The sequence below is a fragment of the Arthrobacter sp. SLBN-122 genome (assembly GCF_006715165.1).
Classification (GTDB): domain Bacteria; phylum Actinomycetota; class Actinomycetes; order Actinomycetales; family Micrococcaceae; genus Arthrobacter.
In genome coordinates, this window is sequence record NZ_VFMS01000001.1 from 629,371 (window position 1) to 1,077,160 (window position 447,790).

440 protein-coding genes, 3 tRNA genes, 6 pseudogenes and 1 riboswitch (2 of these 450 running past the window's edge) are annotated in these 447,790 nt (G+C 66.0%); of the genes and pseudogenes, 229 read left to right on the forward strand and 220 right to left on the reverse strand.

The window, feature by feature from the left end; translation table 11 throughout:
- The 11 genes from FBY36_RS02890 to asd form a co-directional block, all read left to right on the forward strand.
- On the forward strand, positions 1-2,173 hold the 3' portion of the coding sequence (locus FBY36_RS02890) for an RNA degradosome polyphosphate kinase (RefSeq protein ID WP_142117258.1). It extends 77 nt beyond the left edge of the window; the window shows 2,173 of its 2,250 coding nt (coding positions 78-2,250); the start codon falls outside the window, past its left edge; its stop codon occupies positions 2,171-2,173.
- Between the two features lie 9 nt (positions 2,174-2,182).
- The gene (locus FBY36_RS02895) at positions 2,183-3,151 is read left to right on the forward strand and encodes an NUDIX hydrolase (protein WP_142117259.1); all 969 of its coding nucleotides are present in this window, start codon (positions 2,183-2,185) and stop codon (positions 3,149-3,151) included.
- A 593-nt stretch (positions 3,152-3,744) separates the two neighbouring features.
- Complete coding sequence (locus tag FBY36_RS02900; protein ID WP_142117260.1) at positions 3,745-4,143, forward strand: hypothetical protein; 399 nt, start codon at positions 3,745-3,747, stop codon at positions 4,141-4,143.
- Positions 4,144-4,210: 67 nt separating this feature from the next.
- Positions 4,211-5,014 (forward strand): thymidylate synthase, encoded by an 804-nt coding sequence (locus FBY36_RS02905; protein ID WP_142117261.1) that lies wholly within the window; start codon positions 4,211-4,213, stop codon positions 5,012-5,014.
- Positions 5,011-5,595: a dihydrofolate reductase gene (locus FBY36_RS02910; protein ID WP_142117262.1), complete on the forward strand. Its 585-nt coding sequence runs from the start codon at positions 5,011-5,013 to the stop codon at positions 5,593-5,595. The genes FBY36_RS02905 and FBY36_RS02910 overlap by 4 nt, the downstream gene beginning before the upstream one ends.
- A gap of 4 nt (positions 5,596-5,599) precedes the next feature.
- The gene (locus tag FBY36_RS02915; protein WP_142117263.1) at positions 5,600-5,818 is read left to right on the forward strand and encodes an NF038396 family protein; all 219 of its coding nucleotides are present in this window, start codon (positions 5,600-5,602) and stop codon (positions 5,816-5,818) included.
- A 159-nt stretch (positions 5,819-5,977) separates the two neighbouring features.
- Positions 5,978-6,460, forward strand: coding sequence for a hypothetical protein (locus FBY36_RS02920; protein WP_142117264.1), 483 nt, complete (start codon positions 5,978-5,980; stop codon positions 6,458-6,460).
- Positions 6,460-6,891, forward strand: a complete 432-nt coding sequence (locus FBY36_RS02925; protein WP_142117265.1) for a hypothetical protein — start codon at positions 6,460-6,462, stop codon at positions 6,889-6,891. The genes FBY36_RS02920 and FBY36_RS02925 overlap by 1 nt, the downstream gene beginning before the upstream one ends.
- Positions 6,878-7,294 carry a hypothetical protein gene (locus FBY36_RS02930; RefSeq protein ID WP_142117266.1) on the forward strand — a complete coding sequence of 139 codons (417 nt, stop codon included), beginning with the start codon at positions 6,878-6,880 and terminating at the stop codon, positions 7,292-7,294. The genes FBY36_RS02925 and FBY36_RS02930 overlap by 14 nt, the downstream gene beginning before the upstream one ends.
- Positions 7,281-7,682, forward strand: a complete 402-nt coding sequence (locus FBY36_RS02935; protein ID WP_142117267.1) for a hypothetical protein — start codon at positions 7,281-7,283, stop codon at positions 7,680-7,682. Before FBY36_RS02930 ends, FBY36_RS02935 begins: the two co-directional genes overlap by 14 nt.
- 94 nt (positions 7,683-7,776) lie before the next feature.
- The gene (gene asd, locus FBY36_RS02940; protein WP_142117268.1) at positions 7,777-8,907 is read left to right on the forward strand and encodes an aspartate-semialdehyde dehydrogenase; all 1,131 of its coding nucleotides are present in this window, start codon (positions 7,777-7,779) and stop codon (positions 8,905-8,907) included.
- Positions 8,908-8,973: 66 nt separating this feature from the next.
- Here asd and FBY36_RS02945 read toward each other — a convergent pair whose 3' ends face one another.
- The 5 genes from FBY36_RS02945 to FBY36_RS02965 are packed head-to-tail and all read right to left on the reverse strand — an operon-like array spanning position 8,974 to position 13,389.
- Positions 8,974-10,077, reverse strand: a complete 1,104-nt coding sequence (locus tag FBY36_RS02945) for a winged helix DNA-binding domain-containing protein (protein ID WP_142117269.1) — start codon at positions 10,075-10,077, stop codon at positions 8,974-8,976.
- 38 nt (positions 10,078-10,115) lie between these two features.
- Positions 10,116-11,183 carry a UDP-N-acetylmuramate dehydrogenase gene (locus FBY36_RS02950; RefSeq protein ID WP_142117270.1) on the reverse strand — a complete coding sequence of 356 codons (1,068 nt, stop codon included), beginning with the start codon at positions 11,181-11,183 and terminating at the stop codon, positions 10,116-10,118.
- A gap of 22 nt (positions 11,184-11,205) precedes the next feature.
- Entirely contained in the window at positions 11,206-12,477 is a 1,272-nt protein-coding gene (locus tag FBY36_RS02955; RefSeq protein ID WP_235008693.1) for an MFS transporter, read from the reverse strand.
- Positions 12,478-12,487: 10 nt separating this feature from the next.
- Positions 12,488-12,925 carry a MaoC family dehydratase gene (locus tag FBY36_RS02960; protein WP_142117271.1) on the reverse strand — a complete coding sequence of 146 codons (438 nt, stop codon included), beginning with the start codon at positions 12,923-12,925 and terminating at the stop codon, positions 12,488-12,490.
- A 2-nt stretch (positions 12,926-12,927) separates the two neighbouring features.
- Positions 12,928-13,389, reverse strand: a complete 462-nt coding sequence (locus FBY36_RS02965; protein ID WP_142117272.1) for an FAS1-like dehydratase domain-containing protein — start codon at positions 13,387-13,389, stop codon at positions 12,928-12,930.
- A 94-nt stretch (positions 13,390-13,483) separates the two neighbouring features.
- On the opposite strand from FBY36_RS02965, the gene FBY36_RS02970 reads away from it, so the two are divergent.
- Positions 13,484-13,864 (forward strand): ArsR/SmtB family transcription factor, encoded by a 381-nt coding sequence (locus FBY36_RS02970; protein WP_160141866.1) that lies wholly within the window; start codon positions 13,484-13,486, stop codon positions 13,862-13,864.
- A complete protein-coding gene (locus tag FBY36_RS02975; RefSeq protein ID WP_142117273.1) occupies positions 13,861-15,552 on the forward strand; it encodes a SulP family inorganic anion transporter in 1,692 nt (563 codons plus the stop codon). Before FBY36_RS02970 ends, FBY36_RS02975 begins: the two co-directional genes overlap by 4 nt.
- On the opposite strand, the gene FBY36_RS02980 is transcribed toward FBY36_RS02975, so the two are convergent.
- The 5 genes from FBY36_RS02980 to FBY36_RS03000 all read right to left on the reverse strand — a co-directional run bounded on the left by FBY36_RS02980 (position 15,542) and on the right by FBY36_RS03000 (position 20,555).
- The gene (locus tag FBY36_RS02980; protein ID WP_142117274.1) at positions 15,542-15,766 is read right to left on the reverse strand and encodes a DUF3188 domain-containing protein; all 225 of its coding nucleotides are present in this window, start codon (positions 15,764-15,766) and stop codon (positions 15,542-15,544) included. The two genes, FBY36_RS02975 and FBY36_RS02980, sit on opposite strands and share 11 nt — an antisense overlap.
- Before the next feature lie 35 nt (positions 15,767-15,801).
- Positions 15,802-16,782: a DUF2797 domain-containing protein gene (locus FBY36_RS02985; RefSeq protein WP_142117275.1), complete on the reverse strand. Its 981-nt coding sequence runs from the start codon at positions 16,780-16,782 to the stop codon at positions 15,802-15,804.
- A 28-nt stretch (positions 16,783-16,810) separates the two neighbouring features.
- Entirely contained in the window at positions 16,811-17,674 is an 864-nt protein-coding gene (locus FBY36_RS02990; protein ID WP_056334094.1) for an HpcH/HpaI aldolase/citrate lyase family protein, read from the reverse strand.
- A gap of 169 nt (positions 17,675-17,843) precedes the next feature.
- Positions 17,844-18,785, reverse strand: coding sequence for an aldo/keto reductase (locus FBY36_RS02995; protein WP_142117276.1), 942 nt, complete (start codon positions 18,783-18,785; stop codon positions 17,844-17,846).
- A gap of 57 nt (positions 18,786-18,842) precedes the next feature.
- Entirely contained in the window at positions 18,843-20,555 is a 1,713-nt protein-coding gene (locus tag FBY36_RS03000; protein WP_142117277.1) for a glycoside hydrolase family 13 protein, read from the reverse strand.
- A gap of 97 nt (positions 20,556-20,652) precedes the next feature.
- Between FBY36_RS03000 and FBY36_RS03005 the strand changes: the two genes are divergently transcribed.
- On the forward strand, positions 20,653-21,864 hold the full coding sequence (locus FBY36_RS03005) for an ROK family transcriptional regulator (RefSeq protein ID WP_142117278.1): 1,212 nt from the start codon (positions 20,653-20,655) through the stop codon (positions 21,862-21,864).
- Positions 21,865-21,869: 5 nt separating this feature from the next.
- On the opposite strand, the gene FBY36_RS03010 is transcribed toward FBY36_RS03005, so the two are convergent.
- Together FBY36_RS03010 and FBY36_RS03015 are read right to left on the reverse strand one after the other, a co-directional pair.
- Complete coding sequence (locus FBY36_RS03010) at positions 21,870-23,441, reverse strand: Na+/H+ antiporter (RefSeq protein ID WP_142117279.1); 1,572 nt, start codon at positions 23,439-23,441, stop codon at positions 21,870-21,872.
- Positions 23,442-23,459: 18 nt separating this feature from the next.
- The gene (locus tag FBY36_RS03015; RefSeq protein ID WP_142117280.1) at positions 23,460-24,116 is read right to left on the reverse strand and encodes an NAD(P)H-binding protein; all 657 of its coding nucleotides are present in this window, start codon (positions 24,114-24,116) and stop codon (positions 23,460-23,462) included.
- A gap of 102 nt (positions 24,117-24,218) precedes the next feature.
- Between FBY36_RS03015 and FBY36_RS03020 the strand changes: the two genes are divergently transcribed.
- Genes FBY36_RS03020 through FBY36_RS03040 form a run of 5 tightly spaced genes read left to right on the forward strand, consistent with a single transcriptional unit; the run spans position 24,219 to position 32,299 of the window.
- Positions 24,219-27,929 (forward strand): nitrate reductase subunit alpha, encoded by a 3,711-nt coding sequence (locus FBY36_RS03020; protein ID WP_142117281.1) that lies wholly within the window; start codon positions 24,219-24,221, stop codon positions 27,927-27,929.
- Positions 27,929-29,623: a nitrate reductase subunit beta gene (narH, locus tag FBY36_RS03025; RefSeq protein WP_142117282.1), complete on the forward strand. Its 1,695-nt coding sequence runs from the start codon at positions 27,929-27,931 to the stop codon at positions 29,621-29,623. Before FBY36_RS03020 ends, narH begins: the two co-directional genes overlap by 1 nt.
- The gene (gene narJ, locus FBY36_RS03030; RefSeq protein ID WP_142117283.1) at positions 29,620-30,240 is read left to right on the forward strand and encodes a nitrate reductase molybdenum cofactor assembly chaperone; all 621 of its coding nucleotides are present in this window, start codon (positions 29,620-29,622) and stop codon (positions 30,238-30,240) included. The genes narH and narJ overlap by 4 nt, the downstream gene beginning before the upstream one ends.
- 2 nt (positions 30,241-30,242) lie before the next feature.
- Positions 30,243-31,040 (forward strand): respiratory nitrate reductase subunit gamma, encoded by a 798-nt coding sequence (narI, locus tag FBY36_RS03035; protein WP_142122452.1) that lies wholly within the window; start codon positions 30,243-30,245, stop codon positions 31,038-31,040.
- Between the two features lie 38 nt (positions 31,041-31,078).
- On the forward strand, positions 31,079-32,299 hold the full coding sequence (locus FBY36_RS03040) for an MFS transporter (protein WP_142117284.1): 1,221 nt from the start codon (positions 31,079-31,081) through the stop codon (positions 32,297-32,299).
- Here FBY36_RS03040 and FBY36_RS03045 read toward each other — a convergent pair.
- Together FBY36_RS03045 and FBY36_RS03050 are read right to left on the reverse strand one after the other, a co-directional pair.
- Complete coding sequence (locus FBY36_RS03045) at positions 32,284-32,838, reverse strand: dihydrofolate reductase family protein (RefSeq protein ID WP_142117285.1); 555 nt, start codon at positions 32,836-32,838, stop codon at positions 32,284-32,286. The genes FBY36_RS03040 and FBY36_RS03045 overlap by 16 nt on opposite strands.
- Before the next feature lie 67 nt (positions 32,839-32,905).
- Entirely contained in the window at positions 32,906-33,565 is a 660-nt protein-coding gene (locus FBY36_RS03050) for a TetR/AcrR family transcriptional regulator (protein ID WP_142117286.1), read from the reverse strand.
- Between the two features lie 91 nt (positions 33,566-33,656).
- On the opposite strand from FBY36_RS03050, the gene FBY36_RS03055 reads away from it, so the two are divergent.
- Together FBY36_RS03055 and FBY36_RS03060 are read left to right on the forward strand one after the other, a co-directional pair.
- Positions 33,657-34,109: a nuclear transport factor 2 family protein gene (locus FBY36_RS03055; RefSeq protein ID WP_142117287.1), complete on the forward strand. Its 453-nt coding sequence runs from the start codon at positions 33,657-33,659 to the stop codon at positions 34,107-34,109.
- Positions 34,106-35,005, forward strand: coding sequence for an SDR family oxidoreductase (locus tag FBY36_RS03060; protein WP_142117288.1), 900 nt, complete (start codon positions 34,106-34,108; stop codon positions 35,003-35,005). Before FBY36_RS03055 ends, FBY36_RS03060 begins: the two co-directional genes overlap by 4 nt.
- Positions 35,006-35,013: 8 nt before the next feature.
- Here the strand turns inward: FBY36_RS03060 and yidC are convergent, their stop codons facing one another.
- The 5 genes from yidC to FBY36_RS03085 form a co-directional block, all read right to left on the reverse strand.
- A complete protein-coding gene (gene yidC / locus FBY36_RS03065; protein WP_142117289.1) occupies positions 35,014-35,802 on the reverse strand; it encodes a membrane protein insertase YidC in 789 nt (262 codons plus the stop codon).
- 223 nt (positions 35,803-36,025) lie between these two features.
- Positions 36,026-36,099: transfer RNA gene (locus FBY36_RS03070), tRNA-Met, on the reverse strand.
- 60 nt (positions 36,100-36,159) lie between these two features.
- Positions 36,160-36,231: transfer RNA gene (locus FBY36_RS03075), tRNA-Thr, on the reverse strand.
- 298 nt (positions 36,232-36,529) lie between these two features.
- On the reverse strand, positions 36,530-38,632 hold the full coding sequence (locus FBY36_RS03080; RefSeq protein WP_142117290.1) for a DEAD/DEAH box helicase: 2,103 nt from the start codon (positions 38,630-38,632) through the stop codon (positions 36,530-36,532).
- Positions 38,633-39,027: 395 nt separating this feature from the next.
- Positions 39,028-39,681 carry an MOSC domain-containing protein gene (locus FBY36_RS03085; protein ID WP_142117291.1) on the reverse strand — a complete coding sequence of 218 codons (654 nt, stop codon included), beginning with the start codon at positions 39,679-39,681 and terminating at the stop codon, positions 39,028-39,030.
- Between the two features lie 193 nt (positions 39,682-39,874).
- Between FBY36_RS03085 and FBY36_RS03090 the strand changes: the two genes are divergently transcribed.
- From FBY36_RS03090 to FBY36_RS03105, 4 genes are read left to right on the forward strand one after another with little or no spacing between them, the layout of a single operon-like run.
- Positions 39,875-40,495, forward strand: coding sequence for a Tat pathway signal protein (locus tag FBY36_RS03090; protein ID WP_200830556.1), 621 nt, complete (start codon positions 39,875-39,877; stop codon positions 40,493-40,495).
- Positions 40,496-40,498: 3 nt separating this feature from the next.
- Entirely contained in the window at positions 40,499-41,710 is a 1,212-nt protein-coding gene (locus FBY36_RS03095; RefSeq protein WP_142117293.1) for a glutathionylspermidine synthase family protein, read from the forward strand.
- A gap of 13 nt (positions 41,711-41,723) precedes the next feature.
- Positions 41,724-43,220 (forward strand): APC family permease, encoded by a 1,497-nt coding sequence (locus FBY36_RS03100; RefSeq protein WP_142117294.1) that lies wholly within the window; start codon positions 41,724-41,726, stop codon positions 43,218-43,220.
- Positions 43,217-44,392: an acyl-CoA dehydrogenase family protein gene (locus tag FBY36_RS03105; RefSeq protein WP_142117295.1), complete on the forward strand. Its 1,176-nt coding sequence runs from the start codon at positions 43,217-43,219 to the stop codon at positions 44,390-44,392. Before FBY36_RS03100 ends, FBY36_RS03105 begins: the two co-directional genes overlap by 4 nt.
- 7 nt (positions 44,393-44,399) lie before the next feature.
- Here FBY36_RS03105 and FBY36_RS03110 read toward each other — a convergent pair whose 3' ends face one another.
- The 6 genes from FBY36_RS03110 to FBY36_RS03140 all read right to left on the reverse strand — a co-directional run bounded on the left by FBY36_RS03110 (position 44,400) and on the right by FBY36_RS03140 (position 50,296).
- Positions 44,400-45,170: an SDR family oxidoreductase gene (locus tag FBY36_RS03110; protein WP_142117296.1), complete on the reverse strand. Its 771-nt coding sequence runs from the start codon at positions 45,168-45,170 to the stop codon at positions 44,400-44,402.
- A gap of 25 nt (positions 45,171-45,195) precedes the next feature.
- Positions 45,196-46,551 (reverse strand): MFS transporter, encoded by a 1,356-nt coding sequence (locus tag FBY36_RS03115; protein WP_142117297.1) that lies wholly within the window; start codon positions 46,549-46,551, stop codon positions 45,196-45,198.
- The gene (locus tag FBY36_RS03120; RefSeq protein ID WP_142117298.1) at positions 46,548-47,054 is read right to left on the reverse strand and encodes a winged helix-turn-helix transcriptional regulator; all 507 of its coding nucleotides are present in this window, start codon (positions 47,052-47,054) and stop codon (positions 46,548-46,550) included. Before FBY36_RS03120 ends, FBY36_RS03115 begins: the two co-directional genes overlap by 4 nt.
- 51 nt (positions 47,055-47,105) lie before the next feature.
- The gene (locus tag FBY36_RS03125) at positions 47,106-48,269 is read right to left on the reverse strand and encodes a cystathionine gamma-synthase (RefSeq protein WP_142117299.1); all 1,164 of its coding nucleotides are present in this window, start codon (positions 48,267-48,269) and stop codon (positions 47,106-47,108) included.
- A 20-nt stretch (positions 48,270-48,289) separates the two neighbouring features.
- Complete coding sequence (locus FBY36_RS03130) at positions 48,290-49,675, reverse strand: cystathionine beta-synthase (protein WP_142117300.1); 1,386 nt, start codon at positions 49,673-49,675, stop codon at positions 48,290-48,292.
- Positions 49,676-49,891: 216 nt separating this feature from the next.
- A complete protein-coding gene (locus FBY36_RS03140) occupies positions 49,892-50,296 on the reverse strand; it encodes a VOC family protein (protein ID WP_142122453.1) in 405 nt (134 codons plus the stop codon).
- A gap of 188 nt (positions 50,297-50,484) precedes the next feature.
- Between FBY36_RS03140 and FBY36_RS03145 the strand changes: the two genes are divergently transcribed.
- From FBY36_RS03145 to FBY36_RS03160, 4 genes are all read left to right on the forward strand, one after another.
- On the forward strand, positions 50,485-51,468 hold the full coding sequence (locus tag FBY36_RS03145; protein WP_142117302.1) for a DNA-3-methyladenine glycosylase family protein: 984 nt from the start codon (positions 50,485-50,487) through the stop codon (positions 51,466-51,468).
- Between the two features lie 143 nt (positions 51,469-51,611).
- A complete protein-coding gene (locus FBY36_RS03150; RefSeq protein ID WP_142117303.1) occupies positions 51,612-52,223 on the forward strand; it encodes a hypothetical protein in 612 nt (203 codons plus the stop codon).
- A gap of 74 nt (positions 52,224-52,297) precedes the next feature.
- Positions 52,298-53,791: a C2 family cysteine protease gene (locus FBY36_RS03155; RefSeq protein WP_142117304.1), complete on the forward strand. Its 1,494-nt coding sequence runs from the start codon at positions 52,298-52,300 to the stop codon at positions 53,789-53,791.
- A gap of 119 nt (positions 53,792-53,910) precedes the next feature.
- Positions 53,911-54,228, forward strand: coding sequence for a hypothetical protein (locus FBY36_RS03160; RefSeq protein WP_142117305.1), 318 nt, complete (start codon positions 53,911-53,913; stop codon positions 54,226-54,228).
- Between the two features lie 126 nt (positions 54,229-54,354).
- Here the strand turns inward: FBY36_RS03160 and FBY36_RS03165 are convergent, their stop codons facing one another.
- Positions 54,355-56,031 (reverse strand): AMP-binding protein, encoded by a 1,677-nt coding sequence (locus FBY36_RS03165; protein WP_142117306.1) that lies wholly within the window; start codon positions 56,029-56,031, stop codon positions 54,355-54,357.
- A 103-nt stretch (positions 56,032-56,134) separates the two neighbouring features.
- Here FBY36_RS03165 and FBY36_RS03170 point away from each other — a divergent pair, with 103 nt between their 5' ends.
- A complete protein-coding gene (locus tag FBY36_RS03170) occupies positions 56,135-56,413 on the forward strand; it encodes a putative quinol monooxygenase (RefSeq protein WP_142117307.1) in 279 nt (92 codons plus the stop codon).
- A 67-nt stretch (positions 56,414-56,480) separates the two neighbouring features.
- Here the strand turns inward: FBY36_RS03170 and FBY36_RS03175 are convergent, their stop codons facing one another.
- Positions 56,481-56,918: a thioredoxin family protein gene (locus tag FBY36_RS03175; RefSeq protein ID WP_142117308.1), complete on the reverse strand. Its 438-nt coding sequence runs from the start codon at positions 56,916-56,918 to the stop codon at positions 56,481-56,483.
- A gap of 93 nt (positions 56,919-57,011) precedes the next feature.
- Positions 57,012-57,566, reverse strand: a complete 555-nt coding sequence (locus FBY36_RS03180; RefSeq protein WP_142117309.1) for an acyl-CoA thioesterase — start codon at positions 57,564-57,566, stop codon at positions 57,012-57,014.
- A gap of 457 nt (positions 57,567-58,023) precedes the next feature.
- Between FBY36_RS03180 and FBY36_RS03185 the strand changes: the two genes are divergently transcribed.
- Positions 58,024-59,028 (forward strand): LysM peptidoglycan-binding domain-containing protein, encoded by a 1,005-nt coding sequence (locus tag FBY36_RS03185; RefSeq protein WP_142117310.1) that lies wholly within the window; start codon positions 58,024-58,026, stop codon positions 59,026-59,028.
- Between the two features lie 90 nt (positions 59,029-59,118).
- Here the strand turns inward: FBY36_RS03185 and FBY36_RS03190 are convergent, their stop codons facing one another.
- From FBY36_RS03190 to FBY36_RS03200, 3 genes are all read right to left on the reverse strand, one after another.
- On the reverse strand, positions 59,119-59,544 hold the full coding sequence (locus FBY36_RS03190) for a CBS domain-containing protein (RefSeq protein ID WP_142117311.1): 426 nt from the start codon (positions 59,542-59,544) through the stop codon (positions 59,119-59,121).
- A gap of 619 nt (positions 59,545-60,163) precedes the next feature.
- Positions 60,164-60,245 (reverse strand) — tRNA-Tyr (locus tag FBY36_RS03195).
- A 167-nt stretch (positions 60,246-60,412) separates the two neighbouring features.
- Entirely contained in the window at positions 60,413-60,667 is a 255-nt protein-coding gene (locus tag FBY36_RS03200) for a hypothetical protein (RefSeq protein WP_142117312.1), read from the reverse strand.
- 186 nt (positions 60,668-60,853) lie between these two features.
- Here FBY36_RS03200 and FBY36_RS03205 point away from each other — a divergent pair, with 186 nt between their 5' ends.
- The 4 genes from FBY36_RS03205 (at position 60,854) to efeB (ending at position 65,039) form a co-directional block, all read left to right on the forward strand.
- Positions 60,854-61,345, forward strand: a complete 492-nt coding sequence (locus FBY36_RS03205) for a YajQ family cyclic di-GMP-binding protein (protein WP_142032167.1) — start codon at positions 60,854-60,856, stop codon at positions 61,343-61,345.
- Positions 61,346-61,571: 226 nt separating this feature from the next.
- On the forward strand, positions 61,572-62,432 hold the full coding sequence (gene efeU / locus FBY36_RS03210; protein WP_142117313.1) for an iron uptake transporter permease EfeU: 861 nt from the start codon (positions 61,572-61,574) through the stop codon (positions 62,430-62,432).
- A gap of 37 nt (positions 62,433-62,469) precedes the next feature.
- Complete coding sequence (gene efeO, locus FBY36_RS03215) at positions 62,470-63,666, forward strand: iron uptake system protein EfeO (protein WP_142117314.1); 1,197 nt, start codon at positions 62,470-62,472, stop codon at positions 63,664-63,666.
- A complete protein-coding gene (gene efeB, locus FBY36_RS03220; RefSeq protein ID WP_142117315.1) occupies positions 63,663-65,039 on the forward strand; it encodes an iron uptake transporter deferrochelatase/peroxidase subunit in 1,377 nt (458 codons plus the stop codon). The genes efeO and efeB overlap by 4 nt, the downstream gene beginning before the upstream one ends.
- A 17-nt stretch (positions 65,040-65,056) precedes the next feature.
- Here efeB and htpX read toward each other — a convergent pair whose 3' ends face one another.
- Both htpX and FBY36_RS03230 read right to left on the reverse strand, forming a co-directional pair.
- Complete coding sequence (gene htpX / locus FBY36_RS03225) at positions 65,057-65,923, reverse strand: zinc metalloprotease HtpX (RefSeq protein WP_142117316.1); 867 nt, start codon at positions 65,921-65,923, stop codon at positions 65,057-65,059.
- A 28-nt stretch (positions 65,924-65,951) separates the two neighbouring features.
- Positions 65,952-67,223, reverse strand: a complete 1,272-nt coding sequence (locus FBY36_RS03230; RefSeq protein ID WP_142117317.1) for an MFS transporter — start codon at positions 67,221-67,223, stop codon at positions 65,952-65,954.
- A gap of 80 nt (positions 67,224-67,303) precedes the next feature.
- Here FBY36_RS03230 and FBY36_RS03235 point away from each other — a divergent pair, with 80 nt between their 5' ends.
- The 3 genes from FBY36_RS03235 to FBY36_RS03245 all read left to right on the forward strand — a co-directional run bounded on the left by FBY36_RS03235 (position 67,304) and on the right by FBY36_RS03245 (position 70,076).
- On the forward strand, positions 67,304-67,789 hold the full coding sequence (locus FBY36_RS03235) for a Fur family transcriptional regulator (protein ID WP_142032178.1): 486 nt from the start codon (positions 67,304-67,306) through the stop codon (positions 67,787-67,789).
- 7 nt (positions 67,790-67,796) lie between these two features.
- Positions 67,797-69,293, forward strand: a complete 1,497-nt coding sequence (locus FBY36_RS03240) for a catalase (protein ID WP_142117318.1) — start codon at positions 67,797-67,799, stop codon at positions 69,291-69,293.
- A gap of 147 nt (positions 69,294-69,440) precedes the next feature.
- Positions 69,441-70,076, forward strand: a complete 636-nt coding sequence (locus FBY36_RS03245; protein ID WP_142117319.1) for a DUF2461 domain-containing protein — start codon at positions 69,441-69,443, stop codon at positions 70,074-70,076.
- Between the two features lie 118 nt (positions 70,077-70,194).
- On the opposite strand, the gene FBY36_RS03250 is transcribed toward FBY36_RS03245, so the two are convergent.
- The 5 genes from FBY36_RS03250 to FBY36_RS03270 form a co-directional block, all read right to left on the reverse strand.
- On the reverse strand, positions 70,195-71,760 hold the full coding sequence (locus FBY36_RS03250) for an amino acid permease (protein ID WP_142117320.1): 1,566 nt from the start codon (positions 71,758-71,760) through the stop codon (positions 70,195-70,197).
- A gap of 174 nt (positions 71,761-71,934) precedes the next feature.
- Positions 71,935-72,342, reverse strand: a complete 408-nt coding sequence (locus FBY36_RS03255; protein ID WP_142117321.1) for a DUF779 domain-containing protein — start codon at positions 72,340-72,342, stop codon at positions 71,935-71,937.
- Complete coding sequence (gene adhP / locus FBY36_RS03260) at positions 72,342-73,364, reverse strand: alcohol dehydrogenase AdhP (protein WP_200830421.1); 1,023 nt, start codon at positions 73,362-73,364, stop codon at positions 72,342-72,344. The genes FBY36_RS03255 and adhP overlap by 1 nt, the downstream gene beginning before the upstream one ends.
- Positions 73,365-73,416: 52 nt before the next feature.
- A complete protein-coding gene (exaC, locus tag FBY36_RS03265) occupies positions 73,417-74,940 on the reverse strand; it encodes an acetaldehyde dehydrogenase ExaC (RefSeq protein WP_142117322.1) in 1,524 nt (507 codons plus the stop codon).
- A 174-nt stretch (positions 74,941-75,114) separates the two neighbouring features.
- Complete coding sequence (locus FBY36_RS03270) at positions 75,115-76,461, reverse strand: GAF domain-containing protein (protein WP_142117323.1); 1,347 nt, start codon at positions 76,459-76,461, stop codon at positions 75,115-75,117.
- 185 nt (positions 76,462-76,646) lie between these two features.
- On the opposite strand from FBY36_RS03270, the gene FBY36_RS20765 reads away from it, so the two are divergent.
- The gene (locus tag FBY36_RS20765; protein WP_235008694.1) at positions 76,647-76,919 is read left to right on the forward strand and encodes a hypothetical protein; all 273 of its coding nucleotides are present in this window, start codon (positions 76,647-76,649) and stop codon (positions 76,917-76,919) included.
- Positions 76,920-76,963: 44 nt separating this feature from the next.
- Here FBY36_RS20765 and FBY36_RS21120 read toward each other — a convergent pair.
- The 3 genes and pseudogenes from FBY36_RS21120 to FBY36_RS03285 all read right to left on the reverse strand — a co-directional run.
- A pseudogene (locus tag FBY36_RS21120) lies at positions 76,964-77,146 on the reverse strand (DUF4304 domain-containing protein); the annotation flags it as partial.
- 43 nt (positions 77,147-77,189) lie between these two features.
- On the reverse strand, positions 77,190-78,620 hold the full coding sequence (locus FBY36_RS03280; RefSeq protein WP_142117325.1) for an FAD-dependent oxidoreductase: 1,431 nt from the start codon (positions 78,618-78,620) through the stop codon (positions 77,190-77,192).
- Between the two features lie 75 nt (positions 78,621-78,695).
- Positions 78,696-79,691 (reverse strand): DNA topoisomerase IB, encoded by a 996-nt coding sequence (locus FBY36_RS03285; RefSeq protein ID WP_142122455.1) that lies wholly within the window; start codon positions 79,689-79,691, stop codon positions 78,696-78,698.
- 120 nt (positions 79,692-79,811) lie between these two features.
- Here FBY36_RS03285 and rarD point away from each other — a divergent pair, with 120 nt between their 5' ends.
- Positions 79,812-80,837 (forward strand): EamA family transporter RarD, encoded by a 1,026-nt coding sequence (gene rarD, locus FBY36_RS03290; RefSeq protein WP_142117326.1) that lies wholly within the window; start codon positions 79,812-79,814, stop codon positions 80,835-80,837.
- A 99-nt stretch (positions 80,838-80,936) separates the two neighbouring features.
- Here the strand turns inward: rarD and gabT are convergent, their stop codons facing one another.
- Complete coding sequence (gene gabT, locus FBY36_RS03295) at positions 80,937-82,307, reverse strand: 4-aminobutyrate--2-oxoglutarate transaminase (protein WP_142117327.1); 1,371 nt, start codon at positions 82,305-82,307, stop codon at positions 80,937-80,939.
- Positions 82,308-82,340: 33 nt separating this feature from the next.
- On the reverse strand, positions 82,341-83,771 hold the full coding sequence (locus FBY36_RS03300; RefSeq protein ID WP_142117328.1) for an aminobutyraldehyde dehydrogenase: 1,431 nt from the start codon (positions 83,769-83,771) through the stop codon (positions 82,341-82,343).
- Positions 83,772-83,939: 168 nt separating this feature from the next.
- On the opposite strand from FBY36_RS03300, the gene FBY36_RS03305 reads away from it, so the two are divergent.
- Positions 83,940-85,376, forward strand: a complete 1,437-nt coding sequence (locus FBY36_RS03305) for a PucR family transcriptional regulator (RefSeq protein ID WP_142117329.1) — start codon at positions 83,940-83,942, stop codon at positions 85,374-85,376.
- A 19-nt stretch (positions 85,377-85,395) separates the two neighbouring features.
- Here the strand turns inward: FBY36_RS03305 and FBY36_RS03310 are convergent, their stop codons facing one another.
- On the reverse strand, positions 85,396-87,021 hold the full coding sequence (locus FBY36_RS03310; protein ID WP_142117330.1) for a CYTH and CHAD domain-containing protein: 1,626 nt from the start codon (positions 87,019-87,021) through the stop codon (positions 85,396-85,398).
- A gap of 136 nt (positions 87,022-87,157) precedes the next feature.
- Between FBY36_RS03310 and FBY36_RS03315 the strand changes: the two genes are divergently transcribed.
- The 3 genes from FBY36_RS03315 (at position 87,158) to FBY36_RS03325 (ending at position 90,579) form a co-directional block, all read left to right on the forward strand.
- On the forward strand, positions 87,158-88,471 hold the full coding sequence (locus FBY36_RS03315; protein WP_142117331.1) for an MFS transporter: 1,314 nt from the start codon (positions 87,158-87,160) through the stop codon (positions 88,469-88,471).
- A gap of 3 nt (positions 88,472-88,474) precedes the next feature.
- Entirely contained in the window at positions 88,475-89,155 is a 681-nt protein-coding gene (locus tag FBY36_RS03320) for a FadR/GntR family transcriptional regulator (RefSeq protein ID WP_142117332.1), read from the forward strand.
- A 146-nt stretch (positions 89,156-89,301) separates the two neighbouring features.
- The gene (locus tag FBY36_RS03325; protein ID WP_142117333.1) at positions 89,302-90,579 is read left to right on the forward strand and encodes an AI-2E family transporter; all 1,278 of its coding nucleotides are present in this window, start codon (positions 89,302-89,304) and stop codon (positions 90,577-90,579) included.
- An 81-nt stretch (positions 90,580-90,660) separates the two neighbouring features.
- Here the strand turns inward: FBY36_RS03325 and FBY36_RS03330 are convergent, their stop codons facing one another.
- Complete coding sequence (locus tag FBY36_RS03330; protein WP_142032222.1) at positions 90,661-91,200, reverse strand: hypothetical protein; 540 nt, start codon at positions 91,198-91,200, stop codon at positions 90,661-90,663.
- A gap of 161 nt (positions 91,201-91,361) precedes the next feature.
- On the opposite strand from FBY36_RS03330, the gene FBY36_RS03335 reads away from it, so the two are divergent.
- The 4 genes from FBY36_RS03335 to FBY36_RS03350 are packed head-to-tail and all read left to right on the forward strand — an operon-like array spanning position 91,362 to position 93,789.
- Positions 91,362-91,652, forward strand: coding sequence for a hypothetical protein (locus FBY36_RS03335; protein WP_142117334.1), 291 nt, complete (start codon positions 91,362-91,364; stop codon positions 91,650-91,652).
- 3 nt (positions 91,653-91,655) lie between these two features.
- Positions 91,656-92,483, forward strand: a complete 828-nt coding sequence (locus tag FBY36_RS03340) for a DUF1206 domain-containing protein (protein ID WP_142117335.1) — start codon at positions 91,656-91,658, stop codon at positions 92,481-92,483.
- Positions 92,484-92,511: 28 nt separating this feature from the next.
- Positions 92,512-93,297 (forward strand): hypothetical protein, encoded by a 786-nt coding sequence (locus tag FBY36_RS03345; RefSeq protein ID WP_235008695.1) that lies wholly within the window; start codon positions 92,512-92,514, stop codon positions 93,295-93,297.
- 51 nt (positions 93,298-93,348) lie between these two features.
- Complete coding sequence (locus tag FBY36_RS03350) at positions 93,349-93,789, forward strand: SRPBCC family protein (protein ID WP_142117336.1); 441 nt, start codon at positions 93,349-93,351, stop codon at positions 93,787-93,789.
- Positions 93,790-93,880: 91 nt separating this feature from the next.
- On the opposite strand, the gene FBY36_RS03355 is transcribed toward FBY36_RS03350, so the two are convergent.
- From FBY36_RS03355 to FBY36_RS03365, 3 genes are all read right to left on the reverse strand, one after another.
- The gene (locus FBY36_RS03355) at positions 93,881-95,347 is read right to left on the reverse strand and encodes an FAD-dependent oxidoreductase (RefSeq protein ID WP_142117337.1); all 1,467 of its coding nucleotides are present in this window, start codon (positions 95,345-95,347) and stop codon (positions 93,881-93,883) included.
- 87 nt (positions 95,348-95,434) lie between these two features.
- Positions 95,435-96,697: a uroporphyrinogen-III C-methyltransferase gene (gene cobA / locus FBY36_RS03360; RefSeq protein WP_142117338.1), complete on the reverse strand. Its 1,263-nt coding sequence runs from the start codon at positions 96,695-96,697 to the stop codon at positions 95,435-95,437.
- A gap of 94 nt (positions 96,698-96,791) precedes the next feature.
- The gene (locus FBY36_RS03365) at positions 96,792-97,409 is read right to left on the reverse strand and encodes a TetR/AcrR family transcriptional regulator (RefSeq protein ID WP_142117339.1); all 618 of its coding nucleotides are present in this window, start codon (positions 97,407-97,409) and stop codon (positions 96,792-96,794) included.
- 65 nt (positions 97,410-97,474) lie between these two features.
- Here FBY36_RS03365 and FBY36_RS03370 point away from each other — a divergent pair, with 65 nt between their 5' ends.
- Positions 97,475-97,972, forward strand: a complete 498-nt coding sequence (locus FBY36_RS03370) for a cupin domain-containing protein (protein ID WP_142117340.1) — start codon at positions 97,475-97,477, stop codon at positions 97,970-97,972.
- Between the two features lie 9 nt (positions 97,973-97,981).
- On the opposite strand, the gene FBY36_RS03375 is transcribed toward FBY36_RS03370, so the two are convergent.
- From FBY36_RS03375 to FBY36_RS03395, 5 genes are all read right to left on the reverse strand, one after another.
- A complete protein-coding gene (locus FBY36_RS03375) occupies positions 97,982-98,443 on the reverse strand; it encodes an SRPBCC family protein (protein ID WP_142117341.1) in 462 nt (153 codons plus the stop codon).
- A 198-nt stretch (positions 98,444-98,641) separates the two neighbouring features.
- Positions 98,642-99,586 carry an ABC transporter permease gene (locus FBY36_RS03380; RefSeq protein WP_142117342.1) on the reverse strand — a complete coding sequence of 315 codons (945 nt, stop codon included), beginning with the start codon at positions 99,584-99,586 and terminating at the stop codon, positions 98,642-98,644.
- Positions 99,576-100,301: an ABC transporter ATP-binding protein gene (locus FBY36_RS03385; protein WP_141942926.1), complete on the reverse strand. Its 726-nt coding sequence runs from the start codon at positions 100,299-100,301 to the stop codon at positions 99,576-99,578. Before FBY36_RS03385 ends, FBY36_RS03380 begins: the two co-directional genes overlap by 11 nt.
- A 27-nt stretch (positions 100,302-100,328) precedes the next feature.
- Positions 100,329-101,459 (reverse strand): ABC transporter substrate-binding protein, encoded by a 1,131-nt coding sequence (locus FBY36_RS03390; protein WP_142122457.1) that lies wholly within the window; start codon positions 101,457-101,459, stop codon positions 100,329-100,331.
- Between the two features lie 130 nt (positions 101,460-101,589).
- Positions 101,590-102,756 (reverse strand): RtcB family protein, encoded by a 1,167-nt coding sequence (locus FBY36_RS03395; protein WP_142117343.1) that lies wholly within the window; start codon positions 102,754-102,756, stop codon positions 101,590-101,592.
- Positions 102,757-102,825: 69 nt separating this feature from the next.
- Between FBY36_RS03395 and FBY36_RS03400 the strand changes: the two genes are divergently transcribed.
- Positions 102,826-103,263, forward strand: a complete 438-nt coding sequence (locus tag FBY36_RS03400) for an SRPBCC family protein (protein ID WP_142117344.1) — start codon at positions 102,826-102,828, stop codon at positions 103,261-103,263.
- A 93-nt stretch (positions 103,264-103,356) separates the two neighbouring features.
- On the opposite strand, the gene FBY36_RS03405 is transcribed toward FBY36_RS03400, so the two are convergent.
- From FBY36_RS03405 to FBY36_RS03425, 5 genes are read right to left on the reverse strand one after another with little or no spacing between them, the layout of a single operon-like run.
- Positions 103,357-104,763, reverse strand: a complete 1,407-nt coding sequence (locus FBY36_RS03405) for a sulfate adenylyltransferase subunit 1 (protein ID WP_142117345.1) — start codon at positions 104,761-104,763, stop codon at positions 103,357-103,359.
- Positions 104,763-105,707, reverse strand: a complete 945-nt coding sequence (gene cysD, locus FBY36_RS03410; RefSeq protein WP_142117346.1) for a sulfate adenylyltransferase subunit CysD — start codon at positions 105,705-105,707, stop codon at positions 104,763-104,765. The genes FBY36_RS03405 and cysD overlap by 1 nt, the downstream gene beginning before the upstream one ends.
- Positions 105,704-106,432 carry a phosphoadenylyl-sulfate reductase gene (locus tag FBY36_RS03415; protein WP_142117347.1) on the reverse strand — a complete coding sequence of 243 codons (729 nt, stop codon included), beginning with the start codon at positions 106,430-106,432 and terminating at the stop codon, positions 105,704-105,706. The genes cysD and FBY36_RS03415 overlap by 4 nt, the downstream gene beginning before the upstream one ends.
- Positions 106,432-108,177: a nitrite/sulfite reductase gene (locus FBY36_RS03420; RefSeq protein WP_142117348.1), complete on the reverse strand. Its 1,746-nt coding sequence runs from the start codon at positions 108,175-108,177 to the stop codon at positions 106,432-106,434. Before FBY36_RS03420 ends, FBY36_RS03415 begins: the two co-directional genes overlap by 1 nt.
- A gap of 54 nt (positions 108,178-108,231) precedes the next feature.
- On the reverse strand, positions 108,232-109,089 hold the full coding sequence (locus FBY36_RS03425; protein ID WP_142117349.1) for a sirohydrochlorin chelatase: 858 nt from the start codon (positions 109,087-109,089) through the stop codon (positions 108,232-108,234).
- A gap of 60 nt (positions 109,090-109,149) precedes the next feature.
- On the opposite strand from FBY36_RS03425, the gene FBY36_RS03430 reads away from it, so the two are divergent.
- Together FBY36_RS03430 and FBY36_RS03435 are read left to right on the forward strand one after the other, a co-directional pair.
- A complete protein-coding gene (locus FBY36_RS03430) occupies positions 109,150-109,803 on the forward strand; it encodes a trimeric intracellular cation channel family protein (protein ID WP_142117350.1) in 654 nt (217 codons plus the stop codon).
- Positions 109,804-109,854: 51 nt separating this feature from the next.
- On the forward strand, positions 109,855-110,283 hold the full coding sequence (locus FBY36_RS03435; protein WP_142117351.1) for a hypothetical protein: 429 nt from the start codon (positions 109,855-109,857) through the stop codon (positions 110,281-110,283).
- 120 nt (positions 110,284-110,403) lie between these two features.
- On the opposite strand, the gene FBY36_RS03440 is transcribed toward FBY36_RS03435, so the two are convergent.
- From FBY36_RS03440 to FBY36_RS03455, 4 genes are all read right to left on the reverse strand, one after another.
- Positions 110,404-111,243: an endonuclease domain-containing protein gene (locus tag FBY36_RS03440; protein WP_142117352.1), complete on the reverse strand. Its 840-nt coding sequence runs from the start codon at positions 111,241-111,243 to the stop codon at positions 110,404-110,406.
- Between the two features lie 464 nt (positions 111,244-111,707).
- Complete coding sequence (locus tag FBY36_RS03445) at positions 111,708-112,808, reverse strand: polyprenyl synthetase family protein (protein ID WP_142117353.1); 1,101 nt, start codon at positions 112,806-112,808, stop codon at positions 111,708-111,710.
- On the reverse strand, positions 112,805-114,145 hold the full coding sequence (locus tag FBY36_RS03450; RefSeq protein ID WP_142117354.1) for a geranylgeranyl reductase family protein: 1,341 nt from the start codon (positions 114,143-114,145) through the stop codon (positions 112,805-112,807). Before FBY36_RS03450 ends, FBY36_RS03445 begins: the two co-directional genes overlap by 4 nt.
- Before the next feature lie 3 nt (positions 114,146-114,148).
- A complete protein-coding gene (locus FBY36_RS03455) occupies positions 114,149-114,925 on the reverse strand; it encodes a demethylmenaquinone methyltransferase (RefSeq protein ID WP_235008696.1) in 777 nt (258 codons plus the stop codon).
- A 147-nt stretch (positions 114,926-115,072) separates the two neighbouring features.
- Here FBY36_RS03455 and FBY36_RS03460 point away from each other — a divergent pair, with 147 nt between their 5' ends.
- From FBY36_RS03460 to FBY36_RS03475, 4 genes are all read left to right on the forward strand, one after another.
- Positions 115,073-116,506, forward strand: coding sequence for an isochorismate synthase (locus tag FBY36_RS03460; protein ID WP_142117356.1), 1,434 nt, complete (start codon positions 115,073-115,075; stop codon positions 116,504-116,506).
- 178 nt (positions 116,507-116,684) lie between these two features.
- Positions 116,685-117,638: an ABC transporter substrate-binding protein gene (locus FBY36_RS03465; RefSeq protein ID WP_142117357.1), complete on the forward strand. Its 954-nt coding sequence runs from the start codon at positions 116,685-116,687 to the stop codon at positions 117,636-117,638.
- A gap of 35 nt (positions 117,639-117,673) precedes the next feature.
- Positions 117,674-118,639, forward strand: coding sequence for an amino acid ABC transporter permease (locus FBY36_RS03470; protein WP_142117358.1), 966 nt, complete (start codon positions 117,674-117,676; stop codon positions 118,637-118,639).
- The gene (locus FBY36_RS03475; protein WP_142117359.1) at positions 118,636-119,412 is read left to right on the forward strand and encodes an amino acid ABC transporter ATP-binding protein; all 777 of its coding nucleotides are present in this window, start codon (positions 118,636-118,638) and stop codon (positions 119,410-119,412) included. The genes FBY36_RS03470 and FBY36_RS03475 overlap by 4 nt, the downstream gene beginning before the upstream one ends.
- Before the next feature lie 69 nt (positions 119,413-119,481).
- Here the strand turns inward: FBY36_RS03475 and menD are convergent, their stop codons facing one another.
- The 7 genes from menD to FBY36_RS03515 all read right to left on the reverse strand — a co-directional run bounded on the left by menD (position 119,482) and on the right by FBY36_RS03515 (position 129,216).
- Positions 119,482-121,230 (reverse strand): 2-succinyl-5-enolpyruvyl-6-hydroxy-3-cyclohexene-1-carboxylic-acid synthase, encoded by a 1,749-nt coding sequence (gene menD, locus FBY36_RS03480; protein ID WP_142117360.1) that lies wholly within the window; start codon positions 121,228-121,230, stop codon positions 119,482-119,484.
- A 109-nt stretch (positions 121,231-121,339) separates the two neighbouring features.
- A complete protein-coding gene (locus tag FBY36_RS03485) occupies positions 121,340-123,406 on the reverse strand; it encodes a PhoX family protein (protein ID WP_142117361.1) in 2,067 nt (688 codons plus the stop codon).
- A 479-nt stretch (positions 123,407-123,885) separates the two neighbouring features.
- Entirely contained in the window at positions 123,886-124,914 is a 1,029-nt protein-coding gene (locus tag FBY36_RS03495; protein ID WP_142117362.1) for an o-succinylbenzoate synthase, read from the reverse strand.
- Between the two features lie 61 nt (positions 124,915-124,975).
- Entirely contained in the window at positions 124,976-125,992 is a 1,017-nt protein-coding gene (gene corA, locus FBY36_RS03500) for a magnesium/cobalt transporter CorA (RefSeq protein ID WP_142117363.1), read from the reverse strand.
- Positions 125,989-126,618: a GbsR/MarR family transcriptional regulator gene (locus tag FBY36_RS20980; protein ID WP_268815547.1), complete on the reverse strand. Its 630-nt coding sequence runs from the start codon at positions 126,616-126,618 to the stop codon at positions 125,989-125,991. Before FBY36_RS20980 ends, corA begins: the two co-directional genes overlap by 4 nt.
- Entirely contained in the window at positions 126,615-128,234 is a 1,620-nt protein-coding gene (locus FBY36_RS03510) for an ABC transporter permease (protein WP_235008697.1), read from the reverse strand. Before FBY36_RS03510 ends, FBY36_RS20980 begins: the two co-directional genes overlap by 4 nt.
- Before the next feature lies 1 nt (position 128,235).
- Positions 128,236-129,216: an ABC transporter ATP-binding protein gene (locus tag FBY36_RS03515; RefSeq protein ID WP_142117365.1), complete on the reverse strand. Its 981-nt coding sequence runs from the start codon at positions 129,214-129,216 to the stop codon at positions 128,236-128,238.
- Between the two features lie 53 nt (positions 129,217-129,269).
- On the opposite strand from FBY36_RS03515, the gene FBY36_RS03520 reads away from it, so the two are divergent.
- Both FBY36_RS03520 and FBY36_RS03525 read left to right on the forward strand, forming a co-directional pair.
- Positions 129,270-130,460, forward strand: coding sequence for an MFS transporter (locus FBY36_RS03520; RefSeq protein WP_142117366.1), 1,191 nt, complete (start codon positions 129,270-129,272; stop codon positions 130,458-130,460).
- A 36-nt stretch (positions 130,461-130,496) separates the two neighbouring features.
- Entirely contained in the window at positions 130,497-131,402 is a 906-nt protein-coding gene (locus FBY36_RS03525; RefSeq protein WP_142117367.1) for a phosphatase PAP2 family protein, read from the forward strand.
- A gap of 28 nt (positions 131,403-131,430) precedes the next feature.
- Here the strand turns inward: FBY36_RS03525 and FBY36_RS03530 are convergent, their stop codons facing one another.
- The 8 genes from FBY36_RS03530 to FBY36_RS03565 all read right to left on the reverse strand — a co-directional run bounded on the left by FBY36_RS03530 (position 131,431) and on the right by FBY36_RS03565 (position 141,112).
- Positions 131,431-132,825, reverse strand: a complete 1,395-nt coding sequence (locus tag FBY36_RS03530; protein ID WP_142117368.1) for a dipeptidase — start codon at positions 132,823-132,825, stop codon at positions 131,431-131,433.
- Between the two features lie 3 nt (positions 132,826-132,828).
- Positions 132,829-134,610 carry an N-acetylglutaminylglutamine amidotransferase gene (locus FBY36_RS03535; protein ID WP_142117369.1) on the reverse strand — a complete coding sequence of 594 codons (1,782 nt, stop codon included), beginning with the start codon at positions 134,608-134,610 and terminating at the stop codon, positions 132,829-132,831.
- A 36-nt stretch (positions 134,611-134,646) separates the two neighbouring features.
- Positions 134,647-136,143 (reverse strand): aminotransferase class I/II-fold pyridoxal phosphate-dependent enzyme, encoded by a 1,497-nt coding sequence (locus tag FBY36_RS03540; RefSeq protein ID WP_235008698.1) that lies wholly within the window; start codon positions 136,141-136,143, stop codon positions 134,647-134,649.
- 22 nt (positions 136,144-136,165) lie between these two features.
- On the reverse strand, positions 136,166-137,368 hold the full coding sequence (locus tag FBY36_RS03545; protein ID WP_142117370.1) for a carboxylate-amine ligase: 1,203 nt from the start codon (positions 137,366-137,368) through the stop codon (positions 136,166-136,168).
- A gap of 223 nt (positions 137,369-137,591) precedes the next feature.
- On the reverse strand, positions 137,592-138,431 hold the full coding sequence (locus FBY36_RS03550) for a gamma-glutamyl-gamma-aminobutyrate hydrolase family protein (RefSeq protein WP_142117371.1): 840 nt from the start codon (positions 138,429-138,431) through the stop codon (positions 137,592-137,594).
- Positions 138,432-138,558: 127 nt separating this feature from the next.
- Positions 138,559-139,554 carry an aldo/keto reductase gene (locus FBY36_RS03555; RefSeq protein ID WP_142117372.1) on the reverse strand — a complete coding sequence of 332 codons (996 nt, stop codon included), beginning with the start codon at positions 139,552-139,554 and terminating at the stop codon, positions 138,559-138,561.
- Positions 139,555-139,750: 196 nt separating this feature from the next.
- Positions 139,751-140,134, reverse strand: a complete 384-nt coding sequence (locus tag FBY36_RS03560; RefSeq protein ID WP_142117373.1) for a VOC family protein — start codon at positions 140,132-140,134, stop codon at positions 139,751-139,753.
- Positions 140,135-140,557: 423 nt separating this feature from the next.
- Positions 140,558-141,112: a recombinase family protein gene (locus FBY36_RS03565; RefSeq protein WP_142117374.1), complete on the reverse strand. Its 555-nt coding sequence runs from the start codon at positions 141,110-141,112 to the stop codon at positions 140,558-140,560.
- Between the two features lie 331 nt (positions 141,113-141,443).
- Here FBY36_RS03565 and FBY36_RS03570 point away from each other — a divergent pair, with 331 nt between their 5' ends.
- The 3 genes from FBY36_RS03570 (at position 141,444) to FBY36_RS03580 (ending at position 143,423) form a co-directional block, all read left to right on the forward strand.
- Positions 141,444-142,172, forward strand: coding sequence for a hypothetical protein (locus tag FBY36_RS03570; protein WP_142117375.1), 729 nt, complete (start codon positions 141,444-141,446; stop codon positions 142,170-142,172).
- Positions 142,172-142,909, forward strand: a complete 738-nt coding sequence (locus FBY36_RS03575) for a hypothetical protein (protein WP_142117376.1) — start codon at positions 142,172-142,174, stop codon at positions 142,907-142,909. The genes FBY36_RS03570 and FBY36_RS03575 overlap by 1 nt, the downstream gene beginning before the upstream one ends.
- 319 nt (positions 142,910-143,228) lie before the next feature.
- Positions 143,229-143,423, forward strand: a complete 195-nt coding sequence (locus FBY36_RS03580) for a hypothetical protein (protein WP_142117377.1) — start codon at positions 143,229-143,231, stop codon at positions 143,421-143,423.
- Between the two features lie 207 nt (positions 143,424-143,630).
- Here FBY36_RS03580 and FBY36_RS03585 read toward each other — a convergent pair whose 3' ends face one another.
- The 5 genes from FBY36_RS03585 to FBY36_RS03605 all read right to left on the reverse strand — a co-directional run bounded on the left by FBY36_RS03585 (position 143,631) and on the right by FBY36_RS03605 (position 147,188).
- A complete protein-coding gene (locus tag FBY36_RS03585; RefSeq protein ID WP_235008699.1) occupies positions 143,631-143,807 on the reverse strand; it encodes a hypothetical protein in 177 nt (58 codons plus the stop codon).
- A 96-nt stretch (positions 143,808-143,903) separates the two neighbouring features.
- Positions 143,904-144,605: an esterase/lipase family protein gene (locus tag FBY36_RS03590; protein WP_142117378.1), complete on the reverse strand. Its 702-nt coding sequence runs from the start codon at positions 144,603-144,605 to the stop codon at positions 143,904-143,906.
- 117 nt (positions 144,606-144,722) lie between these two features.
- Complete coding sequence (locus tag FBY36_RS03595; RefSeq protein WP_142117379.1) at positions 144,723-145,940, reverse strand: MFS transporter; 1,218 nt, start codon at positions 145,938-145,940, stop codon at positions 144,723-144,725.
- A gap of 57 nt (positions 145,941-145,997) precedes the next feature.
- Positions 145,998-146,429, reverse strand: coding sequence for a hypothetical protein (locus FBY36_RS03600; protein ID WP_142117380.1), 432 nt, complete (start codon positions 146,427-146,429; stop codon positions 145,998-146,000).
- A gap of 144 nt (positions 146,430-146,573) precedes the next feature.
- On the reverse strand, positions 146,574-147,188 hold the full coding sequence (locus tag FBY36_RS03605) for a PAS and ANTAR domain-containing protein (protein ID WP_142117381.1): 615 nt from the start codon (positions 147,186-147,188) through the stop codon (positions 146,574-146,576).
- A gap of 188 nt (positions 147,189-147,376) precedes the next feature.
- On the opposite strand from FBY36_RS03605, the gene FBY36_RS03610 reads away from it, so the two are divergent.
- Positions 147,377-147,718, forward strand: coding sequence for a hypothetical protein (locus tag FBY36_RS03610; RefSeq protein ID WP_142117382.1), 342 nt, complete (start codon positions 147,377-147,379; stop codon positions 147,716-147,718).
- A gap of 49 nt (positions 147,719-147,767) precedes the next feature.
- Here the strand turns inward: FBY36_RS03610 and trxB are convergent, their stop codons facing one another.
- Positions 147,768-148,745, reverse strand: coding sequence for a thioredoxin-disulfide reductase (gene trxB, locus FBY36_RS03615; protein WP_142117383.1), 978 nt, complete (start codon positions 148,743-148,745; stop codon positions 147,768-147,770).
- 22 nt (positions 148,746-148,767) lie between these two features.
- On the reverse strand, positions 148,768-149,202 hold the full coding sequence (locus FBY36_RS03620) for an arsenate reductase ArsC (protein ID WP_142117384.1): 435 nt from the start codon (positions 149,200-149,202) through the stop codon (positions 148,768-148,770).
- Positions 149,203-149,359: 157 nt separating this feature from the next.
- On the opposite strand from FBY36_RS03620, the gene FBY36_RS03625 reads away from it, so the two are divergent.
- The gene (locus tag FBY36_RS03625; protein WP_142117385.1) at positions 149,360-149,683 is read left to right on the forward strand and encodes a hypothetical protein; all 324 of its coding nucleotides are present in this window, start codon (positions 149,360-149,362) and stop codon (positions 149,681-149,683) included.
- Positions 149,684-149,822: 139 nt separating this feature from the next.
- Here the strand turns inward: FBY36_RS03625 and FBY36_RS03630 are convergent, their stop codons facing one another.
- Entirely contained in the window at positions 149,823-150,029 is a 207-nt protein-coding gene (locus tag FBY36_RS03630; RefSeq protein WP_200830423.1) for a hypothetical protein, read from the reverse strand.
- 31 nt (positions 150,030-150,060) lie between these two features.
- Positions 150,061-150,579: a MarR family winged helix-turn-helix transcriptional regulator gene (locus FBY36_RS03635; RefSeq protein ID WP_142117386.1), complete on the reverse strand. Its 519-nt coding sequence runs from the start codon at positions 150,577-150,579 to the stop codon at positions 150,061-150,063.
- Between the two features lie 251 nt (positions 150,580-150,830).
- Here FBY36_RS03635 and FBY36_RS03640 point away from each other — a divergent pair, with 251 nt between their 5' ends.
- Positions 150,831-151,556, forward strand: a complete 726-nt coding sequence (locus FBY36_RS03640) for an ANTAR domain-containing protein (RefSeq protein WP_235008700.1) — start codon at positions 150,831-150,833, stop codon at positions 151,554-151,556.
- Positions 151,557-151,892: 336 nt separating this feature from the next.
- On the forward strand, positions 151,893-152,039 hold the full coding sequence (locus tag FBY36_RS20515) for a hypothetical protein (RefSeq protein WP_160141867.1): 147 nt from the start codon (positions 151,893-151,895) through the stop codon (positions 152,037-152,039).
- Here the strand turns inward: FBY36_RS20515 and ftsW are convergent.
- Complete coding sequence (ftsW, locus tag FBY36_RS03645; protein WP_235008701.1) at positions 152,036-153,274, reverse strand: putative lipid II flippase FtsW; 1,239 nt, start codon at positions 153,272-153,274, stop codon at positions 152,036-152,038. The two genes, FBY36_RS20515 and ftsW, sit on opposite strands and share 4 nt — an antisense overlap.
- A gap of 202 nt (positions 153,275-153,476) precedes the next feature.
- Between ftsW and FBY36_RS03650 the strand changes: the two genes are divergently transcribed.
- Positions 153,477-155,009, forward strand: a complete 1,533-nt coding sequence (locus FBY36_RS03650) for an LCP family protein (protein WP_200830424.1) — start codon at positions 153,477-153,479, stop codon at positions 155,007-155,009.
- A gap of 4 nt (positions 155,010-155,013) precedes the next feature.
- Here FBY36_RS03650 and FBY36_RS03655 read toward each other — a convergent pair whose 3' ends face one another.
- Positions 155,014-156,570, reverse strand: coding sequence for an HNH endonuclease signature motif containing protein (locus FBY36_RS03655; RefSeq protein WP_142117388.1), 1,557 nt, complete (start codon positions 156,568-156,570; stop codon positions 155,014-155,016).
- Between the two features lie 390 nt (positions 156,571-156,960).
- Between FBY36_RS03655 and FBY36_RS03660 the strand changes: the two genes are divergently transcribed.
- From FBY36_RS03660 to FBY36_RS03675, 4 genes are all read left to right on the forward strand, one after another.
- Positions 156,961-157,206 carry a hypothetical protein gene (locus tag FBY36_RS03660; RefSeq protein WP_142117389.1) on the forward strand — a complete coding sequence of 82 codons (246 nt, stop codon included), beginning with the start codon at positions 156,961-156,963 and terminating at the stop codon, positions 157,204-157,206.
- 97 nt (positions 157,207-157,303) lie between these two features.
- Positions 157,304-157,633, forward strand: a complete 330-nt coding sequence (locus FBY36_RS03665) for a hypothetical protein (RefSeq protein WP_142117390.1) — start codon at positions 157,304-157,306, stop codon at positions 157,631-157,633.
- Between the two features lie 101 nt (positions 157,634-157,734).
- A complete protein-coding gene (locus FBY36_RS03670; protein WP_142117391.1) occupies positions 157,735-158,061 on the forward strand; it encodes an ArsR/SmtB family transcription factor in 327 nt (108 codons plus the stop codon).
- On the forward strand, positions 158,058-158,786 hold the full coding sequence (locus FBY36_RS03675; protein ID WP_142117392.1) for a cation diffusion facilitator family transporter: 729 nt from the start codon (positions 158,058-158,060) through the stop codon (positions 158,784-158,786). The genes FBY36_RS03670 and FBY36_RS03675 overlap by 4 nt, the downstream gene beginning before the upstream one ends.
- 19 nt (positions 158,787-158,805) lie before the next feature.
- Here FBY36_RS03675 and FBY36_RS03680 read toward each other — a convergent pair whose 3' ends face one another.
- Positions 158,806-160,068 carry an acyltransferase family protein gene (locus tag FBY36_RS03680; RefSeq protein ID WP_142117393.1) on the reverse strand — a complete coding sequence of 421 codons (1,263 nt, stop codon included), beginning with the start codon at positions 160,066-160,068 and terminating at the stop codon, positions 158,806-158,808.
- 144 nt (positions 160,069-160,212) lie between these two features.
- Here FBY36_RS03680 and FBY36_RS03685 point away from each other — a divergent pair, with 144 nt between their 5' ends.
- Together FBY36_RS03685 and FBY36_RS03690 are read left to right on the forward strand one after the other, a co-directional pair.
- Positions 160,213-160,950, forward strand: a complete 738-nt coding sequence (locus tag FBY36_RS03685; protein ID WP_142117394.1) for a GAF and ANTAR domain-containing protein — start codon at positions 160,213-160,215, stop codon at positions 160,948-160,950.
- A 99-nt stretch (positions 160,951-161,049) separates the two neighbouring features.
- Complete coding sequence (locus FBY36_RS03690; protein ID WP_142117395.1) at positions 161,050-161,466, forward strand: VOC family protein; 417 nt, start codon at positions 161,050-161,052, stop codon at positions 161,464-161,466.
- 17 nt (positions 161,467-161,483) lie between these two features.
- On the opposite strand, the gene FBY36_RS03695 is transcribed toward FBY36_RS03690, so the two are convergent.
- The gene (locus tag FBY36_RS03695) at positions 161,484-162,926 is read right to left on the reverse strand and encodes an FAD-dependent monooxygenase (RefSeq protein ID WP_142117396.1); all 1,443 of its coding nucleotides are present in this window, start codon (positions 162,924-162,926) and stop codon (positions 161,484-161,486) included.
- Positions 162,927-163,123: 197 nt separating this feature from the next.
- Between FBY36_RS03695 and FBY36_RS03700 the strand changes: the two genes are divergently transcribed.
- Both FBY36_RS03700 and FBY36_RS03705 read left to right on the forward strand, forming a co-directional pair.
- Positions 163,124-163,459 (forward strand): YciI family protein, encoded by a 336-nt coding sequence (locus FBY36_RS03700; protein ID WP_142117397.1) that lies wholly within the window; start codon positions 163,124-163,126, stop codon positions 163,457-163,459.
- Entirely contained in the window at positions 163,459-164,706 is a 1,248-nt protein-coding gene (locus FBY36_RS03705) for an RNA polymerase sigma factor (protein ID WP_142117398.1), read from the forward strand. The genes FBY36_RS03700 and FBY36_RS03705 overlap by 1 nt, the downstream gene beginning before the upstream one ends.
- A 270-nt stretch (positions 164,707-164,976) precedes the next feature.
- On the opposite strand, the gene FBY36_RS03710 is transcribed toward FBY36_RS03705, so the two are convergent.
- From FBY36_RS03710 to pdhA (FBY36_RS03730), 5 genes are all read right to left on the reverse strand, one after another.
- The gene (locus FBY36_RS03710) at positions 164,977-166,008 is read right to left on the reverse strand and encodes a glycoside hydrolase family 16 protein (RefSeq protein WP_235008702.1); all 1,032 of its coding nucleotides are present in this window, start codon (positions 166,006-166,008) and stop codon (positions 164,977-164,979) included.
- A gap of 162 nt (positions 166,009-166,170) precedes the next feature.
- Positions 166,171-166,476, reverse strand: a complete 306-nt coding sequence (locus FBY36_RS20645) for a hypothetical protein (protein WP_200830425.1) — start codon at positions 166,474-166,476, stop codon at positions 166,171-166,173.
- A gap of 110 nt (positions 166,477-166,586) precedes the next feature.
- Positions 166,587-168,101, reverse strand: coding sequence for a dihydrolipoamide acetyltransferase family protein (locus FBY36_RS03720; RefSeq protein WP_142117399.1), 1,515 nt, complete (start codon positions 168,099-168,101; stop codon positions 166,587-166,589).
- A 2-nt stretch (positions 168,102-168,103) separates the two neighbouring features.
- On the reverse strand, positions 168,104-169,225 hold the full coding sequence (locus FBY36_RS03725; RefSeq protein ID WP_142117400.1) for an alpha-ketoacid dehydrogenase subunit beta: 1,122 nt from the start codon (positions 169,223-169,225) through the stop codon (positions 168,104-168,106).
- Positions 169,222-170,439, reverse strand: coding sequence for a pyruvate dehydrogenase (acetyl-transferring) E1 component subunit alpha (gene pdhA, locus FBY36_RS03730; protein ID WP_142117401.1), 1,218 nt, complete (start codon positions 170,437-170,439; stop codon positions 169,222-169,224). The genes FBY36_RS03725 and pdhA (FBY36_RS03730) overlap by 4 nt, the downstream gene beginning before the upstream one ends.
- Before the next feature lie 274 nt (positions 170,440-170,713).
- Here pdhA (FBY36_RS03730) and FBY36_RS03735 point away from each other — a divergent pair, with 274 nt between their 5' ends.
- The 10 genes from FBY36_RS03735 to FBY36_RS20520 all read left to right on the forward strand — a co-directional run bounded on the left by FBY36_RS03735 (position 170,714) and on the right by FBY36_RS20520 (position 179,953).
- The gene (locus FBY36_RS03735; protein WP_142117402.1) at positions 170,714-171,328 is read left to right on the forward strand and encodes an ArsR/SmtB family transcription factor; all 615 of its coding nucleotides are present in this window, start codon (positions 170,714-170,716) and stop codon (positions 171,326-171,328) included.
- An 815-nt stretch (positions 171,329-172,143) separates the two neighbouring features.
- The gene (locus FBY36_RS03745; RefSeq protein WP_142117404.1) at positions 172,144-172,608 is read left to right on the forward strand and encodes an Lrp/AsnC family transcriptional regulator; all 465 of its coding nucleotides are present in this window, start codon (positions 172,144-172,146) and stop codon (positions 172,606-172,608) included.
- Positions 172,609-172,733: 125 nt separating this feature from the next.
- Positions 172,734-173,033: a hypothetical protein gene (locus tag FBY36_RS03750; protein ID WP_235008703.1), complete on the forward strand. Its 300-nt coding sequence runs from the start codon at positions 172,734-172,736 to the stop codon at positions 173,031-173,033.
- A gap of 521 nt (positions 173,034-173,554) precedes the next feature.
- Positions 173,555-174,013, forward strand: a complete 459-nt coding sequence (locus FBY36_RS03755) for a hypothetical protein (protein WP_142117405.1) — start codon at positions 173,555-173,557, stop codon at positions 174,011-174,013.
- A 78-nt stretch (positions 174,014-174,091) separates the two neighbouring features.
- Entirely contained in the window at positions 174,092-175,228 is a 1,137-nt protein-coding gene (locus tag FBY36_RS03760; RefSeq protein ID WP_142117406.1) for a COG1470 family protein, read from the forward strand.
- A 1-nt stretch (position 175,229) separates the two neighbouring features.
- Entirely contained in the window at positions 175,230-175,733 is a 504-nt protein-coding gene (locus FBY36_RS03765) for a hypothetical protein (RefSeq protein ID WP_142117407.1), read from the forward strand.
- Entirely contained in the window at positions 175,730-177,892 is a 2,163-nt protein-coding gene (locus FBY36_RS03770; protein WP_142117408.1) for an OmpL47-type beta-barrel domain-containing protein, read from the forward strand. Before FBY36_RS03765 ends, FBY36_RS03770 begins: the two co-directional genes overlap by 4 nt.
- A 35-nt stretch (positions 177,893-177,927) precedes the next feature.
- Entirely contained in the window at positions 177,928-178,371 is a 444-nt protein-coding gene (locus FBY36_RS03775) for a YdeI/OmpD-associated family protein (RefSeq protein ID WP_142122461.1), read from the forward strand.
- Positions 178,372-178,667: 296 nt separating this feature from the next.
- Positions 178,668-179,795, forward strand: coding sequence for a glycosyltransferase family 2 protein (locus FBY36_RS03780; protein ID WP_142117409.1), 1,128 nt, complete (start codon positions 178,668-178,670; stop codon positions 179,793-179,795).
- Positions 179,796-179,806: 11 nt separating this feature from the next.
- Positions 179,807-179,953 carry a hypothetical protein gene (locus tag FBY36_RS20520; protein WP_160141868.1) on the forward strand — a complete coding sequence of 49 codons (147 nt, stop codon included), beginning with the start codon at positions 179,807-179,809 and terminating at the stop codon, positions 179,951-179,953.
- Positions 179,954-180,018: 65 nt separating this feature from the next.
- Here the strand turns inward: FBY36_RS20520 and FBY36_RS03785 are convergent, their stop codons facing one another.
- Together FBY36_RS03785 and FBY36_RS03790 are read right to left on the reverse strand one after the other, a co-directional pair.
- Entirely contained in the window at positions 180,019-181,329 is a 1,311-nt protein-coding gene (locus FBY36_RS03785) for a glycosyl hydrolase (RefSeq protein WP_142117410.1), read from the reverse strand.
- Positions 181,330-181,669: 340 nt separating this feature from the next.
- Complete coding sequence (locus FBY36_RS03790) at positions 181,670-183,019, reverse strand: MFS transporter (RefSeq protein WP_142117411.1); 1,350 nt, start codon at positions 183,017-183,019, stop codon at positions 181,670-181,672.
- Positions 183,020-183,342: 323 nt separating this feature from the next.
- Between FBY36_RS03790 and FBY36_RS03795 the strand changes: the two genes are divergently transcribed.
- A complete protein-coding gene (locus tag FBY36_RS03795) occupies positions 183,343-183,537 on the forward strand; it encodes a hypothetical protein (protein ID WP_142117412.1) in 195 nt (64 codons plus the stop codon).
- Positions 183,538-183,554: 17 nt separating this feature from the next.
- Here FBY36_RS03795 and FBY36_RS03800 read toward each other — a convergent pair whose 3' ends face one another.
- The 3 genes from FBY36_RS03800 to FBY36_RS03810 all read right to left on the reverse strand — a co-directional run bounded on the left by FBY36_RS03800 (position 183,555) and on the right by FBY36_RS03810 (position 186,491).
- Positions 183,555-184,760 (reverse strand): CynX/NimT family MFS transporter, encoded by a 1,206-nt coding sequence (locus tag FBY36_RS03800; RefSeq protein ID WP_142117413.1) that lies wholly within the window; start codon positions 184,758-184,760, stop codon positions 183,555-183,557.
- A 75-nt stretch (positions 184,761-184,835) separates the two neighbouring features.
- Entirely contained in the window at positions 184,836-185,900 is a 1,065-nt protein-coding gene (locus FBY36_RS03805) for a S1C family serine protease (protein WP_235008704.1), read from the reverse strand.
- A 21-nt stretch (positions 185,901-185,921) separates the two neighbouring features.
- Complete coding sequence (locus tag FBY36_RS03810; protein WP_142117414.1) at positions 185,922-186,491, reverse strand: hypothetical protein; 570 nt, start codon at positions 186,489-186,491, stop codon at positions 185,922-185,924.
- A gap of 151 nt (positions 186,492-186,642) precedes the next feature.
- Here FBY36_RS03810 and FBY36_RS03815 point away from each other — a divergent pair, with 151 nt between their 5' ends.
- From FBY36_RS03815 to FBY36_RS03835, 5 genes and pseudogenes are all read left to right on the forward strand, one after another.
- Positions 186,643-188,748, forward strand: coding sequence for a transglycosylase domain-containing protein (locus FBY36_RS03815; RefSeq protein ID WP_235008705.1), 2,106 nt, complete (start codon positions 186,643-186,645; stop codon positions 188,746-188,748).
- Between the two features lie 128 nt (positions 188,749-188,876).
- The gene (locus tag FBY36_RS03820) at positions 188,877-189,176 is read left to right on the forward strand and encodes a DUF4193 domain-containing protein (protein ID WP_142117415.1); all 300 of its coding nucleotides are present in this window, start codon (positions 188,877-188,879) and stop codon (positions 189,174-189,176) included.
- A 273-nt stretch (positions 189,177-189,449) separates the two neighbouring features.
- Complete coding sequence (locus FBY36_RS03825) at positions 189,450-190,076, forward strand: phosphatase PAP2 family protein (RefSeq protein WP_235008706.1); 627 nt, start codon at positions 189,450-189,452, stop codon at positions 190,074-190,076.
- Positions 190,077-190,087: 11 nt separating this feature from the next.
- Positions 190,088-191,161, forward strand: a complete 1,074-nt coding sequence (locus FBY36_RS03830) for a glucose 1-dehydrogenase (protein ID WP_142117416.1) — start codon at positions 190,088-190,090, stop codon at positions 191,159-191,161.
- A pseudogene (locus FBY36_RS03835) lies at positions 191,158-192,131 on the forward strand (aldose 1-epimerase family protein). Before FBY36_RS03830 ends, FBY36_RS03835 begins: the two are co-directional and overlap by 4 nt.
- 123 nt (positions 192,132-192,254) lie before the next feature.
- On the opposite strand, the gene FBY36_RS03840 reads toward FBY36_RS03835, so the two are convergent.
- Complete coding sequence (locus tag FBY36_RS03840) at positions 192,255-192,761, reverse strand: MarR family transcriptional regulator (protein ID WP_235008707.1); 507 nt, start codon at positions 192,759-192,761, stop codon at positions 192,255-192,257.
- A gap of 78 nt (positions 192,762-192,839) precedes the next feature.
- On the opposite strand from FBY36_RS03840, the gene FBY36_RS03845 reads away from it, so the two are divergent.
- From FBY36_RS03845 to FBY36_RS03880, 8 genes are all read left to right on the forward strand, one after another.
- Positions 192,840-193,307: a hypothetical protein gene (locus FBY36_RS03845; RefSeq protein ID WP_142117417.1), complete on the forward strand. Its 468-nt coding sequence runs from the start codon at positions 192,840-192,842 to the stop codon at positions 193,305-193,307.
- The gene (locus FBY36_RS03850; protein WP_142117418.1) at positions 193,304-193,945 is read left to right on the forward strand and encodes a gluconate 2-dehydrogenase subunit 3 family protein; all 642 of its coding nucleotides are present in this window, start codon (positions 193,304-193,306) and stop codon (positions 193,943-193,945) included. The genes FBY36_RS03845 and FBY36_RS03850 overlap by 4 nt, the downstream gene beginning before the upstream one ends.
- On the forward strand, positions 193,942-195,597 hold the full coding sequence (locus FBY36_RS03855; protein WP_142117419.1) for a GMC family oxidoreductase: 1,656 nt from the start codon (positions 193,942-193,944) through the stop codon (positions 195,595-195,597). Before FBY36_RS03850 ends, FBY36_RS03855 begins: the two co-directional genes overlap by 4 nt.
- 2 nt (positions 195,598-195,599) lie before the next feature.
- Complete coding sequence (locus FBY36_RS03860) at positions 195,600-197,390, forward strand: thiamine pyrophosphate-requiring protein (protein WP_142117420.1); 1,791 nt, start codon at positions 195,600-195,602, stop codon at positions 197,388-197,390.
- Between the two features lie 3 nt (positions 197,391-197,393).
- Positions 197,394-198,497, forward strand: coding sequence for an enolase C-terminal domain-like protein (locus FBY36_RS03865; RefSeq protein ID WP_142117421.1), 1,104 nt, complete (start codon positions 197,394-197,396; stop codon positions 198,495-198,497).
- Between the two features lie 29 nt (positions 198,498-198,526).
- On the forward strand, positions 198,527-199,144 hold the full coding sequence (locus tag FBY36_RS03870) for a hypothetical protein (protein ID WP_142117422.1): 618 nt from the start codon (positions 198,527-198,529) through the stop codon (positions 199,142-199,144).
- Positions 199,144-199,899, forward strand: coding sequence for a ZIP family metal transporter (locus FBY36_RS03875; protein WP_142117423.1), 756 nt, complete (start codon positions 199,144-199,146; stop codon positions 199,897-199,899). The genes FBY36_RS03870 and FBY36_RS03875 overlap by 1 nt, the downstream gene beginning before the upstream one ends.
- A gap of 76 nt (positions 199,900-199,975) precedes the next feature.
- Positions 199,976-201,781, forward strand: a complete 1,806-nt coding sequence (locus tag FBY36_RS03880; RefSeq protein ID WP_142117424.1) for a glycoside hydrolase family 15 protein — start codon at positions 199,976-199,978, stop codon at positions 201,779-201,781.
- Positions 201,782-202,002: 221 nt separating this feature from the next.
- Here the strand turns inward: FBY36_RS03880 and FBY36_RS03885 are convergent, their stop codons facing one another.
- The 4 genes from FBY36_RS03885 to FBY36_RS03900 form a co-directional block, all read right to left on the reverse strand.
- Positions 202,003-202,212 (reverse strand): hypothetical protein, encoded by a 210-nt coding sequence (locus FBY36_RS03885; RefSeq protein WP_142117425.1) that lies wholly within the window; start codon positions 202,210-202,212, stop codon positions 202,003-202,005.
- A gap of 258 nt (positions 202,213-202,470) precedes the next feature.
- On the reverse strand, positions 202,471-203,010 hold the full coding sequence (locus FBY36_RS20655; RefSeq protein ID WP_200830428.1) for a hypothetical protein: 540 nt from the start codon (positions 203,008-203,010) through the stop codon (positions 202,471-202,473).
- A 147-nt stretch (positions 203,011-203,157) separates the two neighbouring features.
- On the reverse strand, positions 203,158-205,620 hold the full coding sequence (locus FBY36_RS03895; RefSeq protein WP_142117426.1) for a hypothetical protein: 2,463 nt from the start codon (positions 205,618-205,620) through the stop codon (positions 203,158-203,160).
- A 5-nt stretch (positions 205,621-205,625) separates the two neighbouring features.
- Positions 205,626-206,297 (reverse strand): peptidoglycan-binding protein, encoded by a 672-nt coding sequence (locus FBY36_RS03900; protein ID WP_142117427.1) that lies wholly within the window; start codon positions 206,295-206,297, stop codon positions 205,626-205,628.
- Between the two features lie 121 nt (positions 206,298-206,418).
- Here FBY36_RS03900 and FBY36_RS03905 point away from each other — a divergent pair, with 121 nt between their 5' ends.
- The 4 genes from FBY36_RS03905 to FBY36_RS03920 all read left to right on the forward strand — a co-directional run bounded on the left by FBY36_RS03905 (position 206,419) and on the right by FBY36_RS03920 (position 208,845).
- The gene (locus tag FBY36_RS03905; protein WP_142117428.1) at positions 206,419-206,604 is read left to right on the forward strand and encodes a hypothetical protein; all 186 of its coding nucleotides are present in this window, start codon (positions 206,419-206,421) and stop codon (positions 206,602-206,604) included.
- Between the two features lie 129 nt (positions 206,605-206,733).
- Positions 206,734-207,309, forward strand: a complete 576-nt coding sequence (locus FBY36_RS03910) for an SRPBCC family protein (protein ID WP_142117429.1) — start codon at positions 206,734-206,736, stop codon at positions 207,307-207,309.
- 83 nt (positions 207,310-207,392) lie between these two features.
- Entirely contained in the window at positions 207,393-207,896 is a 504-nt protein-coding gene (locus FBY36_RS03915; RefSeq protein WP_142117430.1) for a DUF1772 domain-containing protein, read from the forward strand.
- Positions 207,897-207,939: 43 nt separating this feature from the next.
- Complete coding sequence (locus FBY36_RS03920; protein WP_235008708.1) at positions 207,940-208,845, forward strand: multidrug DMT transporter permease; 906 nt, start codon at positions 207,940-207,942, stop codon at positions 208,843-208,845.
- Here FBY36_RS03920 and FBY36_RS03925 read toward each other — a convergent pair.
- Both FBY36_RS03925 and FBY36_RS03930 read right to left on the reverse strand, forming a co-directional pair.
- The gene (locus FBY36_RS03925; RefSeq protein ID WP_142117432.1) at positions 208,842-209,228 is read right to left on the reverse strand and encodes a hypothetical protein; all 387 of its coding nucleotides are present in this window, start codon (positions 209,226-209,228) and stop codon (positions 208,842-208,844) included. The genes FBY36_RS03920 and FBY36_RS03925 overlap by 4 nt on opposite strands.
- A 210-nt stretch (positions 209,229-209,438) precedes the next feature.
- Complete coding sequence (locus FBY36_RS03930; RefSeq protein WP_142117433.1) at positions 209,439-210,140, reverse strand: GntR family transcriptional regulator; 702 nt, start codon at positions 210,138-210,140, stop codon at positions 209,439-209,441.
- A gap of 200 nt (positions 210,141-210,340) precedes the next feature.
- On the opposite strand from FBY36_RS03930, the gene FBY36_RS03935 reads away from it, so the two are divergent.
- The 6 genes from FBY36_RS03935 (at position 210,341) to FBY36_RS03960 (ending at position 217,025) form a co-directional block, all read left to right on the forward strand.
- Positions 210,341-211,255, forward strand: a complete 915-nt coding sequence (locus tag FBY36_RS03935; RefSeq protein ID WP_142117434.1) for an ABC transporter substrate-binding protein — start codon at positions 210,341-210,343, stop codon at positions 211,253-211,255.
- Between the two features lie 4 nt (positions 211,256-211,259).
- Positions 211,260-212,222, forward strand: coding sequence for an amino acid ABC transporter permease (locus FBY36_RS03940; RefSeq protein WP_142117435.1), 963 nt, complete (start codon positions 211,260-211,262; stop codon positions 212,220-212,222).
- Positions 212,219-212,983, forward strand: a complete 765-nt coding sequence (locus FBY36_RS03945) for an amino acid ABC transporter ATP-binding protein (protein ID WP_142117436.1) — start codon at positions 212,219-212,221, stop codon at positions 212,981-212,983. The genes FBY36_RS03940 and FBY36_RS03945 overlap by 4 nt, the downstream gene beginning before the upstream one ends.
- A gap of 23 nt (positions 212,984-213,006) precedes the next feature.
- Complete coding sequence (locus FBY36_RS03950) at positions 213,007-214,182, forward strand: alpha-hydroxy acid oxidase (RefSeq protein ID WP_142117437.1); 1,176 nt, start codon at positions 213,007-213,009, stop codon at positions 214,180-214,182.
- 242 nt (positions 214,183-214,424) lie between these two features.
- Positions 214,425-214,529, forward strand: a riboswitch (glycine riboswitch).
- A 55-nt stretch (positions 214,530-214,584) separates the two neighbouring features.
- Positions 214,585-216,015 (forward strand): APC family permease, encoded by a 1,431-nt coding sequence (locus tag FBY36_RS03955; RefSeq protein ID WP_142117438.1) that lies wholly within the window; start codon positions 214,585-214,587, stop codon positions 216,013-216,015.
- A gap of 2 nt (positions 216,016-216,017) precedes the next feature.
- On the forward strand, positions 216,018-217,025 hold the full coding sequence (locus FBY36_RS03960) for an acetamidase/formamidase family protein (protein ID WP_142117439.1): 1,008 nt from the start codon (positions 216,018-216,020) through the stop codon (positions 217,023-217,025).
- A gap of 402 nt (positions 217,026-217,427) precedes the next feature.
- Here the strand turns inward: FBY36_RS03960 and idi are convergent, their stop codons facing one another.
- A complete protein-coding gene (idi, locus tag FBY36_RS03965; protein WP_142117440.1) occupies positions 217,428-217,964 on the reverse strand; it encodes an isopentenyl-diphosphate Delta-isomerase in 537 nt (178 codons plus the stop codon).
- Between the two features lie 35 nt (positions 217,965-217,999).
- Between idi and FBY36_RS20525 the strand changes: the two genes are divergently transcribed.
- The gene (locus FBY36_RS20525; RefSeq protein WP_160141869.1) at positions 218,000-218,137 is read left to right on the forward strand and encodes a hypothetical protein; all 138 of its coding nucleotides are present in this window, start codon (positions 218,000-218,002) and stop codon (positions 218,135-218,137) included.
- Between the two features lie 154 nt (positions 218,138-218,291).
- Here the strand turns inward: FBY36_RS20525 and FBY36_RS03970 are convergent, their stop codons facing one another.
- From FBY36_RS03970 to FBY36_RS20530, 3 genes are all read right to left on the reverse strand, one after another.
- Positions 218,292-218,498, reverse strand: coding sequence for a hypothetical protein (locus FBY36_RS03970; RefSeq protein ID WP_235008709.1), 207 nt, complete (start codon positions 218,496-218,498; stop codon positions 218,292-218,294).
- A 141-nt stretch (positions 218,499-218,639) separates the two neighbouring features.
- Positions 218,640-219,932, reverse strand: a complete 1,293-nt coding sequence (locus FBY36_RS03975) for a MinD/ParA family ATP-binding protein (protein ID WP_235008710.1) — start codon at positions 219,930-219,932, stop codon at positions 218,640-218,642.
- 345 nt (positions 219,933-220,277) lie between these two features.
- Complete coding sequence (locus FBY36_RS20530) at positions 220,278-220,424, reverse strand: hypothetical protein (RefSeq protein ID WP_160141870.1); 147 nt, start codon at positions 220,422-220,424, stop codon at positions 220,278-220,280.
- A 579-nt stretch (positions 220,425-221,003) separates the two neighbouring features.
- Here FBY36_RS20530 and FBY36_RS20660 point away from each other — a divergent pair.
- Positions 221,004-221,849: pseudogene (locus tag FBY36_RS20660) on the forward strand (right-handed parallel beta-helix repeat-containing protein); the annotation flags it as partial.
- The gene (locus FBY36_RS20665) at positions 221,834-222,352 is read left to right on the forward strand and encodes a DUF4990 domain-containing protein (protein ID WP_200830430.1); all 519 of its coding nucleotides are present in this window, start codon (positions 221,834-221,836) and stop codon (positions 222,350-222,352) included. The pseudogene FBY36_RS20660 and the gene FBY36_RS20665, both read left to right, overlap by 16 nt.
- Before the next feature lie 362 nt (positions 222,353-222,714).
- On the opposite strand, the gene FBY36_RS03990 is transcribed toward FBY36_RS20665, so the two are convergent.
- Positions 222,715-224,925 carry an acyltransferase family protein gene (locus FBY36_RS03990; RefSeq protein ID WP_160141871.1) on the reverse strand — a complete coding sequence of 737 codons (2,211 nt, stop codon included), beginning with the start codon at positions 224,923-224,925 and terminating at the stop codon, positions 222,715-222,717.
- A gap of 700 nt (positions 224,926-225,625) precedes the next feature.
- On the opposite strand from FBY36_RS03990, the gene FBY36_RS03995 reads away from it, so the two are divergent.
- Positions 225,626-227,092: an O-antigen ligase family protein gene (locus FBY36_RS03995; RefSeq protein ID WP_142117443.1), complete on the forward strand. Its 1,467-nt coding sequence runs from the start codon at positions 225,626-225,628 to the stop codon at positions 227,090-227,092.
- Positions 227,093-227,343: 251 nt separating this feature from the next.
- Here FBY36_RS03995 and FBY36_RS21125 read toward each other — a convergent pair.
- Positions 227,344-227,571: pseudogene (locus FBY36_RS21125) on the reverse strand (DapH/DapD/GlmU-related protein); the annotation flags it as partial.
- Positions 227,572-228,084: 513 nt separating this feature from the next.
- Between FBY36_RS21125 and FBY36_RS04005 the strand changes: the two are divergent.
- Positions 228,085-228,309, forward strand: a complete 225-nt coding sequence (locus FBY36_RS04005) for a hypothetical protein (protein ID WP_142117444.1) — start codon at positions 228,085-228,087, stop codon at positions 228,307-228,309.
- Positions 228,310-228,649: 340 nt separating this feature from the next.
- On the opposite strand, the gene FBY36_RS04010 is transcribed toward FBY36_RS04005, so the two are convergent.
- The gene (locus FBY36_RS04010; RefSeq protein WP_142117445.1) at positions 228,650-229,477 is read right to left on the reverse strand and encodes an MBL fold metallo-hydrolase; all 828 of its coding nucleotides are present in this window, start codon (positions 229,475-229,477) and stop codon (positions 228,650-228,652) included.
- A 674-nt stretch (positions 229,478-230,151) separates the two neighbouring features.
- On the opposite strand from FBY36_RS04010, the gene FBY36_RS04015 reads away from it, so the two are divergent.
- From FBY36_RS04015 to FBY36_RS04030, 4 genes are all read left to right on the forward strand, one after another.
- On the forward strand, positions 230,152-231,639 hold the full coding sequence (locus FBY36_RS04015) for a polysaccharide biosynthesis tyrosine autokinase (RefSeq protein WP_142117446.1): 1,488 nt from the start codon (positions 230,152-230,154) through the stop codon (positions 231,637-231,639).
- Positions 231,640-231,783: 144 nt separating this feature from the next.
- The gene (locus tag FBY36_RS04020; RefSeq protein WP_142117447.1) at positions 231,784-233,301 is read left to right on the forward strand and encodes a lipopolysaccharide biosynthesis protein; all 1,518 of its coding nucleotides are present in this window, start codon (positions 231,784-231,786) and stop codon (positions 233,299-233,301) included.
- Positions 233,302-233,339: 38 nt separating this feature from the next.
- Positions 233,340-234,371: a polysaccharide pyruvyl transferase family protein gene (locus FBY36_RS04025; RefSeq protein ID WP_235008933.1), complete on the forward strand. Its 1,032-nt coding sequence runs from the start codon at positions 233,340-233,342 to the stop codon at positions 234,369-234,371.
- Positions 234,368-235,381 carry a glycosyltransferase family 4 protein gene (locus FBY36_RS04030; RefSeq protein WP_142117449.1) on the forward strand — a complete coding sequence of 338 codons (1,014 nt, stop codon included), beginning with the start codon at positions 234,368-234,370 and terminating at the stop codon, positions 235,379-235,381. Before FBY36_RS04025 ends, FBY36_RS04030 begins: the two co-directional genes overlap by 4 nt.
- 77 nt (positions 235,382-235,458) lie before the next feature.
- Here FBY36_RS04030 and FBY36_RS04035 read toward each other — a convergent pair whose 3' ends face one another.
- Together FBY36_RS04035 and FBY36_RS04040 are read right to left on the reverse strand one after the other, a co-directional pair.
- Positions 235,459-237,294, reverse strand: a complete 1,836-nt coding sequence (locus FBY36_RS04035) for a hypothetical protein (protein ID WP_142117450.1) — start codon at positions 237,292-237,294, stop codon at positions 235,459-235,461.
- Positions 237,295-237,390: 96 nt separating this feature from the next.
- A complete protein-coding gene (locus FBY36_RS04040; protein ID WP_142117451.1) occupies positions 237,391-238,536 on the reverse strand; it encodes a DUF1972 domain-containing protein in 1,146 nt (381 codons plus the stop codon).
- 365 nt (positions 238,537-238,901) lie between these two features.
- On the opposite strand from FBY36_RS04040, the gene FBY36_RS04045 reads away from it, so the two are divergent.
- The 5 genes from FBY36_RS04045 (at position 238,902) to rfbA (ending at position 244,684) form a co-directional block, all read left to right on the forward strand.
- Positions 238,902-240,338 carry a sugar transferase gene (locus tag FBY36_RS04045; RefSeq protein WP_142117452.1) on the forward strand — a complete coding sequence of 479 codons (1,437 nt, stop codon included), beginning with the start codon at positions 238,902-238,904 and terminating at the stop codon, positions 240,336-240,338.
- A gap of 203 nt (positions 240,339-240,541) precedes the next feature.
- Positions 240,542-242,245 (forward strand): DUF4012 domain-containing protein, encoded by a 1,704-nt coding sequence (locus FBY36_RS04050; RefSeq protein ID WP_327436687.1) that lies wholly within the window; start codon positions 240,542-240,544, stop codon positions 242,243-242,245.
- Positions 242,246-242,416: 171 nt separating this feature from the next.
- Positions 242,417-243,031 carry an LPXTG cell wall anchor domain-containing protein gene (locus FBY36_RS04055; protein WP_142117454.1) on the forward strand — a complete coding sequence of 205 codons (615 nt, stop codon included), beginning with the start codon at positions 242,417-242,419 and terminating at the stop codon, positions 243,029-243,031.
- Positions 243,032-243,324: 293 nt separating this feature from the next.
- A complete protein-coding gene (locus tag FBY36_RS04060) occupies positions 243,325-243,732 on the forward strand; it encodes a VanZ family protein (RefSeq protein ID WP_142117455.1) in 408 nt (135 codons plus the stop codon).
- A 46-nt stretch (positions 243,733-243,778) separates the two neighbouring features.
- Positions 243,779-244,684 carry a glucose-1-phosphate thymidylyltransferase RfbA gene (gene rfbA / locus FBY36_RS04065; RefSeq protein ID WP_142117456.1) on the forward strand — a complete coding sequence of 302 codons (906 nt, stop codon included), beginning with the start codon at positions 243,779-243,781 and terminating at the stop codon, positions 244,682-244,684.
- Between the two features lie 74 nt (positions 244,685-244,758).
- On the opposite strand, the gene galU is transcribed toward rfbA, so the two are convergent.
- The 11 genes from galU to paaA form a co-directional block, all read right to left on the reverse strand.
- Positions 244,759-245,649 (reverse strand): UTP--glucose-1-phosphate uridylyltransferase GalU, encoded by an 891-nt coding sequence (gene galU / locus FBY36_RS04070; RefSeq protein ID WP_142117457.1) that lies wholly within the window; start codon positions 245,647-245,649, stop codon positions 244,759-244,761.
- A gap of 979 nt (positions 245,650-246,628) precedes the next feature.
- A complete protein-coding gene (locus FBY36_RS04080; RefSeq protein WP_142117459.1) occupies positions 246,629-248,200 on the reverse strand; it encodes a polysaccharide biosynthesis tyrosine autokinase in 1,572 nt (523 codons plus the stop codon).
- Positions 248,201-248,245: 45 nt separating this feature from the next.
- Positions 248,246-249,466 carry a PqqD family protein gene (locus FBY36_RS04085; RefSeq protein ID WP_235008711.1) on the reverse strand — a complete coding sequence of 407 codons (1,221 nt, stop codon included), beginning with the start codon at positions 249,464-249,466 and terminating at the stop codon, positions 248,246-248,248.
- A 4-nt stretch (positions 249,467-249,470) separates the two neighbouring features.
- Positions 249,471-249,752: a PqqD family protein gene (locus FBY36_RS04090; RefSeq protein ID WP_142117460.1), complete on the reverse strand. Its 282-nt coding sequence runs from the start codon at positions 249,750-249,752 to the stop codon at positions 249,471-249,473.
- Between the two features lie 2 nt (positions 249,753-249,754).
- Positions 249,755-250,342, reverse strand: coding sequence for a hypothetical protein (locus tag FBY36_RS04095; protein WP_142117461.1), 588 nt, complete (start codon positions 250,340-250,342; stop codon positions 249,755-249,757).
- Positions 250,343-250,524: 182 nt separating this feature from the next.
- Entirely contained in the window at positions 250,525-251,310 is a 786-nt protein-coding gene (locus tag FBY36_RS04100) for an enoyl-CoA hydratase/isomerase family protein (RefSeq protein ID WP_142117462.1), read from the reverse strand.
- A 35-nt stretch (positions 251,311-251,345) separates the two neighbouring features.
- Entirely contained in the window at positions 251,346-252,572 is a 1,227-nt protein-coding gene (paaE, locus tag FBY36_RS04105) for a 1,2-phenylacetyl-CoA epoxidase subunit PaaE (protein WP_142117463.1), read from the reverse strand.
- A gap of 9 nt (positions 252,573-252,581) precedes the next feature.
- Positions 252,582-253,103 (reverse strand): 1,2-phenylacetyl-CoA epoxidase subunit PaaD, encoded by a 522-nt coding sequence (gene paaD, locus FBY36_RS04110; protein ID WP_142122469.1) that lies wholly within the window; start codon positions 253,101-253,103, stop codon positions 252,582-252,584.
- 5 nt (positions 253,104-253,108) lie between these two features.
- Positions 253,109-254,032: a 1,2-phenylacetyl-CoA epoxidase subunit PaaC gene (gene paaC, locus FBY36_RS04115; RefSeq protein ID WP_142117464.1), complete on the reverse strand. Its 924-nt coding sequence runs from the start codon at positions 254,030-254,032 to the stop codon at positions 253,109-253,111.
- Positions 254,029-254,409 carry a 1,2-phenylacetyl-CoA epoxidase subunit PaaB gene (gene paaB / locus FBY36_RS04120; protein ID WP_142117465.1) on the reverse strand — a complete coding sequence of 127 codons (381 nt, stop codon included), beginning with the start codon at positions 254,407-254,409 and terminating at the stop codon, positions 254,029-254,031. Before paaB ends, paaC begins: the two co-directional genes overlap by 4 nt.
- Entirely contained in the window at positions 254,406-255,410 is a 1,005-nt protein-coding gene (gene paaA / locus FBY36_RS04125; protein WP_142117466.1) for a 1,2-phenylacetyl-CoA epoxidase subunit PaaA, read from the reverse strand. The genes paaB and paaA overlap by 4 nt, the downstream gene beginning before the upstream one ends.
- 522 nt (positions 255,411-255,932) lie before the next feature.
- Between paaA and FBY36_RS04130 the strand changes: the two genes are divergently transcribed.
- The 8 genes from FBY36_RS04130 (at position 255,933) to FBY36_RS04165 (ending at position 262,414) form a co-directional block, all read left to right on the forward strand.
- Positions 255,933-256,955, forward strand: a complete 1,023-nt coding sequence (locus FBY36_RS04130; RefSeq protein ID WP_142117467.1) for a hypothetical protein — start codon at positions 255,933-255,935, stop codon at positions 256,953-256,955.
- Positions 256,956-257,022: 67 nt separating this feature from the next.
- A complete protein-coding gene (locus FBY36_RS20985) occupies positions 257,023-257,430 on the forward strand; it encodes an alpha/beta hydrolase (RefSeq protein ID WP_142117468.1) in 408 nt (135 codons plus the stop codon).
- Positions 257,431-257,562: 132 nt separating this feature from the next.
- A complete protein-coding gene (locus FBY36_RS04140) occupies positions 257,563-257,955 on the forward strand; it encodes a hypothetical protein (protein ID WP_142117469.1) in 393 nt (130 codons plus the stop codon).
- 104 nt (positions 257,956-258,059) lie between these two features.
- Positions 258,060-258,899 (forward strand): phosphatase PAP2 family protein, encoded by an 840-nt coding sequence (locus FBY36_RS04145; protein WP_235008713.1) that lies wholly within the window; start codon positions 258,060-258,062, stop codon positions 258,897-258,899.
- A 151-nt stretch (positions 258,900-259,050) separates the two neighbouring features.
- Positions 259,051-259,425: a DUF7793 family protein gene (locus FBY36_RS04150; RefSeq protein ID WP_142122471.1), complete on the forward strand. Its 375-nt coding sequence runs from the start codon at positions 259,051-259,053 to the stop codon at positions 259,423-259,425.
- Positions 259,426-259,630: 205 nt separating this feature from the next.
- Positions 259,631-260,842, forward strand: a complete 1,212-nt coding sequence (locus FBY36_RS04155) for an alcohol dehydrogenase catalytic domain-containing protein (protein WP_142117470.1) — start codon at positions 259,631-259,633, stop codon at positions 260,840-260,842.
- 111 nt (positions 260,843-260,953) lie between these two features.
- Complete coding sequence (locus FBY36_RS04160; protein ID WP_142117471.1) at positions 260,954-261,358, forward strand: DUF7793 family protein; 405 nt, start codon at positions 260,954-260,956, stop codon at positions 261,356-261,358.
- Between the two features lie 588 nt (positions 261,359-261,946).
- The gene (locus FBY36_RS04165) at positions 261,947-262,414 is read left to right on the forward strand and encodes a hypothetical protein (RefSeq protein ID WP_142117472.1); all 468 of its coding nucleotides are present in this window, start codon (positions 261,947-261,949) and stop codon (positions 262,412-262,414) included.
- 24 nt (positions 262,415-262,438) lie between these two features.
- Here the strand turns inward: FBY36_RS04165 and FBY36_RS04170 are convergent, their stop codons facing one another.
- Positions 262,439-263,506 carry a tartrate dehydrogenase gene (locus FBY36_RS04170; protein WP_142117473.1) on the reverse strand — a complete coding sequence of 356 codons (1,068 nt, stop codon included), beginning with the start codon at positions 263,504-263,506 and terminating at the stop codon, positions 262,439-262,441.
- Between the two features lie 464 nt (positions 263,507-263,970).
- Here FBY36_RS04170 and FBY36_RS20780 point away from each other — a divergent pair, with 464 nt between their 5' ends.
- Both FBY36_RS20780 and FBY36_RS04180 read left to right on the forward strand, forming a co-directional pair.
- Complete coding sequence (locus FBY36_RS20780) at positions 263,971-264,486, forward strand: hypothetical protein (RefSeq protein WP_235008714.1); 516 nt, start codon at positions 263,971-263,973, stop codon at positions 264,484-264,486.
- A 205-nt stretch (positions 264,487-264,691) separates the two neighbouring features.
- Positions 264,692-265,273: a hypothetical protein gene (locus FBY36_RS04180; RefSeq protein WP_142117474.1), complete on the forward strand. Its 582-nt coding sequence runs from the start codon at positions 264,692-264,694 to the stop codon at positions 265,271-265,273.
- Between the two features lie 163 nt (positions 265,274-265,436).
- Here the strand turns inward: FBY36_RS04180 and FBY36_RS04185 are convergent.
- Positions 265,437-265,872 (reverse strand): annotated as a pseudogene (locus FBY36_RS04185) (MmyB family transcriptional regulator).
- A 106-nt stretch (positions 265,873-265,978) separates the two neighbouring features.
- Between FBY36_RS04185 and FBY36_RS04190 the strand changes: the two are divergent.
- From FBY36_RS04190 to FBY36_RS04200, 3 genes are all read left to right on the forward strand, one after another.
- Entirely contained in the window at positions 265,979-266,860 is an 882-nt protein-coding gene (locus FBY36_RS04190) for an aldo/keto reductase (protein ID WP_142122472.1), read from the forward strand.
- A 28-nt stretch (positions 266,861-266,888) separates the two neighbouring features.
- Positions 266,889-267,719: an oxidoreductase gene (locus FBY36_RS04195; protein WP_142117475.1), complete on the forward strand. Its 831-nt coding sequence runs from the start codon at positions 266,889-266,891 to the stop codon at positions 267,717-267,719.
- A gap of 98 nt (positions 267,720-267,817) precedes the next feature.
- Positions 267,818-268,252: a hypothetical protein gene (locus FBY36_RS04200; protein ID WP_142117476.1), complete on the forward strand. Its 435-nt coding sequence runs from the start codon at positions 267,818-267,820 to the stop codon at positions 268,250-268,252.
- Positions 268,253-268,412: 160 nt separating this feature from the next.
- Here FBY36_RS04200 and FBY36_RS04205 read toward each other — a convergent pair whose 3' ends face one another.
- The gene (locus FBY36_RS04205; protein ID WP_160141872.1) at positions 268,413-268,946 is read right to left on the reverse strand and encodes a DinB family protein; all 534 of its coding nucleotides are present in this window, start codon (positions 268,944-268,946) and stop codon (positions 268,413-268,415) included.
- 100 nt (positions 268,947-269,046) lie between these two features.
- On the opposite strand from FBY36_RS04205, the gene arsA reads away from it, so the two are divergent.
- The gene (gene arsA, locus FBY36_RS04210; protein ID WP_142117478.1) at positions 269,047-270,810 is read left to right on the forward strand and encodes an arsenical pump-driving ATPase; all 1,764 of its coding nucleotides are present in this window, start codon (positions 269,047-269,049) and stop codon (positions 270,808-270,810) included.
- A gap of 13 nt (positions 270,811-270,823) precedes the next feature.
- On the opposite strand, the gene FBY36_RS04215 is transcribed toward arsA, so the two are convergent.
- A complete protein-coding gene (locus FBY36_RS04215) occupies positions 270,824-271,174 on the reverse strand; it encodes an ArsR/SmtB family transcription factor (RefSeq protein ID WP_142117479.1) in 351 nt (116 codons plus the stop codon).
- Positions 271,175-271,285: 111 nt separating this feature from the next.
- Here FBY36_RS04215 and arsB point away from each other — a divergent pair, with 111 nt between their 5' ends.
- From arsB to map, 5 genes are all read left to right on the forward strand, one after another.
- Positions 271,286-272,383, forward strand: coding sequence for an ACR3 family arsenite efflux transporter (arsB, locus tag FBY36_RS04220; protein ID WP_142117480.1), 1,098 nt, complete (start codon positions 271,286-271,288; stop codon positions 272,381-272,383).
- A 13-nt stretch (positions 272,384-272,396) separates the two neighbouring features.
- Positions 272,397-273,782 carry an FAD-dependent oxidoreductase gene (locus tag FBY36_RS04225; RefSeq protein WP_142117481.1) on the forward strand — a complete coding sequence of 462 codons (1,386 nt, stop codon included), beginning with the start codon at positions 272,397-272,399 and terminating at the stop codon, positions 273,780-273,782.
- Positions 273,779-274,201, forward strand: coding sequence for an arsenate-mycothiol transferase ArsC (locus FBY36_RS04230; protein ID WP_142117482.1), 423 nt, complete (start codon positions 273,779-273,781; stop codon positions 274,199-274,201). The genes FBY36_RS04225 and FBY36_RS04230 overlap by 4 nt, the downstream gene beginning before the upstream one ends.
- A 3-nt stretch (positions 274,202-274,204) precedes the next feature.
- Entirely contained in the window at positions 274,205-274,501 is a 297-nt protein-coding gene (locus FBY36_RS04235) for a hypothetical protein (protein WP_200830432.1), read from the forward strand.
- A 133-nt stretch (positions 274,502-274,634) separates the two neighbouring features.
- The gene (map, locus tag FBY36_RS04240; protein ID WP_142117483.1) at positions 274,635-275,411 is read left to right on the forward strand and encodes a type I methionyl aminopeptidase; all 777 of its coding nucleotides are present in this window, start codon (positions 274,635-274,637) and stop codon (positions 275,409-275,411) included.
- 11 nt (positions 275,412-275,422) lie between these two features.
- Here map and FBY36_RS04245 read toward each other — a convergent pair whose 3' ends face one another.
- The 4 genes from FBY36_RS04245 to FBY36_RS04260 all read right to left on the reverse strand — a co-directional run bounded on the left by FBY36_RS04245 (position 275,423) and on the right by FBY36_RS04260 (position 278,767).
- On the reverse strand, positions 275,423-275,713 hold the full coding sequence (locus tag FBY36_RS04245) for a hypothetical protein (protein WP_142117484.1): 291 nt from the start codon (positions 275,711-275,713) through the stop codon (positions 275,423-275,425).
- Positions 275,714-275,795: 82 nt separating this feature from the next.
- Positions 275,796-276,437: an RraA family protein gene (locus FBY36_RS04250; RefSeq protein ID WP_142117485.1), complete on the reverse strand. Its 642-nt coding sequence runs from the start codon at positions 276,435-276,437 to the stop codon at positions 275,796-275,798.
- A 17-nt stretch (positions 276,438-276,454) separates the two neighbouring features.
- Entirely contained in the window at positions 276,455-277,444 is a 990-nt protein-coding gene (locus FBY36_RS04255) for a hydroxyacid dehydrogenase (protein WP_142117486.1), read from the reverse strand.
- Positions 277,445-277,453: 9 nt separating this feature from the next.
- Entirely contained in the window at positions 277,454-278,767 is a 1,314-nt protein-coding gene (locus tag FBY36_RS04260; protein WP_142117487.1) for an MFS transporter, read from the reverse strand.
- A 157-nt stretch (positions 278,768-278,924) separates the two neighbouring features.
- Between FBY36_RS04260 and FBY36_RS04265 the strand changes: the two genes are divergently transcribed.
- Positions 278,925-280,517: an IclR family transcriptional regulator gene (locus FBY36_RS04265; RefSeq protein ID WP_142117488.1), complete on the forward strand. Its 1,593-nt coding sequence runs from the start codon at positions 278,925-278,927 to the stop codon at positions 280,515-280,517.
- 63 nt (positions 280,518-280,580) lie between these two features.
- On the opposite strand, the gene FBY36_RS04270 is transcribed toward FBY36_RS04265, so the two are convergent.
- Positions 280,581-281,075, reverse strand: a complete 495-nt coding sequence (locus tag FBY36_RS04270; protein WP_142122473.1) for a peptidase — start codon at positions 281,073-281,075, stop codon at positions 280,581-280,583.
- A 58-nt stretch (positions 281,076-281,133) separates the two neighbouring features.
- Here FBY36_RS04270 and FBY36_RS04275 point away from each other — a divergent pair, with 58 nt between their 5' ends.
- The 5 genes from FBY36_RS04275 (at position 281,134) to FBY36_RS04295 (ending at position 284,551) form a co-directional block, all read left to right on the forward strand.
- Positions 281,134-282,423 carry an MFS transporter gene (locus FBY36_RS04275; RefSeq protein WP_142117489.1) on the forward strand — a complete coding sequence of 430 codons (1,290 nt, stop codon included), beginning with the start codon at positions 281,134-281,136 and terminating at the stop codon, positions 282,421-282,423.
- Entirely contained in the window at positions 282,383-282,760 is a 378-nt protein-coding gene (locus tag FBY36_RS04280) for an ArsR/SmtB family transcription factor (RefSeq protein ID WP_056329065.1), read from the forward strand. The genes FBY36_RS04275 and FBY36_RS04280 overlap by 41 nt, the downstream gene beginning before the upstream one ends.
- A gap of 41 nt (positions 282,761-282,801) precedes the next feature.
- A complete protein-coding gene (locus FBY36_RS04285; RefSeq protein WP_142117490.1) occupies positions 282,802-283,437 on the forward strand; it encodes a hypothetical protein in 636 nt (211 codons plus the stop codon).
- Between the two features lie 94 nt (positions 283,438-283,531).
- Positions 283,532-284,182 carry a copper resistance CopC family protein gene (locus FBY36_RS04290; protein ID WP_142117491.1) on the forward strand — a complete coding sequence of 217 codons (651 nt, stop codon included), beginning with the start codon at positions 283,532-283,534 and terminating at the stop codon, positions 284,180-284,182.
- Between the two features lie 138 nt (positions 284,183-284,320).
- Positions 284,321-284,551 carry a hypothetical protein gene (locus FBY36_RS04295; RefSeq protein ID WP_142117492.1) on the forward strand — a complete coding sequence of 77 codons (231 nt, stop codon included), beginning with the start codon at positions 284,321-284,323 and terminating at the stop codon, positions 284,549-284,551.
- A 38-nt stretch (positions 284,552-284,589) separates the two neighbouring features.
- On the opposite strand, the gene FBY36_RS04300 is transcribed toward FBY36_RS04295, so the two are convergent.
- Positions 284,590-285,108 carry a GNAT family N-acetyltransferase gene (locus FBY36_RS04300; protein ID WP_142117493.1) on the reverse strand — a complete coding sequence of 173 codons (519 nt, stop codon included), beginning with the start codon at positions 285,106-285,108 and terminating at the stop codon, positions 284,590-284,592.
- A 155-nt stretch (positions 285,109-285,263) separates the two neighbouring features.
- Here FBY36_RS04300 and FBY36_RS04305 point away from each other — a divergent pair, with 155 nt between their 5' ends.
- A complete protein-coding gene (locus tag FBY36_RS04305) occupies positions 285,264-285,743 on the forward strand; it encodes a hypothetical protein (protein WP_235008715.1) in 480 nt (159 codons plus the stop codon).
- Here the strand turns inward: FBY36_RS04305 and FBY36_RS04310 are convergent.
- From FBY36_RS04310 to FBY36_RS04320, 3 genes are all read right to left on the reverse strand, one after another.
- Positions 285,712-287,688, reverse strand: a complete 1,977-nt coding sequence (locus FBY36_RS04310) for an amino acid transporter (RefSeq protein ID WP_142117494.1) — start codon at positions 287,686-287,688, stop codon at positions 285,712-285,714. The two genes, FBY36_RS04305 and FBY36_RS04310, sit on opposite strands and share 32 nt — an antisense overlap.
- Before the next feature lie 141 nt (positions 287,689-287,829).
- Positions 287,830-288,513 (reverse strand): response regulator, encoded by a 684-nt coding sequence (locus FBY36_RS04315; RefSeq protein ID WP_142117495.1) that lies wholly within the window; start codon positions 288,511-288,513, stop codon positions 287,830-287,832.
- Positions 288,510-291,083 (reverse strand): DUF4118 domain-containing protein, encoded by a 2,574-nt coding sequence (locus tag FBY36_RS04320; protein ID WP_142117496.1) that lies wholly within the window; start codon positions 291,081-291,083, stop codon positions 288,510-288,512. The genes FBY36_RS04315 and FBY36_RS04320 overlap by 4 nt, the downstream gene beginning before the upstream one ends.
- 143 nt (positions 291,084-291,226) lie before the next feature.
- Here FBY36_RS04320 and FBY36_RS04325 point away from each other — a divergent pair, with 143 nt between their 5' ends.
- The 10 genes from FBY36_RS04325 to FBY36_RS04370 all read left to right on the forward strand — a co-directional run bounded on the left by FBY36_RS04325 (position 291,227) and on the right by FBY36_RS04370 (position 301,480).
- The gene (locus tag FBY36_RS04325) at positions 291,227-291,427 is read left to right on the forward strand and encodes a DUF2795 domain-containing protein (protein WP_142117497.1); all 201 of its coding nucleotides are present in this window, start codon (positions 291,227-291,229) and stop codon (positions 291,425-291,427) included.
- Between the two features lie 37 nt (positions 291,428-291,464).
- Positions 291,465-292,211, forward strand: a complete 747-nt coding sequence (locus FBY36_RS04330) for an ABC transporter permease (RefSeq protein ID WP_142117498.1) — start codon at positions 291,465-291,467, stop codon at positions 292,209-292,211.
- Positions 292,212-292,304: 93 nt separating this feature from the next.
- On the forward strand, positions 292,305-293,618 hold the full coding sequence (locus FBY36_RS04335; protein ID WP_235008716.1) for an alpha/beta hydrolase: 1,314 nt from the start codon (positions 292,305-292,307) through the stop codon (positions 293,616-293,618).
- Positions 293,619-293,684: 66 nt separating this feature from the next.
- The gene (locus tag FBY36_RS04340; RefSeq protein ID WP_142117499.1) at positions 293,685-295,145 is read left to right on the forward strand and encodes a TrkH family potassium uptake protein; all 1,461 of its coding nucleotides are present in this window, start codon (positions 293,685-293,687) and stop codon (positions 295,143-295,145) included.
- A gap of 4 nt (positions 295,146-295,149) precedes the next feature.
- Positions 295,150-295,830 (forward strand): potassium channel family protein, encoded by a 681-nt coding sequence (locus tag FBY36_RS04345; protein WP_442858229.1) that lies wholly within the window; start codon positions 295,150-295,152, stop codon positions 295,828-295,830.
- 67 nt (positions 295,831-295,897) lie between these two features.
- The gene (locus FBY36_RS04350; RefSeq protein ID WP_142117500.1) at positions 295,898-297,010 is read left to right on the forward strand and encodes an FAD-dependent monooxygenase; all 1,113 of its coding nucleotides are present in this window, start codon (positions 295,898-295,900) and stop codon (positions 297,008-297,010) included.
- Positions 297,011-297,018: 8 nt separating this feature from the next.
- Complete coding sequence (locus FBY36_RS04355; protein WP_142117501.1) at positions 297,019-298,215, forward strand: cation:proton antiporter domain-containing protein; 1,197 nt, start codon at positions 297,019-297,021, stop codon at positions 298,213-298,215.
- 123 nt (positions 298,216-298,338) lie between these two features.
- A complete protein-coding gene (locus FBY36_RS04360) occupies positions 298,339-298,818 on the forward strand; it encodes a hypothetical protein (protein ID WP_160141873.1) in 480 nt (159 codons plus the stop codon).
- Positions 298,815-300,107, forward strand: a complete 1,293-nt coding sequence (locus FBY36_RS04365) for an ArsB/NhaD family transporter (RefSeq protein ID WP_235008717.1) — start codon at positions 298,815-298,817, stop codon at positions 300,105-300,107. Before FBY36_RS04360 ends, FBY36_RS04365 begins: the two co-directional genes overlap by 4 nt.
- A gap of 158 nt (positions 300,108-300,265) precedes the next feature.
- Positions 300,266-301,480, forward strand: a complete 1,215-nt coding sequence (locus FBY36_RS04370; RefSeq protein WP_142117503.1) for a sensor histidine kinase — start codon at positions 300,266-300,268, stop codon at positions 301,478-301,480.
- A 9-nt stretch (positions 301,481-301,489) separates the two neighbouring features.
- On the opposite strand, the gene FBY36_RS04375 is transcribed toward FBY36_RS04370, so the two are convergent.
- Both FBY36_RS04375 and FBY36_RS04380 read right to left on the reverse strand, forming a co-directional pair.
- Positions 301,490-302,851: a phenylacetate--CoA ligase family protein gene (locus tag FBY36_RS04375; protein WP_142117504.1), complete on the reverse strand. Its 1,362-nt coding sequence runs from the start codon at positions 302,849-302,851 to the stop codon at positions 301,490-301,492.
- A 27-nt stretch (positions 302,852-302,878) separates the two neighbouring features.
- Entirely contained in the window at positions 302,879-303,424 is a 546-nt protein-coding gene (locus FBY36_RS04380; RefSeq protein WP_142117505.1) for a YceI family protein, read from the reverse strand.
- A 145-nt stretch (positions 303,425-303,569) separates the two neighbouring features.
- On the opposite strand from FBY36_RS04380, the gene FBY36_RS04385 reads away from it, so the two are divergent.
- Both FBY36_RS04385 and FBY36_RS04390 read left to right on the forward strand, forming a co-directional pair.
- Entirely contained in the window at positions 303,570-303,998 is a 429-nt protein-coding gene (locus FBY36_RS04385) for a hypothetical protein (protein WP_235008718.1), read from the forward strand.
- A gap of 42 nt (positions 303,999-304,040) precedes the next feature.
- Positions 304,041-304,784, forward strand: coding sequence for a CDP-alcohol phosphatidyltransferase family protein (locus tag FBY36_RS04390; RefSeq protein WP_142117506.1), 744 nt, complete (start codon positions 304,041-304,043; stop codon positions 304,782-304,784).
- Here FBY36_RS04390 and FBY36_RS04395 read toward each other — a convergent pair.
- Genes FBY36_RS04395 through FBY36_RS04405 form a run of 3 tightly spaced genes read right to left on the reverse strand, consistent with a single transcriptional unit; the run spans position 304,771 to position 306,963 of the window.
- Entirely contained in the window at positions 304,771-305,598 is an 828-nt protein-coding gene (locus FBY36_RS04395) for an alpha/beta fold hydrolase (RefSeq protein WP_142117507.1), read from the reverse strand. The genes FBY36_RS04390 and FBY36_RS04395 overlap by 14 nt on opposite strands.
- 45 nt (positions 305,599-305,643) lie before the next feature.
- Entirely contained in the window at positions 305,644-306,318 is a 675-nt protein-coding gene (locus FBY36_RS04400; RefSeq protein ID WP_142117508.1) for a haloacid dehalogenase type II, read from the reverse strand.
- A 36-nt stretch (positions 306,319-306,354) separates the two neighbouring features.
- The gene (locus tag FBY36_RS04405) at positions 306,355-306,963 is read right to left on the reverse strand and encodes a flavodoxin family protein (protein WP_142117509.1); all 609 of its coding nucleotides are present in this window, start codon (positions 306,961-306,963) and stop codon (positions 306,355-306,357) included.
- Positions 306,964-307,125: 162 nt separating this feature from the next.
- Here FBY36_RS04405 and FBY36_RS04410 point away from each other — a divergent pair, with 162 nt between their 5' ends.
- From FBY36_RS04410 to FBY36_RS04420, 3 genes are all read left to right on the forward strand, one after another.
- Entirely contained in the window at positions 307,126-307,497 is a 372-nt protein-coding gene (locus FBY36_RS04410) for a hypothetical protein (protein WP_142117510.1), read from the forward strand.
- A gap of 52 nt (positions 307,498-307,549) precedes the next feature.
- Positions 307,550-307,957: a four-helix bundle copper-binding protein gene (locus FBY36_RS04415; protein ID WP_142117511.1), complete on the forward strand. Its 408-nt coding sequence runs from the start codon at positions 307,550-307,552 to the stop codon at positions 307,955-307,957.
- A 166-nt stretch (positions 307,958-308,123) separates the two neighbouring features.
- Positions 308,124-308,675: a DUF305 domain-containing protein gene (locus FBY36_RS04420; protein WP_235008719.1), complete on the forward strand. Its 552-nt coding sequence runs from the start codon at positions 308,124-308,126 to the stop codon at positions 308,673-308,675.
- Here FBY36_RS04420 and FBY36_RS04425 read toward each other — a convergent pair.
- Complete coding sequence (locus tag FBY36_RS04425; protein ID WP_142117512.1) at positions 308,641-309,255, reverse strand: TetR/AcrR family transcriptional regulator; 615 nt, start codon at positions 309,253-309,255, stop codon at positions 308,641-308,643. The genes FBY36_RS04420 and FBY36_RS04425 overlap by 35 nt on opposite strands.
- A 96-nt stretch (positions 309,256-309,351) precedes the next feature.
- Here FBY36_RS04425 and FBY36_RS04430 point away from each other — a divergent pair, with 96 nt between their 5' ends.
- Positions 309,352-310,500 carry an MFS transporter gene (locus FBY36_RS04430; protein WP_235008935.1) on the forward strand — a complete coding sequence of 383 codons (1,149 nt, stop codon included), beginning with the start codon at positions 309,352-309,354 and terminating at the stop codon, positions 310,498-310,500.
- A gap of 29 nt (positions 310,501-310,529) precedes the next feature.
- On the opposite strand, the gene FBY36_RS04435 is transcribed toward FBY36_RS04430, so the two are convergent.
- Both FBY36_RS04435 and FBY36_RS04440 read right to left on the reverse strand, forming a co-directional pair.
- Entirely contained in the window at positions 310,530-310,949 is a 420-nt protein-coding gene (locus FBY36_RS04435) for a DUF302 domain-containing protein (RefSeq protein ID WP_142117513.1), read from the reverse strand.
- Between the two features lie 40 nt (positions 310,950-310,989).
- A complete protein-coding gene (locus tag FBY36_RS04440) occupies positions 310,990-311,247 on the reverse strand; it encodes a metal-sensitive transcriptional regulator (RefSeq protein ID WP_142117514.1) in 258 nt (85 codons plus the stop codon).
- A gap of 127 nt (positions 311,248-311,374) precedes the next feature.
- Between FBY36_RS04440 and FBY36_RS04445 the strand changes: the two genes are divergently transcribed.
- The 7 genes from FBY36_RS04445 to FBY36_RS04475 all read left to right on the forward strand — a co-directional run bounded on the left by FBY36_RS04445 (position 311,375) and on the right by FBY36_RS04475 (position 316,785).
- The gene (locus tag FBY36_RS04445) at positions 311,375-311,992 is read left to right on the forward strand and encodes a rhodanese-like domain-containing protein (protein ID WP_142117515.1); all 618 of its coding nucleotides are present in this window, start codon (positions 311,375-311,377) and stop codon (positions 311,990-311,992) included.
- Positions 311,989-312,747 carry a sulfite exporter TauE/SafE family protein gene (locus FBY36_RS04450; RefSeq protein WP_142117516.1) on the forward strand — a complete coding sequence of 253 codons (759 nt, stop codon included), beginning with the start codon at positions 311,989-311,991 and terminating at the stop codon, positions 312,745-312,747. The genes FBY36_RS04445 and FBY36_RS04450 overlap by 4 nt, the downstream gene beginning before the upstream one ends.
- A 22-nt stretch (positions 312,748-312,769) precedes the next feature.
- The gene (locus FBY36_RS04455; protein ID WP_142117517.1) at positions 312,770-313,111 is read left to right on the forward strand and encodes a rhodanese-like domain-containing protein; all 342 of its coding nucleotides are present in this window, start codon (positions 312,770-312,772) and stop codon (positions 313,109-313,111) included.
- A 49-nt stretch (positions 313,112-313,160) separates the two neighbouring features.
- A complete protein-coding gene (locus FBY36_RS04460) occupies positions 313,161-313,457 on the forward strand; it encodes a rhodanese-like domain-containing protein (protein WP_142117518.1) in 297 nt (98 codons plus the stop codon).
- Between the two features lie 56 nt (positions 313,458-313,513).
- The gene (gene trxA / locus FBY36_RS04465; protein ID WP_142117519.1) at positions 313,514-313,876 is read left to right on the forward strand and encodes a thioredoxin; all 363 of its coding nucleotides are present in this window, start codon (positions 313,514-313,516) and stop codon (positions 313,874-313,876) included.
- 115 nt (positions 313,877-313,991) lie between these two features.
- Positions 313,992-315,392, forward strand: coding sequence for an MBL fold metallo-hydrolase (locus FBY36_RS04470; RefSeq protein ID WP_142117520.1), 1,401 nt, complete (start codon positions 313,992-313,994; stop codon positions 315,390-315,392).
- A 115-nt stretch (positions 315,393-315,507) separates the two neighbouring features.
- Positions 315,508-316,785: an MFS transporter gene (locus FBY36_RS04475; protein ID WP_142117521.1), complete on the forward strand. Its 1,278-nt coding sequence runs from the start codon at positions 315,508-315,510 to the stop codon at positions 316,783-316,785.
- Between the two features lie 9 nt (positions 316,786-316,794).
- Here FBY36_RS04475 and FBY36_RS04480 read toward each other — a convergent pair whose 3' ends face one another.
- The 8 genes from FBY36_RS04480 to FBY36_RS04510 are packed head-to-tail and all read right to left on the reverse strand — an operon-like array spanning position 316,795 to position 324,282.
- A complete protein-coding gene (locus FBY36_RS04480) occupies positions 316,795-317,037 on the reverse strand; it encodes an acyl carrier protein (RefSeq protein ID WP_142117522.1) in 243 nt (80 codons plus the stop codon).
- Between the two features lie 13 nt (positions 317,038-317,050).
- Entirely contained in the window at positions 317,051-318,544 is a 1,494-nt protein-coding gene (locus tag FBY36_RS04485; protein ID WP_142117523.1) for a 2-oxo acid dehydrogenase subunit E2, read from the reverse strand.
- Complete coding sequence (locus tag FBY36_RS04490; protein WP_142117524.1) at positions 318,537-319,538, reverse strand: alpha-ketoacid dehydrogenase subunit beta; 1,002 nt, start codon at positions 319,536-319,538, stop codon at positions 318,537-318,539. Before FBY36_RS04490 ends, FBY36_RS04485 begins: the two co-directional genes overlap by 8 nt.
- On the reverse strand, positions 319,535-320,590 hold the full coding sequence (gene pdhA / locus FBY36_RS04495; RefSeq protein ID WP_142117525.1) for a pyruvate dehydrogenase (acetyl-transferring) E1 component subunit alpha: 1,056 nt from the start codon (positions 320,588-320,590) through the stop codon (positions 319,535-319,537). Before pdhA (FBY36_RS04495) ends, FBY36_RS04490 begins: the two co-directional genes overlap by 4 nt.
- Positions 320,587-322,437 (reverse strand): acetate--CoA ligase, encoded by a 1,851-nt coding sequence (gene acsA, locus FBY36_RS04500; protein WP_142117526.1) that lies wholly within the window; start codon positions 322,435-322,437, stop codon positions 320,587-320,589. Before acsA ends, pdhA (FBY36_RS04495) begins: the two co-directional genes overlap by 4 nt.
- The gene (locus FBY36_RS04505; protein ID WP_142117527.1) at positions 322,434-323,774 is read right to left on the reverse strand and encodes a phosphoribosyltransferase family protein; all 1,341 of its coding nucleotides are present in this window, start codon (positions 323,772-323,774) and stop codon (positions 322,434-322,436) included. The genes acsA and FBY36_RS04505 overlap by 4 nt, the downstream gene beginning before the upstream one ends.
- Positions 323,774-323,911, reverse strand: coding sequence for a hypothetical protein (locus FBY36_RS20535; protein ID WP_160141874.1), 138 nt, complete (start codon positions 323,909-323,911; stop codon positions 323,774-323,776). The genes FBY36_RS04505 and FBY36_RS20535 overlap by 1 nt, the downstream gene beginning before the upstream one ends.
- Positions 323,912-323,925: 14 nt before the next feature.
- Complete coding sequence (locus FBY36_RS04510) at positions 323,926-324,282, reverse strand: SPW repeat domain-containing protein (RefSeq protein ID WP_142117528.1); 357 nt, start codon at positions 324,280-324,282, stop codon at positions 323,926-323,928.
- A 306-nt stretch (positions 324,283-324,588) separates the two neighbouring features.
- Between FBY36_RS04510 and FBY36_RS04515 the strand changes: the two genes are divergently transcribed.
- A complete protein-coding gene (locus tag FBY36_RS04515) occupies positions 324,589-325,731 on the forward strand; it encodes an alkaline phosphatase family protein (RefSeq protein WP_142117529.1) in 1,143 nt (380 codons plus the stop codon).
- A gap of 1 nt (position 325,732) precedes the next feature.
- A complete protein-coding gene (locus tag FBY36_RS04520) occupies positions 325,733-327,376 on the forward strand; it encodes a phospholipase C (RefSeq protein ID WP_142117530.1) in 1,644 nt (547 codons plus the stop codon).
- A 34-nt stretch (positions 327,377-327,410) separates the two neighbouring features.
- Here the strand turns inward: FBY36_RS04520 and FBY36_RS04525 are convergent, their stop codons facing one another.
- Genes FBY36_RS04525 through FBY36_RS04535 form a run of 3 tightly spaced genes read right to left on the reverse strand, consistent with a single transcriptional unit; the run spans position 327,411 to position 330,344 of the window.
- Positions 327,411-328,550 (reverse strand): carboxylate-amine ligase, encoded by a 1,140-nt coding sequence (locus FBY36_RS04525; RefSeq protein WP_142117531.1) that lies wholly within the window; start codon positions 328,548-328,550, stop codon positions 327,411-327,413.
- Positions 328,531-329,964, reverse strand: coding sequence for a M20/M25/M40 family metallo-hydrolase (locus tag FBY36_RS04530; protein ID WP_142117532.1), 1,434 nt, complete (start codon positions 329,962-329,964; stop codon positions 328,531-328,533). Before FBY36_RS04530 ends, FBY36_RS04525 begins: the two co-directional genes overlap by 20 nt.
- Positions 329,965-329,990: 26 nt before the next feature.
- Positions 329,991-330,344: a hypothetical protein gene (locus tag FBY36_RS04535; protein ID WP_142117533.1), complete on the reverse strand. Its 354-nt coding sequence runs from the start codon at positions 330,342-330,344 to the stop codon at positions 329,991-329,993.
- 252 nt (positions 330,345-330,596) lie between these two features.
- On the opposite strand from FBY36_RS04535, the gene FBY36_RS04540 reads away from it, so the two are divergent.
- The 7 genes from FBY36_RS04540 (at position 330,597) to FBY36_RS04570 (ending at position 334,870) form a co-directional block, all read left to right on the forward strand.
- Positions 330,597-330,854: a hypothetical protein gene (locus FBY36_RS04540; protein WP_142117534.1), complete on the forward strand. Its 258-nt coding sequence runs from the start codon at positions 330,597-330,599 to the stop codon at positions 330,852-330,854.
- Positions 330,854-331,072, forward strand: a complete 219-nt coding sequence (locus FBY36_RS04545) for a hypothetical protein (RefSeq protein WP_142117535.1) — start codon at positions 330,854-330,856, stop codon at positions 331,070-331,072. The genes FBY36_RS04540 and FBY36_RS04545 overlap by 1 nt, the downstream gene beginning before the upstream one ends.
- Positions 331,069-331,785: a GAF and ANTAR domain-containing protein gene (locus FBY36_RS04550; protein WP_142117536.1), complete on the forward strand. Its 717-nt coding sequence runs from the start codon at positions 331,069-331,071 to the stop codon at positions 331,783-331,785. Before FBY36_RS04545 ends, FBY36_RS04550 begins: the two co-directional genes overlap by 4 nt.
- Positions 331,786-331,794: 9 nt before the next feature.
- Positions 331,795-332,085, forward strand: coding sequence for a hypothetical protein (locus FBY36_RS04555; protein WP_142117537.1), 291 nt, complete (start codon positions 331,795-331,797; stop codon positions 332,083-332,085).
- 105 nt (positions 332,086-332,190) lie between these two features.
- Entirely contained in the window at positions 332,191-333,516 is a 1,326-nt protein-coding gene (locus tag FBY36_RS04560) for a cytochrome P450 (RefSeq protein WP_142117538.1), read from the forward strand.
- Between the two features lie 106 nt (positions 333,517-333,622).
- Positions 333,623-334,345 carry a VIT1/CCC1 transporter family protein gene (locus tag FBY36_RS04565; protein WP_142117539.1) on the forward strand — a complete coding sequence of 241 codons (723 nt, stop codon included), beginning with the start codon at positions 333,623-333,625 and terminating at the stop codon, positions 334,343-334,345.
- Positions 334,346-334,381: 36 nt separating this feature from the next.
- Positions 334,382-334,870: a hypothetical protein gene (locus FBY36_RS04570; protein WP_142117540.1), complete on the forward strand. Its 489-nt coding sequence runs from the start codon at positions 334,382-334,384 to the stop codon at positions 334,868-334,870.
- A gap of 16 nt (positions 334,871-334,886) precedes the next feature.
- Here the strand turns inward: FBY36_RS04570 and FBY36_RS04575 are convergent, their stop codons facing one another.
- The gene (locus tag FBY36_RS04575; protein WP_235008720.1) at positions 334,887-335,726 is read right to left on the reverse strand and encodes a carbon-nitrogen hydrolase family protein; all 840 of its coding nucleotides are present in this window, start codon (positions 335,724-335,726) and stop codon (positions 334,887-334,889) included.
- Positions 335,727-335,924: 198 nt separating this feature from the next.
- Between FBY36_RS04575 and ctaC the strand changes: the two genes are divergently transcribed.
- Together ctaC and ctaD are read left to right on the forward strand one after the other, a co-directional pair.
- Positions 335,925-336,782, forward strand: coding sequence for an aa3-type cytochrome oxidase subunit II (ctaC, locus tag FBY36_RS04580; RefSeq protein WP_200830434.1), 858 nt, complete (start codon positions 335,925-335,927; stop codon positions 336,780-336,782).
- 14 nt (positions 336,783-336,796) lie between these two features.
- Complete coding sequence (gene ctaD / locus FBY36_RS04585) at positions 336,797-338,551, forward strand: aa3-type cytochrome oxidase subunit I (RefSeq protein ID WP_235008721.1); 1,755 nt, start codon at positions 336,797-336,799, stop codon at positions 338,549-338,551.
- A 96-nt stretch (positions 338,552-338,647) separates the two neighbouring features.
- Here ctaD and FBY36_RS21130 read toward each other — a convergent pair.
- Positions 338,648-338,734, reverse strand: a pseudogene (locus tag FBY36_RS21130) (hypothetical protein); the annotation flags it as partial.
- A 40-nt stretch (positions 338,735-338,774) separates the two neighbouring features.
- Complete coding sequence (locus tag FBY36_RS04595) at positions 338,775-339,293, reverse strand: DUF2243 domain-containing protein (protein ID WP_142117542.1); 519 nt, start codon at positions 339,291-339,293, stop codon at positions 338,775-338,777.
- Between the two features lie 196 nt (positions 339,294-339,489).
- Between FBY36_RS04595 and FBY36_RS04600 the strand changes: the two genes are divergently transcribed.
- The 7 genes from FBY36_RS04600 (at position 339,490) to FBY36_RS04630 (ending at position 345,952) form a co-directional block, all read left to right on the forward strand.
- Entirely contained in the window at positions 339,490-340,638 is a 1,149-nt protein-coding gene (locus FBY36_RS04600) for a zinc-dependent alcohol dehydrogenase (protein WP_142117543.1), read from the forward strand.
- Between the two features lie 13 nt (positions 340,639-340,651).
- Entirely contained in the window at positions 340,652-341,230 is a 579-nt protein-coding gene (locus FBY36_RS04605; protein ID WP_142117544.1) for a hypothetical protein, read from the forward strand.
- A 181-nt stretch (positions 341,231-341,411) separates the two neighbouring features.
- Positions 341,412-342,470, forward strand: coding sequence for an iron ABC transporter substrate-binding protein (locus tag FBY36_RS04610; RefSeq protein WP_142117545.1), 1,059 nt, complete (start codon positions 341,412-341,414; stop codon positions 342,468-342,470).
- A gap of 4 nt (positions 342,471-342,474) precedes the next feature.
- The gene (locus tag FBY36_RS04615) at positions 342,475-344,064 is read left to right on the forward strand and encodes an ABC transporter permease (RefSeq protein ID WP_200830435.1); all 1,590 of its coding nucleotides are present in this window, start codon (positions 342,475-342,477) and stop codon (positions 344,062-344,064) included.
- Positions 344,061-345,218, forward strand: a complete 1,158-nt coding sequence (locus tag FBY36_RS04620) for an ABC transporter ATP-binding protein (protein WP_200830436.1) — start codon at positions 344,061-344,063, stop codon at positions 345,216-345,218. Before FBY36_RS04615 ends, FBY36_RS04620 begins: the two co-directional genes overlap by 4 nt.
- A gap of 115 nt (positions 345,219-345,333) precedes the next feature.
- Entirely contained in the window at positions 345,334-345,564 is a 231-nt protein-coding gene (locus tag FBY36_RS04625) for a hypothetical protein (protein ID WP_142117546.1), read from the forward strand.
- 127 nt (positions 345,565-345,691) lie between these two features.
- On the forward strand, positions 345,692-345,952 hold the full coding sequence (locus FBY36_RS04630) for a GlsB/YeaQ/YmgE family stress response membrane protein (RefSeq protein WP_056328938.1): 261 nt from the start codon (positions 345,692-345,694) through the stop codon (positions 345,950-345,952).
- Positions 345,953-345,958: 6 nt separating this feature from the next.
- Here the strand turns inward: FBY36_RS04630 and nhaA are convergent, their stop codons facing one another.
- Both nhaA and FBY36_RS04640 read right to left on the reverse strand, forming a co-directional pair.
- Positions 345,959-347,326 carry a Na+/H+ antiporter NhaA gene (gene nhaA, locus FBY36_RS04635; RefSeq protein WP_142117547.1) on the reverse strand — a complete coding sequence of 456 codons (1,368 nt, stop codon included), beginning with the start codon at positions 347,324-347,326 and terminating at the stop codon, positions 345,959-345,961.
- Between the two features lie 94 nt (positions 347,327-347,420).
- Positions 347,421-348,101, reverse strand: coding sequence for a PAS and ANTAR domain-containing protein (locus FBY36_RS04640; RefSeq protein WP_142117548.1), 681 nt, complete (start codon positions 348,099-348,101; stop codon positions 347,421-347,423).
- A 268-nt stretch (positions 348,102-348,369) separates the two neighbouring features.
- Between FBY36_RS04640 and FBY36_RS04645 the strand changes: the two genes are divergently transcribed.
- The 8 genes from FBY36_RS04645 to FBY36_RS04680 all read left to right on the forward strand — a co-directional run bounded on the left by FBY36_RS04645 (position 348,370) and on the right by FBY36_RS04680 (position 356,199).
- On the forward strand, positions 348,370-348,726 hold the full coding sequence (locus FBY36_RS04645) for a heavy-metal-associated domain-containing protein (RefSeq protein ID WP_142117549.1): 357 nt from the start codon (positions 348,370-348,372) through the stop codon (positions 348,724-348,726).
- Between the two features lie 80 nt (positions 348,727-348,806).
- A complete protein-coding gene (locus FBY36_RS04650; RefSeq protein WP_142117550.1) occupies positions 348,807-350,966 on the forward strand; it encodes a copper-translocating P-type ATPase in 2,160 nt (719 codons plus the stop codon).
- A 32-nt stretch (positions 350,967-350,998) separates the two neighbouring features.
- Positions 350,999-351,448 carry a hypothetical protein gene (locus FBY36_RS04655; RefSeq protein WP_142117551.1) on the forward strand — a complete coding sequence of 150 codons (450 nt, stop codon included), beginning with the start codon at positions 350,999-351,001 and terminating at the stop codon, positions 351,446-351,448.
- A 54-nt stretch (positions 351,449-351,502) separates the two neighbouring features.
- The gene (locus FBY36_RS04660; RefSeq protein ID WP_142117552.1) at positions 351,503-352,153 is read left to right on the forward strand and encodes a DUF305 domain-containing protein; all 651 of its coding nucleotides are present in this window, start codon (positions 351,503-351,505) and stop codon (positions 352,151-352,153) included.
- A 141-nt stretch (positions 352,154-352,294) separates the two neighbouring features.
- Positions 352,295-352,990, forward strand: coding sequence for an arsenate reductase/protein-tyrosine-phosphatase family protein (locus tag FBY36_RS04665; protein ID WP_142117553.1), 696 nt, complete (start codon positions 352,295-352,297; stop codon positions 352,988-352,990).
- A 132-nt stretch (positions 352,991-353,122) separates the two neighbouring features.
- A complete protein-coding gene (locus tag FBY36_RS04670) occupies positions 353,123-354,247 on the forward strand; it encodes an LCP family protein (RefSeq protein ID WP_142117554.1) in 1,125 nt (374 codons plus the stop codon).
- Between the two features lie 244 nt (positions 354,248-354,491).
- Complete coding sequence (locus FBY36_RS04675) at positions 354,492-355,283, forward strand: histidine phosphatase family protein (protein ID WP_142117555.1); 792 nt, start codon at positions 354,492-354,494, stop codon at positions 355,281-355,283.
- Positions 355,267-356,199: an NAD(P)H-hydrate dehydratase gene (locus FBY36_RS04680; protein ID WP_200830437.1), complete on the forward strand. Its 933-nt coding sequence runs from the start codon at positions 355,267-355,269 to the stop codon at positions 356,197-356,199. The genes FBY36_RS04675 and FBY36_RS04680 overlap by 17 nt, the downstream gene beginning before the upstream one ends.
- Before the next feature lie 164 nt (positions 356,200-356,363).
- On the opposite strand, the gene FBY36_RS04685 is transcribed toward FBY36_RS04680, so the two are convergent.
- Positions 356,364-356,786 (reverse strand): Hsp20/alpha crystallin family protein, encoded by a 423-nt coding sequence (locus FBY36_RS04685; RefSeq protein WP_142117556.1) that lies wholly within the window; start codon positions 356,784-356,786, stop codon positions 356,364-356,366.
- 195 nt (positions 356,787-356,981) lie between these two features.
- On the opposite strand from FBY36_RS04685, the gene FBY36_RS04690 reads away from it, so the two are divergent.
- Both FBY36_RS04690 and FBY36_RS04695 read left to right on the forward strand, forming a co-directional pair.
- A complete protein-coding gene (locus tag FBY36_RS04690; protein WP_142117557.1) occupies positions 356,982-357,680 on the forward strand; it encodes a helix-turn-helix transcriptional regulator in 699 nt (232 codons plus the stop codon).
- A gap of 88 nt (positions 357,681-357,768) precedes the next feature.
- The gene (locus tag FBY36_RS04695; protein WP_142117558.1) at positions 357,769-358,143 is read left to right on the forward strand and encodes a VOC family protein; all 375 of its coding nucleotides are present in this window, start codon (positions 357,769-357,771) and stop codon (positions 358,141-358,143) included.
- 472 nt (positions 358,144-358,615) lie between these two features.
- Here the strand turns inward: FBY36_RS04695 and FBY36_RS04705 are convergent, their stop codons facing one another.
- Positions 358,616-360,256 carry an FAD-dependent monooxygenase gene (locus FBY36_RS04705; protein WP_142117560.1) on the reverse strand — a complete coding sequence of 547 codons (1,641 nt, stop codon included), beginning with the start codon at positions 360,254-360,256 and terminating at the stop codon, positions 358,616-358,618.
- Between the two features lie 12 nt (positions 360,257-360,268).
- Entirely contained in the window at positions 360,269-360,697 is a 429-nt protein-coding gene (locus FBY36_RS04710; RefSeq protein WP_235008722.1) for a hypothetical protein, read from the reverse strand.
- A gap of 283 nt (positions 360,698-360,980) precedes the next feature.
- On the opposite strand from FBY36_RS04710, the gene FBY36_RS04715 reads away from it, so the two are divergent.
- Positions 360,981-363,212 carry a S9 family peptidase gene (locus FBY36_RS04715; RefSeq protein WP_142117561.1) on the forward strand — a complete coding sequence of 744 codons (2,232 nt, stop codon included), beginning with the start codon at positions 360,981-360,983 and terminating at the stop codon, positions 363,210-363,212.
- Between the two features lie 74 nt (positions 363,213-363,286).
- On the opposite strand, the gene FBY36_RS04720 is transcribed toward FBY36_RS04715, so the two are convergent.
- The gene (locus FBY36_RS04720) at positions 363,287-363,739 is read right to left on the reverse strand and encodes an SRPBCC family protein (protein ID WP_142117562.1); all 453 of its coding nucleotides are present in this window, start codon (positions 363,737-363,739) and stop codon (positions 363,287-363,289) included.
- Positions 363,740-363,898: 159 nt separating this feature from the next.
- On the opposite strand from FBY36_RS04720, the gene FBY36_RS04725 reads away from it, so the two are divergent.
- Positions 363,899-364,105 carry a DUF2945 domain-containing protein gene (locus tag FBY36_RS04725; RefSeq protein WP_142117563.1) on the forward strand — a complete coding sequence of 69 codons (207 nt, stop codon included), beginning with the start codon at positions 363,899-363,901 and terminating at the stop codon, positions 364,103-364,105.
- 4 nt (positions 364,106-364,109) lie between these two features.
- Positions 364,110-365,306 carry an NAD(P)/FAD-dependent oxidoreductase gene (locus FBY36_RS04730; RefSeq protein ID WP_142117564.1) on the forward strand — a complete coding sequence of 399 codons (1,197 nt, stop codon included), beginning with the start codon at positions 364,110-364,112 and terminating at the stop codon, positions 365,304-365,306.
- Between the two features lie 3 nt (positions 365,307-365,309).
- Here the strand turns inward: FBY36_RS04730 and FBY36_RS04735 are convergent, their stop codons facing one another.
- Positions 365,310-365,870 carry a GNAT family N-acetyltransferase gene (locus FBY36_RS04735; RefSeq protein ID WP_142117565.1) on the reverse strand — a complete coding sequence of 187 codons (561 nt, stop codon included), beginning with the start codon at positions 365,868-365,870 and terminating at the stop codon, positions 365,310-365,312.
- 67 nt (positions 365,871-365,937) lie between these two features.
- Entirely contained in the window at positions 365,938-367,104 is a 1,167-nt protein-coding gene (locus FBY36_RS04740) for an acetate kinase (RefSeq protein ID WP_142117566.1), read from the reverse strand.
- 138 nt (positions 367,105-367,242) lie between these two features.
- Between FBY36_RS04740 and FBY36_RS04745 the strand changes: the two genes are divergently transcribed.
- Complete coding sequence (locus FBY36_RS04745; RefSeq protein ID WP_142117567.1) at positions 367,243-367,533, forward strand: hypothetical protein; 291 nt, start codon at positions 367,243-367,245, stop codon at positions 367,531-367,533.
- Positions 367,534-367,605: 72 nt separating this feature from the next.
- On the opposite strand, the gene FBY36_RS04750 is transcribed toward FBY36_RS04745, so the two are convergent.
- The 4 genes from FBY36_RS04750 to FBY36_RS04765 all read right to left on the reverse strand — a co-directional run bounded on the left by FBY36_RS04750 (position 367,606) and on the right by FBY36_RS04765 (position 372,579).
- Positions 367,606-368,805 carry a fumarylacetoacetate hydrolase family protein gene (locus tag FBY36_RS04750; RefSeq protein WP_142117568.1) on the reverse strand — a complete coding sequence of 400 codons (1,200 nt, stop codon included), beginning with the start codon at positions 368,803-368,805 and terminating at the stop codon, positions 367,606-367,608.
- Positions 368,802-370,331: an aldehyde dehydrogenase (NADP(+)) gene (locus tag FBY36_RS04755; protein ID WP_142117569.1), complete on the reverse strand. Its 1,530-nt coding sequence runs from the start codon at positions 370,329-370,331 to the stop codon at positions 368,802-368,804. The genes FBY36_RS04750 and FBY36_RS04755 overlap by 4 nt, the downstream gene beginning before the upstream one ends.
- Positions 370,328-371,677 (reverse strand): enolase C-terminal domain-like protein, encoded by a 1,350-nt coding sequence (locus tag FBY36_RS04760; protein WP_142117570.1) that lies wholly within the window; start codon positions 371,675-371,677, stop codon positions 370,328-370,330. Before FBY36_RS04760 ends, FBY36_RS04755 begins: the two co-directional genes overlap by 4 nt.
- Before the next feature lie 176 nt (positions 371,678-371,853).
- Positions 371,854-372,579: a GntR family transcriptional regulator gene (locus FBY36_RS04765; protein ID WP_268815548.1), complete on the reverse strand. Its 726-nt coding sequence runs from the start codon at positions 372,577-372,579 to the stop codon at positions 371,854-371,856.
- Between the two features lie 272 nt (positions 372,580-372,851).
- Between FBY36_RS04765 and FBY36_RS04770 the strand changes: the two genes are divergently transcribed.
- Positions 372,852-374,183, forward strand: coding sequence for an MFS transporter (locus FBY36_RS04770; RefSeq protein WP_142117571.1), 1,332 nt, complete (start codon positions 372,852-372,854; stop codon positions 374,181-374,183).
- Between the two features lie 75 nt (positions 374,184-374,258).
- On the opposite strand, the gene pta is transcribed toward FBY36_RS04770, so the two are convergent.
- Positions 374,259-376,388, reverse strand: coding sequence for a phosphate acetyltransferase (gene pta / locus FBY36_RS04775; protein WP_142117572.1), 2,130 nt, complete (start codon positions 376,386-376,388; stop codon positions 374,259-374,261).
- 280 nt (positions 376,389-376,668) lie between these two features.
- On the opposite strand from pta, the gene FBY36_RS04780 reads away from it, so the two are divergent.
- The 5 genes from FBY36_RS04780 to FBY36_RS04800 all read left to right on the forward strand — a co-directional run bounded on the left by FBY36_RS04780 (position 376,669) and on the right by FBY36_RS04800 (position 380,743).
- Positions 376,669-377,139: a hotdog fold thioesterase gene (locus tag FBY36_RS04780; protein ID WP_056328864.1), complete on the forward strand. Its 471-nt coding sequence runs from the start codon at positions 376,669-376,671 to the stop codon at positions 377,137-377,139.
- Between the two features lie 7 nt (positions 377,140-377,146).
- The gene (gene paaK / locus FBY36_RS04785) at positions 377,147-378,496 is read left to right on the forward strand and encodes a phenylacetate--CoA ligase PaaK (RefSeq protein WP_142117573.1); all 1,350 of its coding nucleotides are present in this window, start codon (positions 377,147-377,149) and stop codon (positions 378,494-378,496) included.
- Between the two features lie 46 nt (positions 378,497-378,542).
- Positions 378,543-379,181, forward strand: coding sequence for a TetR/AcrR family transcriptional regulator (locus FBY36_RS04790; protein ID WP_142117574.1), 639 nt, complete (start codon positions 378,543-378,545; stop codon positions 379,179-379,181).
- Between the two features lie 103 nt (positions 379,182-379,284).
- Positions 379,285-380,424 (forward strand): S1C family serine protease, encoded by a 1,140-nt coding sequence (locus FBY36_RS04795; protein ID WP_142117575.1) that lies wholly within the window; start codon positions 379,285-379,287, stop codon positions 380,422-380,424.
- 13 nt (positions 380,425-380,437) lie between these two features.
- The gene (locus tag FBY36_RS04800; protein ID WP_142117576.1) at positions 380,438-380,743 is read left to right on the forward strand and encodes a hypothetical protein; all 306 of its coding nucleotides are present in this window, start codon (positions 380,438-380,440) and stop codon (positions 380,741-380,743) included.
- A gap of 87 nt (positions 380,744-380,830) precedes the next feature.
- Here FBY36_RS04800 and FBY36_RS04805 read toward each other — a convergent pair whose 3' ends face one another.
- Together FBY36_RS04805 and paaZ are read right to left on the reverse strand one after the other, a co-directional pair.
- Entirely contained in the window at positions 380,831-381,238 is a 408-nt protein-coding gene (locus tag FBY36_RS04805; RefSeq protein ID WP_142117577.1) for a VOC family protein, read from the reverse strand.
- A gap of 146 nt (positions 381,239-381,384) precedes the next feature.
- Positions 381,385-383,496: a phenylacetic acid degradation bifunctional protein PaaZ gene (paaZ, locus tag FBY36_RS04810; protein ID WP_142117578.1), complete on the reverse strand. Its 2,112-nt coding sequence runs from the start codon at positions 383,494-383,496 to the stop codon at positions 381,385-381,387.
- Positions 383,497-383,640: 144 nt separating this feature from the next.
- On the opposite strand from paaZ, the gene FBY36_RS04815 reads away from it, so the two are divergent.
- Both FBY36_RS04815 and FBY36_RS04820 read left to right on the forward strand, forming a co-directional pair.
- Positions 383,641-384,084, forward strand: coding sequence for a PaaI family thioesterase (locus FBY36_RS04815; RefSeq protein WP_235008723.1), 444 nt, complete (start codon positions 383,641-383,643; stop codon positions 384,082-384,084).
- Between the two features lie 103 nt (positions 384,085-384,187).
- Positions 384,188-384,895: a DUF4397 domain-containing protein gene (locus FBY36_RS04820; protein WP_142117579.1), complete on the forward strand. Its 708-nt coding sequence runs from the start codon at positions 384,188-384,190 to the stop codon at positions 384,893-384,895.
- 75 nt (positions 384,896-384,970) lie between these two features.
- Here FBY36_RS04820 and FBY36_RS04825 read toward each other — a convergent pair whose 3' ends face one another.
- A complete protein-coding gene (locus FBY36_RS04825; RefSeq protein ID WP_200830438.1) occupies positions 384,971-387,583 on the reverse strand; it encodes a S1 family peptidase in 2,613 nt (870 codons plus the stop codon).
- Positions 387,580-388,287 (reverse strand): tyrosine-protein phosphatase, encoded by a 708-nt coding sequence (locus FBY36_RS04830; protein ID WP_142117580.1) that lies wholly within the window; start codon positions 388,285-388,287, stop codon positions 387,580-387,582. The genes FBY36_RS04825 and FBY36_RS04830 overlap by 4 nt, the downstream gene beginning before the upstream one ends.
- Positions 388,288-388,455: 168 nt before the next feature.
- On the opposite strand from FBY36_RS04830, the gene FBY36_RS04835 reads away from it, so the two are divergent.
- Positions 388,456-389,364, forward strand: a complete 909-nt coding sequence (locus FBY36_RS04835) for an SGNH/GDSL hydrolase family protein (RefSeq protein WP_142117581.1) — start codon at positions 388,456-388,458, stop codon at positions 389,362-389,364.
- Between the two features lie 14 nt (positions 389,365-389,378).
- Here the strand turns inward: FBY36_RS04835 and FBY36_RS04840 are convergent, their stop codons facing one another.
- Positions 389,379-389,987, reverse strand: a complete 609-nt coding sequence (locus FBY36_RS04840; RefSeq protein WP_142117582.1) for a GNAT family N-acetyltransferase — start codon at positions 389,985-389,987, stop codon at positions 389,379-389,381.
- Between the two features lie 73 nt (positions 389,988-390,060).
- Between FBY36_RS04840 and FBY36_RS04845 the strand changes: the two genes are divergently transcribed.
- On the forward strand, positions 390,061-390,294 hold the full coding sequence (locus FBY36_RS04845) for a DUF6480 family protein (protein ID WP_056328827.1): 234 nt from the start codon (positions 390,061-390,063) through the stop codon (positions 390,292-390,294).
- A gap of 9 nt (positions 390,295-390,303) precedes the next feature.
- Here FBY36_RS04845 and FBY36_RS04850 read toward each other — a convergent pair whose 3' ends face one another.
- The 4 genes from FBY36_RS04850 to FBY36_RS04865 all read right to left on the reverse strand — a co-directional run bounded on the left by FBY36_RS04850 (position 390,304) and on the right by FBY36_RS04865 (position 394,008).
- Positions 390,304-391,176: a 3-hydroxyacyl-CoA dehydrogenase family protein gene (locus tag FBY36_RS04850; RefSeq protein WP_142117583.1), complete on the reverse strand. Its 873-nt coding sequence runs from the start codon at positions 391,174-391,176 to the stop codon at positions 390,304-390,306.
- Between the two features lie 3 nt (positions 391,177-391,179).
- Entirely contained in the window at positions 391,180-391,989 is an 810-nt protein-coding gene (locus FBY36_RS04855; RefSeq protein WP_200830439.1) for an enoyl-CoA hydratase/isomerase family protein, read from the reverse strand.
- Positions 391,989-393,215, reverse strand: coding sequence for a thiolase family protein (locus tag FBY36_RS04860; RefSeq protein WP_142117584.1), 1,227 nt, complete (start codon positions 393,213-393,215; stop codon positions 391,989-391,991). The genes FBY36_RS04855 and FBY36_RS04860 overlap by 1 nt, the downstream gene beginning before the upstream one ends.
- 118 nt (positions 393,216-393,333) lie before the next feature.
- A complete protein-coding gene (locus tag FBY36_RS04865; RefSeq protein ID WP_142117585.1) occupies positions 393,334-394,008 on the reverse strand; it encodes a pentapeptide repeat-containing protein in 675 nt (224 codons plus the stop codon).
- Between the two features lie 130 nt (positions 394,009-394,138).
- On the opposite strand from FBY36_RS04865, the gene FBY36_RS04870 reads away from it, so the two are divergent.
- Positions 394,139-394,315: a CsbD family protein gene (locus FBY36_RS04870; protein WP_056328815.1), complete on the forward strand. Its 177-nt coding sequence runs from the start codon at positions 394,139-394,141 to the stop codon at positions 394,313-394,315.
- A gap of 159 nt (positions 394,316-394,474) precedes the next feature.
- On the opposite strand, the gene FBY36_RS04875 is transcribed toward FBY36_RS04870, so the two are convergent.
- Positions 394,475-395,545, reverse strand: coding sequence for a DNA polymerase IV (locus FBY36_RS04875; protein ID WP_442858230.1), 1,071 nt, complete (start codon positions 395,543-395,545; stop codon positions 394,475-394,477).
- Between the two features lie 107 nt (positions 395,546-395,652).
- Here FBY36_RS04875 and FBY36_RS04880 point away from each other — a divergent pair, with 107 nt between their 5' ends.
- Positions 395,653-396,390, forward strand: coding sequence for a dienelactone hydrolase family protein (locus FBY36_RS04880; RefSeq protein WP_142117586.1), 738 nt, complete (start codon positions 395,653-395,655; stop codon positions 396,388-396,390).
- Positions 396,391-396,525: 135 nt separating this feature from the next.
- On the opposite strand, the gene FBY36_RS04885 is transcribed toward FBY36_RS04880, so the two are convergent.
- Positions 396,526-397,989, reverse strand: a complete 1,464-nt coding sequence (locus FBY36_RS04885; protein ID WP_142117587.1) for an amino acid permease — start codon at positions 397,987-397,989, stop codon at positions 396,526-396,528.
- A gap of 207 nt (positions 397,990-398,196) precedes the next feature.
- Between FBY36_RS04885 and FBY36_RS04890 the strand changes: the two genes are divergently transcribed.
- On the forward strand, positions 398,197-398,958 hold the full coding sequence (locus FBY36_RS04890) for a CPBP family intramembrane glutamic endopeptidase (RefSeq protein ID WP_142117588.1): 762 nt from the start codon (positions 398,197-398,199) through the stop codon (positions 398,956-398,958).
- Between the two features lie 41 nt (positions 398,959-398,999).
- On the opposite strand, the gene FBY36_RS04895 is transcribed toward FBY36_RS04890, so the two are convergent.
- From FBY36_RS04895 to FBY36_RS04910, 4 genes are read right to left on the reverse strand one after another with little or no spacing between them, the layout of a single operon-like run.
- Positions 399,000-400,739, reverse strand: coding sequence for a hypothetical protein (locus tag FBY36_RS04895; RefSeq protein WP_142117589.1), 1,740 nt, complete (start codon positions 400,737-400,739; stop codon positions 399,000-399,002).
- A 15-nt stretch (positions 400,740-400,754) separates the two neighbouring features.
- Positions 400,755-401,690, reverse strand: coding sequence for a carbohydrate ABC transporter permease (locus FBY36_RS04900; protein WP_200830440.1), 936 nt, complete (start codon positions 401,688-401,690; stop codon positions 400,755-400,757).
- A gap of 3 nt (positions 401,691-401,693) precedes the next feature.
- Positions 401,694-402,638: a carbohydrate ABC transporter permease gene (locus tag FBY36_RS04905; protein WP_200830441.1), complete on the reverse strand. Its 945-nt coding sequence runs from the start codon at positions 402,636-402,638 to the stop codon at positions 401,694-401,696.
- A 4-nt stretch (positions 402,639-402,642) separates the two neighbouring features.
- The gene (locus FBY36_RS04910; RefSeq protein WP_142117590.1) at positions 402,643-403,914 is read right to left on the reverse strand and encodes an ABC transporter substrate-binding protein; all 1,272 of its coding nucleotides are present in this window, start codon (positions 403,912-403,914) and stop codon (positions 402,643-402,645) included.
- Positions 403,915-404,074: 160 nt separating this feature from the next.
- On the opposite strand from FBY36_RS04910, the gene FBY36_RS04915 reads away from it, so the two are divergent.
- The 4 genes from FBY36_RS04915 (at position 404,075) to FBY36_RS04930 (ending at position 407,655) form a co-directional block, all read left to right on the forward strand.
- Positions 404,075-404,515 carry a VOC family protein gene (locus FBY36_RS04915; RefSeq protein ID WP_142117591.1) on the forward strand — a complete coding sequence of 147 codons (441 nt, stop codon included), beginning with the start codon at positions 404,075-404,077 and terminating at the stop codon, positions 404,513-404,515.
- A 22-nt stretch (positions 404,516-404,537) separates the two neighbouring features.
- Positions 404,538-405,491: a 1,4-dihydroxy-2-naphthoyl-CoA synthase gene (locus tag FBY36_RS04920; protein WP_142117592.1), complete on the forward strand. Its 954-nt coding sequence runs from the start codon at positions 404,538-404,540 to the stop codon at positions 405,489-405,491.
- A gap of 12 nt (positions 405,492-405,503) precedes the next feature.
- Positions 405,504-406,697: an AMP-binding protein gene (locus tag FBY36_RS04925; RefSeq protein WP_200830442.1), complete on the forward strand. Its 1,194-nt coding sequence runs from the start codon at positions 405,504-405,506 to the stop codon at positions 406,695-406,697.
- Positions 406,698-406,773: 76 nt separating this feature from the next.
- Positions 406,774-407,655 carry a 1,4-dihydroxy-2-naphthoate polyprenyltransferase gene (locus tag FBY36_RS04930; RefSeq protein WP_142117593.1) on the forward strand — a complete coding sequence of 294 codons (882 nt, stop codon included), beginning with the start codon at positions 406,774-406,776 and terminating at the stop codon, positions 407,653-407,655.
- Here the strand turns inward: FBY36_RS04930 and FBY36_RS04935 are convergent.
- Complete coding sequence (locus FBY36_RS04935) at positions 407,652-407,963, reverse strand: DUF4229 domain-containing protein (RefSeq protein WP_200830443.1); 312 nt, start codon at positions 407,961-407,963, stop codon at positions 407,652-407,654. The genes FBY36_RS04930 and FBY36_RS04935 overlap by 4 nt on opposite strands.
- 61 nt (positions 407,964-408,024) lie before the next feature.
- On the opposite strand from FBY36_RS04935, the gene FBY36_RS04940 reads away from it, so the two are divergent.
- Complete coding sequence (locus tag FBY36_RS04940) at positions 408,025-408,414, forward strand: PLD nuclease N-terminal domain-containing protein (RefSeq protein ID WP_142117595.1); 390 nt, start codon at positions 408,025-408,027, stop codon at positions 408,412-408,414.
- A 5-nt stretch (positions 408,415-408,419) separates the two neighbouring features.
- On the forward strand, positions 408,420-408,983 hold the full coding sequence (locus FBY36_RS04945; RefSeq protein WP_235008724.1) for a hypothetical protein: 564 nt from the start codon (positions 408,420-408,422) through the stop codon (positions 408,981-408,983).
- A gap of 64 nt (positions 408,984-409,047) precedes the next feature.
- On the opposite strand, the gene FBY36_RS04950 is transcribed toward FBY36_RS04945, so the two are convergent.
- The 10 genes from FBY36_RS04950 to FBY36_RS04995 form a co-directional block, all read right to left on the reverse strand.
- The gene (locus FBY36_RS04950; RefSeq protein WP_142117596.1) at positions 409,048-410,541 is read right to left on the reverse strand and encodes a dynamin family protein; all 1,494 of its coding nucleotides are present in this window, start codon (positions 410,539-410,541) and stop codon (positions 409,048-409,050) included.
- Positions 410,538-412,406, reverse strand: coding sequence for a dynamin family protein (locus FBY36_RS04955; protein WP_142122494.1), 1,869 nt, complete (start codon positions 412,404-412,406; stop codon positions 410,538-410,540). The genes FBY36_RS04950 and FBY36_RS04955 overlap by 4 nt, the downstream gene beginning before the upstream one ends.
- A gap of 147 nt (positions 412,407-412,553) precedes the next feature.
- Positions 412,554-413,657 carry an IniB N-terminal domain-containing protein gene (locus tag FBY36_RS04960; protein WP_142117597.1) on the reverse strand — a complete coding sequence of 368 codons (1,104 nt, stop codon included), beginning with the start codon at positions 413,655-413,657 and terminating at the stop codon, positions 412,554-412,556.
- Positions 413,658-413,822: 165 nt separating this feature from the next.
- The gene (locus FBY36_RS04965) at positions 413,823-415,931 is read right to left on the reverse strand and encodes a LuxR C-terminal-related transcriptional regulator (protein ID WP_142117598.1); all 2,109 of its coding nucleotides are present in this window, start codon (positions 415,929-415,931) and stop codon (positions 413,823-413,825) included.
- A gap of 37 nt (positions 415,932-415,968) precedes the next feature.
- Positions 415,969-418,140, reverse strand: coding sequence for an Hsp70 family protein (locus tag FBY36_RS04970; RefSeq protein ID WP_142122495.1), 2,172 nt, complete (start codon positions 418,138-418,140; stop codon positions 415,969-415,971).
- A 216-nt stretch (positions 418,141-418,356) separates the two neighbouring features.
- Entirely contained in the window at positions 418,357-419,466 is a 1,110-nt protein-coding gene (gene ccsB / locus FBY36_RS04975) for a c-type cytochrome biogenesis protein CcsB (protein WP_142117599.1), read from the reverse strand.
- Positions 419,466-421,274 (reverse strand): cytochrome c biogenesis protein ResB, encoded by a 1,809-nt coding sequence (gene resB / locus FBY36_RS04980; protein WP_142117600.1) that lies wholly within the window; start codon positions 421,272-421,274, stop codon positions 419,466-419,468. The genes ccsB and resB overlap by 1 nt, the downstream gene beginning before the upstream one ends.
- Positions 421,274-422,029, reverse strand: a complete 756-nt coding sequence (locus tag FBY36_RS04985) for a cytochrome c biogenesis CcdA family protein (RefSeq protein ID WP_142028950.1) — start codon at positions 422,027-422,029, stop codon at positions 421,274-421,276. Before FBY36_RS04985 ends, resB begins: the two co-directional genes overlap by 1 nt.
- Positions 422,030-422,038: 9 nt before the next feature.
- Positions 422,039-422,617: a TlpA family protein disulfide reductase gene (locus tag FBY36_RS04990; protein ID WP_142122496.1), complete on the reverse strand. Its 579-nt coding sequence runs from the start codon at positions 422,615-422,617 to the stop codon at positions 422,039-422,041.
- Between the two features lie 35 nt (positions 422,618-422,652).
- Positions 422,653-423,333: a histidine phosphatase family protein gene (locus FBY36_RS04995; protein ID WP_142117601.1), complete on the reverse strand. Its 681-nt coding sequence runs from the start codon at positions 423,331-423,333 to the stop codon at positions 422,653-422,655.
- A 218-nt stretch (positions 423,334-423,551) separates the two neighbouring features.
- Between FBY36_RS04995 and FBY36_RS05000 the strand changes: the two genes are divergently transcribed.
- A complete protein-coding gene (locus FBY36_RS05000) occupies positions 423,552-424,100 on the forward strand; it encodes a YceI family protein (protein ID WP_142117602.1) in 549 nt (182 codons plus the stop codon).
- Positions 424,101-424,323: 223 nt separating this feature from the next.
- Positions 424,324-425,157, forward strand: coding sequence for a hypothetical protein (locus tag FBY36_RS05005; RefSeq protein ID WP_142117603.1), 834 nt, complete (start codon positions 424,324-424,326; stop codon positions 425,155-425,157).
- Positions 425,158-425,222: 65 nt separating this feature from the next.
- Here the strand turns inward: FBY36_RS05005 and FBY36_RS05010 are convergent, their stop codons facing one another.
- A complete protein-coding gene (locus tag FBY36_RS05010; protein ID WP_142117604.1) occupies positions 425,223-425,927 on the reverse strand; it encodes a redox-sensing transcriptional repressor Rex in 705 nt (234 codons plus the stop codon).
- 117 nt (positions 425,928-426,044) lie between these two features.
- The gene (locus tag FBY36_RS05015) at positions 426,045-426,299 is read right to left on the reverse strand and encodes a glutaredoxin family protein (RefSeq protein ID WP_142117605.1); all 255 of its coding nucleotides are present in this window, start codon (positions 426,297-426,299) and stop codon (positions 426,045-426,047) included.
- Positions 426,300-426,377: 78 nt separating this feature from the next.
- Here FBY36_RS05015 and FBY36_RS05020 point away from each other — a divergent pair, with 78 nt between their 5' ends.
- The gene (locus FBY36_RS05020) at positions 426,378-427,196 is read left to right on the forward strand and encodes an HAD family hydrolase (RefSeq protein WP_142117606.1); all 819 of its coding nucleotides are present in this window, start codon (positions 426,378-426,380) and stop codon (positions 427,194-427,196) included.
- Positions 427,197-427,225: 29 nt separating this feature from the next.
- Here FBY36_RS05020 and FBY36_RS05025 read toward each other — a convergent pair whose 3' ends face one another.
- The 10 genes from FBY36_RS05025 to FBY36_RS05070 form a co-directional block, all read right to left on the reverse strand.
- A complete protein-coding gene (locus tag FBY36_RS05025) occupies positions 427,226-428,296 on the reverse strand; it encodes an IS110 family transposase (RefSeq protein ID WP_142117607.1) in 1,071 nt (356 codons plus the stop codon).
- 416 nt (positions 428,297-428,712) lie between these two features.
- Entirely contained in the window at positions 428,713-428,811 is a 99-nt protein-coding gene (locus FBY36_RS05030) for a 30S ribosomal protein bS22 (protein ID WP_003792170.1), read from the reverse strand.
- 151 nt (positions 428,812-428,962) lie between these two features.
- Positions 428,963-429,175, reverse strand: a complete 213-nt coding sequence (locus FBY36_RS05035) for a helix-turn-helix domain-containing protein (protein ID WP_043452394.1) — start codon at positions 429,173-429,175, stop codon at positions 428,963-428,965.
- Between the two features lie 154 nt (positions 429,176-429,329).
- A complete protein-coding gene (locus tag FBY36_RS05040) occupies positions 429,330-430,451 on the reverse strand; it encodes a 3-deoxy-7-phosphoheptulonate synthase (protein WP_142117608.1) in 1,122 nt (373 codons plus the stop codon).
- Positions 430,452-430,686: 235 nt separating this feature from the next.
- Entirely contained in the window at positions 430,687-432,012 is a 1,326-nt protein-coding gene (locus FBY36_RS05045) for a glycoside-pentoside-hexuronide (GPH):cation symporter (RefSeq protein WP_142117609.1), read from the reverse strand.
- Positions 432,013-432,060: 48 nt separating this feature from the next.
- Positions 432,061-433,080: an acetylxylan esterase gene (locus FBY36_RS05050; protein WP_142117610.1), complete on the reverse strand. Its 1,020-nt coding sequence runs from the start codon at positions 433,078-433,080 to the stop codon at positions 432,061-432,063.
- A gap of 54 nt (positions 433,081-433,134) precedes the next feature.
- Positions 433,135-434,595, reverse strand: a complete 1,461-nt coding sequence (locus tag FBY36_RS05055; RefSeq protein ID WP_142117611.1) for a rhamnulokinase — start codon at positions 434,593-434,595, stop codon at positions 433,135-433,137.
- On the reverse strand, positions 434,592-436,628 hold the full coding sequence (locus FBY36_RS05060) for a bifunctional aldolase/short-chain dehydrogenase (RefSeq protein WP_142117612.1): 2,037 nt from the start codon (positions 436,626-436,628) through the stop codon (positions 434,592-434,594). Before FBY36_RS05060 ends, FBY36_RS05055 begins: the two co-directional genes overlap by 4 nt.
- A 6-nt stretch (positions 436,629-436,634) precedes the next feature.
- Positions 436,635-437,801, reverse strand: coding sequence for an L-rhamnose isomerase (gene rhaI / locus FBY36_RS05065; protein ID WP_142117613.1), 1,167 nt, complete (start codon positions 437,799-437,801; stop codon positions 436,635-436,637).
- 88 nt (positions 437,802-437,889) lie between these two features.
- Positions 437,890-438,234, reverse strand: coding sequence for an L-rhamnose mutarotase (locus FBY36_RS05070; protein ID WP_142117614.1), 345 nt, complete (start codon positions 438,232-438,234; stop codon positions 437,890-437,892).
- 151 nt (positions 438,235-438,385) lie between these two features.
- On the opposite strand from FBY36_RS05070, the gene FBY36_RS05075 reads away from it, so the two are divergent.
- A complete protein-coding gene (locus FBY36_RS05075; RefSeq protein ID WP_142117615.1) occupies positions 438,386-439,408 on the forward strand; it encodes a LacI family DNA-binding transcriptional regulator in 1,023 nt (340 codons plus the stop codon).
- 14 nt (positions 439,409-439,422) lie between these two features.
- Here the strand turns inward: FBY36_RS05075 and FBY36_RS05080 are convergent, their stop codons facing one another.
- Positions 439,423-439,800, reverse strand: coding sequence for a DUF7793 family protein (locus FBY36_RS05080; protein WP_142117616.1), 378 nt, complete (start codon positions 439,798-439,800; stop codon positions 439,423-439,425).
- 318 nt (positions 439,801-440,118) lie between these two features.
- On the opposite strand from FBY36_RS05080, the gene FBY36_RS05085 reads away from it, so the two are divergent.
- Complete coding sequence (locus FBY36_RS05085; protein ID WP_142117617.1) at positions 440,119-440,682, forward strand: ABC transporter substrate-binding protein; 564 nt, start codon at positions 440,119-440,121, stop codon at positions 440,680-440,682.
- A gap of 87 nt (positions 440,683-440,769) precedes the next feature.
- Here the strand turns inward: FBY36_RS05085 and FBY36_RS05090 are convergent, their stop codons facing one another.
- The 6 genes from FBY36_RS05090 to FBY36_RS05115 all read right to left on the reverse strand — a co-directional run bounded on the left by FBY36_RS05090 (position 440,770) and on the right by FBY36_RS05115 (position 446,314).
- A complete protein-coding gene (locus tag FBY36_RS05090; RefSeq protein ID WP_142117618.1) occupies positions 440,770-441,441 on the reverse strand; it encodes a DUF1961 family protein in 672 nt (223 codons plus the stop codon).
- Positions 441,442-442,167 (reverse strand): rhamnogalacturonan acetylesterase, encoded by a 726-nt coding sequence (locus FBY36_RS05095; RefSeq protein WP_142117619.1) that lies wholly within the window; start codon positions 442,165-442,167, stop codon positions 441,442-441,444.
- 2 nt (positions 442,168-442,169) lie between these two features.
- Positions 442,170-443,042: a carbohydrate ABC transporter permease gene (locus FBY36_RS05100; RefSeq protein WP_142117620.1), complete on the reverse strand. Its 873-nt coding sequence runs from the start codon at positions 443,040-443,042 to the stop codon at positions 442,170-442,172.
- Entirely contained in the window at positions 443,042-444,016 is a 975-nt protein-coding gene (locus FBY36_RS05105; RefSeq protein WP_142117621.1) for an ABC transporter permease, read from the reverse strand. Before FBY36_RS05105 ends, FBY36_RS05100 begins: the two co-directional genes overlap by 1 nt.
- Entirely contained in the window at positions 444,017-445,546 is a 1,530-nt protein-coding gene (locus tag FBY36_RS05110) for an extracellular solute-binding protein (protein WP_142117622.1), read from the reverse strand.
- Between the two features lie 102 nt (positions 445,547-445,648).
- Complete coding sequence (locus tag FBY36_RS05115; protein WP_142117623.1) at positions 445,649-446,314, reverse strand: YesL family protein; 666 nt, start codon at positions 446,312-446,314, stop codon at positions 445,649-445,651.
- Positions 446,315-446,565: 251 nt separating this feature from the next.
- Between FBY36_RS05115 and FBY36_RS05120 the strand changes: the two genes are divergently transcribed.
- Positions 446,566-447,777, forward strand: coding sequence for a Gfo/Idh/MocA family protein (locus tag FBY36_RS05120; RefSeq protein ID WP_142117624.1), 1,212 nt, complete (start codon positions 446,566-446,568; stop codon positions 447,775-447,777).
- A protein-coding gene (locus tag FBY36_RS05125) for a family 78 glycoside hydrolase catalytic domain (protein ID WP_142117625.1) crosses the window boundary here: on the forward strand, positions 447,777-447,790 show its 5' end (the start). Its footprint extends 3,253 nt past the window's final position; the window shows 14 of its 3,267 coding nt (coding positions 1-14); its start codon is at positions 447,777-447,779; the stop codon falls past the right edge of the window. The genes FBY36_RS05120 and FBY36_RS05125 overlap by 1 nt, the downstream gene beginning before the upstream one ends.

The window sequence follows — 447,790 nt, forward strand, 5'->3', positions numbered from 1 at the left end:
GGTACCGGCGTCCAGGGCCACCCAGGACCGCATCGACATTCCCGAGTTCGCCCCGAACCTGCAGCCGGAAGGCGACATCCGGCCGGACCGGTTCCTGGACCGTGAGCTGAGCTGGCTCGCCTTCAATTCCCGCGTGCTGGAGCTGGCCGAGGACCCCACCCTGCACCTGCTGGAACGCGTCAGCTTCCTCTCCATCTTCGCCTCCAACCTGGACGAGTTCTTCATGGTCCGCGTCGCCGGCCTCAAGCGCCGCATCGCCACCGGACTCGCCGTCCCCTCGCCCGCCGGCCTGAGCCCCGTCGAGGTGCTGGAACGGATCAGCGAGGAAGCCCACCGGCTCCAGGAGCGGCACGCCCAGGTCTACGCCGACCAGATCCGTCCCGCCCTGGCCTACGAGCACATCCACCTCATGCACTGGGACGAACTGGACGACGCCGCCAAGCAGCAGCTCAGCGTGATGTTCGCGGAAAAAGTCTTCCCCATCCTCACCCCGTTGGCCGTTGACCCGGCCCACCCCTTCCCCTATATCTCGGGCCTGTCGCTTAACCTTGCCGTGGTGGTCCGGAACCCTGTCAGCGACAAGGAGCTCTTCGCCCGCGTCAAGGTCCCGGACCAGCTGCCGCGCCTGATCTCCATTGACGGTCCGCGCGCCGGCGCGATCCCCGGCCGCGTGGCCCGGTTCATTGCGCTTGAGGAAGTCATCGCCGTCCACCTGGACAAGCTGTTCCCGGGCATGGAGGTCCTGGAGCACCACACCTTCCGCGTCACGCGCAACGAGGACGTGGAAGTGGAGGAGGACGACGCTGAGAACCTCCTGCAGGCCCTGGAGAAGGAACTGCTGCGCCGCCGCTTCGGCCCGCCCGTGAGGCTTGAGGTCACCCATGACATCAACCCCAACATCCGTGCGCTGCTGATCCGCGAGCTGGGCGTGGAGGAGTCCGAGGTGTACTCGGTGCCGGCACCGCTGGACCTCAGGGGCCTGTCCGTCATCGCAGCGATCGACCGGGCGGACCTGCACTACCCCAAGCATGTCCCGCACACCTCGCGGTACCTGAACGAGTCCGAAACCTCCAAGGCGGCGAACGTGTTTGCCGCGATGCGCCGCCGAGACATCCTGCTGCACCACCCGTACGATTCGTTCTCGACGTCCGTTCAGGCGTTTTTGGAGCAGGCAGCGGCGGACCCCAAGGTGCAGGCCATCAAGCAGACCCTGTACCGCACCTCGGGCGACTCCCCCATTGTCGACGCCCTGATCGACGCTGCCGAGGCCGGCAAGCAGGTCCTGGCCCTGGTGGAGATCAAGGCACGGTTCGATGAGCAGGCCAACATCTCCTGGGCCCGCAAACTTGAACAGGCCGGCGTGCACGTGGTCTACGGGATCGTCGGCCTGAAGACGCACTGCAAGCTTTCCCTGGTGGTCCGGCAGGAAGTGGACGGCCTTCGCCGCTACTGCCACATCGGCACCGGCAACTACCACCCGCGGACGGCCCGCTACTACGAGGACCTGGGCCTGCTGACGGCGAACGAGCAGGTGGGCGAGGACCTGTCCAAGCTGTTCAACCAGCTTTCCGGCTACGCCCCCAAGTCCACCTTCAAGCGGCTCCTGGTGGCGCCGCGTTCCGTCCGGTCCGGGCTGATCGACCGGATCGAGACGGAGATCCGCAACGCCCGGGCGGGTGTGCCCGGGCAGGTGCAGATCAAGGTGAACTCCATGGTGGATGAGGCCATCATTGATTCGCTGTACCGCGCCTCGCAGGCAGGGGTCAAAGTGGACGTGGTGGTCCGTGGGATCTGTTCGCTGCGCCCCGGCGTTCCCGGTCTGAGCGACAACATCACCGTCCGCTCCATCCTGGGCCGGTTCCTGGAGCACTCGCGGGTGTTCGCCTTCGCCAACGGCGGGGACCCCGTGGTGTACATCGGCTCGGCAGACATGATGCACCGCAACCTGGACCGCAGGGTGGAGGCACTGGTTCAGCTGACCAGCGCGGATGACATCAACTACGTCCTTGACCTCCTGAAGCGGTACATGGCACCGGAAACGTCCAGCTGGCACCTCGACAACGAGGGCCGCTGGACCCGGCACCACCTGTCCGAGGACGGGAAGCCGCTGGAAGACGTCCAGTCCTGGCTGTTGGCTTCCCGGCCGCGCCAACGCAGCCTGAGCCGGCGATAGGCAGCCGCGTTGTCGAGCGATGCACTCGTAGCTGACCAGACTGACCACCCGGGAGAACCCGTAGCCGTCACCGCGGCGGGTGCCATCCCGTGGCGGGTCAACAAGGACGGCCTGGAAGTGGCGTTGATCCACCGTCCGCGCTATGACGACTGGTCCTGGCCCAAGGGGAAAATTGACGACGGCGAGACCGTCCCGGAGTGCGCGGTGCGTGAGGTGTGGGAGGAAATCGGCCTCCGGGCGCCGCTGGGGATACCCCTGCCGCCCATCCATTACCACGTATCATCCGGCCTCAAGGTGGTCTACTACTGGGCGGTCAAGGTCAACGGCAACACCCTGGTCCCGGACGGCAAGGAGGTGGACAGCGTCATGTGGTGCGCCCCCGAAAAGGCGGCCCGCCTGCTGTCCAACCCCTCCGACGTCGTCCCTCTTGAATTCCTGCGCGACGCGCACGACCGGGGCACGCTGGACACCTGGCCGCTGCTGGTGCTCCGCCACGCCAAAGCCAAACCGCGCTCATCCTGGAGCAAGGCGGAGGGCGAACGTCCGCTCGCGGCCACCGGCACCCGGCAGGCGCAGGCGGTGGGCCGGCTCCTGCAGGCGTGGAAGCCGATGCGGGTGGTCACCAGCCCGTGGCTGCGCTGCGTTGCCACCGTGGCCCCCTATGCGCGCGCAACGGGAGCCAAGGTGAAGCTGGCGGAAGGCCTGACAGAGCACAAGCACCAGCGCAGTCCGAAGAAGACGGCCGCCGTCATCGAGTCCCTTTTCGACAAGCAGCGGCCCGTGGTTGTCTGCACGCACCGGCCCGCGCTGCCCACCGTCCTCAAACAGCTGGCGGAGCACATGCCCTCCCACCTGACGAGGCTGCTGCCGGCCAAGGAACCCTGGTTGTCCCCCGGCGAAGTGGTGGTGTGCCACGTGGCCAACGGCGGGAGGAAACGGGTTGTGGCGGTGGAGCAGTTCAAGCCCTTCGACGATTAGGCGCGGACCAGCAGCTTGACCCAAGGCCCTTGCCGGCATTGACTTAGAGGCACGACGCACCGTTCTGGGGGGATTACGTGCAGGCTGCCACAATCGCTGTTGTCACCGATGTTCCACCAATGGTTCTCCTGTGGCCGTTCCTGCTTGCCAGCGGCGTGTATTTCCTGCTCCGGTCCCTTATGCGGGGAGGCAGTGGGAGTGACCGGGTGGCAATCGCGTCCCGGCATGCCTTCTGGGTGGGCCTGGTCGGGTGGCTGGCAAGTTCGTTGTTGCCCGCCGCCAATGCCGGGATCCTCCCGATGTCCCCCACTGGCACTGCGCCTGCGAACATCCCCACTGCCCTTGCGTGGCCCGTCCTTGGCTGCCTGGCCGTTCATGCGCTGGGGCAGCTCAGCTACCCCAGAGGCGCCCTAACGCTTCAACAATCCGAAAACCGGCCACGGGTCCGGGATTTTCTCCCGCGCAGGCTCGGTTGGACCGTCCTAGCCGTCTTCGTGGGGTCCGCCGCGCAGATTCTGTGGACCTCCACCTTGCCTGGCTTCGCCCCACTCCCCTATGAATCTCGGCCCGACGACGGAGGCGGCTAGTCAACCGTGGCCGGAGATGGTCGCATTCCCGGCGCGGCGCTGGCAGGTTATCTCGGCGCCGCCCTGCTGGTGCTGGCGGCTGGAACCCTGGTTGTCCTGGTCCTGATAACCCGCCGCCGCGCGTTGGCCGGACTCACTTCTATCCAAGATGGACTTCTCCGGACCATCACCATGAACCGTCTGCTCCGGACCGTCGCCACCGTCGCCGCCGGCCTGGCGGCCATTGCGGGCAACCATGCGGCACGGCCTGATCCAGCGTTCGGAGCCACCAGCTGGCTGAACCCTGCGGGCGCGCTCAACCTGGCCGTCCTGCTGTTGATGCTGGTCTGGCCCCCGCCCAGGCTGCCAGGCTCACGCGGGCTGCACCCTGGCGCCCCCACCGCGGCCCAGCCGGCCACGCCGTGATCCCTGTAGGGACGTCCGGCCGCGGGGCGCCCGGCCTCTCCCAACGGCCAGCCAGTAGACTTGGGGCGTGAGCATCCCTACGCCTTATGAAGACCTCCTGCGCGATGTCCTGGTCTCCGGCACCCATAAATCGGACCGCACGGGAACCGGAACCACCAGCGTTTTCGGCCGCCAGATGCGGTTTGACCTGGCCAAGAGCTTCCCGCTGATCACCACCAAGCGTGTCCACTTCAAGTCCGTGGCGGTGGAACTCCTGTGGTTCCTGCGCGGCGAAACCAACATCAAGTGGATGACGGACCAGGGCGTCACCATCTGGAACGAATGGGCGGATGAGGACGGCGACCTGGGCCCGGTCTACGGCGTGCAGTGGCGCAGCTGGCCCACACCGGATGGCGGCCACATTGACCAGATCGCCGAACTCATCGAGAACCTGAAGTCCAACCCGGACTCCCGGCGCCATATCGTCTCTGCCTGGAACGTCTCCGAGCTCAACGACATGGCGCTGCCGCCGTGCCACGCGTTCTTCCAGTTCTACGTGGCCAACGGCAAGCTCTCCTGCCAGCTGTACCAGCGATCCGCGGACATGTTCCTGGGCGTGCCGTTCAACATCGCCTCCTACGCGCTGCTCACCTGCATGGTGGCCCAGCAGGTGGGGCTTGAGCCCGGCGAGTTCGTCTGGACCGGCGGTGACGTCCACATCTACGAGAACCACATGGACCAGGTCCTCAAGCAGCTGGAACGCGAGCCGTACGAGTACCCGCAGCTGAAGATCACCCGCAAGCCGGCGTCGATCTTCGACTACACGCTGGAGGACTTCGAAGTGGTGGGCTACCAGCACCACCCCACCATCAAGGCTCCGATCGCAGTATGAGCACCGAAAACTTCACCGATCCCCAGTCCTTCACTGAGGAACTGGCCGCCTCCATCACGGGCGTCGGCCTGGTCTGGGCGCAAACCTCCGACGGCGTCATCGGCAAGGACGGGGACATGCCCTGGCACCTGCCCGAGGACCTGAAACACTTTACCCGGCTCACCACCGGGCACCCGGTCATCATGGGCCGCAAAACCTGGCTGTCCTTCCCGGAGAAGTACCGTCCCCTGCCCGGCCGGACAAACATCGTCATCACCCGGCAGAAGAGCTGGGCCAGCACGCCTGAGGCGGAGGGCGCCGTCGTGGTTCCCTCCCTGGATGACGCGCTGCTTGAGTCGCAGTTTGTCGACGGCGGCGAGACCGTGTGGATCCTGGGCGGCGGGGAGGTCTTCCGCCAGTCCACGGACCTCGCGAACGTCGCGGTGGTCACCACCATCGACGTGACGGCCGACGGCGACACGTTCGCCCCGGAGCTTGGCCCCAGTTGGGAGGCCTCCGCCTCCGTCCCGCCGGACGGCTGGCTGACCGCCGCCAACGGCACGCGCTACCGATTCACCAAATGGTCACGGACCGAGGGTTAGGAACATGCTGAAGAAACCCGAAACCCTGTTCGTGCTGGGCTACATGCTGCTGCCGCTGCTGGCGCTGCTCTCCGCGATCGTGGGGCTGACCATGATCCTGGGCGGCAACAAGATCGCCGGTGCCATCGTGCTGGTCATTGTTACCCAGATCTTCGCCTTCGGCGCGTTCTTCGCGCTGCGGGCGCGGAAGGCTGCCGTCCTGGAGGAGTCAGACCGGCGTTAGCGTATTTTGCCGCGCATGGGCAGGACAACCCATCGCGGCAGCTGTGATCCTGCCTTAGGCTGGGCCTGCAGCAGTCTGAACTGCTGCGGGATGAATATTGGGGGAATTCCTGGTGGCAGGAACTTTATGGGGTGCCGACGTCGAATCCGGGGACCACTGATGGCTCTGGATCCCGCGGTACAAAAGTTGCTGGTAGAGCGACCGTACTTCTATGCCACGGGCATGAAACGAACCGTATATGCCTACACGAAGGAAGAGTGGGGCATCGGTGGATCCCAGCCAACCGGTAACTACTCGGTCCATACGACCACCGGGCTATTCGTGGTGACAGCTCTCATGACCGTCCCTGCCCTGTGGGCACCTCTTATGCTCATCATCGCCCTGGCCAGCCTTAATCTGATTGTGGTTGTCTTTGGGTTGCTGGCCACCGTCCTCTTTACCGGCGGCTGGCTGCTGGGCATCAAGAATCTTCGCCACGAATGGCGCGCTTCCAGGCTGCGGAGGCTGAAGGGGCTGCCCAAGCCTCGTTTCGCCCTTACCGACGACCAAGCCCGTGCCTGGTTTGAAGCTAATCCTTCAGGTATCGACATCACCCGCAATAACTTCCCCGACAGCACCCGCCCATTTCCCGGGGAGGCCTAATGCGACGAAGAATTGATCAGTACAACGACGACCGGGAGCGGCGCAACGACGACGCGTATGCCGAGCACAAGGCGGCGCTTGCCCGGGGTGAGAAGCGGGTGCTGCGAAAGACCAACACCGGCGAACTGCACAGCTATCCCGCCGATGAAATTGGCTTTTCTCCGGGCCGTGGACACGTGCAAGTCCAGACGTGGTGGGGCATGGGAATCCTCACCGCCGTCATGGTGGTCCTGGCAGTACTGTCCCTCGTAATACTCCTGACGCCCGTACCCGCCGGTGGCCAGCCGTTCTGGGGCGCCCTTGTTCTGACCGCGTTCGGCGTTTCTGGAGCCTGGTACACGTTCGGCATGGCCAGGGATGAGTACCGGGCCAAAAAGCTGCGCAGGGAACGGCATGCCCCCGAACCAGGAGCAGGACATGTCTCCCAGTAACCCGAAGGACCGACACGAGATGCGCGCTGCAAAGAATAACGAGCGGATCCTCCACCCCACGGTGACCGGGGAACTGCACAGCTACTCAAGGGAAGAACTCGGAATAGTCACCGCCAGTTCGCATGCCCAAGTGCGGTCTGCCACTGGCTTTCTGGTTATGGCTGTCTTCCTCGCCGCCGTCGCAGCCTTCTCCATCCTGCTGGTGGCAGGACCTGCCAGCAGGGGTCAAGGCCCGATGTGGAGTGCCCTGTTCCTGACCGTGTTGGGATCGGCCGGCACCGTCTACGCCGTTCGGATGGCGAGGATTGCCTCGAGGGCCAAACGCCTTCGCGCGGAGCGGGGACTCCCCGAGCCCAGCGCCCGCCAGCTGGACTGGAACCAGGACCAGCATGGCCAGGCGTAGCCGGCGCGTCCCGCAGGAACCGGGCTATGTTCCCTACCGGCCGCCCGAAAAGCGGACACTGCACCGGCTCTCCGAAACCGGCGAGATAGTTGCCTACACAGACGAGGAGTACGGGGTCCGCAAGGACGACGGGCTTGGCATCGTTAAACCCGTGAACTCCTCGGGTGGTCTGCTGTTCCTTTCGCTCCTGATGACGGCCATGTTCGGCCTGATGCTTTACGGCATCGTCCAGATGGCAGTGACTGACCAGTGGGACATCCTCGGCCGGACGTGGTGGATGTACCTATTGGTCCTCTACCCGCTGTTCGCAGGCTGGGCCGGTTTCTTCAAAGAGCGCAAAGCTGAAAAGCTGCGCAGGTCCAAGAACCTCCCGCCGCCCGTGGAATAGCGCCTAAGGCGCGGAGCGCCGTCGTGCGCCTATCCCTGCCGGGACGTGACGTAACCGACTGCGCCCTGCCGGTCGCGCCGTCTAAAATAGTCCAATGACTACAGCAGCTACCCCCTCCGTCGGCCTGGTCGGATGGCGCGGCATGGTCGGTTCCGTCCTCATACAGCGCATGCAGGACGAGGGCGACTTCGCCAACATCAACCCGGTGTTCTTCTCCACCTCCAACGCGGGAGGTGCCGCGCCTTCCTTCGCTGAAGGCGCCGGCAAGCTCGAAGACGCGTTCGACGTCGACACCCTGGCGAAGCTGCCGATTATCGTCACCGCCCAGGGCGGCGACTACACCAAGCAGGTCCACGGCGAGCTGCGCAGCCGCGGCTGGGACGGCCTCTGGATCGACGCCGCCTCCACCCTGCGCATGAGCGACGACTCCATCATCGTTCTGGACCCCATCAACCGCGACGTTATCGACAAGGGCCTGGTCAACGGCACCAAGGACTTCATCGGCGGCAACTGCACCGTCTCCTGCATGCTCATGGGCCTCGGCGGCCTGTTCAAGAACGGCCTGGTGGAATGGGGCACCTCCATGACGTACCAGGCTGCCTCCGGCGGTGGCGCCCGGCACATGCGCGAGCTCCTCAGCCAGTTCGGGACGCTCAACGCTGAGGTCAGCACCGAACTGGACGATCCGGCGTCGGCCATCCTGGACATCGACCGCAAGGTCCTGGCCCACCAGCGCACGGAGATCGACGCCACCCAGTTCGGCGTGCCGCTGGCCGGTTCCCTGATCCCCTGGATCGACGCGGACCTTGGCAACGGGCAGTCCAAGGAAGAGTGGAAGGCCGGGGTGGAGACCAACAAGATCCTGGGCACTTCCGAGGAAAACCGCGTGATCATGGACGGCCTCTGCGTCCGCATCGGTGCCATGCGTTCCCACTCCCAGGCCCTCACGCTCAAGCTCCGCGAGGACCTGTCCGTGGCCGAGATCGAGAAGCTCCTCGACGAGGACAACCAGTGGGCCAAGGTGGTGCCGAACACCAAGGAAGCCTCCATGGCCGAACTGACCCCCGTGGCCGCGTCGGGCACCCTGGACATTCCGGTTGGCCGCATTCGCAAGATGGAGATGGGCCCGCAGTACATCAGCGCCTTCACCGTGGGCGACCAGCTCCTCTGGGGTGCCGCCGAGCCGCTGCGCCGCATGCTCAACATCGCCACCGGCAACCTGTAGCCCTTACAGCTGCCCCACGAGCGGCCCTTGCCTACCAGGCAGGGGCCGCTTTTGCGTGGAAGGGGGTCAGGTGGCCAGGAACGTCGTGTAACGCCCCGCTGCCTTGGCAAAGGCTGCCTGGGCTGCCGGGCCCAGCGGCTTGGTCCCATCGAAGAGTTCGGGGACGACGGCGGCACCCCGGCCCGTGCCCTGGAGTGCCCAGGTGCCCACCACCTTCCCCGCCGCTAGTACCGTCTTCTTGAAGACGCCGTTGCCGCCGGGCACGATCAGGTCGAAATGCTCCGGCGCCAGGACTGGGGTCCGGTCCGTGTAGCCGAGGACGAACTCATCGAATCCGGGCAGCAGGTGGACGGAGCGGCCGCCCGGGACTCCGGAATCCAGGAGGGCGGCCACGTCAGGTGAGAGCCAGTAGCCGGTGCCATCGATTTCCAACTCCACCAGCTGGCCCTGGACCTGCTGGAACGCGGCGCGCACCTCGGTCAGCGGCAGCTGCGTCCACCAGGCAAAGTCGCGGATGGTGGCCGGACCGTGGCTCCGGAAGTAGCGCAGCGCAAACTCGGCAATGGCTTCCTGGCGCTCCATCCGGCGGGACGCTGGAATCCACTCGTCGAAGGCCGCGATCAGCTGCTGGTTGCCGGAGAGCGGCCCCGGCACCAACCAACGGTGGCGGCAGAGCGTCCCCAGGAGATGGATGCCGCGCTGCCCCTGCGTGGGCTGGCCGCCGGCGTCGAACACCTTGAACAGCTCGGGACGGCTGACGGGACCATCAGCGAGAATCCGGTCCAGGGCCAGGTCGCGCGCCTTCTCAACATCAGCCCAGGTGATTTCCAGCTGCCGGTGCCTGCCGGCGATGCTTTTGGTGAGTCGCTCGGCCGTGAGGGCCAGCATCCAGCCCAGGTCCTCGGGGGCAACGAGATGAAGTGTTCCCCGCATCGGCCAGGACCGGACCACAGTCCCGGAATCGATGGCAGCACGCACGTCCGAGATCCCCGCACCGGGCACCCGCACCCCGACTGCCCACAGCGCTGCCGGCAGGTCCTGCGCTTGCATAGCGGTCATCCACCGCACCAGCCCCGGCACTGACATGGCGCCGTCCCCGGCGAGCTGCTGGGATGCCAGCCGGAGCCTGCCAATCATCCTGCGGTCACGCGGGGAACCAGATGCAGCCATGCGCCCATCCTAGGCCGGGCACTGCCCTGGCGGGACTCCTACAGGTCCAGTCCGATGAGCAGCGGCTCCGGATGCAGCTGGATGCCAAAGCGGCGTTCGACGCCGGCCTGCACTTCCCGTGCCACGGCCACCATGTCGGCGGCGCTGGCGGAGCCGCGGTTGGTGATAGCCAGCGTGTGCTTGGTGGACAGGGATGCGCGGCCGCCGGCCACACCCTCCGGTTCCAGGCCAAAGCCCTTGCCGAACCCTGCCTGGTCGATCAGCCATGCCGCGGAAAGTTTCACCTGTCCGTCCTGGCCTGCGGGATAGCGCGGCGCCGATTCCGGCAGCCTGTCCGCCACATCCGCCGAGACGATGGGGTTCGTGAAGAACGAGCCGGTGGAGTAGGTATCGCGGTCACTGCCATCCCACACCATGCCCTTGGAGCCCCGCAGCCGGAGCACTTCCCGCCGGACGTCATTGGCGTAGGCGCGCTTGCCCACCTCCACGCCCAGGGAGCGGGCCAGCTCGGCGTAACGGATGGGGGCACTCATCCGCCCCAGCGGCAGCTGGAACTCGACCGTGAGGACCACATACCGGGGCGAGCCGTTGACGGTGGTGCGCTTGAGGATGGAGTCCCGGTAGCCGAACTGCAACTCGGAATTGGTGAAGGTCTGGACTGCATTGCGTTCGCGGTCCCACGTGCGGACGGCCGCGATGGTCTGGGACACTTCGGCGCCGTAAGCCCCCACATTCTGGACCGGGGTGGCACCCGTGGAGCCGGGGATGCCGGACAAGGCCTCGATCCCGGACCAGGCGTGGCGGACGGCGTGCTCCACGAGCTTGTCCCAGTTATGGCCGGCCTGCACCACTACTGCCACTCCCCCGCAGGAGTCCTCCGCGTTGACCGTGAACCCCTCCGAGGCGATTTTGACGACGGTCCCGGGGTACCCGTCGTCGGACACCAGGAGGTTTGACCCGCCGCTGATGATGAGGACCTGCTCGCCGGCCGCATCCGCGGCCCGCACGGCATCGATGATCTCTGCCTCGGTCCGGGCCTCGATGAACTTGCCGGCGGGGCCGCCGACGGCGGAGGTGGTCAGGGAGGAAAGCAGGGTGGGAGTCACCCGTCAACAATACTAGGGAAAGCTAGCCGGCCTTCCGTGCCACCGGGGACAACACGAAGCTCACGGCGAGCATTACCATCACCGCAAGGAGTGAGTGCAGGATCCCCACATGTTCGGCCAGCAGGCCGAGCAGCGGGGGTCCGCACAGGAACGCGCCGTAGCCGATGGTGGACACCACTGACACGCGGGCCGCGGCCTTGGCAGGATCGTCGGCCGCGGCGGACATGCCCACCGGGAAGCCCAGGGATGCGCCCAGACCCCAGGCGGCGAGGCCCACGTACGCGAGCCACGGCGCGGGGGCGAAGACGAACACTGCCAGACCCAGGACCGCCAGGGCGGCACACCAGCGCATGACGGGAACACGGCCGAAGCGGTCCAGCACCACTGTCCCGGCGAACCGGCCGATGGTCATGAACGTGACAAAAAGCCCATAGCCGGCAGCACCGGCGGCATCGCTCTGCCCGTGGCCGTCCGCCAGCGCAAGGGCCACCCAGTCCCCGGCGGCACCTTCGGCCAGGGCGAGGCCGAGCACCAGGACGCCGAGAAGCAGCGTCCGGCGGTCCCGCCACGCCTGGGCGATCTTCCGTTTGTTGTCCAGGGGCGGGTCAGCCGGGCTTGCGGCGGGGATCACGGGAATGGGGCCCGTGGTGGGGTCTTCAAAGTTGTCCGGGGTGTAGGTCCGCTCCCCTGCCGTGGTGATGTCGGCCCGGAACCAGGACGCCGCCGTCGCCACCGATACGGCCACCACCGTTCCTGCCGCCGCAAGGTGCCAGAACACGGGCACAGACGCAGCAGCCGCAGCGGCGCCCAGTCCCGCGCCGGCCACGGTTCCCAGGCTGAAGGCGCCGTGGAGCCGCGGCATGATGTGCCGCCCCACCGCACGCTCCACTGCCGCGCCCTCCACATTGGAAGCAGTGTTCCAGCTCCCCGTTCCCAGGCCGATGATGCCCAGGCCGACAGCGGTAGCCACAGGGCTTGACAGCACTGTTGTGCCAAAACCCGCCGTCAGCAGACCGACGCCGGCCATGATGCTGCCGGTGCGGATGGTCCTCGTGGACCCCAGCCGCAGAACGATGAGGCCGGAGGCCGAAACGGAGGCGAAGGAGCCAAGCGTCATGCAGAGCAGGATGACCCCGACGGTGCCCGGGCTGAGATCCAACGCGTCCCGGATGGCGGGCAGCCGGGACACCCAGGAGGCGAAGGCCAGGCCACTTGCCGTGTAGGCCACCACCACGGCGTTCCGCCAGTGCCTGACCTGGAGGGACGTCGCCTCGATTCCTGTACCTGCCCTCAATGGTACGGGCTCAGGACAGCTTGACGACGGCCTGGGCCTTCATCAGGACTTTTTGCCCGGCCGAGACAACTGTGAGGTCGACGCGGGCGGTGCCCGCATCGGCGTCGAGCTTTCCGATGGTGCCGCTGACCTCGATGGTGGCGCCGGGCTCCTGGGTTCCGGTGGTGTCGGTGACCAGGACGGGCTTGGTGAAGCGGGTCTGGAAATCCACGACGGCGGCGGGGTCACCCGCCCAGTCGGTCACCAGCTGCACGGCTGAGCCCATGGTGAACATGCCGTGCGCGATGACGCCCGGCAGCTCCACGCCTGTGGCGAAGGCCTCGTTCCAGTGAATGGGGTTGAAGTCGCCGGAAGCTCCGGCGTACTTGACCAGGTCGGTGCGGGTGACCTCGATGGTACGGCTGCCGATTTCCTGGCCGGCGCTCAGTTCGTTGAAAGTGGGGCTCATGGTTACTGTCCCTCTCCGCGGACCAGGATGGATGACGTGGTGGTGGTGACCGGTTCCCGGGAGTCGCCGGAACTGAGGGCGAAAATTTCTGAGCGGGTGGTGATCATGGCCCCGCCGCCCATGGCCCGGACGCCGTCGACGTGCAGTTCCGCGACGAGGCGGTCGCCGGCAACGATGGGCCGGTGGTGGGTGAAGCGCTGGTCCGCGTGGACCACGCGGGAGAAGTCGATGCCGGCGTCCGGATCCTCGATGAGCTGGGCATCGGCACGCTGGGCGATGATGATGGCGAAGGTCGGGGGTGCCACCAAGTCACTGTGGCCCAGGGCCGTGGCTGCATCGACGTCGAAGTGCGCGGGGTGGGTGGCCTTCACGGCGCGGGCGAACTCGCGGATTTTCTCACGGCCAACGTCGTACACCTCTGCGGCAGGGTAGCTTCGGCCCTGCAGATCCGGATTGATAGTCATGGATTCCAGCCTATCCCCGGCGCACCCGGGACAGGTTCCGCAACCCACTGGTATGATGGATTCATCATTCCATCAAGCCGCAGGAGCCCCTCCCTTGCTGTCTTCCGCCCAAGCGCCGCTGTACGAGATCAAGGCCAACCTGTTCAAGGGCCTGGCGCACCCGGCACGTATCCGGATCCTTGAACTGCTGGCCGCAGCTCCGCAGGAAACTGCGGCGGTCAGTTACCTTCTGGCAGAGACCGGGCTTGAAGCCTCGCACCTCTCCCAGCACCTGGCCACCCTGCGCAGGCATAGGGTGGTGACCTCCGTACGCACCGCCAACGCCGTGACTTACCAACTGGCGCACCCAGGGGTTTCGCAACTGCTCGCCATCGCCCGGACCTTCCTCCTGGACAGCCTGTCCGAATCGAACGAACAGCTCCGGCTGGCGCAGCAGCTGCCGGCGGAGCACCTGTCCCGCGGATCAGCCTCGTGACGGCCACCGCCGCCACCGGCCGCGCCACTGCCAGGGCCGCGCAGAGGCTTACCAGGTTCCTCCCGTCCCGGCAGGATTACGCCGGTCTGCGCTCATCGTGGCGCACAGACCTGCTGGCCGGCATCACCGTGGGCATTGTCGCCCTGCCGCTGGCCCTCGCATTCGGGGTGAGCTCCGGGGTGGGCGCCGAGGCCGGACTTATCACCGCCATCGTGGCCGGCATGGTGGCAGCCCTTATGGGCGGGTCATCCGTGCAGGTTTCGGGCCCCACCGGCGCCATGGTGGTGGTCCTGGCACCCGTCGTAGCCGTCCACGGCCCCGGCAGCGTAGCCCCGCTCTCACTGATGGCAGGGCTACTGGTCTGCATTATGGGATTCAGCGGCCTGGGCCGGGCCGTCGCCTTCATCCCCTGGCCCGTGGTGGAGGGCTTCACCTTGGGGATTGCGGCCATTATCTTGCTCCAGCAGGTTCCGCTCGCAACGGGCACGTCCGGCGTCCCGGGACACAACACCGTGATCGCCGCCGTCGAAGCTGCCTCAGCCGCGCAGGCTCCCACTGTCCTGCTGACGCTGGCACTCGTAGTGCTGGTCGCCGTCGTGATGGTCCTGCTGCAGAAGCTGTTCCGGGCCCTTCCGGCGAGCCTGGTGGCGGTCCTCCTGGCCACCGCGTCGGCCGAACTCCTGCAGCTGGATGTCCCACGGATCGGCCCCCTGCCCCACTCCCTTCCCGCGCCGGCAATGCCCGCCGTGGACGTGGCCACCTTGGGCAGCCTTGCCATGCCCGCGGTAGCCATCGCCGTCCTGGCCGCCATCGAATCACTGCTCTCAGCCAGGGTGGCCGCCGGGATGGCCGGCCCGGACGGCAGACCCACCGGACCCTACAGCCCGGACCGTGAGCTGACCGGCCAGGGCCTGGCTTCCATCGCCGCCGGACTGTTTGGCGGCATGCCGGCCACCGGAGCCATCGCCAGGACCGCGGTCAATGTACGTTCAGGGGCCCGAACCCGGCTGGCCGCAGCCGTTCACGCCGTCGTGTTGCTGGCCATCACCTACTTGGCATCCGGAATGGTGAGCCGCATCCCGCTGGCAGCTCTGGGCGGGATCCTGATGGTCACGGCAACACGGATGGTTTCCCGGCGCACCGTTGCCGCGATCCTGCGTTCCACCCGGGCAGACGCAGCAGTCTTTGTCATCACTGCGATCATTACCGTGGCCTTCGACCTGATCGTTGCCATCCAGATCGGACTCGCCGCGGCGGCGCTCTTCGCGCTGCGGAAATTCGCCTCCTTGAGCGGCGTCCAGCGCGAGCCGGTCCCCGGGCCTTCCGCCGACGGCGATGAGCACATAGCGGTCCTTCGGCTGGACGGAGCCATGTTCTTCGGCGCCGCCGAGCGCATCCTCCAGGAAATCAGCCAGGTCAAGGATATCCAGGTGGCCATCATCAGGCTCTCGCAGCTGCGGATGCTTGACGCCACCGGCGCCCACGCCCTGGTGGAGGTCATCGCTGCGCTGGAACTGCGCGGAATTACCGTGCTGCTCAAGGGTGTGCGGCCGGACCACCTGGACCTGGTGACCAACGTGGGCGTGATCCGTTCGCTCCGGCACCACAAACACCTGTTCCAGCATCTTCCGGATGCCGTGGAGCACGCCCGCAGCCACGTCCTGCGGAACGCAGCAGCTAGCGCCTGAGGTTTTTGCGGATCGACTGGCCGCGGACCACGATGCCCACCACGTGCAGGACAAGGCCCAGTCCGATCAGCGGCAGGGAGGCCATGGCCAGGGTTTGGTTGCCGCCGGTGTTGCCGATGATGTTCAGGATGATGCCGACGGCGATCAGTCCCATCGCGCTGAAGACGAGGACTTTGTAACGGGTTGGCGCGGTGGCCCAGAATTCGTTCAGCACCGTGCAAGTCTACCGTCCAGGCCTTGCGGGCCCTGCTAGAACAGAGACTCCTGCACTGCCGGGACCTCCGAAGCGTAGTCACCCAGGGTGATGGTGCGGGCGGCCAGTTGGGACAGGTTCACCACGAACACGGCGTCCGTGCCGTCGAGCCGGGCCAGCACGTTGGCCCCGCTCAGCGCCGTGATCCGGAAGCCGTGCTGCCCCTGGTCCAGGGCATGCGGGTAGGGATGGCGTTGGCCTGGCCCGTGCAGGGCGTCAGCCTGCGCCGGCCGCACCCACTGCTCCGCCACAGTTTCAAAGCCGTCGACGGCGGTGCGCGCCAGCAGCGCGCGTACCTCGGCGGCCGCGCGGGCATTCGTGGCCAGCAGGTCCGCCGCCGGGAGCGGCTGCAGCAGGGCGTCCGCCTTGGCTGCGGACCGCACTTGCTGCGTGAGGCCGACCTCGGCCGTCACCAGGTCCTCCAGGATCCGCACCACGCGGCCGTCCTGCGCCCTGGCAACATACGCCGCCGTGGCTGCCCCCTGCTCCGCGAGCCTGCTCCACTTCCGCGGACCGGAGGCTGTACCCACCTTGGTGGCACCGCCGGCGAACGTGGCAATGTACAGCCAGTGTTCCTGCATCAGGTAGTCGCGCAGGCCCGGGGTGACCCGGCCGCCCCGGTGGAAGTCATGCATCAGCCGGGACTCGTCCAGCACGAAGCACCGCTCGCACTGCTTTCCCCTAGCGGCCGGGACGCGGGAGCCGCAGAGGATGTGGCTGCGCGAGCCGGCCGACTGGACCTGGACGTGGCCCAGGCAGAACCTGCCCGGCTGTGCCACCCGGAAGCCGAGGCGTGCGCCGGAATGGAGGCCCAGCTCCCGGAAGTCTCCCTCCGGCGACTGGAGGCGCAGAACCGGGCCGCCGGCGTCGTCCATTGCCTTGGCAGGGTCAGCTGCCTTTGAACCCGCCGCTGGGCTGGAGCCCGGTGGCGGCCCATCCCAAAAGACCCCGTGGACCAGATAGCGGGTATCGGTCACGGGGTCTCCTGAAAGGTGATTGGTGGGGCTACAGCGCGGGCTGCACCCCGAAGGCTACGGCGAGCTTCATGATCTTCTCGGCGCGGCCCAGGCGGGGCAGGTCGGAGCCGTCGCGGATGACGCGGCCGTTGGCTTCGAAGTCGTTCATGAAGTCGGTGGCCCAGGCGACGTCCGACGGCGTGGGGCTGATGACCTCGTTGATGACCGGCGTCTGGTCGATGGCCAGGCACAGCTTGCCCGTCATGCCCATCATTACGGTGATGCCGGTCTGCTCGCGCAGGATGGGGTGGTTGGTGCCGACGGTGGGGCCGTCGATGGGGCCGGGCAGGTTGCCCACCCGGCTGGCGACCACGAGCTTGGCGCGCGGGTAGGCCATGGCTTCCGGGGTGGCGGCCATGCCCGTGTCGCGGCGGAAGTCGCCGGAACCGAAGGCCAGGCGGAACGCGCCCTGGGCCTTGGCGATGTGGTTGGCTTCCTCGATGCCGAGGGCGGATTCCACCAGGGGGATCACCGGGGTCTTGCCGTCCATGCGGTGGAAGCTCTCGGTGACCTGGTCCGCGGATTCGGTCTTGGCGAGCATGACGCCCAGCAGGCCCGGGGTGCCGCGCAGCCCGGCGAGGTCATCGGCCCAGAACGGGCTGGTGGCGTCATTGATCCGGACCCAGGCCTTGCCGCCGGCGGTCAGCCAGTCAATCACGTTGCCGCGGGCCTGGTCCTTCTGGGACGGGTCCACCGCATCTTCAATATCCAGGATGATCGAGTCGGCACGGGAGACGGCCGACTGGTCGAAAAGCTCCGGCTTCATGGCATTGACCAGCAACCAGGAACGGGCGATCTCTGCGGGGATATTGCGTTCCGGCCTAACGGTTTCGGCGGCGATGGTAGACGTCATGCTTTCTACAGTATCCGCCCCGCAACCGGCACGGCGAAGAAAAGGGCCAGCTTGTGAGGTTCAATACGAACTAAACGGGATATGACTGATGCCTCTGGGACATGTAGGTAGCAGCAGGTGCCGTTATGAGGCTCCATAACGACACCTGCTGCTACCCAGTTGGGAGGGGTCAGGGGATGTTGCTCCCGCGCGCCGTGACCCAGAGTTTGTACCAGTCGGCGCGGCTGAGGGCCTGCGCCACCCGGGCCGCGTCAGCGCAGGCCCGGATCCGGTCCAGGTTAACCGTTCCGATCACCGGTGCGATCCCGGCTGGATGCTTCATCAGCCAGCCGAGCAGGACAGCCTCACCGGAGGTGCCGTACTGTGCCGCAAGCTCCGCCACGAGTTCGGCAGTTGCCGCGTCGGCTGAGGTGGGGCTGTCGGGTTCCGCCCCTGTATAGACGCCGCGGGCCAGGGAGCCGTACGCCTGCAGGGTGATGTTGTTGCGGACGCAGTACTCCACCGTCCCATGCGGGAAGCTGTAGTCCAGGTGTTCCGGGTGGTTGACCAGGACCTGGCTTTCCAGCCATGCCCGCTTGAGCAGGCTCATCTCCAGCTGATTGGCCACCACCGGGGTTTCCAGCCGGTCCTGCAGCACCTCAATCTGCGCTGCGGACATGTTGGACACACCCAGTTGCCGGACCTTGCCTTCGTCCATGAGCTGCCCGACGGCCGATGCCACCTCCGCGGGGTCCGCCAGGGGGTCGGGGCGGTGCAGCAGGAGGATATCCACGTAGCCGGTCCGGAGCCGTTCCAGGCTGCCGTTGACCCGTTCCAGGATGGCCTCCCGGCTCAGGTCGTAGTGGGTCTGCAGGCCACGTTCGTTCAGCCGGATGCCGCACTTGGTCTGCAGCCGGATCCGCTCCCGCAGGCCCGGAGTGGCGGCCAGGACCTCGCCGAACACAGCTTCGGACTTGCCGCTGCGGTAGATGTCCGCATGGTCGAACAGGGTGATCCCGGCGTCCAGGGCCGCCTGGACGGCCGCAGCGGCCTGGTCCACATGGTGGCTTCCATGTGGCTCGTCAGACCAGCTGCCGCCCAGTCCCATGCATCCGTAGATGACTTCCTGCATCAGGCCCGCTCCCCCATCAGGACAGCCGGCCTTCCCAGGACTCCAACCAGGCCCAACTCAACGCAGCCAGGCGGTGGTGTTGGCCGGCAGCTTGCCGTCCTCCAGCGGGCCGCTGCTGACCAGCACCTCGCCGGCCGGAAGCTCGACGGCGGTGTTCCCGAAGTTGGTCACGGACTGCCAGCCGTTGGGCCGCTTGAAGTGCAGGACATCCGGGTTCCCGTTTTCGGCCCACTCGAGCGCCTCGTCCGTCATCAGTTCGCGGCGGAGCTTCAGGGCCTTGCGGTAGAGCTCCAGGGTGGAGCCATCGGTCCCGTCCTGGGCCTCAACCGCGTACTTGCTGAACCAGTCCGGCTGCGGCAGGTGGGAGCCGCCCTCGCCAAAGCCGAAGGACGTGCCCTCCACCTTCCAGGGCAGTGGGACGCGGCAGCCGTCGCGGCCGATTTCCACGCCCTTGTTGCGGAAGAAGGACGGATCCTGCCGTTCCGATTCGGGAATCTCGGCCACTTCCTGAAGGCCCAGTTCCTCGCCCTGGTAGAGGTAGGCGGATCCGGGAACGGCGAGCATCAGGAGGGTGGCGGCCCGTGCACGGCGCTCGCCCAGTTCAACGTCCAGCTGGTCCTTGGGGCCGCCGGCCAGCAGCCAATCCTTGCCGTCCTGGCCCTTGGCGCCGGCCTTTTCCTTGGCCACCTGGGGCAGCCCGTAGCGGGTGGCGTGCCGCACGACGTCGTGGTTGGAGAACACCCACGTGGAGGAGGCGCCGGTGGCGGCGGCCTCGGCCAGGTTGCGGGTGATGATCTCCTTGTATTCGGCGGCGTCGAAGTCGGCCTGGAGCAGGTCGAAGTTGAACGCCTGGCCGAGGCCCTGGGGGCTGGCGTAGCGGGCACGCCGGGTGGCGTGCACCCAGGCTTCGGCGACGGCGGTGCGCGGCGGGTTGTACTCGTTGAACACTTCGCGCCATTCGGCGTAGATCTCGTGGACCTCGTCGCGGTCCCAGAACGGGTGCGTTCCGTCGTCGAATCCGTCCACGCCGGTGTTGGCGGCGCTCAGTTCCAGCTTGGAGAGCAGCGGCTCGGTGAGGTCCTTGGTGAGGGCGTGGGCCACGTCGACGCGGAAACCGTCAACGCCGCGGTCGGACCAGAAGCGCAGGGTCTTCAGAAAGTCATCCCGGATCTCGCGGTTGGACCAGTTCAGGTCCGGCTGTTCCTTGGCAAAGATGTGCATGTACCACTGGCCGGGGGTGCCGTCCGGTTCGGTGATGCGCTCCCAGGCGGGCCCGCCGAACACCGAGTCCCAGTCCGACGGCGGGAACTCACCGTTGTGGCCTTTGCCGTCACGGAAGATGTAGCGGTCGCGTGCCGGGGATCCCTTTGGCGAGGCAAGTGCCTCCTGGAACCACTTGTGCCGGTTGGAGGAGTGGTTGGGGACGATGTCCGCAATCAGCTTGATGCCGGCCTCGTGCAGCGCGGCGGCCATTTCGTCGAAGTCGTCCAGCGTGCCCAGCTTGGGGTCCACGTCGCGGTAGTCGTCCACGTCATAGCCGCCGTCCGCCAGCGCGGAGGGGTAGAACGGGCTCAGCCAGACGGCGTCGATGCCCAGCGACTTCAGGTACGGGACCTTGGCGGTGATGCCCTTCAGGTCACCGATGCCATCGCCGTTGGAGTCCGCAAAGCTGCGCGGATAGATCTGGTAGACGGAGGCCTGGCGCCACCAGTTGGCGTCGGCCGGGCGGTCGGAGTCGGACAGGGTTGCCAGCGTGGCAGTGGTGGACAAGGGGTGATCCTTTTCTGTGCAGCAGGGTACATTTATATTGAATCTAAATTTACTTTCCCAAGTATTATCTGGTGCTTTGTACAGGAAGGTCAACAGCATGCCTGAACTGGTTCCGGCGACTCCCCAGCTGCTGCGGCGGGTCAGTGCCGGCGCAGTCCTGGAGTTCCTGCGCGCCTCGGCCGCTGTGACCGTCACGGACGTCATGGCAGCAACCGGCCTGACCCGCGCCACCACCATCGCCGTCTGCGAGGACCTGGTCCGCCGAGGCTGGGTCCTGGAGCGGGAGAACCAGCGCGAATTCGGCGGGTACCAGAAGGGCCGTCCGGCACGCCGCTTCGAACTCAACGAGCGCGCAGGCGTGGTCCTGGGCATGGACATCGGCTACGCCAAGGTCACCGCGGTGGTATCGGATCTCCGGGGCAAGACCCTGGGACGGTCCAGCCGCCCCTTCCAGGCCGGCGAGGTGGGCTCCCGGGAACGCATCGCCTTTATCGACGGCGTGGCCATGGCCGCCCTGGGCTCCGCAGGAGCGGAACCAGGACAGGTGCTGGCCGTGTGCGCGGGGGTTGCCGCGCCGGTGGACCGGCACGGCGACGTGGTTGCCACGCAGACATTCTGGGGGCTGTTCGACCTGGGACTGCGGGCGGCCCTCAAGGAAACCCGCGGCTGGACCGTGCTGCTGGAAAACGACGCCAACCTCGCAGCCCTGGGTGACCGCTGGCAGGGTGCGGCCGCGGCGATTGACGACGTGGTGGTGATCCTGGCCAGCGAACGGCTGGGTTCAGGCATCGTTGAGGGCGGCCGGCTGGTCCACGGAACACGCGGCAGCGCCGGGGAACTCGCGTACCTGGATCTGGTGGAAGGGGTGGGTGACACCTACGGCATAGCGCACCTTGCCCGTACCTGGGCGGCCGAAGCCCTGGCCACGGACAGCCCCACAGCCCTCCGCAACGTCCAGCTCGGGCGGGTGGAGGCAGAGCAGGTCTTCGCCGCTGCGGAACAGGGTGACGCTGTGGCGCTGGGCATCCTGGACCGGCTGGCGGACAGGATGGCGAGGGTGATAGGGACCGTGGCCACCCTGCTCAACCCCGAGCTGGTGGTAATCGGCGGCGGTGTGGCAGATTCCGCCCACGTGCTCCTTGACCCCATCAGCGAGCGCCTGGCTGAATACACAGCCACCCCCGCCCGCGTGGCAGTATCCCCGCTGGGCGATTCCATCGTGACGGTGGGCGCGGTGCGCCGCGCCCTGGACTACGTGGAGGGGAACTCGCTGGACCTCGTACTGGCGGGGCCCGTTACTCCGGGCTGAACCCGTTACTCCGGCATGACCATGGTCCGCAGGTCCAGCTGACGGAGCACCCGGTCCGCCACCTCCGGGTCCATGTCCGGCTCGTTGCGGGCCGCCACCACTTTCTGCCGCGCCGCGTCAAGCGCGATGGTCTGCACGGCGATGGCCAGCTCACGACCCCGCTGGCGCTTTTCCGCCAGCGGTTCGTTCCGCAGGCTCCCGTCCGTCAGATCCGCGTGCAGGCGCCGCATCCGGTCCCTGACCAGCGCCACTTTCTCCGGCGGCAGGTCCGTCATCAGATCGTGCTGCTTCAGGGCCGCGACCGCTGCTGCCTGCGCACGTGTGGCCAGCAGCCGGACGGCGTCGCGCTCTGCCGTACCGTCCTCGGAGGCCTTGAGGACCCGCATCAGCCACGGCAGCGACAGCCCGGGAAGGACCAGCGTGGCAAGCAGCACCGCGCAGGCAATCACCAGCAGGTAGTCCCGGCCCGGGAAAGGCGTCCCATCAGCCAGGGTGAGCGGCAGGGCCAGGGCCAATGCCAGGGTGGCCAGCCCGCGCATGCCGCACCAGGTCAGGATGAGGACTTCCTTCAGGGACGTGGGCTGCAGAAGGTTCCGGCGGTTTCGGGCGCCAAGGGCCAGGACACCCAGCCACAGGAAGCGGACCGCGAAGACCAGGACGCAGACCACGACGGCCACCCCGATCATGCCGAAGATTTCCGTCCCCTCATCGCGGACCACATGGCGGATTTCCAGCCCCACCAGGCCGAAGGCCAGCCCGGTGACCAGCAGTTCCACCACATCCCAAAAAGCAGTCCGCGTGACGCGTTCGGCCGCGTCCTGCGGGCGGGCGTGGCGCTGCATTTCAAGGGCGGTTACCACCACGGCAATGACGCCTGAGGCGTGCATCTCCTCGGCGAGGATGTAGGCGGCGAAAGGCACCACCAAGGTCACAGCGCTACGGGCCACCATTGATGTGACCAGCCGGGTGACCAGGGCGATCAGCCAGCCCATGGCGATGCCCACCAGGACGGCAAGCGCCGCGCCCACCAGGAACTTCGGGACGACGTCAGCCTGCACCCTGGTTCCGCCCACGGCGGCGGCCACGGCCGCCTGGAAGATCACGATGGCGGCGGCGTCGTTGAATAATCCTTCGCTTTGAAGGACCGTGATCAGGCGGCGCGGCATGTGCACCCGGCCCGCCACCGACTCCACGGCCACAGGATCCGGGGGCGCCACCATGGCCCCGAGGGCGATGGCCGCGGGAACCCCTATGCCGGGAATCATCAGCCATGCCGCGCCGGCCACAACCGCCGTGCTGATGACCACCAGGGCCACGGCCATCAGGATCAGCGTGCGCCACCGGACCCGGAACACCGCCCACGAACTCCGCTGGGCGGTGGCAAACAACAATGGCGGCAGGAAGATGGGCAGGATGAGCTCTGGGGCAATCTCCAGGTCAGGAAAGCCCGGGATGAAGGTCAGCGCCACTGCCAGGAGGAGCATCAGGACCGGGTACGGCAGCTTCAGCCGGTCCCCCAGGCCCACAGCCACCACCGTGGCCAGCAGCAGTCCGATGATGAGGGCGAGCTGGTCCATGAGCCGCTTCCCCGGCCGTTAGGCGCCCGGCTCCAGCGCGGCCGCCACGGGCAGCGTGCCGTCGCAGAACTCGATGGTCCGCCCCGCCGTCTGGGGCAGGTCAAGTACTGCGGCTGCGACGATCGCCGCATTGACCCGTGAGGTTTCCTGCTCGTCCTCCGGGGAGGGATCAACGGCGATCCGTCCGGCACCGGGTTTGTTGGTCAGGGCACTGGGCCCAAGGATGGTCCACGCCAGCCCGGTGCCGCGCAGATACTCGTCCGCGGCCGCCTTGGCTTCCGCGTAGGCAAAGAAGCTGCTGTCTTCCGGCACCCCGTGGTCCTTGCCGGCGCCGAAGTAGGACACCATGACATACCGGTTCACGCCGGCCTGGGCAGCAGCATCCATCGAGCGGATGGCGGCATCCCGATCCACTGCATAGGTGCGCTCGGGACTGCCGCCGCCGGCACCGGCGGACCAGACCACGGCGTCGTGGCCAGCCAGCGCGTCGGCGATTTCCGCCGTCGTGGCATTCTCCACGTCCAGGACTGACGGCGAGGCGCCGGTGTCGGCGACGTCCCCGGCATGGTCCGGATTCCGGATGAACGATGTAACCGAGTGGCCTTCGCCGGTGAGGAGCTGGGACAGGAGGAGGGCCACTTTGCCGTGGCCGCCAATAATGGCGATGCGTGTCATGGACCCATTCTGCCTGCAGGCACCTGGATGCAGAAGCTGCGTGAGCCTGAACAGGGCCGTTATGCCCTATCCCGACTGAAGGCACCTGCCTAGCTTGGGGGCATGGCTGCCGGACCCCATGCGGGGTTAGATGGACCCGCATCAGAAGCAATGTTGAAGCTGGGCCGTTTTTTCACACGGTGGGACCAGACCGACGACGGCAGGGCGGTCTTCCGGGAGGGCGGCCGCAAGGGGGACGTCTTCTACCGCGACCGGTGGAGCCACGACAAGGTGGTCCGCTCCACCCACGGCGTGAACTGCACCGGCTCCTGCTCCTGGAAGGTGTACGTCAAGGACGGCATCATCACCTGGGAATCCCAGCAGACCGACTACCCCTCGGTGGGCCCGGACAGCCCTGAATACGAACCCAGGGGCTGCCCGCGCGGGGCGGCCTTCTCCTGGTACACCTACTCCCCCACCCGGGTCCGCTTTCCGTATGCCCGCGGCGTCCTGGTGGAGATGTACCGCGAGGCCAAGGCCCGGTTGGGGGACCCGGTGCTCGCCTTCGCGGAGATAGCGGCGGATCCGGAACGTCGCCGCCGCTACCAGCAGGCCCGCGGCAAGGGCGGCCTGGTGCGGGTTTCGTGGCAGGAAGCGGTCGAAATCGCGGCTGCCGCGCACGTGAACACCATCAAGACCTATGGCCCGGACCGCTGCGCCGGCTTCTCGCCCATTCCCGCCATGTCCATGGTCTCGCACGCCGTGGGTACCCGCTTCATCCAGCTTATTGGCGGGGTGATGACCTCCTTCTACGACTGGTACGCGGACCTTCCGGTGGCCAGCCCGCAGGTGTTCGGGGACCAGACTGACGTCCCTGAATCCGGGGACTGGTGGGACGCACGCTACCTCATGATGTGGGGCTCCAACGTCCCCGTCACCCGCACGCCGGACGCACACTGGATGGCTGAGGTGCGCTACCGAGGCACCAAGGTGGTCACCGTCAGCCCGGACTATGCGGACAACACCAAGTTCGCGGACGAGTGGCTCCCAGCCCAGGCCGGCACCGATGCCGCGCTGGCCATGGCCATGGGCCACGTCATGCTCAAGGAGTTCTTCGTGGACCGGCAGGTCCCTTTCTTCACCGACTACGTGAAGCAGTACACCGACCTGCCCTTCCTGGTCAGACTGGAAAGGCGCGACGACGGCGTCCTCACGCCGTCGAAATTCCTCGCCGCCAGGGACATCCCGGCGGAGTCCGGGGCTGAGGATGCGGCGTTCCGCACCGTCCTGTTCGACAAAAAGGCCGGCCGGCCGGCCGTCCCGAACGGTTCCATGGGCTTCCGCTACTCGGGCAGCGGCGAGGGAAAATGGAACCTGGACCTCGAGGGGATCGAGCCGGCGCTGTCCCTGCGGGAGGTCTCGGGTGAGAGCGCCGAGATCCTGCTTCCATGCTTCGAGCAGGCGGACGGCACCGGCAGCGTGCTCCGGCGCGGGGTGCCCGTGATCGAGGTGGAGGGCCAGCTGGCCACCACCGTGTTCGACCTGATGCTCGCCCAGTACGGGGTGGGCCGCGAGGGCCTGCCCGGGGACTGGGCCGCCGGCTATGACGACGCCGCCACACCCTACACGCCCGGGTGGCAGGAGGAAATCACCTCCGTTCCGGCCCAGGCCTGCATCCGCGTGGCCCGCGAATTCGCGCGGAACGCCGAGGAATCCAAGGGCCGCTCCATGATCATCATGGGAGCGGGCATCTGCCAGTGGTTCCACGGCGACACCACGTACCGGGCAATCCTTGCACTGGTGATGCTCACCGGCTGCATGGGCCGGAACGGCGGCGGCTGGGCGCATTACGTGGGGCAGGAGAAGACGCGGCCGGTCACCGGCTGGGTGTCCCTGGCCAACGCGCTGGACTGGTCGCGGCCGCCGCGCACCATGATCGGCACCGGCTACTGGTACATGCACACGGACCAGTGGCGGCAGGACGGCTACTCCGCCGACGCCCTGAAATCACCCCTCTCCACCGGCGCCATGGACGGCCTGCACACCGCGGACGCCATCGCACAGTCCGCGCGGCTCGGCTGGATGCCGTTCTATCCCCAGTTCGACCGCAACCCCCTGGACCTCGCGGACGAGGCGGAGGCCGCCGTCGCCGCCGGAACCGCCAAGGACACGCCCAGCTACATTGCGGATGCGCTCAAGAACCGCACGCTGAACCCGGCCATCGAGGACGTGGACGCCCCGGAAAACTGGCCCCGCACCCTGGTGCTGTGGCGCTCCAACCTCTTCGGTTCCTCGGCAAAAGGCAACGAGTACTTCCTGCGGAACCTGCTGGGCACGCACAACAACGTGCTGGGCCAGGACCACGCCGAAGGCCTCAAACCCACGCACGTGAAGTGGCACGAAAAGGCACCGGAAGGAAAGCTGGACCTCCTGGTCTCTGCAGACTTCCGGATGACTTCCACCACGCTGCTCTCCGACGTCGTCTTCCCCGCCGCCACCTGGTACGAGAAGCATGATCTCTCCTCCACGGACATGCACCCGTTCGTGCACGCGTTCACCCCGGCCATCGACCCGCCCTGGGAAACCAAGACCGACTTTGACACCTTCCACCTGCTGGCCCGCGAATTCTCCCGGCTGGCCCGGACCCACCTGGGCGTCCGGAAGGACCTGGTGAGCGTGCCGCTGCAGCACGACACCCCCGGCCAGCTGGCCCAGCCCGGCGGGATCGTGCGGGACTGGCGGGGAACGGACATCCCCGCTGTTCCCGGCCAGAACATGCCCGTCTTCTCGGTGGTGGAGCGGGACTATACGGCCATCGCGGACAAGCTCGCCGCCGTCGGACCCCTGGCGGACAGGCTCGGCTTCACCGTCAAGAACGTCACCTACAAACTCGACGGCGCGCTGAACCGGCTCAGCCACGCCAACGGCGTGATGCTGGGCGGCGCCGCGGACGGCCGCCCGGCGATGGACACTGACGCGAAAATGGCGGAAGCAATCCTGGCCTTCTCCGGCACCACGAACGGCCAGCTGTCAGTGCAGGGCTTCAAGGACCTGGAAGTCCGGACGGGGCGGAAACTGGCGGACCTGTCCGAGGGCTCGGAGGAAAAGTTCATCACCTTCAGCCAAACGCAGGCAGCGCCGGTCCCGGTGATCACTTCGCCGGAATGGTCCGGTTCGGAGACAGGCGGCCGCCGCTACGCCCCGTTCACCATCAACATCGAACGGCTCAAACCCTTCCACACCCTGACCGGCCGGATGCACTTCTTCCTGGACCACGACTGGATCACGGACATCGGCGAGGGGCTCCCCATCTACCGGCCGCCGCTGGACATGCACCGGCTCTTCGGCGAACCCAAACTCGGCCGGAACGGGGAACTGGAAGTGGTGGTCCGGTACCTGACGCCGCACTCCAAGTGGTCCATCCACTCCGAATACCAGGACAACCTGCTGATGCTCTCGCTCTCCCGCGGCGGGCCCACGGTCTGGATGAGCCCGGCCGACGCCGACTCCATCCAGGTCAAGGACAACGACTGGGTGGAGTGCCTGAACATCAACGGCGTCCTGGTGGCCAGGGCCATCGTCAGCCACCGGATGCTTGCCGGCGTCGTCTACGTTCACCACGCCCAGGAACGCACCATTGACGTGCCGAAGTCCGAAGCCACCGGCCGGCGCGGCGGCATCCACAACTCGGTGACCAGGCTGCTGGTGAAACCCTCGCACCTGATCGGCGGCTACGCCCAGCTGGCCTACGCCTTCAACTACCTCGGCCCCACCGGAAACCAGCGCGACATGGTGGCCACGGTCCGCCGCCGCTCACAGGAGGTGCAGTACTGATGCGAGTCATGGCTCAGATGGGCATGGTGATGAACCTGGACAAGTGCATCGGCTGCCACACGTGTTCGGTCACCTGCAAGCAGGCCTGGACCAACCGTGCGGGCACCGAGTACGTCTGGTTCAACAACGTGGAGACGCGTCCCGGGCAGGGCTACCCGCGCCGGTACGAGGACCAGGACAAGTGGCGGGGCGGCTGGGACCTCAACAAGCGCGGCAAGCTGGTCCTCAAAGCCGGCGGCAGGGTGAAAAAGATGTTCGGGCTCTTCGCCAGCCCGGTCCAGCCCGAGCTCAAGGACTACTACGAGCCGTGGACCTACGACTACAAAACCCTGGTGGACGCACCCCTCGGCGACGACTTCCCGGTGGCCCGGCCCAAGTCCCTGATCACCGGCGAGGACACCAAGGTCACCTGGTCCGCAAACTGGGATGACAACCTGGGCGGCTCCGCGGAGCACGGCCACCTGGACCCGATGGTGGAGAAGGTCCGGCGGGAGTCCGAGGACAAGATCAAGTTCGCCTACGAGCAGACGTTCATGTTCTACCTGCCGCGGATCTGCGAGCACTGCCTGAACCCGTCCTGCATGGCCTCGTGCCCCTCCGGCGCGATCTACAAGCGGGTGGAGGACGGGATTGTCCTGGTGGACCAGGACAAGTGCCGCGGTTGGCGGCAGTGTGTCACCGGGTGCCCGTACAAGAAGATCTACTTCAACCACAAGACCGGCAAGGCGGAGAAGTGCACCTTCTGCTACCCCCGGGTAGAGGTGGGGATTCCCACCGTGTGTTCAGAGACGTGCGTGGGCAGGCTGCGGTACCTGGGGCTGTTCCTGTACGACGCCGACGCCGTCACCGCGGCGGCGTCCGTCACCGATCCGCAGGAACTCTACGACGCCCAGATGGACGTGCTGCTGGACCCCCACGATCCCGAGGTCCAGGCGGCCGCCCGGGCGCAGGATATCCCGGAGGACTGGATCGACGCCGCCCGGCGCTCGCCGGTGTACGCCCTGGCCAAGGTCTACAAGGTGGCGCTGCCGCTGCACCCCGAATACCGGACCATGCCGATGGTCTGGTACGTGCCGCCGCTGTCCCCCGTGGTGGACCTGCTACGGGACCAGGGGCACGACGGCGAGGACCACGGCAACCTGTTCGGCGCCATCGACGCGCTGCGCATCCCGGTGGAGTACCTTGCAGAACTCTTCACGGCCGGGGACGCGGACCGGGTCACTCTAGTGCTGCGGAAGCTCGCGGCCATGCGGTCCTTCATGCGCGGGATCAGCATGGGCAACGATCCGGACGAGTCCATCCCCGAGTCCGTGGGCATGGACGGACAGACGATGTACGAGATGTACCGGCTGATGGCCATCGCCAAGTACGACGAACGGTATGTCATCCCCAAGGCGCACGTGGAGCAGGCGCACGACCTGGAGGAGATGGGCTGCTCGCTGGATTTCGACGGCGGCCCGGGCATGCAGGATTCCTCGCCGTTCGGTGAGGCGAGCGGCAGGCCTGTCCCGGTTGCCGTGGACACCTTCAACGCGCTCAAGGACCGGCAGACCACCGACGAGATCGCGGCCGGCACCAGCCTTAAGGGACGGGTGAACCTGCTGAACTGGGACGGCCGCGGGGCGCCGCCCGGGCTCTTCCCGGATAAGGGGCCTGAACCGGGCACCTTGGCTGCTGCCGAGGACCAGCCGTGAGCCGCCGCGACCAGGTGCTTTACATGGCGGGTGCTTGGTGCCTGTCCTATCCGGACCAGGACCTCCTGGGCAAGGTGCCGCTGATGCGCGCCGCGCTCGCAGAGTTCGCTGGCGCCGTCGAACATTTCCGGGAGGTGCTGGACGCGTTGGAGTCCATGCCGCTGATGGAGAGCCAGGCGCACTACGTGCGCGAGTTCGACCTGGGCCGGCGGCACGCCCTGCACCTGAGCTACTGGACGGACGGGGACACCCGGCGCCGGGGTGAGGTGCTGGGCCTGTTCAAGGAGGCCTACCGGCACAGCGGCGTCCTGGTGGACCTGGACGGGGAGCTGCCCGACTACCTGCCCATGGTGCTGGAATTCGCCGCCCGGGTGGATCCCGCCGCCGGACGGACATTGTTGCAGCGCTACCGGGCCAGCCTGGAAATGCTCCGGCTCGGGCTGCTGCGGGACAACCTGCCGCACGCCGCGATCCTGGCTGCCATCTGCGCCACTTTGCCCGGGAAGTCACCCCAGGACGAGCAGGAAGTGATGCGCATGGCTGGGTACGGTCCACCCACCGAACGCGTGGGACTGGATCCCTACGACCCACGGCTGCTGCCGGTCAGGGGGTCATGACCATGCCGGCACTCAACGGGACGTTCCCGACCGGGCCAGGCGCCGCCGTCGTCCTTAACTCCTGGGACACCGTCCTGTGGGGCGTCCTGCCCTACGTCATGGCGGTGGTGCTGGTGGGCGGGCTTATCTGGCGGTACAAGTACGACCAGTTCGGCTGGACCACCAGGTCCTCCCAGCTCTACGAGTCCAGGCTCCTGCGGATCGCCTCGCCGCTGTTCCACTTCGGGCTGCTGGCCGTCATCGCCGGGCACTTCTTCGGACTGGTGATCCCGATGGCGTGGACCCAGGCGGTGGGCATGAGCCAGGAGTTCTACCACTTCAACGCCCTGCTGGTGGGCGGCATCGCCGGGGTGGCAACGCTGGGCGGCATTGCCCTGCTGATCTACCGGCGCCGCACCACCGGGCCGGTATTCATGGCCACCACCAAGAACGACAAGACCATGTACGTGGTGCTGACCGCTGCCATCGTCTTCGGTTTGTGGACCACGCTGGCCAGCATCTTCGAGGGCGAACACGGGCACAACTACCGGGAGACAGTGGCACCGTGGTTCCGCTCGCTGTTCATCTTCCAGCCGGACATCGCGGCTATGGCCGCTGCGCCGTTCTCCTTCCACCTGCACACCCTGGTGGGAATGGCGCTGTTCGTCATCTGGCCGTTTACGCGGCTGGTGCACGCCTTCACCGCGCCCCTGCACTACCTCTTCCGCCCGTACATCGTCTACCGCTCGCGGGACAGGGAAACGAAGGGCCGGGGCTGGTCCGCCGTGGGCACGCCGGACCGGGACACCCGCAACCGCTGACCGGCGGATTGCTTTTGACGATGCAGTGAGGAGCAGCAGTGGCCGGAACAACATCAACGCCGGGCAGCGGCAGGGCGCTGAACCTGGCGCTTGCGACGGCGGCGTCCGTGGCAGGTTTCTGGGCATGGAACTCCGTAGCCACGCTCGGCGCGTTCTACACCAAAAACCTGGAGCTTACGCCGGCCACCACCGGGATCCTGGTGGCCATGCCGGTGTTTGTCGGTTCACTGGGCAGGATCGTGGTGGGCGCCCTGACCGACAAATACGGCGGCCGGGCAATGTTCACCGTGGTGCTGCTGGCCGCCATCCCTCCCCTGCTCCTGGTGTCGGTCGGCGGGCTCCTGAGCTCCTTCGCGCTGGTACTGGGCGCCGGGCTGCTGCTTGGCGTGGCAGGCACCGTGTTCGCCGTCGGGATCCCCTTCGTCAGCGCCTGGTATGAACCGGCCCGCCGCGGCTTCGCCACTGGTGTTTTCGGCGCGGGAATGGGCGGGACCGCGCTGGCGGCCTTCCTGAATCCCCGGCTCGTTGCCGGGATCGGATACTTTCCCACGCACCTGCTGATCGCCGGTGTCCTGGCCGCGATGGCCGTGCTCGTCTGGTTCCTCATGAAGGAATCCCCGGACTGGGCACCTAACCACGCTCCGGTGCTGCCCAAGCTCCTTGATGCCGCCAGGACGCCGGTGACCTGGAAGATGTGCTTCCTCTACGCGGTGGTCTTCGGCGGTTTCGTGTCCTTTGCCACCTACCTGCCCACATACCTGCGGGACGTCTACAGTTTCGATCCCGCCGGTGCGGGCGCCCGGACCGCCGGTTTTGCCCTGGCCGCTGTCCTTGCCCGTCCGGTGGGCGGTGTCCTCGCGGACAAGCTCGGCCCCAAGCCGGTGGTGATCGCAGCCCTTGCCGCCGTCGCGGTCCTGGGCTGGGTGGTAAACATGCGGCCCGACGGCGAGGTCCCCGCCGGTGCCACGTTCGTTGCCATGGCGGCCGCACTGGGTTTAGGGACGGGAGGCGTCTTCGCCTGGGTCGGCGTCCTGTCGCCGGCCGGAAAAGTGGGCAGCATCAGCGGCATCGTGAGCGCAGCCGGCGGACTGGGCGGCTACTTTCCACCGCTGGTCATGGGCGCGACCTATGACGCTGCAACCCGCAGCTATTCAATCGGGCTGCTCCTGCTGGTGGGCACAGCCCTGGCGGCCCTGTTGTTCACCCTCTTCGCAGTACAGCCCCGGGCGGGCGCGCCGGCGGTTCAGCGGGCTCCGTAGCGCAGGTAGACCACACCGTTTCCGAACCGCTGCTCGTCCAGCAGCTGGAACTTTGCCTCCAGCCCCTCCGGGAAGAAACGCAGGCCGCCGCCCACGGCAACCGGATTGATGAAGAACTGGCACTCGTCCACGAGGCCGGCCTTGAGGGCGTGGGCCGCGAGAGTGGGGCCGCCGATGCTGATGCTCCGGTCTGCGGCGGCCTTCAGGTCCTCCACCGCCGCCGGGCGGAACTGCCGCTCCAGCCGGGTCCGGGGTGCAGCGGCGCTGTCCAGCGACGTGGAGTACACCACCTTGTCCGCCCCCTGCCAGATGCGCGCGTAGTCCTGGATGACCGGCGGGTCCTCAGCAGTGCCCATGGTTTCCCAGACGGACATCACCTGGTACATCCGCCGCCCCAGAAGGTAGGTGCCCACATCCCGCTCCAGGTCGTTGATGAAGGCGTGCACTTCCTCATCGGGCGCGGACCAGTTGAAGTTGCCGTCCCTGTCTGCCGTGTAACCGTCGATGGACATGATTGCGGAGTAGATCAGGTTCGACATGGGCCCATTCTGCCGGTGGAATCCCGCAGGGAACAGGGCCACCCGGGAAGTTTGGCGGCCGGTTGGGTCAGAGCAGGTTCGCTGAGAGGGTCCGGGCGATGAACGTGCCATAGCGTTCGGCGGACCATCCCCGCTTGATCACCAGGGTCTCGTAAAGTTCCGCCGTGGTGGACGTGAACATGACGTCGGCGGCCTCGGCGGTGCCGAGGCCCGGCCTAAGGAGCCCCCTGCCCACCAGCTGCCGCGCATTGTGCAGCATCCGGCGGTAACGGGCCTCGTCGACATCACGCAGCAGCGCCGCCATGGAAGCGTCCCCGCTGGCCGACGCATCCCTGATGAGGAGGTAGATTGGGGCGCCGATGGGACTGATCTCCGTGGTGAACCGGCCGAATTGCTCCATGAGGACCACAGGATCCGTTTCCGTCATCTGGGCAAGATCGGACCTCTGCTCGGCCGGCGGTCCACCCGCACCGAGGAGGCTCTCCTCGTAGATGGCGCGGACCAGCCCCGCCTTGCTGCCGAAGTTTTTGTAGACCGACTCGGCTGACACCCCTGCTGCACGCGCAATCTCCGCAATGGTCGTCGCGCCAAATCCCTGTGTGAGGAACAGCTCCCTCGCGTGCGTCCGGACGCTGTGCAGCGACTCCGCGGCGAGCTGCCGCCGCCGCCGTGCGTCATAACCGCGCGTGACAGTGCGTTTCCCGGAGGCATTGACGGGGCTCTGCATACGGTCTTAAACTCCAATCAATACAGCTAACTGTATTTAAATTAATCTAACAGGTCATGGCCTCGCCCAGCGAGGCACCAAGGAGCTTTCCATGGACACGCCAGACGGCGTGGACCGCCTCCCCGACGGCCCTGTGCGCCGAATGTTTTCCGCAACACAGCGGCGCGACCTCGATGCCATGATGGCCGAGTTCGCAGACGACTACGTCAACATCACCCCCAACCACCCCGGCCGCCGCTTCACCGGAAGCATGCAGGTCCGGAAGAACTGGTCCGCTCTGTTTGCAGGGGTCCCCGACATGACCGTGACAGTGCTGGACTCGGCAACCGGCACCGGCGGCAAGGTATGGATCGAATGGGGATCGCACGGCACCCGCCTGGACGGCAGCGCTGTCGAGCAGGCCGGCGTGGCAATCTTCAGCATCCGCGCCGACCGGATCTCTGCCGTCAGGTTCTACCTGGAGCCTGTCGAAAGGGACTCGGCGGATGTGAATGCCGCGGTCCGGGCCGTAGCAGGTGCCGACCCGGACGGAGCACGGCCATGATCCTCCTGGTCGGGGCCACGGGTGACCTGGGTGGCCGGGTGGCCCGGCTGCTGCGTGAATCCAGACAGGATGTCCGCTGCCTGGTCCGGCCCAGCACCGACGATTCATCGCTCCGTGCGATCGGCGCGGAAGTTGTGCGCGGAGATCTCACTGAACCTGCCACACTTCCGCCCGCATGCGAGGGCGTCGAAACGGTGATTGCCACGGCAACAGCAATCACCCGCCGGTTTGCGGGGACCAGCTCCGCCACCATTCGGGACGTCGACCAGGTGGGCATGGGCCATCTTGTCGATGCCGCGGAGGCCGCCGGCGTGCAACGCTTTGTCTACCTGTCCTTCCCGATCGGCAGCGCGAGCCTCCGGACCCCGCTGGAACAGGCCAAGCTCGCCATTGAGCGGCGCCTGGCCAACTCGCCCATGCGGGCCGTGGTGGTCCGCTCCGACGGCTTGCAGGAGATCCAACTCAGCCGCGCCGCACGGTTCGACCTCGCAGCGGGAAAGGCAGCCGTCATCGGCAGGGGCGATAACCCCCGTCGGCTGGTGTCCACTGAGGATATTGCCGCCCTCCTCTCCGCTGTGGCGGTGGAGCCGGATCCGCCGGCTGAGATCGACGTGGGCGGACCTGAGCCGTTGACCAAGAAAGAGATCATTGGGCTGGCAGGAGAACTGGCCCACCACCGCATGAAAGTGCAGCGCATGCCGCGCCCCGTGGCGCGGCTGGCCACCCTCATGTTGAAAAGCAGAAACGACGCCATGGCTTCTGCGCTGGGGGCCGGGCTGTCCTCAGATATCGAGGAGGCCACCTGGGACGACAAGCCCCTCCGCCAGCGGGGGATCAAGCCAAAGTCCGTCAGCGACTTCCTGAAGGAGCAGGCGCAGGCATTGGCCGGCCGCTGACGGCGCGCTCACGCCCGACGGGACACCAGGGACTGCTGCCCCAGGGTCCAGAGGTTCGAGACCGCCCAGTAGACCAGGACGCCGATGGGGAAGAAGATCCCGCCCACGCCGAAAATCAACGGCAGCACATAGAGGAGGATCCGCTGCTGGCGCATCAGCGGGCTGTCAGGATCCTGCCCGGCCATGGTCCGCGCCGCCACAAGTTTCTGGGTCAGTAACTGGCTGGCGATCATCACCAGGATCATGACGACGGCGAGCACGGCCACTGCGGCCGGCTCGCCGCCGCCGTGCAGCAGGGAAGCTGACAGCGGCGCCCCGAAGATGCTGGACGAGTCGAACTGGACCACCTGGTCGTGGCCCATCACCCCGATGCCTTCACCCTGGCGGGATGCATTGGAAATTCCTGACAGCACCTGGAAAAGCGCCAGGAAAAACGGCGCCTGGATCAACAGTGGCAGGCACGCCGAGAACGGGTTGGTGCCGTGTTTTTTGTACAGGGCCATCTGCTCCTGGGCCATGGCCTGCCGCGATGCCTGGTCCGTCCTGCCCTTGTACCTGTCCTGGAGTTCCTTGAGGTCCGGCTGCAGGAGCCGCATCCTGCGCTGGGCCCGCACCTGGGCCAGGAACACCGGGATCAGCGCCGCGCGGATGACCAGCACCAGCCCGATGATGGACAGCGTCCACGTCCATCCGCCCGCAGCCGGCATGCCCAGGGCACTCATCCCGTCGTGGAAAGCCACCATGATGGCGGACACCAGCCACCGGAACGGCTCCATTACCGCCGTGAAAAAGTCCACCGATCCCCCATCCGCACGTTGCTGCCAAGCTACTGCGCAATGGAGCACCCTGTCACGACTCACGTGTTCCTTTTCGCCCCCCGAATTACATTAGGACCCCCATATGTGCGCCGCGCAGGTGAATATCTGCAGCGAAGATGCTTTAGAGAGTCGATTCGGGCTCCCCCGGATCCGGGAAACAGGAAAGCCCCCGGATCCTTGCGGAATCCGGGGGCTTAGCCTGTAGCGGTGGGGAGGCTCGATCTCCCGACCTCACGATTATGAGTCGTGCGCTCTAACCAACTGAGCTACACCGCCACGAATGAGAAAAACCTGCGTCAAGCCGGTCAAACCGCCTTGACGCAGGCCCTCATTCAGAGCCCCCCACCGGAATCGATCCGGTGACCTCGTTCTTACCAAGAACGCGCTCTACCACTGAGCTAGGGGGGCAACGAGTAAATACTCTACCGGAAGATTTCCGCACCAACAAATCGACGCCAAGAGCCCTTCCGGGGCCATCGCGATCGCGCTTTTGCGCGCCCCGGGAGGGCCTTTTTCCTCGGAATTCCGCGGCTGGAGGGGCCGGTGCCAGCAGAGTGGACGACGGCGGCAAGCACCTTCCAAGGTCCCTTAGGCGCCGCGTCGGGGCAGGAATGTGGCCAGTCCCACACCTCTGCCGTTAAACGCCGATGGGCCGGCTCGAAAGCCGGCCCATCGCCGTCGTCAATTCCTCAACGCGAGGGGTGGTTTACCACTTGCCCTTGCGGTTGAAGTCGCGGTGTCCGCTGTCGCCGCCGCTGCGGGGCTTGCGGGAGCCATCGCCGTGCCCGCCGAAGCGGGAGTCGCTGGCCTGGCCGCGGTCGCTGAAGGAACGCTCGCTGTACGAACGACCACCACGGTCAGCGGAGGACCGCTCGCCATCGTTCTTGCGGAATTCCTTCTTGAACCCGCCGTTGCCCTTGAAGTTGCCGCCACGCTCGCCGCCGCGGTTGCCCTGGTAGGCGCCACGGTCACCGGAGGGCTTGCGGCCGTTGTCCAGCTCGAGGTGGATCAGCTCGCCGCCGATCCGGGTGCGGGACAGTGCACGCAGCTGCTCGGGGCTCAGGTCGGCCGGAAGCTCCACGAGGGAGTGGTCCGAGCGGATGTCGATGCCGCCGATCTGCGCGGAGGAGATGCCGCCCTCGTTGGCAATGGCACCAACGATGGAGCCGGGCATGACGCGCTGGCGGCGGCCCACCGCGATGCGGTAGGTGGCGTTGCCCTCGGTCAGCGCACGGGTGGGTCCACGGGAGCCGAAGCCGTCCTTGGAGCGTTCGCGCTTCTGGAACTCGGGAGCAGCGGGCAGTTCCTTGACCAGCAGCGGCTGCCCGCCCTGGGCCATGACGGCCAGTGCCGCAGCGATTTCTGCTGCCGGCACCTTGTGCTCTTCCTCGTAGGAAGAGATCAGGTCGCGGAACATCGAGACGTCCTCGGACTCGAGGGTCTCGGTGATGCGCTCGGCGAACTTGCCCAGGCGCAGCGAGTTCACGGTCTCGGCGGTGGGCAGGTGCATCTGCTCCACCGGCTGGCGGGTGGCCTTTTCGATGGCGCGCAGCAGGTACTTCTCCCGCGGCGTCATGAACAGGATCGCCTCACCGCTGCGGCCCGCGCGGCCCGTGCGGCCGATACGGTGCACGTAGGACTCGGTGTCGTGCGGGATGTCGTAGTTGACCACGTGGCTGATGCGCTCCACGTCCAGGCCACGGGCGGCGACGTCGGTGGCCACAAGGATGTCGATCCGGCCTTCCTTCAGCGCGTCCACAGTGCGCTCACGCTGCTGCTGCGGGATGTCGCCGTTGATGGCGGCAGCCTGAAAACCGCGTGCCTTCAGCTTGTCAGCCAGGTCCTCGGTGGCCATCTTGGTGCGCACGAAGGCGATGACGCCGTCGAACTCTTCCACCTCGAGGATGCGGGTCATGGCGTCGAGCTTGTGCGGGCCCATGACCTGCAGGTACCGCTGGCGGGTGTTGGCGCCGGTGGTGGTCTTGGACTTGACGGAGATCTCGGCCGGGTTGTTCAGGTACTGCTTGGACATGCGGCGGATCTGGCTCGGCATGGTGGCCGAGAACAGCGCAACCTGGCGGTCCGACGGGGTCTGCTGGAAGATCTGCTCCACGTCTTCGGCGAAGCCCATGCGCAGCATTTCGTCAGCCTCGTCCAGCACCAGGTACTGGAGCTCTGACAGGTCCAGGGAACCCTTGGAGATGTGGTCGATCACGCGGCCGGGGGTACCGACAACCACCTGGGCGCCGCGGCGCAGGCCGGCGAGCTGGGGGCCGTAGGCGGAGCCGCCGTAGACGGGCAGCACGGTGAAGTCGTCGATGTGCTTGGCGTAGGAAGTGAATGCTTCCGCCACCTGGAGGGCAAGCTCACGGGTGGGGGCCAGGACCAGGGCCTGGGTCTTGCGGGACGGGCCGTTGAGGTCGTGGAGCTCGGCCAGGCGGGACAGTGCCGGTACTGCGAATGCTGCAGTCTTACCGGTTCCGGTCTGGGCCAGGCCCACAACGTCGCGGCCTTCGAGCAGCAGCGGGATGGTGGCTGCCTGGATGGGGGACGGCTTTTCGTAGCCGACATCCTGCAGGGCAGCCAGGACACGGCCGTCGATGCCGAGATCGGCGAAGCGCACGCCGTCTTCTTCGTCCTCGTCAGCCTTGAGTGCCGGGGCTTCTTCGGCCTTCGCTGCGGCATCGGCCGGAGCGGCTTCGGGAGCTTCAGCGGTTACGCCGTCGGCCTCTGCTGCGGGGGCAGCGGGCTCGGTGAATTCGATGCCGGCGGTTGCTTCGGTGGTGGTTTCGTTCTGATTTTCGGGCATAGGGAGATATTCCTCATCCATAGGGGGCCAGGCGGCACTACCCGAGGTGAGCGGAGCCGCAGTACGCGTGCCGATGATGCCGGGCAAACGTTGACCGGCCGGTCACAGAAGTCCGGCGCTTTCGCAATCCCGTGGCAGGACTTCGCGCTGCATCTCTTGGCTGCTATCCCAGCAGTCTGTACAGCGTTTTCTTTAGCCGGCTCTCCCTATGAAAATGCCCGCATCGCTTGCGCGGGCCCCAACACTTGCCAGTCCTGCCTCAAAAATTGGGCAGGAATAAGGGATTTCCGGAGTGGGGGATGTTTCAAGTGTAAGGGATGGACGCCAGTGACCGCCAATTCAGGGTCCGACGGCGGCGGTGAGCTTGCGCACACAACCCGCCCAGGGCGGGGGTGCTACTGCCCCAGCCGACGCAGCAGCACCTCGAACTTGGTGTGGTATTCGTCCTGGAGCCTGATCTCGCCGTCGGCCTCTGCACGGCGGAGGGCCTCGATGACCTCCGCGTCCGGCGCGCTGAACCATCTGCCGATGGTGACGCCGTGCCGCGGCACGAACGTCCGTTCGATGGTGTCGCCGGCCCCGATGCTGCCGGTGCGGATGACGCGCAGGTACGTCCCCACCCGCCCCTCGTCGGTGAACCGCTTCACCCACTGCGGCTCCTTCATGCGGCGCTGGAACGTGGCGCAGGGGGTGCGTGGGGAGGTGACTTCGAGTTCGACGCCGGTCCCCACCTTCCAGCGTTCCCCGATGACGGCGTGGGTGGCTTCGATGCCGGACACCCGCAAGTTCTCGCCGAAGGAGCCCGGCGGCAGTTCCCGTCCCAGGGTCCCGGCCCAGAAGTCGGCGTCGGCCTGGGAGTAGGCGTAGACGGCCTGGTCCTCCCCGCCGTGGTGCGCCCTGTTTGCCTGGATGTCGCCGCGCAGGCCCAGCTTGTGGACCTTCACGGGCCCCTTTGCCGGGCGCTTGTCGATGGCCGTGACGCCAACGTTCCCCTGGTCCCCGATCAATTGGTGGACACGGCAGACGGCGAGGACAGAACCTGATTCCATGGCATCAGTCTAGGGTTCTCTCCTGCCGCCGCCCGGTGATGCTGCCATGGGCACTTCTCCCCCGCCTTCGAGCGCGGTTCTACTCGCAGCCGGCCGGCGCAGGGATTACGCTGATCCGAGGATTGCAATGGGGGTGCAGCGCTGTGCCCAATTCACGTGGACAACTGAAGGGGACGCTGTGGATTCAAACACCATGGACCCGAACGAGGACCCCAACAAAGCGCAGGACAAAGGGCCGGGCGGAGCCTCCGGGCAGGAGCCTCCGGAATCCGGCGCGGGCACCACCGCCAAGCCTCCGCCCTGGCAGGTCCCCAAGCCGGACCTGCGCCCCGAGCTTCTCAATGAACCCGTCACCCCTGTGGACCCGTTCGCACGGGAGCGGGAAAAACAGCTGAACGAGGCGGCCGCCCGGAAGAAGCGTTCCCAGCGGCGCACGGTGGTGGTGGGCCTGGGCGTGACGGCACTCCTGGCCGGAACCATCACGGCGGTGGTGGCCAGCAATGAGGACGACCCCGAATACGCACAGGTGTGCTTCAACGACGAAACCGGCGAGCGCGTGGAGGACAGGAACTGCGACAGTTCGGCAGGGAGGGGTGGCGGGATCTACGCCTGGTATTTCTTCTCCCGTGGCGCCTATGTCCCGCCGATAGGGCAGAACCGGTCAACCGCGCCCAATTTCACCAGGACTGTTCCCAGCGGGGCCAAGGCCTCCACCGGCTACAGCAGCCAGGGCGGCACTGTCAGCCGCGGAGGTTTCGGCTCCAGCGCCAAGAGCGGCTCAAGTGGTGGCGGCGGCAAGGTTTCGGGAGGCTGACGGATGAAGAGGATGTTGTCCGAGCCCCGTCCCGGCTGGAAGCAGAAGATCGAAGAGCAGGGCCTGGTATTTTCCACCACCACCATGGATGACGGGCGCCGGATCGAGTACTGGAACGAATCCGCGTACTACGAATTCACCATGGACGAGGTGGAGACCCTTGAGGTGGTGGCCGAAGACATGCACCGGATGTGCCTGGAGGCCGCGAAATTCCTGGCCACCGGCGCCATGGGCAGCATCGGCATTGGCCCGCAGGCCCTGGAACTGGCGGCTGACTCGCTGCAGGCCGGCGACGTGGATGTGTACGGCCGGTTCGACTTCATCTATGACGGCCGGGGCGGTCCGGCCAAGATGCTCGAATACAACGCCGACACCCCCACCGGACTCATCGAGGCCGCCGTCGCCCAATGGTTCTGGCTGCAGGACGTCCACCCGGAGAAGGATCAATGGAACGGCATCCATGAAGCCCTGATCCGGCAGTGGAAGAAGTTCCAGTACCGCACCGGCATGAGCACCCTCCACGTTGCCCATTCGGAGGTGGAGGAATCAGGCGAGGACTGGATGACCGCGGCCTACATGCGCGACGTCGCCAGCCAGGCCGGGTGGACCACCATTGGGATCAATATGTCCGATATCGGCTGGGACCCCAACCTGAACCGCTTCGTGGACCTGGATAACTTTCTGATCAGCACCATCTTCAAGCTCTACCCTTGGGAGCTGATGATGAGGGAGGAATTCGGGCCCCGCCTCCTGGAGCGGGCGCACAACCCCCGCTGGGTGGAGCCTGCCTGGAAGATGCTGCTCTCCAACAAGGCCCTGCTCGCCGCCCTGTGGCACCTCTACCCCAACCATCCCAACCTGCTGCCTGCCTACCTCACCGATCCGGGGCCGCTGAAGGAATGGGTGGCCAAGCCCCTCCACGGCCGCGAAGGCGACAACATCCGGATCCATGCGGGTGGAATCAGCTTGGAACAGCCCGGCGGCTATGGCCGTGAGGGCTGGTGCTACCAGCAGTACCACCCACTGCCGGACTTCGACGGCAACCACCCCGTCCTGGGCCTGTGGGTGGTGGACGGCGAGTCCGTGGGCTGCGGCATCCGGGAATCGGACGGGCCGGTCACCGACTACTTCTGCCGCTTCGTCCCCAACACCATTGACGCGCCGGCGCCGCTTTCCGCGGTGACCGATACCACCAAGGCAGGAATCGTTCTATGAAACCGGTGACAGCATGAGCACGGACATGACGACGACGGGCGGCCCCGGGCGCGGGACCGGCACCCCGGTGCCCGCCAAGGGGTTGCGGGCCGGCATCCTGGACCTGGGCGACTCGGTGATGCTGGGCCTGGCCTCCACCGCTCCGGTCTATTCGCTGGCCGCCACCCTGGGCCTCATCGTGGCAGTCAACGGCAACTACACTCCCCTGATCCTGCTGCTGGGCTTCATTCCGGTCCTGTTCATCGCCTACGCCTTCCGCGAGCTCAACAGCGCCATCCCGGACTGCGGCACCACCTTCACCTGGTCCCGCCGGGCCTTCGGCCCCTGGGCGGGCTGGCTGGGCGGCTGGGGCGTGGCACTTGCCGGCATCGTGGTCCTGGCCAACCTGGCACAGGTGGCAGGACAGTATCTGTGGCTGCTGGTTGGCGACGGGTCCCTGGCGGAGAACAAAGTACTGGTCACCGGCACAGGGCTGGCGTTCATCATCCTCATGACCCTGGTGAACTACCGCGGGATCCGGCTCGGCGAGCACGTCCAGCGGGTGCTGACCTACGTTCAGTACATTGCCCTGGGCATCTTCGCGCTTGCCATTGTGGTGCGGATCGTGGGCGGGGCGCCCGAGGGGCAAGCCTTCGACCTCGAGTGGTTCAACCCCGCAGCCGCCTTCGCCGATCCCGGTGCCGTGGTGCACGGGGCGCTGCTTGCCCTGTTCATCTACTGGGGCTGGGACACCTGCCTTGCCGTGAACGAGGAGACCGAGAACCCGTCCACCACCCCCGGCCGCGGCGCCGTGATTTCGGCGTTCGTCCTGGTGGCAATCTACGTATCCGTGGCCCTGCTGGTGATGATGTACGCCACCGTGGGCTCCGAGGGGATCGGCCTGGGCAACGAGGCCAACCAGGACGACGTGTTCCTGGCCATGAAGGACGTGGTGCTGGGCCCATGGGGCTGGCTGATCGTCGTCGCGGTTCTGGCGTCTGTCCTGTCCTCCACCCAGACCACCATCCTGCCCACGGCCCGCGGAACGCTCTCCATGGGTGTCCACGGGGCGCTGCCGGCAAAGTTCGCGGAGGTGCACCCGCGAAACCAGACGCCGGGTTTTTCCACCCGGGTGATGGGCGGCGCGGCGGCGGCCTACTACGTGGCCATGAGCTTCCTGAGCGAAAACCTGCTGGCTGACTCCATCAGTGCCATCAGCCTGTTCATCGCGTTCTACTACGCGCTGACCGGCTTCGCCTGCTTCTGGTACTTCCGTGGAACGCTTCGGGAATCGGCGCGCAACCTCTGGTTCCGCGGCGTCCTGCCCCTGGCCGGGGCGCTGCTGCTGACCGCGGCGTTCTTTATCTCGGCGGTGCAGATGTGGGACCCGGCCTACGGTGACACCCGGATCTTCGGCGTCGGCGGTGCCTTTGTGAGCGGTGTGCTGCTGCTGGCGCTGGGCGTGGTCCTCGCCGTCGTCTGCCGTTTCCTGCCGTCCACCCGCGGCTACTTCGTAGGGAAACAGTCATGACGGCCGGCCCGTCCGACGTCCTGGACCTGGATTCCCTGCTCTCGGCCGGGGAACTGGAACTCCGGCAGAAGGTCCGTGACTTTACCAACCAGCGGATCAAGCCGGAGATCGCCCGCTGGTATGACGACGCCTTCTTTCCCCTGGACCTGGCCCCGGAGCTCGGTGAACTCGGGGTCCTCGGCATGCACCTGGAGGGCTACGGCTGCCCCGGCCGGTCCGCCGTCGAATACGGCCTCGCGGCGATGGAACTGGAGGCCGGCGATTCCGGCATCCGCACCTTCGTGTCCGTCCAGGGCTCGCTGGCCATGACGGCCATCCACACCTGGGGGTCCGAAGAGCAGAAGCAGGAGTGGCTGCCGCGGATGGCCGCCGGGGAGGTGATCGGGTGCTTTGCCCTGACTGAGCCCACCGCCGGTTCGGATCCCGCCGCCATGGCCACCTTTGCTGAGCGGGACGGCACTGGCGAGGACGCCGGCTGGGTGCTCAACGGCGCCAAGCGCTGGATCGGGTTGGCCTCCGTGGCCGGTGTGATGGTGGTGTGGGCCATGACGGACGACGGCGTGCACGGCTTCCTGGTGCCGGCCGGTACTCCCGGGGTGACCGCCACGCCCATCCAGCAGAAGCTGTCGATGCGCGCCTCCATCCAGTGCGATGTGGTGTTCGACGGCGTCCGGCTGGGTCCCGAGGCCCTGCTCCCGGGTGCGCGCGGGCTGCGTGGCCCATTCACCTGCCTGAACGAGGCCCGGTACGGGATCGCCTGGGGGGCCTTGGGCGCGGCCCGGGACTCCTACGAGGCTGCGCTGGCGTACTCGCAGGAGCGGCTGCAGTTCGGCAAGCCGCTGGCCGGCTACCAGCTCACGCAGGAAAAGCTGGTGAACATGCTGGTGGAAATCCAGAAGGGCACCCTGCTGGCGCTGCACCTGGGCCGGCTCAAGGATGCGGGAAGCATCCGGCCGGAGCAGATTTCGCTTGGCAAGCTGAACAACGTCCGGGAAGCGATTGCTGTGGCGCGGGAGGCGCGGTCCATCCTGGGCGGCAATGGCATCACCACGGATTACTCACCGCTGCGGCATGCCGCGAACCTGGAGTCGGTCCGGACGTATGAGGGCACGGACGAGGTGCACACCCTGATCCTCGGCCGGCACATCACCGGCCTGGACGCCTTCCACTGATCTTCGGTTAGGCCGAGAAGCCGCCGTCGGCCTTGATCAGCTGCCCGGACACCCACCGGCCGGCCGGGGACAGAAGGAACGCCACGGTCCCGGCGACGTCGGCCGGGGTGCCCAGCCTGCCGGTGGGCTGGCGCGCGGTGAGCTCCGCGCGGATCTCCGGGGTCATCCAGCCGGTATCCACCGGCCCCGGGTTGAGCACGTTCGCCGAGATCCCCTGCGGACCCAGCTCGCGGGCCGCGGCAATCACGATCCTGTCCAGGGCCCCCTTCGAGGCACCGTAGGGAAGGTTGAACGCCGTGTGGTCACTGGTCAGCGCAACGATCGCACCGCCGTCGTCCGTTGTCTGCCGTGCAAAGGCAGCAATCAACTGCCAGCTGGCGCGGGTGTTAACCGCGAAGTGCCGGTCAAAGGACTCCACGCTGGTGTCCAGCACGCCTGAATCCACCGACTCCGCGTGGCTGAGCACCAGGCCCTGCAGCGGGCCGGCCAGCTGCGCGGCCTCCGCCACGAGCCGGTCCGGGACGCCGGGGTCCTGGAGATCGGCTGACAGGACATGGACCTTGGCGCCGATGGCCTCCAGCTCGGCGGTGAGGCGGACCACGTCCTCGGGTTCGCTCCCCCAGGGCATGCGGGCGTCGTAGTCGGCCCAGTAGGACAGCGCCAGGTCCCAGCCGTCTGCCGCGAGCTGCCGGGCAATGCCGGCGCCGATGCCGGCCAGCCGCCCTACACCGGTGACCATGGCAACGGGGCGGGCAGGGACGGGTGTGACGGGTTCCATCGGACCAGCCTAACGGGGGCCTGCTTCAGGCCGCTGCCGGCTCCGCTTCCCGCGAACTGCGGTTCCGGCGGATGGTGGCACTGATGACCGCGGCAATGGTGCACATGGCGGCTGCCCCGAACCAGGCGTAGGTGTAGTGGCCGGTGGCGTCCCGCAGGGCGCCGGCGGCGATGGCTGCCGCGGCGGCGCCCAGTTGGTGGGCCGCGAAGACCCAGCCGAAGACCACGCTGCCGTCAGCGCCGAACGTTTCGCGGCAGATGGCGGCCGTGGGGGGAACGGTGGCCACCCAGTCCAGGCCGTAGATCACGACGAACACGATGATGCTGGGCTGCACCTCGGCGTTGAGCAGCAGCGGGAGCACCAGCAGGCCGATGCCGCGGAACTGGTAGTAGACGGCCAGCAGGATGCGGGGGTTGAAGCGGTCGGTCAGCCAGCCTGAGGCGATGGTTCCGATGATGTCGAAAATTCCGACGACGGCGAGCAGCCCCGCGGCGGTGGTTTCGGGCATGCCGTGGTCATGGGCGGAGGGGATGAAGTGGGTGCCGATCAGGCCGTTGGTGGTGGCGCCGCAGATGGCGAATCCGGCCGCGAGCGCCCAGAATGTGCGTACCCTGCTGGCCCGCTTGAGGACCTGGAGGGCCCGGACGGCGGCGTTGCTGCGCCGGCCATCTTCCGGAGCTTTTGTGGAGCCTGCCGGGTCTTCAACGGTCATCACTTCCGCGCCATACGGCAGCACTCCGGCGTCGGCGGGTGAGTTCTTGAGGAACTTCAGCACCAGCGGGACCACGGCGAGCGCACCGGCGGCGATCAGCAGGGAAGCCTGGCGCCACCCCGGATCCTGCGCGAGGAGGGCGATGAAGGGCAGGAAGACCAACTGGCCGGCGGCGCTGCCGGCTGTCAGGATGCCGATAACCAGTCCCCGGCTTTTCGCAAACCAGTTGTTGGCGATGGTGGCGGCGAAGACCAGGGCCATGGAGCCGGTCCCGAGCCCGATCAGCAGGCCCCACGTCAGCAGGATCTGCCAGGACTGGTTGACCAGCACCGTCAGGGCGCTGCCGGCACCGATCAGCACCAGGGCCGTTGCGGTGACAGCCCGGATGCCGAACCGTTCCATCAGGGCAGCGGCGAACGGGGCCGTGAGGCCGAAGAGCACCAGGTTGATGCTGACGGCTGCCGAGAGGACCGTGGTGGACCAGCCGAACTCCTGCTGGAGCGGAACCATGAGGACGCCGGGGGCCGCCCGGAATCCGGCTGCTCCCACCAGGGCAAGGAAGGCCACGCCGGCGACGGTCCAGGCCGGGTGCAGGCGCCGGCGCGGGCCGTTCGGCTGAAGGGCGACCGCCGCTGGAATGTCGGCTGTTTCTTTAGGCAGAGTGCTCACGAAACCGCTCCCGTCCCCGATGCGGTGGATAACGGGATGGGCTGGTCGGACCTGGACCGGCTGTGCCAGCTGGTGTTGGCGGCCGTCAGCCGTTCGCCACACCGGGTGCAGGTGTCCGCCGAGGTGGTGGGTTCCCCGCAGCCGGTGTGGATCACGTACAGGTGCGCCTGGTCCGAGGGCGCGGGCAAGTGCTTTTCGGCCCAGATGGTGACCGCGTTCAGGACCGGGAGCGCGTCCTCACCCTTGGGAGTGAGCACGTACTCGTGGCGTGTGCGGCCGCCGTCGTCGTATGCCTTCCTGGCCAGCAGCCCGGACTCAACCAGGCCTGCCAGGCGTTTGGTGAGCACCGAGTCCGCCACCTCCAGCCGGTTCTTCATGGCGTCGAAGCGGCCGTTTCCGAAGAACACCTCGCGCAGCACCAGGATGGACCAGGGGTCGCCGAGGATGTCCAGGCCGCGGGCCATGCTGCAGCTGCGTTGGGACCAGTCGGAGCGAAGAGGCATAGGGAAAACCCTAGCTGGCTTCTTTCAAGAAAGCCATACCCCAGCAACGCGTTACGGGATGGCGGAGAAGGCCTGGTCCAGGTCGGCGATCAGGTCCTCCACGTCCTCGATGCCGCAGGACAGCCGGAGCAGGTTGACCGGGACGGCCAGCTCGGTGCCCTTGACTGACGCGTGGGTCATTTCGGAGGGGTAGTTCATGAGGGACTCGATGCCGCCCAGGGACTCCGCGAGGGTGAACACCGAGGTGGATTCCGCCACCTTCCGGGCCGCCGCCTCACCGCCCTTGAACTGCACGGAGACCATCCCGCCGAACTTCCGCATCTGCTTCTTGGCGAGCTCGTGGCCGGGGTGGGTGGGCAGGCCCGGATACAGGACGGCCTCCACCTCCGGGCGTTCCAGCAGCCATTCGGCCACGGCCTGGCCGTTCTCGCTGTGCCGGTCCATGCGGACGCCCAGGGTCTTCAGGCCGCGCGTGGTCAGGAACGCGTCCATGGGCCCGGACACGGCACCGACGGCGAACTGCACGAAGCCGATCTTCTCCGCCAGCTCCGCGTCCTTCACCACCACGGCACCGCCCACCACGTCAGAGTGGCCGCCGATGTACTTGGTGGTGGAATGGACCACGACGTCGGCGCCCAGGGCGAGCGGGGTCTGCAGGTAGGGGGACGCGAAGGTGTTGTCCACCACCAGGAGGGCCCCGGCGTCGTGCGCGATGTCCGCGAGCGCCGCGATGTCGGTGATCTTCATCAGCGGGTTGGAGGGCGTCTCCACCCACAGGAAGCGGGTCTTGTGGGAGGCCACGGCGTCGCGGACCATGTCCAGGTTGGCCATGTCCACGGGGGTGTTGCCGATCCCCCAGTCGCCGAGCACCCGGCTGATCAGCCGGTAGGTGCCGCCGTAGGCGTCGTTACCCAGCACGATGTGGTCCCCGGGGCGCGTGAGAGCGCGGATGAGGGCGTCCTCCGCGGCCAGGCCGGAGCTGAAGCTGTAGGCGTGGGTGCCCAGTTCCAGCGCCGCGAGCTGTTCCTGCAGCGCGTCCCTGGTGGGGTTCCCGCCGCGCCCGTATTCGTAGCCGCTGCGCAGACCGCCAATCCCGTCCTGGGCGTAGGTGGAGCTGAAGTGCAGCGGCGGCACCACGGCCCCGGTGCGGGGCTCAAACTCCTGGCCGGCGTGGACGGCGCGGGTATTGAAACCTTGGTTTTCAGAGGCAGGCATGGGTGCTCCTTTATGCAGAATCAGTTGCTGAGGTAGGCCAGCAGGTCGTGCCGGGTGAGGATGCCAACGGGTGCACCCACGAACGTGACCATCAGGGTGTCCGTGTCGGACAGCAGTTCCCTGGCAGCGGAGATGGTTTCCAGCGATCCGATGACGGGCAGCTTGGGGCCCATGTGCTCGGAGATCTTGTCCGTCAGCTTGGCTTCGCCGCGGAACAGCTTGGCGGTCAGCGTACGCTCGTCCACCGCGCCGAGGACCTCGCCCATGACCACCGGCGGTTCCTGCGACAGCACCGGGATGTGGCTGACACCGAACTCGTTCATGATGTTGATGACGTCGCGGACCGACTCGTTGGGGTGGATGTGGACCAGGTCGGGCAGTTCGCCGTTCTTGGACTTTATGACCTCCCCCACCGAGGTTTCCTCGCCGCCGGAGAGGAAACCGTAGGAGCGCATCCACTGGTCGTTGAAGATCTTGGCCAGGTAACCGCGTCCGGAGTCGGGGAGGATGACCACGACGACGGCGCTTTCCGGCAGGTCCCGCGCCGCCTGGAGTGCGGCTACTACGGCCATTCCGGAGGAACCGCCCACCAGCAGCCCCTCTTCCCGGGCCAGCCGGCGGGTCATGGCAAAGGAATCGGCGTCGCTGACGGCGATCACGTCGTCCGGGATGGTCTTGTCGTAGTTCGCCGGCCACATGTCCTCGCCGACGCCCTCCACGAAGTAGGGCCGCCCGGTGCCGCCTGAGTAGACCGAGCCCGCGGGGTCCGCGCCGATGATATGGACCACGCCGCCGTCGGACTCCGGCCGGTCCGCCGAGACCTCCTTGAGGTACCGCCCGGTGCCGGTGATGGTGCCGCCCGTGCCGGCGCCGATGACGCAGTGCGTGACCAAGCCGTCGGTGTCGCGCCAGATTTCCGGGCCTGTGGTCTTGTAGTGGCTGCCAGGTGCGGCCGGGTTGGAGAACTGGTCAGGCTTGTAGGCGCCCGGGGTCTCCCGGGTGATCCGGTCCGAGACGCCGTAGTAGCTTTGCGGGCTGTCCGGCGGGACGGACGTGGGCGTGACCACCACTTCCGCGCCGTACGCCTGCAGCACGGCACGCTTGTCCTCGCCCACCTTGTCCGGGACCACGAAGATGCACTTGTAGCCCTTCTGCTGGGCCACCAGTGCCAGGCCCACCCCGGTGTTGCCGGAGGTGGGCTCAACGATGGTGCCGCCGGGCTTCAGCTTGCCCTCGCGTTCGGCGTCCTCAATCATCTGCGCCGCGATGCGGTCCTTGATGGATCCGCCCGGGTTCAGGTACTCAAGTTTGACCAGGACAGTGGCTTTGATGCCTTCGGTCACATGGTTGAGTTTGATGAGCGGGGTATTGCCGATGAGGTCCAGGATGGACTGGGCGTACTTCATAGGTACAAAGCTACCGCTTCCTGCGCGGCGCTCCCTGCCCGGGGTGCGAGGATAGGCCGGTGAAGCAGTTCGCATGGCTCAAAGCCGCCCGGAGCTACCTGCTGCCCGGCGCCGCCGTGGCGGCAGGGCCTGGTGGCCATAACGCTGACGGTGCCCCTGGCCGTCCTGGCGCTGTGGCTGGTCTCCGGGATGCCGCGAACGGCCCAGCAGCCGAAGTCAGGTGTCCCGGCGTGGTTCCCCTTCGGCGGGCAGATTCTCCCAGAGCCCCATCACGTTGCCCTCGGAATCCTTGAAGTAGGCCGTGTAGCCCATGCCGGGAATCTCGTTTTTGGGCATGACCACCGACCCGCCCAGCTGCTCAACCCTCTTCAGCGTCGCGTTGATGTCCGGGACGTCCACGGTGATGACCGGGTGGGTGATCTGCCCCTCCCTGGCCATCATTCCGCCGTTGATGGCACCGGCCGCCACCGGCTGGCCGTTGTCATCCATATCCGCGGTGATGACCATGCTGTAGTCCATCCCCGGCACCGGTTCTATCCGCCAGTCCAGCGCTTCCTGGTAAAACTTCCTGGCCCGCTCCCGGTCATCCGCCGGGATCTCGAAATGCACTACTCCGCCCATCGTGGCCCTCCTGCCGCGTCCGATGCGGCCCAATTGGTTCCGCACCACGGAGTGGATTCTAGGGTTTGCGCGCCCGCGGAATTAGGGCCGTTCTGCCTTTGCTTCCGGCCGCATTCCTGCCCTGGGTTTACTGCCAGGTCCGCCCGGATGTCCCGCTGCTGTCAGTGGTCCGTGGGACGATGGAAGACATGACGATTGCAGAGGCACCTCCCCGGCTGGCAGCCGCGGCGGACGTGTCCCTGCGGTGGTATCCGGAGGCCCCCTACAGCCTTTCCCGCACCCTTGGGCCGCTCCTGCGCGGCAACAGCGATCCTTCCTTCTGCGTGCAGGGTGACGTCATCTGGAATGCGTTGACGACGCCGGCCGGCCCGGCAACCATGCGGCTCGCCCCGGCGGGCGGCGAAGCAGGCGGGCCCCTGGTGGACATCCAGGCGTGGGGCCCCGGCGCCGCTTCGGCGGTGAAGGCAGCGCCCCGGCTCCTGGGGGCCGACGACGACTGGCGGGGTTTCGATGAACCGTCCTTCCATGCCACGCTGCCGCGCATTGTGCGGGAAGCCCGGCTCCGGAGCCGGGCGGTCCGGCTGCCTTCAAGCGGCCGCATGGTGGACCAGCTGGTCCCGATCATCCTGGAACAGAAGGTGACGGTGATCGAGGCCCGGCGTGCCTACCGCTACCTGGTGCACCGCTACGGGACTCCGGCGCCCCCGGCCGGGACGTCCACGCCGCCCACCCTGGTCGTGGCACCGACGGCCACCCAGTGGCTGCAGGTTCCCAGCTGGGAGTGGCACAAGGCCGGGGTGGGACCGCAGCGCTCCGCCACCGTCATGCGCGCCCTGCGTTCCGCCGCCGCGCTTGAACGCCTCGCGGCGCTGCCGGCGCTGGAGGCAGCGGAGAAGATGCAGGTCATCCCGGGGATTGGGGCGTGGACCGCGGCCGAGGTGGTGCAGCGCACCCACGGCTGCCCAGACTCGATCTCGGTGGGCGACTACCACCTCGCGGCCTACGTGGGGGCCGCACTGACCGGACGCCGGACCGACGACGCCGGGATGCTCCGCCTTTTGGAGCCCTGGCGGGGGCACCGCCAGCGCGTGGTCCGGATGATCCAGGCCACGGGCTTCCGCAAGCCCGCCTTCGGCCCGCGGATGACCATCCAGGACCACCGGGGGCACTGACCTGCACGGCACTTCCGGCCGCCTGGAAACGCTTGATCTCCGTGCCAGAGGGTACGGAACCGGTATAGGGCGCTCCGCGGGGTGCCACACCCGTCCGGTTGGACGGCACCAGGCTGGCAGGCAACGTCGACCGAAAGGATCCCATGAGCTCCGAAACAGGCAGCACCGACCCAAACTCCGAGGCTGTGCCCGGAACGTCGCAGGATCCCGCCGTCCTGGATCCGGACGCCCAGGATCCGGACGCAGAGGAGAAGCTTAGGCTGCAGCTGGCCATCTTCGACGTGTCGCGCGACGCCGGAGGCAGGGGCTTGCAGGAGATCCGGGAAATGCTGCTGTCAGCCTTTGCCGCCCGGGGCGTTGCGGCACCGCCTGCAACTTGGGTGGAGTCCGTGGCGTCCTCGGCGTTTTACGGTGAGCCCTACATCATCGACTACCCCACGGCCATAGCAGCCGACGATCTGGAACCGGCCCCGAACCCGGAGGTCCGCGAGCGGCTCGCCGCCCGGCGGGAACTGCGCGAGGTGCAGCTCCCACCCGGAATCTTTCCCTCCCAAGAGGAGTGGAATATCCGTGCCAACGAGGTCACCAGCGCGGACCGGGGACGCGGCGGGCGAGCTGCCCTCCGAGCCCTGAAGGCACCTGAAGGCCTCTCCCGGCAGCTCTTGGCAGCGGTAGGGCTGGCAGGAGTCGTCCTGGCTGCCCTTGCGATTATCCAGTTATCACGCCGCACCTCCAGGGTCTCCCTGGAGGGCTAGGGGCAGTTCTCCCCATCCCGCCTTTGTCCGCCGCCGCATAAGCTGTTGGAGGCTGGGACTGATTTGGGGGAACAATGGCAGGCATTTATGGGGCGGACGTCGCCCAACTTCGCGCCCTGGGAAAGGCCCTGACGGCCTCCTCGGCGCGCCTGGCGTCCACCGGGACGGCGCTTTCGAGGGACGTGCGCGACCCGGGCCAGTGGAAAGGGGCCGACGCCGAGGCGTTCCGGAACGACTGGGCCGGTACCCACAGCCTCCTGCTGGGCAAAGTCGTCGAGGCGCTTGCGGAAGCCGGGAAAGCGGCCGGGCGGCACGCGGATGAGCAGGAACTCGCCAGCGGCGCCGGTGGCACGGCAAGCCGGACCAGCGCTGCTGGAGGCCCCGCCAGCAAGGACCGCGGGGATTCGACAGCCGAGTATCTGACCGGCGGGGAGCATTCTGTGGCTCGCCACCCCGACCGGGGCGAAGCCAACCTGGCCGCGCCGGAATTGGACAGGCTCCGGGGCCTGGTCAGGGCCGCTGCGTCGAGCAGCAACTTCTTTGTGGGCAACGATACGGACGTCAACGAACTCCGTGATGCCCTGGCCGGGCTCAAGCCGGCCCAGCTGAACCAGCTGCTGGAGTCGTTGACCGACGATGAGATCCGCAGCCTGGGCAGCGGCGCCGCAACCGACGGCAAGGGCCTGTTCAACGGCGAGGGAACTACTCCCTTCGAACGGCAGCAACTGCTCGACCAGCTCTTGTCCAAGGCGTCAAGGGAGCACGTGCGCCGGCTGAAAGACCTCATCCCGTGGGCACAGCCGGATGGAACAGCAATGGGAGACGCTGCCAGGCCCGGCGGCCCAGACCCCAGCGGCCCCGACCAGTGGGTGGAGCCCAAGTGGCCAGTAATCGGGCAACGCCCGAGCACTGACGACATCAAGCAGGGCCAGTACGGGGACTGCGTGGTTCTGGCAGCCGCCGGGGCCATGATCAATGCGGATCCCGGCTGGGCCCGCGAGCACGTGACAGACAACGGCAACGGAACCGTTTCTGTCCTGTTGTTTGACAAGAACGGGCAAGAGCAGTGGGTGAGCGTCACCTCCGACCTGCCGGCGAACAGCAAGGGCACACAGATGGGCGCCAAGGCGGGTTTCGGCGGCAACTGGCCGGCCTACGTGGAGAAAGCACTGGCACAGGTATACACCGAAGACGACAACAATGATGGCGCTAAGGAAGGCACGCCCCCGGATCAGGCGTACCCGCCGGGTAACTACCGCGCCATCGAAGGCAACTGGGGACCGGATGCATTCCAGTACCTGGCGGGACCAAACATAGCGCGCACATCTGCTGCCGATGATGTGTGGGAGGCGGTCAGACAGGGGCGCCCCGCTTTGGTGACCACCCTCGCCGACCTGCCCCAAGGTGCCCCAGAGGGTTATCACACCAGCCACGCCTACTTCGTTACCGGTTTGGATGCGGAAGGAAATATTCTCCTGCGGAACCCCTGGGGTTCGCAGTACCCGGTCCTGGCCGTGACGCCACAGGACTTCAAAGACAAGTACCAAGACGCATCGGTGGTGCGCTGATGGGACTTCTGCATCGGTTTCACCGTCTGGGAGCTGTCGCCCTCCTGACCGTGGGCACAGGAGCGTGCTCCCCCAGTCCATCCACAGATCCCACGCCCGTTTCCACTGAGGAGCCCACAATGACTGACAGCTGCACTGGATCAGGCGCCTACCGTATCGTCCCTTCAATTCCCGGGTCATGGCCGCTGCTTCCCGATTCCAGCAAGGGCGACAAGTTCACGCCGACTGTGGGGCTGGCTGGCACGAAGGCCTCTGCCTCCCCTGCAACGGCCGACCTCTCACTGGCTGCCGACGCCCCGGATCCCACTCCGGTCTACTTCCATGACCTCAGGCTGGGCTCCGAAGCAGCGATGAACGGCTACACGATCAGGATCACCTCGATCTGCGACGGCGAAGTCCGCTTCGACCTGGTGCAGCAGCCCGATGGACAATCCTGAGGCCGGTCGGCTCATGGCGCGAACTTCGGAGGCGTGGGGCTGGCTCCTTGTCCTGGCTACACCATCAAAATCACCTCAATCTGCGACGGCGAAGTCCTGTTCGACCTGGTGGCGCAGCCCGGATAGTCAGAGCCCCAGCCGGGCCACTGCTTCCTCGCGCATCTGGACCTTGCGGATCTTTCCCGAGACCGTCATGGGGAAACTCTCGCGGACTTCCACGTAGCGCGGGATCTTATAGTGAGCCAGCCGCCCCCGGCAGTACTCGGCGAGCGTCCCGGCGTCCAGCGGCCCGGCCCCCGGCTTGAGGATGATGCAGGCCATCAGCTCCTCGCCGAACCTGGCATCCGGGACCCCGATCACCTGCACGTCCTGGATGTCGGGGTGTGTGTACAGGAACTCCTCGATTTCGCGCGGGTAGATGTTTTCGCCGCCCCGGATCACCATGTCCTTGATCCGGCCCTCCACCACCACGTATCCGTCGTCGTCCATCCGGGCAAGGTCGCCGGTGTGCATCCACCCGTCGGCGTCGATCGCCTCGGCCGTCTTGTCCGGCTGGTTCCAGTACCCTGCCATCACGGCATAACCGCGGGTGCAGAGCTCGCCGATCTGCCCGCGCTCCAGTTCCTCCCCGGTGGCAGGGTCCACGATCCGGCTCTCCAGTTGCGGCATAGTCCTGCCCACGGTCTCCGTGCGCTGCTGGAGCGTGTCCCCCTTGCGGGTCATGGTGGAGACGGGCGAGGTCTCGGTCATGCCGTAGCAGATGGCCACATCCACCATGTGCATCTCCGAAATCACCCGGTTCATCACCTCGATGGGGCACAGCGAGCCCGCCATCACCCCGGTGCGGAGCGTGGACAGGTCATAGGAGCCGAAGTCCGGCAACGCGAGCTCGGCAATGAACATGGTGGGAACCCCGTAAAGGGAGGTCCCGGCGAAGTCCTGCACTGCCTCCAGCGCGGCCGCCGGCGAGAAGCCCCGCCCCGGGATGATGGTGGCGGCGCCGTGGCTGAGCGCATTGAGGTTGCCGATGACCATGCCGAAGCAGTGGTAGAACGGCACGGGGATGACCACGCGGTCCCGCTCGGTGTACCCCAGCAGCTCGCCGATGGCGTAACCGTTGTTCAGGATGTTGTGGTGCGTGAGCGTGGCACCTTTGGGGAATCCGGTGGTCCCGGACGTGTACTGCAGGTTGATGGGATCGTGCGGGTGGAGGTCGGCCATGCGGGCCTTCAGGGCAGCGTGGCCGACGTCGTCCGCGCGCCTGAGCAGCTCGGCGTACGTGAGTTCGGCGTCGCTTTGGGGGTTGCCTGCTGCCAGCCCGTCCAGGCCGTGGTCCGGGAGGAAGACGAGTTCCCGCAGGTCCGGGCAGGTCAGCAGGGCCTGCCGTGCCATGGCCACGTAGTCGCTGTTGGTGTCCGACGGCGCCGTGAACAGCATGCGCATGCCGTTCTGCTTGACCACGAATTCCAGTTCGTGGCTGCGGTAGGCCGGGTTGACGTTGACCAGGATGGCGCCCGCCTTGGCGGTGGCGTACTGCAGCAGGGTCCATTCGGCGCAGTTGGGGCTCCAGATGCCCACCCGCTCCCCCTTGGCGATGCCCAGGGCGAGGAGCGCACGCGCCAGCCGGTCGACGTCGTCGTTCATCTTGGTGTAGCTCCAGCGGCGGGCATCGGCGCCCGGCACCGGCGCGGCCTCAATCAGGGCATCATGGAGGGGGAACTGCGCGGCCACGCGCTCAAAGTTCGCACCAATGGTTTCCTCCAGGAGCGGGACGTCAGTGTCCCCGGCTGTATAAGCACGCATGATGGCACGCTACCAACAGGATCCCGGCAGGAGAAGGAGGACAGGCGGGGGAAACGGCCGCAACAGAACGGGGCGACTCCGCAGCCCCGGTATTGTGAAATCCATGAGTGCACCCATTGACCTGATAGCAACGTTCATCCCCAACGAAGGCGAGTTCTTCCGCGTCAAGCTGGCCCTGGAAATCGCGATCGATGAGGTGGTGAACGAGCAAGGCTGCATCCGTTACGAGTTGACCGAAGCCACGGAGGAAAAGCTGGTCCTCACCGAACAGTGGGCGTCCGAGGAGGACCTGGACAAGCATTCCAAGGGCACCGCCGTACAGGACCTGAACGAGTCGCTCAGCGCGCTGCTGGCCGAACCGGTCAAGGTGGAACGCGTCTGACGCGGCCTTAACGCAGGAATGCGGGACCTCCTGAGGGAGGTCCCGCATTCCTGTTTAATACCGGGTCTTAGAAATCGGGGATCTGGGTGCCGTCCTGAGTGGTGTCGCGGGGGCCGGATGGCTGGCTGGCCGCGGTGGCCGCTTCCTCACGCTGGCGGGCCACATGGGCGTGGACCTCGTCCATGTCCAGTGCCTTCACCGCGTCCACCACCTGTTCCAGCTGCTGGGCGTTCAGCGCGCCGGGCTGCGAGAACACCAGCACCTTTTCGCGGAAAGCCATCAGTGTGGGGATGGAGGTGATGCCTGCCTCCGCCGCGAGCTGCTGCTGGGCTTCGGTGTCCACCTTGGTGAAGAGGACGTCGGGGTGCTTCTCCGAGACTGCTGAGTATGTGGGGCCGAACTGCTTGCAGGGACCGCACCATTCTGCCCAGAAATCGACCAGGACAATATCGTTGCCTTCGATCGTGGATGCGAACTGTTCACCTGTGATGTCGAGGGTAGCCATGTGTCTACGCTACGCGCCACGGCCGCGGCTGTCGCCCGTGTTCGCTCCCCGCGTCATCGGGAATAGGGGAAAGTACGACGCCGGCACGCGGGTTCAGCGGCTGGCGTTCCACAGGTGCGGGGCCGGGGTGCGGCTGCCGGGGAGGGCGCTGGAGGCGCGCCATTCGTGGATCCATTCGGGGAGCACCAGGTCCGCGGGCGGGGCCCCGAACTCCGCCATGATCTCCTCCTGGCTGACCGGTCCGGCCTTGGTGACCAGCCGGGTGGCGATGTAGGCACGTGCGTAAATCTCGCCGTCGGCCACCATGCGCTGCTCAAAGAAGATCGCCTTGGTGTCCAGCCCGATGATCCTGGTCTCGATCGTGTAGTCCTGCCACAACTGGAGGGATTTGCGGAAGGAGATGGTTTCCGCGGACACCACCGGGGTCCAGCCGCGGCGGCGCATCCGCTTCCAGACGCCGCTGCGCACCATGAGGTCGAACCGGCCCAGGTCCATCAGGGACAAGTACATGCCGTTGTTGACGTGCATGGCGACGTCGATGTCCGTGGGCAGGACACGCAGCGGCAGGGATGACGGGTCCCATACGGTCAGCGGTGGACGCCGGGCGGAACGGACGAGCATGAGCAGTGTTCTCAGGAGCAGGTGCATGCCCCCATGTTACCCGCCGGTAACTTGGTCCCCGCCTACCCTGCCCCTGCCGTCACTCCGGGCACATGCCTGGTAGTGGGCCTGCCTGTTCCGGGCCCGACAATGGCAGGCAGCTGGCAAGTATTGGCCCTCCGGCGGCTGAGTAGCTTCGCTGCCACAGGGCGGGTACCGGCCCCGGAAACTCGGGTATTTCCTACTGGTGCCCCGGCCTTGGGGCAGTTCCTAGACTCGAAATTCCTAGGACCAACACGCACTGGCAGGTCCCCCGGGTGGCTTCCGGAAGTTCCTGCCTTCACGCGGAGTTCCGCATTTTCTGGGTATGCGGATGCCTCCAACCTGTGCCGCCTGCGGCTCCGGCAACTGCCGGGGCCGGCGGTGCAATGACTTCTCCATCCGTCCGGCACACCGGCGTGCAGCAGCACAGCCGGGCTGGACCGAACCCAGATGGGCCAATTCCATGAGCCAGCCTTTCCACCCCTCCCCCGACGGCACCAGCAGAAGCTTCGCCACCGACGAACCGCGGACCGACCTCAACACCGGCCGGCCGGTCATCAGCAACAGGCTGTGGGCCGGAATGGCCACGGCGGCCGTTGTGGCGGCGGTGGGCGTGGGCGCACTGGCCGCACCCACGACTTTCAGCGGAGGTACGACGGCGGCTGCACAGGTGGCAGAGGCCGCCTCACCGGCGTCGCCAAGCGCCGCAGCCGAACCAGCCACGGAGGCCGGGTCATCCGCCGATCCGGGTGCGGTATCGGCGGTGGCGGCACAGGCTGCTGCGCCGGCAGCTGAGGCTGCCCCCGCCCCGGCTCCAGCCGAACCAGCACCGGCGGCACCGGCGCCGGAACCAGCACCCGCCCCCGAACCTGCCGGTGACCCCAACCTGTACACGGTGGCGCCCGGTGACACGGTGGGTGTGATCGCCGCCAGCCATGGCGTGGACATGAACGCCATGCTCGCCGCAAACGGGCTCAGCGCCTACAGCACCATCTACCCTGGCCAGACGCTCCTGCTGAACGGCCCACCCGTGGCAGTGGCTGCGCCGGCTCCGGCTGCGGCGCCTGCCCCTGCCGCCGCGGCACCCCCTCCCGCCGCGGCACCAGCACCGGCGCCGGTTTTCGTGCCCGCAGCACCTGCAATCCGGACCATTTACGTTGCAGGCTCCGGCGGCCAGTCCATGGTTGACGCGTGCATCGGGCCCATCCACTACACGCCCAACGACGGCTACTCACTCTTCATCACGGAGCATGACTTCTGCGGCGGGTGGGCCAGGTTCTCCGGAATCGGCGTGGGTGAGACGGTCAGCATCCCCGGCTATGGAACCTTTACCGTCACGGGGCGCGGGACAGTCCCCAATCCCGGAACCACCAACGACGTCATTTCAGTGTTCGGCGGTTTCCCCCGGGCGATCCTGCAGACTTGCATCCCCGGCACCAGCCAGATGCTCCTGATCGCCCTGAACTGAATGCAGTGAACTGATATTTCCAAAGCTTGTCCGCGGGTCCGAACCTTCAAGGGGTGGATCCGCGGACAAGGCCATGCTGCGCTGCCGCCGCTACACCCCGTGGCGCTCCGAGATGTGTTCCAACAGTTCCCCCACGCGCTGTTCGGAGTAGTTGCGTGCAATGTCGCCCTGGCTGATGATGCCAACGAGCTTGTGGTCGGAGATCACCGGGAGCCGGCGGATCTGGTGCTTTTCCATCATGTCGATGGCTGCATCCACATTGGCGTCGGCGTCGACGCAGTACGGCTTGCCGGAGGCGAGGTCGCGGGCCATCATCTGGCCCGGGTCACGGCCGGCGGCGACGCACTTGAGCACAATGTCGCGGTCGGTGATCATGCCTTTCAACTTGCCGTCATCCCCGCAGATGGGAAGGGCGCCGCAGTCGAGGTCCATCATCATCCGGGCGGCGTCCACAAGGGACTCGCTTTCACGGATACATCTCGCATCCGTGGTCATGAATTCGCGTACAGCACTCATTGAATCCTCCTTCATCGATGGAAATATCGACGCAGGGCATCGAGGCAGGTGCGCCGATTCTGCCAGACTACGCCCGCACCCACACGGTGTCGACGGCGGATTGGCAACGTCTGCAGGCGGCCTCCACAGCCTGCCCGGAGACAAGAAAAGGGGCTCGAAAAAGCCTCCGGAACCTGGTGGTTCCGGAGGCTTGATCGGACTCTGGCCAGCGCCCCCTTCCCAGCCATGCGAGAGGCCCCGTGGCATTGGGGGTCGCCGCGGGGCCTCTCTGGGACGTCCTCCCAAATGGGGGAAAATGGGAAGCCGCCTCCACAAAGTTACTGGCGTGAACCAACACCAGCAACATGCAATTTCGCAGGTCGGGCCTGCATCCGTACAGATCCATATCTGTCCGCCGAAGCTACTTTGCCTTGGGAGACTTTACCGGCCGAACTACCTCCAGGAGGATCCGCCTTCCGCATCTCTTCTACTGTCAGATCAGGCGTGGCTTCCTGTTCGCTTCACTAAAACGTGGGAGCGCAGCGGTGTGCTTACAACCGTGCCCACGAAGCAATAAAAAGACCCGCCCGGACCTCCGAAGAGATCCGAACGGGTCTATGTTCCCGGAAATCCGGGAGGGTGGCAGATGAGGGATTCGAACCCCCGTAGGCGTTGCCAGCTGATTTACAGTCAGCCCCCTTTGGCCGCTCGGGTAATCTGCCGAACTTCAAAAGAAGTACCCGCTGATGCAGTGTTCGGAAGGGTCCGTTTCCGGTCCGTTCCGCTTCAGTAACCGCGGGCAAGACAACTTTACAGAACTTCCGCCGAAGAATCGAATCGGGGCATGGTCGGCCGCAAAAACCTTGCAACGGCGCGGAAAATCGGCGGTTTAGGCCTCGCCCAGGATGCGACCGGCCAGCTTGGCCTCGAAGCTCAAGGCCTGCTCCTCGGTGATCTGATTCAGCTGCACAGCCCGCTGCAGGTCCGCCCGCACCCCGTCCATGCGGGAGGACGCATCTGCCACCGGGCTGAAGATGATGGAAGCGGCCACTGCTGCCGCCGCCACCGAGGTTGCCGCCGTGGCTACCGCCCCGGCTGCTGCTGCGGTGGTCCGGGTGACGTAACGGGCGGCTTTGCGGTGCATGGCGTTCCCTTCAGACTGGGGTACAACTGCTCCAACTCTCACCGACGCTCCTTCGTTCCGCCGATGCGTCCGCTGAGAGGGAACTGTGAATGCGCGGCCCCCATCCCCCGGGGCATCCGTATTAGGCTGGATGGCAGTGATCCAGGCCCTGTCCCCGCGCAGGGCTCCCATCAACAAAGGAGAGTCATGGCAGGCGAGTCAACGTTCGACGTCGTAAGCAAAGTGGACAAGCAGGAAGTGGCCAACGCGCTCAACCAGGCCCAGAAGGAACTCGCCCAGCGCTACGACTTCAAGGGCGTCGGCGCCGAGGTGGACTTCAGCGGCGAGAAGATCCTCATGAAGGCCAACTCCGAGGAGCGCGTCCTGGCGGTCCTGGACGTACTGCAGTCCAAACTGATCCGCCGCGGAATTTCGCTGAAGTCCCTGGACGCCGGCGAGCCCTACGCCTCGGGCAAGGAGTTCCGCCTGGAGGCATCCATTAAGGAAGGCATCGCCCAGGACCTGGCCAAGAAGATCAACAAGCTGATCCGCGACGAGGGCCCCAAGTCCGTGAAGTCCCAAATCCAGGGCGATGAACTGCGGGTTTCCTCCAAGTCCCGTGATGACCTGCAGGCTGTGATGGCGCTGCTGAAGGACTTCGACGAGGCCGACCTGCAGTTCGTGAACTTCCGCAGCTAGCCCTCCCCGCCGTCATATCCGGCACACCATTCACGCTGCGCTTTAAGGCCGGCGCGCCCGAAGCAGGTGCGCCGGCCTTTTGCGTGCCAGGAGGTACTTCACGCGCGCGTGCTGCCAAAGTAACCTGCGCGCAATTACCGCACGTTTAGTTTGCGTAATAGCGCGCGCCGGGTAACCTCTTCCTTAGGCCTGCCTAAGTAAGGCTTACCTGAGTGAAAGAATATCCATGACTGCCAACTTCCTGATCGGCCTGCGCGAAGGACTCGAAGCCACCCTGGTGATAGTCCTCCTCATGGCCTACCTGGCCAAGACGGACCGCCGCCACCTCATCCCCCGGCTCTGGGCCGGCGTTGCCGCGGCTGTGGCCGTTTCGGTTGGATTCGGGGCCCTCCTGACCTTCGGTCCGAAGGGGCTCACCTTTGAGGCGCAGGAGGCGATCGGCGGTGGACTCTCCATCCTCGCCGTCGGCCTGGTGACGTGGATGGTCTTCTGGATGGCACGCACCGCCCGGACGCTCGGAAGTGACCTGAAATCACGCGTTGACAGGTCCACGGGCGGAGCCGGCTGGGGCCTGGCCGTGGTGGCCGCCATTGCCGTGGGACGTGAAGGACTTGAAACGGCGCTCTTCCTCTGGGCCGCGGCCAAAGCCACCGGCGAATCCACCCAGCCGCTGGTCGGCGCCCTGCTGGGCCTGGCAGTTGCCGCCGGCCTCGGTTATCTGCTGCACCGTGGCGTCCTCAAGGTCAACCTCTCCCGGTTCTTCACCTGGACGGGCGCGGCCCTGATCGTCATCGCCGGCGGCGTCCTGTCCTACGGCATCCACGACCTCCAGGAGGCCCGCCTCCTTCCGGGGCTGCACTCCCTGGCGTTCGATATCAGCGGCGCAGTCCCGCCGTCGTCCTGGTACGGCACCCTGCTCAAGGGCACCCTGAATTTCTCCCCGGCCACCACCTGGCTGGAAGCTGCCGCGTGGCTCCTGTACGTGGTGCCCGTACTGTTCCTCTACCTGTGCATCAACCGCAAAGCCCAGGCCGGCCCCGCCGCTTCCGGCACCAACGCTGCCGTCAAGGCCGCAGCAGCCGTCTGACCCTTCATCCCCGCCCCCGCACTCAAAGGACTTCCCCATGCCCGGCTTTTCCCTGCCCCAGAATCCCCGCCACGCTTTCCGGAACAGGCCCGCAGGCCTCGCTGCCGCCGTCGTGGCCGTCCCGTTGCTCCTAACCGGCTGCACGGACAACACCAAGGCGGCAGACCCCTCGGGCGGCGCCATCGAGGTGGTCAGCTCCAACACCGAGTGCAAGGTGTCCACCGGCCGCGTGCCCAGCGGCAACCTCAACTTCTCGGTAAAGAATGAAGGCACCGAAGTCACCGAGTTCTACCTCCTGGCCTCGGACGGCCTGCGCATCCTGGGCGAGGTGGAGAACGTCGGCCCGGGCCTGACCCGCAACCTGGTGGTCACCGCCCCGGCCGGCACCTACACCACGGCGTGCAAGCCCGGCATGGAGGGCGACGGCATCAGGGGCGCCCTGGAGGTCACCCAGTCCGGAAACCAGCCCACGGCGGACGCGGACTTCCAGCACCTCCTGGACACTGCCACCGCACAGTACTCGTCCTATGTAAAGGACCAGAGCGAACAGCTGCTCACCGGCACAGAACAGTTTGCCGCGGCTTTCGCAGCGGGCAACACCGCGCAGGCCCGTGACCTGTATGCCGCGACGCGCCAGCACTGGGAACGGATTGAACCCGTGGCGGAGTCCTTCGGGGACCTCGACCCCCAGCTCGACGCCCGCGAGGCCGACCTTGAACCGGGCCAGGAGTGGACCGGCTGGCACCGCGCCGAAAAGGACCTCTTCCCGCCGGCGGAGTACACCGCAATGACTGCGGCCGAACGGTCCGCCATCGCCGACCGCATGGTGGCCGATACCAAGGACCTGGTGGAGCGCACCAAGACCCTGGACTTCACGGCGGATGCGCTGGGCAACGGCGCCAAGGAACTGCTGGATGAGGTAGCCACCGGAAAGGTGACCGGGGAAGAAGAAATTTGGTCGCACACCGACCTCTGGGACTTCCAGGCGAACGTGGACGGCGCCCGCATCGCCTTTGAGAACCTCAAGCCCGCCCTCCAGCAGAAGGACGCAGCCCTGGCCGCCTCCCTGGATGAGAAGTTCGCTGCCCTGCAGGCCGAACTTGCCACCCATGCCCAAGGCTCCGGTTTCACCTCCTATGACAAGCTGGCCCCCGAACAGGTCCAGCGGCTCGCCTCACTGGTGGACGCGCTCGGGGAACCGTTGTCCCGGCTGACAGCGGCCGTGGTCCTGTGACCGGGTGCCCGTTTGGCGGCCGGCCGCCGGAGGCCTCCGGGCCGGACGGATCCGCCGTTTCCGCTGACCCGCCGCGTGATGGCAGGGACAGGGAACAGCCGACGGCGGGAACGCGCCTAAGCAGGCGCGGCCTGTTTGGCATCGCCGGGCTGGGCGGTGCAGCCGCCGGCCTGGCCGCCGGCTTCCTCGGTCACGACGCCGTAGCCGCCTCCGCCGCGCCGCCGGCTGCAGACAGCCTGGTGGTCCCCTTCCACGGCGACCATCAGGCGGGCATCACCACCGCCGCCCAGGACCGGCTGCACATGGCAGCGTTCGACGTCACCACCACCAAGCGGGATGAACTGATCCAGCTGCTCAAGGACTGGACCGAGGCTGCGGAGGCCCTGACGCAGGGCCGTCCGGCCGGGGCAACAGGTGCCGTGGACGGACCGTACGGTGCCCCGCCCCAGGACACCGGCGAAGCACTGGACCTGAACGCCGGAAAGTTGACCCTGACCTTCGGATTCGGGGCGGGCCTGTTCGAAAAGGACGGTGGGGCCCGTTTCGGCCTGGACGGCCGCCGGCCCGAGGCCCTGATCGACCTGCCGCATTTTCCCGGCGATGACCTGGACCCCGGGCGCAGCGGCGGTGACCTGGTGGTCCAGGCCTGCGCGGATGATCCGCAGGTGGCGGTGCACGCCATCCGGAACCTGGCAAGGATCGGATTCGGGAAGGTCCGGGTCCGCTGGTCCCAGCTGGGATTCGGCCGGACATCATCCACGTCCCGCGCACAGCAGACCCCGCGGAACCTGTTCGGGTTCAAGGACGGCACCAACAACCTCAAGGTCGAGGATGAGCAGTTGCTGGACCAGCACGTGTGGGCCCGGGCCGCGCGGCCCCAGGATGCCTGGATGGCCGGCGGCAGCTACCTGGTGGCCCGCCGGATCCGGATGCACATCGAAATCTGGGACCGCACGTCACTGGGCGAGCAGGAGGCCCTGGTCGGCAGGACCAAGGGCACGGGTGCGCCGCTGTCCGGCGGCGAGGAGTTCACCAACCCGGACTTCGACCGGCAGGGCAAGGGCGGCAAACCCCTCATTCCGTTGGATTCGCATGTCCGGATGGCCCACCCCAGCCACAACAACGGTGTGCAGATGCTGCGCCGGGGCTACAACTACACGGACGGTTCCGACGGCGTTGGCCATCTCGACGCCGGGCTGTTCTTCATCGCTTTCGTCACCGATCCCCGGACGCACTACGTCCCCATGCAGATGGCCATGGCGAAAGGCGACACGCTGGCCGTCGAGTACCTGAAGCACACGGGCTCGGGACTCTTCGCCGTCCCCGGCGGCGTGAAGCCGGGCGGCTACATCGGCGAAGGACTCTTCACCTAGAAGTGTGCCCTGGATAGCTAGGGCTGCCGGCCCGCCATCCGCTCCAGGCGGGCGATCCGGTCCCGCATGGGCGGGTGCGTGGCGAACAGTTTGTTCATGGCACCGCCGCGGAACGGGTTGGCGATCATCAGGTGTGAGGCGTTGACCAGCCGCTGGTCGTGCGGCAGCGGCGCGATGGTGACGCCGCGCTCGATCTTGGCCAGGGCTGAGGCGAGCGCCAGCGGATCGCCGGTGAGCTGCGAACCGTCCTCGTCGGCGTCGTACTCCCTGGTGCGGGAGATGGCCATCTGGATCAGCGACGCCGCGAACGGCGCCAGCAGGGCCATGGCGATCATGGCCAGGGGGTTGGCGTTGCGCCGGTCACCGCCACCGAAGAACAGCAGCATCTGCCCCACCGAGGTGATGACACCGGCGACGGCGGCGGCCACGGATGAGGTGAGGATGTCCCGGTTGTAGACGTGCATCAGTTCGTGCCCCAGGACGCCGCGGAGCTCGCGGGCGTCCAGGAGCTGCAGGATGCCCTCGGTGCAGCAGACGGCGGCATTCTGGGGGTTGCGGCCGGTGGCGAACGCATTGGGGTTCATGGTGGGCGAAACATAGATGCGCGGCATGGGCTGATTGGCGCGCATGGAAAGCTCACGGACGATCTGGTAAAGCTGCGGTGCCTGCGCTTCGGATACCGGGAACGCCTGCATGGACCGGATGGCAATCTTGTCGCTGTTCCAGTAGCCGTAGAACGTGGTGCCGACGCCGATCAGGGCCATGATCCAGATAGGGGCCGAGCTGCGCGTCCCCACCCCGATGAGCCCGCCCAGGCCCAGGAGCACCGCCCACAGCACCCCGAAAAGCGCCGCGGTCTTCAGGCCGTTGTGATGGTTGTGCACGTTTCCTCCTTGCTTAAGGAACGGCTTGCTAGGGCACCGGGTTCCGGGCATCATACTGCCGGAAGCCGGGCTGGAGTTTCGCCGCGAGCCATGCCCCCGCGATGCAGAGCACTCCACCCATCAGCAGGACCCAGCCCTCATTCAGGATCCTGGTGGCGCCGCCGGCCAGCAGGTCCCCGATCCGGGGTCCGCCGGCCACCACCACAATGAAGACGCCCTGCAGCCGTCCGCGCAGGTGGTCGGGGGCCGCAGCCTGCAGGATGGTGTTGCGGAAGACGCTGCTGATGGAGTCGGCGATGCCGGCCAGGCCACAGCAGACGGCAGCGGGCAGGAGCCACAGGGTCACTGCGCCGCCCGGCGCGGGGCCGGCCAGCAGCACCACCAGGCCGAACGCCCCGATGGAGGCGCCCCAGCCCATCACGGAGACGACGACCGCGGTGCCCTGCCGGCGCACGCTGCCCAGCGGCCCGGAGAACAGGCCGGCCAGGAAGGCCCCGACGGCGGTGCAGGCCAGCAGGATGCCCACGGTTGCCTCGCCACCGCCGATCATGAGGGCCGTGACGGCTGGCAGCAGCGCCCGCGGCTGGGCGAGGATCATGGCCACGAGGTCGATGATGAAGGTCATGCGCAGGTTGGGCCGCGTGCCGAGGAACCGGAACCCCTCGATGACGGAGCGGATCCCCGCCTTGCTGTGGCCCCCCGTGGGTGCCATGGGTGGCAGCCGGTAGACCGCCCACAGGACAAAGGCAAAGCTCACGAAGTCGATGGTGTAGGTCCAGCCGAATCCGAGCCACGCCACCAGCAGGCCGGCCAGCAGCGGCCCCGCGGTCATGGCAAGGCCCATGGACAGCATGCTCAGCGCATTGGCGGCCGCCAGGAGTTCCTTGCGGATGAGCATGGGGATGATGGCGCTGCGGGCCGGCTGGTTAATGGCCTGGGCCCCGCTTTGCAGCGCCACCAGCAGGTACAGCACCCACACGTTGCCCAGCTGCACCCAGGCCTGCAGCGCGATCAGGCCGGTGGTCAGCCACAGCACGGTGGTGGCCAGCAGGGCAATCCGCCTCCGGTCATGGGCATCCGCGATGGAGCCCCCCATCAGTCCACCGACAACCAGGGGAACCAGCGCAAAGATGCCCAGCAGGCCCACATAGAAGCTGTCCTGCGTCAGGCGGTATACCTCGAGGCTTACGGCCACCAGGGTGAGTTGGCTGCCGACGGCGGACACTGCCGATCCGAGCCACAGCCGGCGGAAGGCGGGGCTTTCCCTGAGCGGCGTGACATCGGCAAGTAATTTCCCCACCCCGTAACAGTAGTGGGCGACACGATCAGGTTAACCGCGCCTTATTGTGAGTTGCTCAAAATAAGTGTTTCAATGGAGCCATGACAGAGCACTTTGACGGCCAGGACGCATGGGCTGCAGCCCTGCGCGCCCACGGACGCAGGGTGACCAAGCAGCGGCTGGCTGTTCTGGCCGCCGTCGAACGCCACCCGCATTCCCCTGCCGAAAGCATCCTTGCCGCCGCCCGGGCCGAACTGCCGGAACTGACGGCCCAGTCCGTCTACGTTGTCCTCGGCGACCTGACGGACCTGCACATGCTGCGCCGCTTCGAGCCGCCGCACTCCCCCGCCCTGTATGAAACACGCGTGGGCGACAACCACCACCACGCCATCTGCATCAGCTGCGGCCGCGTGGAGGACGTGGACTGCGCCGTCGGCCATGCCCCCTGCCTCACGCCCCACTGGAACCCGGACGCCAAGCCCATGACCATCCAGATTGCGGATGTCATGTACCAGGGCATCTGCCAGGAGTGCCAGCAGGCCCAGCAACTTCCTTCCCACAGTCCCTCGCAAGAAAAAGAGAAATAGGAGAACAATGACTGCCGTTTCCACAACCCAGTCAGGTGCGCCGGTTACGTCCGACGCTCACTCGAAGTCAGTTGGTGCCGATGGTGCCATCATCCTGACCGACCACTACCTCATTGAGAAGCTCGCCCAGTTCAACCGCGAGCGGGTTCCGGAGCGCGTAGTGCACGCCAAGGGCGGCGGTGCATTCGGCACGTTCAAGACCACCGAGGACATCTCCAAGTACACCAAGGCCGCGTTCCTGCAGCCAGGCGTCGAAACCGACATGCTGATCCGCTTCTCCTCGGTCGCCGGCGAGAACGGCTCCCCGGACACCTGGCGCGATCCCCGCGGTTTCGCCGTGAAGTTCTACACCACCGAGGGCAACTACGACCTCGTGGGCAACAACACCCCCGTCTTCTTCATCCGCGACGGCATCAAGTTCCCGGACTTCATCCACTCCCAGAAGCGCCTGCCGGGCACCCACCTGCGCGACGCCGACATGCAGTGGGACTTCTGGACCCTGTCCCCCGAGTCCGCCCACCAGGTCACCTGGCTCATGGGTGACCGCGGCCTGCCCGCCTCCTGGCGCGAGATGCAGGGCTACGGCTCGCACACCTACCAGTGGATCAACGCCGAGGGCGAGCGGTTCTGGGTGAAGTACCACTTCAAGTCCAACCAGGGCGTGAACTCCATGAGCTCCGAGCAGGCGGAACAGCTTGCCGGTTCAGACGCGGACTTCTACATCCGCGACCTGTCCGAGAACATCGAAGCCGGCAACTTCCCGTCCTGGGACCTGCACGTGCAGGTCATGCCGTACGAGGACGCCAAGACCTACCGCTTCAACCCGTTCGACCTGACCAAGGTCTGGCCGCACTCGGACTACCCGCTGATCAAGGTGGGCACGATGGAGCTGAACAAGAACCCGGAGAACTACTTCGCTCAGATCGAGCAGGCCACCTTCGCGCCGTCGAACTTCGTGCCCGGCATCGCCGCCTCCCCGGACAAGATGCTGCAGGCCCGCATCTTCTCCTACGCGGACGCGCACCGCTACCGCGTGGGCACCAACCACGCCCAGATCCCGGTGAACCAGCCCAGGAATCAGGTCAACAACTACAGCCAGGACGGCCAGGGACGTTTCCTCTTCAACGCCCCCTCGGTTCCGGTCTACGCCCCCAACACCTTTGGCGGCCCGGCTGCACTTGAGCCGCAGAACCCGGCCGGCGGCTGGGAGAACGACGGCGAGCTCACCCTCGCCGCGCACTCCCTCCACGCCGAGGACGGCGACTTCGTCCAGGCCGGCGCGCTGTACCGCGAGGTCTACAACGAAGGTGAAAAGGCCCGCTTCCTGGAGACGATCACCGGCGCCGTGGGCGGCGTGAAGCGCTCCGACATCAAGGAACGTGCCATCCAGTACTGGACCAACGTCGACGCCGAACTGGGCGCCAAGCTGCGCGCCAACCTCGGTGCCGGTGCAGCCCCGTCGGCACCCACCTCGGATGCAGAGTCCGCCAACAAGATCGGCTGACCCTGCCGGTTGAACTGAAAGACCACCCCGCCACGGATTCGTGGCGGGGTGGTCTTTTCGGTCCCGGCACTTTTGCACATAACGTCTTTTTGCACATACGGCCCAGGACCCCTGTCCCGCTCCCGGCACCCGTCCTAGGCTCCGTTCATGGACACATTTTCAGGCATTCCCCCGGAGGCCTTCCGGTTCTATGAGGAACTGGAGGACAACAACAACCGCGAGTGGTGGCTTGCGCACAAGGACACCTACCACAGGGCCGTGAGGGAACCTATCGCCGGGCTCCTCGGGCAGCTTGAGCCCGAGTTTGGCCCTGCCAGGCTGTTCCGCCCCTACCGTGACGTGCGGTTCTCGCAGGACAAGTCACCCTACAAAACGGCACAGGGCGCGTTCGCCACCCGGCAGGAAGGCGTGGGCTACTACCTGCAGGTCGGTGCGGACGGGCTGTTAGTAGGAGGCGGTTACCGTTCCCATACGCCGGCTCAACTGGCCAGGTTCCGGGCCGCGGCCGATGCCTCCGGAAGCGGCGCCGCACTGCAGGAGATCGTGGATGCTATTGCGGCGGCCGGGTTCAGTATTGACGGGGAGAAACTCAAGACCGTTCCCCGCGGTTTCGGCAGGGACCATCCACGGGCGGAACTCCTCAAGTACAAGACCCTGTACAGCGGGTGCCACCTGGGCCGGGCGGAGTGGATTTCCACGGAAGCAGCCGCGGAGGAAATCGCAGGCAGGTGGCGGCAGCTCCGTCCGCTCATTGAATGGGTGGGCCGGTTTGCGGCACCCTGAACCACCGGGATGCAGAGCCGCTGAAAGCAGGGACCGCAGAAACCCACGTTGCTTTTAGACGCGGCTGCCCGCCCGGCAGAGGCCGGGCGGGCAGTTCAACAGCGGGAGTGGCGGGCCGTCAGGTGCGGCTCAGCTCGTCCTCGTCGTCGCGCTCACTGGCTGCTTCGGTCCCGGCTGCAGCGGGTGCGCCGTTGACGGACATGCTGGCTTCGGCGAAGCGCTCGTTGAGCCGGGAGTGCCGCTGTCCGTAGGCGAAGTAGATCGCCAGGCCGATGACCAGCCAGATGGCAAAGAAGATCCAGGTCTCCACGGCCAGGTTGGTCATCAGGTACAGGCACAGCACTGCGGAAACGATGGGCAGCACCTTGCCGAACGGGACGCGGAAAGCGGGCTTCAGGTCCGGGCGCTTCCTGCGGAGCACCAGGATGCCCAGGCTGACCACCACGAACGCGGACAGCGTACCGATGTTGATCATTTCCTCGAGCAGGTCCACATTCGTGAGGCCTGCCACCAGGGCAACCGCGGCACCGCAGATGATCTGGAGGCGCACCGGCGTGGAGCGCTTGTCGCTGGTCTTGGACAGCGACCGGGGCAGCAGGCCGTCGCGGCTCATGGCCAGGACCACACGGGACAGGCCCATGAGGAGCACCATGATCACGGTGGTGAGTCCCACCAGGGAGCCGAAGGCGATGACCTTGGCGGCGGACGTGTCACCCACGGCCTCGAAGGCGGTGGTGAGGGTGGGGCTCTTGGCCTCGGCAAGCTGGGTGTAGGACACCATGCCGGTCAGGGCCAGGGAAACCAGGATGTAGAGCAGCGTGACCAGGGCCAGGCCGCCAAAGATGCCGCGGGGCAGGGTCTTCTGCGGGTTCTTGACTTCCTCGGCGGAGGTGGCCACCACGTCAAAGCCGATGAAGGCGAAGAACACGAGTGCGGCGCCGGCGAAGATGCCCATGGTGCCGTACTGGGCGGGCGCGGCGCCGGTCAGGAAGCCGAAGAAGGACTGCTTCAGGACGTCCGCGGCGCCGGTGCCTGCCGTGGGCTCGGCGGCGGGAACGAACGGGCTGTAGTTCTCCACCTTCACGTAGGTGAAGCCCACCACGATCACGAACAGCACCACGCCGATCTTGATCAGGGTGAAGATGTTGCCCACTCGGGCGGACAGCTTGGTGCCCAGCACGAGCAGCACGGTGAAGATGGCCACGATCAGGAAGGCGCCCCAGTAGAGGTCCACGCCGCCCAGCGAAATGGCCGGCGGGACGTCCAGGCCCGTCAGGGCAAACACCTTGCTGAGGTAGATGCCCCAGTACTTGGCAATGACGGCGGCTGCTGTGAACAGTTCCAGGATCAGGTTCCAGCCGATGATCCAGGCAAGGAGTTCACCCATGGTGGCGTAGGTGAAGACATAGGCCGAGCCGGCCACGGGGATGGCAGTGGCGAACTCGGCGTAGCACATGATGGCCAGCGCGCACGTGACGGCGGCGATGGCGAAGGAGACGGTAACGGCGGGGCCCGCAAAGTTGGCAGCGGCCTTGGCGCCTACGGAGAAGATACCGGCGCCGACAGCAACGGCGACGCCCATGATCATGAGGTCCCAGGTGCTGAGGGAGCGCTTGAGCTTTCGTCCGGGCTCATCGGCGTCGGCGATCGACTGCTCGATGGATTTTGTCCGCAGAAGATTCATAAGGGGTCACAATCCTGGTTTGTGAGGGAAACAGACCTATCAACGATAGTGTCCATCCACTGGACGGCCCCAATCGTCCCGAATAGTGAGACGGGCTGCTGGCCGAATATTCTTCTGCCAACGCACTCGGGGCCCTCCGATTGGAGAGCCCCGAGTGCATATAAGTCGAACTTGCTAGGCGGGCCATTCCATCAGCGTGGACCGGATCAGGAAGCGTTTGCCCTCCGGTGCCTCCACCGAAAATCCACTCCCCCGGCCCGGCACCACATCGATGGTCAGATGGGTGTGGCTCCAGTAGCTGAACTGCTCCCGGGACATCCAGAACTCCAGCGGCAGCGGCTGCAGCCCGTCGGACAGGTCGAACAGCCCCAGCAGGACGTCCGAATCCCCCGTGATGAATTCCCCTGCCGGGTAACACATGGGCGAGGACCCATCGCAGCAGCCCCCGGACTGGTGGAACATGAGCTGTCCGTGCCGGTCCCAGAGCAGCCGCAGCAGGTCCACGGCCGCCGGCGTGAGCGCCACCCGGGAAAAGTCTTCCCCGGGCAGCGTCACGGCGGCATCGATCCCATGGGCGGGCATCAGAACCTCAGCACCACGCGGCCGTCGATCTTGGCGTGCTTCATCTCATCGAAGACGGCGTTGACCTCGGAGAGCTCCCGGACGGAGACGGTGGGGTGGATCTTGCCCTGCGCGTAGAAGTCCAGGGCCTCCTCCATATCCTGCCGGGTGCCCACGATGGAGCCACGGACGGTCAGTCCCTTGAGCACAATCTCGAAGATCGGTGCCGGAAAGTCCCCCGGCGGCAGGCCGTTGAAAACGATGGTGCCGCCACGGCGGACCATGCCGATGGCCTGCCCGAATGCTGACGGATGCACCGCGGTAACCAGCACTCCATGGCACCCTCCTGTCTCACGCTGGATGACCTCCACTTGGTTTTCGTGCAGGGCGTTGACGGTCACTTCGGCTCCATGGGCCCTGGCCAGGGCCAGCTTGTCGTCGGCAACGTCAACGGCGGCCACCCGCAGGCCCATCGCGACGGCGTACTGGACGGCGATGTGCCCCAGTCCGCCGATGCCGGAGATGGTGACCCACTGGCCTGGCCGGGCCTCGGTCATTTTCAGGCCCTTGTAGACGGTGACGCCGGCACAGAGTACCGGTGCCACTTCGACGGGGTCGGATCCCGCCGGTATGCGGGCCGCGAATCGGGAGTCCACCAGCATGTACTCCCCGAAGGAGCCGTCAACGCTGTAGCCGCCGTTCTGTTGGGCTTCGCAGAGAGTCTCCCAGCCGGTGCGGCAGTACTGGCAGTCACCACAGGCGGACCAGAGCCAGGCGTTGCCCACCAGGTCTCCAACCTGGAGGTCGGTGACGCCCTCGCCCAGTGCCACCACTTCCCCCACGCCCTCGTGGCCGGGAACGAACGGCGGGGTGGGCTTGACCGGCCAGTCCCCCGCGGCTGCGTGGAGGTCGGTGTGGCAAACGCCGGTGGTCAGCACCTTAACCAGCGCCTGTCCGGGTCCGGGTGTGGGGACGTTGAGGGTCTGGACCTGCAGGTCCTTGCCGAATTCGGTTACTACGGCTGCTTGCATTGTCGTCATCATTGGCGATCCTTGCTTCGTTGTAGCTGGGTTGGGGTGGGTCCTGGGGCGGGGTTTAGAAGAAGCCGAGCTTGTTTTCGTCGTAGCTGACCAGCAGGTTCTTGGTCTGCTGGTAGTGGTCCAGCATCATGGCGTGGTTTTCACGGCCAATGCCGGATGACTTGTAGCCGCCGAAGGCAGCGCCGGCCGGGTAGGCGTGGTAGTTGTTGACCCAGACACGGCCGGCCTGGATTTCCCGGCCGGCCCGGTAGGCCACGTTGCCGTTGCGGGACCAGACCCCGGCGCCCAGCCCGTAGAGGGTGTCGTTGGCGATGCCCATGGCGTCGTTGTAGTCGCTGAACTTCGTCACCGCCACCACGGGCCCGAAGATCTCCTCCTGGAAGATCCGCATCCTGTTGTGGCCCTCGAACACGGTGGGCTGGACGTAGAAGCCGCCTGCGAGGTCGCCCGGGAGTTCTGCGCGGGCGCCGCCGGTGAGGACCTTGGCGCCTTCCTGCTTTCCAATGTCGATGTAGGACAGGATCTTCTCCAGCTGGTCGTTGGAGGCCTGTGCACCCACCTGGGTATCGGTGTCCAGCGGGTTGCCCTGGACCATCTTTTCCACCCGGGCCACGGCGTCCGCCAGAAAGGAGTCGTAAATGTCCTCCTGGATCAGCGCGCGGGACGGGCAGGTGCAGACTTCGCCCTGGTTGAAGGCGAACAGCGCGAACCCCTCCTGGGCCTTGTCGTAGAACGCGTCGTTGTCCTGGGCCACATCGTTGAAGAAGATGTTGGGGCTCTTGCCGCCCAGTTCCAGGGTGACGGGGATGAGGTTCTGGCTGGCGTACTGGCTGATGAGCCGGCCGGTGGTGGTCTCACCGGTGAAGGCGATCTTCCGGATCCGGGAGCTGGACGCCAGTGGCTTGCCGGCCTCCACACCGAAGCCGTTGACCACGTTCAGCACGCCGGCGGGCAGCAGGTCGCCAACGAGTTCCACCAGCACCAGGATGGAGCTTGGGGTCTGCTCGGCGGGTTTGAGCACCACCGTGTTTCCGGCCGCCAGCGCGGGCGCAAGCTTCCAGACGGCCATGAGGATGGGAAAGTTCCACGGGATAATCTGGCCCACCACGCCCAGGGGTTCGTGGAAGTGGTAGGCGGTGGTGTTCTCGTCCAGCTGGGACAGGCTGCCTTCCTGGGCACGGACTGCCGAGGCGAAGTAGCGGAAGTGGTCCGCGGCCAGCGGAAGGTCGGCATTGAGGGTTTCCCGGACCGGCTTGCCGTTGTCCCAGGTTTCGGCGACGGCCAGCATTTCCAGGTTCTCGTCAATGCGGTCGGCGATCTTGTTCAGAATCGCGGCGCGCTCTGCGGCGGAGGTCTTGCCCCAGGAAGGGGCCGCCTTGTGCGCAGCGTCCAACGCCAGTTCGATGTCTTCCGCCGTGCCGCGGGCCACCTGGCAGAACGCCTTGCCGGTCACCGGGGTGATGTTCTCGAAATACTGCCCCTTCACGGGGGCCACCCATTCGCCGCCGATCCAGTTTTCGTACCGGTCCTTGAAAGTGACCTTCGACCCGTCGGTTCCCGGCTGTGCATAAACGGTCATGTGCTTAGCTCCTTTGCTGTGCAGGAGGCGGGCCACAGGGGCGTCCGCCGTTGAAGACAGCGTAGGAGCCGGGAGGTTGCAGCAAGGTTGCGCCCCACCTGCCCCCCCTAACCTCGCAAGCTCGGCCAGGGAACCCTGCAGGCGTGGGCCCATCCTCGGAACCCAAGATACAAATTAGGCGCGCAATTCGGCTTCCAGCCGTTCCAGGTCGGCCACGACGGCGGCCCGCTTGGGTGAGCGCGGCGGCAGGAGGCGGAGCGCGGCGCGGCGGATTTCGACGTCGTCACTTGCCTCGGGAAGCGTGGCGTACTTGAGCAGGGACTCGGCACTGCCATCGGTGAGGACCGCTTCCCGCAGCAGGGATGAAACCCTGTTCCTCAAGTCCACGATGCCCGGTGCCTCGGAGCGCGGAAGCACCCCGCCGCGGTAAATCTCCAGGGCAATCCGGTGTGCACCGCGCTGCAGGCAACTGAGCACCTGGCCCGTGTCCGGCACCAGGTCGATGGGCAGGCGGTAGGGGCGCGAGCCGGGAACAGCCTCCGGGGAGAGCTGCTGGAGGACTTTGCGCAGGCGGACCATCTCGGCGCGCAGTGTCATGGTGGAGCCGTCCCCTGGATACAGCAGCGAGCTCAGTTCCTCCGCTGTGAGCCCGTCCGGGTGCATGCTGAGCAGGGCAAGGATCTCGCTGTGCCGGGCGGACAGGGAAACGGTCTTGCCATCCAGGCTGAGCAGTGCCTGGTCGCGGCCCAGCAGCTGCAGGCTGTTCCGGTAGAGGCTGCCTTCCTTGGCACCCTGGCCCTGCCTTCCTGCAGCAGCCGGGGACCGTCGTCGTACCGGCTTCCTGGCCAGCTCCGCCGCATGCTGCAGGCGCTCCACCCGCAGTTGCGCCTGGGCGGCCGCCACCGTTGCCTCAACCAGGGACAGGGTGTGCGGCGCCACCGCCGTGGCCGTTCCGGTGATGTCCACGACGCCGAGCACGGCGCCCGAATCGGGGTCATGGAAGGGGACGGCGGTGCAGCTCCAGGGATGGACGGTGCGCTGGTAATGCTCGGCGCCGGCGATCTGGATACCCCTGCCCAGGGCCAGGGCGGTGCCCGGGGCGCTGGTGCCAACACTGGCTTCGGACCAGTCGGCGCCGGGGACGAACATCATCCCTTCGGCCCGGCGTTGCAGCGTGGGGTCCCCGTCCACCCACAGGAGCCTGCCCACTTCATCCCCCACGGCCACCAGGAGTCCGCTGTCGTGGCTGGGCTGGACCAGGAGCTTGTTGATGACCGGCATGATCGCGGCCAGGGGGTGCTGCCGGCGGTACTCCTCCAGCTCCTCGAAGTCCAGGGCCAGAGGCGCGGCCGTGTTGTCCGGGTTTGCCTTGAAGCTGGCGGACCGCAGCCAGGATTCCCTGATGAGTTTGCGCAGGCCGGGGATTTCGGGAGTGGCGGCGCCGGCCAGGGCGTGATCCAGGCGCTCGTGTCCGGCCAGGGCGGCACGCTGGCGCGGTTCAGGCTGGAGCAGGTTCGTCATCGAACTCCCGGGAAGTGCAAGCGTGCGGCACTGTCATTTCAAGCCCGCGCACTCCTGCGCGCCGGACTCAGCTTCAGCTGTGCATGGCTGGATACCCAAGCCAGCATAGCCCGGTAAGAACTCCCTGTCATGGGTGTACCCCAACAAGCTCTTCCAGAGCATCCGCGCCCGCTGCGGCTCCCCCGGTGGCTGTTCCCTTCCGGATCCGCGTCGGATCAAACCGGCGGACCCTGAACGGCTACCAGCTTTTGCGCTGCACCTCTGACCAAGGATGCGGCAACCACCTTCTGGCCTGGGTCTTCGCGCAAACTCTTGATGCTCGCTACCGCCTCCAGCACTGGCCCCAAGTGGACAGTGAGGAAAGACGTGAGATCCTCGGCCCGTTGATCTTCAGGCATCGGGACGTCAAGATCCAGCAGAGCTGCGAGCTGGTCCTCTTCGCCTCCAACAAGCTGTGAGAGGCGGGTCCGGACGTGGCACACCTGCTCCTTCGGGTCCTGGTTTCGCCAAGAGGCCGCAGCCACAGGGCAATGTTCACGTAGTACTGCAATCCGTACTGCGACTTTTGCAGTTCGACCACGGTGATCACGTCGTCGGTGATGCGGTACCAGGATCCGCTGGTCTTCGAGAATCCGGCACTCTCCATTAAGCCGTCAAAGGTAGTTTGAATGACATTCCTGCTCATGGCCCTCCGTAGGACATGACCTGCCGCCGGGGTAAGTAAAGGGTCAGCCGCGGGAGATGCGGATCATGTCCTCCCGCGGCACCACCTTGATCCGTTCGCGCACCACGTGGTCCAGCCCCTCGGGACCGGTCCAGGCGGCGCCCAGGCCTGCCTCGTGGGCGTCGAGCCTGTTCCACCCTTCCCACGTGGTGTATTCGATGCCGCGTTCCTCAAGCAGGTCGATGATGGCCTGCGGATCCGGGTTTTGTGCTGCGGGGAGGTTCAGCCGGTCCTCCAGCAGGAAGCCGATGGTCTCCAGCGCATCACCCTTGGTGTGGCCGATCAGCCCGACGGGGCCGCGCTTGATCCAGCCCGTGGTGTAGATGCCCGGGACGGGGTTGCCTCCGGCGTCCAGGACGCGGCCGCCTTCGTTGGGGATGACGCCGCGCTTGGCGTCGTACTCCAGTTCGTCCAGGGCGGAGCCGTGGTAGCCGATGGCCCGGTAGACCGCCTGGACGGGGTACTCGACGTACTCCCCCGTGCCCTTGGCGTTGCCGGCCCCGTCCAGCTGCATGCGCTCGAACTTGATGCCGCCCACCTTGCCGGTGCCGTCGTCGAGCACTTCAACGGGGCTGTGCAGGAAGTGCAGGTGCAGCCTGCGTGAGGAGGGGTTCTCCGACTCCGCGTGCTCCTCCACCAGCCAGTTGGTGAGTGTGTTCACCATGGTCTTGACCTGGTTGTTGCTCCGGATCGCTTCGTCCGACGCCTCGTCGAATTCGAAGTCCTCCGGGTACAGGACAATGTCCACATCGTTCATGTGGCTGAGTTCGCGCAGTTCCAGCGGGGTGAACTTCACCTGGGCCGGGCCGCGGCGGCCGAAGACGTGCACGTCCGTCACGGGCGAGGTCTTCAGGCCCTGGTAGACGTTGTCTGGAATCTCGGTGGTCAGCAGCTCCTCCGGGTGCTTGACCAGCATGCGCGCCACGTCCAGGGCCACGTTGCCGTTGCCGATGACGGCGATTTCCCGGGCCTCCAGCGGCCACTCGCGGGGAACATCCGGGTGGCCGTCGTACCAGGAGACAAAGTCGGCGCCGCCGAACGAGCCCTGCAGGTTGATCCCTGGAATCTCCAGGTCCGCGTCCTTCACGGCGCCGGTGGAGAAGATCACGGCGTCGTAGAAGGCCCGGAAATCGTGCAGCGTGAGGTCCCGGCCGTAGGTCACATTGCCCAGGAACCGGATGTCGCCGCGGTCCAGGACCTTGTGGAGGGCGTTCACGATGCCCTTGATGCGGGGGTGGTCCGGGGCCACGCCGTAACGGATCAGGCCGTAGGGCGCCGGGTAGGCCTCGAAAAGGTCGATGCTGACCTGGAAGTCGCCGTCCTTCACCCCGCTGGACTTGGTGAGGATGTCCGCAGCATAGACTCCTGCCGGTCCCGCGCCGACGATGGCGACGCGGAGGGGACGGTTGGCGGCGGTTTCGCTCTGATTGGACACCGGGAGCCCTTCTGAACTGGTCCTGCTCACGTTTCATGAGACTGCGCCGCGTCATGCAGCACACAGTCGCCCATTCTAGTTGGCGGCCAGGGCCACCACCTTGCCCTCGCGGTACAGGAGCGCCCGCAGCTCGGACTCGGCCGAGTCCAGACGCTTAGGGTCGATGGTTTCGCCCGCGTGGTAGTGGTCCAGGACGCGGGGGTCCACGTAGCTCTTGCGGGCGATTGAGGGTGTGTTTCCCAGCGTCTCCGCGGCATCGTGCATGGCCCGGCTGATGGCCCGCTTCCGTTTGGCCGCCGTTCGTTGGGCGCCCGTGCGGGCCAGGCTTGCCGCCGCCGCCACCGTGCCGCGCAGGGTGCGGAAGTCCTTGGCCGTAAAGTCCGAGCCCGTCCGTTCCTTCACGTAGGCATTGATGTCCGCGCTGGTTACCGGACGCCAGGTCCTGCCCTCCTTGTAGGCCAGGAGCCGGGCATTGGGCCCGCGGCGCTTGAGCAGGCGCAGCAGGACGGCGAGATCGGGGTCGCGGATTTCCGATTCCCAGTCCTTGCCGCTCTTGGCGGGGAAGCGCAGCAGGATCCGGTCCTTGCGCACCTGGACGTGGGCGCACAGCAGCGTGGCCAGGCCCCGGCTGCCGTTCTCGTTGGTGTACCGTTCAGACCCCACCCGCAGGGATCCGCTGTCCAGCATCCGGAACGCCCCCGCCAGGACCCGCTCCCTTGTGAAGCCCTCGCTGCGCAAGTCCATGGTGACCCGGCGGCGGGCGGCAGGCAGCGATTCGGCGAGCTGGAGGGACCGGTCGAACTTCAGCCGGTCCTTTCGCTCCCGCCACTCGGGATGGTAGATGTACTGGCGCCGGCCTACCCCGTCCACGCCCGTGGCCTGGATGTGGCCGTTCTCAAACGGGGCAATCCAGACGTCCGTCCATGCCGGCGGGATGCCGATGCTTTCCAGCCGGTCGCGGATGGGACCGGGCGGCAAGGTGGAGCCGTCCAGGTCACGGTAACTGAAGCCTTTGCCGGCCGGCACCCTGCGGTAGCCGCGGCCCGAGGCGTTGCTGCGCCGGAGCCTCATGGGGCCGGCTGCGGGGTACGGGCACATTTCATGAAAGCAAGCCTACTGACTATTTTCCGGATTTCCCCGCCCGCCTGCTGGAATACCTGCCAGGGGGATGCTGTTATGGACAGCGTGCCCATGCCAGACAGAACCCCCACAGCCACTTCCTCCCCCGCCCGGTCCGGAATAGGAACGACGGGGCCCGCGGGCCCCAAGCCTCTGGGTGCGGGCCCCAAGCCTCTGGCCAAGGACACGACGGCGGGAATGCTGTTCGGCATCGGCGCGTACGTTCTGTGGGGGCTGCTCCCCCTGTACTTCTTCATCCTGATGCCGGCCGGCGCCGTCGAAATCGTGGCCAACCGCGTGGTGTGGTCGCTCCTGTTCTGCGCCCTCCTGATCACGGTCACCAGGGCCTGGGGCGCGCTGGTGACCGCGCTGAAGGACCGGAGGGTGTTTGGCTCCCTGGCGCTGGCCGCTTTCCTGATCGCCATCAACTGGCTGACCTACACCTACGGCGTGACCACCGGACAGGCGGTGGAAACGTCCCTTGGCTACTTCATCAACCCGCTCGTCTCGGTGCTCCTCGGCGTGCTGGTCCTGAAGGAGAAGCTGCGGCCGCTCCAGTGGACCGCCGTGGGCGTCGGCTTCGTGGCCGTAGGCGTCCTCACCTACTCCTACGGCAAGCTGCCGTGGATCGCCCTGACCCTGGCCTTCAGCTTCGGCCTGTACGGCTTCGTCAAGAACCGGGTGGGATCGCGGGTGGACGCCATCACCAGCCTCAGCGTGGAGACCATGGTGCTGGCCCCGCTGGCCGCCGTGGCCATGGTGGTCCTGGCCGCGAACGGCAGCGCCACACTGACCTCACAGGGCGCCGGGCACTTCTGGCTGCTGCTGGCCTCCGGCGTGATCACCGCCGTCCCGCTGCTCTTCTTCGGCGCTTCCGCGCGGCGGCTGCCCATGACCACCATCGGGCTGCTCCAGTATTTTGCGCCCGTGCTGCAGTTCCTGGTGGCCCTGCTGGTGTTCCGGGAAGCCATGACCGTGGAGCGCTGGATCGGGTTCGGCGTGGTGTGGCTCGCGCTGCTCATGCTGACCCTTGACATGCTCAGGACGGCGCGCAGGAACTCGGTGGCCCGCAGGGCAGCGCTCAGCCGGGCCGCCTGACGCAACACCGGGCGCAAGCCGCCGCACCGTACCAACACAGAAGGCGGGCTCCCCATCGGGAGCCCGCCTTCTGTGCGTTGCCGGAGGGAGTCGTTCCGGTTAAGCGTTGGCCTTGATGGCGGCCGCCAGGACATCCAGGCCGTCGTTCAGCAGTTCGTCGGTAATGACCAGCGGCGGCAGCAGGCGGATGACGTTGCCGTAGGTGCCGCAGGTGAGGATGATGACACCTTCCTTGAGGCAGGCGGCGGCAACAGCCTTGGTCAGTTCCGGGTTGGGCTCCTTGGAGCCGGCCTGGACAAGTTCGACGGCGAGCATGGCGCCGCGGCCGCGGACGTCACCGATCACGGCGGTGCCGGCAGCGGCGAGTTCGGCCTGCAGGTCGCGGAGCCGGCCCAGTGCGAGTTCCTCGATGTGGCGGGCGCGGCCGTTCAGGTTGTACTCCTCCATGGATCCGATGGAGGCAAGGGCTGCGGCGCAGGCCACCGGGTTTCCGCCGTAGGTGCCGCCGAGTCCGCCCGGGTGCACGGCGTCCAGCAGGTCCGCGCGGCCAGTGATGGCGGACAGCGGCATGCCGCCGGCAATGCCCTTGGCCATGGTCAAGATGTCCGGGACAACGCCCTCGTGGTTCACGGCGAACCATTCACCCGTGCGGCAGAAACCGGACTGGACCTCGTCCGCGATGAAGACGATGCCCTTGTCCTTGGCCCAGGCGGCCAGCGCCGGGAGGAAACCCTCGGCCGGGACGATGAAGCCGCCCTCACCCTGGATGGGCTCGATGATGATGGCGGCCACCTGGTCGCCGCCGATCTGCTTCTCGATCATGGTGATGGCGCGCTTGGCAGCTTCGGCACCCGTGATGGCGGGGTTTTCCTCGCGGTACGGGTAGCTCATGGGCATCCGGTACACCTCGGGCGCGAACGGTCCGAAGTTGGTCTTGTACGGCATGGCCTTGGCGGTCAGCGCCATGGTCAGGTTGGTGCGGCCGTGGTATGCGTGGTCGAAGGCCACGACGGCGTCCCGTCCGGTGGCCAGGCGGGCCACCTTGACGGCGTTCTCCACGGCTTCGGCGCCCGAGTTGAAGAGGACGGTGCGCTTCTCATGGTCGCCCGGGGTGAGGCGGTTCAGCTGCTCGGCGACCGCCACGTAGCCTTCGTAGGGGGTGACCATGAAGCAGGTGTGGGTGAAGTGCTCCACGGCTTCCTTGACGGCACCGACGACGGCGGGATCGGACGCTCCCACGCTGGTCACGGCAATGCCGGAGCCGAGGTCGATGAAGGAGTTGCCGTCGACGTCGTGGATGATCCCGCCGTCGGCGTCTGCAACGTAGACCGGGACGCTGGAGGCGACGCCGGCAGCCACCACGGACTTGCGGCGTTCGGTCAGTGCCACGGACTTGGGGCCCGGGAAGTCGGCCTGGACGTTGCGCTTCTGCTCGAGGCGGTAGGTGATGTCTGATGCGGTGGTGGTCATGATGTCGTGCCTTTCTTGAAAACCGGGGAAATGTCAGGCGTCGAGGGCGGACATCACGTGCTTGATGCGCGTGTAGTCCTCCACGCCGTACATGGAGAGGTCCTTGCCGTAGCCGGACTGCTTGAAGCCGCCGTGCGGCATTTCGGCGGTGAGCAGGATGTGGGTGTTGATCCAGACGGCGCCGAAGTCCAGGTCGCGGCTCAGCCTCATGGCGGTGCCGTGGTTGCTGGTCCAGACGCTCGATGCCAGGGCGTAGTCCACGTCGTTGGCCAGGGCCACCGCTTCTTCTTCGGTACTGAACTTCTGCACCGTGATGACCGGGCCGAAGGTCTCCTTCTGCACCACGTCGTCGGTCTGCTTGGCTCCGGTGATGATGGTGGGTTCGAAGAAGTAGCCCTTCTCCCCCGCCCGGTGGCCGCCGGTCTCGATCCGGCAGTTGGCCGGCAGGTTCTCCACCACGGAGGTGACGGCGTTGAAGTGGTCCACGTTGTTCAGCGGGCCGAAGTAGTTGTCTTCGTCGTTTTGGGAGCCGGTGTGCAGGGTCCTGGTGTGCTCCACCATGGCGGCCACGACGTCGTCGTGCACGGAGTCCTCCACCAGCACGCGGGTGATGGCGGTGCAGTCCTGGCCGGCGTTGAAGAAGGCGAACTCGGCGATGGCCGCGGCGCTCTTCTTGATGTCGGCGTCCTTGAACACGATGGCCGGGGCCTTGCCGCCCAGTTCCAGGTGCGCGCGCTTGAGGCTCTTGGCGGCCCCGGAGGCAACAGCGATGCCGGCGCGGACCGAACCGGTGATGGACACGAGGCCTGGGACCTTGTGCTCCACCATCATGGCGCCGGTTTCGCCGGTGCCGAGCACCACGTTCAGGACGCCGGCCGGGAAGATGTCGCCGGCAAGCCGGGCCAGGACCAGGGTGGATTCGGGGGTGGTGTCGGACGGCTTCAGGACCACCGTGTTGCCGGCCGCGAGCGCGGGACCAATCTTCCAGATGGCCATCAGGAACGGGTAGTTCCAGGGGGCCACCTGGGCCACGACGCCGATGGGTTCGCGGCGGACGTAGGAGGTGTGGCCCTCGAAGTATTCACCCGCGGACTTGCCTTCAAGGATGCGGGCGGCGCCGGCGAAGAAGCGCAGCTGGTCGGCACCGGCGGCAACTTCCTCGGAGGCGATCAGGGAGCGGACCTGGCCGGTGTTGCGGTGCTGGGCTTCGACGAGTTCGTCGCTGTTGGCCTCGATGGCGTCGGCGAGCTTGAGCAGCATCAGCTGCCGCTGGCCCGGGGTGACATGCTTCCAGGTCCTGAAGGCGTCCTTGGCAGCCGCCATGGCGGCATCGACGTCCGCCTGCACGGAGACGGGGGCGTGCGCCACTACTTCGCCGTTGGTGGGGTTGACCACGTCCAGCAGGGTGGTGCCGGCGGGGGTGACGAACTTCCCGTTGATGAAGTTCTGCAAGGTTTGGACCACGGTGTGCAACCTCTTTCGTAAGGGCCATCGGCGGCCGGGCGGAGACCAGGACGGATGGATGGAACTGCCTTGAGCCTATGCCAGCGCCCAAGTCGGGTGAATAGCCACCTGCACACCCTTGTCAAAGAGGTTTAGTGCGGTTGCCCAGCTCACGTTTATCCTTGCTTCATGGCCATTTCCCTTGCTGCCCTGGTGGGCGTATCGTCCCTGAAGCTGTCAAAAGCGGGCGTGGCGGAGACTACCTGGTACCAGGACATCAACTGGGTCGCTGTCACCGAACTGGAGGATCCGCAGCGGTTCCTCAACGGCGGGGAGCTGGTCCTCACCACCGGCCTGCGCCTGCGCTCCGCCCCCGAGCAGCGCCGCTTTGTCCGCCAGGTGCAGCGGGCCGGCGCGGTGGGCATCGGATTCGGCGTGGGCCTCTCGCATGAAGCGGTGCCGCCAGCCCTGCTCGCGGAGGCCAACCGCTGGGGCCTGCCCGTGGTGGAAGTGCCGTACGAGACCCCTTTCATCGCCATCACCAAGCTTGTGGCCGACGCGCAGTCCGCGGACCACTACGCCAAGCTGGAACGGCTGATCGCCGGCCATCAGGTCCTGGCGCGGGCACTGCTGACCGGCGGCGGGGTGGCCGAACTGTTGAAGAACCTGGGCGGCATGCTCCGCACGGATGTTGCCCTCACGCAGTTCACCGCGCAGCTGTACAACAGCAGCACCGCCAGCCCGTCAGCGGACACCTGGTCCAGCTATCCCGTCCCCACCGGCCGCCGTGATGCCTGCACGCTGTGGGTGCGCCAGCCGTTCGAGGACACGGGCATCATCGGCTACGCGCAGAACCTGATCAGCGTGGAGTTGAACAACATGGTCAAGCAGCGGCAGGCCCAGCGCGCCCTCTGCGGCCAGGTGCTGGAGGACGTGATCCACGGGGCGCTCGAGACCAGCGAGGCCCAACGCCGCCTGGCCGGTGTGGGCGTAAACAGCACCCGCAAGAATGTGGTGCTGCTGGCCGTGTCGGCTGCCCACGGCAAGGCCCTGGGCAGCACCTCCGTGCCGCTGGAACTGGAGAAGGCGGTTGCCGCCGTGGTGGGCAAGGACCTGGTGCTGGTGGTCAATGACGACGGCGGGACGGCACCGGCGCTGGCACGGAAGCTCAGCGACCACCTCGCCGAGGCTGGGATCCACGCCACGATCGGCATCGGCGGGGCGTACACCAAGCCGAACGGCCTGCGCTGGAGCTACTTCGAGGCCCGGGACGCCGCCAGCCACGGCCTGCCGGTCAACGAACCCGAGCGGCTCAGCCTGACCTCACTGCTGCTGGCCAGCGAGGATGTGCCGCTGGCGGACATGGCCCACGAGTCGCTGAACCCCCTGCGGTCCTTCGACGCCGCGCACGGCTCGGAGCTGATGGCCACACTGGAGAGCTACCTGAACAACAACGGCTCGGTGGCAGCGGTGGCGGAGGAACTCACGCTGCACCGCAACACCGTCCGGTACCGGCTGGCCCAGATCACCGAGCTCACGGGGTACGACCCCGCCGTCACCGCCGACCGGGTGCAGCTGTGGCTCGCCCTGGCGGTGGCCCGGTTGTCGGCGCGCCAGGGCAAGTAACCGGGAAAAGCTGCCGGGGTCAGATGACGCCGTGGCCCAACAGGTCCCGCGACTTCTTCCACGACTTCCGGAACTCGGCCTGGGCCGCCAGCATCCGTTCTTCCTGCTGGTTGAGCAGCTGCGCATAGACGCCTGCCCTGGCCGCCTCGGTGTCATCGGCGGCGATGCCGGCCAGCAGGTCGCGGGCCACGGCGGCGTCCTGGAACCGGCCTAGGATCTTTTGTTGCCTACGGGCCGCCTTGGCCACCTTGCCCGCCCGCTTGCCGTGCACCAGCACAGCCGATTCCGCCACATGGCGCAGCCGCTTGGCGTCCTTGCGGACACGGTGCAGGGCCAGCTCCTGTTCCCTGCCGCGCCGCGCTCGCTTGACCGCCTTGCGGGAACGCCGAAGCCGTTTGGCCGCTTTGTCCACCGCCTTCGCCGCCGCCCGCCGCCCGGGCCTTACCGCTTCGGCGCGCACCGGCGGGCTGTCGCGGAAGTCCTCAAGCTTATCCAAAAGCCGGAAGTAGCGCTCAGTCCCCAAGGCTTCCTGCAGGAGCCGGTATGCGGCATCGTAATCGGTGCTTGTGCGCTCCTCCAGCCGTGTCGTGGCCTCCGCAATGCCTTCCCCGGGCGGCAGGCCGGCCAGCTGTCCGCGGAGCTGCTCCCTCAGGACTTCGGCGTCACGCGGCTGCCCCAGCAGCTGGCCCAGCCACTTCAGCTCATTCCGCAGCTTGCGGACCGGCGATGCCCGGTAGAGCCTGCCGTAAGCACCCAGCACCGAGCGGATCCGGCGTGCTGCCGAGCGCATGGCGTGCACTGCCTCAGGTTCCTCGCCCCGGACGGCGGCATCGCTGGCAAGGATCTGGTCAATCTGCGCGCCCACGTAGACGGTGACGACGGCGGCTGCCGGCGCACGCTTTCCGGCCAGCAGGGCCGGGCTGCTTTCGGGCGTGGCGGTGTCGCCGCCTTGCCCACCTCCGGCCTCTTCATCGGCGCCGCTGCGCTTTGCGGCCGCCTTGCCGGCCTTTTTGTCATCGCCGAGTGCCCGGGCCAGTTTGGAGGCGTGGCCGGCGGGGCGGGCTCCGGCAGCGGCGAGCAGTTCCTCCACGGGCCCAAAAAGGCCGGGATCTCCATGGACCAGTTCCAGTTCCCACTCGCGCCACTGCTGACGGGCGGCTGGGGCCTTGTCCCTGTCCTGGAGCCGTTCGGCGGTCACCTGGTCGTCGGCGAGGTCGGCGAGGTGCACGCCGTCTTCCCCGTACAGGGGGTAGGTGGTGCGCCGGGTTTCCAGGCGGACCACCGGCACCGGGACGGCACCCCGAAGGTAGGCGTGAAGGTGGGTGAGCAGGTTGTCCGGGACGACGTCGGGCCGGCCCAAGGGTGCGTGCAGTTCCGTGCGGTGCTGCGGCCCTTCCCCCTCCGCGGCAGCCTGTGGCGGCAGCTTCAGGTGCCAGCCGGCGTCCTTTCCACCGGTGCGGCGGCGGAGTGTGATGCGCCGGGCGGCGAGGGCATGCTTTGGGGTATCGAAGTACACCGCCTCCAGGAGGTCGGTATGCTGCTTGCCCGTCCGGGCCACCCCGGCCGCCTGCTCCAGTGGGGGCACGGCGGCGCCGGCGTCGACGTCGTACTTCTTCTCGATTTCCAGTCCCCGGGAAGCCTCCACAGCCGTCCTTCCGCACCACCTGGTCCACGCCAGGCCCTCCGACAGTCCGTTGGCAGTCTATTCCAGCGGCTGCAGCCCGGGAGAGGTTGCCCACAAAAGGACAAACATCAAACGTCTAACCTTTACGCTGGAAGGTATGCCCGCCACTCCCCCCTCCTCCCCATCCTTGGCTACCTATGCGCCCGCGGTCACTCCAACCGCCCCGGCAACCGTCACGGCCGCTGCCAAGCCGCGCTCCGCCGTCGTGTTCGGGGTGATCGGCCTGGTGCTGATCGGGCTCAATCTTCGGGCGGGCATTACCGGGGCATCCGCCCTGCTGCACGACCTCCAGGCGGTGCTTGGTTACGGGGCGCTGGTAGCGGCCATCATTCCGTCCATCCCCACGCTCTGCTTCGCAGTGGCGGGCGCCGCCACCTCCTGGCTCACCGGCAGGGTGGGAGTGGAGAAGGCGATCCTGCTGTCCCTGGCCCTGCTGGCCGGCGGCCTGCTGCTGCGCGGGATCCCCGCCACCGGCATGCTCGTGGCCGGCAGCGTGGTGGGCATGTCCGGCCTGGCAATCTGCAACGTGGCCATGCCGTCCTTCATCCGCGAACACTTTGCCTCGCGCACCTCGCTGATGACCGCCGTGTACACGGTGACCATGACCACCGGCGGCACGCTGACCTCCGTCGCGGTGGTGCCGCTGGCCCACGCCCTGGGGTCTCCTTCGGCCGCGGTGGGCGCCGTGGGCATCGCCGCGGTGGCGGCCTTCCTGGGTTTCCTGCCGGTGGCACTGCATGCCCACCGCAACACGGTCAGGAGCACCGCCGGCCACGTTTCCCCCTGGCCCCTGCTGCGGACCCGCAAAGGCCAGCTCCTCACCGCGATCTTTACGCTGCAGGCCCTCCTCGCCTATGCCCTGCTGAGCTGGTTCCCGTACATGCTCACCACCATGGGCCTGAGTGCCTCGGACAGCGGGCTGATGTTCGGGCTCATGCAACTGGTCTCCGTTCCGGCCGGCATGGTGCTGATCGCCATCGGCTCCCGCCCCGGGATGCTGCGTCCGGCGTTCTACCTGGTAAGCATCACCATGGCCGTGGGCATCCTGGCGCTCCTGTTCCTGCCCGTGGGCCTGGCGGCCGTCCCCGCCGTCCTGCTGGGCTTTGGTTTGGGCATCTTCCCGCTGGTGATGGTCATGATCAGCCGCAGCGGCACCAGCACCTCCGAAACCACTGCGCTGTCCACGCTGGCCCAGTCCTCGGGGTACCTGCTGGCCACGGCGGGCCCGTTCGGCATGGGACTGCTGCACAGCGCCACGGGCGGCTGGATCCTGCCGCTGGCCCTGCTGCTGGCGCTGGCCCTGGTCCAGATCGTGGTGTCCCACCTGATTACCGGCCGCGCAATGTCCGGCAAGACCGCAGGCACTGCCCCGGGCACTGTTCCGGCCGGCACTGCGGATGGAAGGAAGTAGCCGGTGTCCCTGAGCCCGTCAGTCCGCCCGCCACTCGCCGCCGAAATCACGGCCAAGCTGCGGGACATGGTCCACACCGGCGAGTGGCCCCTGAACCAGCGCATCCCTTCGGAGCCCGAGCTCATGGCCCGGCTTGGCGTCTCCCGCGGAACCCTCCGGGAAGCAGTCAAGGCCCTGGCCCACGGCGGCATGCTGGAGGTCCGGCGCGGGGACGGCACCTACGTGCGCGCCACCAGCGAGATGTCCGGTGCTGCGCAGCGGATGTACCGGGACCACAGCGAGCAGCACATCCTGGAGGTGCGGCTGGGCCTGGATACGCAGGCTGCACGGCTGGCGGCACGGAATGCAACGGACCAGGACGTCACCGCCCTGCGTGCCCTCCTCACCAGCCGGGACCACGCCTGGAACAATGATGACTTCGAGGCCTGGGCGGACGCCGACTGGCACTTCCACGAGGGCATCGCGAGGGCGTCCGGCAACCCGCTGCTGCACGAGCTCTACGCCAGCTTCGGTACAGTGTTCCACCAGGATCTCCTCAAGCAGCAGCGCCGGCCCGGCTTCAACGGGCTGCCGCGGGACGGCCACGAGACGCTCCTGGATGCGATCGAACGGCGGGACGAAGACGCTGCCGTGGCCACGGTGAACCGGAACCTGAACTCCTGCGCGGAGTGGCTGGCGGAGTAGTCCACCGGCCCTCCAGGAGGTGAACTGTTGGGCCCGGGGTTTCTACCCGACCCCAACCATCAGTAGGCTTACCATCTGACGAAGGATGTTCTGCCCTGCCCTGCACCCCGCGGCGCAGGGCACCCTCCGGACGATGAGGAGTCCCCATGGCGCGATCACCACGCCTCAATGAGCAGGAACTGGACAACGGGTCCCCCCGGGAAGTGCGGGCCGGCGAAGTGCGGACCGGGGCAATGCCGGCTGACGTGGCACCTGCCGACGCAGGGCAGCCCGGCGGCACACCCCGCCAGGGGCAGCGCCTCGGCCCCCTCAGCAAACCGCAGGGGTCCCGGCCGCCGGGCGCATTGTGGTCCGACGGCCTGGGCAGGGCGGGCACCCGTGCGGCCCAGATCCTGCTGGTGGTACTGGTGGTCGCCGTCTCAGTTTTCGCACTGATGCAGATCAAGCTCCTGGTGATCCCCGCCCTGATCGCCCTGATCCTGGCCGCAGCGATCGGCCCGTTCGTGAACATGCTCCGCCGCCGCGGGATACCGGGCGGCCTGGCCACCGGCATGGCCTTCGTGGCGCTGCTGGTGATCCTGGCCGGCGTGTCCACTGTCATCTACTTCTCGGTGCGGAACCAGTGGGGTGAACTGGCGGCGCAGGCTTCGTCCGGCGTGGACGAGCTGGAGCAGTTCCTGCTGACGGGGCCAATCCCCATTGAACAGGAGCAGCTCAACCAGGCACGGGAGTCGGTGGTGCAGTTCGCCACCAGCAGCCAGGTCCGCTCCGGCGCGGTCACCGGACTGTCCGTGGTGACCGAGTTCATTGCCGGGGCCAGCCTTATGGTGGTCATCCTGTTCTTCTTCCTCAAGGACGGCGCCAAAATCTGGGACTTCTTCCTCCGCCCCTTCTCAGGCCAGCGTGAAGCCAAGTTGCGCCGCTCGGGCCGCCGCACCCTTGAGGTACTGGGCGGCTATGTCCGGGGCACCGCAATCGTTGCCCTGGTGGATACCGTGGCCATCGGCGCGGCCCTGCTGATCATGCAGGTGCCGCTGGCCATTCCACTGGCCATCATCGTCTTCATTACCGCCTTCATCCCGCTCGTGGGCGCAACCGTCGCCGGCATCCTTGCCGCCCTGGTGGCGCTCGTGGCGAACGGCCCGGTGGTGGCCCTCATCGTGGTGGCCGTCGTCGTGGCGGTGAACCAGCTGGAGGGCGACCTCCTGCAGCCGATCGTCATGGGCAAGTCCCTCCAGCTTCACGCCCTGGTGATCCTCATGGCCTTGACTGCCGGCACCATCCTGGCCGGGATCGTGGGTGCGGTCCTGTCCGTCCCGCTGGCGGCCGTGGCCTGGGCGATCATCCAGGTGTGGACGGCGGAAGACCCGAACCTGAAGGACATGAACCCGGACCTGCCGCCGCCCAATACCCAACCGGTGTAGCAGCGACCCCAGCAGCAGACAAAGCAGCGGCCCGGCACTTACGTGCCGGGCCGCCGTCGTCCGCTCTGTGCCGGCTGGCTGCTACTCGCCGCGCAGACCCGCAAAGACGTTCTTGGGACGCTGCATCTCGCCGTGCTTGGCGCCCAGGATGATCACCAGGGCTGCGAAGCCGGGGATGGCCCACTGCAGGAGCTTGAGCTGCTGCTGGGCCGCCTTCAGCTCGTCCGAGGCCGCACCGTGCGGCTCCGTTGCGCCTTCGGCGCCTTCACCGGCGAGCTTCTCCACCTTCTTGCCCACGATGCCCGAGTACAGGGTCACCGCAGCGCCCACCACGGTAACGGCGGTCTTGATGACCGTGTCGCGGGCCACGCCCTCCTGCTTGGCGATGCGGCCCTTGTTCTCCCATGCAATGGCGAGGTCGGCCACCAAGTGGGAGGCAAAGGCTGCAGTCTGGAACGGCGCCCACTTCATCCAGCCTGCACTGGAAAGCCGGGTGCGCTCCGAAGGGTCCTTGGCCTGGGCCGCTGCGCCGTTGAGCCCGATGGCGCCCATCAGGGAGCCGCCAAACCATGCTGCTGCCGTCAGGTCGTGAACTGAACGGGCAATGAGATTTCCTGCCATGATGTGCATTCCTAACGTTGTGAACTGGTTTCCAGATTGCCGCTGTGCCGCGGACTTCACTTGCCGTGTCCCATCGGGGTATGGTGCGCCCATGGTAAGCACACTTACTAATATTACGAAAGCCCGCCCCCGGGCTGGGGCAAACGCGTAATATCGTCGCCATGGGAAACACAGGAACATTGTTCGGCTGGGCCTTCGGGGACCCCGCCCGTGAAAGTGACAGCGGCTACGTGGACGGCCTGCAGCGCGAGGCGCTCAGGAATGCGCGGGAAACTGCGGAGGCCAAAGGCGTGGAAGCTGTGACCGGTTCCGAGATGTTCACCGTCCTCAGCGCGGATGATTCCCTGGTGGAGCTGGACAACGCCCCCGGCCAGCTGGTGGTCCGGTGTACCGTTCACGTCGAGGGACCGGGCGCAGAGAAGCTTCGGGCCGAAGGGCCCATGAACGGCTGAACCATGTCCGACGGCGATTCCACCCTCAGCCAGGCAGCGGACGCTGTCGAAGAGGCGTCCAACCACAAGGCCCTGGACGTCCTGGCCCGCACCGGGTTCGCCGTCATGGCACTGCTCCACGTGATCATCGGCGCCATTGCCATTGCCATCGCCTTCGGCCATCCGGGCGACGCCGAACCCACCGGTGCCATCGCCCAGCTCGCCGACAACACGTGGGGACCATTTCTCATGTGGGCCTGCGTGGCAGCGTGTCTCGGCCTTGCCCTGTGGCAGGCCAGCGAGGCAACACTGCGCGCCCGGAGCCTCCCCCGTAAGGAACGGCTGGCCAAGCTGGTCTCCTCGGGGTTCCTGGCCATCGCCTACGGCAGCGTGGGCCTCACCTTCGCGGGCTTCGCCCTGGGCCAGCGCAGCGACTCCGGCGAGAACACCCGGGATTTCAGCGCCAGCCTGATGGCCCACCCGCTGGGGCCGTGGGTCCTCGTAGCTTTGGGCCTGACCGTCCTGGGCATCGGCATCTACTTCATGGTCAAAGGATTCCGCCGCGGCTTCAAGGAGGAGCTGTTCCACTTCGACGGGACCCGGCGCGGCAGGCTCATCGACAGCCTGGGCGTGACCGGCCACATCGCCAAGGGGGTGGCCCTGGTACTCACCGGCCTGCTCTTCGTCATTGCTGCCGCCAAGCACAACCCGGACGAGTCCACCGGCCTGGACGGCAGCCTCAAGGCCCTGCAGGACCACCCGTTCGGGCCCGCCCTGCTGGTGGCCATTGGAGCGGGATTCATCGCCTACGGGATTTTCGCACTTGTCCGCTCGCGGTTCGGTCGCATGTAGAGCCGCCTTTCCGGGGTAGGAAGGAAACATGACCCAGCAACTGCGCGTTGGTTCCGCCGTCACCGGGAGTGCCGGGGAGGCTTTCGCTGCCCTCTTCCGGCTCCTGAAACTGGCACGCCCGGACCGGCCCATCCATCCCCGGGGCCTGGGCCTGGCCGGGGAGCTCACCAGGACCGGCAACCCGTCCGGCCCCAGCGGGATCGACTGGCTCGATTCCCCCGGCACTGACCAGGTGGTGGCCCGATTTTCGCGATCCGTGGGGCTGCCGCAGGCGCTGCCGGACATCCTGGGCCTGGCCCTCCGGATTTCGCCGTCCGGCGATGCCGGCCTGGGTGCCGCTCCGGATGCTGTCCTTGGTGCCGCCCCAACTGCCGGTCTCGGCGCGGCCGCTGGTGCCAACCCCGCCGATGTCCTGTTCGCCTCCACCGGCTGGCGACTGCCCGGCCGGTTCCTGCTGATGCCGCGGCTGGATGTCGCCGGAGCCACCCTGACCACGCTCATGCCGTACCGCGGCCGGCGGGGCCCGGTGCTGCTGGGTCTGCGCACGCGGAACCTTCCCCCGGGTTCACTTGCATCGGGGGAATGGGAGCTGGGACTGTTCTGGGCCAAACCGGGCGGGCCGTGGCGGGAGTGCGGGGAACTGCGGCTGCATGCCGGCACCGATCCAGGGGACATCCCGCTGCGTTTCGACCCCCTGGGGAACCAGCCGCCCGGGGCCCGGACCTACGGCTGGGCCCGGCGTCTCCGGAAGCCGTCCTACCGGGCCGCGCGGCGGCCGGCACCTCCCGCCGTCGTACGTCCTAAGGAACCCTGACGGGCAGCAGCCACACGCTACCAAACCACCACCCGAACCGGAAGGAACTCCATGTCCACCGTCTCGCAGCTGTTCACCTCCCCCGCGGCCGACGTCTGGCGGGTCATCGCCGACGGCTGGCTCTATTCCGGCTGGGTGGTGGGCGCGTCACGGATCAGGGACGTGGACGCCGAATGGCCGCAACAGGACGCCCGGCTGCACCACTCGGTGGGCGCCTGGCCGCTGGTGATCGACGACAGCACGCGCGTTACCGCCGTCGAGCCGGGCCGCTCGCTGGAACTCGTGGCGCGCGGCTGGCCGATGGGTGAGGCGAAGGTGGAGATCACGGTGGAGGACCGCGGCGGCCAGTGCCTGGTGACCATCGCCGAGGACGCCATCCGCGGACCCGGCAAGCTGATGCCGAAGTTCCTGCGGGATCCACTGATTTCGGCGCGGAACCGGGAGACCCTGCGGCGCCTGGAGCTGATGGCCGTTGGCGGCGCCGGCAAATAGAAGCCCTGAACAGCGCAGCCGGGTTAAGGCACTTTAATGCAGGAACCGCGGGACCAATGGACCCGCGGTTCCTGCGTTTGTCGATAGGCGGTTAGACCTGCGCGGCCACGCCGTCGCGGGAGATGTCCACCATGTCCTCGCGCGGCACCACCTTGACGCGCTCACGCTTGACCTCCACGCCGTGCGAGCCGCCCACTTCCGTGGCTGCTGCGCCGAGGGCGAGCTCGTGGGCGTCCAATGCCAGCCAGCCTTCCCAGCTGGTGAACTTCACGCCGCGGGAGTCGAGGAGTTCGACGACGGCGTCCTCCTCAGGTGCCGAAGCGACGGGGAGGTTTTCGCGGTCTTCCAGCAGGTAGGTCACGGTTTCCAGGGCGTCGCCCTTGGTGTGGCCGATGAGGCCGACCGGTCCGCGCTTGATCCAGCCGGTGGCGTAGATGCCCGGCACGTGCTGGCCGTCGACGTCCAGGACGCGGCCGCCGTCGTTCACGACGACGCCCTTCTTGTGGTCGAACTCCACGTCCGGGAGGGCGGAACCAAAGTAGCCGATGGCGCGGTAGACGGCCTGGACCGGGTAGTCCACAAACTCGCCGGTGCCGCGGGCGTTGCCGGTGCCGTCCAGCTCGGTGCGCTCGAACTTGATGCCGGCCACCTTGCCCGGGGTCTCGGCGTCGTCATAGATCTCCACCGGGCTGTGCAGGAAGTGCAGGTGCAGGCGGCGGGAGGCCTTGAGCTCGGAGAGGTCCTCGGGCTGCTCGGCGATCCAATTGGTGAGCGTGCCCACCATGGTCTTGGTCTGGTTGTTCGTCTGGATCTGGCGGTCCGATTCCTCGTCGAACTCGAAGTCCTCCGGGTACAGGATGATGTCCACATCCTTGGAGTGGGACAACTCGCGCAGCTCCAGCGGGGTGAACTTGACCTGGGCAGGCCCGCGGCGGCCAAAGACGTGCACGTCCGTGACGGGCGAGGCCTTCAGGCCGGCGTAGACGTTCTCCGGGATCTCGGTGGTGAGGAGGTCGTCGGCGTGCTTGGACAGCACGCGGGCCACGTCCAGGGCCACGTTGCCGTTGCCGATCACGGCGATTTCCTTGGCCTCCAGCGGCCATTCGCGCGGGACGTCGGGGTGGCCGTCGTACCAGGACACGAAGTCGGCGCCGCCGAACGAGCCCTCCAGCTCGATGCCGGGGATGTTCAGGTCCGCGTCCTTGATGGCGCCGGTGGCGAAGATGACAGCATCGTAGTGCGTGCGCAGGTCCTCGATGGTGAGGTCCGTGCCGTAGTCCACGTTGCCGAAGAAGCGGATGTCGCCGCGGTCCAGCACCTTGTGCAGGGCGTTGACAATGCCCTTGATGCGGGGGTGGTCCGGGGCCACGCCGTAGCGGATCAGGCCGTAGGGTGCCGGGTAGCGGTCAAAGAGGTCGATGCTGACAGTCAGCTCACCGCTTTTGACGGCTTCGCTCTTGGTGAGGATGTCCGCGGCGTAGACGCCGGCCGGGCCGGAGCCCACGACGGCGACGCGCAGCGGACGCGCAGCTGTTCCTACGGGAGTGCTGGATGACACGGCTGTGTTCCTTTTCTTCTGCATCGATTGCTGAGTAACTGCCGTTTTGAACGCTCATAACGGCAGTTACGGAGCAATCGATGGGTTTCAGGTGGTGAGGACGGTCTTGCGGGGGCTGTTCGGGGTGGTGGTGCTGTAGTCAGCGGTTTTGAAGTGCGACGGGGCGAACGGGCTCACGCGCACCACGTCACCGATGACAATCACGGCAGGATTTGCGACTCCGGCCGCCTGAGCCTGGTCGGCGATGGAACCGAGCGTGCCAATCGTGACGCGCTGGTCCGGCAAATAGCCGTTTTCCACGATACCAACAGGGGTGTCCTGCGGCAGGCCGGCTTCGCCCAGCGCGGACGCGGATTCGCGCAGCTGACCCACTCCCATGAGCAGGACGATCGTGTGGTCCGGGCGGGCGGGAACCTCGGAGAGTTCCTCGTGCCCGGTGACCACGCTGAAGCCCTTGGCCAGGCCACGGTGGGTGACGGGAATGCCGGCCGCTGCCGGAACGGAGATCGCGGAGGTGACACCGGAAACCACTTCAACCTCGACGCCGTGCTGCCGGCAATATTCGGCTTCCTCGCCGCCGCGGCCCAGCACGTAGGGGTCGCCGCCCTTGAGCCGGACCACGCGGTGGCCTTTCAGGGCTTCGTCGACGAGGATCCGGTTGATCTCCGCCTGCGGGACGGGGTGGTGGCCGGGGGTCTTCCCGACTTCGATGATCCGAACATCCGGGGCGAGTTCATTCAGGAGTTCGCGCGGGCCCAGGCGGTCCGCCACCACGACGTCGGCCTGGCCCAGGAGCCTGCGGCCGCGGACAGTAATCAAGCCGGTGTCGCCGGGACCGCCGCCGACCAACGCGACGCTGCCCGCGTGGGCGCGGCGCCGGCGCAGTGGAAGGTCGCCGGTTTCAAGGGCGGTGGCCACTGCGTCCCGGACGGCCATGGCGCGGCGGGGATCTCCACCGGCGTTGATGGCAATCTTGACGTCGTCCACCTCTGCCACCGCGGGGGTCCAGGCAGCAGAAGCTTCATGGTTGGAGGCGTTGACGCACCAAACCCGCTGCGCCTCGGCGTCGGCCGATACTTGGGCGTCCACGGCGGAATCGCCGGTGGCGGTCTGGACGAACCATACGCCGTCGACATCGCTGGAAACGTAGGGGCGCGCTGCCCAGGTGAGCAGGCCGGCGTCGGCCATCTCCTGGAGCGCGGGCGAGGCAACCGGAGCCACGACGGTGACCACGGCACCGGCGTCGAGCAGCCCCTTGGCACGGCGGGCAGCAACGGGGCCGCCGCCCACCACCAGCACCGGGCGGCCGAGCAGCCGCAGCGCCGTGGGGTAGATATCCTGAATTGCCATGAATCAACGGTAGGGCCGCGTCACAATGGGCTACAAAGGCCGAGCAACACCAGTTCACGTAAGGTAACGCTGCGTCACAAAGTGCTGCGGTCGGTCAACCCCACAGGCCCTCCGCCTGCGCCTTGACCAGCAAAGCGTTGGCGGTCCACCGCATCGATTCGATGGCCTCCTCCCGGCCCAACCCGCCCACGTCCGTGAGCCAGACCAGGGCTTCAATGCCGATGGCACTGCGGATGGCCAGCACCAGTTTGTGGATCTGCTCATCGGCCAGTTCCCCCTGCAGCGGCATCAGCGCTTCGGTCAGCCAGCCAATGGCGCGTCCCTGGCGCAGCGGCAGGCTCCGGTCCGGGCGGTCTGTGGACTCAAGCGACAAGCGCAGCATGGTCCGCTGCTGCGCCTCGGTTCCCAGGATCATGCGGGTGAACTCCACCACCACCGCATCGAGCCGCCCGGCCGCGTCCTGGGGCGGAGCGTCAGGCAGCATCGAGGTCCGCGCAGTCTCGGGATGCGCCGCGGCGAGCAGTTCCCGCTGGCCGGGGAAATAGCGGTAGGCAGTACTCCGGGCAACTCCGGCCGCCTGCGCTGCCTCGTCCACCGTGGGCGTCCTGCCGGCGGAAACAAGGGTCCTGGCCGCCGCCACGAGCGCATCCATCGTCCGGCGCTTCTGGCTGCTGCGCCCGCTGTCCGCATAGGGTCTTGACACGCTCTTCATGGTACATGAGTCTTGTTATGGGACGTTCGTCCCATAAAGTTTCCCAAGGCATCGAGGCGAGCAGCATGGAAACGAAAAATGCGTCATCATCCCTGGTCCGCCAGCCCGGCGAAGGACCACGACGCTGGTTCTACGGCGGCGGAGTGCACACCTGGAAGGCCAGGGAGGAGGAGACGGCCGGCGCGTTCCTGCTCTTCGAGGACGAGATGGCCTTGAACAAGGTTACCCCGCTCCACACCCACCCGGATTCGGATGAAACCCTCTACGTTCTGGCCGGTGAGATCCTGGTAAACCTGGACGGCACGGAGCACCGCATCGCGGCCGGAGGCCTGGTCATGGCGCCACGGGGCCTTCCCCACGCCTTCAAGGTGCTGCAGGAGGGCACGCGGATCCTTTGCCTGCAGACACCCGGAAGTGCCCAGTCTTTCTATGACGGCGCCAGCGAACCACTGTCCGATTCTGATGCCCCAAACGGTTCCGGCCTGGTGGACTTCGGCCGGATTCGGGCGTCCGGCGAGGCCCACGGCGGGATCGAGATCATTGGGCCGCCGCCCTTCGCATAGCCCTGGAAGCTAGTTGATCCGGCGATCTGCGTCGCCCGCAAGGAAACCGCCGCGTTGGGCGATGAGGCGTTCCAGGTACTGGGCCAGGAACAGCCGTTCGACGGCGCGGCCCAGCACACCCAGCGGGGCGGTGAACTCCACCCGGTCCACCATGATGGTCCCAGAGGGTGTTGCCGCGAACTCATGGACATGCCGGAAGGCCTTGAAGGGTCCCTTGACCTGTTCGTCGGTGAAGCTGCGGGGGAAGTCCAGGCGCGTGATCCGGCTGGTCATGGTCAGCGGGATCCCGAAGTGCCAAGCCCGCCACGTCACCTCCTGGCCTTCCCCGATCAGCCCGCTCGTCACGCCGGACACCGCCCACTCCCCCGACGTCCGCTGGGATTCCACATGCATGTCGATGCTGCGCGCCAGGTCGAAGAGCTGCTCCACCGGAAGCTGCGATTCGGTGCGGCACACAAAGCTGGCTGTCATGGCGCCAGTCTGCCACGGTCTGCCTCCGCAGCTGCCGCCGTCGTGGGGCACTTTGGCGCCCGGGTTGGGGTTCCATGGCCGGGTTGGCGGCGTGTCCGTGTCAAAGTGCCCCTGTTTCGTCAGAGCAGACGGCAGGGAAGCAGAGAGCCCGACGGCGGGACTCGCCGTCGGGCTCTTGGGGATGCCTTGGGGTGTGGGTCAGCGGGTGCTGCCGGCCAGGAGGCCGCGGCGGCGCAGGAGTCGCTTCTCGATGGGGCCGAAGACCAGCAGCTCGATCAGGATGCCGACGGCGAGGATCAGGAGGATGGCCGCCATCACCACGGTCATGTCCGACAGGTCCCGGCCCTGGTCCAGCAGCGAGCCCAGACCGAAGCCGATGGTGCCGCCCACGGCGATGATTTCCGCGGCCATGAGGGAGCGCCAGGAGAAGGCCCAGCCCTGCTTGAGTCCGCCCAGGTAGCCGGGCAGTGCGGCGGGGAGGATCACCTGCAGGGCCATCTGCAGTCGGGAGGCACCTAGCACCGTGCCCACGCGGCGGTACTGCGGCGGGATCTGGTCCACGCCGGAGATGAGCCCGTTGATGATGGACGGGATGGCGCCCATGAACACCACGAAGTACACGGTGGCGTCGGTCAGTCCGAACCAGGTGATCGCGGCCGGAACCCAGGCTACCGAGGGCAGGACCTGCAGGCCCGAAATCAGGGGCCCAAACGCGCGCCGCAGCGGTGCCACCTGTGCCAGCAGCAGGCCTACGGGCGTGGCGATGGCCACCGAAATCAGGAAGCCCACCAGGCCGCGCTGCAGGGATGTCCACACCGATTCCTGGAGCTTGCCGTCACTCCACAGCACGCCCATCTGGGTCACCACGTCCAGCGGCCCGGGCACGAGGTCGCGCCGTTTGACGCCCAGGGACACATAGAACTGCCACACGAGCACCAGGACCACCAGCGCGGCCACGGGCAGCAGGATCCGGCTCCACTCGATCCGGTGTTTGCGGTCGGCGTCGGACTGCAGCGAGTCGAGGCCGGATTCAAGTTCCCGGAGGTCCTCGTGGCCGGTGGACGTCCGGGTCAGAGCGGCGTGGATGTGCCGGGTCTCAGGTTCGGACGGGGCTTCAGCGAGCGGAGTGGGGTTACTTGGCATGGCGGCGAATCTCCTCCCGCAGCCGGGCGGTGATGACCCCGGTCAGCTGGCCGGCGAGCCCGGCGTCGGTTCGGTGTTCCTCGGTGACGGCCCATTCCTGGACCACACGGCCGGGCCGGGAGGACAGCAGCAGCACGCGCTGGCCCAGCCGGACGGCCTCGCGGACGTTGTGGGTGACGAAGACGATGGTCCGCCCGGTTTCCTTCCAGATGCGTTCGAGCTCGTCGTGCAGCAAGTCGCGGGTGATGGCGTCCAGGGCGGCGAACGGCTCGTCCATGAGCAGCAGCTGCCGGTCCTGTGCCAGGGAACGGGCCAGCGAGACGCGCTGGCGCATGCCGCCGGAGAGTTCGTGCGGGCGCTTGTCCCCTGCCGAACCCAGGTGCACCAGCTCCAGGAGTTCCTGCGCCTTGGCCCGCCGCTCGGCTTTGCCCACGCCGCGCAGCTTCAGCGCGAGTTCGATGTTCTCCCGGGCGGTCAGCCACGGGAACAGGGCGGCGTCCTGGAACATGAAGGCGGCGCCGTCGCTGGGGACTTCCAGGGCGCCCGACGTCGGCGCTTCAAGTCCCGCGATGATGTTCAGGAGGGTGGATTTGCCGCAGCCGGAGGCACCAAGGAGGGCAACGAACTCGCCCTGCCTGATGTTGGCGTTGACGTCGTCCAGTACCGGGGCGCCGTCGCCGAAGCGCTTGCCCAGGTGTTCCAGTACGACTGGCATGGTGCCGTCCTTTGATAGTGGGGTGGATTAGTCCTGGCCGAGGCCGGCCGCGGAAATCTTGTGGGTGCCGCCGGTGACCTGGTTGAGGGCGCGGAGGTCGAAGAGGCCGTTGATGTCGGCCTTCTTGGTTGTGCCCGCGTCGACGCCATCTTGGAGGAGCTTGGGGTAGCCGCCGGCCAGGGGGTCGAGGGTGAACGTGATGTTCGCGAGGGACCGGCTGAGGACGTCGCCCGGCAGCGCTGCCCCGGCGGCCTCCTGCAGGGCGGAGTTGATGAGCTCAGCCTTCTGGTCCGCCGGTGCCGAATTGAGCCAGGCCACCGATGCCGCGTTGCCCTTGACGAGGGCCTTGACGGTGTCCGGGTGGTCGGCGGCGAACTTCTGGTTCACGATCAGGATGGTGGTGGGGAACTCGCCGGGCTTGCCGGTGCCGGTTCCATCCCAGAGGTCCTTTTCGTCCACCAGCACCTTGGCGCCGGCCCGGAGCACCAGGCGTGACGCCCACGGCTCAGGCAACCACGCGCCGTCGAGCTTTCCATCCTGGAACAGCTTCAGCGTCTGGGCGTTCTCCGTGGGATTGATGGCCACATCCCCACTGCCGTCCACGTTTGTCTTATAGCCCTGTTTGGCCAGCCAGGAGCGGAGGGCCACATCCTGGGTGCCGCCCAGCTGCGGAGTTGCCAGGGTCTTGCCCCGAAGGTCAGCCGCGGAGGTGATACCCGGCTTGACCACCAGCTGCGCCCCGCCGGCCGCGGCTCCTGCAATCACGCGCACGGACTGGCCCTGGCTCTTGACGAAAGAGTTGATAGCCGGATTGGGGCCGATGTAGGCGGCGTCGATAGCCCCGGCGTTCAGGGCTTCGATGGCGGCCGGGCCGGCGTTGAAGATCTCGGTGCTGAGCCTGGTGCTGCCCAGGGCATCGGCAAGGAAGCCTTTTTTGACGCCCACCAGCGCCGGGGCGTGGGTGATGTTCCCGAAGTAGCCCAGCTTCAGTTCCGCGGCGGGAGTGGGTTCGGCGGCCTGGGCCTCGCTGTTCCGGGAAATGTTCGAGGCCACGATGGCCCCGAGGGCGATCAGCAGGACCAGCCCGATGGCCAGGGCGGCCTCGACGGCGCGCCTGCGCGTGGGGACCGCGTTTTCGCCTGCCACGATGCGGGTCATCCCGGGCTTGGAACTAGTCATTGTTTCACCATAGGGAGTGGCCCAAACCCGTTCAATGAAGCGGAAACGGGGGGTCACGCACGTTCATCCAGCGTCATATTTCGCCGCGCGGCTGCCCTGTTTGGCAGATTCAGTTGCCTTTGACGTTGACCAGCTGCCGGAGTTTGTGCCGCACCGTCACCAGGTCCGCGGCGTCCTGCATGACCTGGTCGATCGGCTTGTACGCGGCCGGGATTTCGTCAATGAAGGCCTCCGAGGCGCGGAACTCGATTCCCCGCATGGCGCGTTTCAGTTCCTCCAGGGTGAACGTCTTCCGGGCGGCGTTCCGGGAGTACTCCCGCCCCGCGCCGTGCGGCGAGGAGTTCAGTGACGCGGGGTTGCCCCGGCCCTCCACCACATACGACGCCGTTCCCATGGACCCCGGGATCAGTCCGGCATCGCCGGGGCCGGCTTTGATGGCCCCCTTGCGGGACACCCACACCGTTTTGCCGTAATGCGTCTCCTGCTCCGTGAAGTTGTGGTGGCAGTTGATCCGCTCGCGTTCCCGGACAGGCCCGCCCACCCAGTGGCTGAACTGGGCGGCCACGCGGTCCATCATCTCCTCCCGGTTCAGCAGGGCGAAGTGCTGGGCCCAGCGCAGCTCGGCGATGTACCGCTCGAACTGCGGGGTTCCTTCGTCCAGGTACGCGAGGTCCGGATCGGGAAGGTAGACCTGGCTATTCCGGCTGACGTGCTGGGCGACGCCGATGTGGTGCTGGGCGATCCTGTTGCCGATGCCCCGCGAGCCTGAATGCAGGAAGAGCCACACGCCGTCGTCCTCGTCTGCGGAGACCTCGATGAAGTGGTTCCCCGAGCCCAGGGACCCCAGCTGCAGCTCCCACTTGGCAACATACTGGGCCGGGTTGAAGCCGGCCTTCGCGGCCCGCTGTTTCAGCTCGGCGATCCGCGGCTCCGCGGTGGCCAGGACCTGCCGGTTGTTGTGCCCCGCAGACAACGGGATGACCCGCTCAATGTCCTCGCGGAGGCGCTTCCGGTCCCTGGGCAGATCCTTCACCGAGTACTGGGTGCGGACCGCGATCATGCCGCAGCCGATGTCCACGCCAACCGCCGCCGGAATGATGGCCCGCAGCGTGGGGATGACCGAGCCCACGGTGGCGCCCTTGCCCAGGTGCGCGTCCGGCATCAGCGCCAGGTGCGGGTAGATGAACGGCAGGCGCGCGGTCATCACCGCCTGCTCGCGGGTCTTGTCATCCAGGATGGACGCCCAGTTCAGGAGCTTGGGGCTGATGGTCTCCATGCTTCGCCTCCCGCAGCGCTGCCCAGGACTAACGTAGGTATTCCCGCACTCTACAGAGGAGAAGCCGCCGTGGTGAACGTCCGGACCGAGGTTGTCATCAACCTGCCACGCACGGAGGTGGCAGAGTACGCGGCCAACCCGGACAACGCGCCCAAGTGGTACGTCAACATCCACAGGTCGCAGCGGCTCACCGACGGTCCCCTTGGTGTGGGCTCGAAGGCCGCCTTCACAGCGAAGTTCCTGGGCCGGGAGCTGAACTACACCTACGAGTTCGTGGAGTACGTCCCGGGCAGGAAGCTGGTGATGCGCACCGCGCAGGGGCCGTTCCCCATGCAGACCACCTACACGTGGACGGACGACGGCGGCGGGACCCGGATGGTTCTCGGCAACAGCGGCAGCCCGTCAGGTTTCTCGCGGCTGGCAGGGCTGGTCATGGAACCGATGATCCGCCGCGAGAACCGGAAGGACCTGCAACGGCTCAAGTCGATCCTGGAAAGCGGCCAGTAAGTCGGACCCCAAAAAGCCAAACAGCGGCTTGTTCGCAAAACCAGTCCTTGAGGGTCAGGTTTTGCTAACAAGCCGCGGTTTCGTGGGCTGAAGCTAGATGCTGTAGCGCTCGTCCTCGTGGTCGCCCGGGTGGTCCTTGACCAGGCCGGCGGCCAGCGTGTTGCCGTCCAGCGGGTCGATCACCAGGAAAGCGCCGGTGCGGCGGTGGTGCAGGTAGTTCTCCAGCGGCAGCGGCGCGGCGAGCCGGAGCTGTGCGTGCCCGATGTCGTTCAGCTCCAGGTTGGAGGCGCCCTCGAGCTTGAAGGTGGCCAGGTCCAGCTTGCCGGAGACGCTGCGGACCATCGCCTGCACCGTGCGGGTGCCGTGCTTGACCAGCACCTTCTGGCCTTCGCGGAGCGGCTTCGGGGACAGCCAGCACAGGGCTGCGTAGAGATCGGCGGAGGCCTCACGGACGGTGCCCGCGGCCGCGATGGTGTCACCGCGTGCCACGTCGAACTCGTCTGCCAGCCTGATCGCCACGGACTGCGGCGCGGCGGCTTCCTGCAGGGCGGCACCGGCAAAGTCGATGCCCACCACTGTGGTGGTCCGCGGCGACTGGCCCGGTGTCAGGACAGACACCTGGTCCCCCACCTTCACGGAGCCTTCGGTGATCTGGCCGGCGTACGCGCGGTAGTCGCGGTAGGCCTCCACATCCAGGCCGGCGGCCACGGCGTCGGGAGCCAGCGCGCCCTGCGGCCGGACGACCAGCTGCACCGGGAAGCGGAAGCTCTCCAGGTGGCTTTCCAGCTCATCGGCGGCCGGGAGGGTTTCGAGGACCTCCAGCAGCGCGGGGCCGGTGTACCAGGGGGTGCGCTCCGAGCGCTCCACCACGTTGTCGCCGTCGAGCGCGGACACCGGGATGACCAGCAGGTCGCTGATTCCGTCGGAACCCAGGCCCAGCTCGCGGCCCACCTGCTGGACGTCGGCTTCGATGTCCCGGAACACGGACTCGCTGAAGTCCACCAGGTCGATCTTGTTCACGGCCACGATCACGTGCGCCACGCGAAGCAGCTGCAACACGGACAGGTGCCGGCGGGTCTGCTCCAGGACACCCTTGCGGGCGTCAATGAGCACGACGACGGCATCCGCGGTGGATGCGCCGGTCACCGTGTTCTTGGTGTACTGCACGTGCCCGGGGCAGTCGGCCAGGATGAAGCTGCGCTGGTCGGTGGCGAAGTAGCGGTAGGCCACGTCGATGGTGATGCCCTGTTCGCGCTCGGCGCGCAGGCCGTCGGTCAGCAGGGCCAGGTCGATGCCGCCCTTTTCCCCGCCGAAGCCGCGGTCCGCGGACGTGCGGGCCACGGCGTCGAGCTGGTCAGCCAGGATGGCCTTGGAATCGTGAAGGAGGCGGCCCACCAAAGTGGACTTGCCGTCGTCGACCGATCCTGCGGTGGCGAACCGGAAGAGCGTGGTGGGCAGGGCCGTTTCCAGGTCTGCCGGGAGAACTGCTTCGGTGGTCATTAGAAGTACCCGTCCTTCTTGCGGTCTTCCATGGCGGCCTCGGAGATGCGGTCATCTGCACGGGTGGCGCCACGTTCGGTGAGGGTGGACGCGGCGACTTCGACCACGACGTCGGACACGGTGTAGGCGTTGGATTCGACGGCGCCGGTGCAGGACATGTCCCCCACGGTGCGGTAGCGGACGGTCTTGGTGATGACGTCCTCGTGCGGCAGCGGCTGGGACACTTCACCCACCGCGCGCCACATGCCGTCGCGGGCAAAGACCTCGCGCTCATGGGCGTAGTACAGGCCGGGCAGCTCGATGTTCTCACGCTCGATGTAGCGCCAGATGTCCAGCTCGGTCCAGTTGCTGATGGGGAACGCACGGACGTGCTGGCCCACGGTGTGGCGGCCGTTGTACAGGTTCCAGAGCTCGGGGCGCTGGTTGCGCGGGTCCCACTGGCCGAACTCGTCCCGCAGGCTCAGGATGCGCTCCTTGGCGCGGGCCTTGTCTTCGTCGCGGCGGCCGCCGCCGAACACGGCGTCGAACTTGTTCTGCTGGATGGCGTCCAGCAGCGGAACGGTCTGCAGCGGGTTGCGGGTGCCGTCGGCGCGCTCGGCCAGTTCGCCGCGGTCGATGAACTCCTGCACGGAGCCCACCACAAGCTTCAGGCCCAGCCGCTCAACGGTCCGGTCGCGGAAGTCGATGACCTCGGGGAAGTTGTGGCCGGTGTCCACGTGCAGCACGGGGAACGGTACCTTGCCCGGCCAAAATGCCTTGGTGGCCAGGTGCAGCATCACCACGGAGTCCTTGCCGCCGGAGAACAGCAGCGCGGGCTTCTCGAACTCGGCTACAACCTCGCGGATGATGTGGATGGCCTCGGACTCGAGGGTGTCCAGGCTGGACAGGCGCGTTGATACGGCGGCATCAGTCACCTGGGTCTCCTCGGTAAGTGAAGTGCTCATACGTGTAGCCCGCATTCTGTCTTGTCGGATCCTGCCCAGCGGCCGGCGCGGGGATCCTCGCCGGGTGCCACTTTGCGTGTGCAGGGCTGGCAGCCGATGGAGGGGTAACCCTGGGAAAGCAGCGGGTTGACGGGCAGGAGGTTGTCGTCGGAGTACTGGACCAGCTGGTCGAACGTCCAGGCGGCCACGGGATTGACCTTGACCAGGCCGTTCTTCTCGTCCCACGTGACCAGCGGCGTGTTGGTCCGGGTGGGGGCTTCGTCGCGGCGGACGCCGGTGAACCAAAGTTCGTAGCCGGCCAGGGTGCGCTGCAGCGGGGCCACCTTGCGGAGGGCGCAGCACTGGGCGGCGTCACGGGCGAAGAGGTCCTTGCCCAGCAGCCGGTCCTGCTGCTCCACCGTGTTCTCGGGGAGCACGTCCACCACGTTGACGCGGAGATTCGCGGCCACCTCGTCGCGCGTGGCATAGGTTTCCGGGAAGTGGTAGCCGGTCTCCAGGAACAGGACGTCGACGCCGGGCAGCTGGTCTGCCACGAGGGCGGGCAGGACGGCGTCGGCCATGGAGCAGGCGACGGCGACGGCGGGCAGTTCGAAGTTGCGCTCCACCCAGGCGATCACGTCGCGGGCGGGGGCGTCCCAGCCGAGTTCGGCAGCGCCGGCTTCGGCCAGGGCCTTGAGCTCGTCCACGGGGCGCTTGGCGGGTGCGGGTGCCAGGTGTTTTGCCATTACTGGAGTGCCTCCTCGTCTGCTGCGTGGGCCCATTCGGCGAAGGTCTGGCCCTCGGCACGGTCGGCCACGAACCGGCGGACAACGCGCTCCACGTAGTCGGGCAGGTCGTCCACGTACACCTTCAGGCCGCGGACGGTGCGTCCCAGCCCTGCTTCCTCGCGGTCACTGGAAGCCAGCCCGCCGCCCAGGTGGACCTGGAAACCCGGGGAGGGGTCGCCGTCGGGCGTTGGCAGCATCATGCCCTTGAGGCCGATGTCCGCCGTCTGGATGCGGGCGCAGGAGTTGGGGCAGCCGTTGATGTGCAGCGACAGTGCCTGCGGCAGCTGGCCCGAGCCGGCGAGGTCTGCCAGGCGGCGTTCCAGCTCAGCGACTGCCGTGGCGGCGGTGTACTTGGTCTCCACGATGGCGAGCTTGCAGTACTCGATGCCGGTGCAGGCGATGGTGCCGCGGCGGAACACGGACGGGCGCGCGGACAGGCCCAAGGTGTCCAGCTCGGCCACGAGCGGCTCCACTTGGTCCTTCTCGACGTCCAGCACAACGATCTTCTGGTGCGGGGTGGTGCGCAGCCGGTACGAGCCGCGGGCCTCAAGGGTGTCCGCGAGCTTGACCAGCTGCGAACCGGACAGCCGCCCGGCAAGCGGGGTGGCACCGATGAAGAACTTGCCGTCCTTCTGTTCGTGCACGCCGATGTGGTCTCCGGGCGTTGTGGGCTTCGGCGCGGCGGGACCGTCAGCCAGCTTGTAGCCGAGGTATTCGTCTTCCAGGATCTGGCGGAACTTCTCCGGACCCCAGTCGGCCAGCAGGAACTTCAAGCGGGCCTTGGTGCGCATGCGCCGGTAACCGTAGTCGCGGAAGATGCTGGTGACACCGAGCCACACGTCAGCGGCCTGCTCAGGACGGACGAAGGCGCCCAGGCGCTTGGCCAGCATCGGGTTGGTGGCCAGAGCGCCGCCCACCCACAGGTCGTAACCGGCACCCAGTTCGGGGTGGACCATTCCCACCAGGCCGAAGTCGTTGATTTCGTGCACCACGTCCTGGCTGGGGTGGCCGGTGATGGCGGTCTTGTACTTGCGCGGCAGGTTGGACAGCAGCGGGTTGCCGATGAACCGCTCCCCCAGCTCCTCGATGAGCGGCGTGGGGTCGATGATCTCGTCCTTGGCGATGCCGGCCACGGGCGAACCCAGGATCACGCGGGGAACGTCGCCGCAGGCCTCGGTGGTGGACAGGCCAACACCTTCCAGGCGGTTCCAGATCTCGGGGATGTCCTCCACCTGGATCCAGTGCAGCTGGATGTTCTGGCGATCGGTGAGATCGGCGGACTCGCGGGCGAAGTCCACGGAAATCTGGCCGATGACGCGCAGCTGCTCGGTGGTGAGGGCACCGCCGTCGATCCTCACGCGGAGCATGAAGTACTTGTCTTCGAGCTCGTGCGGCTCGAGGGTTGCCGTCTTGCCGCCGTCGATCCCCTGCTTGCGCTGGGTGTACAGGCCCCACCAGCGGAACCGGCCGTGCAGGTCCTGTCCGGGGATGGCGTCGAAGCCTTCCTTGGCGTAGATGGACTCGATACGCTCGCGGACGTTCAGGCCGTCGTCTTCCTGCTTCCAGGTTTCGTTGGCGTTCAGCGGCGTCTTGCCGTCCACTTTCCACTGGCCGTGCGGCTTCGCAGCGGGGCGGGACGGGCGTGCGGGGCGCTTGGCGGCAGCCGTGTCCGCAGACGCTCCGGCTAGAGCTGTATCAGTCATGCATCGACTGTAGGTCGCCCCCGAATTACGTCACAAAGGACCGGAAACGCTAAGTCACCTAGGGAAATATTTCGTCACGAAACGCCGGACGGCCTTGTAGAAGCCACCCTCCTGTGCATTTGCCGGCGCTTCCGCGGGGGCCGCCGCAGCCGGTTCCCGGGGTGCTGCTGCGGGCGCTTCGTTCATCTTTGCGACGGCGGCGTCGTACCTGTCCAGCACGATTTCCGCGAGCACCGGGGACGGCAGCAAGGGTTCGGTCACGACGTCGGCTCCGGCCTTCGCCAGCTGGTCGTGGAAGAAGCCCGGTGCCAGGAGGTAAGAGGCAATCACCACACGGCCGCCGACGTCCACAGCCCCTGCGGACTCCCCCGCCCCGGCACCTCCTTCCAGTTCCTCACGAAGCATCGCGACGGCGTCGGGCACTGACGGCTTGGCCGAGGCACCATAGGCGGCCACCATCCGGTTGGACCGCAACTCCCGCAGCTGGCCCAGCAGTTCCTCCACGCTGACGGCGGCATTGGGGTTGGAGGAACCGGCGGCGGCCAGGACGATGACGTCATTGTCCGTGGTTCCGGCCTCATGCAGCCGCTGGTCCAGCAGTTTGGCGAGCCGCGGGTCGGGGCCCAGCGGCGCGGCGGCCGCACTGCCCGGGCGGCTCTTCACGGCCCGGGCGATGTCCACCTTGACGTGGTAGCCGACGCTCAGCAGCAAGGGAACCACGACGGCGGCCTCCCCCTCCGGCAGGCCCGCCACCACATGCACCAGGTCCGGCTGCTGGACGTCCACATAGGCTTCCCGGACATCAAGGCCCGGCCGCAGTTCAGCGATGGCGGCGCGCAGTGCATTGACCTCCGCGGCCCCCTGTGTGTTGGACGTCCCATGGGCACAGGCGATCATGATGGGGCTGTTCATAGGGGCTAGCGTAACGTTGGAGCCGCCCTGTCCGCCCTCTTTGAAATACCGGGACGCCCCATGACATTCGCCTTTGACAACTCCCCGGTGTGGCTGGATCTGCTGGGCGTGTTCTTCTTTGCCGTCTCGGGATCGCTGCTGGCGGCGCGGAAGCAGATCGACATTGTGGGGTCGCTGTTGCTCGCCTCCCTGGTGGGGCTCGGCGGCGGCGTCATCCGGGACATCATCCTGGGCATCGTTCCGGCCGCTTTCACCAACCCCGCATATCTGGCACCACCGCTGCTGGCCACCGTGTTGGTGTTCTTCCTGTTCTCCAGCGTGCAGCGCTACACCTCGCTGCTGACCCTGTTCGACGCCGCCGGCCTGGCCCTGTTCTGCATGACCGGCACGCTCAAGGCACTCGCCACAGGCTTGAACCCGGTGGCGTCCGTGCTGCTTGGGGTGACCACAGCCGTGGGCGGCGGGCTCCTGCGCGACATCACTGCCAATGAGGTTCCCGAGCTGTTCAACCCCAAGGACATCTACGCGCTGCCTGCCTTTGTGGGGGCTGCCATGACTGCGGTGCTGTGGGTCTTCGGCGTGTTCAACGTGCTGACGGCGGCCGGCATTGCGGCTGTGGTTTTCACGTTCCGGGTCCTGGCCTGGCGGCGGTCCTGGCAGGCCCCCCTTGCAGTTCGCGGGTGGCACCGGCGGGTGGGTGGCACCGGGCTGTGAGGGCCGGTTGGGTGTCATTTCGGGGTGCTCCGGATTGGCTAGGATATGAGCATGACTGACATGTTCCTCGAGAAGTTCCGCGCGCTTGTTCCGAAGTATCTCGAGGATGAATGGCAGGAAGAGGACGGCCTGACCCCGGAGGAACTGGATAAGGCCCTCGCGGATCACCAATTCGAGATTCCGCTGGTCCTGCGCGAGTTCTACCTGGCCCTGGGCGGCTGCGAGGACCTGATGGAGGCGTACCACTACTTCTGGGATCCCGAAGAGCTCGAGGTGGATGACGAAGGCTTCCTCATGTTCCTCGAGGATGAAGAGGAAGCGTTTACCTGGGGCTTCCGAGTAGGCGACCTCACCGTCCCCGATCCCATCGTGTACCGCCGCAACAATGCCCGCGGCCAGTGGAAGTCCGAGGAAGGCACCTTCTCCGAGTTCGTCTTCGACATGTTCGAGTGGGCGTTCGAGGACGAAGAGGAAGAGTAGGGGCCTCCCCCGCTTCCCTTGTTGCCTGGCCGCGGTCCTGGGGCACTTTGACACGGACACGCCGTGATCCGCGCCCATTGTGCGGTTGTCGCGGCCCAATGTGCCCCACGACGGCAGGGCTCACCTCACGCTGAATGATCCCCGCCGACTCTGTTCCAGCACTGCCAAGACCTGGGCCACCATCTGCTCGGGATGATGAACGACTTCCGCATAGCCGAACCTTAGGCAGAGACGTCCGCCAACCACCGTTGCGTTGTTGCGGACGCGGTCCTTCTTGACCTGCTTTGCCTCCAAATGGCTGGCCCCGTCGGTTTCCACCACCAGGCAATCCTCGATCAGGAAGTCCACCTCCCCCACGCCCTGGAGCTCAACGTGGCGGCGTACATGAAGGCCAGCCCTCCGGAAGTGGTAGTTGGCCAAAACCTCCAGGACCGAATCGGCCCGGGGAATCACGTAATCCAGGACTGCCCGGGCCCGGGCGTTGCGGTTCCCGGGAAGTTTGCGCCGAAGGAATTCCACTGTCACATCTCCCCGCTGCGCCGCGCACTGAACCATGACTAACGCTTCCAGTTCGGGCAGGCAACGCAGGGCATGGATGAGGACGTCCGCCAGGCCCGCCACCGGCAGCCATGGATGGCCAGGGTGAAGTATCCGGCCGTGTGTTACGGTTCCCGGCACTGTCTTCTTGTGCCCGGGACTTAGGTGGACCACGCAGGCCTTCTCCAAGGTCCACAGCTGATAGGCCGGGGCAGCGGAGAGGCAGGTCACGAACGCATTGTGCTGCAGCGCCAAACCGAGCGCGGCGCCTTCAGTCGGCAGGCCATAGACACCCCGCCGGACCCGGACGACGCGGCCTGCTGCGAGGGCCTTGTCCACACGCGTTCTCGTGAACCCGGCACGGTGTAGTGAAGAAGTTCTGGCCACGCCTCCCCGATGACGGAGAAATCCTTCAATATCCATGGCTCCAGAGTCACCTGAACCCCGCCGCTGGCGACAGTTCCAGGCAGCGCCATGTGGAGAAGGCGCCCTCGTGGGGCACTGTGACACGGACTCGCCGCGAATCGAGTCCTGTCAGCAGGAGATGGGCCTCAACGTGCCCCGCAACGGCAGGAGAGATGCAGCTGAAAAATCTTTGACACCAGTAGTAACAAAAGACTTGCGCATTATGACAAGGTTGTCATAAGCTATTCACGGATCCGCTAAACGCCTCCGGCGGGTCTGATGCGAACGGAGAGATGGCCCCGGTTCACAGCAGCTTCGGTTGTTGAGGACCGGGGCCGTCCCGTTAACGCCCCACCCCATCCATTGCTCCGTACTTGTCGTTATGGCGCGTCAAAACGACAAGTACGGAGCAATCGAGGAAAAGAAGAAGCCCGGCGCCACCTGGGAAAACCAGGGGAACCGGGCTCCTAACGAACTTGTGCTCAGCTCGCGCGGTCCACCACGGCCAGCGCGAAGTTGGACAGCGATTCCTTGACCACGCCCTCGGGCAGCGGAGCCAGGGCGGCGATGGCTTCATCGGCCCACCGGCGTGCCACCACCCAGGACTCGGCCGTGACGGGGTGCTCACGAAGCCCGGCCACGGCGGCGGCCAGGGCTTCGTCCGAAGAAAGGTCACCATCGATCAGCGTCAAAAGGTCGACGGCGGACTGGTCACCCTCGGCGGCAGCCTTGCGCAGGAGCAGCACGGGCAGGGTGGGAACCCCTTCGCGCAGGTCGGTACCGGGTGACTTGCCGGACTTCACCTTGACGCCGGTGACATCGATGACGTCGTCGGCAAGCTGGAAGGCCACGCCCACCTTCTCGCCGTACTCCACCAGGATGTCCTCGAAGGCCTCGTCAGCACCGGAGAAGATGGCACCGAACTGGCCGGAGGCCGCCACCAGTGAACCGGTCTTGTCCGCGATGACTGACAGGTAGTGCTCCACCGGATCCTCGTCCGGGCGGGGGCCCACGGTCTCGTGCAGCTGGCCCAGGCAGAGCCGCTCGAAGGTGCGGGCCTGGATTCCCAGGGCACGCCCGCCAAGTTCGGACACCAGGATGGAGGCGCGGGCAAATATGAGGTCGCCGGTGAGGACGGCCACGGAGTTGCCCCACACCTCGTGGGCGGTGGGTGCGCCGCGGCGGAACGGGGCGGAGTCCATGACGTCGTCGTGGTACAGGGTTGCCAGGTGCGTCAGTTCCACTACGACGGCGGCCTGCACCACCGCGGGCAGCGACGCGTCACCGAGGTGGGCGCAGAGCAGCGTCAGCAGCGGCCGGATGCGCTTGCCACCGGCTTCCACCAGATGGCGCGACGTTGCGTCAGCCAGGGGATCCGAATTGGCGATGGCCTCGCGGAGCTTCTTCTCCACCCTGGCCAGGTTGTTGGTGATGGCAGGGCCCAGTTCAGCGTCCGCCGCGATGGCCGCAAAGCCGGCCGGCAGCTGGAGTCCCGTGGCGATGGCCGTGGTGTTGAGGCTGGGTTCGGAGTCCGGCAGGCCGTGCCCGGCGTGCGTCCAACTGTGGTCTGCGGATTTGGTCACGGGTTAACCCTAACTTTTTGTTGCGGATACCGCTGATTGGATACTGCCGGGGTGGGCGATGTATTCGTTGTGGCCGGAACCAGCGATTCCAAAACGCGGATCACCCGGTCCTCGAAGCCCTTGGCGGAGGGGTCCGTAAGGTTGGCAAGGAGCCGGACCACGAACCGCATCAGCACCGGGATGGGCATGCCGGTCCGCAGCGCCAGTTTCATGACGGCGGGCTTTCCGATCAGCGCGGCGAAGGCCCGGCCAAGGGTGAAGTGCGAGCCCCACTGGTCCCGCACATAGTCCGCGTACCGCGAAAGGTGCGCGTCGGCGTCGTACGTTCCGCCCGCTGCCATCGAGCGCGAGGAAGCGTCGATGATGAACCCTGCGGCGAAACGCGCCGACTCCATAGCGTAGGAGATGCCTTCGCCGTTGAACGGGGAGACCATGCCGCCGGCGTCGCCCAGGAGCAGCAAGCCGGGCGAGTAGTGCGGGGTGCGGTTGAAACCCATGGGCAGCGCGGCGCCGCGGATCTCCCCCACCTGGTTCTCCGGCGTGAAGCCCCAGTCGGCGGGCATGGCGGCGGTCCATTCGCGCAGCACCTGCTTGTAGTCGAGCTTCCCGAATTCCTTGGAGGAGTTCAGGATGCCCAGGCCCACGTTGGAGGTGCCGTCACCCACGCCGAACACCCAGCCGTAGCCGGGCAGTAGCTTGCCGTCGCGGCCGGGAAGCTCCAGCCAGCCTTCCATCCAGTCGTCGTCGGTGCGCGGGGAGGTGAAGTAGGTGCGGACGGCGACGCCGAGCGGGCGGTCGTCGCGCTTCTGGATGCCGAGGGACACGGCGGTGCGGGTGGAGTTTCCGTCCGCGGCGAGCACGACGTCGGCACTAAAGTCACGCGTCTCCCCCGTCTTGCGTCCGGACTCGTCGAGGAGCGCTGCGCGGAGCCCGGTGACGCGGCCGTCGTCGTTCCGTATGGCTTCGGTGACGCTGTGCCGCTCGAGGACGGTGGCGCCGGCGGCCTGCGCGTGCCGGGCCAGTTCCTCGTCAAAGCCCAGGCGGGTACGGATCAGCCCGTACTGCGGGAAGTCGGAGACCTCAGGCCAGGGCAGTTCGATGGTGCGGCCTCCGGCGATCAGGCGCAGGCCCTTGTTCCGGCGCCAGCCGTCGTTCTCCGGATGCGGGAGGCCGAGCTTCTGTATCTCGCGGACGGCGCGGGGGGTGAGCCCGTCGCCGCACACCTTTTCCCGTGGAAAGGACGTCTTTTCCAGGACCGTGACGTCAATGCCGGCCTTGGCGAGGTAGTACGCGGCGGTGGATCCGGCCGGACCCGCGCCGACAATCAGTACCTTCACAGGTCAGCGGACGATGTTGCGGCGCAGCTTGGCCACCGGGCCTTTGTGCGCGGCGATGGCGGCAGCGGCACCGTCCGGTGAGGAATCGGCGGGCTTGAAGGCACGGTGGACGGCCACGATGCCGCCGGTGAGGTTGCGGTAGGTGACGTTCTCCCAGCCGGCTTCCTGCAGCCAGGCGGCGAGGTGGTCCTGGTCCGGCCAGGCGCGGATGGATTCGGCCAGGTACACGTAGGCGTCCGGGTTGGAGGCGACCTTGACGGCGATGGCCGGCAGGGCCCGCATCAGGTATTCGGTGTACATGGTGCGCCACAGCGGAACCACGGGCTGGGAGAACTCGGCGATGACCAGCCGTCCGCCGGGTTTGGTCACGCGGAGCATCTCCTGCAGCGCCTTCTTGGGCTCGTTCACGTTGCGCAGCCCGAAGGAGATGGTGGTGGCGTCGAAAGTGTTGTCAGCGAACGGCAGGTTGGTGGCGTCCCCGGCAATAAAGTTGATGTCCGGGCGGCGGCGCTTCCCCACCTTGAGCATGCCCAGGGAGAAGTCGCAGGCCACCACATCTATGCCCGCATCGGCATACGGTTCGCTGGAGGTACCCGTTCCGGCGGCAAGATCCAGGACCCGCTGGCCCTTGGAGACTTCCATGGCGTCCACCACGATCTTCCGCCAGCGGCGGGTCTGCCCCATGGAGAGGACATCGTTGACGACGTCGTATTTCGGTGCGACGTCGTCAAACATCGTGGCTACTTCGTCCGGACGCTTATCCAAGGATGCTCGGTTCACCATGACATTGTCTCAAATGTTCCCGGGGGTGCTGACCAGCCCCGATTTGCCCATCCCCGCTGCACCCAAGCTGCTCCAAGACTGCACCAAGGCTGCATCAAGGCGCCGGGGAGGCCATGGAGTACGCGGGAGTAGTGTTGTCTCATCATGACGAGCACGTTCCGCACCTTGACAGTCCCCCTGGATAGCAAAGCGTTCCCCGGGGGGCTGCCGTCGTTTCTGGTCCGGGACGATGTCCTGTGCTGGTCCCGCCGCGAGGCCGGCCTGGCGGGATTCGGCGAGATTGCGCGCTTCACCGCCACCGGGCCGGACCGGTTCCTGGAGGCGGACATCTGGTGGCGGCACCTGGTCCTCGAAGCCGAGGTCACGGACTCCGTGGAACTGCCGGGCACCGGCCCCGTCGCGTTTGGCTCCTTTGCCTTCTCCAAAACCTCCGCCCATGAGTCCCGTTTGATCGTGCCCGAGATCCTGGTGGGCGTGCGGGACAACCAGGCGTGGCTCACCCAGTTGAGGTTCGACGACGGCCCCCTCACCGAAGGGACGGCCCTCGCCGCGCTGGACCGGTGGCTCAGCGGTGGTTCCGCCGGCGCGGACGCCCCCGGAGCCTCGGACGCTCCCGGAGCCTCGGACGGTGACAGCACGACGGCGGCAGCGGACTCCGCCGGGAACGCCCCCTTGGGTGCCGTACCCTTGAAAGCCGGCGGCGCCGTCGTGCGGCCCCTCCCCCTGGCTGCCGGAGCAACCCTGCATACCGGCTCCCTCGGCGAGGAAGCGTGGATGGATGCCGTGGCCGCCGGCGTTGCCGAGATCCGCACGGGAGCGCTGGAGAAGCTGGTGCTGGCCCGGGACGTGGTGGCCACTATTCCCTCCGGCGTACATGCCGCGGATGTGCTGCGCGAACTCGCCGCGAGGTACCGCGAATGCTGGACTTATGGCGTGGACGGGCTGGTGGGGGCCACCCCCGAGATGCTGATCCAGGTGGAGGGCCGCACCGCCCAGGCCCGCGTGCTGGCCGGCACCCTTGACCGCCGCGACGCGCACGGCGAGGACGGCCCGCCCATGGATTACGCAACGCGCGTGCTGGCCGGGTCCGAGAAGCAGCGGCACGAGCATGAGATTGCCATCCAGTCCCTGACCAAGCAGCTGGCGCCGTTCTCGGAGGCCATGAATGCCCACGATGAGCCCTTCATCCTGGAGCTGCCCAACGTCTGGCACCTGGCCTCCGACGTCAAGGCGGAACTGACCGAGGTGGAGGGCCATGTGCCCACCTGCCTGGCCCTCATTAACGCACTGCACCCCACGGCGGCCGTCTGCGGGACCCCGACACTGGTGGCGGGCGAACTGATCCGGAAACTCGAGCATCTGGACCGCGGCCCCTACGCGGGCCCCGTGGGCTGGCTGGACGCGGCCGGCAACGGCGAGTGGGGTATTGCGCTGCGGGGCGCCGTTATTGAGTCGCCGGAGACCGTGCGCCTGTATGCCGGCTGCGGCATTGTTGATGGCTCCCAACCGGAAGCCGAGCTCGCGGAGACGTGGGCCAAATTCCGGCCGATGCTGGAGTCCCTGGGCATCAGCAGCTGAGCCTCCGCCGGGGAGGGAGTCTGGGATGACAGACTGCTCTCTTCCTGGAAGGCTTGATTTTGCCCCCGCTACAGTTATCCAATAGTGAAACTTAGTTGCGTGTGACGTACCTCTCTTGTTGAGCGTTACACTATAAGCCGCGTTAGTACCTCATAGCCCCTGCAACAAAAGGTAAGAAATGCAGACTCCCCGTACCCTCCTGGGCACTTCCAAGCTGACCGCTGCAACCATGATCGCCATCAGCGCCCTGGCCCTCTCAGCATGCACGAACGCCTCGGAAACGGGTCCCTCCAGCGCGGCCACCTCTTCGGGCAAGGCCAGCGCCAGCTTTGATCCCTCCACCGTCAAGAAGGACGATGCCCTGGCCGCCATGGTCCCGGACACCATTAAGTCCAAAGGCACCATCACGGTAGGCTCAGACACCAGCTACGCCCCGGCCGAATTCCTCGGTCCGGATGGCCAGACGCCCGTGGGCTACGACGTGGACATCGCCAAGGCCATCGGTGCCACCCTGGGCCTCAAGGTCCAGGTCCAGACCGCAGAGTTCACCGGCATCCTCCCGGCCCTCGGCCCCAAGTACGATCTGGGGATCTCCTCGTTCACCATCAACCCTGAGCGCCTGGGTGCCGTGAACATGGTCAGCTACTTCAACGCAGGCACCGCCTGGGCCGTCCAGAAGGGCAACCCGAAGAAGTTCTCCCTCGACGACGTCTGCGGCAAGTCCATCGGCGTGCAGACCGGTACCGTCCAGGAGGACCCGGATCTCTCGGACCGCAACAAGAAGTGCGTCGCCGACGGCAAGAAACCCATTGACATCATCACCCTCAAGAACCAGACGGATGTCACCACCCGACTGGTGAACGGCAGCATCGACGCCATGACCGCGGACTCCCCCATCATCGGTTACGCGCTGACCCAGACCAACGGCCAGCTGGAGAAGCTGGGCGACGTCTACGACTCCGCTCCGCAGGGCATCGCCGTGGCCAAGGCGGACACCGCCTGGGCCGACGTCATCCAGAAGACGGTCAGCAAGCTGATGGAGGACGGCTCCTACAAGAAGATCCTTGACGGCTGGGGCAACTCCGAAGGCGCCATCACCAAGTCCGAGGTCAACCCGGCGGTTAAGTCTTGAGTTTTCGCGTTACGGACGAGAAGTCAGGTGTGCAGATGGAACACCATCAACACCGGGAAGCACCGGTACTGAACAAATCAGTGCCGGTGCGCCACCCCGGCCGCTGGATCAGCGCCGTCATCATCCTCATATTGGTGGCAGCATTCCTGCAGAGCATGTTCACCAACCCCAACTTCCGGTGGGACGTTGTGGGCACCTACATCCTGGACGTCAAGGTTGTCCAGGGCGTGGGCTGGACCCTCCTGCTGACGGTGGCGTCGATGGTCCTGGCCATCGTCCTGGCCATCCTGCTGGCGGTTATGCGGCAATCCGACAACCCGGTGTTCCGCTGGACCAGCTGGGTGTGGGTGTGGTTCTTCCGAGGAACTCCTGTCTATACACAGCTCGTTTTTTGGGGTCTCGTGACGGTCCTCTATCCCGCCATCACCCTGGGCATCCCGTTTGGGCCAGAGCTCTTCACCTATGCGCTCTCAGACCCCAGCAAGGGTTTGATCCCTGCCATCCTCGGCCTTGGCCTCAACGAGTCCGCCTACCTGGCGGAAATCTTCCGTGCGGGCCTCAAGTCGGTGGATAAGGGCCAGCAGGAGGCCGCGGAGGCGCTCGGTATGTCCAAGGGCAAGATCATGTGGCGGATCATCCTGCCGCAGGCCATGCGAATCATTGTTCCGCCTACGGGCAACGAGACCATCGGCATGCTGAAGACCACCTCCCTGGTCCTTGCGGTTCCGTTCACGCTCGACCTGACGTTCGCCACGAACGCCCTCGCCAACCGCATCTACCTCCCGATTCCGCTCCTGATCGTTGCGGCGTTCTGGTACCTCCTTGTCACCAGCATCCTCATGGTGGGCCAGCACTACATCGAGGCGTACTACGGCAAGGGCGTGGACAACCTGGCCCCGGCAGCAGTCAACCCAGCTGCGGCCAAGGCGGCGGATGCCGGTGCTGGTGCCGGTCCCCAGCACTCAATGAAGACGGACTTCCCCGAGGAGAGTGCACGATGACGATCACAGCAGAAGAGCCGCTGGTTACGATCGAAGGCCTCCACAAGTACTACGGGCACCACCACGTGCTGCGGGGCATCGATATGACGGTCAACCAGGGCGAGGTGTCGGTGGTAATCGGCCCGTCCGGTTCCGGCAAGTCCACGATGCTGCGCTGCGTGAACCTCCTGGAAACCATCAGCGCCGGGCGGATTTCCGTCGGTGGCGAGCTGATTGGTTACCGCGAGGTCAATGGCAGGCTCCACGATCTCAAGACCAAGGAGATCGCCGCCCAGCGCCGCGAAATCGGCATGGTGTTCCAGCGGTTCAACCTGTTCCCGCACAAGACCGCGCTCCAGAACGTCATGGAAGCGCCGGTGCAGGTGAAGGGCCAGTCCAAAGCCGAAGCCAAGAAGCGGGCGCTGGAACTGCTGGAGCGGGTGGGGCTGGGCGACCGTTCCAGCCACTACCCGTCCCAGCTCTCGGGCGGCCAGCAGCAGCGCGTGGCCATCGCCCGGGCCCTGGCCATGGAGCCGGAGCTCATGCTCTTTGACGAGCCGACCTCGGCACTGGACCCGGAACTGGTGGGCGATGTCCTGAACGTGATGAAGGACCTGGCAAAGTCCGGCATGACCATGATTGTGGTGACCCACGAGATTGGCTTCGCCCGCGAAGTGGGCGACACCCTGACCTTCATGGATGGCGGCGTGGTGGTGGAGTCCGGCGATCCCCGCGAGATCATCGCCAACCCCCAGCATGCGCGCACCAAGGAGTTCCTGAGCCGCGTGCTCTAACCCCTGGTTGCTTTCGCGACTTGCCCGGCGGCCGCTGCGTGGATTCACGCGGCGGCCGCTGTTTTGGCATTACTGCCCGGCCAGCACTCCGGTAACGGCGGTGGCCACGGCTTCCTTGATCCGGGCGTGGAGCTGCCGCAGCTGCCGGCGGTCCGTCCGGACCTCCACGATGCTGCGCCCCTGCACAGGCCGGGCCAGCGCTTCGGCGAGTCCCGCCGTCGTACTTACCAGTGAATGCCCGACGCCGTACGCTGCGGCGAGTGCCGCGATGTCCACGGAGTGCGGGGTAGCGAAGAGCCGTTCGACGGCGTCTCCGTAGCGGCCGCCCTCCTCGACTCCCCCGTGTTCCAGGAGCCCGAAGATCGCGCCGCCGGAATCATTCAGGACCACGATCCGCAGGTCCGGCTGTTCTTCCCCCGTGCCGAGGAGGAGCCCGCCGGCGTCGTGCAGGAACGTGACGTCGCCCATCAGCACGGTGGTCTCCTGCCGGCCGCCCAGCGCGATGCCGGTGGCCGTGGAAACGGTGCCGTCGATCCCGGCCAGGCCCCGGTTTGCGTACACCGTGGCGGCGGGATCAGGCGCGGGCAATCCGGCCAGGTCCACGTCTCTGATGCCGTTGGAGGACCCCAGCAGCAGCTGGCCGCGGGCGTGCTTCCAGACCAGTGCGGCGACGGACGGCCCGGTGGCAGCGGCTTCTGCGGAGATTACCTGATCCAGGGCATGCTGCGCAGCGGAGCCGGCGAGGAGCCAAGTGTCCAGCCAGGCGGAGGTCCCGCGGCCGGCGAAACAGGCCAGGTCCGCCAGGTTTTCCAGGGGCAGCTCGGTGCGGCGGCCGGGCTCGTACCAGGCCACCGGAACCGGCTGGTACAGGGCCGCTTCAACATCGGCGCGGGCCAGGAGCGCAGCCACCGGACGGGACAGGGTGGGCCGGCCGAACAGCACCACACGCTCCACGGGCTGTGCGGAACCCGAGCCGAAATGCTCCAGCAGCAGCCGGTACGGGCCCACGGCGTTGGGCCCGAAGCGGGAATTGGAGGATGGCTCGGCCAGCAGCGGCAGGTTGTGGGCGCGGGCGAAGGCCTCGGCGACCGGACCGGCATCGTGCCCTGCCAGCACCACTGTGCGCCGCTCCGGCAGGCTGTCCGGCGCCGGCGGCAGGTTCATGACCAAAGGCTCGGTGCCCACCCGGTAGCGCTGCCGCTCCACCGCCTCCGGGAGCCCTTCGCCCTGCGACGGAACCAGCGGGTCGCGGAACGCGAGGTTCAGCTGGACCGGGCCCGGCGGCAGGTCCGGGAAGGCGCCGGTCGCAGCGGAGAGCCCGGTCTGGACCGCACGCTCGGGGTTGGTCCCCGCGGGAATGTCGACGGCGAAGCGCACCTGCTCACCGAACAGGTCCGGCTGGATGGTGGTCTGGTTGGCGCCGGTTCCGCGCAGCTCGTCGGGCCGGTCCGCGGAGAGGACGATCAGCGGCACGGCGGCATGGTTGGCCTCCATCACCGCCGGCATCAGGTTCCCGACGGCGGTCCCTGACGTGGTGAGCACGGCCACCGGCGAACCGGTGGCCAGGGCCAGGCCCAGGGCCGTGAAGCCGGCGGACCGCTCATCGATCCGCACCATCAGGTCCACGCGGCCGGCAGCGGATGCTTCGGCCAGGGCGTATGCCATGGGTGCCGACCGGGAACCCGGCGACACCACCACGTGCCGCACGCCGCCGTCGAGCAGGACGTCGACGGCGGTCCGCGCGGAGGCCAGCGCGCTCAGCTCATCTTCCTGCAACTCAGCGGGAGTGTCCGGGGCAGGTTCGTTCGGCGAGGTCACCCAACCAGTCTGCCACCCCTCGCGACCAGCCCTAACCCACGATGCTCTATCACTTATGGTCCCTAAAACCGCGGCTTAGGGACCATAAGTGATAGAGCAACGATGGGGGTTAGCCGCGGAACACCTGGACCACTGCGGGACGCGGGGCGCGCGCCTGGCCGGGTGCCGGCGTCGTACCTGCCGGGACGTAGTCCGGGAAGAGGGAGTTGGGCGCCTCGAAGGTGCCGTCCTCGCCCGGGTGCTGCACGGCGACGAACACGCTGCGCTCGTCGTCATGGATGACCGGGCCGCAGGTTTCGGCGTCGCGCGGGACGGACAGGAACTGCTCCACCTTTCCGCGCTCGGCACCGTCCAGGGTGACTCTGAAGAGGCCGTCGTTGTAGCCTATGCCGGAGGGGGCGCCGTCGGTGGAGATCCAGAGGTTGCCCACGGAGTCGAAGGCCACGTTGTCCGGGCAGGAGATGGGCGAGACCTTGTCCACCGGGTACCCCGAGAAGTAGGTGACGTCACCCTGGGCCGGATCACCGCACACCATCAGGAGCGTCCAGTTGAACTTCGTGGAAGTCTGGTCGCCGGTTTCGGTGATTTCCACGATATGCCCGTCGCGGTTCTGCGTGCGCGGGTTGACTTCGGTGGCGCCTTCCTTGGTGCCGGTGCCGCGGTCCGAGTTGTTGGTGCAGACCACGTAGACCTTGCCGGTGTGCAGGCTGGGCTGGACGTCCTCGCAGCGGTCCATCTTGGTGGGGCCCACCTTATCCGCGGCCAGGCGGGTGTACACCAGAACCTCCTCCACGGACATGCCTGGGACGGCGGACTTCCCGCCGACCACCAGGGGCAGCCATTCGCCGGTGCCGTCGAAGGCGCCGTCGGAGGGAAGCGCACCGGTGCCGGTGATTTCCGCGGCAGATGAGTTGCCGGTGAACTTGGCAACGTAGAGGTCTCCCTCGGAGAGCAGGTTCATGTTGTGCCTCCGGTCCCCCTCACGGTATTTATCCGCCGAGATGAACTTGTAGAGGTAGTCGAACTTCTCGTCGTCGCCCATGTAGGCCACCACGTGGCCGGATTCGGCCACGATGACGTTGGCACCCTCGTGCTTGAAGCGGCCCATGGCGGAGCGCTTCTTGGGGGTTGAGGTGGGGTCGAACGGGTCCACTTCAACGATCCAGCCGAACCGATTCGCCTCGTTCTCGTAGCCGGGGTTGCGGGTGTCGAAGCGGGGGTCGTCCAGCTCCCACTTGCGCGCCGTGGGCTTGGTGGTGAGGCCGTAGCGCTTGTCACCGGCAGAGGCGCCGGCGGCGACGAAGTAGCCGTTGAAGTTTTCCTCGCCGGAGAGGATGGTGCCCCAGGGGGTGGTGCCGCCGGAGCAGTTGCCGAACGTGCCCTTGATGGCGCGGCCCGAGGGATCGGCGACGGTCTTGACCAGTGCCGAGCCGGCAACCGGTCCGGTCAGTTCGTACGTGGTGTCGGAGAGGTAGCGGCGATTCAGCGGCGCGCCCTTGACGTAGCTCCACGGTTTGGTGGTGTTCCTGCGCTCGAGCTCGACGACGGCCAGGCCGTGCGCCGCCCGCCCGATCGCCCGCGTTTCCGCGGCGTCGTAACCGGCCGGGACCATGATGCCCTCATTGGTGTATTCGTGGTTGGTGAACAGCACGGCGCGACGGCCCTTGGTGCCCGGAATTTCCAGGATGTCCGTGTAGTCGTTGTTATAGCCGAACTGGCGGGCCTGGGCTGCTGCAGTCTGGTTGTTCAGGTCGAAGTCGGGCGAGTCGGCGAACAGCGGATCGCCCCAGCGGATGATCGGCTGCCAGGTGAAGCCCTCGGGCACGTTGAAGGCGTCTACGGCCTTGTCCACGGGCTTGATGGCGGTGAACTGCAGCTTGGAGTTGCCGAAGCCTTCCTTGGCGGCCTTGGACAGGCCGGCGGCGGAGGCGGGCTCGGCGGACCCCACCGCTGAGCCGAGGACGACGGCGAGGGCACCTGCGGCTCCCATGCCCAGGGCGGCTCGGCGGGACAGGGTGGCAGAGGCGATGTCGCGGAAGTAGCTGTTGGAGCTGGTGTTGCAGACATCGCCGGCGCAGGCGTTGTCACACTTGAGCGCGCAGGTGACGGGACTCCGCTTGCCCTTGGTGTGGCCGAGCATGGGCAGCAGGGTGAACTTGCGGGCAGTTTCAGACATGGGAACCTTCCAAGGAATCTCGCTGGGGTGCCTGATCACCCTTCCAGCCGGTTCCTACGGGAAGCCATCAATTGGATGAAGTTACGGTGAACCGCCCGTGACCTGCAGGAACATCCCCAAACCCCTCATCGATTGCTGAGTATCTGCCGTTCTGAGCGTTGAGAACGACACATACTCAGCAATCGATGGATTGGGCGGGAAGAACGCGCGTACGGGCCGCAGGAGCCCGATTGGCCACAGCGCGATGATGACCACCTGGTGAACGTGGTCATTGCGGGGAGGAAGATTTCCACTGTGGGCGGGAACATGGCAACCACCGGGCCGAACACCGGGATGGTCAAGCTGACGGCCGCGAGGCAGAGCCAGGCTGTCCGTATCGCCGCCTTCGCCCTACGCCACCCTACTGCGCCGTGTCGGTACCCGACCCCGGGTTCAATCGATTGCTGAGTATCTGCCGTTTTGGGACCTGAAAATGACAGTTACGGAGCATTCGATGGTTGGGTGGGTGCTGAATTGAGGAGGGCGTGGACGCGGCGGAGCCGGGCCAGCCACCAGTCGCGGCGTTCGGCGGACGCTGCAAACTGCCCAAGCAGCCCGGCGTCGGCGCTGACGTCGCGGAGGCGGATGGCGCCGTCGTCGGACACAAGGGGGTCCAGCGTGATGTCCGATTCGAACAGCGACACGGTTCCCAGGCCGCAGGCGTAGGGCAGCTCCGGCAGGGCGGCGGCGAGCGCAAGGCCAGCACGGATGCCGACGGAGGTGTCCAGCGCGGAGCTGACGACGGCGGGAAGTCCGGCCTGTGCCACGATGTCCAGGGCGCGCCGCACTCCCCCAAGCGGTGCCACCTTGACGACGAGAAGATCCGCCGCCCCGGCCCGGGCCACCCTGAGCGGATCGGTTTCCTTGCGGACGCTCTCATCCGCGGCGATCAGCACCGGCGTCCCGGCCTCCCGCAACCGGGACCGCACCTTAGCCAGGCCCTCGATGGAAGGCACCGGCTGCTCGGCATACTCCAGCCCAAACGGCGCCAGCCGGGTCAGCGCTTCCACCGCGCCCGGCACGTCCCAGCCGCCGTTGGCATCCACGCGGAGGGCTGCGTCCGGCAAGGCGTTGCGGACGGCACCTACGCGGGCAACGTCGTCGTCCAGGGACTGCCCCTGCTCGGCCACCTTGACCTTGACGGCGTCCACCCGTCCGAACCGGGCCAGCACGTAAGAAACGCGGTCTGCGGAAACGGCGGGCACGGTGGCGTTGACCGGGACGGAGTGCCGCACAGGAGGCGGGAACCCCTGCCAGCCCGCTTCGATGGCGGCGGCCAGCCACCGGGACGCTTCGGCGTCGCCATACTCGGGGAACGGGCAGAACTCGCCCCAGCCCGCTGGCCCGTGCAGCAGCAGCGATTCGCGTTCCATGATGCCGCGGAACTTCACCCGCATGGGCAGGCTGACCACATGGGCGCGTGACAGCAACTCGTCCAGTGCGGGGATCAGGGTATCGCGGGCAGGCATGGCTTCACTGTACCGGCGGCTCCGGGGGCAGCAGCGAGGCGGCAGGGGCTATGTAGACAACTCAGATCCACTTGTTGTGCTTGAACGCCAGGTAAAGGACCAGCCCCATCGCCGCCATCAGGCCCAGGGCGTAGGGGTAGCCATAAGTCCATGCCAGCTCGGGCATATTGGCGAAATTCATGCCGTAGATGGACGCCACCAGCGTGGGAGCGAACAGGATGGCAGCCCAGGAGGAGATGCGCTTGACCTGCTCGCTCTGTTCAAAGCTGGACTCAGTCAACCGCTGCATTTCCTCGTTTTGCCGTTGGGCCACTAGGGCTGCGTTCACGGCGAGCGCGTTCTGGAGCAGGGCCCGGAAAGATGCCACGCGTTCATTGATCCGGATGACGTGGTCCAGGACGTCGCGGTAGTGGTCCCGAAGCTCGGTTGCCTGGTCGCGGTCCGGAGCCCCGGCAATCAGGGCCTGCAGTATTCCCGCCAGCGGGCTGGTGGCCCGCTGGAAGATGATCACCTGGCGGGACAGTTCGTAGATGCGGCGGGAAACGTCCGGATCGGCGCCAAAGAGGTCATCCTCAATCTCATCGATGTCGTTTTCGAGCCCGGCCACCACCGGCTCGTATTCGTCCACCACCTGGTCCAGGATGCCGTAGAGTACGGCGTCCGGACCCAGGGCCAGGAATTCGGGCATTGACTCCATTCGGCGTCGGACTTTGGCCAGGTCCGGGGACTCGGCGTGCCGGACGGTCACCACGTACTCATCCCCGGCAAAGATGTGGATCTCGCCGAAGTCCACTTTTTCCTCGTCGTCCCGGTACCTGGCGGGCCTGAGCACCAGGAACAGGCACTCGCCGTAGTGCTCCAGCTTGGCCCGCTGATGGCCGGCAAGCGCGTCCTCGATGGCCAGGGCGTTGAGGTCGAATTCCTCGCCGACGGACTGCAGCTCCTCACCGTCCGGCCGGTACAGCCCGATCCACGCCATCCCCTCGCGCTGCCGGAGCAGGAAGTAGGTCTCGTCCAGGTCCTCGGGGTCCTCGGTGCGCAGCCCGTTCACGTACACCGCGTTGTCAATGATGGTCACGGCGTACCCTCCCCGGACCGCTCCCGCTCCCAGTCGTCCAGCAGGGCCGGCATCCGCGAATTGAGGAACCGGTAGAAGCGGGCCATATCCGCCACGCGGGCCCGTGCGGCCGATCCCTCCGGGAGGGTATCCGCCGTCGCATCCGTCAGGGAAGCAAGCTTTTCGTAGATGGGGCTGTTCCGCATGGACACGACGTACCACTCGTCCTCGCGCAGGGCGTAGAGGTCGCGGCGGCTGCCGGGCTGGGACACCCGGTGGATAAAGCCCACGGTCTGCAGGTACCGCACTGCCCCGGAGACCGCTGCAGGGCTGGCCCCCAGCCGCTCCCCGAGCTCGGCCGCCGTGAGGCTCCCTGTCTCGGACCACACCAGTGCAAGCAGCGTCCGTGCCGGCATCTTGGGGAAACCGGCGGCGGCGAAGGCAGCAGCGGTTCGTTCGGCAGCGGCGACAGTGGCACCGGCATCGGCATCGGCAGACTCAGCAGGCCCGGAAACCGAGGCGAACCCGGCTGTCCCGGATACGGAACCAGGCCCGGGAACCGAGCCGGGCCCGGATACCGAACCGGCCCCGGGAACCGAACCAGGCCCGGATACGGGACCGGCACCAAGACGGGCGTCGGCGCTCATGCCGACCCCACTTCCCGCCGCCGCATCACCGCAACGGACAGTGCGGCAACCAACGCGGCGACGGCCAGCATCCACCATGCACCGCTCCAGTCCGTGGCGTCACCCTGCGGAACCGGTGTGTGGGTGAACGGGGACAGGTTGCGCAGGTTTTGGTCCAGCCCCAGCATGCCGCCGAAAATGCCCAGCATCACGCCCAGGGCCAGCAGCGCCCAGCTGGCGGCGATGGTCGCGGCGGGCCACAGCACGAACACCAGGACGGGAACGGCCAGGTAGATCAGCGCCGCCGGCAATTGGGCCAGGGCGGTTTCCCACAAAGCATCCGCCGGCATGGAGTCACCGGAGCCGGTGAGCGTGACCCACGCACCCAGGCCGGTCAGCCCTACCACCAGCACCACGGCCGCCGCGCCCAGCAGCAGGTAGCCGGCCAGCCACCGGACCCGCCCCACTGGAGCGGCCAGCAGGAGTTCGGCGGTTCCGGCCGTTTCCTCCTGCCGCAGCCTGATGACCGCTTGCAGCGCACAGGCTGCCGCCAGGACCCCGGCCATCGAGAAGATCACCGAGACCATGAGCTGGGTCAGCGAGACTCCCTGTGCCTGGAGCATGGCGCGCATCACCGCCGTGATACCGGTCCCGGGGGTATCAAGGGCGGCCACCGCTTTGCCCAGCGACCCCGCCAGCAGCCCCAGCGCCAGCCCGCTCAGCGCCCAGCCGATGATCGATCCGCTTTGCAGCCGCAGTGCCAGGGCCACCGGACTCCGGAGCCCCGGCCGGGCAGCTGGGCGTCCCGGCCTGGCACCCCACACGCTGGCCCCGGTGTCCCGTTTTTGAAGGATGAGCCAGGCGGACGTCAGACAGACGACGGCGAGCGCCAACGGCAGCAGCAGCGGCCAGGCGCGGTTCCCTGAGTAGGCATACGTCTGCTGGCCCCAGCCGATCGGTGAGAACCAGCTGGCCGACCCCTCGGTCATGGTGGTTCCGTCGGCGCCGGGCGCTCCGGTGGCGTCTCCGATCCCGCGCAGGAGGTAGGCAAGGACCACCAGCGCGGCAGAGACACCGTTGGCGCCGCGAGAGGTCCCCATGAACTGGGCCACGAGCAGTCCCACGCCCAGGAAAGCGAGGCCGACGGCGCCCGTTGCGGTTCCGGCGGTCAGGGAACCTTGCGGGTCCAGGCCCTGGGCGGCAAAGCCGGCGAACACGGCGAGCGCCACGAGGATGTTCGCGGTGACGCCGTGGAGCAGGGTGGCGATATTGGGCAGCAGGCGGCCGGCAGGCGTGGCGGCCACCAGTTCCGCACCGCCGGTTTCCTCGTCGGCCCGGGTGTGGCGTACTGCCAGGAAGGTGCTCATCAGGCCCGCCAGGAGCGCGAGGAACGCGTAAATCAGAAAGAACGTGAAGGCGCCCTGGTCCGCGCCGCGGGGAAGGCCGCGCAGCATCAGGATGGCGGGCGTGGCGATGGCCACCTGCAAGATCTCGGTCCGTGCCGCTGTACTGCCGTAGGTTTGGGTGACGGCGGCGGCCGCAAACAGTGCGAACATCCCGGTGGCCGCCACCCAGCTCACCAGCTGCCAGCGGTCCCGCCGCAGGCGCTGGCCCCACAGGACAAGGAGGACATCCATGTCAGCTCCGCCCCCGCGCGCTGAGCAGGTGCCGCCGCGAACCATGTCCACCGGCCGGTGCGTCACCCTCCGGAGCGGCCGAGGCATCGCCGTAGTGCCGGAGGAACAGCTCCTCCAGCGACGGCGGAACAATCGTCAGGCCCTGGACGCCCAGGGCGCCCAGCGCGGGAAGGACCTCCGCGATCCGGTCCGAGTCGGCGCTGAACCGGACCCGCCCGGCGTCGAGTGTGAGGTCGTGCACCGCGCCCAGACGCGCCAGGGCTTCCGCGTCCAGTCCGTCCGCGGCAAACGAAACTTCGGACCTGGTCAGGTGCCGCAGCGAGTCAAGCGTGCCGCCGTCCACAATCCTGCCGGCGCGGATGATGCTCACGCGGTGGCAGAGCACCTCCACTTCGGAGAGGATGTGGCTGGAGAGGAGCACGGTGGCTCCGCGGTCGACGGCGGCCAGCAGCTCGCGCCGGAAGACCTCCTCCATGAGCGGGTCAAGGCCGCTGGTGGGCTCATCCAGCAGGTAGACCTCGGCTTCGGTGGCCAGGGCCGCGATCAGCGCCACCTTTTGCCGGTTGCCCTTCGAGTACGCGCGCCCCTTCTTGGCCGGATCGAAATCGAACACCTGGCACAGCCGGTCCTTCCGGCGCCGGTATGCATCACCGTCCGCGGTGCCGCCGCGCAGCCGGGACAGCAGGTCGATGGTCTCGCCGCCGGACAGGTTGGGCCAGAGCCTGACGTCCCCGGGCACGTAGGCCAGGCACCGGTGCAGTTCCACGGCCTGGCTCCAGGGCTCGAAGCCCAGGACGGCCGCGGAGCCGGAGGTGGGCCTGGCCAGCCCCAGGAGGATGCGCAGGGTGGTGGATTTCCCGGCGCCGTTGGGACCCAGGAAACCGTGGATCTCACCGCGCTGGACGTCGAGGTCCAGCCCGTCCAACGCCCTGACATGCCCGAAGTGCTTATGCAGATTCGCTGTGTGGACAACGGTGTTCATGCTTCAAGTCTTCGGAGTTTTCACAATTTTATGAAGGTACTAAAGTCCCCACTATGAGCGCCGGCGACCCCCTGCCCAGCGGCCAGGCCGCCCGCTCTTCCTCGGCACCCCTCTATGCCGCCGGGTTCGTCACCGCGTTCGGGGCCCACAGCATCGCGGCCGGATTGGGTGCGCAGAGCGGAAACATCGGCCTGACCCTGCTGAACCTGGGCATCCTGCTGGCCCTCTACGACGTCGCCGAGGTCTTCCTGAAGCCGGTCTTCGGTGCGCTCAGCGACCGCATCGGCGCCAAACCGGTCGTCGTGGGCGGACTCCTCGCCTTCGCCGCGTTGTCCCTGATCGGCCTGGGTGCTGCGGACCCGTTGATCCTGGCCCTGGCCCGGCTGGGACAGGGCGCGGCGGCGTCGGCCTTCTCGCCGGCGTCGTCCGCCATGGTGGCAAGGATGGCCCGCGGCGGAAAGGCCGGCACCTACTTTGGCCGGTACGGGTCCTGGAAAAGCCTGGGTTACATCATTGGCCCGCCGCTGGGTGCGGGCCTGATCCTGGCCGGCGGCTTCCCGCTGCTGTTCGGCACCCTGGCGGCGCTGGCCGCGGTCACCGCGGTGTGGGTGCTGGTGTCGGTGCCGCACCTGGCGCCGCTGCCGCGGATGCGGTACACGGTGGTGGACCTGGCGCGGCAGGTGGGCGAGAGGCGTTTCCTGGTGCCCACGCTGGTGCTGGCCGCCTCCACGGGAGCGCTGGGTGCCGCCGTCGGCTTCCTTCCGGCGCTGGCCACGCGGCACGGCATGGATGCCCTGGCCGGGACTGCCGCGGTGAGTGTTGTGGCGCTGGGCTCGGTGCTGACCCAGCCATGGATCGGGCGGCGGCGGGACCGCTACGCCGTCACCGACAACAAAGGTACGACGGCGGGCCTGCTGCTGATTGCCGCGGGCGTCGGCCTGGTGGCGGCCGTCCCCGGCGTGGTCACCATTTTCGTTGCCGCGGCGTGCATCGGGGTGGGGATCGGCGCGGTGACGCCGCTCGGTTTCGCGCACCTGGCGGACACCACCCCGCCGGAGAGGATGGGCCGGACCATGGGTTCGGCGGAACTGGGACGCGAACTGGGCGACGCCGGCGGGCCCCTGCTGGTAGGCGGCATCGCCACGCTCACGGCGCTTCCGTTCGGGCTGGGCGCCCTGGCGCTGCTGGTGGCTGCGGCAAGCATCCCCCGGCTGGACCCGGTCCAACCCACCCCCACCCCCTAAGCGGCCTTCCAGCTTTTTGTGTCACCCTTAACGGCGATGACTTTTTCACGGCAACTACCCACCAGGGCCCTGGCCCGGCCTGCCCCGGGCTCGGCGTTCCTGTTCGTGCTGTCCACCCTGGCGTGCATTGCCGGCCTGTTTGCCACCTACTACTTCTTCGTCCAGACCACCACCGGACAGTTCATTGACGAGTCCGCGCTGGTGGAAGCGGTGGAGATCCACGGGCCCGCCGGGAAGGCAGCCACCCGGTTCCTGGACCTGCTGCCCACCATCTCGCTGGTGATGGCCGCCGTCGTGGTCCTGTTCGTGACGGTGATCCGGAGGCACTGGGCGGAGGCGGGGATTGCCGTGGCCGCCTGCATCGGCGCGAACGTGGCCACGCAGGTGCTGAAGGACCTGCTGCCGCAGCGCCCGGACAAAGGGGTGTTGACGCTGGAGCTGAATTCCCTGCCGTCCGGGCACACCACCCTGGCGGCGTCGGCGGCGGCAGCAGTGTTCCTGATGGCGTCCCCGCGCTGGCGGCCCATGGCCGGCTTCATCGGCGGCAGCTTTGCCATCGCGTCCGGAGTGTCCACGCTGATCAACCAGTGGCACCGGCCGGCCGACGTGGTGGCCGCGTTCCTGCTGGTGGGTGCGTTCATGATTCCGGCGGGCTGGCTGATCCTGCGCCGGGGTTCGTGGAACGAGTGGGACGGGTTCGGTGAACATGTCGGCTCGGCCCGGATCTGGCTCACGCTGCCGGTGCTGATCGGGCTGGCCTCGGCGGTGGTGGCGGTGTTTTCGCTGATCCGGATTGCGCCCAGCCCGTGGCAGGAGGCCAGCACCACCAACTACTTCTGGGCAGGCATCGCACTGATCGTGATCGCTGGCTACCTGGCCACCGTGGCCACCACCTCACTGTTCGCGTTCGCGGCACGACGGCGGAGCGCACTGCGCCGCTGACCGGCTGCCTTGGGTGCCACCGTAAGGGTCAGCCGGCGTTGAGGCGGGCCAGCAGCAGGGCTTCGGCCACGATGGCGTTTTCGAAATCGCCCAGGTGGATGGATTCGTTGGCCCCGTGCGCCCGCGAGTCCGGGTCCTCCGCGCCCGTGACCAGGATTTCCGCCTCCGGGTACAGCTTGTTCAGGATGTTGACGGCCGGAATGGAGCCGCCCACGCCCATGGAAACAGCTGGAACACCCCACACGTCACCCATAGCCGCAAGCATTGACCGTGAGGCGGGGGACGACGCATCCCCGGCGAACCCCTCGGTCCGCCCGCCCGGCGTGAAGACCACGCCGGCGCCGAACGGTACGTGGGCTTCCACGTGCCGGCGGACTGCCTCCATGGCGGCAGCGGTGTCAGACGACGGCGCCAGGCTCAGGCTGAACCGCGCCCGGGCCGCCGGCTGCAGCGTGTCGGAGGACAATGCCACGGACGGCGCATCGATCCCGATGATGGCCATGGCCGGCTTGGTCCACAACCGCGACGTCAAGGATCCCGAACCGGCCAGCGGCACTCCCGGCAGGACGCGGGAATCGGCGCGGAACTCAGCCTCGGTAAGGGACGGACCCGGCTCCTCCGAAGCCGGCAGGCCCTCCACCGCCACGCTGCCGTCGTCGTGGTGGAAGGAGGCGATGAGCCGGGACAGCGCCGCAACAGCGTCCACCAGCGGCCCGCCGTAGGTTCCTGAATGCAGGGCGTGCTCCAGCACCCGCACCTCGATGGTTCCCAGGACCAGCCCGCGCAGGCTGGTGGTCAGGGCCGGCACGCCCACCTTCCAGTTCCCGGAGTCGGCCACCACCAGCACATCCGCGCGCAGCAGGTCGGCGTGCTGCTGCAGCAGCAGGGGCAGGGAGGGCGAGCCCGCCTCCTCCTCGCCGTCGATGAACACCGTAATGCCCATGCCCAGGTCATTGCCCAGGACCCGGAGTGCGTTGCGGACGGCGGCCACGTGCAGCAGCACGCCTGCCTTGTTGTCCGCCACTCCCCTGCCCCACAACCGGCCGCCGCGCTCCACCGCTTCGAAGGGCGGGCTCTCCCACAGCTCCAGGTCGCCGGCGGGCTGGACGTCGTAGTGCGCGTACAGCAGGATGGTGGGCTTGCCGGGTTCGGCGGGCCGGCGTCCCACTACTGCGGGGGCACCGGGACTGCCGTCCGGGCGGGGTGCCTGCAGGATGTCGACGTCGGCCAGGCCGGCGTTGCGGAGCAGGCCCGCCACCTGCTGGGCGGCCTGGTCCAGCTGTGAGGGGTCGAAGGAGTCCCAGGCCATGGCGGGGATGCGGACCAGCTCAGAGAGTTCGTCGACGGCGGCACGGAAGTCACCGCGCACGGCTTGCCGGAGGCCGGCCAGGACATCCTGGTCCGCTGTTGACGGCGGCGCCATTCGCTAGCCCACCCCGTGGCGCTGCAGCCACATTTCCAGCAGCGCGAACTGCCACAGGACGTTGCTTTTCACCGGGGTCCGCCGGCTGTTGGGATCCTCCAGCAGCCCGTCGATGTATTCGGGGCGGAACAGCCCGCGCTGCTTGGCCTCGGGTGCGTGGAGGGCATCGCTGACCATGGTGATGAACGGTTCCTCGAGGTGCCGCAGGGCCGGGACCGGGAAGTAGCCCTTGGGCCGGTCGATCACCGCGGCCGGCAGCAGCTGCCGGCCCAGGTCCTTCAGGATGCCCTTGCCGCCCTGGGTTGCCTTGAGTTCCGGCGGACACGAGGCGGCGAGTTCCACCAGTTCATGGTCCAGGAACGGAACGCGGGCTTCCAGGCCCCACGCCATGCTCATGTTGTCCAGCCGCTTCACCGGATCGTCCACCATGAGCAGGTGGGTATCCAGCCGAAGGACGGCGTCCAGGGCAGTGTCCGCCCCCGGCCGGGCCAGGTGGTCGGCGAGGACCTTCCGGCTGACGTCGGTCCCGGGCAGCCACTCGGGCTCCAGGATGCCCAGGAGCTCATCGTGGCTGTGGTCAACGAATGCTGCCGTGAAGGCCGGCAGGGCCTGCTCCCGGGGCAGACCGGCCAGCGGCTGGTGGTAGCCGTACCCGCCGAACACCTCGTCGGCCCCCTGCCCGCACTGGACCACTTTCAGGTGCCGGGACACGGTGTCGGAGAGCAGGTGGAAGGCGGTGACGTCGTGGCTTGCCATGGGCTCGGACATCGCGTCCAGGGCGCCGCCGATGGAAGGCGCAAACTCGGACGTGGGCACGTGCAGCCGTTCGTGCCGGGTGCCGAATTCGCGCGCCACCAGGTCCGAGTACTCGAACTCGTTCCCGGCGTCGCCGCCGGCGCCGTCATCGAACCCGATGCTGAAGGTGGACAGTCCGTGCTGGCCCTCGTCGGCGAGCAAGGCAACCAGGAGGCTGGAATCCAGCCCGCCGGACAAAAGGACACCCACCGGCACGTCCGCAACCATCCGGCGTCGTACTGCCGTCCGCAGCGCATCCTGCACGGCATCCCGCCAGTCAACCGCCGACCAGCCCGCATGCTCCGGCTTCCGGGTGTAGTCCGGCCGCCAGTACTCGCGGTCATGCCAAGTGCCGTCCGGGCGGATGGTGCGGATGGTGGCGGCCGGCAGCTTCTGCACGCCCCGCAGGATGGTGCGCGGCGCCGGAACGATCGAATGCCAGCTCAGGTAGTGGTGCAGGGCCACTTCGTCGATGCCCGTATCGATTCCGCCGGATGCCACCAGCGCGGGCAGGGTGGATGCGAAGCGCAGCTTCCCGGGCAGCTGCGAAACGTACAGCGGCTTGATGCCCAGCCGGTCGCGGACCAGGAGGACCTCTTCCCGCTGCGGATCGTAAATGGCGATCGCGAACATGCCCACCAGGTGATGGACAAAGTCGTCACCCCATTTCCGGTACGCCTTGAGGATTACCTCGGTGTCGCTGGTGGAGCGGAAGCTGAACTCGGGCTCAAGCTCCCGGCGCAGCTCCTGATAGTTGTAGATGCACCCGTTGAAGACAACGGTCAGGCCGCCGTCGTCCTCCATGGGCTGCGCCCCGGCTTCGGAGAGGTCAATGATGCTGAGCCGCCGGTGCCCCAGTGCAACCCAGTCGCCGTTCCAGTGTCCCCTTCCGTCCGGTCCGCGGGAGGCCATGGCCCCCATGATTTTCAGAACTGCTTCCCCCGACGCCGCCCTGCCGTTGAATGCGATCTCGCCGGCTATGCCACACATGTTTCTTCCTTGCTGTTTACTGCGGTTGATGAGGTCCTACTGCTCATGTTCATGAGGTACTTCCCGGACCACACGAATGGTCTTCAGGGTGGGGTCGGCAGGGTCCGGCAGGACCATTCCTGCTTCCACGCCGCTCCTGAGGTAATCGATGGCCGCCTGGTTGATCCGTTCGCCGGGCAGCAGCAGCGGCACGCCGGGCGGGTAGGGGGTGGCCATTTCCGCCGCGATCCTGCCTGGCGATTCCTCAATGGGAATGACTTCCACGGGCCCGAAGAAGGCGTCGCGGGGCAGCATCACGGTTTCCAGGAAGAGGTCCTCTTCCTTGGGAATGACGACGGCGGGTGGCCGGGGCAGGGACGGCGCGGCATCAACCAGCGCGCGCAGGCCGCTGAGCAGCTTGTCCGCTGTTTCGTCATCGTCGGAAACGGAAATGACCGCCTCCGTCCGCCGGTGGTCGTTGGTGCCGAGGTCGATCCGGCAGTTTTCCCGCATCCAGTCCGTGGCCTGGTAGCCGCTGATGCCCAGCTGGGAAACGTCGATCAGGATGTGCAGGATGTCCAGGTCGTGGGAGGCTTCCTCGTGGACCAGTTCATCCTCCAGGACGTGCAGCCCGGGGAGCGCCTCAATCTCCTTCCGGACCCGGCGGGCAAGGTCCAGGGCCCGGTCGATCATGGCCTTGCCCTCCTGCACCATCTGCCGCCGCCACCCGTCCATGGCCCCATAGATCAGGGTGTTGGCGCTGGTGGTGGAGAGAACGTCGGCGCACTGGTTGAGCCGGATTGGGTCCACCAGGTTGCCCTGGAGGTGGAAGATCGACCCCTGTTCAAAACCCAGCCCCATCTTGTGCACGCTGACCACGCAGATGTCCGCACCGGCATCCATCGCCCATGTTGGGGTGTCCGGGTGGAAGGGCAGCTGCGCGCCCCACGCCTCGTCCACGATCAGCGGCTTCCCCCGCTTGTGGCAGATCTCAACAATGGCTTCGAGGTCTGCGCACGTTCCGTACGGGGTGGGGCTCACGATCAGGGCCGCGGAGGCGTCCGGGTAGCGCTGCCACATCTCCTCCACCGTTTCCGGTGCCGGCGGGTGGCTCATCTTCAGCTCGTCGTCCCAGCGCGGCTTGATCCAGCGGGGCTGCAGCCCGGACAGCACCAGGCCGGACACCACCGATTTGTGGGCGTCACGGCTGATCAGCAGGTCCCCCTCACCGCGCGTCACGGCCAGGATGGCCGCCTTGATGGAGAGCGAACTGCCGCAGGTGGAGAAGAAGGCCTTGTCAGCGCCGACGGCGGCCGCCAGCAGTTCTTCAGCCGTGGACAGGTAGCCGTTGGAAGACTTGCGGTCGTCCAGTCCTGAGGAGGCAACGACGTCGGCCTTGAAGCTTTGCTCCCCCAGCACCTCCAGCACGCGCGGGTCCACGCCCCGTCCCTGGCGGTGCGCCGGCGGCGTGAAGCCGTACCGGCCCAGCTTCTGGTGTTCCGCCAGCGCGTCAATCACTGGTGCCTGGTTCTGGTCCAATTCATTCTGGCCCAAGGGGGGTCCTCCTGGTGTCGGTTTACAGAGTCTGGTTGTCCAGCTGCGGTGTGCCACCCTGGGTGGGCCCGGGGGCGTTCCCCTGCAGCAGCTTGGTGGATTGCCTGCGCCGGCGGGCGGGCACAGCCTGCCCCCGGACGGACGTTGCAGGCAGGGCCGTGGTGTCGACGGCCTGGGCGATCATGGCGGGAAGGTTTCCGGACCGGCCGAACCATTCCCGCTGGGCAGCTGCCCCGGTCCCCCTGGCCATCACTTGGAACAGCAGCAACTCCACGGTGGCCAGTTCGTCCTGCTCTTCCAGCACTGGACGGACATGGTCCAGCAGGGCCGCCAGCACATCGGACGCGGGCCGTGGCATCCCCTCAACGGGATCCAGCAGGTCCGTCTCCAGCCCGAACCGGCTGGCCTGCCAGCACGCGAGACGCAACTGGGCGGTGGGCACGGGGGCCGGGGACACGCCGTCGCGCCACTGCCTGGCGGCGGTTTCCGCCAATGCCCGGACCAGCGCGGCCACCAGGACCGCGTCGTCCGCGAACAGGCAGACATCAGCCACCCGGACCTCAACGGTGGGGTGCCGGTCGCTGAGCCGTGCGTCGAAGTAGAGGCTTGCCTTGTCCAGCGGGACGCCGGAGGACAGGATCTGCCTGACGTTTGAGTGGTAGGCAGCGGCGGATCCGAAGATCTCGGTCGGCCCCGTGGTTGGCCACCGGTTCCACGCCTGGGAGCGGTAGCCTGCGTAGCCCGAATCCGTTCCATTCCAGAACGGCGAGTTCGAGGCGAGTGCCTGCAGGACCGGCAGCCAGACCCGGATACGGTCCAGGATGGCCACGCCTTCCTCATCCGATTCAATTTCCACATGCACGTGGCAGCCGCAGGTCAGCTGTTCCACGGCGGTCAGCCCGTACCGCTGCATCAACTGGCCGTACCGTTCACCCGGTGCCACCGTGGAGTCGACGGACAGCGGGGACGTTGCGAGCGCAGCCACCCTGGCTCCGGCCTGCCGCGCCAGGGCATCGGCATTCCTGCGTCCCGCCGTGATGTCGCGGGCGATATCCGCCAAGGTCAGCCGGGGCAGGGTGCAGGTTTCAATCTGTTCCTGCTTCATTTCACTGCTGAGGTTGGGGTATTCCGCGGCGCGCTGCAGAAGGCTGCCCAGCGCAACAGGATGGCCGTCGGCAGGATCGACGACAAGGAATTCTTCTTCAACACCTACCCTGCGCGTCATCGTGCACTTCCCATGCAATATGACGTCGCAACAACAACCCGCCTGACTGCGGATTCCAAGAGGTTTTGGGTCAGGTCCGCCACAACAGCTCCCAAGGTCAGTTAGCCGTAGGGCGGCTGCTTCACCTTACCTCCACATAGTAAGCATGCTTATTTCCTTGCCGCAAGCTGGACCGCCGTGGACCCGGCGTCGGATGACCCTTCGCTTAGGGTGTCAGTGCAGGTCAGAAGGCTTCCGGGTGAACGGACATTGCCGGCGTCGAATCCTGCAGAAATGAAGCCGGCGCAGCTGCAACAGATGACGCCGCTGCCGGGCGCAGGCGGGTCAGGTACTTGGCCCGGGCTGCTTCGACGAACCCCTGGAACAGCGCGTAGTCCTCGGTGAGCTCCTCGGGGTGCCACTGGATGCCAAGGGCGAACGTGGCTGCGGGGTATTCAATCGCTTCCACCACCTGCTCTTCTGTCCAGGCCGAGGCAACCAGGCCGTCTCCGAGCTTGTCCACTGCCTGGTGGTGGGCAACGGGAACCATCTGGACGTCGGCCCCGATGAGCTGTGAGAGCTGCGACTCAGGCCGCACTTCCACCGGGATCCGGTTGTACTGGAAGCCGCCCAGCTGGTGCTGGCCGTGGCCAACCACTTCCGGCAGGTGCTGGTGCAGGGTGCCGCCGAGGGTGACGTTCAGGAGCTGCTCACCGCGGCAGATGCACAGCAGAGGAATGTCCTGGCGGATGGCCTCGCGGATCAGGGCCTGTTCCCAGGCGTCGCGTTCGGGCCGCGGCTGGTCGGTGGCGGGGTGGGGTTCCTGGCCGTACAGTGCAGGATCCACGTCCCAGCCGCCGGGGATCAGCAGTCCGTCAAGCCGGCTTACCAGCACTTCGATTACCCCTGCCGCCACAGGCTGCGGCGGAAGCAGCGCGGGGATGCCGCCGGCGGCGATGATGGGGGCAAGGTAGGTTTCCGGCAGGAACGCGGCGCTGACGCCACCACAGCCGGCAGTACCCGCCTGCTCAAGGTAGGTGCTTAGGCCGATGACGGGCTTTACGACGGCGTCCGTGGTTTCCATGTGCTGCTGCAATCCTTCCGGGAAAATCTCTCAGATAAGCGTATAAGAGCCCGGGCCCCGGAATGTTTCAGGCAGGTCAAAATCACATGTCATTGGCGTCACTGCCGGGCGCCGGAATGGAGTGGACCTAGAGGTTGGTCCGGGCCTCCGCGTCCTCCGCATACCTGGCGCCCTGGACGGAAATCCCGGTGAGCAGGCCGTTCAGCCCGGCCAGCTCCGCGTCTGTAAGGACCAGGTCCGCGGCCGCAATGTTCTCCTCCAATCGGTCCAGTTTGCGGCTGCCAGGAATGGGGACGATCCACGGCTTTTGGGCCAGGAGCCAGGCCAGGGCGATCTGCCCCGGCGTCGCCCCTTTGTCCCGTGCGATGCTGCGCACGGCGTCCACCAAAGCCTGGTTGTGGGCCATGGCGTCCGGCCCGAAACGGGGGATGTTGGCACGTGCGTCATTGCCGCCGTCGAACGTCCTGGATGCGCCCAGCGTCCCGGTCAGGAAACCACGCCCCAGCGGGCTGTAGGGGACGAAACCGATGCCCAGCTCCCCGCAGACAACCAGCACCTCTTCCTCCGGGCGGCGCCACCAGAGGGAGTATTCGCTTTGGACGGCGGTGACGGGCTGGACGGCGTGGGCGCGCTGGATGGTTCCGGCTGCGGCCTCGGACATGCCGAAGTGCTTCACCTTGCCGGCCTCGATGAGTTCCTTGACGGCGCCGGCAACGTCTTCGATGGGAACGTTCGGATCCACCCGGTGTTGGTAGTACAGGTCGATCGCCTCCACGCCGAGCCGCTGCAGGGAGCCCTCCACTGCGGCGCGGATGTGCCCGGGATCACTGGTGACGTTGCCGCGGGGCTTGCGGACCACGGGGTCGATGTCGAAGCCGAACTTCGTGGCGATCACCACCTGGTCCCGGCAGGGGGCCAGGGCCTCCCCCACCAGTTCCTCGTTGGCAAAGGGGCCATAGATTTCGGCAGTATCAAAGAAGGTGACGCCGCGGTCCACCGCCGCCCGGAGCAGGGCCACCATGTCTTTCCGTTCCGGCGTGCTGCCGTAGCCGCCGGTCATGCTCATGCAGCCAAGTCCGATCGCAGAAACTTCCAGGCCGCGGCCGAGTGTGCGCTTGTGCATGTGTGCTCCTGTTCGCTGTGGCAGTTCCGTCCTCCCTTGCCGTAGCACGGAAGGACGCGTGGCGGTGATGTTTTGAGCAAATCTTGAGGAATTGGTGCCCCATAGCTTGAGCCACGCCGTGAATAGTTGCAGGTGCCTGGGCGGCGTCTTGAAGTGGGCGCCGCCCGGTACACTCCACGCTCTCCCGTTGACGGCCTCAGGTTATGGGATCGAGCCGCTTGCGCAGGAGACAGAATTCATTTCCTTCGGGGTCCTGCAGCACGTGCCATTGCTCATCGCCGGCCTGCCCCACGTCGGCCGGCCTCGCGCCGAGGGCCAGCAGGCGTTCCAGCTCCGCGTCCTGGTCCCGGTCCACCGGGTTGACGTCGATATGCAGCGGGAGCCTTCCCACCCGCGGATTGCTGCTGGGGCTCAGGAAGATGGTGGGCTGCAGGCCGCCGAAGCCGGCGTCGGGCGGCCCGATCTCGATCGCTCCGTCCTCCCGGTCGATCTCCACATACCCCAGGACATCGCTCCAGAACCGCGCGAGCAGTTCCGGGTCGGCACAGTTCAGGACCAGTTCGCTGATGCGGCATGACATGGTGCCAGTGTACGGACGGCCGCCACCTGCCTGCAGGCAGACACGGGCGGGAAATTACGACGGCGGCAGGCAGCTTCCGGGGCAAAGCCCAGCTCGGAGGGAGACGGCGCCGCTGCGTTGGGGGGTGTTGCAGCGGCACCTTCTTCCGGCGAGCTGGCGTGCTGTCAGACGCTGGTAGATCTTCTTGTTTCCGGTCCCGATTTCCAGATTCACGTCGTGTGGACCCTCTGGTGGTCTAACTGGGGACAACATTGCAGTGCCAACCTCAGGGAGTGAGGGGTAAAGCGTTAGCAAAAGCTCAAGTTACATGAAATTTCAATCCGAGTTTGACCTGAGCTTCTACTGTGGCTGTTGGCGGTAAATGGCAGTCTTTTTGCGGCGCTAAATGTCGCCCTCCTAATCGGCAAGCGCTCGTGACCGCCTTTAGAACGTCGCTCGGGACATACCGAGATCCCGGGCAACCTGCGCCGCGGGCTCGCCACCTTTGACCAGGCGCACAGCGCTTCTGATGTGACGATCAGTGACCCGGCGAGGCCGGCCGCCAAGGTGCTTGCCAGCTTCCCTTCGCTTGATGATGGAATCCGTAACGCATTCGCGCTTGATCTCGTGTTCCATTTGCGCGAGGGCGGCCATGATCGTGAACAACATAGAGCCCATCGGTGTTGCTGTTTCGACGTCGCCTCCGCCCAGGTTCAGGACGCGCAGGCCGGCACGCCTAGTGCGGAGTTCGTCGGCGAAGGCAAGCATGTTCTCGGTGGATCGCCCTAGCCGGTCCAAAGTCGTGATGACGAGGGTGTCACCCTCCAGGAGCGCATCGAGCGCTCGATCGAACTGGGGTCGCGACGCGCGCGCTCCGGAGACACCTTGGTCGACGTAGAGGTCATCGGGCCGAACGCCGGCGGCGAGAAGATCCGCCCTCTGCCGGTCCGTGGACGGCTGCCGCGTCGAAACCCGTGCATAGCCAATAAGTTTCGTCATCTAGGCCTCGAAGTGTCTCATAACAAACGATTCGTACCTCGATTTCATCAGAAGGTTTCGAGGCATAGTTATGAGAATCGCCGGACGCAGAGAAAGTCGCGAGATCTCACAGAAATCGGGGTGCTGCAGGACAGGGCCGGCGAGACGTCTCGTATCCCAAGGGTTTCGAGACGAAACTCTTGGGAACCAACAGCTCCTCCATTACTTGACGCTTCGGGGAGTGGCCCATACGTGATTGCGTATGGACTCGCCTCTGGCGGCGGGTGTACTTTCAGCTGTGGAAGGTTTCACCCACCCTTCTGACGCTGACCGCGAGCTGAATGAACTACGCGTGAGGGCATACGGTCCGGATCACGACATCGATGGTGATCCTCGGGCTCTCGCGAGGTTGCGCGAACTTGAGGCTGCGCACCTCGCCGACGTCGAACGCCGGGAAGACGCCGCCGCGAGTGAAAGCTCGGCCGCGGAAACGGTGAAAGCGGCGGTTCCCGCCGTCGCCTTAAATGAAGCTCAGGGGTCGCCGGAGCCCGGACGGGCGATCGCGCCGCTGTCGCAGCCAGTAAAGGAAAGCTCGTTGCGGCCGCTCCTGCGACGCGCGATGAGGACGTGGTGGGGTCGCCTCGCGCGGGTGGCTGGCATGCTGGTAGTCGCTGCCGCCATCGTCGTGGCGGCCTTCCTGATATCCGCGCCACGACCCGACGCTACCTTGCGTCTGACGGCGGTCGAGGCTGACGACCAGGTCCGCACCCTGGTGACCTCCGCGGAGCGAGCTGGCAGATACGGAATGGACCCCTCAACGCTCCGCGCATACGGGTCGTACCATGGCTTCAATGTCTGGTCCGGCGTGAATGCTTTCGGCTCTCCGTGTCTCGTGGCAGTGCACCGGGCATTCGACTACCTTTCAAGAGCGCGCTGCGCTCCGTTTCCGGCAGACCTCATTGTGGACGTCTCTTCGTCCGGCGACGGACTCGACATACCCGCCGGCGACGGCATCATTAGGTTCATACGTCGTGGCGACACGGTGGACGCCTACGTCTACCTCTTGCCAGAGGCCGACTGATGGACACATCCTCACAGCCCTCAGACGATAAGCGTGAACTGGATGCGCTCCGCAGGAGGGCTTATGGTCCGAATCCCGATATCCAGACTGACCCCGCTGCGCTGGCAAGGCTGGAGGAACTGGAAGCAGCACGCAAAGCGGTCCCGCCCGACGCCGCGGACACCGGCCTCGGCGAACCTGCTGCAGCCGCGGATGGCGCGCCCAGCCCCGATCCCGCCAGGCCTGCGCCGCGAGAGGGCACGCCGCAGTCGCTTTGGCGTCGTCTTACTGCTACACGTGCCCGCCGCAGCTCGTTAGTGGCCGGCGCGCTGGTGGTCTTTTTGGCCCTCGCGTACACCATGGCGTCCCTCGTCGGACAGCCGCGTCCCGATGCCATACTGCAACCAATTGCAGACGAGGCAGAGAACGCGGTGTTCAAGACGCTGAGCTTCTATTCATCGAACGCCGATGAGTCCACTATTCGCGGCTACCAGCCGTATCGGGGACGCCAGCCGGTGTTCCACATGGACAAGCGGGGCTACCAGTGCTTAAGGATTTTCGGACCAGGTTCCCGGGAGTCTGACCCAAATTGCGTACCTCCTGGGGTGGATCTTTTTGCTGACGTTGTTACCTGGCCGTTGCAGAACCAGGACTTTATTGGAGGTATCCCAGGTCTCCCAGACGGGAGCATCGCCCGGTTCCACTACCGCGGACACTCGGTGGACGTCTTCCTCTACCCGGCGTCAAAAGCCGACTAAGGCGCGGACCCCGGAGCCTTGGTCGCGAGCACAACTGCAATCCCCACGATGTAAAATATCAAAGCATGCGTGTGGGGTCCTGGGGTGATGAGCCAGGCGCAGCTCCCGGGCGAGTTACTGCGCTACTGTCGAAAGTCGCATGTCACCCGGTGACTCGAAACCTTCCCGTCCCGAGTCTCAAGGGTCTCTCGGGCTACTTAGACCCGAGCAGTGAAAAACGCCCACCATCCGGCGTTTCCTCAACACTGCTTCAGCGCGCTCTGTCATTCGGGGGGATTGCATGAGTCGAAACTGATCTTCGTACATTGTCACGGGTTCTGTGCCGGAGGAGACACGAGGCGGCGGCATCCCATCTCAGGCCGCCCACGAGGCCACCCGGCCGCGGGGCCTGCCACAGCACCCTGTGGCTGTGATCGCAGTGGGCCAAATCGACGAATCCATCAATCCGGAGCTGATGAGAGAAGCACGCGCCGTCTTCGACTCGATCATGTTCATGTCCGACAAGACCAGTTGATACCATGGGCGATCCCGCCCTCGGGCGCCGGTTCCTTCTCTGAACCCACCTGCATGTCTCATAACCGAGGCGCCTCGAATCCCTAGCCATATGCGCCAGTTGGTTGCCCGGGCGTGCGACATTTAGCGATCCCAGAACACCGCCATTTACCGTCAAAAGTCACAAGCTTCTACCAAGAGAGGCTCATTTTGATGTGAGCAGCAGCCGTCACCAGGCGTCGGTGAGCCAGCTGGCGAACTGGCCAGGGCTCCAGCGGCGCTGGTCCACCGACAGCACCCAGTATTCGGGCCCGTTCATGCTCCAGACGGCGTCGGCGAGTTCGGCGGCCGGGCGGTCTGTCCGCAGCTCCCCTGTGGCGGCAAGATCCTCAACGAACTTCAGCATGTTCGCCGCACGCCGGTCGGAGATCTCCTGCCAAAGCGCCGCGCAGTCAGGCTCGGTGCCGGCGGCATCGCGCAGCAGCGCAAAGCCCCGCCAAACTCAGGCCGGAAGGTTCAGCTGCTCCACAATGATCCGGGCGGTGGCGGGGTCGCCAAGGATTCGGAAATGCCCCGCCACCGGCAGTTCGATGTTGGTGGCCCCGGGCAGGATGCTCCGTTCGGGTATGTGCGGATCGAATGGCCCATAGATGGAGGTGATGCGGCTGTTGATGCTCAGCTCGCGGGACATCTGGAGCGTCAGGGCGTTCTTTGGCGAGAAGATCCGCAGGCTGGGCAACAGCATGTACCGGGCATAGCGGGAGCCGGAGAAGGGTGCGCACACGGCGATCATCCGGTCGATCCGGTGCTCCGGATCCAGCGACAGCATGGCGTATTTGCCGATCAGGCCGCCCTTGCTGTGCGCCACCAGGATGGCATCGCGCAGCCCCGCCTCCTCCAGGTGCTGGGCCACCAGCTTTGCGGCGTCCGGGACCTTCATCTTGTTGCGCTGGAGCACCGTCACCACGTGGACGGGATGTCCGGCGTCGTGGACGGCCTGGATGAGCGGCATCATGAACTGCCAGTTCTCGTACACTCCGGGAATGATCAGCACGGGCGCGCGGGTGCCGTTGCGGAAGGACTCCGGCTTCACGCGCGACAGGAATCCGCGGACCTGCCAGCCCGCGGCGTAGGCATAGTCCTGGGCCCACCACAAGGCTTTTTGCAGCGGACTGATGCGGGCCTCGGCGCCGGGATCACTCATGTGTCGAGAATATCCTCGCCACCCGCACTACCCAGCAATCCGGCCCGCAAACACGCGTTTGCTCCATCAGATCTGGTCCCTAAAACCCCTGTTTAGGGACCAGAAGTGATGGAGCAACTAGTAGTTGCGGCGGTGCTTCAGGCGGGGAATGACGACGGCGAACACGGCCGCCGCCGCGAACCCCAGCAGGCCCGTGGCTGAGATCCCCGGACCCAGGGAGGCCAGCGCGGTCACCCCGGAGAGGAGGACGGGGCCGCCGGTGGAGCCGGCGTCCGCCATGAACCGCCAGAGCCCCAGGAACTGGCCGCGGCCGCGGTCCGGCGAGAAGTCGGCACCAAGGGTCATCACCAGCCCGGAGCTGATGCCGTTGCCAAAGCCGATCAGCAGTGCCGCCAGCAGCAGCCCCACGAAGGAGCCGGCGAGCGGGATCAGGAGCAGCGCCGTACCCATGAGCAGCGTGGACGGAACCGCCACCCACTGCCGCCCCTTGCGGTCCATCAGTTTCCCGGCGGGATAGAACACCAGCATGTCGATGGCGCCGGAGAGCCCGTAGATAAGGGATGCGGAAGTGGCATCCATGCCCAGATAGTCCGCCCACAGCGGGATCACCACCTGCCGGGAGGACCGCAGCGCACTGAGCAGCAGGACGCCCATGCCCAGCGAAAGGAACACGCCGGCATGCGACACCGCCACGCTCCGAAGCGTGGGCTGGGGGCCCGCGTGCCCGCCCAGGGGGACATCCGGCGTCGCAAGGTCCGGGATGGTGAGGGACAGCAGCGCGGCGGCTGCCATGGCCACCACCCCCACCCAGTAGGCTCCGGCGATGCCGAAGAACTGCATCGCTGCGGCTCCTGCGAAGGGGCCGATGAACACGCCAATGCGGTTCACGCCGCCCAGTGTGGACAGCGCCCGGGCGCGGAACGCCACCGGGACCGCCTCGGTGAGGTACTTCTGCCGGGCAAGGCCAAACACCGCCCCGGACATCCCGACGACGGCCATCGCCACCGCGAGCAGCAACAGTCCGTTCGGGGCCACGGCCGAGGTGGCGGCGGCTGCCAGCGCCAGGCCGGCAGCGACGGCGGCGCCCACGATGGACCAGCGTTCGCCGAAGCGAAGGGTCACCAGGGACGCGGGCAGGTTGAAGAACCAGGAACCCAGCCCGATCAGGGTGACGATCAACGCTGCCACGGCCACCGAGGCGCCCAGGTCGCGGGCAGACAATGCCACCACCGGAAGAATGGCCCCGGTTCCGATCCCGTAGAGCAGCGTGGGTCCGAAAGCGGCCACGGCAATGCTGCGCAGGCTGAAGGGCGGGGAGTCATCCGGGGAAGTCATCAGATTTATCCTATGGCCGCCCCTTCACACGGCAGGACCTGCCTCAACCGGGAACGCTCAGCGGGGCTTGGGCTCGAACCCTGCCAGGGCGCGGAACAGATTGACCACTTCCACCACGGCGCCGATCACGGAGCCCACGATGCCGAGCACCAGGAGCACCCGCACCACTACCGGCCAACCGGACCAGCCGTCGCCGAAGTCGAAGGGAAAGACCTCCCACAGGCGCAGCAGGGCGGCCACCCCGAAGCCCATGACAACAATGTTGCCCAGTGCCAGGAGGGCCCGGGCGCGGATCACCACGCAAACCAGGTTCACGATGATGCCCGCGATCAGGGAGGCGTTGATGAGGTCAAGGACGCGGGCCATGTCCGCCGTCAGGAACGGCAGCACCTGCCACCCCGGCCAGATATTGATCCCGTACAGCAGCAGGGCATTGACGATGGCGGAGCCAAAGTTGCCGCTGGGCCGGGTGGTTGTCCTGTCCGCCATGCCAACAGGCTCCAGCCGAACCGTCCCAACCAGAAGTGCCGAAGGTCCCCCGGCCTCCCGTTGCCCATCCGTCCGGGATACCCAATCCCGAACACTGAATCGGCCGTGCGGTGGGTGAACCAGCAGGTCATGGGTTAGCCGGAATCAGTACCCTTCCAGCACTTCCCTGGCCTTGCCGTTTGCCGCCGCGCTGATCAACTCTTCGGCCACAAGGTGCAGCTTGACGTTGGCGTGCTGGCTTCTGGTGGCCAGGACCTGGAATGCTGCCTCGGCATCCAGGCTGCGCAGGGCCATGACCATGCCTTTCGCCTGCTCGATGACGGCCTTGTGCCCGAATGCGCCCTCGATGGCCTCGGACGCGGCGTGCTGGGACTCGATGCGCAGGCTCTGGGTCACGTCCACCATGAAGCCGCGTGCCTGCTCCACGCGACCGGACGGCGCGGCGACGGCCTGGATGGCCGAAAAAACGCGCCGCTCCCTGCCCCGGGCGTCCATGATCCGGTGCAGCAGTGCGCCCTGGCCGCCGCCCTCAAGCAGGTCCGCCCACAGTGCCCGCACCGGCTCCCGGTCCACCGGGTGCTTGTGGGCCATCAGCACCTCGAACGTGGGCACCACGTCACCCGGCCGCAGCCCGTGAATCCCAAACATGCCCTCGGACCACTGCATGTTTCCGGAAGCGACGTCCAGTTCAAAGGTCCCTGAAGGACAGACCGCGGCAGCGGGCAGCGGGAAGAGGTACGCATCCAACTTCGACCACATCCATGCCTCCCAACAATCGCCCACCCCGGGCGGCCTTCTGGCATAAGAGTAGCTGAACCCGGCGCCCGTAATGTGCCCTGTTCGCTTGCGGCAGGACGCGGATTAGGGGGTCACAAAAGCCGCGTGGAGGAGTAGCGTTCGCCTTATGGGGTGCTGAACCGCGTCCCAATCCAAGGGAAGGTCAATTCATGGGTGAGGCATGGATCCGGACGCTGGGCAACGGGCTGGTCCGGGCAGATCGGGTCACCGAGATTTCATCCACCCGCGGGTCCCTTTATGAGGACCAGGGGTATTCATTGAAGGTCATCGTGGACGGCAAGGGCCACGTGTTGATTGACGACGGCGGGCTGCAGGGGTCCATGCAGGAGCGGCTGGAATACGCCAGGCACATGGAGGACGCCCTGCTGCTGGCCATCGACGAGGCACGCGAGAGCGACGCGTCGATGGTGATCTCCTACGAGCCGGAGCGTGAGCGCTGGTCCGCAGCTCCAGTTTCAGTATTAACCGGGCGGCTTCCCGAAGTCGTCTGACGCTGCAGCGTGCTGCCCGGGCAACCGTGGGTGCCCGGGCAGCAGCAACTCAGCTGTGCGTCGGTTCTTCCACGAGTGCGGTGGCGATGCTGGCCGCGTCATCCAGTGCGGCCAGGAACCGTTCGGCGTCCAGGGCCGCGGCGCAACCGGTGCCCGCGGCGGTGATGGCCTGCCGGTAGCGGTGGTCCACGGCGTCGCCGCAGGCAAAGACGCCGGTCAGGTTGGTGCACGTGGTGGGGGCGTCCACCTTGATGTAGCCTTCCTCGTCCAGGTCCACCTGGCCTGCCACCAGCTCGGTCCTGGGCAGGTGTCCGATGGCCACGAAGATGCCGGTGGCATCCTGGTGTCGGGTCTCGCCGGTGCGGGTGTCGGTGAGGGTGACGCCGGTGACCTTGCCGTCGCCGTGGATGGCGGTGACGGCGGAGTTCCAGGCGAAGCGGATCTTGGGGTTGTCCTTGGCGCGCTGGGCCATGATGCGGGAGGCGCGCAGTTCGCCCTTGCGGACCACCACCGTCACGGTCTTGCCGAAACGGGTCAGGAAGGTGGCTTCCTCCATGGCGGAGTCGCCGCCGCCCACCACGATGATGTCCTGGTCGCGGAAGAAGAACCCGTCGCACGTGGCGCACCAGGAAACGCCGTGGCCGCTGAACTTCTTTTCCTCCGGCAGGCCGAGTTCCTTGTACGCGGAGCCGGTGGCCAGGATGACGGCCGGCGCCTCGTAGGTCTCCCCGGCGCCGGTGACCACGCGCTTGAGGGAACCTTTCAGCTCAACGGACGTGGCGTCGTCGTACTCAATGCGCGCGCCGAACCTCTCCGCCTGCTGCTGCAGCCCGTCCATCAGTTCCGGACCCTGGATGCCGCCGGGGAAGCCCGGGAAGTTTTCCACCTCGGTGGTGTTCATCAGGGCGCCGCCGGCGGTGACGGACCCGGCCAGGACCAGCGGGTTCAGGCCGGCGCGCGCGGCATAGATGGCGGCAGTGTAGCCGGAGGGGCCGGATCCGATGATGATCAGCTGCTCTTTACTCATGAATTGTCCTTCGGTGGCGGTACTACTGGGCGTCCGCGTGCTGCGCGGGCAGGAGTTCGGTGATCAGTTGTTCAACGCGGGCCTTGATCTCGTCACGGATGGGACGGACGGAGTCAACGCCCTTGCCGGCCGGATCCTCCAGCACCCAGTCCTCGTAACGCTTGCCCGGGAAGAACGGGCACTCGTCACCGCAGCCCATGGTGATCACCACGTCCGATTCTTTCACTGCCTCGGTGGTGAGGACCTTCGGGACCTCTGCGGACATGTCGATGCCCACCTCAGCCATGGCCTCGACGGCGGCCGCGTTGACCTTCTCCGCCGGCTGGGACCCGGCGGAACGGACCTCGACGGCGCCCCTGGACAGGGAGGTGAGGAAGGCGGCAGCCATCTGCGACCGGCCGGCGTTGTGGACGCAGACAAAGAGGACGGACGGCTTTCCTGCGGGGTCGGTGCTCATGGGTACTCCTCAAACTGATTGGAAACTGCGTTCGGTGTAATAAACGTCACCCGTGTTGCGTGGATCACATTGATTGCCTAATCTAGTTGAGGCTTAAGCAAACAGGCCATGCAAGAAGCTGCAGCGTCGCAGCCAATGCCGGGGAAGGCTTTACAACTTGAACTCTAAGCTGAACATCGTGGTCCGGGTTGATCTGGACCGTAGCAAGGCCAAGGTGATTGCAACGGGGCATATCACCATTCACAGCATCAACGCCCTCTATGTCGTGGCAAAGCGTGCCAACTCCCTCAAGGGAGGCCTGGACCTGGAGCTGGACATTTCCAGCGCCTGGGTGGACCAGGAAGCGCTGGACATGCTCCGCGCCTGCTCTGAAACAAGGCACCTGCCCGCCAAAATCGATCCGGACCAGGCATCCTGCACCATCAGCGTGCTGGCTGACCGCCGACATCCGCGCCAAACGGCAGGCCGCCTGGCCGCATAAATTTTTCGGTCCCTCGCCGAGCCCAGTTTTCGGGCCAGAGCGGGCCGACCACTTCACTTTTCGCTCCAACGGTCCGAAGTGCAGCTGCATCTGAACAAACGGATGGCTGCACTTCGGGGCCGGCGGGGCTCTTTCCGGATTACAGCAACTCCACGTCCGCGCCGAGGATGTCCTGGAGCTCCTCAACGGTGAGGCCGGCTGCCCTGCTCAGCGCGTCATGCCCGACTCCCAGCTCCGCAGCATTCCGGAGTACGCTCCCGAACCGCTCCTGCGCCGCATCGAGCTCCCACTGCAGGCTCTCCACCCTCGCCGAGGCCAACCGGACCGTCCGATAGTTAACCAACAATGTAGCTAGCTAGCTAAAATTACGATGTTGTCTACCGTGCAGTGACCCCAGGCGCGATATCGACGGAGTCCACGGCTTCCCGCATGCACACCAGAAAGTGCATTACGGCCTTAAGCTCCTCCGGAGACAGCGATTCCGCAGCTTCAAGCATGCGCTGGTGCATCTGGTTGAGGTTGTCCCGGACTTCCTCGTCCGCTCCGGGAGTGGGACGAAGGAGGACGGCCCGCCGGTCTGAAGGATGGGGTACGCGCGTCACGTAGCCGCTGGCAACGAGCCGGTCCACGAGACTGGTCATGGACGCGGAGGTGATCCCCAGGCGGCCGGCAAGTTCGGTAGGGCGGACTCCCACGCCGGCAGCTTCTGCGTCGATGAGGTAACGGAGAGCCAGGAGGTCCGTCTCCCCCATCGCAGCGGAGGAGCGGGTGCGCCGCCGCATCGCGCTTTCTGAAGTCCGGAATTCGCGGAGGGCATTGATGACGTCAACAGCTCGTGGCTGGGCGTCCGCGGTGGGTGGGTACCAGTAGCCTTCGCTTGCACCATACGGTTTCATGCGAATTCCTTCGATATCCTACTTGCTTGCCTGTCTAACAAACATATGTTAGCCCACTTGTTCCACCGCCACCTCCACAATGATGAAGAGCGCAAGCAAGTACCTGCGCAGGTAGCCGGGGGAAAAGTAGAGTACCCACTACTCGTGCCCTCCTCCGGCCGGGCCAATAAGTTTCTATGAAACCCGAGGCACCACCGCCAAGGGGCCTGACAAGACGGGGGTGCAGGGTGGCAGGTGGCCCGGCAAACAACGTGGAGCCCGAGAGGCAGGGGTTCCTGCTGGATCTGGTGACAGGGGCCGACGACGATGCGTCGTCCCTGCAGAAGCTGGCCGATGCCGCCTCCCGCTGGATCAGCACCACGGCCGGCACCGCCATTGAGTGCGCCGCCGTGCTGCACCGTCAGCGGTCCTGTCCTGCCAGCGCCGGGAGCACGCCGGCCGCGGCCTCCCTGGCATTAGACGACGAAACCGGCGACGATCCCGCAGCAATTGCGTCGGCACTGCTTGGAGCGGCAGTGATCAACCCGGGCGGCGCCAGGTGGCAGGCGTACCGGAGGCGGTTGACGGACAGAGGTTTTGGCGCGGCCCTCGCCGTTCCCCTGGAACTGCAGCCCGGCTCTGCCGGCACACTCGTGTTCCTGGGACCGGCGAACTACGTTTTCAATGGCAAGGTGGTTGACGAGGCCGCCTGGTTCGCCGGGGTGGCGTCGCACAGCCTGAAACTTGCCCTTGATGTCCACGGCGTCATCCGCGCAGGTGACAACCTGAAACAGGTTCTGGAGAGCAGGACCAGCATTGACGTTGCCTGCGGCGTGCTGATGGCGCAGAACCGCTGCTCCTATGCGGAGGCGTTCGGCAAGCTCGCCGGCACCTCACGGCACCGCAACCTGAAGGTCCGCAGCGTTGCGGAAAGCCTCCTGAGGTCGCTGCCCAGCGGTGCGCCGTCAACACGGTTCGAGCCCCCGGCCATCGCATAAGAACTGCGGCGGAATGCTGGTGCCGCGCTCTTGTCCCTAAGCCGCGCTCTTGCCCTAACTAGTGCCGCGCCCGGAACCGGATGAGGCCTGCCGCAACCAGCCCTGCACACCCGAGTGAAGCCAGCATGCCGCCGAGAGCCACGAAGTAATCGGTAATGGTCATTTTCCTGCGCTCCTTTCGTACTGCCCGATGAGCCCAAGCTATGCGGCGAAACTCAGCGTTCCCTGAAGGATCGCCAGCAGGTTTGGTCAAGATCCGGTAAAGGAAAACTGCGGTGATCCACATACTTTGGCCCGCGATCTTCTCTTTGTCGGGGCGTTCCGTATTATTCATGCATGTGGACAAAACAAAGCCAGAGCTTCTGCGCCACCTGCGGCAGGACCACCAATCACGTCACGCACTTCCAAAAGGATGACGCCGGCGCCCTGGTTGCTGACGTCCGCTGCGTTGAGTGCCCCGAGATCGCCGGGGCGGTCGCCTAGGTTTTAGAGAGCACCCTGCTTTTGCTGACTGCGCGGTTCTTGCTGGCTGGGCGTGGCAGCGCTCCTCCCGGTCGCGTCACCGCCAGGATCACCCCGATGCCGGCCAGCGACGAAACCATGGCCGATCCGCCGTAGGAGATGAACGGCAGCGGCACGCCGATCACCGGAAGCAGGCCGCTGACCATGGCGATGTTGATCACCGCCTGTCCCAGGATCCAGGTGATCACGCTGCAGGCCACGATCCTGGAGAAGGTGTCCGTGGTGCGGGCGATGGTCTTGAACACGGCGATGGCCAAAATGGCGAACAAGCCCAGCACCAGCAGCGTGCCGGCCAGGCCCAGCTCCTCGCCCAGAATCGAGAAGATGAAGTCGTTGTGGGCTTCCGGTATCCAGTTCCACTTCTGCCGGCTCTGTCCCAGGCCCACGCCGAACCAGCCGCCCGAGGCCAGGGCGTAGGCGCCGTGCTGCGCCTGGTAGCCCACTCCCTGCGCGTCCTCCTCTGATCCCATGCCCAGCCAGGACGAGATCCGGCCCATGCGGTTGCCGCTGGTGGCCGCGAGCAGCAGGGCCGCCACCACACAGATCAGCCCGGCCACCGAGAAGACTTTCATTCGGACCCCGCCGTAAAACATGGTGGCGGCGAGGATCATCATGATGATCATGGTGGTGCCCAGGTCGTGTCCCAGCCCCACGATCAGCATGATCAGTCCGCCCGCGGGACCCAGCGGAACAACGGCATGTTTCCAATTGGCCAGCAGGGCCTGTTTCCGGTCCAGGATGCCGGCGGCCCACACGATCAGCGAGAGCTTGGCGAATTCGGACGGCTGTGCGGTGAAACCACCCACGCTCAGCCAGTTCCGGTTGCCGTTCACGGACATGCCCAGCGGCGTGAACACCAGCACCAGGGCAACCAGGGAGCCGATCAGCAGCGGCCAGCCCAGCCACCGAATCCGACGTACGGGCATCCGCGCCAGCACCAGCATGATCACCACGCCTGCCACGGTCCACATGGCCTGCTTGAGCGGAAGATCGTACGGATTGTTTCCGGCCGCCACGGATTCCACGGACGACGCCGATGCCACCTCCACGAGTCCGATCGCCGAGAGCGTGAGGACTACCGCCAGGATCAGGGGCCGGAGGCGTCCCGGGGAGTCATCCTCCAGCCACACCGCCAGTTTGCCGAGCCCGCGCCGGGCAGGACGGCCCGTCACGCGCTGCTTTTGTCCTCTATTCATCTGTCCGTTCCTCAACCTGCACAGCAGGGCTTCCCCCATGGCCGGGCCCATCACCGGGGCGGATACCGCCGAGAAAAAAGAGTACGCCCTTTGCCGATCTACGCACGCTCCGGCGCGGTGGCGGGGCCGCCGTTCTTGGGGAATTTCCAGCTTGGGCCTGTAGGGTAGCGGAAATCCGTCCCCTCCCGAAGGTTATTTTGCCGTGTTCGGTTCCAGAAAATCCCCCGGCCCGGATCAGGTTGGCTCCCCCGCCGCCTACCCCGGCCAAGGCGACCTGTACGCCGAAAGTCTGCGCCGCCGTCGGCCTGTCCGCCACGTCCCCCGCTTGCTCAAGGCGCTTACCGCCGTGGTGTCCGCGCTGCTCCTGGGCGCCGTAGCCTTCGGCGGCTACTGGGCGTGGCGCCTGCAGTCCAACATCAGCTCTTCTGAGCTGACGGCCGGCGGGCAGCGGACCGAAGGGGCCGTGAATGACAGCACGGACAGGCTGCAGATCCTGGTCCTGGGCTCCGACACCAGGGACGGCAGCAACAGCCAGTACGGCGCAGCGGAGGACTCCTCCGGGTACGGGCAGTCCGATGTGATGATGCTGCTGGACATTTCCGCTGACAACAAGCATGTGAATGTGGTCAGTTTCCCGCGTGACCTGCTGGTGGACGTGCCCAAATGCAAGGACCCCAAAACCAACCAGTCATATCCCGCGCAACAGGACGTGATGATCAACAGCGCCATGGCACAGGCTGGCGTCGGCTGCGCCGTGGACACCGTGAACAAGCTGACCGGCCTGGAAGTGGACCACTTCATGATGGCCGATTTCAACGCCGTGAAGGAACTGTCCAATGCCGTGGGCGGCGTGGAGGTCTGCGTCAGCGACGCCGTGCACGATCCTGACAGCGGACTGAACCTGCCTGCCGGCACTTCGCAGGTGCAAGGCGAACAGGCACTGGCGTTCCTGCGCACCCGGCACGCCTTCGCCAACGGCGGGGACCTGGGGCGCATCCAGGCCCAGCAGGGCTTCCTGGCCTCGCTCAGCCGCAAGCTCAAGTCCGAGGGCACCCTGGGCAACCCGCAGAAGACCCTCACTATCGCCGATACCATCACCAGGAACCTGACGGTCGACTCGGGGCTGTCCTCCGTCCCGTCGCTGCTGACCATCGCCAACCGGCTGAAGAACATCGATCCGGCCAGCATCAACTTCATTACCGCACCCACCATGCCGGCGCCGGAGGACCCCAACCGGCTGGCCCTGGATGAACCGGCGGCCTCCAACTTCTTCACGGCGCTGCGCAACAGCCCTGACCTGAGCCAGCCTGTCCCGACCGCCCCCACCGAGACGCCCGCCACTCCCGCGGCGCCCGCCTACGACAAGTCACTGCAGCCCGTTTCCATTGCCAACGGCACCGGTGTGACAGGCCGGAGCAACGCCATCGCCGGCCTGCTCTCGGATGCAGGCTTCACCAACCTGGCCAAGCTTCAGGCCCAGGCGCAGGACAAGACCATGGTCTACTACTCGGCCGGGTTCGAGGACGTCGCGGCGGACGTGGCGGCCCTGTTCGGCCTGCCGGCAGGCAGCATCCAGCAGGTGGCGAACATCGTGGGCGTGCAACTGTATGCGGGCACTGACTTTGCCACGGGCACCAAACCGGCCGCGCCGCCGTCGTCCCCCGACTCCCCCGGTGGCGTGGTGGCCCAGACGGGCAGCGACCAGACTTGCCAGTCCGCCAACCCGCTGGGGTAGTTGGTCAACCGGGCGGGGCATGAAGGAACCGTGCCAGGCCCTCTTCTGCCGGTGAATGAAGTACGTGGCTAAAATCCGCAGAGCCCGCGACTGATCCCGGCAGTAGCTTGAACGCAGGCCGCATGTGTTGTGGCCAGTTTGGTGGCTCCCAGTCCTGATGTTCGCTGGCGTAGCGGCGACCGGTGGGTGAGGTCCAGCCGGGTGGTTCGGTCTTGCTGGCCGCGGTGGGTTTCCAACGTGTGGTGTGCCGGAGTTTGTGGTGTTTTGGGCAGGGCTGTCCCAGGTTGCTGATCCCGGTGGTGCCGCCTTGGTGCCAGGCGAGGATGTGGTCGGCCTCGTTGTCCAGGGAGTTGTTGCTGCAGCCCGGGAACGGGCACTTGCCGTCCCGCATCCGCAGCCAGGCCCGCATCGCTTTCGTGATTCGGTAGCTGGTCCTGCCGATCTCCAGCGGTGCACCGTCGCGCGGGTCCACCAGGACCCGGTGGAAGGAATCGGCGCCGTCCGCGACGAGCCGCCGTGCCATGGACGCCGGGATGGGCCCGTACCCGTCCAGGACCGCCGGCTCCTCCGTCACCCCCATCAGCGCGAACACCGGGACCGTCACCAGAACCTGCGCCCGGATCGGCGTCGACAGGTGTTCCCGCCCGGCGCCGTCACTCCCGCCGTCGCTCCCATTGGTCCCAACAACGCTGCCCGTCATTCTGGCACCGCTCCCGCTCATGTTGCCACTGGTGTCACCGCCCGTGCCCAGCCCACCACTCAGGATCGCTTCGGCAAAGGTATCGGCACGCAGCTGGGGCATGGTGCGGGACTCGTTAGGGCCATGCATGCCGCGGGAAACAGCGGTGAGCCGGTTCCAGCCCGCCAAGGCCTGGTCCGCGGGCAGGCACGCGCTGAGCCAGGCCATCCCGTCCTTGTCCGGCCGGAACTCCACCCGCCGGTCCGCCACCCCCTTCGCGTGCCGCTTCTCTATGCTTTCGGCGTGGTGGCGTTCCCGCCACAGCCGGGCCTTGGCCTTGAACCGGTGCGCCGGCATCTGCCCCACCGGGCACCCCCGGGCCGCGTCAAGTACGTCAGGGTCCAGGAAATGCGCCTCCAACGCCGCCGCCCCCGCAGGATCAAGGCTGGCCGTCTCATCGGCCATGGCCACGGCGTGCTGCCACGAGATCACCCCGGCCTGCAACCCCGCCAGGGTCAGCGGCAACCTGGCTGTTACGGCCTGGGACGTGGCAAGGAAAGACCCCGCAGCCCGCGGACCCAACGCCAGCACGCACCCGATCTCCGCCGCGACCGCCATCTCCTGCGCCACCACCGGCACATCCGGCCCCGCAACAGCCCAGGCGCTGTCCGCGTACCGCACCGCGGCCTTCGCCTTAAGCCCCGCGATCCCCGCCCCGACCTGCCGGGACCCAGCCAGAATATCCAGGCACCCATCCGCCAACCCCGCCAACGGATCATCGGCCGAAAACGGCTCCAAACCCGCCCCATCAACCTCCGCATGAAGCACGGCGAGGGCAGCCTTGATGTCCTCAAACGCCCTCACCACCGCCGCTTTCCCCATAAACCCATCATGACAAGGGGGTCTGACAATCACTCGAACAGGTATCCAAGGGCGCTATTCCGGGGCAGGATGTCCGGTCAGGGCTGCGTTGTTGTGTCGTTCAGGTGGAGCTGGCCATCCCGGCAGGAAGCGTTGCCCATCGGTCGACAGCCATAGTTTTTCCCGAGACTTTGTTTCGTTTGCACCGTTGACTGGTCAGTATGCTTACCATTACGTTTAAGACACGAAAAGTGGCATATGTCACAAGATATGGATTTGTAAGGTTTTGAAGAATTCGGCCGCTGGCCCAGACTCCCCAGCCGCTAAACGGGGCGGGTGGCTCTTTCAGCGGCCACCCGTCTCGCCATTCGAGGAAGCTCCGTGGACGCCCGCCCTTGGAAAGGTGGAAGCATGAGCACAACGTCATCTGCCGGCCACGAGGGCTGGATTCTGCCTTGGTACGGCTTCATCCTCGGCCTGTGCCTGCTGGTACCAACCCTGCTGCGGTTGCAACAGGAAGGCTGGACAGGGGTCACCATCGTTTTCGTGGCAACAGGCACGGCCCTGGTCATCTTCTGCGTGACCAGGCTGGGGATTGTGCTGAGCCGGACACTGAATTCAATCAAAGCAGAAACTGAAGGGAGCGGCTCTCCCTGACACTCATGCACCAGGGACGCATGATCTGCAACAAGCTCCCACAGTCGATTGAGGAGAAGCGCATCAAGTCTCGGCTTGATGTCATCCGGAGGCCCACATGATCTATTCCGATCCTCGCCCAGCAGCACTGACCTTGATTGAGTCAGGAGACCTGTCCGTTGAATATCTCTGGCACCAGTACCGCGCACGGGGAGGGACAGCGGATGCCTTGGAACTGGATGCATTCATCCACGACGTTCCCCTGCTGCTTGGAGAGCAGGTAGAAATTCTGGAGGTAACCCTGAAACAGCTTCTTCCAACAGAGCCAAAGGCGGGGACTTCCAAGAAGGGGAGCCAAGGGTTCATCGGTCCCATTTCTACTACCCTCAAACGGGTGCTGGGACTCAAGACTACGAGCCACCGAACCACATCCCGAAAGAAGTCTTGACCGTAGCGGGCGTCCGAAGCGACTTGCCCCGAGGGTTGTCGCAGGCACCACCACAACGATTCATCTTCGCCTGAATACATCAGACGCTGTACTTTAGACCCATGCAGACCCTCACCCACGCCCCGGTGCTGGCCCGCTTCGGCTACGCCGTGTCGGACCCCACCCGCGCCCGCGTGCTGCTGGCACTCGCGGAAGCCCCGTCCTATCCCTCCGACCTCGCGGACAGCCTGGGGGTGTCCCGGCAAAGCATGTCCAACCACCTGACCTGCCTGCGTGGCTGTGGGCTGGTGGTGGCGGTTCCGGACGGGCGGCGGAGCCGCTATGAGCTGGCGGATGACCGGATCGGCCACGCCATCAAGGACCTGATCAACGTTGTCCTCGCGGTGGACCCGGCCTGCTGCGCCCCGGACGGGGAGTGCTTCGCATGACCGGCACACTCCACTCCCCCACCACCGAGCGCCGGCAGGTGCTGAGCCGCCGGATCAGGCTCTTCGCGGCAGCCACCATCACCTACAACGTCATCGAGGCCATCGTGGCGCTGTGGGCGGGCGGCGTGGCCGATTCCTCCGCCCTGATCGGTTTCGGCCTGGATTCGGTGATCGAGGTAGCCTCCGCACTGGCGCTGTCCTGGCAGTTCTCGGCCAAGGACCCGAACCGGCGGGAGCACCTGACCCTGCGAATGATAGCCATCTCGTTCTTCGCCTTGGCCGCCTTTGTGGCCGTCGATTCAATTCGCTCCCTGGCGGGCGGCGGGGAAGCACAGCACTCCCTGCCCGGCATCGTCATTGCGGCGCTAAGCCTGGCCGTCATGCCGGTCCTGTCCTGGGCCCAGCGGCGGGCTGGCCGCGAACTTGGATCGCAGACGGCGGTGGCCGATTCCAAGCAGACGCTGCTGTGCACCTACCTCTCCGCGGTGCTGCTGGTGGGCCTGGTCCTGAACGGCACCCTGGGATGGTGGTGGGCCGATGCAGGAGCGGCGCTGGTGATCGCCGGCATTGCCGTGCGTGAAGGCATCAACGCCTGGCGCGGCGACGCCTGCTGCGCTGTTCCGCATGCGCAGGCCAACGAAGCCGAAAACACCGCCTGCTGCTCCGACTGCTCCAGCAACGCGCAGCCGCAGTCCCTGGGTATGCCCGCCCTCCGGAAGGACTAACGCCGCAGCTGGGACTGCGTTAGTTGGTCAGCTGGCCCGCAGGCTGGGGTTCCGTTGCCCGCTGCTTGGCAGCAGCACCTGCCGGGGCGGCGGGCCCCGGCGTCGAACGCCCAGCAGCGGAAGGCCCAGCAGGTGAAGGAGCGGAAGGTGAACGCACGACGGCGGGCTCCAGCCTTTCGTTCGCCCAGCGCCTGAGCGGCCGCTCAACAAAGCGGAAGGACGCGTATGCCAGCAGCACGGTGAGGGCTGCGGTCAGCGCGATGCGGAGCGGCAGAGGCGGGATCAGGGGCATCAGCAGCAGGTAGACCGGCAGGTGCCAGAGGTACATGCCGTAGGACAGGTCGCGCCCGGGTCGGGCAAGCCAGGGATGGCTGAGGATGAGCGAGAGGAAGCCCGCTGGCTGGAGCACCAGGGAGCCGATCAGCACCGCGGACAACAAGGCCAGCGCTGCGGGCCCGAATGTCCAGAAGAGATTGAACCAGTCGCTGGGGGTGTCCGGTTCCTTGAGCAGGAACAGGGCAGCCACCAGGGTGATCCCGGCCAGCGGGGCGCCCCAGCGGGAGACGGATGCCAGGGCCGCGTGCAGCCGGGAACCGTGCCGCACGGCGGTGAACAGGAGGGCCAGCGCGCAGCCGATCAGCAGTTCGTCCGCCCGGGTGTCCGGCCCGTTGTAGATGCGGTCCAGCGGCTCGCCGGCGTTGACCAGCAGGAACCGGTTCAGTACGAAGAAGGCGGCCAGGGCTGCGGTGGCCAGGGCTGCGGTGCGGACCTTCCAGAATCGGAGCATCGCCAGCAGGAGCAGCGGCCACACGAGGTAGAACTGTTCTTCGACGGCGAGGGTCCAGGTGGGGCCCAGGGTTTCACCGGCAATGGAGTCGCCGAACAGGCCAAAGTGCGCCAGGTTCATCACGTAGGCGGCGGCGGGAAGGACGAAGCCCGCCTGGCCGCCCCAACCGGAGGCCGGGAACACGCATCCGACGGCGAGAATCACCGCGCAGAGCGCCAGCAGCGCCGGCCAGAGCCGGGCAAGGCGCTTGGCATAGAAGATGCCAAGGTGCAGTCGGCCGGTGGCGATCCGCTCCTTCATGATCAGCAGCGTGATCACAAAGCCGCTCAGCGTGAAGAACACGTCCACGCCGATGGATCCGCCCGGCATTGAGTCGGTGGCCGTATGGAAGAAGAACACACCCGCCACCGCGATGGTCCGGAGCCCGTCCAGGGCATGCTTGCGTCCGGCGATGAGCCCTGTTCCGGGCCTCGCCGGGCGTTCCTGTGCTGGCAAAATTCCACTGCTTGACCTCAAAACCACTCAGCAATTATATATAACGTTTCCATAACTGCGCTGGACGAATACTGGACGAATGCTGGCAGGCGGTCCAAATATTCGTCCCTTGTGGCCGGTGGCTGCTGCTCCTAGATTGAACAGATGGTGGATCAGGACATGGCAGACGAACTTGAACAGCTGGTGGACCTGATCGCCGGCATGGAGGACATCAAGTCTGTCCTCGATGGCCTGACGGAGGTTGCGGCAGCCGCCATGACCGGCACCACGGGAGTGCCCATCGAATGCGCTGTCACGCTGCACCGGCGCAAGCGTACTGCCACCATTGGCGGCAGCAGCGGCACTGCCATGGTCCTTGACCGGATTGAGCAAACCCTGGGGGATGGTCCTTGCGTGGACGCGTTGGAAAGCGGCGTTCCCGTCCTCCTGGGGGATGTTTCGTCCGACCGGCGCTGGCCGGAGTACCGCAGCGCCCTGTCCGCGGCGGGGATCGCAAGCGCCCTGGGCATCCCTATGAAACTTGATGACGACGCCGGGGCGGTCCTGGATTTTTTCGCTCCGGTCAGCGGGCGCTTTAGTGAGCAGGCGGTGGCCGACGGGGTCCGGTTCGCGGGGATGGCGGGAAAAGCGCTGCGGCTCGCCGTCCGGATCGTGTCAGCGGACCAGCGTGCCGAGCACCTGAAAGCGGCCATGGATACCAGGACGGTCATTGACCTCGCTTGCGGGATCATCATGGCCCAGAGCAACTGCAACAAGGATGCGGCCTTCGAGCTTCTCCGCAACGCTTCCAACACCAGGAACCAGAAGCTCAACGATCTTGCGCAAACGCTGGTGGACCGGTTTGCAGGCCAGGGAGCCGCGGAAGCCTACTTCGACGACTGAGGCTTCCGCTCCGGCCCCTCGATCCCCTTCCCGCTCACGGAGTGCCCTGTTAGCATGGCGCGTGCCGACAATGGTGTCCGCCTTCTAAGGAGTCTCCGCATGCCCACGCAACTCAATCCCTACCTGAGCTTTCGAAACAATGCCCGTGAAGCCATGGAGTTCTACAAGGACGTCTTTGGCGGCGAACTGACCATCGGGACGTTCGCCGAATTCCAGGCCAGCCAGGATCCTTCCGAAGACCAACTGGTCATGCACGCGCAGCTGGACACCCCGACGGGGCTCACGCTGATGGCCTCGGACACACCCCAGCGCATGGACTACACCCCCGGAAACACGTTCAGTGTCTCCCTCAGCGGCGATGACGATGCAGAACTGAGGGGCTACTGGGAGAAGCTGTCCGACGGCGGCACCGTCACCATGCCGCTGCAAACAGCCATCTGGGGCGACACCTTTGGCATGTGCACCGACAAGTTCGGCGTCCAGTGGCTGGTTAACATCGCCGGCCCCAAGCAGTAACCCGGCTGGCCGGCTGCTCAGCACCAGGTCTCAAGCGCCTCGGCAAGTCCGTCCGCTGAACCCTCCCCCACCCAGGCCGCGTACCCGTCCGGCCGGACCAGGACCGCAGTAGGTGCCGGCACGGCGCCCAGCACGGGAAGCTGCCACGCGCCGTCGTACGTTGCCTGGACGTGCCGGACCCTCCCGCTGGAAAGGCCCGCACCCAACTCGCGCCCGTGCCCGCCGAAGTCCAGCAGCACGGGCTCGGCCTGGTGCAGCAACCCGAACACCCGGACCGGCCCGGCAGCGGTGGTGATGTCCAGGTCCGGCATCCGGCGCCCCAGGAGCGGGTGGCCGGCTCCAAGGTCGTAGGCGACGTCGAGTCCGGTCACCAGGGCGGCGATGGGCTCGCCCGCTCCCTCCATGCGGAGCACCTCGCCGAGCAGGTCGCGCAGTGCCTCCTGCCTGGGGTCGGCCTTCTGGAAGAGGGACTGCGCCATGGTGTACTTCAGTGCCCGCTCCCCTGCCGGGTGGCGCTCGGCGTGATAGGTGTCCAGCAGTTCCCCGCCGGAACCGCCCCGCACCACCTGCCCCAGCTTCCAGCCGAGGTTGACGGCGTCCTGCACGCCCAGTCCGATGCCGAGCCCGCCCGTGGGTGAGTGGACATGCGCCGCGTCGCCGGCCAGCAGCACCCGGCCCTTCCGGTAGGACTCCGCCTGGCGGGTGGCGTCGGTGAAGCGCGAGAGCCAGGTGGGGCTGTGGACGCCGAAGTCGGTGGCGAACACGTCGGTCAGCGCCTGCCGCAGGTCCGCGAGGGTGGGTTCGGTGGAGGGCCCGAGCACGGCTTCGGTCACCACCACGCGGACCGTGCCGTCCCCCATCGGGTACAGCCCGTGGATGCCGCGTGCGTCCACTTTTCCCTGCTGGACAGGCTCGCCGGCCACCTTGACCTCGGCGATCAGGCTGCTCCGGGTGGCGTCAGGGCCCACCATCGCGATGCCTGCCGAACGCCGCACCGTGCTGCGCCCGCCGTCGGTCCCCACAACATACCGGGCCCGCACGGGTCCATCGGCGGCGAGCTGGACGTCCACGCCGCCGTCGTCCTCCTGCACGCCGGTGACCTCCACGCCGCGCCGGACCTGCACGCCCAGCCCTTCCACCCATTGAAGCAGCAGCCGCTCAATATGGTTCTGGAACAGCGCCAGCGTGTACGGATGGCGCGTGGGCAGCGCGCTCAGGTCCAGCGGGGTGTTGCCGAACGTGGCGGTGTTCATCGTTTTGCCCTCGGCCAGGAACCTGTCCACGATGCCGCGCTGATCCAGCAGTTCAAGGGTGCGCGCGTGGATGCCGCCGCCGCGTGATCCCGCCAGCTCCTGCGACTCCCGCCGCTCCAGGACAACCGCGTCCACCCCCGCCAGCCGCAGCTCGCCCGCCAGCATCAACCCCGTGGGCCCGCTCCCCACAATCACCACGTCGTGCATGCCGTCCCCCTCCATCGCCGATCAGCCGACCGCCAGTATGCGTCACCCCCCGGGGCTTGCGGCAAGGCCCCCACGGCGGGGTACGTTGGAAATGGAAGGGGATCCCCCGTGCTGCTGTCGATTTTCACTTCCGGTGCGCGTCGTATGGGTAGGGGCTCCACCGAAGAGCCCTTGACCGACAGCAAAGGGAGCACGACATGTCCAAGTATCTGATCCTGATCTTCCAGGATGAGGCAGTGGCACGGCAGGCCGAAGGCGAATCGATCAGCGCCAGCTACCAGGAGTTCATGCAGCGCCGGAGTTCCAACCTCATCAACGGGGCCGCCCTGCATCCGTCCTCGACCGCGACGTCCATCCGGCGGGATGGGTCCGGCGGGTTCCTGGTCTCGGACGGTCCGTTCGCGGAGTCGAAGGAGACCCTGGGCGGCTACTACCTAGTGGAGGTGGCCGACCTGGATGAGGCCCTTGAGATCGCCAAGGAGGTTCCCGCCGGGGTTGGCGTAGAGGTTTGGCCAGTACGAGTGGTCAGCTGATGCCCCGGGCCGCCAGTTCGGAGGTTGCGGCGGCGGTTGCTGACGCGCACCGCCGCGAGTGGGGTTTCGTGCTGGCGGCCACGGTGCGCGTTGCCGGCGACATTGATGCCGCCGAAGAGGCGGTCCAGGACGCCTACGCCAGCGCCTTGTCCACGTGGGGTGTGAAGGGGATCCCCAGGAACCCGGGGGCATGGCTTACGGTGACGGCGCGACGGCGGGCGCTGGACATGCGCCGGCGCGCCGCTACCGCACTTCGGGCCCTGCCCAAGCTGCTGGAGCCCGAAGAGTACAGCGGCGGCTCCCAGGAGGTCGGGGACATTCCGGACGACCGGCTCCGGCTGATTTTCACCTGTTGCCACCCGGCACTGGCGCTTGAAGCCCAGGTTGCCCTGACGCTGCGGCTGCTGTGCGGGTTGTCCACCGCCGACGTTGCGCGGGCGTTCCTCGTTCCGGAGGCAACCATGGCGGCCCGCATCACCCGGGCGAAAAAGAAGATTGCCGCCGCCGGCATCCCCTACCGGGTGCCGCCGGCGTCTGAGTTCCACGAACGCGTGGACGGCGTGCTGTCCGTGGTGTACCTGGTGTACACCACCGGGCACACCGCACCGTCCGGAGCGGACTTGATGCGGCGCGACCTTGCCGAACGCGGACTGGAGCTGGCCCGGACTTTGCGTGCCCTGCTCCCCGCCGACCCCGATGTTGCCGGGTTGCTGGCCCTGATCCTGCTCACGGACGCGCGCAGGGATGCCCGGCTGGATGAGCATCAAGAGCAGGTCCTGCTGGCCCGCCAGGACCGGTCGAAATGGGACCGGCATGCCATCGCGGAAGGGGTGGCACTGCTGCGGGAGGCCCTGGTTACACGGCCGCCGGGCCGGTTCGCCCTGATGGCCGCAATTGCCGCAGTTCACGACGAAAGCGGGACCTGGTCCGACACGGACTGGCAGGAGATTCTGGCCCTGTACGACCTGCTGATGGAAAAGTGGCCGTCCCCCGTGGTCCAGCTGAACAGGGCCATCGCGCTGGGCTTCGCCGTGGGATATGCAGAAGGCCTGGTAGAACTGGATGCGCTCGGTGCCGAACCGCAGCTGGCCCGATACCCCTATCTTGCCGCCGCGAGGGCCGATTTCCTGTCCCGGCTTGGCAGGCTGGAGGAGGCCCGGGTGGCATTCCAGGAAGCGCTGATCCTCACCGACAATGATGCAGAACGCCGTTCCCTCCGGGCCCGGATGGGCGAACTGGCCAACTGAACCCCTGACTAACAGAGGGCGCGGGGCAAAGGGAAGGCCCCTCCTAGGAGGGGCCTTCAACGTAGTGGTCATTTGTCTGTAGGTAACGGTCAGCGGTGATGCACTCCCCCTTCCCGGACGCCCCTCGCGCCCATCCGGACTATGACCCAACTCACTTTAATAACGTCCGGCCGGTGCGTAAAGACCCTCACGGAAAAAACTTAAGAGGCACGACGCCGGCGCGGGGCCGCCGTCGTGCCGTCACTGAAGTGAGCCTGTCCTGGGCCGCGGCTAGGATCTTGTCCAGATGGCCACCCAATCAACCAGGACGTGCCCGCTCGTTTCCGGCTGTGGACACATGGGCGAGCAGGACTCGGTCTGCAGGATGTAGTGCATGGGATTGGTGGGGGTGAACCTCCTGGAAACGCCCAACGACTGTCCATCAAGGAAGAACTCGATGCCGTCAGCACGCCACTCGGTGGTGGCTATGTGCCAGTCCCCGTACGGCACGTTGGGCCGGAGGACCTCATTGTCGTGGATGCCGTTTTCCACTCCGTGCACGGCGGCGTAGATGACCTTTGACAAGTCACCCTCGGGAAAATCGATCTCGCCATCCTCGGGCCACTTCTTGCTGTCCGGCCACAGCAGCCATGCCAGTTTGAAGCCCGGCAGGACGTCAGCCTTGAACCGCACGGAGTAGCGCCCGTACACCAGGCTGTTGTAGGGCCGCTGGTTTGCGCCAAAAAGTTTGGGCGACGGAGCCGCACCCCTGGCCACGCCGTCTTCCGAGTGCAGGAACATGTCCATAAAGCCGTCGTGGACGCTCAGGACCTTCGACGGGTAATAACCGGAGGTCCGCTGGCCCTTGGGTTGCTGCTGGGCTGCCGTATCCGGCGTGCCGTCAAGGTAGTTCTCGCTCCAGCGGGTGCCATAGACGGGGCCGGGGAATGCGCCCAGGCCCACGTCCCCCTCGGTGAAGTCCTCCACAAAGACCTGCGTCCAGCCGGGCAGGTCGCCCACCGGCATGGCTTCGGAGGCGGCTGCAGGGTCTGCAGCCGCGGAAGGCTCGGGGGTCAAGGCCGGCTTGTCCGTCGGCGGCTGTGCGGGTTCGGAGGCTGGGGAGGACTGGTCCGGTTCGGAAGCTGGGGAAGGTTCGTCTGTTGCCGGCTGGGTAGGACTGGAGGCTGTACTCTCCGGGTCCACGGCCTGGGGTGCTGATGCGCCGGGAGCGCCCCTGAGGTCGCCGCATGCCACGGCCGCTAAAAGCGTCATCATCATGACGAGGACGGCGCAGGTCCATGCGCGACGCTGATTCCTCTTCAAGGGTTCCGCTCCTTCCCCAAGGCATTGCACGGGAGCCTTGTCCCCCTATTCGACTCAGCCTACGAAGAAGCCGGGAGGGGGTCACGAGTAGTGGGTACTCATATTTCCGTCCCGGGCCTATAGGGGGACTACGCGTTGGGTAGTTACGGGGGTGGAGGGCTGTCAGCCCGGGGTGGATACCTCGCGCCAGTAGGACGTTGAGGGCTTTACATTTGCCGATTGGTGGCGCCGGGAAAAGGGCCCTGATTCGACGTCGGGCGGCGGAATGCGCACAATCTCGAGTTCGAAGATGTCAACCAGGCACCTGCTTCCCGTCAAAGTATCCAGGATCCAAAACAGGCCGTAATCAGGGGCGGTCTCCGTCACCGGGCCACGATGCATCAAAGTGTCCCCGCAAAAGGCCTCGATTCCGTCGCCCGAGGCGAGTTCCCGGCAGGATCCGACGGTGCGGCGGTCATAACGAGTCATGACTGGTCCTTTCCTAATGGCTTAAGGATCCCCCTGACTCATATGTTTCCTGCGCAAGCTGACTCCCGGGTGTCTGCAGGATGATCATTTCCTGACATTTTCGAATTGGTTCAGATATCCGCCAGCAGCAACGTCGGGTTTTCAATGGCGTCGGCAACGAAGCGGAGGAAGCCGGCCGCTGTGCCGCCGTCGCACACGCGGTGATCGAAGGTGAGGGTCAGCTCCGTGACCTTTCGGACCGCCAGCTCGCCGTTGACCACCCACGGCTTGTCGATGATCCGGCCGACGCCCAGGATGGCCACCTCCGGGTGGTTGATGATTGCCGCGGAGCCGTCAACGCCGAACACGCCGTAGTTGTTCAGTGTGAAAGTGCCGCTGCCCAGTTCCGTGGGGGTCGCCTTGCCCTGGCGTGCGACGTCGGTGAGGCGCCGGATCTCCGCGTCCAGTTCCCGGGCGGTCAGCTTCTCCGCGGCCCGGACCGAGGGCACCACAAGGCCCCGGTCGGTCTGCGCGGCGATGCCGAGATTAATCCCGTCGAACGCGACGATTTCCTGGGACCCGTCCTCCGCCGTTTCGATCCGTGTGTTCAGTTCCGGGTACTTCTTCAGTCCCGCGGTGACGAACCGGGCGATGAATGCCAGCAGACCGGGAACCTCGGTGCCGTTGGCCTTGAGTTCCCCGCGAAGTTCCATCAATGCCGTGGCATCCACGTCCACCCACACGGTTGCTTCGGGAATCTCGGAGCGGCTGCGGGCCATGTTGGCGGCCACGGCCTTGCGGACTCCGCGGACCGGAGTCCGGGCGGCGATGGGCAGCCCGGTGCGGGCATCCACGCCTTGAGTCTCGGCGGTCCGGGTTTCTGCAGACTCAGCCACCGGCGCTTCAACGTTTTTGGTTGGAGTTGGGGCCACGACCGCAGGGTTCCCTGGCCGAGCTTGCGAGGTTAGGGAGCGGTTGGGGAGAAGCGCAGCCTCCACGTCGCGGCGCATGATGAGGCCGCTGTCGCCTGAGCCGGAGATGTCCCCGAGATCGACGCCGTGCTCCCGGGCCATGCGCCGGACCAGCGGCGAGATCACGGCCCCGAGTTTGCCGGGCACACGGGTGCGCAGGAGGGTGAGGTCGTCCTCGCTGGGCTTGGTGTCGGCAGGCTCGGCGAGGGCGACGGCGGCCTTCGGGGCACGGGTGCGCCGGGCTACGCCATGCCCACCAGGGGTCCCATAACCGATCAGGACATTCCCCGACCCGGCCTTCTCCTCTTCCCGATAGGTCTCGGCGGCGGCATCAGCAGGTTTAGCCTCGGCAAGCTCGGTTTCGGTCGGCTTAACCACGGGCTGGGCCGGCGAAGGGGCGGGGGCGGCATCATCCGCGGCAACCCCGGTTCCCAAGGGCGTCACCGAGATCAGTGGCTTCCCCACGTCCAGGGTCTCACCCGGCTGGCCATGCAGTTCAGTGACGATCCCGGCGTACGGGGACGGCACCTCCACGGCAGACTTGGCGGTTTCCACCTCGGCGATGGGCTGGTCAACCGCGATCTCATCGCCAACGGAAACATGCCAGGCCACCAGCTCGGCTTCGGTGAGGCCTTCGCCCAGGTCGGGCAGCAAAAATACGCGTGGTTCGCTCATGGTCAGTTCTCCCACTGAAGGTCGTCAACGGCGTCGAGGATGCGGTCCACGCCGGGCAGGTAGTACTTCTCGAGTTTGGGTGCCGGGTACGGGACGTCGAATCCGGTGACGCGGCGGATGGGGGCGGCCAGATAGTGGAAGCAGCGCTCCTGGACCCGGGCCACGATCTCGGAGGACACGGACGCGAAGCCGTGCGCCTCGGCGATCACCACTGCCCGGCCGGTCTTCCGGACGGACGCGCACACGGTGTCGTCGTCGAACGGGACGATGGTGCGCACGTCGATGACTTCCAGCGAGCGCCCTTCCAAAGCAGCGGCCTCCGCAGCAGCTAAAGCGGTGGGGACGGACGGGCCGTACGCAATCAGCGTGGCGTCCGTGCCGGGACGGGCGACGGCGGCACGCCCCTCAGAGCCAACTCCCGCCGTCGCGCCTTCCCCACGAAGCTCGTGGAGGCGGCGCAGCTCGCCCAGGTCCACCGAGTCCTTGGTCCAGTACATCTTCTTGGGTTCCATGAACACCACGGGATCGTCGGAGTCGATGGCTTCGCGGAGCATCCGGTAGCCGTCCGCCACGGTGGCCGGGGTGTAGACCTTCAGGCCGGCGGTGTGGGCGTAGTAGGACTCGGAGGAGTCGCAGTGGTGCTCCACTCCCCCGATGCCGCCGCCGTAGGGGATGCGGATGACCATGGGGAGCTTGACTGCCCCGCGGGTGCGGTTGTGCATCTTGGCCACGTGGCTGACGATCTGTTCGAACGCGGGGTAGGCGAACGCGTCGAACTGCATCTCGATCACCGGGCGCATCCCGTTGATGGCCATGCCCACGGCCATGCCCACGATGCCCGATTCGGCCAGCGGGGTATCGAAGCAGCGCTGCTCGCCGAACGTGGCGGTGAGGCCGTCGGTGATGCGGAAGACGCCGCCCAGCATGCCCACGTCCTCGCCGAACACCAGGACGGAGGAGTCGGCGTGCATGGCGTCGGCCAGGGCGGTGTTCAGGGCCTTGGCCATGGTGACGGGCTGGGGGCCGGCGGCTTCGGCGGACGCGGCGGCGGAGGCTGCGGCCCGGGCGGTGGCGGCGGAAACGTTGCCGTTGGCCTCGGAAGAGGTGGTGATGGTGGGGCTCACTTGGCGGCCTCCTGTGCTGCGGCGTCGCGGGCGAGCTCGTCGGCGAGCATGGCGGACTGTTCCTTCAACTGCGGGGTGGGGGTCGAGAAGACGTGCCGGAAGAGTTCCTGCGGGTCCACGGGCACATCCTCACTGAGGCCTTCGCGCAGCTGCGCAGCCACGGCCTCGGCGTGGGAAGCGATCCGCTCCTCCGCGGCGTCATCCAGGAGCCCACGCTCCGTCAGGTAGGTGCGCATCCGGTTGACCGGGTCCTTGGCCCGCCACTCCGCAACTTCAGCGCTTTCGCGGTAGCGGGTGTCGTCGTCGGCGTTGGTGTGCGCCTGCATGCGGTAGGTGTTGGCTTCCACCAGCAGCGGGCCTGAGCCTTCGCGGGCGAGTTTCACGGCGCGGTCCAGGACAGCGAGGAGCGCCACCACGTCGTTGCCGTCCACGCGTTCGCCCGCCATGCCGTAGCCCACGGCCTTGTGCGCGAGCGACGGCGCCACGGACTGGTGTGCCAGCGGCACCGAGATGGCGTACTTGTTGTTCTGGACGAAGAAGATGACGGGCAGGTGGAAGACGGCGGCGAAGTTCAGGGCTTCGTGGAAGTCGCCTTCGCTGGTGGCGCCGTCGCCGCACATGGCCAGCACCACGGTGTCCTCGCCGCGGAGCTTGGCGGCGTGGGCCACGCCAACGCCGTGCAGCAGCTGGGTAGTCAGCGGGGTGCACTGGATGCCCACCTTGTATTCGAGGGGGTCGTAGCCGCCGTGCCAGTCGCCGCGGAAAATGGTCATCACCTGCACGGGGTCCACGCCGCGGGTCATCACGGCCACGGCGTCACGGTAGGTGGGGAACATCCAGTCAGCGTCGGAGAGGCACAGGGCGGCGGCCACCTGGCAGGCTTCCTGGCCGTGGCTGGAGGGGTAGACGGCCATGCGTCCCTGCCGGACCAAGGCGGAGTTCTGGTCGTTGACGCGGCGGCCGACGACGAGGCGTTCGTACGCTGCCAGCAGTTCGTCATCGCCGGGCACGGGGTATTCGTGGCCGGGCTGGGTGCCCTGCTCACTTTCCGGGATGAGCCGGCCGTCCGGGTCCACCATCTGGATCTGGTGCCGGGCGGGGAGCATGTAATCCTCCACCGTGATGCCGAACTTCTTCACAGCTTCCGTCAGCGCATTGTCTGCTGCTTCCGGGCTGGTGCTGTGCGGCGCGGTGTGGTCTGCGGAGATCGTCATTGGTCCGTCCTTCGGTAGCCACTATTCGTTCCCAGTATTGTCCTGAAGCAGGTTTCGTATCCAGCACCTGTGGAAATCGTGGAGAAGATGCGCGCAAACGGGTCTATCGGAAGACGACTTGTCGATGTGACGTGGGTTACCGGCAGGGGTTGTGGACGAATCGGCGGGTGGCGATGCGCGACCAGATCCATCGTGGTAATTTTCTGCGGCGGTGGGGGGTCAGCAGCTCCGGGGCGTCGGATAATGGGATGCGTAGCCGAAGGGAGCGCAGGGCATGAACAGCTACGACATTGATATTGAGAGCCGCCAGGCTCGGGGGCATGAGGCCGATGACCGCGGATTGGCCGGAGCGTCAACGTACGCTGCCGCGGAAGTGTTCAAGGCGGTGGCCCATCCAGTCCGGGCAACCATCCTGGAGCTGCTTTCCCAGGGTGAATTGTCCATCCCCGAGGTCTGCGAGCGTACCGGCGTCAAACCCTCGCACCTGTCCCGGCACCTGGCCCAGCTGCGCGCGCAGCAACTGATTGACTGCACCCGCTCCGGCGGCCGCCTGGTCTACCGGCTGGCCTACCCGGAGGCCGCCGAACTGCTCGCCGCCGCCCGGTCCGTCCTTCACGCCCGGACAACCGCCGCCCTCAACTCCCTTGGTTCCCTGCCGGAAGAGGATCCGTTCACGGCGGCATGGGGTGAGCGGATTTCGGCGCCGGAAACAGCACTGGTGTCCCGTTCGGTCATTGCGGACGCCTGCCGGGCCATAGCTGACCGCACCGGCTGCAGCTCGGAAGCGGCAGCCGGACGGCTCATCATGACGGCGCGGACCTGCCACATGACACTGCTGGAGGCCGCCTTGGATGAGCTCCGCGGCGACCAGGACAGCTCCCGCACCTGACGCTTGGCAGGTTGCGCGCACCTACCAGTTCCAGGAGAGCAGCATGGCCGCATCCGGTCATGCCTTCCTCCAGCTGCCCCTAATGTCCCTAATTTCCAAGAATTGCGTTGACCTCTGCCCGTCAAAGGGGGCAGACTCGTGAGCGTGGAAATTGACAAAAATGTCTATCCGTCATATCCATGCTCTTCCGCTCATTCCGCGTAAGAGACTTCGCACCACGTGACCGGGGGTACTTGGGGGTTCATGGTGCGGGGATGGACGCGGAGGGGACAGCGTGGTCCCCTCCGCCTCTCCATTTGGTTCCTCAAGCACGTTCAAACCCGAGTTCAAAAAGTTGGACACGTATGGTCCCGGGGCATCCGCCCCGGCAGCATTTCCTCAACAGCAATGACAAGGGTGGGTGTTAGCTATGGAGATAGCCAAGTTGTGGGATCAGCTCGACCCTGAAACTCGGCAGTGGCTGGTTGACAATCCTGGATGCCAAATCCTCCCACGCACCGTCGCGGCAGCAATTATGAAAGGCACCGGGGAGCAGTTGGAACAGGACCGGCACGGCGAAACTGTCCTCTCCCCCAGCGACTGCGACTTCATCCGCGGAGCGGCGGACCGGCCCGATGCCCCTCACGGCGCATCCCCATTCCCGCGCTCCTAACAGGCACCGGAAACGGCGTCCTACCGCAGGCATTACTCGCCCAAGAGCCCTGCTGCGCCCCTGTTTCGTATCCGCCGCCCGCCCTGAGGCAGAGAGGCTGCTCAAATCTGCCTAGTATGGGAGACGATTTGTAGCGACGCAGGTTACGGCGGGAGTGGGCACAATGGCGGGCAAGGATGCCGGCAGCGACCAGGCGGCGCTGGACGAGATCGACCGGCGGATCATCAGTGAACTCACCCGCGACGGCAGGATGTCCGTGACGCAGGTGGCGGAGAACGTGCACATCTCCCGCGCGCATGCCTACAGCCGAATTGCCCGGCTGACCGGCGACGGGGTCCTGACCCGGTTCACGGCGCTGGTGGATCCCATCAAGGCCGGGTTGAAGTCCTCGGCATACGTGACCCTGAAGCTCAAGCAGGACTCCTGGCGCGAACTGCGGGACCAGCTCGGCGCCATCCCGGAGGTGCACCACATTGCCCTGGTGGGCGGCGACTTCGACGTGATCCTCCTGGTCCGCGCCGTGGACAACATCGACCTCCGCCGGGTCATTTTCGACCAACTGCAGACCATGCCCGGCGTGCTGGACACGCAGACGTTCCTGGTTTTTGAAGACGTGGACACTCGGTAGGAACTGCTTGCTGTCCTTCAAGGTGCGCCAACCGAGAGCTTTTCGACCCGCAAATTCGATTACGCCGCGCAGGTTCCTTCTCGAGACCCGCATATAGTGCGCACCGGGGAATATGCGACTCGCAAATGAGGGCCGGTGTCGAGAACACCCTGAAAGCAGGGCTGGCAGGCCTCGCCCTGGCGGCGGCAATCGGAGGTGGCCCCCTGGCAAGCGCCGCCTTTCCGGCAAACGCCGCCACCACGGACTCCAGCCAATCCAGTACCCAGGTGCCGCGCGACGAATCAAAGGGCGGCCACCAGGCCAACGGGATCACCGAAAGCCTGCTGACCGGCGATAGGGCAACCAAGGTGACGGATGCCCCCAAGGCCGCGAACCCGGGTGCCACCATCCAGCGCGTCGAGAATGACGCAGAGGGTGCCGTGTAAGAGGCGCACATCATCACGTCAGACGGCACGCGTGCCACCGTCTACCTGGATGGGGACTCAAGGTGACGTCCACGAAAACCGGCGGCTCCGGAGGACGCATGAAGGGCTGAGCCCCTGGCCGTCACAGTCCCCCTGCCTACAGCGCGTCCGGTGAATGCCGGGCGCGCTGCTCGCATTTTGACGACATGGATACTTGCTAATCCCCCAAATGTGAACGCTCGCGACCGAGACCAGCGGCGTTACCCGGCTCATTTCCGAGCGCTACTCGTGCGGCGTCCCCTGCCCTGATTTCCAGGGTTTCACGGCAATTTCTTGAGGTCAGGACTACAGCGGAGTTCCGAGTATTGGCCGGTCCATCCAAGTAATGGAAACCACGGGTGCCTGGAAAGACGGGTACCGGTACGTGTTGTTGCGCTTATTTCCGGCCCGCGAGTATTGGGTCATCGATCCACCGAAAGGCACCTGGATGGGGCCGCTCATGGGGGAACGGGTTCTCAATCACACTTACAAGGAGTCTTTCCATGCGCCCAATGACCAAGAAGAAAAAGATCGCCGCTGTGGCCGCTTCCGCTGCTCTCGTGGCCGTCGGCGGCGGCGCTGCCTACGCCTACTGGAGCACCACGGGCTCGGGCAACGGCTCAGCTGCTGCATCCTCAGGCACCTCGCCCATCACTATCAACGTGACGGTGGACCAGGGAGTCGCTCCAGGCGGCCCCGCGAAGACCATCACCTACACGGCCACCAACCCCAACACCAGCAGTACACCGGTGACGTTGGCTGACCCGGTGGTTACCACCAGCAATGCCGAATGCTTGCCCGCATGGTTCTCCGCCACAGCGCCCACGGGCACGACCACCGTAGCGGGCAAGGCAGTTGGCACGGCACTCGGCACCGGAACGCTCACCCTCAATGACAGCGCAACCGTCGACCAGAGCGCCTGCAAGGGCGCCTTGATCACGGTGACCGTCGGTAGCAACTAACAAACGAGCAAGCCGGGGACGGGTGCAAAGCCCGTCCCCGTCTTGCCGTCAATCGCACCAAAGTGGAAGGGGCACGGGGTGCACAAACAGGACGGACATCCGCGGCGCGGCACGCGGACCGGTATCAAGGCTGCGGTGGTGGCGCTGCTGCTTGTACTGGCCAGCGCGGGGGCGTTGATCGCGGCGGCAAACAATCCCAAGCCGGGCATCACGGTGCAGGTCACCCCTGCCAGCCAGTCCGTCCAGCAGGGTCAGGCAGCCACCTACTTGGTGACGCTGACGTCCACTGGAGGTTTCACCGGCGCGGTCAACCTGGCCACCGCGGGACTGCCGGCCGGAGCGGCAGGTGCCTTCACGCCGTCGTCCGTCACCCTTAACTCCGGAAGCACCGCAACCTCAACCCTGAACGTCACCACCGCCACAGCCACGCCGGCGGGCACCAGCTCCCTGACCATCACCGGCACCAGCGGCAAGGTCTCCGGCAGTGTCACCGCCGGCCTCACCGTCAATTACAGAATCTCCTCCACCATTTCCGTCGCCGCTGCCCCGGATTCGCTATCGGTCCCGCCGGGCGCCACCGCGGTGTACACGCTTCAGCTCACCCGGAACAACCTCTCCGGGCCGGTGACGTTCAGCGTCCTGGGCGGACTCCCCTCCGGCGCCACGGCGTCGTTCTCGGCCAATCCGGTGACCGGCACCTCCACCACGTTGCAGGTGGCCACAACCGCCACGTCCCCCACCGGAAGCTACAACCTGTACTTGGTGGGCACGGGCAAGGATTCCAGCGGGAAGTCGCAGTACGCCTACGCGAACGTGCAGCTGGTCCTGGACTCCACCATCAAGCAGTTCGTCCTCTCCGGCAACGTCCCCGGAACGCTGTCCCCCGGCACGTCGGCCGGCCTGGACCTGCAGATCAACAACCCCAACAACAAGGCGTTGGCACTGACCAACATGTCAGTGGCGGTGGCTGGGGTCACCCGCAGCGCGGACGCCGCGGCCAGGAACCTCCCCTGCACCACGGCGGACTTCACCGTCACCCAGTACAGCGGCCCCTACCCACTGACGGTACCGGCCGGCAGCAGTTCCCTTTCCGGCCTCCGCGTCACACAGACTGCATGGCCCAAGGTGGGAATGGTGGACACGTCCGCCAACCAAGACGGCTGCAAGGGCGCCACCCTCCAGCTGGCCTACTCGGGATCAGGACAGGGGAACTGAGATGACCACCACCACCAGGACTGCCAGGGCTGGACGGGCCCTCAAGGCAGCGGCCCTCACGGGAACACTGATCGCCGCAGGCGCGGGAACCTCCTACGCCTTCTGGACGGCGGGCGGAACGGGCACGGGAACCGCTGCTGCGGGCACCATGCAGGCCGTCACCGTGGACGCGCTCGTGGCCGGGGACGGCCCCACGGCGACGCTGGTTCCCGGCGGCACTGCCGACGTCGTACTCCGCTTCTCCAACCCCAATCCCTACTCGGTGCAGGTCTACAGCGTCACCGCCAACGGACCGGCCACGGCGGACAGCGCGCATTCCGGCTGCACCACCACCGGGGTCAGTTTCACCGGAACCGCCACGCCACTGTCACCGGCAACCACCATTCCGGCGAACTCGTCCACCCTGCTCACCCTTCCAGGATCGGCCGCCATGGATACCACCTCTCTCGCAGCCTGCCAGGGCGGCACCTTCCACCTCCCCGTAACGGCGGAGGTGCGGAAATGAGCATCGCCATCCGGAAGACGCCCTTCGGCTTCCGCCTCCCTTCAGGACGGCTGGCGTGGATTGCCACCGCGGTCCTGCTCCTGCTCGGCACGGCCACCGCCGCCTACGGCTTCTGGGCCTCCACCACCAGCAGCAACAATGCCACGGCCGCGGCGGACGCCCTGTCCCCCGGATCCAAGCCCGCCGTCACGGCCAACGGCGCCTCAGTCAGCGTCAGCTGGGCAGCCGGCACCACCGTTAACGAGCATGCAGCCACGGGCTACACGGTAACAAGGTATGCGACGGCGGCGGGTGGCACCGGCACGCCGGCCACGGGCGCATGCGCAGGGACGGTCACCACCTTGACGTGCATCGAACAGAACGTCCCCGGGGGAACCTGGTACTACACCGTCACCCCCACCATCGCGCTCTGGACCGGCGCCGAGAGCCCGCGCAGCACCGGCATCAGCAGTGACTCCACCGCCCCGGTAGCCTCCGTCTCCAGCCTGTCGCCCACCCCGAACGCTGCCGGCTGGAACAACAACAGCCCGGTCACGGTGACCATTACTGCCGACGACGGGCCGGCCGGTTCCGGCGTCGCCTCCATCACCTACGCGGTCGACGGCGGCGCCAAGCGGACAGTGAATGGCGCTATTGCGACCATTCCCGTCACGGGCGACTGGACGCACACCATCTCCTACTTCGCCACCGACAATGCGGGCAACATTGGCTCGGTCCAGACCCAGCCGGTATGGATCGACACGCAGGCCCCGGACGTGCCATCGCTCACCGTTCCGGCCTATGTGAACTCCGGCAACGTCGCCGCCGTACCCGTCACCGGCACCGCTGAAGCCGGCGCCAGAATCACCCTCGTTGCCAGTGACCCGGGTGCCGCTCACTCCGTCAGCAGCACAGCCACTGCCTCCGCCACGGGTGATTGGTCCGCCAGCCCCGATCTGGGCAGCCTGAACCAGGGCACGGTCACCTACACGGCCACCGCCACTGACTCGGCCGGAAACACGGGCGGGGCCAGGAATGCAACAAGCATCAAAGACACCGTGCCGCCTGCAGCGGCCCAGGCCCTGAGCGTCCCGGCGTACGTAAACATCAGCAACGCGTCCGTCCTGCCGGTCTCCGGCACCGCGGAGGCCGGCATAACCGTCACCGTTACCGCCACGGACGCCGGCGCGGCGCACACAGTGACGGAAGCGGCGACGGCATCCGGTACGGGCAGCTGGTCCCTGAACCTCAACCTGTCCGGGCTCAATGACGGGCCTGTCACGTACTCGATAACGGCCAAGGACGCGGCGGGGAACACCGGCACGGCTTACACCACCTCAAGCACGAAGGACACTGTGGCACCAGCCCCGACCATCGCCGCGCCGATGTACGTCAACGGCAGCAGCAACATCAGCGCAGTCCAGGTCAGCGGAACCACCGAGGCAGGGACGATTGTGAACGTCACAGTCAGGAACGGTCTCTCGTCATTCGTTTCCAAGGCGGTCACGACCACCGGCACGACATGGAACACGACAATGGACCTTTCCACCATTCCCGATGGCACCCTGATCTACACTGCGGACTCCACCGACGCGGCAGGCAACAGCGGCACGGCCACCGCCAAGGGCATCACCAACAAGGACACGAAACTGCCAAGCATTAGCGCCGTGAGCCTCCTTGGTGGAGGCACAACGGCAGGCACAGCCGATGCCGGCGACACACTGACAATCCGGTACTCCGAGGCCCTCGACGCCAGCAAGATTTGTTCCATTTGGAACAACACGGGCGCCCAAATCCTCAAAGCCAATAACGATGTCACGGTTACTTTCAACCACAGCACCAGTGGCAGCACTACGAGCAACACCATGACCGTAACCAGCAAGACCTGCACGCTGAACATCGGAACCATCTCATTGGGCTCCAATGCCAACTACGCGTCCACTGCCACTCCAGTGGTCTTCGTGGGTACCAATACCGGCGTGAGCACAGTGACCTGGAATCCGGATACGTTTTCCCTGACAATCCAACTGGGGGCCACCAAGAACAACACCGGCGCCCAGGGGACCAATGTTGGAGCAGACTTCCCCGCCTATGCCCCGGCGTCCGGCCTGACGGATGTGGCAGGAAACCCGCTCGCGACAGCGCCTGCCTTTACATCCACCTCCTCGTCGCGCTTCTGAGTCGATACGCCAAGGAAGGAATGCATACTGTGAGGATGAAATTCACCACCACCATTCAGGGCAGCGGCAACAAGACAGGCATCGAGGTCCCGGAGGAGATCGTTACTGCACTTGACGCCGGACGGCGGCCGCCGGTGGTGGTTACCATCAACGACGAAAGCTACCGCAGCAGCATCGCGGTGATGGGCGGCAAGAACATGGTCGGCGTGAGCGCCGCGAACCGTGAGCTGACCGGAGTGGCCGCCGGGGACACCGTCGAGGTGGGACTGGAAGTGGACACCGAACCACGGGTCAATGAGGTTCCGGATGACCTGGCCAGCGCCCTGGAAGCCGAACCGGAAGCGAAGGCCTTCTACGGGGCCCTGAACTACAGCAGCCAACGCCGCTACGTGGAGCCGATCACCGACGCGAAGACACCGGAAACACGTGTGCGCCGGGTGGCCAAGGCAGTGGAAGACCTCAAGGCAGGCAAGAAGTAGGAACGCAGCGCCGCACTGCTGGACACTACGTCCACTGGTAAGTGTACTTACTATTGCCCTGAATGTACCGGTGCAGGTCGCGGCAAAACTGCATTTCGGTCAATTATCCTGCGCCCGCGGACGGCTGCAGGGCGGACCCGATGGAAGTTTCCGCAGGTCAGACGCGTGCAGCGAGGCATCGAGCAGCAAAAGACTTTATGGAACCTTGAGGGAACGCAGGGGCATAAGTTGAGTGGCCGCTTCAAGAATGGGGTGCGGCCCAATGGGGGGCCACCAACCCAAACCAGGAGCCCTCCATGCCTACCCGTCTGTCCGTTGCCCCGGCCGCCACCTCATCTGCTCCGGCCGGACACCCCTTGCGGCTGGTGGTGCTGATTCCGGCCTACAACGAAGCGGGCTCGATCGGCGACACCCTTGATGGCCTGATGCTGCAGTCACGCCCGGCGGACCTGGTGGTGGTGATCCCAAACGGCTGCACCGACGACACCGCCCGGGAAGCCCGCAAGTATCCCGTCACCGTGATGGAGCTGCCACGGCTGGAGCACCGCAAGTCCGAGGCGCTCAACCGGGCATGGAACGAACACGCGTACGACGCCGACGTGGTGGTCTGCCTGGACGCGGACACCGTCCTTCCACCCAACGCCCTGGCCGCCTGGGAGCGTGAGTTCCTGGGGCGCCGGGCCGCACGGCTGGGCGGATCGTCGTCGAAATTCACCATGCAGGACCCCGGATTCCTCAGCCGGCTGCAAAAAGCCGAGTTCGCCACCTGGACGGACACCGCCCTGCGCCGCCGGCAGACCAGCGTCCTGGCCGGGACGGGCTGCGCCATCAACAACGCGGTGCTGCGGCAGATCGCCGCCCGGGACGACAGGAACGGCCCCTGGGTCTATACCTCCCAGGTGGAGGACTTCGAGCTGACCTACCGGATCCGGGAACTGGGCTTTATCTGCCAGGTGTCCCCCGACGTCCGCGCCTACACGGACTCGATGAAGACCATCAAGGCGTTGTGGGGCCAGCGGATGAAGTGGCAGGTGGGAACCGTGGAGGACCTCCTGGACCTGGGCATCAACCGGCTGACCCTCCGCGACTGGGGGCAACAGGCCATGGGCCTGCTGGGTGTCTTCCTGAAGTTCCTGTGGATCGCCGTCATGGTTCTTTCACTCGCCCTGGGCGTCTTCAGGTTCGTCCTGTTCTGGTGGCTGGTTCCCGTCCTTTTCATCGCGCTGGACATCAAACGCGCGTTGCGGATTCCGCACCGGGACTGGAAGGACATCCTTCTGGCCGCCACCTTCCTCCCCCAGGAATTGTTCATGTGGCTGCGGTCCGGGTGGTTTCTCGCCTCCTGGTGCGCGGTCCTGACCACCAAAATCACCCGACGGCGGATCGACCGTTGGGAAGCCCAATACACCGCAGAGGACATCTGACCATGTACGGAATGACCGCCACTATCCCCGCTACCGGAGCCGCCCTGGCCTACACAGGGCTCAACGTCGGCTCCTCACTTCTGACCGCCCTGGGCACCGCGCTCATCGGCGTGGCCCTGCTGTCGCTGCTGCGCAAGGGCAGCAAGGTCAAGCCCTGATGCCGTCCGCCCTGGCCCGGCCTGGAGCACGGTCCGGGCCAGCGGCGGTTGACCGGAACGACCGGCTAGGACGTGGGCCTGGTCTGAAGCGCGTTCTTGAACGCTGTTGCGGAGGCGGCGCTGCTGTTGATCCGCCAGTCCGTTTCCTTTTGCAGGTGGAACCACACGAAACCCATCACGTCGGGCTGGGCCGCAAGGTAGGACACCAGGCCAGAGTTCCACGCGGCCTTGTCGCCGCCAGCCTCGCTCGACGCCGTTTCGGCAATGAGGATGGGCACCCCGGGAGCCAGGGTTCGAAGCTGGGCGATACCCGGCGCGAAGAGGTCCTGCGCGGAGATCCAGGCACTCCAGGAAGCGGACGTTCCCCAGTTGTAACCGTCCAGGGCCACGATGTCCACATACCCCGCTCCGGGATACAGGCCGGCCAGGTCCGTGGAGCCGTAGTACGGAACGTTGGGGCTCCAGACCCACGACACATTGCTGGCACCCTGTGCCGCGACAACATCATGCACGTGCCGCCAGGCCGCGGCGTAATCCCCTGGCTGGTTGCCGTTGACGCTTTCAGCCCACGGATACCAGTCGCCGTTCATTTCGTGCGCGAACCGCAGCTGGACCGGGTAACCCCAGGAGGCCAGCGCCTGGCCCCACTGAGCAATGTATGGATCGAAATCACCGGCAGTGATCCGGTCCAGGCTGTAGGCCGGCTGGTTCACACCACCGCCCCATAACCAGGGCTCCCAGGTGACCAGGGGAACGGCGCCCCGGGCACGGACCGCGTTCATTTCGGTGATGGGTGCGGGCTGCGCAAAGTCCTCGTAGAACAAGACGCTGGACGGTGCTTCACCAGCCAGGACCGCCACCTGGTCAAGCTCACTGCCGGCCAGGGGGCCTCCCGCCGTCGCCGCCCCGAAGCGGAGTTTGGCGGTACTGACGGGCGGCACGGTCGGGGCCGTCGGGGCCGGCACAGTAACCGTGAACACGGCCGAGCCCTGGACGGAGGACGTCTTGGCAGTCACGGTGATCTTGCCTGTGGCGGTTGCCGGGATGGTGGCCGGGGCGCTGAAGGCGCCGGTCGACGTCGTTTTTAAGGGGAAAGTAGCCGAACCGATGATCACGGTTCCGGTGGTGGAGGCCTTGAAGCCGCTGCCGGTGACGGTGATGGAGGATCCTGCGGCTCCCGTTGCCGGGCTCAAGGCGATCTGTCCCGCAGCTGCCTGCGCGGCCACGGGCTGAACCACCGTCAGGGCCAGGACCACGCCCAGGCCTGCGGCGACGGCCGCGAAGCGTGTCTTTATGGAGTTGAACAAGGCTATCGATCCCCAGAATCGTTCGTGGCAGCCAAGTTTGCTGCCGGCCAGGTGCACCGGACGGCACATGCCTGATCCTAAAGGCCATGTGGTGAAACTGATCAGGCCTTGATGGAATTCTGCGCAAAAACTTGCTGGAAAATGAGGAATACGTGAATCACCGTCATGATCCCGGGCGGCTCCTGGTCGATCCGGCAGTCCTTGCGACGCTGCGCGCCGAGCTCGATGACGATGACGATGAGGGCTGGCTGGCCGGCACCTCGGCCCCATCACGGCATGCGCCGAAGAGACCGCGGTGTCGCTGGCAGGCGGGCCCGTCGCCGCCGGCGCTGCCTAAAGACGACGTTGGGCCATGCCGCACATTGCGGCATGGCCCTGGATCGGCGGCGAGTTACTGCGGTGCCATCGGTCAGGAAGTCTTCTTCATCCTTGGTTCTGCCGCTGCCCCTCCGGACTGGGCTTCCTGCAACCGGTCACGCGAGAGCGGCCTGTCACCGCTGCGCCGGAGGGTCAGCATCACCAGGCCCGCGGCCAACAGGCAGCATGCCAGGAAAATGGACGTGGCCAGGAAACTGCCTTGCGTGACATCCTGCAGAAAACCGCCAACGTAGGGTCCTACGAATCCACCGAGATTGCCCACCGCATTGATCAGTCCCATAGCGGTGCCGGCGACGGCCACTGGCATTGCCCGGGATGCTGAAGCCCAGAAGGGACCGTCGTACGCCAGGGCTCCGGCGACGGCGATGCTGATGAGGGTGACCGCAAGGATGGGCATGTTGTCTCCGGTTGCCACCGAAACCACCAAGGCAACAGCCCCGACTGCCATCGACAGCAGGACGTGCGTGGAGTAGCGGCCCGAACGGTCGGCTGCCTTGGCGTTGTACCAAAGCCCCACCATGGCCAACACGTACGGAATGGCCGTAATCAGCCCCACCTCCATGGAGGATCCGGAGGTGATCGTTTTGATCACGTGCGGGAGCCAGATATTGATGCCATAGAAGCCGATCTGGATGAGGAAGTACACCAGGGTCAGCCGCCACACCACCGAGTTGGACACCACGTGGCGCAGGCCCAGCTTCTCCTGCTGCGGATGTGCCTTTGCATCTTCGGCAAGTCCCCTCTCGATGTACTCACGCTCCTGGACCGAGCACCATGAGGCCTCGCGGGGATGGTCGGCGATCAGGGCCCACCACAGGGGTGCGGCGATGACGAACGGGAAAATGCCCTCGATGATGAACAGCCACCGCCAGTCCGAGAAGGAAAGAATCCAGCCGGAGAGGGGCGCCGTGATGATCGAAGCGATGGCAATGTTCATCATCCAGAACGCGTAGGCCCGCGCCCGCTCCGCGGCGGGGAACCAGTGGCTGATCAGGACAAGAATTGCCGGCCAGATGCCGGCCTCCGCGACGCCCAGGAAGAAGCGCACCACCAGCAGTTGGGTGAAATCCTGGATGAATCCGGACAGAACGGCCAGGACGCCCCAAATGAGCACCATGATTCCGACGAACTTCTTGGCGCTCCAGTGCTCGGCGAGGTGGCCGCCAGGAATTTGCAGGACGAGGTAGCCGATAAAGAAAATGCCTGCAGCCAGGCCCTGCTGGGCGGCGTCGATACCCAGGTCCTTATGGAGTCCGTTCAGGGCGAACCCGATATTCGTCCTGTCCATGAACGAGATGATGTAGACGACGATGGCGACCGGAATCAACCGCTTCCACCGGGCATTGCCCACTGCCGTTGCTGACTTAACGCTCTGTGCCATTGGAAATGCTCCTTCGCGATATGGCAGATCAGACCGCGTCCCCCAGTAAAGCTATTGCTCTCCCGCGGCCCATCGGGTCCGCTTTCCGCCGCCGGGCGGAACGAGCAGGACTTGTTCGGGTGGGGCCGGCATGGCGGTGCATATCCCTGCACCTTCAGCCAGGATCCTTGCCCGGAACCATGCTCTTATTTTTACGCAACTATTGCGTATACGCAAGAGCGCATTCCAAAGACCCGTCCCGGCGCGGGACCGCCCAGTTGGGAACCGCCCTTTCCGGGAATATCCCCCGCGCTCCTGCATACTGCCGGCCTTAGCATTGAGGAGTGGAAGAGGATCGGGAATTCTCGGCGGAAGAGATGCGCAGCTACGCAGCCGACTGTCCGCTTTGCGGTGAAACGGCCTACCCCATGTGGGAGCGGGCGGGCGATGACCAGAACCCGGAATCAGCGGAGAGGTGGAAACTGTCCTCGATTGAGTGCTTCACGCCCGGGTGCCCGAACTCCCGCTACCGCGCGTAGTCCCCTCCTGGCACCAGCTAGCCGCCGATCACGCGGTCGCGTCCTGCAAGTGAGCCAATGAGGGTCAGGACGGCCATGGCCGCGGCGATGGTGATGAGCGGGGCGGTCCAGGAACCGGTGAGGTCATGCAGACCGCCGAATAAGACGGGGCCTATGGCGCTGAGGCCGTAGCCTACGGATTGGGCCATCCCTGACATGGCCGCCGCCTGGGGGTGGTTCCGCGTGCGGAGGCTGAACAGCGACAGGGCGATGACGATGAGGCTCCCGCAGCCGATTGCCCCTAGCAGGACCCAAAGGAGTATAAGGTCAGGAGCAAGGGCCAGTCCCAGGAACGTCATGAAGGTGAAGGCGGCGCTTGCAGAGGCTGTGAGCCGTTGGTCCCGCCCACGGTGAAGGACCGCCCCTGTTCCGAGGCTTGCAAACACGCTGACCAGCAGGAAGACGGATAGATGGATGCCTGCAGTGGTGGCGGGAACTCCTTGGCTTTGCTCAATGGTGGGCAGCCACGCCATCAACACGTAGAAGGCCACCGACTGCAGTCCCATGAACAGTGTCACCTGCCATCCCAGGAACGAAGTCCAGGGGGATTGGTAGGAGTTCGGTGCCCTCCGGGCGGTGGCGTGCGTGCCGGCTGCGGCCGGCCTGCGCAGGAACGGCAGCAGGACGGCTGTGGCGATAATGGCCAGCCCCGCCCAGATGCCAAGGGCAAGCCGCCATCCGGCAGGTGAAGTTTGGGCCACGGGGACCACCACAGCGGCCCCGACGGCGGCGAAGGCTGCCTGGGCCGCCGTGTAGCTGCCGGTGACCTGGCTGACTTTCAGCGGGAAGTCCCGCTTCACCAGGGAAGGCACCAGGACGTTCAGGAAGGCGATGGCCAGGCCAAGCGTGGCTGTGCCTGCCCAGATGAAACCGGGCACAGGCAGTGAGCGAAGCACGATGCCCGAAGCGAGGATCAGCAGGGACAGCCACAGCGCCCGGTCCAGCCCCAGGCGGTCAGCAAAAGCGGGCGCGACGGGTGAGAAGACCGCGAACGAGATGAGCGGAAGGCCGGTGAGAAACCCTGCTGCCGGATTGGACAGTCCCAGATCGCTGCTGATGTTGGCCAGGACGGGACCCACACTGACAAAGGAAACCCGAAGGTTTACGGCAATGAGCAGAACCCCTATGAAGGCAAACCCGAATCTGAGGGTGCGTTGAGGCGCATTCCGGGTGGCGGCAGTCATCGTAGCTTCTTTCCCTCGTCAACCTAGTCCTTCTTGCCAGGGAAAGGTACCCAAAAATGCGGTGATATTCCCAGCTCAGCGCTCTCCGGCCAGGTCTCCAAGGGTGATGTGCAGGTTCTGTGATGTTGAACCCCGCTGCACCACGACGTCCACCTGCTGCCCGGGGTCCTGCTTCCTGAGGGCTACGAGCAGGTCGGTCACACTTCGAATGTCCGTCTGGGCGAACTTGGTGATGATGTCGCCTGGCTTCATGCCGCCTTGTTCCGCCGGGCTTCCTTGGGAAACATCCACGATCAATGCCCCGGCCGTCGTGGGCAGCGAGAAGCGTTGGGCGAGCTGTGGCGTGATGTCGGTGGGGACCACGCCGAGGGCGGCGTGCTTGACCGACCCGCTTGCCAACAGTTGGTCGGCAACGTCGGTAACCGTGGAAGACGGCGTAACGAACCCGATGGCAACGGCTCCCGTGCTGGGTGGAAGGTACGCCTCGGAAAGACCGATCACCTGGCCACTGGAATCCGCTACTGCACCGCCGGAATTGCCAGGGGAAATCGGCGCGTCCGTCTGCAGCAGATCGATGGCGCCGTGAGGTGATTCCTTCGACGGCGGCATGTTCCGGTGCAGGCTTGAAACGATCCCGGCAGTGACGGTCTCCTCCAACCCCAGTGGGCTTCCGATGACCACGGTCATCGAACCCACCTCGGGATCGGATGCGGCGAATTTTGCCGCCGGAAGGCCGGTACGGTCGACCTTAAGGACAGCAAGGTCCGTGACGTCGTCAACGCCGATGACGGTGCCTTGGGACTGGGAGCCGTCCGCGAACTGGACCACGACGTTCTTGAAGGGCTGTTCTTGCTGGTCCTCCACAACGTGCGCGTCCGTGACGATGGATCCATCGCTGCGATAAATGACCCCGCTGCCGAGGCCGATAGCTGTCCGGATGGTGACGACGGAAGGCTCGACTTCCCTGACAACGCCGGGAACCGCAGGCAACCCCGCACCGTCCGCCAACTGTGCTTGCGAAGCTCCCGGGGAAGCGACGGACGACGAGGAACCGGGCGCCGGCGCCTGGGTGCCGGTGCAGCCCGTCAATGTCAGTGCCGCCGCCGCCACTCCGGCCGCGGCGCAGAGTCCAAACCTCATGGGATACCTCCTCTTTAGGCGTCACGGGCTGGCAGAAGGGATATAGGGCTGGTACTGGTCAAAAGTCCCATTCTGGATGGGGACATTAATGATGGTTTCCTGCCCCTTCACACTCACTGTCAGATCAGCCCGCGCCCCCGGAGCTTCCGGGGCGCTGTTGAGTATGACGGGCGATTGGTCAAACTCCCTGTTACCGTTGGCCGGGATCCTGACCGGCACCTGCTCGTCGGAGTCGGCCAGGACCAGCTCGATATCCGTGGCCGTGGTGTTGATGATCGTCCCCAGGACGCGGGCGGGTTCATCCTGCCCTGATGTCACAAGCAGAACGCTTCGCAGCTCCAGCCCGGCAAAGTTCAGGTCGGAGCCGAGCGCAACAGGGTCGCGGTCGCCTTCAGCAGGGTCGGAGCAGCCAGCCATCAGGAGGGCTGCAATGACCAGGACCGGCAGGAAGCGGAAGAATTCGATTGTGCCGTGGGTGGGTTTCATGATGTTCCTTTCCGTGGCCTTGCGATCCCTTCCAATGCGCCCAGCCCGCTCCAGCATCTCCTTCAGTGTTGCGCAGCAGTTGCGAATGCGCAACAGCTTCGGCATTCTCCTCGTCGCATTTCCTGAATTGTTGCCCTCCCGTAACCGAAAACAGAACTACGGGCTCAGAGGGCGGGATAGCGTTGTTTGCACATTGCCAAGTATTCCAAAGAGATGCGGCACTCCCGGCCGGACAACGCGACAAGGAATCTTTTGCATGCTTCTGATGGACACCACGTGGAAAAGGGCTGCAGGCTTCGTTGCGGCCTGCGTCATCGGCGGCTTTCTGGTCGCCGGGCTCCTGGCCCCGGCCGCGGCACTGGGTTCCACCGTAACCGTGGCATCCGGCAGGTTCTTCGATCAACTGCCCTCTGATCTCGATCTGGATCCGCCGGCCAGGAACTCCCAGGTGCTGGCCAAAGATGGATCGGTCATCGCACGGTTCTATTCGCAGAATCGAGAACCCGTGCGCCTGGAGCAGATATCACCATTCATGCGCCAAGGGATCGTGGCCATCGAGGACTCCCGCTTCTATGAGCACGGCGGCATCGACCCGACCGGCATCCTCCGGGCCCTTTATGTGAACGCCCAGGGCGGCCGGCAGGGGGCGTCCACCATTACCCAGCAGTACGTCAAGAATGTGCTCATCCAGTCGCTGATATCCAGCGGCAGGGCGGACGAGGTTAAGCCCAGCGCCGCCAGGACTATCGGCGACAAACTTCGGGAGATGAAGCTCGCCGTCGCACTCGAGGACAAATACTCCAAGGACCAGATCCTTCAGGGCTACCTGAACCTGGTCTATTTCGGCAACGGAGCTTACGGCGTCCAGACGGCAGCCAAAGAGTATTTCGGCGTCCCCGCAAACGCCCTCAGTCTTACCCAGGCCGCCGCCCTGGCAGGAGTAGTCAACAGGCCCGGGTACTACGATCCGCTCACTGAACCGGGCCATGTGGTGGCCCGGCGCAATGAAGTCCTGGACCAAATGCTTCAACAGGGCTACATCTCCACGGTCCAGCACCGCAAGGCTGTTGCCGCTCCCCTTGCCTTGAACGTCCAGCCGTCGGCCCAGGGATGCGCCGCGGCCAACTCACCGTACTTCTGCGACTACATTCAACGCCTGATCCTGAACGATCCCGCCTTTGGTCCCGACGAGGCGGCCCGGCGCAAACTGCTGTACCAAGGCGGGCTGACCATCCGCACCACCCTGGACCCGGAGCTGCAAAAGGTGGCACAGGAACAGGTCAACGCCTCACTTCGCCCCACGGACCCACTGCAGCGCGGGGCCGCCCTTGTCAGCGTGCAGCCCGGGACCGGCAAGATCCTGACCATGGCGCAAAACACCATCTACAGCCCGGCGCCGGGGCCCGGACACTACACCGGCAACCTCACCCTTCCGGAAACGGACAGCCGGGGTAATCCCCTCCATGGCGCCGGTGGCTTCCAGATCGGTTCCACCATGAAACCGTTCATCTTCGCCGAGTGGCTTAATTCCGGGCGTTCCATGGCCACCCGGCTGGACGGCTCAGTCCGCATCTACAAGGCAGGATTCCCTTGGAAAAACAGCTGCGGCACCACCACCGGGTCATACGACCCTGCCCTCGGCCAGACGCCACTGCCCAACGACGACCCCTACCACTACCATCCGATGAGCGTGCTGGAAGGCCTCTACCGCTCCATCAACACCATCACGTTCCAGTCAGCAACACGGCTGGACTTCTGCAACATCCAAAAAATGGCCACGGCGGCCGGAGTCAAGAACGGGCACACCAACAAGCCCTACGACCTGTCCAGTATCGCCAGCCTGATTGGCACCCAGGACGTGGCGCCGCTGGACATGGCTACCGCTTACGCAACCTTCGCCGCGGGCGGAGTCCGTTGCTCCCCCATTGCCCTGGAGACCGTCACCGGGCCCAAGGGACACAACTATCCGGTGCCGGCCGCGGACTGCACCCAGACCATTGATCCTGACGTTGCTGCCGGCGTCACTTTCGCCCTCAAACCGGTCCTGACCAAAGGATCGGGCTACAACATCCCCGTCAACAACGACCACGACATCTTCGCCAAAACCGGCACCACCGACGGGCACACCCAGACCTGGACCGTCGGCGCCACCACCGGCATCGCCACCGCCTCATGGTTTGGAAGCTACAAAGGGTTTGGGCCCGAATGGGCAAACGAGCACATCACCATCAACGGGAAGTACTACGCCGGCCTGGACGGGGCCAACATTGCCGGTACCCAGTGGGCCCGCCTCATGAACGCCGCGGCCGCGGCATATCCAGGCGGCCCCTTTCCCGCACCGCCCCTGTCAATGTTCCTGTAACCGGCTCGTGCTCACAGGCCTCCGGCAGCGGAATACCGTTGCGCACCTATAACTGTTGCGCTACCCTTGCATATCACTTTTCCCTCCAAACCGAAGAGCGGACGTCCACCAGGAGAAATGAGTACGCCGTGGCAAGCGATTACGACGAAGTCCGGCCAGAAGTCAAAGAGTCGCAGGAACGGTCCCTGGAGGCCCTGCGCACTGAGAACACCCCGGACGCCCGCAGCGTGGCCAGGGAACTCGATGAAGCCGAAACGGTGGACGGGATAGGACTGCCAGGGGACTTCATCGCCGAGGAGCTCGTCGTCGAAGTCGTCCCGCAGAAAGAGGACGAATTCACCTGCTCGTCCTGCTTTCTGGTCCGCCACCGTTCCCAGCTGGACCGGGAAAGGGACGGCCACGCCTACTGCATCGAATGTGAGGGATGAGCAGTGGCCGGCCTGCCGCCTGCTCCACGACCCGGACGCGCGCAGCCAAGCAACCCCGCGTCGGCGCCCCGGCCGGACAAGCCGCCCCTGGGGATGGGCACCGGCAGCAGCAGGACTTCCCGGAAGGGCCTGTCAGGGCATTTCCGTTTAGGCGAGGGGTATGCCGTTTCCCCCGGCCGGTACCTCATCCTGCGTGCGGTGGCTCTGATGCTGGCCCTGGCTGGTGCGACCTCCTTCTTATTGACACTCGGGGAAGTACTCCACGGACAGGGCGTGGCAACGGCTGACGGGCCCATGACCGGATGGTTCGTGGATCACCGGACCGCAGCGGCCACAGCCGTCTTGGCAGGACTCGCCTTCGTGTTCGGCCCGGTGGCGCTTCCGGTGATAACGCTGCTCGCCACGACGGGCTGGGCCCTGCGGACCCACCGTCTTTGGCGACCCCTGCTGCTCGCCGGGTCGATGCTTACGGGGGTCATCGTCACGGAAGTTATTGCGCACGCCGTGGGACGCTCCCGGCCCCCAACGGCCCTGATGATGCTGGGCGCCGATGCGACGTCGTCGTTTCCTTCCGGGCACGTCGTCGGCGCCTCCAACTTCCTGCTCATCGGCGCATATCTTCTCTTCTCCCGGTCCTCCCGCACGCTGTCCGTCATACTGGCCTTCACCGCTGCTGCCGGAGGCCTGGCGCTGGAAGCAGCAAGCCGCGTCTACCTTGGCTATCACTGGTTTACCGACACGCTCGCATCCGCCTCAATCTCCGTAGTCCTCCTTGCGGTGGTGATCATGCTGGACATCAGCCGCGGCGACCAGCGGCAGAACAATGAGGGCAGCCACAATTCGAATACCGTTGCGTTCCCGCAAATAAAGCGCGACACTGGCAAAGACAACCACGGCTAAAGGGAGGCATCATGCGTGCGCTGACAGTTACCCCTGGAGTCAAGGACTCCCTTCACCTGCGCGATATTCCCCAACCGGAGACGGGCGGGGGCCAGGTGCTGGTGGAGGCACTGGCCGTGGGCCTGTGCGGCACGGACAGCGAGATCATCGACGCGGAATACGGCGAGGCCCCGCCCGGCCAGGACTATCTGGTGCTGGGGCACGAGAACCTGGGCCGGGTGGTGGAGGCTCCGGAGGATTCCGGGCTCGCGGCGGGAGACCTGGTGGTGGGCATTGTCCGCAGGCCCGATCCCGAGCCGTGCAAGGCCTGCGCCGCCGGTGAATGGGATATGTGCCTGAACGGCAAGTACACCGAGCACGGCATCAAAGGCCTGGACGGATTTGCCCGCGAGCAATGGCGCACGGCCCCGGATGCCGTGGTGAAACTGGACGCCGGGCTCGAGGACGTGGGAGTGCTGCTGGAGCCCACCACCATCGTGGCCAAGGCCTGGGAGCAGATCAACAGGATCGGGCAGCGGGCCTTCTTCGACCCCCATGTCGCAGTGGTGACCGGGGCCGGACCCGTTGGCCTGCTCGCCGCGCTCCTGGGCGTCCAGCAGGGCCTGGAGGTGCACGTGTTCGACATCGTCAAGGACGGGCCCAAGCCGGAGTTGGTCCGCGCCCTTGGCGCCACCTACCACAGCGAGACCCTGCCGGACTCCGGCCTCAAGCCCAATGTCCTGGTGGAATGCACCGGCGTGACCCCCGTGGTGCTGGACGCCCTCCGCTGCCGCGCCCAGGATGCCATCACCTGCCTGACCGGCGTCTCAGGCACCGGGAAGCAAACCGAGGTGGACGTGGGCGCGCTGAACCGCGAGGAAGTACTCATGAACGGCGTGGTCTTCGGCAGCGTCAACGCCAACCGGCGCCACTACGACGCCGGCGCCAAGGCCCTGGCTGCTGCTGACGCGGACTGGCTGCACCGGCTCATCAGCCGCCGGGTGCCCCTGGAAAAATTCGCCGAGGCCTTCGATCACCGCCGGGATGACGTCAAAGTGGTGCTGGACCTCCAGGCGAAGGACGACGGCGGGACCCGTCAGCGATGAGCCCGGCGGCGAAGAGTGATGGCCAGGCAGGACAGGACGCCAACAGCGGCCACCGGCTCCCGTCAGGGCGCCAGTACGGCATCCGGCACGGCCGGCAATCCGCGCACCTCACGGAGGTGGGCGGAGCGTTGCGGGACTACCTGCTGGACGGCCGCCCCCTGGTGGAGGGCTACGGCCCGGAGGAGATGTGCACGGGGGCGCGCGGACAGTCCCTCATCCCGTGGCCCAACCGGGTCAGGGGCGGCAGCTACGAGTGGGGCGGCAGCACGCTGCAGCTTGATCTCAGCGAGCCGGACAAGGGCGGGGCCATCCATGGCTTGACCCGCTGGCGGAACTGGGAGGTGGAGGATCAGCGGGAGGACGGAATCTCCTTCACGCACACCCTTCACGCCTGCCAGGGCTGGCCGTGGGTGCTGGATTGCCGCCTGGACTACGGGCTCGACGACGGCGGGTTGAGGGTGCGGACAACCGTCACCAACCGCAGCCAAGAGCCCTGCCCCTTTGGTACGGGCGCGCATCCGTACCTCAGCCTGGGGCAGTCGGGCCAGGTCATCGACGGGGGTTTGGTCCAGGTGCCGGGGCGGACGTACCTGCCGTGGATGAACGCGGCATCCCCACCGGGCACCAGCGTGTGGATGGCACGGAGTACGACCTGCGCGAGCTCCAGCAACTTGGGGCCCGGCCCATCGATGTGGCCTACACCGACCTGGTCCGTGACGGGGACGGGCGCGCCAGCGTGACACTGCTGCGTCCGGACCGCTCCGGTGGCATTGAGCTGTGGGTGGACGATACCTACCCCTACCTGGAAATCTTCACGGGCGACAGCCTCCCGCAACCGGACCGCCGCCGCACCGGACTGGGCGTGGAGCCCATGACCTGCGCCCCCGACGCCTTCAACTCAGGCGAAGGCCTGATCACCCTGGAGCCCGGGCAATCCCACACCGGACAGTGGGGCATCAGACCGCTCTGAACGGTCCCATGCGCCCCTCCGGACCTACCGGAAAAGCCAGCCGCGATCACTGCCAACTATTGCGCATACGCAAGCATTGGGGTTCAATGAAGGCATGGCTTGCCGCACCAGGATCCGGTTCCTTCAGGCGCCGGATCCCAACGTAAAGCGACCGTCGGAGGTACCCTGGCCACCGGCGGCGGCTGCGAAGGCCTCCAGCGCTGCAGCCAGTGCGGGCCGCCGCCCGGCGGGCATCCTGGCGATTACCTCGGCAATGGCCTGCCGCCGGTGCTGCAGCACGGTATCGACCAGTTCCCTGCCTTCACGGGTTAACTCCAGCCGGATGTACCGGCGGTCAGCGGGATCTTCGCGGCGCTGCAGCAGGTCAGCCGCTACCAGCCGGTCGCAGATGCGGGTGGCGTTGGAGGCGTGCACGCCAAGCTCTGCGGCCACACCGCCCAGGTTTTGGGGTCCGTGGGTGTGGATCAGCACCAGCACCCGCAGTTGCGGGGTATTAACGATGTCCTCAACCTCGGCAACGGAGCGCGCCACTACGCGCATGAGGGTGTCGGCGGCGGCCATCACGGCTTCGACTTCCCGACTCAGAGCTTCCGGGACCGGCCCAGATCCGGCAGATGTTTCCATGGGCATCAGTTTCCTCCAATAGTTGCTGCCCCGCAAAGTTTGCCGGTTCCCCCGCCTGTTGGGTCGCCGGCATGAAGGAGAATCATGAAGACGCAACATCCGGCAGATCCGGTCACCAGCACAGTCAACGGCATTGACCGCCTCATTAGGAACGTCCAGACGGGGCGGTTTGAACGTTCCCTGTCAGGCCTGACAGCAGCCGGGGCCCTGGTCACTGCGGCCGAGATTTACCTTGAACACGACAAGGCCAGCTTCGGCAACGCGTGGATGTGGGTTCCTGTGGCCCTGGGCCCGGTGGGGGCCGCCGCGGGGGTAGCCGGCGTGTTCAGCCGCCGCATGGCAAAGACCGCCCTCCCGCTGGCCAGCGCGGCCATCATCGCCAACGGACTGCAGGGAACCTGGCTGCACCTGCAGGGGATCCGGCAGAAGCCCGGCGGCCTGTCCAACCTGCCCTACAACCTGGAGATGGGTCCGCCGCTGTTCGCGCCGCTGCTGGTCACCCTGGTGGGCGGGATGGGTGTGCTGGCCTCCGTCCTGAGGCGGGAACCATGAGCAGCCTTCCGCTGGAAACGTCCGACGGCGGCGGCCGCTACCCGGGCTTCAACACCCTTGCCCAGGCGGACCATTGGGACCGGGCCACTGCCGCCGTCGTCGAATCCCGCCTGGGCATGCCGCCGGACGTCCGTTTCTTCACCCCCGGGGAGGAGGCTGCGGCGCGTGCCCTCTTTGACCTGCTGCTGGGCCAGCAGGGCGAGCCCCGCGTGCCCGTGGTGAACATGGTGGACGCCCGGCTGGCCGAGGAGCAAACCGATGGCTGGCACTACGACAACATGCCGCGGGACGGTGAAGCGTGGCGGGCAACGCTGGCGGCGCTGGACAGTGAAGCGCGCTCCCGTACCGGCTGCACCTTCGCCCGGCTGGATCCGGAGCAGCAGGCCGGACTCCTGCAGGACATCTGCAACCTTGACCGGAAACTGTGGCACGGACTGCCGGCGGACCGGGTGTGGAGCCTCTGGACCCGGTACGCCTGCACCGCGTTCTACTCGCATCCCCTGGCCTGGGACGAAATCGGCTTCGCCGGACCGGCCTACCCGCGCGGCTACAAGAACCTGGGGGTGGACCGGCTGGAGCCGTTCGAGGTGCGGGACGTCCGCCCCGGTGCGGATCCGACGCATGGGGCAGACCGGTGAACAGGGTCCGCGAGCGCAATGAGTCCGCGTGGCTGCTCCCTGCCGGGCCCGGCAGCAACCTGCGGCTGCGGGAGGACATGCGGCGGTACAGCGAAACCGAAGAGGTGGACATGGTGATCGTGGGCTGCGGAGCCGGCGGGGCCACCCTGCTGCAGCGCCTGGCCCGCGCCGGCTGGCGTGCCGTTGGCCTGGACGCCGGGCCGTTCTGGGAGCCGGAGCGGGACTGGGTCAGCGATGAGGCCGGGTCCCACCATCTCTATTGGACCGAACCACGCGTCATTTCCGGGACGGATCCTGTGCCCCTGGGGTCGAACAACTCGGGCCGTGGAGTGGGCGGATCCATGGTGCACTTCGCCGGCTACACGCCGCGTTTCCACCCCAGCGACTTCCGCACCTTCACCGCAGACGGGGTGGGCGCTGACTGGCCCCTGGACTACGCGAACCTGCGGCCGTACTACGAGGACATCGAAGCGGAGCTGCCGGTGGCCGGCGAGCACTGGCCGTGGGGCGATCCGCATGGCTACCCCCACCGGCCGCATCCGGTGTCCGGCAACGGGGACCTCTTCCTCCGCGGTGCCAGGGCGTGCGGGATCACGGCCAAGGTGGGGCCGGTGGCCATTGCCAACGGCAGGTTCGGCAACCGGCCGCACTGCATTTACCGCGGCTTCTGCCTCCAGGGCTGCAAGGTCAACGCCAAAGCCTCGCCCCTGATCACGCACGTTCCGGACGCGCTGGCGCACGGCGCCGAAATCCGCCCCGACTCGATGGCCACCCGGATTTGTTTCGACGAACAGACCGGCCTGGCCACGGGCGTGGAATACGTCCAGGGCGGCATTACCAGGTTCCAGCGGGCCCGGATGGTGGCGGTGGCCGGCTATTCGATCGAAACCCCGCGGCTGCTGCTGAATTCCACCTCGCCGCGCTTCCCGCAAGGGATGTGCAACGACTTTGACCAGGTGGGCCGGTACCTGATGGTCCAGGGCGCACCGCAAACCGCGGGGCGGTTCCAGGCCGAGGTGCGGATGTGGAAGGCCCCTCCCCCGGAAGTCAGCACCGAGGACTTCTACGAAACGGACCTCTCCAAGCCGTACAAGCGGGGGTTCTCCATCCAGTGCGTGTCCCCGTTGCCCATCACTTGGGCTGAACATGTTGCGGCCCAGGGGCACTGGGGGCCCACCCTTCGCCGTTACATGAGCGACTACCCGCACTGGGCCTGCCTGGGCGCGCTGTGCGAATTCCTCCCCCTGGAGGAGAACCGGGTGACCTTGGCGGAGGAAACGGACCGGCACGGGATCCCCGTGGCCCGCTTCAGCTACAGCCAGTGTGACAACGACCGGCAGCTGATGTCCGCCGCGCAGAAGGTGATGGAGGAAATCCTGACCGCCGCGGGGGCGGAGGAGGTCATCACCATCAACCGTTACGCGCACCTGGTGGGCGGGGCGCGGATGTCAGCCACCCAGGAGGACGGCGTGGTGGACCGGAACTGCCGCAGCTTCGCGGTACCCAATCTCCTGGTCACCGACGGCAGCGTGCTGCCCACCCAGGGCAGCGCCAATCCTGCCCTGACCATCATGGCGCTGGCGGCCCGGGCCGCCCGCGTCCTGGTCCAAGGCGCCCGCCGCGGCGCCCCGATGAGCGCAAAGGAAGACTGATCATGGCAACAACAGTGGCCGACTACCTGCTCTCCCGGCTGGGTGAGTGGGGCGTGGACAAGGTCTTCGGTTTCCCCGGAGACGGCATCAACGGCATCCTCGCCGCCTTTGGCAAGGCGGGCAACCAACCCAAATTCATCCAGGCCAGGCACGAGGAGATGGCGGCGTTCGAGGCCGTGGGCTACGCCAAGTACGGCGGGCGCGTTGCCGTGTGCATGGCCACCTCCGGGCCCGGGGCCATCCATCTGCTCAACGGCCTCTATGACGCCAAGCTGGACCACGTTCCGGTGGTGGCCATCGTGGGGCAGACCGCCCGCAGCGCCATGGGCGGATCCTACCAGCAGGAGGTTGACCTGCTGACCCTGTTCAAGGACGTTGCCTCGGACTATGTCCAGATGGTCACCGTTCCCCAGCAGCTGCCCAATGTCATCGACAGGGCCATCCGGATCGCCGAGGCCCAACAGGCGCCCACCGCGGTGATCATCCCGGCGGACGTGCAGGAACTCGAGTACGCCGCCCCCACGCACGATTTCAAGATGGTGCCCTCGAGCGTTGGGGTGCGCTGGCCGGACCTCCAGCCGGACAGCGAGGCAATCCGCGGCGCCGCCCAGCTCCTGAACGAGGGATCCAAGGTGGCCATCCTGATTGGGCAGGGCGCCCGCGGTGCGGCTGCCGAGGTCCGGGAGGTGGCGGAACTGCTGGGGGCCAGGGTGGCCAAGGCGCTGCTGGGGAAGGACGCGCTGCCCGATGACCTGCCCTACGTCACCGGTTCCATCGGGCTGCTGGGCACCCGGCCCAGCTACGAAATGATGCGGGACTGCGACACCCTGCTCACGGTGGGGTCCAGCTTCCCGTACACCCAGTTCCTGCCGGAACCCGGCCAGGCCCGCGGCGTGCAGATCGACGTGGACCCGAAAATGATCGGGCTGCGCTACACCAACGAATTCAACATCGTGGCCGACGCAGCCACGGCCCTGCGCGCCCTGATCCCGCACCTGGCGCGGAAGCAGGACCGGTCCTGGCGGGAAAACCTGGAGTCAAATATCAGGCGCTGGTGGGAGACCATGCACGACGAAGCCATGGTCAGCGCCAACCCCGTCAACCCGATGCGGCTGTTCGCCGAGCTCTCCACCCGGCTGCCGGCGGACGCGATGCTCAGCGCGGATTCCGGTTCCTCCGCCAACTGGTACGCGCGGCAGCTGAAGTTCCGGGACGGCGTCCGTGGTTCGTTGTCCGGGAACCTGGCCACCATGGGCCCGGGCGTCCCCTACGCCATCGGCGCCAAGTTCGCCTTCCCGGGCCGGCCCGCCATCGCGTTCGCTGGTGACGGCGCTATGCAGATGAACGGGCTGGCGGAGCTCATTACCGTGAAGCACTACTGGCACGAATGGGCTGATCCCCGCCTGGTGGTGGCCGTCCTTCACAACAACGACCTAAACCAGGTCACGTGGGAGATGCGGGCAATGGGCGGCGTGCCGGCCTTCCGCGAATCCCAGGTCCTGCCCGACGTCGACTACGCGGGTTTCGCCGAAAGCCTGGGTTTGCAGGGCCTCCACGTGGAGGATCCCGACGACGTGGGGCCGGCTTGGGAGAAGGCCCTCGCCGCGGACCGGCCCACCGTGCTGGACGTCCGCACCGATCCCGACATTCCGCCGATTCCGCCGCACGCCACCCTTGAGCAGGCGCGGAAGACGGCGGAGGCCATGATCAAGGGCGATGACAGCGCCTGGGGTGTGGTGAAGGAAGGGGTCAAGACCAAGATCCAGGAATTCCTGCCGCACAAGGAGGGCTGAGACATGTCCGCCGCCACCCACGTCACCGCAATCCGGGCCAGCGCCTACACGGTTCCCACCGACGCACCGGAAGCGGACGGCACCTACAGCTGGGACTCCACCACGCTGGTCCTGGTGGAGGCGGACGGCGGCGGGACGACTGGCCTGGGCTGGACCTACGCGCCGGCGGCAGCGGCGGCCCTGGTGGAAGGGCTGCTGGCCCCGGCCGTGGAGGGCCTTGACGTCCTGGACGTGCCGGCGGCGGCCGCGGCGATGGCCCGGGCGGTGCGCAACCCGGGCCGGACGGGCCTGGGCTCCTATGCCGTGTCCGCCGTCGACTGTGCCCTCTGGGACCTGAAGGCGCGGCTGCTGGAGCTGCCGCTGCACAAACTCCTCGGCGCCGTCCAGGACACCGTGGCGGTGTACGGCAGCGGTGGCTTCACCACCTACACCGAGGACCAGCTGCGGGACCAGCTGCAGGGCTGGGCACAGGAGCAGCGCATCCCCCGCGTGAAGATCAAGATCGGCCAGGACAGCGGAACGAACGTCCCACGGGACCTGGAGCGCATCCGCCAGGCGCGTGCCGCCGTCGGCCCCGGTACCGAACTGTTCGTGGACGCCAACGGCGGCTACACCGCCAAGCAGGCGGTCCGGGTGATGCGGGACGCAGCAGAAGAGCGGGTCACGTGGTTCGAAGAACCGGTCTCGAGCGACGACCTGACGGGGCTGCGGGCGGTGCGGGCCGCCGTCGACGCCGACGTGGCAGCCGGGGAATACGGAACGGGACTGCCCTACTTCCAGCGCATGTGCAGCGCGGACGCCGTGGACTGCCTGCAGGCGGACGTCAGCAGGTGCGGCGGGATCAGCGAATGGCTACGGATCGCCGCCGTCGCTGCCGCCCACGGCCTGGAGGTCTCGGGGCACTGCGCACCCCACCTGAGTGCCGCCGTCGCAGCCGCAACACCCAACTTCCGGCATCTGGAATGGTTCCACGACCACGTCCGGATCGAGGACCTGTTCTTCGACGGAACCCTTGACCCCGGCGGCGGGTGCGTCCGGCCATCGGATGCCCCCGGAAACGGGCTGGCCTTCCGCGCCGCCGACGCAGAGCCCTACCGGATTCGCTGAAACAGGATGACAGGACTGAGAGGAAGCCCATGAGCACCAGCCCAGGCAGCGGAAACCCGCCAGACACCACACCGCTGGACCCGGACCCGACAGGCCAGGACCCCAACGCCAAGGACCCTGCCGCGGAGGAGAAAGCCCAGCTCCAGGCGGCGATCTTCGAGGTCACCCAGGCGGCCAGGGGCAGGGGCCTGCACGAGATCCGGGAGATGCTCCAGGCGGAATTCTCGCGCCGGGGCGTGAAGGCTCCCACCACCATCTGGCTGGATTCGGTGGCTTCCGCGGCATTCCATGGCGAGCCCTACCTTATCGACCTTCCCGCAGCCCTGGCGGCCGAGGCCGCGGTGCCCGCCCCGAATGACGGGGTGCGGAAGCACCTGGCCCGGCGCCGGGAACTGCGGCAGGACAAGCTGCCCGCCGGGACTTTCCCTCCGGCCTCGGCCTGGGAGCTGGACAGCAGCGATGTCACCTTCAGCACGCCGGAGCCGCGTCCGGACCCGCGCGCCGTGCTCGAAAGCACCAGCACGCTGCGGCGGCTGCTGGCCCTCGCCGCATCAGGCGTGGCCGCCCTCCTGGCCGTTGCGTCGGTCCGGGCTGCGATGAAGGCGAAGCGCTTGCAGTCAGGGCGTTCGACGGCGGGTGGTGCGTGATGCCGGAATGGTTGCAGGCATGGATGTGGGGCACCATCGCCGGCGGGGCCCTGGTGGTGGGGTGCGCCCTGGCGTGGAAGTGGAAGATCCCGCCAAAAGTTGTGTCCTCCGTGATGTCCTTCGGCGCGGGGGTCCTGATCTCCGCGTTGTCTTTCCAACTCGTGGAGGAAGCCGTCAACGGCGGCGGGCTCTGGCCCACCATCGGCGGGTTCGCCACCGGCGCCCTGGTCTACGTGGCCGCCAATTCCCTGCTGGCAATGAAAGGCGCCAAGCACCGGAAGCGCTCGGGCGGCAGGCAGCCCTCCGAGCAGGAGAAGCCGGGCAGCGGGACGGCCATCGCCATCGGGGCGCTGCTGGACGGCATCCCGGAATCGGTGGTTTTGGGCGTGGGGCTGGTGACGGCCGGGGCCGTGAGCCCGGCGATGCTGGCCGCCGTCTTCATCTCCAATGTCCCGGAGGGGCTTTCCAGCACTGCGGGCATGAAGAAGGCCGGACGCGGTGCCAAGTATGTGTTCGGGGTGTGGGGTGGGATCGCCGTACTCTCCGGGCTGGCCGCCCTGATCGGGTTCGTGCTCCTGCAGGGCGCCCCGGGGGAAGTGGTGGCCTTCATTACCGCCGTGGCGGCCGGAGCCATCTTGGCCATGCTCGCGGACACGATGATTCCCGAAGCCTTCGAGGAGCACCATCTGCTCACCGGGCTGATTGCCGCCGCTGGTTTCCTGGCTGCCTTCACGGTGGACCAGGTGGGCGGGTAGGTCCCTGCGGTAAGGCTGCACCGGCGGCGCCACGCGACACGGAATTTGCTTAAGACACGAGCCCCGGGAGGGACGGATGGCAAGCATCGAAGACTATGCGATCATCGGTGACCTGCATACGGCGGCGTTGGTGGGCCGGAGCGGGTCCGTTGACTGGATGTGCCTGCCGAACTTCGATTCGCCGGCCTGCTTCGCGGCCCTGCTGGACACCCCGGACGCGGGACGGTGGCGGCTGGCCCCCGCCGGGGCCGGAGACTGCACCCGGCGGCGCTACCGGCCCGGCACGCTGATCCTGGAGACGGAATGGGACACCGCGGACGGAAGCGTCAGGGTCACGGACTTCATGCCGGCCAGGGATGATTCCGCGGATATGGTGCGGATTGTGGAAGGCCTGAAAGGGAGCGTCGCCATGCAGGGGGAATTGTGCCTGCGCTTCGACTACGGCCGCATCGCTCCGTGGGTCCGCCGCATGGATCATGGCATCAGCGCCATCGCCGGCCCGGACGCCGCCTACCTCAGCACCCCCGCGCCCCTGGAGGGCCGGGACATGCGGACCGTCAGCGAGTTCACCGTCAAGGCCGGGGACCGCATCCCGTTCGTCCTCCGGTGGGCGCACAGCTACAAGCCGGTTCCGGACCGGACCGATCCGGAGAGCGCGCTGGCCTCCACCCAGGAGTATTGGGAGCAATGGAGCGGCCGGAACTCCATGGACGGGAAGTACAAGGACGCCGTGGAGCGGTCCCTGATCACGCTCAAGGCGCTCACCTACGCGCCCACCGGGGGCATCGTGGCCGCCGCCACCACCTCGCTGCCGGAGGATCCGGGCGGCAGCCGCAACTGGGACTACCGCTTCTGCTGGCTGCGCGATGCCACCCTGACGCTGCAGTCCCTGCTGGCCTGCGGCTATGTGGATGAGGCCGCGGCCTGGCGGGAGTGGCTGCTGCGCGCGGTGGCGGGAAACCCTGCTGACCTGCAGATCATGTACGGGCTGGACGGTACCCGGAGGCTGCCGGAAGCCGAGCTGCCGTGGCTGGCGGGCTTCGAGAAGTCCAAACCGGTGCGCACCGGCAATGCCGCCGCCCCGCAGCTGCAGCTGGACGTGTGGGGAGAGGTCCTGGACGGCCTGGCCCTCACCCGGGCCGCGGACCCCGATACCACGGACGATTCCTGGGACATCCAGGTGGCGTTGATGGAGTTCCTGGAGGGGGCGTGGGACAGGCCGGACAACGGGCTCTGGGAGATGCGCGGACCCCGGCGCCATTTCACCCATTCCAAGGTGATGGCCTGGGTGGCGGCGGACCGGATGGTGAAGGCCGTGCAGGAGTCCGGCCTTCCCGGTCCCGGCGACCGCTGGGCCAGGCTGCGGAAGGAAATCCACGAAGACGTCATGGCCCACGGGTTCGACGAAAAACGCAACACTTTCGTCCAGTCCTACGGCAGCAGGGAACTCGATGCCAGCCTGCTGCTGATCCCCCGTGTGGGGTTCCTTCCCCACGACCATCCCCGCGTGGTGGGCACCGTGGACGCGATCCAGCGGAACCTGACGGAGGACGGGTTTGTCCTCCGGTACCATCCGGGAGCGAGCAATGACGGGTTGCCCGGCACGGAGGGCGTCTTCCTGGCCTGCTCCTTCTGGCTGGCGGACGCGCTGCTGGGCATCGGGCGCCGAGATGAGGCGGTGGAGCTGTTCGAACGCCTGCTGTCCCTGCGCAATGACGTGGGCCTGCTCAGCGAGGAATGGGATCCCCGCCGCGGACGGCAACTGGGCAACACGCCCCAGGCCTTCAGCCACTTCCCGCTGATCCACTGCGCCCTCCAGCTGCACCACGGCCCGCACCACAGCAACGCCCCGATGAAGGGAAAGCACTCCGACCTGAAGTGAGTGGGACAGCCAGGAGCGCACGCACGAGTTACGTTTCCAGCTGGGCCTCGAGCTCGGCGGCGTAAGCCTGCGCCCGGTCAAGCAGGTACCTCCGTTCCTGGGCTGAGTAGCCGGCCGCCGCTATGGCGGTGCGCAGGCGGTCCAGATGGTCCCCTACCGCGTCCCGGTACCGGCCACTCCCGTCGCAGAAGGGTGCCTATGTCAACGCGCTGGGGCAGCTGCTACTTCTGCTCGGGAATCCAGTAGGGCGCATCAACCCCGGTGCCGGTGAGGTTGTCGCAGCGGACCAGTTGGGTGCCGATGCGCTCCAAGGGACAGTCGACGTAAGTATTGAGGTCGTCGTCTGTGTAATTTGCGGCAGGGGCCGGCCCTGCGGAGAGGAACAGAGCTGGGAAAATGGCAGCAATGGCCGGGACAGTTCGTGTGTACACCGCTGGTCTCCTTGGATGCGGCAAGGGGGAGGGAAAAGCGGCCCGGCCCAGGACGAGGGCGGGCGCAACGGGCTCCCAGCCGATGGCCCAGAATGGGAATCCCGCCAGCACGGGACTCTCCGGCAGGAGCTACCGTACCCGGGCCGCCAAGCCGGCCATAAGGGTAACCGCTACCTCTTATGCGCCTCCGCCTACCCAATCAGATCCCCCGGGTCTGCCAGGGAGCCCGGGTATGCCCCCATCGGCCCGCCCAGCAGGTTAAAGCAGGCTCCACGGGCTTGGGTGGATGCCGATAGCCGCCGTCTCGTCCGCGCGTAGTTCGCTGAGCGCCATGCCGAGCACTTGCTGCTGGAGGTCAGGAAGGGCCAGCTCTCCACGCAGCTGGGCGGCGACTGCCTGTTCGGTGGCTTCACCACCCAGGCTGTAGTAGCGCAGCCAGAGTTCCCAAACGGTGCAGCCGGCTTGCTTGAAGCGGGCGCTCAGGGAACGCGCTTCCAGTTCCTGGGTGATGTCACAGTCCACTGGTTTCCGGTATTCCTTCGGGTGGTATGCCCCTTTGTGGGGAATGTCCTCATCGTCCTGATTCAACCGACCGACGGTGAGCATGTGCAGCAGCAAGGCCTTCTCCGGCTGGCCGGGATAGTCGGCCACATGGCGCCTGAGCGACTCCCGGACGCCGGCTTCACCTGGAACCGCGCTGCTGAGGATCTCGTCAATAATCTCCATTGCCTGCAGCTGTAGCGGCAGGATGTAGAGGTCCGCCGAGCCCATGGAGGGCAATTCCTGGCTTCCGGGCATGGGTTCCACCTTCGCCTTCCAACGCGGCAACGATCCCCCAAGAGCTGCGGCCCGGGACTACTGCCCTGCCGCCTAACAATATGGTAAGGGTACTTAGCATCACGTCTGGATAACAAGGGGAAGTGCGGAAATTCCGCAAATCGTCCCTCATTGCGCGGTGACGGCTGTTGGTGCCGGGGTCTCCCCTCCCCCGGAATCCATGGTGGGTTCGGGCGTGGGATAAACAACGGACGACGTCGGCTGCCCGCCTTCCACATACTGTCCCGCCGGGGCTGTGGGCTCCTGGGTCGTGGCCGGGGCGGGTGCACCGGCCGGCTCGGTTGCCTGGGCAGGGGCGGTGGGCTCGGCCTGCGAACCGGACGGGGTGGAGCCCGGGGCGGGGTCAGCGGATGCCGGGGATGTCGGACCGGAGGACGGCCCGGAGGATCTTGTCCCGGAGCTGCCCTTGATGATGGCAGTAATCTGCTCCTTGTACCCGTCCAGCGTGGCCTGGATGTCAGAGAGCGGCACGTCCTGGATGTTCCTGCCGTACTCGGCGATCTGCGCCCACAGCCCTTCCAGCTGCTGCTTACTGTCCCCGTCCAAGGGCCCGTCGAGGGTGAGCACCAGCTGGCTGGCCAGGGCGTAGGCCAGGCAGTCCAGGCAGTTATAGTTGGCCGCCGCGGAGAGGTTTTGCGGCACGATGACATCCGTCTGGCCCACCACCAGGACCACCTGGAACCCGACAGCCACCGCCGCGCAACCGGCGCAGCTGGCAAAGGCGTAGGCCTCGTTGGTGGTGGTGACTGCGTCTCCGTCCTCGGCCCACACCAGCGCGAACGCCACGCTGTACGTCACCGAGCCGTCGGTGGTATTGACGGCGAGCGCCTGGTTCCCGTCGCCCTCCGGCGCAGCCGGCCGGTCGAAGGGGAAGACCCAGGACGGCCCCGCAGCACCGGAACCAACAGTGCCGGAAGAGGCAGCGCCGCCCTTTGATGAGGCACCGGACTCGACCGGCACCAGCACCATGCTCAACTGCGGGTTCTCCCGCGTCGGTTTGCTGGAGCCCGCGGGCCACAACGCGACCGTCCGCCCGGCACTCCCCTGGCGCAACGCACCGCCGTCGCGCTTGGGCAAAACAGCCCGGGTGGCGTCACCCAGGGTCCCGCGTTCGTACGCCTGCACCGGCCGGTACGTCCCGCCGTCGGGCCACCATGCCCAGGCCAGCCCCGCGAGCAGGGCCGCCACGGCACCCATCGCGACAATCCTCTGGCCAAGCTTGTCGCGGGTCTTGTGCCACAGGCCGGTGACCAGCTGCCGCAGCAGCCGCACCACGATGTAGATCAGGCCCAGGACCGGCACCGCCACCACCACAATGGCCAGCGCCCGCACGGCCACGCCCACGAAGTCCCCTGACGACAGGCTCGCCGCCAGCATTTCCTGCTGCTTGCCTACGCTGGCCCAGCCGGTGGCCAAGAGCCGCGGCAGGGACAGCACCATCATCACCATGCTGAACAGCAGCACCGGCACGGTGACCAGGACCCAGGCCGTGACCACGGCGCGCGCCCACGGCTTCAGCACCTTGCTCTCCGGGTTTCCCCACCGCCAGGGCAGGATCCCCAGGAGGGTGGGTTTGATCCGCTGGAACAGGTCGGGCACGCCGGTGGCGTCGGCCAGGATGTGGTAGCCGTCGTACTTCACCAGCGGGATCAGCTGGCGGACCATCTGCAGGATCTGCGTGACCACCACCAGCAGCAGTGCGTCAAAGCCGGTGGCCCACCACAGTCCCATGATGGCCACGGCCACCATGGCGTTGAAGTACAGCCCGCCCAGGTCGGTGCGGATCCTGCCGCCGCGGCCCAGCCGGTAGGAATCGGTCACGTCCGTGAAGAACGCCGGCCACAGCAGGTAGATCCCGGCGCCCATGGCCCCTGGCGTTGCCCCGCCCTTGCGGGTGGCGGCCGCGTGGCCGAACTCGTGGAAACCGGCAGAGAGGATGGTGACGGCGAGGATCAGCAGCAGCAGGGCTGGCTGTTCGAAGGCCTCGTGCGTGGCCGAGCCCAGGCCCTTGACCAGAAGCACCCACCAACAGGCCGCCAGGAACGCGGCCGTCACGGCCACCACGATCAGCGGGTTGAACAGCACGGCGAAGGGTGCGGTGATCCGGCGGGTGCGGTCGGGATCGGACACGATGTAGCGGAACCGCAGGCCCAGCAGCGGGTTGGCCTTCTTCACCTCCGGCTGGGTGCCGTCGGCGAGCCGGAGCAGGCCCATGGGCAGCAGCTGCGAGTCGATCAGCGTACGGACGTTCTCCGCGCTGACCAGCCGCCCAAACCCCTCGCTGGCATGGCGGGCGATGTCCTCCAGGCCGCGCGTCCCATCGGCAGCCTCCAGCACCAGGTACAGCAGCGGGGTCAGCTGGAGGGTCTGGCCGTCGGCACGCCGCACCAGGGCGGGCGGCGTCCGGTAGCCGGACCCCTCGGCCGGGCCGAGCAGCTGCACACCGTCGGCCCGCGCAGGAAGGTGGGCTCCCGCCGTCGTAATGCTGCTGCCCGGCGGATCCTGGGCAAGGGTGGCGCGTGACGACGGCGGGCCCGCCTCAGGAGGCGGCCCGCCGTGGGCGTGGGTCATCTTGGTTACTGCTGCAGGTCGGACTGCTGGCCAGCGGTGGCGTTGGCTTCGCCGTCGACGTGCTGGGTGATGGTGGCGCTTTGGTCCGAGATGGCGTACGCCTGGCTGTCGATGGAGCCGATGTTGGCGGCCACGGCAGCATCGATGGGGGCAGCCACGTTGGCGTTGGCGGCCACGGCACCGTTGATGGGGGCGGCGATGGCGGCGTCGGCGTCCAGGTTGACGTCCACGTTCAGCAGATTGCCGTTCAGGACACCGGCGGTGTCCGTGAGTCCGCCGGTGCTGGTGGGATCTGTTACCGCACCTGCCGTTCCGTCCGTAGTTCCGGCGTCGGTAGTGCCAGCGTCAGCCGTGTCGTCGCCCTGGCCGATGACGCTGTCCTGGGTGGAGTCGGCGTTGGCGTCGGCCGTGATGCCCTGGTCGATCACGGCGTCCTGGCTGGAGAGTGCCTGCGCGTCGGAGCCGAAGGACAGGATGTTGGCCGAGGCGGCGGCATCGATGGGTGCGGCCACGTTGGCGTTGGCGGCGACGGCGAGGTCGATGGGTGCTGCGGCGTTGATGCCCAGGTCCAGGTCCGCGTTCAGGTCCAGGACGGACGCCACTTCCTTGTCCGGCAGGGCGGTGGCGTGCTCCGACATCAGTTCTTCATCGGTGAGGGGACGCATTTCGTTGTCCATGGCTGAGACCTCCGGTGCGGCGCGGGTGCTCTGCCCCCAGCGGGCAGCCCGCGCCACATAATAGTAAGCATGATTAGTTGTTTTACGAAGTGTCGATTGTCCTCCAGAGAGTTCCTTCGCCATGCCGTTCGTCTTCTTGTCTATTTCTGCCGCGGTCTTCGTGGCCTCGATGGTGCTGTTCGACCAATGGCTGACGGCGGACGGGCGGGGCAAGTCCGGGCGGTACAAGAAGGCGACCTGGATCAGCATGTGGGTGGGAATCGCCATGAGTGCGGCCTTAGTCCTTCTATTCCTCACCACAGACTGAAGAATCTTCTAAGAAGCACATGTGGCGATAACGCCGTAGGTCTTTCCTGCCCCTGCATAGGAAAGCGCCCGTTGATTACGTGCCGGACCATGCGTACGGTGAATCAATAATCCGTGCGTGGAGGCGGCAATGGACGGCAATTCCAAAGGCAAAAACGGCTACGAATTCCGGACCGTCTGGCGGGTGGCCGGGACCCCGCACGAGGTTATGGACGTTTTGGGCGATGCGGGTTCACTGGCCCGCTGGTGGCCATCCGTCTACCTGTCAGTCCTGCCTTTGGAGTCAGGCGGCCATGGCGGCGTTGGAAAGGCATTCTTCCTTCACACCAAGGGCTGGCTGCCATACACCCTCAAGTGGAAGCTCACCGTCACCGAGCCCATCACCGAACAAGGGCTTGCCCTCTCCGCCCAGGGCGACCTAAGCGGCACCGGGCGCTGGACCTTCCAGCAGGACGGGCCGGAAACAGTTGTCACCTATGACTGGCGGGTCAGCGCGTCAAAACCACTCCTGCGGCGGCTGGGCTGGCTACTCAAGCCCGTCTTCGCAGCGAATCACCGCTGGGCGATGGCGCGCGGGCAGGAGGCCCTTGCGCTGGAATTACGACGACGGCGTCCCGGCGCCGAGCTCGCCGGCATCCCGCAGCCGGCGGGTCCCACCTTTGTCAGCCAGCGACGGCGGCGGAAGACTGCCCATCTCCCCCTTTGACAGGTCACTTGGCGGGGAGGCGGGTCCGGGCTGGCCTCTAAGCGAGGCTACGGCGCCTTCACGGACGGGAGTACATTGTGGGCATGGGACTGACTTCCTCGCCGCGTCGCGATCTGCTCACCGACCGGCTCCTTGACGTTGCGGAGTTCAGCCACGCGCACTGGTTCTTTGGAAACCTGTACGAGCTGCTGGTCAAAGTGCCGCACCGCGTCGCGGCCTCCCAGGCAAGCAAGGAGCTTCCCCGGTCCCCCTTTGGCGCGGGCAGCCCGGGGCGGTATTACGCACCGCTCGCTCCGATCAATGCCCCGGCCGCCGTCGGCGCCCTCGCGGCCGGATGGCACGATCCGCTCACCAGAACCTGGCTGACGGCAGCCGCCGCCGGTTCCGTCACAGGTGCTGCCGCCACCGTTTACGTCCTCCGCTCGCTCAATCCCAAGTTATTCTTCAGCCCGGAACCGCTGGCCGAAGACCAACGGGAGCCGTTGCTAAGGCGTTGGTATAACGTCCACGCCGTCAGGCTGGCAGCCAGTGCCGTTGCGCTGACCGCCATCCACCGTGCCCGGACCATCCGGCTGAGAAGCCGATGACCACTGCAACCCCGGCTCGTCGCCAGCGGCGCAGGGTCTGATCATGATCCAGGCTGCGGCTGTGTCCGCACTGACGTCCTACCACTGGCTGGGGATTCCGATCGCCGCCGTCGGCGCGGTCCTGCTCGCCCTGGGAACGCTGTTCCAGCACCGGGCCGTGGGCGACCAGCCGGCCGCAGCCGGGCGGGCGGCCGGCAGCATGGGCGGCGGACGCCTGCACGCCCTGATGCGGAAACCGGTATGGCTGGCCGGGACCGCGATGCTGGGTGCCGCGATCCTCCTCCAGCTCACCAGCCTCCGGTTCTCGCCCCTGATCGTGGTGCAGCCCATCGGCGCGATCGCCCTGGTGGTCACCACGTTGGCCACCGCCCGGATGACCCGCAAGTCCCCCGGGGGCCGGGCCCTCACTGCCGTCGCCTTGTGCGTGGGCGGGGTGGGTGTGTTCGTTGCCGTGGCGGCGCTGTCCGCGGAGGACGTGGAGATCAGCGACCGGCACCTGGTCACCATCCTGATCGTCCTCGCCGTGGTCCTGGTCTGCGTGGCCGCGGCCTATCTGTTGTGGCGCCACCGCTCGCACGCGGTGGTCTTCACGGCCGGAGCCGGCATCCTGTTCGGCTTCGTCGCGGCCCTGGCCAAGACCGTCATCGCACGGCTGTTCCAGGGCGACTTCGAGTGGCTGTCCCTGACGTGCCTGGCGGGACTGCTCATTGCCGCCCTGGGCGGCAGCTTCCTGGTCCAGAACGCCCACACCCGTGGCTCCCCCGAGCTGGTGGTCGCCGGCCTGACCGTCATCGATCCGCTGGTGGCCGTGGCTATCGGCATCACCATCCTCGGCGAAGCCGATGCAGCTCCCCCGCTGGCTATCGTCCTGTTCCTGTTGTCAGGTGCCACCGCCGTGGCCGGGGTCATCCTGCTCGCCACGGTCAAGAAACCCGTCACCGCGGGTTAGCTCTGCCGCGCCTGGCCGGCCTTCTCGGAACTGGAGGAGCCGCCGAAAAGCCGGATCCGGACTATGCGGACCACCACTCCCGTCAGGACCAGGCTGATTCCCACGGCCATGAGGATCCAGACAGGTACGGAATCGGCATCGATGGTCCGGTAGCAGGTGGCAGCCGCCCCGACTCCGCCTTGCGCAAAGTCGAGCTGTTCAGCAGCGCGGCTGTTCGGAAACAACGGGCTGCCGCAAAGAGGACCGGATGGCTGCAATCCGATGACGAAACCAAGGATGTACACGTCCAGCCCCGCGGCAACAACCCACATCCACGCCCGCTGCTGCCAAAACCCCAGTTTGCCGGCAGAAAGAGGCTTCGCCGGAGCATCATGCATCTCCATGGTTCGAGCATAATCGGCTCTCCACGCTCCGGTATGACCTGTCGCCGCACTTCCGCCGTTCCCAGCACTCCGCACTATTCATGAGCACGGAGCAAAGGGCATCGGACGCTGCGGTTTGGCGGTGAGAAGTACGACGGCGGCACCTGGGTTGCAACCGCTAGGCACCGGGGGTGCCGCCCGCCAACCGGCATGACGCAGGCGGCGCGGACTTCAGCCCTGCTGGCCGAACTTCGAGAGGCTCAGCGAACGGGATTTGATGCCCTCGATATGGCGGCTCATTGCCGCAGTGGCCGCCTCCGGGTCGCCCGCCTTGATGGCTTCAATGATTGCTTGGTGTTCCTGCACGGTATGGTCGCCGCTCATGTCGTTGTGGACCATGAGCCGGAACCGTTGGATACTTCCCTCGATGGAGGAGTAGGCCCTTAGCAGGAACTCGTTGTCCGTGGCCTCCACGATCCGCCGGTGAAAGTTCTCGTCCGCCTTCCAGTAGGCGCGGTAGCCGGCAAACGTGTCACCGCCCCGACGGGACGCCTCAAGGTCACGGTGGAAGCCTTCCAGGTCCGCCACCAACTCCTCGGTTGAATTACCGGCGGCAATGTTGGTGCAGGCGGGTTCAAGAATCTGCCGGGAGGTCAGCAGCGCGGCGATGTCGCTGGCCGTGGGTTCCGGCGCCACCTTGTATCCCCGCAGGGCTTCGCGCCTGACCATGCCTGTGGTTTCCAGGCGTGCCAGGGCTTCCCTCACGGGGGTTGAAGACACCTTGAAGCGCTTGGCCAGACCGTCAATGCTCAACGGCGACCCGGTGGAGATCTTGTCGTCCAGCAACAGGGACAGGATGGCCTCAAACACCTGGTCCACCAGCATGGGCCGGCCGGGGATCAGGACTTCTTCTTCAGGCGAAGCGGCGTTCATTTCGGAATCCTATGTGAATCTTCGGGCAGTCGAATGCGGCGTCAGCACTGCTTTCACCAGCGCCCCGTCACAAAGCAAACAACGCAGAAAGGGTGTTTGCAGAAGATCGTGCATGATGTACGGTACATGATACCGGACAGCAAAGTGATCTGTAACACAGCTCTCCCATCACCCTCCTCCCCCAATCCGAAGGCGTGTAGATGATTCAGTTTCGATCGATGTTGGTAGCCGTCGCCGCAGTTTCCATGGCAAGCGTCCTTCTCGCCGGCTGCTCCAACCCGGAAATGACCAGCTCGGCCCAGTCTGGCGCTCCTAAATCCACCGGTTCCGCGGAGGCCGTCAAAGTCGACGACGCCGCCGCGGCAGCCCTCCCCAAAGAAGCCAAGGACAAGGGGACCCTGACCGTCACCATGAGCCAGAGCTCCCCGCCGCTGCACTTCATGGCCGCGGACGGAACCACCATTCAAGGTGTGGACCCTGAAATCGCCATGGCCTTGGGGCAGACGCTCGGCCTGAAAACGGAGGTCAAGAGCGGCCCGTTCGACGGCATCATCCCCGGTATTGCTGCCGGCAAGTTCGACATGGCCGTATCCCAGATGTCGCCCTCGACCGAACGCATGAAAGTGCTCGATTTCGTCGACTACTACCAGTCAGGCAGTGGCATTGGCGTGGCTCCCGGCAACCCGCAGCATCTGACGCTGGACTCACTCTGCGGCAAGCGGGTGGGCGTGCTGAAGGGGTCCTTCCAGGACCTCAAGCGCCTCCCCGCCCTGTCCCAGGCCTGCACGGCCGCGGGCAATCCAGCCATTGAGGCCATGACCTACCCGGACATGCAGGCCCCCAACCTCGCGCTGACCGCCGGCCGGATCGATGCCGTCTACATCGACGGACCCACCCTGGGCTACGCCATCAAGCAGGGCGGCCAGATCGAACTGCTGGGCGAGAAGGACGTCTCCCCGGTCAGCATCGGTTTCAAGAAGGGCGCCGGCCTGGAGAAGGCCGTCCAGCTCGGCATGGAGTCCCTTGCCAAGAGCGGGAAGTACAAGGAAATCCTCGACAAGTGGGGCGTGGGCAGCGGTGCAATCTCTGACTTCGCCTTCAACAAGGCGCAGTAGCCACATGGCCAACACAGCCACGCAGACTGACGCCAAGGCATCAGCCGGGGACGGGCTGGACCGCCAGCTTCTCCAGGGCCGTCCCCACCAGCGCCACGGAGGGTTGTGGCTGACGGCGGCGATCGTCCTCTTCGCGATCTTCCTGGTCAGTTACTCCCTGATCACCAATCCGCGCTTCGAGTGGAACGTGGTGTTCGCATGGTTTGCCTCGGAAAGGCTCTTCACCGGCCTCCTCCGGACGCTGGGACTGACGGCGATCTCCATGGCCGTGGGAATCGTCGTCGGCGTCCTGCTGGCGCTGGCCAGACTCGCGCCGAATGTCATCGTCGCCGGAACTGCCGCGTTCCTGGTCTGGCTATTCCGCGGGGTGCCGGTGTTCGTCCAACTCCTCTTCTGGGGTTTCATCGCCGCCATCTACCCACGGATTGCGGTGGGTGTGCCGTTCGGACCCGAGTTCTTCTCGGTGGACGCCAACGTGCTCATCACACCGTTCATGGCGGCGATCCTGGGCTTGGGCCTGAATGAAGGCGCCTACATGTCGGAGATCGTCCGAGCCGGGCTCCTCAGCGTCAACCGCGGGCAGACGGAGGCGGCCACGGCCCTGGGCATGCGGCGGTTCGCCATCCTTTCCCGGATTGTGCTGCCGCAGGCGATGAAGATCATCATCCCGCCTACGGGCAACCAGACCATCTCCATGCTGAAGACCACATCGCTGGTGAGCGTCCTGGCCTTCCCCGAGCTGCTCTACTCTGCGCAGCTGGTCTACAGCGCCAACTTCAAGACCATTCCGCTGCTGATCGCTGCAAGCATGTGGTATCTGCTGGTCACCAGCATCCTGAGCCTGGGGCAGTACTTCATTGAACGGCACTTCAACCGGGGCGGAATCACCTCTGGGCGCAGCACCCGGCGGCCCCGCAAGCCCAAGGCCGTGAACTCCCCCACCCCACCACTGGAGGCCCGGCCATGACCAACGTGATGATCGAAGCACAGGGAGTCACCAAGAGCTTCGGCGACCTGGAGGTCCTCAAAGGCATTGACCTGACTATCCCCAAGGGCAGCGTTACCTGCATCATCGGGCCGTCAGGCTCCGGCAAGTCGACGTTCCTCCGCTGCATCAACCAGCTGGAAACGCTCGACGGCGGGTACATCCTTGTGGAGGGACAGCCGGTTGGCGTGAAGATCAGGAAAGGCCGGCTGCACGCGCAGAACAACGCCGAGGCGGCGAAAATGCGCGAGAACATCGGCATGGTTTTCCAGAGCTTCAACCTTTTCCCGCACATGACGGTGCTGGAGAACATCTGCGAGGCGCCGGTCAGGGTGAGGAAGGAGAACCGCAAGGCCGTGCAGGACCGGGCCCGGATCCTCCTGGAGCGGGTGGGGCTCTCCGAGAAGGTCCACGCCTACCCTGCGTCCCTTTCCGGCGGCCAGCAGCAGCGCGTGGCCATCGCCAGGGCACTGGCCATGGAGCCACGGCTGATGCTGTTCGATGAGCCCACATCGGCCCTGGACCCGGAGCTCGTGGGCGAGGTGCTGGACGTGATGCGCAAGCTCGCGGACGGCGGGATGACCATGATCGTGGTGACCCACGAGATCGGCTTCGCCCGCGAAGTTGGCGACCACCTGATCTTCATGGACGGCGGCGGCATCGTGGAGCAGGGCGACCCACGGACTGTCCTGAGCGACCCCCAGCATGAGCGCACCAAACAATTCCTGGCGAAAGTAATTTAGACCTTCACATTGGAGCAGGACTCTTGAAAAACAAATGGATTGTCAGCGTTGAGGACTACCGCAAGGCCTCCCGCAAGCAGCTTCCGAAAATGATTTCGGACTATTTGGAGGGCGGCGCGCTGGACGAAACCACCATGCGCGCCAATGAAGACCGTTTCGATGCCCTGATGCTTCGCCAGCGGTCCATGGTGGACCTGCGGGGTCTGAACACGTCCACCACCGTGCTGGGCCATTCCCTGGCGATGCCCCTGATGGTGGCACCCATGGGAATGCTCACCATCTTCCACCCGGGTTCGGATCCTGCCGTCGCCAGGGCCGCGGTCAGGGCAGGGTCGATCTTCATCCACAGCGCCTGGGCCGGCTGCTCACTCGAAGAGGTGGCCAAGGTGGCGCCGAACAATCTGTGGGCGCAGATCGCGTTCTGGAAGGATCCGGCGGAAACTGCCAGCTACATCAACCGGGCACGTGCTGTGGGGGTTGAGACGCTGGTGGTGGCAGGCGATGTGGGGTCTTCCAGCAAGCGGGAGCGGGACCTGCACCATGGCCTGTCCATGCCGCCGCGCCCGCCGGTCGCGGACTACTTCAATGCCGCCACCCGCCCCGTCTGGCTGTGGCGGTGGCTAACCGGCCGGAAGATGACGTACGGGAACTACCAGATCAACGGCCGCCCGCTGCGCATGGACGAGATGAACAACTGGATGGCGTCCAACAAGAACCCGGGCGCCAGCTGGGAGGACTTCGCCAGGCTGCGCTCCGAGTGGAAGGGGAACCTGGTGATCAAGGGCATCATGGACGCCGAGGACGCAGCCCGGGCGGTGGATGAGGGGGCGGACGGCATTTTCGTCTCCAACCACGGCGGCCGGCAGTTCGACTCCCAGCCCGCCACCATCGACGTGCTGCCGTCCATTGTTGAGGCAGTGGGCGGACGGGCGGAGATTTATCTCGACGGCGGCGTGCGGCGTGGCCACGACATGGTCAAGGCAGTGGCGCTGGGCGCCAAAGCTGTACTTGCCGGACGTCCGTTCGCCTACGCCCTAGCCACTGGCGGGGAACCGGCGGTGGACCGGGTATTCGGCATCCTCCAGGAGGAGTTCAAGGGGGCCATGGGATTTGTCGGCAAGGCTTCGGTCGCCGACCTGAACAGCAGCATCTTCGCGAAGACGAGCCCAGCCTCCTTACCGGAGAGCCTGCTCGTCTAAAACCGGCACGACAAACTGCCCGTCTCTCACCTGAGGGGCGGGCAGTTCGGCGTCCCGGATCCTTCTGAGGGGGAGTCGGAATCGTATGTTGCCTTAGCGTTTCCTATAGGATATGTTACTCAGGTCACAACGAATTACCGCCCTTGACGCATGGCGGGAGAGCTTTCCGGAACATCAACCCGCGGAAAGCGCCGTAGGAGCAAATCCTCCCCAGGAATCTCTCAGGCCCCGCACCGCCATGGTTAGGCAACTCTGGAAAGAGTCCCAGTTCAGCTGGATGACTCGCCGACGGTGCAACCGGAACCTGTTCCGGGAATCTCTCAGGCCAAAAAAACAGAGCGGGGAGGACACCCAACATATTCCGGCGCTCCCCCGCGCCCTCCACACCCTTGGAGATTCTCTATGTCCACCACACCTGCCGGGACGGCATCACCTGGCATTGAACAGTTTGGGTACACCCAGGAACTGAAAAGGACACTCACCTTCAGTGACCTGATGATCTACGGATTGATCTTCATGGTCCCCATCGCCCCGTTCGCCATTTTCGGCGGCGTCTTCCACGACTCCGGCGGAATGGCCCCGCTTGCCTACATCGTGGCCCTCTTCGCCATGATGTTTTCGGCCAATTCGTATGCCCAGATGGCCCAGGCGTTCCCCATGTCGGGCTCCGTCTACACGTATGTCGGCCGTGGCATCGGAAAGCCGGTCGGCTTCGTGGCCGGCTGGATGATCCTGCTCGATTACCTCCTCATCCCCTGCCTGCTGTACTTAGCTGCAGCCATCGCCATGAACGGCATCATCCCCGACCTGCCCGTGTGGGTATGGCTGGTGGCCTTCGTCGTGCTGAACACGGTGATCAACTACATGGGCATCCAGTTCACCGCCAAGGTCAACAAGATCATGCTGGTCCTGGAACTCGTGGTACTGGCCATCTTCCTGGTCGTCGGCCTTGTGGCTTTGGCCCAGGGCAAGGGCCGCGGTTTCAGCTTTGACGCCTTCTTCAACTCCAGCACCTTCTCGCTCCCGTTGCTCTTTGGCGCGGCGTCGATCGCTGTACTGTCTTTCCTCGGCTTCGACGGGATTTCCACGCTGGCGGAGGAAAACAGCGGCAGCAGCAAGTCCCTGGGCCGGTCCATGATCGCCGCGCTTGCCATGGTGGGTGTGCTGTTCGTGGTCCAGACCTGGGTTGCTTCCATGCTCGTCGAGGACCCCGCAGGCCTCCTCGAGAACGGCGACCCCGCCGGAACCGCCTTCTATGAGGCGGCAGCCAACGCCGGTGGCCCCTTCATGTTCGTCCTCACTGCGGCGGCAACCGCCGTCGCTTGGGGCTTCGCCAACGCACTGGTGGCCCAGGCGGCCACGTCCCGCCTCCTGTTCGCGATGGCCCGGGACCGGCAGCTGCCCCGTTTCCTGAGCAAGATCAGCGCAAAGCACCGCGTCCCTGTCAACGCAACCTTCGTCGTCGCGATCATCTCGCTGGTGCTCGGCATCTACCTCACCATCCTGCCCGACGGGCTGGTGGCCATCTCGGCACTGGTGAACTTCGGAGCGCTCACCGCCTTCCTGGTCCTCAATGTCGCAGTCATCTGGTGGTTCATCTTCAAGCTGAAGTCCCGCCGCTGGTTCGTCCACCTCGTCTTTCCCCTGGCGGGGGTCCTGATCCTGGCGTCGGTGATCTACAACGCGCGTACGGGTGCCCAGCTGCTCGGCCTGTTGTGGCTGGTGGTAGGGATCGCCGTCGCCGCAGTCCTGTACAAGACTGGGCGGATGGGCGGCAGGGAAGTACCGGTTACGACGGCGGCAGGGGAACCTGAAGCAGTGGAGGTCAAGTAGAGATGGTTGTTCACAAACTGGCACCACAGCCGGGCGAATACTCCTACGTGTTCGGCGGCCGGGAGCGGATGGTCAGCATCCGCCCGGGTGACATCGTGGAGGTCAGCACCGAGGATTGCTTCGGCGGCCGGGTCACCTCCCCGGACCAGCTCCCCAGCGACGTGGTGCCCTTCAACGAGATGAACCCGGTCTCCGGTCCCATCGAGGTGGAGGGCGCGGAACCCGGCGACATGCTGGCAGTGCATTTCGTGTCGATCGTGCCGGCCAGGAAGTACGCCGTGTCCTGCGTACTCCCCCGGTTCGGCGCCCTGGCGGCCACCCATGAAACGGCGACGTTGAACGAGCCGCTGGAGGAGCGCGTCTGGTTCTACGACATTGACCTGGAGAGCTGGAGCGCCACGTTCCGGGCACGGAACTCGGACTTCCGGCTGCAACTGCCGCTGGACCCGATGCACGGGACAGTAGGCGTGGCTCCCGCCGGTGGGGAGGTGCGCCTGGTCATGACGCCGTCCACGCACGGCGGGAACATGGACACTCCGGAAGCCCGCGCCGGCACCACGCTGTACCTGCCGGTCAACGTTGCGGGAGCCATGCTGTCCCTCGGCGACGGCCATGCCCGCCAGGGTGAGGGCGAAGTGTGCGGAACCGGCCTGGAATCGGCGATGAACTCGGTGATCGCAGTGGACCTGATCAAGGAGGGCGCCGCTGCCTGGCCGCGGCTGGAGAACGACGAGTACATCATGAGCACGGGGTCCACCCGCCCGCTTGAGGATGCGTACCGGATCAGCCAGAAGGACCTCATTGCGTGGACCTCGGACCTGACCGGCATGGACCTGCTGGACTCCTACCAGCTGGTCAGCCAGATGGGCCTGGCCCCGGCAGCGAATGTCTGCGACCCGAATTACACGATGGTGGCGAAGCTGCCCAAGTGGACGCTGCAGGGCGCCCAGGCGTACGGCGGCGCCCACAGCCGCCTGCGGAAGGCAGCTGAGGACTACAGGTCGCGGTAGCCGGTATTACTGGAGGAGCGCTGCGGGCCTGGATTCAGGCGGGCAGCGCTCCTTTTTCGTCGGGCGGCAACACATATAAGCGCGGCCTGCGAAATCTGCGCCGACCTTGATGCATTCTTGACCGAATCCGGGCACATCCTTGAGGTATTCCCGCCAAAGTGATGCGTGAAGGACGGGAGCGCATCCTTGATGCACCTGGGTACTGGGTCCCAGTCGACCGCGCCTGCGTCGGATCAAACCGATGGTCTCAGACGCCTGGCGGCGCTAAGCAATGGCGCCGCCAGGCAACCAATCCACCTTCCCCAGCAGGCCAGGGGCCTGCGGCGGAGGCACGGATCAGCGTCGATCCGAAAAAGCCGCCGGCCCCTCTAACTGTCGAGTAAGGCAGCGCTTGCGCGCCCGCTACGAGCTGAACCGGTCCGGGTAGAGCAGCGGCAGCTGAAGGGTCAGCCATGGGCTGAAGGCCCAGGGCGTAGCGGCCACGGCGGCGGTGATCAGCGCCGGATCGGTCCACTGCCACTCCACCACCTCGTCGGCACGGGGAGCCAGTGGGGAGGCGGCACGGGCGGTGAAGACCGGACAGATCTCGTTCTCCACCACGCCGGAGGCATCCACCGCCCGGTACCGGAAGTCCGGCACCTTCAGCTCCACATGGTCCAGGCGGAGACCCAGCTCGTACTCGCCGCGGCGCCGAACGGCGTCCTCAAGGTCCTCCCCAAGGCCGGGATGGCCGCAGAAGGAATTGGTCCAGACGCCGGGCCACGTCAGCTTGGACAGCGCACGGCGGGTAAGCAGGATGTGGCCCTCATCGTCATACACGTGGGCCGAGAAGGCCAGGTGCAGCGGTGTGGAGGTCGAGTGCACGGTGGCCTTGTCCTCAACGCCGATAGGTGTTCCGTCATCGGCGGCCAGCACCACCAGCTCTGCCTTACCGTTCAACTGCCCTCCCACGGGTGCCCGTGTTTACTGTACCGATGGATATGGGCAACAGGCTGCCACACACTGGCTACGTCCGCATGGTTGATGATGTCCTGGCATCCTTCTTCACCCGGGCCAAGAAGCGCGCCGGCGCCCTGCACCCCGAATACCCCCACCGGGTGGCAGCACCATGAAGCTCACCAGCGGCGGGATTCCCAATATCGCCGGCCCCTACCGCAACCTCGCCGGGGCCAGGCCGGAAGCCACGACCGGGAGGTAGGCCGAAAGCGGGCCGGGAGCGGCAGGAAACAGAGGCACGACGGCGGCGCGCACCGAACCGGGAGAGCGCTAGTTAATGAGGTAAGAGCCCTCGGGCTCCGGCCGGTGCACCCGGTTCTTGGCCAACGGCAGGGCCGCGGCCAAGGCCTTGAGCCCTATGGCAGGAAGCAACACCGCAGCCGCCGTTACCGACAATGCGGTCAAGCCCACCAGCTCCAGGGTTTCCCGCTTCGGCACGCGGCGGCGACGGCGTCCACCGTCCATGAGTTCCATCATGCTGAAAGGCTAGGAGGCCGCAGGCCGGAACACCCCCGTAGCGGCTACCTGTCTTTCCGGCGGGCACTACTGGGAGCGGAAGGCGCCGGCAGGGCGCGGACCGAGGCCCCGGAACGCACCAAAGCAGAGGGCAAGGAGACGCTACCGGTACCCGTCCACGATCGCGGCAGCGATTTCCTTGTACGCCCGCCGCGTCTCCGGCTTCAGCACATCCAGGGTCACCAGGTCCCCGTCGGCCACGCCACGGTCGTGCGGGACGGCGATCAGTTCGCGGCAGATCCCGGAGAGGTGCTCCTCGATGGCGTCCTTGTCCACGCGGGAGGACACCTCGTCCTTGTCGGTGATCACCACGATTGCGTTGCGGGCCAGGTCCTCGTAGCCGTGGCTGGCCAGCCAGTGCAGGGTGCTCCGGGCCCGCTTGGCACCGGACACGGCGTAGCCGGCGGCGATCACCAAGTTGTCCGCCGACTGCAGGATCCCGCTCATGGCATTGTGCGTCACGCCGGTACCGCAGTCAGTCAAAGCCACGGAGTAATAGCTGGAGATTAGCTTCCGGATCCGCAGGTACTCCTCGGCCGTCAGCGAGTCCGAGACCTCCGGGTCCTGCTCCCCCGCAATCAGGTGCAGCCGGCCGGCGTGGTGCATGTACCGGGCCAGCGCAGTCAGCGAATTGATGGACTCGATGTTTTCCAGCAGGTCCGTGATGGTCCGCGGGCTGGCCTGCTGGTAGATGCCCTCGCCCAGCGCGCGTTCCACCAGGTCCCCGGAGTCCGGGTTGGCGTCGATGGCGCAGGGCGCGTCGCCACGGTATTCGGCCAGCGTCAGGCCCACGCCCACCGTGGTGGAGGTCTTGCCGATCCCGCCCTTGAGGCTGAGGATGGCGGTGTTGTAGCTGCCCTGGAGCTGACGCGAGATTCGACGGCCCAGCTCATCCTCCTGGCGCTGCTTTGGCCCCGGGCCCAGGTTCCAGGCGCCGCCGGTCAGGTTGTACAGGGCGCCGCGGAAGCCGCCCACGGGCCGCGGCTTCTGTTCCTTGACGAACAGGCCGGGCGAGCTGATGAAGTCCGGCATGGGGCTCTCCGCGATGGCGTCGGCCACGGTGGGCCGGCTGCGGCGGAAGGCGGGGGTTTCGGCGGGAGCGTCCGACGCCGGCGCGGCAGCTTCAGGAGCCACCGCACCACGTGCGGAACGCGCCGTGGCGGCGGGCACCGAGGCGATGGGTTCCGGTGCAGAATCGGGAGCCGGCGCCCGGTCGGGCTGTGCAGGGGTGGACTGTGCAGGAGCCGACTCGGCGGGAGCCACTGGGGCAGGGGAAGGTGCGCGGGACGGCTTGGTCGCATCGGCCACAGCGGCTGCCTCCGCCCAGGAGGAGCGGCGCGTCAACGGCTTACCGGCGTCGTTTGAACTGGAAGGGGAAGGGGTTATTGCTGGCATGGTTCCTGTCCAGGCATCCTGAAGTGTGCCGTCGGCACGACGAAGGTCGCGGCGTCGGCGCAGCTGCGGCTGCCCTGCATCCTCTGCTTGGGCGCCTGCATTCTGATCCGCCGGATCTGGCATGTCTGTCCCCCCGGACGTTTCGGCAAACGGGTCTGCGGCACTGGTTCAATCAGTAAGTCTAGGGGGTCCGGCGGGAGCTCCTGCGCCCTTCAGCCGCAGCTCAGTGATGGATGAGCGCAGCTGAAACAACGGCGGCGGTGAGTACCAGGAGGACGGCAAGGATGGTGTAGCCCACCCACTTGGGACGGCCTTTGTGGGGGTTAATGTCAACATAGGGCATGGTCAGCGCTGGTTACCTCGGGGTGCGGGCCGGACGGGGATCCGGAGTGCGCGGCGCTTGAGCCGCAGCATCTGGTAGAGGACGGCGAAGGGAACCAAAAGGGTGCCCAGCAAAGCGGTCAGAGCCAGGGCGTAGTCCGAAATAGCCACAACGGCCTCCATTGGTCAGTAGTGTTACTAATCCAAAACCCAACCATGAGACACCGAAATTGACAAATTGCGTCAAAACCTCAAGGTTTCTGCAAGACGCTGACTTCTCCCCGCACTTCACATGGTTCCCGGCCCTTGTGAAAGCGCATTCCCTATGTTTGAATCGTTCCATCTTCGGGATACGCGACACTTCAGCGGGCTGCGGGGCCACCACCCCTTCCCCCTGCGCACCAAGCCAGAGCCAACATTCCCGGCCATCTTTTGGTGAAGACAGCGCTTTGTCACATCGAAACGGGAAATCCCTGAAGGTTCTACCCGGAGCATTTCGCTAGATGAATCGACATACATACAAGGGAGTCATGTGCGCGTGAAAAACTCGAAGCGGATAGCTGCTGCAGTCGCCGGGGCCTGTGTCGTGGGGGCCCTGTTCGTCGTTGACCCCGCTCACGCGGGTGCGGCGGAACATCCGCAAGGTCCGGACCTGTCAGTGCTCGGTGCGATGGCGCCAGCGCCCTCACCGGATGCGCACGCTTATTTCATCTCGCCGGGCATAAGCGACAGCAACCCTGGAACAAAGGACGCTCCCTTAAGACGCTGATGAAAGCGCAGGCGGCAGCGTCTGCGGGAGATGTGGTCTACATCCGCGGGGGCATCTACAACCAGTTCGATATTCCCGAAACCAACAATCCGTTCGAGGACGTCTATCACTACGTCAACATCAACAAGAGCGGGATCACCTACGCGGCATTCCCAGGGGACGATCGTCCGGTCTTCGATTTCAGCAACGTGCCCACCGATCAACGCGTGGCCGGCTTTCACATCGAAACGTCAGTGACGGGCGCGAACTTCGTTGGCTTCGATGTGACGGGGGTCAAAGTTGGCAACCAAAAGCAGTCGGAGGCCTTCAGGATTGCCGGCGGCGCCAACTTCGTGAACATGGCTGCCCATGACCACGAGGCAATCGGCTTCTACTACACGTTGGACGGAACGGGCGTTGTGCTGAACAGTGACTCGTACAACAATATCGGCCCCACTGCCCTGTCAGCCGGCAATACGGACGGCTTCGGTGCCCACGGCAAGAACGTCTGGTTCATCAATGATCGGGCGTGGCACAACAGTGATGACGGCTACGACAGCATCACCTCAGAAGGGCGGGTGGCCTACATCAACGACTGGTCCTTTGACCACCACGGCAACCAGAACGGTGTAGGTGACCAGAACGGCTTCAAGGTGGGCGGCTACGCGTACCGTACCACCGGGCTCCCTGATCCGATTCCACTGCACACCGTCATCAACTCCCTGTCGGCCGATAACGGCGCCAACAACTTCTACGCCAACCATCAGCCGGGACAATCGGCCTATTGGATCAACAACCGGCCTACAAGCCCGGGTACGGCGCCAATTTCAACATGCTGGAGCGCGTGAGCCCCACAAGTCCAGACAACATTCCCGGATACCGGGAGGTCCTGCACAACAACGTGGCCTACTCCGGCCCATTGACGTCAAACGACAACACTGCGGCACAAAACGAGACGAACGATTCGTGGACGATTGATGGCGGCCTCAGCCTGGCTGCCGGTGACTTCGAGAGCCTCGATATGCAGCAACTGACCGCTCCCTGGAAGCCGGACGGCGCCCTCCCCGACGTGTCGTTCATGAAGCCCGTGGCCGGCAGCGCGCTGCAAAAGTATGGATTGGGCTATCTCGCTGACAAGGACGATCTCTTTGCAACGCTGCAGAAGCTGGTGACCGCCTACAGCGGCTCCGGAGACATTGATAACCAAGGCCTGCGGGACAGCCTTTTGAATAAGCTGCAGGACCATGAGCTGGCCGCCTTTACCCAGCAACTGAAGGCCCAGCGGCAAAAGCACATCAGTGAGTATGCCGTCGATACTCTGGTGCTGGTGGCGAACGCGATGCCATCGTAGGGCTTGCCCCCCTGAAACCGCGGTGAAAGGTTGTCCGGGGCACACAGTACAAATGCCCCCGGATAACGGTCACGTGCTGCCGGGGTAGTCCAGCGAAGTATCGCCTTAGAGAATGCGGCTAACGGGTGCAGCAGGTCGTTGACGACGGCGGCACCGGCCTTCCGGACGGGGGCGACGGCGGGTGCCAGGACGTCCAGCAGCGGTTCCGCGGCTGCCCAGTCACCCCGGCACACGAGCGCCTCCGTGGTCTCGGCCATGGCTGTCAGGTGCAGGGCTCCCACCATGGTGGAAGTGACCTTGCCCACAGCATCTGAAGTTTCCCATGCAGCGAGCTTAACCGGCGTTTGGTCATTCCTCAGAAGTCATGGCTTCAAGGATGCGGCCGGATCACCGTTTAGTGCTTCTGCCACGACAGCAGCCAGGGTATCGGTGTACTCGCCAACCATGTGGATGCCATCGACGCGAACAGGGTGGTTTCCGATGTAGGGCGGGCACACCGCAGTCGGTGTGCAGAACCAGTTGGATACGTCGATGTAGCGTACCGGCACGTTGGCCTTGGCTTCCGCTTCAACGGCAGCCTTTTCGCGTGCAGTGACTTTCCACCAGAAGTCGGAGATTTGCGCCGTACATGTCTGGGGCGTGCTACCAGCTACAGCGCAATCGTTCAGATTAGGGCCACGAGGCGGAACGCTAAGCATGGCGATCTTGCTCGAAGTGCCCAATTTCGACAGGCTGTCTCGGCCGCCAGTTTCCCACTCTGCCATGGCTGCTGCCACGTCCTTGCCGGCAACTGTGTTACCGATGGAGTCAAGATTGGCGACGATTACCAAGGCGGGCCTGTGCTCGGCGACGTAGGCAAATGAAGCGGCTCGGTGCGACCCGCAAGCTTCCTGATCCTTGTTGGCCAGCGTCACGGCAAAGACTGGGCAGGCGGACCTGGTCAACATTTCGATGCGATAGCCCTGCGGTTCAAGGGCCCCGCGAATGGCTGGCATCCAACTAGCGGCCATGCTGTCCCCCAAGACGACTGCAACCTTGGAGGACTTCTTGTCGCCGTACACGCAGTCGGCGCCCCATTTCTCGGCTGGCACTGTGAGGCAGCGATCCGTGTACACCTCCGGCGCCCACGAGGAGTTTCCAAGAGAATCGAGAGAGGGGCTGAGCTCGGGCCACGCGGTGCTGGTCAGGGAAGCAGCAATCTTGTCTTGCACTCCTTGTACAGCCGGACTGAACATTGGCGCAGCAACATTGGCAGCCCCTGAGGGTCTGGGTGCCGCGACGTAAGCAGCCGACGATGGCGTTTCCTGAGGCGTCAGAGCTAACAGTGAGGTACCGCCGGTTATTACAGCAAGTACAGCGAGACCAATATAGGCGGCCTTGCTAGATACTCCAGCCCCAAGCTGCATGCGAGGCAGGCGGAACGGACGGTGCGTGCGGGGACGCCTCTTCCTGCTGGCGTCGAGCCAAGAGGATCGGCGAATCTTGTCCTCCACGAAGTGGTACGACAAGACTGAAAGGCCGACAGACATCGCGAGTGCAAGATAGAAATAGATTGGTTGCGTTGCCGGGACATAGGCCGTCAGGAGGATTATGACCGGCCAGTGCCAAAGGTATAGCGAGTATGAGATGTCGCCGATGTAGCCTGCTACCCGGTTTGTCAGCGGTTTCAGGAAGTCCCGGGAGCTTCCGGTTCCCGAAACGATAACCAGTGCCGTCGCTAAAACCGGGAGTCCTGCCCACGGGGCAGGAAAAGTCGATTCTGGGGTGATGATGAACAAACTGGCTATAATGCCAGCCAGACCAGACCATCCTAGGGCGGGTCGGATCGCTTGGGGTATCCGTGCAAGGAGACCAACCGAGGCGGCGAGAATTGCGCCGACACCGAGTTCCCAAGCCCTGGAGACGGTCGAAAAGTATGCCCAAGAAGGCGATGTTGCGGACTCATGCATGGCCCATATAAAGGAGCCTGCCGTGAGGAGGACAAGAGCGGTAAGGAGAAAAGTCTTCCGTACCCTCTGCTGCCGCACAGACTTGAAGCCGAAACCAAGAATCACGACCATCACTATCGGCCACACCATGTAGTACTGCTCTTCGACAGCGAGGGACCAGTAGTGCTGCAAAGGTGAAACAGGCCCTTGGTTCTGCATGTAGTCGGTGCCCACGAGAGCCAGATGCCAGTTCGCGGCAAAGAATAATGACCAGATAGCGTCAACAGCCACTGCCTGCGCCCTGGTCGCTGTGTAGATCGACCACGATGCAGCCACGGTGACAGCAAGGACCAAGACGGCAACAGGTGTGATGCGCCGAATTCGACGGCGGTAGAAGTCAACGAATGAAATCCGCCCAGACCTGGCATGTTCCTTGATGAGCAATCCAGTGATCAGGAAGCCCGAGATCACGAAGAAGACATCAACACCAACGAAGCCACCCGCCGGAAGCTTGAACAGGTGGTCTGCGATAACAGACAGGACGGCTAAGGCGCGAAGGCCCTGAATATCGAGCCGCTGAAGCGATTTCCCCGGCTCGGCTCTCGCCGCCGTGGCACGCCCGATCGCGGTCGCGGAACTATCCATTGTTTTCCCCCAGAAGAAATAAGACCTACGGGCCATTCTACGGCTTGGACGGCATCAATCACGTCGCTGGTATCCGGGGTGTGGACATTGCCGACAACAGGTTCTACCAGAACGACAACATGCCAGCCGATAACATCTACCGGTGGTTGACACTCTGGCACCTCGGTTTCGTCGCTCAGCATCGATTCAAACCTCAACAACGGGCGAGCATCGAACTTCCGGGACAAGTTCATTCTGAACATTGCTCCGACACTGACCTCCGCCGCTTGGAACAGCATCACTGGCAATGCGGGTCTTCATTTGCCAGTGTTCTTTCGGGCAGCACTCCGCCAAAACCGGATTCATGTATCGAACACGGCCATCAACAACGACACTTCCAATGTGTGGAGTGACAACATCAACTCCGCCGCATTCAATGGCGACTGCACCACGAAGTGGATGGTCATCCCACTTTTCCTCGCGGGCGCTCCGGTGGCTGCCATTGTTACGCAAGCAAGTGCTGACGCGACCAGGCCCTTTTACGGCCCTATACGTTGAGGTGGATGCCTCCAACATCACGGTCAAGCACACTACAGCACCAGCCAGCGGGACCAATAACGTTAAGCTGAACTGGTTTGCGTCGATCTGGACTCGGTACTAGCAGCGGTGGGCGCGGGTCTTCGTGGTGTAGGCTCGCGCTCCCACCTGCTAGCGTGATGGCATGTTCGCGGTAACTATTGGGGGCGCCTTCGCGCTTGTTCTCGGCCTGTTCTTCGCTTTGGGGCCGATCATGGGGGCGGTTGCTGCAGCAGGCGTCATAGCTCTGGCGATGCTGACGATGCGCCCAGCGTGGACCGCGTACGTTGCCATTATTCTGGGGGTGACTGCCTTCCCTGCCTTCATCCCGTATAGCGTCCAGCTCGGCTCAACTACGGTCTTCATGTTCGAGCCGTTCCTGTTCATGGCCGCCGCATGGGCAATCGCCACGCACCCGGCCATCTCCAGAGCGAAGACCAGGGCAACCCTACTCGCGGCCTTACTGGGGTGCGCGGGCGTGGCTGGAATTGCTCTAAAGTACCCAACCATTGAAGTGATCAGCGATGGCCGCGGACTGCTAACCGTGCTCTTGTCCATGGTCGTTGCATCACGAATCTTTGGAACGCCCGAAGCGACGGCCGCCCTTCTCGTCCTTCGTTACTCGCTCTGGACCTCTCTCGGCGTCATCGCACTTTCGATGGTTCTGAAATTCAAGCTGGCTGGCAGGACAGAAGCTGCCGCATTGTTCCTGTCGAGCTCGGGCGCCGGCACGAGTGATTCAACCAGGTTCCTCACCGCCGCTACGGAGATTTCCGTACTCGTCCTGTGTGCCACGCTCGCCCTCGTCGTAGTCGGTCGAGCAACCTTGCGGCAGGTCAACCCCTACCTCGTGCCAGCTCTGCTGATGACATTCCTGGGCTTCTCTCGGAACAGCTTTCTTGCCGTCGGCATGGCCGTCATCTTTGCCGTCGTGGCGGCCCGGACCATCAAGCCCGTGACCGTGGCCGCCCGGCTGTCCATCTTGGTAGGGATCCCAATTTTGATCCTCTGGCTTGCCCACACCGCCATTGGAATTCCAGGAGGGGACTTCGTCGTCACCCAGGTCAACGCCTTCATGTCCCGAGTAGTGGATGGACTGGATACCTCAACCCTCAACGATGACACCTCAGTGCAGGCTCGTATCAACGAAGACGCTTACCTCATGCAAGCCATCGGCCAATCACCAGTGGTTGGCCACGGCTTCGGTTACGCCTATCGACCAGCCGTTGGGCCGGTTGGTAGCTTCTCCGCCACGAAGGGCCAGTACTACGGCCACAACTTCTACCTCTGGATCACCGTCAAGACAGGGCTATTTGGGCTCGGCGCCTTCTTCATCATCGCCATGGCACCGGTCCTGGCCTGCCTTCGTAGCCGGACTTCTGAAACTCTGGCCCTGGGTTCCGCCGGCGCAGGCCTGCTGCTTTCCATTGCATTCGCACCCTTCCCAAACGACGTGAGCAACGGCGGCAGCATAGCAGTAGGGCTCCTGCTTGGCGCGCTCATCACAGCCGTCTACAAGAGCGACAACTCGCTAACGTCCGGCCTTGGACAGAACATCGGGGCACTTGTAGACCAAGGCGATGCCCGCAAACTGGTCAGCCGAGTCCACTGACGCGCCACGGGCGACGAGAAAGCGCTGACTTCATCCGTCGAGCTGCCGCCCTTGTACATTTTGCAGATCTCGTCCCCGGCGACATTGAGTTGGGCGCCTAACTGGCGGGCAGCAGCGGTTGCGCGGCCTCGGTGTAGCTCATCCCAGAACACGAGCGCGCCAACCATGAGCACCTTGACCAGCGGCGTGTCCAGGTTTGTCCCCGTCAATTCTAATCTCTGAAGAACACCCGGTCGAGCCGGGCTCGCCGGTCAGATAAACCAGGGGGCGTGACTGCGGGCATTCGTCCACTCATAGGACAGGTCCGCGGTTCGCTGCCCGATCTTCTTTGCCGGGATGCCCCCAACCACCGTATACGGCGCAACATCTTTCGTGACTACGGAGTTGGCCGCCACAACGGCACCCTGCCCGATGGTCACGCCGGGCAGGACGGTGGCGCGGAAGCTGATCCATGCACGGTCACCGATCACGATGGGGCCACCTGACGTGGCAAAGCTGGGGCTGTTGTAGTCGTGTTGGAGAGTCCAGAGAGCGACCTCGCTGGAGAAGTTCACGTTCTTCCCGATAGTGATCCCCTCACGCCCGTCCAGAGTGGCCCACATGCCGATAATTGAACCGGCGCCGACGCTGATGTTCTGCGCGTCACGGACCTCCCGCCAGCGGTACAGCTTGGCCGTGGGGGCGACCTTCATCCCCATGAGCTTCGCGCCCAGGGTGCGGAGCGCGCCAGAGGGGATGCTGCCCACGACTTCCCCGGCTGCAAAAGCTGCGCCGGATCTTGCACCGCGGAGCTTAGGCCATATAGACGTGGATTTAAGCGCGCTCTTGAGAATCCCCATGCGTGAATTATATGGGGTCAATATGACTGGCATTGTCCATGCTTTCGTCCTCCGGCGGAACGTTGATTATCCCCAAGGGGCAGTACGGTTCCTGTCAGCTCCGAAAACGTTCCAGCCGGTGTCTGGATTACTGGCGAGGGCTATAACTGCTCCATGCAGTCGCCCCTGACCAGCAGGCCCAAACGCGGGACGGTCGTTGCAATCAAATCGCCGGCGTGGATCAGTGAGATGCTGCTCGGTGTTGCGATGTCGCTCTTCGTCCTCTGGCTGGCCCGGCTGCGCCAAGCAGGCAAGCGGAACGTCCTGCACGCCACCCTTGAACCTAAGGCCCTCGCTGGCACCGGCAAATGGTCTTACAGCCTTTTGCCTGATCCATAGCCCAATCCTCGCCTTGGGCAACCTCCTGCTGCTCAATGTGCAGATGCCCACGCTCTCCCGTTTCCGCCTCATGGTTGCCGTTGCCCTGCCCGTTGCGGTGGCCCTGTCATACGTCTTCAACCTACTCGGTGAACGGCACTCCATGACGAGTCAGCAGAAGACTGCAAAGCGTGGGGCAACTACGATTCCTGGCGCCCGTCATGCGGCCGAATCTATGGGCAAATAGGGGCCAATAAGACCGTTTGCTAGCCTGCCCACGGCCTCCAATGGCATGAGCAATATCCGTATCGGTGCCGTTGCCTGGCTGTCGCGTAGGGGCGTCACCAAAAAACCGCAGGCCTTATGACTCACGACTCGATTCCCCATGACTCTCCTGCAAACGCTTGATGAACCACCGAGACTGCTCGGGTCCGTATGGCAAGACAGGAATGGCCTTAGTGGCGTCGTTGGGTGTGTCGCGAATGGACTGGCGGGCTTGGCGGACGGCGGTGCTCATGGTGTTCGCCATGGTTTTGACGAACTGGTCGCTGCAGGGCTTTCCGTGGCCGGGGATCAGGAATTCGTAGCGGTGGCGCAGCGCCGAGATATGCCGGAGGGCGTCGGCCCATTCCTCGGGGTATGAGTCCTCGAACGAGGGGTGGGCTCCCTGCTCCACAAGGTCCCCGACGTAGAGAGTGCTGGGCGTTCCCACCAGGAGATCACCATCGGTGTGACCGCGTCCGAGATAGAACAGGGTTGCCGTAAGGCCGCCGAGGTCCACCAGTACGGGTCGGTCTTTGACGATTACGTTAGGGACCACGAGCTCGACGTTCTCACCTTCACCGGCGGCCATCTCAGGCTCCAGCGCGCCAACGTGCCGGCGCTGCACGTCACCGCGCTGATCGATCTCGGTGGCACAGTTCTGATGGGCCCAGAATTCTGTGACCCCTTCTTCGGCGAAGACGGCGTTGCCGAAGAAGTGGTCGTAGTGGGCGTGGGTGTTGACCACAACGAGGGGCAGGTCTGTCTTCTTCCTGACTTCATCCAGAATTTCGCGTCCCTGGCGAGGACCGCAGCCGGTGTCAACGACCATGGCACGTTCGGAGCCAACGATAAGGCCCGCGTTTAGCAAGGATCCTTCAGTGACCAGTACATAGTTGTTGGTACCGGCTTCCAGCCATTCTGACATTGTTTCTCCGTACCTTCTGCAAGCAGTGTGTGTTCGCCTTGGTGACCGATTCTACGCATTCACGTCTCGGGCGTTTTGCTGCGCGGGCCGACTTTTGACTGCTAATCACGGTGCGGGGCCACTACCTCGGTTGGTACTGGCCCTCACCCGTATTGCCGGTCGCAATGGCCGCCCATGAACCCCGAGTTCCAGGCATCCTGGAATGTCACCGCTGACCCCACGCAGGTGTGCGTTTAAGTGCGAAAGCAACTCTGGAAGTTCAAGAACTGGCTCTAGCCCTGCCGACGACCGATCGTGTGCATCGGTCATACCTTTCGCCAGGCGGATAGGGCATCCACGGCTGCTTCTTAATAGAAAACGTGGTTCAGGACGCCTAGGTCCAAGGCGTCAAAGTACTCGACGAGATCAGCCCGGGTAGAAAGCCGGGTAAAGTTTCGCCCCATCCGAACCTGAACCCCTCGGCTCCGCATTCGGTTGCACCATTTGAAGGGCCCAGGGGAAGCGTGAAGCAGGACCCAGCAAACATGCACGGATTCGACGCAACGTATCCTTTGGGCGACAGCCCCGGACCAGGTCGTCACTCAGTCCAAGGTAGAATTACGGGGACTCACGCATTTTGCCGTTCTGGGGGCGGCTGGTCTGAATGCCCCCGCAATAAACTAAGGGGCCCGAGCTTGGACCTACGCGAGTACTTGCGCATCTTTCGACGTAACTGGTTACTAATAGTGGCTGTCACCCTAACGGGTTTGCTCGCTGGCGGAACCTACTCGATTCTAACGAAGCCTACCTACACTGCAGAAACACAGTTGTTCGTGGCCATTCAGAGCTCCGGTTCCGTACAGGAACTGCAGCAGGGAAATACTTTCAGTCAGGCGCGAGTTCAGTCGTACGTCAAGACCGTCTCGTCCCCCGTGGTACTCCAGCCGGCTATCGACGCCTTGGGCTTGGCAGTCGCCCCCCAAGAACTTGCAAAACGCGTAAAGGCGACCACAGACGCCAATACTGTACTCATTACTATCGCTGTCGAGGACGGCTCCTCCGTACAAGCCGCTGCTACGGCCCAAGCGGTGGCAGATAGCCTCGTCAAGGCCGTCGACACATTGGAGAAACCAAAAACTGGCGGTACGTCACCGGTTAGTCTGTCGGTCATCACGCCGGCCATCGCGCCCACCTCACCGTCAGCACCAAACACCAAAATCAACCTAATCCTTGGGCTGCTCGTTGGTCTTGCAGTTGGTGCCGCTATATCGATACTAAAGTCCACGCTCGACACCAGAATCCGCGGTGAAGCAGACGTGCGACGAGTAAGCGATGCCCCGCTGCTGGGTGGTATTAGTTTTGATCCTTTGGCGACACGAAAACCGCTACTGACACAAGCGGCGGCACAAAGTCCCCGAGCAGAATCCTTCCGCCAGCTCAGAACGAACCTGCAGTTTGCCAACGTAACCGGTCACGCGACGTCTGTCCTTGTAACTTCATCTCTCCCTGGAGAGGGCAAAAGCACCACCGCCACGAACCTAGCCATCGCCTTGGCCCAGGCCGGAAATTCTGTGTGCCTTATCGACGCTGATCTTCGTCGGCCGATGGTTCACGACTACCTGGGCCTGGACAGGAATGCAGGCCTGACAACGGCACTTGTTGGGGCGGCAGATGTGAACGATCTCCTGCAGCCGTGGGGAGAAGATAACCTTCACGTCCTTACATCAGGACAGATCCCTCCCAATCCAAGTGAACTCTTGGGTTCCGACGATATGAGACACCTAATTGAAAGCCTGGAGGAAGCATTCGATTCGGTCGTGATCGACGCTCCACCACTTCTTCCTGTTACAGACGCAGCCGTACTTTCTCGACACGTAGGGGGCGTTGTACTAGTGATCGGATCACAGAAGATTTCCCAACAGGACCTAGAAAAATCCTTGAGCGCTCTCGACCTCGTTGGTGCAAATCTTCTTGGGGTGGTTTTAAACAGGCTACCTGTGAAGGGGCCCGATGCCTACGGCTACAGTTACTACAGCAACGACCAAGGCAGCGACTACCCGGGCGAATCTTCAGGCAGAAATTCATCTGACGCCCCGAAAGTGCGCCGTTCCCGAGACAATACCGGAGAAGGAACGACACAAACTTACCGATCCCCAAGCAAATTTCCGCTGGGCCATAACTGACCCCCAGCACGGATTGGAGCTGAGTCAAGACATCATGAACGCGGAGACCTCGAAAGCCCTGTCGTTACAACTGCCGGTGTGTTTGAGTTTTTTTGATTTATAGCTTGCCCGCCCATCTTCTTTGAGTTGCATAGGAATTCACACATGGCTGCTATGCCCCGCGTCGGCCAGGCCACCGGCCGGCGAGGAAACACGGCGAAGGGGATATCATTTAGTGCTCTTGCCGGGGTCGCCTCTTTAGTTGCAGGCGTAGTATTACTCCCCCTAGTCCTTTCGACTGTTGGGCCCGCGGCATATGGAACTTGGTTGTTTCTCCTAGCGGTCGCATCCTTTCTTTTCTTTCTGGATCTCGGTGTCGGGACAGCGATAGTGCACTTTCTGTCTCGTTCTCGAAGCGGTGACGAAACCACGGACCCCGATAGGGTCACGTCAACGGGACATGCCTGGGCTGCCGTATCTTGCCTGCTCGCCCTCGGCGTTTTCGTTGTTGTAGCGATCAACTATGCCTACGAGGCTCGGCAGAGTGTGGGCGGCACTGAGTTTTCCGTCATGATTATTGCCGGTATCGGCATACTCGCCACCATGGCGGTTCGACCAATGAGCTCCGTACTTTTTGGATCGGGTTTCCTGCACATTGAAAGAACCTATCAAGTAGCCGGAGTTCTTGTTCGGGTGGTTGGAACACTGGCAGCTTGCTGGCTGTCCGGCGGCATTATTGGCGTCGTCTTGGCGGAGGCTGTTGCCCTTATGGTTCCTCCCATCATGGCGACCGTTAAAGTACGTCAATTACAACTCGTCCACTTGCACTGGAACAAAGTATCAACCACCGAACTAAAACGAATGATGGCCTACAGCCTCGGAGCCTTCAGTGTTTCCATGGTCGGCGCGTCCATCTTACAATTCGGAACGGTCATCATCGGAGTCATTGGTAATGCCAATCAGGTCGCCTATTTCAATGCGGCATTCCGAATATACGCAAGTGTACGACAGGTTATTGGCTGGCTTACAGATCCCTTTCGCTCAGTGCTGAGCAGGCTATATGTCAAAGACTCGATCAAAGCGAACGTCGTGCTCTACGATCTTCTATTTGTCGCCTTTGCGGCGTCGGCAATTGGATGTCTTTTCCTCCTTGTCACGCTACCTGTGGTGCTACGGATCTGGCTTGCCGGGTCCGTCCCGACCACAGAAGTTGCGACCGCTGCAAGCGCCCTCCTTGCAGGTCTCATCCTAAATGCACTCCACATACCGCTGATCCCAGCATCTGATGCCGCTGGAAGTCCAGGCGCCTTCCTGCCCCATCAGGTTCTGTGGCTCGTTTCGTACGCCGGACTCTCCCTGCTACTCTTCCCGATCTTGGGCATAACAGGGGTGGCCATCGCCATGACAATGCCGTTGCCCATACTAGAATTCGCATATTTATTGACAGCTGGGCGCACTGTAAATCTTGATTACAAGCGATGGTTTACCCAAGTGGCACGTCCAGTTCTTCCGGTGCTTGTTCTAGGACTGATTGCCGCTTTGTTTACCGCAACATTTTCCCAGCCAGCATCCATAGTCGTGGCTGGATTATTTTTTGTCGGATCGAGCATATTATTCTTGTTTCTGACACGCGTTAGCTGGTCCTACAGTTCCGTACTCGGATCGTTACGCACCGAAGCATAAGTGAAGCGTAGGAATCGAGATAGGAATATGCATTGAGCATGACACTTAAGTCCGTTATTTCGGGTTTCAGATTGGAGACTGAAACAGCTTTAATTGAGGCCCTGGATGGGATCGACCAAGTTGCTTTGCTTGATTTTCCGTCACATATGAATGTCGGCGATGGCATGATCTGGGCCGGCGAGCGGGCGTACCTGGGGTCCTTGGGCATTCGAGTTCGATACACCTGCGACATCGAGCGCTACAGCCCGATCGCCCTCAATAGGATGCTTCCCACAGGTGCAATCCTTCTTCACGGTGGCGGGAATCTTGGGGATGTCTGGCCCAAGTTTCAGGCTTTTCGAGAACGCGTAGTTCAGGATTTTCCCGGGCGAAAGATCATCCAACTTCCACAAACACTCTTCTACGACTCGCCCACTCGAGCGCGAGAAACTGATCGGATTTTTGGTAACCACCCAGACCTAACCGTCATGTTGCGTGACGAGAACTCCATGGAAAGGGCCGAAAAACTCCTCCCGTCAGTTCGAACGGTGTTCGTACGTGACATGGCCCTTGGTTGGAGCCCGGATGTTCCAGCTTCGAATATGAGCCGAAATGTTCTCATCTTGGCTCGTAGGGATACAGAGTCTAAAGGATCAACAGCTAGCCTTGCCAAGGAACTCAGTAACATAGCTGAGGTTGAGGTTGCGGATTGGGGACTAAAGGCTCTGAACCATGCAAAATGGAAGGCCGTAAAAATTCCTGGCCGGGTCGCGCGTCAAAATGAAGTATTGCTAAATTTACCTCTGACCGCCAAGGTCCTTGCGCAATCATACGAGCGAATGCTCAAAATGAATCTCCATGCAGGAATTCACGAATTTTCCAACCGGAAGCTTATCATCACCGATAGGCTGCATGCGCATGTGCTTGCTTCGTTGATGCAAATTCCGCACGTCGTATTGGACAACTCCTACGGCAAAGTGCGATCTATCTACGAGGATTACACTCATCAGTTCCCTTCAGCTCGGTTCGCCACTTCTCAAACAGAAGCGCTGGAACTCGCCAGTGAACTGCTGACGAAGGGAACCGCATGAATAAAGTCGAGGTGCTTTACGCAACTGGCCGCGGCGTACCTGCATGGGAAAAAGCCTATGCCGACGGAATGGTTCCGGACCGATGGCCTTATGGATTGCATCAGGTCAGCGCGGGCCCGGGCAATCCGGCCGGCTATTCTGAGGCGCTGCCCTTGGCCCCGAAGTCTTTGTTGAAGTGGCTGGCCGCCAGCCTTCATCGACGGAACAACAACTACACAGCCATCGCCTGGGACGAAGATACGGCGATTCGGCTCTTCTTCGAAAAGCCTTCGGCAACAAAATATGCCGGGGTCATCTGGGCTACTGACCGCCTACTGCGACAAGAATTCAATGCGAAGGACATAATCCTGCGTAGAATACTTCCAAAGTTTGACGGACTATGGGTGTTGGGTCGCGCTCAAGCGGAAGTCCTCCGGAATTGGTTAGGTCGAGATACGCCCCCCATCTCGTTCTTGCCATTCGGCATCGATGAAGAATTTTTCTCGCCTTACGAGTACCCTGAAAAGCCCCTTGTCCTCAGTGTCGGACGCGACCGGGATAGAGATTCCGCCACACTCTTCGAGGCTCTGGAAGAAGTGAATCGCGTTCGACCCGATGTCAAGTTGGCGGTGCAAACCACGGCATCTGCTGCGGTACCGCGGGGGGTGACGTTGCTGCCGATGATGCCTCACACAGCGCTGCGTAAGCACTACCGGGCCGCGTCTGTAGTGGCGGTAGCAACTCGACCCAACGTTCATGTATCTGGGATGACGGTCGCATTAGAGGCGATGGCGACTAGCCGACCCGTAGTCATAAGTGCTACGGAAGGCATGCCGGATTACGTCGAGGACGGCATTTCAGGCCTTCTCGTTGAACCACAGAACGCCGGCTCTATGGCCTCTGGCATACTTGGACTTTTGCGCGATCCCGTAGAGGCCGCAGAAATGGGAAAGCGAGGACGGCAGAAAGTGGAATTGCATCACACCACGCAGAAGATGGCCCAACTTTTGTCCGGCATTATCCAGCAGTAGCTGGCCGCACTACCTATTTTCGATTAGACACGAGCGGGCCCGGAAGCACACCGCTTCTGGGCCCCGCTTGCGCTCTTCTAGATGCGTTCCTGGCGTTCGGGGTTGCTGACCATACTGCCTCTTTGCATCCAGATGGACCATTCTCGAATGTTGGCTTCGCGCCACCCTTTGGCGGCACGCCAAGCGTCTTCAGAGCCCTGCGCTATTGCATGATCAACAGCCCGCTTCCACGAGCTCCTAGATTCTGTGTCAACCAGGAGGGCGGAATCGTGGCCGACCATTTCGGCCAACACACTATCCTTGGGGCCGACGAAGGGGGTTCCGGCCTCCAGGGCTCGCACGGCGATGCCACTCTGGAAAAACCTCTTGTAAGGAATTAGCACCGCACTACTTTCAGCCAAGAGATCGTCGAGCCTCGCCTCGTCGACAAATCCCTCGACTACTCTCCATCCGTCTACGGCAGGCCAGCCGCGCCCATGAACCTCAAGGGTTACGGTCCCTGAGAGGTCTTCCCCCAGCGCCCGCAGCGCTTGAATATCCCTGTCAGCCTTGTACTGGCCCAAGACTCGCACAATAGGTGTGGTTCGGCGCCCTACAGGCCCCTCGCTAACTGAATCCAGAATCGGGTGCGGCAGCACGTCTACGTTGAAGTGCAAGTCTGCGCTGTCAATGGCTTCCTGTGCCTTGCGGCTGTGGGCAATGATCCTCACACGCTTCCGGAAGATAGAAGCGAACCGCCTTGCCCGATGGGAGTAGCCCACCGATCGCACGAGAGGTACAGGATCATGCAAAACCACCGCAACGTTCCGCAGGCCAAGAAGTCCTAGAAGAGCAACATCCAAGTAGCCGAGCACCGGCCAGACAATAATGATTCTTGGGTTGTGCCCCGGCCCCGAAAAGCGAGCCCGAAGCAGCGTGGACAGATAGTTGGCCAGCCATTTTAGGCGGTGCTGTCTACTGGCCGACGGTTCCAAAAATCGTGTCGAAGAAACCGAATGCCCGGTCTCGCTTAGGACGCTCGAGAGTTCATTCTCGTAATGAAGCAGTGCAGCTCCGAGCGGATTAATAATATGTGCTCGATCTGGTTCGGCCAGTCTAAAACTTTGCCGTGGTAGGGGTGCCACCAACCCACGCAAATATTCTCTAGCTCTGCTAACTCCCCGTCGGCGAACTACGTCCGCAAAGATCTTTCGCATCACCACGAGTGGTGGCACGATTCTGGCTCTTAAAAAGCCACCGTGCTCGCGAAGAAAGAGACGGATGTTTCGCGCAAAGAAGTAAGGAGGAATTCCACCTGATTCTTGCCACACTCTAGCCAGAGGGACCCAGAGAACCTCGTAGCCCGCCTTACCCAGGCTAACGTGCAGGTCGGTTTCCTCCATGTACAGGAAGTATCCCTCAGGAACTGTACGTTCCGAGATTTCTTTCCATCGGTACAGCAAGAATGCCCCATCAAGCCACTCCCGGCGAGTTGGAGTATTGTAGGGTCGGAGGATTTCTAGGCTTGTTCGATGGTCGTAGTGTGCTGGTACTCCAGTAAGTCGATCGATGTAACCTCCCGTCGACCATATGTATTCTTCATCAATTCCCGATATCAACGTTGGACCGGCTACGGCCGCCCGCGGGTTTCCCTCAAGTGCCTGATAAAGATATGAGACAGCGCCCGCCGTGGGTCGCGTCTCGTGTGTCGAGACGAGGAGGTAATTGGGAGCCACGGCCCGACGGGAAAAGTGAAGAATGGAATGGTTGACTGCTGCGGCATAACCATTGTTCGGAGTGAAGTCCAAGTCGACTTCGGCATTTATTGCCTCGCGAAGTTCGATTCGTCTTTCAGGCTCTTCACTATTGTCAACAACGAGGATGTTTTGCGGAAGCAATCCCTGCATAAGCAGGGCGTCAACGACTCCGCCCACTGATCCGTAGCTTCGGTGGTGGACCACGACCGCGGCGACACGCGTAAGCAACTATTTCCCCCTAGAAGAATGTATTACCCATGTTCCCAGCATCGTCTAAGACCGCGCAGGAACGTGACGAGATTCAAGTACTTTTTCAGCTTCTTCCTCGTACGCCTTGCAGACGCTTTCCCACGAATAAGTCGTCGCCGCCCGCGACAGTCCGTTGGAGGACGCTTCGGCCTGTAGGCTCACATCCCCCATTAGCTCAAGGACAGAAGAAACGATGTCCTTGGGCCCAATCGCTGTAAACCTTCCATGTGGACCCAGCACTTCCCGGTTATAGACAGTGTCGCGGGCGAGCGTGGGTGCACCACATGCCATCGCCTGCACCAGGGCCGGATTCGTTCCTCCAACGCTATGGCCGTGGAAATACGCGCCGCAATGTTGCCATAGTGACAGCAATTTTGCATCGTCACTCACATGCCCGAGCCAATGAACATTGTCATGTTCGACGCTGAGCGCCCCCGCCTTTTCATCGAGAGGACCGCCATAGCCGGACGAACCAACAATGACTACAGGAAAATTCATTGCTATTTCCGGTACTGCTTCGAAAAACTCTTCTACAGAATTCTCAGGCACAAATCGTGCCACAACTAGCACGTAGCCTCTATGATTCAAGTCATCCACAAGCGGTAGCTCGGCCGGGATGTCGCCGCCGTAAGGAATAAAGGCTGATTCTCTGCCGAAATCATTTTTCCAGCGCCTAGAAATCTCAGTGGAGTCTGCTATAAGCGTCTTCCCGAACCGGGCCGTGAAATGCGCGCCAAGTTTAAAAACGCCTTTGGCTAGGCGCCCCCACTTGGCGCGTTCCCACTCAATGCCATCAACATTCACAACGGTTGGGATGCGTCGGAGCCGGAGCAGGGGAAGCCAGAACCCGTTGGCAACATTCATGATTATGGCGACGTCCGGTTTTCGCACGCAGGCGTGCAACACGGAGGTTAAACCGAAGGTCAGCGTGCTTAGGGACTTTGTCTCCAGTCCTCTTGTTTCGACCAACTGGACTCTCAAATCTCGAGCAGGGTCGTCCATACGCGCGGCTCCAGGCCGCCCGTAGACGACGGTATTCCAACCGCGCCCAACTAGATAGGGAGCCAGTTTGCGGACGGCCGTCTCGAATCCACCGTAATAGCTCGGGTAACCCCTTGTTCCGATAATAGCCACAGTTCGGTTTTGCTGTGCGGCAGTCGTTCTTTTCATCCAGTTCCATCTTCTCCCGGGCGTCTAGTTCGCGCCGTTGTCCATTCCGAACACATCGCTCCTGCACGAAACGGCGTTCATTAGAGGCCGCCACGCATCGAGCCTCGTAACGGATCGATGGAAATCGATTTCCGACGAAACAACCCAAATGCGCGTTGACATCCGGCGCTTCTGACGGCTCTGTTCGTCCCGCTAACCATAACCTGAACCTGGGAACATGCAGTGATTGGTACATGCGGTGGCGGGCCGCTACGACGCAAGCGTCGCTCGTCGTCACCGAAAAATGGAGGGAGACTCGCTGCTGGCTGTATCGTTACCGCGGGGGTTATTCCCGGCCTAACTAACGAACTGGTAGGGATACTGACTTGGGGACAACGCGTGATTGGCGTCAGCGAACGTCGCGCAGACTGCGTGTCGTTGACGCCTTCGTAATAGTTTGGGCGATTTCTGGTGCCTACATCGTGCGGTTCGGTTTTGCTCCCAACCTCATCGTCGAAGGACAAGACTTTTCCTACATGGGGCTGTCAGCCGCTTTGGTTATTGCGTGGTGGCTGATGCTCGGGGCATGGAACAGCAGACAAAGTCGAATCTTGGGCTCTGGCGCAGACGAATACAAACGTGTCGCAGCTGCATCACTTTGGCTGTTTGGGATAGTGGCCATCGTTTCTTATGTGCTTCGAATCGAAACTGCCAGAGGTTACGTCGGCATTGCGCTGCCGGCCGGATTACTTGGACTGCTACTCGCGCGCTGGCTGCTGAGGCAGCACCTATCTGTCGACCGCCAGGGCGGCTCCAGCATGTCACGGTTGATGATTCTGGGTGGCCCGAGCGCAGTCGCGCATCTGGCGGACACGCTTGCTGGAGCGAGGCACTCCGGCTACCTGCCTATCGCTGCCTACACCCCTGGCGGCCCGGATAAGAACATCAGCGCAGATATTTCGGGGCTGCCCGTACTCGGATCAGACCCTGCAATCCCGTCGATACTGGCTGCAATCGACGAATCCAAAGCTGATGCCGTCGCTGTTTCCGCTGGCGTGCAGTTGCACCCGCAGACACTTCGTCATCTGGGTTGGGAACTAGCTGCCCGGAACGTTGGTCTAATCATGGCCCCGGCGTTGACTGACATTGCAGGTCCTCGTATACACACCCAACAAGTCGCCGGGCTTCCGCTTATCCATGTAACTACGCCGACCTTGGAAGGTGGGCAACGGGTTGCGAAACGCCTCTTCGACGTTGCAGTGTCCGCCGTCCTAATTGTTTGTGCATCCCCCCTCATGGCGCTTATCGCACTCGCCGTCAAGCTCGACAGCCGCGGACCGGCCCTATTTCGTCAGGAGCGCGTGGGAATCGAGGGCGCACCTTTCAAGATGCTGAAGTTTCGCTCAATGGTGGTGGACGCGGAATCGCAGCTCAGCACCCTCGCCCGTGAGAACGAAGGTAGCGGCGTTTTGTTCAAGATGAAAAGCGATCCGCGTGTAACCCGAGCCGGGGGGTTCCTGCGCCGATACAGCTTGGATGAGCTCCCCCAACTGTTCAACGTCTTCTCCGGCTCAATGAGCTTAGTTGGTCCCCGTCCACCTCTGCCGCGAGAGGTCGAAGCTTACGAACACGATGTGCGTCGGCGATTGTTGGTCAAACCTGGGCTGACGGGACTCTGGCAAGTCAGTGGACGTTCAGATCTGTCGTGGCAAGACTCCGTGCGTCTGGACCTCTACTACGTCGAAAACTGGTCCTTAGCAGGAGACTTGGTGATTCTGCTGCGAACCGCGCGCGCGGTATTTCAGCGCACCGGCGCCTACTGATGACTGAGATATCCACTTAATGCAAGCTGGAAGGATTCTGCCTAATGCCAGGACCCCATGAGACACGCCCGCGGGGGCTTAATCACAATGAGGCCACGAAACGATCCCGTAAGCGTCGGATTCGCCGAGTTCTTATATCGTTTCTTGGCTGTCTGGTGCTTCTAGTTGTGGCGGCATCATGGCTCGCATACAAAGCGTCCCGGGTGAATGCAGACTTGTCTGCAGCAGCGGACCTCGTGCAGCAGATGAAACACGAAATATCTTCATCCGACACAAGCGGTGCAGCCTCGACTGTTGAGCAGATGTCGCACTACACCGAGAGTGCAAAGAACTCCGCGCAGGACCCTGTGTGGACCCTCGCGTCGGGAATGCCTTGGATTGGTCCCAATCTTTCGGCTGTGACAGAAGTAGCTCGTTCGGCGGACGACGTTACGCAGTTGGGAATGGCTCCGCTCGTGAGGATCTCCAATTCTCTCGATTGGAGAGAGCTCGTTCCAAAATCTTCGGGATCGAATCTGACTCCGCTAAAGAATGCAGCGCCGACGGTGTCGTCTGCAGCGTATGCAGTCGCAGCATCGGCAGACAGACTCAACAGCATTCACTCCGAAAACCTGCTTCCGCAGGTGTCCGCCCCCCTCGCAAGTGCACGCGAAGAGCTTCAACAAGCGACCACCGCACTGAACACCGCGGCGAATGTCGCACAAATTGCTCCGGACATGTTGGGCGCAGACGGGCCCAAGCGCTACCTGCTGATGATCCAAAACAACGCAGAAACGCGTGCCTCCGGAGGTATTCCGGGCGCTCTCGCCGAACTAACTATCGACCAGGGGAAACTGAGTCTCGGCAAACAGAGCTCCGCTACTGAGCTTGGGACCATGACACCGGTTCTACCTGTCGAGGCCCAGCAGCAACAAATTTTCTCGAGCCGTATCGGTAAGTATATGCAGGACGTGAACCTTACTCCTGATTTTCCGACCGCGGCCGCTACAGCAAAAGCCATGTGGCAGCAAAAGACCGGTGAGAGCCTTGACGGAGTAATTTCCATCGACCCCGTGGCCTTCAGTTATCTTTTGGATGCCACCGGCCCCATCAAGATCACCAATCCGCAGGTGGCAGCCCTGGCCAAAGGCAGACTTCCTGTCGACTTGACAAAGGAGAACATAGTTTCCACGCTGCTGTCAGACGTCTACGCCAAGATCGAGGACCCAAAGCTGCAGGACGCCTATTTTGCCGGCGTAGCCCAAGAGGTGTTTGGCGCGCTTTCGGGAGGAAATGGTGAGGCCAAGGCTTTGGTAGCAAGTCTCACCCGTGGTGTTGAAGAGGGCCGAGTCTCGTTATGGTCCGCAAGCGCAGCTCAGCAAGCGATTATTGGAAACTACAAATTGGGTGGGGCCGTCAGCGGACCAAACGTCTCCCCGGCCGAGTTCGGTGCCTATTTCAACGACGGAACTGGCGCCAAGATGGACTACTACATCAAACGAACAGTTCAACTCATTAGGAAGTGCTCCAAGGACGGCTATGAGGAGACGGCCGTTCGAATCGTGAGCACAAATACAGCACCTGCAGATGCAGCGAAGTCGTTGCCCGCATACGTCACCGGCGGCGGCCACTATGGCGTGCCGCCAGGGACCGTCCGGACAAATGTCGTCGTCTACGGACCGGTCCAAGCAAACATCGAATCAGCCACGCTCGACGGACAGAAGACTCCCTTCGCGCCTTACCTGCACGCGAACAGGCCAGTAGGCGTGGTTGCTCAGCAACTCACACCAGGTCAAACCGAAGCCGTGGAGTTCACCTTTGGGAAGATCGTCCAGCGCACGGAACCTAACTTGGTTGTCACACCCACTGTCCAGCCTGTAAAGGACGTTATTCTTCCGACGGAAAACGCGTCCTGTGGGCAAGGCTAGTGACAGTCGCGTTAACACTATGTAAACCGACTGGATTGAGGTTGGTGACATGCCACGACGGATGGTATCTTTTTCTTGGGATATTCATCCGTAGATCTGCACACGGTCTCGTGCAGAGGGGACATTTCCCCGAATCGGGTACCACACTTTCACGTCTCCGGGGGGACAAATATGAAGAAGACTTTCGCTGCACTCGCGCTTGCAGGCTCCATCGCACTTATTGGCTCGGCACCCGCCATGGCCGCAACGTACCCGGCGCTTCCGCCGCAGGCAGCCGTTTCCGACGGCACCGTCGGCCCCGGTGAGACCTTCGTCTTCCGCGGCCAGGGCTTCCTTGCTGGCGAACGGCTCGTCATCCGCGTTACGCCCGGCCAGGCTCCCGCCTCCAACGGTGCAAACATCGCCGGCAGCCGGGCCGTGGCAGCTCGCATCAACGTTGTGGCCGAGGCGCAAACCCTGACCACCACGGCGGACGCCAAGGGCGCATTCTCCCTGCCGATCGCGATCAACGAGGCCGGCACCTACAGCCTGACCGCAACCGGTGAAACCTCCGGTGTGACCGTCGGCCCCGTCACGGTCACAGTTGCAGCCGCGCTGGCCAACACCGGCGGGTCCATTGCAGGCACCACCGGCGGCGCTCCGCTGGCCAACACCGGCGGCTTGGCCAACACCGGCGCTGACTCCGGCCTGGTCCTGTGGACCCTGGTTGGCGCCGGCGCTCTGGCTGCCGGCGCAACCTCAGTGGTAGTGGTTCGCCGCCGCGCCAAGGCTGATGCTGCTGCCTAAGCGAAACGCTCCTTAGCACCAACGAAGGTGGGTGCATCTCCGGAAACGGAGATGCACCCACCTTTTGCTTTGTGTGGTAACTATTAGGGCTATGGGGAGACATTGGCACAAAACACCACGCGAGTACGACTTTTCCCTTCCCCTCCCCCGGCCACAAGTACTCCGCTACGCCCTTTTGGCGCTCCTCGCTGTATGCTCCCTCGCAACGGCCGCGTTCGCCCTTCTTCGAGCCTCCTGAGGCTCCGTTGAGAACCCTCCGGAACCAACGGCTCTGGCGCAGAGTCCTGGCCGCCATGCTCGTTCCCCAGGCCTTGGTGGCCTTTTGGCCATCCCCAATCGACCAGCCAGTTCAGGGGCACTTGGCAAGTGCTTTAGCTCTTCTTCACCAGCACGGCCTTCCAGCGTGGGTGAACTATACGTTCGTGGAAGCGGCTGCTAACGTCCTGCTGTTTGTCCCACTCGGAATAGTCAGTAGCCTGGCCTTTCCCAGAAAGTACTGGTGGCAGATCGGGGCCCTCGGGTTGCTGGTTTCGGGGTGCATCGAACTGAGTCAGCTCCTGTTTCTTCACGCCCGCCTTGCAGCGTTGTCAGATGTTGTAACCAACATTGCAGGAGCGACAATTGGTGCACTTCTGGTGACATTAATAAGGTACAAACTCAACACTAGCCATGACCCAACGCGTGCTTCCTGCCGCGCTTGAGATGACAGATTTGGTTCCATTTCGACTCGTATTGGAAAATATAACAATGCGCGGAATTATCCTCGCCGGGGGAACCGGTTCACGTCTTCATCCAATTACCTTGGGCATCAGTAAACAACTGGTCCCGGTCTACGACAAACCCATGATCTACTACCCGCTGTCCACGCTCATGCTGGCGGGTATCCGGGACATCCTGATCATCACCACACCACACGACGCAGACCAGTTCCAGCGGCTTCTGGGCGACGGCAGCCGCTTCGGGGTGAACATCACGTACACCCAGCAGCCCTCCCCGGACGGCCTGGCTCAGGCCTTTATCCTGGGCGCTGAGCACATTGGTGACGGGCCCGTGGCCCTGGTACTTGGTGACAACATCTTCTATGGCCAAGGTATGGGAACGCGGCTCCGTCGCTTCGAAAACATCGATGGCGGAGCCGTGTTCGGCTACCGGGTTGCAGACCCCTCAGCCTACGGCGTGGTGGAGTTCGACGAGACCGGACGGGCGATCTCCCTCGAGGAAAAGCCTGCGGAGCCCAAGAGCCACTATGCAGTGCCCGGTCTTTACTTCTATGACAACGATGTAGTTCAGATTGCCCGCGATCTGAAGCCTTCTGCCCGCGGCGAGCTGGAAATTACCGACGTCAACCGGGTTTACCTGGAGCGCGGCAAACTGCAGGTGGAGATCCTGCCCCGCGGCACCGCCTGGCTGGACACGGGGACCTTCAATGACCTCAACGAGGCCTCGGAATTTGTCCGTACCGTGCAGCACCGGCAGGGACTGTCCATCGGCTGTCCCGAGGAAATCGCCTGGCGCCTGGGCTTCCTTACCGACAATGAACTGCAAGAACGCGCCGAGCCGCTTGCTAAGAGCGGCTACGGCAAATACTTGCTGGAGTTGCTGGGAGAAAATGCCGAGACCTCCGCTGAGCGGCTGGAACTCGTAAACCGCTGAAACTCCGACAATCGCATTAAATGACGTCGGGCCCACCACGAACTGTGGTGGGCCCGATTTGTTTGCGGCCTGCGTTAGCCCACGAAGCTCTTCATCCAGGTCTTGAGGTCCTCGCCGAACTCCACGCGCTCGGAAGCAAGGGTGATGACGGCCTTGAGGTAGCTCAGCTTGTCCCCGGTGTCGTAGCGGCGGCCCTTGAAGACCACGCCGTACACGCCGGAACCTTCGCCCTCGCCGGCGGCCAGGGTCTGCAGGGCGTCGGTCAGCTGGATCTCGCCGCCGCGGCCCGGCTCCGTGTTCTCCAGGACACCGAACACGTTGTGGTGCAGCACGTAACGGCCGATGACCGCCAGGTTGGACGGCGCCTCGCCAACGGCCGGCTTCTCCACCAAGCTGTTGACGCGGACATAGTCCTCGCCTTCAACAACAGAGATGTCCGCGCAGCCGTAGGCGCTGATCTGAGACGGATCAACTTCGATCAGGGCGATCACGGAACCACCGGTCTTCTGCTGCACCTCCATCATGGTGCCCAGCAGGTCCTCGGCCTCGTCAATGAGGTCGTCACCCAGGAGCACGGCAAAGGGCTCGTCGCCCACGTGCTGCTGTGCGCAGAGGACCGCGTGGCCCAGGCCCTTGGCCTCGCCTTGGCGGACGTAGTGGATGGGACCCAGGTTGGAGGCGTACTCCACCAAGCCCAGCTTGTCCTTGTCGCCCTTGGCCTCCAGCGCAGCTTCCAGGCCGGGTTCGCGGTCGAAGTGGTCCTCCAGGGCGCGCTTGTTGCGGCCCGTGATCATCAGCAGGTCGGTGAGGCCTGCGTCAATCGCTTCCTCCACCACATACTGGATGGCCGGGCGGTCTACCACCGGCAACATTTCCTTCGGCATTGCCTTGGTGGCGGGCAGGAAGCGTGTCCCCAATCCGGCAGCAGGAATGACGGCTTTGGTAATAGCTTTCCCCTTAGTCATAGCTGAACCTTAACAAATTTGCTGTGGCAAACGGCAATCGGATGCGCATTAGGGAAGGCCTATTCAGCGCTGGATCAGAGTCCGCGGAGGTCCCTAACGAGCCTCGGTACGGCCTTGAAAAACCGCGCCCACCTGCTGCGATGTTGATTCAGTCGCCCTACGAAAGACATATCCGCATAGATGTTCCCGCTAAGGAAGACTTCGGTTCGAGGGAAGACTGCCCGCCACAAAAGATTTGGTTTGCTCCTCCACGGGGCCTGGAGAAGGGCAATGAGCCGGGCGCTACCAGGCTCCCGCGCCGCCACACGGTTGCGCCATTCCTGGGACGGTTCCGGCCATTCGGGAGCCATGGATGGGAGAAGCAGACCTTCGACGAAGGGGCGCAGGGCCGCCAGGGAACCCGTAGCAGCCGCGAGGTCCAGAAGTTCTTCGTCCCGGGATTCCCGATGTGTGAGGCCGGAAAGGTACTCAAGCTCCTGACGGCAGGAAGGCAGTTCAGGCGACCGCAAAGCGTGCAAAGCCAGAAACAAAATCCCAAGCGACTTCGTGGGGACTCTCAGCCGCTGCCCTGCAAGTTCCATGTGGGCGGTGCTCGCCCACAATGTCTCGAAGCAATTGCCGGCGAGATCTTCCATTCCTGGAAAGCGAAAGTGGACGTCAATGCAGCAAGGCCACTCTGGATGGTCGAGGGTGACCGAGTGCTTTGGGAACGTTTTGTTGTCCGGGTCCGCGGGGCGTTCCCTCCAACCCCGCGCACTAAGGCCCTCCAGCAAATCATGCAGCCTCGAGGGGTCAACATAAACGTCCACATCTGACGATACTTTCGCGTGCCGCAGCCCTTGAAGGACACTGGCTGGCCCCTTGATGAAGAAGACCCGAATGCCCAGGACGTCCGCCAGCCGCGCAACGAGAGCATGCCCTAGGAGTACGCCTTCCGGGAGACTGAGCTGGGCATCCTTGGCAGAGTGAGCCATGAGGCCTAGATCCTGACCCTGCGGCCGCCAGGAATTGCCTCCGATACGTCTATGGCGTCTGGGTCCTGCCATTCACTGAGGGGCTCCGGCTCCTCCAATGATTGCGGGGGAACCGAGGTGTAGGTTCCGTAATAGGAGTAGGCATCAGTCCCCTTCGTGGGAACGTAGTTGAGCACGGCTCCCAGGACGCGTCCCTTGACCTTTTCAAGGTTCCCCAGGGACTGGTCCAGCTGCTCCTGGGTGGTCCTGCCGGTCCGGATTACGACAATGGCACCGTCCGCCGCGCGGGAGAGGACGGCAGCATCCGTTACAGGCAGCAGCGGCGGCGCGTCTATCAGGACAACAGCATTCTTGGCCAAGGTGGTGAGCATGTTCTTCATGGCGCGGGAGCCAAGCAATTCACTGGGGTTGGGCGGGATGCGTCCCGATCCCAGGACTGAAAGGTTGGGCAGCGCCCCCCACGGCTGGAGGACATCGCTGAGCTCCGCTGTGCCCGTGAGGACATCGGTGACTCCGACTCCAGGGACAAGGTTGAAGACGTCCACCAGCGTGGGCCGCCGGAGGTCGCCGTCGACCACTACGACGTTTTCTCCCGCTGCCGCCATGGTGACCGCGAGATTGGCAGTGACTGTCGACTTGCCTTCCGCCTGCATGGAGCTGGTGACCACGATGATCCGTGGCGGCTGGTCGACATCAAGGAAGCTGAGGTTGGTGCGCAGCTCGCGGAGGGCTTCGGCCATGGCCCCGCCGGCGTCGTGAAGCTGCGCGGCGCTGCCCGCGTCCACGATGGTGCTTTTCCCGTCCAAACGGTGGTCCACAGGGAGGGTGCCGATCACGGGGACGCCGAACAGCCGCTCGATGTCCGCAGCCTTCCGGATCCGCCGGTCCAAGTGCCGGCGGACCAGCGCATACGCCACCCCCAGCGCCAGGCCGACAAGGGCGCCCAGGGCCAGGTTGAGCTTGGTGTTGGGTGACGTGGGGCTGACGGGAAGGACGGCTTTGCCCAGGGGCAGCACCCGGACAGCTGTTGCTGCGTCCGCCTGTGACCCGGCGCTGGCCTGAGCCCCACCGTTTGCCTGCCCCGCTGAGTCGGTGGCTGGCGCGGTTTCTATGGCCTCAACCTGGGCAGCCAGGCCGTTGACCCAGGCATCGGCTACGCGCTGGGCGGTTGCTGGATCGGTGGACTGTGCAGTCACCTTGATCTCTGCCGTGTCCAGCGGAACCTTCACGGTGATGCTGCCAAGCAGGGCATCGGCGGATGTCTTCAGGTCCAGCGATTGGATGACCCGGTCCGCGACGAGGCGCGATTTCGCCACCGACTCGTAATTCTTGACCTTGGCCTTGGCCAGGCTGTCCCCGGCCAGCGCCAGGCTGACATTGTCAGAGCCCGGCGTGACCACGATGCCACTGGAGTCGGAGGAGTAGACCTTGGGCTGCAGAACGGTCCATCCCGCGGCTGCCAATGTGGCCAGCAGGGTGAAAGCCACAACGGCCTTCCAGTACACCCGCAGGATGGCCAGGTAGTCCGTAAGGTCGAGTCCCGGCGACGCCTCCGTGGACGTTGTTATTGTGCTCATGGTGATTCCTCAAATTCAGGTCTTTGTCTGCGCCTCGAGGGCTGTTCAGTGTGCGCGGCGTTCCAATACCGACGTGGCGATGAGCTGCTCTACGGCGGTGGCGACGGTGGCCCGGTAGCCTTCGGGCTCACCGTGCAGTTCCGCGATGTGTTCCGTCAGTTCCTCCAGGCCCCTCGGCACGGAGCAGGCTTCCCAAAGTGCCGGGCCGATCCCACTGAGACGCACGATCTCGTTGTCCAGCATGACCAGCAGGTCGCGGCCAATCTTCACTGCATCCCTCGAGGCCCTCCGCCGGATACTCCCAGCGGGAAGGAGTCGCCTCCGGGCAGCATCCGGCGCTGCGGCTTCCCATTCCGGCCCTGACGTTGGCTGCAGCCGGAACAGGGGCTCCAGGGCAACCGGAAGGTCCGCTGCCTCCGCATAGGTCACCTGCCACACTCCCCCGACACTCTCGATGAGACGGCAAAGTGACTGCAGCGGGTCCACGACGTCGGCCTGCGAGGAGGACTCGGGAATCAGTGCGAGCAGGGCGTCGGCCAGCGGTACCCGCTCCAGTACCGGTGCTACCGGATTGGGCGCTTGGACACGGTTCAGGAGCACGATGGACTGGATGAAGGGCAAGGCCGGGGCCGGCTGAAGTCCAAACTCGTCCGGTCCAGCCTGGCGTTTAGGTGCTCCGGCTCCCTGCTTGACCGATAAGGGCTTGGGGTAGGGAACCACGGAGCCGTCCCAGGCGATGGCAACTGTCTCGTCCGTGACATAGCCGTACGTCCTGGCCAGCACGGAAGCTGCGGTGGTCTTTCCTGTTCCAGACTTGGCTACCAGTGCCACCACGGCCCCGGTGCCCGGATCCGCAACCCCGCAGGCGTGGAGCATGGTCAGTTCACCGGCGTTGGCCAGAATCGCGGACACTGTGAGCCGGGACGTGAGATTCTCAGCCAGCTCCTCAAAGGACGCCGCTCCGATATGGAAGGTGCCGTCCCCGTACTTCATGGAGGCGCAGGTGACTGAGGCGGTGAACTGACTGCCAGCAGCGGGTTCCATTGGCTCCGGCGGCAGCAGGGGCTGGGGGCTGCTGACGATACACCGCGTCCAGGCCAAGCTCATTGATACCCGCTGCTGCCACGTGACCGCATGGCCCCAGCGGACCACAAACCGCTGCCCCAAGACCTTTAGGCACAGCAGATCACCGCCTCGTGCCAACTCCTCGAACAGGCGCTGCTGCCACGCCGACTGTTCGTTCCCCGTGATCCCTGCGGACGTCATGCCGTTAGTGGGAAGCGCCGCGGGCAGCCTCGATCAGGCGCTGCGCTTCGAGGCTGGCCAGGAATGCCTCCACCTGGGCCTGCATCTGTCCCGACTGGTCCTCGAAGGTGGCCTCGAGCTCAGCGAAGATGTCCTGCTCGCTCCGCTGGCCGTCAATGAGGTCCCAGATGACCGCTGCCGGCCCTTCCAGGACCACGGGCTGGGTTGCGTCGAGGTGCAGCAGGGCGACGCGGGCCCGCGGTTCTGTGCAGACTTCTGCGACCAGGCCGCCACGCTTCCAGACCATGGTCAGTGGTTAACTGTTAGAGCGCCGGTGAGAATACGGCTGGTGCCATCGGGAAGCCTGAGCGTAATGGTCAGTGTGTAGGTGTACGATACTTTGCTCGGCTGCGAACCGGAGATGCGCTCGTATTGGAACGAGATGGGGAAATTCAGGGTTTGGCCGCCCGTAACGCCGCCGCTGTAAGTGAACGTAGCGTTGTATTCATGGGTGCTAGAGTAGGAAGCCCCGGACAGCGTCAGGGGGCTTGACCCGGCCTGGATGGACTGGACGCCCGCCCCCGCGGCAACCGTTGCTGTTGGTTTGATGTTCACGGTGCCGCTGACGGCGCCGGTAAAAGTGGTACCGCTGTTCGTGATTTGGAAACCCGTTGGGCCGGTACCCGTGCGGTTGGTACCCGTGCCGGTACCCGTTGAGCTAATAAGGGAAATGCTCGAGCCAGGCCCTGTCAGGGCGGCCGTAGCTGAGACGCCGGAGGCAGCAGCGGCCGGAGCAGCAATGGCCGTTGCAATGACGGGCAGCGACCAGGCAACGCCTGCGACTACCCGCCGGCGGCTGAAACCGTTCTCTTCCTGACCATCGACTTCCGCGTTCAAAACCTCAGACAATTGTGCCCCCAGAGTAGTCTTTACACGCCGCTGCCCAGATGAGACCGGCAGCGCGCATCAGCCGGATTTGTCCGGCTGCGCCTACTCTTACGAACGGTAATTAAGTTTTCTGCAATTGCCTTGCAAGGTTCAATCAAGAATTCTGCAAGGGTCTTGATCTAAATCTCGAATCAGCGACCGCCTGTGAACTTCGGCTCGCGCTTCTCCTGGAACGCCCGGAACCCCTCGGCGTAGTCCTCGGTCTTGCAGAGCCGCGCCTGCTCCTCATTTTCCTCCTGCATGGCCTGCCACAGGCCCAGGCGCTGGTCGCGGATGCGCGCCACCAACTCCTTCGAGGCAACGAACGCCTCGGTAGCTCCGGCCGCCACGCGCGAAACGATCGCCCGGGTGGACTCCAGCAGCTCACCAGCGGGCATGGCGCGGCTGAACATCCCCTGCGCCACCGCTTCGGCCCCCGAGATCAGGTCGGCCGTGTAGATGAGGTCCAGTGTCCGGTGCATGCCCAGCCGCTCCGTGAAGTACCAGTGCCCGCCCGAGTCCAGAGTGGCCCCCAGCTTGGCGAACGGCGAGCCGAACTTGGCGTTCTCCGCCACGTACACCACGTCCGTGGCCAGCAGCAGCCCCAGCCCCACGCCCAGGCACGCCCCCTGCGCCGCAGCGAACGTCGGCGCCGGGAAAGCGGCCATCTTCTTCAGCAGCGGCTCCACCAGCCCGCCCAGATACGCGGCAGCGTCGTCACTCTCCGGCGTGACCCCCGCAATGTCCCGGCCCGCGCAGAAGGCACGGCCCTCTCCCCTCAGCAGCAGCGCCCGCACCTCACCGCGTGAGGCGGCGGCAGCAGCGTCGTCGTACGCGTGGGTTAAATCCCGCAGCGCCTGCTCATCCAGCGAGTTCAGCTTCTGCGGCGCGTCCAGAACGACTTCTGCAACACCGTTGCTGATGGAAAGGGAAATCATGGAACTCCTATGTTCAGACGGGCAAGGGGTAAGGCTTAGACGTCGAAGTCGACCGTGACTTCTTTGCTGGTGGGGTGGCTCTGGCAGGTGAGGACGTAGCCCCTGTCCAGCTCATCCTGCTCCAGCGCGTAGTTCTCGTCCATGGTCACGCTGCCGGTGACCACCTTGGCCCGGCAGGTGCCGCAGACTCCCCCGGCGCACGCGAACGGCACGTCCGGGCGCACCCGCAGCGCCGCGTTCAGGATGGACTCGCGGGCGTGGGTGGGGCTGGCCACCTCGCCCTGCAGGCCGTCCAGCTTGAACGTGATCTTGTACGTCTCCTTGGACTCGTCCACCACCACCGGACGGCCGGCGTTGCCCTCCGGGCGGTCCGGCTTGCCGGAGGTGAACAGCTCGAACCGGACGTTCTCCGGCTTCACCCCGCGCTCGGCCAGGGTGTCCCGGCACAGCTGCACCAGCTCGAACGGCCCGCACAGGAACCATTCGTCCACATCGTCTGCGTGCAGGGCGGTGCCCAGCAGCTGCTGCAGCTTCTCCGAATCAATCCGGCCGCTCAGCAGCGGTGCGATCCGCTGCTCGCGGGAGAGCACGTGGTGGATGGCCAGCCGCTGCGGGTACTTGTCCTTCAGGTCCGCCAGCTCCTCCAGGAACATCACGTCCATGGCGGCCTTGTTGGCGTAGATCAGGTCGAACCGGGTCTCCGGGTTGGCGGCCAGCAGCGTCCGGGCGATGGCGATCACCGGCGTGATGCCGGAGCCGGCGGCGATGGCCACAAAGTTCCCGGCCTCCCCCGCCAGGTCCTCCGGGTGGTTCATGGAGTTCATGACGTTCTGGTCCACCGCCACGCCGTCCCGGCCGTGCTTGGATACGAACGCGCCCATGGGGCTCATCACCTCCAGGGTGTCCCCGGCCTTCAGCTCGGCGTTGGCCCATGTGGAGAACAGCCCGCCCAGGTCCTTCTTGATGGCCACGCGGATCTCGCTGGTGCCGTCCGGGAAGCTGCGCGGCTCGGCGCAGATGGAGTAGCTGCGGCGGATTTCCTTGGGCTCGCCGGTCTCATCCGGGAGCGTGGTGCGCAGGGCCACGTACTGGCCGGGCAGGTAGTCGAACTTGCCGGCGAGCTCGGCCGGCACATGGAAGCCGACCTCGATGGCGTCGTCGGTGAGCCGGCGCACCTCCTTGACCTCGAGGGTGTGGAAGGACGGACGACGGCGGCCGGTCACCTCAGCCTCTTCGGCGGCGGTCTGGCGGACAACAGGCATGGCGGTTCCTTACAGGACTTTGAAGTAGTCGAACGGTTCCTTGCAGTCCTGGCACACATACAGCGCCTTGCAGGACGTGGAACCGAAGCGGGTGAGTTCCTTGGTGTTGAGGCTGTTGCACTGCGGGCACTTCACGGCCAGGCTTAGCCGGATGGGGCCGGAGTGGCCGCCGGCTTTGGAGTTGCCGGTGGGCGGGGCGATGCCGTATTCCTGCAGTTTCTGCTTTCCGGCCTCGGTCATCCAGTCCGTGGTCCAGGCCGGTGCCAGGACCAGGTCCACCTGGACGTCGTCGTAGCCTTCCTTCTTGAAGGCGGTGTAGAGGTCGTCGCGGATGGCGTCCATGGCCGGGCAGCCCGAGTACGTGGGCGTGATGGTGACGGTGACTTTTCCGTCCTGTACTTCCACGTTGCGCAGGATGCCGAGGTCCGCGATGCTGAGCACCGGAATCTCCGGGTCGCAGACCGTGGCCGCGATGTCCCACGCGTCCTGCTGCGGGGTGCGGGCACGGGTTTCGAAGTCCGAGATGTACATTTCGGTCACCAGCTGGCTCCGGGATGCTCGCGGGCCAGCACCTGCATTTCGGCGAGGATGTAGCCCAGGTGCTCCGAGTGCTTGCCGTAGCGGCCGCCGCCCGGGGCTGCGGGAACGTCCGGGACCTCCAGTTCGGCTTCCGTGAGGATTTCACCGGTCAGGCGGTCAAAGCCTTCCTTCAGGGAGGAGGGCGCGACGGCGGCACCCGCCCCAGCGAGGCGCTGCGTCAGGTCATCGTCCCGAAACAGTTCGCCGACGTACGGCCACATGGTCCGCAGGCCGTGGATCATCCGCTGGCGCGATTCGTCGGTGCCGCCGGCCAGGCGCAGGACCCACTGGGCTGTGTGGTCCCGGTGGTAGTCCACTTCCTTCACGGCCTTGGCGGCGATGGCTGCGATGGTGGCGTCCGTGGATTCGGTGAGGCGGCGGTAGAGCAGGTACTGGTAGTAGCTCACCACGAACTGGCGGGCGATGGTGGCCGCGAAGTCGCCGTTGGGCTGCTCGAACAGCTGCACGCTGCGGAACTCGTGCTCGCGGCGGAAGTAGGCCAGGTCATCCTCGCTCTTGGCCGTGCCGTCTTCGGTGAGCATGCCTGCTCCGGCGTAGGTGAGGAAGCTGCGGGCGTGGCCCAGCTGGTCCAGGGCGATGTTGCCCAGGGCGATATCCTCCTCCAGCTCGGGGGCGCGGGAGATCCAGTGGCCCAGGCGCTGCGCGAGGATCAGGGCGTCGTCGCCCAGGCGGAGGGCGTACTCGGCGATGTCCTCTGTTGGCTTTACCAGGCCGGTGCGGACCTCCAGAGCGATGTCCTCCGGGCGGAGGGCGTTGCCGGGGGTGATTCTTGTTGCGCTGGCGTTGGAATCGCCGCCTGCCACACCGGTGGAGATGTCGCCGTGGCCGGTGGTTGCTTCTGTTGTTTCGGGGGTGCTCACAGGTGCTTCACCCCTTCGCTCTTGGTGTAGTACGTGGCGTGCCGGTAGTCCTTGCCCTGCGGGGACTCGAAGAAGGAGCCCTTGGAGTCGGGGTCGCTGGCGGCGATGGCGTCCGCCGGGACCACCCAGATGGAGACGCCCTCGTTGCGGCGGGTGTAGAGGTCGCGTGCGTTCCGCAGGGCCATGGCGGCGTCCGGGGCGTGCAGGGATCCGGCGTGGACGTGGCTCAGGCCGCGGCTGGAGCGGACGAAGACCTCCCAGAGGCCCCACGCGCTCCGGTCGTGGTGCTCCTCGGGTGCAGGGGATGCCTTGGGGGCTTCGCGGTTGATTTCGGTGGCGGCGCTTGCGGGGGCGTCCGGGTTGCCGTGCGGGCTCATGCTGCGTATTCCTTCGTCGTCATTGACTCTTTTGCCTGCTGTTTTGCTGCGTAAGCCGCCGCTGCCTCGCGGACCCAGGCGCCGTCGTCGTGCGCTTCCCTCCGTCGCTCAAGGCGCTGGGCGTTGCAGGGACCGCGGCCGGCCAGGACTTCCTGGAACTCGTGCCAGTCCAGGGGGCCGTGCTCCCACTTTTTGGTGTCCTCGTTGAAGCGGACCTGGTCATCCGGGAGGGTGAGGCCCAAGACCCGGACCTGCTCCACCATCATGCCCACGAAGCGGCTGCGGAGCTCGTCATTGCTGAACCGCTTAATGTTCCAGGCCATGGACTGCTTGGAGTTGGGCGAATCGTCGTCCGGCGGGCCGAACATCATCAGGGCCGGGGCGTACCAGCGGTTCACGGCGTCCTGGGCCATCTGCTTCTGCTCCGGGGTGCCGTTGGAGAGCTCGAGGAGGATCTCGAAGCCCTGGCGCTGGTGGAAGGACTCTTCCTTGCAGATGCGCACCATGGCGCGGCCGTAGGGGCCGTAGGAAGCGCGGCACAGCGGGACCTGGTTGCAGATGGCTGCGCCGTCCACCAGCCAGCCGATGGCGCCCATGTCCGCCCAGGTCAGGGCCGGGTAGTTGAAGATGCTGGAGTAGCGGGCCTTGCCGGCGATGAGGTCGTCCATCATCTTGTCCCGGCTTTGGCCCAGGGTTTCGGCGGCGCTGTAGAGGTAGAGCCCGTGGCCGGCTTCGTCCTGGACCTTGGCCATGAGGATGGCCTTGCGCTTCAGGCTGGGGGCGCGGGAAATCCAGTTGGCTTCCGGCTGCATGCCGATGATCTCGGAGTGCGCGTGCTGGGAGACCTGGCGCAGGAGGGTCTTGCGGTAGGCCGCGGGCATCCAGTCGCGGGGCTCGATGCGCGAGTCCTCGGCGATGATGCGGTCGAAGTGGGCCTGGCCTGCGGCTTCTTCTTCCGGGGTTAGCTCAGCGGGCACTGACTGCAGGTTCTGCGCTGCCATGGTTGCTCCTATGCAAAGACCGTCTGGGACGTGCCGAATTATTTACCGACCGTTCGTTCAGGATATGCGGGAGCGGCGGACCCCGTCAAGCGTGTCCTCCCCCTTGCGCTTCCGTCGCACACCGGCCTTGCGCTCCATAACCGGCCCCGGCCCACACCGGTTATGCGGCGCCTAGCCGGTTACGCGATCCGGCCCGTCCAACGCCCGCTCACCTCTGGCGCCCCTTCCTGCAACGCCTGCTCAGGTTCTGCACGTTTTCCTCCAACGCCCGCTCAGCTCCTGCACGTTTTCCTCCAACGCCCGCCCACCTCCTGCACGTTTTCCTCCAACCCCGCCCACCTCCTGCACCTGGGGTGCGTGCCGCCGTCGTAATACAGCCCGAGTACTCTGGTCCACCCGCTCATCGCCGTCATATACTGACCGGGCTTTGATTGGCCCAAAACAGCGAAATCTCACGGTTCGGCGTCTCGACGCCGGCGACAGCCACAGCGCGCAGCATCCCGAATCCACAGACACCGGCGGATGGTCATGAGACGTTTCCTCGCACTCGTATTTGCTGCTGCGCTGGCCTGCACAGCCGTGCCGCTACTGGGCTCAGGTACCGCCCGGGCTGCCGGACTGTGCGTGGGGGCACCTCCAGCCGACGGCACCGTGTACGCGGAGACCCGGCAGTTCGTGGATACCCAGTCGTGGTGGATGCCGGACACCGACCAGGCCAACAACGCGATCACCAACACCGGCCACGCCCACATGGGGGCGTGCATCCCGGAACGCGAAACCATCAGCTCGGGCAACGTCATCGTAAATGTCCGGGTGATCCTCCACGACAACCCGGGCAAGGCCGATTACGTGGCCATGGTGTTCAAAACCTCCGACAACGAATTCGTCGTCCAGAAGTGTTACCTGCGGGCCGCAGCACCGGACTTCAGCTGCCCCAGCCCGGCCGGCTCCGGCGAAGGCGACTTCACGTGCAACGGGACCTGCGAGCGCTGGCTGACGTTCTCCCGGCCAATTTCCGCCTTCAACCATTCGGGGCTGCAGGAGGTCCGTTTCCGCGGGTTCGTTCAGGAGCCTGACGGCAACGAGATGCGGACCAACTTCAACTGGCAGGTCATCATCCAAAACGGCAAGTCCCCATCCGACGTCTCACGGGATGCGTTCCTGCGGGGCAAGGGCTGGTACACGCACGCCGGGTACTGCGAGGCCTCACTGCAGACTGCTCCCCTTCCCGACGGGCCGGTGTCGGGCATCTGGTCTCCTCTGGCGGACCTGGCCTCCCACGGCGACGGCTCACGCCCGGCCACCCATTCGTTCGTCTCCATCGACCCGGACTTCCACGCCGTTCCGGCCAACCCCGGGACCGTCCTGTGGGACGCGGCGGGGCCTTACGGACCCGACCCTTCGGGGGCCACCCCCGTCTCGATTGATACGAAGACCCTTGCCAACGGCGTCCACAAGCTGCACCTGCGGACGTCGTGCCGGGACGACAAGCTGGGGTCCACCAACTCCGGCGTGACCGTCGTTCCCTTCACCGTGGCCAACTGAGGGCCACCCCTGGGAGCAGGGTGACGATACAGCGTGCGCGGGGCAGGCGGTCCGCTGCAAAGCAGACGTGCAATGCAGCAGAAGTGAACTGGAACTCTTCGGATCCGCGCTGGCCGGAGCTGAACCGGAGATCTGCAGAAGCAGGCGTACGCAGCTCCCTGGGCGTCCCGCTGGAAATCACCGGTGGCGCCAGCGCCGCATTGAACTTTATTGCGTCCAAACCCGGAGTGTTCACCGCAGACGTTTACGACAAAGCCGTCGGCTTCGCCGCTGCAGCACACGGGTTGCCAAGTGTATTGGGGACCGAACAGTTATCCGCTCGGACTCAGATCCCTTGGTGCCACCGAAAGCATCCGATGACCTTGCCAGACGACTGGACGCCCGGCTGCAGGTTCATCAGGGAGCAGGACACTTCATGACCGAAGACGGCGTGACTAGCCTGCCGGCTCTGCTTGATTTGATCCTGTCCCGGTAGCATCACCAAAACGTGAATTCGCCCCCAAGGGCAGCTTCGAATTGACAGCCTGCTTATCTTTGTGCTACGCCGAAAGTGTCCCTAGGTAACGGTCCAATGACCCGCCGCAGGGGCATTCGGAAAGGCAAGATCATGAACAACAACGGCAATACCGAAAACACCCCGGATGCCATCGGTCCGGAGGAAACCCCTGAGGAACCCGACCTGCGCGGGCGCTACGTCGAAGGCAACTTTGGCAAGGGCGGAACACAGCATGGCCGCCATAGCGACGACGAGGAGGGCCAGTACATCGAAGGGAACTACGGCGTGGCGGGCAACGAAGGCGGCCTGCCCGAACCCCTGGGCGACAAGACGCTGGGAGCCGGGCGCTACATCAAAGCCGACTATGGCGGGGCCGGAGCCACCAAAGGCAGGACTGCCGACTCGGAAATCGGCCGGTACCCGGAAGGTGACTACGGGAAGGGCGGCGCCGTGGATCCCACGCGAAAGCCGCGCCGCGGATCCGGCACCCCAACAGAGCACTGACACAGCCCGCGAAAGCACGCACATCCGGCCAATAGCCTTCGGAGCTTCTTGGTGGAAGCCACGAAAAGCAGAGCGCTTGAGAAACGACGAGAGCGGCCGGCACTTTGACTGATGAATCACGCACAGGCGGCACCGAGGGCCCCAGCGCGGAACTGCACGATGACCGTTTCGTTGGCGGCCAGGACCTGACGCAGTGGGACTCCAAAAGCGGCCGTTCCCTCACCGACCTCTTCCTCCGGACGAGCCGGTGGCTGGGCCCACACGGGGCCCTGGTCCTGACATTGCTCCTGGGGCTCGCCATTGCCGCCCTGCTCACCACCTTGTTCGCCGCCGTGTACGAGTCGGTGGTCCAAGCCGACGGGGTTGCCGTTCTGGACCAGCCCGCCCTCAGCGCCGGTAAAGCCGTGCGCTCACCTGCGCTGGACATCGCCGTGACTGCCTACACGGACATCGGCGGCACCATCGGCATGCCGATCCTCGCCGTGGCCACGCTCCTGGCGCTTGCCCTCCGAAGGCGGTCCTGGACGCCGGTGATCCTCATCGCCGCGGCGGGAGCCGGCTCCCTGGCAATGACGATTGCAGGCAAGCAGTTCTTCGGCAGGGCCCGGCCCAGCGTTTCCGATGCCGCGCCCCCTTACGACTACACCGCCTCATTCCTCAGCGGCCACTCCCTCAACGCCGTAGTGATCGCCGGAACCGTCCCGTACCTCCTCATCCTCCGGGAAAAATCACGACGTGCACGGGCGCTCACCGCTGCTGCGGCCGCCGCCTTCGCTGTGACGATCGGGCTGAGCCGGGTGTACCTGGGCCACCACTGGCTGACCGACGTCGTGGCCGCCTGGGTTCTCGGGGCCGCCTGGCTCGCGCTGGTCATCACAGCACACCGCCTCTACCTGACCAGCCGCGCCAGGACGCTTCCAACCGGAACCTCATCCCCACGCTGATCCTGCTGGGCAGCTTCCTGATTCCGTTCAGCGCGGTCCTCTTCGGAGTCGAGGGGCACGGGGACGAAAAAAGCAGCCAACATGAGGGCAATCTTTATCCAGTCGGTTTACATTAGCTTGAAGCCGATGAAGCCTTTGGGGGGTACAAGTGATGGCACCTGTTAGATCAGGCAAAGCTGAGCTGTTTTTGGACGAACAAGAGATTCTTCAGCTGACATGGGCGCGCCACGCTGTCATCCGATCGAGTGATGCCGAAGCAGCTGTGCGCATGGTCAACGAGCTATGCGCACAAACGGAGCGTCCGCTGCTGGTCGACATGGCCACCACGTCCGCTGTCAGCCGTGGAGCCCGTGCTGTCTTCGCCCGGACCTGCCAGGCATCACAAGTGGCGCTCCTGGGCGCGTCCCCAGTAGACAAAGTCGTTGCCAACTTTGTTTTAGCCATGAACAAAACGCCCCGCCCCAAGCGCTTTTTCACCTCCAGGGCAGAAGCCATGGCATGGCTGATGACAAGCCCTTCTGCATGATGTGACCTCACGCCGGGACGCGTGGGAGGATCGGCGCTCTAAGGGACTGGGGAATTTTGCCTTGTGGTCAGCGACAGGGAGGCTGGCTGCGCCCGAAAATAGGCAGTAGGCTTACTATTTCCGTAGCTGGGTGCTCGCAGCACAGGGAGTGCCTGATTGACCAGAACCCAACCGGCGGCCTGATGCCGCAAAAGGAGTCCGCATCATGAAAGCACTCGTATGGCACGGCGAAGGCGATATCCGCCTCGACAGCGTTGACGATCCGGCAATCCTGGATCCGAATGACGCGATTGTCCGCATCACCCGCAGCGCGATCTGTGGCACGGACCTGCACTTCATCCGCGGCACCATGTCCGGGATGAAGGAAGGAACCATCCTGGGCCATGAAGCCGTAGGCGAGGTAACCGCCGTGGGCAAGGCCGTGCGCCGGTTCGCCCCGGGTGACCGCGTGATCGTGTCCTCCACCATGTCCTGCGGCGTGTGCTGGCAGTGCCGGGCGGGCCACACCGCCCAGTGCGACACCGCCAACCCGAACGGGCCGCAGGCAGGGACCTGCTTCTTCGGCGGCCCCGAAACCACCGGCCCTATAAACGGACTGCAGGCCGAGTACGCACGGATTCCCTGGGCCTCGAACACCCTGACCTCCATTCCCGACAACGTCAGCGACGAGCAGGCCATCCTGCTTTCGGACATCTTCCCCACCGCGTGGTTCGGCGCGCAGCTGGCCGGCATCCAGCGCGGCGACACGGTGGCCGTGTACGGGGCGGGCATCGTGGGGCAGCTGGCCATCGCGTCGGCATTCCGGCAGGGCGCGTCCCGGGTATTCGCGATCGACGGCATTGAGACCCGACTGGTCCAGGCCCTCGACCAGAACGCGGACGTCATCAACTTCAACGCCGAGGACCCGGTGGAGACCCTGATGGAGTCGACGCTGGGGATCGGCGTGGACGCCGTGATCGACGCCGTGGGCGTGGATGCGCAGCGGCCATGGGCCGGCCCCGCGGCAGCGAAGGGCGAGGAGCAGGCGGAGCAGTTCGCGCAGGAGGTGGCCCAGGTAGCCCCCGAAACCAACGTCCAGGGCGAAAACTGGGTGCCGGGCAACGCCCCCTCCCAGGTTTCCCAATGGAGCGTGGAGACGGTGCGGAAGTACGGGCGGATCGGCATCATCGGGGTATACAGCCCGACCATGACGACCTACCCCATCGGCCAGGCCATGAACAAGAACCTGACCATCCGCATGGGCAACTGCGACCACCGGTCCGTCACGCCGCCCCTGGTGGACCTGGTGGCCTCCGGCGTCTTCGACCCCACCACGTTCATCACACAGCACGAGCCGATCAGCGACGTGGTGGACGCCTACCTGAACTTCGACCGACGCGAGGAAGGCTGGCTCAAGACCGTCCTGACCACGGCTTAGCCTCTCCCCTGCATCACCGGCGGTCCGCGCCTTTTGGCGCGGGCCGCCGGTGATGCATTCCCTGATGCCTTTCTTGGTGTGTCCCCCGACATTGGGGAACAGTAGTAAGGGATGAAAGACCAAGAAGATGAAGATGTCACCGGAACCATCGAGCTCTCAGGCACAGTGCTGCACCTGAAGTGGGAGCACGGTGATGTGGTGACGGAAAGCGACGCCAGGGCGCTGATGAGGCGTGCCAAGATCCTCAGCGCCGGCCGCACCCTCCCGCTGCTGGTGGAAATGACGGGCCTGGCGTGGATCGATCAAGGCGCCCAGAAAGCTTTTGCCGGAACCTGGCCACTGACACGCGCGGCACTGGTGGGCACCTCTCCCGTCGACCAGACCCTGGCACATTTTTACGCGGGGAGGCACACGCCGGTGCACCCCACACGGTTCTTTACATCATTGGACGAGGCGATGAGCTGGCTGATGGAGCACCATCACGAACACGGGCACGACCAGACCGGCGCCGGTTAATTTCGTACCCGGCCGTAATCCCGGCGAGCAGTACCAGGGTTCCGGTCAGTCTCAGCCACCACGAGTCGCTGGTGCCCGGCAGGACCATCGACAGGAACACCAGGCCCAGGGCGGCAATCCCGATCCACGAAGTCCAGGGGCGCCCGGCATCCGGAATCCCACCACGGGCAGGAGACCTGTGTCCTGGTGGCGGCGCAGCCGCAGCTGGCAGGCGAAGATGGTGATCCAGAGGACCAGGATGCACACGGCGCAGGCACTCAGGCGGCCGGTTTCGCGGGCCGTTGTTGAGCCGGCGGCGGCGTAGGGGTTTTGACGTTAGGGGCGAGTATCCCGGCTACAAGAAACGGGTACTCAATACGGGGGCGGCGGGCAGGTGCAGACCGTAGGCTCGTAACGAGAGCTGGCGGCGAAGGTGTTCGTCTGAGACCACGAACACCTACCCCAGCCGCCGCCAGCTCTTCCCACACGGCCCCCTGGTGCAGCCGCGGCCGCTTCCGCGCAGCCGCTGACTTCCTAGTTCCAAAAGACCCTTTCTCCACGTTTGTGCAGGCCGTACGCTGTGGTGACCCATCCTCAAAGGAGACATCCATGCGCACAGCAGAACTCACCGAGACCGAACACGCCCACCGTCTTTCCGAGAACCTCATTAACCAACTGGCCAAGGGCCGGGAATGGGCCACGCCGGGGGTGGAGGCGGCGCTGCAGAGAGCGGTGGCAGGACTGGATACCGGCATCGAAACCGCTTCCCCACGCCTCCAGGCGCTCCTGCGCCGCCTGGCGGACGAACTCGCCGGCGGCGTGGAAACCTACACGCCCCGGGTCCAGGAACGGTTGAGGCGTGTGGGGCCGAAGGCTGCCCCCGTCGCGGTCCAGGCCCCCCGGCGGGCGGGCAGGATGTTGTGGTGGGCCGGCGCCCTTGCGGCCCTGGCAGGCGGGGCAGCAGTGTGGCGCTCCATGCAAGCGTCCAAGAAAGAGCCGGCGCCGTCACTCACTTCCCAGGAAAGCAGCAGCACGGATCCGAACGTGGACGCGGACCTAGCCTCCGGCCGGATGTAGGAGCGCGCCCTACGGAGGCAGCAGCTACTGGCGCGGCAGGATGTCGATCTGCCGCAGGACCGCGTCGGTGAACTCCCTGGTGGAGGACGTCCCGCCCACGTCCCGGGTCCCCGCTCCGGCCCGCAGCGCCTCCTCGAAGGCCAGCTGCAGGTGCGAGGCCGCGGCCGCGTGGCCCAGGTGCTCCAGCATCATGGCGCCGGACCAGATCTGCCCCAAGGGATTCGCCAGGCCCTGGCCGGCGATGTCCGGGGCGGAACCGTGGACGGGCTCGAACAGCGAAGGGAACTGCCGCTCCGGATTCAGGTTGGCACTGGGAGCCACCCCAATGGAGCCCGTAACGGCGCTGCCCAGGTCCGAAAGGATGTCCCCCAGCAGGTTGGAGGCCACGATCACGTCCAGGGTCCAAGGCTTGAGTACCAGGTGGGCCGCGAGCGCGTCCACCAATTCGGAGGACAGCTGCACACCGGGGTATTCGGCCGCGGTCTGGGCCACCACCTCGTCCCAGAACGGCATGGTGTGGATGATGCCGTTGCTCTTCGTGGCGGAGGTCAGGAGCCCGCGGCGGGATGCAGCCAATTTGGCGGCAAAATGCGCTGCCCTGGTGATTCCCATCCTGGTGAACACAGTCTCCTGTACGGCTGCTTCCTGGGGCAGGCCGCGGAACATCCTGCCGCCGATTTCGGAGTACTCGCCTTCATTGTTCTCGCGCACGATCAGGAGGTCGATGGGTTCGCGGGACGCCAGCGGCGAGGCCACGCCGTCGAGCGTTTTGACCGGCCGGAGGTTGATGTACTGCTGGAACTCGCGGCGGATGGGAATGAGCAGACCCCACAGGGTTTCCGCGTCGGGGATCTCCGGGCTGCCCACGGCGCCAAGGAAGATCGCCTCGTGCCGGCCCAGCCGTTCCAGGCCGTTGTCCGGCATCATGCGGCCGTGCCGGAGATAGTAGTCCGAGCCCCAGTCGAGGTGCTCATAGTCGAAGCTGATTCCGTAGATCCCCGCCACCCGGTCCAGGCACTCGATTGCGGCGGGGACCACTTCCTGGCCGATGCCGTCACCGGCGATGACGGCGATGCTGTGGGTTTGGCTCATGCTGCGCGCTCCGGGAGGTTGATGATGCGATCGGCATGGAGTCTATCCACACATCCGTCTGGTGCCGAATGAGCTCGCCAAGCGTGTGAAGGCCGGCGCACTGGTCCGAATCCGGCACGGCGTCTATGTTGACGGACCGACGTGGAGGGGATTGAAGCCATGGGAGCAGTACCGGCTCCGCATCCAGGCCGCCGCGGAAACATTCGAGAAACCCGCAATTTTCGCGCGTCACTCCGCGGCCAGCGTCTGGGGAATCCCCACCATCGGCCTTCATCACCCGGTCCAGGCACTCACTTGGAAGAACGACGGCGGGAGGTCACGTGCAGGAGTCAGCCGCCACTTCGCGGCGCGGACTGGCTTAGCGGTGGTCACGTTGGAGGGCCTCCTGGTCACCGATCGCATCCGCACTGTCCTTGACCTGGCCGCGTTCATTCCCTTTACCGAGGCCATCGCGCCGCTGGACCATGTGCTCCGGCCAGACCCGGTCCGGCCGGCTGCCCGCCCTGACCAAGACCGACCTGGAGGGCGGGATCGGGTCGATCTACTCCACCGCTGCTGGCCGCAGGATCCGGTCGGCTATTGCGTTTGCCGATCCCGCATCCGCGTCGGCAGGCGAATCCTGGAGCCGCGCACTGATCCATGTTGCCGGCTTCGAGTCCCCGGTCCTTCAACACCGGTTTTCCGACTCCGCCGGGGTGGTTGGCTACACCGACTTCTACTGGAAGGAGTCGAGGGTAGTGGGCGAATTCGATGGCGAGGAGAAGTACCTCAAGCCCGAGTTCCTCAAGGGTCAGACGGCGTCCCAGGCTGTTGTGGCGGAAAAGCAGCGCGAGAACCGGATCCGTGCCCTGGGCATCAACGTGGTGCGGTGGGACTGGGCCGACCTGAAGTCGGGGAGGCTGGAAGACAAGCTGGCAGCAGCCGGTGTGGGCCGCCGTCGTACGCGTTCTGCCGTTTTCGACGCGCAAATCCGCCGGTGACGCGCTGGCTCCCCTGCGCACTGGTTATTCGGGTGGCGGCACGGAATGTGCGAGTCGAAATGATTCAACTGTGTCAAAACCGCACGTGCCTGGCAGCGCATCAGCATCCGCCCTACCCTTGTTCACGGCCACCAGCGGGTCTATGTTGGTGCTAACCCGGGCCAGGCTGGGACGGCCATCGGATACAGGTCTCGCCGAGGCAGCCATGAGTTACATCCCCGTCAGCAGACGCACCATCCGGCGGCATCGTGCGTCCGAGCGGTCCACCCGGCGCCTGGTTGCTGCCCTTTCCGCCGGGGCCGTGGTGGCATGGCTGTTGTCAGTGCTGCTATCCGCCGCCGTCAACGTTGACGGCTATGTCCATGACATCGATCTCGTAGTGCATGACCTCTTCCTCGTTGTGGCTTTCGGCGCCATCATTCTGGTTGATTGGCACGGTTTCCTGTGGCTGATCGGCCGGCGCACACTGGGTGAAATCATTCGACTCGACGGCGCAGCAACACCGTTGATCTGGGGCGGCCTGGCCGGCATGCTTGCCACGGGTGTGTTCCTGAGCCCGCACCTGGAAAATCCGATGACAGACGTCAAGCTCGCGGCGGTCCTTGTGCTCAGCCTGAACGGGATCATGCTGATCCCCCTCATGCGGCGGCTCGCGCGGCGGCCCGCAAAGACTGCACTCGGGGATTTGTCCCTTGGCCAACGCGTCCACCTAATGTCCTGCCTGGTTGTCTCGCAGCTGTGTTGGTGGACGGCGATCATCATTGGGTTCATCAACGCGCAGTCCTGAACCAAAGCGGCCTGGACCGGCGCATCCCCGGGCCGCCGTACGCGCTCTGACATTATCGACGCGCAAATCCGCCAGTGACGCGCATAGTCCTTTCCGCGCCCGTTATTTGGTTAGCGCCCAGGATTATGCGGGTCGCAAATGAAATTGCCTGTCGCGGGCGTGATTAAGGTGGTCTTCTCCTGGGCGCGGCCTCCGTGATGCTGCCCTGCGTGGCGGCCCAGCTGGCCAGGACCTTCAGCGCGTCCTCTGACGGGGTACCCGGCTCGGCCGTGTAGATGTTGATACGGAGCCCGGGGTCGGCGGGGAGCTCCAGCGCCTCGTAGGTCAGGTCCAGGTCCCCCACGATGGAGTGTTGGAGCTTCTTGCGGCCGGCGCGGTGGTACTTCCTCCGCCGCGCGCTCCCAGTCGGCGAAGAACTCCCGCGCCTTGGGGCTCAGGAACGTGAAGCGTGCGCAGTTGGGCGGGGTGCCGCCGTCGGCCACCATCTCCAGGTACAGTGCCCGGCCCAGCTCGTTGGAGGCCAAAACGTCGCCGCGGTCGTTGCGGACCCAGGCCGGCGCCGCGGTGATCGCATCGATGACCCGCTGCACGCTGCGCACCGTCTGCGGACTCCGCTTGCACGCTACGCGCCGGACCTGCAGCGAAGGAGGGACTGGCAAGCCCTCCCACAAACTTCAACAGCCGAATAGCGTGAGAGGCATGGTTATGGAACTCACGCTCAACAACGGAACCACAATGCCCGCGCTCGGCCTGGGCGTCTTCCAAAGCCCCCCGGAAGAGACGACGGCGGCCGTCCAGACAGCGCTGGAGGTGGGCTACCGGCACATCGACACCGCCGCGGCGTACGGCAACGAGCGCGAGGTGGGCGAAGGCATCCGCCGCTCCGGCCTGGACCGGTCCGACGTGTTTATCGAGACGAAGGTGTGGGTCAGCGACTACGGCTACGACGAAGCCCTGCACGCCTGGGACAAGGCCGCCGGCAAGCTGGGGGTGGAGCAGCTGGACCTGCTCATCCTGCACCAGCCCGCCCCGGACCGGTTCGAGAAGACCATCGCCGCGTACAAGGCCCTCGAAACCCTGCTCAAGGACGGGCGGGTACGGGCCATCGGCGTCAGCAACTTTCTGCCACACCACCTGCAGCAGCTGCTGGCGGAAACGTCCGTGGTCCCCGCCGTCAACCAGATCGAGCTGCACCCGTACTTCCAGCAGGCAGCTGTCCAGACGATCGATGAGGACCACCACATCCTCACCCAGGCGTGGTCCCCGATCGGCGGCATAACCTTCTACCCGGGATGGGGCGAGAACCGGAAGAACGTCATGCGGGACCCGGCGATTGCCGCTGTCGCGCAGGCCCACGGCAAGACCCCCGCCCAGGTGATGCTGCGCTGGCACCTGCAGCAGGGCCGCTCCGCCATCCCCAAGTCCACCAACCCGGCACGCATTGAAGAGAATTTCGACGTGTTCGGCTTCGAGCTTTCCGCGGCCGAGCTCGCAGCCATCGATGCCCTGGACACCGGCCTCCGCAGCGGCCCCGACCCCGATGTGGCCCGCCCCGAGCGGTTCGCCATGGTCATCCCCGAAGCCTAGAACCTCCACCCCTTACGAAAGGAACACCATGTCAACGTGGCTCATCACCGGCTGCTCCACCGGACTTGGCCGGGCGCTTGCCGAAGCCGTGCTCGCGTCCGGGCACAACGCCGTCGTCACCGCCCGGAAAGTGGAAACACTGCAGGACATCACCGCCGGCTTCCCGGACACCGCGCTGACGCTCCCCCTGGACGTCACCGACAAGGCGCAGATCAGCGCGGCAGTGAAGCAGGCGGAGGAGAAGTTCGGCAGCATCGACGTGCTGGTCAACAACGCCGGCTACGGCTACCGCGCCGCCGTGGAGGAAGCGGACGACGGCGACATCCGGCGGTTGTTCGACACGAACTTTTTCGGGGCGGTGGACATGGTCAAGGCAGTTTTGCCGGGCATGCGTGCCAACAAGTCAGGCTGCATCCTGAACATCTCCTCCATCGGCGCCCGGATCACGCCGCCCGGCTCGGGCTACTACGCGGCCACGAAAGCGGCGCTGGAGGGCATGTCCGGATCCCTGCGCAACGAACTGAAGCCGCTGGGCATCAACGTCACGGCCATCGAACCCGGCGGCTTCCGGACCGACTTCGCGGGCCGCTCGCTCACCCAGTCCGCGACGGCGATCGACGACTACGCGGACACGGCCGGCAAGCGCCGGAAGGAACACGACACCGCCCACGGCAACCAGCCCGGGGACCCGGACAAGGCCGCCCGGGCGATCATCGCCGTCGTCGAATCCCCCAACCCGCCGGGCCTGCTGGTCCTGGGCACGGACGCTTTCGGTGCGTTTGCCAAGGTGGCCGAGGCCCAGCGCGCGGAGCTGGAGCAGTGGCAGGAGCTGAGCACCGGCACCGACATCACGGACTGACCCACAATCGAGTACTAAATACTCATGACAGGGCGGGCAGCCGGTGCGAGAGTTAATTTGTTCCGTCAACATGTCGAGACAAAGTTGGATACCGCACCATGGCAGCAAAACGGGGTCGCTCACGCAGCAAGGGCGGCGGCACCCTCGGGTGTGCCCCCTTCTTCGCCCTCATCGTCATTGCCCTCATCATTCAGTACTGGTGGGTCCTCCTGATTGCCGCCGGCGTGGTTGCCCTGACCGTGGCACTCGTGCACACAGCAAAGGCCCCGCCCCGCCCGGCCAGGGTGCCCCCGCCCAAGCCGCAGCCCGTCATGGCCCCGCCCCGCCAGGTCCTCAGCGGGGATGACCTTGCAGCCCACATGCGCGCCGCAAAACAGGCCGGCCGTGTACGGGACATGCAGGAGTGGGACTACGAGTGGATCCGGCTGGCGTACCCGGGGAAGAGTCTTCGCGAAGTCAACGACATTGCGAACGCCCATTTTGCCCGGGGCCGCTCCATCGGCATCAACTCCGGGGACCCGTCCGCCCCGTGAGCCCGGCCCGTTTGGCATTCGGCTGAAACGGCCGCCGTCGCGCGTTCCCGCCCAGTTACTCTTCCGTCACCCACCGCGGACGCCGCTGCTATCGGCGTGCCGCAGGCCGAAGGCTGGGGCAGCCAGGAGTAACTGGGCTGGAATGCACACCCCGACGCCGTCAGGACCGCAGCGTGGTCAGGCTCAGCTGTGCCCGGTGGTGGCGGTAATGCTTGGGCGCCCACTCCAGGATGTCCCGGCGGCTCATCCAGGGCAGGAAGTACGGGTCCCAGCGGACGGGCATGGTCATGCCGCGGTCCAACGCCTTGCTGTCCGCGTGGCTGTACCAGGCCACGATGATCCGCGTGGTCCGGTCCATCATTCCCGTCATGGCCTGCGGCTTGAGAACCCGGCCCCCGGCGGCACTCCCAGCCCAGTTCACCCAGTTGTAGGGACGCGCGCAGGCGTCCAGGAGCTTGCTCCAATTCCGGGATGCCGAGTGAGGCAGGCGGGAGAACAGTCCCAGGAGCGGTATTCCCGCCAGTGCGATGTTCTGTCCCAGGGCCATGTGGAAGAGCAGCTGCCGGTTGGTCCACCGCGTCCCGTTGGAGGGCAGGTCCAGCTCGTCGTCCAACGCGCTGGACACGATGTTCCGGAAGTCTTCCGCGATCCACAGCAGGTCCGCCTTTACAGGATCACTGTCAGGTACCGCCATCGGAGCCTCCCGTCCATCGGCATCAGCCCGTCTCCACAGCATAGGCTCGCAGTCCAAGAGGCTCTGTCATACATCGACGCCTATCGATAGCATGAGGCCCATGAAGTTCCTCCAGGACGCGCCCCGGTTCCTCTTCTTCACAGGTAAGGGCGGCGTCGGCAAAACGTCGGTGGCGTGTGCAACGGCGCTCACCCTCGCCAGGGGAGGAAAGCAGATCCTCCTGGTCAGCACCGACCCCGCCTCGAACGTGGGTCAGGTGTTCGGCCAGACCATCGGCAACATTGTCACCCAGATCAGCGGCGTGCCGGGGCTCCGTGCCCTGGAAATCGACCCCGAGCAGGCTGCCGAAGCCTACCGGGAGCGGATCCTCGGCCCCGCCCGGGGCGTCCTGCCGGATGCGGAGCTGGCCGGGATCGCGGAGAGCCTCTCCGGCTCCTGCACCACGGAGATCGCCTCCTTCGATGAGTTCACCAGCCTGCTTGCCGATGACAGCAGCTACGACGAGTACGACCACATCGTTTTCGACACCGCCCCGACCGGCCACACCATCCGGCTGCTGCAGCTGCCGGGTTCATGGACGGACTTCCTGGCGGCCGGCACCGGCGATCCCTCCTGCTTGGGACCCCTTTCCGGCCTCGAGAAGCACAAGCAGGTCTACGCCAAAGCAGTGCAGGCCCTCACGGACCCGGCCCGCACGCGGCTGGTGCTGGTCAGCCGGGCCCAGGCGTCGTCACTGACCGAGATCGAGCGGACCTACCTGGAGCTCAACCAGATAGGCATCGGCAACGGGTACGTCGTGGTCAACGGGGTGCTGCCGGACGCGGCCGGCGATGAGGACCTGGCGAAAGCACTCCGCGCCCGGGAGGCCGCTGCCCTGGCCGCGATCCCCCGCACCGTGGCCGGCCTTCCACGTGACGTCCTGGAGCTGAAGCCGGGGAACATGGTGGGGATTCCCGCGCTCGAATCCCTGTTCATCACAGCCCCTGCCACCACACCGCAGCCACCTGCAGCACCGGCTCCGGGCGCGGAAGATGCCCCGCTGGCCGCGCTGGTGGACGAGGTGGAGCGCGATGGCCGCGGCCTGGTGATGTGCATGGGCAAAGGCGGCGTGGGAAAAACAACTGTTGCTGCCGCCGTCGCCGTTTCCCTGGCCAGGCGCGGGCACGACGTCCACCTCACCACAACCGATCCGGCCGCGCACCTGACCGAGACGCTTCACGGCTCCGTCCCCGGCCTCACCGTCTCACGCATCGATCCGGAAACGGCCACCCGCGAGTACCGGGCCCATGTCATGGACACCAAGGGCCGGAACCTGGACGATGAAGGGCGCGCTGCCCTGGCCGAGGACCTGATGTCACCATGCACCGACGAGGTGGCGGTCTTCCGGCAGTTCTCCAAAGTGGTCCATGAATCGCGCCGGCACTTCGTGGTGATTGACACCGCACCCACCGGGCACACCCTGCTGCTCCTGGACGCCACGGGTTCCTACCACCGCGAGATAGCCCGCCAGGTAGGCAACAGCATGGGGTTCGTGACACCCCTTATGCGGCTGCAGGATCCGGCACAGACCAAGGTGGTCCTGGTGACGCTGGCGGAGACCACACCGGTCCTCGAAGCCAAGGAGCTGCAGGACGACCTGGAACGGGCCGGGATTCATCCCTGGGCGTGGGTCATCAACAACTCGATCGCCGCCGCGCATCCGCAGACACCGTTCCTGCAGGCGCGCGCAGCCAGTGAGCTTGAACAGATTTCACAGGTGTACCAACTGGCGGACCGGGTGGCCCTCATTCCACTGCTTCCCGACGAACCCATTGGCGAAGAAAAACTGTCCGCCCTTACCGCCTACAGTTCCCAGCCCGCCTGACAATTCGCAGGGTTTACAGGGAGGCCAGGAGGCCGGTGGTCCGCTCGATCGCGCCGGGGACCAGGGAGTAATAGGCCCAGGTGCCGCGCTTTTCGCGGTGGAGCAGGCCTGCGTCCACCAGGATTTTCAGGTGGTGGGACACCGTGGGCTGGCTCAGGTCCAGCGGCTCGGTCAGATCGCAGACGCATGCTTCACCGTCTCCGGCGCCCTTGACAATCGAGAGCAGGCGGAGCCTGTTGGGATCGGCCAGCGCCTTGAACACAAGGGCCGTGCGCTGGGCTTCCTCTGCATCGAGGGCAGCCTGGCCGGAGGGAGCGCAGCAGGCATTGTCGACGGCGGGCTCGACCGTTTGCAGGGAAGTCATGAATCCATTATGCACATGGATTGACAAGCATCGATATAGCTGCCAATACTTCATATCGACGAACATCAATGTTTGATCCAGGTCGCACAACAACAGCAGCACAGGAGCCCCGTGAGCACCCAGACTGACCCATCCGCCCGCCCTGATGGTGAGGCCGCCGTCGTCGGCAAGCTCTCCACTCTGGACCGCTTCCTGCCGGTCTGGATCATCGCTGCCATGGCGCTGGGACTGCTGCTGGGCAACGTAATCCCGGGGCTGGACACCACGCTCGAAGCCGTCAAGATCGGCGAAGTGTCCCTGCCGATCGCCATCGGCCTGCTGGTGATGATGTACCCGGTGCTCGCGAAGGTCCGCTACGACCAGACGCACCGGGTGATCGGCGACCGCAGCCTCATGATCACGTCGCTGGTACTGAACTGGGTCATGGCTCCGGCGTTCATGTTCGCACTGGCCTGGATCTTCATTCCCGACCTCCCCGAGTACCGCACCGGCCTGATCATCGTGGGGCTGGCCCGCTGCATCGCCATGGTGATGATCTGGAATGATCTCGCCTGCGGCGACCGGGAAGCCGCGGCCGTACTGGTGGCCATCAACTCCGTCTTCCAGGTCCTAGCCTTCGGCGCCCTGGGCTGGCTCTACCTCCAGCTTCTGCCGTCCTGGCTCGGCCTGCCCACCACCAGCGCGGACTTCTCCTTCTGGTCCATCACCGCCTCCGTGCTGGTGTTCCTGGGAATCCCGCTGCTGGCCGGCTTCCTGACCCGCACCGTCGGGGAAAAGACCAAGGGCCGTGAATGGTACGAAGGCTCTTTCCTGCCGAAGCTCGGCCCCTGGGCGCTCTACGGACTGCTCTTCACCATCACCCTGCTCTTCGCGCTGCAGGGCGGCACCATCACGTCCCGGCCAGTGGACGTGGCCCGGATCGCGCTGCCGCTGCTGGTCTACTTCGTAGTGGTTTTCGGGGCCGGCATGGTGATCGGCAAATGGCTGGGCCTTGGCTACGCGAAAACCACCACACTGGCCTTCACGGCCGCCGGCAACAACTTCGAACTCGCCATCGCTGTGGCGATTGGCACCTTCGGCGTCACCTCCGGGCAAGCCCTGGCCGGCGTCGTCGGACCCTTGATCGAAGTCCCCGCCCTCGTTGCCCTGGTGTACGCGGCACTGTGGGCCCGCGCACGCTTTTTCACCACCACCCACGCCAACGGATGAAACAGAGGACATCATGGCTGTAACCAACACCCTCCCCGTAGCTGTCATCGGCGCCGGCCCCATCGGCCTCGCCGCGGCGGCGCACCTGCTGGAACGCGGCCTGGAACCGCTGATCTTTGAAGCCGGCCCGCGACCGTCCGCGGCGGTCGAGCAGTGGCGGCACATCCGGCTGTTCTCCCCGTGGCAGTACAACACCGACGCCGCCGCCGTCCGCCTCCTGGCCGGAACGGGCTGGACAGCACCCGGGCCTGCAGAGCTGCCCACCGGCGGGGACCTCATCGACCAGTACCTCACCCCGCTCGCCGCCCTGCCCGCCATCGCGTCCCGGCTCCAGACGGGCGCCCGCGTGGTTGCGGTGACCCGCCAGGGCATGGACAAGACGCACAGCCGCAACCGGAACAGCACGCCCTTCCTGGTCCGCGTTGAACACGCCGACGGCGACGTCCGCGACTACCAGGCGGCCGCGGTCATTGACGCCTCCGGCACATGGTCCACCCCCAATCCGCTCGGAACCTCCGGACTGCCGGCCGTTGGTGAAGCTGCCACCGCGGCCCACATCTCTTCCCCGCTCCCGGACGTGCTGGGCCGGGAGCGGGCAGCGTTTGCCGGGCACACCGCCGTCGTGGTTGGCGCGGGACACTCGGCCGCCAACACCTTGCTCAACCTCGCCGACCTGGCAGCCGGGGACTCCGGAACAAAGATCGTGTGGGCCATCCGCGGCGCGTCGCCGGCAAAGGTCTATGGCGGCGGCGACGCTGACGGGCTCGCCGCACGGGGCCAGCTGGGGAGCCGGCTCCGCACCCTCGTCGAGTCCGGCGCCGTGGAACTTCACACCGGTTTCGGAATCGCCTCCGTCGCGGCAAACGGCGGTGCCGTCACGCTGACCGCCACGGACGGCCGGACCCTCCGCGCCGACGTCGTGGTTCCGGCCACCGGCTTCCGTCCCGACCTGACGATCCTCCAGGAGCTCCGGCTGGAAGTGGACCCCGGCGTGGAGGCCCCGCGCGAACTCGGGCCCCTGATCGACCCGGAATTCCACTCCTGCGGCACGGTGGAACCGCACGGCGCGACGATGCTGTCCCACCCTGAGCAGGACTTCTACATCGTGGGGATGAAGTCCTACGGCCGGGCGCCCACCTTCCTGCTGGCCACCGGCTACGAACAGGTCCGCTCCGTCGCGGCCGCCCTGGCCGGGGACCGCGAGGCAGCGGACACGGTGCAGCTCGAGCTGCCGGAGACCGGCGTCTGCTCCTCTGACATCGGCACCAGCTGCGACGTCCCCGCGGCAGCAGCTGCAGCCTTCGTGGCAGAGACCTCCGGTGGCTGCTGCGGCACCCCCGAGCCGGTGCTCATCGGCTTCCCCACGGGCCTGGCCCACGGCCGCTCCGGTGACGCATGAGCACGGCGCTGAAGACCCCCAGCGTCCTGTTCGTCTGCAGCAAGAACGGCGGCAAATCCCAACTCGCCGCCGGACTCATGAACCAGCTGGCCAACGGCACGGTTACCGTGCACTCGGCAGGCACCAGCCCGGGCAAGTCGCTGAACGCCCAATCGGTGGAGTCCCTGGCTGAACTCGGCATCGACATCACCGGCGAACACCCCAAACCCATTGCCCATGACGTGCTGAACAGCGTGGACGCAGTCATCGTCCTGGGCACGGAGGCGAAAGTCCAGGCACCCGAAGGCACCCGGTTTGAGGTCTGGGATACGGATGAGCCCTCCAAGCGCGGCATCGAGGGCATGGAGCGCATGCGGCTGGTGCGGGACGACATCAGGGCCCGCGTCCAGAAGCTGTATGCGGAGCTCACCGGGAGCTGAGAGATGCCGGCCCGTGCGCCGTCCCGGGCCCTCGCGGCGGAGGGTGCACCGCGAGGCGGCCTGGCCGCGCTCTGCATCACGCAGACCACCGCCTGGGGCATCCTCTACTACGCGCTGATCGCCGCGGTGGGCCCCATCAGCCAGGACACGGGCTGGGACCCCGCCCTGGTAACGGGAGCCTTCTCCGCCGGCCTGCTGGTCTCCACCGCCGCCGGCATCGCCCCGGTGACGGCAACGGCGGTGGCAGCCTGGTTTGGCACCTACACGGCCATGGCGTGGGCATGGTTGCCGCGGCGGTGACGGCCGCGGCGGCAGCAGCGGTGGACTGGCCTCGTACCGGCTGAAAGTTTCCCGCGTCAGCTCTTGCTCCTGTTCGTTGCCGGGCCAATAGGATGGGGCGCATAGTTAATGGCCGCACACGAAGGGGCGCCCCATGATCGAGATCCTCACCCCCTCCGAAGTGGACCGCGCCCGGGAGACCGGAGCCCTGGTGGCTGACATCCTGCAGGCCATGAAGACCCGGGCCACCGTGGGCACCAACCTCCTGGACATCGACCAGTGGACCAAGGAGATGATCACCGAGGCCGGGGCTGAATCCTGCTACGTGGACTATGCGCCCTCCTTCGGCCGCGGCCCCTTCGGGCACTACATCTGCACGGGCGTCAACGATGCCGTGCTGCACGGGCTGCCCCACAACTACACCTTGGCCGACGGCGACCTGCTGACCCTGGACCTCGCCGTCGTCAAGAACGGCATTGCCGCGGACGCCGCCATCAGCTTCATCGTGGGCGAGTCACAGCCAGCCGAGAGCGTGGCGATGATCGAGGCGACTGAGCGTGCCCTGGCCGCCGGGATCGCCGCCGCGGGGCCGAACGCCAAGATCGGGGACGTCTCGTACGCCATCGGCCGCGTCCTCATCGACGCCGGGTACCCGGTCAACACGCAGTTCGGCGGCCACGGCATCGGCTCCACCATGCACCAGGACCCGCACGTGCCCAACACCGGCCGGCCCGGCCGCGGCTTCAAGCTGCGGCCCGGGCTGCTGCTGGCACTCGAGCCATGGATCATGGCGGACACGGATGAGCTGGTAACGGACGACGACGGGTGGACGCTTAGGAGCCTCACTGGCTGCAGGACGGCCCACACGGAGCACACCATCGCCATCACGGCCGACGGCGCCGAGATCCTGACGCTGCCGACGCAAAAGTAGCGTTGGCCAGGTCAGCGGCGCATAGTTCGTGGTGTTCTGAAGATTTGGTTGGCGGTCATGCGATAGCTGAGCTCCCCACCGAGCTGTTGTGGTGTAACCCATACTTCGTGGGCTTGAGAGGCCTCGAACATTTGCCGGGAGTTCGTGCTGTCGGCGGCGATCCAGAGCGCCGAGGAGTCCGGCATGGCGTCTTCGACGAAGCCGGTCCTGACCACTTGGCCGTTGTGGCGGATTTCTACCAGGGCGTCGATCAGCATGAACCATTCAGCGTGTTTGCGGGCGATTGCCGGGTTTGGTGTCACGGTTTTCCAGACGTTTAAGGCAGCAGTGGCGGCGGTCCGGATGGGCCGGGCCGCCGCCGATGCTTGAGTCGGACGGGTTCGTCTAGGGGGCGACGTGTTCGGTGATGCGGGAGCGGATCTGTCGTTCGAGGTTCTCTTGGCCTGGCAGGGCCTGGAGGGTTTCGCTGAGTTCTGATTGTGGGATGACGACGATGCCGTCCTGGTCCCCGATGACGACGTCTCCGGGGTTGCAGACGACGTTTCCGCAGGCGATCGGCTTGCCGACGTAGCCGGGCCCGTTCTTGGAGGGGCCTGCGGGGACGACAGCGCGGGCGAACACTGCGATGCCCATGGCGTTCATTTCTTCGACGTCCCGGACGGCGCCGTCGATGATGACTCCGCCGACGCCTTTGTGCAGGCAGATCTCGGCGAGAATTCCGCCGAAAACGGACCGGTTGGTCACGCCGTTACCGGCGATCACCAGCACGTCGCCCGGTTTGGCTTCGTCCAGGCCCCGGTGGATGGCGAGGTTGTCACCTTCCCAGATGTGGATGGGCAGCACTGTGCCGGCAAGGCGGGTGCCGGGGGTGAGGCAGCGGATGTCGGCGGACATCATGTCCATGCGTTTGCGCACGTCCCCGATCAGTGCTGGCGGGTAGGCGGCGAGGGACTGCACGATGTCCCGGGAGGGGCGGGGCCATTCGGGGTAGACGGCGATGTTGTCTGCCGGTGCGTTGATATACACGTGGTTCCTTGATCGGGTTAGACGGCGAGCTTTTGCAGGTCGCCGGCGTTGACTGGAAAGGTTGGTGTGTTGCCGGCCAGCACCGCCTTGACCTCGGCCCAGGATTTGGTTCCGGCTTCGAGGAACGCTTCCTGGGTTTGGCCGGCTATGTGCGGGGTAACGATGAGGTTTGGCACTTCTCCCAGGGAAACGCGGGTGTGGGCCAGCGGATCCTTCATGTCTTTGCTTTCGGCTTCGAGGACATCCAGCGCTGCGCCGGCAATCTGTCCCTCTGCGAGGGCATCCACGAGGGCGTCCTCATCGATCAGCCCGCCACGTGATGTATTGATGAGGACCGCTGTTTTCTTCATCAAGCCCAGCTCGCGCGCACTGATCATATGCTGGGTGCTCGGCAGCAGCGGCGCGTGCAGGGTGATGATGTCCGCACCGTCGTAAAGGGTGTCCAGTTCAACCAGGTCTGCTCCTGCGGCTGCGGCGTCTGCGGTGGTTGCGACCGGGTCTGAGGCAAGGATCTGCATGCCGAAGCCTTTGGCGATCGCGGCGACGCGCTTGCCGATGGCACCGAATCCGATGATGCCTATGGTGCGACCTGAGAGTTCGAACCCGATCAGGTCGGCTTTGCTTTCGGACCAGTTTCCGGCCCGGACGCGGTCCGCGGCGGCGCAGACCTTCCTGGCTTCAGTGAGCAGGAGCGCGAAAACGTGCTCGGCGACGGCGTTGCTGTTGGCCCCTGGTGTGGTGGTCACCCAGATGCCGTGTTCGCTTGCCGCGTCGATATCCACGTTGTTGGTGCCGACACCGTGGCGCGCGATGATCTTGAGCCGTGGCGAGGCTTCGATAATCTCGCGGTTGAAGTTTTCGGCCCGGAGGATGACGCCGTCGATGCTGTCGCTGACGCTAAGGTAGTCGACTTTGCCGGGTCCGAAACCGAGGTGGACTGTGGCCGTGGCCTGGATGTCGGTGAGGACGTCCGGGTGGATGGGGTCCGAGATGTAGATGTTCGTCAAGGGGATTGCCTATCGGTAGAGGTGTTCGGACGCGGCGCCGTTTTTCTTGACCGTGAGTCCTACGACGAGGAGTCCGAGCAGGCCGGCGGCGACCAGGACGAAGGCGGGGACGAACGTGTTGCCGGTTTGGTCGATCAGCCAAGTGGCGAAGTAGGGGCCTGCTCCCCCGCCGATGACAGCGCCGACGCTGTGGCCGAAGGCGACGCCGGTGTGGCGGATGCGGGTGGGGTAGAACTCGAGCATGGAACCGTAGGTTCCGGCCTGGCAAAGGGCGTAAGGGATGATGCCGAGGCCCAGGCCGAGCAGTGCCAGCGCAAAGGATTGCTGGTTCATCAGCGCAAAGGACGGGATTGAGATGACGGCGTAGGCGATGTAGGACCACAGGAGAACCTTGCGGCCGCCGATGCGGTCGCCCAGTTGACCGGCGAAGGGGATCAAGACGGCGGCGAAAATCACTGCAAGCAGGACGATGGTTGATGCTTCGCTCTTCTTGAAGCCAAGGACTTCGCTGAAGTAGACGGCAACGAAGACCGTGCCGATGTAAGTGCCGAGGTTCTGGACCAGGGAGATAGTCGTGACTTTGGCCAAGGCCTTCGGGTACTTGGTCAGGACCTCACGGAACGGCTTGTCGGCCGTCGTGTCTTTGTCCTTGATGGCGGTGAACTCCGGGCTGTCCTCGACCTTGAGGCGGAGGATGAGGCACAGGATGCCCAGCGGCAGGGCAAGCAGGAACGGGATGCGCCAACCCCATTCAGTCATCGCTGCCGCCGGCATCGTGAGGGCGGCAAGGGCAGCAAGGCCCGCTGCAAGACCTTTACCAAGCTGGGCGATGCTGGGAATCATCGAGACGTACAAAGAACGCTTGCTGGGTTCGGCCCACTCGCGGATATACGCTGCGGCACCGCCGATTTCACCGCCCGTGGAGAAGCCCTGCAGCATCCGCAGGATCACCAGCAGGATGGGGGCCAAAGCGCCGATCTGCGCGAAGCCCGGCAGGAGCCCGGTCAGCGTTGCTGCGGCCCCCATGCAGGTGATGCTGGCAATCAGGCTGAAACGGCGTCCCTTTTTGTCACCGAGACGGCCGAAGAAGACTGCGCCCAGTGGGCGAACGATGAAGGCCGACCCGAACACCAGCAACGTGTCCAGCAGCGACATCAGCGGATCCTTGCTGGGGAAGAACACCGTCGCCAGTGTCGCAGCGACGTAGCCGTAGACACTGAAGTCGTAGTACTCGATGAAGGTTCCGAAGGCGGCAACGCCTGTTGCCTTTTTGGCTTTCTTCCGCCGCGCCAGGTCAGGGGCGGCCAATGTGGGGGTAGTCATTCGAAGACCTCTCTGTCTACGAGGTTAGAAAAATGGGACGCTGTCTCATTTCCGGGGATGTTTAAAGAATGCATGTGCTCCAAGCCACTGTCAAGTGGGTTCTTCCACGGCGGCGCATTCTGCGTCCGGGGCTGCTGGGGCGTGAAATACTGCGGGTATGGAGGAACAGGACCCCCAGGCACCGCAGCGGGATGGCTCAAAAGAAGTGGTCGCGGTCCTCGAGGCTGTCATCGGCCGCACCGGCTACGGCTGGGGCGTTCGGGAGCTCGCCGATGAGCTGGGCGCCAGCAGGAGCACAATCAACCGGATCCTAAGCCGCCTCGTGGAAGAACGCTTTGTCTCCCGCGACGCCGCCGGAGCCTATATTCTCGGGCCCCGCCTGAAAGTCCTCTCCAAAGCACTGCAGAAGGGGCACCCGCTCTTCACGGAAGGCTCCCGCATCCTTTCCCGCTTGAGCCAGACTTCGGGAGCGACCGCCCTGATGGCGGTGGAAACCGGAAAACCGGAAGAATGCTTCGTGCTGGCATCCCTCGAACCTGACGCCCCAGTCCGGTACACGCTCACCCCCGGCTCCGTCGTCCCCACCCACGCCGGCGCATTGGGCCTGGCCATTCTCTCCCGCCGGGGAACGGCTGGGTTGCCGGATGAGCTGAAGAAATACACCGAAGCTTCCATGGACAGCCGAAAGCGGATCGAAAACGCGCTGGAGAGCTACGCCTCCATCGATGCGGTGGTCAGCATCGGACAGCACATCCCGGATGCAGCGGGAATAGCAGTCCCGTTCACCGTCAGTGACCACCTCGTCGGCTCACTCTCATTGTCCCGGCCACGCAATGAGTTCGAAGAATCGTCCATTGCCCCTGGCGCGGAAACCCTGCGCCAGGCCGCGGAGGAATTGGAGGACATACTTCGCTCCAGCCAATCGTCAGTACGCACCCCGGGTCTGCCCCCGGCAGAATCCTCCGCGCTCATTGACCGGATTACGGCCATTATCACCACGTTCTGCGGCCAGCCGCTGGCCAAACTGACCCTGTCCGACCTTTCCACCCTATGGGGAACGCGTTCGGTAGCCACCCGTCGTCTTGCCGAATCGGCTTGTGATGCAGGCCTGATGACAAAACCGGACCAACGCACCTGGACAATCGGTCCCACGCTGCTGCGCTGGTCCGCCGCCCTCGGCACCAAGCATGAACTGTCTGAAATCGTTGACGACGACCTCCTGTCCCTTAGCCAACAGACCGGTGAAACCATCACGCTCGCCCTTTATGACGCCGGCGAAAAAAGGGCCTACATCGCCCGCTCCCACGTGGGTGCCCGCAATGTCCGCTACGTGCTGGATGAAGGATCCGAAATACCGCTCACAGCAGGAGCAGCAGGCAAGGCAATCCTCGCCTACCTACCGCAAACCCATGACGCACCGATCAGTGATGCAGCCACTATCCGGGCAGAAGAACTTGAAGGCGTGCGCACCCAGGGATGGGCCGCCACCGACAGCGAAAGAGTACCTGACGCCCATGGAATAGCGGCCCCGATTTTCATTAACGGAACCGTCGGCGGATCAGTCACAGCGACCATTCCCAACCACCGCGTCGCCGGGACCCCAGCCGAAGAGCTTATTGCCGCCGTCGTCCAAACAGCACTTCGGCTCAGTCGACTGCTCTCCACGGACCCACAGTCGCCACCAGCCCAAGCAGAACCCGAACCAACAAAATCGCCGGAAACCCGAACACCGATGATCATTGCTGGGTAAGGGACGTCGCACATACCACCGCTTTCAGTCAGGTGTTGCCGCTCTTGGGGGAAGGACCTGTGTTCAGAGATCCGCAAGTCCAAGGCCCTGGTCATCCAAACAGGGAGACCGCTTCCCCGCGGGAGCACCGAGGGAACGCAGGCAGGTGCATGACGGTCCCTTGACCGCCGGCATGGCCAGCCACACGAAACGCTGCATCTTGTTGTAGGTGCCGAAGTCCAGGACCGCGCCGTCCAGCTTCGGAGCCAGCTCATGACTGACGCTGATGGCGACGTTCTCCAACCCGCCTTGATCGGCGGTTTCGCCTGCCCCGGTGTCCTCCAGGCTGTCCCCGGGAGCGGAGAGCCCGCAGCGCAGGAACTTCCGGGGTTCGGTCCGCGAGAAGTACAACCCCTGTTTCCGGCAACCTCCGGCACCCTGGTAGCAGTGCAGCAGCCCGCCGAAGACCTCAATCATCCGCGCCGCCTCCCCCGTGACCGTAAAGCTGCCCTGGCCCGGGATCTGCGCCTCGATACCGCCGCTTGCCGTTACGGCGCCCGCCAAGGTTCTGTAGCCCATCATTCAAGGATAGGCTTATGTGCACATCTACGCACATTTGCACTTGGAGGGGTTAGGCATGCTCTCAGTTCTTCGGGATGCCACGTACCGGCGGTTGTTTGCCGCGCAGGTCGTGGCGCTGCTGGGCACGGGGCTGCTGACCGTGGCGCTGGGTTTGCTGGCATTCGACCTGGCCGGGAAGGACGCCGGAGCCGTCCTGGGCACCGCGCTGACCATCAAGATGTTCGCGTACGTCGGCTTCGCCCCGGTGATCAACGCCGTGGTGGCACGGCTGCCCAAGAAGCCGGTGCTGATCGGCGCCGACTTGATCCGGGCCGGAATGGCGTTATGTCTGCCGTTCATTACCGAGACCTGGCAGATCTACCTGGTGATCTTCCTGCTGCAGTCAGCCTCAGCAACGTTTACGCCCGCGTTCCAGTCGCTGATCCCGGCCGTCCTCAAGGACGAGAAGGACTACACCCGGGCACTCTCCCTCTCCCGCCTGGCCTACGACATGGAAGCACTGGTAAGCCCGGCCATCGCCGCGCTGCTGCTGACCGTCCTCAGCTACAACAACCTGTTCCTCGGAACGGTGGGCGGCTTCCTTTTCTCGGCGCTGATGGTGGTCCTGACGGTCCTCCCGGCCACCGCCCCCGTCCAGCAGGGCGGGGCGTCCTCGCTTTGGCACCGCACCACCCTGGGCACCCGCATCTTCTGGCGGAACCGGAAGCTGCGCTCATTGCTCGCGTTGAACCTGGTGGTCTCCGCCCCCACCGCGCTGGTGCTGGTAAACAGCGTGGTGGTGGTGCGGCAGGTCCTGCACCGCCCGGACACTGACCTGGCCCTGGCACTTGCCTGCTTCGGCGTGGGGTCCATGGCGGTGGCCCTGTCCGCGCCGCGGATCCTTGAACGGCTGGGTGACCGGACGATGATGCTTACCGGTGCCGCCGTCATCCCGTTGGCCCTGGCCGGGGCCGCCGTGCTGCTGTTCCTGCCCGCCGGGTATTCGACGTGGTGGTGGCTCCTGGTGCTGTGGTTCGTGCTCGGCGCCGGCAACTCCACCATCCTGACCCCCTCCGCACGGCTGCTGCGGGAAGCGTCCACGGAGGAAACCCGGCCCTACGTTTTCACCGCCCAGTTCTCCCTGTCGCACGCCTGCTACATCATCAGCTACCCAGTGGCCGGCATCGCCGGGGCGGCCGCCGGTCTGGGCCCGGCTTCGCTGGCGCTGCTGATTCTTGCGATGATAGGGACGGCAGGAGCTTTCCTGTCCTGGCCCCGGCACACCCAGCGGACGGCCGGATCGACCGAGAGCAGGGAGCAAGGGCATGGGCAGCGAACCACAGCACGCCACCAGCCCCGCGCCTGACGCGCCTTCGCTGGTCCACCAGGTAGCTCCAGGACCCCAGCTCCTGGAAACAGCCGCCGGGACCCTGCGGATGCTGGCCGAACCCACCCGGCTGCACCTGCTGTGGCAGCTCGCTGACGGGCCCAAGTCCGTCACGGAACTGGCGCAGGCCTCCACCGTGCCCCGGACCGTGGTCAGCCAGCATCTGGCCAAGCTGCGGCTCAGCGGTTTGGTGGATACGCACAGGAACGGCCGGCACATCATCTACTCCCTGCACGACGGGCACCTGGTCCGCCTGATCCGGGAGACGATCAACCACGCAGACCACCGCCTCACCGGCGAACCGACCCACGACTAACCCCCGCATCCCAGACGGGCCGGCAGCAGGAAGGCAGGACGATGCCCACACCGGCACCCCTGACCCTGCCGCGCGCCCTCACCGTCACCGGCCTGATCCTGGGACTCGCGGCTGCCGCGCACACCGCCGCCGGCGGGCTCCTGCCGGCTCCTTCCGTGCTGGCGGTGCTGGCCGTCCTGGTTCTGCTCCCGGTCACAGTCCTGGCCCGGCGGCGGCTGGGTCCGGGCTCCATCACCGCAGCGCTGGCTCTTGGGCAGGTGGCCCTGCATGAGGCGTTCAACGCCCTTCCCCAAACCTCTGAAAACTGCATGTCAGCGGGCATCGCAGCCTACGGACACCATCAAGCCCAAACCGTCCCCGGGTGCGCAACAGCAGGGACCGGGCTCACGGCCCTGAACGTCCCGGCGCTCCCCGAACCGGCCATGACAGGGGCGCACATCCTCGCCGTGGCGCTCACCGCCCTGCTGCTGGCCCGCGGGGAATCGGCGCTGTGGCGGATGCTGGCCTGGTTCGCGCCCCTCGCCGTGATCCTGCGCGTCAAGGTCCTGCCGCTGTGGGTTCCCCCGGCGGCGCCCAGGGTTTCATTCATCCCGAGGCTGCACCCGTGCCTGCGGGTTCCTGCCCTCCGCGGCCCGCCGGTTTCTGCCCAGGGACTTCCGGCCTCCGCCACCCTGTGATGCCGCGGTCCCAACCGCTGCCAGTCATCCAGTCTTTCCTTGCCTGACCGCACCACGCCGGTGCTTCAGGCTGTCCCGAAAGGACACCCAGCACGTGAAATCTTCACTCCGCCGCGCCCGCACCGCCGGCGCTTTGGCCGCACTCCTTGCCCTGTCCGCCGTTGCCGGCACGGCCCCGGCGCAGGCACACGATGCCCTCGCCTCCAGCAGCCCCGCCAACGGGCAAACCGTCACCACCAACCCCGGGAAGGTCTCCATCACCCTGAGCAACGCCCCGGACACCCGGCTGCCCGGATCAAACTCCATCAAGGTCACCGCCCCCGACGGGCATGTAGTCAGCGCCGGCGAGCCCACCGTGGACGGCAACACCCTCAGCACGGACGCGGACATCGACCACCCCGGCAAGCACAAAGTGGAATGGCGGGCGGTTTCGGCGGACGGCCATCCGATCGACGGGACCTTCAGCTTCACCTACACTCCTGAAGAAGCAGCCGCCTCCGAAGGAACCGGACACTCTGAAGGAGCCGGGACCCACCAGGAATCGTCAGCTCCCGTCACGGCGCCGGCAGTTGCTTCAACAACAACACCGACGCCGGAAGCACAGGCTGCAACGCCCGCCGCAACGCAAAGCGCCGACAATGCCGGCCTGTTCATCGGGCTCGGGGCCGTCCTGCTGGTCCTCGTGGCCGTGGGCGCCTACCTGATCGGCCGCCGTACGAAAGCGGCAGCAAGCAAGAACGACTAGACATACAGAACCACGGGGCCCGTCCGGAGCATCAGCTTCCGGACGGGCCTTTGATGTTTTCCGGTCAAGACGCCCGAGCCGTGGTGGCGATCCAGGCGGAATCTATGCACACGACATCACCGGTGCAACACTGCATTGATGAACATACATGAGTGGTGGCCTCTGATCCCTGCGGAAACACGCGGCTGGCTCATGGCCCACAATGGCGAACCGCTGCCGCCGCACGTCATCGCCGACATCAAGGCAGCCACCGGCGGCACGACCGATGCTGACTGGGCCGTCCAGACAGCGGATGGTCCCCAGCTGTCCGACGAGGCCGTCGATTGGATCGAGGCTGTCGCCAACGATGAAGAGCCGACGACCGGGTGACACCTTCGCTGTGAGCAGCGGGGCCAGCTCCGGGCGGGCTATTCCGTGCCGGCGACCCCGCTGCGGCGTTCCAGGAGCAGGGTGTCCTGCCAGTGGCCGGCCTTCGGGCCGTGGCTGATCCTGGCAATCCGTTCCCTGGTTCCCACCACCCGGAAGCCGAGGCGCTGGTGCAGGGCAAGGCTTGCCATGTTCTCCGGGAAGATGCTGGACTGGATGGTCCAGATCCCTGCGGCTTCGGTGGAGTCGATCAGGGCGTTCAGGAGGAGCCGGCCCACGCCCCGCCCGTGCGTTTCCGGCGCAACGTAGATCGAGTGCTCGACGACGCCCCGGTAAACCTCCCGGGACGACACGGACGATACCGCGGCCCACCCCAACACCCTTCCCGCGTCCTCGGCGATCAGCCGGTGCCCGGGCAACCGGCCGCCGTCGAACGCCTCCCAGGTAGGCGGCTCGCTCTCGAAGGTGGCCTCCCCCGTGGCGATGCCTGCGGCGTAAATGGCGTGGACCGCGTCCCAGTCCTCAGGGCGCATGGGGCGGATGGTGACGGGCTTTTGCATGGCTCCCATTATCGTGCCGCCACCGCCGCCTCCAGCCCCGCCGAGGTGGGACGGGTGTAAAGAATCCGTCATTAAATCGTCCCGGCCGCCCCCTTTTCGCGGACACGGTCCTTTGATGGAGGCGTAGACGGCGTGTGTTGAGGCAAGGAGCGCAGATGCGATGGGATGAGGTGCCCGAAGACCGGGGCAGGGTCAGGTTCGCCGCGGCGGCTGAAGCCGTTGAGGGCTACGGCGGCCGTGGGCTGAACGGCCGAGCCCTTCATCCGGCCGCAGGTTACCTTTTCCCTGACCAGGACGGCGAGGGCTGGTGGGTCATTTTCCAGCCCTGGCCGTCCCCTGGTCTACCGGGATCGCCCGGGCACAAAGTCCCCGGCGACCTCCTCGCCTGCAATGATTCCTACGGCGACATGGTGCATGTAGTGGTGCTGGCGGCGGGAGTTTGGGAGGACGACGCCGAGGCAGCCTTCCGCACGCACCTCCCGTCGAGCCTCGCGGACGCCGCCCGCGTTGCAGCCTCGGTTGCGCATGTGGCGGGATCAGGGAACAGGGACGGGACGGTGCGGAACGTGGCGGTGCAGCACCGGGCCGCGGTGGAACCTCCGGTCAGCCCACGTGGACCCATGGACGCTGGGTGACATCCGGCACGGCCTCGCGCAGCACTTCCCTGGTCACGGGCGCGATTTCACCCTCGCCCAGGAACAGGAACCGGACGAGGTTGGTGATGGGGTTGCCCTCCGTCCAGCGGAAGTAGATGTGCGGCATCAGCCCTGTGACGTCCCTGATGTGCAGCAGGACGGAGGCGATGGTGTTGGGGACTACCGGTCCGTGGACTTCGAGGATGTGGTAGCCGTGGCGGGTCACGCCGCGCACGTACAACTCGGTTTCGAAGTCTGAGGAGTCGTCCACGACGACCTCAAGGAACAGGGCATCACCGGCCAGCGGGAGGTGGCTGACCTCGATGGCTGATTCGAGTTTGTCCCGGTATGCCTCCGGAGACAGCCGCAGGGGCTCGTGCGCGATGATGGTGATGGGCCCGTCCAGGGTGCTGGACATGAACTCCAGGGCCTGCTGGTCCAGATGCACCCGGGTTGCGTGCAGCTCAAAGGAACGCCGGACCCTGGACAGCAGTGAGATGACAATGATGCCCAGGATGAACACGGCAGCGATCCGGATGCCTTCGGGACGTTCAAAGATGTTGGCCACCGTGGTGTACGCGAACACCACCGAGATGGTGCCGAAGCCCAGCGTAAGGTTCCGCTGCCCGCGCCGGCGCGCCGACAGCGTAACGGCCACCGCCGCGGAGGTCATCAGCACAAGGACGCCGGTGGCGTAGGCGCCGCCCTGGGCATCGACGTCGGCGTTGAAAATGAAGGTGATCAGGAAGCCGATTAGCGTGAAGACGAGCACCAGGGGCCGGACAGCCTTGGCCCAGGCCGGAGCCATGCCGTAGCGCGGCAGGTACCGGGGAACCAGGTTCAGCAGGCCGGCCATGGCTGATGCGCCGGCGAACCAGAGGATGCCGATGGTACTGACGTCATAAACGCTGCCGAATCCCACGCCAAGGTATTCGTGCGCCAGGTAGGCCAGGGCACGGCCGTTCGCCTGGCCGCCGGGCTGGAATTCCTGTTCCGGGATGAGGACAACGGTGATGAAGCTGGTGGTCAGGAGGAAGACGCTCATGATCACCGCGGCGGTGGTGAGCATGCGCCGCGCACCCCTGATGCGGCCCTTGGGGTTGTCTTCGGTATCGTCCACCGCTCCACGGACCTGTGGCATCACGGCGACGCCGGTTTCGAAGCCCGACAGGCCCAGCGCCAGTTTGGGGAACACAAGCAGCGCGATAGCCACGGCCGTCAACGGGTTTCCGTGGGATACCCATAGATTGGTCCACCAGTCCCCCATCGCCGCGGGATGCGCGACCACCTGTGCGAGGGTGGCAACCACCACCACGGCGTTCAGGCCCAGGTAGAGGACCACCAGGACGACGGCGACGCCGATGGCTTCCTTGAATCCGCGCAGGAACACGGCCGCCAGCAGGGCCAGCAGGAAGAGCGTGACGGGGACGTTCTGGTTCTGGAGCCACCCGGGGGCGACTGGATTGCCGATCAGGTGCGCGGTGGCGTCGGCCGCCGAGAGAGTCATGGTGATCATGAAGTCAGTGGCGGCGAACCCCAGGAGGACCAGCACCAGGAGCTTGCCTCCCCAGCGGGGCAGCAGCCGCTCAAGCATGGCAATGGACCCTTCACCGCGGGGGCTTTCACCGGCGACCCTCCGGTAGACCGGCAGGGCGCCCAGCAGGGTCACCGCCACCAGCACCAGGGTGGCCAGCGGTGAGATGACCCCGGCTGCCAGCGCCGCGATGGCCGGCTGGTAGCCGAGCGTGGAGAAGTAGTCCACACCGGTAAGGCACATGACCTGCCACCACGAATGCTTCTTTTCGTGCCGCGTGGGCACGCCGCCGGGGCCGGGATGGGCACCCTTGCTGTCCTGCAGTCCAAACAGCAGCCAGTCCTGGAGCGCCTTCCTGCCGTGCGGATGGGGCGCGGAGGGATCCGCCGGGGGCCTGCTTAACGTCGTCATGTCCGCCTTTCCGCGCTGCCCGTTGCACCGCGACCATTGCGAAGCTAGCACCGGCGGAAACGGCAGGCGGGCGGGCCGGGGATATCTTGACGAATCCTTTACGCCCTGTTTACGACGGCGGCGCGGGACTCCCCCGGCAGGTCACGGCTCGAACCGGTAGCCCATCCCGGCTTCCGTCAGCAGGTGCCGGGGCCGGGACGGATCTGCCTCCAGCTTGCGGCGCAGTTGGCCCATGTAGACGCGCAGGTAGTGGGTCTCGTTGTCGTAGCCGGGACCCCAGACCTTCCCAAGCATCTGCTGCTGCGTGATGAGCCGTCCGGGATTGCGCACCAGCAGTTCCAGGATGGCCCACTCGCGCGGGGTGAGGCGGACAGCCTCCCCTGCACGCGTCACCTTCCGCCTTGCCAGATCCACCTCGAAATCGCCCACGTCCACCGCTGCGCCATCGTCCGCCACCTCCGGCGTCCCGGTCCGGCGGCCGGCCACCCGCAGCCGGGCCAGGAGTTCGTCCAGGCCGAACGGTTTGGTCACGTAATCGTCCGCCCCGGCGTCCAGCGCCCGGACCTTGTCCACGGAGCCGTGCCGCGCTGACAGCACAATGATGGGCATACTGCTGGTGCGGCGGATCCTGGTGATCACGTCCACGCCGTTGATGTCCGGCAGGCCCAGGTCCAGCACCATGGCGTCCGGGTGGCTGCCCTCCGCGTGCTTCAGGGCGGCCATCCCATCCAGGGCAGTGAGCACCCGGTAGCCCTCCGCTTCCAGGTTCACCTGGAGGGCGCGCAGGAGCTGCGGCTCGTCATCAACAACCAGTACGGTCCTCATGATGTGCTGGTGCCTGCTTTCCCGGGAACGTTGGACATGGACCGTCCGGGCGGGAGGGGCAGGCGAATAATCATCGTCAATCCCCCGCCGGCGGTGGGCTCGGCCAGCAGCTGGCCGCCCATGGCGTCGGTGAAGCCTTTCGCGACGGCGAGGCCAAGCCCCATGCCGAGGCCAGCGGGCGCGTCATCGAGGCGCTGGAAAGGCTGGAACATGTCCTCGACGGCGGCAGCGGGCACACCCTGCCCGTGGTCAACGATGCGCAACTCGCCGAAGGGGATGCCGCCGTCGTCCATTGCAGGGGATCGGCCCGGGACGCCAACGATGGCAACATCGGACGACGGCGCGTATTTCAGCGCGTTTTCCACGATGTTGGCGATGACCCGCTCCAGCATCCCCAGGTCGGCGTACACGGCGGGAATGTTGGGGGCGAGGTCAATCCGGATGCGGTCGGCAGGGAGGCCGCGCAGGGCATCCTCGATCGCGTCGCGCCACGTGACAGGGCCGGTCAGCGGTGCCGCCGAGCCGCTGGAGATCCGGGACATGTCCAGGAGGTTGGAAATCAGGGCGTCCAGGCGCTCGGTGTAGGAATCGATCGTCTCGAGCATCTCGGCCTGTACCTCATCCGGCAGCCTGCGGCTTTGGCGGCGCAGGGCCGTTACCGCCAGCTTTATCCCCGCCAACGGGGTGCGCAGGTCATGGCCGACGGCCCGCAGGATAGCGGTGCGGACGCTGTTACCCTCGGCGAGTTTTGTGGTGCTTTGCAGCGTCCGCTGAAGGGCGTGCCGTTGGCGCAGCAGGAGGAGATGGGCGCCGTGGGCGGCCAGGAGGAGCCTGTCGCCGGCCGTGAGGGTCCGCCCGGAGAGGACCAAGGCGGTCCCGGCATCGGGGAGTTCCACGCTGTCCGTCAAGGCTGCAGCATCCGGGGAGGGGGGCGGCGCGTCACCCGAAAAGGCTTGCAGTGTCCACGTTGCTTCCCCGTTCACGGGTTTGGTGAAGAGCCCGGCGGACCGGACCTGGAAGGTCTCCCGGACCTTGTCCATGAATGCCGCGACGGTGTCGTCGGCGAGGAGGGCGTCGCGGGCCAGGTCAGCGAGGGTGGCGGCTTCCGCGCGTGCACGTGCCGCTTCCCGGGCACGCCTGGCGGACAGCCCCACCACGAGTGACACGGCCACCGCCGCGCTCAGGAAAACCAGCAGCGCGAAGACATTCTGCGGGTCGCTGATGTTGAATGTTCCCACCGGGTCCGTCTGGAAGTAGTTGAGCAGCAGCGAGTCCAGGACGGCTGCGAGCACCGCGGGCCACAGTCCGCCGATGAACGCCACCGCCATGACTCCGGTCAGATGGACGAGCGCGTGGGTGGCCAGGTTCAGCTCCGGGCTGCCGGACAGCGCCGCGGTCACCAGGACCGGGAGGAGTACGGCCAGGACGAAACCGGCCGCGGTGCGCCTTCGGCTGAGCGCGGCGTGCGCCGGCGCCGGCAATCCATGGCCACCCTGCTGATGGGAGACGATGTGCACGTCAATATCACCGGAGCCGCGGACCACTTTGGCGCCTGGACTGGTGCCAAGGATCCGGTTCCAAAAGCGTCCGGGCGAGGCACCGATGACGATTTGCGTGGCGTTGACGCTGCGGGCGAATTCCAGGAGCGATTTCGCTGGATCCTCACCGGACACCGTGTGGGAGGTGCCGCCGAGTTCGGTCACGAGCTGCCGCTGCGCGTCCAGCAACCGGACCGGCGCCGCGCTGCGTTCCTCTGACCTTCTAACGTGGACAGCCAGCAGATCCCCGCCGTTGACCCTGGACAGGATGAGGGACGCCCTCCGGACGAGCGTTTCCCCTTCCGGGCCCCCGCTGAGTCCCACGACGATCCGCTCACGGGCCGGCCAGGTAGCGGTGATGCCTTGGCTTTCCCGGTAATTCGCCAGGCCTTCATCCACCCGGTCAGCCAACCAAATCAAGGCGATCTCACGGAGGGCAATGAGGTTGCCCAGGCGATATTCGCCCGCCAGGGCGGCGTCGATCCTGTCCTTCGGGAAGACCTTCCCGTCGGCCACCCTCTGCCGCAGCAGTTCCGGTGATATGTCCACCAGCTCGATATGGTCTGCTCGCCGCACCACAGCGTCCGGGACCGGGCCCTCCCCCGGCTCGTCAGTGATTGCGGCGACAACATCCTTCAGCGAGGCCAGCTGCTGGACTGCCAGGGTGGTCAGCACGTCGGTCCCGGCGGCCAAAAGCTCCTCAATGTCCTGCCAACGGCGTTCATTACTGCTGCCTTCGGTGTTGACGTGCGCGTATTCGTCGACGACGGCCACTTCCGGCTTCCGCGCAAGCACGGCCTCGACGTCGAGCTCCGGTACCTCCGCTCCGTGGGCGGCCTGTGGCAGCCGCGGCGCCACGACGTCGAGCCCGTCAAGAAGCTGCCTGGTTTCCTGCCTGCCGTGGTCCGCTGCGATGCCAACGGCGACGTCCCTGCCGCAGGCCGCAAGGCGGTGCGCTTCCCGCAGCATGGAGTACGTGGTGCCGGCCCCTGCCGCCGCACCCAGGAAGATCCGAAGCATTCCCCGTGCCATATCCACAGTCTTATCCCCTCCGGCCGCCCGGACCAACTCGCTGCGTGCACCGGCCCGGCGGCAGGGCTACGATAAGTCCACCGCGGCCCGAACGTGGTGGGCCACGGAGACCAGAGCGGCACACCGAAAGGAAACCCGGCACCATGGCAGACACCCCCAACCCCATCCAGATCCAGAAGTTCCTGGGCGGCATCGACTATCCGGCGAAACGCGACGACTTGCTGTCCCGGGCAAAGGACTCCGGCGCCGACAGCAACGTGATCCAGGCCCTCGAGGCGCTCCCGGACCGGGAATACGACAGCCCGACGGCGGTAAGCTCAGCGATTTCGGACAGCAACTCCTAAGGGGGCCCGCTTCCGCCGGCCCGGCTAAGCTGGCGGCATGCCCGCCCTTTCCGCCCTGCTGCCCACCCTCGTGGCCGTCGCCATCCTGGCGGCACTCACGGTGGGCATCCTCCGGGCGGCGCGGACGCCGTCGTACCTCTCCCCTGCCCTGGCCATCCTCCGCGGGGCGGCCCAGCTCGCCGCCATCAGCCTGGTGCTGGGCGGCGTCATCAGCAGCCCGCTCTGGGTGGCCGCGGCCCTGCTGGTCATGTTCAGCGTCGCTTCCGTGACGGCGACGCGGCGGCTCACCTGGTCCTGGCGGCGCTTTGCCCTGGTGGCCGCGACCATGGCCGCCGGCATCCTGGTGACCCTCGCCGTCGTGTTTGGAACGGGTGCCATCGAGTTCGCGCCGCGGTACCTGCTGGCCGTGGGCGGAATCGTGATCGGCAACTCCATGACCATCGCCACCCTGGCCGGCCGCCGCTTCTTTGAAGCCGTCGTGGAGCAGTGGGACCAGGTGGAGGGCTGGCTGGCGCTGGGCGCAACGCCGCGGCAGGCCACCCTGATCCAGGCCCGGCAGGCCGTTCATTCGGCCCTAATCCCGTCGACCGACCAGACCAAAACCACCGGGCTGGTCACCCTTCCCGGCGCGTTCGTGGGCGCGATCTTCGGCGGCGCCTCGCCGCTGGAAGCCGGCCGGTTCCAGGTGGTGGTGCTGGCCTCGATCATGGCGGCCGGGTCCATCACCGCCGTGGCGCTGATCCGTTCGCTGGGCAACGTGAAGGTGCGGCCGGTGCCGGCGTAAGGGCGGCAGGCGCGGGACCTTCAGCCCTAGCCCGCCCGGGTGTACTGAGGGAAGGTCGAAGTGGCTCCCCGGGTCCTGAAACGGCCCATCCTTATGCCACCCCCGCATGCCATGAACCCCCGCCGGATCACCCCAGCCACAGACCCCGCCGCGGCTCAACCACGCGAACCCGGGCCGCGGCGTCGCGGTGTTGCCTGGAAGACAACCCTGGCGCTCCTGGCCGCCGTCGTGCTTCTCCTTCCCGTCATGTTGCTGCCGCTCACCACCGGAGTACCCGTTTTCGCCTGGCTGCCCCTGCTCCTGGTGGGGCTGGCAGGCGTGGTGTGGCTGGTGGTGCGGCGACGGAAACCGCACGCACAGCTGGCCGGCGTGGGCGTGCTGGCACTCGTGGCCGCAGTGGCCGTGGGTGCGTCCCAGATTCTGTCCGGCACCCCGCCGGTCACGGGTCCCGACGGCCAGCCAGTGCCGGGCAGCATTGCGGGCGCTGAGAAGGTGGAGCTTAACGGCAGCGAGCAGTGGATCATGGTCCGCGGGCACGACGCATCCAACCCTGTGCTGCTGAACCTGGGGATGGGCGGCCCGGGCGGCGGCGGCTTCTTCAATGCCCAGGAGTTCAGGCAGCTGGAGGACACGTTCACCGTGGTCAGCTGGGACGAGCCGGGCACCGGGAAGTCATACGGTTCGGTGCCGGTCAAAGACCTCAACAAGGAACGGTACGTGAAGGACGCCGTTGCCCTGACCAACCTGCTGCGGGAGCGCTTCAAGCAAGAGAAGATCTTCATTTACGGCGTTTCATGGTCCAGCATCATCGGCCTCTGGCTGGTCCAGGAGCACCCGGAGCTGTACCACGCGTTCGCCAGCAGCGGCCAGATGGTGAACACCACGGAGAACGACCGCATGGGCTACGGGCTGGCGCTTCAGCACCTTGATGAACAGGGCGACAAGGGCCGTGCCGACGAACTCCGGCGGAACGGTCCGCCGCCTTACCGCGGGGACAACGTGGCGTCCCCCTACGTCGCCTTCCTGGACGTGCTGAACGAGATGATGGGATCGCTGCGTTTTTCGGTGGCCGTGCCGCTCATCCCGTTCTTCGTCCCCGAATATGGCTACATCGACAAGGTCAACCACACGCGCGGGGTGATCGAATCCTTCAACGCCGTCTACCCGCAACTCGAGAACCTGGACTTCCGTCAACAGGCCCTGGAGCTGGATGTTCCTGTCTACTTCTTCGTAGGCCGGAACGACATCAATGCCATGGCGTCACTGGTGGAGGACTACTACAACTCGCTCTCGGCACCGGACAAGAAGCTGATTTGGCTGGAGGGAGGGCACGGGCTGGGCAGCGCCGAGAACCAGGACGTCTTTTTCGACGTGATGCGCAACCAGGTGCGGTTGCTCGCCGGGTAACGCTAAGGTATGGCCGGTCAGCCCTTGACGCACGGCAGGGCGTGCCGCGGTGGTACCGTGGCCGCTATGCACCTGAAGGCTTACCAGCGCGGCACCCCAACGCCACGCCGGAAGATTAAGCCGAGCCCGCCGTCAAGCGTCCGCAACGCCACGAACGACGCCGGCACCTGGCTGCGTGCCCTGCCACACCTGGTGCGCCGCGCAGCGCCCCGCCACCCCGCACAGTTGATTGTCCTGGGTTTCGCACTGGCCATCGCAGTAGGAACGGGACTGCTGATGCTGCCGGCGGCCAAGGCCGGAGCTGGCGCCGCCTCCCCGCTGGAGGCCCTGTTCACGGCCACTTCGGCGGTGTGCGTCACCGGGCTGATCACGGTGGACACGCCCGTGTTCTGGACCGGGTTCGGACAGGCCGTCATCCTTGTCCTGATCCAGGTAGGCGGCTTTGGCGTAATGTCCTTCGGCACGCTCCTGGGCGTGTTCGCGGCAAGAAGGCTGGGCCTGCGGTCGCGGATGCTGGCAGCCGCCGAAACCAAGAGCGTGGGCTTCGGCGACGTCCGCCGCGTCCTGCTGGGAGTCTTCCTGATTACCCTCACCGTGGAGGGAACCCTGGCCGGGATCCTCACCCTGCGGTTCCTGGCAGGGTACGGCTATCCTCCCGGCGAGGCCATCTGGCATGGTGTCTTCCATGCCGTCTCCGCATTCAACAACGCCGGATTTGCGCTCTACTCAGACAACCTGATGGGTTTCGCCCGCGACCCCTGGGTCATCCTGCCGATCGCTGCCGGCGTGATCATTGGCGGTCTTGGCTTCCCGGTGCTGTTTGAATTGCGGCGGCAGTACCGCCGGCCCGTCTTCTGGAGCATGAACACCAAACTGGTGCTGGTGGGCACAGCCCTGCTCCTGGTGCTCGGCACTGCCTTCCTGACGGCAGTCGAATGGACCAACAGCGCAACCCTTGACGGGCTGGCCCCGGCCGAACGGCTCATGAACGGCTTCTTCCAGTCCGTCATCACCCGCACCGCCGGCTTCAACAGCATCGACATCGGCCAGATGCACCCAGTGTCCTGGATGGGCATGGACATCCTGATGTTCATTGGCGCCGGGCCGGCCGGTACCGCCGGCGGCTTGAAAATCACCACCTTCGCAGTGCTGTTCTTCATCCTGTCCACCGAACTGCGCGGCGGCACCGCCGTCAACATCTTCGGTAAGCGGCTCTCCCGGGCCGTGCACCGGCAGGCCATCACCGTGGTGCTCCTCGCCATCGCGGTCGTTACCGCGGCCACGATGTTCCTGATGCTGATCACCGATTTCGGCCAGGAGCGCATCCTCTTCGAGGTAGTCTCGGCGTTTGCCACGGTGGGCATGTCCACCGGCATCACCGCCGGCATGCCCCCTGCCGGCCAGGTGGTCCTGATCCTGCTGATGTTCATCGGCCGCCTTGGCCCCGTCACGCTGGGCACCGCCCTGGCGGTGCGGAGCAGGCCCATCATGTACGAATACCCCAAGGAAAGGCCCCTCATTGGCTAAGGACATGTTCATTCGGAAAGCCGGGCGAGTGGCTCAGGCGGACTCCGTGGTCGTCATAGGCCTGGGGCGCTTCGGCGGAGCCCTGGCACTCGAGCTCGAAGCCCAAGGCACGGAAGTGCTGGGAATCGACAGCGACGAGGACATTGTCCAGTCCTACAACGGCAGGCTGACGCACGTGGTGCGCGCCGACTCCACCAAGGAGGAGGTCCTGCGCCAGCTTTCCGTCCACGAATTCGACCGCGCCGTGGTGGGCATCGGCACCGACCTGGAGGCCAGCATCCTCACCACCTCCAGGCTGCTGACCTTCAAGCACCCACAGATCTGGGCCAAGGCCATCAGCGAACCCCATGCCGAAATCCTGGTCCAGCTGGGCGTCGAAAACGTGATCCGTCCCGAGCACGACATGGGCAAGCGGGTGGCGCACCTGGTGCGTGGTTCCATCCTTGACTACGTGGAATTCGAAGACGACTTTGTCATGATCCGCACCCAGCCCCCGTCCGAGGCGAGGAACCGTCCCCTCGGCGTGCTGGGCCTGCGGGACCAGTACGGGATCACCATCGTGGCAGTCAAAAGACCGGGCTCGACCTGGCAGCACACCACCGCCCAGACAGTCCTTTACGACGACGACCAGATCATCGTGCAGGGCCCCAAGAACCTTGCGGAGCGGTTCAGCACGCTGCTGTAGGCTCCGGCGCGGAAAGGCCCGCCGTCGGAGCCTATAGTCCTCCGGGCCGGTGCACTACCCTGATGGGGTGGCACAGCCTACGGTACTGATTTGCGGGGCAGGAATCGCCGGGCCCACCCTGGCGTTCTCGCTGGCCCGGCGTGGGTTCGCTCCCACCCTGGTGGAACGGTCCCGCGGGTTGCGGTCCAGCGGCAACCCGGTGGACGTCCATGGAGAGGCCACCGGCATCGCACGCCGCATGGATGTCCTTTCCCGCCTGCAGGCAGCCGCGACCCGGGCGCCGGGGCTGGCGTTCGTGACCCCGTCCGGGCACCGGATAGGCCCGCTGCGCCTGGGCCGACCCCGCGGAGACGACGTCGAGGTGCCGCGGGCAGATCTGGCGGCGGTCCTCTGCGAGGCAGCCGCGGACGGGACCGAGTTCCTGTTTGGGGATTCAGTCACCGCGCTGCAGCCGGACGACGGCGGCGTGGACGTTACGTTCGAACGCTCACCGGCGCGGCGGTTCCACCTGGTGGTGGGCGCCGACGGACTGCACTCCACCGTCCGCAGGCTGGCCTTTGGCACGGAGGCAGACTTTGTCCGCCCGCTTGGCCTGTACATTGCCACACTGTCCCTCGGGCGGCCGGCGGCCGACCCCGCTACAGTCCTCATGTACAACCAGCCAGGTTTGTCGCTGACCATCCACCCCGTCCGCGGAACTGCCGGTGCCGGATTCATCTTCCGGGGACCAAAGCATCCCGGTGCCGAGTACCGCGACCCGGAGGCCCAGCGCCGGATCGTCGCGAATGCCTACAGCCGGCACCTTTGGCCTGTACCGGAGCTACCCGACCTGCCCGGCCAGGTACGCGACGCCCCGGACCTCTATTTCGATGCCGTCAGCCAGGTGCGGCTGCCGGCCTGGTCCCGCGGGCGGGTGGCCCTGCTGGGCGATGCAGCATCCTGCGTGTCCCTGTTCGGGGATGGGTCCAGCATGGCCATGGTGGGCGCCAGCACCTTGGCCGAGGAGTTGTCGGCCACCCCCGCCAACCCCGGGGAGGCGTTCCGCCGGTACGAGACCCGCCACCGCAAGCTGGTGGCCTCGCGCCAGCGCGGGTACCAGCTCGGAGCGGCCCTACTCGTTCCCGCTTCCCGTGCCGGTCTCACGGTCCGGAACCTCGCCGTCCGTTTGCTCCCGGGCTAATGATGGCAATGGAAACAGCGCTGCTCCTGTCCTTCGCCGTCCTGCTGCTCATCGGGGTGCTCATCTCCGAGCGCGCCCACCGGACAGTGCTGTCCACGGCCGTGCTCTTCCTGGTGGGCGGGTTCCTGCTGGGGCCCGGCGCCCTGGGCTTCATCACGGTCTCGGCGGGCGACCCGATTGTGGGAGCCCTGGCGGAGCTGGCGTTGTTTTCGGTCCTCTTCACGGACGGGATGCGTGTTGGGTTCGGTGACCTGCGCTCCGCCTGGCGGCTGCCCGGCCGGGCCCTGCTGCTGGGACTGCCGCTGACCCTCGGCCTGACCGCAGTGTTTGCCCACGTCGTGGCTGGGTTGCCGTGGCTGGAATCCTTCCTCCTGGGCGCCATCCTGGCTCCGACGGACCCGGTGTTTGCGGCAGCCATTGTGGGCCGGGAAGAGGTCCCGGGCAGGCTCAGGCACCTCCTTAACGTCGAATCCGGCGTCAATGACGGCCTGGCCCTGCCGATCGTGCTGATCCTCCTGGCCGCCGCCGGCGGAAGCGATGCCCGCGGCGAGGAACTGCTGTTCGAGATTGTCCTGGGCATCCTGGTGGGTGTTGTGGTGCCCGTGGCCGTCCTGGCCCTGGAACGGCTGCCTTTCCTGCAGGCGACCAGGTCACTCCAGCCCCTGCTGGCGGTCTCCATCGGGCTGCTGGTGCTGGCCATCTGCCAGGCGACCCACGCCAACCTGTTCCTGGGGGCCTTCGCCGCCGGCATCACGGTGGCCACCCTGGGCCGGGGACTCCGGCACGAGTTTGAGCAGTTCGGTGAGCTGGTCACCGAACTGCTGAAGCTGGCGGCCATCATGGTTTTTGGCGCCCTGATCACCCCGGTCTTCCTCTTCAGCGAGATCCCCTTTGCCGGCTGGATCTTCGCCCTCCTGGCACTGCTCATTGCCCGGCCCTTGGCCCTGCTGGTGTCCTTCCTGGGGGCCAAGTTGAGTATGCGCGAGCAGGCGGCGGCCATGTGGTTCGGACCCAAGGGGTTCGCCTCGGTGGTGTACGGCCTGATCATCCTGGAATCCGGCATCACCCGTGCTGATGACGTCTACCACCTCGTGGCCCTGGTAATCGTGCTCTCCATCCTGTCCCACTCCTCCACGGACGTCCTCATCGCCCGCCAATTCGGTGAACGCGTAAAGAGCCCAGGAAAGCGGACGGAACATGCCTGACCCGCCACGGGGTGGCCACACGATCGTGGCCGGCAAATCCTGGGCAGGACCGCGTCCCAGTGATTGGATGGGTCTGCACTACCCCCGTTGTCCTTCGAAGTGTTAAGGAGAGCCGTGCGTGCCGTGGACCTGAAAGTTTCCCTGCCCGTTGTCCGCCGGGAAACCACGGCGGCTGAAGCCGGACGGCTGATCGCGGACAGCGGCCTGGTGGGGCTGGTGATCGCGAACCGGCGGGGAGTTCCCACGGCCATCGTCTCCGCCGTCGACGTCCTGCGGCTCATGCTGCCCGGCTACCTGCTGGACGATGTCTCCCTCGCCGCAGTTTTCGACGAAGCCGCGGCCACCGAATTGTGGGACCACATCTCCGAGCGGACCGTGGGCGAAATGCTCGACGACGAGGGCGTTGCCGTCCGCAAAATTCTTTCCATCGAGTCCGACGCCACCCTCGTGGAGATCGCGGCGCGGATGGTGGACGCCAGGACCCAGATCGCACTGCTCCACGATTCACCCCCCGACGCCCCGATGTTCGTGACGCTTCCTGCCGTGATCAGCGCCGTCCTGGCAACGGCCGGCGGCGCCGGGACCGGAGCCGGGGACCAGTGACCATCCAGGTTGGCCTTGCGCTCACGGTCTTCCTGGCGGCCTATGTCCTGATCGCTACCGAAAAGCTGCCGCGTCTGACTACGGCGCTGGGCGGCGCCGCGGCGATGGTCCTGATCGGCGCTACGGACGACCAGGGGATGTTCTTCTCGCCGGAGAGCGGAATCGACTGGAACGTCATCTTCCTCCTGCTGGCCATGATGATCATCGTCGGCATCATCCGGCAAACCGGCCTGTTCGAGTTCCTGGCCATCTGGGCAGCGAAAAAGGCCAGGGGCTACCCCTTCCGGATCATGGTGATCCTGGTGCTGATCACTGCCGTGCTTTCGGCGTTCCTGGACAACGTCACCACCGTCCTGCTCACCGCTCCCGTGACGCTCCTGGTCTGCGAACGCCTGGCGGCGCCCCCTGTGCCGTTCCTGATCGCGGAAGTGATGGCCAGCAACATCGGCGGCGCGTCCACACTCATCGGTGACCCGCCAAACATCATCATCGCCAGCCGTGGAAACCTGACCTTCAACGACTTCATCATCAACCTGGCGCCCATTGTGGCAGTGCTCCTCCTGGTCTTCATCGGACTGTGCCGGGTGATGTTCCGCACCGCCTTCCGCTTCCATCCGGAGCGCGCGGCGCGCGTCATGGCGCTGAACGAGAAGGAGGCCCTTGGCGAAAGGCCACTGCTGGTGAAGTGCCTGGTGGTGGTAGGGCTGGTGCTGGCCGGTTTCGTTGCCCGCCCGTTGCTGGGCCTTGCACCGTCCGTGGTGGCCATGCTCGGCGCCGGCCTCCTGGTGCTGCTTGCCCGCCTGGAACCGCGGAAGGTGTTCGCCGACGTGGAGTGGGAGACCCTTCTGTTCTTCGCCGGCCTCTTCATCATGGTTGGTTCCCTGGTCAACCTGGGGGTGGTCCGCTCAGTGGGCGAGTCCATGGCGGGCCTGATTGGGGAGCAGTACGACGTCGCCGCCCTGGCTTTGCTCGGAGGTTCGGCGGTGCTGTCCGGCATCATCGACAACATCCCCTATGTGGCCACGCTGGCCCCCATCACGCAAAGCCTGGTGGAGGCAGGCGGCGATCCGGCCAGGCCCCTTTGGTGGGCGCTGGCCCTCGGAGCTGACCTGGGCGGCAACGCCACTGCCGTTGGAGCCAGCGCCAATGTGGTGGTCATCGGCATTGCGAAGCGCTACGACCACCCGATTTCGTTCTGGACCTTCACCAAGTACGGGCTGGTCGTCACCGCCGTGACCATCGGGCTTTGCCTGCCGTACCTGTACATCCGCTATTACCTGTTCGGATAACGACGGCCTCAGGGCTAATCACTTTGCCGGAAACGTTCACGTATCAACGGGCCGGCGGTCCGGATCTGCCATGATGGTGCGATGTGTGAGCACCCCATTCGGAGCCAGGACATCAACTTGGCTGGCAGCAGTTTCCCGGCACGTTCAGGCCTCCCCCGGTGACGGTAAAAGAGCTGGCCAGGGACGCCGTCCTGGCCAGGACCGGACTCCCCACCCCCGAGCCGGGTTTGGACATCACCGTCCCGATTCCCTCCCAGCGCCTGCAGAACCTGGTGGAACTGGCCAGGACCCTGTGCGGGCAGCCGGTCACCGCAATCAACATCATCACCGAGAACCTGCAGTACCAGGTGGCGACGGCGGGAATGGAACCGTATCTGTGCTCCCGGGAAGATTCAATGTGCGCCGTGGGCTTCCTCAATGGGACGCCCACTGTCCTGGAGGATGCCTCGCTTGATCCCCGCTACAGCAACAACCCCTATGTTGACGGCCGCAGGGGCGAGGTCAGGTTTTACGTCTCCATCCCCCTGGTGGCCGAGGACGGCTTTGTCCTGGGCACGCTTTGTGCGGGCGCGCGGGAAACCGGGCAGCTGAGTGACCGGCAGCTCAAGGGCCTGGAAATCCTCGCCGCCGAGATCGTCGAGGCCCTGCAGCTTGAGCACCGCGCCCGCCAGCTTGCCGATGCGCTGACCGAGGCCCAACGCAGCAACACGCTGCTGGCAGAGTTCGCCGGCAGGATCAGCCATGACCTCCGCAACCCGCTCACCTCCGTCCTGGGCTACGTTGAACTGGCCCGGGACGACGCCGAAGCGCTGGAGGACCGCCAAATCGCGGAGTACCTGGACGTGGTGGCCAATTCCGGCCAGCGCATGCTGTCCATGGTGAGCGACGTCCTGTCCTACGCCACCATCGGCGGGGACGTCCGGCCAACCTGCCTTTCCCTGCAGGACCTGGTCCGGGACGTCGTGCAGGACCTGGCGGCCAGCATCGAAGAGTACGGCGCCTCGATTGAATGCGGCGACTTGGCCTTCACTGCAGATCCCGTCCAGATGCGCGTGCTGCTGCAGAACCTGGTCCACAACGCCATCACCTACAGCCGGCCGGGCATTCCTCCCGTCATCCACGTCACCGGCCACCGGGCCGATGACGGAACAACGCTCCGGGTGATCGACAACGGCAAAGGCATCAGCGAAGGGGACCGGAAACGCGTCCTGGATCCCCTGGTCCGCCTGCACCGGGAGGACGACCCGCCGGGCACCGGGCTGGGCCTGGCCACCGCTGCCCGGATCGCCGCCGCCAGCGGAGGACGGCTTGAAATCGGACCCGTCCCCGGGGACGGCACCATGGTCACCATCCGCCTGGGCGCCAACAGCTGACGCGATGCCTCAGGGCTGGTCCCTCAGGGCGCGGACCATCGGCGCTTTTCCAAGGGCCGTCCGTTCAAGCTGTGCCACCACCTTCACGTCCACGGGGGTATGCAGCGCACCGGCGGTGAGGAGGGCGTCGGCTACCGCCGCCCGGATTCCTTCCACGGATTGCCCGGGCGTGAGTCCGGCCAGCAGCACCCGCAGCCCGGAGGGTTCCTGGACCACCTGCCAGCCTGCGACGGCGGCCTGGTCCAGGACACGGTGGAAAACGTTCGGGTGCACGTGGGCAACTCCTGTCCTGCCGGGCAGCCGCAGGACGTCCTCGATGCGCCCCTCGATCCCCTCCAGGATGGTGAAGCTTCGCCCACATGGGCAGCCCCTGCGGCCCAGCCTTACGGTGTCGGACATCTCGTACCTGATCAACGGCAGGGTGCGCGAGAACAGGACGGTGGCCAGGAGCCTGGCCCCGGTTGTCCCGGCGGGGACCGGGCTGCCCGCCTGGTCCACGGGCTCGATAATCACGAGGTCCTCGTAAACGTGCCGGTTCCGGTAGGTGCAGGGGGAAGCGATACCGGCCGTTTCGGTGGCGGCGTAGACGTCGAACGGGGCACGTCCCCACGCGGCTTCCAGTTCCGATGCGGCGCGGGGGCTGAGCACTTCGGAGGCTGACATGACCGCCTGCGGCGCAATGTGCAGCCGCCCGGCCTGCTGCTCTGCCGCGAGGGGTTTAAGCGCTGAGGCGTAGCCGACGAGGATCCTGGGCTGGAAGCGGTTCAGCGCGTCGACGTTCTGGTCCATGGGGGCGGTCACGTCCAGGCGGAGGGTGGGGATGATCCTGGAGCGCACAGAGGCGCCGACGACGGCTGACTGGTGGGTGGGCACGCGCGAGCTGACCAGGGCCACCTTCAGCGGCCGGGTCAGGCCGGCGGAGATCCCGGCCCAGTCATTCGCTCGGGCGTACGAGGCCAGGACCGAAGCCCATTCCGGGCGGTTCCAGACGAAGATTCCGTGGCGGCCGGTGGTCCCGGCCGTCGCCGCCGCCCACCACCGGCCCCGCCACGGCCGGCCGGGGTTCCCGCCGCTCCCGGCCAGGGACCGCAGATGCTCCTCCAAGTCCGCCAGCGTCAGATCCGGGGTGGTGATGGCCTCGTCGAAATGCTCCATCAGGTCGGCTTTGGTCACCGGCGGCAGCTGATCCAGCGGAGCGTCATGCAGGCCAGCGTGGTGCCGACGGTAGAACTCCGAGCCTGCGTAGGCGGCCCTGCGCAGCTCCTTCAGGGCATGGTCCTGATGGGCTGCGATCCGGACAGCATCCCAGCGGTCCCGCCTCCGCAACGCGGCCCGCAGGAACAGCACGTGGGAGACGAGGCGGAGGTCCACGGGTGCACCGCCTGACGGAAACGCCTGTCAGCCCTGCTTGACCAGCGCTGCCTCCAGGGTGATCTTCACCTTGTCGCTGACCAGCACACCGCCGGCTTCCAGGGCCGCGTTCCAGGTCAGGCCGAATTCCTTGCGGCTGATTTCGGCTTCTGCGGAAAAGCCGGCCCGGGTGGCGCCAAAGGGATCTACCGCAACGCCGGTGAACTCCACTTCAAGCTCCACGGGACGGGTGACGCCCTTGATGGTCAGGTCCCCCGTCAGGGTGTAATCCTCCCCGTCCCCTTCAATGTGGGTGCCGCGGAACGTCATCTCCGGATACCGCTCGACGTCGAAGAAATCCGCACCCTTCACGTGCGCGTCCCGGTTGGCGTCACCGGAGTCGAAGCTGGCCGTGGACACCGTGGCGTGGACCGAGGAGTCTTCCAGGGAATGCCCAACCCGGGCCTCGGCGCTGGCCTCCGTGAAGCGGCCGCGAACCTTGCTGATTCCGGCATGGCGGACGCTGAAGCCGATCTCGCTGTGTGACATGTCCAGGGTCCATGTTCCGGGCGTGAGTTCCTTGGGAAGGGTCATGGTCATTCTCCTTACTCGTAGGGCCGCAGGCTTCGCCGCCCGCTACAGGCGCAAGATTACGGATGCCCCTAAATATTCCCCATAAAACCCGCAGATATAAGGGGGCCGGGTGAACCGGGAGGGAACTTCCGGCGTATACATAAGCGTGGCACTACGACTACTGACCGCACTGGCACTCTTCATCGATGCCGGCGTCCATCTCTTCCTGGCCCCGGGTCACCAGGACGCGCAGCCGGGCACCGTCAGCCAGGGCACCCTGTTCCTCCTCGAAGCGGCCGCCGCCGTGATAGCCGGGGTCTGGGTGCTGGTACGCGGAAGCCGCGCGGCTTATGCGCTGGCGTTCACTGTGGCACTCAGCGCGTTCGCCGCCGTCGTGCTCTACAGGTATGTGGACATTCCGGCGATCGGACCGATCCCGGCGATGTATGACCCCGTCTGGTTCTTCTCCAAGACCCTGAGCGCTGTCGCGGAGGGAGCCGGGGCGCTGCTGGCGCTGGTGGGCCTGGTCCGCACCGGCCGCAGGGGAAGGCCCGACGCCGGCACCAGGATCCCGGCCGGACGACGCCGGCCGTGATGATCACCGCAGCCGTTGGTACCATGCGGGTGGAGGTGGCTGATGAGCGCAGCTGAGCGGGCGATGCCCGACGCCGTAGCCACCCTGGCCGCCTACCTCCTGGCGGCCCTGTGGCTGTCATCCCTGTCCGCCTCCGGACCGGTCCCCCAACTGGCAGGCCTGTGCGCCGGCGCCCTGGTGACCGCGGCCGCCGTCGGCTCTGTCCTGCGGCGCATCCCGCGCTTCTGCACTCCAGCAGACCGCGTCACCCTGCTGCGGGCCGTCCTGGTGGCACTCTGCGCCGTGGTGGCCGTTCCGCAACTGGTTACCGGGCGCGGCCCAGACCTCCTGCTGCCGGTCCTGGGCGGCATTGCCTTCCTGCTGGACGGGGTGGACGGAGCGGTGGCGAGGCGCACGGAAACAGCTTCCCCGGCGGGGGCACGCTTCGATGCCGCCACCGACGCCGCACTGGTGCTCGTGTTGTCGGTCGCAGCCGCCGCGGTGGCGGGACCCTGGACCGTGGCAATCGGGGGCATGTACTACGTGTTCGTGGCAGCCGGTTTCTTCCGGCCCCACCTTCGCGCTGCGCTCCCGCCCAGCTTTTCCCGCAAGGCCATCGGGGCCTTCCAGCCGCTGGCGCTGCTGGTGTCACTTCTCCCCGGCATGCCGCTGGCTGCCGCCTTCCCGGCCCTGGCGCTTGCCCTGCTCACGTTTTCCTTCACACGGGATGTGGTCCTCTTGGAGGCCCGGCATCGTACGCGGCTGCTGGACGCCGGCCTGGCCCGGACCGGACTTACCGCCCGTTAGCCAGGTGGTCCAGCATGGCATCGGCCACGGCGTCCGGTGAATCCTCGGTGGGGATGTGCCTGCCGTCCACCTCCACCAGGTCCGCGTTGGGGACCTCTTTCACGTAGCGGCGGGCGAACTCAATCTTCTGGAAATCATCGTCCCGGCCCCAGACCAGGCGCGTGGGAATGGCAGCTTCCTTGAGGGCCGGCACCAGGTCCAGCGTGAAGCGGGCATCCGCGGCCGCTGCCATGGCCATCCAGGACCGCGCCCGCGCCGGAGACTGCCAGGGGGACAAGTAATCCTCCAGTTCGTCCTCAGTGAAGGTCCGCAGCGCGCAGGCCTGGGTGGATTTGCGGCGCGCGGCAAGGAGATCCTCCTCCGTGGTGTTCCGGCGGACCTCCGGGTCCCGGAAACGTTCGACGGCGGGCACCGGCCAGGAGTCGAACATGACGGCGTTCATCAGCACCATCTTCCGGATTCTTCCGCTGGTGGCGGCGAGCTGCTGGGCAACGCCGCCGCCGATGTCATGCGCGGCAACGTCGAACTGCGCGATCCCCAGGGCGTCCGCAGCCTGGAGCACTGTCTGCGCGAGGGCCGGGACGGTGGCCTGCTCAACGTCCAGTTCTCCCCCGCTGCGGCCGAACCCCGGAAAGTCGAGGGCATAGCAGCGGCTCTGTGCGGCCAGTGCCGGCAGGACGGGCTGCCACACCCGGCTCCAGAAGGTGCCGTGCAGCAGGATCAGGGGCGGGGCTGATTCGTCCCCGGCGGTGAGGTAGGACAGCGGAACGCCGTCCACGTCAACGGTGCGTCGCTCGACGGCGGGTGCTGCCATGGGTGGTCTCCGTTTCCGATGGGCTGTGCGCTGTCAGTGGTGTGCCTACGCGGCGAGCACCGCGGGAAGGTCCGTCAGCGCGCTGATAGTGATGTCCGGGGCCTGGAAGTACGACGGGTAGCGGGCGGCGGTCCGGTTCAGCCAGGCCGTCCGGAGCCCGGACCTGGCTGCCCCGTGGATGTCCCAAGGGTGCACGGCGACCAGCAGCATCCTTGAAGGCTCCGATTCGGCCGATGCTGCCGCGTACTCATAGGCCGCCCGGGCCGGCTTCCAGGCCGGGGCGTCCTCCACGGACAGGAGCAACTCAAAGCGGTCCCTGATGCCGCCGGCAACAAACAATTTGTTGGCGTTGGCCGCCGCCCCGTTGGTCAGGGTGATCAGCCGGTGCCCGGCTGCGGCCAGGGCACGCACGCCGTCCGGGACGTCCGGGTGCAGTGAAAGGTTCTGCATGGCCGTCATGATCCGTTCGACGGCGGCGTCCAGGTCCCCGGAGATCCCTTCGGCTGCCAGCAGGGTGCGGAGGGCTTCGGCGCCGATGGCCGCGAACGCTTTGTTGTCACCGCTGGCCGTAAGGGCGAATCCGTCCCGCAGCAGGGATGCGAACCAGAGCTTTGCCAGCTCCCGCGGCGCCCCGGTCTGCGCGAATGCTTCGGCGAGCGGGGCCATGTCCGACAGGGTCTCGTTGACGTCGAAAACAATGACCAGCGGTTGGGTGGGCATGGGCTTCCTTCCTGTTCCGGAGGCGGACTTGGTGCGCTACTTCGCTGGGTATTGGCTGGAGCGCAGAAGCCGGGCCAGGTGCACGGCGTTGCGGGCCAGCCCTGCATTGGTGGAGGCCACCGGATCCGGCACCTGGTCAAGGTCCTTGAAGTCCACGGTCTGCATGGCCTCGCCCACCCAGTAGGTGCCGCCCTGCGCCGGAAGGCTGAAACCGATGTCGTTCAGGCCCTGCATCATGTCAGCGATCGTCTTGTGCGCGCCGTCCTCGTTGCCCACGACGGCCACCGTGGCCACTTTTCCGTACATGACGGGCCGGCCGTCGTCGTCCGTTTCGGACAAATCGGCGTCCAGGCGCTCCATGACCTGCTGGGCAACGCTGCAGGGGTGGCCCATCCAGATGGGGGTGGACAGGATCAGGATGTCCGCCGCCAGGATCCGCTCGCGTATGGTTGGCCACTGGTCGCCGTTGCCCATGTCCACCTGCACGCCGCGCTTCACGTCATAGTCCACGATCCGCAGGGAATCCGTGGTGACACCCTGGCCTTCCAGCTCGTCCAGGATGTGCTGGGCCATCAGCTCGCTGCTGGAGGGCTCCGGGGAGGGGGTCAGGGTGCAAACGAGGGCAAGAGCGGACAGTTCGGACATCGGCGGAAGCTCCCTTGATTTTCTCAGCGAAAATAGTCAGTCTACTTAGTAGTAGATCACAGAGGGTGCTGGCTGCACTACGGAAACTGCGGTGGCGGGAATGCGCGCTCGAGGAAGGAGACGGCGACGAGGCCTGGGACGATTGATGGAAATGTCGTTCGCGTGCCTGCAGCACCGCCGGCCGTTTTGACCTGGTTTCTCCTGGCCGTCCTGCTGGTGGCGGCAGCCTCCTACTCGCAGGGCAGCAGGTACACCCTGGTGGCAGGGCAGGACTCGGTCCAGGCCGCGGCCCACTCCTCAGCCCAGACCGCAGCAGCCGCCCACCCACAGGATGATTCGCAGCAGCACCATGCCTGCTGCCAGCGCTACCCGGCGTCGCGCAGCGAACCGGCGCCGCTGAAGACGGCAGTGCCGGACCCGCCGGCTGTGGCGCTCCCCGCGGGTACGCATCCCCTCCTTGCCAGCGGGCCTCCGGACACCCAACCCAGGCGCCAAGCCCTCAGACTGGACCAACTCTCCATCAGCCGGACGTAAAGGGACCGTTTTCCCAAGCAATGACCATTACGACCGGAATTGAGAGACCACAATGACCCACATCCAGTCCATGCTGGACACCTATCCCAAGGACCTTGGAAACCTGGACAAGGGCAAGCTCGCCGAGTGCATCAAGGCCTGCTTCGAATGTGCCCAGACCTGCACAGCCTGCGCTGACGCCTGTCTCAGTGAGGACATGGTGGCGGAACTGACGAAGTGCATCCGCACAAACCTGGACTGTGCTGACATCTGCGCAGCCACCGGCAACGTCCTCTCCCGCCACACGGGGTACGACGCCAATATCACCAGGGCCATGCTCGACGCCTGCCGGGCCGCGTGCAAGGCCTGCGGTGACGAATGCAGTGAGCACTCTTCCATGCATGAACACTGCCGCGTCTGCGCCGAGTCCTGCCGCCGATGTGAGCAGGCCTGCTCCAACCTCCTCGCCTCCCTGGGCTGAGGCGCTCCGGCAGCGACCCCGCAACGCTGGAACCAGCCCAGCGCGGAGCCCGCTGACAGCGCGGCTCCGCGCTGGGGTTTCCGCGCGTGCTGGAAAAGCGCGCTGATGGAACGGTTCTGCCAATCATTCAGTAAGGACCGTTCCTAAGTCTTGAAAGGAAGTTCACGTGGGTTCAGAAAATTATCCAAACCGGAAGAATCACACGCATCAACACCAGCATGAAACCCAGGACGGAACCGGCCATCAGCGGGACGGGGCCAGCGGCGGCCACGGGTCATCCCGGATGTACTGGAAATTTGCCATCATCCTACTGGTGAGCCTCGCCCTGATGTGGGTGCTGTCCATGTCGATGGTCCGCTCGATCGAGCACTTCTATTTCAACCTGAGCAACTTCTGGATGGCATTGCTGATGGTGTCGGCCATGGCCGTGGTCATGCTGGTGGGCATGTGGTCGATGTTCAAGAACCGGAAGGCGAACATCGCCATGCTTGCCGGCTTTGCGGTGCTGTTAGTGGCGGTGTTCGCCCTGGGAAGGACGGAGACGTTTGTGGGAAATGAGCAGTTCCTGAAATCCATGATCCCGCATCACTCACGTGCGCTCCTTGTCTGCCAGGAGTCGGATATTACCGACCCGGAGATCGTCAAGCTATGCGATTCGATCGTGAAGTCCCAACAGGAGGAGATTACCCAGATGAAGGCCATTCTCGACCGCTACTAGCCGGCTGGCGGCACGCTTGAGCTGCTGAGCGCGCCAATCGGCGGCCGACGTCAATTGGTGAATGGGGGTAGCCGCGCAGGAAAGCAGTCAGGGTTCCGCTGTAGGCCAGGAGTACCTCGTCGGCCAGCTCTTGAGCCCGCGGGCCGGCGAGGGGGCGCGAGAAATGCAGGAGGCGGGTGGCGAGCAGGGCGGTATCCGCGGCGAGGACGGCGCTGATCTCTTCTGCGGCTGCGGGAAGCTCGGTGGCGGCAGCAAGAAAGGCGCACCAGCGTGAAGGGTGGTTCTGGTCGCGCCGGTAGGAGGCAAGGGCGTCAAACACTGCCAATAATCGCGCCATATCGTTATCGGCCGCAACGATGTGCTGGTCCCAGACTCCCTGCCAGTCCGCCAGCCTGACCCTTAGGGCTTCAGCGACCAGTGCGTCCTTGCTGCCGAAATGCGCGTATAGCGTGGCGGCGGATACCTCCGCCTGCTGCAGCAGCGCATCGACGGGAGTGGCCCGGATGCCCTGGTCGAACAGAACTTGATCGGCTGCCTTGAGCAGGCGTGCGCGTGCTGGAAGTCTCTGGCCGATGGTCACAACCCCACTGTAACTGCCCCTATTGCAGAACGATAGTTCTACTGTACTGTAACGATCGTTCTGGTCTTGGTCTTTGAGGAGGATCCCGTGCGCGCTATGGTGGCCAGCGGAATGGCATTGATAGCGGCGACCTATGGGCTGGCGCGCTTCGGTTACGGGCTTTTCCTGCCCCGGTTCAGCGAGACCTTCCAGATGGGATCGGCCACTGCAGGATTCATCCAGGCCGGGAGCTTCCTCTCTTTCTGCTTGGCGGCAGTTCTCGCTTTGCGCCTTGCTGCCCGTCCAAGGCTCGTCGTCATATGTGCGGGGATTACAGCTGCCCTGGGATCGACGGGTGTGGCGGTGGCGCCTAATGTCGACGTCCTCGGAATGAGTGTCGTCCTGGCCGGCGCCGGCGCAGGATTCGCAACCCCGGGCCTGGTCACGTTCATCGAGCGCAACATCGCCCCGGCATGCCAGGAAAGCGCGCAGACGATTGTTAATGCCGGCACCGGGGCGGGCATCGTCGTCGCGGGCATCCTCATGCTCCTCACAACTGACCAATGGCGCCTGGGCTGGGTGGCAATCGCTGCCCTCGTCGCCATGGCAGCCATTGCCACCCTCCGTGCTGACCGGGCTGCCCGCCGGGACCGCGCGGCTGGCCTGCCATCCCAGGTGCGGGCCCGCGACCTGGCGCCACTGGCCTGGCCCATCGCCGCGGCAGTCCTGGCCGGCGCATCCAGTGCCGCGATCTGGACTTTCGGCCGCACCGTCATGGCCGCTTCCCGCCCGGGTGAGGAGACATACTCAATCCTTGCGTGGATGGTCCTGGGCGCCTTTGGGGTACTCGGTGCAACAGCCGGAAAAATCGTTAAAGCCTGGAGTCTGCGGACGGCATGGAACCTGACCTCATTAGCCATGGCAGGGGCAACCGTCGTGCTGGGCGTGGCACCAGGCAGCCCCTTCACCGCGTATACCTCCGTGGCGCTGTTCGCCGCCAGCTACACCGCCCTGTGCGGGGTTCTGATCATCTGGGCAGTCCGATTGGTTCCCGACCGTGCCGCCGAAGGCACTGCCGCACTGTTCATCGCCCTCGCCATTGGTCAGGCGCTCGGCTCGGCAACACTTGGAGTCCTATTTGCCTACGTCTCACCGGTCCTGGCCTTCACCGTGGCCGGGATCCTCGGAATCCTCGCAGTACTGCCGGCAGCGAAATGCCGGCCTGACACATCCTCCCGCCCGGCACTACGGCAGCGGACACCATGAGATTCAAGGGGTCTTGTACGCGAACGGCTCTATAGCCTGGTAGTTCCACCCAGATCGGCCAGGGCCTTGCGAAGGCGGGTACCGGCGTCGTCCGCCACTTCCTTAACGGAAGGGGCGCTGCTGAGCTGCACCATAGTCTGCGGGTCGATGGCTTCCACCGTAGTAACGTCCGCCGACTGGTTACGGCGCACCACCACATTGCAGGGCAGCAACGCGCCCATTTCCGGTTCAGCGGCGAGGGCCCGGCTGGCAAGGGCCGGGTTACAGGCACCGAGGATGATGTAATCCCCGACGGCGTCCGCGGCTTCGGCGCCGAGCTTGGCTTCGAAGGTGGAACGGACGTTGATTTCCGTCAGGATCCCGAAGCCCTGCGCGGCAAGGGCCGCGCGCGTGCGGTTCACGGCCTCCGCCCAGGGCACGGAGACAGTGGTGGCCAATGTGTACGTCATGTTGCTCCTCAAAGTTGCGTCGGGTCCGGCGGTTCGGCGGTTAGGCGAGGGAGAGGAAGAGCTTCTCCAGGTCCTTCCGGTCCATGGTCGCGTCCTTCTGGACGATGCACTGCTCCAGCCCGGTGGCGATGATGGCAAAGCCGGCGCGGTCAAGAGCCTTGGACACGGCCGCCAGCTGGGTGACGACATCCTTGCAGTCGCGGCCTTCCTCAAGCATGCGGGTGACGGCGGCGAGTTGGCCTTGTGCCCGCTTGAGGCGGTTGATCACGGGTGTGAGCTCGGTTGGGTTCAGTTCCATAAGTGGGGTCTTTCGTTGATGGGGGTGCTGGGGTCAACTATATACCCCGATGGGTGTTTTGACTACCCCCGGGGGTATCTGCAATACTCGGTGGGGTATCCACCCGACCCCTTCCGAGAGGCCACCAATGACTCCCCCTTCCAAAGCACCCGCCGTCACCGCACTCGCCCCTGAAGCCCTCCAGTCCTGGATCAAGGAGCACCAGGACCTTGTGGTCATCGATGTGCGTTCCGCCGCTGAATTCGAATCCATGCACATCCGCGGCTCCTACAACGTGCCACTGCCGCTGCTGTCCGAGCACACAGACGAGCTCGCCGCCCGGCTGGGTTCGCGTGTGGTCCTGGTCTGCCAGTCCGGCGTGCGTGCCGAGCAGGCCCGCCAGCGCATGGCCACCGTTGGCCTGGACACCGCTTACGTCCTCACCGGCGGCGTTCCCGGCTTCGCCGCCGCCGGCGGCGACGTGGTCAAGGGCAAGGACCGCTGGGACCTGGAACGCCAGGTCCGCCTGGCCGCAGGCTCCCTGGTGATGCTGGGCCTGGCCGGGGGCAAGTTCGTCTCGCCCAAGGTCCGCATGCTGGCCGGCGCCATCGGCACCGGGCTGACGTTCTCGGCCGCGACCAACACCTGCGCCATGGGCAAGGCCCTGTCTGCCATGCCGTGGAACAAGGCCGCCAAGGAGCCCACCCGCGAAACCGCCATCCTGCAGCTTCCCGTGCAGCCGGCTGAAGAGGGCGCCGCCGCATGATTCCGGCCCTGGGTCTGGGGCTCGTCGTCGGCGTCGTACTGGGCGTAGTGGGCGGCGGCGGGTCCATCATCGCTGTCCCGGCCCTGGTGTACGGCGTGGGCATGAGCCCCGCCCAGGCCATTCCCACCTCCCTGCTGGTGGTGGGGATATCCTCCCTGGCAGCCCTGCTGCCCCGGATCCGGGAAGGCCTGAACTGGCCCGTGATCGCCCTGGTGGGGGGCGCCGGCATCCCGGCAGCCTGGGCCGGCGCGGCCGTGGGCAAGCTGCTGGACCCGACCATCCTGATGCTGGCTTTCGCCGTGATCATGGTGGCCGCGGGCATCCGGATGCTCAGCAAGCCCCGCGAAAGCGAAGGGTCCTGCAGCACCGGGCCGAACCGGGCATTCCGGTCCTGCGCCCCAAAGGCCGTGGGAGTGGGCCTGCTGGTCGGGTTCCTCACCGGATTGCTGGGCGTGGGCGGCGGCTTCCTCATCACCCCCGCGCTGACCATCTTCCTGGGCCTGCGCATGAAACAGGCCGTCGGCACATCCCTGGCCATCATCGTGGTCAACTCGGCCGCCGGGTTCAGCGCCCACGCCGCCGGCTACACCATCGACTGGGCCACCACCCTGGCGTTCGCCATCCCGGCGATCGTGGGATCGGTGGTTGCCGCCCGGTTTGCGCGGCGGCTGAAGGACAAACACATCCGCATCTCATTCGCCGTACTCATCTTTGCCGTCGCGGCGTGGGTCACCGCCGGCACGGTCACCGCCTGACCCATCCATAGAGGAGAGCACTATGGGACTGATCGATTCCCTCAAGAAGGCCTTCAGCAAGCCCTACAAGACGATTTCCGTGGCACAGGCCAAGGAACTCCTGGGTTCGGGGGCCACACTCATCGACGTCAGGTCGGCCCAGGAGTGGCGGACCGGACGGGCGCCGCAAGCCAAGCATGTCCCCCTGGACCGTCTGCAGGCCAGCACCGCCGGCATCCAGAAGACCCATCCGGTCATCGCAGTCTGCGCCTCGGGAGTTCGCTCGGCCTTGGCAGCCCGGCTCCTGGCCGCCAAGGGCTACGACGCCTATTCAGTGCGCGGCGGAATGGCCGCCTGGCGCCAGGCCGGCGAACCCGTCCGCTAGCAACACCACCACCAGCTCCAGCCACAAACCACTTCAAAGGAGAACCACCATGGCTGAAATCACCATCACCGAAGCCGAACAGCGCCGCTCCACCGCCCGGATCCTCGACGTCCGCGAGGACTTCGAGGTCGCCGAAGGCATGATCCCCGGCGCCCTGCACATCCCCATGGGCCAACTCCAGGCCCGCCTGGGCGAGCTCGATCCCGCTGTGCCCGTGATCGCCGTCTGCCGCAGCGGCAACCGCAGCGCCGCCGTCGCGGACGCGCTGAACGGCGTCGGCTACAAAGCGGACACCATGGCAGGCGGCATGACCGCCTGGACCCGCGCCGGACTCCCCACCACCTAGGCCCTGCCGCAGCCGCCCCAAACCCCACCCCGCCCCGAAAGGACACGACAGAGATCATGGCAACCATCGACATCACCCAGCAATCCTTCGCCCAGACCCTGGAGGACAACAGCATCGTCTTCGTCGACTTCTGGGCAGCCTGGTGCGGCCCCTGCCGCATGTTCGCCCCCACGTACGGCGCCGCCGCTGAACGCCACCCGGACATCACCTTCGCCAAGGTGGACACCGAGGCCGAACAGGCGCTCGCGGCAGCAGCAGACATCACCTCCATCCCCACCCTGATGGCCTTCAAGGACAAGACCCTGGTCTTCTCCCAGCCGGGCGCGCTGAACGCCACTGGACTGGAGGAAGTCATCCAAGCCGTGAAGAACCTGGACATGGACAAGCTCCGCGCCGAGGCCGCACACCAGCACGCCTGACCCCTCCCCCCGCGTTCCAGGCACTCCCACATCGCTCGTTGCGTTATACCCCCCGGGGTATCTATACTGGATCCAGAACACTTCCCAAACCCCTTTCACTGAAGGAGAGCACCAGATGCTTATCGAGCGCATTTACGACGAAGACCTCGCGCAGGCCAGCTACCTGATCGGCTGCCAGGCCAAGGGCGAAGCCCTTGTGGTGGACGGCCGCCGCGACATCGCCGTCTACCAGGACATTGCCGCCAAGAACGGCATGAAGATCACCGCCGTCACCGAAACCCACATCCACGCCGACTACCTCTCCGGCACCCGCGAGCTGGCCGCCGCCACCGGCGCCAAGATCTACGTCTCCGGCGAGGGCGGACCGGACTGGCAGTACGAATTCGACGGCGAGCGGCTGTACGACGGCGACACCATCAGTCTGGGCAACATCAGCATCAAGGCGGTCCACACCCCAGGGCACACGCCCGAGCACCTGTCCTTCCTGGTGACCGACGGCGCCTTCAGTGACCAGCCCGGCTACCTGCTCTCCGGAGACTTCGTCTTCTCCGGCGACCTGGGCCGGCCCGACCTGCTGGACGAAGCAGCCGGCGGCATCGACACCCGCTTCCTGGGCGCAAAGCAGCTCTTCGCCAGCCTCCGCGACAAGTTCCTCACCCTGCCGGACTACGTCCAGGTCCACCCCGCCCACGGCGCAGGCAGCGCCTGCGGCAAGGCACTGGGTGCCATCCCTTCCTCCACGGTGGGTTACGAACGCCTCTACGCCTGGTGGGGCCCCTACCTCGCGGCCAACGACGAGCAGGGCTTCATCGACGAACTCCTCGAGGGCCAGCCCGACGCCCACGCCTACTTCGGCCGGATGAAGCGCGAAAACCGGGTAGGCCCGGGCATCATGGGCGAACGTGCCCCGCTGCAGGAACTGGACACCGCCGGCGTCGCCAAGGCCCTGGCGGAGGACACCCTGACCTTCATCGACACCCGCCCCAACGACGAAGTCCACCAGGGCACCGTGGTCCGGTCCCTGAACGTTCCGGCCGGCAAGTCCGTGGCCAGTTACGGCGCCTGGGTGGTCAACCCGGAGACGGACAAGAACCCGCTGGTGCTGCTGGCCAAGGACCAGGAGCAGGCCCAGGACATGTGGGACCACCTGGTCCGCGTGGGCATCGACAACGTGGCCGGGTACATCACAGGCATCGAGGGGCTGCCCACCTTCACGCCGAAGCTGATCCGGCCCGAGGACCTCGACAAGTTCGACGCCGCCATGGTCCTGGACGTCCGTAACAAGACCGAGCACAAGGCAGGGCACGTGCCGGGCTCGTACCAGCTCAGCGGCGGCCGCCTCATGTGGCACCTGGATGAGCTGCCTGCGGAAGGCAGCATCGTGTCCTACTGCCAGTCCGGCGTCCGGAACTCCGTCGCCGCCAGCGCCCTCCGCCGTGCGGGGTACGACGTCGTCGAACTCGATGGCAGCTACGCCGCCTGGAACGCCTGGCAGAACAGCGTCCCCGCCGCCTAACCAGGGCCACCCCAAAGACCGCCCGGGCAGGACCCCCCTCCTGCCCGGGCTCCCGGCCCGGGCGCGCCCCCACGCGCCCGGGCCGCTTTTGACTCCAACGGAATGGAAACCCTTGATGCCCGGCAAAGCTACCCCCCGTTACGATGCCGGTTCGCCCGGCGCTGTACTGGGCCTGCGGCAGAACCTGGCGCAGTTCATGCTGCTGGTGGCCGTTAACGCCCTGGTGGGCGGCACCCTGGGCCAGGAACGCACGGTCCTCCCCCTGCTCGCATCCCAGGCATTCCACCTGGACCTGTACACCCGTGCGCTGACGTACATCCTGGCCTTCGGCCTGTCCAAGGCCGCCATGAACTACTTCGCCGGCACGCTCTCGGACCGCTACGGCCGTAAACCCGTCCTCGTGGCGGGCTGGCTGGCCGCGGTACCCGTCCCCCTCATGCTCATCTTCGGGCCGTCCTGGGGATGGATCGTTGCGGCCAACGTGCTGCTCGGCATCAGCCAGGGCCTCACCTGGTCCACGGCCGTGATCATGAAGATGGACCTCGTGGGCTCCCGGCAGCGCGGACTGGCCATGGGCTTCAACGAGGCCGCGGGCTACCTGGGAGTGGCCGTCACCGCACTCGCCACCGGCTATCTGGCCACCGCATACGGGCTCCGACCTGCCCCGTTCCTGCTCGGCGCCGCGTACATCGCCCTGGGCCTGGGCCTGACAGTCCTGGCCGTCCGGGAGACCCACCACCATGCCAGGACCGAGGCCTCGCAACATGCCGGCGCCCACGGCAGCGCCCACGCCGGCCTCACTACCGGCCAGGTTTTCACCCTCACCAGCTTCAAGGACCGTTCCCTGTCCGCAGCCAGCCAGGCGGGCCTGGTCAACAACCTCAATGACGGCCTGGCCTGGGGCCTCTTCCCCGTCCTGTTCGCCGGTGCGGGGTTGAGCCTTGGCGAGATCGGCATCCTGGCCGCCGCCTACCCTGCCGCCTGGGGCGCCGCCCAACTGGTCACCGGCGCCGCGTCAGACCTGTGGGGCCGCAAATGGTTTATCACGGCCGGCATGTTGGTCCAGGCCGTCGCCCTGGGCATCACCGCCTCAGCGCACGGCTTCGGGGCCTGGCTCGCCGCCGCCGTCGTCCTGGGCCTAGGAACCGCCATGGTCTACCCCACCCTGCTCGCCGCCGTCGGCGACGTCACCCATCCGGCCTGGCGGGCCCGCTCGGTGGGTGTCTACCGGCTGTGGCGCGACGGCGGATTCGCCGTCGGTGCCCTCCTGTCCGGCGTCCTCGCCGACCTGTACGGCATCCCTGCCGCCATCGCCGCCGTCGCGGTGCTCACCGCAGCCTCCGGCGTGGTGGTTGCCGTCCGGATGCGCGGGAACGACCACGCCGCGGGCTGACGCAACGCTTTACCCGTGCCCGGCGACGTACGTGACCAGCCCGTCCACCGTTGCCACCGCAGGGTAGTCGGCCTCCGGAATGTCCACGCCCGTGGAGCCCGCAATGACCTCCACCAGGTGGAGGAAATCCAGCGAGTCCAGTTCCAGGTCCTGGCGCAGCCTTGCGCTGCCTTCCAGGTCTTCGGGTTCGACGTCAGGGGCTACTTTCCCGATCGCCGCCTCCACCGCCTGGCGTGCGTCCTGTTGGTTCACGGCTCCTCCTCGCTCACAGTTCCTCCGGTTTCTGCAGCAGTTCGTCGATGCGGGCCAGGAAACGGCCGCCGCGCAGCCCGTCGCTCACCCGGTGGTCCGCGGACAGGGTGGCGATGGCGGCGTGCCGGGTGCCGAGCATTCCGTTGTGCGCCCACGGCTGCTCCAGCACCTTGCCGAAGCCCACCATGGCTACCTGCGGCGGGTAGATCACCCCGTACACGCTTTCGACGCCGAGATCGCCCAGGTTGGTCACGGTGATGGTGGGGTCGGCCATCTCGGCGCGCTGCAGCCGGCCGGCCCTGGCGCGGCTGACCAGGTCACGCAGCTGGTCCATGAGCTGGTCCAGGCTGAGCGTGTGGGCGTCGTGCAGGGCCGGCGCCACCAGCCCGCCGTGCCGCAGGGCCACCGCCACGCCCAGGTGCACGCTGTTGCTGGGCTGGAACGCACCTTTGGTGAAGAAGCCGTTCATGTCCGGCACCTCCTTCGCCGCAATCGCGGTCGCCTTCAGCAGCAGGGCGGACGGAACCAGGCGCGATGACACGGGCCGCTGCTGGTTTGCTACCTGCATCCACGCCATCGCGGCCGCCAGGTCCAGCGTGGTGGAGAGGTAATAGTGCGGGATCTCCCGCTTGGACCGGGACATCAGCGCGCCGATCGCCTGCCGCAGGCTCTCCGCCTTGCCGCCGGCCGCCGTCGGCTGCTTCCGCCCGGACGCCTCCGCCATGGGTTTGGGCCGGGCTTCCGGCCGTGGGGTTTCCGACGGCGGTGCTTCCGCCGGCTTTTCCGCGCCCTGTACGTTGGGTGACTGTTCCTTGGGTGCCCGTCCCCGGGGCGGCACCGCGGAGAGCACGTCATCTTCCGTCACCGCGCCTCCCGGGCCTGTCCCCGTGACCGCGTGGAGGTCGACGCCGAGTTCTGCGGCCAGCCGCCGGGCCAGCGGGGACGACCGCACGCGGTGGGTTTCAGCCGCCGGCGCAGCGGGCGCTTCGGCAGCCACTGGTGGAGCAGCCGGGGCTTTGGTGACGGACGCTGCCGCGGCGCGTTCGACGTCGGCCCTCACCACTTCACCGCCGGGCCCGCTGCCGCTGATGCGTCCGACGTCGACCCCCAGCGTGTGCGCAAGGTGCCGCACCGGCGGCGGGACCTTTGCGTCGTGTTCCGCCGGCCCGGACCCGGCGCTGCGGTGAGCGGGCGTTGGCTCTTCAGCTGTCAAAGGTGAGCGGGCGTCGGGGGAATTGGCGCCAGAGGTGAGCGGGGGTGGCAGTTCGGCGGGGGTGGCGGTGATCCGGGCGATGGGGGTGCCCACGTCCACGGTGTCGCCGATGTCCACCAGGAACTCGGCCACCACGCCTTCCTGGAACGACTCGATGTCCATGACGGTCTTATCCGTGTCCACGGCCGCCACCAGGTCGCCCTTGTGGATGTAGTCCCCGGGCTTGACCAGCCACTCCACCACCTTGCCGTGCTCCATGTCCGCGCCGAGGGACGGCATCCGGAGTTCAGGCATTGGCCCCCACGGCCCTTCGCGCCGCGGCCACCACCCGTTTCACGGACGGCAGCGCTGCCTCCTCCAGGTGCTTGGCGTAGGGGACGGGCACCTCAAGGCTGCAGACGCGTTCCACGGGGGCGTCGAGGTCGAAGAAGGCCTGCTCACAGATCCTGGCCGAGATCTCGGCGGAGATGCTGCCGCTGCGCCAGCCCTCGTCCACCACCACCGCGCGGTGCGTCCTGGCCACACTGTCTACGACGGTGTGCGCATCCAGCGGGCGGAGGGTGCGAAGGTCGATGACGTCGGCGTCAATGCCCTCCCCGGCCAGCTGCTCGGCGGCGTCCAGCACCATGGGCAGGGTGCCGCCGTACGTGATGAGCGTCAGGGTGTCCCCGCTGTCCCCCTGGCCGTCCGCCCGGCGCAGGACCGCTGCCTTGTCGATGTCCACCGCCCCGGCGTCGTCGTCAAGTTCCCCTGCCATGTTGTACAGCGAGCCGTGTTCGAAAATCAGCACCGGGTCGGGGTCCTGGAGGGCGGTCCACAGCATGCCGCGGGCATCAGCCAGCGTGGCCGGCGCCAGGATCCGCAGCCCGGGAATGTGCGCGTACCAGCCCTCCAGGCTGTGCGAGTGCTGGGCGCCGAGCTGCCGTCCGGCGCCGGTGGTCATCCGGATGACGATGGGCACGTTGAACTGGCCGCCGGACATGTGCAGCAGGGTGGCGGCGTTGTTGATGATCTGGTCCAGCGCCAGCAGGCTGAAGTTGACGGTCATGATTTCGACGACGGGACGCATCCCGCCCAGCGCAGCCCCGATCCCGGCGCCCACGAACCCGGACTCCGACAGCGGGGTGTCACGGATCCGCTCCGGCCCGAACTCCTCCAGCAGTCCCAGGCTGACCGCAAAGCTTCCGCCGTACCGGCCCACGTCCTCGCCCATGAGGAACACCCGTTCGTCGCGCTGCATGGCGTCGCGGAGGCCCGCGCGCATGGCTTCCCGGTAGGTGGTTTTCATCGTGCCGCCCCGCCTTTCCCTGCCTGGCCGCCGCCGGTGGCCGCGGTACCTGTACTGCCGTCATCGGTCCGGTCGCTGTAGACGAACCGGGTGAGTTCGGACACCGGTTCCGGCGTCCCGTTCTCGGCGAATCCGACCGCCGTGCTGATCTCCGCGTCCACGTCCGCCGTGAGCGCAGCCCATGTCTCCTCCGGCAGCTGCCCCGCCGCCTGCATGGTCCCCCGCAGCAGGCTGAGGGGGTCCCGTTCCATCCACCGGGACACCTCGGATTTCTCCCGGTACAGCTCCGGATCGAACATGGAATGGGCTCGGAACCGGTAGGTGCGCAGCTCCAGGAAGTGCGGTCCGCCGCCGGACCGGACGGCGTCCACCGCGCGCCGGGCAGCTTCCTCGACAGCGAGCACGTCCATGCCGTCCACGGCCCAGGCGGAAATCTCATACCCGGCGGCCTTTAGGGCGATGTCCGTCTGGGATTCGGAGCGGCCCAGCGCGGTTCCCATGGCGTAGAGGTTGTTTTCGCAGCAGAACAGCACCGGCAGCTGCCACAGTGCTGCCAGGTTCATGCTTTCGTGGAACTCGCCTTCGGCCACGGCCCCTTCGCCGAAGAAGCAGACGGTCACCCGCTGGCGTCCGGCCATCCGGTCCGCGAGCGCCAGCCCAACGGCGAGCGGCAGGCCGCCTGCCACGATGGCGTTTCCGCCGTAGAAGCGGGTGGCGGCGTCGAAGAGATGCATGGAGCCGCCGCGGCCGCGGCAGCATCCCTCGGCGTGCCCGTACATTTCGGCGAGGATGGCCCCTGCCGAGACGCCGCGCAGGAGGGCATGGCCGTGTTCACGGTACGTGGCCACCACCGCGTCCTCCGGCGAAAGGGTTTCCATGACCCCGGCGGCCACGGCTTCCTCGCCGATGTAGACGTGCAGGAAGCCGCGGATCTTGGCGGCGCTGTACAGCTCGATGCATTTTTCCTCGAGCCGGCGCACCCGCAGCATCTGCCGCAGGAGGTGCAGGGCGTGTTCCGGATCCGGGACGGTCTGGCCCCTCAGGGTGCTCATGGCCGGTCCGTCGGCGTCACGGCCGGTCCCCGCGGGGATTCCAGCGTTGAGGTGTCGCCTTCGGGCAGCCCCAGTTCACGCGATTTCAGGAGCCGCCGCAGGATCTTGCCGCTGCGCGTCTTGGGCAGGGTGGTGGTGAAGTCCAGCAGCCGGGGCGCCACGGCGGCGCCCAGCCGTTTCCGCGCGAACCCGATGATGTCCAGTTGCAGCTGCTCCGTGGGCTCGTTCCCGGGCGTGAGTTCCACGAACGCCTTGACCACCTCGCCGGCCACGGGGTCCGGCACCCCGATCACGCCGGCTTCGGCCACCGCCGGGTGCTCCATGAGGCAGCTCTCCACTTCGAAGGGGCCGATCAGGTGGCCGGAGGACTTGATCACGTCGTCGCCGCGGCCCACGAACCAGAAGTAGCCGTCGCCGTCGCGCTTTGCCAGGTCCCCGGTGAGGTACCAGCCGCCGGCGAAGCAGCGCCGGTAGCGCTCCTCCTCGTTGAGGTAGCCGCGGAACATGGACGGCCAGCCGGGGCGCAGCGCCAGCTCCCCCACGGTGTCCGGCCCGGTGACCAGGACCGCCTGGCCGTCCTTGATGACGAGTTTGCCGTCGGCGTCGCGGGCCACCAGGGCCGCCTCGATCCCGGGCAGCGGCCGGCCCATGGAGCCGGGGCGGATGTCCATGGCGGGATAGTTGGCGATCATGATGCCGCCGGTCTCGGTCTGCCACCAGTTGTCGTGCACCGGCAGGCCCAGGACGTCCTGGCCCCACACCACCGCTTCCGGGTTCAGCGGCTCCCCCACGCTGGCGATAAAACGCAGCGCCGAGAGGTCATGCCCGGCCGCTCTTTCCGCGCCGGCCTTCATCAGCATCCGCAGCGCGGTGGGGGCGGTGTACCAGACCGTGACGCGCTGCTCCGCGAGGATCCGGTACCACCGGTCCGCGTCCAGTTCCTCCTCATCCACAATGGCGGTGACCCCGTGCACCAGCGGCGCGATGATGCCGTAGGACATACCGGTCACCCATCCGGGGTCGGCGGTGCACCAGTAGATGTCGTCAGGGTGCAGGTCCAGGGCGAAGCGGCCCGTGGCGTAGTGGGCGGTGACGGCGTCATGGACGTGGATGGCACCCTTGGGCGTGCCCGTGGTGCCGCTGGTGAAGTGCAGCAGCGCCATGTCGCCGGGTTGGGTACCGGCGATCTCCCCGGTGGGGTCCGCCTGGGCCAGGAGTTCTGCCAGGTCAAGGGTTTCCGGTTCCGGGCTGCCGTCCGCGTCCACCAGCAGGATGTGGCGGAGTCCGGGAAGGAAGTCCCGTACGGGCGCCACCTTTTTGCGGTAAAGGGCCTTGGTGGTCACCAGCACCCGGCCGTCGCCGAGGTGCAGCCGCTGCCGTACCGGTTCGGGGCCGAAGGCGGAGAAGAGCGGGCAAAAGACACTGCCGTTCCGGAAGGTGCCCAGCACGGCGGCATACAGTTCCGGGCTGCGGCCCAGGAGTGAGAAGACCCGCTCGCCGCGGCCCACCCCAAGGCCCTTGAGCATGGCCGCGAACCTGCCGGACCGCTCCGCAAGGCCGGCATAGCTCAGGGACCGGGTGCCGCCGTCGGCCCCCACGAAGCGCAGGGCTTCCTTGCCGCCGCGGCCTTCCGCCACGTGGCGGTCCACGGCCTCGTAGGCGATGTTCAGTCCCCGGCCCCGGGGCAGCCCTGCCAGCGCCTGCCGCGCCTGGTCCCAGGTGAAGCCGCGCCGGGCGGCGTCGTAGTCAGGCATGTTGGGCTGGACCGGGAAGGCGGCCACGTCCTTGCTGATGGCCAGCCAGCGCGTGGATCCTTCCACCCGGGCGCCGGTGTTTGCCGTGTTCATCCCCTGGCCTCCGGCCTGGACCGTCCCACTGGGGACGGCAGGAGGTACTGCCGGAACCAGTCCGCAGCCAGACTCGCTGCCATGGCCAGGGTGCCTGGTTCCTCGAAGAGGTGGGTGGCCCCGGGGATGATCTCCAGCCGGGTGGGGGCCTGCATGGCCGCCATAGCCTGGCGGTTCAGGGCCAGCACCTGGTCGTCGGCGCCGCCGACAATCAAGAGGGTGGGGGCTTTCACGGCCGCGAGCCGCGGCCCGGCCAGGTCCGGGCGGCCACCGCGGGAGACGACGGCGGCCACCTCGGCGCCGGGCTCGGCTGCGGCCCACAGCGCGGCGCCGGCTCCGGTGCTGGCACCGAAGTAGCCGATCCGGCCGGCGGAACCGTCATGCCGCGCTTCGAGCCAGTGGGTTGCGGAGGAAAGCCGCTGGGCCAACAGGCCGATGTCGAACACGTTGGCCCGGCTGACCTCTTCTTCTGGCGTGAGCAGGTCGAGGAGCAGCGTGCCCAGGCCCGCAGCGTGCAGGACGGAGGCCACGAAGCGGTTGCGGGGGCTGTGGCGGCTGCTGCCGCTGCCGTGCGCGAAAAGGACGGTGCCGTCACACCTGGCCGGCAGGTAGAGGCTGCCGCGCAGGACAACACCGCCCGCCGGGATGTCGACGTCGTCCGCCAGACTGCCGTGCACGCGTTCCCCGCCGCTGTGGTGCGGAGCCGGTGCAGCCGCATCAAGCAGCTGCACCACCTCGCCATCGTCCGTGGGCGAGAAGTCGTGGTAGTAGTAGCCCACGGCTTTGAAGTCCTGGGGCGAGAGCAGGCACACGACGTCGTCCGGTTCCTTGAGTTCAACGATGGCACGTGCGGGGGCTACAGGAACGGCAAGGACCACCTTCGCCGCACCGAGCTGCCGGGCCACCTGGCAGGCAACCTTTGCGGTGGAGCCGGTGGCGATGCCGTCGTCCACGATCACCACGGTGCGCCCGGTGAGGTCAAGGCGGCGGCGTCCCTGGCGGAACCGTTCCACCCTGCTTTCCAGCAGTGCCCGCTCCTGCTGTTCCACCTGTTCCAGGTCCTCCTGGGAAACCCGGGCCATGGAGATGGTGCGCGGATCCAGGACCCGGACGCCGCCCTCCCCGATGGCTCCCATGGCCACCTCGGGCTGGAACGGAACGCCTAGTTTCCGTACCACGATCACGTCAAGCGGCGCCTCGAGGGCCTTTGCCACCTCGAATGCCACGGGGACGCCGCCGCGGGGCAGGCCCAGCACCACCACGTCCCGGCCACGCAGGCCGGCGAGCCGCTTGCCCAGCCGCCGCCCGGCGTCGGACCTGTCATGAAAGGCAGCCATTACCGGCGCCCGCCGGCGGTGGACCCGCCAGGCGGGAGTTCCGCCATGGCTTCCAGCGCTGCACGTGAGCCCGGACGGACGGCAGCTTCAACAAGCACGGTTCCATACCCTGCTTCACGGCGCAACACCTCGGTCATGGCGGATACCTCCGCTAGTGCGACATGCGGAAATTGTGATGGGCATCCGTGCTGGGCTTAATGGCCGCGGCCGTGACCACCAGCGCAACAGCGCCCGCAATCCAGGATGTCCACGCAGCGCCCATGGCGCCGGTGTAGGTGCCCATCCACGGCGAGAGGATCAGCAACGCGGCAAGCGCAGCCTGGGCGTATTCCATGACCGGTGTTCCGGGCATGGCCAGGTTGATGACGCCGCTGATGATCAGGAGTCCGCCGAAGAGGAGCATGAAGGTGGTGGACATATTCTGCTGCCGTGTCCACAGGACCGCGATGGCGGTGAAGAGACCGGCGGCAACCGTTACGTAGTCCTGCCACCGATACCACTTTTTCACTGGGTTTTCCTTTCTGATCCGGGCGGGCGGCCTTGCGCTGTCCATCCCGGGAGGGCGTTCGCCGCCCGCAATTCCAGTCAACGCTTCCCGCACACCACCTTCTAGGGCAGAAAGACCTAGGGCTCAGGACCGCGGCCCGGCGGACGGATCCGTCCCCTTAATTCACGGCCAATTCACAGCGATTGCCCCTGCACAACGCGGCCCCGGTATGCAAGAGTGGCGGCAGTGCTGGGGCGCCACTCCTGCCCGGCCCGGGCTGTTGTAAAGGCCGGGCAGGGCAACAGCTGCGACCAAAAGAGGCCGGACATGGAACTCCGTTCAGCTCCCCGGGCGAAGGCCCGCCGATGGCCGGTTCCCGCCCTGCTCCTGGTGGCGCCCCTGTTGGTATCTCTTCTGGCCGGCTGCCAACCGGCCACCCCCGCGCCTGCTCCTTCGCCGTCCCGCAGCATCCAACAGAAGCCGGCAACCCGGTCGGGCACCCCCGGACACGTGTTCGTCATCAACCTCGAAAACAAGGGCTATGACTCGGTGTGGGGTAGCAGCTCCCCTGCCCCGTATCTGTCCGAATCCCTCCGGGACCAGGGCGTACTGCTGGAGAACTACTACGGCATCGGCCACAACTCGCTGCCCAACTACCTGGCCCAGATTTCCGGCCAGCCGCCCAACAACAGCACCCGGCAGGACTGCCCCACCTACACCGCGTTCAAGGCCACCGGTACCGGTCCGGCCGGCACGCTCAAGGGCAACGGCTGCGTCTACCCAAAGGACACCCAGACCGTGGCCGGGCAGCTGACCGCCCAGGGCAAAACGTGGAAGGGCTACATGGAGGACATGCAGCAGCCCTGTGAGCACCCGGCCCTCGGGGAACCCGACAACCACATCCGGGCCACCCCGGACGAGGAATACTCCACGCACCACAATCCCTTTGTCTACTTCCGCTCCGTCATCTCGTCCGGGGACTGTGCCAGGAACGTGGTCAACCTGTCTGACCTTGCGGACGACCTGAAATCCGTGGCCACCACTCCGGACCTGGCCTACATCACGCCCAACCTGTGCCACGACGGACACGATGCCAGCTGCGCCGACGGCAGCCGGGGAGGCCTGGCGGCAGCGGACGCGTGGCTCAAGGACCAAGTGCCCGCCATCCTGTCGTCCCCCGCGTACAAGCAGGACGGCATGCTGGTGATCACCTTCGACGAGACTGACGGGGGCACCGCCGGCCCTTCGGCGGGAGATGCGGGAAGTCCTGCCGGGGGTGCCGCCGGAGGCAAGGTGGGCGCCCTGGTCCTCTCCCCGTTCAGTGCAGCGGGCGCATCGTCGGACCAGCCCTACAACCACTACAGCCTGCTGGCCACCATCGAGGATCTCTTCCACCTCCCGCGGCTGGGAATGGCGGCAGACCCCGGCGTGAAGGCCTTCGGCGGCGACGTCTTCGAGCGGGCGTCCTAAGGTGGGCTTTTTTCCAGGCACGGGACGACGGCGGACTATCCTGGCCGCTGCCGTGATGGTGGCGGTTTTGGTGATTCTCGCCGTCGTACTTTCCACCACGCTGCGTCCAGGCCCACCCGCCGCAAATGGAACCGAGACGGGAATTGCCAAGATCAAGCACGTGGTGATCATTACGCAGGAGAACAGGTCCTTCGACAGCTACTTCGGCACCTACCCCGGCGCCGACGGGATCCCGGCGAAGGACGGCAAACCCGCCGTCTGCCTTCCGGACCCGGCACGGGGCGGCTGCGTGGCGCCCTTCTACGATTCGTCGGACAGCAACGACGGCGGCCCGCACAGTCCTGCGGATGCGGCGGCGGACATCAACAACGGGGCCATGGACGGCTTCGTGGCCCAGGCGGAAAAGGGCATTGCCCACTGTGAACCGGAGGCCACCGACTGCGCGTACAAGACCAGGAAAACCGATGTGATGGGCTACCACGACCGGAAACAGCTGCCCACCTACTGGACCTACGCGGACAACTTCGTGCTGCAGGACCACATGTTCACCTCCGCCGCAGCGGGCAGCCTCCAGGCCCATCTGTACATGGTCTCGGAATGGTCAGCCAAGTGCGCCAAGCCGGGGGACCCGTCGTCGTGCGCCGGTGCACTGGAAGGGCTGGACAATCCACCGGAGAAGGAAAACTTCGATGACAGCCTGATCGGCAAATGCCAGGAAAGCCAGGACGTGCAGCCCTGCCGTGAAGCCCTTGAGGCAGCCGGCGCCGACCCCGGCCTGGTGGTGCAAACCCAGCAGGTGGCCACCGCCAGCTGTAAACGCACCGATTCCTATCCCACCTGCAAGGCCGCGGTGGAGGCCGCCAACCTTCCGGCTGCCCTGAAGGAGAAGCTGGCAGGAGCAGCCAAGAACCTGAAACAGCCGAACTATGCCTGGACCGACCTGACCTACCTGCTGCACAAACATGCAGTGTCCTGGGCGTACTACGTCTTCAGCGGCACCGAGCCGGACTGCCGCAACGATGCCGCCACCTGTGACCCCATTGAACAGGACGCCGAGACGCCGGGCCGCTGGAACCCGCTCCCCTACTTCGACACTGTCAAGGAGAACGGCGAGCAGGGCAACATCAAATCGTTGAGTGGTTTCTACGACGACGCCCGGCAGGGCAGGCTTCCCGCGGTCAGCTGGGTGGCACCCAGCGATGAGGTCAGCGAACACCCTCCGGCCAAAGTCAGCACCGGACAGCAGTATGTTGCCGGGCTGGTCAACGCCGTCATGAGCGGCCCGGACTGGGACAGCACCGCCATCTTCCTGAACTGGGACGACTGGGGCGGGTTCTACGACCATGTCCAGCCGCCTGCGGTGGACAACGCCGGGTTTGGCCTTCGCGTGCCGGCCCTGGTGATCAGCCCCTACGCCAAAAAGGGCTACATTGACCACCAGGTCCTCAGCCAGGACGCCTACTTCAAGTTCATCGAGGATGATTTCCTGGGCGGCGAACGCCTCGACCCCGCCACCGACGGCCGGCCGGACAACCGCCCCGGGGTCCGCGAAAACAACCCGCAGCTGGGCGATCTCACCAAGTCCTTTGACTTCAACCAGGCTCCGCTGCCGCCGTTGATCCTGCCCGACGCAACCACGTACTGATGCCGGCCGCGCCCGGCTTTAGAACGGCTTGGCTCTAGGACACGGTGCAGTCGGCGGCGTCCTGGACGACCCGTTCCAGGTCCCCGGTGCGGTGCAGCACCTCGATCTGCCGTACCGCCCCGGTGCCGCCGGCGAGCACCCTGTCCACCAGGTCCTCCACCCGGTGCAGGTCATCCATGTCCTCCAGCGCCCCACGGACATGGTTCAGCAGGGAATTTACGACGGCGAGCGCGGGCGCAGGGCGGTGCGTTTGGGGATCGAGCAACTCGCCCCGGAGGCCCCAGCGGCTGGCTTTCCAGGCGGCCAGCCGCAGCAGCGCGGACGGCACCGCCACCGGTTGCGTCCCCTCCCGCCATTCGCGGGCCGCGGTTTCCACCAGGCCCCTGGCGATGCCCGCCAGCAGCACGGTGTTCTCCGGCCGCAGGCACACGTCGGCCACGCGGATCTCCACAGTGGGGTAGTGCCGGGAGAGGCGGGCGTCAAAGTAGATCATGCCCTCGTCCAGGGCGACGCCGGTGCTCACCATGTCGTGCACCAGCTGGTGGTAGGCGTCCGGAGTGCCCAGGATGTCCAGCGGCCCGGCGGAGGGCCAGCGGTTCCACACCTGGGAGCGGTAGCTCGCGTAACCGCTGTCCCTGCCGTGCCAGAACGGCGAGTTGGCGCTGAGCGCGATGAGCACCGGCAGCCAGATGCGGATCCGGTCCAGCACGGCCACGGCTTCCTCCGGCGACTCCACGGAGACGTGGATGTGGCAGCCGCAGGTGAGCTGTTCCCTTGCGGTCAGCCCGTACTCCTCTGTCATTGCCTTGAACCTGCGGAGCTGTACGGGGTGGGGATCTGCGGGGAGCGGTGAGGTGCCCAGAGCGGCCACCCGGACGCCGACGTCCTCTGCCGCCTGGTGGGCGATGGCCCGTCCTGCCACGATGTCCTGCTCAAGCGATGCCAGAGTGGCGTGCGGCGGGGTGACCACCTCGATCATTTCCTGCTGGAACTCGGCGGTGAGGACGGGCCCGGCCCCGGCTTCCAGGGGGCGGACGTAGAGGTTGAGGAGGTCTCCTGCCATGGGCACGGCTTCCCCGTTCGCGGGGTCCACCAGGAGCAGCTCCTCCTCAATGCCGAAGGTCCGCTTGCCCGCGCCGGCGCCGCCGGTGCCCTCATTGCCGTAGGTGTCCATCGTCGTCGCCCTTCTCCCGTTGCATGGTTGCAAGTTCGTCCCAGAAGCAGGCCAGCGTCAGGGCCCCGTCCATCAGGACGTCAAGGCTGGCGCTCTCGTCGCTGTCATGCCAGTGGTCCTCCACCAGCCCGGTGCCAAAGAAGAGTACGGGCGCCGCGAGGCTGCGTCCCAGGAGCTCCGCGGGTCCGCCGCCGGCGTTGCCCATCCGCCCCGCCCGTTCGGCGTTGAAGCCACGCGCCATGGCCTTTTCCAAGGCGGCGACGGCTGGATGGTCCGGCGTCACGTAGGGTTCCTGTGCCGTTTCCAGGTCCGGGACCAGGCTGAACCCGTACGCGTCGCCGACGGTGGCTGCCACCCACTCCTGCAGCTGCTCCGCGATCTTTTCCAGGCGCTGGCCGGGAACGGTCCGGAAGCTGAGGTCCGCCGAGGCAACAGCGGGAACGGCGGCGCGGGACACGCCCAGCGGGTCGCCGGCAAGGATGGAGGTGACCTCGACGGCGGGGCGCAGCCACAGCCGTTCCAGCACCGTGTATCCCTTCTCGCCGGTGATTGCGCCGGTTTCGGAGCGTTCCAGCCAGTCCTCCTCGCTGAAGGGCAGGTCCGCCAGCGCGTCCCGGAGATTGGCCGGGAGGGGGTCCACGTCGTCGTAAAAACCGGGAACCGCCACCCGGCCTTCCTGGTCATGCAGGAGCCCCAGCAGCCGGCCAAGCTCGAAGGCGGGGTTGGGCGCGTTGCCCGACACGGCGCCGCTGTGCACGTCCCGCCCGGGCCCATACACCTCCAGGTGCACGCTGAGCATTCCGCGCAGGCTCACACAGACGGCCGGGTGCCGGGCGTGCCAGAGGAGGGTGTCGGAGAAGAGGACCAGGTCCGCGGCGAACCGTTCCGTGTTGTCCTCCAGCAGTTTGGCCAGGTGCGGTGAGCCGCCTTCTTCCTCGCCCTCGATGAGGAACTTCAGGTTGATCTTCGGCGTGCCCGTCTCCTGCAGGTGGGCCCGGAGTCCCTCAAGGTGCGCCAGGATCTGGCCCTTGGCATCGGAGCTTCCCCGGCCGTACAGCCGGCCTTCGCGGAGTACCGGTTCAAAGGGCGTGGTCATTGCCCAGTTCTCCGGCTTCACCTCGCGGACGTCATGGTGGCTGTAGACCAGGACCGTGGGCGCTCCGGCGGCATTGCACCACTCCGCGTACACGGCGTGGGACTCCCCCGTGGGCAGCACCTCCACCACGGGGAAGCCCACTTCGCGGAATTCGGCGGCGAGCCAGTTGGCCGAGCGGAGCAGGTCCTGGGAGTGTTCGGGAACTCCCAGGACGCCCGGGACGCGCACCCACTCCGCCAGCCGCCGCTCCAGCTCCGGCTGACGCGACCGGACGCAGGCACGCAGCCGCCCCACGTCGTCGTGCTCTTCCCCCGCCATCTCCGCGCCCCCGTTCTACGGTCCGGTTAACGCGGCTGCGCAGGGTTGGTCGGTACGCCCTGGGACGGTGGGTTGACGGGCGGGCCCGGCACGCTGGCAGGCTGCTGCGAACCCTGGCCGCCGGACACCTCGGGCGTGGGCGGAGTCTGGGTGCCGCTTGGCTCCGCCCCGTTCTGCAGGGCCTGAAGGCGGTGCTCCAGGACCTGCAGGACGGGCAGGCGGTTCCCGTGCGCCTTCTCGTAGCTGATGAGCTGGTGCACGTCCGCTTCCGTCAGGCCCGTGATCCGCGTGGGCAGCGTTCCTACCGGCAGATGGTCGTAATCCGGAAGGGGCAGGTCGCTGTGGCGGGGAGCGCTGTTGTCCTGGGATGGGTTGTTCATGGTTCCTCCCTTGCTGTTGTGGGTCCTTCTTGGAACTTAGTAAGTACGCTTACTTGTTTCACGGTACCCAAAGGTTTGGCGTTGGTACAGAGCTGCGCCTGCCCGGCTGTACATCCCCCGACTGCTCAGGTAAATTCGAACTTGTGACGGGAATCATGCCCCGTCCTCCCCCGGCCCCCTGCACAGGCCGGCGTGGAGTAGCTGCTGTAGTGCAACGGCGGCGCAGGATGCAGAAGCGAAAGAGCCTTTGACATGGCATTATCGCAATTCCAGCAGTTCCTTGACGAAGCCACGCACCCGGACCCCTTCGACGAATTTCCCCTGGGTCCCGACTGCCTCTACGGCCTTTACGTGAGCTGGGCAGCCCTGCACGGCCGGGCGCCAAAATCCGACCAGGCCTTCCGGGCAGGCATGCTGCGCTGCGGCGTGGACGTCCGGAACAGCCACCTGCGGATGACCGGCCCCGCCGCCGCCGACTACATCGTCTGCAGCTACCCGGCGGTGGCCTGATGTCCACCCAGTTCGACGTGCTGTATCTCAACGGGCACTATATGCACTGCGGAGAACCGATGGGCGCTGCCGGCGCGGAGATGCGCACCATCCACGGCAGCTACGTGAGCGAGCGGCTGCCCGAGGCCTTGGGCGTATACCTGGCCACCAGGGTGTTGCGCTGCGCCTGCGGGTTCCAGATGGAGATCCCGGACCAGGATGACGCGGTGCCGGGATGACACAGCTGCCGCTGGACGATCTGACCGCTGCCGTGGCCCGCATCCGCGGGCTCCTGCTGACGGAGGAGAAGGTGGACCGCGCGGTCTCACTCCTGGCCAAGGCCATTAAGGAGTCGCTGCCGGGCAGTCCCGGTGCCGGCGTGTCCTTGCTGGATGCCGAGGGCAAGCGCACGAGCAGCGCGGCCACCGACTCCCTGGTGGAGAAGCTGGACGCTGCCCAGTACGAGCTGGGTGAGGGCCCCTGCCTTACGTCCTGGGCGGCCGGAAAAGTGGTCATCATCGAGGACCTCCAAACCGATACCCGGTGGCCGCGGTGGCAAACCGCAGTGGCGTCACTCCCGGTCCGGTCGGTGGTGAGCGCGCCGCTGGTGGCCGGCAAGGAAGCGCTGGGCGCCTTCAAGATCTATTCAGCCCTGCCAGGCCAATACGACGAATCAACGGGGCGCGCCCTGGCCCTCTTTGCCGAAACTGCAGCCACCCTGCTGGCCCACATCCAGGGAACCGAAGCCCCGCTCCGGATGGCAGAAAGCCTTAAGGCGAGCTTGGCCAGCCGGGACACCATCAATCGTGCCTGCGGCATGCTGATGGAGCGGCAGGGCATCAGCCATGAACGGGCCTTACAGCAATTAATCCAAAACGCGCGGGTGTCAGGTGCCACCCTGGTTGAGGCCAGCGAGCAGCTGGCCACCAGGGTGCCGCCTGCAGGCTTGTAGGGGGCAGCGGTGGGGTTTGATCCGCATGAACCGGAGCAGCGCAGCCAGCTTAAGGATGCGTTGACTGCGGCTGACATCACAGTAGGTGAATTATGGCTGCGCTACTTCAGCATGACCGGTTCCGCAGGTGAGTACGAGGTTCAGGCCTACCTGCAGGGCCTCATCTCCCTGCCCGTCATCCAGCGTGACCTGCTGGCCCTGGCCTGCAACGAAATGATCGCCGAGAAGCCGCCGCTGCATGCCCCGTACGCGGACCAGATGAAGGGCACGGGACCCAGCGGCCCGTCGTCCGGCCGGTAAAGCCTGGGGCGGCCGGTGCACGCCCCGGGTGCACGGCAGGGCCGCGTCTAGCTGTGCTTGGGAAGGGTACGTCACGGTTATCCTCCCGAGAGCAAAGCAGGCACCATGAGTCCGCTACCCCAGGCCGGCATCCGCGACACAGCGTTGTTTATGCTGGACGTTTTCCTTCCGACGGCGGCCAAAGGTCCCCTGATCCGGCGGCCCCGGGCGGAGGCCGTTGCGGACCGCCTGGACCTTGACCGGCGGGCGGTGGCCCGGATGCAGAAGCTGGACAGCAAGTATCCGGCTGGACCGCTGCTGCTCCGGCTCCCCTTCCGGAAGCAGGCGCTGATCCTGCGGCCGGACCAGCTCCACCGGGTCCTGGCCGAAACACCGGAACCTTTCTCCTCTGCGAGCAGCGAAAAACGGGGCGCAATGGCGCACTTCGAGCCCCGCAACGTCCTGGTTTCCACCGGGGCCGACAGGAGTGCCCGCCGTGCCCTGCAGGAGCAGGCGCTGGATACTTCAAGCCCGGTCCACCGGATGGCGGACTCCTTCCTGCCGGTCATCGAGGAGGAAGCCGATGCGCTGCTCGCCGCGGCAGGTGCCGACACCGGCATCCTTGACTGGCCGTTGTTCACTGCCGCCTGGCACCGTGCCGTCCGGCGGGTGGTGTTCGGCGATGCGGCCAGGGACGACGTCGAGCTGACCGACATGCTGGCCCGGCTGCGGAAGGACGCCAACTGGTCCGGCCTGAAGCCACGCAGGGACAATGTCCGTGCAGAGTTCCGCCGGCGGGTGCGCGCAGGGATCGACGCCGCCGCCCCGGGCAGCCTTGCCTCAGTGCTGCGCGGCAAACCTGACGCGGACCCTTCAGCACCAAGCGACCAGGTCCCGCAATGGCTGTTCGCCTTCGACGCGGCCGGAATAGCAGCCTTCCGGGCCCTGGCGCTGCTGGCCGCCCATCCTGACCAGGCGGCGAAGGCCAGGCAGGAGATGGCCGGCGATACGTCCGGTGGCCGGAACCTGCCGTTCCTGCGCGCCTGCGTGCTGGAGTCCGTACGCCTGTGGCCAACGACGCCCATGGTGCTGCGCCAGACCTCGCGCCCGGTCGAGTGGGACAACGGGACCATGCCGGCCCGTTGCGGGGTGCTGGTCTATGTCCCCTACTTCCACCGTGACGGCCGGCAGGCCGATTCCTTCGATCCAGGACTGTGGCTGCAGCAGGATGCGATGTCCGGGGACCCCGAAAGCTGGGGCGTGGTCCCCTTCAGCGACGGCCCCGCGCGGTGCCCCGGCCGCCAACTGGTGCTGCTGATGACCAGCGCCCTGCTCGCCCGCCTGCTCCGGGAAGACACCTTCGCCCTGGAATCCGCCCGGCTGTCCCCGGACCGGCCGCTGCCCGGCACGCTGAACCACTTTGCGCTGCGGTTCCGGGTGTCCCCGGCGTGAGGTGGGCGGCCACTTGTTGCCGTTGTCAGCGGGTGCAGTCACGGGATGCGGTTAGGGGATGCAAACCTTCGTGGCACCGGGATCCGCGCAGTGCTTTACTGCCAGCATGTCTGAAACCCTCAAGCTGAGCCACAACGAACCGCACGACAGCAGCGTGGCAGCCCGCCTGAACTGGCTGCGCGCCGGCGTCCTCGGCGCGAACGACGGCATCGTCTCCGTGGCGGCCACGGTGGTGGGCGTGGCCGGCGTGACCAATGACCTGGCACCCATCCTGGTGGCGGGCACCGCCGCCGTGGTGGGCGGAGCGGTGTCCATGGCCCTGGGCGAATATGTTTCCGTCAGCAGCCAGAGTGACAGCCAGCGGGCCCTGATCGAGAAGGAACGCCAGGAACTCCGGGACGATCCCGACGGCGAACTGGCAGAACTCGCGCACATTTACCAGGCCAAGGGACTCAGTGAAGCCACGGCCCGGACGGTGGCCGAGGAACTGACGGCAAAGGACGCCCTGAAGGCCCACCTCTCCGCCGAACTGAACATTGACGAAGAGGAAGTGGTCAGCCCCTGGCACGCAGCCTTCGCCTCCGCCATCGCGTTCACCGTCGGGGCCGTGCTGCCCATGCTGGCCATCATCTTCCCGCCTGAAGAGGCGCGCATCCCGGTCACGTTTGTTGCCGTCATCCTGGCGCTCGCACTGACCGGCACCATCAGCGCCAAAATCGGCGGGAGCTCCAAACGCAAGGCCACCATCCGGCTGGTGGTGGGCGGGGCGCTGGCCATGGCCTTCACGTTCGCGGTGGGAAGCCTGCTGGGCACCACCGGCATCGCATAGTCTTTTCCACACACCCGCTACCGATCAGGAGTTCCCGTGCTGGAGATCGCAGGCCTTCCGGCCCATATTCTGCTGATTCACGGCGTGGTGGTCCTGGCCCCACTGGCCGGGCTTGCGGCAGTGGTGTTCGCGTTGCTGCGGCGGAGCAGGCGGTATCTGGCCTGGCCGCTGGGGGTCCTGGCACTGCTGCTGGTTCCGTTGTCCATCGTCACGGCCGAGGCGGGGGAACAGCTGGAGAAGGCCAAGGGGCTGTCGCAACTGGTTGAGGAGCACGCTGACCAGGGAAGCTTCCTCCGCTACGTTACCGTGCTGTTCCTGGTGGCTGTGGCTGCCCAGATCGCCGCGGCCTTCCCGTCGGTCCTGACGCGCCGGCCCGCCTTCCGGAGCCTTCGCGGGCTCCTGGAATCCCGCTGGCTGCTCCCTGCCACGTCGGCGCTGGGCATCCTGGCGGGACTGTTCCTGGTGTACCAAAGCATCGTGACCGGACACTCCGGGGCTGTGTCCGTCTGGGCCGGGACGCGCTAGCCGCGCGACCCGGGGCTCAGCGGCGCGGCCTCGAGCGTGAAGCAGGCTCCGGAAGAGGTACGACGGCGTATCGGCGGTTCGCGAGTACCGGCACGCGCCTACGCACCTGCTCCAGCCGGTCCCGGCTGAGGCGGGCCAGGATCAGGCCGGGCTCCTCACCCGCGTTGGCCACCACCACCCCGGCCGGATCCACTGCCATGGAGAAGCCGGTGGCAAGGGGGCCGCACTGGTTGGCCGCCAGGACGTAGGCCGTGTTCTCGATGGCCCGCGCCTTGGCCAGCGTGGACCAGTGGTCCTCCTTGCCCGGTCCGCGGATCCACATGGAGGGCACCAGCAGGACGTCCGCTCCCGCGTCGACGGCTGCCCGCGCACTCTCCGGAAACCGCAGGTCATAGCAGGTGAACGCGCCAAACCGGAAGCCGCCAAGGCTGAACACCAACGGTTCCTCCGCGCTGCCCGCCGAGATGCCATCGCTTTCCCGGTACCCGAACGCATCATAGAGGTGGGTCTTCCGGTAGCAGCCCCGGATGTTCCCCTGGCTGTCCAAAGCCACCAGGGTGTTGTACGGAAGACCGCTTTCCACCCGTTCATAGGTCCCCACCACCACCGCTATCGACTGCTCCTTCGCGAACGCAGCGATGCTCCGGATGAAGGGACCGTCCAGGTCCTCCGCGACTGCCGCGATGGTGGTGGCCGCCTCGCTGGTGCCGTACAGGCTGGACTCGGGGAGGACCACCAGGTCCGCCCCCGCAGCCGCGGCCTCCGCAATCAGCCGCCCGGCCGCCGTCGTATTTTTTGCCTTATCCGTGCCGGCACTGAACTGCCCTGCCGCGATGGTCATGCTCTCTGAATCCATGGCTGTCCTTCCACCCGGAGGGGTGCCCGGCGGCAATTTGCCGGCCGCTGCACAACCCCTTCCCATCAGCATCCTCCGCGCGTAGGGTAAGGCACACAACCCGCTGGTCCCCGGGCCAGTGGCGGGCTCATGCAGTTGGGCTTCTGGAGCGTGCCGGAGGGACCATACGTGGGTAATAAGCCATCCAAAAAGCACAGCATGCGGCGCCTGGCAGGGCTGGGTGCAGGCCTCATGGTGCTGCCGGCACTGACTTCCTGCTCGGATCTGGTTTCCCGCGGCTTCCTGCCCGGAGCCCGCGACACCACCAACAACACCGCGCTGATCACCGACCTCTGGGTCAACTCCTGGATCGCCGCGCTGGTGGTGGGCATCATCACCTGGGGGTTGATGATCTGGGTCATCGTGGCGTACCGGCGCCGGAAGAACACCGTAGGGTTCCCCGCGCAACTGAGCTACAACCTTCCGCTCGAAGTGTTCTACCTGGCGATTCCGCTGATCGTCATCGGCGTCCTGTTCGTCTTTACGGACCGGGAACAGCGGGCCATCGATGCACGCTATCCCAACCCGGACGTCGTGATCGACGTCTTCGGCAAGCAGTGGTCCTGGGATTTCAACTACGTCAAGGAGCAGGTGCACGAGGACGCCGGACAGCAGGCGCACCTGACCGGCGACTATGGCGCCCCGGACCGGCTGCCCACCCTCTACCTTCCGGTGGGAAAGAAAGTGGAGCTGCACCTGCAGTCACGCGACGTGCAGCATTCCTTCTGGGTGGTGGATTTCCTCCAGAAACGCGACCTGTACCCGGGCCACGAACAGTACAACCCCTACATCAACATCACCCCCAACCGCATCGGCGAATACATGGGCAAGTGTGCCGAACTCTGCGGCGAATACCACTCCGAAATGCTCTTCAAGGTCCGGGTGGTAAGCCAGCAGGATTATGACAGCCACATCGCCGACCTGAAGGCCAAGGGCAACACCGGCAGCCTGGGCGAAGAGTATGTCAGGCAGCCGCTCTCAGCCCCGTCACCGCAGGCCGCGGAAGCAGCAGAGTAAAGGAGGGCACCGACATGACCACCACAGGCCAGAGAATGGGCGGAACCGCGGCCACAGCGGCACCGGCAGTGGTCCGGCGCTCCAAAGGCACCATCGTCGTCAACTGGATCACCTCAACCGACCACAAGACCATCGGGTACATGTACCTGATCTCGTCCTTCGTGTTCTTCTGTGCCGGGGGCGTGATGGCCCTGCTGATCCGCGCCGAGCTGTTCGAACCCGGCATGCAGATCCTGCAGACCAAGGAACAGTACAACCAGCTGTTCACCATGCACGGCACCATCATGCTGCTGATGTTCGCCACCCCGCTGTTCGCCGGGTTCGCCAACGTCATCATGCCGCTGCAGATCGGCGCCCCTGACGTGGCGTTTCCCCGCCTGAACGCGCTGGCGTTCTGGTTCTTCCTGTTCGGTTCCACCATTGCGGTGTCCGGGTTCATCACCCCGCAGGGCGCTGCCTCGTTCGGCTGGTTCGCCTACGCACCGCTGTCCAACACCACCTTCACCCCCGGCATCGGCGGTGACCTGTGGGTCTTCGGCCTGGCGTTGTCCGGTTTCGGCACCATCCTGGGCTCCGTCAACTTCATCACCACCATCATCTGCATGCGCGCCCCGGGGCTCACCATGTGGCGGATGCCGATCTTCACGTGGAACACGCTGGTCACCGGCATCCTGGTGCTGATGGCGTTCCCGCCGCTGGCCGCCGCCCTGTTCGCGCTCGGCGCGGACCGCAAGTTCGGTGCCCACATCTTCGATCCGGACAATGGCGGCGCCATCCTCTGGCAGCACCTGTTCTGGTTCTTCGGCCACCCGGAGGTGTACATCATTGCGCTGCCGTTCTTCGGCATCGTGTCGGAGATCTTCCCGGTCTTCAGCCGCAAACCCCTGTTCGGCTACAAGGGCATCGTGTACGCCACCATTGCCATTGCAGCCCTCTCGGTGACGGTATGGGCGCACCACATGTACGTCACGGGTGCGGTGTTCCTCCCGTTCTTCGCCTTCATGACCATGCTCATCGCGGTGCCCACCGGCGTGAAGTTCTTCAACTGGATCGGCACCATGTGGGGCGGTTCGCTGACCTTCGAGACACCCATGCTGTGGAGCATGGGGTTCCTGGCCACGTTCCTCTTCGGCGGCCTCACCGGCATCATCCTGGCCTCCCCGCCCATGGACTTCCACGTCTCGGACACCTACTTCGTGGTGGCCCACTTCCACTACGTGGTGTTCGGCACCGTGGTGTTCGCCATGTTCGCCGGGTTCTACTTCTGGTGGCCCAAGTTCACCGGCACCATGCTCAATGAGCGCCTGGGCAAGATCCACTTCTGGATGCTCTTCCTGGGCTTCCACGCCACGTTCCTGATCCAGCACTGGCTGGGTGTCCTGGGCATGCCCCGCCGGTACGCGGACTATATGCCGGAGGACAACTTCACCTTCATGAACCAGTTCTCCACCGTGGGCTCCTATCTCCTGGGAGCATCCCTGATCCCGTTCTTCTGGAACGTCTACATCACCTGGCGGGCCGGCAAGAAGGTCACCGTAGACGATCCCTGGGGCTTCGGCGCGTCGCTGGAATGGGCCACGTCCTGCCCGCCGCCCCGGCACAATTTCACCTCGCTGCCCCGGATCCGTTCGGAGCGCCCTGCCCTGGACCTGCACCACCCGGAGCTGAGTGTCCGGCTGCACCCGCCGGCGCACGGCCCGGCGGCTGATGTCCTGGGTGCCGCGGACATCGGTGAAGACGACGTCCGCGACCCCAACCCGAACAAGTAACGGGCCCGCGGCTTCGACCAACAAGAAAATGCCGGCGCTGCCCGAATCCGGGCAGGGCCGGCATTTTGCGCGGTAACGGCATATTAATGCCGGGCCCTACTCCTTGTGGAGCTTGTCCTGGATGGTTCCGGCGGCCTTTTCCAGCAGCTGCGCGATCATGGCGGCCAGCATTTCCACGTGGCCGAACTCCTCCCCCCGATGGTTTTTCCAGCGATTGGGCTACCTAATTGGCGGCCGGCTGTCTGCGGGCAGCACGCCGGTACAGCAGCCAGCCCGCAGCGGCCAGCACAGCACTCAGGGCCAGGAACCCGAGGTCCCAGGCCAGCGGCCCACCCAGGTCGTCCCGGACGTGGTGGATGCCCAGGAGTTGGTGGTTCACCAGGCCTTCGAGCACGTTGAAGACGCCCCATCCCAGCAGCACCAGGCCGGTATGGAAGGCCCATTCCGGGGACAAAGTGCCGCTCCGGCCGGCGCGGAGGGTGAGGATTGCCGAGGCAGCCACCAGCACCCACATGGCCCCATGGAACATCCCGTCGGCCAGCGTGTTCAACTCAAGGCCGGGGACCGTCTTTGCCCCGCCGGCCTCCGTGTGGGTGAGCATGTGGTGCCACTGGAGGAGCTGGTGCAGCACGATTCCGTCCACGAACCCGCCCAGCCCCATCCCCAGAAGGAACGCGGGCGCGACGGCGGCACGTGCCCTGGCAGTGCCCGTGCCGGCCGCCCCGGTACTCTCGCTGGACATCCCGATCCCCCTTCACCCGGTACGCCTTTCCCTTAAGCCCTTACCCGCCGTCGTCCGCCCCAAGCGGAGGAGGCACCCTTGACCTCATCGGCTCCGGATGGAAGCCTGTGAGGATCGCGGTGGGGCCTCAAGCAACGGGGTTCGGTTCCCGCCAGGGGACGCTCCCACTGCCCGCCAACCCACAGAGGCGGCACGAATGCGAGCAATGGTGTACCGCGGCCCGTACAAAATCCGGGTCGAAGAAAAAGACATTCCCAAAATTGAGCATCCCAATGACGCCATCATCAGGGTGACCACCGGCGCGATCTGCGGCTCGGACCTGCACCTTTACCACGGCATGATGCCGGACACTCGGGTGGGCACGACGTTTGGCCACGAGTTCGCGGGGGTGGTGCACCAGGTGGGCTCCTCGGTGCAGAACCTGATCCCCGGCGACCGCGTGATGGTTCCCTTCAACGTCTACTGCGGATCCTGCTGGTTCTGCGCCCGTGGCCTCTACTCCAACTGCCACAACGTCAACCCGAACGCGACGGCGGTGGGCGGCATCTACGGCTACTCCCACACCTGCGGAGGGTACGACGGCGGCCAGGCCGAGTTCGTGCGGGTCCCGTTCGCCGACGTGGGGCCCAGCAGGATCCCGGACTGGATGGACGAAGAGGACGCGGTGCTGCTCACCGATGCCCTGCCCACCGGCTATTTCGGTGCCCAGCTGGGCGACATCGTGGAAGGCGACACGGTGGTGGTGTTCGGCGCCGGCCCCGTGGGCCTGTTCGCGGCCAAGTCAGCCTGGCTGATGGGCGCGGGCCGGGTCATCGTGGTGGACCACCTGGACTACCGGCTGGAGAAGGCCCGCAGCTTCGCGCACGCCGAAACGTTCAACTTTGCCGAGTACGACGACATCGTGGTGCACCTGAAGAAGCAGACCGACTACCTGGGTGCCGACGTCGTCATTGACGCGGTGGGGGCCGAGGCGGACGGGAACTTCCTGCAGCATGTGACCGCCACCAAGTTCAAGCTGCAGGGCGGCTCTCCGGTGGCGCTTAACTGGGCCATCGACTCGGTCCGCAAGGGCGGAACGGTGTCCGTGGTGGGTGCATACGGGCCCATCTTCAGTGCCGTGAAGTTCGGCGACGCGCTGAACAAGGGCCTGACGCTGCGCATGAACCAGTGCCCGGTGAAACGGCAGTGGCCGCGTCTGTTCGAGCACATCCGGAACGGCTACCTCAAACCCAACGAGCTGGTCACGCACCGGATCCCGCTGGAGCACATCGCCGAGGGCTACCACATGTTCTCGGCCAAGCTGGACAACATCATCAAGCCCCTGATCATCTCCGCCACGGCCTGAAAGGGAGTGCACCATGACTGAACCGGCAACGCCTTACCGGGCACGCAAGAACACCCCGCCGGAAAGCCGGGATGCCCTGCGCGCCCGCATTCCCGGTTGGGGCGTGGACCTGGACCCGAAGGACCGGCCGTCGTTCCCGCGCGAGCAGCCCGGCATAGAAACCGGTGCCCACTGGGACTTCCCTGACCGGCAGCCCGAAGCGCAGCCCCGGGAGCGGTCCATCGAGCACGCCATGCTGCCGCCCGTCTTCGGCACCTCGGCCCCGCTCAAGGGCGCCTCCGGTGCCATCCGCAGGTACGCCTACCGCCGGTACAGCGAAGGGCGGGCGGCGCACTGGCTGCTGTTGATCGGCGCGGACCGGGTGGATGCGTGGGAAAGCCACCTGAAGTCCCTGGCCACGCTGCGGCCGGACAATCCGGTCACCGAAACCGGCATCGGCAGCGAATTCTCCGGCAACGGATTCAAATCCAGGGCCGGGAAGCGGGTGGACGTGAACCACTCCTGGATGGATCCGGCCATTGTTGCGGGCCCGTGGGTACTGGCTGGACTCGGCGCTGTGGCCGTGGTGCGGGCCCTGCGCGGAAGCCGTTGAGGAGCGGGAGTAATTAGGTCACGCCATGTTTTCGTAATTGATGTGAACCTCGTCACTTAAAGCGCTTTCCGGCTTGGAGCTTAGGTTTGCCTACCCTACAGTTTCCTGACATAGGCACTGTTTTCCGGTGCCCCAGGACTTAGGTTCAAGCAGACTTTTTTCCCCACCGAAAGCAGCCTCAATGAAGATCCGTAACAGCGCGCTGGCCGGCATCGCACTCGCCGCCACCGCAGCTCTTGGCCTGACCGCCTGCGGCGGCGGCACCCCTGCCGGCGACAGCTCCTCCTCCGCCGCCTCCAACGGCGGCGGCTCGGACGGGATCACGGTCTACAACGCCCAGCACGAGAGCCTCACCAAGGAATGGGTGGATGCCTTCACGGCGGAAACCGGCATCAAGGTGACCATGCGCCAGGGCTCGGACACCGAGCTGTCCAACCAGATCATCCAGGAAGGCCAGGCATCCCCCGCGGACGTCTTCCTCACCGAGAACTCCCCCGCCATGACCCAGGTGGAGAACGCCGGCCTGTTCGCCGACGTCGACAAGGACACCCTGGCCCAGGTTCCGGCCGAGTTCGCGCCGTCCACCGGCAAGTGGACGGGAATCGCCGCCCGTTCCACCGTCCTGGTGTACAACAAGACCAAGCTCACCGAGGACCAGCTCCCCAAGTCCATGCTTGACCTGGCCAACCCCGAATGGAAGGGCAAGTGGGCTGCGTCCCCCACCGGCGCAGACTTCCAGGCCATCGTCTCCGCGCTGCTGGAACTGAAGGGCGAGGCCGCCACCGGGGAGTGGCTGAAGGGCATGAAGGAGAACTCCAAGGCCTACAAGGGCAACAGCACGGCCATGAAGGCCGTCAACGCCGGTGAAGTGGATGCGGCACTGATCTACCACTACTACTACTACGGCGACCAGGCCAAGACCGGCGAGAACTCCAGCAACGTCACCCCGTACTACTTCAAGAACCAGGACCCGGGCGCCTTCCTGTCCGTCTCCGGCGCCGGCGTGCTGAAGTCCTCCAAGAACGCGGCCGCAGCACAGCAGTTCCTGAAGTTCATCACGGGCAAGAAGGGCCAGGAAGTCCTCAAGAACGGAACGTCCTTCGAGTACGCCATCGGCTCCGAGGTTCCCGCCAATGACAAACTGGTTCCCATCAAGGACCTGCAGGCTCCCAAGGTTGACGCCGCCAAGCTCAACTCCGAAAAGGTCACCGATCTGATGACCCAGGCCGGACTCCTCTAATTCCGTGACCACCGATCTATCGGCTCCCGCCAGGCGGAGTACGACGACGGCGGGCAGGGGCAACAGCCCCCGCCCGCCTTTCGGCGTTTCCGCGGTGTCCGTCCTGGCGGTGCTGATCGCCCTCTTTTCCCTTGTCCCGCTGGGGTACGTGGCCTACATGACGGTGGCAACCGGGTGGGACACCGCCGTCGGCCTCATCCTGCGGCCCCGCGTGGGCGAACTGCTGCTGAACACCCTGCTCCTGATGGCCGCCACCATCCCGCTGTGCCTGCTGCTTGGCGTGGCGGGGGCGTGGCTGGTGGAACGGACCAAAGTCCGCGGCCACCGGGTCTGGGCCGTGCTGCTGGCCGCTCCGCTGGCCGTCCCGGCTTTCGTGAACAGCTACGCCTGGGTTACCGCCATCCCGTCACTTGGCGGCCTGGGCTCGGGCATCCTGATCTCCACCCTGTCCTATTTCCCGCTGGTGTACATCCCGGCGGCCGCCACCCTGAGCCGGCTGGACCCGGCCATTGAGCAGTCCGCGGCTGCCCTGGGGCTCGGCGCCTGGCGGACGTTCTTCCGCGTAGTCCTCCCCCAGCTCCGGATCGCCATGACCGGCGGGGCGCTGCTGGTGGGCCTGCACCTGTTGGCCGAATACGGTGCGTTCGCCATGATCCGGTTCGATACCTTCACCACCGCGATCATGACCCAGTACCAATCCACGTTCAACGGCGCAGCCGGAAACATGCTGGCCAGCGTCCTGGTGCTCTTCTGCCTGCTCCTGCTGCTGGCAGAGGTCCGTAGCCGCGGCACCGCCCGCTACGCCCGCATCGGCTCCGGGGTGCAGGGCAAGGCCCTGCGGCTCCCGCTCCACGCCTACCAGTGGCCCGCGCAGCTTTTCCTGCTGGCGCTGACCGCCCTGGCGTTCGGCCTCCCGCTGGTCTACGTCATCCGTTGGATCCTGGCGGGCGGGGCGGACATCTGGACTGCGTCCGAGTTCCTGCCGGCCCTCCTCACCACCTTCAGCTACGGGCTTGCCGGCGCCGCAGCCACCACGGTAGTGGCCTTCCCGATGGCCTACCTCGCCGTCCGGCACCCCGGCTGGTTCAGCAAGTCCCTGGAGCTGTCCAACTATGTCACCAGCTCCATGCCGGGCATCGTGGTGGCCCTGGCGTTCGTCACCGTCAGCATCCGCCTGGTACCCGGGGTGTACCAGACCGCGGGGCTGTTGGTGGCGGCGTATGTGCTCCTGTTCATCCCGCGGGCCCTGGTCAACCTCCGGGCGGGACTGGCACAGGCCCCCAAGGAACTCGACGAGGCCGCCCAGGCACTGGGCAAGCCGCCGCTGCTGGCCTTCATCCGCGTTACCCTGCGGCTCACAGCGCCGGCCGCCGCGGGCGGGGCAGCCCTGGTGTTCCTTGCCATCGCCAACGAACTCACCGCCACGTTGCTGCTGTCCCCCAACGGCACCAGGACCCTGGCCACCGAGTTTTGGAGCAAGAGCAGCGAAATCGACTATGCGGGTGCCGCGCCCTACGCCCTGCTGATGATCCTGCTCTCGGCCCCCATGACCTACCTCCTCTTCCAACAGTCCAAGAAAGTAGCCGGACAGTGACAGCACCATCAACCCGCAGGCTGCCCGAGCCGCGGGTGGCACCCTCCGTGGCCGCAACCACCAACAGCCACCTGCAGATCACGGACGTCACCAAGAACTTCGGGCCGCAGGCGGTCCTGAAGGGCGTCAACCTGTCCGTGGCCAAGGGCGGAACCACCGCCATCGTAGGCCCGTCCGGCTCCGGCAAGACCACCCTCCTGCGGCTGATCGCCGGGTTTGAACATCCGGACACCGGGAGCATCTCCCTGAACGGAACGCTCGTGGCCGGTGAGGGTGCGTGGCTTCCGGCACACAAACGGCAGATCGGCTACGTGGCCCAGGACGGTGCCCTGTTTCCGCACCTCACGGTGGGCCAGAACGTTGCCTTCGGGCTGGATGCCGCCAAGCTTGAGGGCGGGCGCCGCGCCGTGGCCGCCCGTGTGGCCGAGCTCCTGGAGATGGTGTCCTTGGACGCGTCCATGGCCAAGCGCCGTCCCCACCAGCTCTCCGGCGGCCAGCAGCAGCGGGTGGCCTTGGCCCGGGCGTTGGCACGCGAACCGGAGCTGATGCTCCTGGACGAGCCCTTCTCCGCACTGGACGCCGGACTCCGCGTTGCCACCCGCCGTGCAGTGGCCAAGGTCCTGGCCGAGGCCGGCGTCACCACCATCCTGGTCACGCACGACCAGGCCGAGGCCCTCTCCTTCGCCGATCAGGTGGCGGTCATGCGCGGCGGCAAGCTGGCCCAGATCGGCAACCCCTTCGTGGTGTACACCCGCCCCGCGGACCGGGCCACCGCCGAGTTCCTTGGCGACGCCGTCATCCTGGACGCCTGGCTGGAAGGGTCCCTGGCCACCTGCTCCCTGGGCGGAATCCCCGTGCGGAGGCCGCCGGCGCAGGGACGCGTGCAGTTGATGCTGCGGCCCGAACAGATCCGCATCGCCGAGGACGGCCCCATCCGCGGCGTAGTGGTGGACACCGACTACTTCGGTCCTGAAACCACAGTGCGGCTGAAGCTGAACGTCCCCCAGGAAGTGGCGGAACACACCGACCACCGGTACCCCGGCGGTGGCGAAGTGATCACCATCCGGCACTGGAACGCCTCGATCGCCCGGCCCGGCATGGAATTGTGCCTGCGGGTTGTGGGCGAAGCCGTCGCGTTCCCCATGGAGGACTGAGCTCCGGCCCTGCCCGCCACTGCCGACACAGAAAAAACACCGGGCGGAAACACTCCGGCAACCTCTTCACGGCAAGCTGTGCTTACGGGGATACAACAGCAGGAGGCAGCCCATTATGGAGGCACAAGGAGTACGCACCGCCCAACTCCGCATCGGCGATCAGATCGAGGCGTGGCACAGGGGAAGGCTCTTCCACCGGGGCCGGGTGACCGACGTCGTCCCCCACCTCGAACTCTTCTGGATCCTGGACGCCCGGACCGGCACGCGCAAGCTGCTGGACCCCGAGGCCCTGGAGATCCGCCACGTGGAACCGGCAACCGGGGTCAGCCCGGCCGCCATGGCCTGAGCACCATCGCCCGGCGGGGTGTGCGCAGGCCTGGTTCTGCGGCACGGGCTGGGACGGCCGGTGGCCCACCAGTAGTAAGCATGCTTACAATAGTGCGACTTCCAGCCACCACTTAGGAGCACAGACCATGATTGGATTCATCATTGCGGGCCTCGTTATCGGCGCGCTGGCCCGCCTCATCAAGCCGGGCAGGCAGAACCTGGGCCTGCTGGCCACGCTGCTGCTGGGCCTTGTTGGCTCCGTTATCGGCGGCGTGGTTGCCTCGCTGCTGGGAACGGGCAATATCTTCGAACTGAATTTCCTGGGCTTCATCGTGGCCGTCATCGCCTCGGTGCTCCTGGTCGGAACCGCGGAGGCGGTTGCCGGCCGCAGGTCCGTTCGCCGCTAGTTCGGCTCAGGCGCGTTCCTGGTAGACGTCCGGAACGCCGTCGTGGTCCGAGTCCACGTGCTCCAGCTCTTCGGCGGCCCGGTACTGCCGGTTCCGCGTCCGGAGCACGGCCGTGGCCAGCAGCGCGGCGATCAGTGAGGCGGCCAGGATGCCCACCTTCGCGTGGTCGTCATGCAGGCTGCCGTGGCCGAAGCTGAGCTCTGCCACCAGCAGGGAGACGGTAAACCCGATCCCTGCCAGCAGGGCAACGCCGAACACATCGATCCATTTGAAGGAGCTGTCCAGGCTGGCCCTGGTGGCTTTGGTCAGGATCCACGTGGTGCCCAAGATGCCGATCGGCTTGCCCAGGACCAGGCCCAGGATGATGCCCAGCGCCACCGGGTCCGACAGGGCCGAGCCCAGGCCTTCCCATCCGCCAACGGCCACGCCCGCGGAGAAGAACGCGAAGATGGGAACGGCCACGCCGGCGGAAATGGGGCGGAACCGGTGCTCGAAGATCTCGGCCAGCCCGGGACCGGCTTCGGGTCCGCCGGAGGCCTGCGACCGGATCACGGGAATGGCGAAGCCCAGGAGCACCCCGGCCACGGTGGCGTGGATGCCGGAGGCGTGCACCATTGCCCAGGTCACTGCGCCCAGGGGCAGCAGGATCAGCCAGGCGGCGGCTGCATGGCGGCCGAAGAAGCGCCGGTATTTCTGCGCCAGGAAAGTGTAGATGGCCAGCGGGATGAGTGCCAGGAGCAGCGGTGCGGCCTGGATGTCAGTGGAGTAGAAGAACGCGATGATGGTGATGGCAATCAGGTCATCCACCACGGCCAGCGTCAACAGGAAGATCCGCAGGGCGCTGGGCAGGTGGGAGCCGATGATGGCGAGCACCGCCACGGCAAAGGCAATGTCGGTTGCGGTGGGAATGGCCCAGCCGCGCAGCGTTTCCGGGCTGGCGAGATTGACGACGGCGTAGATCACCGCCGGGACCACCACGCCGCCCACGGCGGCGGCTACGGGCACGATGGACTTGCTGATCTGCCGCAGGTCACCAGCCACGAATTCGCGTTTGAGTTCCAGGCCCACCAGGAAGAAGAAGATGGCCAGCAGGCCGTCCGCGGCCCAGGCCCCCAGGCTCAGTTCCAGATGCCACGGCTCATAGCCCACCTTGAAATCACGGAGGGCAAAGTAGCTGTCCGACGCCGGGGAATTGGCCCAGATGAGGGCGATCACGGCAGCCGCCACCAGGAGGGCACCACCCACGGTCTCCTTGCGGAGGATCTCCGTAATGCGCAGTGCCTCGGCGTAGCTGCCGCGTGAAAAAACGGTGGAGCCGAAAAACTTGTTCCGGCTGGGCTTGGGCGGTGTTGGCGAAGGCGTGGTGGAGTTCATGGGGCGTCCTTAAATCCGGGTTCGGCAAATCCATGCCGACCAGACTTCCCGGCGCACCTGCGCTTATCTTACCGGGAACCAGCCTCACCCCGCCTTACCCGGCGCGCCGACCTCCGGTGCGGTCCGCCCGCCCGGTCAGCTGGATGGCCCGCACGGCCCGGTCCAGGTAAATCCGCGCCTCCGGGGAATTGGCCAGCTGCACCAGCTCCGCCGCCACCACCACCAGCTTGACGTTGCGGTGGCTGCTGGTGCTCACCAGCATCTGGAAGGCGTCGTCAGAGCCGAGCTTCAGCTGGCCCATCAGGATGCCCCTGGCCTGGTCGATCACAGTGCGGGTTGCGGTGGCGCCCTCCACTGCTTCCCGCGCCGTCTGCTCCGTTTCGCGCTGCAGCGTCCGGCTGAGGTCCACGGTGACGCCTTCGAACGCCGCCACCGATGCGTCCGGGCCAAGGATCGCCTCGCCGGACGTCAGCACGCGCCGGGTCCTGCCGCGGGCATCAACAATCCGGTGGTACATGCAGAAGAACCCGCCGGTGGTCGAAACCTGCGCCAGGATCTCTTCGCACCGCTCCCTGTCATCGGGATGCTTGTGGGCGAAGATCAGTTCCATGCTGGGGACAACCTCGCCGCGCTGGTAGCCATGCAGGCGGAACATTCCGTCCGACCAATGGAACGTGGGGCCTGCAGCCGCCATCTCCACCCTGAAGATGCCGGCATCGCTTTCGCTGTCCCCGAGTGCACTCGAATAGGTATAAAGGTCGCTGAGCTCCGTCACAGGTTAACCTCCCGCGCAACGGCCAGCCCCCAGCGGGCGGGCTCTCCTCACTAATCCAAGTATGGTCTTCCCGGGCAACGGAAGGTAGTGCGGTAGGTCCTATGGCAGTCTGGGGCGAAGTACGCTAGCACCCCTTGACTGGCATACCCCTAGGGGGTATATTGGCGGTGTTGTCAGTGACGTGGTATGTCCCGGCCGGTGCCTGCACCGGCCTTCACAGCCGTTCAACCCCAGCGCCCCTTGATTTCCTCAACGGATTGGAACTGACATGTTCAACGGAAACCGCCCCCAGCTCCCCCTCGCTTCCTCCGGCTGCAGCTGCTGCACCCCTGCCGGCGCCGCGGAGCAAGCCGGCACCCAGCCTGCGGGTGCTGCACATCAGCCCTCTTCCGCCGTCGGACGTTCCGACGCCGGCGCCTCCTTCCAGCGTGACTTCGCGGTGGAGGGCATGACCTGCGGGCACTGCGTCCGGTCAGTGGAAACGGCTGTGTCCGCGGTTGCCGGCGTGACCTCGGCGTCCGTTGACCTGGTCCCTGGCGGCCGGTCGCGGCTGACCGTGAAGGGTTCGGCATCCGATGCCGACGTCCGCGAGGCTGTGGCCGCCGCAGGCTACGTCCTGGCATAAGGCAGCCGCGCCCCGGCGCGGCTCCACAATTTCCGCCGGCCCGGGTATCACCGGGCAGCGATTGCCTCCAAGGAGGAACAATGCAAGACCATCACGACATGCATTACCAGGGCGGCCCGCACGACCATGACCAGCCACCCAGCGGGACCCTGACCGAGCCCCCTGCGCACGGGGCGGCACAAGCACCTGGCGCCGGACACATGGAGCACGCCGGACACGGCCAGCACGACGACGACCATACGGTCCACACCCACGGCCAGCACGCAGGACACAGCACGGCCATGTTCAAGAACCGGTTCTGGCTGACGCTGGTCCTCGCCATCCCAGTGGTCTACTTCAGCCCCATGATGGCCGATCTCCTGGGTTACATGCCGCCGGAATTCCCCGGCTCCGCCTGGATTCCGCCGGTCCTGGGCACCGTGATCTTCTTCTACGGCGGCCAGCCTTTCCTCAAGGGCGGCCTGCAGGAGCTGAAGGACCGCACCCCGGGCATGATGCTGCTGATCGGCATGGCCATTTCGGTGGCATTCGCCGCATCCTGGGTCACCAGCCTGGGAATCGGCGGCTTCGACCTGGATTTCTGGTGGGAGCTGGCGCTGCTGGTGGCCATCATGCTGCTGGGCCACTGGATCGAAATGCGCGCCCTCGGTTCGGCGCAGGGTGCGCTTGACGCCCTCGCCGCGCTGCTGCCGGACGAAGCCGAACTCATTACGGACAGCGGCACCGAAACGGTGCCCGTGTCCCACCTCAACCCCGGCGACCTGGTCCTGGTCCGTCCCGGCGCCCGCATGCCGGCGGACGGAACCGTGGTGGACGGCCAGGCCGAGTTCGACGAGTCCATGATTACCGGGGAATCCAAGACCGTGGCACGCGGGACAGGCGATCCCGTCGTGGCCGGAACGGTGGCCACGGACAGCAGTGTCCGGGTACGCGTCACGGCCGTGGGCGACCAGACCGCCCTGGCCGGAATCCAGCGGCTGGTGGAAGAGGCGCAGGCGTCGTCCTCACGCGCCCAGGCCCTGGCGGACCGCGCCGCCGCTTTCCTGTTCTACTTTGCCGCCGGCGCCGGTGTCCTGACCTTCATCGCCTGGACGCTGCTGGGAAGTGTTCCCGATGCCGTTACCCGCACGGTGACCGTACTGGTCATCGCCTGCCCGCACGCCCTGGGGCTGGCCATCCCCCTGGTCATCGCCATTTCCACGGAGCAGGCGGCCCGGGCCGGGGTGCTGATCAAGAACCGGATGGCGCTGGAGCGGATGCGCACCATCGATGTGGTCCTGTTCGACAAGACCGGCACCCTGACCACCGGCGAGCCGGAGCTGAAGGACGTTGCCGTGGCTGAGGGCGCCGAGCCTGACGCCGTGCTGGCCCTTGCCGCCGCCGTCGAGTCGGACAGCGAACACCCCGTGGCGCGGGCCATCGTCCGCGCCGCGAAGGCCCGGAACCTGACCCTGCCCTCAGCCACCGGCTTCACCTCCCTGACGGGCCGCGGCGTCCGCGCCAGCGTGGACGGCCGTACGGTGCACGTGGGCGGACCCGCGCTCCTGCGCGAGCTCGGCGTCGTCGAACCCGGCACGCTGGCCGCGAGCACCCGGGCCTGGATGGACCGCGGAGCCGCCGTGCTCCACGTTGTGGACGACGGCAAGGTCCTGGGGGCCGTGAGCATGGAGGACGCGGTGCGGCCTGAGTCGCGGCAGGCGGTGTCAGCGCTGCAGCGGCGCGGCGTCAAGGTGGCCATGGTCACCGGCGACGCCCACCAGGTGGCGCAGGCCGTGGCCGCGGACCTGGACATCGACGAGGTGTTCGCCGAGGTCCTCCCCGCGGACAAGGACAAGAAAGTGGCCGAGCTGCAGGCCCGCGGCCTGAAGGTGGCCATGGTGGGCGACGGCGTCAACGATTCTCCCGCGCTGGCCCGCGCCGAGGTGGGCATCGCGATTGGCGCCGGAACCGACGTAGCGGTGGAATCCGCCGGCGTGGTGCTGGCCGGGAACGATCCGCGGGCGGTGCTGTCCATGGTGGACCTGTCGCGGGCCAGCTACCGGAAGATGTGGCAGAACCTGGTGTGGGCCACCGGCTACAACATCCTGTCCGTGCCGCTGGCCGCAGGCGTCCTGGCCTTCGCCGGGGTGGTGCTGTCGCCCGCGGCCGGAGCGGTACTGATGTCCGTATCCACTATCGTGGTGGCCCTGAACGCCCAGCTGCTGCGGCGCCTGAAACTGAACCCCTCCGAGGTACGTTGAAGACTGCAGACCGACTGGAAGGAGGCGACGTCATGACCACCCGCACCATGGCGTCCCTCCTGCGCCGGGCGTGGCTGCTGGCGGCCACCCTGGCCGTCATCACCGGACTGTTGGGCATGCATGTGCTCACCGCCGGCCACGCCTCGCACGGCGCTGCCTCCCACGCGGCACCGGCCGGAACCACCGCCGTCGTCCATTCCACTGTTGGCGCCCATCCCTCCCATGCCGGCCACCCTGCCACCGCCGCTTCCACCGACGCGCCCGCCCTTGTACCGGCCACCTGCGGCGACTCCTGCCCGGGGGCCAGGGAGTCCGCGGCGCCCTGCGTCCCAACGGCCCCGGGCAGCCCCGTGACCGTTGTGCCGCCGCAGGCAACCCTTGCCGTCCTGCCGCTGCTGCCCGCGGCCGGCAACCCGGGCCCTGCCTACGCTTACCTGCCGCCCAGCCTTACACCCTGCGACCTGTCCATCAGCCGGACGTAAACCGGACTGCGCCAAACAACCCGGCCCAGTTCCATTACCTCCTGAAGGACAACCATGAACACCACTATCAAGACCCTGTCCATTGCCGCTGCCCTGGCCGTCTCCCTGGGCCTCGCCGGATGCGCCGCAGATTCCGGCTCCGGCAACAGCATGCCCATGGACCACGGCAGCTCCAACCCAATGGGCAGCTCCAACCCAATGGCCAGCACCATGCCAAGCGCCGGGATGATGCCCAGTGCCAGTGCCGACCATAACCAGGCGGACATCATGTTTGCGCAGATGATGATCCCGCACCACGCCCAGGCGGTGGAGATGAGCGGCATCATCCTGGCCAAACCCGGCATGCCCTCAGAGGTGACCGAACTGGCCACCAGGATCAAGGCGGCCCAGGCACAGGAGATCGAGCAGATGACCGGCTGGCTCAAGGGCTGGAACGTGCCCACCATGATGAGTGACCACTCCGGACACGGCATGACCGGCATGGTGGACGACGCCGGCATCGACAAGCTGAAGTCCGCCACCGGCACCGAGGCCGCCCGGCTGTTCCTCGAGCAGATGATCGGCCACCATGAGGGCGCCGTCGACATGGCACAGCAGGAAATCAGCGCCGGCAAATTCCCCGACGCCGTGAAGCTGGGCCACGACATCGTGGACGCGCAGCAGGCGGAAATCACGCAGATGAAGCAGCTGCTGACCACGCTCTAACCGGCACGCCCGCCGGCCGGAGCATCCACACGGCGCGGCGGCAGCACCCAACTCTGGAAGCCGCCGCCGCGCCGTCGCGTGTTAAGTTGAAAGGCACGGGTCCGAACGGATCCGTGACCAGCTGGGAAAAGAGAAATCTCCTTGGACACTTCCGCACCAGTACGAATCCTCACCGTCTGCACCGGCAACATCTGCCGCTCCCCCGTGGCCGAACGGCTGCTGCAGGCAGGACTCGACCAGGCGGTGCCGGGCGGTTTCCACGTGTCCAGTGCGGGCACCCGGGCACTGGTGGGCGAACCAATGCAGCCCATTTCCGCGGACATCGTGCGGACCTTCGGCGGCGACCCCGAAGGGTTCGCCGCCCGGCAGCTCACGTCCAGGATCCTGCGCGGGGTGGATCTGGTGCTCACCATGACATCCGGGCACCGCGGCGAGGTCCTGCAGCTGGACGCCTCCCTGCTCAAGCGGACGTTCACCATCCGGGAATTTGCCCGGATGCTGGATGTCCTGGCCCAGCGGACCGCCGCTGCCGACGGCGGCCAGCCCGCCGCCGTCGTACCTTCCCCGGCCGCCCTGCCCGCCAGCAACGGGTCCGACGACGACACCCGGCTGGCTGCCAACGCCGCCCTGTGGCGCGCCCTGCCGGCCCGGGCCGCAGGGGTGCGGCACCTTTCGCTCCCCGCCGACTCCGCGGACAACGACATCGTGGACCCTTACCGCCGCGCTCCCGAGGTGTACCGCGAGATGGAGGACCAGCTGGCCCCCGCGATCGTGTCCATCCTGCGCCACGCCCGCCTCAACGCCCCGGTTCCCGGAACCGTGCCACAGTCCCGGTAGCGGAACGGCGTTACCGCAGCCCGGCGTAGCCTCCGGGACGCCTTCCCAGGTGACAGTTTGGATAACCCTGTAGCCAACCAGGGCCTGCCCGACGCACACTGATCCCACCAAACACAATGAGGTGGAGGCGTCATGAGCATCCCAGGCGGTTCTGATCCATCCGGGCCCGGCAGCTCCGGGAACCCCGGTTCTCACCGACCCGCTTGGCTTGCGGCGTTGGGCCGCCGCCGCTGGATCGCCGCGCTGGTGGTGCTGGCACTCGTGGTGGCCGCCGGAGTGGCGGTCTTCAGCCTGAGCCGCGGAAGCAAGGAGGCGCAGCCCGCAGCCACCCAAACCCAGTCGCCCAGCGAAACCCCCACGCCCACGCCGACTCCCTCTGAAACACCCCCGCCGGCTCCCGCTCCCCCACCGCCGCCTGCCCCGATCCCTGATCTGCCTGCCGCTCCAATGAACATCCTGGTCATCGGCAGCGACATCCGGGACACTCCGGCACGCGACGCCGCCGCCCATACGGCCGCCACCGGCGAACCCCAGGACCAGCGCGCGGACACCCTGATGGTGGTCCACGTCCCGGCCGACCGCCGGAACCTTTACCTCATCTCCATCAACCGCGACACCTGGGTGGACATCCCCGGTTTCGGCGGCGCCAAGATCAACTCTGCCCTGCAGAACGGCGGGATCGACCTGCAGACCGCCACGGTGCAGCAGTTGCTGGGAATCACCATCGACCACACCCTGATGCTCGACTTCGGCGGGTTCAAGATCCTGGTGGATGGCCTGGGCGGCATCGACGTCAACGTGCCGATACCCTTCCAGGCCAGCATCGAGACCCAGCACGTCTTCCCCCAGGGCATGAACCACCTGGACGGACAAGCCGCCCTGGAATTTTCCCGCGAGCGCTATGCGTTCTCCGACGGCGACTTCCAGCGGGTCCGCGACCAGCAGATCATGCTCCGCGCCATCCTTGCCCGCCTCACAGCCGGCGGCGCCCTGAACGACGTCAACGCGGTGCGGTCGCTGGTCGACTTCGCCTCCTGCTGCCTCACGGTGGACAGGGGATTTGATCCCGTCCAGGCAGCGATCCTGGCCTACAGCCTGCGCAACCTGGATGTGAACGCGATTGGCGGCATGACGCTTCCGACGGCGGGCTCCGGCTTCATCGCCGGGCAGTCCGTGCTGTTTCCCGATTACGGCGGCATTGCGGCTGTGGGCGCGGCACTCCGGGAAGGCCGGATCGGCGATTTCGCGGCGCCGTAAACGCGGCGACCATGCCGGGGCCGGTTTCAATGGCGACGCGCAAATGCGCTTTCGCCGCGCACATTCCTTTGCGCGGCCCGTATTTCGAGAGCGGCAGGGAAGGTGCGCGTCACAGACAAATGTGCGCGTCGAAGGGGCCCACGCACCTCTGCGCCGCCGCTGTTGTCCGTTATTTACCGCTGACCTTGGGTACGCCGCTGGTAGTGTTCCTGCATTCGGCAGAGCGAGCGGACGGGGTGATTTTTTGACCGGCGATTCTTCGAACGACGACGGGCTGACGGAGGCCGTCCAGGCGGCGGGGGCGGTGGAGCTGCTGCTGATCCGGCATGGTGAGAGCGAAGGCAACGTTGCGGCCACCGAGGCGCGGGAGGCCGGCGTGGAGGTCATCGAGGTTCCCGCCCGCGACGCGGACGTGGACCTGTCCGGAACAGGCAGGGACCAGGCCCAGGCGCTGGGTACTGCATTGGGCCGAACCGCCAGGCAGTTCCGTCCGGATGCGGTGGTCTCCTCCCCCTACGCGCGGGCCCGCCAGACGGCCGAGATTGCTGTTGAAACAGCTGGCTGGCCGCTGCAGGTACGGACGGATGAGCGGCTGCGGGACCGCGAACTTGGCATCCTGGACCGGCTCACGCGGCTGGGTGTGGAGAACCGCTACCCCGAGGAATCCGAGCGCCGGAACTGGCTGGGCAAGTTGTACTACCGGCCGCCGGGCGGCGAATCCTGGGCGGACGTGGCGCTGCGGCTGCGGTCGGTCCTGGCCGAGTTGAACAACCTGGACACGGGCCACCGGGTGATGCTGGTGTGCCACGATGCCGTGATCATGCTGTTCCGTTATGTGCTGGAGGGACTCAGCGAGCAGGAACTGCTGGACCTCGCAGCCACTGAGGCCATCCTCAATGCCTCAATAACCCGGTACGTCCGCCCCTCCGGCGTAGGGCCCTGGACCTTGGAGAGCTTCAACGTGGCGAACCACCTGGCGGAGCAGGGCGTCGCGGTCACCGAGCACGCGGGAGACACCAGTGTCCGGCCGCGGTGAGCCGTCCAGCGCCGCACTGGTGACGCCGTCACTCCTGCGCGGCTGGCCGCTGCCGGCGCCGGGCGAAGACAAATATTCGCGCGGCTCCGTGCTGGTGGTCGGCGGAGCCCGGGCCACGCCGGGGGCGGCCCTCCTGGCGGGTACTTCCGCCCTGCGTGCCGGGGCGGGAAAACTCACGCTCGCTGTTGCTGAGTCGGTGGCCGCGCAGCTGGGGGTGGCCCTGCCTGAATGCGGTTCCATCGGGCTCCCGGAAACTGCCGGCGGCTCGGTCAAGGCGGAGCTGGACCGTATCTCCCCGTACCTGGACCGGACGGACACCCTCCTGGTGGGACCCGGCCTCGATGACCCCGACCTTGCCGGCGAACTGTTGCAGGCATTGCTGGCGCGCGAGTCGGGCGGTGCTGATGCGAAAGGTGACGCTGACGGTAAAGGAGGCGCCGCCGTCGTACTCGATGCCTATGCGCTGGGCGCGCTGGTGCCGCTGGAGGACCAACTGGACCCCTGGCGCGGCCGGCTCATCCTCACCCCGAACCCCAAGGAAGCGGGGATCCTGCTGGGGCGGGACGTGGAGCACCTTGAGAAAGACCTTGCCGAAATCTCCGCCAGGTTCGGCGCCGTGGTCAGCTGCCAGGGACTGATAACCCAGCCGCCCGGGTTGAATCCGGGTGAGCCGGAACTGTGGAAAATCACCACGGGGTACGGCGGGCTGGGCACCTCCGGCAGCGGGGACGTGCTGGCTGGAGCCATCGCCGGGCTCCGGGCCCGGGGCACCAGCAGCGCCCAGGCCGCCTGCTGGGGTACCCACCTGCATGCAGCGGCGGCGGACCGGCTGGCCAGCCGGCTGGGGCCGCTGGGATTCCTGGCCCGCGAACTTGCCGACGAACTGCCGGCCCTGATGCTGGAACTCGGCACCTGACCGCAGACATGTGGATGGCCCCCGGCTGAAACCGGGGGCCATCGTGTCGGGAAGGTGAAGCCCAAGCTGCCGGTGCGCTGTCTGGCGCTGTGGCGTGCACAGAATGGCGAATCGCCCCAAAAAGGCAGTCAACGGATACGGCCGCCTCCCGATCCTGGAAAGGTCTATGCAGCGATTTCCTGCTTTGCCCCCTTCGTCTCAATCTCAATCTTGCGCGGCTTGGCCTTCTCCGCCACCGGGATCCGCAGCGTCAGGACACCGGCATCGTAGCTGGCCTTCACATGCTCGGTATCCAGGGTGTCGCCAAGGATCAGCTGGCGGCTGAACACCCCGCGCGGCCGCTCAGCCGCAATCAGCTCGGTGTCCTTGCCCGCCGGTTCCGGGCGCTCGGCCCGCACCGTCAGGACATTCCGTTCCACATCCAGGTCCACCGAGTCCGCCGTGACACCCGGCAAATCGAAGGCCACCACGAATTCCTGGTCCTCGCGCCATGCATCCATTGGCATCGCCGCCGGTCGTGCAGCCGTACCGAGGACCTGCTGGGCCAGCCTGTCCAGCTCGCGGAACGGATCGGTACGCATCAACATGGCTTCCCTCCTCGTAAGAGATATTGCAACAGTCACATCAGCCGATCTGTATTGGCTGATACAGATTTTTTAGCACTTGAGCGAAAGGTCTTCAAGGGGTTCACCCGTGGATTTTTGGAGGTTTTTTTGCGCCTGCAACTGTGATTGTCAGCGATGAGTGACAGCGTTCTCGTGGCGCCTAAGTAGGATCGAGCCATGAATCGCACCGACCGGCTCTACGCAATCGTCGAGGACCTCCGCGCCGCAGCGCCCCGGCCCAGAAGCGCCCGGCAGCTCGCCGGACGGTTCGAGGTCAGCTCCCGCACGATCGAGCGGGACCTCTCGGCCTTGCAGCAGGCCGGCGTCCCGATCTGGGCCGAACCCGGCCGGACCGGCGGGTATGTCATCGACCCGTCACACACGCTGGCACCACTTGGCTTCACGGTGGACGAAGCCTTCGCCGCGACGATCGCGCTGGGCATGCTTGCCTCGAGCCCGTTCGGTGGGCCAGCCGCTAGCGCCTTGCGCAAGGTCGCCGCCGTCATGGACCGAGGCCGCCTCAACCAGACGATCGAACTCGCAACCCGCGTGCATCTTCTCGAGGACGCGGCCACCGCCGCCGTTCCGCACGGATTCGCCGAAGCGCTCCGCTCGGGGACCGTGCTCCACATGCGGTACGGCGACCGCAATGGCGCCCAGACAGTCCGCGAGATCGAGCCGCTCGGATACGTCGAACGCAACGGGAACTGGTACCTCATCGCCTGGTGCCGAACCCGTGAAGGTGTCCGCGCCTTCCGAAGCGACCGGATCGTCACCATTGTGCCGACGGGCGAACGTCCGCCGCCCCGCGAGTATCACGCCAAGGACCTAAACATCCCCTATGGCGATCTCAGGCCCGCGTACGACGCAGACTAAATCTGCCGCAAAACACCGACAGGACGCTGTCGCCCGTGCACCGCACCATGGTCTGGTCGGGTCGAGCGATCCGACGGAAAGGACACCCATGAACTTCGCCTCGATCCGCATCATCACCGAGGACGTCGACCGGCTCGTACGCTTCTACGAACTCGTGACCGGAACGACCGCGACGCGGCCGGCTCCCGTTTTCGCCGAGTTCCGCACCGCTTCCAGCGTGCTCGCGATCGGCAGCCCGGCAACCGTTGCCATGCTGGGTCAGCAGGCCCCGCAGCCGGCGGCCAACAGGTCAGTCATCATCGAGTTCCTCGTGGACAACGTTGACCAGGAGTTCGCACGACTCCGTGACCGGCTCGAGGACATTGTGCTCGAGCCCACGACCATGCCCTGGGGAAACAGGTCCGTACTGTTCCATGATCCGGACGGAAACCTCGTCAACCTGTTCGCGCCACCGGGCAGTTGAGCGCGCCGATGCCTGTCAGTCCGGTGAGTCGCACCGCGGCCGGGACATACGGAAGAGGCCTCCCGCGCAGCTACGCGGAAGGCCCCTTTTGAAGTCCTGCCTATTCCGTCAGTCCCTGGTGGGGTCCGGACGCAAGGGTGCCGGGCCCGGATCCGGAACGGGCAGCGGCCCCGGCGGCTGCGGGGTGGGAAACGGATTCGGAGACGGGGGTCCCGGAGGTTGCGGCTGGGTGGGATCCGGCCGGGTGGGCTCGGGACCGGGTTCGGGCGGAAACGGCTCGGGTTCGTGCACTGGCGGGATGGTCATAAAATTCCCCTCTCACGCTGGGCGGATGTGCCTTGAACTGAACAGACTACGCCTGGAGCCCTCCGGCAACTACCCTCCCCGTCCCCGTTGCTCCATCACTTATGGTCCCTAAACTGCCCGCTTGGGAGCCATAAGTGATGGAGCATCGCGACGGCGGGACGGCCGTTCAGTTCCCCACTGCGCCCACCAGCCGGAGCCAACCACGCAGCTGGGCCGGGTCCGGCTCCCCGCACCGGAAGCCGACGTACCCGTCAGGGCGGACCGCGACAACGCCGCGGCCGGGGTGGCTGTCGAGGCGGTGGAGGTGCAGCAGGGAACCCCTTCCGGCAACCACGCGCAGGGTGGCGTCGTCATCCAAGGCGCCCGGGCCGGCGTCGCGCTCCAGCAACAGATGGATGCCGGGCACCGCGGTCAGTTCGTGAAGCCGGACGGCCCGCCCGTGGACCGTAACGGCCGCATCCGGCAGCCGGTCACCGGGGCTCGGCCACCCGTCCGCGCGGGGCGTTCCGTCCCGGGAAATGGCACTGGTCCGGTAGCGCACGAAGGGCTGGGCCAACAGCCGGATTCCCTGGGAGGTGAGCCACTGCCGGCGGAGCAGCAGCGGCAGGACCGGAGCGAACGCGGGCAGGAGGCTGCGGGCCAGCCGGGCCACCGGATGCGGCGAGGCTTCGCCGAAGAAGATGACATGCGTCAGCGCCAGCACCTGCCGGGCGGCAAGCCGCCGCTCCTGCCCGTAGGTTTCCAGCAGCTCCGGCAGCGGCCTTCCCGCCGTCGAGGCGAAGCCGAGCTTCCAGCCCAGATTGAGGCCGTCCAGGATGCCGTTGTTCATGCCCTGCCCGCCCGCCGGGGAATGGGCATGGGCGGCGTCGCCGGCAAGGAAGAGGGGATTGCTTTCGAACGTACTGGCCAGGCGGTGTTGCAGCGGGACCTGGGCCGACCAGCGCACGTCCCGCACGGCAGCGCCCAGCCCCGACTCCCGGAGCAGACGGGCCACTTCCTCCGGTGGAACGGGCGGACCCAGCTGGCCGTAGCGCGCTATGGGTTGCGGCAGCGCTGGCCGGGTGGCGAGCATGCGCCAGGTGGCCCCCTCACCCAGCGCAAAGAGGAAAGCCAGCCCCGCGCTTCCCACGGCCACGTGCAGCAGCCCGGGATCCAGGCGGCCGTCCAGTTCCACATCCGCCAGGACCGCTTCCACCCGGTACGGGCCGCCGCGCCACTGCGCTCCCGTGAAACTGCGGACCGTGCTGGACTGCCCGTCACAGCCGGCCAGGAACCGGGAGCTGTGGTGCCCGGAATGGTCGCGTGCATCATTGCCGCCAGCCCCGTGCAACTGCGCATGGACCATTCCAGCACCGGACGGCAAGCCTTCCGCCAGGCTGCGCTCACGTCCCAGGCCGCGGAACTCCACGCCCCAGTCCACCGGGACGCCCCGGGCTTGCAGCGCCTGCCAGAGCACGTCCTCGACGTCGGCCTGCCGGACCAGCGTCAGGTGCGGAAAGGCGGTGTCCGGGAGGTCCGCATGGCCCATCCGGGCTTCAATGACGCGGCGGCCCAGGTGGATGCGTGCTTCGGGCGTGGTGTCGGCACGGTTCAGCAACTCATCGGTCACGCCCAGCGGGCGGAGCCCCTCCAGTGCCCGGGCATGCAGCATCATGGCCCGGGAAGGCCGGGCCGGGTGTTCGCGCCGGTCCACCACCCTGACCGTGGCCCCATGTGCGTGGGCCTGGAGTGCTGTGGTGAGCCCGGCAGGACCGGCGCCCACCACTAAAACATCAGTGTCCGCCGTCGTGCCTTGCCTGCCAGGCATTCCCGCCCGGCCTCATCCCTGGCCCAGCAGCCGCCACCAAGCGTGATCGGGGTGGGCGGGCGACTCGATCAGGGCGGGGTTGGCGAGCAACTCATCGCGGCGCAGCCCGGGCAGGACCTTGTAGCTGATGGACCCGGGAACGCTGACCAGTTCCAGGACCCGCCAGAGTGCCGCGGCGTATTTGCGGGCGGGCGCGGCGCCGTCCCACTCGTACAGGCCGCGGTAGGCGCCGAAGGTGTCGTGGGCGCACCAGAGCTTGGAGACAAACCCCGGGAACCCGACGAAGAGCGGGGTGTTCAGCAGGCTTTCCGCCTCGAAAAAGCGGTGCGCCCGGCCACGGACCAGGCGGAGCGTGAAGGCCACCACCAGGACGCAGGGCTCCCCGGGTTGGCTGTCGACGGTGGTCTCCCGGTAGACCCCGCGAGGTGCTTCCGTCGGCAAAACGCAGCACCCGGCCCACGTTGCCCTTCGGGAGATGCACCTGCCTGCGGGCCAGCATGAGGCAGGACGTTCCCACGCTGCGGGCCACGGCCGGCCAGGCTTTGGCCCGGGGCGCCGGTCCGGTTTCGAGGTCCATGGCTTCTCCTATTCCTTGCACCGCCCTCCCAGCGTGGCGGGAACCGCGGGCAGGGTCCCAGAGTCTTTCGCCCCTTTCCGGCCGCCCCTTCTCCCCCGGTAGCGAACGGCCTGCCGACTTGTCCGGGGTGGTCTATATATTGAATCCATGACCTCCACCTCCCTACAGGATTCCACCGGCACTGCTATCCCGGCGCCCCCGGTTGCCAAGAAGATTCCCACCGAGCGCACCCATCACGGGGAGACGTTCGTGGACAATTACGAGTGGCTGCGGGACAAGGAGTCGGCCGAGGTCGTGGAGCACCTGCAGGCCGAAAACGCGTACCAGGAAGCCGTTACCGCGCACCAGGAGCCGCTCCGCGAGGCCATCTTCCAGGAGATCAAGGGCCGCACCCAGGAAACCGACCTTTCCGTTCCGCACCGCAAGGACGGCTGGTGGTACTTCAGCCGGTCCGCGGAGGGCAAGGAGTACGGCATCCACTGCCGGGTCAGGGCGCAGGACACCGGGGATGCCGTGGCCGACTGGACCCCGCCGGCCGTGGAAGCCGGGGTGGGGATCCCCGGTGAGGAAGTCCTGCTGGACGGCAACGTAGAAGCTGAAGGCAAACCGTTCTTCTCCGTGGGCGGCACAGCCGTCACGGTTGACGGCACCCTCTACGCCTACGCCGTGGACAACTCCGGCGACGAACGCTTCACGCTTCGCATCAAGGACCTCCGCACCGGCGAACTCCTGCCTGACGTCATCGAGAACATCTTCTACGGCGTGGCGTTCTCCCCGGACGGCACGCGCCTCTTCTACACGGTGGTGGACGAGGCCTGGCGCCCGTACCAGGTGAAGGCGCACGTCCTGGGCACTCCCGTGGCCGACGACGTGGTGGTGTACCAGGAGGATGACGCCGCCATGTGGTTGGGCTTCGAGCTCTCCGCGGACCGGCGTTACCTGGTGCTGGGCATCGGGTGCTCGGAATACAGCGAAACCAGGGTGCTGCGCTTCGACGACCCCGAACAGGCCGTCATCACGGTGATCTCCCGGAACGAACGCATCCTGTATGAGGCCGAGCCTTTCCTCCTGGAAGGCCCCAACGGCGAAAAGGCCGAGAAGATCCTGCTCACGCACAACCACGGCGCCATCAACTCCATGGTCTCCTTGGCGGACCCGGCCGAGCTGGACAAGCCGCTGGCGGAACAGGCCTGGCAGACCGTCGTCGAACATTCCGGCGACGTCCGGGTCAACGGCGCCGGCGTCACCGCCACGCACCTCATCGTCTCCATCCGCAAGGACACCATCGAGCGCGTCCAGGTGATGGGGCTGGCCGGGCTGGGCACGCCCGCACAGCAGGCGCCCGTTGAGCCGGCGTTTGACGAGGAGCTCTACACCGCGGGTGTGGGCGGTTCCGACTATGAAGCCCCCGTAATCCGGCTTGGCTATACGTCCTACTTCACGCCGTCGCGCATCTACGACTTTGTGCTCCCCACCCTTGACCAGCCCAGCGGCGAGCTGCTGCTCCGCAAGGAAAGCCCTGTGCTGGGCGGGTATGACGGCAGCGACTACGTGGCCACGCGGGAATGGGCCACGGCAGGTGACGGCACGCGCATCCCGCTGTCGGTCCTGCGGCATAAGACCGTGAAACAGGATTCGACGGCGGCCGGCCTGGTCTACGGATACGGCTCCTACGAGATGAGCATGGACCCCGGCTTTGGCATCGCACGCCTGTCCCTGCTGGACCGCGGTGTGGTGTTCGTGATCGCCCACATCCGGGGCGGCGGCGAGCTGGGCCGGCACTGGTATGAGGACGGCAAGAAGCTCACCAAGAAAAACACCTTCACCGACTTCGTTGACGCCACCGATTGGCTGGCGAACTCGGGTTGGGTGGATCCCTCCCGTATCGCCGCGCTGGGCGGTTCGGCCGGCGGGCTCCTGATGGGCGCCGTGGCGAACATGGCACCGGAGAAGTACGCGGCCATCGTGGCGCAGGTGCCGTTCGTGGACCCGCTCACCAGCATCCTGGACCCGGACCTGCCGTTGTCCGCCCTGGAGTGGGAGGAGTGGGGCAACCCCATCACGGACCCCCAGGCCTACGCCTACATGAAGTCCTACTCCCCCTATGAGAACGTGCGCGAGGTGGCCTACCCCAAGATTGCCGCCGTGACGTCCTTCAACGACACTCGGGTCCTCTACGTTGAGCCGGCCAAGTGGGTGCAGGAACTGCGGAACAAGACCACCGGCACCGCGCCGATCGTGATGAAGATCGAGATGGACGGCGGCCACGGCGGCGCGTCCGGCCGGTACGTCCAGTGGCGGGAACGGGCCTGGGACTACGCCTTCATCGCCGACGCCCTGGGCGCCACCGAACTACTGCCGGGCGCCGGCCTGAAGTAGGACTGAAGCGTACGACGGCGGGCGGGTCCCGCCGTCGTGGGCTTTCCTTTGCCCGCGCCCCAGCAGGCAGGGCTTCAGGTCTGCGGGTGCTCCACCAGCCATTCAGCGAGTGTTTCAAGGTTGGCGCGGACGGTGCGTCCCTGGGCGCGCTCCACCAGCGGATCGGCGACCTTGCCAAAGATGCCGCCCAGGCCGGAATCTGCGTCAATCCGCTGGGTGACGCGGGTGCCGCCATCGGCCGGTTCAAGGGTGAATGACACCGTGAAGTTCAGCTTTCCTTCAACGGAGCGGGACACCATTCGCCGTGGCGGCTCGAACTCCACCACCTCGACAGTCCAGTCGAAGCGCCGGCCCATGATCTTGCTTGTTCCCCGTCCCCGGCTTCCCCTCCCCACGGGGCCACCCCCCACCTGCTCAGAGGCGGTGACCGAGGAGTCATAGACGGCGATGTTTTCGAACTTCGACAGGAAATCGAAGACTTCCTGCGGCGGCCGGGCGATGACAACGGATTCTTCTACTACTGGCATCGGATTCTCCTGAACAGCACCTGCTGCCGACGCGGCTCGTCCGGCAGGTAGGCACAGCGCCAGCTTGGACCGCTGCCGTGTCACTGTCAATGCGCCAATAAGCTAACCATGCTTACTATTGTGGGGCACTTGTTTTCCGCAGGGACCAGAGGAGCGGGCATGTCATTAAGCAAGGGAACGCACGTGGAGTGGAACACTTCGCAGGGCAAGACGCACGGCAAAATCGTGGAAAAGAAGACCAGCGACTTCGACCTGGACGGCAATACGCACCGCGCCACTGAGGATGAGCCGCAGTACGTGGTGGAGTCGGAGAAGACCGGTGCCCGTGCGGCCCACAAGGCATCCGCGCTGACTGAGAAGAAGTAGCGCCGTGCCTGTCCAGCATGAGGTGGTCATCATCGGCGGCGGCAATGCCGGCATTTCGCTGGCCGCCAGGTTGCAGCGCTACGGCGTCAAGGACGTGGCGGTGATCGAACCACGGGACCACCACCTGTACCAGCCGCTGTTTTCGCACATCGCAGGCGGCCGGGCCCAGGCCAAGGAAGCCGTCCGGCCCCAGCAATCGGTTGTCCCCCAGGGCGTCACCTGGATCCGGGACGCGGCGGCGGGCGTGGACGCCGATGCCAACACCGTCGCCTTGGAGTCCGGGGCCTCTGTGGCTTACGGCCAGCTGGTGGTGTGCCCCGGGCTGCAGTATGACTGGGATTCGGTTCCGGGGCTGGCCGAGGCCGTGCACTCGCCGCATGGCGCCTCCCATTATGAGTTCGATCTTGCCCCCAAGGCCTGGACGCTGCTCAGCGGAATGACCTCCGGCACCGCCGTTTTCACGATGCCAGGGGGACCCATCAAGTGCGGCGGCGCGGCCCAGAAACCCATGTACCTTGCCTGCGACTACTGGCGTGAACAAGGGGTCCTGGACAAGATCCGGGTGGTGATGGTGCAGCCCTACCCCACGGTGTTCGGGGTTCCGGAAGTGGACCGTGAGTTGGACCGGAAGATCGCCGAGTACGGGATCGAACTGCGGACCAACAGCGAACTAGTGTCCGTGAGCGCTGCAGGCCGCAGGGCAACCATTCGGGACAACGCCGCAAACACCACCGAGGACCTGGCCTACGACGTCCTCAATGCCGTCCCGCCACAGTCGGCCCCGGACTGGCTCAAGGCCACGGATCTGCCGGCCGGCGGTGACGCGGGCGGCTTCGTGGAGGTGGACCGGCAGACGCTCCGGCACCTGCGCTACCCCAATGTGTGGTCCCTGGGTGACGCCGCAGGAACCACCAACTCCAAATCGGGCGGCGCGCTGCGCAAGCAGACCAAGGTGGTGGCGAAGAACTTGGTGGCGGCCCGGAAAGGCAAGCCGCTGCCGGCGAAGTACAACGGTTACTCGGTGTGTCCGTTCACGGTGTCAAGGGACACCGTGGTTTTCGCCGAATTCGACGACCGGTACCGGCCCATGCCCACCGTTCCCCGGGTTCCCACCTGGAATGAGAGCAAACTGTCATGGCTCGTGGACCGGGACCTGTTTCCGAAGATCTACTGGAACCTGATCCTCAAGGGCCGGGCGTAAAACCTAGCCGGCGGAACCGATCCGCCACTCATCGGCGAGGATGGCGTAGGTGAGCTCGGTGGCCCACTGGCCTTTGTAGTGCCACTTGTCGATGTGCCGCGCCTCCAGCCGCATGCCCAGCCGGCCGCACAGTGACGCCGACGCCCCGTTGAGCTCGTCCAGCCGGGCTTCAATCCGGTGCATGCCCAGCTCCTTGAAACCCAGGTTGAGGACGGCCCCCGCGGCCTCCGTGCCGTAGCCCTTGCCGCGGGCTCCAGGCGCCAGGGTCCACCCCACTTCGCCCTGGCCGCGCCCCGGCAGCCATTTGAGCACCACTTCACCCTGCAACCCGGGCTCATCCGCCGCCTCAATGGCAAGGGCTACCCAGTCGCCTTCCTTTTCGAAGACAAAGTTGGCGTACCGGCCCACCCGCTCCATCGACTGCGTGTAGCTTTTGGCCGGGCCCGGCAGGAACCGGGCGGTCTCCGGCAACGAGTGGTAGGCGTGGAACGCGTCCAGGTCACCGCCGTCAAACCGGCGAAGGACCAGCCGTTCGGTGCGGATCGGCAGGGAGATCTCAGGCATGGATCGAGGCTAACCCTTGGTTCATCGGTTGCTCCAAAAACGTCGTTTTGGGCGCCCAAAAGGACCGTTATGGAGCAGTCGATGATCCGACGACGGCGGCTGTCGCCTCTGCGATGGCACGTTCCTCATCCGTGGGCACCACCAGGACGGGAATCGCGGAGGACGGCGTGGAAATGACGCGCGGCTCCTTTGACCGCTCGGCGTTCAGGCCGCCGTCGAGCTCGATGCCCAAGGCGCCCAGCTTGTCCGCCACCAAAGCACGGAACTGCTGGGAGTTCTCGCCGATGCCGGCCGTGAACACCAGCGCCTTGGCCCCGCCGACGGCCACGTGGTAGCCGCCGATGTATTTGGCCAGGCGGTAGGACGCCACCGCGAGGGCCATCGCGGCCTTCCCGTCACCGGACTCGGAGGCTTCCACCACCGAGCGCATGTCATTGTTGCCGGCCAGGCCCTTCAGCCCCGATTCCCGGTTGAGCATGGTGTCGATGTCCTCGGGCGTCCAGCCGGCGCGGCCAAGGAACACCAGGATGGAGGGGTCCAGGTCGCCGGAGCGGGTGCCCATGACCAGGCCCTCGAGAGGGGTGAAGCCCATGGAGGTGTCCACGGACCGCCCTCCACGGATGGCGGTGACGGAGGCGCCGTTGCCGAGGTGGGCGATGACGCCGTCGAACTCCTCGATGGGGAGGTCCAGCAGCGCGGCCGACCGGCGCGCCACGTACTCGTGCGAGGTCCCGTGGAAGCCGTAGCGGCGGATGCCGTGGTTGGTGTACAGCTCGTCCGGGACTGCGTAGCGCCAGGCGTGCTCCGGCAGGGTCCGGTGGAAGGCGGTGTCGAAAACGGCCACCTGCGGCATTGTGGGCCACTTTTTGGTGATGGCACGGATGCCCAGGACGTTGGCGGGGTTGTGCAGCGGGGCCAGCGGGTTGAGGCGTTCGATGGCGCGGGTGATCTCGTTGTCCACCAGCACGGGTTCGGCGAACCGCTCGCCGCCGTGGACCACCCGGTGCCCCACCGCGGCCAGCTCGAGGTCGCCCAGCTCCTGGTGGATGGCCGCGTCCACCTGCTCCAGTGCCTCCGCGTGGTCCCGCGGGCCCACGATCTCGCCGTCTCCGCCGCCGCCGTTGCCCATGCCGATCTTCTCGATCAGCCCCTCGGTGAGGACCGTCCCGGCCGTCACATCACGGACCTGGTACTTCAGGGACGACGAACCGGAGTTGATGACGAGCACGAGCATGCGGGGCCTCCTCAGCCTGGCGTCTGCAGTTCAACCCCCACTATATGTGCCGCGCCGCGCGGCTGATTCCTTGCGGATCGGGCGCGGCTGTGCCTATGGTCGGCGGACAAGGCTGGACCACGCCGAGAGGACAATTCCATGACGAACGAGCCCAATTCGATCGACGAGAACGACCCCACCAACACGGGATCCAGCAGCACGGCCCCGCTCAACGCCCAGCCGGACTCGGGCAGCAAGAATGATCCCACGGGCGTGGAGGGCGCCAACCCGGCCCTGGACGACACCGGCCACGTCAAGGCCGCGGAGACCGGGGAAGCGCCGGAGGCACCGGAGAACCGGGAGGACCTGGACCTCACGCCGCAGGGCCTCTCGGACGAAGCTGCCAAGCAGGAGGACCCGGAGAGCCTGGCCAAGCCGGACAACAGCTAAGGACACCAGCGCAAAAAGTACGACGCCGGCACTTTCCAAAGTGCCGGCGTCGTATTTTTTGCGCTGTGGCAACTACGCCCGGGCCCCCTGCCGCTGCGCGGCCAGGTAAGCGAACAGCCGGCGAAGGCCGAACGACCATTCCGGAAGCTCCTCGCACGGGCCCACCCTGTTCACCAGGGCACCGAGGTGCCGGCTGCGGATGGTCACCAGGTCGCCGTGTTTGTGCGTGAAGCCCTCCCCCGGCACATCGCGGTCCTGCGTTGGGGCGAACAGCGTCCCCGTGAAGAGCGCGAACCCGTCCGGATACTGGTGGTGCTTTCCATAGGTCGCGGCCACAAGCTCCTCGAACGGCCTGCTGATCCGGGCAACGCTGTTCCGGCCCTCCAGCAGGTAGCCGTCCGGGCCCTCAACGCGCAGGAGGATCTCCTCATCGCGCAGCGTATCCAGCGTGAAGGCGCCGTCGAAGAGCCGGATGAACGGGCCCAGCGCGCTGGAGGCGTTGTTGTCCTTGGCCTTGCCCAGCAGCAGCGCGCTCCTGCCTTCCACATCGCGCAGGTTCACGTCGTTGCCCAGCGTTGCGCCCACCACGTTGCCGGCGGAGGTGGCGATCAGGACCAGCTCAGGCTCGGGGTTGTTCCAGGACGAAAAGGCCGGGATCCCGATGCCAGCTCCCAGGCCCACCGAGGACAGGACCGGGGCCTTGGTGAAGACCTCCGGGTCCGGGCCGATCCCCACCTCCAGGTACTGCGACCACAGGCCTTCGGAGATCAGGACGCGTTTGGCCTCGGCGGCTTCCGGCGATCCCGGCCGCAGGGCGGAGATGCTTCCGCCCAGGGCGCGCCCCACCAGTTCCCGCACTTCGGCTGCACGTCCAGCGTCACCGGCACAGCGCTCCTCGATGACCCGCTCGATCATGCTGTCCACGAACGTGACGCCGCAGGCCTTGATGACCTGGAGGTCCACGGGGGCCAGCAGCCTGGTCCGGGTGCTGTCGCCCGCCAGGGAAGCGTTGACGACGGCGGCCGCCTCCCACCGCGGTTCCGCCAGGCTGGGATCCGCGAGGGCGGAGCGGACGGCGGCTGCCGGGTCCGGGAGCTCCAGGAGCTCCGCGACGGTTCCGGCCACGCGGTGCAGATCAAAGATGCTGCCCCCGCTGACGGCGACAACGCGCGGGCCGCCACTCTCCACATCCCAGACCCGCCCGATCAGCAGGGCCTGGTCCGCATCCTCGGGAAGGACTCCCTGGACTTCTTCAGGGCTTATGGCGTTCACTGCTTGTCCTCCCTGGCGGCCACGGACCCGGCCGCGGGGACGGACGGGCGCTGCCAGACGCCGTCGACCCTTTGCGGCACCTGCCAGGGATTGTTATCCCGCAACGGTTCAGGCAGGCGCTGCGCCGGGAATGACTGGTACGCCAGGGGCCGCAGGAAGCGGCGGATCGCTGCCGTCCCCACCGAGGTGGTGTTTGAGGTGGTGGCCGGGTAGGGCCCGCCGTGGTGCTGGGCGTAGCTGACGGTGACCCCGGTGGGCCAGCCGTTCCACAGGACCCTGCCGCTGATGTCCGCCAGCCTGGCGGCGAGCGCGTCCACGTCGTCCTCAGCTTCAGCCTGCAGCGTGGTGGTCAGCTGCCCTTCCAGCAGCCCCGCCAGGGCCGGCAACTCGGATTCGTCACCGTATTCGACCACCAGGCTGGCCGGGCCGAACATTTCCTGGCGGAGCAGCTCCGGGTTCTTCCGGACGTCCGTTGCGGTGGTGAGCAGGACCGTGGGGGCCGGTTCCTCGGCAAAGTTGCCTTCCACCAGGACCTCAACGCCGCCGCTGTCCCGGAGCCGGGTAACGGCACCGGCGTAACCATCGTGCAGGCGGGGGCTGAGCAGCCGGGCGGGGGTAAACCCTGACAGGGCCTGCTCCAGCTCGCGGCGGATGCCATCAGCCTGTCCCGCGGGGATGAACAGGAGCCCGGGCTTGGTGCAGAACTGGCCCATTCCCAGAGTGAATGAGGCAGCGTAGCCGGCAAGGATTTCCGCCCGCCGGGTTGCCCAGGCCTTGCCCGTGACGAAGACGGCGTTGATGCCGCCCAGTTCGCCGAAGAACGGGATGGGTTCCGGGCGGGCAGCGATGCGGTTGAGCAGAGCCCGGCCGCCGGCCGTGGAGCCGGTGAAGCCGATGGCCTTGACCAGGGAGTGGTCAACGAGTGCCTCGCCGGCCTGCCGTCCGGTCACCATAGCGAACAGGCCCGACGGCGCCCCGGCACTTTCCAGCGCGTCGACCACCGTGCGCACGGTCCGGGCAGCAAGCCGTGCGTGCGCGTCGTGCGCCTTGTGGACCACGGCGCAGCCAGCGGCCAGGGCCGACGCGCTGTCCCCGCCCATCACGCTGAACGCAAAGGGGAAGTTGGAGGCACCGAAGACGCCAACGACGCCGAGCGGAACGTTGCAGCGCCGAAGGTCAGGGCGCGGGCCCATGGGCCAGTCGGGATCGGCGTGGTCGATGGTGGCGTCGAAGTGCTCACCCTGGCGGATTTCCGCTGCGAAGAGCCGCAGCTGGAACACGGTGCGCTTCAGTTCCCCTTCCAGCCGGGCCGCCCCAAGGTGCGTTTCCGCGACGGCGGTCTCCACCAGCCCCGCAGCATCCTGCTCCAGGCCGGCGGCAATGGCGTCCAGCCATGATGCGCGCCGCTGCGGGTCCGCCAGCCGGGCCTGTTCGAAGGCACGGTGGGCGGCAGTGACCGCCGCGTCCAGCTGCCCCACGGTGGTGGGGTCGGCAAGGACGGCAGTTCCTTCCGGCGCCGTGTTCATCGGCCGGCTCCTGCTGCCGCGGCCACCGAGCCACCGGTGACGGCGGCTCGGGTGCCCACTTCCTGCCACCCTGCACCGTTGGGGAATTCCCAGCGGGTGCGGGAGGCGGCAAACATCTCGGCGCCGGTACCGGGAAGTGCGGGGGCGGCATAGCGGCCGTCGATGATCCGGACGGGTTCGGCGAAGTGCTCGTGCAGGTGGTCAACGAATTCGATCATGCGGTTTTCCTGGCTGCGGGCCACCACGGCGTAGTCGAAGAAGGAGAAGTGCTGGACCAGTTCGCACAGGCCCACTCCCCCGGCGTGGGGGCAGACGGGAACCCCGAATTTGGCCGCGAGCAGCAGGATGGCGATGTTCTCGTTGACGCCGGCCACTCGGGTGGAGTCAAGCTGGAGGACGTCGATGGCACTGGCCTGGAGGAGCTGCTTGAAGACAATCCGGCTCGCCACGGCCTCTCCGGTGGCAACCCGAACCGGGCTGACACCCCTGCGGATCTCGGCATGGCCCAAGATGTCGTCCGTGCTGGTGGGCTCTTCAATCCAGTAGGGGTTGAATTCAGCCAACTGGTTGACCCACTCAACGGCCTCGGACACTTCCCAGCGCTGGTTGGCGTCGATCGCGATGGGCAGGGCGCCCACGGCCTCGCGGGCCAGGTCCATGCGCCGGCGGTCATCGTTGATGTCACCGCCCACTTTGAGCTTGATCATGGAAAAGCCCTCCGCCGCCGCTTCCTTGCTCAGCCGGACCAGCTTCTCGTCGCTGTAGCCGAGCCAGCCCGGGGAGGTGGTGTAGGCAGGGAAGCCGTCAGCCTTGAGGGCGGCGATCCGTTCGGCCTTGCCTTCCTGGCCGGCGCGGAGGATCTCCAGTGCTTCCTCGGGGCTGAGGGCGTCCCGGGTGTGGGTGAAGTCCACCACGCTGACCAGTTCCTCGGGCGTCATCTCGGCAAGGAGGAGCCAGAGCGGCTTGTTTTCACGGCGGGCGCGGATGTCCCACAGGGCGCTGACCAGGGCGCCGCACGCCATCTGGGTGACGCCCTTTTCGGGACCCAGCCAACGGAGCTGGGAGTCGTGGACCAGGAGCTTGGAGGCGGCACCCAGGTCAGAGATCAGCTCGTCGATGTCGCGGCCCACCAGAAGTCGTGCGTAGGCGTCAATGGCCGACGTCAGGATGTCATTGCCGCGGCCGCAGCTGAAGACAAAGCCGTGGCCCTCGTCGCCCGCATCAGTGCGGATGACCACGTAGGCGGCGGAGTAATCGGGGTCGACGTTGACCGCATCGGAACCGTCAAGTTCAAGGGATGTGGGAAAACGGACGTCCTGGGTCTTGACGGACGTAATGGAAGGCATGGATCTCAACTTTCGGATGGCAGCTGTGAGGGAAGGGGAAAGATTCGATTCCTATACGAATTTCTAAAATCATATAGGACATGTGATCCAGGTCAAGGCCTGCCTGTCATTCAACGTCGCGGCAAAGGGCCAAAAAAGCCCCGGCCTTCCACAGGCCGGGGCTGGGCCGCCGCATGCTAGCCGGTGACAATCCGCCGCCGCGGCGGGCCGCTGTCCTCCAGGGGAGCAAGTTCGCCCTCGAAGGCCTTGGCAAACCTGTCGAAGGAGTTGCGGATGTGGGTGGTCATGGCCGCCTCGGCCCGCTCGGGATCGCAGGCCTCGATTGCCTCGCGCACGGCGGTGTGCTCAGCGACGGTGATGGCGCCGTCCACGTCCGCAGGGTAGAGCCTGAAGGTGTGCAGGTGGCAGTGCGTCTGGGCAAAGGCGTGCCGGACCACCGGGTTGCCGGAGGCGGCCAGGATGGTGTCGTGGAAGCGGGTGTCGTGGGCCACCAGATCCTGCCGCAGGTCCCTGCTGCGCTTCATGGCGTCCCGGAAGCCTGCCAGCTCCCTTTCCAGCGTCCCTGCCGGATTGGCCAGGCGGTCCACCGCAGCCGCACGCGCTGCCCAGGGTTCCACCAGGAGCCTGAACTCGAACAGCGAGCGCAGTTCCGGCAGGTCCAGGAGCGGGGTGGTGCTGTAGCCCCTGCCGGGGTTGTAGACCACCAGGTTGTCGCCCTCGAGCCGCTGGAGCACTTCGCGGACTGGAGTCTGCGAAACCCCCAGGCTCCGGGCCACGGCATCAATGTTGATGCGGGTCCCCGGGGCAATTTCGCCGTCGAGGATGGAGGCGCGCATGGCCGTATAGACGTCGGGCACGGCCGCCTTGCCGCGCGGAACTTCGGATGGTTGACGTGGGGGCACGCGGTTACCTCTTGCACTGGATTGGACTGGCGCCGGCAGAATCTGCGCCGGTTTGGACTGCCAGTGGTTGGTCGGGAGCTGCTGGGGGAATCATAAGCCACGCATCACCGGCGGCTCCGATAAGGGGCTTTTCGAAAGCAACACTTGATCTGGATCACAATATCTATATGATTAACCAGATTCCTATATGATTTTGGCGCTGATATCTTCCGCGTCTCCCCTCCGCCCGTGCGCACCGCACCCGAAGCCATGTATATGTCGAAGGAGACCGCATGACTACGCTCGGAAGTAAGACATCCATTGCCAACCAGGCCCGGCAGCCCCGCATGATGACCCGCAAACGCTGGGTCATCATCTGGCTCGCCTTCATAGGCCTCAGCATCAACTACCTGGACCGTTCCAGCCTCAGCGTTGCCCTGCCGTTCATGGGCAAGGATTTTGAACTCACCGCCACCCAGCAGGGGCTGATCTTTGCGGCCTTCTTCTGGGCCTACGACTTCTTCCAGCTCGCCGCCGGCTGGTACGTAGACAAAGTGGGCCCCCGCCGCTCGTTCTCACTGGCCGCCGTGTGGTGGTCCGTCTTCACCATGGTCACTGCCGCGGCCTCCAGCTTCTGGTCACTTTTCGCGGCCCGTTTCCTCCTGGGTGTCGGCGAGAGCCCGGCCCCCAGCACGGCGGCCAAGGTGGTAGCCACCTGGTTCCCGGTCCGCGAACGCGCCTTCGCCACCAGCATCTGGGACTCCGGCTCGCGCGTCGGGGCAGTCATCGCCCTGCCGATCGTCACCCTGATCGTCGCCTTCACTTCCTGGCACGCGGTGTTCATCATCATCGGCGTCCTGGGCATCATCTGGGCCGCCGTCTGGTGGAAGTACTACCGCAGCCCGGAGGAGCACACCGGCGCCAATGCCGCCGAAATCAGCTACATCCAGGAGGGCGGCGCCCGCGGCGCGGCAAGCGATGACGAGGGCGCGGCCAAACTCCCCTGGCGTTCGCTCTTCAAGTACCGCACCATCCTGAGCATGATGTTCGGCTTCTTCTGCCTGAACAGCGCCATCTACTTCTTCATCACGTTCTTCCCCAGCTACCTGGTCAAGGAACGCGGCTTTGACCTGCTCAAGCTGGGCTTCTTCGGCGCCATCCCCGGCATCTGCGCCGTCCTGTTCGGCTGGCTGGGCGGCTACCTTGCCGACCGTGCCGTCCGGGCCGGGTCCCCGGTCAGCAAGGTCCGTAAAACGGCCATCGCCGGTGGCCTGGCGGGCGGTTCCGTGATCATGTTTGCGGCACTGGTTCCGGAAGCCTGGATGGCACTGGCACTGCTGTCCGTCGCCTACTCCAGCCTCACCGTGGCGGCAACCGGCATCTGGTCGCTGCCGGCGGACGTGGCCCCCAGCTCCCGCCACGTCGGCTCCATCGGCGGGTTGCAGAACTTCGCGTCCAACCTGGCCGGCATCTTCACGCCCATCCTGATCGGCGTGCTGGTTGACCAGACCGGATCCTTCGTGGCGCCGCTGGCCGTCATCGGCGCAGTCTCCCTCATTGGCGCAGCCAACTACCTGTTCGTCATCGGCAAGATCGAGCCGCTGAAGGTCCCGGCAGCGGCCTAAGTATTCCCGGCCCTAAAGAAAAGGTCGACGCCGGCACTTGCGAAAGTGCCGGCGTCGACCTTTGTGCGTGGTGTCCTAGGAGGCCGGCTGCGCCTGGGCCGAAACTTCGGCCTGAACGGCCCCCTCGGCCGGCCCCGGGGCCTGCGCCTGGATGGCCGTGATGGCCACCGTGTTCACGATGTCCTCCACGGTGCAGCCGCGGGAGAGGTCGTTGACCGGCTTCCGCAGCCCCTGCAGGACGGGGCCCACGGCCACGGCCCCCGAGCTCTGCTGCACCGCCTTGTACGTGTTGTTGCCGGTGTTCAGGTCCGGGAAGATGAACACCGTTGCCTGCCCTGCCACCGAGGAGCCCGGCATCTTGGACGCGGCGATCGAGGCGTCCACGGCGGCGTCGTACTGGATGGGGCCCTCAACTGCGAGGTCCGGGCGGCGCGTGCGCACCAGCTCGGTGGCCTGCCGCACCTCGTCCACGGCCTCCCCCGAGCCCGAGCCGCCGGTGGAATAGGAGAGCATGGCAACCCGCGGCTCCACGCCGAACTGGGCGGCGGTCTCGGCCGAGGCCAGGGCAATGTCCGCCAGCTGCTCCACGTTGGGATCCGGGTTCACGGCGCAGTCGCCGTAGACCAGCACCCGGTCCGGCATGAGCATCAGGAACACCGAGGACACGATCTTCACGCCCTCACGGGTCTTCACAAACTCCAGGGCCGGCCGGATGGTGTGCGCGGTGGTGTGGGCCGCGCCGGAGACCATGCCGTCCACCACGCCCAGCTGGACCATCATGGTGCCGAAGTAGCTCACGTCCTGCATGATTTCCAGGGCCTTGGGCAGGTCCACGCCCTTGTGCGCCCGAAGCTCGGCGTACTTTTCGGCGAACTTCAGGCGCAGCTCGGAGGTGGCCGGGTCGATGACGTTGATGCCGGCCAAATCGATGCCGTTGGCGGCAGCCAGTTCCCGGATGTCGGATTCGGGGCCCAGCAGCGTCAGGTCGCAGACATCGCGGCGGTGCAGGATTTCGGCTGCCCGCAGGATCCGGACATCGGTTCCCTCCGGCAGGACAACATGGCGCCGCTGCGCCCGGGCGCGCTCGATGAGGTCGTGCAGGAAACGCAGCGGCGTCATCCGCTCTGCCCGGGGCAGGTGCAGGCGCTCCACCAGCTCGGTTTCATCAACCCGCCGGGACCAGAGCCCCAGGGCGGAGGCCACCTTGCGCCGGTGGCCGGACCAGATCTCGCTGCGGACCTCGGAGACCCGGCGGGCGGTCTGGTAGGTGTCATCTTCCGTGGCGAACACCGGGAACGGCGCCTGTGCCAGGAGCGGGTAGATGTTCGCGTCCGGGGCCAGGCCGCCGGTGAGGATGAGGGCCGAGGCCACCGGGAACTCAGGCGAGAAGGAGGATGCCAGGCAGGCCACCATCACGTCCGCCCGGTCCCCCGGCACAATCACCAGGGCGCCTTCATCGAGCACATTCAGGAAGTTGCCCACGTTCATGGCGGCCACCTTGATGTCCCTGACGTCGCGTTCCATGTCCGGAGTTCCCGCGATCTGCCGCACGCCCAGCGCCAGGGCCACCTCGCCGGTGGTAGGCCGGGCGATCTCCTCCAGTTCCGGCAGGATGTAAACAGGCCGGCCGGAGGCACCCGGCTTCAGGGCAGCCGCAATGGCGTCCAAGTCATCGGCGTCCGCCCGGTTGACCATGATGGCCAGGAGCGCGCATTTTTCGGCGGCAAGTTCCTTGCGCGCAACCTCGACGGCGGCCGCGGTCTCGGGAACGGTGCGCCCCTTGGCGCCCACCACGGCCACCACGGGTGTGGCGAGGTTGTTGGCAAGCCGGGCGTTGAGGTCGAATTCGACGGCGGAATCCTGGCCCACCAGGTCGGTGCCTTCGACGATCACCACGTCGCAGTGGCGGGCGATGTCCGCAAAGATCTCCACGCACCTGGCGTCGATCTCCGCCCGGTTTCCCTCAGCAAGCAGCGCGCGGACCTCGTCGTACGTCAGGCCGCCGCGGCACCGGTCATCCTCCAGGGCAAACCGGGACTTCATCAGCGCCAGCATGGGGTCGTTCGCTGCCGAGGGCCCGTGGACCACCGGCTTGAAGAAGCCGATCCTGTCCGCGTGCCGGTGCAGCGTATCGGCCAGGCCCAGGGCTATCAGGGACTTGCCCGATCCCGGGGTGGTTGCGCTGACGTAGATGCCTTTTGCCATGGTCCGCCCTTTGCTGTGCTGGTGCCGGTCCTCCCATCCTTGCACCCCGGGCGCCCTAAATGGCAAAGGTGCGTGCCGCCGTCGAGCGTTCCAGCCCAGTTGCTTTTCCCTACATAGTGCGGCGCGCCGTGCACGACGGCGTGTCCCCGGTCTTGGTGCCTGAGGTCCGCTAAGTACGTGGGCAGGAACGCACGCACCGGAACTGCATCCCCTTGACACCGGACCCCCTCATGGGATTACCTAATGAACATTCGGTAAATAAAGCTGGAGGCAATGACGCATGGCTGAAGCAACACTTTCCGGGGCCACCCACCCCATCCTGGAAAACGACTACGCCTCCGAATGGATGGGAATCGAGGTCCTCGCCCTCAGCGACGGCCACGCCACCATCCGGATGACCCTTCGGCAGGAAATGCTCAACGGATTCGGCATGGCCCACGGCGGAATGATCTTCGCGTTCGGGGACACCGCCTTCGCCCTCGCGTGCAACCCCATCCACCCTGCACCCGGCGAGGAAGGCACCATCACCGTGGCCTCCGGCGTCGACATCAACTTCCTCAAGCCCGCCTTCCGCGGCCAGGTGTTGACCGCCGTCGCCGACCGCCGCTCCAGTGCCGGGCGCAGCGGCCTGTACGACATCCAGATCTTCGCCGCCGACGCCGCCGCGCCGGCCGCCGAGACCCAACCCAGTTCCCCGGGCGAGCTCATCGCCGAGTTCCGCGGACGCAGCCGCACCATCCCCAAGAAGTAGGAAAACCATGACCCTGCATGCCCCCGAAACCGCACCCGTCGGCACCGACGCCGTCCTGGACCGCGAGGAAACCATCTCCCGGGATGAGCTCGAAGCCCTCCAGCTCAGCCGCCTGCAGCACACGGTGGCCTATGCGTACGACCGCGTGCCGCTGTACAAGCGCAAGTTCGACGCCGCCGGCGTCCACCCCAACGACCTGCGCGAACTCGGCGACCTGGGCAACTTCCCCTTCACCACCAAGGACGACCTGCGCGAGGAATACCCGTTCGGCATGTTCGCGGTTCCCCAGGCTGAAGTAGCCCGCGTCCACGCCAGCTCGGGCACCACAGGCCGGCCCACCGTCGTCGGCTACACCAAGCAGGACCTGGCGGACTGGGCAAAGCTGGTGGCCCGCAGCCTCCGTGCCTCCGGCGTCCGCCCGGGCATGAAGGTCCACAACGCCTACGGCTACGGCCTGTTCACCGGTGGGCTCGGTGCGCACGCCGGAGCCGAAGCCCTGGGTTGCACCGTCATCCCCATCTCCGGCGGCCAGACCGAGCGCCAGATCCAGCTGATCCAGGACTTCAAGCCGGACGCCATCCTGGCCACCCCCACGTACCTGCTGACCATCGCCGACGCCATGGCCCACATGGGGATCGACCCCGCCTCCACCTCGCTGAAGTACGCCGTGCTGGGCGCCGAACCGTGGACCGAGGAGATGCGGCACGAGCTCGAGGTCACCATGAACATCAAGGCGTGCGACATCTACGGCCTTTCCGAAGTGATGGGCCCGGGCGTCGCCGGCGAAGCGGTGGAGACCCAGGACGGCAGCCACATCTGGGAGGACCACTTCCGCCCCGAGATCATTGACGCATTCAACCCGGAGGTGGGCAAGGAAAACGTCCTGCGGGACGGCGAGCACGGCGAGCTTGTGTTCACGTCGCTCACCAAGGAAGCCCTCCCCATCATCCGTTACCGTACCAAGGACCTCACCCGCCTGCTGCCCGGCACGGCCCGCCCCGCACACCGCCGGATGGGACGCATCACCGGCCGCAGCGACGACATGATCATCCTGCGCGGCGTGAACGTCTTTCCGTCCCAGATCGAGGAAATCGCACTGCGGATCCCCGAGCTCAGCCCGCACTTCCAGCTCGAACTGACACGCCCGGAGGGCCAGCGGATGGACCAGATGACGGTCAAGATCGAGCGCCGGGACGCGGTGAGCGTTGAGCAGGGCACGACGGCGGCACGCACCTTGAAGGAGCAGATCAAGATCCACGTGGGTTCTTCCTGCACCGTGAACGTCGTGGAGCCGGGCTCGCTCGAGCGGTCCAACGGCAAGCTGCGCCGGATTTACGACCTGCGCCCGAAGGGGTAGGCAGCCCTGCGCCGACTGACCGACCGCTCATGAGAAACTAGCCACTATGCCCCGCACCACTGAGACCACCAGCACCAACGGCACCGCCGTCAATGGCACAGCGAAGCGGGGCAGGCCCGGCTACGACCAGCAGTCGGTGCTGCGCATCGCCGTCGACGTCTTCAACCGCCACGGCTACGACGCGACATCCATGGGGATCCTGGCGGACAACCTGGGCATCTCAAAGTCGGCGATCTACCACCACGTGCCGTCCAAGGGCGATCTCCTCAAGCTCGCCCTGGACCACGCACTGGGCGGTCTCGAGTCCATCCTGGAGCAGCCCCAGGCAACCTCGGGAGCGGCCGATGCACGGCTGGAGTTCGTGCTGCGCCAGACGGTGGCGGTGCTGGTTGACCGCCTGCCCTTTGTCACGCTGCTCCTGCGCCTCCGCGGCAACACCGAAATCGAGCGCGACGCGCTGGAACGGCGGCGCGCCTTCGACCACAAGGTGGCAGCCCTGATTTCCGCCGCCCGCGACGAAGGCTCGCTCCGCCAGGACATCGACCCCCGGACGGTCTCACGGCTCCTGTTCGGCATGATCAACTCCATTGTCGAGTGGTACAAGCCGGGCGGTTCGCTGTCGCCGCAGCGGCTGGCCGACGACGTCATCACCATGGCGTTCGACGGCCTGCACGCGGACGTGTAAGAGGCTCGCGGCCGGCTCCCTGGCGGCGATAATAAGGGTGCTTGGTATTTTCCCCACTCCCCGGCTACGGTGGTAGAAAACCAGCATCCGCAGGGAGGTACAAATGGGCCAGGCCAGCGATCCGCGGCGATCATGCCGCCTGCGCACGGTACTGGGCGGCGGCGTCCTCGTGGCCGCGCTGGCACTCACCGGCTGCACCGGTACGCCAAGCCCCCCGGCCCCCAGCGGGTCCTCCTCAAGCCAGGCGTCGTCGTCGGACTCTGCCAACCCGGCACCGGCATCCTCCGCGGCCAACTCCGCTGCACCGGCGGAAGGCGGCGGCTCCGGGACAGCGGCCGGCAACCTGCCGCAGCTCGTGGAGAACCTCTCACCGTCCGTCGTCACCATCTTCACGGAAGGCGGCCTGGGCAGCGGCGTAGTGTACTCGGCGGACGGACTGATCCTGACCAACGAGCACGTGATCCGCGGTGCCACCAACGTCGAGGTGGGGTTCGCCGACGGGCAGCGCGTGGAAGGGACCGTAAAGGCCAGCGACGCCGTGACCGACCTTGCGCTGGTGCAGGCCAAGCGCACCGGCCTGCCGAAACCCACCTACCAAAGCGAGCTGCCGAAAGTCGGCGAAGGCGCCCTGGTCCTGGGCTCACCCCTTGGTTTTGAAAATACGGCCACCGCCGGCATCATCTCCGGCCTCCACCGCTCCATCCCCGGCTCCGCATCGAACAGCCTTTCCCTGGTGGACCTCATCCAGACTGACGCGCCCATCAGCCCCGGCAACTCCGGTGGCGCGGTGATCAATATGCGCGGGGAGGTGATCGGCATCAGCGAGGCCTACATTCCGCCGTCGGCCGGGGCTGTCTCACTTGGCTTCGCGATTCCGGCCGCCACCGCTGTGGACGTCGCCGAGGAGCTGCTGGCCAACGGCACCGCCAAGCACGCGTACCTGGGCCTCACTCCGGGCGAACTGACGGCGCAGATCGCCGACCAGCTGGGAATCCAGGAAGGGGCCGGCGTCGTGGTGCTCGCGGCGGACAGCGACGGTCCTGCCGGGCGCGCTGGGATCCGTCCGGGCGACGTCCTGCAGTCCATGGAGGGCGTGGAGCTCACCACGCCGGAGAAGCTCGTGGCGGAACTGCGCAAGCGCAACCCCGGCGACACCGTAGGCTTCAAGGTCAAACGCGGCGATCAGAGTTTGGATATCAAGGTGGACCTTACCGACCGGCCCGCCAGCACAACCACCCGATAGGAAGGAAAAGAACATGAGCCACCCCAAGGAAGAACCCGACGCAGGATTCATCATTCCGGACCCCTCAAAGATCCGGGAGGACGTTCCCGGCGACGCCGGCGACGAGGCCAATGTGATCCGCTTCAGCGAGGAGCAGGCCCTGATCGAGGAACAGGCGCACGGCATCCGCCCTGACACTTACAGCGTCCCCTCCGGCGGCCCCACCATGGATGAGGCCCGCGGCAACATGGACCTTTCCGACCGCAGCGAAGGCGGCCGCGGCACGGGTCCCGAGGATGACAGCAGCGACGACGGCCTGCACGGCGGCGCCGAAAACTGACGCCTGACGAAGACAAGCAGCAGGGGTACCCCGATCCGACCGGGGCACCCCTGCTGCTTCGTTTGGTCCTGCTGGCTGCCGGTGCGCCTAGACCTGGTACTCGAGCTTGCCGCCGAGGTTCTGGTGGACGCACAGGATGTTGTGCTCCGTATCCATGAACCAGGCGCACTTCTCCGACTCCGTGGTGCAGATATGGTTCTCCGTCCGCAGCGTGGGCAGGTCGTAGTCCTGGAACATCACTCCCCTGGCTTCCATGTCCCGGACAGTTGCCTCAATGTCCGAAACTTCAAAGCTCAAGGCCGTGTGCTCGGAATGCTTGCCGTCCGCCACCGGCATCAACTGCAGCATGGGGCCGCCGTCGGTACCGAGTAATTCACTGCCGTCCTCCGCCTTGCCGCGGTGCGGGAGTCCGAGCTTTTCGGTGTAGAAAGCGCGGGCGCGGGCTGCGTCATCGACAGGCAGGATGGTTGTGGCTGTGTTCATTTTAAGGGTCATGTGGCCACCTCCTACGGGTTGAATCCTACGCCCGGGCTGCCGGAAAAGACCCTCCCCCAAACGCCCGGTTGCTCCATCACTTTTGGTCCCTAAACCGGCGTTTTAGGGACCAATAGTGATAGAGCAACTTGGGGTTTGGGAGCGGGCTACTTCTCCACGAGGGTCAGGACGTCGTAGGTGGCCACGATCTCGTCGTCCTGGTTGGTGAGCACGGCGTCCCAGGCCACCTCGCCGTATTCGTCGGTTTCCCGGGGAGTGATCTTCTTGGCAGTCAGGGTCACCCGGATGGAGTCCCCTGCGGCGACCGGCTTGGCGAAGCGGCAGTTCTCCAGCCCGTAGTTGGCCAGGACGGGACCCGGTGCCGGCTCCACGAACAGTCCGGCGCCCCACGCGAGCAGGAGGTAGCCGTGGGCCACGATGCCCGGGAAGAACGGGTTGGCTTCGGCGGCCTCCTGGTTGGTGTGGGCGTAGAACGTATCACCGGTGGAGTTGGCGAACGCGGTGACGTCCTCGAGGGTGACCTGGCGCAGGTCAGAGCGGACGGCATCGCCAATCCGCAGCGTCGCCAGTGACTTCCGGAACGGGTGCGTCCCCTCGGTCTCCACCGTGAAGTTCCGGTCAGCGCCGGTGTGCCACACGCCGGTGACGGCCGTGAGCATGTTGGGGGAACCTTGGATGGCGGTGCGCTGCATGTGGTGCATGACGGACCGGATGCCGCCCAGTTCCTCGCCGCCGCCGGCGCGCCCCGGTCCGCCGTGCACCAGGTGAGGCACCGGTGATCCGTGCCCGGTCGACGAACGGGCGTCCTCGCGGTTGAGCATCAGGACGCGGCCGTGGTGGGCGGCGATACCGGTGACCAGTTCCCGGGCAACGTCCGGATCGTTGGTGCACACGGAGGCCACCAGGGAGCCGCTGCCCCGGGCGGCGAGGCGGACGGCGTCGGCGATGTCCTTGTACCCGATCACGGACGAAACGGGGCCGAAAGCCTCCAGCGAGTGGACTTCCTCCGCTTCGGGGTCCTGCCAATTCAACAGGACCGGTGCCATGAATGCGCCGCCTTCCACCACGCCGGTGGTCCCGTCGGCGGAGGTGACCGACGGCGAATCGAGCGTTCCGTACGCAAGCTCGCCGCCGGCGTCGAGCATGGACTGCACGGCTGCGCGCACGTCGTTGAGCTGCTCGACGGAGGCGAGCGCACCCATGGTGACGCCGTCGGCGCGGGGGTCGCCGAGGACTATCCGCTCGGTGATGCGCCTGCCGATGGCGGCGGACACTGCCGGGACCAGTTCCTGCGGCACGATGGCACGGCGGATAGCGGTGCACTTCTGCCCTGCCTTGGCCGTCATTTCGGTGACCACGGACTTGACGAATGCGTCGAATTCCGGGGTGCCCTCCACAGCATCCGGGCCCAGGATCGCGGCGTTGAGGGAGTCTGTTTCGGAGGTGAAACGGACGCCGCCCTGGACCACGTTGGGGTGGGACTTCAAGGACAATGCGGTGGAGGCGGATCCGGTGAAGGCCACCAGGTCGCGGTAGTCCAGGACGTCCAGCAGCCCGCGGACCGAACCGGAGACCAGCTGCAGCGAGCCCTTGGGCAAGATGTTCGATTCCACGATGGCCTTGACCACTGCGGCAGCCACATAGCCGGTTGGGGTGGCAGGCTTGACGATGGTGGGCACGCCGGCGATGAAGGCGGGCGCGAACTTCTCCAGCATGCCCCACACCGGGAAGTTGAACGCGTTGATCTGCACGGCAACGCCCGGGATGCGCGTGTAGATGTGTTCGCCAGCGAAGGAGCCGTCCTTGGACAGCACTTCCATGGGTCCATCCACCACCACCTGGGAGTTGGGCAGTTCTCGCCGGCCCTTGGAGCCGAACGTGAAGAGGACGCCGATGCCGCCATCGATGTCGATCATGGAGTCCACCTTGGTGGCGCCGGTCTGGGCCGAGAAGGCGTAGAAGTGCTCGCGCCGGGCGTTCAGGTACTGCGCCAGTTCCTTGAGCTTGAGGGCCCGCTGGTGGAAGGTCAGCTTGCCCAGTTCGGCCTGGCCCGTGGTGCGCCCGTAGTTCACGACGGCGCCCAGGTCCAGCCCCTCCGTGCTCACCTTCGCCAGGACTTCCCCGGTGCTCGCATCACGGACAGGGACCGCGGAAGCCGACGAGCCGGCGTCGGGCGTCCACCATGCATCCATGATGAAGCTGGGCACTGTCTCCACGGTGTCGACCGTGGCCTGGGGAGCTGTGGCTGTGGTGGTCATCGTTGACGGTCCTTCCAACAAGGGGGCAGGCAAACAGGGCAGGTCATTACTGACCGTCCGTTCGGTAATATATTCACCATACATGAAGTGCCGTGCTGCACACTAGAAGGCCAGGATCGAATTCGACCACCCAAAGGAGAACGTATGAGCACCCCATCCCCCATGGAAGCTGCGGACCATCAGCCTTCCGCGCATGAACTGTGGAAGATCACGCTCGGCGAACTGGACGAGAAAATGGGCGTGAAGATCCTGGAGGAGTCCGTGGACCGCGTGGTGGCCACCATGCCGGTGGAGGGCAACCGGCAATCGTTCGGACTGCTGCACGGCGGCGCCTCCCTTGCCGTGGGTGAGGCCGTCGGGTCCTGGGCCGCCGTCATCCACGCCAGCACCATGGGCAAGACGGCGGTGGGAGTGGACGTTTCCGCCACCCACCACCGCTCCGCCCGGGAGGGCCAGATCACCATCACGGCCACCCCCATCCACCTTGGCGGGACCCTGACCACGCACGAGGTGCTGATCACCAACGAGGCGGGCCAGCGGCTCTGCACCCTGCGCATCACCAACCTGCTGATGAAGCGGAAACACTGACACCAAAAATCCGGGTACTGCATCCAAACGTGATGTTCCGGCGGTAGTAAGCGCGTAAGCATGAAACAGTCCGGTCCCCCGGGCATCCTTCAAGGAGTTCGAAATGCGCAAAATAACCGTCGCCGCCGGAGCACTTTCACTTGCCGCGTCACTGGCCTTCGCTGCCCCCGCGCAGGCGGACAGCCGACATCATGATGACCACCCCGCCCTTCTGTCCGTCCTGCATGGCGTGCCCGGCCTCACCGTGGATGTGTGGGTGAACGGCGACCTCACCCTGGACAACTTCACGCCCGGCACTTTGGCCGGGCCGCTGGAACTGGCGGCCGGGGACTACCAGATCGCCATCACGGGGGCGGATGCCACCAGCGCGGAGGACCCGGTGATCGGACCGGTGCACGTTGAACTCGACGAGGGCGGCAACTACACCGCAGTGGCGCATCTTGACGCCGAAGGCACCCCCACCGCGTCGCTCTTCACCAACGACACCAAGGCGCCCCGGAATGAGAAGAAGGGCAAGCTGACGGTCCGGCACGTAGCCGCTGCTCCCGCCGTCGACGTCCTGGCCGGCGGCTCCGCAGTGATCGAGGGACTCAGCAACCCGGACGAGGCAATCCTGAAGCTCAGGGCCGGCACCATCTCAGCGTCCGTCGCCGCAGCAGGGACCACCGACCCCGTGATCGGGCCTGCGGACATCACGGTCGAAGGCGGGAAGAACACCATCGTCTACGCGTGGGGAAGCCTGGCCGACGGCACCCTGGACGTCGCCGTCCAGGTGGTTGACGGCAGGGACAGGTGCGACGACGACCACTGACCGGCGTCCTGCCTGCGGCCACGAATGAGCGCCACCCGGGGCGGGGCTGCCAGATGGCGGCCCCGCCCTCGACGGTTACCCGGCAGACCGCCGGCTCCGGCGGCGGACAAGCACCATCAGCAGGACCCCGACGGCGAGCGCGGCGGCAGCGGCAATCGCCGCGGTGACCAGTCCCCCGGCCCCCGTGGCGGCAAGAGTCCCGTCCGTGATGTTCCCGGCGGGAAGCACGGACGGAGCGGCGTCGATGATGAAACTGAGCTGGGCCGGGGCGGAAGCCACACCGTCCACCGCCTGCGTCACCGCCAGGACATGGGTCCCCGCTGCCGGCGCGGCGGGGAACGGAACCTGCCAGGTTCCCCCGTCTACCAGCACCAACGGCGCAAGGACCAGGCCCATGGAACGGGATCCCTGTGCGGCGCCGGCCGGCGCGGAGGAGAGCGGCTTCCCGTCGAGGGACACCGTCACATCAGCGCCGGTCAGCCCGGTACCCGCGATCGCTCCCGGCAGCGCGTCATGTTGAAGGTGCTGTCCGTCGGAAAGGCTGCTTACGGCCGGCGGCGGCGGCATGACGGCGAAGGCTGCCGTGGCGGCGGGGCTGTCCGGCAGGCCGGGGTAGGACTGCACTGCCGTGACGTTCACCTTGCCGTAAGGAGCCGGAGCCTGCAGCGGAATCAACCAGCGCCCGTCATCCCCCACCAGCGCAGAGCCTGCGACGTCGCCGGAGAGCGTCACCGTGGCGCGCGGTGTCCCCGTGCCTTCCACGGCATCCAAGCTGGTCAGCGGCTGGCTGGCCGGCGTGGTGATGACCGGCGCGGGAAGGAACGATGGCGCGATGAGCAGGCTCACTGTGGCCGGACCGGAACCGCTGAATCCGTTCACGGTTTCGGCGGTAAAGGTGAACGGGCCGGGCGCCTCCGGCGCAGTGAACGACCAGTTGCCCGCGGCGTCCAAGGGAACATCGAACGGCGGCCGGCCAGCAAAGGTGATGCGGACCTTTGATCCCGCGGCGACGGCGGAGGCGGGGGCGGCCGGGACCTGGCCCGTGATGCTGGTACCGGCTTTGACCGTACTGTCCGCAGTGGTCACGAGCCCGGGCTTGTTGAGGAAGAGTTCCAGCTGGTAGCCGGGAAGCACCTTGAGCGAGTCCTCCAGGGTGGCTGCCACGGCAATGTTCAGGACCCCGTCCGAGTCGCCGGCGGAATGGGTACCCACTGCGAAGTTCCCACTGATCCAAGGGCCGCCGGAGTCGCCGCCGCTGGACTGCACGTCGTAGGAGAGGAACCCGTTGAACGCGCGGATGTCGTTAGCGTTGGCGGGGTAGTTGGGGCCGCCAACCAGGAAGATCCCCACTGCACTGATATGGCCGCAGGACCACCCCGTCCTCCATCCGGAACGGCAGACGGGCATGCCGGGCACCGGGGACGCGGTGCCGATGATCTTGACGTCCGGGCCCGGCTGGGACGGGTCTCCGTGGGTGCTGGTGGCCGGAAGCGGATCCAGGCCCTGCGGGATGGTTCCAATGACGGCGATGTCAGTTCCCACATTGCCCGGATCGGCGACCGCTGTGTAGTCGGAGCCCGTGGGGGTGTTTGGGTCGAGCACCGGGGAGTTTCCAGGGCCGCCGAACTGGCTGAACTGGAAGCTGCCCAGGCGGCCCGCGGGCGCTCCGCCGAGCAGCAGGTCAGCCGTTTTAGCAGTGCCGTCTTCCGCGCAGTGCCCGGCGGTCAGGACAGTGGGCAGTCCCGCCGGGTCAAAGGCAGAGAAGCCTGTCGAACAGGTAAACCCGGTGTCGGACAGGTACCCGACCCCGCCGGGGACGTCCGTTTCCGGTTTGAGGGGGGCAGCGCCATCGAGCACGACGTTGGCGTACTTCGAGACGAATTCCGCTGGCGAGATCTTGCCAGGCACTGCGTCAGTGGACGGCGTGCCGGGTTGGTTGGAGGCAGTTCCGGGAGCACCGTCCTGGATTGACTGCGCGGATGCGACGCCGCCGGTCCGGATCACGAAGCTGCCGCCGGAGGTGACCACCGCCTGCAGCCCGGCCGTACCCACCTCTCGAACGTAGGCTTGGAAGAGCTGCTCCGTGCTGGCCGCCACCTGCGGGCCGGGTGCCGGAGCGGCGGGCTCTGCGGAGGGTGTCTGTTGGGGAGCGGACGACGGCGGTGGACTGGCTGGCGTGCCGGCAGGTTCAGTTGCCGGCGGCGTGGGATTCGGAGCGGGAACGGCCGGCTCTTCAAGAGAGATACCGGGAACGGTTGCAGCCAATTTTCCGACCGCCGACTCCAGTTCGGCTCCACCGCCGGTCACACTTATCTTGTTGTCCTGGAGCCTGATGCCGGCATAGCCGGGGATGGTGCGCAGCTGTTCCGCCGCAGCCGCTGCCCGGCTGCCCAGCTCCCCCGCCGCGGCGAACTGCTCCGGCGTGAGGCCCAGGTCCCGGAGTATGGCGGCGTCAAGGTCCGCCTGGGGGAGACTGTGGTTCCCGATCGGGCCGGCGGCACTGTCCCCGGCGGCGGTGCTGGCGGGACCTGGCGAAGAAGTGGCGGCGGGTTGGTTTTCGGAGCTCCCGCCCGGGTCCGTGAAGGCCCACCCAGGGGCGGCCCCGAACGCCGAGGCAGCCACTATTCCTGCGGCCGCCCCCAATGCCAGGCTGCGCTTTCCGTGCCTGGATGCTGTGGCTGTTGTCATCGTGGTTCCTTCGCGTAGGCAGCTCCGGACAGCACCAGGACAGCGTCCAGTTCCGAAGCGCTGAGTCCATTTGCCAGCAGGTAATTCCGGGTGTCCAGGCCGCGGACAAACGCGACCACCGCGAGCCCGCGCTGCTCCAGCAGCGGCGCAAGTTCCGGCTCAGTCAGGTACCGCTCTCGGCTGTGGGGCGGCCCGTGGGTGCGGTAGCGCTCATTGATGCCGCGGGCTGCCCGCCGGTAGCCCGCGGCGATAGCCTCGTCGGAGTCGCCAGCCAGGTCCTGGACCATGGCGGCGACAAGTCCGCTGCGGTCACGGCCGGCGGCACAGTGCAGCAGGACCTTCCCGCTGGGCGCGGCCAGGGCGATGCTCCGGAAGACACCCACCAGCTTCTCCGGAAAGAGCCGGGCATTTTCGGCGTAGTGGGCGGGATCGTTCAGGTAAGGGCCGGTGACGGCGGTGAAGCGTGGATCATCGGGCTCCTCCGTGGGCGCCTGCACCACGTCGATACCTGCCCAGGCCGCGGCCGGCACCACGGGATCGTTGTCCCGGCGCCGCCCCTCCGCAGCGTTACGAAGGTCCACGACGGTGCGGACGCCGTCGTCGAACACCTGCTTCCAGCCTGCTTCAGTCAGCCACTCACGCCGGCCCATCCGGTAGATGCCCCCCGAAACGTGCCATGCGTTGACAGCTCCATCCCAGTCCATGGGCCTGCCAAGTTTGTTCACCCGGACAGCTAACCACACGCTCCGGAATGCCGCACGTCACAAAAGCAGGTACCAAAAAGGGTACAAAGACCTCACGGCCAACACCGACTGGGCAATACTGTTGCGACTCCAGCTACTTCATGTGACTCATGTTCAAAGGGGAACTCAATGGGAAATACTTCATTACGACGCCGGCTCCCGGCTTTCGCGACCGGTCTCGCCAGCCTGGTAATGGCGTCGGGCATCGCGGCCATTCCAGCCGAAGCGGCCTCACCCAAGGTCGATTACGTCGCCTTGGGTGATTCCTATACCGCCGGCACGGGTGCAGGACCTTTCGACTTCGGCTACCCCTGTGATCGGACTCCCGGCGGTTATGTGGACGCCGTGGGAAAGACGGGGCGGGTTAACCTCCTAGACAACGCTGCCTGTCATGGCGCCTTCTTGACCCTTGACCCTTTAAGCCCCGTTCTGCACGACCTCAGAATCCCCAACGTTGAGCAGCAGATCAGCTCCCTCGCAGGTTCGTCCCTGACACCTGAAAGCGAACTGGTGAGCATTACCGCGGGCGCCAACGATGTGGGAGTGACCGGCGTCCTGCTGACCTGTCTGACTCAGCCTGCCCAAGACTGTACGGCCGCGATCCAGGCATCCGCCGCCTTGGTTCCCAGCATGCAGACACACTTTATGAGCGTTCTCCACCAGATTCATACTGCAGCACCGAACGCAAGAATTGCGGTCCTCGGCTACCCAAGGCTTTTCAACCCAACAACTCCATTCGGCCAGGCAGACCCCTCGCTGCTCTACTCCATCAACACGGCTGTGGATGGCTTGAATACTGCCATCGAAGGTGCGGTGGCAGCCTCCGGAACCGGCGCTGTATTCATCAATGTCAGCGGTGGCTTTGTGGGACATGAGGTCAATTCCGCAGACTCATGGATCTTCTTCAGCCCTCCCACGGTTAGCCCATCCGGGCCGGTTTTCGACCCAAGGAACTTCCACCCGAACAAGGAAGGGCACCGGGCATACGCCTCGGCTCTCCTGGAGGCTGTCAAACCTTCCCAGCTGGTCACCCGCTAGTTCACGGCAACCCGTTAGCCGCGCCGGGCGAGCCTATACTCAAGCCCGGCGCGGACGGCAGGCCATTCGTGGTCCAGGATGGAGAACACCACGGTGTCCCGAAGGTTTCCGTCGCTGGTCCGTGAGTGGCTGCGGAGCACCCCGTCCTGTTTTGCACCCAGCCGGGCAATGGCCTCCCGTGACTGGTGGTTCAGCCAGTGCGTGCGGAACTCCACGGCAGGGCAGCCGATCACCTCGAAGGCGTGCCTGAGCATCAGCAGTTTGGAATCCGGGTTGGTCCCGGTCCCCTGCACTGATGCCGCGTTCCAGGTGGAGCCGATCTCCACCCGCGGCGTGCCGGCGTCGATGTTCATGTAGGTGGTCATGCCAACGATGCGGCCCGGCCCTCCGCTAGCGGCGTCGATCAGCCGGGTGGTGAACGGAAGCATGGATCCCTGCTCCTGCAGGGACAGCCGCCGGCGGATCTCCGCCGCCATGGCGTCCGGAGCCGGGACAGAGGTGTACCAAAGCTTCCAGAGTCCGCCGTCGGTGGCCGCGTCCACCAGGCCGTCGTGATGCTCCTCCGCGAGAGGCTCCAGGATTACATGGCGGCCGGTCAGGGTAAGGGGTTCAAGGAAAGTCACTTCCCCAGCCTAGGCCCGCCCACCGGGCGGGTTACGCTGGGGAAACACCACGACGTCGAGCGAGGGAGTTATTTTGTCAGGAACCAATCCGGATCCCGAGGACGACAAGGTCACCGGCCTTGAGCCTGGTGGCGGGGTTCCGCCGGGCGAAACCCCGCCGGGCGAGGCATCAACCGCTGGCCCCCAGGGTCATGACGAGCATGGCACCAGGAAGGGCACGCAGTTCCTGTGGATCGCCATTATCGGCGTCGTCGTCGTCCTGTGCCTCCTGTACTTCATCGGCTACATTGTGGGTTTCTTCGACTAGCCAGCGCTCCTAGCTCGGCCAGTCGAAGAAACCCTTGCCCGTTTTGCGGCCCAGTTCCCCGCGGGCCACCTTGTCCTTCAGGATCTGCGGCGGAGCGAACCGCTCGCCCAAGGTGGAGTGCAGGTACTCGGCGATGCCCAGGCGGACGTCCAGTCCCACGATGTCCGTGGTTTTCAGCGGCCCGGTGGGGTGCTTGTAGCCCAGCACCATAGCGGCATCGATGTCCTCCGCGGACGCCACGCCTTCCTCCACCATCCGCATGGCCTCCAGCGCGATGGCCACGCCAAGGCGTGATGATGCGAACCCGGGGGCATCATTGACGACGACGGCGGTCTTGCCGAGTGCCTCCACCCACCTTTTCGCCTCGGCGGCAAGTCCGGGAGACGTGCGCTCGCCCAGCACCACCTCGATGAGCGTGGAAGCGGGCACGGGGTTGAAGAAATGCAGCCCCAGGAAGTTCTCCGGCCGCTTCAGCTCACGGGCCAGGCCGTTCACGGACAGCGACGACGTGTTGGATGCGATGAAGGCGTCTTCCGCCAGCCGTTCCTCGATGTCCCGCAGCGCCGAAACTTTCAGGTCCCAGTCTTCGGGGACCGCTTCCACCACAAGGTGGCGGTCCTTAAAGGCGTCATAGTCCACCCCGACGTTAAGCCTGGACACCATCTCGTCCAGGTTTGCGTCGGTCACGCCGCGCTCAATGCTCTTCGCGGCCGCGGACTCCACCCGTTCCCTGGCGGCCTCCGCCGACTGTTCGTCGCGTTCCACCACCAGCACGTCGGCACCTTTGATGAGGAAGGCGTGGGCAATGCCGGCGCCCATGCGGCCGCCGCCCAGCACGCCGACAGAAGTGGGAAGGTTGGCGGGAATTTCAACGTTGCTCATGGTTTACTTTCCGTCGGCGGGGGTGGCGGAGGCGGCGTTGGCCTTCTTCGCTGCGTTGCGGTCCAGGAATGCCTGCATGCGGTCGAACTTGGCCTGGGATTCGAACAGGATTCCCTGGGCCAGCTGGTCGATGAGCGGATGGGCTTCCGCGGGGGCGTGGAACACGGACTTGGTGATCCGTACCGCCAGCGGGTCCTGCCGGCCAATCCTGTTGGCCAGGCTGTGGGCTGCATCCAGAAGGTCTGCGGGATCGTGGATTTCGGTGATGAGGTTGGCAGCCCGGGCCTCCTCTGCGCCGAGAACCAGTCCGGCCAACAGGATCTGCTTGGCCAGCGGCTCGCCCACAAGTTCCTTGAGTCGCCAGCTCGCACCGGCAGCAGCGAGGATCCCGAGCCCTGTTTCCGGGTTGCCGATGCGGACATTGGGGGTGCCGATCCGGAAGTCCGCGGCATAGGCGAGTTCGGCGCCCCCGCCCAGGCAGTAACCGTCCAGCGCAGCGATGACCGGCATGGGGAGCTTGGCGATCCTGACGAAGATGGTGGAGTTGATTCCCTGCAGGGCGTCATCCCGGCGCCGTTCGCGCAGCTGGGCGATGTCGGCGCCGGAGGCGAAGACTCCGTCCACACCGGCGATGATCAGCACCTTGGGGTTCTGTTCCAGCGCTGCGCAGACGGTATGGAGCTCATCCACCATCTGCTGGTCAATGGCATTCTTCACGTCGGGCCGGTTGAGCAGCACCACCACGCGGTCATCCCGCTCCTCCACCAGCAGGGCGGCGAAGTTTTCCGATGCCAGGTCTACGGCCATCCCCATCAAATCTTCTCCAGCAGCATCGCGGTGCCCTGGCCAACGCCCACGCACATGGTGGCCAGGCCGATTCGGGCGTCTTCGCGTTCCATCCGGCCCAGCAGGGTAATGGCAAGCCGTGAGCCGCTGGAACCGAGCGGGTGCCCCAGGGCGATGGCTCCGCCGTCGCGGTTGACGATCTCCGGCTCCAGCCCCAGGCGCCGGATGCAGGCCAGTGACTGCGTGGCAAAGGCTTCATTAAGTTCGACGGCGGACAGGTCACCGACGCTCAGGCCGCTTCGCTTGAGCACTTTCTGGGTGGCGGGGACTGGACCAATGCCCATGATCTCGGGTTCACAGCCGGCGGAGGCGCCGTCGATGATGCGGGCCCGGGGGATGAGGCCCAGCCGCTCGATGGCGGCCTCGGAGGCCACGATGATCGCTGACGCGCCGTCGTTGAGGGATGATGAGTTCCCCGCGGTGACCACGGATCCGCCGTGTGCCACGGGTTTGAGTCCCGCCAGAACGTCCATGCTGGTGCCGGCGCGGGGGCCCTCGTCCGTGTCCACCACGGTCTCGGACTTGCGGGACTTGACGGTCACCGGGACGATCTCGTCTTTGAAGCGGCCGGCCTGGATGGCATCCAGGGCCAACTGGTGGGAGCGGACCGCGAACGCGTCAGCGTCCTCGCGGGAGATCCCGTCCACCCTGGCCACTTCCTCGGCCGTTTCAGGCATCGAGTACGTCATCTTCCCGTCGCGGGACAGTCCGCCGTGCTGGAAATGAGGGTTGGTGAACCGCCAGCCGATCGAGGTGTCGAAAATCTGGCCCGGCTTGGCAAATGCGGCGGCGGGCTTCTCCTGGACCCAGGGTGCCCGGCTCATGGATTCAACGCCGCCGGCGATGACAATGTCCGCGGCTCCGGCCTTGATCATGTGGCTGGCCTGGATGATGGCGCTCAGGCCGGAGGCGCAGAGCCGGTTGACGGTGATCCCGGGAATGTGCAGCGGCAGCCCGGCCAGCAGAGTGGCCATCCGGGCAACGTTCCGGTTCTCCTCCCCCGCGCCGTTCGCATTGCCGAGTATGACCTCGTCAATGCTGTCGGGATCCAATCCGGCACGTGCCACGGCTTCCCGGACCACCAGGGCCGCAAGATCGTCCGGGCGCACGGTGGACAGCACGCCCCCATACCTGCCCACGGGCGTTCGGACCCCACCTACAAGGAAAGCCTGCGGACCTGCGGTTGCAGCCATGGAAACACCCTTCACGCGATAAACAGCACTGTCATCGGCGGCCGGCGCAGCGGAATCATCCACTTACCGACCGTTCGTTCTGTAAATGGTACACGGGAGGCCGTGGGCGCGCATCCGGTTACAGGACGGTCACCCCCAGGTGCGCTGCCATGAGCGGCGCGAGGAGTCCCAGCTGGTAGTCGTCAATAACCATGCCGGCCAGGCTGCCGAGTCCACTGATCCTGCGGAATTCGGTGCCCCTGAGGTCGAAGTCCTTCAGCTTGGCCCCAGCCAGGTCCAAGGTTCCCACGGTGCAGTCCACGAGCTTCACGCGGGTTGCCACCGCGGCACCAAGGTCAAGTTCATTGATGATGCACCCCGTGATCAGCACGTCCGCGAGCTTGGCGCCGCGGAGGTTGAGGAAGTCCAGCTTGCCGCCGTCGATCCGCACGGACTGCCAGCCGCTTTCGTACAGTTCCGCGGAACCCAGGCGGGGATTCCGGAACTCCACCTCCTGCCAGGTGCTGCGGGCGCCCCTGAACACCGGCGCGTACAGCTCCGCAAGGACGCAGTCGCGGAACGACACGCCGCGGAGCTGGGTTTCATTGAAGGAAGGGGCATCAAATTCGCATTCGGCAAAGACGGCACCGCCCAGGTCCAGGCCGTCAGCGACCGCACGGTTGAACCGGGCGTTCTCATGCCTCCCGCCCCGCCGGAACTCGAGTTCCGGAAGGTCCTCAAGGTCCTGCAGTTCCACGGGGGAAAGCCGGGGCGGGGCCACCTTTGCCGCGCCTTTGCCGCGCACTTTATCCATGACCCTGAGCCTAACGGCGGGCACCGACAAGATACAGCACGCGGAATCCGAGGGCCTTGCAATAGTAAGCAAGCTTTGCTTATCGTGAAAGGGCACGGTTGATCGACGGAAACGAAAGGAGGCCGGAACCATGGGCCTCGGAGACAAGATCAGTAACGCGGCAGAGGACCTTGGCGGCAAGGCCAAGGAAGCTGCAGGCAACGTGACCGATAACGACCGTCTGAAGGCAGAAGGCCAGGCCGACCAGGTCAAGGCAGATGCCAAGAAGGTCGGCGAAAATGTCAAGGACGAGTTCAAGCGGGACTAGTTCCTTGCTGGTGCAGCCGTAGCGAACGGCGTGCTGCAACAGCCCCACGGCGGTGGATCCACTGGATCCACCGCCGTTTCGCTGTCGAGATCCCATCGACAGCTGAGTACGTGTCGTTTTAAGGCGTCATAACGGCACGTACTCAGCAATCTATGGGATTCACCATCCACTGCGGGTGGGAGTGTGCCCCTTCCGGGAATCCTCGGGCATGGTCATTTCTGCCCGGAAGCCGAGCAGGCGGATAGGGCGGCCCGGCTCGATTTTTGACACCAGATCGAGCGCCGCCGCCAGGACGACGGCGGGATCCGACGTCGCCGGGATCTTCCGGCCGAAGGTGGTGGTGCTGAACGGGGCATACCGCACCTTCAGCGTCAGGCCAACCACCGGCCGCCCCTCGGCAGCAACATCCTCCAGTACCCGGGCAGCCAACTCCCTGACGGCGTCGTCAATCTCCGCAGCGTCTGTCAGGTCGTGCTGGAAGGTTGTCTCTCGGCTGTGGCCCCGCGCCACCCACGGCGTATCGTCCACCACGCGGGCTCCGTCACCCCGCCCAAGCTGGGCATACCAGGGACCCATTTTGGGGCCGAACTCCGGGACGAGGTCATTAGGGTCCGCGGCCGCCAGGGCAGCAACGGTCTTGATGCCCAGCCTGGCCAGGCGCTGCGACACCTTGGTTCCCACACCCCACAGGTCAATCGTGGGCCGGTCCCCCATCACCTCGAGCCAGTTGCCCTGCGTAAGCCGGAAGACGCCGGCAGGCTTGCCGAACCCGGTGGCGACCTTGGCACGGACCAGGGTGTCACCGATGCCGATGCTGCAGTGGAGACTTGTTTCCACCAGGACTGCCTTCTGGAGTTGCCGGGCCCAGGCCTCCGGATCCGCCGCCTCAATGCCAACGAATGCCTCGTCCCAGCCGAGCACCTGCACGGTGGCTCCGGGCTGTGAGCGCAGCACGGCCATGACCTTCTCCGACGCTTCAAGGTACGCCTCGTGGTCCACGGGCAGGATGACAGCGTCCGGCACTTTCCGCGCCGCGATGCGCAGAGGCATTCCCGAACCCACGCCGTAGGCCCTGGCTTCGTAGGACGCGGTGGACACCACTGCCCGCTCGGTGGGGTCGCCGCGGCCGCCCACGATCACCGGCTTGCCCGCAAGTTCAGGCCGGCGGAGCACCTCGACGGCGGCGATGAACTGGTCCAGGTCCACATGCAGCACCCAAGGTTCGCTCACATCCCCCAGTCTGCCCCGGGCCGGCGGCGCAGGCCACCCTCCCGCGACCTCCAGGGCTGGACCGTAAAAGGCGGGACTTCCCCGGAACGTCCGGTTAGCCTTGGCCGATGACCATCGTTGACCTGAGCGCTGCAAGCGCCGTCGCAGGCGGCTCCCCGGGCCTGCGCGGCTACCTGGCCGTACCTGAAGGGCCTGGCCCTTTCCCCGCCGTCGTGATGATCCACGAGGTGTTCGGCCTCGATGACCAGACCCGCCGGCATGCGGACCGGCTGGCCCGGGCCGGCTACCTCACCCTGGCGCTGGACCTGTTCAGCGACGGCGGCCGGCGGCGCTGCCTGGTAGGAACCATGCGTGCCATGGCGGCGCGGACGGGCCGGCCCTTCGTTGACATCGCCACAGCGCGAAAATGGCTTGCGGAATCGGAACTGGGCAACGGCAGGACCGGGGTGATCGGCTTCTGCATGGGCGGCGGATTCGCCCTGCTGGTGGCACGGGACGGGTTCGACGCCGCCTCCGTCAACTACGGGCGGCTCCCGGGAAAGCAGCAGGAGGACCTGGTGGAAGCGCTGCGCGGAGCCTGTCCGATCGTGGCCAACTACGGCGGCGTTGACAAGTCGCTGAAGGGAGCCGCCGCGCGGCTCGAATCAGCCCTGGACCAGTTGGGCATTGAGCACAGCGTGAAGGAATTTCCTGCGGCCGGCCATTCCTTCCTCAATGATGAAGAGCTGGGCCCGGCACTTCTCCGGCCGCTGATGCGGGTCATGGGCGTGGGACCGGACCCGGAGTCTTCGCCCGAAGCGTGGCGGCGCATTGAAGACCACTTCGCCACGTACCTGAAGGGCTAATCTCCATCGAGTGCTCCGTAGCTGCCCTTTTGAACGCCCAAAACGGCAGCTACGGAGCAATCGACGGAAAACGCCGACGGCGGGCCGCCCCACCAAAAGGGGGCGGCCCGCCGTCGAACTTTGTTTAAGGAAGCGTCAGCTGAAGAGCTCGCTCTTAGGCTGGTTGTTCTTGACCTTCTGCCAGCCCAGCCACAGGACCACCGCAAAGAACGGAATGGTGCCCAGGGTCCACAGGCCCAGGTAGAACACCTCGCCGGACTTGCTGGTCATGGTGTCGAAGCCGATCAGGACCGTGATGGCCAGCAGCCCCACCAGGCCGGCCCAGCTGGTCCACGGCGAGCCGGGCATCGCCAGGCCGGAGGTGACGCCCTTGCGCCGGCGCAGCATGATCTGGCTGGCAAAGATGGAACCCCAGCAGAAGATAACGCCGATCGAGGCGGTGTTCAGGGCCAGGTCGAACGCGTGCGAGCCGCCCAGCCAGATGTTCAGCATGATGCCCACCAGGTAGAAGGCCGCGATGGCAAGGATGGCCGCGTACGGGACGTGCCGCTTGGACATCTTTGTAAGCCACTGCGGGGCATGGCCGTTGTTGGCCATGGTGCGGAACACGCGGCCGATGGAGTACAGGCCGGAGTTGCAGGAAGACAGGGCGGCGGTGATCACGATCATGTTCATCACGTCGCCCACCCAGCCCAGGCCCATCTGGCCGAACACGGTCACGAACGGGGACGTGCCGGCCTTGTACTGGTCGGACGGCAGCAGCATGGCCAGCAGGGTCACTGAACCGACGTAGAACACCACAATGCGGAGGACGACGGCGCGGATCGCCTTGGGCACTTCGCGTTCCGGGTTCTGCATCTCGCCGGCGGTGATGCCCACCAGTTCGATGCCGTTGTAGGCGAAGATCACGGCGTTCAGGACCAGCACCATCACCAGGGCGCCCTTGGGGAACATTCCGCCCTCAGCGGCGAAGAGGTTGGCCACCGACGCGTGGCCGTCACCCACCTGGGCGTTGGTGACCACCATGAAGGTGCCCACGGCCAGGAAGATCAGGATGGCGCCCACCTTGAGGCAGGACGCCCAGAATTCGAACTCGCCGAAGGCCTTGACGCTGAGCAGGTTGACGGCAACCAGCAGGACCAGGGCGGCGATGGCCGAGGCTTCCACCGGGACATTGGGGAAGAAGAACTGGAAGTACAGGCCGATCGCGATCAGTTCGGCGATGCCGGTCATGCCCCAGTTGATGAAGTACATCCAGCCGGAGAGGAAGGCGCCCTTCTTGCCGAACATCTCGCCGGCGTAGCTGACGAACGAGCCGGAGGTCTGGCGGTACATGATGAGTTCGCCCAGGGCACGCATGAGCAGGTAGGCGATCACGCCGGCGATGGCGTAGGAGAAGATCAGGGCGGGGCCGGTGGAGGCGAGGCGGCCGCCGGCTCCCATGAAGAGGCCGACGCCGATGGCGCCGCCCATGGCGATCATGGTGACATGGCGCCTGCCCAGCGTCTTGCTGTAGCCCTCGGCACTGAGGGTGGGGTCGACGACGGCGGTTGATGGTGCCGTGCTGTTCTTTAGGTCTATGGGGGTACTTTGAGGCACAACTGTTCCTTGTGGGTTGGGGGTTGGCCGCATCCGGACTTCGTATGATCAGGCTCACAAAATTCGGCTTTACGTCTCTGGACCTACAAATGTGAGCGCGGGATCCTCGAACTGCCGAAGCTTCACGCGGCCTGACCATCTTACAAGACGGTGCGGGGTGGTACGTGACGCGCACTACACGCTGGCCGCCGGAGATAGGCTGGCGGCATGGCAACAGTCCACCGCTTACCGCCCGCTCCGCAGCCCCAGCTGTACCGCTTTTCCCGCCTGGACCTGGCCACCCTGTGCCTCTACGTCGCCATCGCCGGGTTCTTCGCAGCCGCCGGCGACCTGCTGGCCCCGTTCCTCCGGCAGATCGCCCCGTCGCCTGCCGCCGCGTCCTATGCAGTGAACCTTTTGTTCTATGCCTCGGTGGGAATACTGGCGCTGCTGGCGGCCCGCAGAGTTGCGGTCCGCGACCTCAGGGTGCTGGCAACCCGGCCGTGGTTCACGCTGCTGATGGTCCCGGCAGCCGTAATCGCGATGATGATCCTCACCGCGGTTGTGGTGGCGGCGAACGGGCAGGTGGAGACCTCGGCAAACCAGGCGGGACTGCAGGCACTCATGCAGCAGGTCCCCGCCTGGCTCATGGTTCCACTGCTGGTGGTGGTGGGCCCGTTCGTGGAGGAATACATCTTCCGGCACCTCCTGATTGGCAAGCTCAGCAGGCGCATCAACGTTTGGATCTGCTGCGCCCTTTCCGTGGTGCTGTTCGCAGCGCTTCACATCGTGGGGCAGGAAGCGATCACCCTCACGGCGCTGCTCCCCTACCTGGCCATGGGTGCCACGCTGGTATTCGTCTACATGTGGACCGGGAAGAACCTGATGTTCTCCTACTTCGTCCACGCCGCCAAGAACCTGCTGGCGGTGATCCTGGTCTACGCCATCCCGCCGGAACTCTTTGAGCAGATGCAGAACATCCAGGCGTAGCGCCTGCATGTTCTGCACGGGCAGTCACCCCTGACAGGTGTTCACGCCGGAAGTGTGTACCCGCGGAACGTGAAGCGGTGGCTGCCACTGGTCCGGCCCGCGATGTAGACCTTGATGCCGTCGGCCGCGTTGGTGCCGCCCAGGTAGCGGTAGCTTTCGCCCGGATTGTAAACGGCCGGGGCATCCGGGTCCGTGGGCAAACCGGGCCCGAACTCGACGACATCCCGGCCAACCCGGTAGGTTCCGGTCCCTGACAGCAACTGGAAGGTTCCGGGTGCACCCGCCGGCTGGACGCCGTCGAGCACTCCACCGGGCCGGAACGTGAGCTCCAGGGCAAAAGCGGTGTGGGTGCCCGCGAAACCGATGTCCAGGCCAACGTGCCCGTCGCCACAGTCCACACTGATCTCCGTGGCCAACCGGTGGACGTCCGCCGGCCGGGCAGTGAACTCCATCCCGGCGCTGAACCGGCCTTCATGCTCCAGCGCGTATATTCCGTCGGCCCTCAGTTGCTCCGGCGGCAGCGGCTGGTAGAAGCTCGCTTCCAGCTCTTCCCGCAGGACCACGGAACGGCCACGCCGGGCCGTGTGCTGGCTGCGGAACGGCCCCAGGTCGAAGAAACTCCTGGACAGCCGCACGTCGGACAGCACCGCTGCACCGTTTCCGAAGCGGAGGAAAGTGGGGTTGGTGGCGAGGCCAGACCCCACCCCCGGGACCAGGGAATCACAGCCGCCGAACACCGTGGCCACGGTACCGGCAGAGCGGAACCGGAAGGCACCGCAGCTGTCCAGGGCCGCCTCCACCGGAGCGAGGGCGGCAGGCAGGTCCAGCGGCAGGGACAAAGCAGCGTCCGACGGCAGCGCGGGCGGAAGTGCCCCGGCCAGCCACGGATCCAACCTGGTGAGGGCCAGCAGCTTGGCGGGTTCGTGGAGTGGAAGGGCGGCCAGCCAGGCGGCTGCGGCTGCGAAATCGGCACGTCCGTCCTGCGTGGCCAGGCGCCGGTAAAGATGGAAGAACGGGGCAGCGCTGAAGGCAAGCCACTGGTCCTGCCGCCGGGAGAACACCGACTCCACGCTGCCGTCCCCGTTGAACCAGGGCAGGAAGGCGGTGAGGTTCCGCCGGACGTGGTCCAGGAGTTCGGGCCGGTCCGTGCTGTCCGCAATGGTCAGCAGGGATGGGTTGGTGACCGCCGTGGCGTAGAGCGGACTCCGTTCCGAATACATGCCGTCCGGCAGCTGGTCTATTCCTTCGGCCAGCCACTGTGCAATCCGCTCCCCAATGTCCTGGCGCGGCTGGAGTCCGTTGATCTGGGCCAGTGCTGCGCAGAGCTCCCACCGGTGGTTGGGCGTGTGGACACCGCCGGCCACCATGGCGTCAATGCTCCTGGCAACGATCCCGGCCAGCCGGGTATCGACGTCGGACAGCAGCGTCGCGGCCGCGTCCGTGGCCCGGATGATCCGTAACGCCAGGCAGAGGTCGTTCAGGGTAAAGGCCGAGTCCGGGGGCGAGGATAGATTCGTGCCGTCGAACAGGCCGGTGGGCCCCTGCAGCGCTTCAAGCCTGTCCAGGCACCCGCCCATGGCTTTCCCCAGCCGTTCCTGGCGATGGAACCCGGAACCGGGCTGGGTGAAGGTGGTTACCAGTGCCAGCAGCCTGGCCATGGCGGGCCGGTGCGCCAGGGCCGGGACGTCGTCGTCGTGCGCTACCAGGAACGCCGCCACGTGCCCGTCCGCCGCTTCCGCCACCCGTTCCAGGAATGCTGTGTCCGCTGTTGCTGTCTGCAATGTTGCTGCCTTTCACTAATCTTTCAGGCCGGCGCTGACGTCCGCGTTCAGTACGTACTTCTGGAAGACGAAGAAGACCAGCACCAGCGGCAGGAGGGAAATCACGGAAGCCCCCAGGAGGACAGGCCAGTCGATGTTTTCCGCACCCACGATGCTTCGCAGCGCCACCTGCAGGGTGTACCACTTGGGATCGTTCAGCACGATCAGCGGCCAGATGTAGTCGTTCCAGCGCCATTGAAAGGAGAAGATGGCCAGTGTGAACAGGATGGGCTTGGAGAGCGGGAGCATGATCCGGAAGAAGATGGCCAGCTCGCCGGCGCCGTCAATCCGGGCGGAATGCAGCAGGTCGTCCGGAACCGTAAGGAAGAACTGCCGGAACATGAACACGCCGGTTGCCGTCAACACGGACGGGACGATGATGCCCACCAGCGAGTTGTACAGCCCCAGGTCCCGGATCACCGAGAACGTGGGGTTCAGGATGACCTCGGTGGGCAGCATGGTGGTGGCCAGGATGCAGACAAAGAACAGCCGCGTGCCCTTGTTGTTGTACTTGGCCAGCGCGTAGCCGGTGCAGGCGCTGAAGAAGACCGTCAGCACCGTGGTCACGATGGACACCGTTGCCGTGTTCAGAAAGTACTGGGCAAAGTCCACCCGTTCCCAGGCATCCACAAAGCCCTGGAACGTCCATTCGCGGGGAATCATGGACAGGGGGTAGCTGAACAGCTCACTGCCGGGCTTGAACGAGCTGAGCAGGAACCACAGCAGCGGCAGCGCATAGATGGCGGCGATGAGCCACATCAGGGCGGTCAGGGGAACGGATGCCTTGGCCCGGATTTCAGTGTTGCCCGGCTGGTGCCGGGCCTTCCTCCGGGCTTGCCGGACGGAGGCCCGCTCCGCACCCAGGGCGGGTTCCTCCGCCACGGCGGGAGGCAGGTTGGCAGCTGTTGCCATGGGTCAGCCCTTCTTCCGGTTGAACCGCAGCTGGATGAGGGCGATGGCCAGCAGGACAACCATCAGCACCATGGAGGCCGCGCTCGCGTAACCCACCTTTGACTGCTCGAAGCCGGTTTTGTAGATGTACTGCACGATCAGGGTGTTCTGCGTCCCCGGGCCGCCTCCGGTCAGCGCTTGGATCATGGCGAACTCCTTCATGGCGTGGATGGTGGAGAGCAGGATGACCATGAACGACGTCGGCGCGATGCCCGGCAGGGTGACGTTGCGGAAGCGCTGCCAGGCGTTGGCGCCGTCCAGCTCTGCTGCCTCGAGGAGGGACTCCGGAATGTTCTTCAGCGCCGCAATGAACAGCAGCATGTTGAAGGCGGTGCCGCCCCACGCCGACGCGAAGATCACGACGGCCAGCGCCAGGTTGCCGTCGCTGGACCACGGCAGCGGGTTCCCACCGAAGGTGGAGATGACAAAGTTCACAAACCCGAAGTCCTGGCCGAAAAGCCACTTCCAGATGACGCCCACCACGATGGGCGAAATCAGCCACGGCAGGAAGATCACCATCTTTGCCGCGGTGCGGCCGCGGACCGCCTTGCTGACCAACAGCGCGGCGACGCCCAGGGAACAGAGGTAGACCAGCGGAACGGACAACACGGTATACACAAAGGTCCGGCCCAGCGCGGCGTAGAAGCCGGCATCGGCGAAGAGCTTCTGGAAGTTGGCGAGGCCGATGAAGTGCAGTTTGCCGATCCCGCGGTAGTCCGTGAAGGAGTACAGCAGCCCCAGCGCCCCCGGCCATACGAAGAACACCAGGAAGAGGACAACGTTGACGCCGATCAGGACCAGCGGGGCGATGACATAGCGGTTTCGGCGCTTCTGTGCGGATTTGCTGCGGACAGGCGCCGGCGCCGGTGCGTCCGGCGCCGGCGCAGTGCTGATGGTTGGTTGCGCCACGGGATCAGGCGCCGTTGTAGAGCTTCACGATGTTGTCCACCGTGGTCTTTGCGTCCTGGCCGCCGGAGAGCATCTTGACGGTCTCCTCGCGCAGCGGGTCGCCGGAGAACGGCGTCTCGGCGTAGGCCTCGGCCACCACGCGCTTGATGGCGTTGTCGCCCTTGGCCTGGTTGCCGGAGATCTGCTGCTGGTACAGCTCAAAGGAAGGCTGCTGGAACTGGTACTCCACCTTGAGGTCCTTGGCAGGCAGGTATCCTCCCAGCTGCGCGAACTCGATGTAGTTGGCGTCCTGGTAGAACCAGTCAATGAACTTTTTAGCTTCCTCGTCCGCACCAGTGTCCTTGAACGCGACCATGAACCCGCCGCCGAGATTGGTGGCGTTGACTTCCTTCTTCGGCAACGGGACTGACAGCCATTCGAAGTCCTTGATGTTCTTGTTGAAGTCCGCAACCTGCCAGCTGCCGGAGTAGTATGCGGCAACCTGGCCGCTCTTGAACATGGCGTTGCCATCCTCGCCGCTGAGCCAGACGGACTTAGGCATGGTCTGGTCATCGTTGATCTTCCGGAAGTACTCCAGGGTCTCCACGGCTTTGGCGTCGCCGGCGTATTTGCCGTTTTCCTTGGCGAAGGCCGTGCTGCCGAACTCGTACATCATGGCGCGCAGGCGGTGTCCGGAACGGTCCATGACCACGCCGTACTTGGCTCCGGCCTTCTCGCGGACCTGGTTGACGGCGGCTATGAATTCGTCCCACGTCCAGGTGTTCCCGATCGCCGTCGGGTATTTGACTCCCGCCTTATCGAACAGGCTTTTGTTGACGAACAGTCCGACGGCGGTGAGGTCGGACGGGATGGCTGGGATGATGCCGTCCGGGGACTCCTGGAGGTACTTTTCGTCTATTCCGTGGGACTTGGCAATGTCGGTGAGGTCCTGGAGCTGGTTGACCCAGAGCGGGTCAATGCTGGTCACACGGGCCAGCGCCGGGAGGTCGTTTGCCGTGGCTGCGTTCTTCAGTTTGGTGGTGATGTCAGCCGTGGGAACGTCCACCACTTCGATGGTGATGCCGGTGGCTTCCTTGTACTTCTTCGCCGCCGCGGCAAACGCGCCGCCCTGGTTGGTGTCGCCGGACAGGACGAGCTGCAGGGTCTTGGCGCCTCCGTCAGAGGACCCGCCTCCTCCCCCACAGGCCGTGAGGCCCGCGGCCAGGGCTGACAGCCCGAAGGCCGTCAGGCCGAACTGGCGGCGGCTGATGCTGGAGATTCTTGTCTTCTCTGACAATGCTCTGTCCTGTCTCTCGGTGTGAGGGAAAACCCTTTCCGAAGAAAACTGTGACCTATGTCATGACATAAAGTCAAGAATACTTTTCAGCAGCTTTGCCCTTGGGTCCTCCTTTCCCCGGCATCTTCCGCTTCGCCCCGGCCGCCTCTACCGTTGACGGATGGGACTGAACATCCAGATAGTCATCGATTCCGCCCGCCCCCATGAGCTCGCCGACTGGTGGGCGGAAACCCTTCAATGGGCGGTGGAACCCCAGGACGCCGGCTTCATCCGCTCCATGATCGAGCAGGGGTACGCCACCGAGGGCCAGACCATGACCCACCGGGGCAACCTGGTGTGGAAGGACGGTGCCGCCATCAGGCCACCGGAAGAGATAGAGTCCAAGGCCCCCGAGCGGCGCATCCTGTTCCAGACCGCGCCCGAAGGCAAAACGGTGAAGAACCGGGTGCACTGGGACGTCCGGCTGGACGGCCGGGACAAGGACGAGGTCCGCAGCGAACTCGAGGCCCGGGGCGCCTCCTTCCTCTGGTCCGCGCGGCAGGGCCCGCATTCCTGGCACACCATGGCCGACCCCGAGGGCAACGAGTTCTGCATCAGCTGACGCCGATTACTAGACTTGGACGGTGAGCAACCAGATCCCCGCCCCGGTGTCCGATGTCTTCGATCCCACGCGCTGGCGGGTGGTCTCCGGCTTCGAGGACTTCCAGGACATGACCTACCACCGGCAGGTGGAGCGGGATTCCGACGGCGGCTGGGTACGTGACCTGCCCACCGTCCGGATTGCCTTCAACCGCCCGGAGGTCCGCAACGCGTTCCGGCCGGGCACCGTGGATGAGCTCTACCGGGCCATGGACCACGCCCGGATGACCCCCGACGTCGCCACCGTCCTGCTGACCGGCAACGGCCCCTCCCCCAAGGACGGCGGCCACTCCTTCTGTTCCGGCGGCGACCAGCGGATCCGTGGCCGGGACGGCTACAGATATGCCGACGGCGAGACCCAGGAAACCATCGACCCCGCCCGGGCCGGCAGGCTGCACATCCTGGAAGTCCAGCGGCTCATGCGCACCATGCCCAAGGTGGTCATCGCCGTCGTTAACGGCTGGGCAGCGGGCGGCGGGCATTCCCTGCACGTGGTCTCAGACCTCACCATCGCCTCGCGGCAGCACGGAAAGTTCAAGCAAACTGATGCCACGGTGGGAAGTTTCGACGCCGGCTACGGGTCCGCGCTGCTGGCCCGGCAGGTGGGGCAAAAGGCAGCACGGGAGATTTTCTTCCTGGCCCGCGAATATTCCGCTGAAGACATGGTTCGGATGGGCGCCGTCAACGAAGCCGTAGACCACCAGCGGCTCGAAGAGGTCGCCCTGGAGTATGCGGCGGACATCGCGCGCCAGTCCCCACAGGCCATCCGTATGCTGAAGTTCGCCTTCAACCTCGCCGACGACGGCCTGGCCGGCCAGCAGGTATTCGCCGGTGAGGCTACCCGCCTGGCATATATGACGGACGAGGCCGTGGAGGGCAAGGAGGCCTTCCTGCAAAAACGCGACCCCGACTGGTCACGCTTCCCGCACTACTTCTAAGGCAGGACGCCAATGAACAGCGAAGAAACCCCGGCATCTGCCCCCACCGGGCCCCTGAACATCGAACCCGCCCTGAAAGCCCTCGCGGCCGCCCTCCATGGCGAGGGCCCCGCCGTCGAACTGTCCGTGGGCCCGGACGGTGCGCTGGTGGTGGGCCACGTGGAAACGCCTGGCTGCGATGACGCCGTGGCTGTGGTCCGCACCTCAGGTTCCACCGGCACACCCAAAGCAACCCTGCTGACCGTGGAATCCCTGGCGGCCTCCTCCATGGCCACGGCCCTGCGGCTCAAGGGCGAGGGCCAGTGGCTGCTGGCGCTGCCCGTCCAGTTCGTTGCCGGTATCCAGGTGCTGGTGCGGTCCCTGTTCGCCGGCACCCGGCCCTGGGTCATGGACATGTCCGGCGGCTTCACCCCGGAGGCCTTCACCGCCGCCGCGCTGGAACTGACGGACAAGATCCGGTTCACGTCCCTGGTGCCCACCCAGCTGCAGCGGCTCCTGGACGATCCCTCGCCGGACACGCTCGCCGTCCTCCGCCGCTTCAACGCCATCCTGCTGGGCGGCGCCCCCGCTCCGCCGGCCCTTCTGGCAGCTGCCCGCGACGCCGGGGTCCGGGTGGTCACCACCTACGGTTCGGCCGAAACTTCCGGCGGCTGCGTGTACGACGGCTACCCCCTGGAGGGCGTCTCGGTCCGGGTGGCCGAGGACGGCCGGATCCTGCTGGGCGGTGACACGGTGGCCGCCGGCTACATCGAGGCACCGGACGAGGAAACCGGAACCTTCTTCGAGGAGGACGGCGTGCGCTGGTACCGCACCAGCGACCTGGGTGCCATTGACGACGACGGCCGGCTCACCGTGCTGGGCCGGGCGGACGACGTCATCATCACCGGCGGCGTGAAGGTCTCCGCGGGGCACGTCCAGGAGCAGCTGGAAAAGTCCGACGCCGTCGCCTCAGCTTTCGTGGCCGGGGTACCGTCCGCGGAATGGGGCCAGGCCGTGGCGGCCTACGTGGCCCTCGCCCCCGAAGCCGCTGCCCGGCACCATGCCGGGGACGCCGCCGTCGTGCTCCAGCAACAGTGGCAGCAGCAGCTGGGGGTCCTGGCGCCCAAAACCGTCCTCACCGCACCGGCCCTGCCGATGCTGCCCAACGGCAAACCGGACCGGCTCGCCATGACCGCCGAACTCAGCGCCCTGCACGGGGGAAAGTAGAGTTGGACCTGCACCACCGCGGCGGGTGCGCACGTTCCGTCCTGCCGTCTTACCGAAACAACACGAGGTACTAACCGTGGCCACAGCCGCCCAATGGATCCAAGGCGCCCGACTCCGGACGCTGCCGGCAGCGATCGCGCCTGTGCTGATCGGCACTGCCGCCGCCTACGAAATGGACTCGTTCCTCCTGCCCAACGCCATCCTCGCGGCGCTGGTGGCCCTCCTGCTCCAGGTGGGCGTGAACTTTGCCAACGACTATTCGGACGGCATCCGCGGGACCGACGATGACCGGGTGGGTCCGCTGCGGCTGGTGGGCTCCGGCGCCGCGAAGCCTGAACACGTCAAGTGGGCGGCGTTCGGAGCCTTCGCCCTGGCCATGGTGTTCGGCCTGGTCCTGGTGTTCCTCACCCAGGCGTGGTGGCTGATTCTGGTGGGGCTGGGCTGCGTCATGGCCGCCTGGGGCTACACCGGAGGCAAGAACCCCTACGGCTACATGGGCCTGGGCGATCTCTTCGTCTTCGTGTTCTTCGGCCTGGTGGCCACCTTGGGCACCACCTACACGCAGGCCGGCCACATCAGCCTGTCCGCGGTCATTGGCGCCATCGGCACCGGATTGATCGCCACGGCGCTGCTCATGGCCAACAACGTCCGGGACATTCCCACGGACATGCAGGCCGGGAAGAAGACCCTGGCCGTGCGGCTGGGGGACAAGCATGCCCGTGAAAGCTACGTCCTGATGCTCGCCGTCGCCATCCTGCTGGTGGTGATCCTGGCGCCGGGCCGGCCGTGGATCCTGATCGTGCTGCTGCTCATTCCGGCCTGCCTGATGCCGGCCTGGCTGATGATCAACGGGCGGAAGCGCAAGAGCCTGATTCCGGTCCTGAAGCAGACCGGCCTGATCAACCTTGGCTACAGCGTGCTGTTCTCACTGGGACTGATCCTCAGCCACGGGTTCTAGCCCTTGTGGTTGCTGCCTTTGGCGTTGTTGATGGTGATGTCCGGATTGGCGTCAAGCAGGGCGTCCTCGGCGTTGGCGTCCTGGACCTCGCCGGCGGAACGCAGCGGCTTGGCCTTCCCTGAGAATCGGTGCTGCAGGGCTGCTGCGGCGGCGTCGCGCTGCTTCTGGAAGAAGAGGTAACTGATGGCAAAGGCAATCAGCGCGGCGCAGATCACGGACATCAGCACTCCCACCTGCAGAAGCGCGAACAGGGCAAACAGGGGCACGAAGATCGCCAGCCGGATCAGGGAATATTTCAAAAAGGCCACTATTCAAGTTTAGCCGCCTCCGCCAGCGGTCCCTGCGCGTCCTGACGATAGACTTAATGGCATGCTCTTCCGTGTGGCTTTGGCCGTCGCAGTCCTCGTCATCTTCGTGTATGGCCTGGTGGACGTGATTCGCACTGAGGGCCGCCTGACCCGTGGAATATCAAAACCGGCCTGGATCATCGTGCAGATCGTCCTGCCCGTCCTGGGTGCCATCCTGTGGCTCGTGATCGGCAGGCCGCGCGGCACGGCGCAGCCGCGCCCCAGCTACCCGCATCCCACCGCCCCCGACGATGATCCGGATTTCCTCCGCAACCTTGAGGCCCGCCGGCGCAACCAGGCCGAGGCGGAGCGCCTGAAGAAGCTCCGGGATGAGCTGGAGGCGAAAGCCAAGGAGGACGGCGGCAAAGGCCGGCGCGGCACCGATGAACACGATGCCGACGGACTGAAGTAGGGTCCATGGCGTTCCAACCCGGCGGAGATGAGGGGCGCCTGCCTGCTCCCCCACCGAGGCCCGGCCTGTCCTACTCCGCGCCACCGCCCATCCCCGTCACTCCCCCGCTGCCCCGGGTTGTCCGGACGGCCCGCACGCTTTGGGTTCTCAGCTTCGTCGCTGGGCTGGCCGTCCTGCTGGGATCGTTTGTGGCCCGTGACTCCAACCTGCAGCGGCTTCGTGGGGTGGTCGCGGACATGGCGGCGGGCAGCGACGCCGAATCGGTGGGTACCGCGGCGGAAATCGTGTTTTGGGGCAGCATTGGCGCCCTGTTGCTGGTGAGCGCGCTCGAAGCAGCTTTCCTGGGCGCCGCGCTGGGCCGCCGTAACTGGGCCCGCTGGGTCTTGCTGCTGCTGCTGGCCGCCCACGTTCCCGTCCTGCTCCTGGCATCGGCGTTCCTTGTTCCCAGCGGCGCCGAGGGCAGTTACGTAGTCATGCTGTGGGGCGCCGGCCTGCTCCTTGCGGCCTCCGGGATGGTATTTCTGTTCCTGCCGGCCGCCGGAACCTGGCTGAAACGCAAGGCTGCCTGAAGCGGGCGCCTGGCTGGAGCAGGCGCCTGGCTGGAGCAGGCGCCTGGCTGGGGACCTGCCCTTCCTACGCCGACCGGGCATGGCTGTCCCTGTCCGCCAAATCCGCCAGGACACCCTCACAACTGCGGATCACCACCCGGCAGGCTTCAAGGGCGGATCTGGGAGTCAGCGGGCTTTCAGAAACCCTGCGCCAACGCGCAAGGCAGCGCCGCGCCTCGGCGGCCAGCACATTCAGGCTGGAGCCGGCCGCCAGGCCCAGCCGCAGATCCGGAGCGGTGCCGTGGCCGCCGATGAGCCGTTCAGCTTCTGCCGCCAGTTCGGGGGCAAGGTCCACCCCGGTGGTCCGGAGGGCTGCCAAGAGCCGGAGCTCACGGAACTCATGCGCGTTTGCCTGCAGCCGCTCCAGGGACGCCGCCAACTGTTCCGATCCTTCGCGGGGACGGCTGTCCAGGAGGTTCCCCACCGCAACCAGCGCTGTCCTGGCCTTGAGCGCCTCGGCCCGCGCCTGGAACTGCCGGTCCAGTACGTCCAGCAGGGGGTCCAGGCCGCTGCGGCGGGCCAGTTCGTGGGCCAGCGGCGTTGGTTCCGGGTATCCGTTGCGGATGAGGACAACGGCCAGCCGGATACCGAAAAGCCCGTAGCGCGCCAGCAGTGAGGAGCGTGCTTCTTCCGTTAGTCCCTCAGGTTCCCTGGCCCGGCGGAACCTGTCGGCCGAAAGCATCATGCGTTCGCGTGCGGCCCGGTCCAGGGTGGCCAGCAGTTGGAGGGCCTCGAAGTCCGGCTGGCGAAGGGTACGGGCGCTCTGGGCAAGCAGTCCGGCGACGGGGACAACGCCCAGTGCCAGCTTCCGGAGGTTGGGGTCCCGGCTGTACCTTTCCGCGATGGTGCCGGCGGACAGCAGGGAGTCGATGCGGCCCGCCCCCACCTCGTCGGCCCGGGACAACACCGCGAGGGCGTTGACGGTACCCGAGCGGCCTGCCCCGGTGTCCCGGAAGGATTCAAGGAACCGGAGGTCGGATGCATGCAGGTGGCGCATCAGGTAGATGACGGCATCAGCTTCCGACGCCGAATCCTCCGGGGTCAGGAACCTTACGGATCGCGCTGACACGTCCCGGGAGAGGGAGGCGATGCCGGGGGTGTCGATCAGCGTCATGGCCTGCAGGGCCGGGGCGGGCCATTCGACGTCGAGCCGTTCCACGTCTTCTGCCTGGACGCCGTCAAGGACGAAGACCAGGCGCCCGTCCACGCGCTTCAACGGCAGGTTCCGGGGCTCCCCCTTGGCGGGGTGGAGGGTGATGCGGGGGGTATGCCCGTGCCGGTACCATGTGACGATCCGGGTGCATTCGCCGGTATCAGTGGGTGCAATCTCCTCACCGATGATGGCGTTGAGGAGCGTTGACTTCCCTGCCTTCACCATGCCGGCAACGGCAATTCTCAATGGCTCCGCCAGGCGCCGCGCATAGCCGTGCAGCCCAGCAGTGGCCTGCGGGTCGCCGGCGTAAACTTCCAGCGCTTCCCGGATCAGTCCAGCTGCCCCCGCGGTAGTGGACGGTGTCATCCAACCCCCGCCCCGCTGCGGGTCCCGGCGGCAATAACCTCCGCGGCTATGGCTTTAGCGGCGCGATGCAGCGCATCCACCTTTTTGAGTTCGGCCCTGATGTCCCGGATGCGTCCTTCCTTCTCCTGGGCGTAAGATGTGGCAGCCTTCTGGGCCGCGGCCACCGAATCCGATAACGACCTGTGGTACTCGTCCGCGATCTCGGTGAAGTGGTCGCGGATGGTCCGCTGAACCAGCCGGAGCCTGTCCTTCAGCTGCTTTCCCACCTGGAACGTTACGTCGTCGAGCTGGCGCCTCACCAGCGCTTTCGCTTCTCCCTGCCGCCGCTTGAGCCGCGTTTCCTTGTCCTCCCGGTAGGCCTTGCGCCCCAGCAGCAGTCCGGCGCCCACCGAGAGCGGATTGATCAGGGCCATCCCGAAAATTCCCGTCAGGAGGCCAAACATCAGGACCCCGCCGTAGGACCCGCGCATGCCGATCAGGACTTTCTGGATCGGGTTCACGCGCCCCGGATCCAGTCCCGGCATCTGGTCCACCGGGTCCAGCGCGTCCCCTGAGTCATCCACGTGCAGAACGGGCAGTGATACTTCGTCGGCTGCGAAGTGTTCTGCCACGTGTGCGGCCAGCCATTGCGACCGCTCACTGGTCCAGACGAAGGTGTCGGAGACGGCCGCGGCGACGCACTCTTCGAGCCATTGGGAGAATTGGGGCCAGACCGGGCCGGGATCGCCCTGGTCTATGGCCGTCTCGGCTTCCCGCTGGATCCGGCGCAGGCGGTCCCGGAGGTCGTACTCCATGTCGGCAATGAGGTCGTTGATGCCGTCGCTGAGGGTCAACTGCCAGCGCGCGGAGCGTTTCCGCATCTCGTCCGCCTCTGTCTTGGCCCGTTCAAGGTCTGCAAGCATCTGCGGCGTACCGGCAGGGTTTTCCAGGGCCTCAAGCTCGGACTGCAGGGACAGCCGCAGGTTGTCCGTCACGGACAGCAGGTCCTGGCTGACGGACCGGCGCTGGATGCGCTGTGCCTTGCCCACCACATCATTGCGCAGGTGGGCCACCAGGCCGGGGAAACCCGACTCTGCGTTGAGCTCGCTGTCCTGGAGCCGTGAGGCCTCAAGGCGGAGGTCCGCGGACAACGGGAACAGCGGAATGTCCGGAGCCACCTGGTCCAGGTGTGTCCTGTCCAGTTCCTCCACCCGGCGCCATTCCGGGTAGAGGTCCGTCTTGGAGAGGACGGCCGCAACACTGGGGGTGATCCGCATGGCCTGGCGCAGGAACCGCAGTTCCGGCTCCGTGTATTCCTGGGACGCATCCGATACCAGCAGCATGGCGTCCGCGGTGGGCAGGGCGGTAAGGGTGGTGAGGGTGTGCGTGGAGCCCATGCCGCCCACGCCCGGGGAATCAATGATGCTGAGGCCCCCGGTGAGGATCCGGCGGGGCAGGCAGACTTCCGCGGCCACGAGTTTCCTGCTGTTGCCCGGGTTGCCCTGCTCCGAGACGAGCGCCGGGAGCTCTGCCAGGTCGACGGGCCGGCGCTCCACGCTGCTGTCCCCGCCGTCGCCTGCAGCCTCCCCGCCAGGCTGTTCCGGCGCGGGGACCAGCACCGCGGCGGAGGCCGGGTCCCCGTAGCGGACGACGGTGGGCACCGAGGTGGCAATGTCGTCGTCCACCGGACACACCGGTGCATTCACCAGGGCATTGATGAGCTTGCTTTTCCCCTGTTTGAACTCCCCCACCACAATGACCCGGATACTGGGGTCCTGCAGCCGGGCCATGGCCTGGGCCAGCCTCCTGCGCAGGTCCGCACGCTCTCCGGTGCCCACCAGCTGCAGGCCCTCTTCAACGAGCCTCACCAGCTGGCCGGCGGTCATTGGCCCCGGTGCCCTTGCCGGTCCTGCTTCTGCCACAGCAGCCCCCTTTTCCTGTGCGCTGTCGGTACTGCGGGAACAGCCAGGCAGGAGGTCATTGCCTCCTGCCGGGCGGTTACCTCCCGGGCGTAGCGTGTTGGAACCAGCGTGTTACAGCACGGTGGAGTCGTCAACCACCGAATCGTCGATGGTGGTGTCGTTATCGAGGTCGATGTCCGTGTGGCTGGAGTTGTCCTCCGTGAAGTCGAGTTGGTTGTCCGCGACCACGACGCTGTCCTCCACATTGCTCGTGGCCGAGTTGTCCTGGAACGAGTCCTCCACCGCCACGTCGATGTCCACGGCCGTGGTATTGGAGTTGTCCTGGTTGAAGGAGTCCTCCAGCACGGTCGTGGTGGAGCTGTCCTGGTTGAAGGAGTCCTCCACCTCCACGGTGTTCTGCGTGGAGTTGTCCGAGTTGTCGTTGAACGAGTCGCGGACATCGACGTCGGTGTCGGTGCTGACGGAGTTGTCGGAATGGTCCGAGTTGTCGGAATTGTCCGAGTTGTCGTTGAAGGAGTCGTCCAGGTCCAGGTCCGTGTTGAAGGAGTCGGCGATGTCCGTCTCCTCATTGCCGATGTTGACGTCCCCGCCTGCATGGATGGAATCGTCCGTGGACTCATCGACGGAGCGGTCGGTGTTGTAGGAATCCCGGATGTTGTTCGAGTCCTGGAGATCGGCATCGTCACCGGCGGCCACGGCGTGGTCCCCGGCTGCCACCACGGCGTCGTTGTCGAACCACTGCTCCACGTCCCCGTCCGCCCAGATGTTTTGGCTGACCGACTGGTCCGTGACGGTGTCCCGGTCGTCCACCATGGTGGTGCTGGCGGTATAGGAGAAGTGGTTTACCACGTGGTGCAGTTGCTGTACCGCGTGGGCGTGGTCGTCCTGGTCGTAATTCCTGCCGCCATGGGCGGCCCCCTGGCTTCCGCTGTGGACGGCTGATGCACCCACGGCGTGGCTCGCCGAGGCGCCTGCTCCGGCCCACACGTTGCCGGCGCCGGTGTTGTATTCGCGCTCGAACGACGGCGCGTTGACGGTGATGGGTGCATAGTCCAGGACCACGGGCATTGCAGCGTCAACGTCAGCCAGGCACACGTTCCCCAGGCCGTGTTCGGACAACGCCCTCTCCGGGTCATCCAGGAAGGCCTGGATGGCCTTGCGGTTGCCGAAGAGGTGCATCAGGAATTGAACAAGGTCGTTTGCGAGTGTTGGCATATGCGTGGTCCTCACATCTTCGTTGAGTTACGGATCATCCGGCGGAACGCGTCCGGCTGCTTCAAACCTAGGTTCGCTGCCGGAGACAGGGCATCGGGCGCATTCCCCCTACCGGTTGGGTCCGCCCCGGGGCGCTCCCGCCTCCGCTGCTAGGGGCATTAGGGACTACTCCTGTTGCGGGTTCAGGTGCTGGGAGTTCTCAACGCCGAGGGCCACCCTTAAACGGGCCAGCAGGTCGGACCGGTTTTCGGCGCCAAGGCGGCGGCGGATCCGGGCAATGTGGTGTTCTGCCGTCCTGGGCGAAATGTAGATGGCTTCGCCGATCTCACGGTAGGTTTTGCCCTCAAGCACCAGCCTGGCCACTTCCTTTTCGCGTTCACTCAGACCAGAGCCGTCCGGCTGGTGCGCCCTGCCGCCGTTCTCGGCAGCGGTTCCTGTTTGAATCGCGGCCCCGGACATGCCGCCGGCCGGGCTGCCCTGCGGGTGAAGGTCCCGTGCGCAGGAGAGCAGGCGCATCATGTCCCGCCGCTCGTCGGCACGTGCGGCGGCGTGACCTGCCAGCCTTGCGCCCTCCCAGGGCATTCCAACCGCACCGAGCAGCCTGGCCGCACCCTCCACATCAGAGGTGCGGAAGCGGCCGGCGAGCACCGATACCCAGGCTTTTCCCGCAGTGGCCAGGACTGCGGCAAGCTGGCTGTGGGCGGAGGCCCGCGCCAGTGCCGTTGCGTGCGGGGCAAGATCGGCGGGGCTTTCATTCAGCAGCGCGGCCTGGACGCCCGCCCAATGCAGGGGAACGGCCCACAGGGCCGGTTCGCCCAGGCGGCCCAGCAGCCTCCATGCCTCTTCCAGGTAGTGCGCCACGCGCCGCGTCTCCCGCAGGCGGGCAGCAGCGATCAGCAGTTCTCCCCACGGGAGCAGGTTGTAGAGGTCCACCGAGGTATGGAGCATGGCCTCGCGGGCCCGTTCCCACGCCCTGAGGAGTTCCGGAACGTCGCCGTTCCGCCGGGCGAGACCCACCTCGAGTGCTGCGCACATGAACTCGTCCCGCGGGACCAGCGGCCAGTGGTTGACCTTGGCGGCTTCCGTGGCGGCCAGCCGGGCATCCTCGAGTTTGTCCTGCATCATGCACGCCCAGGCCTGCAGCAACAGGAGCCTTGGTTGTGCGGCATTGCCGCCCTGCCCGGCAGCAACAGCAGCCCTGCAGACGGTTTCCGCCAGGTGCGGCTCACCGGTATGCAAGGCCAGCAGGGCTGCCAGGGCGGCTGGCGTCTCCGGCAGCGGAAGTGATGTTCCTGCCGAGTTCAGCATGTCCGAGGCGTGGATCAGCACGGAGATGCCCTGTTGCGGCTTCTCTCCCAGGGATGCAAAGACTCCCTGGCCGGTCTGGACCAGGGTGGCGGCAAGGAGGGTGGGCGACGCTGCCGGCGCCCCGGGCTGGAAGAACGCCTCCGCACCGTCCCGGTCTCCGACTCCTATCAGGACAACGGCGGCAAGGGGCGCCGATACGCCCACCCGTTCCGGCCCCAACCAGCTGTAGACATCGGCTCCGCGTGCAAGCATCCCCCGTTGCGCCCACACGGAGGCGGCCACGTCCGCACCCCGCCGGGCATCCTGCGGTTCGGTGCTGACCAGGAGCGTGTCGATGGTGCGGGCAGCGGCATCCAGTTCACCATCGCCGGCTGCCGCCTGTGCGCGCCGTGCTGCCGTCGCCACCGGATCGGCGCCGGCCAGGAGGGCCTCCTCATAGAGCTGTGACGCGAGCCTGGGGTTGTGCTCCAATGCACTGTCCGCGGCCAGCTCGAGCTCAGCGGCCACTCGGGCGTCAGACAGTCCTCCACGGGCCAGCTCGCGGGCAAGGCTTCCCAGCCGCTGTCCCGTCGAGGTGAACACACCCACAAGCTCACGCTGGAGCGCGTGCACCTTGGCAATGGGTGTGGCGGCCAGCAGTGCGTGCTGCGCCGTCCCCACCACAGTGCCGTCCGGCCTCAGCAGCCCGGCGGCCTCTGCCCGGTCCACCAGGGCATCAAGGTCCTCCACCCCGCCGTTGCCGAACTTCTGCTGCAGGTCCGCAGGCAGCGGCCCCGGCAGGGCGAAACCCACCGACAGCGCCAGCAGCAGCTCCCGCACCACGGCGTTGGTGCCCTTCAGCTGCCTGGCCATCAGCTCGGCGGCGTGCAACGGGTGCCCCTGGTCCTCCGGTCCTGCGAACGCAGCCTCCAGGTGTTCCTCCCGCTGAAACTGCACGTCCTGATACTGCCCGTTCTGATGCTGCATGTCCTGAAGCTCCGCTCCGTGGATCTGCCCATCCATATCAGGCCGCCGGAGAGGTGGTCGGGGCCGTTTCCACGGCTGCTTCAACAGAAGGGGACGCGGGCTCAAGCGGTGTCTCTTGCGGCAATGACGTAGCTTCCACGGCCACCTCCGTTAGGGTCGTCGAGGGATTCGGGTCAGATGTTGGACTTGTGCTGTCCGGCGAGGTGGGCGGGGTGGTTTCCCCTGTGGACGGATCGGTCGCAGGAGGAGTGGTGGTGTCACCCGTCCCGGAACCGGTTGGAGTTTCGGTGCCTGAGCTCTGCGTGGGTTCGCCTGAACCGCCGGGCTCCTGGGTATTCGAAGGGGTCCCGGACGGAGTGCCTGAATCGGTGCCTGACGGAGTCCCGGAAGCGGTGTCCGAAGGGGTCCCGGAGGAGGTGTCCGAAGGAGTTCCGGAAGGGGTGTCCAACGGGGAGGCGGGATCCACGGTAACGGCCCCGGGAACAGTCCCTGACCCGTCCGGCGTCCCACCGGAACCGGCGAGTGGATCGGGGGCGGCAACTCCGCCTGCCACGACAGGTCCGTCCGCAATGGCGCTGCTTCCCGGCCCCGGCCCTTCACCGCCGGCTGCCTGCCCGGCGGGGGGTGCGGCAGCTGCTTCCAGTCCAGGCTCTGCGGCAAGGGGTTTCCTGGCGCTGGCCTCGACGCCTGCAAAGGGTCCGGGGACCGCCGCTGCCGTTGTTGCTTCCCCGGCACCGGCCTCGGCGGCACCGGCTGCATCTGCGCCAACTGAGCCGCCCGTAGTGCTGGCACCGGCCTGCGGCACGAACATGGCCGTCAGGCTGCCGAAGCCGTCCGGGCTTTGGGCGGCAGTAGCCGTGAGGACCGTCAGGAGAGCGGCGGCCGCGGCAACAGCGGTCACTCGGACGGTAGGTTTTGGAGCGTGCGCGCCCCCGGCACCGTGCCGTGCACCGCGGACGGTGCCTGGCCCTGCAGGCGCACCTGCCGCCGTCGTATATTTGCGTGACCAGCTGGGCATTGCCGGGCCGGTTGGCGCGGGTGGCATGTCAGAGAGTACGACGGCGGATGGAGCCTCTGCGGCGTCCGCTTCGGTGACTGCCGCTTGGGATTCGACTGCTTCAGCTGCGGCGTGGGCAAGGACGGCCGCTACGGCGGCTCCCAGGCAGATGGAGGACTTGGGATCGGCGTCCACGGCGATGGGCCGGTCCAGCTCCTCGGACACCACCTGGGCCACGAGGGGAATCCGGGAGGAGCCGCCGATCAACAGCACCGTGGACAGGTCTGCCGGCTCCAGGTCGAGTTGGGCCAGCGATTGCTCCAGGGCTTCCACCGTTTCCCGCACGGGCTCTTCGATCAGTGCCTCGAACTCTGAACGGACCATGCGGACCTGCTGCTGGACGCCGGGAAGCAGCACCGGAATGCTGGCTTCACTGTCCGCAGAGAGTGCTTCCTTGGCCTCCACGCATTCCCGCCGCAACCGCGTCAGGGCCCCCAGCACCGCCGGATCGCTGGTGTCCAGGCCTTCCAGCGCGTTCCCTGTATGCGCCGCCACGTAACGGAAGACGGCGGCGTCAAAGTCGGCGCCGCCCAGGTCTTCGATGCCCTCCGGGCGCCCCAGGAGCTCAAAGCGGCTGCTGCCGCACTTCCTCAGCACGGCGGTGTCGAAGGTGCCGCCGCCGAGGTCGTACACGGCAATGGTGCTGCCTTCCTCCACCCGCACCTGGGATGCGTAGTGCAGGGCTGCGGCCTCGGGTTCGGGAAGGAGGGTGACCTTCTCCAGGCCATGTGCGGCGAGGGCATCACGGATCACTGAGAGGCGGTGGCTGCCCCAGGCTGCGGGGTGGGTCAGGAAAACGGCCGACGCCGGACCCCCCTCGCGTTCGGCGGCCCGGTCCGCCACCCAACGGGCCATGGTGGCGAAGACGTCCTCCGGCTGCAGCGCCAGGGTGCCCAGGACGAACGGGACGTCGTCGCCAATCCGGCGCTTGAATTCCCGCACTACGCGTTCGGGCGAGTCCAGTCCGCGGCGTTCCGCGGCCTCGCCCACCAGGACCGCGCCTTCCTCGGGGTAGTACACCACGGACGGCACGGAGGCTCCACGCGCACCGAGGGGCAGGCACTCGGGCACGGCGGAGGGACCGTGGTGAAATCGAACAACGGCAGCTGCCGTGAAACTGGTCCCGACGTCAACGGCGAGAGCGTAGCTCATGGGTACCTCGGAAAGCTGGTGTTTCACCTGCAAGCTTCATCACAGGGAACGTCACAAACGTAGCATTACCGAAGGACCGGGGAACACCCCTGTTGGTACATCGAATGGTTATTTACCGGGCAGTAGCCGTAACTGAGTGCCGTCACCCGTTTCGGGTTCAAAAAACCCCGGTTTTTAGGGCCGGAAGGCCCTGTTCCAAGGGCCTGATGATCCTCCCTAGAGGCCTGAGTAGGAGTGGAGCCCGTTGAAGAACTGGTTCACGATGGTGAAGTTGAAGATCACGCAGAGGTAGCCCACGATCGACAGCCACGCTGCGCGTGTTCCGGTCCAGCCGCGGGTGGCACGTGCGTGCAGGTAACCGGCGTAGACCACCCAGATCACGAAGGTCCACACTTCCTTGGTGTCCCAGCCCCAGAACCGGCCCCAGGCTTTCTCGGCCCAGATGGCACCGAACATCAGGGTGAAGGTCCAGCCAATGAAGGCGATGGCGTTGATGCGGTAGGAAAGGTTTTCCAGGCTCAGCGCGGACGGCACCAGGCGCATGAAGCCGAGCTTGTCGGCGCCGCCTGCCGCCACGGTCTTCTGCCGGTGGGACTGCACCAGCTGCAGTGCGGACATGGCAAAGGTCAGCGTGAACAGCGCCGAAGACAGCACAGCGATGGAAACGTGGATGACCAGCCAGTAGCTCTGGAGGGCGGGAACCAGGTGGCCCACCGGGGTCCAGAACGCCACCGAGGCAGCCACCAGCATGATGACCACCAGGCCCACCACGAAGGTACCCAGGAAGCGGAGGTCGCGGCGGATCAGCGAGAGCAGGAACACGGCCGCCACCAGGAACGCGCCGGTGGTGAGGAACTCATACATGTTGCCCCACGGCACGCGGCCTGCGCCCAGTGCCCTGGTGACCACGCCGGCGCCGTGGATGACGGCCGCGAGGGTGGTTACGGCTACGGCGACCCGTGCCGGAACCCGGCGCTCCGCAGCGTACTTCATGTCGCCGTCAGCCGTTACAACGCCGCCGGTTCCTGCGCGGCCGGTCTTGGCAGCGGACGACGACGGACGCTCTGCCCGGCCTGCCGGCCCGTCCAGGCGGGACTCGACACTGGATCCTTCGGGTTCCCCCGCCCCGGCAGCAACACCGGCGGCTACCGGGACCTTGGCGGCAGCACTTGCCTGGGCGGCCTTGAGGTCCACGGCGCGCAGCGCCTTGCTGCTCTTGGCCAGGTCCCAGGCGAAGGCGATGAAGGCCACGGTGTAGGTACCCGCCGCCAGCAGCATGAAGAGTTCGCTGTACTGGCCCATGGTTTCGTTGATTCCGAATGGCATTACTGGTCCTTTTCGGGCCCGGTGGGGCCTGCTGGGGTGGTGACGGGGCCTGCGGCATTGTCGGCGGAGCCTGCGACATTATCGCTTGCCCTGCTGGGAGTTCGCTGGGACTGGACATCGCCTTGAGAGGCAAGGACTTCAGAGGCAAGGTCCTGGGACGCAGAGCCTTCAGGGTCGGTGTCTTCCGGCAGCTGCCACTCGGTGGCGAAGAGTTTCCGGAGGGCTGCTGCCTCGCCGGCCAGGCGGTGGTCCTCGCCACGGGCCAGGAGTCCGTATTCCACCATGGTGCGGCCGTCGTCAGCGGTGCCCGTCCGCACCCAGACGCGCCGGCGGTTGACGTAGAGCGAGAGGATGAGGCCGGCCACGGCCAGCAAAGCGAAGACCAGGGCGTAGGCCTGTCCGGGGTTGTGGTGGATGTCCACGCCGATGTACCGCTTCACGCCGTCGAAGCTGATGGTGCCTTTGCCGTCCGGCAGCGTGTAGGTGGAGCCCGGCGCCAGGGTGATGCCGCCGGCGGCCAGGTTCCTGGCGTTGAGCGGGGTCAGGTCCTTGACGTCCAGCTCGAAGACGTTCTGCGGGGCGCCGCTGTTCAGGCCCAGGTCCCCGTAGTAGGAGTTCAGGGTCAGCTGGGGGTTGAACAGCTCCGGGTCTGCGCTGAAGGAGACATTCTTGTCCGTCACGAACGCGGTGGGCAGGAAGAAGCCCACGAAGCCCAGCTGGTCCGGCTGGGCATCGGGCACCTTGATGACCACGGAGGAGTAGTAGTTATCGCCCTGGAGTTTGGCCACCACGGGGCCCTGCATGGCCACGTTGCCGGCTCCGTCCCGGATGGTCACCACCGGTGCGTAGCCGTTACCGGTGAGGTAGATGCTGGTCCCGCCCAGGGTCACGGGATCGTTGACCTTCAGGATTTCCTGCTTGGGCGGGGCGTCCGGGTTTTCCTTGGTGGTGACGGTGGCGGCGAAGTCGATGGGCTGGCCGAACTTGCCCCTGGATTCGCGGTCGAACGTGATGTTGAACTTGTCCAGCTGGAGCGAGTACGGCTGCAGCTGGCTGGACTGGAAGTTGGTGCCCGGGTTGAACTGGTCGTAGCCCACCAGGGTGTTCACGAAGGTGTCGCCTTCCACCAGGATGCGTTGGCCGCTGTACCCGAACAGGCCGCCCGCGGCCACGGCCACCAGCACGCCGATCAGCGAGGTATGGAAGACGAGGTTGCCCACTTCCTTCATGAACCCGCGCTCGGCCCCCAGCGACGGGCGGTTGCCGCCGGCGTCCCGGACCTCAACCCGGTAGCCGCGCTTCCGCAGCAGCCCCGCGGCACCGTTGATGGCGTCCGACGCCGGGATCCCGGCTCCGGCGGGAATCACCAGGGTGCCGTATTCCGGCAGCCGGGAGAGGCGCTGCGGCGTGCGTGGCGGCTGGGAGCGCATGGCTTTGTAGTGGGCGATGGCGCGCGGCACCACGCAGCCGATCAGCGAGATGAACAACAGAAGGTAGATCGCTGAGAACCAGGCCGACGAGTAGACATCATAGAGCTGCAGGGAGTCCAGCAGCTTGCCGTAGTCCGGGTGGTCCTTGATGTACTGGGTCACCACGGCCGGGTTGGCCGGCCGCTGCGGGAACAGGGAGCCGGGGACGGCGGCGACGGCGAGGAGCAGCAGCAGGAACAGCGCCGTGCGCATGCTGGTCAGCTGGGTCCAGGCCCACCGCAGCATGCCCCTGGGCCCCAGGGCCGGAAGGGCGGCCTGGGCCTTTGCTTCCGCAACGGGGTCGGATTGCTTCTTCTTTACGTTCACACGCTCGCTCATCAGATCGGCAACTTCACGTCGGTTTGGAACCAGTACTGCAGCCCTGTCACCCAGGTCCCCCAGACGCCGGTGGCCATCAGCAGCCCGAGCACCACCAGGATTCCGCCGCCGGTCCGCTGGATGGCCAGCCGGTGCTTGCGGAAGAACGCCATGACGCCCATCCCCCGGCGCAGGGCCAGCGCGATCAACAGGAACGGAATGCCCAGCCCCAGGCTGTAGACGAACGCCAGGAAGGCGCCCTTGGCCGCCGAGGATCCGCCGGAAAGGCTCAGCAGCTGGACGGCTGAATACGTGGGTCCGATGCACGGCGCCCAGCCCAGGCCGAAGGTCAGCCCCAGCAACGGCGCCCCCCAGAGCCCGGCCGGTGGTTTGGCATGGATCTTCGCGTCCCGCTGGAGCCAGCTGAAGCCGCCCATGAAGACGATGCCCATGATGATCACCAGGACTCCCAGGAGCTGGGTGATCCACGCGTTCTGGCTGCCGGTGATCAGGGTGCCCAGCTGGCCGAAGGCGCCGCCCAGCAGGACGAAGATCACCGAGAAGCCGAGGACGAACAGCCCGATCCCTGCCAGCATGCGGCCACGCTTTTGCTTTTGCAGGTCCACGCCGCTCAGGCCCGTGACGTAACCGAGGTAGCCGGGAACCAGTGGAAGGACGCAGGGGGACAGGAAGGAGACCAGTCCGGCGAGCAGTGCCACCGGAATGGCCAGCAGGATGGAGCCGCTGAGGATGGCTTCAGCAAAGGGGCTGTTCACGGTCCCGCCCTACTCGGCCACGGCGGCGCTGATGAGGGCCTTCAGGGTGCCCTTTTCAATCTCGCCGAGGACGCGCGAGGCCACCCGTCCCTGCTTGTCCAGGACCAGGGTGGTGGGCACGGCGCCGGGCGGCACCAGGCCGGACACAGACAGCAGGACGCTGCCGTCCTTGTCGTCAAAGCTCGGGTAGGTCAGATTGAAGGTCTTCTCGAACGCCTCCGCCGTGGGCTTTTCGTCCCGGAGGTTGACGCCGAAGAACTGGACACCCTGGTCCTTGAACTCCTGGTGCAGTTCTTCGAGGAGCGGTGCCTCCACCCGGCAGGGGGCGCAGGCGGCGAACCAGAAGTTCAGGACGCTGACCTTGCCCTGGAAGTCGGCGGGGGTTACTGCGGTGCCGTTGAAAAGCGCACCCTGGATCTGCACGGCTTCCTTACGGTCCGCCGCGGCGAACTCGGTCACGGAGCCGTCACCCGCCACATAGTTTTTGTTGTCGCCCGCCTTGGCCTGCTTGGCCAGCGCATCCTCCTGGGCACAGCCGGACAGGCCCAGGGTCAGTGCGGTGAGGGCCAAGCCGCCGGCAGCGAGCATGCTCCGGCGCGAGGGAAGGTTGTTGCTGCTCACGGTCAGGCTCCAGGGGTGCTGGCGGCACCGGGAAGAAGGGATGCCGCGGGTTCGCTGTACTCGACCCGCAAAAGCGAGCCGTCGTCGTCGAACACCAGGGACGTAACGGAGGTCAGGGTGCACTCGCGCTTGCGCGGATCGTGCCACAGGGGCCGGCCTTCGGCACTCAGCCGGGCCGTCCAGATGGGCAGCTGGTGGCTCACCAGGATGGCCTCGGGCCCCCGGGCGCCGAAGTCGCCTGCAGCCAGTTCGATGGCCCGCAGCCGGGCGTCCTGTGCAGCGGCGGCCACCCTCGCGGCCTGCCGCTTGTACGGTTCGCCCCACGACGGGCGCAGCGGGTTGAGCAGGCGCGGCCAGTGGCGCGGCCGCCGGAGCTCGGCCTTGGTGACCTTCATGCCCTCGAAGTAGTTTTCGGCTTCGATGATTCGCTCATCGGTGTGGATCTGCAGGCGCAGGGCTTCCGACGTCGGCCGCGCAGTCTCCTGCGCACGGTCGAGCGGGGAGGCGGCCAGGTAGGTGATGCGGGCGCCGAGCTCGGCGCGCTGCCGAAAGTGTTCTGCGAGCGTCCGGGCCATCTCCTGCCCCAGTTCGGAGAGGTGGAATTCGGGAAGCCGCCCATAGAGAACGCCGTCGGGATTATGGACCTCGCCGTGGCGGAGCAGATGGACAGTGGCTTGGGGCATGTTTACCAGTTTCTCAAAGATGGCGTGCGATCCGAAATCTTCCGCACATGCTTTCTACAAACAGTAGAACTGAAGTTTTTGAAGAAATGTTCCGGAGCCGGGAACAAAACATGCAAATGCATGTTTATACTTGATGCAGCAAGTTAGTTGAGGCTTCAACAGATGAAGGTTCAACAGTAGAACAACCAGCGCCACATACCTATACAAGGAGCAACATCATGGCACTTCCCGCAGACGTCACCACCGGTACCTGGACCCTGGACAACTCCCACAGCGAGATCGGCTTCACGGTCCGCCACGCCGGCATCAGCAAGGTCCGCGGCCAGTTCAAGGAAGCCGCCGCCACCCTGGACCTGGCCCAGGAGGTTGCCGACTCCACCATCAACGCCACCATCCAGACCGCCAGCTTCGATTCCGGCGACGTCAACCGCGACGGCCACGTCAAGGGCGAGGACTTCTTCGACGTGGAGAAGTTCCCCGAGATCTCCTTCGTGTCCAACGGCCTGGTGGCCAAGGGCAACAGCTACGAACTCACCGGCGACCTGACCATCAAGGGTGTCACCCGTCCGGTGACCCTGGAAACCGAATTCAACGGCGTTGCCGTTGATCCGTTCGGCAACACCCGCGCCGGCGTCTCCGCCGAGACCACCATCAGCCGCAAGGACTTTGGCCTCACCTGGAACGCGGTCCTGGAAGCCGGCGGCGTGCTGGTCAGCGACAAGGTTGCCATCAACCTGGAACTCGCCTTCATCGCTCCCGCAGCATAATTTCACCCCCTCAGGGGCAAACCCCGGCACCAGGCCAACCCGCCTGGCGCCGGGGTCCCTTGTTTAACGGCAACTGCTTAACGGCAACCACCTGCGGCAATAGCGTTGGAATCACCCACAACGCCGCCTGCCGGGGGTACGGTGGACTTAAGCCATGCTGGGGGGAAGGCAGAGGACCGATTCCCGGCAGCCTACCCGGATCCCAACCTGCAGAAGGAACGCCATGAGTACTCCTCCCGTCCCGCCACCCGCGCCCCAGGACCCCCATTCCGGCAACGGCCAGCCGGGGCATGACCAGGCCGGCAACCAGTCCGGAGACCAGCAGCCCCGCTACGGCCAGAACGCGCCGCAGTATGGGCAGAATGCCCCGCAGTACGGCCAGAACACGCCGCAGTACGGCTCCCAGCCGCCGGCAGCGCCGCAGTACGGCCAGAATGGCCCGCAGTATGGGCAGAACCCTCCCCAGTACGGCTCCCAATATGGGCAGAATGCACCCCAGGCTCCCGGCTACGGCCAGAATGCGCCCCAATACGGGCAGTCGCCGTATGGCCAGTACCCCTCGGAGCAGCCGCAACCCGCCGGCGCCAAGGGAATCCCGCAGCTGGTGAACATCTCCTTCTGGCTGCTCATTGCGTCAGCCGTCATTTTCGTCGTCGCAATGCTCACCGGCCTCAGCCAGCTGGACGACCCCGCCTACCGGCAGGCCTTTGAGCAGCAGATGGAGGCCGGCGGCGCCACCGGAGTCACTTATGACGACATCCAGGGAGTCATTGCCGGAACCCTGGTGGTGTTCGCGATCATCGGCGTGGCCCTCTACCTGCTGGTGGCCTTCTTTGTCCGGAAGGGCAAGAACTGGGCGCGCATCCTGGGCACGGTGTTCGCTGCGCTGTCAGTGCTGGGCCTCTTCGGTCCCCCCAGCCTGGGCACAATCGGAACGCTCCTGGGAATCGCGGCCATCGTGCTGCTCTACCTTCCCGGGGCCGCCCCGTACTTCCGGAAGCAGCAGCCGTTCGCCAACCCGTACCCGGGCGGCTTCGGCAATCCGTACGGACGGTAGCGGTACCAGCGCTGAAATCAGGCGGCCCGGGATGCATCGCATCCCGGGCCGCCTGATTTAAATTCCTAGGCCGTCTGCCCTGGCGTCTGGGCCCGTTGCGCGTGGTAGGCCAGGATCTGGAGTTCGGTGGCCATGTCCACCTTGCGGAGGTTCACGCCTTCGGGAACCTGCAGCATCACTGGTGCGAAGCTCAGCACGCTGTGCACGCCTGCCGCCACCACGCGGTCGCACACCCCCTGGGCCACCGCGGCAGGAAGTGCCAGCACCACCATGTTGGCCCCCGTACGGTGCAGGACGGTTTCAAGGTCTGCCACGTCGCTGACGCGCAGCCATCCCACCTCGTTGCCCACCACCATCTGGTCGGCGTCGAAGATGGCCACCACATCGAACCCCCGCGATTCAAAGCCGCCGTAGCGCGCCAGCGCCTTGCCCAGGTTGCCGGCGCCCACTATGGCCACTTTCCAGTCGTGGGTCAGTCCCAGGGCAGCGGCAATGTGGCGGCTGAGGTACTGCACCTCATAGCCAACACCCCTGGTCCCGTAGGACCCCACATGCGACAAGTCCTTGCGCAGTGTTGAGGAACTGACGCCTGAGGCTTCTGCCAGGGACTCGGAGGAAACGCGCTCCACGCCCTCGGACAGCAAGGTGTTCAGGGCGCGGAGGTAAATGGTCAGCCGGGCCACGGCGGCAGGAGGTATCTGCTTGGCGATTGGGCCCGTGGCATCCGGAAGGTCCGGGACAGGCTGGGGCGTTGAACCCAGGGATGTCACCCGCACCTCCCTTGCATCGCGTTGTGAGTCCACTCTAGGTCCCTGCCGCTCATGGCTTCAAAACCCGGGCCATCGAAAACCCGCGGCATCCGGGCATCTGATGTCACTGCCGCTCCCCTACTGGGCCATGGCGCGCTGCAGCACGCGTTCCAGGCGGGCCTCGTCGATCTTCCAGAAGTCGCGCTGCACGCCGTCCACCAGCACTACGGGGATTTCCTCGGCATAACGCTCACGCAGGTCGGGCTGGTTGTCCACTTGCTCTTCGCTCCACGTCAGGCCCAATGTGGCAGTGACCCGGGCGACGGCGTCGCGCGCCTCCTCGCAAAGGTGGCAGTCAGCTTTGGTGACCAGGACGACGCGAGGTGTAGCCATGGCTTAACGGTATCGCCGTTCGTGGCGTGCCGGTGACGCCGACGGCGGCCGGCCAGTGGATTGACTAGACTCGAGTCCATGCCCGAGGAGAAATACGTCGCCGTAGTCACGCGGCCGGTTGCTGCGCCGCAGCCGGGCGAGGCGGCGTTTTTCGATGTGGACAATACCTTGATGCGTGGCGCCAGCCTCTTCCATGTGGCGCGGAAGATGCACCAGCGCGGAGCCTTCACCCTGAGGCAGGCGGCTGGTATGGCCTGGCAACAGTTCAAGTTTGTGGCCCGCGGCGAAAACATGGATGACGTCCACGCCGTCCGCGACTCCGCCCTGAACCTGGCAGTGGGCATCAGCGTGGACGACATCAAGGCGCTGGGTGAAGAAGTTTACGACGAAATGATTGCGTCGCGGATCTGGCCGGGCGCCAAGGCCCTGGCCGAGCAGCACCTGAGGGTAGGCCGCCGCGTCTGGCTGGTGACGGCCACCCCCATCGAAGTGGCCACTGTGATCTCCACCCGGCTGGGACTGACCGGAGCCCTGGGAACCGTGGGCGAGGTATCGGACGGCATGTACACGGGCAGGCTGGTGGGAGACATCCTGCACGGCTCGGCCAAGGCCGTGGCCGTCCAGGCCATCGCGGACGCGGAAGGCCTGGACCTGAAGCGCTGCTGGGCCTACAGCGATTCCTACAACGACGTTCCGCTGCTTTCGCTGGTGGGCCACCCGGTGGCCATCAACCCGGACGCCAAGCTGCGCCGCCACGCGCGCGACCACAACTGGCCGGTTTACGATTTCCGGGCCGGCAGGCGCGCCGCCACCTTTGGGCTCAAGGCGGCCACCTTCGGCGGAGCCGTTTACGGCCTTTGGAAGGGCTTCGCCCGCATCCGCGGCCCCCGCATCTAGGTAGCCCTAAGTGACCCTTCTATGGTTCGTCAAGCCTGGGAGGCGCTGGGTGTGGCGGCGTTGAGGGTGCGGTAGATACGTCGGGCGAGGTAGCGTTTCACGCAGCGGCGGATTTCCCTTTTGGTGCGTCCTTCGGTTTGTCGTTTGGTGACGTAGTTGCTGGTCTCGGTGTCGAACGTCATTCTGCTGAGGGCGACCATGTGCAGTGCCCTGTTCAGGGTTCGGTCACCGCCGCGGTTGAGTCTGTGCCGGACGGTGTTCCCGGAGGAGGCTGGGATCGGGCTGGCCCCGGCTAGCGAGGCGAAGGCGGCTTCGGACCGGACCCGGCCGTGGTGTGACCAGGCGGTGAGGCAGATGGCGGCGGTGACGGGGCCGAAGCCGGTTTCCTGGAGCAAAGGTGCGGCTTCGCTCACTTCCACCAGTTCGGTGATCCGGTCGTTGTTGGTTTTGATCTCCGCGTCGAGCTCGCCGATCCGCTTGGCGAGCCGGACTGCTTCTGAGCGGGCGATCGACAGTGCCAGTGGTTCTTCACGGGCGCGCCAGCGGCAGACTTCACGGATCTGGGTTCCCGTGAGGGGTTTGCGGGCGTCAAGGCCAAGGTCGTTGACCCGGGCCAGCGCTGTTAGGGCGTTCACGGCCCGGGTGCGCTCGGTCGTCATCGACTCCCGCGCGGTGACCAGGACCCGCAAGGCGGCCCGGATACCTTCGTTCAGTCGTGGCCTGCGCAACTGATCCGTTTCCAACGGCAGGACGGCCGCGGCGATCCGGTGGGCATCCAACAGGTCGGATTTGCCAACCCCGTGATGGGACCGGGCATCCATCCTCGGTGCTTCGGCGACGTCGTAGCCGGCGGCGCCTACAGCTCCGGCGAGGAGGGCACCATAGGACGCGGCTCCCTCGATCACCCACAAGGTGGCCAGGTCAGCTCCGATGTGACGTGCCACCCAGGCCAGGGCGCGGTTGATCCCGGCGCTGGTGGTCGGGAAGTCCCGGGTTTGAAGCAGTTCCCCGGTTGTGGTGGTGATGATCGCGTAGACATGGTTTTTGGCGTGGGTATCGACGCCGACGACAAACGGGTGCGAATGCGTAACGATAGACATAGCGGTTCTGGCATCTTCCTCTAGACCGGATAGGGTCAGGCCGCGTTCGGCCGGTACCAGTCCGGGTAGAGGTCACTTCGGAACAGCACTGTGACGAGCCACGCCCCCTTAGAGGGGCCGGGCAACCTTCTGATCAAGTCACCGAGGTGGGCCGGGCAGGTGCCGGCCGTCCACCCCAGCGGACGGACAAGTCATTGAAAGGCACCCACAAGGGGGCCAATCGTTTTGTGAGTCACGACCACAGGGCGGAACGGCCAACACCTACTCTGCCAGCCAGTCCCGGACCAGCCACCCCAATCCTCACAGTCGTTTTGGGCCCTCAGAACGACACTTACTGCTACCTGGTTGGGCGGGGGACACAGAAATGCCCGCCGCCTTGGAAGGCGACGGGCATTTCCACGCTGTTCGAAGTATGTCTACTTCTTGTTACGGCGCTGGTGACGGGTCTTGCGAAGCAGCTTGCGGTGCTTCTTCTTGGCCATACGCTTGCGACGCTTCTTAATAACTGAACCCACGAAAGTTCCTTACAAACTAGATGCAGTACCTGTCTGATGGAGAATGTCCGTGGACAGAGCTACGAACTGAACAACTGACAGATTCTTACAATGACGTAAAACGTTCCTTAACAGGGTACCGCCTATCGGGAGCGGCTCAGGACAGGCCGCCTCAGGCGGTCTCGGTGTGGCCGTCCACCACAGCACCCTTGAGGTACTGTTCGACGGCGTTTTCGGGGACCCGGTAGGAGCGGCCGAAGCGCACTGCCGGCATTTCGCCGGAGTGGACCAGGCGGTAAACAGTCATTTTGGAGACTCGCATGACCTCGGCTACTTCAGCCACGGTCAGGAACTTCGCGTTGGAGAAGTTCTGTTCTGCCGACATTTCCCTATTTTCCTTTGCTGACGGATGGACAACAGTGACCCCAGGTACGTGCCAATGCGGTGTTCCGATGCTGAGCCATCCACCAACCACCTAAAAAGATACTCTAGATGTTCCTGTGGCAGATGTGAAAGTAGTGCTTCCCCTATTTCACCCCCTAATTTGACTGCCTCCGCTTCCGTGCCGATGCCGCCAGCTGTTCAAGAACGGACGCGGAAACCTCCCAGTCCATGCAGGCATCCGTGACGCTTTGCCCGTAGACCAGCTCCAACCGCCCGGCTGCATGATCCGCAACATCCAGGTTCTGCGCGCCGCCCACCAGGAAGCTTTCCAGCATCACCCCGGCCACGGCCCGCGCCGCGGCACCGCCTTCCTCCAGCTGGGCTCCGATTTCCAAGGCAACCTCGGCCTGCCGGTGGTGGCTCTTGCCGCTGTTGGCATGGCTTGCATCAACGATCAGGCGGGGATTCAGTCCCTTGCCTGCCAGTTCAGTAGAGGCGCGTTCGACGTCGGCCGCTGAGTAGTTGGGCCCCTTGCGGCCGCCGCGCAGGATCACGTGGGCGTCCGGGTTGCCGGCCGTTGCCACCAGCGCCGCCCGGCCGTCGCCGTCGATCCCCAGGAAGGCCTGGGCAGCCGCCGCGGCACCGCAGGCGTCGATGGCCACCTGAAGGCCGCCGTCGGTCCCGTTCTTGAAGCCGATGGGCATGGAGAGCCCGGACGCGAGCTGGCGATGGATCTGGCTTTCCGTGGTGCGGGCGCCGATGGCACCCCAGGAGATCAGGTCCGCCATGTACTGCGGGCTGATGGGTTCCAGGAATTCGGTGGCGGTGGGCAGGCCCAGCGCGGTGACCTGCTGCAGGAACTGCCGGGCGGTCCGGAGGCCCGTGACCATGTCGTGGCTGCCGTCAAGCCGCGGATCGTTGATCAGGCCCTTCCAGCCTACGGTGGTGCGCGGTTTTTCGAAGTAGGTCCGCATCACGATCAGCAGGTCTTCCCGGTGCTTCTCCGCCTGGCTGACCAGCCGCCGGGCGTATTCCAGGCCGGCTTTGGGGTCGTGGATGGAGCAAGGGCCAACGATGACCAGCAGGCGGTCATCCACGCCGTCCATGATGGCGCGCACTTCGTCGCGTCCGCGTTCGACGACGGCGGCCGCCCGGGCGTCCAGGGGCAGTTCCGCGAGGAGGTCGGACGGAGCGGGCAGCGGAGTGAATTCGCTGACGCGCAGGTTGGAGGTGGACGTGGTGTCGCTGGCGGTTGCTGCGGCTGTTGCGGTGCTCATGTTCGGGGTCCTGTTCCAGATGGGAAGCGGGCCCGGATTTCAGAACCCGCCGGAGAAACGGCGAAGGGCAGAGAATGATCTCTGCCCTGTTGGCTCTGAAGGAATGCTGGATGCGTGTCAGTTAGACGCGGGCCCCTCCAGAGCCAACGAAAAATACGCATACCAACGGTTAGTCATGGAAAAGACCATAAGCCCAGGCCGCCGCGGGCGCAAAATCAGTGTCCGTCACATTCCGTTACCGCCGGCTTTGGAGTCCGGCCACCAGTTCTGCGTGCTTCCGGTCAGTCAGGCGGTACCAGTACATGATGCCGACCGCTGCCAGCACCAGGACGGCGGGCAGCAGTCCGGCGGCGGCCCGGATGGCCATGACCGCCGGGGCGGCCTGCTCCGCCAGGGACGAGGAATACCCGCCCCACGCCAACGCGAAGGCCACCAGCCCGCCGCCGAAGCCCATGCCCAGTTTCCGGGTTGCCGCCAGGAGCGCATAGTTGATGCCCTGGACCCTGACACCCGTCTTCCATTCGCCGTATTCCACCGTGTCCGCGATCAGGGCCCAGGTGAGGATGCTGACCGTTGCGGCGGACAACTGCGCCACGACCATTCCGGCCACTGCCGGCCAGGGCACTCCCGCGGGCGCCAGGAAAACCACCATCCCGCCTGCGGTGCCCAGCAGGCAGCCCACGGTGAAGACAGCCTTCTTGCCCCACCGGGCCACCGGGCGCGGCATCACGACGGCCAGGGCCAGGGTGATTACCACCTGCGTTGCCGCCAGTAACGGAAAGAGATCCACCCGGCCAAGGACGTCACGCAGGTAGTAGAACTGGGCGGCCACGGTGGCGGAGTTGCCCGTCACCAACAGCACGGAGCTGAGGCACAGGACCACCAGGGGCGAGTTGACCTTGAGCGCCTCCACGGTCTGGCGCCAACTGATCCTCGGGACGCTGCCGGCCACCTGTTCCCGGCATGCGATCCCCGTGAATACGTAGAGCGCGGAACCAATCACCGCGAAGGCCAGCGTCAGCACGGTGAAGATCTGCTGGATGTCCCCGCCCCTGCCCAGGAGCGGGGCCACGAAGAACCCGAGCGCAGCCCCCGTGGACAACCCGCCGATGGTCCGGGCGCCGGCCAGCCTGGCCCGTTCCCGGGGGTCCTGGGTCATGGCCCCCACCAGGCAGCCGTAGGGAACGTTCACCAGGCTGTAGGCAAGGCAGACCAGACCGTACGTGCAGTAGGCATACAGGAGTTTCAGCGCTGGTTCGACGTCCGGCACATGGAACACGGCAATCCCGAGCACCAGTGGAACAAAGCCGAAGACCAGGAAGGGCCGGAACTTTCCCCAGCGGGGGCTGTGGAAACGGTCCACGATCCGGCCTGCGGCAATGTCCGTGAAGGCGTTGAACACCCGCGCCACCACCAGGAGCGTGCCGGCAGCGGCGGCGCCAATGCCGGCAACATCGGTGTAGTAAACCAGCAGGAACATGTTGGCGGTACTGATGATCATGCTGTTCGCCGCGTCGCCCGCGCCATAGCCCCAAATGGCGGCCCTGTTCAGTCGCTTCATTTCTCCTCGTCACGGAACGAGAAAACGTTTTCTCATCCCGTAGGGAATCTACCCCAAAAGCTTGCGGAGAAACACCAGCTGCCGGATCCAGTGGTGCTCCTGGCCGCCTTCGTGGTTGTTGAACCGGTACACCTCGATCTCCTTCTCCGCCCCGCCTGCGGAGGAAGCGGACATGCCGGAGCCGTAGGCGTTGAAGCTGGCGAAGACGGTGGACGCCGGGCAGATGTCGTCCATCAGCGCCGCTGAGTACAGTGCGGGTGCGGTGGCGGAGCGCGCCAGGTTCACACCGTCGAAGTAGGCGAGGACGGCAAGCGTGGACTCGTAGCTGTCCCTGTGCCGTGCCAGGAACTGGGCGATTTCCGGGTAGGGCCCGCGCGGGGTGATGTCAATGGCGCGGGGGAAGTCCTGGAGGAAGGGGACGTCGGGCAGCGCGGCGATGACGCCGTCGAGCCTTCCTGCGGTAAGCCCTGCCGTGGCCACCACCAGCCCGCCGCCCTGGCTGACTCCGGCCAGCACCACCTTGGACGAATCCACGTCGGGGTGGGCCTGGGCGGCCTCCACCGCGCGGAAGGCATCCACATAGACCCGGCGGTAGTAATAGTCCTCCCGGCTGGCGATGCCCCGGGTCATCAGGCCGGCGTGGGCAACATCGCCGGCAGAGGGGTGGGGGTCCGCCGTGTGCCCCAGCGTGCCGCCGTACCCCTGGCCGCGCGTGTCCATGATGAAATGCGCGTACCCGGCCTGCGCCCAGCGTGTGTCCTGGTTGACCAGGCCGCGGCCGCCGGAATAGCCGATGTAGTTCACCACCACCGGAAGCCGCGCGCCGGCGTCCCGGTGGGCCGGAAGATGCAGCCAGCCTTTAACCGGTGCGCCGCCGAAGCCGGAGAAGGTGACATCAAAGGTGTCGATCACGGTGAGGTAGTTCTCCACCGGCTCAAAGTGCGCGTCCAGCGGGAAGGCACGCGCCTCCGCAAGGGTGGCATCCCAGAATGCGGCCATGTCCTCGGGCGGAGTGACGGCCGAGGTGTAGCTGCGAAGCTGGTCAAGGGGCAGGTCGAAGAGGGGCATCGTTGTCCTTCGGCTTTCAGTTGTTCGTAGGCCTCACGGGGAGTTCCTCTATTTCTAGCGCACGTACCCCTGGTGCGCGGTGATGAGGGGTTCGTACCGGCAAAGGCTGGTTCCGGCGGCCATGATTCCGCGCAGGTCCGGCAGCCCGCCGGTGGCAGCACCGGCGGCGCGGGCCTGGATGAGCACGTTGCCCAGGGCGGTGGCTTCGACGGGACCGGCCACGACGGGGCGCCCGGTGGCATTGGCGGTGAGCTGGCAGAGCAGGGTGTTCTGCGAGCCGCCGCCCACCACGTGCACCACGTCCACCTCGCAGTCCGCCAGGCGTTCTGCTGCCGTGATGGTTTTGGCGTATGCGGCGGCGAGGCTGTCCATGATGCAGCGGGTGATGGCTGCGGGATCGTTGGGCAGGACGTCACCTGTACGCCGTACCGCCGCCCGGATGCGCTCGGGCATATTGCCCGGGGCGATGAAGTAGGGATCGTCGGCATTGACCTGGGGACCGCCCGCAGGCAATGCCGCCGCGGCGGCGAGCAGTGCGGCCAGGTCGGGTTGGAAACCCTCACTGGCCCAGGTCCGCTGGCATTCGCTCAGGAGCCACAGTCCGCCCACATTGCGCAGGTAGCGGATAGTGCCGTCCACGCCCCGTTCATTGGTGAAGTTGGCTTCCCTGCTTGCTTCCGTCAGGACCGGATGCTGCAGTTCGAGCCCCACCAGCGACCAGGTGCCGGAGGAGATGTAGGCGAATGCGTCATCCCGGGCGGGAACGGCCACGACGGCGGAGGCAGTGTCGTGCGAGCCCACCGCCACCACTGTGGTTTCACGGGGCAGGCCCACGGCTGCGGCGATCTCCGGCAGGAGGTGTCCGTAGGCTTCCCCGGGCTGGATCAAGGGCGGGAACAGGTCCTTCCGCAGCCCCAGCGCCCTAAAGAACTCGGTGGCCCACTCACCCGCCACGGCGTCGAACAGTCCTGTGGTGGAGGCGTTGGTGGCCTCGGTCCGGCGCACCCCGGTCAGCAGGAACGCGATCAGGTCCGGGATCAGCAACGCCTTCAGCCCGTCCAGGTGACGTTCGGTGGCCAGCTGGTAGATGGTGTTGAACTGGAGGAACTGCAGCCCCGTGGTCTGGTACAGGCGCTCTGGTTCCAGTTTTTTGTGGACAGGGGCAACGGCTGCCCTGCTGCGGTCGTCGCGGTAGCTGTATGGCTGTGCCACCAGCTTCCCCGATGCATCCACCAGGCCATAATCCACTGCCCAGGTGTCAATGCCGATGCTGGCGATCGTCTCACCCTGCACGGCCGCCACTGTGGCCGCAGCGCGGAGGCCGGCCAGGACCTCCGCGAACAGGGCGTCGAAGTCCCAGCGGAGGCCGCCGTCGAGCTCCACCACGCCGTTGGGGAAGCGGTGCACTGTCTCCAGCGACACCCCGGCCCCGGATACGCGGCCCAGCATCACGCGCCCGGAGGAGGCACCAATGTCGACGGCGGCAAACACGCCGGGGGCAGGAACTGTGCTCATCGCAGGAAGGCTGCGGCCACTCCGGCGTCCACGGGGATGTGCAGGCCGGTGGTGTGGGACAGTTCGTTGCTGGTGAGGACGGCGGCGGCGTTGGCCACATGCTCGGGCAGGACTTCGCGCTTGAGCAGGGTGCGCTGGGCGTAGTACTCGCCCAGTTTCTCCTCGTCCACGCCGTACACGGCGGCGCGCTTGGCGCCCCAACCGCCGGCGAAGATGCCGGAACCGCGGACCACGCCGTCGGGGTTGATGCCGTTGACGCGGATGCCGTGCTCGCCCAATTCCGCGGCGAGCAGGCGGACCTGGTGGGCCTGGTCCGCCTTGGTGGCGGAGTAGGCGATGTTGTTGGGGCCGGCGAACACGGAGTTCTTGGAGGAGATGTAGATGATGTCCCCGCCCAGGCCCTGCGCGATCATCACCTTCGCCGCGGCCTTGGCCACCAGGAAGGAGCCCTTGGCCATGACGTTGTGCTGCAGGTCCCAGTCCTTCCCGGTGGTTTCCAGCAGCGGCTTGGAGATGGAGAGGCCGGCGTTGTTGACCACCAGGTCCACGCCGCCGAACGCCAGCACGGCGGCGTCGATCGCGGCGGCAACCTGGGCCTCGTCCGTCACGTCGGCCTGGATGCCGATGGCGACGTCCGGGCCGCCCAGCTCCTCGGCGACCTTTTCCGCGTTCTCGAGGTTCAGGTCCGCGATGACCACGCAGGCGCCTTCCGCGGCGAGGCGGGTGGCGATGGCCTTGCCGATGCCGGAGGCCGCGCCGGTGACCAGGGCGATGCGGGTGGCATGGGACTTGGGCTTGGGCATCCGGGCCAGCTTGGCTTCCTCCAGCGCCCAGTACTCGATCCGGAACTTCTCGGATTCCTCGATCGGGGCATAGGTGGAGATGGCCTCGGCGCCGCGCATCACGTTGATGGCGTTGATGTAGAACTCGCCCGCAACGCGGGCGGTCTGCTTGTTGGCGCCGAAGGAGAACATGCCCACGCCGGGCACCAGCACGATGGCCGGGTCCGCGCCGCGGAGGGCCGGGCTGTCCTGGTCTGCATGGCGGTCGTAGTAGGCCTGGTAGTCCTCGCGGTAGTCCGCGTGCAGCTCGTGCAGCCGTGCGATCGAGTCCTCGACCGACGCGTCAGCAGGCAGGTCCAGGATCAGCGGCTTGACCTTGGTGCGCAGGAAGTGGTCCGGGCAGGAGGTGCCCAGGGCGCCCAGGCGCGGGTGCTCGGCAGCTTCGAGGAAGTCCAGGACGACGGCGTCATCGCTGAAGTGCCCCAGCTGCGGCTTGTCCGCGGAGGCCAGGCCGCGGATCACGGGTGCCAGGGCTGCGGCCTTGGCACGGCGCTCGGTCTCCGGCAGTGCGGCGTAGCCCGGCAGCCTGGAACCGAAGGGCTCGGCCTTGCCGTTGTCCGCAATGTACTTCTCGGCCTGCTCAATGATCCACAGCGAATTCTGCTCGGCTTCTTCACTGGTGGCACCCCAGGCGGTGATGCCGTGTCCGCCCAGGATAGTGCCGATGGCCTGCGGGTTCGCCTCCTTGATCGCGGCGATGTCCAATCCCAGCTGGAAGCCGGGGCGGCGCCAGGGAACCCAGACCACCTTGTTGCCGAAGATCTTGGTGGTCAGCGCTTCGCCGTCCTCAGCGGTGGCAATGGCGATGCCGGAGTCCGGGTGCAGGTGGTCCACGTGCGCGGCGTCCACCAGGCCGTGCATGGCCGTGTCGATCGAGGGGGCTGCGCCACCCTTGCCGTGCAGGCAGTAATCGAACGCGGCCACCATCTCGTCTTCACGTTCAACGCCCGGGTAGACGTTCTTCAGCGCGTTCAGGCGGTCCAGGCGCAGCACCGCCAGGTTCTCTGCCTTCAGCGTGCCCAGGTCCCCGCCGGAACCCTTGACCCAGAGCAGCTGAACGTCCTCACCTGTGACAGGGTCCTTTTCCGTGCCCTTGGCGGAGGTGTTGCCGCCGGCGAAGTTGGTGTTCCGCTTGTCCGCACCCAGGCGGTTGGAACGGGAAATCAGGTCTTCAACAGTCTTGTTGGTCATAACTAATCAGGCGCCCCATCCGGCTTGCTGGCCGCCCACGCGGTCCTCGTTGATCTTCTTCTGGTAACCGCTGGCCTTGAAGGCGGCCAGCGGGTCCGCGGGCAGGCCGCGGGATTCACGCCACTCGGCCAGGATGGGCCGGACGTCGGTGTAGAAGGCATCGTTGAAGATGCCGTTGGCTGCCAGGACATCCCCGGCGCGCTGGGCCTCGCCCAAGGCTGCGGTGTCCACCAGCAAAGCCCGGGCGGTCATTTCCTGGACGTTCAGGACGGAGCGGATCTGGCCCGGGATCTTCTCTTCCAGGTTGTGGCACTGGTCCAGCATGAGGGCCACGCCGGAATCCTTGCCGAAGCCGCCGCCGCGGATGACCTCGTGCATAATGCGGAAGAGCTGGAACGGGTCGGCCGCACCCACAATGAGGTCGTCGTCGGCGTAGAAGCGCGAGTTGAAATCGAAGGAACCCAACTTGCCCAGGCGCAGCAGCTGCATCACGATGAACTCGATGTTGGTGCCCGGGGCGTGGTGGCCGGTGTCCAGGCAGACGAACGCCTTCTCGCCCAGCGCGAGGGTCTGGGCGTAGGAGGTGCCCCAGTCCGGAACATCGGTGTGGTAGAAAGCCGGCTCGAAGAACTTGTATTCGAGCACCAGGCGCTGTTCGTCGCCCAGGGCGGCATAGATCTCCCGCAGGGACTCGGCCAGGCGGTCCTGGCGGCCGCGCATGTCATCCTGGCCCGGGTAATTGGTGCCGTCCGCCAGCCAGATCTTCAAGTCCTTCGAGCCGGTCGCATGCATGATGTCAATGCAGTCCAGGTGGTGGTCGATGGCGCGGCGGCGCACGGCCTCGTTCGAGGACGTCAGTGAGCCAAACTTGTACTCGTCATCCTGGAAGGTGTTGGAGTTGATGGTGCCCAGGCCCACGCCCAGGCCGGCCGCGTACTCCTTCAGTGCGGCGTAGTCGTCCACCTTGTCCCACGGAATATGCAGGGCCACGGTAGGGGCCAGTCCGGTCAGTTCGTGGACCTTGGCGGCGTCCGCCAGCTTTTCCTGCACGGTCCGCGGCGTCCCGGGTGTGCCAAACACCTTGAACCGGGTGCCTGAATTTCCATAGGCCCACGAGGGGACCTCGATGGCAAGCTCCCCGAGCCTGCCCAGCGCCGTTGCTACGTCATTCATGATGGTTCTTTCCGGTGTTTGATGATCAGTCTGATGCGTTGTGGTGGTTGCCCCGCTGCTGGAGCCGTGCCGGTCGTGTCTGGCTATATCAGCCCGCGGAGGACTGTGCTGCCAATTGGCTGTCGAGGTTGAAGACTTCTTCCAGGACCTGGAACCCTTCGTCGGGCGCCTGGCCGGAGTCTTCAAAGAGGGTTGCCATCTCCGCCTGCCAGCGGGCGTTGACGTCCGTGAGGGCCATGCGGGCACGGACGGCATCGAAGTCGTCGCACTCCACGTAGCCCACCAGGAGCCCGTCCCCGGCAAGGAAGAGGGAGTAGTTGTGCCAGCCTGCCTCCTCGAGGGCGTGCAGCATTTCCGGCCACACCGCTGCATGCCGGCGGCGGTATTCGTCGATCAGCGCCGGCTGGATGGAGGAACGGAAACACACCCTCATCGGGAATCCCTTCAATTTCGAAATGTTTTGAATCGTTTCATTGGTACGATTCAAAGTACTCTTGGACTTGAGCAGGTGTCAAGCAATAACAAAAAACTTTTGATCTCCCGCGTGGAACCTACGGCAGCGGGCATATGAGCACGGAGAATCGATGAACCGCACAGCCAGTATCAAGGACGTGGCCAACCACGCAAGCGTGGCCGTGGGAACCGTATCCAACGTCCTGAACTATCCGGACCGGGTCTCGGATCGGACTAAGGAACGGGTGCTGCGCGCCATCGATGAACTGGGCTTTGTGCGCAATGACGCCGCCCGGCAACTTCGGGTGGGCCACAGCCGCACCATCGGGCTCATTGTCCTGGACGTCGGCAACCCCTTCTTCACCTCCGTGGTCCGCGCCGCCGAGGACGCCGCGGCACTGCAGGGCAGCGCCGTCCTGCTGGGCGACAGCGGCCACAATGCCAGCCGGGAGGCCAACTACATCGACCTCTTCCAGGAGCAGCGCGTCCAGGGCCTGCTGATTTCGCCGGTTGGTGACATCACGGACCGGCTGGACCTCCTCCGCGAGCGCGGAGTGCCCACGGTGCTGGTGGACCGACTGGCTGACGAGTCCAAATTCAGTTCCGTGGCGGTGGATGACGACGCCGGGGGGTACCTGGCCGCCCGGCACCTGCTGGACACCGGGCGCCGCCGGCTCGCCTTTGTTGGCGGCTCCACCTCCATCCGGCAAGTGGCGGACCGTCTCCAGGGGGCCCGGCGCGCCGTGGAGGAAGAGCCGGACGCCGCCCTCGAGGTGCTGGACGCGGAGGGGCAGACGGTCCTGGCGGGCCGCAGTGTGGGTGACATGCTGGTGGAGCGGGGCCGGGCCGGGTTGCCGGACGGAATTTTTTGCGCCAACGACCTCCTGGCCCTGGGCGTCATGCAGTCGCTCACCATGACCCACACATTCCGGATCCCCGAGGACGTGGCCCTGATCGGATATGACGACATCGATTTTGCAGTGTCGGCCGTGGTTCCCCTGTCCTCCATCCGCCAGCCCACCGCACTGCTGGGCCGGACGGCCATCGAGCTGCTGTCCGAGGAAGTGGAGTCCCAGAACCCCACCCACCGCTCAGTGGTGTTCACACCGGAGCTGGTAGTCCGGCAGAGCACGGCCACACCCCCTGCCGGCTGACCCTTCCGGCAGGGTTATTTCCCTGCCTGCTGCAGCCACTTCATGGACTCGGCGCGGGAGGTGAAGAAGCGGGTAGGGCAGGGCGGAATGTGGACGCCCAGGAAGAAGTTCGCGATGATCCGGTCCACCGGGCTTGAGCCCAGCAGTGCGATGCGGTTGGCCGCACAGGGGATGGAGAACACGGAACGCGCCTGGATGCTCACATTCTCAGTAGTGGCCATGTCCACCAGCATGGGATAGCTGTCGTCGCCGGCTATCCGGTTGACTGTCGCCATCGCGGCCTGCGCATCTTCGACTTCTATCCGGACGCTGGGTTCCCAAATAAGGTGAATGACGCCGTCTGCACGCAATTCCACCGTGCCCTTGCCGCCGTCGACCGTTATGGGCTCCATGACCCCGCCTCCCTCCAGTGGGCAGTTCCTGAACCCCTCCATCTTGCCCCAGCATGGCCAGTCCGGGGCGCACGCCGCTCCCCCACAACCAGGCGTACCCCAAGGCCGGCTTGACTAGTCAGCATGCTTACTATTAGGTTGGTCGACGTGCCCGTGGCCTGGATCACCAGCTCAAGGCCACGTGTCGCGGCCCGCGAGGGCTGCATATGAAAGTGAAAACTGCATTTGAAATAAACAGTTCCGCCGGGGTTCTCCATGGGGGCGGAGCCTCGGAGGATTCAGTGCGCCGCAACCCGGCGCTGAAAGGATTTACCGAAAATGCGTACCAAGGTCTCAGCTTCAGTAACCGCCCTTGCCCTCTCCGGCGCCATGCTCTTTGGCATGGCAGGCCCGGCGACGGCCGCGGCACCCGCGGCTCCTTCTGCCGCCTCCCAGTCGTCACAGGTTGCCAACGTGACGGGGACCATCAACCAGACCATCGACGGCGTAGGCAGCTTCGCCGGCTCGTTCACACCGTCCAACTTCAGCACTAAGGACGGCCAGCTCATGGTCACCGGTTTGCTGCAGGGCACCTTCACCGACCTTGCCGGGGCTACTCATTCCGTCGACCAGACAGTCACCACAACCGCTGCTGCTGCACCCACCACCATGGCCGGCGGCGGCGGGGCTGGCTGCGATGTCCTGAACCTGGTTCTCGGTCCCCTGCATCTGGACCTTTTGGGCCTCAAGGTCGACTTGAAGCAGGTGGTCCTGGATATCACCGCCCAGACCGGAGCGGGCAATCTGGTGGGCAACCTCCTGTGCGCCATCACCGGCCTCCTGGATGGCGGAAACGGCCTGAGTGGCCTGGCCAACCTGCTCAACCGCGTCCTGGGACTGTAGTTTCCCCAGCGCTTCAACAACCGAGTATTGACAAGAGCGGGCGGCCCTTCAAGGCCGCCCGCTTTTGCTCCTCTGAAGGTTCTACCCCTAGAGCCGCTCCACCACCAGGTTCCGGTAGGCAGCCCGGAGCGGCGCCATGTGGCGGAAGCCGATCCGGCCGCCGGCCAGCACCTTCCCCGAGGGATCCTGCCAGTCAAAGAGGAGCAGCCCGTTGATGGAAAATGCCACCCGGGCCCCGTCCTTCACCACTTCCAGCCGGTAGAAGCCGGCCGCGTCCTCAGTGGGCGGCAACGGGTCCGCGCCCTGCGCCACGAGCTCGAAGCCCGCACTCTTGCGCAGGTTGCAGGTCCGGAAGGCACGCTCTGATGGGTACTTGTGCCGGAAATAGGATACGTGCAGAGCGTCAATGTCGCCCGAGTGGTACTGGGGATAGTAGCCCGTCCGCGGTGCGAGGGCCGGGCTGAAAAGGTCCAGCCCGCCGTGCCCCGCGGATGCAAAAAACAGCATGGCCAGGCCCGGCTCCGCGAGCGGCAGGAAGTCCCAGCTGATGCGGATGCCGTCCGGGAACTCCACCGGGCACCAGAACGTCCAGTGTGCGTGGTCGCCGAATTCCTGGTCATCCAGTGCGCCGGAAAGTTCCAGGGCTCCTTCGTGGCTTCCCATCCTTACCGGTCCTTCGGCCACCCATCCGACCACGTCATCAGGGCCTGCCAGCGGGTTGCTGTAAAGGGTCCCCGTCTCCAGGCCTGTTGTGCCCACCTAGCCGCGTCCCGCCGTCGTACTTAACTCTCTGGTCCCGGGCCCTGCGCTGGAGCCGCCGTACCCCAGGGCGCCAAGCTGCCTGGCCACCTCACCGGCAACCAGTGCGGCGCCATGCTGGGAGAAATGAGTGTCGTCGGCCAGGCCCTCAGGCCAATGTGCGTGTTCCCCGGGGGCGAAGTGGCAAAAGAGCTCCCGGGACTTGTCCCGCCCCAGGCGGACGTACAGGTTCCGGGTCCAGTCGTTCAGGTCCATCACAGGGACCGCCAAGTCCCGGCCGAGTTCGCGGACCACCTCCGGATAGTCCTCCAGGCTTTCTTCCAGCAGAGCGTCCGACGCCGGGAGGTGGCTTGGGTGCCTGCCGGCCAGGAAGTGCCGCCGCTCCACGGAGGTGCACAGCACCGGCGCGGCGCCGGCAGCACGCACCTCCGCCACCATGGTGCGCAGGTTCGCCGCGTACCCGGTGCGGGCAGCGAGATGGTGCTTTTTCTGGTCGTTGTGGCCGAACTGGACCAGCACCACATCGGCCGGGCCTGCCTGGGCGATCAGGTCCGCCCACAACCCCTCATGGCGGAAGGATTCGGTACTTGCCCCGCCCTTGGCGAAGTTGTGCACAGCGCCCCACCGGTAGGTGAGCGGGGCGAGGTGTGCGCCCCAGCCGCTCATAGGGAACTCCTGCGTGGGGCAGTTGGCCACGGTGGAGTCTCCGGCCAGCAGAATTTTCATGCTCAGCCTTTCACCGAGCCGATGAGCATGCCCTTGGCGAAGTGCTTCTGCAGGAACGGATAGAAGATGAGGATGGGCAGGGTGGCCACCACGATCACGGCGAACTTGATGCCCTGTTCCGGCGGGATGTAATTGGGGTCCACGTTGCCGGTGCCCAGCAGGTCGGAGGCAGCGGTGACCTGGCGGAGGTACATCTGGAGGGTCCATTTGGAGTTGTCACTGAGATAGAGCAGGGGTGACATGAAGTCGTTCCAGATGCCCACGGCGTAGAACAGGGCGAACGTGGCCAGGACGGGCTTGGACAGCGGGAGCAGGATCCGCCAGAGGATCCCGATCTCCGTGGCACCGTCCATCTTGGCCGATTCCTCAAGCTCCGCGGGGAGTTCCTGGAAGAAGTTCTTGATGATGATCAGGCTGAACGGGTTGATGGCCGCGGGCAGGATCAGCGCCCAGTAGGAGTTGAGCAGGCCCAGGTCCTTGACCAGCAGGAAGGTGGGGATCATGCCGCCGGAGAACACCATGGCGAAAACCACCAGGGACAGGATGACGTTCCTGCCCCGCAGGGTCTTCTTAGCCAGCGGGTAGGCCATGGTCACTGTGAAGGCCAACTGGACCAGGGTGCCCACCGCGGTGACCAGGATGGTGGTCACCAGGGCCCGGACGAATGCCGGTGTGGCAAAAATGTATTCGTAGGAGCCCAGGGTGAACTGTTCCGGCCAGACGAAGAAGGCCCGGCGCGTGATTTCCGCTTCAGTGGCGAAGGACCCGGCGATCACGTAGACGAACGGCAGCAGCGTGATGATGCCGATCAGGGACAGGAAGGCATAGTTGACGGCGTCGAAGACCCGGCCGCCGCGGGTGTTGTGGATCTTCATTAGAACAGTCCGCTCTGGTTGAATCGCTTGGCCAGCCAGTTGGTGCCGAAGATCAGCACAATGCCCACCAGGGACTTGAACAGGCCCACCGCGGTGGAGTAGCTGTAGGCACCCTGGGTGATGCCCACGAAGTAGACGTAGGTGTCAAAGACGTCCGCCACTTCCCGGTTGAGGGCGTTGGTCATCAGGTAGATCTGTTCGAAGCCGGTGTTGAGCATCTGCCCGATGGCAAGGATCAGCATCACGATGATCGTGGACCGGATCGCCGGAAGGGTGATGTGCCAGACCCTGCGGAACCGGCCGGCGCCGTCAATGATCGCCGCCTCATACTGGTCCTGGTCCACGGTGGACAGCGCGGCCAGGAAGATGATGGTTCCCCAGCCCGTGTTCTTCCAGATCTCCTGCAGCACAATCAGCGGCCGGAACCAGGCAGGGTCGGACAGGAAATCGATGTTGGTGCCCATGACGGTGTTGAGCAGCTGGAACAGCGGGCCGATGTCCAGGGCGAACAGCAGAAAGCTCAGGGACGCCACGATGGTCCAGGACAGGAAATGCGGAATGTACACCAGCGTCTGGACCGTGCGCTTGAGGATGGACAACCGGACCTCGTTCAGCAGCAGCGCCAGGACGATGGTCAGCGGGAAGGCCACCCCCAGGTTCAGGAAGGCCAGGATCAGGGTATTGCCCAGCAGCCGGGGGAAGTCCGGGTTGGCGAAAAAGTCCTCGAAGTTACGGAACCCCACCCAGGGGCTGCCGTTCACGCCAAGGAACGGGACGTAATCCTTGAACGCGATGGACACCCCGTACATGGGGGCGTAGCGGAACACCGCGAAGTACACCACGCCCGGCAGGAGCAGCAGGTACAGCCACTTGTAGTGGGCGAAATGGACGGAGAACCTGCCCCCGGTCCGGGGAGCGGGCGGCTTCTTCCCCACCCGCTCCCCGGCGAGGGTGTCAATGACAGGGGCTGCCATTTACTTGCTGTCCTGCCAGAGCTTGTTGATCTCTTCCTTGACCTTGTTGCCGCCACTGGTGCCCCACAGCTTGATGGCGTCCTTGAGGCCCTGCTCGTCAATCTGGCCCGCCAGGTACTTGATGCGGGCATCGGCAACGATGTTGTCCAGCTGCGCGCCCTTGGCCACGTACGTTTCGGAGACGTAGGGTGCCGCCGGATTGTACACGGCGCTCTTGAGGTCCGCGGCCATCACTTCGGTGCGCTTGTCGAAGACCTGCTGCTCGTAGTCGGAGGGCTGCTTCACCGGGTAGAACTCGTTGCCGGCAACGTTCATGCCCAGCTGGGCGTAGCTCTTGATGTCCGTGGTGACGGCCTTGCCTTCGGCGGTCTCCGGCTTGATGGTGGCCGCTTTGCCGTTCTCCACTGTGAAGTTCACGCCCTCGATGCCGTTGTTCAGCAGGATGGCCACGTCCTTGCCGTTCATGGTGTTCAGGAACTGCAGGACCTTGTCCAGCTCAGCGTCGGTCTTGACGCTGGCCTTGGGAATGGCCAGGAAGCCGGAGTAGCCGTCGGTGGGGTGGGCGTGCAGTTCGCCGTCGGGTCCCTCGAGGTTGCCCACGAAGCCCACCTTGTTCTGGAAGTTGTTGGGGTCCGCCTGCTTGAACAGGTTGATGAGGACGCTCACCCGGGAATCGACGTCGACAATGATGCCGCCCTTGCCGTTGAAGAACGGCTCATTCCATTTGGTGCTGTCAAACGTGGCGAAGTCCGGGTTGATGAGTTTTTCGTCCACCATCTTCTTGATGAACCGGTCCGCTTCGAGGAATTCGTCGGTTTCGAAGCTGGGGATCAGCTTCCCGTCCTTCTCGGTCCAGCGGTTGCCGGCGCCGTACCACTCCTCGATCAGGTCGTAGGGGCTGTTGGTGCCCAACGCACCCCATTTGGGAATGGTGATGCCCCAGGTGTCGTTCTGGCCGTTGCCGTCAGGGTCCTGTTCGGTGAAGGCCTTGGCCACCTTGTACAGGTCTTCGGTGGTCTTGGGCGGCTGGAGCCCCAGCTTGTCCAGCCAGTCCTGCCGGAACATCACGGCTGCACGCATGGGGGCGCGGCCGCGGAACACACCATAGACCTTGCCGTTGACGCTGGCGTTCTTCTGGATGTCCGGGAAGGTTGTCTTGAGGTTGGGATACTTGTCCAGCTTGTCGGTCAGGTCCCAGAAGGCACCGGCCTGCGCGTTCTTCACGAATCCGGGAGTTTTGCCCTGGATCACCATGACCTGCGGGATGTCTGAACCCGCCAGCGTGATGTTGGTCTTGTCCTCGTAGGACGCATTGGGGGCCCAGTTGATCTTGACCTGCTTGCCGGTGAGTTCTTCCAGCTTCTTCTGGACGGCGCCGTCCGCGGCGGGCGGCTGTGCTTCGAGGAACGGGGCCATGATGGACACGGAGGTGAGGTCCGCGGCCGGGGTGTCACCCCCGCTGCAGGCGGTGAGGGTCAGGGCCGTGGCGGTGACGACGGCGGCGGCCAGGGACAGTTTTCTGCGGATCATATTTTTCCACTCCACTTCGTTGGGGTACTTGGGGCTGCCTGCCCCTTGGATTGAGACGTTTCATTTCATGCCGCCCGTTCAGGAGGTGCCCGCCGGGGGGGGTCAGGCGGTGGAAGCTCCATGAAGAGCGGGGTGGAGCGCAGGTTCCGCCGCCGCCACGGATTCGTCATTGGCGGCGAAGAAGCGGTCACACAACCAGCCCGTGAAGTACAACCAGGCTCCAACACTGAAGAACGGGATCAGGCCGGGCAGGCTACTGCTGGCATAAACCACAGCGGCGGTGACAAAGAGGAGGATGACCGTTCCCGCCAGGTGCCGCACCGCAAAACGGGAGGACATCAGCAGGTATTGCGATACGGGCAACTCATACCGCGCATACATGGGGAACACATAGCAGGCGGCCCCGGCCAGGAAGATCGCCGCAACAAATATGCCGGCCGCCATCAGCTGCGGAAAGAGGCCCGGGCCCCGGGAGAAGTAGTTCCAGTTCAGGACAAGGGCCGCCGCGACGCCCATCAGCGGCAGCGAAAGCATGTTCGCCCTGAAGAAGTTGTGGAAGTACGCGGTGGCGAAGCTTCGCAGCAGCGGAGCGCCGTCACCCGCCGCCCGTTTGCGCACCGCGATATGGGCGGCAGCGGTGGCCGGTCCCGCTCCGAAGACCCCAAGACCCAGGAGGGTAAAGGCGATCCACAGCAGGTTCAGTCCCGCGATCCAGATGAGGGTGTCAAAAAATGAGTAGGCACGCGCACTGAAGGTCCCGGACAGCATGGCGGGGCTCCCTTCTGTTCTCCATCGTTGCAGAGGTGAAGCGGAAAGTGTCCCGCATCACGCTGGTAATCGGTTTCTCGAAAATCTAGACCTCCTGCCACACGATGGTCAAGCGAAATTTTGAATCGTTACATAGCTGGACTCGGCAGGGTGGCATACCGCACACTTGTTGATGGAAAGCGCTTGCTGGGATGTGCGGGCGAGAAGATTCGGTGCCCGCGAAGCTGGTGCCAGGGCGGAATGGAGAACCATTGGGAACGGCAACGGAAGCGCCCGGCAGCGACGCCGGAACAGCGGCCACCCCGCAACCCGCTGCCCGGGTTGCTCTGGTGGGAGTACATGGCTTTGGCACCCACCACCTCCGGAACCTGGAGCGACTCCACGCCGCGGGCAGCGTTGAACTCGTTGCCGTCGCGGACCCGCAGCCGCCGGCACCCGGGACCGTCCCGCCGTCGGCCGCTGTCCACCCGGGACTGGACCACCTCCTGAAGGACACCCCGGACCTGGACCTGATCATCGTGGCCACGCCCATCCAGACCCATGCCCCGCTGGCCCTGGGCGCCTTGGCCACGGATGCGGAACTGTACCTGGAGAAGCCTCCGGTCGCTTCCCTGGCCGACTTCAACCGCCTCTGCGCGGCGGCATCGGCATCCGGCCGCGGGGTACAAGTCGGATTCCAGAGCCTCGGCTCGCACGCCCTGGAGGCCATCGAAGAACTGCTTGCCGCCGGCACCATCGGAACCCTGGAAGGCATCTCCGCCACCGGGCGCTGGGTCCGCGACAGGGCCTACTACAAACGCTCCCGCTGGGCCGGAAAACGGAGCATCAACGGCGTGGACGTGGTGGACGGTGTGGCCACCAACCCGCTGGCGCACGCCGTGGCAACTGCCTTGCGCATTGCCGGGGCGCGCACCACCGCGGACGTTGCGTCCGTGGAGACCGAACTGTACCGCGCCAATGACATCGAATCCGATGACACCTCCGTCATCCGGATCCGCACCGCGGCCGGGCTGCCCATTACGTGCGCCCTGACCATCTGCGCGTCGGAATCCGTGGAGCCCTACCTGACCCTGCAGGGCTCGGCCGGCACGGCGGTGTTCCACTACACCGAGGACCGGCTCACCATCGGGACTGGGTCCGGGCACACGGAGGAAACCTACGGCCGCGACGACCTGACGGAAAACCTGCTGGCCCACCGGGCGCATGGAGTTCCGCTCACCAGCAGCCTGGTGGACAGTGGAGCCTTCATGCTGGTTCTGGAGGCCGTCAGGACTGCACCGCTTCCTGCTCCCATCGATCCCGCACATGTCCGCTGGGAAGGCGAAGGCGACGCAGCACACGCCGTGGTGGTGGGCATTGAGGACGCCCTGGAGCGCGCGGGCCGGCAGCATGCCACTTTCAGCGAACTGGGCCTCCCCTGGGCTGCAGCCGCCCCGGTTGCCTTCGAGCTGCCTGCTTCCTGATGGCAGCGCAGGA

Excerpts from the sequence above, each read along its gene's own strand:
- FBY36_RS03010 (WP_142117279.1), bottom strand. The coding sequence starts at position 23,441 with ATGGACCAGCTCGCCCTCATCATCGGACTGCTGCTGGCCACGGTGGTG.
- FBY36_RS05035 (WP_043452394.1), bottom strand. The coding sequence starts at position 429,175 with ATGTCGGCAGAACAGAACTTCTCCAACGCGAAGTTCCTGACCGTGGCT.
- FBY36_RS04790 (WP_142117574.1), top strand. The coding sequence starts at position 378,543 with ATGCCCCGCACCACTGAGACCACCAGCACCAACGGCACCGCCGTCAAT.
- FBY36_RS03590 (WP_142117378.1), bottom strand. The coding sequence starts at position 144,605 with ATGAGTGATCCCGGCGCCGAGGCCCGCATCAGTCCGCTGCAAAAAGCC.
- FBY36_RS04325 (WP_142117497.1), top strand. The coding sequence starts at position 291,227 with ATGGCAGACACCCCCAACCCCATCCAGATCCAGAAGTTCCTGGGCGGC.
- FBY36_RS03600 (WP_142117380.1), bottom strand. The coding sequence starts at position 146,429 with ATGGCGGACAGGACAACCACCCGGCCCAGCGGCAACTTTGGCTCCGCC.
- FBY36_RS20515 (WP_160141867.1), top strand. The coding sequence starts at position 151,893 with ATGTGGACAAAACAAAGCCAGAGCTTCTGCGCCACCTGCGGCAGGACC.
- FBY36_RS04330 (WP_142117498.1), top strand. The coding sequence starts at position 291,465 with ATGCCCGCCCTTTCCGCCCTGCTGCCCACCCTCGTGGCCGTCGCCATC.
- FBY36_RS02995 (WP_142117276.1), bottom strand. The coding sequence starts at position 18,785 with ATGCAGGAAGTCATCTACGGATGCATGGGACTGGGCGGCAGCTGGTCT.
- FBY36_RS03945 (WP_142117436.1), top strand. The coding sequence starts at position 212,219 with ATGACCAACGTGATGATCGAAGCACAGGGAGTCACCAAGAGCTTCGGC.
- FBY36_RS03905 (WP_142117428.1), top strand. The coding sequence starts at position 206,419 with ATGCCGTTCGTCTTCTTGTCTATTTCTGCCGCGGTCTTCGTGGCCTCG.
- FBY36_RS04915 (WP_142117591.1), top strand. The coding sequence starts at position 404,075 with ATGGGACTGAACATCCAGATAGTCATCGATTCCGCCCGCCCCCATGAG.
- FBY36_RS03605 (WP_142117381.1), bottom strand. The coding sequence starts at position 147,188 with ATGTGGTCGAAGTTGGATGCGTACCTCTTCCCGCTGCCCGCTGCCGCG.
- exaC (WP_142117322.1), bottom strand. The coding sequence starts at position 74,940 with ATGACCGTTTATGCACAGCCGGGAACCGACGGGTCGAAGGTCACTTTC.
- FBY36_RS04085 (WP_235008711.1), bottom strand. The coding sequence starts at position 249,466 with ATGACGTCCGCAGGGATCACGGGGAACGAACAGTCGGCGTGGCAGCAG.
- FBY36_RS04490 (WP_142117524.1), bottom strand. The coding sequence starts at position 319,538 with ATGAAAACCACCTACCGGGAAGCCATGCGCGCGGGCCTCCGCGACGCC.
- FBY36_RS03665 (WP_142117390.1), top strand. The coding sequence starts at position 157,304 with ATGATCTATTCCGATCCTCGCCCAGCAGCACTGACCTTGATTGAGTCA.
- FBY36_RS05040 (WP_142117608.1), bottom strand. The coding sequence starts at position 430,451 with ATGAGCACCGCAACAGCCGCAGCAACCGCCAGCGACACCACGTCCACC.
- FBY36_RS03735 (WP_142117402.1), top strand. The coding sequence starts at position 170,714 with ATGAACAGCTACGACATTGATATTGAGAGCCGCCAGGCTCGGGGGCAT.
- FBY36_RS03865 (WP_142117421.1), top strand. The coding sequence starts at position 197,394 with ATGTCCGCCGCCACCCACGTCACCGCAATCCGGGCCAGCGCCTACACG.
- FBY36_RS03790 (WP_142117411.1), bottom strand. The coding sequence starts at position 183,019 with ATGGCACAGAGCGTTAAGTCAGCAACGGCAGTGGGCAATGCCCGGTGG.
- FBY36_RS03915 (WP_142117430.1), top strand. The coding sequence starts at position 207,393 with ATGGGACTGACTTCCTCGCCGCGTCGCGATCTGCTCACCGACCGGCTC.
- FBY36_RS03695 (WP_142117396.1), bottom strand. The coding sequence starts at position 162,926 with ATGCACGACGTGGTGATTGTGGGGAGCGGGCCCACGGGGTTGATGCTG.
- galU (WP_142117457.1), bottom strand. The coding sequence starts at position 245,649 with ATGACTAAGGGGAAAGCTATTACCAAAGCCGTCATTCCTGCTGCCGGA.
- FBY36_RS05095 (WP_142117619.1), bottom strand. The coding sequence starts at position 442,167 with ATGAAAATTCTGCTGGCCGGAGACTCCACCGTGGCCAACTGCCCCACG.
- FBY36_RS03655 (WP_142117388.1), bottom strand. The coding sequence starts at position 156,570 with ATGGGGAAAGCGGCGGTGGTGAGGGCGTTTGAGGACATCAAGGCTGCC.
- FBY36_RS05110 (WP_142117622.1), bottom strand. The coding sequence starts at position 445,546 with ATGATCCGCAGAAAACTGTCCCTGGCCGCCGCCGTCGTCACCGCCACG.
- FBY36_RS04170 (WP_142117473.1), bottom strand. The coding sequence starts at position 263,506 with ATGAGCCAAACCCACAGCATCGCCGTCATCGCCGGTGACGGCATCGGC.
- FBY36_RS04995 (WP_142117601.1), bottom strand. The coding sequence starts at position 423,333 with ATGCCCCAAGCCACTGTCCATCTGCTCCGCCACGGCGAGGTCCATAAT.
- FBY36_RS04965 (WP_142117598.1), bottom strand. The coding sequence starts at position 415,931 with ATGCAGCATCAGAACGGGCAGTATCAGGACGTGCAGTTTCAGCGGGAG.
- FBY36_RS03460 (WP_142117356.1), top strand. The coding sequence starts at position 115,073 with ATGACGAGCACGTTCCGCACCTTGACAGTCCCCCTGGATAGCAAAGCG.
- FBY36_RS04625 (WP_142117546.1), top strand. The coding sequence starts at position 345,334 with ATGGAGGCACAAGGAGTACGCACCGCCCAACTCCGCATCGGCGATCAG.
- FBY36_RS04600 (WP_142117543.1), top strand. The coding sequence starts at position 339,490 with ATGCGAGCAATGGTGTACCGCGGCCCGTACAAAATCCGGGTCGAAGAA.
- FBY36_RS04030 (WP_142117449.1), top strand. The coding sequence starts at position 234,368 with ATGAATAAAGTCGAGGTGCTTTACGCAACTGGCCGCGGCGTACCTGCA.
- pdhA (WP_142117401.1), bottom strand. The coding sequence starts at position 170,439 with ATGACGATCTCCGCAGACCACACCGCGCCGCACAGCACCAGCCCGGAA.
- FBY36_RS03095 (WP_142117293.1), top strand. The coding sequence starts at position 40,499 with ATGAAGAGGATGTTGTCCGAGCCCCGTCCCGGCTGGAAGCAGAAGATC.
- FBY36_RS04795 (WP_142117575.1), top strand. The coding sequence starts at position 379,285 with ATGGGCCAGGCCAGCGATCCGCGGCGATCATGCCGCCTGCGCACGGTA.
- FBY36_RS04445 (WP_142117515.1), top strand. The coding sequence starts at position 311,375 with ATGACTCCCCCTTCCAAAGCACCCGCCGTCACCGCACTCGCCCCTGAA.
- FBY36_RS04300 (WP_142117493.1), bottom strand. The coding sequence starts at position 285,108 with ATGCAAAAGCCCGTCACCATCCGCCCCATGCGCCCTGAGGACTGGGAC.
- FBY36_RS03470 (WP_142117358.1), top strand. The coding sequence starts at position 117,674 with ATGGAACACCATCAACACCGGGAAGCACCGGTACTGAACAAATCAGTG.
- FBY36_RS03185 (WP_142117310.1), top strand. The coding sequence starts at position 58,024 with ATGAGCCAGCCTTTCCACCCCTCCCCCGACGGCACCAGCAGAAGCTTC.
- FBY36_RS04685 (WP_142117556.1), bottom strand. The coding sequence starts at position 356,786 with ATGTTGATGCGTACCGATCCGTTCCGCGAGCTGGACAGGCTGGCCCAG.
- pta (WP_142117572.1), bottom strand. The coding sequence starts at position 376,388 with ATGGCAAAAGGCATCTACGTCAGCGCAACCACCCCGGGATCGGGCAAG.
- FBY36_RS04355 (WP_142117501.1), top strand. The coding sequence starts at position 297,019 with ATGGAAACAGCGCTGCTCCTGTCCTTCGCCGTCCTGCTGCTCATCGGG.
- FBY36_RS04435 (WP_142117513.1), bottom strand. The coding sequence starts at position 310,949 with ATGACGTACACATTGGCCACCACTGTCTCCGTGCCCTGGGCGGAGGCC.
- FBY36_RS04715 (WP_142117561.1), top strand. The coding sequence starts at position 360,981 with ATGACCTCCACCTCCCTACAGGATTCCACCGGCACTGCTATCCCGGCG.
- FBY36_RS03920 (WP_235008708.1), top strand. The coding sequence starts at position 207,940 with ATGATCCAGGCTGCGGCTGTGTCCGCACTGACGTCCTACCACTGGCTG.
- FBY36_RS04530 (WP_142117532.1), bottom strand. The coding sequence starts at position 329,964 with ATGGCGGGGGAAGAGCACGACGACGTGGGGCGGCTGCGTGCCTGCGTC.
- FBY36_RS02960 (WP_142117271.1), bottom strand. The coding sequence starts at position 12,925 with ATGAGCCCCACTTTCAACGAACTGAGCGCCGGCCAGGAAATCGGCAGC.
- FBY36_RS03005 (WP_142117278.1), top strand. The coding sequence starts at position 20,653 with ATGCCTGAACTGGTTCCGGCGACTCCCCAGCTGCTGCGGCGGGTCAGT.
- FBY36_RS04835 (WP_142117581.1), top strand. The coding sequence starts at position 388,456 with ATGGGAAATACTTCATTACGACGCCGGCTCCCGGCTTTCGCGACCGGT.
- FBY36_RS04850 (WP_142117583.1), bottom strand. The coding sequence starts at position 391,176 with ATGAGCAACGTTGAAATTCCCGCCAACCTTCCCACTTCTGTCGGCGTG.
- FBY36_RS04880 (WP_142117586.1), top strand. The coding sequence starts at position 395,653 with ATGACCATCGTTGACCTGAGCGCTGCAAGCGCCGTCGCAGGCGGCTCC.
- FBY36_RS04195 (WP_142117475.1), top strand. The coding sequence starts at position 266,889 with ATGTCAACGTGGCTCATCACCGGCTGCTCCACCGGACTTGGCCGGGCG.
- FBY36_RS03240 (WP_142117318.1), top strand. The coding sequence starts at position 67,797 with ATGACTGCCGTTTCCACAACCCAGTCAGGTGCGCCGGTTACGTCCGAC.
- FBY36_RS03055 (WP_142117287.1), top strand. The coding sequence starts at position 33,657 with ATGGACACGCCAGACGGCGTGGACCGCCTCCCCGACGGCCCTGTGCGC.
- FBY36_RS04950 (WP_142117596.1), bottom strand. The coding sequence starts at position 410,541 with ATGACACCGTCCACTACCGCGGGGGCAGCTGGACTGATCCGGGAAGCG.
- FBY36_RS02915 (WP_142117263.1), top strand. The coding sequence starts at position 5,600 with ATGCTGAAGAAACCCGAAACCCTGTTCGTGCTGGGCTACATGCTGCTG.
- FBY36_RS05050 (WP_142117610.1), bottom strand. The coding sequence starts at position 433,080 with ATGCCCCTCTTCGACCTGCCCCTTGACCAGCTTCGCAGCTACACCTCG.
- FBY36_RS04660 (WP_142117552.1), top strand. The coding sequence starts at position 351,503 with ATGAACACCACTATCAAGACCCTGTCCATTGCCGCTGCCCTGGCCGTC.
- FBY36_RS03130 (WP_142117300.1), bottom strand. The coding sequence starts at position 49,675 with ATGAAGTACGCCCAGTCCATCCTGGACCTCATCGGCAATACCCCGCTC.
- FBY36_RS03270 (WP_142117323.1), bottom strand. The coding sequence starts at position 76,461 with ATGACGAACCTGCTCCAGCCTGAACCGCGCCAGCGTGCCGCCCTGGCC.
- FBY36_RS04400 (WP_142117508.1), bottom strand. The coding sequence starts at position 306,318 with ATGCCCACCCAACCGCTGGTCATTGTTTTCGACGTCAACGAGACCCTG.
- FBY36_RS03150 (WP_142117303.1), top strand. The coding sequence starts at position 51,612 with ATGAGCTCCGAAACAGGCAGCACCGACCCAAACTCCGAGGCTGTGCCC.
- FBY36_RS04130 (WP_142117467.1), top strand. The coding sequence starts at position 255,933 with ATGGTCATGAGACGTTTCCTCGCACTCGTATTTGCTGCTGCGCTGGCC.
- FBY36_RS04335 (WP_235008716.1), top strand. The coding sequence starts at position 292,305 with ATGCCACCCCCGCATGCCATGAACCCCCGCCGGATCACCCCAGCCACA.
- FBY36_RS03565 (WP_142117374.1), bottom strand. The coding sequence starts at position 141,112 with ATGACGAAACTTATTGGCTATGCACGGGTTTCGACGCGGCAGCCGTCC.
- FBY36_RS03685 (WP_142117394.1), top strand. The coding sequence starts at position 160,213 with ATGGTGGATCAGGACATGGCAGACGAACTTGAACAGCTGGTGGACCTG.
- paaB (WP_142117465.1), bottom strand. The coding sequence starts at position 254,409 with ATGAGCCCGCACGGCAACCCGGACGCCCCCGCAAGCGCCGCCACCGAA.
- FBY36_RS04380 (WP_142117505.1), bottom strand. The coding sequence starts at position 303,424 with ATGACCCTTCCCAAGGAACTCACGCCCGGAACATGGACCCTGGACATG.
- FBY36_RS04005 (WP_142117444.1), top strand. The coding sequence starts at position 228,085 with ATGCAGTCGCCCCTGACCAGCAGGCCCAAACGCGGGACGGTCGTTGCA.
- FBY36_RS04390 (WP_142117506.1), top strand. The coding sequence starts at position 304,041 with ATGAGCGCAGCTGAGCGGGCGATGCCCGACGCCGTAGCCACCCTGGCC.
- FBY36_RS03405 (WP_142117345.1), bottom strand. The coding sequence starts at position 104,763 with ATGACCACCGAAGCAGTTCTCCCGGCAGACCTGGAAACGGCCCTGCCC.
- map (WP_142117483.1), top strand. The coding sequence starts at position 274,635 with ATGATCGAGATCCTCACCCCCTCCGAAGTGGACCGCGCCCGGGAGACC.
- FBY36_RS03345 (WP_235008695.1), top strand. The coding sequence starts at position 92,512 with ATGACCCAGCAACTGCGCGTTGGTTCCGCCGTCACCGGGAGTGCCGGG.
- FBY36_RS03705 (WP_142117398.1), top strand. The coding sequence starts at position 163,459 with ATGCCCCGGGCCGCCAGTTCGGAGGTTGCGGCGGCGGTTGCTGACGCG.
- FBY36_RS02990 (WP_056334094.1), bottom strand. The coding sequence starts at position 17,674 with ATGACGTCTACCATCGCCGCCGAAACCGTTAGGCCGGAACGCAATATC.
- FBY36_RS04310 (WP_142117494.1), bottom strand. The coding sequence starts at position 287,688 with ATGACGACGTTAAGCAGGCCCCCGGCGGATCCCTCCGCGCCCCATCCG.
- FBY36_RS05025 (WP_142117607.1), bottom strand. The coding sequence starts at position 428,296 with ATGTCTATCGTTACGCATTCGCACCCGTTTGTCGTCGGCGTCGATACC.
- FBY36_RS03175 (WP_142117308.1), bottom strand. The coding sequence starts at position 56,918 with ATGGCTACCCTCGACATCACAGGTGAACAGTTCGCATCCACGATCGAA.
- FBY36_RS04575 (WP_235008720.1), bottom strand. The coding sequence starts at position 335,726 with ATGGATTCAGAGAGCATGACCATCGCGGCAGGGCAGTTCAGTGCCGGC.
- FBY36_RS03870 (WP_142117422.1), top strand. The coding sequence starts at position 198,527 with ATGAGCACCAGCCCAGGCAGCGGAAACCCGCCAGACACCACACCGCTG.
- FBY36_RS03200 (WP_142117312.1), bottom strand. The coding sequence starts at position 60,667 with ATGCACCGCAAAGCCGCCCGTTACGTCACCCGGACCACCGCAGCAGCA.
- FBY36_RS03395 (WP_142117343.1), bottom strand. The coding sequence starts at position 102,756 with ATGGAGACCATCAGCCCCAAGCTCCTGAACTGGGCGTCCATCCTGGAT.
- FBY36_RS04955 (WP_142122494.1), bottom strand. The coding sequence starts at position 412,406 with ATGACCGCCGGCCAGCTGGTGAGGCTCGTTGAAGAGGGCCTGCAGCTG.
- FBY36_RS04430 (WP_235008935.1), top strand. The coding sequence starts at position 309,352 with ATGGTGGCCAGCGGAATGGCATTGATAGCGGCGACCTATGGGCTGGCG.
- FBY36_RS03845 (WP_142117417.1), top strand. The coding sequence starts at position 192,840 with ATGAAGACGCAACATCCGGCAGATCCGGTCACCAGCACAGTCAACGGC.
- FBY36_RS03595 (WP_142117379.1), bottom strand. The coding sequence starts at position 145,940 with ATGACTTCCCCGGATGACTCCCCGCCCTTCAGCCTGCGCAGCATTGCC.
- FBY36_RS04630 (WP_056328938.1), top strand. The coding sequence starts at position 345,692 with ATGATTGGATTCATCATTGCGGGCCTCGTTATCGGCGCGCTGGCCCGC.
- FBY36_RS04725 (WP_142117563.1), top strand. The coding sequence starts at position 363,899 with ATGTCATTAAGCAAGGGAACGCACGTGGAGTGGAACACTTCGCAGGGC.
- ctaC (WP_200830434.1), top strand. The coding sequence starts at position 335,925 with ATGCGGCGCCTGGCAGGGCTGGGTGCAGGCCTCATGGTGCTGCCGGCA.
- FBY36_RS05055 (WP_142117611.1), bottom strand. The coding sequence starts at position 434,595 with ATGAGCACAGTTCCTGCCCCCGGCGTGTTTGCCGCCGTCGACATTGGT.
- FBY36_RS03860 (WP_142117420.1), top strand. The coding sequence starts at position 195,600 with ATGGCAACAACAGTGGCCGACTACCTGCTCTCCCGGCTGGGTGAGTGG.
- ctaD (WP_235008721.1), top strand. The coding sequence starts at position 336,797 with ATGACCACCACAGGCCAGAGAATGGGCGGAACCGCGGCCACAGCGGCA.
- arsA (WP_142117478.1), top strand. The coding sequence starts at position 269,047 with ATGAAGTTCCTCCAGGACGCGCCCCGGTTCCTCTTCTTCACAGGTAAG.
- FBY36_RS02935 (WP_142117267.1), top strand. The coding sequence starts at position 7,281 with ATGGCCAGGCGTAGCCGGCGCGTCCCGCAGGAACCGGGCTATGTTCCC.
- FBY36_RS04605 (WP_142117544.1), top strand. The coding sequence starts at position 340,652 with ATGACTGAACCGGCAACGCCTTACCGGGCACGCAAGAACACCCCGCCG.
- FBY36_RS04150 (WP_142122471.1), top strand. The coding sequence starts at position 259,051 with ATGGCACCTGTTAGATCAGGCAAAGCTGAGCTGTTTTTGGACGAACAA.
- FBY36_RS03085 (WP_142117291.1), bottom strand. The coding sequence starts at position 39,681 with ATGGAATCAGGTTCTGTCCTCGCCGTCTGCCGTGTCCACCAATTGATC.
- FBY36_RS04565 (WP_142117539.1), top strand. The coding sequence starts at position 333,623 with ATGTCTGAAACCCTCAAGCTGAGCCACAACGAACCGCACGACAGCAGC.
- FBY36_RS03940 (WP_142117435.1), top strand. The coding sequence starts at position 211,260 with ATGGCCAACACAGCCACGCAGACTGACGCCAAGGCATCAGCCGGGGAC.
- FBY36_RS03170 (WP_142117307.1), top strand. The coding sequence starts at position 56,135 with ATGAGTGCACCCATTGACCTGATAGCAACGTTCATCCCCAACGAAGGC.
- FBY36_RS20980 (WP_268815547.1), bottom strand. The coding sequence starts at position 126,618 with ATGAGCGCCGACGCCCGTCTTGGTGCCGGTCCCGTATCCGGGCCTGGT.
- paaE (WP_142117463.1), bottom strand. The coding sequence starts at position 252,572 with ATGCCTGTTGTCCGCCAGACCGCCGCCGAAGAGGCTGAGGTGACCGGC.
- FBY36_RS03440 (WP_142117352.1), bottom strand. The coding sequence starts at position 111,243 with ATGGATATTGAAGGATTTCTCCGTCATCGGGGAGGCGTGGCCAGAACT.
- cysD (WP_142117346.1), bottom strand. The coding sequence starts at position 105,707 with ATGAGCACTTCACTTACCGAGGAGACCCAGGTGACTGATGCCGCCGTA.
- FBY36_RS03785 (WP_142117410.1), bottom strand. The coding sequence starts at position 181,329 with ATGTGCCGTCCGGTGCACCTGGCCGGCAGCAAACTTGGCTGCCACGAA.
- FBY36_RS04180 (WP_142117474.1), top strand. The coding sequence starts at position 264,692 with ATGAGTTACATCCCCGTCAGCAGACGCACCATCCGGCGGCATCGTGCG.
- FBY36_RS04610 (WP_142117545.1), top strand. The coding sequence starts at position 341,412 with ATGAAGATCCGTAACAGCGCGCTGGCCGGCATCGCACTCGCCGCCACC.
- FBY36_RS03560 (WP_142117373.1), bottom strand. The coding sequence starts at position 140,134 with ATGTCATGCCGCATCAGCGAACTGGTCCTGAACTGTGCCGACCCGGAA.
- FBY36_RS04550 (WP_142117536.1), top strand. The coding sequence starts at position 331,069 with ATGACACAGCTGCCGCTGGACGATCTGACCGCTGCCGTGGCCCGCATC.
- FBY36_RS04655 (WP_142117551.1), top strand. The coding sequence starts at position 350,999 with ATGACCACCCGCACCATGGCGTCCCTCCTGCGCCGGGCGTGGCTGCTG.
- FBY36_RS05080 (WP_142117616.1), bottom strand. The coding sequence starts at position 439,800 with ATGGAGCCCATAACGGTCGACGGCGGCAAGGGCACGGTGGAATTGCGT.
- asd (WP_142117268.1), top strand. The coding sequence starts at position 7,777 with ATGACTACAGCAGCTACCCCCTCCGTCGGCCTGGTCGGATGGCGCGGC.
- FBY36_RS04545 (WP_142117535.1), top strand. The coding sequence starts at position 330,854 with ATGTCCACCCAGTTCGACGTGCTGTATCTCAACGGGCACTATATGCAC.
- acsA (WP_142117526.1), bottom strand. The coding sequence starts at position 322,437 with ATGAACACGGCAAACACCGGCGCCCGGGTGGAAGGATCCACGCGCTGG.
- FBY36_RS03100 (WP_142117294.1), top strand. The coding sequence starts at position 41,724 with ATGAGCACGGACATGACGACGACGGGCGGCCCCGGGCGCGGGACCGGC.
- FBY36_RS04940 (WP_142117595.1), top strand. The coding sequence starts at position 408,025 with ATGCTCTTCCGTGTGGCTTTGGCCGTCGCAGTCCTCGTCATCTTCGTG.
- FBY36_RS03585 (WP_235008699.1), bottom strand. The coding sequence starts at position 143,807 with ATGCTGAAGTTCGTTGAGGATCTTGCCGCCACAGGGGAGCTGCGGACA.
- FBY36_RS03020 (WP_142117281.1), top strand. The coding sequence starts at position 24,219 with ATGGCTGCCGGACCCCATGCGGGGTTAGATGGACCCGCATCAGAAGCA.
- FBY36_RS05070 (WP_142117614.1), bottom strand. The coding sequence starts at position 438,234 with ATGAGGGTGTGTTTCCGTTCCTCCATCCAGCCGGCGCTGATCGACGAA.
- FBY36_RS04830 (WP_142117580.1), bottom strand. The coding sequence starts at position 388,287 with ATGGACTGGGATGGAGCTGTCAACGCATGGCACGTTTCGGGGGGCATC.
- FBY36_RS20780 (WP_235008714.1), top strand. The coding sequence starts at position 263,971 with ATGTGCTCCGGCCAGACCCGGTCCGGCCGGCTGCCCGCCCTGACCAAG.
- FBY36_RS04155 (WP_142117470.1), top strand. The coding sequence starts at position 259,631 with ATGAAAGCACTCGTATGGCACGGCGAAGGCGATATCCGCCTCGACAGC.
- FBY36_RS03190 (WP_142117311.1), bottom strand. The coding sequence starts at position 59,544 with ATGAGTGCTGTACGCGAATTCATGACCACGGATGCGAGATGTATCCGT.
- FBY36_RS04735 (WP_142117565.1), bottom strand. The coding sequence starts at position 365,870 with ATGCCTGAGATCTCCCTGCCGATCCGCACCGAACGGCTGGTCCTTCGC.
- FBY36_RS05060 (WP_142117612.1), bottom strand. The coding sequence starts at position 436,628 with ATGACCAACAAGACTGTTGAAGACCTGATTTCCCGTTCCAACCGCCTG.
- FBY36_RS03550 (WP_142117371.1), bottom strand. The coding sequence starts at position 138,431 with ATGGAAACCACGGACGCCGTCGTAAAGCCCGTCATCGGCCTAAGCACC.
- FBY36_RS04320 (WP_142117496.1), bottom strand. The coding sequence starts at position 291,083 with ATGGCACGGGGAATGCTTCGGATCTTCCTGGGTGCGGCGGCAGGGGCC.
- FBY36_RS02930 (WP_142117266.1), top strand. The coding sequence starts at position 6,878 with ATGTCTCCCAGTAACCCGAAGGACCGACACGAGATGCGCGCTGCAAAG.
- FBY36_RS04540 (WP_142117534.1), top strand. The coding sequence starts at position 330,597 with ATGGCATTATCGCAATTCCAGCAGTTCCTTGACGAAGCCACGCACCCG.
- FBY36_RS03335 (WP_142117334.1), top strand. The coding sequence starts at position 91,362 with ATGGGAAACACAGGAACATTGTTCGGCTGGGCCTTCGGGGACCCCGCC.
- FBY36_RS20665 (WP_200830430.1), top strand. The coding sequence starts at position 221,834 with ATGCTGGAGCGCGTGAGCCCCACAAGTCCAGACAACATTCCCGGATAC.
- FBY36_RS04745 (WP_142117567.1), top strand. The coding sequence starts at position 367,243 with ATGACGAACGAGCCCAATTCGATCGACGAGAACGACCCCACCAACACG.
- FBY36_RS05085 (WP_142117617.1), top strand. The coding sequence starts at position 440,119 with ATGCGTACCAAGGTCTCAGCTTCAGTAACCGCCCTTGCCCTCTCCGGC.
- FBY36_RS03765 (WP_142117407.1), top strand. The coding sequence starts at position 175,230 with ATGACCACCACCACCAGGACTGCCAGGGCTGGACGGGCCCTCAAGGCA.
- FBY36_RS03110 (WP_142117296.1), bottom strand. The coding sequence starts at position 45,170 with ATGGAACCCGTCACACCCGTCCCTGCCCGCCCCGTTGCCATGGTCACC.
- FBY36_RS03690 (WP_142117395.1), top strand. The coding sequence starts at position 161,050 with ATGCCCACGCAACTCAATCCCTACCTGAGCTTTCGAAACAATGCCCGT.
- FBY36_RS04415 (WP_142117511.1), top strand. The coding sequence starts at position 307,550 with ATGACCCACATCCAGTCCATGCTGGACACCTATCCCAAGGACCTTGGA.
- FBY36_RS03875 (WP_142117423.1), top strand. The coding sequence starts at position 199,144 with ATGCCGGAATGGTTGCAGGCATGGATGTGGGGCACCATCGCCGGCGGG.
- FBY36_RS04100 (WP_142117462.1), bottom strand. The coding sequence starts at position 251,310 with ATGATTTCCCTTTCCATCAGCAACGGTGTTGCAGAAGTCGTTCTGGAC.
- FBY36_RS04455 (WP_142117517.1), top strand. The coding sequence starts at position 312,770 with ATGGGACTGATCGATTCCCTCAAGAAGGCCTTCAGCAAGCCCTACAAG.
- FBY36_RS04645 (WP_142117549.1), top strand. The coding sequence starts at position 348,370 with ATGTTCAACGGAAACCGCCCCCAGCTCCCCCTCGCTTCCTCCGGCTGC.
- FBY36_RS04970 (WP_142122495.1), bottom strand. The coding sequence starts at position 418,140 with ATGAGCTACGCTCTCGCCGTTGACGTCGGGACCAGTTTCACGGCAGCT.
- FBY36_RS04760 (WP_142117570.1), bottom strand. The coding sequence starts at position 371,677 with ATGCCTTCCATTACGTCCGTCAAGACCCAGGACGTCCGTTTTCCCACA.
- FBY36_RS04945 (WP_235008724.1), top strand. The coding sequence starts at position 408,420 with ATGGCGTTCCAACCCGGCGGAGATGAGGGGCGCCTGCCTGCTCCCCCA.
- FBY36_RS04780 (WP_056328864.1), top strand. The coding sequence starts at position 376,669 with ATGGCTGAAGCAACACTTTCCGGGGCCACCCACCCCATCCTGGAAAAC.
- FBY36_RS05020 (WP_142117606.1), top strand. The coding sequence starts at position 426,378 with ATGCCCGAGGAGAAATACGTCGCCGTAGTCACGCGGCCGGTTGCTGCG.
- FBY36_RS03080 (WP_142117290.1), bottom strand. The coding sequence starts at position 38,632 with ATGCCCGAAAATCAGAACGAAACCACCACCGAAGCAACCGCCGGCATC.
- FBY36_RS03425 (WP_142117349.1), bottom strand. The coding sequence starts at position 109,089 with ATGAACAGCCCCATCATGATCGCCTGTGCCCATGGGACGTCCAACACA.
- FBY36_RS04275 (WP_142117489.1), top strand. The coding sequence starts at position 281,134 with ATGCTCTCAGTTCTTCGGGATGCCACGTACCGGCGGTTGTTTGCCGCG.
- FBY36_RS03755 (WP_142117405.1), top strand. The coding sequence starts at position 173,555 with ATGCGCCCAATGACCAAGAAGAAAAAGATCGCCGCTGTGGCCGCTTCC.
- FBY36_RS04825 (WP_200830438.1), bottom strand. The coding sequence starts at position 387,583 with ATGACAACAGCCACAGCATCCAGGCACGGAAAGCGCAGCCTGGCATTG.
- FBY36_RS03910 (WP_142117429.1), top strand. The coding sequence starts at position 206,734 with ATGGACGGCAATTCCAAAGGCAAAAACGGCTACGAATTCCGGACCGTC.
- FBY36_RS04720 (WP_142117562.1), bottom strand. The coding sequence starts at position 363,739 with ATGCCAGTAGTAGAAGAATCCGTTGTCATCGCCCGGCCGCCGCAGGAA.
- FBY36_RS04450 (WP_142117516.1), top strand. The coding sequence starts at position 311,989 with ATGATTCCGGCCCTGGGTCTGGGGCTCGTCGTCGGCGTCGTACTGGGC.
- FBY36_RS04485 (WP_142117523.1), bottom strand. The coding sequence starts at position 318,544 with ATGCCTGAACTCCGGATGCCGTCCCTCGGCGCGGACATGGAGCACGGC.
- FBY36_RS04060 (WP_142117455.1), top strand. The coding sequence starts at position 243,325 with ATGCTCGTTCCCCAGGCCTTGGTGGCCTTTTGGCCATCCCCAATCGAC.
- FBY36_RS04340 (WP_142117499.1), top strand. The coding sequence starts at position 293,685 with ATGCACCTGAAGGCTTACCAGCGCGGCACCCCAACGCCACGCCGGAAG.
- FBY36_RS03720 (WP_142117399.1), bottom strand. The coding sequence starts at position 168,101 with ATGAGCGAACCACGCGTATTTTTGCTGCCCGACCTGGGCGAAGGCCTC.
- gabT (WP_142117327.1), bottom strand. The coding sequence starts at position 82,307 with ATGACCACCACCGCATCAGACATCACCTACCGCCTCGAGCAGAAGCGC.
- FBY36_RS03045 (WP_142117285.1), bottom strand. The coding sequence starts at position 32,838 with ATGTCGAACCTGATCTACTCCGCAATCATGTCCATCGACGGTTACACG.
- FBY36_RS03830 (WP_142117416.1), top strand. The coding sequence starts at position 190,088 with ATGCGTGCGCTGACAGTTACCCCTGGAGTCAAGGACTCCCTTCACCTG.
- cobA (WP_142117338.1), bottom strand. The coding sequence starts at position 96,697 with ATGGCAATTCAGGATATCTACCCCACGGCGCTGCGGCTGCTCGGCCGC.
- FBY36_RS03015 (WP_142117280.1), bottom strand. The coding sequence starts at position 24,116 with ATGACACGCATCGCCATTATTGGCGGCCACGGCAAAGTGGCCCTCCTC.
- FBY36_RS03930 (WP_142117433.1), bottom strand. The coding sequence starts at position 210,140 with ATGAACGCCGCTTCGCCTGAAGAAGAAGTCCTGATCCCCGGCCGGCCC.
- FBY36_RS05005 (WP_142117603.1), top strand. The coding sequence starts at position 424,324 with ATGAGTACTCCTCCCGTCCCGCCACCCGCGCCCCAGGACCCCCATTCC.
- FBY36_RS04740 (WP_142117566.1), bottom strand. The coding sequence starts at position 367,104 with ATGCTCGTGCTCGTCATCAACTCCGGTTCGTCGTCCCTGAAGTACCAG.
- FBY36_RS02920 (WP_142117264.1), top strand. The coding sequence starts at position 5,978 with ATGGCTCTGGATCCCGCGGTACAAAAGTTGCTGGTAGAGCGACCGTAC.
- FBY36_RS03780 (WP_142117409.1), top strand. The coding sequence starts at position 178,668 with ATGCCTACCCGTCTGTCCGTTGCCCCGGCCGCCACCTCATCTGCTCCG.
- FBY36_RS03375 (WP_142117341.1), bottom strand. The coding sequence starts at position 98,443 with ATGACAGCCAGCTTTGTGTGCCGCACCGAATCGCAGCTTCCGGTGGAG.
- FBY36_RS03935 (WP_142117434.1), top strand. The coding sequence starts at position 210,341 with ATGATTCAGTTTCGATCGATGTTGGTAGCCGTCGCCGCAGTTTCCATG.
- FBY36_RS03325 (WP_142117333.1), top strand. The coding sequence starts at position 89,302 with ATGGCGCGATCACCACGCCTCAATGAGCAGGAACTGGACAACGGGTCC.
- FBY36_RS20525 (WP_160141869.1), top strand. The coding sequence starts at position 218,000 with ATGGATATGGGCAACAGGCTGCCACACACTGGCTACGTCCGCATGGTT.
- FBY36_RS05000 (WP_142117602.1), top strand. The coding sequence starts at position 423,552 with ATGGCACTTCCCGCAGACGTCACCACCGGTACCTGGACCCTGGACAAC.
- FBY36_RS20535 (WP_160141874.1), bottom strand. The coding sequence starts at position 323,911 with ATGACCGAGGTGTTGCGCCGTGAAGCAGGGTATGGAACCGTGCTTGTT.
- FBY36_RS05045 (WP_142117609.1), bottom strand. The coding sequence starts at position 432,012 with ATGAAGCGACTGAACAGGGCCGCCATTTGGGGCTATGGCGCGGGCGAC.
- FBY36_RS03495 (WP_142117362.1), bottom strand. The coding sequence starts at position 124,914 with ATGCCTGCCCGCGATACCCTGATCCCCGCACTGGACGAGTTGCTGTCA.
- FBY36_RS04860 (WP_142117584.1), bottom strand. The coding sequence starts at position 393,215 with ATGGCTGCAACCGCAGGTCCGCAGGCTTTCCTTGTAGGTGGGGTCCGA.
- FBY36_RS04755 (WP_142117569.1), bottom strand. The coding sequence starts at position 370,331 with ATGAACACGGCGCCGGAAGGAACTGCCGTCCTTGCCGACCCCACCACC.
- FBY36_RS03530 (WP_142117368.1), bottom strand. The coding sequence starts at position 132,825 with ATGGCGCCGCCGTCAACAGCGGACCAGGATGTCCTGGCCGGCCTCCGG.
- FBY36_RS04165 (WP_142117472.1), top strand. The coding sequence starts at position 261,947 with ATGCGCACAGCAGAACTCACCGAGACCGAACACGCCCACCGTCTTTCC.
- FBY36_RS03285 (WP_142122455.1), bottom strand. The coding sequence starts at position 79,691 with ATGAGGCTCCGGCGCAGCAACGCCTCGGGCCGCGGCTACCGCAGGGTG.
- FBY36_RS03545 (WP_142117370.1), bottom strand. The coding sequence starts at position 137,368 with ATGACGCGCAGGGTAGGTGTTGAAGAAGAATTCCTTGTCGTCGATCCT.
- FBY36_RS03850 (WP_142117418.1), top strand. The coding sequence starts at position 193,304 with ATGAGCAGCCTTCCGCTGGAAACGTCCGACGGCGGCGGCCGCTACCCG.
- FBY36_RS03990 (WP_160141871.1), bottom strand. The coding sequence starts at position 224,925 with ATGGATAGTTCCGCGACCGCGATCGGGCGTGCCACGGCGGCGAGAGCC.
- FBY36_RS03385 (WP_141942926.1), bottom strand. The coding sequence starts at position 100,301 with ATGCCAGTCGTACTGGAACACCTGGGCAAGCGCTTCGGCGACGGCGCC.
- rarD (WP_142117326.1), top strand. The coding sequence starts at position 79,812 with ATGCCAGACAGAACCCCCACAGCCACTTCCTCCCCCGCCCGGTCCGGA.
- FBY36_RS03750 (WP_235008703.1), top strand. The coding sequence starts at position 172,734 with ATGAGGGCCGGTGTCGAGAACACCCTGAAAGCAGGGCTGGCAGGCCTC.
- ftsW (WP_235008701.1), bottom strand. The coding sequence starts at position 153,274 with ATGAATAGAGGACAAAAGCAGCGCGTGACGGGCCGTCCTGCCCGGCGC.
- FBY36_RS04595 (WP_142117542.1), bottom strand. The coding sequence starts at position 339,293 with ATGTCCAGCGAGAGTACCGGGGCGGCCGGCACGGGCACTGCCAGGGCA.
- FBY36_RS03090 (WP_200830556.1), top strand. The coding sequence starts at position 39,875 with ATGGACCCGAACGAGGACCCCAACAAAGCGCAGGACAAAGGGCCGGGC.
- FBY36_RS04315 (WP_142117495.1), bottom strand. The coding sequence starts at position 288,513 with ATGAGGACCGTACTGGTTGTTGATGACGAGCCGCAGCTCCTGCGCGCC.
- FBY36_RS04670 (WP_142117554.1), top strand. The coding sequence starts at position 353,123 with ATGAGCATCCCAGGCGGTTCTGATCCATCCGGGCCCGGCAGCTCCGGG.
- FBY36_RS03420 (WP_142117348.1), bottom strand. The coding sequence starts at position 108,177 with ATGACTGATACAGCTCTAGCCGGAGCGTCTGCGGACACGGCTGCCGCC.
- FBY36_RS04270 (WP_142122473.1), bottom strand. The coding sequence starts at position 281,075 with ATGGGCTACAGAACCTTGGCGGGCGCCGTAACGGCAAGCGGCGGTATC.
- FBY36_RS04870 (WP_056328815.1), top strand. The coding sequence starts at position 394,139 with ATGGGCCTCGGAGACAAGATCAGTAACGCGGCAGAGGACCTTGGCGGC.
- FBY36_RS04460 (WP_142117518.1), top strand. The coding sequence starts at position 313,161 with ATGGCTGAAATCACCATCACCGAAGCCGAACAGCGCCGCTCCACCGCC.
- FBY36_RS05105 (WP_142117621.1), bottom strand. The coding sequence starts at position 444,016 with ATGGCAGCCCCTGTCATTGACACCCTCGCCGGGGAGCGGGTGGGGAAG.
- FBY36_RS03250 (WP_142117320.1), bottom strand. The coding sequence starts at position 71,760 with ATGAATCTTCTGCGGACAAAATCCATCGAGCAGTCGATCGCCGACGCC.
- FBY36_RS04770 (WP_142117571.1), top strand. The coding sequence starts at position 372,852 with ATGACTACGCTCGGAAGTAAGACATCCATTGCCAACCAGGCCCGGCAG.
- FBY36_RS20655 (WP_200830428.1), bottom strand. The coding sequence starts at position 203,010 with ATGCCCGGAAGCCAGGAATTGCCCTCCATGGGCTCGGCGGACCTCTAC.
- FBY36_RS03315 (WP_142117331.1), top strand. The coding sequence starts at position 87,158 with ATGCCCGCCACTCCCCCCTCCTCCCCATCCTTGGCTACCTATGCGCCC.
- FBY36_RS03155 (WP_142117304.1), top strand. The coding sequence starts at position 52,298 with ATGGCAGGCATTTATGGGGCGGACGTCGCCCAACTTCGCGCCCTGGGA.
- FBY36_RS03235 (WP_142032178.1), top strand. The coding sequence starts at position 67,304 with ATGACAGAGCACTTTGACGGCCAGGACGCATGGGCTGCAGCCCTGCGC.
- FBY36_RS04820 (WP_142117579.1), top strand. The coding sequence starts at position 384,188 with ATGCGCAAAATAACCGTCGCCGCCGGAGCACTTTCACTTGCCGCGTCA.
- FBY36_RS03465 (WP_142117357.1), top strand. The coding sequence starts at position 116,685 with ATGCAGACTCCCCGTACCCTCCTGGGCACTTCCAAGCTGACCGCTGCA.
- FBY36_RS04800 (WP_142117576.1), top strand. The coding sequence starts at position 380,438 with ATGAGCCACCCCAAGGAAGAACCCGACGCAGGATTCATCATTCCGGAC.
- FBY36_RS04055 (WP_142117454.1), top strand. The coding sequence starts at position 242,417 with ATGAAGAAGACTTTCGCTGCACTCGCGCTTGCAGGCTCCATCGCACTT.
- FBY36_RS04815 (WP_235008723.1), top strand. The coding sequence starts at position 383,641 with ATGAGCACCCCATCCCCCATGGAAGCTGCGGACCATCAGCCTTCCGCG.
- FBY36_RS03700 (WP_142117397.1), top strand. The coding sequence starts at position 163,124 with ATGTCCAAGTATCTGATCCTGATCTTCCAGGATGAGGCAGTGGCACGG.
- FBY36_RS05075 (WP_142117615.1), top strand. The coding sequence starts at position 438,386 with ATGAACCGCACAGCCAGTATCAAGGACGTGGCCAACCACGCAAGCGTG.
- FBY36_RS03810 (WP_142117414.1), bottom strand. The coding sequence starts at position 186,491 with ATGCCGAAGCTGTTGCGCATTCGCAACTGCTGCGCAACACTGAAGGAG.
- FBY36_RS03800 (WP_142117413.1), bottom strand. The coding sequence starts at position 184,760 with ATGACTGCCGCCACCCGGAATGCGCCTCAACGCACCCTCAGATTCGGG.
- FBY36_RS04960 (WP_142117597.1), bottom strand. The coding sequence starts at position 413,657 with ATGCCAACACTCGCAAACGACCTTGTTCAATTCCTGATGCACCTCTTC.
- FBY36_RS03380 (WP_142117342.1), bottom strand. The coding sequence starts at position 99,586 with ATGCCAAGTAACCCCACTCCGCTCGCTGAAGCCCCGTCCGAACCTGAG.
- FBY36_RS04025 (WP_235008933.1), top strand. The coding sequence starts at position 233,340 with ATGACACTTAAGTCCGTTATTTCGGGTTTCAGATTGGAGACTGAAACA.
- ccsB (WP_142117599.1), bottom strand. The coding sequence starts at position 419,466 with ATGCCATTCGGAATCAACGAAACCATGGGCCAGTACAGCGAACTCTTC.
- FBY36_RS04305 (WP_235008715.1), top strand. The coding sequence starts at position 285,264 with ATGCGATGGGATGAGGTGCCCGAAGACCGGGGCAGGGTCAGGTTCGCC.
- FBY36_RS04225 (WP_142117481.1), top strand. The coding sequence starts at position 272,397 with ATGGCTGTAACCAACACCCTCCCCGTAGCTGTCATCGGCGCCGGCCCC.
- FBY36_RS03205 (WP_142032167.1), top strand. The coding sequence starts at position 60,854 with ATGGCAGGCGAGTCAACGTTCGACGTCGTAAGCAAAGTGGACAAGCAG.
- FBY36_RS05115 (WP_142117623.1), bottom strand. The coding sequence starts at position 446,314 with ATGCTGTCCGGGACCTTCAGTGCGCGTGCCTACTCATTTTTTGACACC.
- resB (WP_142117600.1), bottom strand. The coding sequence starts at position 421,274 with ATGAGCGAGCGTGTGAACGTAAAGAAGAAGCAATCCGACCCCGTTGCG.
- FBY36_RS04865 (WP_142117585.1), bottom strand. The coding sequence starts at position 394,008 with ATGGATAAAGTGCGCGGCAAAGGCGCGGCAAAGGTGGCCCCGCCCCGG.
- FBY36_RS03180 (WP_142117309.1), bottom strand. The coding sequence starts at position 57,566 with ATGCACCTGCTCCTGAGAACACTGCTCATGCTCGTCCGTTCCGCCCGG.
- FBY36_RS04200 (WP_142117476.1), top strand. The coding sequence starts at position 267,818 with ATGGCAGCAAAACGGGGTCGCTCACGCAGCAAGGGCGGCGGCACCCTC.
- FBY36_RS03620 (WP_142117384.1), bottom strand. The coding sequence starts at position 149,202 with ATGAGCACCGACCCCGCAGGAAAGCCGTCCGTCCTCTTTGTCTGCGTC.
- FBY36_RS04925 (WP_200830442.1), top strand. The coding sequence starts at position 405,504 with ATGAACAGCGAAGAAACCCCGGCATCTGCCCCCACCGGGCCCCTGAAC.
- FBY36_RS04160 (WP_142117471.1), top strand. The coding sequence starts at position 260,954 with ATGAAAGACCAAGAAGATGAAGATGTCACCGGAACCATCGAGCTCTCA.
- FBY36_RS04230 (WP_142117482.1), top strand. The coding sequence starts at position 273,779 with ATGAGCACGGCGCTGAAGACCCCCAGCGTCCTGTTCGTCTGCAGCAAG.
- paaZ (WP_142117578.1), bottom strand. The coding sequence starts at position 383,496 with ATGACCACCACAGCCACAGCTCCCCAGGCCACGGTCGACACCGTGGAG.
- FBY36_RS03125 (WP_142117299.1), bottom strand. The coding sequence starts at position 48,269 with ATGCCTGCCTCTGAAAACCAAGGTTTCAATACCCGCGCCGTCCACGCC.
- FBY36_RS04020 (WP_142117447.1), top strand. The coding sequence starts at position 231,784 with ATGGCTGCTATGCCCCGCGTCGGCCAGGCCACCGGCCGGCGAGGAAAC.
- efeO (WP_142117314.1), top strand. The coding sequence starts at position 62,470 with ATGCCCGGCTTTTCCCTGCCCCAGAATCCCCGCCACGCTTTCCGGAAC.
- FBY36_RS03925 (WP_142117432.1), bottom strand. The coding sequence starts at position 209,228 with ATGGAGATGCATGATGCTCCGGCGAAGCCTCTTTCTGCCGGCAAACTG.
- FBY36_RS03520 (WP_142117366.1), top strand. The coding sequence starts at position 129,270 with ATGAGCGCCGGCGACCCCCTGCCCAGCGGCCAGGCCGCCCGCTCTTCC.
- FBY36_RS03475 (WP_142117359.1), top strand. The coding sequence starts at position 118,636 with ATGACGATCACAGCAGAAGAGCCGCTGGTTACGATCGAAGGCCTCCAC.
- FBY36_RS03555 (WP_142117372.1), bottom strand. The coding sequence starts at position 139,554 with ATGCACAAGCGCACACTCGGCCGCGGCCTGGAAGTTTCTGCGATCGGA.
- FBY36_RS04260 (WP_142117487.1), bottom strand. The coding sequence starts at position 278,767 with ATGACTACCCCCACATTGGCCGCCCCTGACCTGGCGCGGCGGAAGAAA.
- FBY36_RS03770 (WP_142117408.1), top strand. The coding sequence starts at position 175,730 with ATGAGCATCGCCATCCGGAAGACGCCCTTCGGCTTCCGCCTCCCTTCA.
- FBY36_RS03525 (WP_142117367.1), top strand. The coding sequence starts at position 130,497 with ATGACTTTTTCACGGCAACTACCCACCAGGGCCCTGGCCCGGCCTGCC.
- FBY36_RS03415 (WP_142117347.1), bottom strand. The coding sequence starts at position 106,432 with ATGGCAAAACACCTGGCACCCGCACCCGCCAAGCGCCCCGTGGACGAG.
- FBY36_RS03350 (WP_142117336.1), top strand. The coding sequence starts at position 93,349 with ATGTCCACCGTCTCGCAGCTGTTCACCTCCCCCGCGGCCGACGTCTGG.
- FBY36_RS03745 (WP_142117404.1), top strand. The coding sequence starts at position 172,144 with ATGGCGGGCAAGGATGCCGGCAGCGACCAGGCGGCGCTGGACGAGATC.
- FBY36_RS04505 (WP_142117527.1), bottom strand. The coding sequence starts at position 323,774 with ATGGCTGCCTTTCATGACAGGTCCGACGCCGGGCGGCGGCTGGGCAAG.
- pdhA (WP_142117525.1), bottom strand. The coding sequence starts at position 320,590 with ATGAGCACCCTGAGGGGCCAGACCGTCCCGGATCCGGAACACGCCCTG.
- FBY36_RS03840 (WP_235008707.1), bottom strand. The coding sequence starts at position 192,761 with ATGCCCATGGAAACATCTGCCGGATCTGGGCCGGTCCCGGAAGCTCTG.
- FBY36_RS04405 (WP_142117509.1), bottom strand. The coding sequence starts at position 306,963 with ATGTCCGAACTGTCCGCTCTTGCCCTCGTTTGCACCCTGACCCCCTCC.
- FBY36_RS04285 (WP_142117490.1), top strand. The coding sequence starts at position 282,802 with ATGCCCACACCGGCACCCCTGACCCTGCCGCGCGCCCTCACCGTCACC.
- FBY36_RS03895 (WP_142117426.1), bottom strand. The coding sequence starts at position 205,620 with ATGACCCACGCCCACGGCGGGCCGCCTCCTGAGGCGGGCCCGCCGTCG.
- FBY36_RS03165 (WP_142117306.1), bottom strand. The coding sequence starts at position 56,031 with ATGCGTGCTTATACAGCCGGGGACACTGACGTCCCGCTCCTGGAGGAA.
- FBY36_RS03430 (WP_142117350.1), top strand. The coding sequence starts at position 109,150 with ATGACATTCGCCTTTGACAACTCCCCGGTGTGGCTGGATCTGCTGGGC.
- FBY36_RS03900 (WP_142117427.1), bottom strand. The coding sequence starts at position 206,297 with ATGGACAACGAAATGCGTCCCCTCACCGATGAAGAACTGATGTCGGAG.
- FBY36_RS03485 (WP_142117361.1), bottom strand. The coding sequence starts at position 123,406 with ATGTCTGAAACTGCCCGCAAGTTCACCCTGCTGCCCATGCTCGGCCAC.
- FBY36_RS03995 (WP_142117443.1), top strand. The coding sequence starts at position 225,626 with ATGTTCGCGGTAACTATTGGGGGCGCCTTCGCGCTTGTTCTCGGCCTG.
- FBY36_RS02965 (WP_142117272.1), bottom strand. The coding sequence starts at position 13,389 with ATGACTATCAATCCGGATCTGCAGGGCCGAAGCTACCCTGCCGCAGAG.
- FBY36_RS03140 (WP_142122453.1), bottom strand. The coding sequence starts at position 50,296 with ATGGGCGGAGTAGTGCATTTCGAGATCCCGGCGGATGACCGGGAGCGG.
- FBY36_RS04395 (WP_142117507.1), bottom strand. The coding sequence starts at position 305,598 with ATGGCAGCACCCGCCGTCGAGCGACGCACCGTTGACGTGGACGGCGTT.
- FBY36_RS04650 (WP_142117550.1), top strand. The coding sequence starts at position 348,807 with ATGCAAGACCATCACGACATGCATTACCAGGGCGGCCCGCACGACCAT.
- rfbA (WP_142117456.1), top strand. The coding sequence starts at position 243,779 with ATGCGCGGAATTATCCTCGCCGGGGGAACCGGTTCACGTCTTCATCCA.
- FBY36_RS03105 (WP_142117295.1), top strand. The coding sequence starts at position 43,217 with ATGACGGCCGGCCCGTCCGACGTCCTGGACCTGGATTCCCTGCTCTCG.
- FBY36_RS05015 (WP_142117605.1), bottom strand. The coding sequence starts at position 426,299 with ATGGCTACACCTCGCGTCGTCCTGGTCACCAAAGCTGACTGCCACCTT.
- FBY36_RS03120 (WP_142117298.1), bottom strand. The coding sequence starts at position 47,054 with ATGCCTCTTCGCTCCGACTGGTCCCAACGCAGCTGCAGCATGGCCCGC.
- efeU (WP_142117313.1), top strand. The coding sequence starts at position 61,572 with ATGACTGCCAACTTCCTGATCGGCCTGCGCGAAGGACTCGAAGCCACC.
- FBY36_RS04010 (WP_142117445.1), bottom strand. The coding sequence starts at position 229,477 with ATGTCAGAATGGCTGGAAGCCGGTACCAACAACTATGTACTGGTCACT.
- FBY36_RS03575 (WP_142117376.1), top strand. The coding sequence starts at position 142,172 with ATGGACACATCCTCACAGCCCTCAGACGATAAGCGTGAACTGGATGCG.
- FBY36_RS04080 (WP_142117459.1), bottom strand. The coding sequence starts at position 248,200 with ATGAGCACAATAACAACGTCCACGGAGGCGTCGCCGGGACTCGACCTT.
- FBY36_RS04900 (WP_200830440.1), bottom strand. The coding sequence starts at position 401,690 with ATGGCAACAGCTGCCAACCTGCCTCCCGCCGTGGCGGAGGAACCCGCC.
- FBY36_RS03635 (WP_142117386.1), bottom strand. The coding sequence starts at position 150,579 with ATGAAACCGTATGGTGCAAGCGAAGGCTACTGGTACCCACCCACCGCG.
- FBY36_RS03510 (WP_235008697.1), bottom strand. The coding sequence starts at position 128,234 with ATGGATGTCCTCCTTGTCCTGTGGGGCCAGCGCCTGCGGCGGGACCGC.
- FBY36_RS20645 (WP_200830425.1), bottom strand. The coding sequence starts at position 166,476 with ATGACTCGTTATGACCGCCGCACCGTCGGATCCTGCCGGGAACTCGCC.
- FBY36_RS03675 (WP_142117392.1), top strand. The coding sequence starts at position 158,058 with ATGACCGGCACACTCCACTCCCCCACCACCGAGCGCCGGCAGGTGCTG.
- FBY36_RS03970 (WP_235008709.1), bottom strand. The coding sequence starts at position 218,498 with ATGATGGAACTCATGGACGGTGGACGCCGTCGCCGCCGCGTGCCGAAG.
- narH (WP_142117282.1), top strand. The coding sequence starts at position 27,929 with ATGCGAGTCATGGCTCAGATGGGCATGGTGATGAACCTGGACAAGTGC.
- FBY36_RS04345 (WP_442858229.1), top strand. The coding sequence starts at position 295,150 with ATGTTCATTCGGAAAGCCGGGCGAGTGGCTCAGGCGGACTCCGTGGTC.
- FBY36_RS03535 (WP_142117369.1), bottom strand. The coding sequence starts at position 134,610 with ATGTGTGGCATAGCCGGCGAGATCGCATTCAACGGCAGGGCGGCGTCG.
- FBY36_RS03805 (WP_235008704.1), bottom strand. The coding sequence starts at position 185,900 with ATGAGGTTTGGACTCTGCGCCGCGGCCGGAGTGGCGGCGGCGGCACTG.
- FBY36_RS04805 (WP_142117577.1), bottom strand. The coding sequence starts at position 381,238 with ATGACCCTTAAAATGAACACAGCCACAACCATCCTGCCTGTCGATGAC.
- FBY36_RS04190 (WP_142122472.1), top strand. The coding sequence starts at position 265,979 with ATGGAACTCACGCTCAACAACGGAACCACAATGCCCGCGCTCGGCCTG.
- FBY36_RS04515 (WP_142117529.1), top strand. The coding sequence starts at position 324,589 with ATGGAACTCCGTTCAGCTCCCCGGGCGAAGGCCCGCCGATGGCCGGTT.
- FBY36_RS03365 (WP_142117339.1), bottom strand. The coding sequence starts at position 97,409 with ATGAAGAGCGTGTCAAGACCCTATGCGGACAGCGGGCGCAGCAGCCAG.
- FBY36_RS03515 (WP_142117365.1), bottom strand. The coding sequence starts at position 129,216 with ATGAACACCGTTGTCCACACAGCGAATCTGCATAAGCACTTCGGGCAT.
- adhP (WP_200830421.1), bottom strand. The coding sequence starts at position 73,364 with ATGATGACGACAATGCAAGCAGCCGTAGTAACCGAATTCGGCAAGGAC.
- FBY36_RS03975 (WP_235008710.1), bottom strand. The coding sequence starts at position 219,932 with ATGCCAGCAATAACCCCTTCCCCTTCCAGTTCAAACGACGCCGGTAAG.
- FBY36_RS03330 (WP_142032222.1), bottom strand. The coding sequence starts at position 91,200 with ATGGCAGGAAATCTCATTGCCCGTTCAGTTCACGACCTGACGGCAGCA.
- paaK (WP_142117573.1), top strand. The coding sequence starts at position 377,147 with ATGACCCTGCATGCCCCCGAAACCGCACCCGTCGGCACCGACGCCGTC.
- FBY36_RS02945 (WP_142117269.1), bottom strand. The coding sequence starts at position 10,077 with ATGGCTGCATCTGGTTCCCCGCGTGACCGCAGGATGATTGGCAGGCTC.
- FBY36_RS04690 (WP_142117557.1), top strand. The coding sequence starts at position 356,982 with ATGAATCGCACCGACCGGCTCTACGCAATCGTCGAGGACCTCCGCGCC.
- FBY36_RS04140 (WP_142117469.1), top strand. The coding sequence starts at position 257,563 with ATGAACAACAACGGCAATACCGAAAACACCCCGGATGCCATCGGTCCG.
- FBY36_RS20520 (WP_160141868.1), top strand. The coding sequence starts at position 179,807 with ATGACCGCCACTATCCCCGCTACCGGAGCCGCCCTGGCCTACACAGGG.
- FBY36_RS04890 (WP_142117588.1), top strand. The coding sequence starts at position 398,197 with ATGGCAACAGTCCACCGCTTACCGCCCGCTCCGCAGCCCCAGCTGTAC.
- FBY36_RS03610 (WP_142117382.1), top strand. The coding sequence starts at position 147,377 with ATGGGTGAGGCATGGATCCGGACGCTGGGCAACGGGCTGGTCCGGGCA.
- FBY36_RS03060 (WP_142117288.1), top strand. The coding sequence starts at position 34,106 with ATGATCCTCCTGGTCGGGGCCACGGGTGACCTGGGTGGCCGGGTGGCC.
- FBY36_RS03960 (WP_142117439.1), top strand. The coding sequence starts at position 216,018 with ATGGTTGTTCACAAACTGGCACCACAGCCGGGCGAATACTCCTACGTG.
- paaA (WP_142117466.1), bottom strand. The coding sequence starts at position 255,410 with ATGGCAGCGCAGAACCTGCAGTCAGTGCCCGCTGAGCTAACCCCGGAA.
- FBY36_RS05100 (WP_142117620.1), bottom strand. The coding sequence starts at position 443,042 with ATGAAGATCCACAACACCCGCGGCGGCCGGGTCTTCGACGCCGTCAAC.
- FBY36_RS04235 (WP_200830432.1), top strand. The coding sequence starts at position 274,205 with ATGCCGGCCCGTGCGCCGTCCCGGGCCCTCGCGGCGGAGGGTGCACCG.
- FBY36_RS04695 (WP_142117558.1), top strand. The coding sequence starts at position 357,769 with ATGAACTTCGCCTCGATCCGCATCATCACCGAGGACGTCGACCGGCTC.
- FBY36_RS03050 (WP_142117286.1), bottom strand. The coding sequence starts at position 33,565 with ATGCAGAGCCCCGTCAATGCCTCCGGGAAACGCACTGTCACGCGCGGT.
- FBY36_RS04280 (WP_056329065.1), top strand. The coding sequence starts at position 282,383 with ATGGGCAGCGAACCACAGCACGCCACCAGCCCCGCGCCTGACGCGCCT.
- FBY36_RS04525 (WP_142117531.1), bottom strand. The coding sequence starts at position 328,550 with ATGGACACCTACGGCAATGAGGGCACCGGCGGCGCCGGCGCGGGCAAG.
- FBY36_RS03145 (WP_142117302.1), top strand. The coding sequence starts at position 50,485 with ATGACGATTGCAGAGGCACCTCCCCGGCTGGCAGCCGCGGCGGACGTG.
- FBY36_RS04040 (WP_142117451.1), bottom strand. The coding sequence starts at position 238,536 with ATGAAAAGAACGACTGCCGCACAGCAAAACCGAACTGTGGCTATTATC.
- FBY36_RS03815 (WP_235008705.1), top strand. The coding sequence starts at position 186,643 with ATGCTTCTGATGGACACCACGTGGAAAAGGGCTGCAGGCTTCGTTGCG.
- FBY36_RS04440 (WP_142117514.1), bottom strand. The coding sequence starts at position 311,247 with ATGGAACTGAACCCAACCGAGCTCACACCCGTGATCAACCGCCTCAAG.
- FBY36_RS04090 (WP_142117460.1), bottom strand. The coding sequence starts at position 249,752 with ATGGTCTGGAAGCGTGGCGGCCTGGTCGCAGAAGTCTGCACAGAACCG.
- FBY36_RS02910 (WP_142117262.1), top strand. The coding sequence starts at position 5,011 with ATGAGCACCGAAAACTTCACCGATCCCCAGTCCTTCACTGAGGAACTG.
- FBY36_RS03775 (WP_142122461.1), top strand. The coding sequence starts at position 177,928 with ATGAAATTCACCACCACCATTCAGGGCAGCGGCAACAAGACAGGCATC.
- FBY36_RS03955 (WP_142117438.1), top strand. The coding sequence starts at position 214,585 with ATGTCCACCACACCTGCCGGGACGGCATCACCTGGCATTGAACAGTTT.
- nhaA (WP_142117547.1), bottom strand. The coding sequence starts at position 347,326 with ATGAACTCCACCACGCCTTCGCCAACACCGCCCAAGCCCAGCCGGAAC.
- FBY36_RS04215 (WP_142117479.1), bottom strand. The coding sequence starts at position 271,174 with ATGACTTCCCTGCAAACGGTCGAGCCCGCCGTCGACAATGCCTGCTGC.
- FBY36_RS04205 (WP_160141872.1), bottom strand. The coding sequence starts at position 268,946 with ATGGCGGTACCTGACAGTGATCCTGTAAAGGCGGACCTGCTGTGGATC.
- trxB (WP_142117383.1), bottom strand. The coding sequence starts at position 148,745 with ATGAGTAAAGAGCAGCTGATCATCATCGGATCCGGCCCCTCCGGCTAC.
- FBY36_RS03370 (WP_142117340.1), top strand. The coding sequence starts at position 97,475 with ATGGAAACGAAAAATGCGTCATCATCCCTGGTCCGCCAGCCCGGCGAA.
- FBY36_RS03660 (WP_142117389.1), top strand. The coding sequence starts at position 156,961 with ATGAGCACAACGTCATCTGCCGGCCACGAGGGCTGGATTCTGCCTTGG.
- FBY36_RS04470 (WP_142117520.1), top strand. The coding sequence starts at position 313,992 with ATGCTTATCGAGCGCATTTACGACGAAGACCTCGCGCAGGCCAGCTAC.
- FBY36_RS04560 (WP_142117538.1), top strand. The coding sequence starts at position 332,191 with ATGAGTCCGCTACCCCAGGCCGGCATCCGCGACACAGCGTTGTTTATG.
- FBY36_RS02925 (WP_142117265.1), top strand. The coding sequence starts at position 6,460 with ATGCGACGAAGAATTGATCAGTACAACGACGACCGGGAGCGGCGCAAC.
- FBY36_RS03390 (WP_142122457.1), bottom strand. The coding sequence starts at position 101,459 with ATGACCCGCATCGTGGCAGGCGAAAACGCGGTCCCCACGCGCAGGCGC.
- paaD (WP_142122469.1), bottom strand. The coding sequence starts at position 253,103 with ATGTACATCTCGGACTTCGAAACCCGTGCCCGCACCCCGCAGCAGGAC.
- rhaI (WP_142117613.1), bottom strand. The coding sequence starts at position 437,801 with ATGAATGACGTAGCAACGGCGCTGGGCAGGCTCGGGGAGCTTGCCATC.
- FBY36_RS04535 (WP_142117533.1), bottom strand. The coding sequence starts at position 330,344 with ATGAACAACCCATCCCAGGACAACAGCGCTCCCCGCCACAGCGACCTG.
- FBY36_RS03670 (WP_142117391.1), top strand. The coding sequence starts at position 157,735 with ATGCAGACCCTCACCCACGCCCCGGTGCTGGCCCGCTTCGGCTACGCC.
- FBY36_RS04265 (WP_142117488.1), top strand. The coding sequence starts at position 278,925 with ATGGAGGAACAGGACCCCCAGGCACCGCAGCGGGATGGCTCAAAAGAA.
- narI (WP_142122452.1), top strand. The coding sequence starts at position 30,243 with ATGCCGGCACTCAACGGGACGTTCCCGACCGGGCCAGGCGCCGCCGTC.
- trxA (WP_142117519.1), top strand. The coding sequence starts at position 313,514 with ATGGCAACCATCGACATCACCCAGCAATCCTTCGCCCAGACCCTGGAG.
- FBY36_RS03245 (WP_142117319.1), top strand. The coding sequence starts at position 69,441 with ATGGACACATTTTCAGGCATTCCCCCGGAGGCCTTCCGGTTCTATGAG.
- FBY36_RS04990 (WP_142122496.1), bottom strand. The coding sequence starts at position 422,617 with ATGCTCGCTGCCGGCGGCTTGGCCCTCACCGCACTGACCCTGGGCCTG.
- FBY36_RS04475 (WP_142117521.1), top strand. The coding sequence starts at position 315,508 with ATGCCCGGCAAAGCTACCCCCCGTTACGATGCCGGTTCGCCCGGCGCT.
- FBY36_RS04295 (WP_142117492.1), top strand. The coding sequence starts at position 284,321 with ATGAACATACATGAGTGGTGGCCTCTGATCCCTGCGGAAACACGCGGC.
- FBY36_RS04855 (WP_200830439.1), bottom strand. The coding sequence starts at position 391,989 with ATGGGGATGGCCGTAGACCTGGCATCGGAAAACTTCGCCGCCCTGCTG.
- FBY36_RS04705 (WP_142117560.1), bottom strand. The coding sequence starts at position 360,256 with ATGCCTGGCAGGCAAGGCACGACGGCGGACACTGATGTTTTAGTGGTG.
- FBY36_RS03340 (WP_142117335.1), top strand. The coding sequence starts at position 91,656 with ATGTCCGACGGCGATTCCACCCTCAGCCAGGCAGCGGACGCTGTCGAA.
- FBY36_RS03160 (WP_142117305.1), top strand. The coding sequence starts at position 53,911 with ATGACTGACAGCTGCACTGGATCAGGCGCCTACCGTATCGTCCCTTCA.
- FBY36_RS03435 (WP_142117351.1), top strand. The coding sequence starts at position 109,855 with ATGACTGACATGTTCCTCGAGAAGTTCCGCGCGCTTGTTCCGAAGTAT.
- FBY36_RS03255 (WP_142117321.1), bottom strand. The coding sequence starts at position 72,342 with ATGCCCGCCCATGGGATCGATGCCGCCGTGACGCTGCCCGGGGAAGAC.
- FBY36_RS03305 (WP_142117329.1), top strand. The coding sequence starts at position 83,940 with ATGGCCATTTCCCTTGCTGCCCTGGTGGGCGTATCGTCCCTGAAGCTG.
- FBY36_RS03880 (WP_142117424.1), top strand. The coding sequence starts at position 199,976 with ATGGCAAGCATCGAAGACTATGCGATCATCGGTGACCTGCATACGGCG.